Here is a 453,240-nt window from a genome sequence, read left to right on the forward strand (position 1 = left end):
GCCCGCCTCCTCCACGAGACCCCGCTGGAGGAGGGTGCGCATGACCCCGTCACAGTTCACTCCTCGTACGGCGGAGACCCGCGAACGGCTGACCGGCTGGCGGTACGCGACCACCGCGAGGGTCTCCAGGGCCGCCTGGGTGAGCCGCGCCTGCTGCCCCTCCAGGACGAAGGCCTCCACGGCCGGGGCGAAGGCGGCGCGGGTGTAGTAGCGCCAGCCGCCGGCCACCCGCCGCAGCTCGAAGCCGCGGCCCTGGGTGGTGTACTCGTCGGCCAGCTCGTGCAGGGCGTCGGCCACCTCGCGCGGGGTGCGCTCCAGGACCTTGGCGAGGTGGGCCTCGGTGGCGGGCTCGTCGACGACCATGAGGACGGCTTCGAGGGCGGGCTTGAGGTCGCTCATGCGGTGGCCTCCTGGTCGAATTCGTCGGTCACGGCCCCGGAGGGGTCCGTCTCGCCGCCGGTCCAGGAGACCGTGAGGTCGCCGAGGGCGGTCTCCTGGTCGAGGGCGACGGCCTTCTCCCGGTAGAGCTCCAGGAGGGCGAGGAAGCGGGCGACGACGGTGAGGGTGTCGCCGGCGTCCTCGATCAGCTCCCGGAAGACGGCGGTCCCGCGCTCGCGGAGCAGCGCGACGACCACGGCGGCCTGCTCGCGGACGCTGACGAGCGGGGCGTGGATGTGGTCGACGTACACCTGGGGCTCGGCCCTGGGCTGCATGGCCTTGACGGCCAGCTTGGCGAAGCCCTCGGCGCCGATGGAGATGACGACCTCGGGGAGCAGCTCGGCGTGGTGGGGTTCGAGTCCGACGGTACGGGGGTGGCGGCGGCCCTCGGCCTCCCAGCGCTCCTCGAAGATCGCGGCGATCTGTTTGTACGCGCGGTACTGGAGGAGCCGGGCGAAGAGCAGGTCGCGGGCCTCCAGGAGGGCGAGGTCGGCCTCGTCCTCCACCTCGGCGGCGGGGAGCAGCCGGGCGGCCTTGAGGTCGAGCAGGGTGGCGGCGACGACGAGGAACTCGGTGGTCTGGTCGAGGTCCCCGTCGGGCCCGAGGGCCCGCAGATGGGCCATGAACTCGTCGGTGACCTGGGAGAGGGCGACCTCGGTGACGTCGAGCTTGTGCTTGGTGATCAGCTGGAGGAGCAGATCGAAGGGCCCCTCGAAGTTGGAGAGCCGCACGGTGAACCGCCCGTCCCGCCCTTCGCCCGCCTCGGGAGGCCCGGAGGCCTCCGGGGCCTCGGCCGCGGGCGGCCCGGGAACCTCCGGGGCCCCGGGCGCCGCCTCCGGGGCCCCGGGCGCCGCCTCCGGCGCGTCCGGGGCCTCGGGGGCATCGGTGGGTGCGGGCCGTGCGGCCGGCGCCGGCTCCCCCGACGTCGCGCCCGGGCCGCGGCCCAGGAGGCGGCGGCGGGGGCGGGACGTTTCGTCAGGGGTGTGGTGCACGGCGGGGTCCAGGGGGAACGAGGAGAACGGCAGCCCGCAGGCTACCGTCAGCGGCCGCGCAGGCGGCGGACGAGGATGCTCGCGTCGCCGCGGGACTCCAGGTCCGCCAGGACGACCGCGACGGCCTCCCGGACGATCCGGCCCCGGTCGACGGCGAGACCGTGCTCACCGCGCAGGACGAGCCGGGCGTGCTCCAGGTCCATCAGCTCCTCGGCGGAGACGTAGACCGTGATCTTCTCGTCGTGGCGCTCGCGGCCGCTGGGCCGCCGGTTCGCGGTGCGGCCGCCGCGCCGCCGGGCCGCCGCCGCGGGGGCGGGCACCGAGGCGTTGGGCGCGGCCTTGGCGGCCGGCGCCTCGGGCTCGGCCGTCCGGGCGCGGGGCTCCGCGGCCTCGGAGTCCGCCGGGGCGTGCTCGGCGGAGCCCTCGGCCGCCGCCGTGTCGCTCTCGGCCGCCGGTGCCGGGACCGCCCGGCGGGGTGCGGACGCCTGGAGCGCCGTCCCCCCTGTCGTACGGAAGAGTTCGTCGGCTCCGGGCAGACTCACTCGGCGTGACACCGGGCGAGCACCTCCCTGGCGAGCTGGCGGTAGGCGGCGGCGCCCACGGAGTTGGAGGCGTACGTGGTGATGGGCTCGCCGGCGACCGTGGTCTCCGGGAAGCGGACCGTACGGCCGATGACCGTGTGGTACACGTGGTCGTCGAAGGCCTCGACGACGCGCGCGAGGACCTCACGGCTGTGCACGGTACGGGAGTCGTACATCGTGGCGAGGATGCCGTCGAGCTCGAGCTCGGGGTTGAGCCGCTCCTGAACCTTCTCGATGGTCTCGGTGAGCAGCGCGACACCGCGCAGCGCGAAGAACTCGCATTCCAGCGGCACGATGACCTTGTGAGCCGCCGTCAGGGCGTTCACGGTCAGCAGGCCGAGCGAGGGCTGACAGTCGATCACGATGTAGTCGTAGTCGTTCATCAGCGGCTTCAGGGCGCGCTGGAGCGTGGACTCGCGCGCGACCTCGCTGACCAACTGGACTTCGGCGGCCGAGAGGTCGATGTTGCTCGGCAGCAGGTCCATGTTGGGCACGGCGGTCTTGAGGAGCACCTCGTCCGCCGACATGCCCCGCTCCATGAGCAGGTTGTAGACGGTGAGGTCGAGCTCCATCGGGTTCACGCCGAGGCCGACCGACAGGGCTCCCTGCGGGTCGAAGTCGACGAGCAGCACCCGTCGTCCGTACTCGGCGAGCGCGGCACCCAGGTTGATGGTCGACGTGGTCTTGCCGACGCCGCCCTTCTGGTTGCACATCGCGATGATCTTCGCGGGTCCGTGGTCGGTCAGGGGACCCGGGATCGGGAAGTACGGCAGGGGCCGTCCGGTGGGGCCGATCCGCTCGCGGCGCTGGCGGGCAGCGTCGGGTGCGAGGGTGGCCGCGTACTCCGGGTCGGGCTCGTACTCGGCGTCGGGGTCGTAGAAGTGCCCCTCGGGCACCTCGTCATAGGCGGCGAAGTGGGTGGACTCTCGGCCCATCTCGTTGCCGGCCGTGGCGTTCACGTGTAGGCCGTCCATCGTCTTCATCGTGTGGGCACTCGTCATGGGCTGGTGCGTCGCGAAGGTCCGCACCGCGACGGAGCCGATCGGGGCACCTGGCGCACCGCTCCCGGGAGTAAATGTCGACTCATTCACAAGTCGTCTTACCTCCTTGGATGTGACCAGGAACATTTATCGATAGGTCAGCGTGGCACCATGCCGACGGTTGGCGACTCTATGGCGTGTCACCGCTCCGCAGCAACACAATCCGCCGGACCCGGCACGATGTGTCGGCAACCGAACACCTCTCTGTCAAGGGTGCGCAGGCATGCATCCACACGTTTCGGGGGTGTGCGAAACGGTTAAAGGGTTACGTTCGAGGCGAGTTGCCCGAACGTTTCGGCGGGGCCCGAGACGCACCCGGCCGGACCTTGTCGAACAAGGTCCGGCCGGGTGCGTGATATTGACGGCACGCGTTGACGGGGCCTCCGTCAAAAGAGCCTTCGGGTCAGGCGAGGAGGCTGCTCAGCTCGACGTGCTCGAGGCCGTGCGCCTCGGCGACCTCCTTGTAAACCACCTTGCCGTCATGGGTGTTGAGGCCCAGGCCGAGGGCGGCGTCGCGGCGGAGCGCCTCGACCCAGCCGTTGTTCGCCAGCGACACGATGTAGGGCAGCGTGGCGTTGGTGAGGGCGTAGGTGGAGGTGTTCGGGACCGCGCCCGGCATGTTGGCGACGCAGTAGAAGACCGAGTTGTGGACCTGGAAGGTCGGCTCGGCGTGGGTGGTCGGGTGCGAGTCCTCGAAGCAGCCGCCCTGGTCGATCGCAATGTCGACAAGGACACTTCCGGGCTTCATCTTGGCGACGAGCTCGTTGGTGACCAGCTTCGGGGCCTTGGCACCCGGGATGAGGACGGCGCCGATGACGAGGTCGGCCTCGACGACGGCCTTCTCCAGCTCGTAGGCGTTGGAGACGATCGTCTTCACCTTGGTGCCGAAGATCTTGTCGGCCTCGCGGAGCTTGTTGATGTCACGGTCGAGCAGGGTCACGTGGAAGCCCATGCCGACGGCGATCTGGGTGGCGTTCCAGCCGGAGACGCCGCCGCCGATGACGACGCACTCGCCGGCGTGGGTGCCGGGGACGCCGCCGGGGAGGACACCGCGGCCACCGACGGAGCGCATCAGGTGGTAGGCGCCGACCTGCGGGGCCAGGCGGCCCGCGACCTCGGACATCGGGGCGAGCAGCGGGAGCGCGCGGTTCGCGGTCTCGACCGTCTCGTACGCGATGGCGGTGGTGCCGGACTCCAGGAGCGCGTCCGTGCACTCCTTGGAGGCGGCGAGGTGCAGGTAGGTGAAGAGGGTCTGGTCCTTGCGGAGGCGGTGGTACTCCTCCGCGATGGGCTCCTTGACCTTGAGCAGCAGGTCGGCCGTGGCCCAGACCTCGTCGGCGGTGGCGAGGATCTCGGCGCCGGCGGCGACGTACTCCTCGTCCGTGATCGAGGAGCCGACACCGGCGTTCTGCTCGATGAAGACCTGGTGGCCGTTGCGGACGAGCTCGTGGACACCGGCAGGGGTGATGGCCACGCGGAACTCGTTGTTCTTGACCTCGCGGGGGATGCCGACCTTCATCGTCGATCACGGTCCTTGAATCAGGGGGATAACTGGGGCACTGCGATACATACCCGGATGCACTGCGGCGCACCGGGGCAGACCACGTTCGAACGCGGCGCACCCAGTCTAATGAAGGAGTTCCCGCTGTCTAGCCTTTCAAAGTACTAATCTTCGCCGGAGCCACTGCGGATTTCGTAGGCTGATGGTTCCGTTTCCAGGAGCCTCTCGGCCGCGGACCGGTGCAACCCGGCCGCCGCGGGGTCGCCGAGCCGGTCGAGGGTGTCGGCGAGCCGCAGCTGGAGCGCGGCCTGGAGCCGCGTGTCCTGGGCCCGGCGGGCCCACTCCACCGCCTCCTCGCAGGTCCGCAGGGATTCCTCGGGCCGCCCCGCGTACTCCTGGACCCGGGCCGCCTCGCTCAACGCCCGTGCGTAGCCCGGGAGATCGGAGAGCCTCCGGTACCCGGCCGCGGCGGCCCGCCAGCTCCGCAGGGCCTCCCCGTACCGCCCCGCATAGGTCTGCACGGCTCCGAGGCGGGCGTACAGCCGGGCCTGGTCGGCGCGCTCGTCCCGGGCCAGGCGCTGGGCGAGGGCCCGCCCGTACCAGTCGCCGGCCCGCTGCCAGTCCCCCAGCTCCTGATACGAGCCACCTACGGATTCCATTGCGCGACCGGTCGCGTACGGGTCATTTGCTTTGCGTCCGGCCTCCAATGCCGACCGATATCGCAGCAGGGCGTCCTTCGTCCTGCCGGTCCTGGCATCGAGATCGGCCAGGTTCAGCAGGGCCGCGGCCCGCTCGCGGTGCAGCCCGCGCCGCTCGGCCACGTCCAGGACCAGCCGGTGCAGGCCGTACAGCTCGGGGGCGGCGGCCTCGGCGCCCCGGTGCGCCGCGAGCGCCCTGACGAGCGAGGCGACGAGCCGGCGGGCGAGGGTGTCGAGCTCTCCGTCGGCGACGGCGAGCCGGGCGGAGGCGAGGAGTACGGCCTGCCGGGAGTCCAGCCAGGCGGCGGCCGCGGCCGCGCTCGGGAAACGCAGGGCGCGCGGCAGACCGGCCAGCTTCCGGCGGGCGGGCGAGCCCTCGGGTTCGGTGACCGCACGGCAGGACTGGAGGAGCCGTACGGTCCGCTCCAGCATCCGGGCCCGGGCGAGCTGCACCTCGGCGGGCCGGTCGCGCTCCTCCAGCTGAGCACGAAGGAGGGGTACGAGGTGCGCCCGCACCTCGTACAGTCCGTCCTCGCCGCCCGAGACGAGCCCCAGGGCGGCGAAGTCGGCGAGGGTGGTCGCGGCCGCGGAGACCGAGCAGCCGGCCAGGGCGGAGGCGGTGTGGGCGTCGGCCAGGCCCAGCGGGGCCAGGGCAAGGAATCGCAGTATCCGGGCGGCGGTGGCGGGCAGCGCCTCGTGCGCGAGGAGGAAGGTCCGGGTGAGGGGATCGCCGCTGAGCCCCCGCAGCCGCTTGGCGAGATCGGCGACCGAGGCCTTGGGCTGGGTGGAGAGCCAGCCACCGGCGAGCACGACGGCGGCGGGCAGCCCGCCGCACTCCTCGACGAGCGTCTCGGCGGCCTGCGGGTCGACGGTGATGCGGACGGAGCCGGTGAAGGCGGTCAGCAGCTCGATGGCCGACTTGGGGTCGAGCCCGCCGAGGGTGCAGGGCCGGACGTCCGGGATGCCGGTGAGCGGCCCCCGGGCGACGCCGACGACCAGAGTGTCGGGGTTGTCGGGGATGAGGGGATCGGCCTGCTCGGCGTCGACGGCGTCGTCGAGGAGGAGAACGGCCCGACGGTCGGCGAGCGCGCCCCTGACGAGCTCGGTCAGCTCGTCCTCGCCGGCCCCGGGGGGTTCGGCGACCCCGAGCGCGGCGAGGAGTTCCTGGGCGACGCGCGCGGTGGGGACGGGCTCGCCACCGGGCTCGGTCAGCCGGGCGCGGAAGACTCCGTCGGGGTAGCGGTCGGCGAGCCCGGCGGCCAGCTCCTCGGCGAGGGCGGACCGTCCGGAGCCGGGCTTGCCGGCGATGAGCAGGACCCGGGCGCGGGGCGCCTTGCGGCCGGTGAGGGTGTCCAGGCCGGTCCGCTCGATGTCGGCGCGCAGGGCCTTCAACTCCCGCTGCCGGCCGAAGAACTGCCGGCGGCCGGCCGCCGCCACAGCCTGATCCGTCACGGGCCACGCTCCCGTCCACCTGCGCACGAGCCGATCCCGCGGGGGGCTCCGCACGGGCGATTCCGAGCGTAGTTCAGGGCGGGAGGGGGACCTGGCGGAGCAGCGCGGACAGTTCCCCCGATCGGATCAGCAGATCTTCACACCACCCCCCGTTGTGGGCAGGCGTTCCGCAAAGGGCGGAACGGGTGGGCACAACGGACGGCGCCCCTGCCGGCGCCAGAGGCTCCCGCGCCTGAACCTGCACCCCCGGTGACGGCGCGCCGGTGGTGCGGGCCCAGGCACGGAACGCGGAGGCGCCGCGAGAAGGCGCCGTCCCGTGTGCCCACCCGTCCCGCCCCAGCGGGACGATTGCCCACACGGCGGGCGGGCGCGCTACGCCTCGAACGGGCGGGCCGGCCAAGGCGCGGCCGCGGGCCGCAGCGACTCCAGACCGTCGGCCGCCCGCGCCGCCACCACCGCCAGCACCCCCGCCACCAGGCACGTGTTGTGCAGCGATCCCGCCAGCGCCCCCCGCGCCAGCTCTCCCAGCGGCACCCGAGCCAGCTCCATGTCGGCCTCCTCGTCGGCGACCTCGTACCGCTCGCCGTCCGCCTCCGCGAGGTCCCGTGCCAGGAAGATCCGTACGGCCTCGTCGGAGCCGCCGGGCGAGGTGTAGAGGTCGGTCAGGACCCGCCAGTCCCCCGCCTTGACGTGCGCCTCCTCGTACAGCTCGCGCTGGGCGGCGTGCAGCGGGTTCTCGCCCGGCACGTCGAGGAGCCCGGCCGGGATCTCCCAGAGCTTCTGCCGCACGGGGTGCCGGTACTGCCGGAGGACGACCACGCGGTCCTGCTCGTCGAGGGCGAGGACGGCGACGGAGCCGGGGTGGACCTGGTAGTCGCGGCGGGCGACGGAGCCGTCCGGCATGACCACGTCGTCCGTGCGGACACTCGTCTTCTTGCCCGTGAAGGGGGTGGTGGTGGCGACGACCCGCCACTCTTCCGGGGTGTCCTGCACCTGCATCAGTCGTCCTCCCACATGGCCACGTACGAAAACCGGGGTGCCGGTCCCGCGAAGGGACCCGCACCCCGGCAACGTTACGCCGTACTACTTCGCCGTCTTGCGCTCCACGGCCGCCTTCACCAGGCCCGCGAAGAGCGGGTGCGGGCGGGTCGGGCGGGACTTCAGCTCCGGGTGCGCCTGGGTGGCGACCAGGTAGGGGTGGATCTCCTTCGGGTACTCGACGAACTCGACGAGCTTGTTGTCCGGGGAGGTGCCGGAGAAGACCAGGCCGGCCTTCTTCTCCAGCTCCGCGCGGTAGGCGTTGTTCACCTCGTAGCGGTGGCGGTGGCGCTCCTCGACGTACGGCTCGTCGCTGTAGGTCTCGCGGACGACCGAGCCGTCGGCGAGCTTCGCCGGGTAGAGGCCCAGGCGCATCGTTCCGCCCAGGTCGCCGGCGCCCTCGACGAAGGCCAGCTGCTCCTCCATCGTGGAGACGACGGGGTGCGCGGTGGCCGGGTCGAACTCGGTGGAGTTGGCCTCGGGGATGTCGGCCAGGTTCCGGGCGGCCTCGATCACGATGCACTGCAGGCCGAGGCAGATGCCGAGCAGCGGCACCTTGTTCTCGCGGGCGTACTGGATCGCGCCGACCTTGCCGGACACACCGCGGTCGCCGAAGCCGCCGGGGATGAGGATGCCGTCGACGTCGCCGAGCTGCTTCGCGGCGCCGGCCGGGGTCTTGCAGTCGTCGGAGGTGACCCACTTGACCTTGACCCGCGCCTTGTTGGCGAAGCCGCCGGCGCGCATGGCCTCGGTGACCGAGAGGTAGGCGTCGGGCAGGTCGATGTACTTGCCGACGAGCGCGACGGTGACCTCGTGGTCGGGGTTGTGGACGCGGTCCAGGAGGTCCTCCCAGACGGTCCAGTCCACGTCGCGGAAGGGCAGGTCGAGCTTGCGCACCACGTAGGCGTCGAGGCCCTCGGAGTGCACGACCTTCGGGATGTCGTAGATCGAGCGGGCGTCCGGGCAGGCCACGACGGCGGCCTCGTCCACGTCGCACATCAGGCTGATCTTGCGCTTGATGGCGGTGGGGACCTCGCGGTCGCAGCGCAGCACGATGGCGTCCGGCTGGATGCCGATGTTGCGCAGGGCGGCGACGGAGTGCTGGGTCGGCTTGGTCTTCAGCTCGCCGGAGGGGCCGATGTAGGGCAGCAGCGAGATGTGCACGACGAAGACGTTGTCGCGGCCGACCTCGTGGCGGACCTGGCGGACGGTCTCCAGGAACGGCAGCGACTCGATGTCGCCGACCGTGCCGCCGACCTCGGTGATGACGACGTCGACCTCGTCGGTCGCCATGCGGCGGATCCGGGACTTGATCTCGTTGGTGATGTGCGGGATGACCTGCACGGTATCGCCGAGGTACTCGCCGCGCCGCTCCTTGGCGATGACCTGCGAGTAGACCTGGCCGGTGGTGACGTTGGCCGAGCCGTCGAGGTCGACGTCGAGGAAGCGCTCGTAGTGGCCGATGTCCAGGTCGGTCTCGGCGCCGTCGTTGGTGACGAACACCTCACCGTGCTGGAAGGGGTTCATCGTGCCCGGGTCGACGTTCAGGTACGGGTCGAGCTTCTGCATCACGACGCGCAGTCCCCGTGCCTTGAGCAGCATGCCCAGGCTGGAGGCGGTGAGGCCCTTGCCGAGGGAGGAGGCGACACCCCCGGTGACGAAGATGTGCTTGGTCGTCGTGGTGTTGGGCGGCATCGCCAAGAGGGGGCTCCCGTGGTCGCGTTCTGGAGGTGCGTACCGGCTTCCCCTCCGGAAGAATCGGGGGGTGCCGTCGCTGCGGTTTCGGGGTCCTCGGCTGTCGCCGTTTCCCACCGGTCCACGGGGTACCAGGGTATCAGCGACATCGGGAGACCGCTTCCGGCCACACGCGGCAGTCGGGTGTTCACGGACGGCGACGCGGCGGCCGGAGCCGGGGGAAGCCGCAGCTCACCCGGGTGGAGCAGCGCGCGGCCCGTGTGATCACTACGGTCGCCGGGGTGGCACGTATTCTGCTCGGACACCGTCCGCCGAGGAGGCCGGCGTCGCCCGCCGCTCAGGCAGGCCCGTTCCGTCGAGCAGGCCCGCTCGTCCCGTCGAGCAGACCCGTTCGTCCCGCACACTGGCCTTGCCGACATCGCACAGACATCACGCACATCAGCAGCAAGCGCCCCCTCGGGGGCGGACGTGGCCGTACGACTGGAGTGAAGCACGTGGCCGGGCGCATCGAGGATTACGCACTCATCGGAGACATGCAGACCGCCGCCCTGGTCTGCCGGGACGGCAGCGTCGACTGGCTGTGCCTCCCCCGCTTCGACTCGCACGCCGTCTTCGCCGGGCTGCTCGGGACCGAGGAGCACGGATTCTGGCGGGTGAGCCCGGCGGGTCCGGCGGACGCCGAGCCGGCCCCGGCCGACCGGCGCCGTTACGTGGGCGACTCGCTGATCCTGGAGTCCGAGTGGGACACGCCGCGCGGCACGGTCCGGGTGACGGACTTCATGCCGCCGCGTGACGGCGCGCCGCAGCTGATCCGGATCGTCGAGGGCGTCTCGGGCCGGGTGCGGATGCGTTCCTCGCTGCGGATGCGGTTCAGCTACGGCCGGATCGTGCCGTGGGTGCACAAGGTCGGGGAGCGTACGGTCGCGGTCGCCGGGCCCGACTCGGTGTGGCTGGACACCGACGTGGAGACGCACGGCAAGGACCTGACGACGTACTCCGAGTTCACGGTCACGCCCGGGGAGCGGATCACCTTCACGCTCTCCTGGCAGCCCTCGCACAAGGAGCCGCCGGCGCTGCCGGACCCGGAGGGCTCGCTGGAGGCGACCGCCGATTTCTGGCGCGAGTGGGTCGAGCACTGCACGTACCACGGCCCGTACCGGGAGGCCGTGATCCGTTCGCTGATCACCCTGAAGGCGCTGACGTACGCGCCGACGGGCGGGATCGTCGCCGCGCCGACGACCTCGCTGCCGGAGGAGATCGGCGGCGTACGGAACTGGGACTACCGCTACACCTGGCTGCGGGACGCGGCGATCACCCTCTCCTCGATGCTCCGCACCGGCTACCGCGAGGAGGCCCGCGCCTGGCGGGACTGGCTGCTGCGCGCCGTCGCGGGCGACCCGGAGAACCTGCAGATCATGTACGGGATCGCGGGCGAGCGCGAGCTCGGAGAGGCGGAGCTCGACTGGCTGCCCGGGTACGAGAACTCGGGGCCGGTCCGGGTCGGCAACGGCGCCGCGAACCAGCTCCAGCTGGACGTGTACGGCGAGGTCACCGAGGCCCTCCACCTCGGGCACATGACGGGCCTGTCCCGCAACGACTACGCCTCCCTGCTCCAGATCAAGCTGATCAACTACCTGGAGAAGCACTGGGACCAGCCCGACGAGGGCATCTGGGAGGTCCGCGGCCCGCGCCGCCACTTCGTGCACTCCAAGGTGATGGCCTGGGTGGCCGTGGACCGCACGATCAAGCTGATCGAGTCCGGCGACGCCGACGGCCCGCTGGAGCGCTGGCGCGAGCTGCGCGACGAGATCCACCGGGACGTCTGCGAGAAGGGCTACGACAAGGAGCGGAACACCTTCACCCAGTCGTACGGCTCCCAGGAGCTGGACGCCTCGCTGCTGCTGATCCCGCAGATGGGCTTCCTGCCGCCGGACGACAAGCGGGTCATCGGCACGATCGAGGCGATCCAGCGCGAGCTGTCCACGGAGGACGGCTTCGTGCTGCGCTATCCGACGGCCGGCGAGGAGGCCGGTGTGGACGGCCTGGAGGGCGACGAGGGCGCGTTCCTCGCCTGTTCGTTCTGGCTGGCGGACGACCTCGCGATGATCGGCCGGGTCGACGAGGCCCGCACGCTCTTCGAGAAGCTGCTCGCGCTCCGCAACGACCTCGGGCTGCTCGCCGAGGAGTGGGACCCTCGGCTGCAGCGGCAGGTGGGGAACTTCCCGCAGGCCTTCAGCCATGTCCCGCTGATCGACACGGCGCTGCGGCTGACGGCGAGCGGGGCGTACGGCGGCTAGCGAGGCGTACGGAAGCTAGCGGGGCGTACGACGGCCGGCGCGCGTACCGAGGCCGGGTCGCGCACGGAGGCTGAGGGGCGCCCCAGGGGGGCCGGACCTACGATGAGAAGGTCCCGTCCCCCCGTACGAAAGGGGGGCTCCCATGGCTCCCCACGTCTCCGAGAGCGCCCTGGCCGGACTGGTCGAGGACCTGGCCGGTGAGGTGATCACACCCGGCGATCCGGCCTACGACGAGGCCCGCGCCCTGCACAACGGCATGATCGACCGACGACCGTCGGTGATCGCCCAGTGCGCCACCCAGGCCGATGTGTCCAACGCGATCCTGTTCGGCCGCGAGGCCGATCTGCCGATCGCGGTCCGCGGCGGCGGGCACAGCGTCGCCGGGACCTCCATGATCGACGGCGCGCTGATCGTCGACCTCCGCCGGATGCACGGTGTCGTCGTGGACCCGGAGGACATGACGGTACGGGTCGAGGGCGGGGCGACCATGGCCCAGCTCGACCACGCGTGCCAGCCGTTCCACGTGGCGACCACCGGCGGCCGGGTGTCCACCACCGGCGTCGGCGGCTTCACGCTGGGCGGCGGATCGGGCTGGCTGGAGCGGAAGTTCGGTCTCGCCAGCGACAATCTGCTGGCCGCCGACCTGATCACCGCCGAGGGCAAGCACGTCCACACGGACGCGGAGGAGAACCCGGAGCTCTTCTGGGCGCTGCACGGCGGCGGCGGCAACTTCGGGGTGGCGACCTCGCTGACGCTGCGGGTGCACGCGCTGCCGCGGATGAGCCTCTCGATGCTGCTGTTCCTGCCGGACGACGCGCCCGAGGTGGTGCGCACCTTCCGTGATCTCGGCCTGAGTGCGCCCGACGAGATGGGTGGCGGCGCTATCTATCTGCCCGCGCCCCCGGAGCCGTTCATACCCGAGGATCTGGTCGGCAAGCTGCTCTGCGGGGCGGTGTTCACGAACGCCGGGCCGGTGACGGAGCTGCGTGAGTTCGCGGCGCCGCTGTTCGCGCTGAAGCCCGTGGTGGAGATCGTCACGGACATCCCGTACGTGGACCTGCAGTCGATGATGGACGACCCGCCGGGGCTGCGGAACTACTGGTCGGCCGAGTACCTGCGGGAGTTCCCCGACGAGGCCGTGGACGTCTTCTGCGACCGCGGCGCGGGGATCCCGGCGGAGACGGCCACCCAGCACGTGCTGTTCCTGATGGGCGGGGCCGTGTCCGCGGGGCCCTCCCAGTACCCGCAGCCGTGGCGCACCGCGCCCTGGGCGGTGCACCCGTTCGCGACCTGGGAGGACCCCGCGTACGACGAGCGGGCGAGGCAGTGGGTGCACGACGTGCGGGCCGATGTGCGGCCGTGGGCGCTCGACGCGACGTATCTGAACTTCGTCGGCGACGAGGGCGAGCAGCGGATCGTCTCCTCCTTCGGGGAGAGGAACTACCGCCGGCTCGCCGCCGTGAAGGCCCAGTACGACCCCGACAACGTGTTCCGGTTCAACCAGAACATCGTCCCGGCCGGCTGATCCGGCTCATCGCAGTGCGGTGATCACCTCCTGGGCGGCGCGGGCGCCCTCGGTCGCGCCGCCTTCCATGAAGCCCTGGAAGTCGTACGAGCAGTGCTCGCCGCCGATGTGGACGTTGCCCTGGGCGGTGCCCTCGTACCCGGCGTACCGGTGGAGGTAGCCGACGGGCCAGCAGGAGTACGCGCCCAGGGAGTAGGGGTTCTTGTGCCAGGCGGACAGCTGGGCGCGGCCGGTGTACGCCCGGGAGGTGCCGGGGAAGAAGGCGTCGATGCCGGCCAGGTAGCGGGTGACCAGGTTCCGCACGTACGGGTCGGACTCGGTGGAGAACGGCCCGGCCGGGTTCAGGTTCCGGGCCAGGCTGCCGCCGCCGTACTGGAGGAGGATCCCGCCCGTGCCGCCCTGGACCTTGGTGGTGTCCCAGGTCTGCTGCACCTCGGTGTCGGTGAAGCAGTCGCCGGCGGAGACCCCGGGCCAGGCGCCGGTGCCGCGCCAGGGCCGGGTGCCGAACTGCATGTTGAGCTTGGTGCAGTAGCCCATGCGCGCGTCCCGCAGGAGGTTGCGCATGAGCGGGTCGAACCCGGCCTGGGTGAGGTCGAGTTGCTGGAGGATCGGCAGCGGGACGCACAGGATCGTGTGGTCGGCGGTGACGGTCCGGGTGGCGCCCGCCTCGGTGAAGGTGAGCGTCTGGGTGCCGTCGGCGTTGGCCCGTACGGCGGTCAGCGACCAGCCCATCCGCAGGGTGCCGGGGGCGAGGGCCCCGGCGACGGCGTTGGGGAGCCGGTCGTTGCCGCCGACGACGTGGTAGCGCTCGTTGGACAGGCCCCAGACGTTGAAGTTGCCGGGATTGGTCTGGTAGCCCATGAGCAGGACGAGGGCGAGCGAGGACTGCTGGGTGGTGTCGGCGCCGTACTCGACGTTGTAGGCGACGTCGAGGAACCGGCCGAGCGGTGAGGAGTGCCCGCCGGGGACGCGGCTCTCGATCCACTCGTACAGCGACATGTTGTCGAGGGCGGTGCCGGTGGGGGTGGTCTGGTTCCACTTCACCTCGCCCGCGTCGATCAGGTCGCGGTGGAGGGCCTGGTAGACGGCGTTGAAGTCCTCGTCGGCCTGGGCGCGCGGGTAGTAGGTGCCGTTGAACCAGAGGACTTCCTCGGCGCCGTTGGGTCCGCCGCCGAGGAAGTCCTCGACGGCGAGGTCGAAGCGGCGACAGAGCTCCAGGATCTTCTTGTGGCTGGTGTCGATCAGCTCGCCGCCGATCTCGGAGGTCTGGCCGTACGCCCAGTGGTCCCGCTGGGTGTACATGCGGCCGCCGACCCTGGACGGGTTCGCCTCGTAGAGCACCGGGCTCAGTCCGGCGTCCTGGAGGGTGAGGGCGGCGGTGAGGCCGGAGATCCCGGCGCCGACGACGGCGATCCGGGCGGTGCTCTTCACGGGTGGGGTCGGGGTGGCGGCCGCGGCGGGCACGGCCGATCCGACGCCGACGGCGATGCCGGCCGCGGTGGCGTACTTGAGGAGGGACCGGCGTCCGAGGGCGTCGGCTCTCATGCCGCGCAGCTCGTCGACGGGGATGTTCAGCCGGCGGGCGGCGGCGTGCTCGGCGGCGAGGTTCTTCAGGAGGTGCATCGGGTTGGTGCGTGCCATGGGGGCGCTCCTGGAGGGTGAGGGCGGTTTCAGTTCTGGGGTACGGAGGCGGGGACGGGGGCTTCTTCGTCGGTGCGCTCGGTGGCGTCCTCCAGGACGATCCGGCCGATGATCTCGTAGCGCTCGGGCCGCTTGGCCTTGAGGTAGAAGCCGAGGCCGAGGCCGCCGAAGAAGACGACGCCGACGATCCACGGGATCGCCTTGAAGAAGAGGGAGTCGGCGGCGAGACCGGCCGCGGTCTCCATGTTCATGACCAGCAGCACGACGACGGCGATCATGCCGATGCCGCCGAGGAGCGGGGCCGTGAGGGTCTTGAACCAGTGCCGGTCCTCGGGGTGGTTCTTGCGGAAGTAGCCGATGACGGCGAAGGAGCAGAGCGTCTGCACGATGAGGATCGCCATCGTGCCGAGGATCGCCAGCAGCGTGTAGAGGTGGATGTACGGGTCCTGGCCGGTGAGCCAGAAGGCGGCGACGAGGGCGACGGCGATGACGCTCTGCACGAACGAGGCGATGTACGGCGAGCCGTGCCTGGCGTGCGTCCGGCCGAGCGCCGGGTGCAGGAAGCCCTCGCGGCCGATGGCGTACAGATAGCGCGAGGCGCACTGGTGGAAGGCCATCCCGCAGGCGAAGGAGCCGGTGAGCAGCAGCCACTGGAAGGCGTCGACGGCCCAGGCGCCGATGAAGGTCTGGGTGGGCGCGAAGAACAGGTCGAGCGGCGAGGAGGAGGCGGACAGCTTCACGGACCCGGCGAGCCCGTTGCCGGCGATCGTCATCCACGAGACGTAGATGTAGAAGAGGCCGACGCCGATGACGGAGATCAGGGTGGCGCGCGGGATGACGCGCTTGGGGTTGCGGGACTCCTCGCCGTACATCGCGGTCGACTCGAAGCCGACCCAGGACCAGAAGGCGAAGAAGAGGCCGAGCCCGGCGGAGGTGCCGGTGAAGGCGTTCTTCGGGTTGATCGGCTCGACGGGGATGCCGTCGGGGCCGCCGCCGGCGATCAGGACGGCGGTGGCGACCGCGAAGAGGACGGCGATCTCCGCGACCAGCATCACGCCCAGCGCCTTGGCGGTCAGGTTGATGTCGAAGTACGACAGCACGGCGGTGACGGCCAGCATGACCGCCGCGTACAGCACCCACGGCAGGTCCACGCCGAGCTGGTCGGCGACGGTCGTCTTGGCGAAGTAGGAGAAGACGCCGACGATCGAGGCCTCGAAGACGATGTACGCGAGGACGGCGAGCATGCCGGAGGCCATGCCGGCGATGCGGCCCAGGCCGTGCGAGATGTAGCCGTAGAAGGCGCCCGCGGCCGTGATCCGCTTGGCCATGGCGACGTAGCCGACCGAGAAGACGGTCAGGACGAGCGTCGCGAAGAGATATCCGGCGGGGGCGCCGGTGCCGTTGCCGAAGCCGACGGCGATGGGGAGGTTTCCGGTCATCGCCGTGATCGGGGCGGCGGTGGCGACGGCCATGAAGACGACGCCGACGAGTCCGACCGAGTTCGCCTTGAGCCGGTGGACCTCTGGGGTGGGGTTCTCTGCCATGGGCCGAGAGGATCCTCGTGGGTGACGTAGGCCACAATCGACATCCGGTCGCACAATTCCCGCCACAGGGCGACGAGTTGTCGCCCTGGTGTACGAACTGTCCGGTCCCGTAACCGTCAGGTGATGTCGCCGGAACACGGACGCGGGTAGCGTCCGGCTCCATGGACAATCAGGGCGGGATCACCGTGCAGCGGGCGCTCGAACTCCCCGGACTGCGCGGCGGGCTCCCGGAGGTCGTGGCCGGCGCGGACCGGCTGCACCGCACGGTGCGCTGGGTGCACGCGGGCGAGGTGCCGAACATCGCGTCGCTGCTCAAGGGCGGCGAACTACTCCTCACGACGGGCCTCGGCCTGGGCACCCGCCCGGCCGAACAGCGCGCCTTCGTCCGCCGGCTCGCCGACCGGGGCATCGCCGCGCTCGTCGTCGAACTCGGCCCGCGCTTCGCCCGCCTCCCGGCGACGATAGTGGAGACCGCGCGGGCGGCCGGCCTGCCGCTCGTCCAGCTCCACCGCGAGGTCCCCTTCGTCGCCGTCACGGAGGAGATCCACACCGAGATCGTCAACGGCCACTACGCCCTCCAGCGGCAGGCCGAGGAGGTCCACCGGCAGTGCACGGAGGCGCTGCTCGGCGGCGGCGGAGTGCCGCAGGTGCTCCGCATCCTCTCCGACTTCGCCGCCAACCCGGTCTTCCTGGAGACCGCCGACGGACAGCTCCTGTACGCGGCGGGCACCGAGTCCGCGCCCGCCGACCCGCTCCAGGTGTGGGACGGGCTGCGCGGCCAGCGGGCGGCCCGCGAATCCGGCCCGCCCACCGGCACGGTCCTCGTCGACGTCCCCGGCGGCGGCCCCGGTACGGGCTCGGTACGGGCCCGCCTGGTCCTCCTCGCCGTCTCCGGCGCCCTCTCCCCCGTCCACCGGATGGCGGCCGAGCGGGCGGCGGGCCTCCTCGCGGTCGTCCTCATGCAGGCCCGCCAGGAGGAGGAGCTGGCGGCACGCGGCCGGGGCGACTTCCTGACGGACCTGGCCGAGGGCCGCATCTCGGCGGAGGACGCGCCGGCCCAGGCGAGGGTCCTCGGCTTCAAGCCGGGAGACGGCCCGCTCCTCCCGGTGGTCATGCGCCTGGCGTCAGAACTCTCCCCCTCGGGCAACTGGGCGCTCCTGGCCCGGGCGGTCCTGGAGGAACTGTCCTCGGTGGGCGTCCCGGCCCTCCTGGGCGTCCGCCCGGTGGAGGGCCGGGTGCCCCTGCTCCTGGGCCTGCGCTCGGAGTCGGAACGCACGGCGGTGGCGGACCGGGTCGCGGCGGCGCTGCGCGCGGGCGTGGAACGGGCGGGCCTGGAACGCGCCGGGGTGCACCCGCCGGTCGTCGTGGTCGGCGTGGCGGGCGGCTGGGCGGCGGCGTCGGCGGGCCTGAGGCACGCGGCCGAGACGGCGACGGCGGCGCAGGGCCTCTCGGACCTCCCGTGGTACGACGCCCGACGCCTGGACATCGACCTCCTCCTCTGGCGCCTGCGCGACCACCCGGACCTGGCGGCCTTCGTGGACCGGGCGATCGGCCCGCTGCGGGACCACGACAAGACGTCCCGCCCCCCGCTGCTCCCCACCCTGGAGACGTACCTGGCGCACGCGGGCCGCAAGGCGGAGACGGCGCGCGAGCTGCACCTCAACCGGCAGACGCTCTACAACCGGCTGGCCCGCATCTCCGAACTCCTGGGCACGGACCTGGACGACCCCCAGACGGTCCTGGCCCTCTCCCTGGCCCTGAGAGCCCGCCGCCACACGCCGTGACGGGGCGGTGCCCACCGCCCGTGTGGGCAATCGTCCCGCAGGGCGATGGGGGTCCCCCTGCTCGAGCGAAGCCGAGAGCTTGGGGGAGGGTGGGCACACGGGACGGCGCCCTCCAGCGGCGCCTCCGCGTTCCGAGCCCGGGCCCGCACCGGCCGTGACGGCACACATGCGGTGCGGGCTCAGGCGCGGGAGCCTCAGGCGCCGGCAGGGGCGCCGTTCCGTTGTGCCCACCCGTTCCGCCCCAGCGGAACGCATGCCCACAACGGGGGGCGGGCACCGCCCACAACGGACGGCGGGCCCCACGAAACAGCTACCGCCCCGACAACTCGTCGTACACCGACAGCACATGCGCCACCGTGTCGTCCTCCGTAGGCCAGGACCCCGCCTGCACCCGCCCCGCCGCCGCCAGGTCCATCCGGCGGTCCGCGTCCTCCAACAGCCCCCGGACCGCCCCCGCCAGGGCCCCCGCGTCCCCGTACGGCACCAGCTCCGCCGCGTCGCCGACGAGTTCCGGTACGCCGCCGACGGCCGTCGCGACGAGCGGCACCCCGAGCCGGAGCGCCTCCTGCGCGAGCAGGGAGCGGGCCTCCCACCGCGAGGGGAGGACCGCGACGTCGGCGGCGGCGAGCAGCTCGGCGACGTCGTCCCGCCGCCCGATGAGCCGCACGGAGAGCCGTTCCTCGACGATCCGCCGTTGCAGGAAGGCCCGTTCACGCCCTTCCCCGGCGATGACGAGCAGCGGCTCCGGATCGAGTCCCCGCCACAACCGCGCCGCGTCGAGCAGCGTCCGGTACCCCCGGCCGCGTTCGAGCGCCCCGACGGCCATGAGCAGGGGCCGGTCGACGGCGCCGAGTTCGGCGCGGGCCTTGCCGTCGTGGAGGCAGACGGGCCCGCGCGCGGCGGGCACGGTGACGGGCGCGAGACGGGCGTCCCGGGCCCCGCGCCGCCGGGCCCGGTCGACGAGTTCGGAGGAGGTGCCGAGGACGACGGTCGCGGCCCGCGCGGTCTTCCGTTCGAGGAGCCGCAGCACCCCGCCCCGCGCCCCGTCGACGTGGTTGCGGCTGTGCCAGGTGGTCACGAGCGGGGTCCGGGTGCCGCCGGTCAGCGCGAGCGCGGCCCGTACGGAGGCCTGGAGGCCGTGCGCGTGGACCACGTCGGCGCCGATGCAGGCGTTGCGGAGCGCGGTGACGGTCGCGGGGTCGCCGAGGCGCGGCAACGGCACGAAGTGCGCGCCGGCGCCCAGGTAGTCGTATGCGCGGTCGAGTTCGGCCGGGGCGCACACGGTCACCCGCACGCCCCTCGCCACCAGCCCCGAGGCAAGTGATCGGACGTGCGCGCTGCTGCCCGCGCCGCCGCCGCCCAGCACTTGGACCGTACGGAGCTGTGTCACGCGCCCAAGGATGCCAGCCCGTACCCCGGACCGTACGCACGTTCCGGCACCGAAATGGCGTCGTTCCCCTGCGCGGAAGGCGTACGGCGCGACGACCCGCACCACGGGTTCACCCACACGGGTGAGCGCACGGAGCCTCGGCCCACTACCCCGCGGGGGCGGCCCGCTCCCCCCACACCGCCGCGGCGAGCAACCCGCCCGCGTGCGCGGCGAGCCCGAGCCGCCCGTTGGACGCGGCGATGGCGCTGCCGACGGCGGCGCCGAGCGCGTGCGCGCCCATGTCGCCGAGCATGACCTCCTCGCCGAGGTCCTCGCCGAGGAGCGCCGCCGCGGCCCCCATCGGGGCGGCGGCGAGGGATCCCCGAAGGAGGCCCGGCGCAGCGAGTCCGAGGACGAACAGGCCCGCGCGCCCGGGCCGTACGTCCACGAGGTTCACCAGGTGCGCGGTGCCGGCGATGACGACGCCGGCGAGGACCTTGTCGAGGGGCTTCTCCTTGAGGAGGGCCCCGGCGGCGAGCGAGGCGGCACCGATCCCGAACAACTTCACGGCCCCGCTGGTCACCTCACCACCCCGAAGCGCCCCCAGGTGCGCCCGGAACCCGCGCCGGTGGTCGCCCCGCAGGTCGTCGTACCGGCCGCACACGGCCGCCGCGGCGACGGCGAGGGAGGCGGCGGGCGCGGCGGGCAGGACGGCGGCCGCCGAGCCGAAGGCGACGGCGGGACCGGCCAGCAGGGAGACCGGCCGGTCCGCGTAGTTGGTCCGCTCCCAGCTCCGCGGGTTCCCCGGCGGCCGCCGTCGCAGCCGCCCGTACGCGAGCCGGGTCGCGCCGAGGGCCGCGGCGAAGGTCCCGATCCGCCCGAGACCGCCCCGCCCGAGGGCGCGGGTCACGCGTCCGCCCGGGCCGTGGCGAGGAGCTCCTCCGCGTGGGCCCTGGCCGTCTCGGAGTCCTCCTGGCCGGCGAGCATCCGGGACAGCTCCCGGACGCGCTCCTCGCCCTCCAGGACGGTCACGCCGGAGCGGGTGACGGAGCCGTCGTTGGTCTTCTCCACGAGCAGCTGCCGGTCGGCGAAGGCCGCGACCTGCGGGAGGTGGGTGACGACGACGACCTGCGCGGACTTGGCGAGCTTGGCGAGCCGGCGCCCGATCTCGACGGCCGCCTTGCCGCCGACGCCCGCGTCGACCTCGTCGAAGAGGTACGTCGGCACCGGGTCGACCCCGGCGAAGACGACCTCCACGGCGAGCATCACGCGGGAGAGCTCACCGCCGGACGCGCCCTTGGCGATGGGCCGGGGCGGGGCTCCGGGGTGCGGGGCGAGCAGCAGCTCGACCTCGTCGGCCCCGGACGGGCCGTAGGCGACCCGGCGGCCGCCGACCTCGACGCCCTCCTCGTCCTCGGTCTGCGCGATGGCGAAGGACACGCGCGCGTGCGGCATGGCCAGCGAGGCGAGCTCGGCGGTGACCGCGTCGGCGAACCGGGCGGCGGTCTCCGTGCGCGCGTCGGTGAGCGCCTGCGCGAGCACCGACAGCTCGTCGCGCAGCCGGTCCCGCTCGGCGGTGAGCTCCTCGATCCGGTCGTCGTCGCCGTCGAGCTCGCCGAGCCGCCCGGCGCTCTCCTCCGCCCAGGCGAGGACGGCGGTGATGTCCTCGCCGTACTTCCTGGTCAGCTGAGTGAGGGCGGCGCGCCGCTCCTCGACGGCGGCGAGCCGCAGCGGGTCGGCGTCGAGGTCGTCGGCGTATCCGGCCAGCTCCTGCGCCACGTCGGACAGCAGGATGGAGATCTCGCCCATCCGGTCGGCGAGCCCGGCCAGCGCCGGGTCGTGCGACCGTACGGCCTCCAGGGCCCGGCCCGCACCCGCGACCAGGGTGGTCGCGTCGACGGCCTCGGGGTCCTCGGGGTTGCCCGCGAGCGCGCCGTGCGCGAGCGCGGCGGCGGAGGCGAGGGCCTCGGCGTGCCCGAGCCGCTCGGCCTCGGCGGCGAGTTCGACGTCCTCGCCCGCGCGCGGCTCGACGGCCTCGATCTCGCCGAGCCCGAAGCGCAGCAGATCGGCCTCCTGGGCCCGCTCACGCGCGCGCGTGGTGATCTCGTCCAGCTCGGCGGTGACGGCGCGCAGCCGCCGGTACGCCTCGCCGTAGGCGGCCAGCGGCACGGAGACGGCCTCGCCCGCGTACCGGTCGAGCGCACCGCGCTGCCGGGCGGGCTTGAGCAGTCCCTGCTGGTCGGTCTGGCCGTGGACGGCGACGAGCTCGTCGGCGAGTTCCGCGAGCAGCCCGACGGGCACGGAGCGCCCGCCGAGGTGGGCGCGCGAACGTCCCTCGGCCGAGACGGTGCGGCTGACGAGCAGCACGCCCTCGTCGAGCTCGGCACCGGCCTCCTCGGCGCGTACGGCGGCGGGCGCGCCCGCGGGCACGCTGATCCGCCCCTCGACGACGGCCGACCCCGCGCCGATCCGCACCAGGGCCGGGTCGGCACGTCCACCGAGCAGCAGCCCCAGGCTGGTCACGACCATGGTCTTTCCCGCACCGGTCTCACCGGTCACCGCGGTGAAGCCGGGCGACAGCTCGACCACCGCGTCGTCGATGACCCCGAGCGACCGTATCCGCATCTCCTCCAGCACGCCCCAGACCATACGAGGTTTCCCGGGTCGGATGCGACATCGCCCCCGTGCGTAACCCTCGGGAGCACCACTCGTTACGGAGCGGGCCGGGGGATCAGTGCGGTGCGCCCCGCCACCCCGACACGGGCAGGGCGAACTTGGCGACGAGCCGGTCGGTGAAGGAGGCGTGGTGCAGTCGGGCGAGCCGCACGGGCACGGCGCCCCGCCGTACCTCGACGCGCGCGCCCGCCGGGAGTTCCACGGTCCGCCGCCCGTCGCACCACAGCACCCCGTGCGGGGTGTGCGGCTCGACCTCGACGGCGAGCACCGACTGGGGGGTGGTGATCAGCGGCTTGGCGAAGAGGGCGTGGGCCCCGATCGGGACCATGAGCAGCGCCTCGACCTCGGGCCAGACGACCGGCCCGCCCGCCGAGAAGGCGTACGCGGTGGAGCCGGTGGGTGTCGCGCAGATCACCCCGTCGCAGCCGAAGCCGGTGACCGGGCGGCCGTCGATCGCGAGGACGACCTCCAGCATCCGCTCGGGCGAGACCTTCTGCACGGCGGCCTCGTTGAGCGCCCAGTCGCGGTGCAGGACGTCGCCGTTCTCGTACACGACGACGTCGAGCGTCATCCGCTCCTCGACCTCGTACGCCTTGGTGACGACCCGGTCGACGACCTTGTCGAGGTCGTCGCGCTCGGCCTCCGCGAGGAAGCCGACGCGCCCCAGGTTGACGCCGAGCATGGGCACGCCGGAGGCGCGGGAGAACTCGGCGCCGCGCAGCAGGGTGCCGTCGCCGCCGAGGACGACGAGGAGTTCACAGCCGTCGAGCGCGTCGGAGCAGGCCTCCGGCACCTTCTCGACGGACGGCGGCAGCGGCAGGTCCGCGGCCTCGGCCTCCAGGACGCGGACGCCGATGCCGCTGCGCAGCAGCCCCAGGACGACCAGTTCGGCGCTGCGCACGGCGGCCGGCCGGCCGGTGTGCGCGAGCAGGAAGACGGTGCGTGTTGTTCCCGATGGTGCTGCTGCCGTTGAGCTCAACGAGGTCCCTCCGCCACGGCGCGGTCGACGTCCGCCGGATCCAGCGCGGGCGCGCCTGCCCGCAGCCACAGAAAGTACTCGACGTTGCCGGAGGGGCCGGGCAGCGGGCTCGCGGTGACGCCGAGGACGCCCAGGCCGAGCTCGCCGGCCTGCCGGGCGACGTTCTTCACGGCGTCCGCGCGGAGCTCGGCGGACCGTACGACGCCGCCCGTGCCGAGCCGCTCCTTGCCCACCTCGAACTGCGGCTTGACCATGAGGACGAGGTCGGCCCCGGGCGCCGTGCAGGCGGCGAGGGCGGGCAGGACGAGACCGAGCGGGATGAACGACAGGTCGCCGACGACGAGGTCGACCGGGATGCCGTCGATGGCGTCGAGCGTCAACTCGCGTACGTTCGTGCGGTCCTTCACGGTGACGCGCTCGTCGCTCTGCAGCGACCAGGCGAGCTGTCCGTAGCCGACGTCGACGGCGACGACATGGGCGGCGCCCGTGCGCAGCAGGACGTCGGTGAAGCCGCCCGTGGAGGCTCCGGCGTCCAGGGCGCGCCGTCCCCCGACCACGAGCCCCTGCGGCACGAAGGCGGCGAAGGCCCCGGCGAGCTTGTGGCCGCCGCGCGAGACGTAGTCGGGGTCGGAGTCGTCCTGGGCGACGACGATGGCCGCGGCGGTCTCGACCTGGGTGGCGGGCTTGGTGGCGACGGTCTTGCCGACGGTCACCCGGCCCGCGGCGATCAGCTGGCTGGCGTGCTCGCGCGAGCGCGCGAGCTTGCGCCGTACCAGCTCGGCGTCGAGACGGCGGCGTGCCGGTCCTGCCACGTTCGGTTCAGCTCCTGTTGTCGTACGGACGGGGGGCGGGGTGCGTGTCGAGCGAGGTCAGCTCCGCACGCAGTCCACGGTGTACATCCTCGTACACCTCCAGGTGTCCGTCCGCCGGGAGGTGGTCCACCTCCGCGAGACGCGCGAGGCCGGCGTCGACGGCGGGATGGCCGGTGAGGTCGAGGGCGACACCGAGCGGCGCGGCCGCGGCGGGCTCGTACGACTCGGCGGGGCCCTGCTCCCGCGGGGCTTCGGGGATGGTGTCGCTCATGCCCCGACGCTACCGCGAAGCCCTGGGGTACCGTCGACGGCGATGGCGACGATCACGGAGTGCCGCGGCGCACTGGACAGACTTTCGGACAATCTCGCGCGGGCGGACGAGGGCGTGCGTGGCGCGGCCGCGCTCGACCGCAGCCTGAGCTGCCACATCACGGACCTGGACACGACGTTCACGGGCCGTCTCGCGGACGGCCGGATCCGGGTGGACGGGACGGTGGACGGCCCGCCGCCGGCGAAGGCGCAGATCCGGCTCGCCATGACCGGCGACGACCTGGTGGCGATGGTGGCCGGCGAGCTGAACTTCGCGAAGGCCTGGGCCGCGGGCCGGGTCAGACTGGAGGCCGGCTTCCGCGACCTCCTGCGGCTGCGCTCGCTCCTGTAGCCGAGGCACCCCGCCCCGGGTCGTCTCGTGCGTCCCGGGTCACTTCCGCAGCGCGGGCTCCTGGTCGGCCGGCTCCTCGGCCTGCGCCGGCACGGCCGCGCGGCCGCGCGCCTTCCGCCCGGCCGGTACGACCAGCGGCGTCCCCGTCTCGGGGTCGTCGATGACCTGGCAGCGCAGCCCGAAGACCCGCTCGACGAGATCGGCGGTCACGATCTCCGACGGCGGGCCCTCGGCGACGACCTCGCCGTCGCGGACGGCGATGAGATGGGTCGCGTACCGGGCCGCGTGGTTGAGGTCGTGGAGGACGGCGACGAGCGTCCGCCCCCGCGTCTCGTGCAGCTCGGCGCACAGGTCGAGGACGTCGATCTGGTGCTGGATGTCGAGGTAGGTGGTGGGCTCGTCCAGCAGCAGCAGCGGGGTCTGCTGGGCGAGCGCCATGGCGATCCAGACACGCTGGCGCTGCCCGCCCGAGAGCTCGTCCACGTACCGCCCGGCGAGCTCGGCGACACCGGTGGACTCCATCGACTCCCGGACGATCCGCTCGTCCTCCGGGGACCACTGGCGCAGCAGCCCCTGGTGCGGGTAGCGGCCGCGCGCGACGAGGTCGGCGACGGTGATGCCGTCGGGGGCCACGGAGGTCTGGGGCAGCAGCCCGAGGGTCTTGGCGACCTTCTTGGCGGGCATCGTGTGGATCGACTGCCCGTCGAGCAGGACGCGGCCCTCGCTCGGCTTCAGCATCCGGGAGAGCGCGCGAAGGAGGGTCGACTTGCCGCAGGCGTTGGGGCCGACGATGACGGTGAACGAGTTGTCGGGGATCGCGACGGACAGCTCGCGGGCGATGACCCGCTGCTCGTACGCCAGGGTCACCGATTCCGCGCTCAGGCGCTGCTGCCGACCGTCCATACCCGCACTCCCGCTTCTCGTCCGTGGTCGTGACCGGCGGTGACGACCACGCCCCACGCGAAGTTAGGTTAGCCTACCCAACTTCACTCCCTGCCCGAGGTGCCGGAGCCTCACACCCCCAGCAGCGCAAGCACCTTCCCCGCGTCCGGCACACCACCACCGGGCGCGTCCGCCACGGACCACGCGGCCCCGCACAGCGCCCGCACCCCGTCCATCACGTCCGCCCCGTCGCCCGGCGTGCCGTCGAGGACGAGCTCACCGCCGCTCACGGAGGCCCGCCACCCCCCGCACACGAAACCCCCGTCGCCATCCTCGACGACCTCGGGCTGGCCCGTGAGCAGCCCCCGCAGATCGGCCGCCACATACGTCGGCCGGTGCTCGGGCACGGCCGCGAGCAGCTGCGCCACGTCCGTCACCCCGGTCAGCACGAGCAGCGAGTCGACCCCGCCGTTGAACGCCCCCTCGATGTCCGTGTCCAGCCGGTCCCCGACCACCAGTGGCCGCTCGGCCCCCGTCCGCAGCACCGTCTCGCGGTGCATCGGCGGCAGCGGCTTCCCCGCGACCTTCGGCTCGAAGCGGTGCCCGGTCGCGATCCGTACGACCTCCACCGCCGCCCCGTTCCCCGGCCCGATCCCCCGCGCCCCGGGAATCGTCAGATCCGTGTTGGAGGCGTACCACGGCACCCCGCGCCCCACCGCGTACGCCGCCTCCGCGAACCGCGCCCACGGCATCCCCGGACCCCCGTACCCCTGCACGACCGCCGCCGGGTCGTCGTCCGCCGAGTCCACCGGCACGAGACCCCGCTCGCGCAGCGCCACGCGCAGCCCCTCGCCGCCGACGACCAGCACCCGGGACCCGGCCGGCAGGTCGTCCGCGATCATCCGGGCCGCCGCCTGCGCCGAAGTGACCACGTCCCCGGCCTCCGCCGGCACCCCGAGCTCCGTCAGGTGCTCGGCCACCTCACCGGGCGTCCGCAGCGCGTTGTTGGTGACGTACGCCAGATGCATTCCGCCGGCCCGGGCCGCCCCGAGCGCCTCCACGGCGTGCGGCACGGCCTCCCCGCCCGCGTACACGACACCGTCCAGGTCCAGCAGCGCCGTGTCGTACGCCTCGCTCAGCGCGACGGCGCTGCCCCCGGGGTGCTTCCTGCCGCCTTCGTGCCGTCCCTGGCCGTTCCGCACCGTCACCGCACACTCCTCAGATCACCGGGTGAATTCCCCCACTCTCCCGATCATCGCTCATGCCCGCCCACATACGATGACAGGATGAACACCTCAGGTCACGCGGCCGACGACGTCCGCGACGACGCCACAGGCCTGCGCCTGGCCCCGTTCCGCGGACTCCGTTACGTCCCCGAGCGGGTCGGCAGCCTCGCCGCCGTGACGTCCCCTCCCTACGACGTCGTCGTACGACCTGACGGACTGCTCCATCTGGAGTCCGCCGATCCGCACAACATCGTCCGGCTGATCCTCCCGCAGGCGATCACCGCCGGCACCCGCCACCGCAAGGCCGCCGTCACCCTCGACCGCTGGCTCGCGGACGGCGTCCTCGCCCCGGACCCGGAGCCCGCGCTCTACGTGTACGAGCAGAACGGCGACGGCATCCTCCAGCGCGGCATCATCGGCGCGCTGGAACTCTCCACCCCGGCCGAGGGCATCGTCCTCCCCCACGAGGACGTCATGCCGCACGTCGTCGAGGACCGCGCCGCCCTGATGCGGACCACGGCCGCCAACCTGGAGCCCCTGCTCCTCACGTACGTCGGCGCGGACGAGGGCGGCGCCGACGCCGTCATCGAGCGCACCGTCCAGCGCGAGCCGCTGCTCTCCACCACCACGGAGGACGGCTTCCAGCACCGCCTCTGGTCGGTCACGGACCCCGCCGAACTCGCCACGATCGCCGGCGAACTGGCCTCCCACCAGGCCCTCATCGCCGACGGCCACCACCGCTGGGCGACGTACCTGCGCCTCCGCGAGGAGCACGCGGCACCCGGCCCCTGGAACTACGGCCTGGTCCTCCTCATCGACACCGCCCGCTACCCGCTGCGGGTCCGCGCCATCCACCGCCTCCTCAACCGCCTGCCGGTCGCCGACGCCCTCACGGCCCTCGGCGACTCCTTCCGGGTGCGCCGCGTCGACGGGCCGCTCCCGGTGGCCCTGGAGGCCCTGGAGGCGGCCGCTGCCGAGGGCAACGCCTTCCTCCTCGCGGGCGACGGCACCTTCCACCTCCTGGACCACCCGGACCCCGCCCTCCTGGACCGCACGATCCGCACGGACCGCCCCCAGGCCTGGCGGACCCTGGACGCGACGGTCCTGCACTCCACGCTCCTGGAGAACGTCTGGCACATCCCGGACGCCCCCGAGGACATCGCCTACATCCACGACACGGAGGCCGCGGTCGACCAGGCGGAACGCCGCGGCGGTACGGCGGTCCTCATGCACCCGGTACGGGAGGAGGTCGTCCGCGACCTCGCCCGCCAGGGCGTCACGATGCCCCGCAAGTCGACCTCCTTCGGCCCGAAGCCGGCGACGGGCCTGGTCCTGAGAAGCCTGGCGCTGGACTGAGAGCGGGGAAACTAAGAAGGGCGGCACCCGTCGGGTGCCGCCCTTCTTCGCTACCGGCCGGGATCAGCCCTTGTCGCCGTCCCGGTCGTCCTCGTCCTCGTCGTCCTCGTCGTCCTCGTCGACGTCGAGCTCGACATCGACGACATCCGACTCATCGGTCTCGTCCGACGCGTCGACCTCGTCCTCGTCGAACGCGTCGACGAACTCGACGCCGTCCATCTCGGCCAGCCGGTCGGAGGCGTCCGTGGCGCCGTCCTTGTCGGCCTCCAGGGCCTTGGCGAACCACTCGCGGGCCTCGCGCTCACGGCCGGCGGCGAGCAGCGCGTCGGCGTAGGCGTACCGCAGGCGCGCGGTCCACGGGTGCACGGCGCTGGAGGCGAGCTCGGGGCTCTGCAGGGTCACGATGGCCGCGTCGAGCTGACCCAGGTCCCGGCGGGCGCCGGCGGCGACGAGCCGCATCTCGACCTGCCCGGCCTTGTCCAGCTTCTGCACCTCGGGCTCACCGGCCATGGCGAGGGCACGCTCGGGCCGGCCGAGGCCGCGCTCGCAGTCGGCCATGACGGGCCACAGCTCGACACCGCCGCTCATCCGGCGAGCGGCCCGGAACTCGGCAAGGGCCTCGGAGTACTTCTGCGTGGCGTACGCGGCGAAGCCGGCGGCCTCGCGGACGGCCGCGACACGGGACGCGAGCCGCAGGGCGACCCTGGAGTACCCGTAGGCCTTCTCCGGGTCCTCGTCGATGAGCTGGGCGACCATGACGAGGTTGCGCGAGACGTCCTCGGCGAGCCCCTTGGGCAGGCTCATGAGCTCCTGGCGCACATCAGGGTCGATCTCCTCACCGGTGACCTCCGGCGGGATCGGCAGACGCTTGATGGGCGCGCGGTCGCCACGGTCCCGGTCGTCACGACGCCCGAAGCCACCGCGGTCGTCCCGGCCGCGGTACCCACCGCGGTCGCCGCCCCGGTCGTCACGGCCCCGGTACCCACCACGGTCGCCACCGCGGTCGTCCCGGCCACGGAACCCGCCACGGCTGTCGCCACCACGGTCGTCACGGCGGAAACCGCCACCGCCACGGCTGTCGCCACCACGGTCGTCACGGCGGAAACCGCCACCGCCACGGCTGTCGCCACCACGGTCGTCACGGCGGAAACCGCCGCCGCCACGGCTGTCGCCACCACGGTCATCGCGGCGGAACGACGAGGGACGCTCGTCACGACGGTCGTCACGCTGCCCGTAGGAGGGACGGTCGTCCCGACGGAACGACGGACGCTCGTCACGACGGTCGTCACGACGGAAGCCGCCACCGCGGTTGTCGCCACCACGGTTGTCGCCACCACGGTCGTCACGGCGGAAACCGCCACCGCCACGGTTGTCGCCACCACGGTCATCGCGACGGAACCCACCACCACGGCTGTCGTCACGCGGCGGGTACGAGGGCCGGTCGTCGCGGCGGAACGAGGAGGGACGCTCGTCACGGCGGTCGTCCCGACGGTCGTCGCGGCGGAAACCGCCACCGCGGTTGTCGTCACGACGGTCGTCACGCTGCCCGTAGGAGGGACGGTCGTCCCGACGGAACGACGGACGCTCGTCACGACGGTCGTCACGGCGGAAGCCGCCACCGCGGTTGTCGCCACCACGGTCATCGCGACGGAAACCGCCGCCACGGTTGTCCCCGCCGCGGTCATCGCGACGGAAACCGCCGCCACGGCTGTCGCCACCACGGTCATCGCGACGGAAACCGCCGCCACGGCTGTCCCCGCCACGGCTGTCGCCACCACGGTCGTCGCGGCGGAAACCGCCACCGCGGTTGTCGTCACGACGGTCGTCACGCTGCCCGTAGGAGGGACGGTCGTCCCGACGGAACGACGGACGCTCGTCACGACGGTCATCGCGACGGAAACCGCCACCGCGGTTGTCGCCACCACGGTCATCGCGACGGAAACCACCGCCACGGTTGTCCCCGCCACGGCTGTCGCCACCACGGTCGTCACGGCGGAAACCACCGCCACGGTTGTCGTCGCGACGGAAGCCACCCCCACCACGGTTGTCGTCACGGCGCGGCCCACGGAAGCCGCCCCGGTCGCCACCGGCACCGTCCCTGCGACGCGGCTCGCGCTCCGGACGGTCGTCGGGAGAGTTGGTGGACATCGGTGTGACTCCTGTCTTCGGGTACTGCAGTCATTCTCGCGCAGCCGGCACTCAGCCGCGCATCGGAAAAGTCAAGCAAAAAAACAAAAGGACCCCTGGTCCCAGCGTGAACGCTGGGACCAGGGGTCCTGAAGAATTGTTCGGCGGCGTCCTACTCTCCCACAGGGTCCCCCCTGCAGTACCATCGGCGCTGAAAGGCTTAGCTTCCGGGTTCGGAATGTAACCGGGCGTTTCCCTAACGCTATGACCACCGAAACCCTATCGGTTTCGAGCGAACAAGCACACTCTGTAGTTGTGTTCTAGCTCTAGAAACCAGCAACTGTTCGTTGCTTCAGAACTAACACAGTGGACGCGAGCAACTGAGGACAAGCCCTCGGCCTATTAGTACCGGTCAGCTCCACCCATTACTGGGCTTCCACATCCGGCCTATCAACCCAGTCGTCTACTGGGAGCCTTACCCTCTCAAGGAGGTGGGAATACTCATCTCGAAGCAGGCTTCCCGCTTAGATGCTTTCAGCGGTTATCCCTCCCGAACGTAGCCAACCAGCCATGCCCTTGGCAGGACAACTGGCACACCAGAGGTTCGTCCGTCCCGGTCCTCTCGTACTAGGGACAGCCCTTCTCAATATTCCTACGCGCACAGCGGATAGGGACCGAACTGTCTCACGACGTTCTAAACCCAGCTCGCGTACCGCTTTAATGGGCGAACAGCCCAACCCTTGGGACCGACTCCAGCCCCAGGATGCGACGAGCCGACATCGAGGTGCCAAACCATCCCGTCGATATGGACTCTTGGGGAAGATCAGCCTGTTATCCCCGGGGTACCTTTTATCCGTTGAGCGACGGCGCTTCCACAAGCCACCGCCGGATCACTAGTCCCGACTTTCGTCCCTGCTCGACCCGTCGGTCTCACAGTCAAGCTCCCTTGTGCACTTACACTCAACACCTGATTGCCAACCAGGCTGAGGGAACCTTTGGGCGCCTCCGTTACCCTTTGGGAGGCAACCGCCCCAGTTAAACTACCCATCAGACACTGTCCCTGATCCGGATCACGGACCGAGGTTAGACATCCAGCACGACCAGAGTGGTATTTCAACGGCGACTCCACCATGACTGGCGTCACGGCTTCAAAGTCTCCCACCTATCCTACACAAGCCGAACCGAACACCAATATCAAACTGTAGTAAAGGTCCCGGGGTCTTTCCGTCCTGCTGCGCGAAACGAGCATCTTTACTCGTAGTGCAATTTCACCGGGCCTATGGTTGAGACAGTCGAGAAGTCGTTACGCCATTCGTGCAGGTCGGAACTTACCCGACAAGGAATTTCGCTACCTTAGGATGGTTATAGTTACCACCGCCGTTTACTGGCGCTTAAGTTCTCAGCTTCGCCCTGTCGAAACAGAGCTAACCGGTCCCCTTAACGTTCCAGCACCGGGCAGGCGTCAGTCCGTATACATCGCCTTACGGCTTCGCACGGACCTGTGTTTTTAGTAAACAGTCGCTTCTCGCTGGTCTCTGCGGCCACCCCCAGCTCACGGAGTAAATCCGATCACCAGGCGTGGCCCCCCTTCTCCCGAAGTTACGGGGGCATTTTGCCGAGTTCCTTAACCATAGTTCACCCGAACGCCTCGGTATTCTCTACCTGACCACCTGAGTCGGTTTAGGGTACGGGCCGCCATGAAACTCGCTAGAGGCTTTTCTCGACAGCATAGGATCATCCACTTCACCACAATCGGCTCGGCATCAGGTCTCAGGCTTCATGTGTGACGGATTTGCCTATCACACGCCCTACACCCTTACCCCGGGACAACCACCGCCCGGGCTGGACTACCTTCCTGCGTCACCCCATCGCTTACCTACTACCACCTTGGGTCGACGGCTCCACCACTTTCCTTTCCCCGAAGGGTCCGGAACGGCTTCACGGCCTTAGCATTAATGGGCTCGATATTGGGCGTTTCAAAGCGGGTACCGGAATATCAACCGGTTGTCCATCGACTACGCCTGTCGGCCTCGCCTTAGGTCCCGACTTACCCTGGGCAGATCAGCTTGACCCAGGAACCCTTAGTCAATCGGCGCACACGTTTCTCACGTGTGTATCGCTACTCATGCCTGCATTCTCACTCGTGAACCGTCCACAACTCGCTTCCGCGGCTGCTTCACCCGGCACACGACGCTCCCCTACCCATCACAGCGGGCGTTGGCCCTCATGCTGCAATGACACGACTTCGGCGGTACGCTTGAGCCCCGCTACATTGTCGGCGCGGAATCACTTGACCAGTGAGCTATTACGCACTCTTTCAAGGGTGGCTGCTTCTAAGCCAACCTCCTGGTTGTCTCTGCGACTCCACATCCTTTCCCACTTAGCGTACGCTTAGGGGCCTTAGTCGATGCTCTGGGCTGTTTCCCTCTCGACCATGGAGCTTATCCCCCACAGTCTCACTGCCGCGCTCTCACTTACCGGCATTCGGAGTTTGGCTAAGGTCAGTAACCCGGTAGGGCCCATCGCCTATCCAGTGCTCTACCTCCGGCAAGAAACACACGACGCTGCACCTAAATGCATTTCGGGGAGAACCAGCTATCACGGAGTTTGATTGGCCTTTCACCCCTAACCACAGGTCATCCCCCAGGTTTTCAACCCTGGTGGGTTCGGTCCTCCACGAAGTCTTACCTCCGCTTCAACCTGCCCATGGCTAGATCACTCCGCTTCGGGTCTTGAGCGTGCTACTGAATCGCCCTATTCGGACTCGCTTTCGCTACGGCTTCCCCACACGGGTTAACCTCGCAACACACCGCAAACTCGCAGGCTCATTCTTCAAAAGGCACGCAGTCACGAGATACAGCAAGCTGTATCCGACGCTCCCACGGCTTGTAGGCACACGGTTTCAGGTACTATTTCACTCCGCTCCCGCGGTACTTTTCACCATTCCCTCACGGTACTATCCGCTATCGGTCACCAGGGAATATTTAGGCTTAGCGGGTGGTCCCGCCAGATTCACACGGGATTTCTCGGGCCCCGTGCTACTTGGGTGTCTCTCAAACGAGCCGTACAGATTTCAGCTACGGGGGTCTTACCCTCTACGCCGGACCTTTCGCATGTCCTTCGCCTATCCATACGGTTTCTGACTCGTCTCACAGCCGGCAGACTGTGAAAGAGAGATCCCACAACCCCGCATGCGCAACCCCTGCCGGGTATCACACGCATACGGTTTGGCCTCATCCGGTTTCGCTCGCCACTACTCCCGGAATCACGGTTGTTTTCTCTTCCTGAGGGTACTGAGATGTTTCACTTCCCCTCGTTCCCTCCACATGCCCTATGTGTTCAGGCATGGGTGACAGCCCATGACGACTGCCGGGTTTCCCCATTCGGAAACCCCCGGATCAAAGCCTGGTTGACGGCTCCCCGGGGACTATCGTGGCCTCCCACGTCCTTCATCGGTTCCTGGTGCCAAGGCATCCACCGTGCGCCCTTAAAAACTTGGCCACAGATGCTCGCGTCCACTGTGTAGTTCTCAAACAACGACCAGCCACCCGTCACACACCACCTAAGCAGTGCTTTACCGGGGCCGGCATCCTCGAAGGCATGACCTTACGGCCGTACCCTCAGACACCCAACAACGTGCCAAGCACAGTCCGTTCCTCGAATCCCGTGTTCCACGCCGAAGCAGTACTAGCGGTTTCTCGTCACTGACTGTGCCAACTAATCAACGTTCCACCCATGAGCTGACCGTGCAGAACGTTTGCCTGCAATCGGTACTGTGCTCCTTAGAAAGGAGGTGATCCAGCCGCACCTTCCGGTACGGCTACCTTGTTACGACTTCGTCCCAATCGCCAGTCCCACCTTCGACAGCTCCCTCCCACAAGGGGTTGGGCCACCGGCTTCGGGTGTTACCGACTTTCGTGACGTGACGGGCGGTGTGTACAAGGCCCGGGAACGTATTCACCGCAGCAATGCTGATCTGCGATTACTAGCAACTCCGACTTCATGGGGTCGAGTTGCAGACCCCAATCCGAACTGAGACCGGCTTTTTGAGATTCGCTCCGCCTCACGGCATCGCAGCTCTTTGTACCGGCCATTGTAGCACGTGTGCAGCCCAAGACATAAGGGGCATGATGACTTGACGTCGTCCCCACCTTCCTCCGAGTTGACCCCGGCGGTCTCCTGTGAGTCCCCATCACCCCGAAGGGCATGCTGGCAACACAGGACAAGGGTTGCGCTCGTTGCGGGACTTAACCCAACATCTCACGACACGAGCTGACGACAGCCATGCACCACCTGTATACCGACCACAAGGGGGGCACTATCTCTAATGCTTTCCGGTATATGTCAAGCCTTGGTAAGGTTCTTCGCGTTGCGTCGAATTAAGCCACATGCTCCGCTGCTTGTGCGGGCCCCCGTCAATTCCTTTGAGTTTTAGCCTTGCGGCCGTACTCCCCAGGCGGGGAACTTAATGCGTTAGCTGCGGCACCGACGACGTGGAATGTCGCCAACACCTAGTTCCCAACGTTTACGGCGTGGACTACCAGGGTATCTAATCCTGTTCGCTCCCCACGCTTTCGCTCCTCAGCGTCAGTAATGGCCCAGAGATCCGCCTTCGCCACCGGTGTTCCTCCTGATATCTGCGCATTTCACCGCTACACCAGGAATTCCGATCTCCCCTACCACACTCTAGCCTGCCCGTATCGGATGCAGACCCGGGGTTAAGCCCCGGGCTTTCACACCCGACGTGACAAGCCGCCTACGAGCTCTTTACGCCCAATAATTCCGGACAACGCTTGCGCCCTACGTATTACCGCGGCTGCTGGCACGTAGTTAGCCGGCGCTTCTTCTGCAGGTACCGTCACTTTCGCTTCTTCCCTGCTGAAAGAGGTTTACAACCCGAAGGCCGTCATCCCTCACGCGGCGTCGCTGCATCAGGCTTTCGCCCATTGTGCAATATTCCCCACTGCTGCCTCCCGTAGGAGTCTGGGCCGTGTCTCAGTCCCAGTGTGGCCGGTCGCCCTCTCAGGCCGGCTACCCGTCGTCGCCTTGGTAGGCCATTACCCCACCAACAAGCTGATAGGCCGCGGGCTCATCCTTCACCGCCGGAGCTTTCCACCGCAGGAGATGCCTCCCGCAGTCGTATCCGGTATTAGACCCCGTTTCCAGGGCTTGTCCCAGAGTGAAGGGCAGATTGCCCACGTGTTACTCACCCGTTCGCCACTAATCCACCCCGAAGGGCTTCATCGTTCGACTTGCATGTGTTAAGCACGCCGCCAGCGTTCGTCCTGAGCCAGGATCAAACTCTCCGTGAATGTTTACCCGTAATCGGGTCAGACACTCGCGTTGAGCGGGACAGTCATGCCGGAATATGGCCGACCGTCCACAGCGTCCTCGCTGTAGTGTGCCACCCCGAGGGGTGGACTTTTTCAAAGGAACCTCGACCATCCGAAGATGGACGGGGTATCAACTAATCTGGCGTTGATTTTTGGCACGCTGTTGAGTTCTCAAGGTGCGGACGCTTCCTTCGCTCCTGTTTCCAGGCCCTCCGGGCGCTTCCTTCGTTTCCGACTCTATCAGATCTTTCCGATCCGATTTCCTCGGTGCTTTCCGGTCCCTTTTGCTTTCGCTCCGGGCCCTTCCGGCGTGTCCACTACGTTAGCTGATTTCTTCGGCGACTCATAATCGAGTCAATCGAATTCGAATTCCGGCATGCCGGAATAAGCCCCTGCTTGGGGAGTCATCTTGAGTAGTGGGTGGCCGCTGCGGGGTGCTCGAACAAGCAGACCGTTTCCAGCGGCTCGGGCCACGTTACGGGGTCCGGCGGCCCGAGTCAAGGCGCCGCTTCCGGGGGGTGTGGGGGCGGTACGGGCTCACCGTCGGGTCCTCCGTGATCCAGAAGCGCCAGGGGTGCGGGGCGCCCTCGCCTCCGACGCCCGTGCGGGGGCCGCTGGTGATGCGGTCCGGGGCGGGCGGGGTGCCGGTGAGGAGGGCCAGCGGTCCGTCCTGGCCTGCGCAGGTGTCCGTGCCGTTCAGGGAGAGGGCGATGTCGAGGGCGGTCGCCAGGCGGGCCGGGCCCTTCGCCAGCTCGTGGTCGGAGCGGGCCGAGCGGCGGCGGGGGCGGGCCTGGTCGGCGCCCTCGATGAATTCACCCGCACGCAGGAGGACACCGCTCGCGTGTCCCTCTGGGCCGCACACCAGGTTCAGGCAGTGCCACATGCCGTACGTGAAGTAGACGTACGCGTGCCCGGGGGGCCCGAACATCACGGCGTTGCGGGCGGTGCGGCCCCGGAAGGCGTGGGAGCCGGGGTCGATCGCGCCGGCGTACGCCTCCACCTCCGTGAGGCGCAGTTCCATCCGGCCTTCGTCCGTGTTGCGGACGAGCGTGCGCCCCAGGAGATCGGGGGCCACCTCCAGAACGGGGCGGTCGAAGAAGGCCCGCGGGAGCGGCGTACGGTCGGGGCTCTCGCTCATGGCGTCCGAGCGTAGTGGGGAACCGGCTACGGTCGTCGCGCGTATGTAGGGGTCAGGACCCGAGAAGGAGTGGAAGTCATGGGATTCAAGAAGCTGCTCGCGAGCCTGGGTGCGGGTGGGGCCACCGTGGAGACGGTGCTCACCGAGGAGAACGTCGTCCCGGGTGGGGTCGTCCAGGGCGAGGTGCGGATCCAGGGCGGTTCGGTCGCGCAGCAGATCGAGGGGCTGTCCGTCGGTCTGCAGGCGCGGGTCGAGGTCGAGGGCGGCGACCAGGAGCACAAGCAGGACATCGAGTTCGTGAAGGTGCGTCTGGGCGGGGCCTTCGAGGTGCAGGCCGGGGCGGTGCACGTGGTGCCGTTCGGTCTGGAGATTCCGTGGGAGACGCCGGTGACGACCATCGCCGGGCAGCAGCTGCGGGGGATGAACATCGGGGTGACCACCGAGCTGGAGATCGCGCGGGCCGTGGACTCGGGTGACCTGGACCCGATCAACGTGCACCCGCTGCCGGCGCAGCAGGCGATCCTGGATGCCTTCATCCAGCTGGGCTTCCGCTTCAAGAGCGCGGACATGGAGCGCGGGCACATCCGGGGGACGCGGCAGAAGCTGCCCTTCTACCAGGAGATCGAGTTCTTCGCGCCGCAGCAGTACCGGGGTCTGAACCAGGTCGAGGTCACCTTCGTCGCGGACGACCACGAGATGGACGTCGTCCTGGAGATGGACAAGAAGCCCGGTCTGTTCACCGAGGGCAGCGACTCCTTCCGCGCGTTCAAGGTGGGCCTGCACGACTTCCACGCCACCGACTGGGCGGCCTACCTGAACCAGTGGCTCGCCGAGGTCGGCGGCCGTCGCAACTGGCTCTAGGTTCGGCCCCGTCAGCCTTGACGGTCGCCGCAGCCGAGCGGTGACGCAAGGCTGATCGTTCGTCAGTTGTTTGCCCGCTTCTGGTCTTGGAGAGATCAGAAGCGGGCATCTTTTGTTGCGCAGGAAATTGCGTTGTCCGACCCGGCCGGCCCGGCCATCGTTGATCCAGGCCCGAAGACCCCTTCCGGGGCTGGGGCCGGCACACGGGAGGTGGGCAACATGCGGGACACGCTGGTACTGAACGCGAGCTTCGAGCCGCTGTCGACGGTCACACTCAACCGTGCGGTGGTGCTTGTCCTGCAGGACAAGGCCGTCGTCGAGCAGGCCCATCCCGAGCTGAGGGTGCGAGGTGCCGCCGTCGATCTCCCGGTGCCGCGGGTGATCAGGCTCTGCCGGTACGTACGGGTGCCGTTCCGAAGACAGGCTCCGTGGTCGAGGAGGGGGGTGCTGGTCCGGGACCAGCACCGGTGCGCGTACTGCGGGCGGCGGGCGACGACGGTCGACCACGTGGTGCCGCGGGCGCAGGGTGGTGGGGACAGCTGGCTGAATACGGTCGCATCCTGTGCCGAGGACAACCACCGCAAGGCCGACCGGACGCCGGAGCAGGCGGGGATGCCGCTGCTGCACCAGCCGTTCGAGCCGACTCCGGCGGACGCGATGCTGCTCGCGATGCGGGCGAGCGAGCGGTCGGCGCTGCCGGAGTGGCTGGCCAACTCGGCTGCGTAGGTGTGCGATCCGCCTGACCCGTCCGATTCGTCAGATCCGTCCGATTCTTCTTCGTGCGGAAGGGCCCGTCTCCCCCGGTGGGAGACGGGCCCTTCCGTTGCGCGGGTGGACCGGGGGCTAGCCGAGGGTCAGCTGGAGGATCGCCACGATGCCGACCGCGATGATCACCCCGCGCAGGACCGTGGGGGGCAGCTTGCGGCCGACCTTGGCGCCGAGCTGGCCGCCGAGGGTGGAGCCGACGGCGATGAGCAGGACGGCCGTCCAGTCGAAGTCGGCGACGAAGAGGAAGAAGACGGCGGCGATTCCGTTGACGAGGGCGCCGAGGATGTTCTTGACGGCGTTGATGCGCTGCAGGTCGTCGTGGAGCAGCAGGCCCATGAGGGAGAGGTAGAGGACTCCCTGGGCGGCGCCGAAGTATCCGCCGTACATGCTGGCGAGGAAGAGGCCGGCGAGGAGGACGGGGCCGCCGTCGGGGTGGGCCTCGGTGCCGGTCTGTTCGCGGCGGCGCTTGACGGCGGCGGCGATGCGGGGCTGGAGCAGGACGAGGACGAGCGCGAGGCCGATGAGGACGGGGACGATCGCGTCGAAGGCCTCGGACGGCAGGGCCAGGAGCAGGATGGCGCCGATGAGGCCGCCGAGGAGGGCGGCGGTGCCGAGGCGCAGGACTCGGGTCTTCTGGCCGGCGAGTTCGCGGCGGTAGCCGATGGCCCCGCTGATGGAGCCGGGGACGAGGCCGAGGGCGTTGGAGACGTTCGCGGTGATCGGGGGGAGTCCGGTCGCGAGGAGGACCGGGAAGGTGATCAGGGTTCCCGATCCGACGATGGTGTTGATGGTGCCGGCGCCGATGCCGGCGGCGAAGACTGCCAGTGCTTCCCAGATGGACAACGCCATCTCCTTACATGGTCAGTGAGTCGCCTCCCCGCCCTGACGGCGTCGGGGTCGAGGGGCTCGCACCGATCATGCACGAGGATTACGTGTACGTGTCAGTCAACCGACGGTTCGTCTCGTCGTGCGGACGGTACGTCCTTGACGTTGAAGCCGGGGGTGCCGCCGCCGACGTTGCCGAAGGCGCCGGAGAGGCCCTTGAGGGCGTCGCCGATCTCGCTGGGCACGATCCAGAGCTTGTTGGCGTCGCCCTCGGCGATCTTCGGGAGCATCTGGAGGTACTGGTACGAGAGGAGCTTCTGGTCCGGGTCGCCCGCGTGGATGGCCTCGAAGACCGTGCGGACGGCCTGGGCCTCGCCCTCGGCCTTGAGCGCGGCGGCCTTGGCCTCACCCTCGGCCCGCAGGATCGCCGACTGCTTCTCGCCCTCGGCGGTGAGGATGGCGGACTGGCGGGTTCCCTCGGCGGTGAGGATCGCGGCGCGCTTGTCGCGCTCGGCGCGCATCTGCTTCTCCATCGAGTCCTGGATGGAGGTCGGCGGCTCGATGGCCTTGAGCTCGACGCGGTTGACGCGGATGCCCCACTTGCCGGTGGCCTCGTCGAGGACGCCGCGCAGGGCCGCGTTGATCTCCTCGCGGGAGGTGAGGGTCCGCTCCAGGTCCATGCCGCCGATGATGTTGCGCAGGGTGGTGACGGTGAGCTGCTCGATCGCCTGGATGTAGCTGGCGACCTCGTAGGTCGCGGCGCGGGCGTCGGTCACCTGGTAGTAGATGACCGTGTCGATGTTGACGACGAGGTTGTCCTGGGTGATCACCGGCTGCGGCGGGAACGGGACGACCTGCTCACGGAGGTCGATCCGGTTGCGGATCGAGTCGATGAACGGGACGACGATGTTCAGTCCGGCGTTGAGCGTGCGGGTGTAGCGGCCGAAGCGCTCCACGATCGCCGCACTCGCCTGCGGGATGACCTGGATCGTCTTGATCAGGGCGATGAAGACGAGCACCACCAGAATGATCAGGACGATGATGACTGCTGACATCGTGTTCCCCGTGCCCTTCGCTGCCGGTTGTCTGCCGGGTTGCTTTCGATGATCGAGTTTCCCAGATGGCGGAGCGTCATGGGTGAGGTTCGGTCACATGACCACGGCGGTCGCCCCGTCGATGTCCACGACGTCGACCTGTTCGCCCGGTTCGAAGGTCTGACCGGTGTCGAGCGTGCGGGCGGACCAGACCTCGCCGGCGAGCTTGATGCGGCCTCCGCTGCCGTCCACCCGTTCCAGGACGACGGCTTGACGGCCTTTCAGGGCGTCGATGCCGGTGGCGAGTCCGGGTCTGCCGTCACGGTGCCGGGCGGCGATCGGGCGTACGACCGCGACGAGCGCCACGGAGACGACGACGAAGACGAGTACCTGGGTGACGATGCCGAAGCCGAGGGCGGCGGTCACCGCCCCGGCGACGGCTCCGACGGCGAACATGCCGAACTCCGGCATCGCGGTCAGGACCAGCGGAATGCCGAGCCCCACCGCGCCGATCAGCCACCAGACCCACGCGTCGATGTCCACGTGGTCATGGTAGGGCGGTGGGGTCCTTCCGGGACAGGGCGCGGGCGGCTGTGCGGGTCGCCGGTGCCCCTGCCGGTCACTTGAGGGGCAGGCCGTGGGCGGTCCAGCGGTCGCCGACGCGCTCGACGACGAGCGGCAGGCCGAAGCAGTGCGAGAGGTTGCGGGAGGTGAGCTCGGTCTCCACGGGTCCGGCGGCGAGGACCTTGCCCTGGCGGATCATCAGGACGTGGGTGAAACCGGGGGCGATCTCCTCGACGTGGTGGGTGACCATGATCATCGAGGGGGCGTACGGGTCGCGGGCGAGGCGGCCGAGGCGGCGGACGAGGTCCTCGCGGCCTCCGAGGTCGAGGCCGGCGGCGGGCTCGTCGAGGAGGAGGAGCTCCGGGTCGGTCATCATCGCGCGGGCGATCAGGGTGCGCTTGCGCTCGCCCTCGGAGAGGGTGCCGAACTTGCGGTCCAGGTAGTCGTTCATCCCGAGCCGGTCGAGGAAGGCCTTGGCGCGCTCCTCGTCGACCGGGTCGTAGTCCTCGTGCCAGGTGGCGGTCATGCCGTACGCGGCGGTGAGGACGGTCTGCAGGACGGTCTGGCGCTTGGGGAGCTTCTCCGCCATGGCGATGCCGGCCACGCCGATGCGGGGGCGGAGCTCGAAGACGTCGGTGCCGACGCCGCCGAGCCGCTCGCCCAGGATGTGGGCGGTGCCCTTGGTGGGGAAGAGGTAGCTGGAGGCGATGTTCAGAAGGGTGGTCTTGCCGGCGCCGTTGGGTCCGAGGATCACCCAGCGCTCGCCCTCCTTGACCGACCAGGAGACCTCGTCCACCAGAGCCCGTCCGTCGCGGACCACGGATACGTCCACCAGCTCCAGTACATCGCTCATGAGCGCGTTGTCTCCCCTTGCGGTCGAGTCTTGTCGTCGCCTTGCGCCGATGGGCGCGGCGTCCAGGGGAAAACCTACGTTATCGACGGAGCGGACCGGTCCGTAGGGCTTCCTTTGAGTCCTTAGTCTGGGGGGATGCTTTCGGAACCACGCTCAGGACGTCTGGCCGCCTGGGGCAATGCCCTGCTGGCCGGGGCCGTGTCGCCCGACGAGGCGGCGACGGAGATTGTCGGGGAGGACGCGGTGCACCGCGTGGAGGGGCTGCCGGGTGAGGCGGGGCCGGTGGGGCTGACGCTCGCGCTGGGCCGGCTGCGGCGGCTCGGGGTGACCGGCTGGCGGGTCGCGCTGCCCGCGCCGGGGCATCCGCTGGGGCTGAGCGGGCCGCCGGACTTCAACGCGCGCGCGTTGGAGGCGGAGGAGGCGGTGGTGGGTTTCGGTGCGCCGTACGGTCTCGTGCCGGAGGTCTCCGAGGCGGGTCCCGCGGGTGATGTGCACGTCTCGGTGGTGTGGCACTGCCTCGCCGTACGGGAGGCTCCGCCGGCGGACGTGCCGTCGCTCGGCGAGGCGGAGCGGGAGCTGGCGGAGGCGCTGCGGGACGCGACGGCGGTGCTGACCCGGCTCGACGTGGCGGCCTCGGGCCCGGCGGCGGACGCGGCGCGGGAGGCGTACCGGGCGCGGGCGGAGGTGGGTCGCGAGGTCCTCGCCCCCGGCTATCCGCCGCGGGCGGTACGGGTCCTGGAGCTGGCTCAGCGGATCGGCCTGCTGGTGAACCTGGCGTACGACCACGGTCACGGGGGTGCGGTGAGCGCCTCGGAGATGGCGGCGCGGGGCGAGGCGCTGCGGCCGGTGGAGCGGGTGGCCCGGCGGGCGCAGGTCGCGGCGTACAACGCGTATGTGGAGGAGCGGGAGCGGGAGCGGGGGTTCTGAGACGTCACGGACCCGGCGTGGTCGCCGTCGGCAACGGCAAACCCCCGGCTCCAGGGGGATCGTCCGGAGCCGGGGGTTCGTGTGGGGGGTCAGCCGTTGACGGCGCCGTTGCCGAAGGCCGGGTTGAGCAGGCCGATCACGTTGACCGTGTTGCCGGAGACGTTCACGGGCACGTGGACCGGGACCTGCACCAGGTTGCCGGAGCCGACGCCCGGCGAGTGGAGGGCCTGCCCGTTGGCGTCCGCGTTCGCGGAGGCGACACCGGCACCGGCGGCGACGATGCCACCGGCGACCATGGTGAGGGCAGCGGCCTTCTTGAGGTTCTTCACTTGGTACATCCTCCTGGTCGTGGCTGCGGCAGGTCCGCCGCAGCACGCCATGGAGAACGCCGCAGCCCCCGCCGGGTTGCGCCGAACGGGGGACATACACACGACGGTATGAAGGACTGAACGGTCGTGCGCCCCGGCGCGTGACGGGAGCGTTTCCGCGCGGGTCAGGTGGTGAGGCCGTGCCTCACCGCCCAGAGCGCCGCCTGGGTGCGGTCCGCGAGGTCGAGCTTCATCAGGATGTTCGAGACGTGCGTCTTGACCGTCTTCTCGGAGAGGACGAGGGCGCGGGCGATCTCGCGGTTGGACCGGCCGTCCGCGATCAGGCCGAGGACCTCGCGCTCCCGCTCCGTGAGGGACGGCCCCCGCCCCGTACCCCCGTGGGAGTCCTCCTGGGCGAGGAGCGCGCCCGCGACCTCGGGCTGGAGGAGGACGTGCCCAGCGTGGACGGAGCGGATCGCGCCGGCCAGGGCGTCGGGGTCGACGTCCTTGTAGACGTATCCGGAGGCTCCGGCGCGGAGGGCGGGGACGACCGTCCGCTGCTCGGTGAAGCTGGTGACGATCAGGACCCTGGCGGGGTTGGCGAGCTCCCGGAGCCGCTTGAGCGCCTCGATGCCGTCGGTGCCCGGCATCTTCACGTCCATGAGGACCACGTCGGGGCGGAGCTCCTCGGCCCTGGCGACCCCTTCGGCTCCGTCGGAGGCCTCCCCCACGACCTCTATGTCGTCCTGCACCTCCAGGAAGGTGCGCAGGCCTCGGCGGACGACCTGGTGGTCGTCGACCAGCAGGACACGGATGGGCTTGTCAGCCACCGGGGACCTCCATCTCGATCGTGGTGCCCTGGTCCGGGGCCGAGGTCACCGTGAGTCTGCCGCCGACACCGCTCGCCCGGTCCCGCATGGAGACCAGGCCGAGGTGGCGGCCGGCGCGGCGGACCGTACGCGGGTCGAAGCCCTTGCCGTCGTCGGTGACGGTGAGCCGTGCGCCCTGGCCGCTGCGGGTGAGGGAGACCCTGACGAGTCCCGCGTCCGCGTGTCGCAGGGCGTTGTGCAGGGCCTCCTGCGCGACCCGGAGGACGGCCTCCTCCTGGGCCGCGGGCAGGGCCCGGGTCCCGGGGCTGTCGAAGGTGACCCGGGCGGAGTGGGCGCGGTCGAGGACCTGGATCTGGGTGCGGAGCGTGTGCACGAGGCCGTCCTCGTCGAGGGCGGCGGGCCGCAGCTCCACGACGGCGGCGCGCAGCTCGTCGGCGGCCTCGGCGGCGAGAGCGGCGACCTGCTGGAGCTCGCCCTTGGCGCGGGCCGGGTCGCGGTCGACGAGGGCGGCGGCGGCCTGGGCGGTCAGCCGGAGCGAGAACAGCTTCTGGCTGACGGCGTCGTGCAGCTCGTGGGCGAGGCGGGAGCGCTCCTCGGCGATGGTGAGCTCGCGGCTGCGCTCGTACAGCCGGGCGTTGGTGAGGGCGATGGCCGCGTGCTGGGCGAGGATCGAGAGGAGTGCCTCGTCCTCGGCGGTGAAGCCGCAGCCGCCGTCGGGCTTGGGGCAGCGCTTGTTGGCGAGGAAGAGGGCGCCGAGGATCTCGTCGCCGTCCCGGACGGGCAGGCCGAGGAAGTCGGACATCTCGGGGTGCGCGTCGGGCCAGCCCTCGAAGCGGGGGTCCTCGCGGACGTCGGCGAGCCGCTCGGGCTCCGCCTTGTGGAGCATCGAGGCGAGGATGCCGTGCTGGCGGGGCAGCGGGCCGATGGCCTTCCACTGCTCGTCGCTGACGCCGTCGACCACGAACTGGGCGAAGCCGCCGTGGTCGTCGGGGACGCCCAGGGCCGCGTACTCGGCGTCGAGCAGCTCGCGGGCGGAGGCCACGATCGTCTTGAGGACGTCGCGGACCTCCAGATGGCGGCTCATCGCCAGGAGGGCGGTGCTCACGGCGGCCAGGCCGGAGCTCGGTCGATGGCTCATGTGTTCACGGTACCGGCGGGGTGTGACGGTCCGTATCCGCCTGGGGACGAGGGCGGCGCAGGTCTCGGGACCTAGGTCGAAGTGCCCTCGGCGGTCCGGGCCCGGGGACGAGGCGGCGGGCGGGGGCGCGGCCGGAGGCTTGAGCCATCCACAGGGAAGAGGGGATGGACGTCATGGCTGTCGCGATCATCACGGGTGCGTCGAGGGGTCTGGGGCGGGCGCTGGCCACGGCGCTCGCCGGGCAGGGCTGGGACCTGGTGCTCGACGCCCGCAAGGCGGACGTACTGGAGGAGAGCGCCGAGGTGGCACGCGCGCGTGGCGCCCGGGTGGTGGCGCTGGCCGGGGACGTGACGGACGCGGCGCACCGGCGGGAGCTGGTGGCGGCGGCGCGGGAGCTCGGCGGGCTCGATCTGCTGGTGAACAACGCGGGGATCCTCGGCGCCGAGCCGCTCGTGCCGCTGGACCGTCACTCGCTGGACGGGTTCCGGGCCGCCCTGGAGGTCAATGTGGTGGCGCCGCTGGGGCTCCTCCAGGAGGCGCTGCCCCTGCTGCGCACCTCGCCCGCGGGCGCGGTGGTCAACCTGAGTTCGGACGCGGCGGCGGAGGCGTACCGGACCTGGGGCGCGTACGGGGCGACGAAGGCGGCGCTCGACCAGCTGTCGGCGGTCCTGGCGGTGGAGGAGCCGGGGTTGCGGGTCTGGTGGGTGGATCCGGGCGGGATGCGGACGGACATGCTGGCGGCCGCGGAGCCCGGCGAGGACCTGTCGGGGACGCCGACCCCGGACGAGGTCGCCCCGGTCTTCCTGCGGCTGCTCGACGAGCGGCCGGCGAGCGGCCGGTACTCGGCGCCGGCCTTCCTGGAATCACGATGAGCCTCGCCGTACGGGTTCCGGCGGAGCTGTCGGCGCGGGTGCCGGCCGAACAGCGCGGGTCCGGGCGGGGCCGGGACGACGTGCGGCTGCTCGTGTCGCGGGGCGAGGCGGTGTCGCACCACTCCTTCCGGGAGCTGCCCGGGCTGCTGAGGGCCGGGGACGTGCTCGTCGTCAACACCTCGACGACGCTGGCGGCGGCCGTGGACGGGCTCCTGGGGCCCGGGCCCGGCGAGCCGGTGGTCGTGCACTTCTCGACCCGCGGGGACGACGGGCGGTGGGCCGTGGAGCTGCGGACGCCGGACGGGGCGGGCAGTACGCGCCCGCGTGGCGGCGGTCCGGCGGGGGCGGTCGTGCGGCTGCCCGGAGGGGCGCGGCTCGTGCTCGCGGAGCCGCTGGTGCCCGGGAGCGGGCGGCTGTGGTGGGCGCGGGCGGACGTGGACGTGCCGGGGCTGCTCGGGCGGTACGGGCGGGCCATCCGGTACGGGTACACGGAGCGGGACCAGCCCCTGTCGGCGTACCGGACGGTCTTCGCGCGCCCCTCCCCCGACGGGGCGGGCTCGGCGGAGATGCCGAGCGCGGGGCGGCCCTTCACGGCCCGTCTGGTGGCGCAGCTGGTCGACCGGGGCGTACGGATCGCTCCGCTGTCCCTTCATACGGGGGTGTCGTCGGCGGAGGCCCACGAGCCGCCGTACCCGGAACGCTTCGAGGTCCCGGCGGCGACGGCGGCCCTGGTGAACACGGCCCGTGCCGAGGGCGGCCGGGTGATCGCGGTGGGGACGACCGTCGTACGGGCGCTGGAATCCGCCGCGGGGCCCGACGGGGTCGTGCGGGGCGCTCAGGGGTGGACGGGGCTCGTGGTGACGCCCGAGCGGGGGGTGCTGGTCGTGGACGGGCTGCTCACCGGGCTGCACGAGCCCGAGGCCTCGCATCTGCTGATGCTGGAGGCGGTCGCCGGGCGGCCCGCGCTGCGGAGCGCGTACGCCGCCGCGGTGCGGGGCCGCTACCTCTGGCACGAGTTCGGCGACGTCCATCTCCTCCTTCCGGAGGAAGGGCCTCACGCTACGCATTGCTGACGCAACGTCTGGTGAGCTTGTTACGTGCCCGATGTGAGGCCGCGCATAGGACGCACATCACTTACGAAGCCCCCTAGTGGACCCCCGGTGCCGGATATCGGCGAAGGAAATGGGGCACAGGGGGCTTTGTGTGGCTCGTGCACGGGCCCCTGATCCACTACCCGGGTTCGTACGTCACACCTTTGCCACGGGATTTTGCTGCCGCTAAGAATTGCCCCCGTCGCCGCCGAGCAGGCGCAGCGCCGCCCCGGCCGAGCGACCCCCAGCGATTCGAAGAGGTAGTCCTGCATGTCTGCGAACACCCCTGGCCACTATCGTGGTCTGAAGAAGACCCACAAGGCCACGATCGCCGGCGTCGCCGCCCTGGGCGCCGCAGCTCTCACCCTTTCCCTCGTCCCGGGCCACGGCTCGACCGAGACCGAGCCGCAGGCTCTGGCCGGTACGCAGCAGGTCGCCTGGTCGTACGACGCGAGCAGCCCGCAGGCGAAGGCGCTGGCCGCCAGCCTCGACGAGCAGCAGGACGCGATCAGCCTGAAGGCCAAGCAGGAGGCGGAGGCCAAGGCCAAGGCCGCCAAGGCGAAGGCCGACGCGAAGGCGAAGGCCGACGCGAAGGTCAAGGCCGCCGCCAAGGCGAATGCCGCCCGTGCGAAGGCCGCCGCCAAGGCGAAGGCCGAGGCCGACGCGAAGAAGCGCGCCGCCGTGAAGGCCGCCGCGAGCCGTTCCGTCGCCCGCACCCCGGTCTTCGCGAACAACCTCGACGGCTGGATCCGCGAGGCGCTCTACATCATGGACAAGCACAACATCCCGGGCAGCTACAACGGCCTGCACCGGAACATCATGCGCGAGTCCAGCGGCAACCCGTACGCCATCAACAACTGGGACATCAACGCCATCAACGGCGTCCCGTCCAAGGGCCTGCTCCAGGTGATCTACCCGACGTTCAAGGCGTACCACATCCCCGGCACCAAGTTCGACCAGTACGACCCGGTCGCCAACATCGTCGCCGCCGCCAACTACGCGGCCGACCGCTACGGCTCGATCGACAACGTCAACAGCGCGTACTGAGTCGCCTCGGACACGCCGAAGGGCGGCACCCCGTGCGGGGTGCCGCCCTTCGGGGCCGTCACTACTTGCGCATGACCTCCGGCTCGTGGCGGCGCAGCAGCCGCGCCACGAGGACGCAGCAGACGGTCGCCATGAACAGCTGGATGCCGAGGTCGAGGCTCCACTGGCCGACCGTGTGCTCCCACAGCGGGTCGGTGTTCGTGGGGTCCTTGTGGTCCCACGGCGGCATCAAGTGCGCCAGGTCGAGGGTGGTGCCGGCGCCGGCGATGCCCCAGCGGGAGGGCATGAGCCAGGCGAACTGCTCCAGGCCGGGCGAGCCGTACACCTGGAAGAGGATGCCGGTGAACACGACCTGGATGATCGCGAACATGACGAGCAGCGGCATGGTCTTCTCGGCGGTCTTCACCAGCGCGGAGATGACCAGGCCGACCATCATCGAGGTCAGGCCGAGCGCGATGACCTGGATGCACAGCTCGGCGGCCGGCGGCATGAACAGGCCTTCTTCGGGCAGCGCGCGGGTGGAGAAGCCGATGCCGCAGATGATCACGCCCTGGAAGGCGGTGATCAGGCCGAGGACGATGACCTTGGACATCAGGTACGCGGAGCGGGACAGGCCGACGGCGCGCTCCCGCTCGTAGATGACCCGTTCCTTGATCAGCTCTCGGACGGAGTTGGCCGCGCCGGAGAAGCACATGCCGACCGCGAGGATCAGCATGATCGTGCCGGCGTCGCCGTTGAAGCGGGACGGCGGCGTGGGCTTGCCGAGGCCGAAGTCGGCGGGGATGACGACGGACACGGCGCCGAGGACGGCCGGCAGGATCACCATGAGGGCCATGAAGCCCTTGTCGGAGGCGATCACCGACACGTAGCGGCGGATCAGGGTCCACAGCTGCGAGCCCCAGCCCTGCGGCTTCGGCGGGCGGGCCATGGCCTGCTGCGGCATCTGGACGGGCTGCGCGGCGACGGCGTCGATGTCCGCGGCGTACATCTGGTAGTGCTGCGAGCCCTTCCAGCGGCCCGCCCAGTCGTAGTCGCGGTAGTTCTCGAAGGCGGAGAAGACGTCGGCCCAGGTGGAGTAGCCGAAGAAGTTCAGCGCCTCCTCCGGCGGGCCGAAGTACGCCACGGAACCGCCGGGCGCCATGACGAGCAGCTTGTCGCAGAGACCCAGCTCGGCCACCGAGTGGGTGACGACGAGGACCGTGCGGCCGTCGTCCGCGAGGCCGCGGAGCAGCTGCATGACGTCGCGGTCCATGCCCGGGTCGAGGCCGGAGGTCGGCTCGTCCAGGAAGATCAGCGAGGGCTTGGTGAGGAGCTCCAGGGCGACGGAGACGCGCTTGCGCTGGCCACCGGAGAGGGAGGTGACCTTCTTCTCCTTGTGGATGTCGAGCTTGAGCTCGCGCAGCACCTCGTCGATGCGGGCCTCGCGCTCGGCCGTGGCGGTGTCGCCGGGGAAGCGGAGCTTGGCCGCGTACCGCAGCGCCTTCACGACGGTCAGTTCCTTGTGCAGGATGTCGTCCTGCGGGACGAGACCGATGCGCTGGCGCAGCTCGGCGAACTGCTTGTAGAGGCTTCGGTTGTCGTAGAGGACGTCGCCCTCGTTGGCCGGGCGGTAGCCGGTCAGCGCCTTGAGCAGGGTGGACTTGCCGGAGCCGGACGGGCCGATGACGCCGATCAGCGACTTCTCCGGGACGCCGAAGGTGACGTCCTTGAGGATCTGCTTGCCGCCGTCGACCGTGACCGTGAGGTGGCGGGCCGAGAAGGAGACCGAGCCGGTGTCGACGAACTCTTCCAGCTGCCCGCCGACGATGCGGAAGGTCGAGTGGCCGACGCCGACGATGTCCTGCGGGCCGAGGAGGGCGGTGCCGCCCTTGGCGATCGGCTGGCCGTTGACGTACGTGCCGTTGTGCGAGCCGAGGTCGCGGATCTCGAAGCGGCCGTCGGGCGTCGCGTGGAACTCGGCGTGGTGCCGCGAGACCTGGAGGTCGGAGACGACCAGTTCGTTCTCGAGGGCACGGCCGATGCGCATCACGCGGCCGAGGTCCAGCTGGTAGAAGGTCGTCGGGCTGCGGTGGTCGCCGTAGGGCGACGGACCGCCCGCGGCGCCGCCGGGGTGCCCCTGCGCGGGCCCCTGCTGGTGCGGCACCTGCTGGTGGGCGGGCGGCTGCTGGGCCGGCTGCTGCCAGCCCTGCTGCGGCGGCGCCTGGTGCGTGGCCCAGTCGGCCTGGGCCGCGCCGGCCCCGGCGGCCTGGTGCGCGGGCGCCTGCTGGACCGGGGCCTGCTGCTGGGGCACCTGCTGCTGCGGGGCCTGCTGCGGCGCGGCGGCCGCGCCGGTGGCGGCGAGATTCAGCCGCGGCCCGTCGGTCGCGTTGCCGAGGTGGACGGCCGAGCCGGGGCCGATCTCCACCTGGTGGATCCTCTGGCCCTGGAGGAAGGTGCCGTTCGTGGAGCCGTGGTCCTCGATGACCCAGCTCCGGCCGCCCCAGCTGATGGTGGCGTGGCGCCACGAGACCCTGGCGTCGTCGATGACCAGGTCACCCTGAGGGTCCCTGCCCAGGGTGTACGACCGGGACGGATCGAGCGTCCAGGTCCTGCCGTTCAATTCCAGTACGAGTTCTGGCACTCCATGCCCCACTACTTGTCCCCCGATGTACCCCCGTCTTCGGGAGTCCAGGGATGGCGAATCATCCTGGGGAACTATTTCAGGCCCGGTCCCGTCTCGGAAAGTCGGGCCGCGTGAAGACCTTCGGGGCAAGCCCGGGACGAGCCCCGCACCACTCGGGTGTCCGCAGGGCGGGACGGGGGCTCGGGTGACACACGGTGCCCGATACGGTGGAACCACCATGAGCGCATCGCAGACCTCAGACGTTCCCACCCTTCTCGTCAAGATCTTCGGGAAGGACCGTCCCGGGATCACCGCGGGACTCTTCGACACCCTCGCCGCCTACTCCGTCGACGTCGTGGACATCGAACAGGTGGTCTCCCGCGGCCGCCTCGTCCTGTGCGCGCTCGTCACCGAGCCGACGGTCGCCTCGCAGGGCGAGCTCCGGGCCACCATCCACAGCTGGGCCGAGTCGCTGAAGCTCCAGGCCGAGATCATCTCCGGCACGGGCGACAACCGTCCCCGTGGCGAGGGACGCTCGCACGTCACCGTGCTCGGCCACCCGCTGACCGCAGAGCAGACGGCGGCCATAGCGGCGAGGATCGCGGAGACCGGCGGCAACATCGACCGCATCTTCCGCCTCGCGAAGTACCCGGTGACGGCGGTCGAGTTCGCCGTCTCGGGCTGCGCGACCGAGCCGCTGCGGACCGCCCTCGCCACGGAGGCGCACTCCGTCGGCGTCGACGTGGCCGTGGTCTCCGCCGGTCTGCACCGGCGGGCCCAGCGGCTCGTGGTCATGGACGTCGACTCGACCCTGATCCAGGACGAGGTGATCGAGCTCTTCGCCGCGCACGCGGGCTGCGAGGACAAGGTCGCCGAGGTGACGGCGGCGGCGATGCGCGGCGAGCTGGACTTCGAGCAGTCGCTGCACGCGCGCGTGGAGCTGCTCGCGGGTCTCGACGCCTCGGTGGTCGACAAGGTCCGTGCCGAGGTGCGGCTGACGCCCGGCGCCCGGACCCTGATCCGCACGCTCAAGCGGCTCGGCTACCAGGTGGGTGTGGTCTCCGGCGGGTTCACGCAGGTCACCGACGATCTGAAGGAGCGGCTCGGGCTCGACTTCGCCTCGGCCAACACCCTGGAGATCGTGGACGGGAAGCTCACGGGCCGGGTGACCGGAGAGATCGTCGACCGGGCGGGCAAGGCGCGGCTGCTGCGCCGGTTCGCCACGGAGGCGGGGGTGCCGCTGGCGCAGACGGTGGCGATCGGCGACGGGGCCAACGACCTGGACATGCTGAACGCGGCCGGGCTCGGGGTGGCGTTCAACGCGAAGCCGGTCGTGCGTCAGGCGGCCCACACGGCGGTGAACGTGCCGTTCCTGGACACCGTGCTGTATCTGCTGGGCATCACGCGCGAAGAGGTCGAGGCCGCGGACATCGGCGAGGAGGACCTGCCGCACTGAGCGGTGGAGGTACGGAGGAGGGCCCGGGTGTCGGTCGACGCCCGGGCCCTCCCTCGTACGAGATCAGGAGTACGAGATCAGGCGTTCGGGCTCCAGAAGTGGACGAGACGGCCGACGCCGTGCTCCACGGACTTCCAGGAGCCGTTGAAGGTGATGACGGCGAAGGCGGAGGTCGGGAAGCCGCTGCGGTTCATCCGGGCGAGGGTGTCGCCCTCGGCACCGCCGGCGAGGGCGTCCGCGAGGGCGTGCATGCCGGGGTTGTGGCCGATGAGCAGGAGGTTGTTCACGGTGTCCGGGGTCTCGTTGACCAGGGCGATGAGCTCGCCGAGCGAGGCCTCGTACATCCGCTCCTCGTACACCGTCCTGGGGCGCACGGGCAGCTCGTGGACGGCCAGCTTCCAGGTCTCACGGGTGCGGAGGGCGGTCGAACAGAGGGCCAGGTCGAAGGCGATGCCGCTGTCGGCGAGCTTGCGGCCGGCCACCGGGGCGTCCTTGCGGCCTCGGTCGGCGAGCGGTCGCTCGTGGTCGGACGAGTCGTTCCAGTCTGCCTTCGCGTGCCGGAGCACCACGATGCTGCGGGGTGTATCGACGCTCATGGTCCACAGCTTCGCACGAAACAGGCCACTCCGACTCAGAGAGAGAGCGTTTGCCAGACGTGCTCCAGGACCCGGCCGACCGCCGGGTCACCCGTGGTCGCGCCGGCCTCACCCGGCCCGGCCATGAGGACCAGGAGAGCGAGGAAGGCGGCCGCGGGGAGGGCGAGGGCCCACCAGGGCAGCCGGGTGTCGACGCCGGTGGTCGTGGTCCGGATGCCGGGGTGCGTGGGGGCCGACATGGCCGCCTCCGTGGGTGAGTTCCGCGCTTTCGCCTGTGTCACCAACGTACGGATCGCGCTTCCTCCGGCACATCCGGTGATCCACCCACTTCACCCTGAGTCCCACCCCCTAGGGGATGCGGGGGTTACCCCCACCCCCGGGGGCCGACGCCCGGCTCACGGGGAGGCGAAGGTGGCGATGACGGCGATGACCACCGAGATGCCGAGCATCGCGCCGAGCACGATGAGCAGCTTCTTCTGGCCGTTCTGGGGGTTGGGTTCGAGGACTGGCATGGGAACAGTCTTACATCTCAGCATTCGTCCTCGACCGTCCGGTCCCTGCCCGCCAGGGTTCCGACGATCATCTGCGGCACCATCAGTCCGCCCATGAGGGCGATGGGCAGTCCCCAGCCGCCGCTGTGCTGGTAGAGCACGCCGACGAGGAGGGGGCCGGGGATCGAGATCAGGTAGCCGACGCTCTGCGCGAAGGCGGAGAGCCGGACGACGCCGGCGCCGGTGCGCGAGCGCATGCCGATCATCGTGAGGGCGAGCGGGAAGGAGCAGTTGGAGATGCCGAGGAGGACGGCCCAGACCCAGGCTCCGGCGGCGGGGGCCAGGAAGAGTCCGGTGTAGCCGGTGAGTCCGCACAGGCCGAGGGCGACGACGATCGGGCCCTGGTTCTTCATCCGGGTCGCGAGGCGGGGGATGACGAAGGCGAGCGGGACGCCCATGACCATGGTGACGGCGAGGAGCACGCCCGCGGTGGTGGCGGGGACGCCGGAGTCGCGGAAGATCTGCGGCATCCAGCCCATGGTGATGTAGGCGCCGGTGGCCTGGAGGCCGAAGAAGACGCCGAGCGCCCAGGCGGTGCGGCTGCGGGTGATCCGCGGCGCGGGGGCCTGCGGTGCGCGGGTCTGCGAGGCCGGGCTCCGCGGTCCCTCGGGTGCGGCGGCGGCCGGGGGCGCCGTGTCGGCGTCGCGGTCGCGCAGGAGCGGCAGCCAGGGCAGCACGGCGAGCGCGGCGAGGACCGCCCAGACGCCCAGGCCGAGGCGCCAGCCGCCGCCGAGGGCGTCGGTCATGGGGACGGTCGCGGCCGCGGCGACGGACGTGCCCAGGGCGAGCGCCATGGAGTAGAGGCCGGTCATGCTGCCGACACGGTCGGGGAAGTACCGCTTGACGATCACCGGCATCAGGACGTTGCTGACGGCGATGCCCATGAGGGCGAGGGCGCTGGCGGCCAGGAAGGCGGCGGTGCCGGACGCGAAGGGCCTCAGGACGAGGCCGGTGAAGATCGCGGCCATGCCCGCGCAGACGACGGCGGCGGGGCCGAAGCGGCGGGCGAGGCGGGGGGCGGTGATGCCGAAGACCGCGAAGCAGAGCGGCGGGACGGAGGTGAGGACGCCGGCGACGGTGCCGCTCATGTGGAGGTCGGCGCTGACCTCTTCGAGGAGGGCGCCGAGGCTGGTGATGGCGGGGCGCAGGTTGAGCGCGGCCAGGACGAGTCCGACGGCGACGACGCCGAGGGCCCAGCGGCGTGCCGGGGCGGCACGGTCCGGTGCGGGAGAATCGCCGGCGGTGGCGGGGCCTCCGGACGGCGCGGTCGCGGCGGGGTCGAGGGTCTTCTGCTCGTCGGACATGAGGCCATCATAGAATCATGGGATGATTGGTTGTCCAATCTCGAACCAACGGGAAGGCGTTCCATGGCCCTCGGTCACCCCCGGCGCACCGGTCTCTCCGATCAGGTGATCGCCGAACTGCGGAACCAGATCACCTCCGGCGAGTGGCCGGTGGGTTCGCGCATCCCGACCGAACCCGAACTGGTCGAGCAGCTCGGCGTCGCCCGCAACACGGTGCGCGAGGCGGTCCGCGCGCTCGCGCACAACGGCCTGCTCGACATCCGCCAGGGCTCCGGGACGTACGTCGTCGCCACCAGCGAACTGGCGGGCGTCATGCACCGGCGCTTCGCCGGCTCCGACCCCCGGCACGTCGCCGAGCTGCGCTCCACCCTTGAGTCCGCCGCGGCCCGGTTCGCGGCCGAGCGGCGCACGGAGCGGGACCTGAAGCAGCTGGACGCGCTGCTCGGGCGGCGTGAGGAGGCGTGGGAGTCGGGGGACGCGGAGCGGTTCGTGACGGTCGACGCGGCCTTCCACCACGCGGTCGTCGCCGCCTCGGGCAACGAGGTGCTGACGGAGCTCTACGCGGACCTGGGCGATCTGCTGCGGGACTGGCTGCGCGACGACGTGGGGCAGGTGCTGCGGCCGGAGAACCACATGGACCACGCGCGCCTGGTGGACGCGATCCGCGAGGGCGATGCCGAGCGGGCCGGCACGGAGGCGGCCGGCTACCCCTTCATGTGCCTCAGGAGTCCCGTACCGGAAGAGAGCCCTGCACCGAAGACGAACCAGCAGTAGCCGGATCCGCGGGCTCGTGCGTGATCCAGGCCGACCGGACCTCCTTCCAGCAGCGGCCGGTGACCTGGGCGTAGTCGGCGGGTTCGACCTCCACGGGGGCGCTGTCGCTGTCGACGTCCCACCAGCGCTCGCACTCCACATGGAGGCGGATCCGGTCGGTGCGGGGGTACGGATTGCTGCAGTGCGCGGTGACGCGGGAGCCCTCGACGACGGTGCGGCAGGAGGCCCCGAAGTTCTCCGGCTCCGGTGCCGTCGGGGCTGCGGCCGGGAACTCCTCGGCCGGGGCGGGAGCGGCCCGCAGCTCGGTGGCCACGAACGTCCCGGTGATCAGAACGGCGACGGAGGCGAACGCCCCGAAGCCCTGACGTATCGCGCGCATGCCCGTACCTCCTCCCCGTCAGCAGCAGAACATCACGCTCTGCCTCAGTCTGGGGTCATTCGGGCTACTTTTCGACCCGTGCAGGAGTTGCGGAACGGCGAGGGCCGTGTGTCCGCCACCGGGGCGGACACACGGCCCTTTCCTGCGTGTCGCGAGCGGTTACGCGCCGATGGCGTGCAGACCGCCGTCGACGTGGATGATCTCGCCCGTGGTCTTCGGGAACCAGTCGGAGAGGAGCGCGACGATGCCGCGGCCGGCCGGCTCCGGGTCCGCGAGGTCCCAGGCCAGCGGGGAGCGGGTGTCCCAGACCGAGGCCAGCTCGCCGAAGCCCGGGATGGACTTCGCGGCCATGGAGCCGAGCGGGCCCGCCGAGATCAGGTTGCAGCGGATGTCCTGCTTGCCGAGGTCGCGCGCCATGTAGCGGCTGGTGGCCTCCAGGGCGGCCTTGGCCGGGCCCATCCAGTCGTACTGCGGCCAGGCGAACTGCGCGTCGAAGGTGAGGCCGACGACCGAACCGCCCTCGGACATCAGCGGGAGCAGCGCCATGGTCAGCGACTTCAGGGAGAAGGCGGAGACGTGCATGGCGGTGGCCACGGACTCGAACGGCGTGTTCAGGAAGTTGCCGCCGAGCGCGTCCTGCGGCGCGAAGCCGATGGAGTGCACGATGCCGTCGAGGCGGTCGCCCAGGTGCTCGCGGACCTGGCCCTCCAGGCGGGCGAGGTGCTCGTCGTTGGAGACGTCGAGCTCCAGGACCTTGACCTTGTCGGGCTGGGGCAGCTTCTTGGCGATGCGCTCGGTCAGCGTCGGCCGGGGCCAGGCGGTGAGGATGATCTCCGCACCCTGCTCCTGGGCCAGCTTCGCGGCGTGGAAGGCGATGGAGGACTCCATCAGCACACCGGTGATGAGGATGCGCTTGCCCTCGAGAATTCCGCTCATGGTGATCAGTGACCCATGCCCAATCCGCCGTCAACCGGGATGACGGCTCCAGTGATGTACGAGGCGTCGTCGGAGGCGAGGAACTTCACCGCGGCGGCGATCTCCTCCGGCTGCGCGTAACGGCCCAGCGGCACCTGCGACACGATGCCCGCGCGCTGCTCGTCGGTGAGCACCGCGGTCATGTCGGTGTCGACGAAGCCGGGGGCGACGACGTTGAAGGTGATGTTGCGCGAGCCCAGCTCACGCGCGAGGGAGCGGGCGAAGCCGACCAGGCCGGCCTTGGAGGCGGCGTAGTTGGCCTGGCCCGCGGAGCCCAGCAGACCGACGACCGAGGAGATCAGGACGACGCGGCCCTTCTTGGCGCGCAGCATCCCGCGGTTGGCGCGCTTGACCACCCGGAACGTGCCGGTGAGGTTGGTGTCGAGGACGGACGTGAAGTCCTCCTCGGTCATGCGCATGAGGAGCTGGTCCTTCGTCACGCCGGCGTTGGCCACGAGGACCTCCACCGGGCCGTGCTTCTCCTCGATCTCCTTGTAGGCCGTCTCCACCTGCTCCGCGTCGGTGATGTCGCACTTGACGGGAAGGCAGCCGAGCTCGACCAGGGCGGCCGGGGGCTCGCCGGAGCGGTACGTGATCGCGACCTTGTCGCCGGCCTCGGCGAACGCGCGGGCGATGGCGAGGCCGATGCCCCGGTTTCCTCCGGTGACGAGAACCGAGCGGCTCAACGGATCACCCTTTCGATAGCGGTCTGGTAGCCGAAAACCTATCGGTATCGCCCCCGACATGGGGAATCGACCTCCCACAGTGGCGTACGGGCGTCGCTGTCGGATCCCTACAGCTCGGGGGCGGTACGGATCGGGTCGCCGGGCCGCGGAGGGAAGGGTTCCACCCGGGGGCGATCCACAATGCGCCGACTCGGCCGCCCGTCCCGTGATTGACTTCCGGGGCAGTTTCAGACCGCTGTCTTCCGATCGCCGAGAGCGAGGCCGCTCGTGGTCCATCAGATCGACCCTTCGTTCGTCGCGCTGCCCCTGCGGGCGCTCGCCGACGCGGCGCTCGCCCGAGCGCGCGCGCTCGGTGCCGAGCACGCGGACTTCCGCCTGGAGCGGGTGCGCAGCGCCTCGTGGCGGCTCCGCGACGCCAAACCGTCCGGGTCCTCGGACACCACGGACCTCGGCTACGCGGTGCGGGTGGTGCACGGCGGGGCCTGGGGCTTCGCGTCCGGTGTCGACCTGACGATGGACGGGGCCGCGCGCGTCGCCTCGCAGGCGGTCGCCATGGCCAAGCTGTCGGCGAAGGTGATCGCGGCCGCCGGCTCCGAGGTGGGGGCACCCCCTGGACGAAGTCCTTGGGGGAGGGTGGAGCTGGCCGATGAGCCGGTGCACTCCGAGCGCACCTGGGTCTCCTCGTACGAGATCGACCCCTTCTCGGTCCCCGCCGAGGAGAAGAGCGCGCTGCTCGCCGACTGGAGCGCGCGGCTGCTCCGGGCGGAGGGCGTGGCGCACGTGGACGCCTCGCTGCTCACCGTCCACGAGAACAAGTTCTACGCGGACACGGCCGGCACCGTGACCACCCAGCAGCGCGTCCGGCTGCACCCGCAGCTCACGGCCGTCGCCGTGGACGAGACGACCGGCGAGTTCGACTCGATGCGGACGATCGCGCCGCCGGTCGGGCGGGGCTGGGAGTACCTGACGGGGACCGGCTGGGACTGGGACAAGGAGCTCGACGAGATCCCGGCGCTGCTCGCCGAGAAGATGCGGGCGCCGAGCGTGGAGGCCGGCCGGTACGACCTGGTCGTGGACCCGTCGAACCTGTGGCTGACGATCCACGAGTCCATCGGGCACGCCACCGAGCTGGACCGGGCGCTCGGCTACGAGGCGGCGTACGCGGGCACCTCGTTCGCCACCTTCGACCAGCTGGGCAAGCTGGCGTACGGCTCCTCGATCATGAACGTGACGGGTGACCGGACCGCCGAGCACGGTCTCGCCACCGTCGGCTTCGACGACGAGGGCGTCGAGGCGCAGAGCTGGGACCTGGTGAAGGACGGCACGCTCGTCGGCTACCAGCTGGACCGGCGGATCGCGAAGCTCACGGGCCTCGGCCGGTCGAACGGCTGCGCGTTCGCCGACTCCCCCGCGCACGTGCCGGTGCAGCGGATGGCGAACGTCTCGCTCCAGCCGGACCCGGGCGGTCTGTCGACGGAGGACCTGATCGGGGGCGTGGAGCGCGGCATCTACGTGGTCGGCGACCGGTCCTGGTCGATCGACATGCAGCGCTACAACTTCCAGTTCACCGGTCAGCGCTTCTTCCGCATCGAGAACGGCCGGCTGGCCGGGCAGCTGCGGGACGTGGCGTACCAGGCGACGACGACCGACTTCTGGGGCTCGATGGAGCAGGTCGGCGGCCCGCAGACGTACGTGCTCGGTGGCGCCTTCAACTGCGGCAAGGCCCAGCCGGGCCAGGTCGCCGCCGTCTCGCACGGCTGCCCGTCCGCCCTCTTCCGGGGCGTCAACATCCTGAACACGACGCAGGAGGCCGGTCGATGAGTGCCCGCCACGCAATCTGCTGGGGGTCCGGGGGTCGTCCCCCGGGCAAGCACAGTCTGAACACGACGCAGGAGGCCGGTCGATGAGCCGCGTCAGCAAGCCGTACGAGATCGTCGAGCGGGCCCTGGAGCTGTCCCGCGCCGACGGGTGTGTCGTCATCGCCGACGAGGAGTCCTCGGCCAATCTGCGCTGGGCCGGGAACGCGCTCACCACGAACGGCGTGACCCGGGGCCGTACCCTCACCGTCATCGCGACCGTCGACGGCGCCCAGGGCACCGCCTCCGGTGTCGTCTCGCGGTCGGCCGTGACCGTCGACGACCTGGAGCCCCTGGTCCGGGCCGCCGAGGCCGCCGCCCGCGCCGCCGGGCCCGCCGAGGACGCCCAGCCGCTCGTGGAGGGCGTGCCCGCCTCGCCCGACTTCACGGACGCCCCGGCGGAGACCTCCTCCGCGGTCTTCACCGACTTCGCCCCGGCGCTCGGCGAGGCCTTCGCACGCGCGCGTGCCGGCGGCCGTGAGCTGTACGGCTTCGCCAACCACGAGCTGACCTCCACCTACCTGGGCACCTCCACCGGGCTGCGGCTGCGCCACGACCAGCCGAACGGGACCCTGGAGCTCAACGCCAAGTCCCCGGACCGCTCGCGCTCCGCCTGGGCCGGTCGCGCGACCCGGGACTTCAAGGACGTCGACCCGGCCGCGCTCGACGCCGAGCTCGCGACCCGCCTCGGCTGGGCCGAGCGGAGGATCGAGCTGCCCGCCGGCCGGTACGAGACGCTGCTGCCGCCGACCGCCGTGGCCGACCTGATGATCTACCAGCTGTGGTCCTCGACGGCCCGGGACGCGGTGGAGGGCCGGACGGTCTTCTCCAAGCCCGGCGGCGGCACCCGGCTCGGCGAGACGCTCTCCCCGCTGCCGCTCACGCTGCGCAGCGACCCGAACGAGCCGGGCCTGGAGTCCTCGCCGTTCGTCATCGCGCACTCCTCCGGCGACGACTCCTCCGTCTTCGACAACGGTCTGCCGGTCGGTCCGGTCGACTGGGTGAAGGCCGGGGCCCTGGCGCATCTGATCACCACCCGGCACACGGCGGGGCTTACTCGGTTGCCCGTGGCGCCGGGAGCCGGGAACCTGATCCTGGACGGCGGCGGCGAGCGCTCCCTGGAGGAGATGGTCGCCTCCACCGAGCGTGGTCTGCTGCTGACCTGCCTCTGGTACATCCGCGAGGTCGACCCGGCGACGCTGCTGCTGACCGGCCTGACCCGGGACGGCGTCTACCTCGTCGAGAACGGCGAGGTGGTCGGCGAGGTGAACAACTTCCGGTTCAACGAGTCGCCGGTGGACCTGCTGTCGCGGGCCTCGGAGGCGGGCCGGACGGAGAAGACGCTGCCGCGCGAGTGGAGCGACTGGTTCACCCGGGCCGCGATGCCCGCCCTGCGGGTGCCGGACTTCAACATGAGCTCGGTCAGCAAGGGGGTCTGACCCACCTAGACTGAGTACCTGATCACCACTGACAACTTCTGAGGAGACGGACGACGTGACGGACATCGTCGACGAGCTGAAGTGGCGCGGGCTCTTCGCCCAGTCCACCGATGAGGACGCACTGCGCAAGGCTCTCGCGGACGGTCCCGTCACGTTCTATTGCGGTTTCGACCCGACCGCGGCCAGTCTCCACGTCGGCCACCTGGTCCAGGTCCTCACCGTCCGCCGGCTCCAGCAGGCCGGGCACCGGCCGCTGGCGCTGGTCGGCGGGGCCACCGGGCAGATCGGTGACCCGCGGCCGACGGCCGAGCGCACCCTGAACGACCCCGAGACGGTCGCGAACTGGGTGAACCGGCTGCGTGCGCAGATCGAGCCCTTCCTCTCCTTCGAGGGGGAGAACGCGGCGGTCATGGTGAACAACCTGGACTGGACCGCCGGGATGTCGGCGATCGAGTTCCTGCGGGACATCGGCAAGCACTTCCGGGTCAACAAGATGCTGACCAAGGACTCCGTCGCCCGGCGCCTGGAGTCCGAGCAGGGCATCAGCTACACCGAGTTCAGCTACCAGCTGCTCCAGGGCATGGACTTCCTGGAGCTGTACCGCCGCTACGGCTGCACGCTCCAGCAGGGCGGCTCGGACCAGTGGGGCAACCTGGTGGCCGGCCTCGACCTGATCCACCGCCTGGAGCCGGGCGCCGAGGCGCACGCGCTCGCAACCCCGCTGATGGTCAAGGCGGACGGCACCAAGTTCGGCAAGACCGAGGGCGGCGCCGTCTGGCTGGACCCGGAGATGACCACGCCGTACGCGTTCTACCAGTTCTGGCTGAACGTGGACGACCGGGACATCTCGACGTACATGCGGATCCTGTCCTTCAAGTCCCGCGAGGAGCTGGAGGAGCTGGAGGCGCAGACCGCCGAGCGGCCGCAGGCGCGCGCCGCCCAGCGGGCGCTCGCCGAGGAGCTCACCGCCCTGGTGCACGGCGCCGAGCAGTGCGCGGCCGTCATCAACGCCTCCAAGGCGCTGTTCGGGCAGGGCGACCTGGCCGAGCTGGACGAGCCGACGCTCGCTGCCGCGCTGTCCGAGCTGCCGCACGCGCGCGTGTCCGAGCTCGGCCAGGTCGTGGACCTGTTCGCCGAGGTCGGTCTCGTGGCGAGCAAGTCGGCGGCGCGCCGCACGGTGAAGGAGGGCGGGGCCTACGTGAACAACGTGAAGGTGACCGCCGAGGACGCCGTGGTGTCGGCGGAGGAGCTGCTGCACGGCCGCTGGCTGGTGCTGCGGCGCGGCAAGAAGAACCTGGCGGCGATCGAGCTCGCCGGCTAGCGGGACCATGGGAAGAGGCCCGGTACGTGCGCTGTGCGCCGTACCGGGCCTCTTCTCGTGTGTCAGGCGCGCTGCTTGCTGCCTCTGATCGAGGCCCACAGCATGTCGCCCACTCCGACGACGGCGACGGCGCCGAGCAGCTGGAGCAGGTGCCGGGTCCAGTCGATGCCCCGGGTGTCCTCGACTCCGATCCAGCCCGCGACCGCGTTGCCGAGCACGCTGCCGAGAATGCCGAACACGGTCGTCAGCCACAGCGGGATCTGTTGCTTCCCGGGCAGGATCGCCTTCGCGATCAGACCGAGGACGAATCCCACGATGATCGCCCACAACCAACTCATCGTCGCCTCCTAGTGCGCATCTGGGCCCAGTCTCGGCCCACCCGCCATACGGCGCATGTCGGACAGCGCCGTACGTGCCCCGGTCTCGTCGGCCGGGGGCGGCGGGCGTACGGTGGGAAGAGGTCCGGACCGGGGAGGGTCCGGCGCGGCCTGTGGGTGGTGAGCGGCGATGTCGAAGCATGGCGGGACCGAGGTCTTCCGGATCACGGGAGCCCGACAGGGGCTCGCCGACGACGTCCGGGGAAGGCAGCGGCGCTATGTCATCTCGATGACGGTGCGCACACTCTCCGTGATCGCCGCGACGGTGCTGTGGAACGTGGAGCGGCACGTGGCCTTCGTGGCGCTGGGCCTGGGCCTCCTGCTCCCCTACATCGCCGTGGTGATCGCCAACGCGGGACGCGAGAGGGCTCCGTCCCTTCCCTCCACGTTCGTCCCCACTCCGGAGCGACCCGCACTCGAGGCTTCGAACCTCAAGAAAACCTCAGATCAATCATGACGATCCGGTGCACCGCACCCCATGTGCCGTGACATACTGCCTACGCGCTCCGCATCCCCCGTCGGAGCGACGGACCGATGCCGGGCAGCTCCCCCCGTGGCTGCCCGGCATCGCTGTTGCTGGACAATGATCGGGTGATCAATGGTCCCGTGAGCGAAGACAAGCCGATCTGTTCCGCCAAGGGGTGCCGCGCCGACGCCGTCTGGGTCCTCGCGTGGAACAACCCCAAGCTGCACACGCCCGAGCGCCGCAAGACCTGGCTCGCGTGCGAGGAGCACCGCGAGCACCTCTCCCAGTTCCTGGGGGTACGGGGCTTCCTGAAGGACGTCGTCCCCCTCGCGGACTGGGACTCAGCCGCCGATAGCTGACATCGGGCGCTCGGGCTGGAGGAAGCTCGGGTCGTCGAGGCCCGAGCCCGCCTTCTTGCCCCACATGGCCTTCTTCCAGAGCTCCGCGACGGTCTCGTCCGACGCGGGCGACGGGTCCTCGGCGCGCAGCGCCGCCCGCAGGTCCGTCTCCTCGGTGGCGAAGAGACAGGTGCGCACCTGTCCGTCGGCGGTGAGCCGGGTGCGGTCGCAGGCCCGGCAGAACGGGCGGGTGACGGAGGCGATGACGCCGACCGTGTGCGGTCCGCCGTCGACGACCCAGCGCTCGGCGGGGGCCGAGCCGCGCTCCTCGGAACCTTCGGGCGTCAGGGTGAAGCGGGTGCGCAGGGACTCCAGGATGTCGCCGGCGGTGATCATGCCGTCGCGCTTCCAGCCGTGCTGGGCGTCCAGGGGCATCTGCTCGATGAAGCGGAGCTCGTATCCCTCCTCGACCGCCCAGGCGAGGAGGTCGGGGGCCTCGTCGGCGTTGAGCCCGGGCATCAGGACGGCGTTGACCTTGACCGGGGTGAGGCCGGCCTCGCGGGCGGCGGCCATGCCGTCGAGGACGTCCTGGTGGCGGTCGCGCCGGGTGAGGGTCTTGAAGACCTCGGGGCGCAGGGTGTCGAGGGAGACGTTGACCCGGTCGAGACCGGCGGCCTTGAGGGCGGCGGCGGTGCGCTTGAGTCCGATGCCGTTGGTGGTGAGGGACATCCGGGGGCGGGGCTCCAGGGCGGCGCAGCGCTCGACGATCCCGACGAGGCCGGGGCGGAGCAGCGGCTCACCGCCGGTGAAGCGGACCTCGGTGACGCCGAGGTCGGTGACCGCGATGCGGATCAGCCGGACGATCTCGTCGTCGGTGAGGAGGTCCGGCTTGGCGAGCCACTGGAGGCCCTCCTCGGGCATGCAGTACGTGCAGCGCAGATTGCACCGGTCCGTGAGCGAGACGCGCAGGTCAGTGGCCACACGGCCGTAGGTGTCGATGAGCACTGTGGGCCCCCTCCCCGAATTCCGGATGCGTGTGTTCCGAGCCTACGTGAGCGCACGGACAACGAGCAGGGCAGATTGTCACGAGGACCGACGCGGCCGCGTCGTAGAACTCTACGACGCGGCCGTCCGGCGGTGGCGGAACGTATCCGGGTGGGTGCGCTCCGGTCAGTGTGCTCCGACTCCGGTGAGGGACTTGACCTCCAGCTCCGCGTACTTGCCCTTGTCCGGCTCCTCCTTGGAGAGGATCGAGCCGAGCCAGCCGAGCAGGAAGCCGAGCGGGATGGAGACGAGGCCGGGGTTCTCCAGCGGGAACCAGTAGAAGTCCGCCGTCTTGAACATCGACGTGGGCTTGCCGGAGACGACCGGCGAGAAGAGCACGAGGACGACGGCGGAGATCAGACCGCCGTAGATCGACCACAGCGCGCCCTGGGTGGTGAACCGCTTCCAGAAGAGCGAGTAGAGGATCGTCGGCAGGTTGGCCGAGGCGGCGACCGCGAAGGCGAGGGCGACGAGACCGGCGACGTTGAGGTCGCGGGCGAGGGCGCCGAGCGCGATGGAGACGATGCCGATGAAGACGGTCGCCCAGCGGGCGGCCCTCACCTCCTCCTTCTCGGTGGCCTGACCGCGGCGGATGACGTTGGCGTAGATGTCGTGCGCGAAGGACGAGGAGGAGGCCAGGGTCAGGCCGGCGACGACGGCGAGGATGGTCGCGAAGGCGACGGCGGAGATGACGGCGAGGAGGATCGCGCCGCCGGTGGAGTCGGCTCCGCCGCCGATCTCCAGGGCCGCGAGCGGGGCGGCCGTGTTGCCGGCCTTGTTGGAGGCGACGATGTCGCTGTTCTTGAGGAGGGCGGCGGCGCCGAAGCCGAGGACGATCGTCATCAGGTAGAAGGCGCCGATGATGCCGATGGCCCAGTTGACGGACTTCCGGGCGGCCTTGGCGGTCGGCACCGTGTAGAAGCGGATCAGGATGTGGGGCAGGCCGGCCGTGCCGAGGACGAGCGCGATGCCGAGGGAGAGGAAGTCCAGCTTGGAGGTGGCGGTGGCGCCGTACTTGAGGCCGGGCTCCAGGAAGGCGTCGCCCTTGCCGCTGTTGGTGGCGGCCGCGCCGAGCAGCTCCGAGATGTTGAAGTGGAACTTCAGCAGGATCAGGAAGGTGATCAGGAGCGTGCCGGCGATGAGCAGGACCGCCTTGACCATCTGCACCCAGGTGGTGCCCTTCATGCCGCCGATCGTCACGTACACGATCATCAGGAGGCCGACCAGGGCGACGATCGCGATCTTGCCGCCGTCGCTGGTGATGCCGAGCAGGAGCGAGACGAGGACGCCCGCGCCCGCCATCTGGGCGAGCAGGTAGAAGATCGAGACGACGATCGTCGAGGTGCCGGCGGCGGTGCGGACGGGCCGCTGGCGCATCCGGTAGGCGAGGACGTCGCCCATGGTGAAGCGGCCGGAGTTGCGCAGCGGTTCGGCGACCAGGAGCAGGGCGACGAGCCAGGCGACGAGGAAGCCGATCGAGTACAGGAAGCCGTCGTAGCCGAAGAGCGCGATGGCTCCGGCGATGCCGAGGAAGGACGCGGCGGACATGTAGTCGCCGGAGATGGCGAGGCCGTTCTGGAAGCCGGTGAACTGGCGTCCGCCGGCGTAGAAGTCGGCGGCGCTGCGGGTCTGGCGGCCGGCCCAGACGGTGATGACGAGGGTGGCGACGACGAAGGCGCCGAACAGGGCGATGATCAGGGGCCGGTGCTCGGTGGTGGCGTTGCCGGCCGCGAGCAGGACGGGGGTGCTCATGCGTCGCCCTCCATACGGGTTCTGATGGCCTCGGCCTGGGGGTCGAGCCGGTTCGCCGCGTGCCGCGAGTAGAGCCAGGCGATGAGGAAGGTGGTGAGGAACTGGCCGAGGCCGAGGACGAGGGCCACGTTGATGTTGCCGAAGAGCTTGGTGCCCATGAAGCCGCCCGCGTAGTTGGAGAGCAGCACGTACAGCAGGTACCAGGCGATGAAGGCCAGGGTGAGGGGGAAGGCGAACGAACGGTACGTACGGCGCAATTCGCCGAACTCCGCGCCTTCCTGCACCTCGACGAACTGTTCCGTCGTGGGCGACGCGGGACCGTGCTCGGTCTCCGTGTCCTTTCTCGGCGGCGGCGGTGCTTCGGTAGCCACGGAATCTCCTCGTGACGCGGGGACGGACGGCATGGTCAAGGGGGGCCTCACCAGGGGTGCGGGATGCGGGGCTCCGAGCGGAGCCCCTCCCCTGCCCAACGGCACGGAGCGGGAAGCGAAGCGGTTCATCCGGGGGATTTCTTTGAACAGATCTTCATGAAGTCTTCTCAACTCATTGAAGCTTCGGGAAGATCAGCGATAGCTTCACTCGTCATGCACCTGTCCACGCGCAAACCCGCGCGCGGACAGTACATACGGATGATGTGGAGAACCCATGGCTCATCTGGGATCGAGGCGCGGCCGAGCTCTCGCTCTGCCGGTCGGTCTCGCGCTCACGGCCTCGCTCGGCTTCCTTGCCCCCGGCGCCGCCTCCGCCGCGGAACTGAGCGACGCCCCGGCCACCGTGGCCGCCTTCAGCGGCCCGAAGCTCTCGTACGTCGTCAACGTCGAGGGTGGCCGCTGGACCGCCTCCTCGGTGAAGAAGGCGATCGCCGCCGCGGGTGGCGAGGTGGTCATCTCGTACGACCAGATAGGCGTGATAGTCGTCCACTCGCAGAACCCCGAGTTCGCGAAGACGATCCGTCAGGCGCGTGGTGTGGTGTCGGCCGGTGCGACCCGTACCGCCCCGCTCTCCGTGCAGTCCGACGACTCCGTCGACGAGGGCGCGCAGACGCTGTCCGCCGCCGAGGCGAAGGCGGCCGCGGCCGCCGCCACGGACGGTCAGGACCCGCTGGAGCCCCTGCAGTGGGACCTCCCGGCGATCAAGGCCGACAAGGCCCACCAGAAGACCCTCGGCAGCAGCCGGGTCACCGTCGGCATCATCGACACCGGTGTCGACGACACCCACCCGGACCTGGCGCCGAACTTCGACGCCGCCGCGTCCGCCAACTGCGTGTCCGGCAAGCCGGACACCACCGCCGGCTCGTGGCGTCCGATGAAGGGCGAGAGCGACCACGGCACGCACGTGGCGGGCACCATCGGCGCCGCCAAGAACGGCGTCGGCATCACGGGTGTCGCGCCGGGCGTGAAGCTCGCCGGCATCAAGGTGTCCACCCCGGACGGCTTCTTCTACACCGAGGCCGTGGTCTGTGGCTTCGTGTGGGCGGCCGAGCACGGCGTCGACATCACGAACAACAGCTACTACACCGACCCGTGGATGTTCGCCTGCAAGAACGACGAGGACCAGAAGGCCCTCATCGAGGCGGTCACCCGCGCGACCCGGTACGCGGAGAAGAAGGGCACGGTCAACGTCGCCGCGGCCGGCAACTCCAAGTTCGACCTGGCGGCCGACAAGATCACGGACACGACCAGCCCGAACGACACCACGGCTGTCCCCCGTGACATCGACCCGTCGGAGTGCTTCGACTACCCGGCCATGCTGCCGGGCGTCGTGACGGTCTCCGCGACCGGCGCCAAGGACCTGAAGGCGTCCTACTCCAACTACGGTCTCGGTGTGATCGACGTCGCCGCCCCCGGCGGTGACCGCACCGAGTACCAGACGCCGAACGCCCCGGCGGTCAACGGCCGCATCCTGTCGACCACGGTCGACGGCGGCTACAACTACAAGGCCGGTACGTCGATGGCCTCGCCGCACGCGGCGGGTGTCCTGGCGCTCATCAAGTCGACGCACCCCTACGCGAGCCCGGCGGCGCTGAAGGCGCTGCTGTACGCGCAGGCCGACGACCGCGCCTGCACCAACCCGTACGACATCGAGGGCGACGGCAAGATCGACGCCGTCTGCGAGGGTGGCGTGAACAAGAACGGCTTCTACGGGGCCGGTCTGATCGACGCGCTGGACGCCGTGAAGTAAGCGGTACGCGTGGACGAGGGCCCTGGTGTGGTGTGCCACACCGGGGCCCTTGCGCGTGGCACGGGTGGCACTCAGTGCCACACTGCTGATCATGGACAACACAGTGCGCACGAGTACGGAGTTGCTGTGGTCGGCCCTGGGCGGCGATCCCGCCCTCGTCGACCGGGTGGAGTACGGCGGGGTGTCCGGGCTGCTGCCCGCGCGGCTTCCGGTGATGGACCTGGCACGCGGCGCGGTCGCGGCCTGCTCGCTCGCCGCGGTGGAGCACGCGGGGCTTCCGGGGCCGGTGCGGGTGGACGACGGGGCCGTCGCCACCGCCTTCGTGAGCGAGCGTCATCTGCGGGTCGACGGGCGGGCGCCGGTGAACTTCGCGCCGCTCTCCCGCTTCTGGCGTGCGGCCGACGGGTGGGTCCGTACGCACGCCAACTACCCCCACCACCGAGCGGCGTTGCTCGCGGCGCTCGGGGTCCCGGACTCGGTGGAGGCCGTCGCGGCGGCGATCGGGGAGCGGAAGGCCGTCGAGGTCGAGACGGCGGTGTACGCGGCCGGGGGCCTGGCCGTCGCCCTGCGGACGCCCGAGGAATGGGCGGCGGGCGAGCAGGGCCGGGAGGTGGCGGCGCGGCCGCTGCTGACCCGGGAGCGGCTGGACGAGGCGGCGCCCCGGGCCGCGGCCGGGCGGCCGCTGCGGGTCCTCGACCTGACCCGGGTGATCGCCGGTCCGGTCGCGACCCGGACGCTCGCGCTGCTCGGCGCGGACGTGCTGCGGATCGACCCGCCGGGGAACCCGGAACTGCCGGACCAGCACGCGGACACGGGCGTCGGCAAGCGGACGGCGGCGCTGGATCTGGACCGTCCGTCGGACCGGCGGACGTTCGAAGAACTCCTCGACTCCGCCGACGTGCTGGTGACCGGCTACCGGCCGGGCGCGCTGGACCGGTTCGACCTGGAGCGGCCGGGCCTGGTGACCGCCCGGCTCTCCGCCTGGGGCGACTACGGGCCGTGGGGCGGGCGGCGCGGCTTCGACTCCCTGGTGCAGGTGGCGACGGGCATCGCGGTCACGGAGGGCTCGGCCTCGGAGCCGGGTGCGCTGCCGGCTCAGGCGCTGGACCACGGCACGGGGTATCTGCTTGCGGCGGCGGTGCTGCGGTCGCTGACGGAGCAGCGCCAGGAGGGCGGCAGCCGGCTCGTCCGCATGGCCCTGGCCCAGACGGGCCACTGGCTGACGCACTCGCTGCCGCGGTACGAGCCGGAGCGGTACCTCGTCGAGACGGAGGGCCCGCTGGGGCGGCTGCGGCACGCGGTGTCGCCGGTCTCGTACGAGGACGGTCCGGCTTCCTGGACCCGGCCCCCGGGCGTCGCGGGGACGGACGCGCCGGAGTGGGCCGGGGCCTGAGGTCTGGCCGACGGCGGGCCGGGGGCCCGCCGTCGGTGCGTGCTACGGCTTGACGAGGACCTTCAGGGCCGTGCGCTCGTCCATGGCCCGGTAGCCCGACGGGACTCCGTCCAGGCCCACCGTCAGGTCGAAGACCGGCGAGGGGTCGACGGCGCCGGAGAGGACGTCCGGGAGGAGTTCCGGGATGTAGGCGCGGACCGGGGCGACGCCGCCGCGGAGGGCGATGTTGCGGTCGAACATGACCGACAGGTCGAGGCCGGTGCCGCTGCCGTGCGGGACGCCGACGTAGCCGATGGAGCCGCCGTCGCGGGCGATCGCGACCGCCGTGCGCATCGACTGCTCGGTGCCGACGGCCTCGATGACGCCGTGGGCGCCCTGGCCGCCGGTGAGCTCGCGGACGGCGGCCTCGGCGGCCTCGCCGCGCTCGGCGACCACGTCGGTGGCGCCGAAGGCACGGGCGATGTCGGTACGGGCGGTGTGCCGGCCCAGCGCGATGATCCGCTCCGCGCCGAGCCGCTTGGCGGCCAGGACGCCGCAGAGGCCGACCGCGCCGTCGCCGACGACGGCGACCGTGGAGCCCTTCGTGACGCCCGCGCCGAGGGCGGCGTGGTGGCCGGTGCCCAGGACGTCCGAGAGGGCGAGCAGGGCGGTGAGGAGGCGGTCGTCGCCGGCCGCTTCGGCCGGGAGCTTGACCAGGGTGCCGTCCGCGTACGGGACGCGGACGGCCTCGCCCTGGCCGCCGTCGGAGCCGACCGAGCCCCAGAAGCCGCCGCGCGGGCAGGAGGTCTGGAGGCCCTCGGCGCAGTACTCGCAGGTGCCGTCGGACCAGACGAAGGGGGCGACGACGAGGTCGCCGGCGGCGAAGCCGGCGACCTCGGAGCCGGCCGCCTCGACGATGCCGAGGAACTCGTGGCCGATGCGCTGGCCGGGCTGCCGGGCGGACTCGCCGCGGTAGGCCCACAGGTCGCTGCCGCAGATGCAGGCACGCAGGACCCGCAGGACGACGTCCGTGGGTTCCTGGATGACCGGGTCGGGCACGTCCTCCACGCGCATGTCGAACGGGGCGTGGATGGTGGTGGCGCGCATGGGGGCGGTCCTTGCTGTCAGACGGTTGTACGACGTTCACCGTACATCGCGCGGAGCGCTCCCGCCGTCAGCAGGTACTGCGCCGCGATGTAGGTCAGCATGACCCAGAAGTCGGGCGCCGGCAGCTGGGGCCACTCGGCGACGCCGGTGGCGATCAGGGTGTCGGAGAGCAGGAACAGCGCGCCGCCGAGGCCGGCCAGGAGCCCGAGGGCGCTGGAGCGGTAGGCCATCGCGGTGAGCAGCAGCGAGTACCCGGCGACGGGGATCCGCAGCTCGGCGGGGAGGTCGGGCCAGAGGAGCGCGACGGTGGCGAGGAGCGCGAGGGCGTACAGGGCGCCGAGCAGCGGCGACGTACGCCCGCGGCCGAAGAGGAACAGGTAGCAGACGTGTCCGGCGGCGAAGGAGCCCATGCCGACGAGGAAGGCCCAGTCGGCGTCGGAGAGCAGGAAGACGTCTCCGCCCCAGCCGAGGAGGAGCGCGGCGGTCAGCGGCCCGGGGGCGCCGCGGGTGACGGCGTACGCGGCGAGCAGGGGCATCAGGAGCGGCTTGGCGATCTGGTGCCCGAGCTCGGCGCCGGCGAGCAGCGAGAGCAGGTCGACGGCGGCCGCGAGCCCGAAGGCGGCGAGCAGGACGCGGGAGGAGGTCTTCACGCCGCGGCCTCCGGGGCGGCGGCGGGCACGGCCTTCGGGGCACGGGTCGCCGGCTGCCAGCCGGGGCCGCGGAAGACCCGTCCGGCCCGCTCGCGCCAGCCGTGCGCGGCGCGCAGGTCGCGGGCGATGGCGGCGTACTCGTGGGTGGCGACGCGCAGCGGGTTGTAGGTCTCGATGTTCTTGGTGAGCCCGTAGACGGGACGCTCGGTCTCGCCGACCCAGGAGCCGAACATCCGGTCCCAGACGATCAGGATGCCGCCGAAGTTCCGGTCCAGGTAGCCGCCCTGGGAGGCGTGGTGGACGCGGTGGTGCGAGGGGGTGTTGAGGACGTACTCGAAGGGGCGGGGCAGCTTGTCGATGCGCTCGGTGTGGATCCAGAACTGGTAGACCAGGTTGACCGAGTAGCAGAAGGCGACGGCCGCCGGGTGGACGCCGAGGGCGATCAACGGCAGGTAGAACGGCCAGCCCGTGACGCCGGTCCACGGCTGGCGCAGGGCGGTGCTGAGGTTGAACTTCCGGCTGCTGTGGTGGACGACGTGGCAGGCCCAGAGGATGCGGACGACATGGTGTCCGCGGTGCTGCCAGTAGTAGAGGAAGTCCTGCGCGAGCAGCATGAGCGGGATCGTCCACCAGAGGACGGGGACGCGGAGCGGGGTCAGCTCGTGGACGGCGGTGTAGATCGCGACGACGGGGATCTTCCACAGCGCGTCGAAGAAGAGGCTCCCCAGCCCCATGCCGATGCTGGTGGCGGCGTCCTTGGCCTCGTACCCGGCGGCGTCCTCGTCGGGGTGGATCCGGTGGCTGACCATCTCCAGGACGGTGAGCAGGGCGAACGCCGGTATGGACCAGAGCACGACATCGGGCAGGTTCGGCATGCCGTCGACGGTAGAGGCGGCGGGCGGACGCGACTAGACGTGATTACTTACAAGTAAGTGAGACAGTTTGTCAGCAAGCTTTGGCGCCTTCCGACAAGGACTCACACGCCCGCCGCTCCCAGCAGGGAGCCCGCGCCGTAGGTGACCGCCATCGCGAGGGCCCCGCCCGCCACGTTGCGGAGGATCGCCGGGGGCGTGGGGGCGGCGCCCAGGCGGGCGCTCCACCAGCCGGTGAGGGCGAGCGCGGCGAGCACGGAGAGGACCGTGACCCAGAGGCGCGCGGAGGGCGGCGGGAGGACGATCGCGAGGAGCGGGAGCAGGGCGCCGACGGTGAAGGCGAGGAAGCTGGCGCCGGCCGCGTGCCAGGGGTTGGTGAGGGCGTCGGGGTCGATGCCGAGCTCCACGCGCGCGTGGGCGCGCAGCGCGTCGCGGGCGGTGAGCTGTTCGGCGGCCTCGCGGGCCACCTCCGGGGAGAGACCGCGGGCGGCGAGCAGGCCGGTCAGTTCGGCGAGTTCGGCCTCCGGCCGCTCGCGCAGTTCGCGCTTCTCCTGGGCGAGGGCGGCCTTCTCGGAGTCGCGCTGGCTGGAGACGGAGACGTACTCCCCCGCCGCCATCGACATCGAGCCGGCGAGCAGCCCCGAGAGCCCGGCCGTGAGCAGGGCGGCCTGGGACTCGGTGGCGCCGGCGACGCCGACGACGAGGCCGGCGGTGGAGACGACGCCGTCGTTGGCTCCGAGCACGGCCGCCCGGAGCCAGTTGAGACGGGAGCCGAGGCCGCCGCCGTGGGCCTCGTCGTGTGCGGGGGCTTCAGTCACCCCAGGAGGGTCGCACCCGTCGCCTCACCACACGCGGACCGACCCGCCCGGGGCGAAGGCCGGGCTGGTGGCCCCCTCGGGGACCTTCTCCAGGGGCTGGGCGATCTCCTCGACGGCCGGGCCGTGGACGGCGGCGAGGCGGTCGAGGAGGGCGAGGTCGAAGCCGTAGACGCGGGCGGCGTTCCCGCCGGCCATGGCGGCGACCTCCTCCCTTGGGAGTCCCGCGTAGGCGATGCGGAGGCCTTCGCGGGAGTACGGGGTGGTGCCCTCGTCGTGCGGGTAGTCGCTGCCCCACATGATCTTGTCGAGGCCGATCCGGTCGCGCAGCGGCACCTCGTGGGGGCGCATGAAGCTCGCGCCGACGAAGCAGTTGTCCCGCCAGACCTCCTTGGGGCCCTTGCCCATGGACTCCGCGAGGCCTGCGCCGAACTTGGACTCGGCGGTGGCGGCCCGGGTCGCGGCCGACACCAGGCGCCGGTGGTAGTAGTCCAGCATGTCGAGCACGCCGGGGATCCAGCCCGAGCCCTGTTCGGTCAGGACCAGCTTGAGCCCCGGGTGGCGCCGGAACGCGCCGCCGAAGATCAGGTGCCACAGGGCCCGGTGGGAGAACCAGGTGGTCTCCACCATGAACACCGCCCGGGCGGCCGGTTCGTCGCCGAGCGGCGGCGACGCGGAGCCGCCGTGGTGGTTGACCGGCACGTCGAGCTCGGCGCAGACGGCCCAGATCGGGTCGTATGCCTCCGAGTACAGCTCGGGGACGGGCGAGCCCGGCGGGACCCCGGGCAGCAGGATGCCGCCGGTGAGACCGGCCTCGCGGGCGCGGCGGATCTCCGCGACCGCCGCGTCCACGTCGTTGAGGAGGATCTGCGCCACGCCCGCCCTGCGCCCCGGGGCGTCCGCGCAGAAGTCGGCCAGCCAGCGGTTGTGGGCCTGGAGTCCGGCCCAGCGCTGCTCGTACTCGGCGCGGGTGGGCGGCTGGGCCATCAGGGAGGCCTTGGGGAAGAACGGCGGGATGGTGTTGGGGAAGACGACCTCGGCGACGATGCCGTCCGCCTCCAGCTCGCGCAGCCGGCGCTGCGAGTTCCAGTTGCGGTCGGCGGTGTCGGCGAGGAGGTCCTCGTACGGGTTGACGTAGGTCGCCGCCCAGGCGTCGAAGTCGTCGTGGTGCCTCTTCTCCAGGTACGGCTTGTAGTCGAGGAGGTCGGCGCCGGCGTGGCAGTCGGCGGAGATGACGGTGTATCTGTCCATCAGTTCGCCCCCAGGACCGGGAACTCGTGATCGGTGAGCCAGTGCCGGCCGACCTCGCGGGAGCGGGCCCAGGAGGCCTCGACGGCGGCCTGGTCGGCGGGCTGGCCGAGGTCGGCGGGGGTGGGGCCGATGCGACGGGCTATCGGATCCAATATTTGGATATCGAATCCAAAGACCTCCGCGGCGGCGAGCCCCAGCATCCGCCGGGTCTCCTCGACCGGGATGTCGTGGAACGTCCTCCGCAGCCACGCGCGCGTGTCGGGCCAGGTGCCCTCCGGGTGCGGGAAGTCCGAGCCCCACAGGATGTTGTCGACGCCGATCTCGTACCGCTGGGCGAGCTCGCGCCGCTTGGTGTTGGTGGCGCAGACGAAGACCTGCCGGTCCAGGTACTCGCTCGGCGGCCGCTTCAGCTCCGCGAACGGGGACAGCTTCTTGCCGCCGTGCGCGCCCAGATAGAGCCGGTCCATGAACCAGAGCAGGTTCGGCAGCCACCAGCAGCCGGACTCGGCGACCCCGAACCGCAGGCCCGGGTGGCGCTCGAAGACGCCCGACCAGAGCAGGAACCACAGCGGCCTGGCCGGCCAGAAGGTGACCTCGGAGACGTAGATCCCGAGGTGGTCGCCGTACTCCTCGCGCGGTGCCGCCCCGGAGTGGGTGACGACCGGCATGCCGGTCTCGGCGGCCGCCGCCCACACCGGGTCGTAACGCCGGTCGTGGTAGGGCGCCTTGTCCACCCACATGGAGGGGATCATCAGCGCGCCGAGCCCGGACTCCTTGGCCCGGTGGATCTCGGCGACGACCTCGCGGACGTCGGCGGTGACGGGCAGCAGGGCGACCCCGCAGTGCCGGGCCGGGTTCGCGGACACGAACTCGGCCAGCCACCGGTTGTGGGCCTTCGCGCCCGCCATGCCGAGCTGCGGGTCCTGGTCGCCGGAGAGCCCCAGGCCGACGCCGAAGGGCGCGGCGGTCTGGCTGTCGACGGCGTCCGCGTCGGGGAAGACGACCTCGGCGGCCACCCCGTCGCCGTCGAGCTCCTTGATCCGCTGCGCGGGGTCCCAGCCGCCGCGCAGGCCTTCCTCGTTGTCGGTGAACCACTTGTTCGCGAAGGCCTCGTTGCGCACCCCGAGCCGGGTCATGGCCTCCCGGCGGGCCTCGCGCCCGGCGAGGAAGTCGTCGAAGTCCCGGTGGAAGCGGGGGTCGAGATAGGGCCGGTACTCCTCGGTGGGGAGCCCGGCATGGCAGTCGGAGGAGATGATCAGATACGGGTCCTCATGGCGCTCGTTGCTCATGGTGAAGCCCCTCAGTCGAGGATGAAGCTCTCCAGGTACGACGGGTTGGCGCGGTCGAGCATCGAGCGGGAGCGCGCCTTGATCTGGCGGTCGCTGTGCTCGCTCTCCGGCAGCATCCAGAAGCGGTCGGCGCGGATGCCGTCGACGACGTGCTCGGCGACGTCCTCGACGGGCGTGAAGGTCACCTCGTGGCCGGCTTCCTTCATCGCGGCCTCGTACTGGTCGAGGCTGCGGTACGGGGTCCTGCGCGGCCGCTGCTTGGCGTACCGCTCGGGCCGGTTGCGGTGCGACTCCCACAGTCCGGTGCGGAGCATGTGCGGGCCCGGGAAGAGGACGGAGGCACCCACGCGCGCGTGCTCGGCCTTCAGGTGCGCGTACAGGGACTCGGTCATGGTGACGACGGCCGCCTTGGTGACCGCGTACACGGAGGCGGTGGGCAGCGGGGCGATGCCGCCGTCGCCGGAGGAGGTGTTCACGACGTGGCCGGGCTCGCCGCCCGCGAGCATGCGCGGGACGAAGGCCTGGATGCCGTGGAAGACGCCCCACACGTTGACGGAGAAGGCCCACTTCCAGTCGTTGGGCTCGTGCTCCCACATCCGGCCCTCGGCGCCGGAGCCCACGCCCGCGTTGTTGCAGAGGACGTGGACGGCGCCGAAGGTCTCGTACGCCGCGTCCGCGAAGGCCCGTACCTCGTCGGCGTCGGAGACGTCGACGGTCCGGGCGAGGACCTGCGCGCCGCCCGCCATCAGCTCGTCGGCGGCCTCCTCCAGAGCGGCCCGCTCGACGTCCCCGAGGACGACGGCGAGGCCCTCGGCGGCGAAGCGGCGGGCCATCGCGAGGCCGATGCCGCTCGCCGCGCCGGTGACGACGGCGACCTGTCCCTCACGCAGCTCCATCAGGCACTTCCTTCCGGGGGTCCGTCGAGGATCTGGAGCGGGTCGTCGTACCGCTGGTGGACGAAGGGCAGCAGGTCCCGGGCCGAGACGCGCTCGGCGACCGTGCCCTTCTGGTCGGTGGTCTTCTCGCCGATCGTGATCTCGACGAGCCGGCGCACCGGGAGGTCGGCCACCGGGTCGTACATGGACTCGCGCAGGACCACGTCACCGGTGATCCGCTCCAGCTTCCGCACCTTCTCGTTGCGGACGCAGTGCACGAGGACGGGGTCGGCGTCGAAGCCGGTGCCCTCGACGCCCGGGAGGAACTTGAAGTAGAAGTCGGTCTTCTCGACGGGCTCCGGCAGCGCCAGCGGGCCGGAGACCGCGCCGCGCACCTCCACGAACGCGATGCCGTGCCGGGCGAGGGCGGCCCGCACGACGAGCCCGTCGCGCTCGACCGTGACCTCGCCCAGCTTCTTCGGCTCGCCGAAGACCTCGCGCCCGCCGATCAGGGCCCGCTCGTGGGTCATCGGCATGACCAGCGGGTACCAGCCCTCGCGGTCGCCGTGGGCGGCGGCGACGGCCACCGAGCCGGCGCCGAGCGGATAGCCGGGCAGGTCGACCTTGCTGATGTTGGCGCGCACCAGGGGGCGCGCGGTGGGCTTCAGCGGGGGTGGCAGGACCGCCGCCACGACGTCCGGGTCGGTCTCCCAGACGGCGACCACACCGGTGGACCAGATGTCGGGGAGCTTGGCGGACCGCTCGCGGGCCGCCGCCGCCTCCGCGTCGCTGCGCGCCCCGTACCGTACTCGTGCCATGACGTACCACCCTTCGGGATCGTCGGCCTGTAACACAGTTACACCGCTGCCGCCGAAGGGTAAAGAGGTCTGCACGCAGAGGAGTTGGGGGAATCGATGGCACGCTCCGCGCTGACCCGCGACGAGGTCCTGGACACCGCGGCCGCCCTGGTGAGGGAGCACGGCCCGGACGCGCTCACGATGCGCCGGCTCGCCGCCGAGCTCGGTACCGCGGTCACCTCGATCTACTGGCACGTCGGCAACCGGGAGTCGCTCCTCGACGCGCTCGTCGCCCGCACGGTGGCCGACCTCGGCACGATCCGGCCCCGGGGCGCGACCCCGGCCGAGCGGATGGTCTCGGTGGCCCGCGCGCTGCGCCGCGCGCTGCGCGAGCGGCCGCACCTGGTGGCGATGGTCCACGAACGGGGACTGACGGAGCGCATGTTCCTGCCGGCCCAGCGCGCCCTGGTCCACGAGGCGCACGCGGCGGGGCTGCGCGGGGCGCGGGCCGCCCGGGCCGTCCGGGCCGTGCAGTTCCAGGTCGTCGGCTACGTCCTGGTGGAGCGCAACCGCGAGCGGGCCCCCGCCCAGTCCCCCGCCGAGGAGGAGCTGTGGCGCGGGGAGGACGCCGAGGCCGACGGGCCGCTCGCCCGCGCGCTGGCCGCGCCGATCGACACCGAGCGGCTCTTCGCCGACTCCGTACGGGCCCTGGTGGACGGCCTGCTCGCCGACGCGCGGAGGGAGATCGAGGGCGCCGGGGACGGGGCTGTCGGTCGCGGGCCGTATTCTCAGTGACCGTGTTTGACGACCGTACGACAGCAGCGATGTGGCCGGCCGCCTACCCACAGGGGTACGCGGTCGTCGACGTGGAGACCACCGGACTCGCCCGAGACGACCGGATAGTGTCGGCTGCCGTCTACCGGCTGGACGCGCAGGGGAACGTCGAGGACCACTGGTACACGCTCGTCAATCCCGAGCGCGATCCCGGCCCGGTCTGGATCCACGGCCTGACCAGCGACGTCCTGGAGGGCGCGCCGCTCTTCCCGGAGATCGCGGCGGAGTTCGCGGCCCGGCTCGACGGCCGGGTGCTCGTCGCGCACAACGCGATGTTCGACTGGCAGATGATCGCCCGGGAGTACGCGCGCGCGGAGTCCGCCGCGCCGGTGCGCCAGCGGCTGTGCACGATCGCGCTCGCCAAGGAGTTGTCGCTGCCGCTGCCCAACCACAAGCTGGAGTCGCTCGCCGCGCACTTCGGTGTCGTGCAGCAGCGCGCGCACAACGCGCTCGACGACGCGCGGGTGCTCGCCGAGGCGTTCCGGCCGAGCCTGCACGCGGCGGCCGAGCGGAACGTACGTCTGCCGCTCCTGGAGTGCCGGCCGCTGACCGAGTGGGCCTCGGGGCCGGCGCAGCCGCGGATCGGCCACCAGTCCTCGTACCGGGCGGGCAGCTGGCGGCCCTCGCGGAAGCGCCCGCCGTGCCCGTACCCCAACCCCGGACGGTACGAGTCGGACAAACCGCTCAAGCAGGGCATGCGGGTGGCCTTCTCCGGCGACACCTCCGTCGACCGCGAGCTCCTGGAGGACCGCACCGTCGAGGCCGGTCTCCACGTCGCCACCAGCGTCTCCCGGCTGACCAGCCTGCTCGTCACCAACGACCCGGACGCCGCCACCTCCAAGACGGTGAAGGCGAAGTCCTTCGGCACACCGGTCGTCGACGAGGCCGCCTACACCCAGCTGCTGCGGGACGTGACCCCGGCAGACGGGTGACACCCCCGGCCCGGCGGGCGCGCCGAGCTGCGCGCGCCCGCCGGGCGCTCCACCCTGTGGCGCATGGCACGTTGTGAGGTCTGCGGAAACGATTACGGCATGTCCTTCGAGGTGCACGCGCAGGGCGCGGTGCACGTCTTCGACTGCTTCGCCTGCGCCATCCACCGCATGGCGCCCATCTGCGAGCACTGCCGGGTCCAGATCATCGGACAGGGCGTCGAGGTCGACGGCAGCTGGTACTGCGGCGGCCACTGCGCCCGCGCGGAGGGAAAGGTGGGCATCGTCGACAGGGTGTGAGGAAACGATCCGGGGCAGTCGGGCGAACCGACCCGAACCCCCCGTGCGAGCACCCCGCGACCCGCGCTGTACGGTCGTGGGGTGTACCGCTTCCTGTTGTCCCGGCAGTGGGTGATCCTCACCCTCGTCGCCCTCGTCCTCGTCCCGACGATGATCGAGCTGGGGTTCTGGCAGTTCCACCGGCACGAACGCCGGATCGCCCAGAACGCCCTGATCGCGGACAACCTCAAGGCGAAGCCGCTCCCGGTCGAGGAGCTCACCTCCCCCGGCCACACCGTCCCGCGCGCCGACTACTGGCGCACGGTCACCGCCACCGGCACCTTCGACACCGCCCACGAGGTGGTCGTCCGCCGCCGCACCTCCTCCGACGAGCGGGTCGGCGTGCACGTCCTGACCCCGCTCGTGCTGCGCGACGGCCGGGTCGTCCTGGTCAACCGCGGCTGGATCCCGGCCGCCGCCGACCAGCACTCCTTCCCGCCGGTGCCGCCCGCCCCCAAGGGCGAGGTGACCGTCACCGGCCGGCTCAAGGCGGACGAGACGACGGGCGCCAGCGGCATCAAGGACCTCAAGGGCCTGCCGGACCGCCAGGTCATGCTCATCAGCAGCCGGCAGCAGGCCGAGCTCATCGGCCGCGAGGTGCTCGGCGGCTACCTGGAGCTGACCGCGCCCGCGCCGGCCGACGGCACCCCCGAGACGATCGCCGAGCCGGACCACGACTCGATCGGCCCCCACATGGCGTACGCCGTGCAGTGGTGGCTCTTCACCGCCGGGGTGCCCATCGGCTGGGTGATCCTGGTGCGCCGCGAGAAGCGCGACCGGGAGGCCCAGGCCGCCGCCCCCGACGTCCCCGCCTCCCCGGAACCCGCCCCGGCCGAGGCGTAGGCCACTCCGTCCCTCTGATTGACAGTCGTCGCTTCCGGGAACAGCCCAAAGCGTGACGCAACGTATCGACGACTACGCCCTCATCGGGGATCTCCAGACCGCCGCGCTCATCGGCCGCGACGGGTCGGTCGACTGGCTGTGTCTGCCCCGCTTCGACTCCGCCGCGTGCTTCGCCGCCATCCTCGGCGACGAGAACAACGGCCACTGGACGCTGGCCCCCAAGGGCGCCACCACCTGCACCACCCGCCGCTACGCCGAGGACTCCCTCGTCCTGGAGACCTACTGGGAGACCCGTACGGGCACCGTCAAGGTCGTCGACTTCATGCCGCAGCGGGACAGGAGCCCCGACCTGATGCGGGTCGTGGAGGGCATCGGCGGCAGCGTCGAGATGGCCTCCGTGCTGCGGCTCCGCTTCGACTACGGCTCGATCGTCCCCTGGGTGCGCAGGGCCGACGGACACCGGGTCGCGATCGCCGGGCCGGACTCGGTCTGGCTGCGCAGCGAGCCGCACGTGAAGACCTGGGGCCAGCAGTTCTCCACCCAGTCCTCCTTCACCGTCGCCGCCGGCGAGAAGGTGGCCTTCGTCCTCACCTGGCACCCCTCGCACGAGCCGCGGCCCGAGCTCGTCGACCCCTTCGAGGCCCTGGAGCAGTGCCTCGCGGACTGGCGCGAGTGGACCGCCCGCTGCACCTACCGGGGCCCCCACCGGGAGGCGGTGCTGCGCTCCCTGATCACCCTCAAGGCGCTCACGTACGCCCCCACCGGCGGGATCGTCGCCGCCCCCACCACCTCCCTGCCGGAGGAGCTCGGCGGCGTGCGGAACTGGGACTACCGCGCCTGCTGGCTGCGCGACTCCTCCCTCACCCTGGGCGCGCTGCTCGCCGCCGGATACGAGGAGGAGGCGGCCGCCTGGCGGGACTGGCTGCTGCGCGCGGTCGCGGGCGACCCCGCCGACCTGCAGATCATGTACGGCCCCGCCGGGGAGCGCCGGCTGCCGGAGACGAGCCTGCCGTGGCTGCGCGGCTACGCCGACTCGGCGCCGGTACGGACCGGGAACGCGGCGGTGGACCAGTTCCAGCTCGATGTGTACGGCGAGGTCATGGACTCCCTCCACCGCGCGCGTGAGGCCGGGATCCCGCCGGAGCGGCACGCCTGGAACCTCCAGCTGAGCCTGCTCGGCTTCCTGGAGTCCACCTGGCGGGAGCCCGACGAGGGTCTGTGGGAGGTCCGCGGGCCCCGCCGCCACTTCACCCACTCCAAGGTGATGGCCTGGGTCGCCGCCGACCGCGCCGTCCGCACCCTGGAGGCCGACCCCTCGCTGCCGGGGGACGCGAGCCGCTGGCGGACGATGCGGGACGAGATCCACGCCCAGGTGTGCGCGCGGGCGTACGACCCGGTGCGGAACACCTTCACCCAGGCGTACGGCTCGTCCGGGCTGGACGCCGCCACCCTCCTCATCCCGCAGGTCGGCTTCCTGCCGCCGGACGACCCGCGGGTGGTGGGCACCGTGGACGCCGTACGGGACGAGCTGATGCACGGCGGCTTCCTGCGCCGGTACAGCCCCGACTCCACGGCCCTGGACGGGCTGCCGGGCCAGGAGGGGACCTTCCTGGTCTGCTCGTTCTGGCTGGCGGACGCGCTGCGGCTGACCGGCCGCACCGAGGAGGCCCGCGAGCTCTTCGAGCGGCTCGTCGGGCTCACCAACGACGTGGGGCTCCTGGCGGAGGAGTACGACCCGGTGGCGGGACGTCAGCTGGGCAACTTCCCGCAGGCGTTCAGCCACATCGGACTCGTCGGGACCGCCTTGGCGCTCGCCGCCGAGGAGACGGCAGGATAGGGCCCATGGATCTGGGACTGAAGGACCGTGTGTACGTGGTGACCGGTGCGACGCGGGGGCTCGGCCGGGCCTCCGCCGAGGCGCTGCTCGCGGAGGGCGCGAAGGTGCTGATCACCGGGCGCGAGGAGAAGACGGTCGCCGACGCGGTGGCCGAGCTCGGCGACGGCGCGGCCGGCATCGCCGCCGACAACACCGACCCGGGGACCCCGGCCCGGCTGATCGCCGAGGCTCGGGCCCGGTTCGGCGGCTTCGACGGCATCCTGATCAGCGTCGGCGGCCCGGCGCCCGGCTTCGCGGCGGACAACACCGACGAGGAGTGGGCGGCCGCCTTCGACACCGTCTTCCTGGGGGCGGTACGGCTGGCCCGCGCGGCCGCCGAGACGCTCACCGAGGGCGGGGTCATCGGCTTCGTCCTGTCCGGTTCCGTCCACGAACCGATCCCGGGCCTGACCATCTCCAACGGGCTGCGCCCGGGCCTCGCCGGCTTCGCCAAGTCGCTCTCCAACGACCTGGGGCCGCGAGGGATCCGCGTCATCGGGCTGCTGCCGAGCCGGATCGACACCGACCGGGTCCGCTCCCTGGACGCGCTCTCCGGCGACGCCGACGCGACCCGCGCGGCGAACGAGCTCACGATCCCGCTGCGCCGCTACGGCACCCCGGCGGAGTTCGGGACCGCGGCCGCCTTCCTGCTCTCGCCGGCCGCCTCGTACCTGACGGGTCTGATGCTGCCGGTGGACGGCGGGGCGCGCGCCGAGTTCTGACGCTCAGGCGACCCTGCGGGCGCGGTGCTTCACCGCGCGCAGACGTGCCTCGGTGGGCAGCTGCGGCAGGCCCGTCGAGGTACGGGCGTGGGCGAGGGCCTCGGTGCTGAGGGCGGTCAGGGCGTCGCCCGGGGAGGCGTGCGGCTCCAGGAGGAGCCGGATCCGGGTCCGGGGAGCGGCCCGGCGGCCCGTGAGGGCGACCTTGGCCCGGGCCACGCCCTCCTGTGCGGTCGCGTCCGCCTCCAGGACGCTCTCCAGGGCCCGGCCGCGCAGGACCGCCTCCTCGCCGTCGCCGGTCTCCACGAGGACCTCGGAGAGCCGGGCCCGGCGGAACTGGGCGAGCAGCCACCACAGGGCGAGCAGGACGACGAGCCCGAGGACGGCGATGACCACCGGCCACCACCAGCCCTCGTCCCGCCAGCGCTGCCGCTGTGCGGTGGTGAGCAGCACGTCGTCGGGGCCGGACCAGGGCCACCAGGACGGTACGGGCAGGTCGACGGCGGCCGCGAGGACGGCGCCGCCGACGACGACGAGGATCAGCCCGGCGAGCCCGAGCAGGACGCGGTTGACGCGCCGGAGGACCACGGTCACTTGGGCTTGCCTTCCTTCCGGGACGGCCGGGCCACCCGTACCGTCGTCGCGGGCGGGTGGGCGAGGCCGAGCTCCTCGACTCCGCCGGCGAGCACCGTCTCCACGTCGGCCCTCACCTCGTCGAGGGCCCGGAAGTGGGACACCGCCCGGACGGCCACCTTGGCGCGGCCGACGCGCACCCGGACGGACTGCACCCCGGAGACCTCCATGACGCGGTCCCGCAGGGTGAGGGCGGCGGCCTCGCGGTCGAGGCCCGCCCGGACGTCGCCGTGTTCGCGGCGCATCGGGAGGACGGCGCGCAGCCCGGGGGTGGCGGCCAGGACGAGGAGCCAGACGCCGAGCACGACGGCGACGGCCGCGCCGACGACGACCACCACGTCGTCGAGCGGCCGGGTCGCGAGGCCGTCGGCGAGCTTGCGCCGCCAGGCCATCGCGGAGCGGACGGCCCGTACGGCCGCGACGTCGTAGAGGAGCAGCCCGGTGCCGCCGAGGACGACGGCGGCGAGCACGGCGGCGGGGATGCGGCGGACGGCCCAGAACCGGCGGACGTGCGCCGCGCCGGTCTCAGGGGGGCTTTCCGGGGTGGAGGTCATGCGAGGCGGCCCCTCGGCGTGGCGTGGCGGGTGTGCGCGGAGTGGAGGCGCTCGACGTGGACGGTCACCTCATGGACCTCCAGGCCGACGAGCTCCTCCACGCGCGTGCGTACCCGGCTCCGGACGGCGCCGCACTGGCGGCCGACGTCGGAGGGGTAGTCGAGCTCGAGGCTCACCGAGACGCGGGCGATCTCCCGGTGGACGACCACCTGGGCGTGCGGCTTCGATCCCCCTTCGGGGGCGGAGCCGATCGCCTCTCCGGCCGCCTGGGCGGCGATCTTCGCGACGACCCGGTCGGCGACCGTGGTCGCCCCCCGGTCCCGCACCCCGTCCCGTACCGGGTCGTCTGCCAGATCCGTCACCACCCCGGGTCACCGCCGCCGCTCGCCACGGTCGCGTCCCCGGAACAGATCGCCGGGTTCGAGGTCTCCGTCGAGGAACCGCCCGGCCACGAAGCCGATGGCCCCGAGGGCCGCGACCAGTACGAACGCTCCGAAGCCGCCGAAGTAACCGGCGAACCCGAGAGCCATGCCGGCCACCAGGCCGACCACCGCCATACTCATTCCGAGCCCCTTTCCTGGCGCCTGTCGCCGGAGTTCCGACGACTACTGGAGCCGGGGCTCCGGCTCCTCTTCCTCGTCCTCGGGCAGCTTCACGTCGCTGACCGCGATGTTGACCTCGACGACTTCCAGGCCCGTCATCCGCTCCACGGCGGCGATGACGTTCTCCCGGACGTCGCCGGCGACGTCGGCGATGGAGACGCCGTAGTCGACGACGATCTCCAGGTCGAGCGCGGTCTGCACCTCGCCGACCTCGGCCTTCACCCCGCGGGTGACGCTGGCCTTGCCGCCGCCGGTGCCGGGAACGCGGTCGCGGACGGCGCCGAAGGTGCGGGAGAGTCCGCTGCCCATGGCGTGGACGCCGACGACGTCGCGTGCCGCGAGACCGGCGATCTTCTCGACGACCCCGTCGGCGATCGTCGTCCGGCCCCGGGACGCCGGTGCGCCGCCGCCCCGTTTGGTCACCGAGGTACGGCGGGACTCGCGCGGATCGTCCGTCGCGGTGTCTCCGGTCTGAGTGGTGTCCGTCATCATCAAGCCCCTTCTGTCATATTTCGGGGTTCTTCGCCCACATTAAGGGCGCTTGCCCCGATCCGCCCCGGGAATGCGGCAGGCTGGGGGAATGACGACGGGTGACGGTTGGACGACCGCGGTACGGGACCGCCTCGCGCCGGGCAGGCTGCTGCCGCTCGGGACGGCCGGGGACGGCGCATGGATCACCGAGCGCGCGGCGCGGGGTGTCCTCGACCCGGCGGCCGCGGGGGTACGAGGGGTCGTGCCGGGCGGGCTGCGGATCGGGCCCGACCCGGACGGCGAGGGGACGGGGGCCGGTCCGCTGCCGGTGCCGCCGGGCGGGCTCGGGCCGGGGACGCTGCGGATCGCCGCGGACTTCGGGGCGGTGGCGGGCCGCCCGCTGCCGGAGCTGGCCGAGGAGCTGCGGGCGGCCCTGCTCGGGGCGGCGCGCGAGGGTCTCGGGCTGCGGGTGACGGCCGTGGACCTGCGGGTGACGGAGCTCCTCGACGCGGAGCCGCCGGCGGTGGCGCCCGCCGCTCCCCCACCGGGACGGCCCGCTCCGGCGACGGACGATCCGGTGGCTCTGGCGGTCCTGCGGGTCGAGGGCGTGGCGGGCGTGACGGACCTGTGGGGACCGCCGGTGCACCGGGGCCCCGATCAGGTGCGGGTGGAGCTGGCCGTGACGGCCGGTCACCGCCCGCTGGACGTGGCGCGCGCCGCCCGGAGCGCCGCGACCGCCGCCGCCGAGGGGGCGACCGCGGTCACGGTACTGGTGTCGGAATTGCGCTGAACGCGCGCGCGCCCGGCCTCGCGCACGCGTGCGCGAGGCCGGGCGCGTGGGTCAGTCGCCGAGGCCGGCCAGGTCGCGCAGGCGGGGGGCCTGGGCGGCCCGCTCGGCCGTGCGCTGCTCCTCGTAGGAGCGGCCGGAGACGCCCTGGAGCAGCGCCTTGGTCTCGTTGACCGCGTCGCGGGGCGCCGCGAGCAGGGCGGCGCTGAGGTCCCGTACCGCCGCGTCGAGCTCGTCGGCGGGCACGGACAGGTTGGCGAGACCGATGCGCTCGGCCTCCTCCGCGTGCACGAAGCGGCCGGTGGCGCAGATCTCCAGCGCGCGGGCGTAGCCGACGAGCGAGACGAGCGGGTGCGTCCCGGTCAGGTCCGGGACGAGGCCCAGGCTGGTCTCGCGCATGGCGAACTGCACGTCCTCGGCGACGACCCGCAGGTCGCAGGCGAGGGCGAGCTGGAAGCCCGCGCCGATGGCGTGGCCCTGGACGGCCGCGATCGACACGAGGTCACTGCGGCGCCACCAGGTGAACGCCTCCTGGTACTCGGCGATCTCGCGGTCGAGGTCCTCGTCGGAACCGCGCGCGAGGTCGAGGAAGGAAGGCTCGCCGTCGAAGCCCTCGGGCGTGAACGCCTGCCGGTCGAGTCCGGCGGAGAAGGACTTGCCCTCGCCGCGCAGAACGACGACCCGCACGCTGCCGGGCAACGACCGGCCGGCTTCCGTCAACGCCCGCCACAGAGCGGGAGACTGGGCGTTGCGCTTCGCCGGGTTGGTCAGGGTCACCGTGGCAACGGCGTCCTCGACGGTGAGCCGTACACCGTCCTTGTCGAATACGAGCTCAGAGTCGTCGAGCGTAGTCATGGGGCGCCTCCGGTTCCGGTGCAGCACTGCAGCGAGATGCTAAGTGACTGCACAGTAACCACCCGGTCGGCCACAGGACCGACCGGGTGCCCACCGGGAGGTCCCGGTGGACCGGTCGAGCCGCCCCGATGTCAGGCCGAGGCCGCCTTCTTGCCCCGTGTCGCTCCGCCGCGTCCACGCAGCGTGACTCCGGACTCGCTCAGCATCCGGTGGACGAATCCGTAGGAGCGGCCGGTTTCCTCGGCCAGCGCCCGGATGCTCGCACCGGAGTCGTACTTCTTCTTCAGGTCTGCCGCGAGCTTGTCGCGCGCGGCGCCGGTCACCCGGCTGCCCTTCTTCAGAGTCTCGGCCACCCGTGCCTCCTCATGGGAAGTGCGCTCTGGACTTCTCATGATCACCCCTCCCGTCCGTCCTGGCCACCCATTCGACAAGGTCCGTGCCGCCGGGTTTGTGGACGAGTACGCCGTCATCACGAACGGAAGCAATGATTCCGCGCGACGGAAAAGGCGCCTCCTGGCCGCCTGGTACGGGAAGCGCCAGGTCAGCGGGGCATGAGGAACAAACGTTCGGCGCGGGTCTGCCGGAAGGATTCGGCAGAGCACCGCGCCGGGGGGTACCAGAGACCCTCACTCAGATGAAGGATCACCCATGAGCCGAATGATCCAGCCCGGGATGATCACCCAGGGGCCCCGAGGCCCCTCAGCGGGTCAGGCGAGGGCCACCAGGTCCGCGTAGTCCGCGCCCCACAGGTCCTCGACGCCGTCCGGGAGCAGGATGATCCGCTCCGGGTCGAGCGCCTCCACGGCGCCCTCGTCGTGGGTGACGAGGACGACGGCGCCCTTGTACGTGCGCAGCGCGCCGAGGATCTCCTCGCGGCTGGCCGGGTCCAGGTTGTTGGTGGGCTCGTCGAGGAGCAGCACGTTCGCCGAGGAGACGACGAGGGTCGCGAGCGCGAGCCGGGTCTTCTCGCCGCCGGAGAGCACACCGGCCGGCTTGTCGACGTCGTCGCCGGAGAAGAGGAAGGAACCGAGCGTCTTGCGCACGTCGACGAGGTCGAGGTCGGGCGCGGCCGAGCGCATGTTCTCCAGGACGGTCCGGTCGGGGTCGAGCGTCTCGTGCTCCTGGGCGTAGTAGCCGAGCTTCAGGCCGTGGCCGGGGGTCACCTCGCCGGTGTCGGGCTGCTCGACGCCGCCGAGGAGGCGCAGCAGGGTCGTCTTGCCCGCGCCGTTGAGGCCGAGGATGACGACGCGCGAGCCCTTGTCGATCGCGAGGCTGACGTCGGTGAAGATCTCCAGCGAGCCGTAGGACTTGGAGAGCCCCTCGGCCGTGAGCGGAGTCTTGCCGCAGGGCGCCGGCTCGGGGAAGCGGAGCTTGGCGACCTTGTCGGAGGCGCGCACGGCCTCCAGACCGGAGAGCAGCCGCTCGGCGCGCTTGGCCATGTTCTGCGCGGCGACGGTCTTGGTCGCCTTGGCGCGCATCTTGTCGGCCTGCGAGTTGAGCGCGGCGGCCTTCTTCTCGGCGTTCTGGCGCTCGCGCTTGCGGCGCTTCTCGTCGGCCTCGCGCTGCTGCTGGTAGAGCTTCCAGCCCATGTTGTAGACGTCGATGGTGGAGCGGTTGGCGTCCAGGTAGAAGACCTTGTTCACCACGGTCTCGACCAGGTCGACGTCGTGGGAGATGACGATGAAGCCGCCGCGGTAGGTCTTCAGGTAGTCCCGCAGCCAGACGATGGAGTCGGCGTCGAGGTGGTTGGTGGGCTCGTCGAGGAGCAGGGTGTCGGCGTCCGAGAAGAGGATCCGGGCGAGCTCGACGCGGCGGCGCTGACCGCCCGAGAGGGTGTGCAGCGGCTGGCCCATGACCCGGTCGGGCAGACCGAGGGCGGCGGCGATGGTGGAGGCCTCGGCCTCGGCCGCGTACCCGCCCTTGGTCAGGAACTCGGTCTCCTGGCGCTCGTACTGCCGCAGCGCCTTGTCGCGGGTGGCGCCGGCGCCGGTGGCGATGCGCTCCTCGTTCATCCGCATCTTCTTGATGAGGACGTCGAGGCCGCGGGCGGACAGGATGCGGTCGCGGGCCAGGACGTCGAGGTCGCCGGTGCGCGGGTCCTGCGGCAGGTAGCCGACCTCGCCGGAGCGCGCGATGGCGCCCGCGGCCGGCTGGCCCTCGCCGGCGAGGCACTTGGTGAGGGTGGTCTTGCCCGCTCCGTTGCGGCCGACGAGGCCGATGCGGTCGCCCTTGGCGACGCGGAAGGAAGCGGATTCGATGAGGACTCGGGCGCCGGCGCGCAGCTCGATGCCGGAAGCGGTGATCACGGACAGACTCCAGGGCGGTGGGAAACGGCGGAAGGACGACTGGTGGCGGGCTTCGACGCCGCTAATGCACCCAAAGGAGAATGGCCATGCGGCCAGTCTAACGGGCGTCTGCAACTGGTTTTCGGCCATGCGGGGGACAGGGATACTTTCGGACTTTTCTCACATTCCTGCCGATGTCCACCAAAAGGGGCGGGAGATCGGAGATCGTCCGATACTCGGCGCAGGGCGGCGGCCACTGCCGCGACAGCGACGCGGAGGGTGGTGGACCGTGCAGTTCGACGACGACGCCGACCTGGACACCTCGGAGGTACGGGACGTCCGGAACAGCCGCATCCCGGGCGGCAGGGCGACCGTCGGCGGCGGCATCATCGGCCTCATCGCGCTGGTCCTCGGCGTGCTCTTCGGGGTGGGCCCCGACCAGCTCGGGCTCTCCTCCGGCGGGGAAGAGCCGGTCGCGTCCGCCTCGTCCGCGGCCCAGGTGAACCAGAGCTGCAAGAAGGGCTCGGACGCCAACGCCCGCCAGGACTGCCGGATCGTCGCCGTCGTCAACAGCGTCCAGGACTACTGGCGGAGCGAGTACCCGCGCCGGGGCGGCACCTACGGGAGCGCCGCCACCGTGATGTTCAGCCGGCAGGTCGGCACCGCGTGCGGCTCGGCGACCTCGGCGGTCGGCCCCTTCTACTGCCCCGGCGACCGGCAGGTCTATCTGGACCTGGGCTTCTTCGACGAGTTGCGGACGAAGTTCGGGTCGAGCGGCGGCCCCTTCGCCCAGGCGTACGTCGTCGCGCACGAGTACGGCCATCACATCCAGAACCTGATGGGCACCCTGAGCCGGGCCCAGGACGGGCGGACCGGCGCGAACTCCAACGCCGTGCGGGTCGAGCTCCAGGCCGACTGCTACGCCGGGGTCTGGGCCCGGCACGCGACGACCACCCCGGACGAGAAGACGGGCCGGCTGCTGCTGACCCGGCTCACCGACGAGGACATCCGGGACGGCCTGGACGCGGCGGCGGCCGTGGGCGACGACCGGATCCAGGAGAGGTTCCAGGGCCGGGTGACGCCGGAGAGCTGGACGCACGGCTCGGCGGCGCAGCGCCAGCAGTGGTTCTACGAGGGCTACCGGACCGGCGACATGGCCCGGTGCAACACCTTCCGCTGAGTTGTCGGTACCGGCTGCCAGACTGAGATCCGGGTCACATCGAGAGGAAGTGATCGGGATGGCTGGGACACCCGACATCTGTCCGGCGCTGCGGTACGCGGACGCGAAGGCCGCGATCAAGCAGCTCACGGAGGGCTTCGGCTTCGGCGAGCACGCCGTGTACGAGGGCGAGGACGGCCGTGTGATGCACGCCGAGCTCACCTGTGGGAACGGCATGGTGATGCTGGGCAGCAAGGGCAGCGGCAGCGCCTTCGACAAGCTGATGGCGGACGGCGGACCGACCGCGGTGTACGTGCGCGTGGACGACGTCGACGAGCACCACGCCCGGGCGGTGGCGTACGGCATCGAGGTCGTGATGCCGCCCACGGACCAGGAGTACGGCTCCCGGGACTACACGGCCCGGGACGCCGAGGGCAACGTGTGGAGCTTCGGCACGTACGCCCCCGGCGGCGCCGGGTAGTCCTCGGGCTCAGGCCCCGCCGGTGTGGACCTGGAAGGCGGCCCGGCGGACCGCCTTGGCCAGGGCCGGGTCGGGGTGGGCGGCGGCCAGGGCGACCAGGACCTGGACCGTACGGGGATGGCCGACGGCGCGGACCTCGTCGAGCAGCGCGGGGACGGTGCCCTGCACGGCCGAGTCGAGGTGACGCACCAGCAGCTCGCTCTCGCCGTGGTCGGCGACGGCCGCGGCGGTGTCGACCCAGAGCCAGGTCGACTCCTCGCGGGTCAGCACCTCCTGGGCGTCGTCGGGGTCGGCCCCCTCGTACTCGGCGAGCCAGAGCAGCGCGTACGGGCGCAGCGAGGGCTCGGCGACGGTGGCACGCACCTCGGCCTCGGCGGGCGCGCCGACGACGCGGAGCGCCTCGAAGGCGAGCCCGCGCAGGAGGGCGTCCTCGCCGCGGGCGACGGCGAGGAGTTCGCTCACGGCGCTGGACAGGGTGCGGGCGGCGAGCCAGGCGCGGTACTCGTCGCGGGCCGGGCCGGGGGTGAGCCGGGCGCAGCCGCGGAGCATGTCCTCGGCGGACTGCTCGATGTTGCCCGCGGGGCTCTGCGCGGCGACGCAGATCTGCTCCAGCTTGACCCAGACCGCCCAGTTGCCGAGCGGGGTGAGGGTGGCGTGGCGCTCGTCCGTGCCGGGGTCCAGGGTGAGCGCGCCGACGGCGGCCAGGCCCTCCAGGGCCCAGTCGAGGAGGGCGGGCAACCCATCGACGGCCGGGCCGGCCGGGCCGGCCGGGCCGGCCGGGCCTGCGGGGGCGTCCGCGGCCTCGGGCGCCGGCTCGGTCGCGGGGACCTCGCAGCGCTCCTCGCGGAGCTCCTCGACGCGCTGGCCGAGGAGGTCGAGGAGGGCGGGGACGAGGACCGGTCCCTGGGAGAGCTGGAGCAGCGAGAGCACCTGCGGGACGGCCTCGACGACCTCGGCGACGGCGCTCGGGGCGACCCCCTCGGGGGCCGGGTGCACGAGGGACCAGGCGTCGAAGAGGGCGACCCAGCCACGCAGGACGGCGGAGTCGTCGCGGTCCCAGGCGTGCAGCCGCCAGCCGGGGCGGGCGGTGTCGCCGTGCAGCTCGACGAGCCCGGCGAGCCGGGCGCGGTCCCAGCCGGCCCGGATCTGGCCGGGCGTCAGGTCGAGTGCGGCCGCTGCCCGTTCCTGGGCGGGGGCGCCTTCGGGGCCGGTGCGGGGTGCGATGTCGGCGCCGCGCTCGACGGCGGCCCAGCGGGCGATCCGTACGGCGTCGGCGAGGACGTGCCGGGCCTGGCGGGCGAGTTCCGCGCGGGGCGGAGTCCCCTCGGGCGGCCGCGGCGCCGGCCGGGTGCGCCGGGTCGTCACGGCCCGTCGGGCAGTGGCCAGCGCCCGCGGGCGGACGAGTCGGAGTCTGGAGTTGCGCGCCAATGGTTCATCGGGCTTTCGAGACGTCACGGGGGCAGTCTTCCCGCTGACGGCCCGAAAGCCCAATCGGAATCGGACGCCCCGTCGGATCGGGCGCCGGAACGGCCTGCGGCGACCGGCCGGAGGGCCTCAGAACAGCGGGGTGAGGAAGCGGCGCAGGGACTCCTCGTAGCGGACGGGGTCGGCGTTCCACATCGCGGCGTGCGGGGCCTGCCGCACGGTCTGGAGGCTGACCCGGTCGGGCCGGCGGGCGGCGAGCTCGACGGAGGGTTCCCAGGGGGCGATGGTGTCGTCGGGGCCGTGGAAGAGGAGGACGGGGACGCGCAGGGCGTCCGGCTCGGAGGCCTCCTGGAGGAGGTCCTCGCGGGGGCCGGTCCTGCCCTGGGCGGCGCGGACGGCGAGCGGCAGCAGGGGTCCGGGGACGTGGTGGGCGGACGCGAGGTTGCGGAGGGTGGCCGCCCAGTCGAGGACCGGGGAGTCGAGGACGAGGCCGGCGATCCGGTCGCGCACGCCCGATTCGGCTGCGGCGCGCAGGGCCATCGAGGCGCCGGTCCCCCAGCCGTGCAGGACGACCTTGTGGGCGCCCCGGCGGACGGCGTAGCGGATGGCGGCGTCGACGTCCCGCCACTCGGAGTCGCCGAGGTGGGCGAGGCCGTCCGGGGAGGCGGGGGCGCCTTCGTCGCCGCGGTAGGCGGGGACGAGGACGGGGATCTTGCGGCGCTGGAAGAAGGGGAGGAGGTTCAGCGGGTGCTCGCGGGTGGTGCCGAGGCCGTGCAGGGCGATCACCCAGGTGGTGCGGGGGCCGGCCACGAGCCAGGCGGGCAGCGGGCCGAGTTCGCCGGGCATCTCGACGTCCTCGTGGGCGAGCCCGAGGGCGCTGATCGGGGTGCCGATGTGCAGCTGGGGGGTGAGCCGGACCCGGGCGCCGGGCCCGAGGACGCCGAGTTCGACCCGCTCCAGGCGGCGGACGACGGTGTCGGCGGTGTGCGGGACCCGGTCGAGGACGGGGCCGAGGACGGCGTGCAGGCCGGGGGCCTCCATCCCGTACGTGCCGGGGCGCAGTGAGGCGAGGCTGCGGGTGAGGGTGATCCGCTCGGGTGCCGTGGCGTGCACGGTGAGCCGGGGGTCTCCGGGCAGTGGTCGTCCGGACGGCGCCTTGAGGGCGACGTCGCTGGCGTACCGGCCGGCCGCGATCACGGCCGCGCCGACACCGATCAGGGTGGTGACGGCCGCTGCCGTCGCTGTAGCCGGGCGCACGCTCCCAGTCTCGGCAGGACGGGGTGGGGCTGCCACCGGACGGACCCGGACGGACCCGGCGGCGGCGAACCGGAAGGCCCGCTCGGCGGAGTGACATGGGTCTCCTCCGGGGGGTCCCCCGGGCGGATGCCTGCGTCCAGGGAGCGGAACCGGGTGCGCGGGGAGGAACCGGGGCAGGTCGTATGTGCCCCGCGAGGACCGGGATTACCCGCGGTTGCCCGGTGACCGCATCGTGGACACCCTTCGCGGCGGGGCCACAAGCGGAACCTCTTGACACCGGATAGGGACACCACGCCGCCCGCCCCAGTTCACCTTCCGTTCACCCAGGTTGCCTACGTTCGACGAGCCACTGACGTCAAACGATTGCCTGGGTAAATGGAACACATCACGCTGCTGCTCGCCATTGTGGTCGTGACAGCTCTCGTGTTCGATTTCACGAACGGTTTCCACGACACCGCCAACGCGATGGCCACGACCATCTCGACCGGTGCTCTCAAGCCCAAGACGGCGGTGGCCATGTCCGCCGTGCTGAACCTCGTCGGCGCGTTCCTGTCCGTGGAGGTCGCCAAGACGATCTCCGGCGGGATCATCAACGAAGAGGGCATTCGTACAGAAGTGATCTTCGCGGCGCTCGTGGGCGCCATTCTGTGGAACCTGCTGACCTGGCTGCTCGGACTGCCGTCCAGCTCGTCCCACGCCCTCTTCGGCGGCCTCATCGGCGCCGCGGTCATGTCGGCCGGCTGGTCCGCCGTGAACGCCCCGACGATCGTCACCAAGGTCCTCATCCCGGCCGTCGCCGCCCCGATCGTCGCCGGTCTCGCCGCGATGCTCGCCACGAGGCTGACGTACAAGATCGGCGCGAAGACCGACGAGAAGCACACCGCCAAGGGCTACCGGGTCGGCCAGATCGCCTCCGCCGGTCTCGTCTCCCTCGCCCACGGCACCAACGACGCCCAGAAGACGATGGGCATCATCACCCTCGCCCTCGTCACCCAGGGCGTCGTCGCCCCCGGCTCGAACCCGCCCCTGTGGGTCATCGTCTCCGCCGGCCTGGCGATCGCGCTCGGCACCTACCTCGGCGGCTGGCGCATCATCCGCACCATGGGCAAGGGCCTCACCGACCTCCGGCCGCAGCAGGGCTTCGCCGCCCAGACCAGCGCCGCCACGGTCATCCTCGCCTCCTCGCACCTCGGCTTCTCCCTCTCCACCACCCAGTCCTGCTCGGGTGCCGTGATGGGTGCCGGTCTCGGCCGCAAGGGCGGTGTCGTCCGCTGGTCGACCGCGACCCGGATGTTCATCGCCTGGGGCCTGACGCTGCCCGCCGCCGGCCTGGTCGGCGCCGGTGCCGAGTTCCTCACCAAGCAGGGCACCTGGGGCATCGTCGTCGTCGCGGTCCTGCTCGTGGCCGGCTCGGGCGCCATCTGGGCGCTGTCCCGCCGCAAGCCGGTCGACCGGCACAACGTCACGGACGACGACATCGACGGCGAGCCCGCCGGTGTCGTGACCACCGCGATCGCGGCCGTCACCCCGCCGCCGGCCGGTTCCGTCGCCGCCGTCGCGGACGAGGACCTGAAGACCACCATCCCCGCGCCGGTCCCCACGGACCCTGCCGCTCCCCCGGCCCCCGCCGCCGCGGTCTAAGGAACTGGAACCAAGCATGAAGATCGACTGGGCAGCCCTCGGCTCCGTCTTCGGAGTCAGCCTCGTGACGACCGTCGCCCTCGTGGGCCTCTTCACCCTCGGTGTCATCGGCCTCTCCAAGCAGGAGCAGGCCGCCGCCCAGGGTGGCTCCGCCGCCCTGGCCCGCACCGGCGCCTACGCCTGCTTCGCCCTGTGCCTGGCGGCCGTGGCGTACGGCATCTACCTGATCGTCGCCTGACGCGTCGAGCGTGACCGGCGGGGCGGTCCGCACCTTCGGGTGCGGCCCGCCCCGCCGTCGTGTTTGTGGTGCTTCGCACAGTGACGCGGTGCAGGTCAAGGGTGAGTTGACGGCTGTTCTCGGGCCGTGGTGGACTGCCGAGGCCATTACGGCGGCAGTAGAGGAAGTCCGGTGCGATTCCGGCGCGGTCCCGCCACTGTGACCGGATCCCACGGGTCCGGGAGTCAGGAACTCTCGCCGCCGGTCACGTCGATCCAGGGCGCGGACCCTGAGTGAGGACACAGCGCCATGCCCGGCCGCAGCCCCACCCTCTCCAGAGCCAGCCGCCTCTCCCCGGACGGATTCGCGTACGGCGCGGCCGCCGGTCTCGCCGTCGACCTGCTCGTCGGCGACCCCCGCCGCGGACACCCCGTCGCCGCCTTCGGCCGGGCCGCGGGCAGGGTCGAGAAGGCCCTCTGGCACGACCACCGCGGCTGGGGCGCCCTGCACACCGCCGTCTGCGCCGGTGCCACGGTCGCCGCCGGCGCCCTCGCCGCCCGTACGGTACGGGGCAGCCGCGCCGCCTCCGTCGCCCTCACCGCCGCCTCGGTCTGGGCCGTCGTCGGCGGTACGACCCTGGGCCGCGAGGCCCGGGCGATCGGCGGCGCCCTCGCGGCCGGGGACCTGGAGGTCGCCCGGGAGCGGCTGCCGCACCTGTGCGGACGCGACCCGCAGTCCCTCGACGGTCCCGCGATGGCCCGCGCCGTCGTCGAATCCGTCGCCGAGAACACCTCCGACGCGGTCGTCGGCGCCCTCTTCTGGGGAGCGGTCGCGGGCGTGCCGGGCCTGGTCGGCTTCCGCGCGGTGAACACCCTCGACGCGATGGTCGGCCACAAGTCCCCCCGGTACCGCAGGTACGGCTGGGCCTCGGCCCGCCTCGACGACCTGGCCGGCTGGCCCGGGGCCCGGCTCACCGCCGCCCTCGCCACCGTCGCCGGCGGGAACCCGCGCGGGGCCGTACGGGCCTGGCGGACCGACGCCGCCAAGCACCCGAGCCCCAACGCGGGCCCCGTCGAGGCCTCCTTCGCGGGCGCCCTCGGCATACGGCTCGGGGGCACCCTCTCGTACGCCGGACGGGTCGAGCACCGGCCCGTCCTCAACGACGAGGGGCGGCCCGTCGAGGTCGCCGACATCGACCGCGCGGTCCGGCTCTCCCGCCGGATCACCGGACTGACCCTGGCCGCCTGCGTCGGCGGCCGCATGATCGCGAGCGCGCTGAAGCGGAGGAACGCATGAGGGGTGGGGGGCTGCTCGTCGCCGGGACCACGTCCGACGCGGGCAAGAGCGTCGTCACGGCCGGCATCTGCCGCTGGCTGGTCCGGCAGGGCATCAAGGTCGCGCCGTTCAAGGGACAGAACATGTCCCTCAACTCCTTCGTCACCCGGGAGGGCGCCGAGATCGGCCGCGCGCAGGCCATGCAGGCGCAGGCCGCCCGGGTCGAACCGACCGCGCTGATGAACCCGGTGCTGCTCAAGCCCGGCAGCGACCGCTCCAGCCAGGTCGTCCTCATGGGCAAGCCGGTCGGCGAGATGAGCGCCCGCGGCTACCACGGAGGCCGGCAGCAGACGCTCTTCGAGCCGGTGATGGCGTGCCTGGAGGAACTCCGGGGCACGTATGACGCCGTGATCTGCGAGGGGGCGGGGAGTCCGGCCGAGATCAACCTGCGGCGCACGGACATCGTGAACATGGGCATCGCGCGCGCCGCGCAGCTGCCCGTGGTCGTCGTCGGCGACATCGACCGGGGCGGGGTCTTCGCCCAGTTCTTCGGGACGACGGCACTGCTCGCGCCCGAGGACCAGGCACTCGTGGCGGGCTACCTCGTCAACAAGTTCCGCGGTGACGTCACTCTTCTGGAGCCCGGGCTCGACATGCTGCACGGGCTCACCGGGCGCCGGACCTTCGGTGTCCTGCCGTACGCGCACGGACTCGGCATCGACGAGGAGGACGGCCTGCGGGTCTCCCTGCGGGGCACCGTCCGCGAGTCGGTCGTCGCGCCGCCGGTCGGCGCGGACGTGCTGCGGGTCGCCGTCTGCGCCGTACCGCTGATGTCCAACTTCACGGACGTCGACGCGCTCGCCGCCGAGCCCGGCGTCGTCGTCCGCTTCGTGGACCGGCCCGAGGAGCTCGTCGACGCGGACCTCGTCGTCGTCCCGGGCACCCGGGGCACGGTCAAGGCGCTGGCCTGGCTGCGGGAGCGGGGGCTCGCCGACGCCCTCGTCCGGCGCGCGGCCGAGGGCCGGCCGGTGCTCGGCATCTGCGGCGGCTTCCAGGCCCTGGCCGAACGCATCGAGGACGAGGTCGAGTCGAAGGCCGGTCTCGTCGACGGTCTCGGGCTGCTGCCCGTACGGGTGCGGTTCGGGGTCGAGAAGACCCTCGCCCGGCCGGTCGGCGAGGCGCTCGGCGAGCGGGTCGAGGGGTACGAGATCCACCACGGCGTCGCCACCGTGGACGGCGGGGAACCGTTCCTGGACGGGTGCCGGGTCGGTTCCGTGTGGGGCACCCACTGGCACGGCTCGCTGGAGAGCGACGGCTTCCGCCGGGCGTTCCTGCGGGAGGTCGCGGCGGTGGCGGGACGGCGCTTCGTCCCGGCGCCGGACACGTCGTTCGGCGCGCTGCGGGAGGAGCAGCTCGACCGGCTCGGCGACCTGATCGAGGAACACGCGGACACGGACGCGCTGCTGCGGCTGATCGAGCACGGCGCGCCGGAGGGGCTGCCGTTCGTGCCGCCGGGTGCGCCGTGAGCGCCCGAGCAGTCCAGGCATCCGTACCTATCGAAGGAGTCACCGTCCGATGAGCACCCGGTATCCGTTCACCGCCGTCGTCGGCATGGACGACCTGCGGCTCGCGCTGCTGCTGAACGCCGTCAGCCCGGCCGTCGGCGGGGTGCTCGTGCGGGGTGAGAAGGGGACCGCCAAGTCCACCGCCGTCCGTGCGCTCGCCGAGCTGCTGCCGGAGGTTCCGGTGGTCGCCGGGTGCCGGTTCAGCTGTGACCCGGCCTCCCCCGACCCGGGCTGCCCGGACGGGCCGCACGGCGACGCGCCCGGCACCGCGCGCGCCGCGCGGATGGTCGAGCTGCCCGTCGGCGCCTCCGAGGACCGGCTCGTCGGCTCGCTCGACATCGAGAAGGCCCTCGCCGAGGGCGTGAAGGCCTTCGAGCCGGGGCTGCTCGCCGCCGCGCACCGGGGGATCCTCTACGTCGACGAGGTCAATCTGCTGAGCGACCATCTCATCGACCATCTGCTCGACGCGGCCGCCATGGGCGCCTCCCACGTCGAGCGCGAAGGCGTCTCCGTACGGCACGCCGCCCGCTTCCTGCTCGTCGGGACGATGAACCCCGAAGAGGGCGAGCTGCGGCCGCAGTTGCTCGACCGGTTCGGGCTCACCGTCGAGGTCGCCGCCTCCCGGGACCCCGAGCAGCGGGTCGAGGTCGTCCGGCGGCGGCTCGCGTTCGAGGACGACCCGGCCGCCTTCGCCGCCCGCTGGGCCGGCGAGGAGGCCGCCCTGCGCGAACGGATCGTCGCCGCCCGGGCGCTGCTGCCCCAGGTGGCCCTGGGCGACGCCGTGCTGCTCCAGATCGCCGCGACCTGCGCCGCGTTCGAGGTCGACGGCATGCGCGCCGACATCGTGATGGCCCGGACCGCGACCGCGCTGGCCGCCTGGGCCGGACGGACCGAGGTCACCTCGGAGGACGTGCGGCAGGCCGCGCTCCTGGCCCTCCCCCACCGCCGGCGGCGCTCGCCCTTCGACGCGCCCGGCCTCGACGAGGACAAGCTCGACGAGACCCTGGAGCAGTTCAAGGGGGACGCACCGGACGACGATCCCGAGCCCGACGGGCCCGGTGACGGCGGTCCGGGCGGGGGTGGCGGTGGTGTTCCGCCGCAGGGCGAGGGGCCCGACGGCCCCGCACCCGAGTCCGCCGACGTGCCGGAGAGCGCGCCCGCCCCTGCCCCGCAGGGATCCGGCGCCGGTGCCGGTGAGCGCGCCGCCGTCAAGGCCGGCGAGCCCTTCCGTACGAAGGTGCTGAGCGTGCCGGGTCTCGGCGAGGGCGCCGCCGGGCGCCGGTCCCGCGCCCGTACCGAGCACGGCCGTACCACCGGCTCCACCCGGCCCCGGGGCGCGCTGACCAAGCTGCACCTGGCCGCGACGGTCCAGGCCGCCGCCCCGCACCAGCGGGCGCGCGGCCGGTCCGGGCCCGGGCTCGTCGTCCGGCGGGACGACCTGCGGCAGGCGACCCGGGAGGGGCGCGAGGGCAACCTGGTGCTGTTCGCCGTGGACGCCTCCGGGTCGATGGCTGCCCGGCAGCGGATGAGCGCCGTGAAGGGCGCCGTCCTCTCGCTGCTGCTCGACGCCTACCAGCGGCGCGACAAGGTCGGTCTCGTCACCTTCCGGGGGCGGGACGCCGAGGTCGCGCTGCCGCCGACCTCGTCCGTGGACGCGGCCGCCGCCCGCCTGGAGAAGCTGCCGACCGGAGGCCGTACACCGCTCTCCGCCGGGCTGCTCAAGGCCCATGACGTGCTGCGGGTCGAACGGCTGCGGGACCCCTCGCGCCGCCCGCTGCTCGTCGTCGTGACCGACGGGCGGGCGACCGGTGGCGGGGCCGACCCGGTGGCGCTCGCGGCCCGCGCGGCGCGGCTGCACGCCGCCGACGGCACGGCCTCGGTGGTCGTGGACTGCGAGACCGGCCCGGTGCGCCTCGGGCTCGCGGGGACCCTGGCACGCGAACTCGGCGGCACCGCCGTCACCTTGGACGAGCTGCGCGCCGACTCGATCGCCGGCCTCGTCAGGGACGTACAAGCAGACAACGCCATCAGGAGGGCCGCTTAATGCCGCAGGGACAGCCGACCGTCGTGCCCGAGGACGGTCTCACCACCCGTCAGCGCCGCAACCGGGCACTGGTGATGGTGCACACGGGCGTCGGCAAGGGGAAGTCGACCGCCGCGTTCGGCATGGCGCTGCGCGCCTGGAACCAGGGCTGGCCGATCGGGGTGTTCCAGTTCGTCAAGTCCGCCAAGTGGAAGGTCGGCGAGGAGAACGCCCTCAAGGCGCTCGGCGAGACCGGCAAGGGCGGCACGGTCACCTGGAACAAGATGGGCGAGGGCTGGTCCTGGATCCAGCGCGAGGTCGCCGAGGGCGAACAGTCCCACGAGGACAAGGCCCGTGAGGGCTGGGAGCAGGTCAAGCGGGACCTCGCCGAGGAGAGGTACAAGTTCTACGTCCTCGACGAGTTCGCCTACCTGCTGCACTGGGGCTGGATCGACGTCAAGGAGGTCGTCGAGGTGCTGCGCGACCGGCCCGGGCAGCAGCACGTCGTCATCACCGGCCGCAACGCTCCGCAGGAGCTCCTCGACTTCGCCGATCTCGTCACCGACATGTCCAAGGTCAAGCACCCGATGGACGCCGGTCAGAAGGGCCAGCGGGGCATCGAGTGGTAGCACGTCTCGTCATCGCCGCGCCGTCGTCCGGCGCGGGCAAGACCACGGTCGCGACCGGCCTGATGGCCGCGTTCGCCGGCCGTGGTCTGGCCGTCTCCCCGCACAAGGTCGGCCCCGACTACATCGACCCCGGCTACCACGCGCTCGCGACCGGCCGCCCGGGCCGCAACCTCGACGCGTACATGTGCGGTACGGGGCTGATCGCGCCGCTCTTCGCGCACGGGTCGCGCGGCTGCGACCTGGCCGTGGTCGAGGGGGTCATGGGTCTGTACGACGGGGCCGCCGGCCAGGGCGAGCTGGCGTCCACCGCGCAGGTGGCGAAGCTGCTCAAGGCGCCGGTGGTGCTCGTCGTCGACGCGTCCTCGCAGTCCCGGTCGGTGGCCGCGCTCGTGCACGGCTTCGCGTCCTGGGACCCGGAGGTGCGGATCGGGGGCGTGATCCTCAACAAGGTCGCCACCGACCGGCACGAGCACCTGCTGCGGGAGGCGCTCGGGGAGTCGGGGGTGCCGGTGCTGGGTGTGCTGCGGCGGGCGCCCGCCGTCGCGACGCCGTCGCGGCATCTCGGGCTTGTGCCGGTTGCCGAGCGGCAGGCGCAGGCCGTCGAAGCTGTGGCTGCCCAGGCGGAGCAGGTGCGGGCCGGGTGCGATCTGGAGGCGCTGCTTGCGCTTGCGCGGTCGGCGCCGCCGTTGAGCGCCGAGCCGTGGGTGGCTGAGGTCGGGGAGCGGCTGCACGCCGGTGGTTCCGGTGTGCCCACACCTCGGCCGGTGGTCGCCGTCGCCGGTGGGGCCGCGTTCACCTTCTCGTACGCCGAGCACACCGAGCTGCTCCGGGCCGCCGGTGCCGAGGTCGTGATCTTCGACCCGCTCCGGGACGAGGCCCTTCCCGAGGGGACCCGCGGGCTGGTCATAGGCGGCGGCTTCCCCGAGATGTACGGCGAGCAGCTCTCCGCGAACGAACCCCTCCGCAAAGCCGTCGCCGAGCTCGCCGCCTCCGGCGCGCCGGTCGCCGCCGAGTGCGCCGGGCTCCTGTACCTGGCGCGGTCTCTGGACGGGCACCCGATGTGCGGCGTGCTCGACGCCGACGCGCGGATGTCGGCGCGGCTCACCCTCGGCTACCGGGACGCCGTCGCCGTCAGCGACAGCGTCCTCGCGCCGGCCGGGGCACGGCTGCGCGGCCACGAGTTCCACCGCACCGTCATCGAACCGGGCGCCGGGCCGCTGGCGGCCTGGGGCCTGCGGCAGCCGGAGCGACGGGTGGAGGGCTTCGTGCAGGGCGGGGTGCACGCCAGCTATGTGCACACCCACTGGGCGGGCTCCCCGGAGGTCGCCGCGCGGTTCGTGGAGCACTGCGCGTGAGTTCAGCCGCCGGAGACGCCCACCACGAACCAGATGAAGGCCACGCCCGCCACCGTGCACAGCAGGGTGGAGCGGGCCGGGTGCGTGTGGTGGGCCTCCGGCAGGATCTCGGCGGCGGCGAGGTAGAGCAGGGCGCCGCCGAAGAATCCGAGATAGCAGCCGAGCAGTTCCTCCGGAAGGGTGAACAGGGTGGCGAGTCCGGCGCCGACGAGCGGGGCGACGGCGTCCGCGACGAGCATCGCGACGGCCTTGCGGCGGGCGTTCCCGTAGAGGCTCGTGATCGTGTACGTGTTGAAGCCGTCGGCGAAGTCGTGGGTGATGACGGCGAGGGCGACGGTGGCGCCCATGCCGCCGCCGACCTGGAAGGCGGCGCCGAGCGCGACGCCGTCCATGAGGCTGTGCAGGACCATCGCGGCCGCCGCCGTCAGGCCGACCTGAGGAACCCTTTCGTCGGCGCCGACGCCGTGCGCCGCACGGCGGACGGCGAGGAGCCGCTCGACGACGTGGGCGAAGAGGAAGCCGCCGACGAAGAGCAGCAGGGCCTCGGGGACGCCGAAGACCTTCTCCCCCGCGGCCTCCAGGGCCTCCGGCAGCAGGTCGAGCCCGACGACTCCGAGCATGAGTCCGCCGGCGAGGCCGAGGACGAGGTGGCGGCGGTCGGTGACGCGCCCGGCGACCCAGCCGCCGAAGAGCGTCATGAGGAACGCGCCGAGCGCGACGACTACAGCCATGGGCCTTTGCTATCCGATCGGACGCCGTCCGCGCACCTCGGCGTCGGGGCCCGGTCGGGCGTTCCGGTGGACGAGGTCCTCGCCCTGGTGGACGCGGTCCTGCGGGAGGCCGGGCTGACGCGCGCCGACGTCAGGTCGCTGGCCACGCTCGACGCGCGGGCCGCGGAGCCGGGGATCGTGGCTGCCGCGGCGGCGCTCGGGGTACCGGTGCGCGGGTTCACGGCCGGCGAGCTGGCGGCCGTACCCGTACCGCACCCTTCGGCGCTGCCGCTGGCCGCGACGGGTACGGCGTCGGTGGCGGAGGCGGCGGCGCTGCTCGCGGCGGGGTCGGCGGATACGGAGGCGGGCACGCGCACGCGTACGGAGGCGGGCACACGCACGCGTACGGAGGCGGGCACGGGTGCGCGTACGGAGGCGGGCACGGGTGCGCGTACAGGACCGGCCGAAGGCACGCGCGCGCGTACGGAACCGGCCGTGGGCACGCCCACGGGTGCCGGTCCCCGGGCGGGGTCCGTCGTACCGCCCGGCGGTCGCCCCGGGGCCGTGCTGCTCGTGCCGAAGCGGAAATCCCGGCGCGCGACCTGCGCGATCGCCGCTTTCCTCCCGTTTCGTCCGAACGAAGTGACGTCCGTCGCACGGTTGTTGCCCTTGACGCACGGGTACATCGCTGGCGAGCCTGGCTCACCCCCCACCATCCCCACCCCCCACACGACGGCGGCCATGGACACCCACGCGCATACCGACGCCCACGACCTGCGTCACCACGGTGACGCCGAGGTCAGGGACGAGAAACTCATCGATCTGGCGGTCAACGTCCGGACGAACACCCCGCCGGACTGGCTGCGGGAGCGGATCGCCGACTCGCTGACCGGCCTCGCGGCCTATCCGGACGGCCGGTCCGCGCGGGCGGCGGTCGCCGAGCGGCACGACCTGCCGTCGAACCGGGTCCTGCTCACGGCCGGCGCGGCGGAGGCGTTCGTGCTGCTCGCGCGGGCGCTGCCGGTGCGGCGGCCGGTGGTGGTGCATCCGCAGTTCACCGAGCCGGAGGCGGCGCTGCGGGACGCCGGGCACGAGGTGGGCCGGGTGCTGCTGCGCGAGGAGGACGGTTTCCGGCTCGATCCGGCGGCGGTTCCGGAGGACGCCGATCTGGTCGTGATCGGGAACCCCACCAACCCGACCTCCGTGCTGCATCCGGCCGCCTCGATCGCCGCGCTCGCCCGGCCGGGGCGGGTCCTGGTGGTGGACGAGGCGTTCATGGACGCGGTGCCGGGCGAGCGGGAGTCGCTGGCCGGGCGGACGGACGTGCCGGGGCTCGTGGTGCTGCGGAGCCTCACGAAGACCTGGGGGCTCGCCGGGCTGCGGATCGGGTACGTGCTGGCCGAGCCGGAGACGATCGCGGCCCTGGAGCGGACCCAGCCGCTGTGGCCGGTGTCGACGCCGGCCCTGGTGGCGGCGGAGGCGTGCATGTCGCGGGCGGCGCTCGCGGAGGCGGAGCACGCGGCGCACCGGATCGGGGTGGAGCGGGCCCATCTGCTGGCCGGGCTCGCGGAGTTCGACGAGGTGCGGACGGTGCCGGGGGCGGAGGGCCCCTTCGTGCTGTTGCGGATCGACGGGGCGGACGTGGTGCGGGAGCGGCTGCGGGCGCTGGGGTTCGCGGCCCGCCGGGGCGACACGTTTCCGGGGCTCGACCGGAACTGGCTGCGGCTCGCGGTCCGGGACCGGGCGACGACGAACCGCTTCCTCCAGGCGCTCGACCAGGCGCTGCTGATCTGCGGCTGAGCCGCACGGTCCCGGGAGACGGGCGGAAGGGTCCGGGGAGGGCGGTGTCGTCACCGCCGCCCTCCCCGGACCCTCGTTCCCCTCCCGGCGCCCCCCGGCGCTTCCCCCTCGGGCCGTCAGTCGCGGTTGCGGGCGCGCGAGCGGGTCACGGCGAGGGCGCCGCCGCCGGCGACGAGGAGGGCGAGCGCTCCGGCCGCGATGTACGGGGTGGTGGAGCTGCCGCCGGTCTCGGCGAGGTTCTCGGTGGGCGTGGTGCCGCCGTTGTCGGTCTTGATGCCGCCGGCGTCGCTCGGCTTGACCGAGGGCTGCTGGGTGGGCCGCTCGGTCGGCTTCTCGGTGGGCTTCTCCGTGGGCTTCTCCGTGGGCTTCTCGGTCGGGGCCGTGCCCTCGGGCGTCTCGCAGGTGGCCTCGGCGAGGGTCACGGTGCCGTTGACCTCGGCGACGCCGAGCTTCAGCGGGTTGACCTCCACCTTGAGTTCGAGGGCCGTGGCCGCGGCGGTGCGGGAGGTCGTGGACGTACGGGAGAGGTCCAGGGTGACCTCGCCGACGTCCGGCACGGTGACCTGGGTCCGGCCGGCCGCGGACAGGGTGGTCTTCTTGCCGAACACGGTCACGTGACCGAGGACGTTGGACTGGGCGACCGGCTTCTTCCCCACCTCGCACAGCGCCTTGGAGGTGACCTTCTCGACCTCGATCAGGGAGAGCAGCGGGATGCCGGGGACGTGGACCCGGGCCTTGACGAGGTTGACGTACCCCTCGGCCTTCTTCTCGTCCACGGTCGCGTCCGCGGTGGCGACGTCGGCCTTGAGGAGGTCGACCGGCTTTCCGCCCTCGGCTCCCTGCACCTTCACGGAGAGCGCGGTCTCGTTCTCGCTCTCGGGCGCCTTGACCTCGTTGAGGGAGGCCCGGACCGGCACGTTCACGGTCTTGCCGAGGAGGGAGACGTCGAGGCCGGCCCGCAGCACGACGGCGGTGGCGCGCCCTTCGCCGCCCGTGGCGTGCGCCGCCGGGGCCGCGAGGAGCACGGGGCCGACGGCCAGGGCGGCGACGGTCGCGGCGGCGGCGGAGCGGCGTACGGGCATGCGGAAGGTGTTGCTGTTCAAGATGGTGGAACCCCCACAGGAGACATGGCGTCGCCGGCCGCTCACCACGGGGACGGTGGGTCGGCGCGGCCTCGGCGACTTGAGACACCGGAATCTTTACGCACGGAGAGTGAACCGGCAGTCGCCTGACGTGAGTTCACTCCAAAGGGCGGTTTCCGTGTTCATTTTCGATTTTTCTCGACACAACCGTTCTCGGTTTTCCCGCGCGTTTCGTACGGCGACGGGTGCGCGGGAGGGGTGAGAACGAGCCGCACCGGTCCCAGGTCACGGATCGTCAACCTTGCGAGAGGAGCGAGTCCCGGACTCCTGTAGGCTAATTTAGGCCAGCCTAACCTAAGAAGGGTCTCCGTGAGCGTGAGCATCGAGGTCTACCGGGACGCCTGGGGCGTCCCCCATCTGCGCGCCGCGGACCCGGACGAACTCGCCTTCGCCCAGGGGCGGGTCACCGCCCGCGACCGCGCCTGGCAGCTGGAGGTCGAACGGCACCGGGCCCAGGGCACCACCGCCGCCTTCCTGGGCGCCGCCGAACTCGGCTGGGACACCTTCGCCCGCCGGGTCCGGCTCGCCGACACCGCCCGCCGCTGCTTCGACCGGCTCCAGGAGACCGACACGGCGACGGCCGCGTGGGTACGCGCGTACGTGGACGGGGTCAACGACGGTCTCGCCGAAGGCGCCGGCCGCGCACGCGAGTTCGCCGAGACCGGCCTCGCGCCCGGCCGCTGGGAGCCCTGGACCCCGCTCGCCGTCTGGCTCTCCACCCACATCCTGTTCGCCGGCTTCCCCACCAAGCTGTGGCGGGACGAGGTCGCCCGGCGGCTCGGCGAGGAGTGGACGGAGCTCTTCGCGACCGACGGCCCCGGCACCGCGGGCTCCAACGGCTGGGTCGTGGCCGGCGGACGGACCGCGAGCGGGGCGGCCCTGGTGGCCGGCGACCCGCACCGGTTCATCGAGGCGCCGGGCGTCTACCAGCAGATCCGGCTCGCCTGCCCCACGTACGACGTGGTCGGCCTCGCCGTGCCCGGCATCCCGGGACTCGCCCACTTCGGCCACACCGGGCCGGTGGCCTGGGCGATCACCAACGCGATGGCGGACTACCAGGACCTCTACCGGGAACGACTCCGCCGGCTCCCCGACGGCACCGTGGAGGCCCTCGGCCCGGACGGCTGGGCCCCGGCGGCCGTGCACCGGGAGACGATCGAGGTCGCGGACGCGGACCCGGTGGCCGTCGAGGTGATCGAGACGGCCCGGGGGCCGGTGATCATCGACACGGACGGTGCCACGGACGGCGGCTGGGGAGCCCTCGCGCTGCGGTACCCGCCCCGGGTCACCGGGGAGCTGGGCTTCGGGGTGCTGCCCGCGCTGCTGCGCGCCCGGACGGTCTCCGACGTGGACGCGGCCCTCGACGGCTGGGTCGAGCCCGTGAACGTCGTCCAGGCCGCCGACACCGAGGGCGGTCTCCTGCACCGGGTCGCCGGCCACGTCCCCGTACGGCACCGGGCCAACTCCCTGCGGATCGTGCCCGCCTGGGACCCGGAGCACGCCTGGGCCGCCGCCTCGGCGCCGCTGCCCCGCGCCGAGGTCGACGGCCACGCCGTGATGGCCAACGCCCGGGGCCTCGCCGCGCCCCTGGGCGTCGAGTTCGCCCCGCCGCACCGGGCGGCCCGGATCGACGCGCTGCTCGGCGCCTCGACGGCCTGGACCCCGGAGACGACGGCCGCGATCCACGCGGACACCGACAACCCCTCGGCGGCCCGCCTCCTGGAAGCCGTACGCCGCGCGGGCCAGGGCCTCTCCCCCGCCGGCGCCGGCGTCCGGGAGCGGCTGCTCGCCTGGGACCGGCGGATGGACGCCGACAGCGCCGACGCCGGTCTCTACGCGGCCCTGCGCGGAGCCGTCGTCCGCCGCCTCGCCGCCCACGAGGCCTTCGCGGCGCTGCGCGAACCCGCCCCGTACCCCGAGCTCTTCCGGCCCTGGCTGGCACTCGGGCCGCGCGTCGCCTTCGCCCTGGAGACGCTGCTCGGCGCCGGACCCGTGCCCGCCGGGGACGTCGAACGGATCGTGCGCGAGGCGCTCGACGAGACCGGCGCCGCCGAGCCGCCCGCCGCCTGGGGCGCGACCCATCGGCTCGCGCCCTGGCAGGCGCTGCCCGACCCGGACGACGAGCAGTGGCCGGGGCTCGGCGGCGACCACGACTGCGTTTTCTCCACGTCCAGCGTGCCCGGCTGGACCGACCGCAGCGCCCGCGCCTCCGCCGCGCGCTACGTCTGGGACCTGGCCGACCGGGAGCGGAGCCGCTGGATCGTGCCGTTCGGCGCGTCGGGGGTCCCCGGCGACCCGCACCACCGCGACCAACTCCCCCTGTGGCTGCGGGGCGAGCTCGCCCCCGTCACCACCGACTGGCAGAACCTCACCAAGGAGCAGGGATGACCACCGCCGTACACGTCCAGACCGTCGAGGGCTTCGGAACCGTCACGGTCCGGCCCGTCGACCCCGCCGGCGACGCCCCGCTCCTGCACGGCTGGGTCAACGAGGAGCGGGCCCGCTTCTGGGGCATGGCCGGCACCTCCGTCGAGCAGGTCCGGGAGATCTACGCGCACCTCGACTCGCTGAGCACGCACCACGGTTACCTGGTGAGCCGGGACGGGGAGCCGGTCGCCCTCTTCCAGACGTACGACCCCGAGGCCGACCGGGTGAGCGAGTGCTACGAGGTGCGGCCGGGCGACATCGGCGTGCACCTGCTCGTGGCCCCGGGGCTCGCGCCGGAGCCGGGCTTCACGGGCCGGCTGCTCGTCGCGCTCGTCGACTTCGCGCTGACGGACAGCACCCGGATCGTCGTCGAGCCGGACGCCGCCAACGAGAGGGCGCTCGCCCGGCTCGTACGGGCCGGTTTCGAGCTCGGCCCCGAGGTCGTGCTGCCCGAGGTGGACCTGCCGGAGGTCTTCATCCCGGCGAAGACGGCCCGGCTCGGGTTCCTGAGCCGCTGATCCCCCGGGCGGGACCGGCCCAGGCTCAGCCCACCACCCGGCCGTTGACGACGATCCGGCGCGGCGCCGCGAGGACGCGGACGTCCGCGCGCGGGTCCTCGCCGTAGACGACGAGGTCGGCCGGGGCGCCCTCCTCCAGGGAGGGGCGGCCCAGCCAGGCCCTGGCCCGCCAGGCGGTGGCCGCGAGCGCGTCGATCGGCGGGATGCCGGCCTTGGTGAGCTCCTCGACCTCCTCGGCGACCAGGCCGTGGGCGAGGGAGCCGCCCGCGTCGGTGCCGACGAAGACGGGCACGCCCGCGTCGAAGGCCGCGCGGACCGTGTCGTACCGCCGCTCGTGGAGCCGGCGCATATGGGCCGACCAGCGGGGGAACTTCTCCTGGCCGCCGTCCGCGAGGTGCGGGAAGGTCGCGATGTTCACCAGGGTCGGGACGATGGCGACGCCCCGCTCCGCGAAGAGCGGGATCGTCTCCTCGGTGAGCCCGGTGGCGTGCTCGATGCAGTCGATGCCCGCCTCCACGAGGTCCCGGAGCGAGTCCTCCGCGAAGCAGTGCGCGGTGACGCGGGCGCCGAGCCGGTGCGCCTCGGCGATGGCCTCCTCGACCTCGGGGCGCGGCCAGCAGGCGGTGAGGTCGCCCGCCTCCCGGTCGATCCAGTCGCCGACGAGCTTGACCCAGCCGTCGCCCCGGCGGGCCTCCCGGCCGACGTACGCGACGAGGTCGGCGGGCTCGATCTCGTGGGCGTAGTTACGGATGTAGCGGCGGGTGCGGGCGATGTGCCGGCCCGCCCGGATGATCTTCGGGAGGTCCTCGCGCTCGTCGATCCAGCGGGTGTCGGAGGGCGAGCCCGCGTCCCGGATGAGCAGGGTGCCGGCGTCCCGGTCGGTGAGGGCCTGCTTCTCGCTGGTGGCCTCGTCGACCGGGCCGTGCCGGTCGAGCCCGACGTGGCAGTGGGCGTCGACGAGGCCGGGGAGCACCCAGCCCTCGACGGTCACGGCCTCGGCGGCGGGCCGCTCGAAGGTGATCCGGCCGTCGACGCACCACAGTTCGTCGCGGACGTCCTCCGGGCCGACGAGCACCCGCCCCTTCACGTGCAGCACCTCGTGATCGCTCATACCCGCATGCTACGAGCCGTGTCGAGGGGGCAGGTCACGGGCGCCAGTCGGCCTCCAGGTCGTGCGAGGCGGTCTTGGTGAGCTGCTTGAGGCCGGTGCCGTCGGCCCGTACGAGGAAGAGGTGCTCGGGGTCCGCGTCGTCGGTGCCGCCGCGGGTGAAGACCAGGCGCCTGCCGTCCGGCGACCAGGAGGGGAACTTGTCGTTGGCCGGGCCCGTGGTGATCTGGCGCAGGCCCGTGCCGTCGGGGCGGATGTCGTAGAGGTGGGCGAAGCCGGTGGAGTCGACCCGGCTGAAGACGATCCGGTTGCCGCGCGACCAGTCGGGCGACCAGTCCTGGGAGAGGGACGGGGTGACCGGCGTCTCGGCCAGGGTGGACACCTGGATCCGCAGCAGCCGGCTGTGTCCGGCCGCGTCGGGGCGGCTGAACGCCAGGTTCTTGCCGTCCGGGGACCACGTCGGGTGGAACTCGTCCTCCGCGGTGGTGGTGAGCCGGGTGGCGGGGGCGCCGTCGAAGCCGGCCACGTAGATCTCGCGCTGGGAGTCGACCGGCTTGGAGTAGGCGATCCGGGTGCCGTCCGGGGACCACGCCGGGTCGGAGGCGCCCTGGGTGCCGGGCACGAGCTTCAGGTCGCCGCCCTTGGCCTTCATCGTCCAGATGCCGTCGATCACGCCGTCGGTGCCGTACCGCAGGAACGCGATCCGCTTGCCGTCCGGGGACCAGCTGGGCATCACGTCGCTGACGGCGGGGGTGTGGGTGAGCTGGAGGGGCGTGCCGCCGACCGGGGAGATCGCGTACAGGTCCTCGATGGGCGCCGCCGTGTCGTAGCGGGCGAAGACGATCGGGTGGGCGAGCGGCGACCATGCCGTGCCGGCGGTGGCGGCCGCGACGGCGTCGGCCACCGCGCCGGCCAGGTCGGAGGTCAAGGCCGCCCCGGGCGTCCCCGCCGCCGCTGTCGTCCCGGCCGTCCCCGCCGCCGCTGTCGTCCTGGGCGTTCCCGCCGCTCCCGCGTCTCCCGCGGCGCAGAGGGTCAGCGGCGCGGTGACGGCGAGCGCCGCGGCGGCCACCGCCGCCCGGCGCCGCAGCGCTCTGTCGTTCCCGCCGGCTCTGGTGCTTCTGGCCATGGTGTCCACCCCGTTCCTCCCGGCGGCATCCTGCGGCGCCGCTCCGGCCCGCAACATGCCACCGCCGGAGCGCCGGGGGAAGAGTCCGGGCCCACCGGTACGAGCCCTGTGACACGTTCCGCACACCGCCGTGACGGGCGCACGGGCCCGACCGCCCGGCGGCGGGCGGAGCGCTTAGGCTGGCACGAGCTTCATCCCGATGTATGCGACACGCATTCGACACCGACGAAGGAACCCCCGTGACCGTGACACATCCGCTGCTGGACCTGGCCCCGCTGACCGCCGCGCACTTCGCGTCGATCGAGCGCCGGGTCGCCGCGCTGCTCTCCACCGAGCAGGACGTGGTGATCACCCAGGGCGAGGCGCTGCTGCCCCTGGAGGGGTGCATCCGCAGCGGCGCGCGGGCCGGTTCGACCGCGCTGAACGTCGTCACCGGTCCGTACGGGCAGACCTTCGGGAACTGGCTGCGGGACTGCGGGGCGACCGTGGTCGACCTGGAGGTGCCCTTCCACACGGCCGTGACGGCGGAGCAGGTGGAGCGGGCGCTCGCCGAGCACCCGGAGATCGACTTCGTGTCGCTCGTGCACGCGGAGGCCGCGACCGGGAACACCAACCCGGTGGCGGAGATCGGCGAGGTCGTGCGGGCGCACGGCGCCCTGTTCTACCTGGACGCGGTGGCGTCGATCGGCGCCGAGCCCGTGCTGCCCGACGCCTGGGGCGTGGACATGTGCATCATCGGCGCGCAGAAGGCGATGGGCGGCCCCGCGGGCGTGTCGGCGGTGTCGGTGAGCGCGCGGGCCTGGGAGCGGTTCGCCGCGAACCCGGCCGCGCCGCGCCGCTCGTACCTCTCCCTCCTGGACTGGAAGGAGCGCTGGATCGACGGCGGCCGCAAAGCTCTGCTGCACGCTCCGGCGCAGCTGGAGATGCTGGCCCTGGAGGCCTGTGTCGAGCGGATCGAGGCCGAGGGCCTGGACGCGCTGATGGCCCGGCACGCCTCGGCGGCGGCCGCGACCCGCGCGGGCGCGCTGGCCCTGGGCGGCGGTCTCGAACCGTACGTGTACGAGGCGAAGGACGCGGCCCCGGTGGCGACGACGCTGCGCGTGCCGGCGGGTCTCGACGCCTCGGAGCTGGTGGCCGAGGCCCTCGCGGCCGATCCTTCGCTGCCGCTGATCGCGGGCGGCGGGGCGCTGGCCAAGGAGATGATCCGGGTCAACCACTACGGGGTGGACGCGACGCCGGGGGCCGTGCAGTCCTCGCTCGCCGCCCTGGGCGCGGCGCTCGGCCAGGCGGGCCGCGCGGTGGACCTGGAGGGGGCGCGCCGGGCGGTCACGGAGGCCTGGTAGCGGTGCGTACGCGGAAGGGGCGGGGGTCCGGACCCCCGCCCCTTCCGCGTGTCCGCGCCTTACAGCGCGGGGTAGTCGATGTAGCCCTCGGGGCCGCCGGCGTACATGGTGGCGGGGTTCGGGGCGGCGTAGGGCCCGTCGGTCTTCAGACGGGCGGGCAGGTCGGGGTTGGCGATGAACAGCCTGCCGTACGCGACGAGGTCGGTGGTGCCGTCCTCGATCAGGGCCAGGGACTCGGCGCCGGTCGGGTCGGCGCCGGTGGCCGGGTTGAGGATGAAGGTGCCGGCGAAGCGCTTGCGCAGGTCGAGGACGAGCGGGCGGCGCTCGGGGCCGGTCTCCAGGACGTGGAGGTAGGCGATGCCGACGGGCTCGATCGCGGCGAGGAGCCGGGTGTAGAGCTCGTCGGTGTCGGTCTCGCTGATGTCGTTGAGGGTGTTGGCCGGGGAGATGCGCAGGCCGGTGCGCTCGGGGCCGATCTCGGCGGCGACGGCCTTCACGACCTCGACGGCGAAGCGGATGCGGTTCTCGACCGGGCCGCCCCACTCGTCGGTGCGGTGGTTGGAGCCGGAGGCGAGGAACTGCTGGATCAGGTAGCCGTTGGCGCCGTGGATCTCGACGCCGTCGAAGCCGGCCTCGACGGCGTTGCGGGCGGCCGAGGCGAAGCCGGCGATCGCCTCGTGCACCTGGTCGCCGGTGAGCTCGCGCGGGGCGACGTAGTCCTTGGGGCCCTCGTGGGTGTAGACCTGGCCGGCGGCGGCGATCGGGGAGGGGCCGACGGGGTGGAGGTCGCCGTCGAGGAGGTCCGGGTGGCCGATCCGGCCGGAGTGCATGAGCTGGGCGAAGATCCGGCCGCCGCGCTCGTGGACGGCGGTGGTGACCTCGCGCCAGGCGGCGATCTGCTCGCGGCTGTGGAGTCCGGGGGTGTTGGGGTAGCCCTGGCCTTCGGGGACGGGCTGGACGCCTTCGCTGATGATCAGGCCGGCGGAGGCGCGCTGGGCGTAGTACTCGGCGACGATGGCCGGCGGGGTGCCGTCCTGGCCGTTGGCGCGGCTGCGGGTCATGGGGGCCATCGCGATGCGGTTGGCGAGGCGGGTTCCGGCGAGGTCGATCGGGTCGAATGCAGTGGTCACGGCTGTCCCTCACATGAATATGTGGTCGGCCAACTAATTGGGCCGATGCCACTGTAACCCATTCGTTGGCCGACCAAGGTAATCTTGTGGCAAGACCGTCCCGAGGAGCCCGCATGTCAGGAACCGACCCCGTCTGTACCGCCCCGTCCGCCGGGCCGCAGCCCTCCGGGGCCTGCACCGGGACCGTCAGCCACACCCTGGCGTGGGTCGCGCGGCTCCACCGGATCGCCATGGGCCGGCGGCTGCGGGACCTCGGCCTCTACCCGGGCCAGGAGCTGATGATGATGCGCCTGTGGGACTGCGGCGCGGTCCGTCAGTCGGAGCTGATCCAGTCCCTCGGCCTGGACCCCTCCACGGTGACGAAGATGCTCCAGCGCATGGAGCAGTGCGGCTACGTCCGCCGCAGCCCGGACCCGGCCGACCGGCGCGCGGTCCTGGTCGAGGCGACGGAGCAGGGCCTCGCCCTGCGCGCCGGGGTCGAGGGCGCGTGGGCGGACCTGGAGGAGAGCACCCTGGCCGGACTCGCCCCGGCCGACCGGGCGGAGCTCGCCCGGCTGCTCGGCCTCGCGGGCGAGAACCTGGCGAAGGAGGCGGGCGAGGAGGGCGAAGCGGGCGCCGTCTGCTGAACGCCCGCCCGGACCGGGCCTTCTTCGTGACGGTCAGCCCGCCAGGACCTCCAGGACGCGGTCCACGTCCGCCGCCGTGTTGTACAGGTGGAAGGACGCCCGCAGATTGCCCGCGCGGGCCGAGAGCAGGATCCCCGCCTCGCGCAGGGCGTCCGCCCGGTCCCCGAGGCCGGGGACGGCGACGACCGTCGAGTCGTCCATGACCGGCGCGTGCCCGAGGGCGAGGAGTCCGGAGCGGAAGCGGGCCGCGAGTCCCTTGTCGTGGGCCTCGATCCGCTCGATGCCGATCTCCTCCAGGAGGGCGAGCGAACGGGCCGCCCCGTGGTACGAGAGGAACGCCACGGGCTCGTCGAACCGGCGGGCGGAGCGGGCCAGTTCGCGGACCGGGCCGTAGCTGTTCACCCACAGCTCCTCGCCCGTGACCCAGTTGGCGTGGATCGCGAGCAGCGAGTCCTGCGCCTCCTCGGTGACGGTGAGGAAGGACGCCCCGCGCGGACAGAGCAGGTACTTGTAGCCGCCGGCGACGGTGTAGTCCCACTCCCCCGCGTTCAGCGGCAGCCAGCCCGCCGACTGGGTGGCGTCCAGGAGGGTGCGCGCGCCGTGGGCGGCCGCCGCCTCCCGAATCGCCGCGAAGTCCGCCGTGCGGCCGTCCGCCGACTGCACGGCGGAGAAGGCGACGAGCGCGGTCTCCGGGCGGACGGACTCGGCGAGCCGCTCCAGGGGCGCGAAGCGCGTCTTGAGGTCGCCGCGGATCGTGAAGGGGGTGATGACGGAGGAGAAGTCGCCCTCGGGGAAGAGGACCTCCGACCCGGCGGGCAGCGACTGGGCGATCATCCCGCAGTGGACCGCGACCGAGCTGCCGACGGCGACGCGCTCGTGGGACACGCCGGCGATGCGGCCGAAGGCGGCGCGGGCCTCGTCCACGAGGTCGAAGCTCCCGGCGCCGTCGGGGCGGCCGTCGGCGGTCTCCTCGGCGAGGAGGGTGATCGCCTCGATGGTCCGGCGGGGCAGCAGGCCGCAGGCGGAGGTGTTGAGGTAGGTCTTCTTGGGCGCGAACTCGGCGCCGCCGAGCGGCTGGTCAAGGGAATCCATGCCCCCACCCTGGATTCCCCGCGATCGCCCGTCAATGGCGATTCGACCGCGGGGAATCCCCAAGCCGCGCTTATCTCCGCAGGTCAGACCTGTGCACGCCGTCAGACCTGTGCACGCCGTCAGGCCTGCGGGACCTCGCACGTGCCGTCCGGGCCGCAGACCTCCGCGTCGGTGCCGACCGGCTGGAGGACGCGGCCCTGCCAGGCCTGCTCCAGGGCCTGGGTGAAGACCTCGGCGGGCTGGCCGCCGGAGACGCCGTAGCGGCGGTCGAGGACGAAGAACGGCACGCCGTTGGCGCCGAGTTCGGCGGCCTCGCGCTCGTCCTCCCGTACGGCCTCGGCGTAGGCGGTCTCGTCGGCGAGGACGGCACGGACCTCGGCCTCGTCGAGACCGGCCTCCACGCCGAGCGCCACCAGGGTCCCGGCGTCGAAGACGGACCGCTCCTCGGCGAAGTTGGCCCGGTAGGCCAGGTCCAGGAGCTCGCTCTGGCGGCCGCGCTCCTTGGCGAGGTGCAGCAGCCGGTGGATGTCGAAGGTGTTGCCGTGGTCGCGGCCGTCCGTGAGGTACGCGAGGCCCTCGGAGTGCGCGTTCGACGCGACGTGCGCCTCCATGGCGCGGGCCTCGTCGAGGGTGCGGCCGTACTTCTTCGCCAGCATCTCCAGGACGGGACCGGTGTCGCCCTTGGCGCGGTGCGGGTCGAGCTCGAAGGAGCGGTGCACGACCTCGACGTCGTCGCGGTGGGCGAAGGCCGCGAGCCCCTTCTCGAAGCGGGCCTTGCCTATGTAGCACCAGGGGCAGGCGATGTCGCTCCAGATCTCGACGCGCATGTGACTTCTCTCCGAGGGGTTGCCGGTGGGGTGTACCAGCACGGGAACGCCCCCACCGGCCCGGTTCATTCCGGTTCCGGCGCGAGTGTGAGGCGGAGCACCAGGTGCCTGCCGGAGCGCGGGGTGTCCGGGTCCGGCGTCCAGCCGTGGGCCGCGTAGAAGGCCTTCGCGCGCGCGTTCCCCTCGAAGACCTCCAGACGGGCCGACGTCGCTCCGGCGGCGCGCCAGGCCGCGACGCAGGCCGCGTGCAGCGCGCCGCCGACGCCCCGGCGCCACTGCGCGGGGGCGACGTGCAGCTGGCTGAGGACGGCGGCCGGGCCGTCGACGCGGTGGGCGGCGACGCCGGCGATCCGGCCGCCGTCCTCGGCGCAGAGCACGGCGCCGCGGGCGACGGCGTCCGCCCAGCGCGCGCGGGTCTCGGCGACCGCCTCGGGACCGAGGAACTCGTCGTCGGGAAGGTGGCCGCGGTAGTAGGTGGTGCGGGCCTCGGTGTGGAGGGCGACGACGGCGTCGAGGTCGTCGGCCGTTGCGGGTCGGATCATGCCCCTTCGAACGCGGCGGGCCGGCGCCCGGTTCCGGCGCGCGCGGGTCACGCGGTTCCGGCGCCCGTCAGACGGTTGAAGGAGGCCCGGTAGGCGCTCGGGGTGAGGCCCGTGCGGCGCAGCAGGTGCTGGCGGAGGGAGTCCGCCGTGCCGAGGCCGCTCGCGCGGGCCAGCTGGTCCATGGGGAGGGAGGTGGTCTCCAGGAGTTCCTTCGCCCGCTCGACGCGCTGGTGCAGCAGCCACTGGAGCGGGCTGACGCCGGTCTCGGCGTGGAAGCGGCGGGAGAGCGTGCGGACGGAGACGCCGGCGTGGCGGGCGAGGTCGGTGAGGCCGAGGGGTTCGTCGAGGTGTTCCATCGCCCACGCGCGCGTGTCGGCGAAGGAGGCCCCGCGCTCGGGCGGCAGCGGGGTCTGGGTGAACTGGGTCTGCCCACCGGGCCGGACGGGGGCGACGAGGGCGAGCCGGGCGACGGCGTTGGCGACGGCGGCGCCGTGGTCGGTGCGGATGACGTGGAGGCAGAGGTCGATGCCCGCCGCGTATCCGGAGGAGGTGAGCACGGGGCCGTCCTGGACGAAGAGGACGTCGTCCTGGAGGTCGACGGCCGGGTGCCGGGCGGCGAGCAGCGGGCGGTACGCCCAGTACGTCGTCGCCGCCCGGCCGTCGAGCAGTCCGGCCTCGGCGAGCGCGAAGGCGCCGGTGCAGATGGAGGCGATCCGCTTGCCGCCGCCGGCGGAGGCGCGCAGGACGTCGAGGACGCGCGGGTCGGGGTCCTCGTACGCCCCGCTGCCCGCGAGGATCACCGTGTCGGCGCCCTCGACGGCTTCGAGTCCGTGCGGGACGACCAGGTCGAGGCCGCCGGTGGTGGTGACGGGCCCGGGGTCGGGGGCGCAGATGACCGTCTCGTACCCGGGCCCGCCGTCGACCTCGACCTTGCCGAAGAGCATCTCCGGGATGGCCAGGTTGAACATCGAGACGGGAGGGGCCGCGATCACGGCGACGCGCCGCACCCGGGAGGCGGGAGACCCACCGGACGTACCGGTCCCGGCGGACGCGCCGGAGGTGCCGGGCCAGGTCGACCCGCCGGGCGTGCCCGGCGCGGCGGGCGCGGGTGTCGTCGACGGCATGGCCAGAACCTCCGGTCGTATGGCATTCCAGCCACTACTGTACGGGCCCGTCGCTCACGAAGCTGGGCGCATGTCCTCAACAGTCCTCGGCAAGGCCCCCGTTGTCCGTCGCGAGTCCCCCGGCTCCTCCCCCGGGCCCGCCCTCGCCGCCGCCATGCTCGGCTTCGCCCTCATCACCCTCGACACCTCCGTCGTGAACGTCGCCCTGCCCGCGATCGGCGCCGACCTCCGGGCCGGGATGACGGGTCTGCAGTGGGTGGTCGACTCGTACACGCTGGCCTTCGCCGCTCTGCTGCTCTCCAGCGGGGCCCTGGCCGACCGGGTCGGGGCGAGCCGGGCGTACGGGGCGGGGGTCGTCGTCTTCACGCTCGCCTCGGCCGCCTGCGGTCTGGCCCCCGGCCTCCCCGGGCTCCTGGCCGCCCGGACGGTGCAGGGCGCGGCGGCGGCCGTGATGCTGCCGGCCTCGCTCGCCCTCGTACGGGAGGCGTACGGCGATCCGGCACGGCGGGCCCGCGCGGTGTCGCTGTGGGCGGCGGGCGGCACGGTCGCGGTGGCGCTCGGACCGGTCGCGGGCGGGGCGCTGACCACGGCCTGGAGCTGGCGCGGGATCTTCTTCATCAACCTGCCCCTCGGGCTCGTGGCGCTCGCCCTGCTGGCCCGGGTCGCGCGCTCGGAGCGCCGGCCGGCCCCGCTGGACCTGCCGGGGCAGCTGACGGCGATGACGGCGCTCGGGGCGCTGACCTTCGCCGCGATCGAGGGCGGTACGGAGGCCTGGTGGGCGCTGGGGGTCGCGGTGGTCTCCTTCGCCGCGTTCCTGCTGATCGAGGCGCGGCGGCGGCATCCGATGGTGCCGCTCGGGCTGTTCCGGAACACGACGGTGGCGGTGGCGGTGGCGGCCGGTTCGGCGAACAGCGTGGCCTTCTACGGCATGGTCTTCGTGTTCGGCCTCTTCTTCCAGCAGGTCCTCGGGCTCTCGGCGCTCGGCGCGGGGCTGATGTTCCTGCCGATGACGGGGCTGCTCGCCGGGGTGAACATCCTGTCGGCGAGGGTGGCGGCGCGGTACGGGGCGCGGCTGCCCATCGTGGTGGGCCAGACGGTGGCGGTGGCCGGGCTCCTCGGTCTGCTCACCGTGGACGCGGACTCCTCGCGGGCGGCACAGGCCCTGCTCCTCGTGCCGCTCGCGCTGGGCGCCGGTTTCTCGCTGCCGCCGCTGATCGCGGCGATGATGGAGGCCGTCCCGGCGGAGCGTGCGGGCACGGCGGCGGGCCTCCTGAACGCGATCCGGCAGACGGCGGGCGCCCTCGCGATCGCGGTCTTCGGCTCCCTCGCGGCCCAGGACATGGCGACGGCCCTGCGCACGAGCCTGCTGATCAGCGCGGGGCTGCTGACCGTCACGACCCTGGTCTCGCTGCGGCTGCCGCGCCGCAGGCGGGGCTAGGATCCGGAAGACGGGCTGAGACGGGCCCTAGGCGCCCTTGCGGTACTGCCCCGGCGCCACTCCGTACTCCCGCTTGAAGGCCTTGGCGAAGGCGAACTCCGAGGAGTAGCCGGAGCGTTCGGCGACGGCGCGGAGGGGCAGGTCGTCGGAGCGGAGGAGGCGGCCCGCCGTGGTCATGCGCCACCAGGTGAGGTACGCGAGGGGCGGCCGGCCGACGAGGGCGGTGAAGCGGCGGGCGAAGGCCGCGCGGGAGAGGCCCCCGAGCGCGCCGAGCTCCTCGACCGTCCACGCCCTGGCGGGGTCGCCGTGGAGGGCCCGCAGGGCGCCTGCGACGGCAGGGTCGCTGAGCGCGGCCGACCAGCCGGTGGAGCGGTCGCCGCGTTCGGTGAGCCACCAGGTGCGCAGCAGGTACAGGAGCAGGGTGTCGAGGAGGGCGGGGACGATCGCGTCGGATCCCGGCTGGGGTTCGGCGAGTTCGGCGCCGAGCAGGTCGACGGCGGCGCGCAGCCGGGGGTGGGCGCCGACGCGGGCGGGGACGTGGACGAACGGCGGCAGCTCGGTGAGCAGGGGGTGGGCGCGGGCCCGGCTGAGCCGGTAGGCGCCGCAGAGCAGCACGATCTCCTCGGTGCCGACGGCTCCCCGGTCGGGCCGGGTGGGCCAGGAGCCGTCGGGAGCGGGCAGGACGTCGACGAGCGGGGTGCCGGGACGGTCGGCGATTCCGTGGCCGGTGCCGTGGGCGAAGAGGACGACGTCGCCGGGGGCGAGCCGGACGGGCGCGGCGTCGTCCGGGGGCAGCAGCCAGGCGGTGCCCTGGAGGACGACGTGGAATCCGGCGCTGTCGCTCGACGGGTAGCGGACGCCCCAGGGGGCGAGGCGGACGGTGCGGGAGGAGTGCGGGAGCCCGGTGCGCATGGCGGCGATGGCATCGCTCAGAACGTCCATGACCTGAACGGTAGCGTGCGAGACGATCGGACATGACGGGGAGTCGAGGAGACATGGATCGTCTTCCTCACGGCTCCTAACGTCGAGGGCATGACGACAACAGCCATGACGACGAAGGCAGTTCTGTTCCACGAGCTCGGCGGCCCCGAGGTCCTGAAGGTCGAGGAGGTGCCGCTGCCGGCCCCCGGTCCCGGGGAGGTGCTGATCCGGGTCGAGGCGATCGGACTCAACCGCGCCGAGGCGCTGTTCCGCGCCGGCACCTACTACTACCCGGCGACGCTGCCGGGTTCGCGGCTCGGTTACGAGGCGGCGGGCGTGGTCGAGGCGGTGGGCGCGGGGGTCACCGCGTACGCCCCGGGCGACCCGGTGATGGCCGCGGCCAACTTCGAGTTCGGGACGCACGGCGTGTACGCGGAGCGGGTGGTGCTCCCCGAGGAGTACGTGGTGGCCCGGCCCGCCGGGGTGGACGCGGTGACGGCGGCGGCGGTGTGGCTGAGCTACTTCACCGCGTACGGCGGGATGGTGGTGACCGGCGGGCTGCGCCCCGGCGACCATGTGGTGATCACGGGCGCGTCGAGCGGGGTGGGGACGGCCGCGATCCAGACGGCGCTGCGGATCGGGGCCGTACCGATCGCCACCACCCGCGGCGAGGGCAAGCGGAAGCGGCTCCTCGGACTGGGGGCGGCGCACGTGATCGCCACCGACACCGAGGACCTGGTCGACGAGGTGCGGCGGATCACCGGCGGCAGGGGCGCGGACCTGGCGTTCGACGCGATCGGCGGGCCCGGCTTCGCCCGGCTCGGGGACGCGCTGCGGACCGGTGGCACCGCCGTCCTGTACGGCTGGCTGGACCCGCGGCCGGTCGAGCTCTCCCGGAACTGGCCGCTGGCCACGCACACGTACGCGAACGGGGCACTGGCCAGGACCGAGGAGGGCCGCCGGCTCGCGGCGGGGTTCATCGGCTCGGGGCTGCGGGACGGCTCCCTGGCGCCGGTGATCGCCGAGACCTTCGACGGTCTGGAGCGGATCACCGACGCCCATCGACTGATGGAGACGAACACGCACTTCGGGAAGATCGTGGTGCGGGTCGGCTCCTAACGCCTCGGAAGTCCCAGCGGGTTGCCGTCGCGGAGTTCCGGCGGGAGGAGGTGGTCGGGCGTCGACTGGTACGTGACCGGGCGCAGCCAGCGCTCGATCGCGGTCGCGCCGACCGAGGTGGAGGTGGAGGTGGTGGCCGGGTAGGGGCCGCCGTGGTGCTGGGCGGGTGCGACGGCGACTCCGGTGGGCCAGCCGTTGACGAGGACGCGGCCGGCGAGGGGCGTGAGCTCGGCGAGCAGCGGCGCGGCCGCCTCGTCGTCCTCGGCGATGTGCAGGGTGGCCGTGAGGTTGCCGGGGAGCAGGCCGAGGACGGCGGTCACCTCCTCCCTGGTGGAGTAGCGGGCGACGACGGTGACCGGTCCGAAGCATTCCTCCAGGAGGAGGCGGTGGCCGCCGTCGGCGAGCGCGGCGGCGTCGACGGCGAGGACGCCGGCGCTGACGGTGTGGGCGCCGCCCGCGCCGGGGGTGACCGGGGTGTCGACCCCGGCGAGCGCGGCGCGCTCGGCGACGCCGGCGACGAAGGCGTCCCGCATCCGGTGGTCGAGCATGACGGCCGGTTCGGTCTCGCTGACGGCGGCGGTGAGGGCGTCGAGGAAGCGGTCGCCGTCCTCTCCGCGGGGGGCGAGGACGAAGCCGGGCTTGGTGCAGAACTGGCCGGCGCCGAGGGTCATGGAGCCGGCGAGGCCGGCGCCGATCTCCTCGGCGCGCTCCGCGGCGGCGGCCTCGGTGACCACGACCGGGTTGAGGGAGCCGAGTTCGCCGTGGAAGGGGATGGGGACGGGCCGGGTGACGGCCGCGTCGAAGAGGGCCCGGCCGCCGCGGATCGAGCCGGTGAAGCCCGCCGCGGCGACGAGCGGGTGCCGGACGAGTTCCACGCCGGCGTCGAAGCCGTGGACGAGGACGACGACGTCCTCGGGGAGGCCCGCCTTGGCGGCGGCCCGGCGCAGCAGGGAGGCGCAGAGCTCGGAGGTGGCCGGGTGGTCGGGGTGGGCCTTGATCACCACGGGGCAGCCGGCCGCGAGGGCGCTCGCGGTGTCGCCGCCGGGCACCGAGAAGGCGAGCGGGAAGTTGCTGGCGGCGTAGACGGCGACGACGCCGAGCGGGATCTTCCAGCGGCGCATGTCGGGCCGGGGCGGGGTGGCGGCGGGGTCGGGGAGGTCGATCCGCACGTCGAGGAACCAGCCGTCCTCGACGACGTCCGCGAAGGCCCGCAACTGGGCGGTGGTGCGGGCGAGTTCGCCGGTGAGGCGGACGGGCCCGAGGGCGGTCTCGGCGTCGGCCGCCTCGACGACGTGCTCGCCGGAGGTGTCGAGGAGGTCGGCGGCGGTACGGAGGAAGGCGGCCCGCACCGTCCGGTCGGCGAGGGCCTCGCGGGCGGCGTGCGCAGCCCTGACGGCGCGGTCGACCTCCTCGACTGTGGCCTCCACCGCAACCTGCTCGCGCGGCTTCCCCGTCCGGGGGTCCACACTCCACACTGGTTCTGCCGCCACCGCCACGCCCCTGTTCGCTATTCTGAACACAGTTCCCGTAGATGAACGCATCTGAGCGGGACTCTATTGACGGCCCGGCCGTCTCCACAAGGGCCCCGTCCGGCCGGGGGGGGGCCGGTGGGCGGCCGGACAACGGAAAAGGGGCGAGGGCCATGGCGACTGCCGACGCGGGTGGGGCACAGGTGAAGTCCGCGGTGCGGACCGTGGAGCTGCTCGAGTACTTCGCGGGACGCCCCGGAATGCACTCGCTCGCCGCCGTCCAGGAGGCCGTCGGCTACCCCAAGTCCAGCCTGTACATGCTCCTTCGCACCCTGGTCGAGCTGGGCTGGGTGGAGACGGACGCGACGGGCACGCGGTACGGGATCGGGGTGCGGGCGCTGCTCGTCGGAACCTCGTACATCGACGGCGACGAGGTGGTGGCCGCCTCCCGGCCCACCCTGGACCGGCTCTCCGACGACACCACCGAGACCATCCACCTGGCGCGGCTCGACGGCACCAACGTCGTCTATCTGGCGACCCGTCAGTCCCAGCACTATCTGCGGCCGTTCACCCGGGTCGGGCGCCGGCTGCCCGCGCACTCGACCTCGCTCGGCAAGGCGCTGCTCGCCACCCACAGCGACGAGCAGGTGCGCAAGCTGCTCCCGGAGACGCTCCCGGCGCTGACCGAGCACACGATCACCGACCGCGAGAAGCTCATCGAGGAGCTGCACGTCATCCGCGAGCAGGGCTACTCGGTGGACCGCGAGGAGAACACCCTGGGGCTGCGCTGCTTCGGCGTCGCGATCCCCTACCGGACCCCGGCGCGGGACGCGATCAGCTGCTCCGTGCCGGTGGCGCGGCTCACTCCGGCCCACGAGCAGATGATCAAGGACGCCCTGTTCGACGCGCGGGACCGGCTGACCCTGGCGACCCGCCGCCTCTGACGCCACGCGGTCAGGCCCGGTCGGCGAGGGCCTTCTGCCACACCGGGCTGTCGACGTAGTGGTTGTCGTACTGCTCCGAGGAGGCCTTGATCTCCTCGAAGCTCGCCTCGCCCCGCATGACGCGGCCGAGGAGGCGCAGGTAGTCGAAGCGGGCCATGCCGGGCGTGAAGACGAAGAGGACGTCGGCCTCGGCGCCGGGCGCCGCCGCGAAGGCGTGCGGGGTGTGCGGCGGGACGAGGAGGAAGTCGCCCTCGTCCAGGACGGTCAACTCCTCGCCGACCAGGACCTGGAGCGAACCGCCGAGCACGAAGAACATCTCCGAGGCCCTGGTGTGGAAGTGCGCCGGGGCGCCGACCGCGCCCTTCGCGAACGAGGAGCGGTAGCTGGTGAGCTGCCCGCCGGTGGTGCCGGAGTCGGCGAGGAGGGTCATCACGCTGCTCGGGTCGGCGGTGGTCTCGGCGGTGGCGGCGCGGGTGAGGAGCGGGGCGAAGGTCTCGATCTCGTTCATGATCACTACCTTAGGGACCCATTGACCTCCGCCACAGGGTCAATCGATCACCGAGAACATGGGTCAATCCGGGATGCGGAGAGGCATCGGACCGCGGCGGGGAGGAGGGCCCCTCCCCCGCGCGGCGGAGGCGGTTCACCACTCGGCAGGAGGTGCCGGCCGGGGCCCCCGCGGGAGCGTGGAGCCATGACAGAAACCGCTCACCTCCCCGCCCCGGCGGCCACCGCCGACCACCGTCCGAGCGCCGCCCGCCGGACGCTGCGCGTCCTCGCGATCCTCGCCTGCCTCCCGTACATCGCCCTCAAGGTCGTCTGGGTGGCGGGCGGCAAGCTCGGCATCCCGGCCGGCAGCGTGCTCCTGGAGCACCCGCAGATGATGATGATCGCCAACGCCGTGTCGGTCGTCGCCGACGTCCTCGTCGTCGTCCTCGCCCTGCTCCTCACCCAGGCCTGGGGCCGCCGGTTCCCCGCGTGGCTGCTCGCCCTCCCCATGTGGGCGGCGACCGGGCTGCTCACCCCGGTCATGGCCGGCTACCCGGCGCAGCTCGCGGTCGCCCTCGTCACCGGCGACGAGAAGGCCGCCGCACCCGCCGAACCCTTCCTGGACGAGTGGGTCTTCGGCGTCGTCTACGGCGGGTTCATCCTCCAGGGCCTCACCCTCGGCACCCTCTTCGCCCTGTACGCCCGGGACCGCTGGAGCCCCCTGTGGCAGGGCCGGCTCGGCGAGCTCTCCGCCCGCACGTCCGGGCTCGGGACGCGGGCCCTCGCCGTGGCCGGCGCGGTCGTCGCCCTCGTGCCCGCCACGCTCCACGTGCTGTGGGCGGCCGGTTCGACCACGGGCCTGTCCGCCCGGCTGATCGCCGAACGCGACTCCGACGACTACGTCCTGGAGGCCGACCGGTTCCTCTTCATCGCCGTCGCCGTCGCCTTCACCCTCTTCCTGGCGCTGCGCCGGCCCGCCCGCCTCCGGGTCCGCACCACGCTCGCCCTGGCCTGGACGGCCTCGGGTGCCGTGGGCTGCTGGGGCGCCTACCTGTCGCTCGTCGCGCTGCTGCCCGATCCGGATCCGTCGAAGCACGTCCCCGGCCTCGTACAGCTGTCCTACGCTGGCGACATGATCACCGGGTTCCTTCTCGCCGCGTCCGTGGCACTCTTCCTCCGTCGGCGGAGCGCCGAGGCGTGAGACCGGTCGTGGCCCTGTTCGGGCAGCGGGCCAGGCTGCGCTGGCTCCATCTGATCCTGGGCGGCGCCCTGTTCATGCCCTTCTGGCTGGTCGGCACCCTGGTCATGGGCCCGCTGCTCGACGACGGCGGCATGTTCACCGGCAGCCTCGGAGTGCAGTTCGGGGCGTACGCGGTGGGGCTGCCGCTCGCCGCCGTCGTCGCGCTCTTCCCGCTGGCCCGGCCCATGTCGGTGGCGGCGGCACGGGCACTGTGCGGGGTGGACGCGGACCGGTTCGCGGACGGTCCGGCGCGCGGCCGGGAGGCCAGGGCCCGGACGGCCGGCTGGTTCACCCTGCACCTGGGCGCCGGTGCGCTGATCAGCGGCGCGACGCTCGCCCTGCCGCCGTTCGCGGTCGCCGTCATGGCGCTGCCGTTCTCGCCGGGCCTCCGTGAGTCCGAACTCGGCCGGTACTGGGGCCTCGACCGGGCCTGGATCTGGGCGGCGGTGCCGGAGGGCCTCCTGATGCTGCTCGGGCTCGCCGCCGTCGCCGCCGGGACCGGGGCGCTGCTCGCCCGGCAGGCGCCCCGGCTGCTCGGGCCCAGCCCGGCGGACCGGATCGCTGCGGCCGAACGCCGGGCCGCCGAGGCCGAGTCCCGCAACCGGCTCGCCCGCGAACTGCACGACTCGGTCGGCCACGCCCTGAGCGCGGTCACCCTCCAGGCGGGCGCCGCCCGCCGCGTCCTGGACGGCGACAGGGCCGACCTGGAGTTCGTACGGGAGGCGCTGACCGCGATCGAGGAGACCACCCGGCGCACGGTCGGCGAACTGGACTGGGTCCTGGGCCTGTTGCGCCGGGGCGAGGAGGTCGAGGAGGGCGTGGGGCCGGGACTCGACGCCCTGGAGGCCCTGGTGCGGGGCGCCGGGCCCCGGGTGGCGCTGACGGTGGACGGCGCCCTGGGCTCCGTACCGGAGGCGCTGTCCCGGGAGGCGTACCGGATCGTGCAGGAAGGGCTGACGAACACGGCCCGGCACGCGGGCGGCGCGCCCGTCACCGTACGGCTCGACGCCCGTACCGAGGAGTTGGAGATCACCATGGAGAACCCCCTGCCCGACCGGCCCCCGGTCACCCGGCCCGACGGCGGGCGCGGCCTGCGCGGGATCGCCGAGCGGGCCCGGCTGTTCGGCGGCACCGCCGAGGCGGGCCCGGCGGACGGCGTCTGGCGCCTCGCGGTCAGGATCCCCCGGTGACCGCCGCGATCAGGGTCGTCCTCGCCGACGACGAGCGGATGGTCCGGACGGCCCTGCGGGTCATCCTGGACGCGGAGCCCGGCATCGAGGTCGTCGGCGAGGCGTCCACGGGCGCCGAGGCGGTGTCGGTGGTGCGGGCGGAGCGGCCGGACGTCGTCCTCATGGACGTGCGGATGCCGGAGATCGACGGCATCCGGGCCACCGAGCAGATCCTCGCCGGGATGGCGGAGCCGCCGCGGATCGTGGTCGTGACGACCTTCGAGAACGACTCGTACGTGTACGACGCGCTGCGTGTGGGCGCGGCCGGCTTCCTGCTGAAGCGGGCCGCGGCCGACGAGCTGGTCAGCGCGGTACGGCTCGTCGCGCGGAGCGACTCGCTGCTCTACCCGGCGGCGGTACGGGGCCTGGCCGCCGAGCACGCCCGCCGCCGGCCGCCGGCGGCGGCGCCGTGGGCGGCACGGCTCACCGAACGGGAGGCGGAGGTGCTCCGCCTGGTGACGACGGGCCTCACGAACGCCGAGATCGCCGAGCGGATGGGCGTCGGCCCCGCGACGGTCAAGACGCACGTGGCGGCGGTCCTGTCGAAACTGGGCGCCCGGGACCGCACCCAGGCGGTGATCCTGGCGTACGAGTCGGGCTTCGCGGGCGCGCGCTGAGGGGCCCCGGTGGACAGGCGTCTCGCCGGACGGCGCCCACCCCGTTGTGGGCATGCGTTCCGCCGGGGCGGAACGGGTGGGCACAACGAACGGCGCCCCTGCCGGCGCCAGAGGTTTCCGCGCCCTGAGCCGCACCACGCGTGCGCCGCGCATCCGGGTGCGGGTCCAGGCTCGGAACGCGGGGGCGCCGCGAGAGGGCGCCGTCCCGTGTGCCCACCCGTCCCGCCCCAGCGGGACGATTGCCCACACGGCGGTGGGCCCGCATCCCGCTGCCTCAGGAGCGCGTCGCCGTCGCGCAGCCGCCGTCGCCGGCCGTGATCGGGCCCGTCCGGTCGTACGGGTCGACCGTCCCGCCGTCCGTGCCGGCCGCCGCGCCTCCCCCGCCGAACTCCGGCCGGAAATACCCGGTGACGTTGTCGCAGCCGCCGTTCGTCATGTCGGTCTTGTACGACAGCAGGCTGAAGGTCCCCTTCTCGGTGATCACCTTCGACGGGTCGTCCCAGCTCACCACGGTCTCCCGCCGCACGATCACCCGCACGACCTCGTCGCCGCCGCCGGCCGGCGCGACCGGGTACACGTACGTGACGTCGGCGGTCACCTCCAGGGCCCCGAGCCTCCCCTCCCGGAAGCTCAGCCGGCCGCGGGTCTTCACCACGTCCCCGGCCGGGCGCGCCTGCGCCGGGTCGAAGCGGCTGAAGAGCAGCAGCGGGTCGTGGTCCTTGCCCGGGGTGCGCAGCGAGGTTGTCACGTAGGTCGTGACGTCCTTCTGGTGCGGGTTCATCAGGGCGATGGCCCTCTCGGGCCGGGTGCCGCGCAGCACCGCCGGGTCCAGGTTGGACGCGGCGAGGAAGTCGCGGGTCCGTGCGAGCGCCCGCCCCACCTCGGCCTTCGACATCCAGCCGGTCGCCTCGGCCGTGGGCACGGTGATGCCGGCCGTGCCGTTCGCCCAGCGTGCCGCCGGGGAGCCCCGGAAGGGTTCGTCGAGGGTGGGCCGCCCGCCCGGTTCGGCGGGAGGTGCCTGGTCCGGCCGCTCCGACTCCTGCGCGAGGGGCTTCCCGGACGTGTCCCCGTCGCCGGACCAGCCGACGAAGCCGCCCGGGTCGACGGCCACGACGAGCAGCACGAGGGAGGCCACGAGCCCCGCCACGTACCAGCCCTTCCTCCGCCGGGGCCGCCCGGCGGTCGGGTGCGCGCGCCAGGGCGTCGGCTCCGTCGGCCGGTCCCGCAGCCGGCCCGCGACCTCACGCGCCCGCGCGGACGGCTCCTTCGGCGCGTCCCCCGCGCCCTCCGCGGAGGTCCGGAGGAACTCCTCCCACACCTCGTCCGGCACGGACGAACCGTCCCTGTCCCCACCCGTAGTCACGCCGACCCCTCCCCCTGCACCGCTCCGGCCCCTCCGCATGATCGTCGCACAGGCCTCCGACATGAAGGTTCGCTGAGAAACCGGCCACATCCGGAACGCCCGGTACCGGCCCGCTCGTCCCCAGAAGTGCGATGAACAAGACGATCAGGAACACGTCGGTCTTCGTCCTGATCCTGGTGCTCGCCCTTCTCGGACGGGCCACCTGGGTGCAGGCGTACGAAGGCAAGGCGCTCGCGGACGACTCGAAGAACCGGCGGAAGACCATCGCGCAGTACGCGCAGCCGCTCGGGAACATCGTCGTGGCCGGCTCCCCGGTCACCGGCTCGAAGAGGACGGAGGGCTCGGATCTCGCGTACAAGCGCACCTACACGGACGGCGAGCTGTACGCGGCGGTCACCGGCTACAGCTCGCAGGCGTACGGCGCGACCCAGCTGGAGGGCATCTACTCCCATGTCCTCGACGGCACCGACGACCGGCTGAAGAACCCCCTGGACGCCGTCACCCGCAAGCAGCAGGAGCCGGGCACGGTCGTCACCACGATCGACCCGGCCGTGCAGAAGGCGGCCTACCGGGCGCTCGGCGGCAAGAAGGGCGCGGCAGTCGCGATCGACCCGGCGACCGGCCGGATCCTCGCCATGGTCTCCACCCCGTCCTACGACCCGTCGAGGATCGCCGGGACGAACGACGGCGACGCCTGGAAGCGGCTGACCACCGACGGGGACAAGCCGCTGGTGAACCGCGCGCTGCGGCAGCCGCTCCCGCCCGGCTCCACCTTCAAGCTGGTCGTCGCGGCCGCCGCCCTGGAGGACGGTCTGTACGGCTCCGTGGACACGGCGACGAAGAGCCCCGACCCGTACACCCTGCCGGGCACCCGGACCGTGCTGAAGAACGAGAACGCCTCCGCGCCCTGCGAGAACGCCACGATCCGCACCGCGCTCCAGTACTCCTGCAACAACGTCTTCGCCAAGATGGCCGCCGACCTGGGGCAGGACAAGGTGAGGGCGATGGCGGAGAGGTTCGGCTTCAACGACGCCGAGCTGGACGTCCCGGTCCGCGCCTACGCGAGCGTGTACCCCTCCGGCATGGACAAGGCGCAGACGGCCCTGACCGGCATCGGCCAGTTCGACGTGACGGCCACCCCGCTGCAGATGGCGATGGTGTCGGCCGCGATTGCCAACGACGGTCTGCTCGCCGCCCCGCACATGGTCTCGCAGGTCGTCGACTCCGACGGCGACGCGCTGAACTCGTACAAGGACGGGGACACCGAGCGGATCGTCTCCTCCTCGACCGCCGAGCAGCTGCGCAGCGCGATGGTGACCGTGGTGGAGAAGGGCACCGGCACCAACGCGGCCGTGGGCGGCGCCGAGGTCGGCGGCAAGACCGGCACCGCGCAGCACGGCGAGAACAACAGCAAGACGCCGTACGCCTGGTTCACCTCCTACGCGAAGGACGCCTCGACCGGGAAGCAGGTCGCCGTCGCGGTGATGATCGAGGACTCGGGCGCGGCCCGCTCCGAGGTCAGCGGCAACGGCCTGGCGGCCCCGGTGGCGCAGAAGATGATGGAGGCGGCGCTGAAGTGACAGGGGGCGGGGACCGATTGGCCGTCGGGCCCCGTCACAGGATATGCAGGGGCACACCCCATGATCCGAGTACACATTCGAATCGTGGGGCGTGCCCCTGGGTCCGTCCCGCGTTCGCATCGTGGGGCGTGCCCCGCTCCCGTCCCTCGGAGGACCGTCGTGCGTCTGCCCCGTTCCCTGTCCGGCTGGACCATGGCGGTCTTCGGCGTGCTCGCCGCCGCCCTGGGGGTGGTGGGCCTGGTCGCCCCGGACGCCCTGCTCACCGTCATGGGCTTCGAGCCGGTCCCCGCGGGCGGGCGCGCGGACGGGGACCACACCCTGGTCTTCCTGACGGCCTCGTCGATGGCGGCGCTCAACATGGGCGTCTACTACGTCCTGGCCGCCCTCGCCGACTGGAAGCCCTTCTTCCGCTGGACGGTCCCGTTCCGGCTGCTCACCTGCGCCGTCTTCACCCTCGCGGTCGTCAGCGGCCGCGCCCCGGCCGGCTTCATCGGCGTGGGCCTCTGGGAGGGGCTCGGCGCGGTGGTGACGGGGCTCGCGCTGCGGTACGAGAAGCGGGCGGCGGTGCCGGCATGAGCGACTGCCCCCCGACCGGGCCCGACCCGCTCGCCGGGCTCCAGGACATCGACTGGGCCTCCCTGCAGCACGCGTACGGACCCGCGGCGGACGTCCCGCGGCTGCTCCGCTCCCTGTACCGGCCGGACGAGGCCGCCGACGCGGCCGACACGCTCTTCATGAACGTGCACCACCAGGGCGGCTGCGTCGAGTCGGCCGCCGTTGCCGCCCTCCCGTTCCTCGTCCGCGCCGCCACGGACCCGGCCGTCGCGGCGACGGTACGGATCGACCTCGTCGACCTGGTCGCCTGCGTCGCCGCCGAGGGCAACCGGGTCGAGCCCCGCTGGATCGCGCCCGGCTGGGCCGAGGCCTGGGACGCGGCGGTCCCCTTCCTGCTGCCGCTGCTCCACGACCCCGACCAGGAAGTACGGACGGCGACCGTCAGCGCCCTCGAAGAGGCCCACGGGCGGGCCGACCAGGCCCTCCCCGCCCTGTGGGCGCGGCACGCCCACGAAACCGTGCCGCGGGTCCTGGACGCGCTCGTGGACGCGGCCGGCGTGCTGGCCGGCCACGCGGACCGGGAGCGGGAGGCCACGCTCGCCCGGCTCCTCGGACTGACGGCCCCGGACGCGGGCCCCGGGGAGCGACTGCGGGCCGTGGCCGCGCTGCGGGCCGCCGATCACGAGGGGGACCACGCGCGCGTGGTGCGCGAGGTGCTCGCGGGCGGCGACCTCGGCGGGTACCGGGTCACCGGGGCGGTGAAGCTGCTCGGCGGGACCCCGGCGGAACGGCTCGGTCATCTCACCCGGCTCCTCGGGAACCCCGCCGCGTCGACCCGGCGCCAGGCCCTGGAGGCGGCGGCCGGGGAGCTGAGCCGCCGGCGCTCGGCCGTCCCGCCGCTGCTGCCCGCCGTGGCGGCACTGCTCGACGACCCCGAGCCCGACAACCGGCTCTTCGCCGCCCGGGTCCTCGGCATGTGCGGGACCGCGGCGCTGCCGTGGGCGGACCGGTTGGCCGCCATGACCGACGACGAGGGCGAGCCGTACCTGCCCGCGCAGGACCACGCCCTGTGGGCGCTCTCCCGGACCGGCGACCCGCGCTGCGCCGCCCCGCTGGCCCGCCACCTCGCCGGGGAACGGCTGGGCTTCGCGTACTTCTCGATCCACTCCGAGGGCTGGTGGACGCACGAGCTGAGCCTCGGCGAGACCCTCGGCCCGCTCGGCGCCCACGCGCACGCGCTGCTTCCGCCGCTGCGGGCCCGGCTGCGGGGCGTCCGGTCGGTCGACGAGGCGCGGGCGCTGTGCCAGTCCCTGACACCCTGGGGCCCGGCCGCCGCGCCCGCGGTCCCCGAGCTGTGCGCCCTGCTCGCGACCGACGCGGCCGTGTGGGCGGCCGAAGCCCTCGCCGCGATCGGCCCGGAAGCGGCCGCGGCCGTGGACCGGGACCGGCTGCGGGCCCTGATCGACGCCCCTCCCGAGGGGCAGCCCTTCGCGCCGCGCGCCCTGGCGCGTGCGTACGGCAGGCTCACCGGCGACCGGGGACCCGCCCTCGCGCTGTACCTGCCGCGGCTCGACGAGCCCTACGGGAACGACCACGCGGCGATCGTGCTCGGCGAACTGGGCCCGGCGGGCGCCCCGTACGCGGACCGGCTGCGGGAGCTGCTGCGCGCCCAGGCCACGGGATGGGTACCGGTGCGGGCCGGCGAGGCGCTGTGGCGGATCACGGGGCGGGCCGACGAGGTGGTGCCGGCGCTGGTGGCGGCGATCGAGCCGTACACCGGCGGAGGCGTCACCCGGGCGGTCACGGAGACGGTCCGGCTGCTCGGCGAGCTCGGCCCGGCGGCCGCCCCCGCCGTACCCGCGCTCCGTGCCTTCCTGGACGCGGACGAGCGGCCGGTGGAGCACGGCAGCTGGCGGTCCGTCCCGGACGACGACGCGCTGTGCGCGGCGGCGCATAGGGCACTGCGCGCGGCCTCGGGGGAAACGATCTAGGGCAACTGACCGATCCGGCCGGCCCGCCTCAGACGACAGCCTTCGGCCATGCGTTGGTCTTTGTATCTGACAGGTGTCGTCGTGTCCGGATTCGGCACGACGGCGATGTGGCTCGTCTCCGGAATATGGGTCAAGTCCCTCACCGGCTCCGACAGTCTGGCGGCCCTGGCCTCCTTCGCCCTCTGGGCGCCCGTGCTCCTCGGGCCGCTGCTCGGCACGCTCGCCGACCGGGTGCGGCGCAGGCCGCTGCTCGTCGTCCTGAATCTGGCGATGGCGGTCCTGCTGCCCGTCCTGCTGTGGGTGGAGTCGGCGGACCGGGTGTGGCTGCTCTTCGCGGTCCTCGTCCTCTACGGGGCGCAGGGCTCCGTCCATGACGCGGCCGAGCAGGCCCTGGTGGCTTCCGTGGTCGACGAGGGGCGGCTCGGCACGTTCAACGGGCTGCGGATGACGGCGAACGAGTCGATGAAGCTGATCGCCCCGCTGGTCGCGGCGGGCCTCTTCACCGCGTACGGGGGCGGGCCCGTCGCCCTCCTGGACGCGGCGAGCTTCGCGGTCGCCGCGGTCCTGTTCGCCCTCATGCCGGTCCGGGAGGCGCGGCCCGAGCGGCCGGAGGCCCGGAACTGGTGGCGGGAGACCGCCGAGGGCGTCCGGCTGCTCCGGGCCTCGAAGGTGCTGCGGCCGCTGGTGGCGACGGGGGCGTTCACGATGCTGCTCGCCGGGGTGAACGGGGCGGCGATCTACGCCGTGGTGGACCGGGGACTCGGGCACGCGCCCGCGTACGCGGGAGTGCTGTACGCGGTGCAGGGCGTGGGCTCGGTCCTCGCGGGCCTCGTCACCGGCCCGCTGCTCCGCCGGATCCCCGAGCGGACCCTGGCCGCCGCCGGCCTCGCGCTGTTCGCCCTCGCCATGGGGGTACGGGGAGCGCTGCCGTACGAGGCGACGGCCCTGGCGGCGAGCGCGGTGATCGGCCTGGGGATGCCGTGGGTCCTGGTCGCCGTCATGACGGCGGTCCAGCGGGAGGCCCCGGCGGAGGCGGTCGGCCGGGTCGCGGCCACCGCGAACACCCTGGTCATGGCGCCGAACGCGCTGTCCATCGCGCTGGGCGCGGGCCTGATCGCGGTCACCGACACGCGCGTACTGCTCCCGCTGCTCGCGGTGGCGGGGCTTGCCTGGGCGACGGCCTTGGTGCCGGGGGCGCGGCGTGCGGGGGTGCTGGTGGGGGACGACGCCTGACGGCCGGCGCCCACCGCCCGTTGTGGGCAGGCGTTCCGCAAGGGGCGTGGGGGTCCCCCACGCCCCAGCGGGACGATTGCCCACACGGGGGTGGGCACCGCCCACGACGTTCGCGGTGCGGCGCGGCCGGTGGGCGGGGAGCATGGAGACAGGCGCGCGGCGCGGCGGGAGGAGGGCAGTGTGACGGCCGGTTCGTTCCCGGGGACCGCGGGGCGGGTCGGCGTGCCCCTGGACGGCAAGGGAATCCTCGACGTGCTCGGCGTCGCCGCCGTCGTCGTGGACGCCCGCGGCCGCATCGTGCTGTGGAGCCCCCAGGCGGAGACGCTCTTCGGTTTCCGCGCCGACGAGGCCCTCGGCCGTTACGTGGCCCGGCTGATCGTCGGCGAGGAGCACCGCGAGGAGGCGATGCGCCTCTTCGGCGAGGTGCTGCGCGGCGTCCCGACCTGGGCGGGCACCTTTCCCGTACGGCACAAGGACGGTTCGGTCCGACGGGTGGAGTTCCGGAACATGCGGCTCACCGACGACCTGGGCGACCTGTACGCCCTGGGGATCGCCGCCGACGCCGCCGCCGTCGAGCGGATCGAGACCGAGCTCGCGCTCTCCGACCGGCTGGTCTCCCAGTCTCCGATCGGCCTCGCCGTACTCGACACCGAGCTGCGCTACGTCCTGGTGAACCCGGCCCTGGAGAAGATCAACGGCATCCCGGCGGCGGAGCACATCGGCCGGCGGATCGCCGACATGCTCCCGAAGGTGGACGCCGAGGCCCTGGAGGCGGCGCTGCGCGGGGTGCTGGCCACGGGGACGCCCATCCTGGACCATCCCGCGATGGGCCGGACCCCGGCGGACCCGGAGCACGAGCACAACTGGTCGCTCTCCTTCTACCGCCTGGAGGGGGCGGACGGCCGTGTCCAGGGCGTCGCGGCCTCGGTGATCGACGTGACCGAGCGGCACCGGGCGGACGCGGACGCCGACCGGTCCCGGCGGCGGCTCGCGCTCATCGCCGACGCCTCGGCCCGGGTGGGCACCACCCTGGAGGTGGAGCGGACGGCGGACGAGCTGGCCTCGGTGGTGGTGCCGGAGCTCGCGGACATCGCCGCCGTCGACGTCCTCGACTCCGTCCTCGCGCTGCGCAGGCCGGGAGCGCCGGAGGAGGGTCCTGAGCTGTTCCGGGCGCTGGCGGTGAAGGCCGAGGGGCGTACGGAGGCACTGCCGGCGGCGGATCCGCCGGGGGAGGTCGCGATGTACGGGGCGGACCGGCTGGTCACGCGGTGCGTGCACACCGGTCTGCCGGTCCTGGTGGAGCACGTGGGGCCCGGCGACCTGTCTCGGATCGCCCGGAATCCGGAGGCCGCCGAGCTCCTCGCGCGCGCGGGGGTGCACTCGTACCTGGCGGTGCCGCTGATCGCGCGCGGCGAGGTGCTCGGCGCGCTCGACCTCAAGCGGGACCGCAACGAGCTGCCCTTCGACGGGGACGACGTCCTGCTCGCGAGCGAGCTGGCGGCCCGCGCGGCCGTCAGCATCGACAACGCCCGCTGGTACCAGAGCGTGCGGAACTCGGCGGTGACGCTCCAGCGCAGCCTGCTGCCGGGGTCCCCGCCGCAGCGGGCGGGCCTGGAGATCGCCGCCCGCTACCAGCCGGCGCACGCGTCGAGCGAGGTCGGCGGCGACTGGTACGACGTGATCGCGCTGCCCGACGACAAGACGGCGCTGGTCGTCGGGGACGTCATGGGCAGCGGCATCGACGCGGCGGCGACGATGGGCCGGCTGCGGACGGCGACCTGCGCGTTCGCGGACCTCGACCTGTCCCCCGCGCAGGTCCTGCGGCATCTGGACCGGATCACGGCGGGTCTGGAGCACTACATCGCGACGTGTCTCTTCGCCGTGCACGACCCGGTGCGGCAGCGGTGCCGGATCGCGAACGCCGGCCATCTGCCGCCCGTCCGGGTCCCGGCGGACGGTCCGGCCGAGCTGGTGCGGCTCTCCACGGGGGTTCCGCTGGGGGTCGGCGGCGGCGTCTTCCGGACGGCCCGGGTGCCGTTCCGGCCCGGGGACCTGCTCGTGCTGTACACGGACGGTCTGATCGAGACCCGCACGGATTCGATCGACGAGCGGCTCGCCCTGCTCGTACGCCTCCTCGACGAGGAGCGCGGACCGCTCGAGGAGACCTGCGACCGGCTCCTCCGGGCACTGCGCCGGCCGGGCGCTCCGGACGACGTGGCCCTCCTGATCGCCCGGAGCACGGGATGACGGCGCGCGACCGGGGAACGGGGCGGGGGCGGCCCCGGGTTCAGGGCAAGGCGCAGGGCAAGGCCCAAGGCAAGGGGCAGGCCCGGCGTACGGGGACGGGGCTGAAGAGCGTCGCCGGGCAGGTGTTCGCCCTGGAGGCGCTGATCGCGCTCCTGGTGATCGCGGCGGCCGTGTTCGTGACGTTCTTCCAGGCCCGCAGCGACACCGAGCGGGACGCCCGGATCCGTTCGCTCGCGGTCGCGGAGGCCTTCGCGCACGCGCCCGGCGTCGACGACGCCCTGGCCTCGTCCGATCCGACCGCGCAGCTCCAGGGCCGGGCGGAGGCGACCCGGCGGGCCACGGGCGTGGACTTCATCGCGGTCCTGAGCCCCTCAGGGGTGCGGTACACCGACTCGGAGCCGGGGCTGATCGGCCAGAAGGCGACCGGGGACCTCTCACGGGCGACGGTGGACGGCGAGTCGTTCACGGAGCTCTTCCACGGCGCGCCGAACGACGCCGTACGGGCGGTGGTCCCGGTGTACGACGACGGGGGCCGGCTCGTCGGGATGGTCAGCAGCGGCATCGAGGTGGAGAGCATCTCGCACGCGGTGCAGGGGCGCCTGCCGCTGCTGGTCGGCGTGGCGGGCGGCGCGCTCGCGGCGGCCGTGGGCGGGGCGGCGCTGGTGAGCCGGCGGCTGAGGCGGCAGACCCACGGGCTCGGTCCGGCGGAGATGACCCGGATGAAGGAGCACCACGAGGCGGTGCTGCACGCGGTGCGGGAAGGGGTCCTGATCATGGACGCCGACCACCGGCTGCTGCTCGCCAACGACGAGGCGCGCCGGCTGCTCGGTCTGACGGCGGAGGCGGAGCGGCGGCACGTCTCGGAGCTCGGCCTCGATCCGCGGACCGTGGAGCTCCTGGAGTCGGGGCGGTCGGCGACGGACGAGGTGCACCGGGCGGGCGACCGGCTCCTCGCGGTGAGCGTACGGCCCACCCTGCAGCACGGCTCGGAGTCCGGGTGCGTGATGACGATGCGGGACACCACCGAGCTGGCGGCGGTGACGGGCCGGGCTGCGGTGGCGCGCGGCCGGCTCCAGCTGCTGTACGAGGCGGGGGTGCGGATCGGGACGACGCTGGAGGTCGTACGGACGGCGGAGGAGCTGGCGGAGGTGGCGGTCCCCCGGTTCGCGGACTTCGCGACGGTGGAGCTGCTCGAACCGGTGCTGCGCGGGGAGGAGCCGCCGGAGGGCGCGGCCGCGTCCACGGAGATGCGGCGGACGGCGCTGAGCGGGCTGCGGCCGGACCAGCCCCTGCAGCCGGTCGGGGACACGGTCCACTTCGACGTCCGCAGCACCCCGATGGCGAAGGCCCTGAACGCGGGTCACGCGGTGGTGGAGCCGGAGCTGGCAGCGGCGGAGGGCTGGCGGGCGCAGGATCCGGAGGGGGCGGCGCAGGCCCTCGCGTACGGGATGCACTCGCTGCTGACGGTGCCGCTGCTGGCCCGCGGGGTGGTCCTCGGCATGGCGAACTTCTGGCGTGCGGACACCCCGGAGCCGTTCGGGGAGGAGGACCTGTCGTTCGCGGAGGAGCTGGCGGCGCGGGCCGCGGTCGCGATCGACAACGCGCGCCGGTTCACCCGGGAGCACGCGATGGCCGTGACGCTCCAGCAGAGCCTGCTGCCGCGGGTGCTGCCGGAGCAGAGCGCGGTGGAGGTGGCGTACCGCTACCTGCCGGCGAAGGCCGGGGTCGGCGGCGACTGGTTCGACGTGATCCCGCTGCCGGGGGCGCGGGTGGCGCTCGTGGTCGGGGACGTGGTGGGGCACGGACTGCACGCGGCGGCGACCATGGGGCGGCTGCGGACGGCGGTGCACAACTTCTCGACCCTGGACGTGCCGCCGGACGAACTGCTCGGCCACCTCGACGAACTGACGGGCCGGATCGAGAACGGGGACACCGGGAGCGCGGCCGGCGAGGCGCGGCGGCGCGACGAGGGCATCACCGGCGCGACCTGTCTGTACGCGATCTACGACCCGGCGTCCGGTCTCTGCCAGGTGGCGAGCGCGGGGCATCCCGGTCCGGCGCTGGTGGCTCCCGACGGGCAGGTCCGGTTCCCGGAGCTGTCGCCGGGGCTGCCGCTGGGGCTCGGCCTGGGAGACGTGCCCTTCGAGTCGATGGAGCTGTGGCTGCCGGAGGGCAGCAAGCTGGTCCTGTTCACGGACGGCCTCCTGGAGGACCACGGGCGGGACATCGACACGGGTCTCGGGCTGCTGCGCTCGACGCTCGCCCGGCCGGACCGGAGCCCGGAGCAGACCTGCGCGGACGTGCTCGCGACGCTGCTCTCGCCGACGCCGCGCGACGACATCGCGCTCCTCGTGGCGGAGACCCGGCTGCTCGACCGGAACCGGATCGCCGAGTGGGAGGTGCCCCGGGATCCGTCGGCGGTGTCGCCGGTACGGAACGCGGCGGCGGCGAAGCTGTCGGAGTGGGGGCTCGACGGGCTCGCGTTCACGGCGGAGCTGATCCTCAGCGAGCTGATCACGAACGCGGTGCGGTACGGGGCGGATCCGGTGCGTGTACGGCTCCTCCACGACCGGACGCTGATCTGCGAGGTCTCGGACGGCAGCAGCACCTCGCCGCATCTGCGGCACGCGGCGGCCACGGACGAGGGCGGACGCGGGCTCTATCTGGTCGCCCAGTACGCGGAACGCTGGGGCACGCGGTACGCCCGCCGCGGCAAGACGATCTGGGCGGAACTACGCGTGGGCACGAACGGCGACGAACCGACGGCGACGATGGTCGTACCGGACCTGGACGCCCTGGAGGACCTGGCCTGGTGAGCCGCTCCCGCGCCTGGAACCCGCACCACAACGGCGGCACGCTCCGAGCACGACGGGCAAGTGGTATACCAAATGGACCGCACCGGCCCCGTACCCGCGCCCAAGGAGCCCCACCGTGACCCGCACCGCCACCCTCTTCCACGACGTCCGCCCCCTCGGCGCCCCGCCCCAGGACCTGATCGCCGTGGACGGACTGCTCGTGGCGGAGGTCCCGGAGGGTGCCACCGTCGAGCGCATCGACGGCCACGGCCGCCTCGCCCTCCCCACCCTGGTGGACGCGCACATCCACCCCGACAAGACCTCCTGGGGCGAGCCCTGGCACAGCCGCCGCCCCGCGCACGGCATCGCCGAGTTCGTCGCCGGTGACGTGGAGCTGGCCCGCGCCCTGCCGGCCTCGGTGGCCGAGCGGGCGCTGCGGCTCATGTCGCACGCCGCCGCGCAGGGCACCCGGGCGATGCGGGCCCACGCGGACGTGGCCCCGGCGTACGGGCTCTCCGGGATCGAGGGGGTCGCCGAGGCGGCCCGGAAGCTCGCCGGGATCGTCGACGTGGAGCTGGTCGCCTTCCCGCAGCACGGGGTGGTCCGGACGCAGGGCGTGGCCGAGCTCCTGGCGGAGGCCGCGGCGAGCGGGCTGGTGACCCACATCGGCGGCATCGACCCGGCCGGGTTCGACGCGGAGGGCGGCCGGGAGGGCGACCAGCTCGGCACGGTCTTCGGGCTGGCCGAGAAGTACGGGCTCGGGCTGGACGTCCACCTCCACGACCGGGGCGAGCAGGGCCTCGCGCCGCTGCGGGACATCGCCGCCCGGACCAGGGCCCTCGGGCTCCAGGGCCGGGTGAGCGTGGCGCACGCCTTCGCCGTCGCCGGCCTCTCGGGCGCGGAGCTCGACGAGACGGCGGACCTGCTCGCGGAGGCGGGGATCGCGCTCACCACGGTCGCGCTGTCCGTGACGACGATCCTGCCGTTCCGGCGGCTCGCCGAGCGCGGGGTGAAGGTCGGTCTGGGCTCGGACGGGGTCCGGGACAGCTGGAGCCCGTTCGGCGACGCGGACATGCTGCACCGAGCCTGGCTCGCCGCCTGGGCCCTGGACGCGCGGCTCGACGAGGAGCTCGAGGGCTGCTTCCGGCTCGCCGCCGACGGGGGCGCGGATCTCCTTGGCCTGCCGAAGGCGGACCTGCGGCCGGGCTCCCCCGCCGACTTCATGCTGCTCGACGGCGAGTGCCTGCCGCAGGCGGTGGTGGACCTGCCCCGCCGTGACGTGGTGGTCCGCGCGGGCCGGGTGGTGGCGCGGGACGGCCGCCTGGTGTGACGCCTCAGGGGGCGGGGGCCGGTCCCCCGCCCCGTACCCGCGGTCAGTCCCGCTCCACGTCCACCGTCGTGAGCGAGGCGTACCGCTCGGGGTCCCGGCGCCGGATGCGGAGGGCCACGAGGAGGCCGGCCGCCAGGACCACGGGCAGCGGCACCAGGAGGGCCGTGTTCACGGCGCCGGTGCGGCCGGTGAGCAGGTCGAAGTGGACCACGGCGAGGACGGTGAGCAGGGCGAGTCCGGCGCAGGAGATCAGCGGCGCCCAGACGACCCGGGCGGCCGAGAGGCCCATCCGGTCGCGCCGGAAGTAGGCCCAGACGGCGAGCGCGGCGAGGGCCTGCATGCCCATGATGCCGAGGACGCCGACGCTGTTGGTCCAGAGGAAGACCTCGCCGTACGGGTCGGCGGCGAGGAGCGCCCCGGCGCCGACGATCGCCAGGTTGAAGCCGGTCTGGGCGACGACGGCGCCGCCGGGCGAGCCGTGCTTCCCGGAGACGGTGCCGAGGCGGCGGGGCAGCAGGCCCTCGCGGCCGAGGGCGTACAGGTAGCGGGCTCCGGCGTTGTGGAAGGCGAGCGTGGCGGCGAAGGCGCTGACGATGACGAGCCCGTGCATGGCGTCCGCCAGCCAGGGTCCCGCGTACAGCTCGGCGGCCCGGAAGGTGAGTTCGGGTCCGTCGGCGGCGCGGGCGAGTTCGACGGCCCTGTCGGTGCCGAAGGCGCCCATGATCAGCCAGCAGCCGAGGGAGTAGAAGACGGCGAGGAAGCCGATCGCGATGAAGGTGGCCCGGGGCACGGTCCTGCGGGGTTCGCGCACTTCCTCGGCGAAGATCGCGGTGGCCTCGAAGCCGGTGAAGGCGCCGATGACGAGGACGAACATGCCGGCGACGCCGCCGGCGGCGAGGGTGGAGGGGGCGAAGGAGGCGGTGTCGAGGGCGGCGGTGCCGCGGTCGCCGAGGATGCCGCCGTCCATGACGACGAGCGAGAGGACCTCCAGGACCAGGGCGACGCCGAGGACCTTGGCGCTGAGCGTGACCTTCAGCCAGCCGAGCACGCCGACGGCGAGGACGCAGAGCCCGGACAGCAGCCACCAGGGCACGTCGGCGCCGGTGGCGTCGCGGACGGATCCGGCGGCGAAGTAGCCGAAGGCGGCGGCGACTCCGGGCGTGACGAGGTTGTACGAGACGACGGCGACGTAGGCGGTGCCGACGCCGAGGGTGCGGCCGAGGCCGCGGGCGACGTAGGCGTAGAAGGCGCCGGCGTTGCGGACGTGCAGGCTCATCGCGGTGAACCCGGCGGCGAAGAGGGCGAGCAGGACGCCGGAGACGAGGTAGGCGAGCGGGGCTCCGGGGCCGCCGATGCCGATGGCGAAGGGGGCGACGCCGGCGAGGACGGTGAGCGGCGCGGCGGCGGCCACGACGAAGAAGACGAGGTCGAAGGTGCCGATCCGGCCGGCGGCGAGCCGACCGGCCGCGGCCTTGTCGGAGGACGTACGAGGGGTGGTGTCGGTGGTCATGCGGGCGCTCCGGCGGACGGGACGAGCGAGGGGTAGGTGTCGTCGGCGAAGGGTCCGACGATGTTTCCGGCGTGCAGCACGAGGAGCCGGCGGGGGTGGGCGGCGACGGCCTCGGGGACGGAACCGGCGGCGACGGCGACGAGGTCGGCGCGGGCGCCGGGGGCGAGGCCGTAGTCGGTGAGGCCGAGGGCGGCGGCGGCCTCGCCGGTGACGAGGGAGGCGGCGAGGGACAGTTCGGGGTCGGTCATGAGCCCGGTCCTGAGGCCGATGATCGTGGCGCGTTCGAGCATGTCGGCGGTGCCGTAGGGCCACCAGGTGTCGCGGATGTTGTCGGAGCCCGCGAAGACCCGGACGCCGTGCTCGCGCAGCCGGAGGACGGGCGGTACGGGGCCGCTCGGGCCGTTGGTCATGATCGCGACGCCGGCGGCGGCGAGGGCGGTGGCGGTCCGGTCGAGTTCGGTGTCGTCGACGCCGCCGAGGGCGTAGGCGTGGCTGACGGCGACCTTGCCGCCGAGGCCGAGGGCGGCGGTGCGGGCGGCGATGTCCCGCAGCTGGGCGGTGCCGGTCTCGCCGCCGTCGTGGAGGTGCAGGTCGATGCCCTTGCCGTGGCGCTCGGCGAGTCCGAAGACGGTGTCGAGCTGGCCGGCGGCGTCGCCGTCGAAGCCCACGGGGTCGAGGCCGCCGACGAGGTCGGCGCCGTCGGCGAGGGCGGCGTCGAGGAGTTCGGCGACGCCGGGCGCGGTGACGACGCCGGACTGCGGGAAGGCGACGAGCTGGATGCCGAGCCGGTCGCGGAACTTCTCGCGGACGTCGAGGAGGGCGTGCAGGTGGTCGAGGCCGGTGTCGGGGTCGACGTCGACGTGGGAGCGGACGTGTCCGGTGCCGAGGGAGACCATCCGGCGGGCGAGGGCGGCGGCCCGTTCGGCGACGGGCACCTCCTCGGTGTGCCGGGACTCCCGCTCGGCGGCGATCTGCTCCTGCAGGGTCGCGGTGGCCCGGTGCGGGCGCCAGGGGGCGCCGAGGAGGGTCTTGTCGAGGTGGGCGTGGCCGTCGACGAGGGCGGGCAGCAGCAGGGCGCCGCCGAGGTGGAGCGCGCCGGGCGGGGTGGGGCGGCCGGGGACGTGCGTCTCGACGGCGCTCACCCGGCCGTCCCGGAGATGGACGTCGGCGGTGCGGCCGTCGGGGAGGGTGGCCCCGAGGAGGGCGGTGGGCCTGGGCGGGGCGGAGGCCTCGCTCATGGTGTCTCCTTCGCAAGGTACGAGTCGCGGGGGCACGCGTCGGGATCCCCCTGGTGACCGCGGTGTGGCGCAAAGGTAATTGGTATACCGAATACCAGGCAATGCCTGGAGGCCCCTCACTTCGGGACCCTCCCGAACCGGTCTGCGAAGATCGGGGATGCAACACCGCCTCCGCGCCTCCCGACTGGAGCCCACCCGATGACCACCCCCCGCCCCACCGGCCGCGGCACCGCGATCGGGGACACCCACCTGTCCCTGCGGGAGCGGGTGTACGTGGAGCTGCGCGAGCGGATCATCGAGGGCGAGTACCCGGCGGGGCTGCGGCTCGTGGAGCGGGAGATCGCCGACGAGTTGCGGGTCTCCCGGGTGCCGGTGCGCGAGGCGATGCAGCGCCTGGAGTCGGAGGGCTTCCTCTCGGTGCAGCCGCGTCGGGGCTCGGTGGTCGCGGAGTTCGGCCCGGAGGACGCCGAGTACCTCTTCGACGTCCGGGAGAACCTGGAGGGCCTGGCCGCGCGGCTCGCCGCCCGGCACGCGAGCCCCGAGCGGCTGCGGGACCTGGAGCGGCTCCTGGCGCGGGGCCGGAAGGCGGCGGAGTCCGGGCGGCTCCGCGAGGCCGTCTCGCTCAACGCCGACTTCCACCGCCGGATCGTCGAGCTCTCCGGGAACCCGCTCCTGGTGGACCTCATGACCCCGCTCGACTCCCGGCTGCGCCGTCTCTTCCGGCTCACCTCGGCGCAGGCGGACGGCGAGCCGATGTGCGGGGCGCACGAGCGGCTCTACGAGGCGGTCCGCGACCGCGACGAGGACGGCGCGGAGGCCCTGGCCCGCGCCCACGTGGCCGACACCCGCGCCTCGACGCAGCGCCTGCTCGCGGCGCTGCCCGACGCGCCCCGGGGTCCCGCCTAGCCCGCCTTCCGCAGCGCCGTCCGGACGGCCGCCAGGTCCTCGCCCGAGGCGAGGCCCGCGTGGTGGAGGCGGAGTTCGGTCGCGCCCGCCTCGCGGGCCCGCTCGGCGTCCCGGGCCGGCGACCCGGGCGTGCCGCCCATGCCGGTGACGATCGGGAGGTTGACGGCGAGGACGGTCCCCGCGCTCGCGTGGCCCGACTTCACGCGCCGAGTTCCTTCACCAGGGCGCGGCCGCGCTCGACGAGCCGGGCGAGCGCGTGGAGGTGCTCGGGGGCGGGCTCGCTGAGCGGGGGCCGCACCGGGCCGACGTCGAGGCCCTCCATGCGTACCGCCGCCTTGACGAGCGAGACGGCGTATCCCCGGCCCTGGGCGCGGAGTTCGACGAGCGGCCGGTAGAAGCCGTCGACCAGCAGGTTGACGGTGGCGTCGTCGCCGGAGGCGAGGGCCCGGTGGTAGGCGAGGGCGAGGGCGGGGGCGAAGCAGAAGACGGCGGAGGAGTAGAGGGTGACGCCGATGCCCCGGTAGGCGGCGCCGGTGAGTTCGGCGGTCGGCAGGCCGTTGAAGTAGAGCAGGTCGAGCCCTGCGGCGCGGACGGCGCTGATGATCCGCTGCATCAGGCCGAGGTCGCCGAGGCCGTCCTTGAGACCGATGACGCCGTCGGTGCGGGCGAGGGCGACGGCGGTGTCGGGGGTGAGGACGGCGTTGTCCCGCTGGTAGACGATGACGTCGAGCGAGGTGGCGGCGGCGAGTTCGGTGTAGTGGCGGAGCAGCCCGGCCTGGTCGGCGACGACGAGGTACGGGGGCATGGCGAGGAGCCCGTCGGCGCCGGCCTCCTCGGCGAGGCGCGCGTACCGGACGGCGAGGGCGGTGCCGTAGCCGGTGCCGGCGACGACGGGGACGCGGCCCGCGGTCTCCTCGACGGCGGCGGCGACGCAGTCCCGGAACTCCTCGGGGGTGAGGGCGTGGAACTCGCCGGTGCCGCAGCAGGCGAAGACGGCCGCCGCGCCCGTGTCGACGCCGGCACGGACGTGGGCGCGGAAGGTGGCGAGGTCGACGGAGCCGTCGGGTGCGAAGGCGGTGACGGGGAAGAACAGCAGGCCGTCGAGGCGGCCGGCGAGCGGGGCAGTGGTCACGAGCGCTCCCAGGGAAGTCCGTCGTACATAGTTATGACTTTCATCCATATACATGAACGCTGACCTCAGGCACGCTAGAGCAGCCGCGATCGGCCGGTCAAGGCGATTGCGCGCGTCCGTCAAGCTTCTTGACGCTCCGTCGGGCGCCTCCCTAGCGTGTCCATGGATGTGAATGCCACTCAGGTGACTGCCACTCGACGGAGGAGACCCGCTCCATGACCGCACCCCGCACCGTCCTGCTCACCGGCGCCGCCGGGGGCGTCGGCACCCTGATGCGGGAGCTGCTGCCCCCGTACGGCCACGAGCTCCGTCTCCTCGACGTCGCCCCCGTCCCCGGCGCCCCGGACGCGATCACCGCCGACCTCGCGGACCGCGCGGCGCTGCGCGATGCCGTCCGGGGCGTCGACGCGATCATGCACCTGGCGGGCATCTCCCTGGAGGCCGACTTCGACAAGATCATGGCCGCCAACATCGCCGGCACGCACCACCTCTACGAGGCCGCCCGCGAGGAGGGCGTCCGGCGCGTGGTCTTCGCCTCCAGCAACCACGCGGTCGGCTTCACCCGGCGCCCGCGCGAGGGCGAGCCGCCGATCCCGGTCGACACCCCGCACCGGCCCGACACCTTCTACGGCCTCTCCAAGTGCTTCGGCGAGGACCTGGCCCAGCTCTACTGGGACCTGCACGGGATCGAGACGGTCTCCCTCCGCATCGGCTCCTGCTTCCCGGAGCCCACCTCGGTACGGATGCTCTCGATCTGGCTCAGCCCCGCCGACTGCGCCCGTCTCCTGCACGCCGCCCTCACCGCCGAGGACGTGGCCCACACCCTCGTGTACGGCTCCTCAGCCAACACGCGCGCGTGCTGGGACCTCTCCACGGCCCGGGCGCTCGGCTACGCGCCGGAGGACGACTCGGAGGCGTACGCGGAGAAGCTGATCGCCGAGAAGGGCCTCCCGGCCGAGGGCAGCGCGGACGATCTCTACCTGGGCGGCCACTTCTGCGTGGACCCGCCCCGCTGGCCGCACTGAACGGGCCGCACCGGGCAGGGGGCTCCGGCGGCGCCGTACAGGGGGGTACGCAGGACCCGGCCGGACTGATACGGGGGAGCCGGCCGGGGCCCGGGCCGCGGTGCGCCTCGGCGCACGTGACCAGCTCACCGTAGGCGCGGTCGAAGATCATCGCGAGCCGCGGAACGCGGCAGCTGTCCGGATTGCGCGGTGGGTTGGCGCAAAGAAGCAGGCGCGCACACGGCGATGCGCCCCCTGTCTTTCCGGTGCGCCCCCGTCAGCGGCCCGCCCGGAGCGTCCCGGACGGCGACTCGCCGAACTTCTCCCGGTAGCGGGCCGCGAACCGCCCCTGGTGGGCGAAACCCCAGCGCCAGGCCACCTCGCTCACGCTCACCTCGTCCGGTGCGGCCGCCCGCAGCTCCTCGCGGACCCGGTCGAGGCGGACCTCCCGCACGTACGCCATCGGCGACATCCCCACGTACTCCCGGAAGGACTCCTGGAGGCGGCGGACGCTCACCCGGGCCAGGGCGGCGAGTTCGGTGGTCGTGAACGGGTGCTCGGGGCGCTCCCGCACCGCGTCCATCGCGCGCTTGACCGGGGCCGGGCGCCGCGCCTCCCCGGGATGGGCGAGCGCCTCGCGCCAGGGGTGCTCGGCGGCCAGGAGCAGCCCGTTGAGCAGGGCCTCCTGCAAGGGCCTGGCGACCAGCTCGTGCGTGGCGAGCCCCTCCCCGGCGAGCGCCTCGGCCGCGACCTGGCGGGCGAAGCGGACCCAGCTGAGGCCGGGACCGCGCGTGATGTCCAGGCGGGGCGCGAAGGCCAGCGGGCCGCGCGGTGCCCGGCCCATCAGCTGTTCGAGGCGGTCGCGCAGCTCGGCCGCGCCGACCTTCACGGACAGGGTCCGGCAGTCCCCGCTCCAGCGGTCGAGGAAGGTGTCCCCGGCCGGGTCGAGCAGCAGCGCGTCACTGGACGTCGCGACGATCGGGGAGCGGCCGCCCTGGCGCATCTCCATCCTGCCGCTGAGCGGCGCGTTCAGGTGGTACGCGCCGAGCTCGCCGAAGCTCATCCGGACGTCGGCGCCGCAGCTGAGGTCGCCGATGACCAGCGGCCCGAGCGCCACCGTGTCGAAGCGGGCGGCGAAGGGCCGCCGCTCCCGGTCGACGACGGCCATCCGGTTCGCGTAGTAGCGCGCGTCGAGCTCCTCGCGCGCCGCGTCCACGTCGTCCGTCCGGAACGAGCTCCCGCCCACAGCACCCGCGCCGCGCGCGGCCCCCACACTCCCCATGGATCGAAAGAATATTCATATGACGGATCTGACCGGGAACGGCAGGATGCGCGGCATGCCACGACCTCATGGATTCGCCTACGAGCAGCGACGCGACGGCTCCGTCGTCCTCACCCACCAGGGCCGCGCCGCGGGCGTGCTGCGCGGTGGGCGGGCCGGGAAGTTCCTCGCGGAGGTGGAGGCGGGCGACGCCCAGCTGGTCATGGCCCGCTGGACGGGCGCGTACCGCTTCGGCAACGAACGCCGGGCCAGGAACCACCCCCGTAACCGGACCGGCCGAACCTGACGTGGGTAAGGGAACGGCAAAGGCGCCCGGATCGTTAGCCCTGGCATGACCGCTATGACCCCCGGCTCGAACATCCCTCTCACCGCCGCGCGCGTGGCGGTGGACGTGGCCGCCCCCGTGCGGCTCGACGTCTCGGGCCTGCTGCTCGGCGCCAACGGCAAGGTGCGCTCGGACGACGACTTCATCTTCTACAACCAGCCGGCCGGGCCCGGTGTCACCTACCGCTCCGGCGGCGGGACCGCGCCCGACGCGATCCTGGTGGACACCGGCGCCCTCCCCGCCGGCATCGAGCGGATCGTCGTCACCGCGAGCCCGGACGCCGCCGGCCAGACCTTCCAGGGCATCGAGCCCACGGCCACCATCCGGAACGCGGACGACGGCGCCGTGATCGCCACGTTCACGCCGCCGCAGCTGGCCACGGAGACGGCGCTCGTGGTCGTCGAGATCTATCTGCGCAACGGCGCGTGGAAGGCCCGCGCGGTGGGCCAGGGGTACGCGAACGGGCTGGCCGGCATCGCGACCGACTTCGGCGTCTCGGTGGACGACGAGCCCGCCGCCGCCCCGGCGCCGACACCCGTCGCCCCGCCGGTGCCGCCCGCGCCGCCGGCCGCCGCGCCGGTGGACCCGCGCATCGCGGCCCAGGCGCCGCCGGCCCCGGCCGCTGCCCCTGCCGCGGGCCCTGTCTCCACGGGCAAGATCAACCTCGACAAGGGCCGGGTCAGCCTCCAGAAGAACCAGACGGTGTCCCTGGTCAAGGGCGGCCGGCCGCTGCTCTCGCAGGTCAAGATGGGCCTCGGCTGGGAGCCCGCCTACCGGGGCAAGGACATCGATCTGGACGCCTCCGTCATCGCGTACGGCCCGCAGCGCAACCACCTGGACAGCTGCTACTTCGGCAAGCTGACCATCCTGGGCGGCTCGGTCAAGCACTCCGGCGACAACCTCACCGGCGAGGGCGCCGGCGACGACGAGGTGATCACGGTCGACCTCGGCCGTCTCCCCGCCGACGCCACCGGCCTGGTCTTCACGGTCAACTCCTTCTCCGGCCAGAAGTTCACCGAGGTCGCCAAGGCCTACTGCCGGCTGATCGACGCGGCGACGGGCGAGGAGCTGGTCCGCTTCGACCTCACCTCCGCCGAGCCGCAGACCGGCGTGATGATGGCCAAGCTGATCAAGCAGTTCTCCGGCGAGTGGGAGATGACGGCGATGGGCGAGTTCGTGAAGTCGCGGACCGTCCGGGGCATGGTGAAGCCGGCCGCCCAGGCGCTCTGAGCGGCCGGGTCCCCCCGGTCAGAACAGCGCGCTGTAGGCGTTGAGGGCGGGCTGGCCGCCGAGGTGGGCGTAGAGCACGGTCGAGTCCCGGCCGATCTCTCCCCGGCCCACCAGATCGACCAGACCCGCCATCGACTTCCCCTCGTAGACGGGGTCGGTGACCATGCCCTCGGTGCGGGCGGCCAGCCGCATCGCGTCGAGGGTGGTCTCGTCCGGGATGCCGTACACCCCGGCGTGGTAGCGCTCGTCCAGCTCGACGTCGGCCGCCGTCACCTCGCGCTCGACGCCGATGAGGGCGGCGGTGTCCCGGGCGATCCGGGTGATCTGCTCGTGCGTCGGTACGGGCTTCGCCGAGGCGTCGATCCCGATGATCCGGCGGGCCGGTCCGCCCTCCTCGGCGAGCGCGGCGAAGCCCGCGACCATGCCGGCCTGGGTGGAGCCGGTCACCGAGCAGACGACGACCGTGTCGAAGAGGACGCCGAGCTCCCGCTCCTGCTCGGCCACCTCGTACGCCCAGTTCGCGAAGCCGAGCCCGCCGAGCCGGTGGTCGGAGGCGCCCGCCGGGATCGCGTACGGCTTCCCGCCGCCCTCCTCGACCTCCCGCAGGGCCTGCTCCCAGCTCTCCTTGAAGCCGATGCCGAACCCGGCCTTCACCAGGCGCACGTCGGCGCCCGCGAGGCGGCTGATCAGGATGTTGCCGACCTTGTCGTAGACGGAGTCGGGCCAGTCGACCCAGCTCTCCTGGACGAGGACGCACGCGAGTCCCGCGCGGGCGGCGACGGCGGCGACCTGGCGGGTGTGGTTGGACTGGACCCCGCCGATCGAGACGAGGGTGTCGCAGCCCTGGGCGAGGGCGTCGGCGACCAGGTACTCCAGCTTGCGGGTCTTGTTCCCGCCGTACGCGACACCGGAGTTGCAGTCCTCGCGCTTGGCCCAGAGGGTGGCGCCGCCGAGGTGATGGGTGAGCCGTTCGAGCGGGTGGACCGGGGAGGGCCCGAAGAGGAGCGGGTAGCGGTCGAAGTCGGTGATCGGCAAGGCGGGCTCCCGGTGGGTGACGGCGACTGGTCGACGGTCCTGGACGCGCTGGGGCCCTACGGAGCCGGGGACTCCCCCGGTGCCGAGGAGGGCGCGGGGATGCCCGTGACCTCGGCCACCTCGATGGCGTCGTCCGCGAGCTGCTCCAGGGCGGCCCAGATCTCCGTGGTGACCCGCACCGCCGCCTCCGCGTCCCCCGCCGCGCACGCGTCGATGAGCCGGGCGTGCAGTTCGGCCGATCCGCAGCTCCCGGCGTCGCCGAAGAGACGCCGCTCGACGCGGCGGATCAGGGGGGTGTAGCGGGCGATCGTGGCGGCGGCGGCGTGGTTGCCGCTGGCGACGACGAGGACCTCGTGGAGCTCGTCGTCGGCGTGGAGCGCGGCCTCGACGTCGGAGGCGCGGACGGCCGCGGCGAAGCGCTCGTTGGCCTCGCGCATCGTCCGGATGCCCTCGGGGCCGAGCAGCGGGACACCGGTCCTGGCGGTGAGCTCGTGCATCACCCGCACCACCGAGGCGGCGTCCCGGACGACCCGGCTGACGGGCCGGGTGACCCGGGTGTAGCTCTGGGGCTTGGACTCGACGAGCCCTTCGTCGCCGAGCCGGGCCAGGGCCTCGCGCACGGGTGCGCGCGAGAGCCCGAGGCGGTCGGCGAGATCGGCGTCCTTCAGCGACGCGCCGGGCGCGAGGTCGCCGCGCACGATGGCCTCGCGCAGCGCCTCGTACGCCCGGTCACGCAGCAGGGTCCGGCCCACGGGCCGCAGAGCGTCCATGGACTGGCATGTTAGATGTCAGTCCATGGAGCTGACCAGGGATCAGTTTCGGCCGCGACGGCCCCGACCGCCTCAGCGGCGGGGCTGGCGGCGCCAGGGGCCGGTGATCGCGACCATGATGCCCGGGGTCTGGATGTTGGCGAAGAGCGTGTCGCCGTCGGGCGAGAAGACGACGCCGGTGAACTCGCTGTCGTTGAGGTCGTTGCGGGCGATCGGGTAGGTGCGGCCGGAGTCGGTCGCGCCGAAGAGGTGCTGGACGCCTTCGCCGTCCTCGGCGATGACGAGGCCGCCGTACGGGGAGACGGTGATGTTGTCGGGGCCGTCGAAGGCGCCGTCCTGGTCCGGGGCGGTGTTCACCCCGAGGAGCACCTTGAGGGTGAGGGTGCGGCGCTTCGGGTCGTAGAACCAGACCTGGCCGTCGTGCGCGGCTCCGGGGCTCTCCTCGCGCGCGTAGGAGGAGACGACGTAGGCGCCGCCGTCGGCCCACCACATGCCCTCCAGCTTGCGGGCGCGGGTGACCTGGCCGTCCGTGAACTGCTTGCGGACGGGGGTGGTGCGGGCGTCGCGGTCGGGGACGTCGACCCAGTCGACGCCGTAGACGGTGCCGATCCGGGTGGCGCGGGACAGGTCGTCGACGAAGCGGCCCGAGGAGTCGATGCACTTGAAGGCCTGGAGCACGCCGGCGTCGTCGGCGAGGGTACGGAGCCTGCCGCGGCCGTGCTCGAAGTCCTGCGGCGGCACCCAGCGGAAGAGCAGCCCGTTGGGGCCGGACGCGTCCTCGGTGAGGTAGGCGTGGCCGTGCTTGGGGTCGATCACGACGGCCTCGTGGGCGTACCGGCCGAAGGCCTTGACCGGCTTCGGGTCGAGGTTGGCGCGGACGTCGCGCGGGTCGACCTCGAAGATGTAGCCGTGGTCCTTGGTCATGCCGTTCTTGCCGGCCAGGTCCTCGGTCTCCTCGCCGGTCAGCCAGGTGCCCCAGGCGGTGCGGCCGCCGGCGCAGTTGGTGGAGGTGCCGGCGATGCCGACCCACTCGGCGACGGTGCCGTCGCGGTGCACCTCGACGACGGTGCAGCCGCCGGCCGCGGCCGGGTCGTAGACGAGGCCCTCGGTGAGCGGCACGGGGTGCTCCCACTTGCTGCGGGGGCCCTTGAGCTCGTGGTTGTTGACGAGGTACGTGGCGCCGCGCGGGCCGGCGAAGGCGGCGGTGCCGTCGTGGTTGGAGGGGGTGAACTCGCCGGACTCCAGGCGGGTCACGCCGCTGTGGGTGACGATGCGGTACGAGAACCCCTCGGGCAGGGCGAGCACTCCGTCGGGGTCGGCGACGAGCGGCCCGTACCCGAGCTCGTGGCCGTGCCCGTGGCCGGCCCCGAACGCCTCGGGCTCGTCGGAGGCGAGCGCCTCGGGGGCGGTGGCGAGAGCCCCGACGACACCGGTGAGGGCGAGGCCCGCACCGGCGACGGCGGACTGCTTGGTGAACTCTCTGCGATTGAGCGGCATGGTGGTGGGGTCTCCCTGTGATGGCCGATTCTCGCGGGCCACCCTCCCGCGTCCCCGAGAACACCGCCTGAACACCGCGGGAACACCACCGGGCATCCCCCACCGCCGGCCCCGCGGGGTGCGCCCTCGCGTCAGGCCCCCGAAGACCCCGACCGGGAGCGCGCCTTGAAGGCCGCCTTGCGGGCCTCCTTCGCCGAGGTCTTGTCGCGGTGCAGGCGGCCCATCGCCTCCAGGACCTCCGCCGTCGCCGGGTGTTCGACCCGCCAGGCCGCCTCGAAGAAGCCGCTGTGGCGGCCGGTCAGGCCCTCGATGAGTTCCTGGAGCTCCTCCAGGTCCCCGTCCGAGTCGAGCTGGGCCGCGATCGTGTCGATGGCCAGCCAGAAGATCATCGACTCCGGCGGCGCGGGCACGTCCGCCGCGCCGCGCTCCGCGAGCCAGACCCGGGCGAGGCCGCCGAGTTCCGCGTCGTCGAGGACCTCCCGGACGGCGGGCTCCGCCTCGGCGCCCAGCAGGGAGAGCGTCTGCTGGCAGTGGAGGCGGCGGAGCGGGGAGCCCGCGTCGGCGCCCCGCGCGGCGTGCAGCAGCTCGCGGGCGGCGCCGAGCGCGTCGCGGCCGGCCAGCCACGCGGCGGTCTCCTCGCGGGCGGCGGCGGGCGGGTAGCCGGCGATCCCGTCGAGGAGGACGTCGGCGCCCTTGTCCGTCAGGTCGCCGACGGCGGGCGCGTCCACCCCGGCCTCCAGCATCCGGGCCCGGATGCCGTAGAGCCCGAGCGGGGTGAGCCGGACCATGCCGTAGCGGCTGACGTCCTCGTCGTCGACGGGCGGCGCGGGCTCCTCGCCCTCCTCGGCCATCAGGGCCTCGTCGACGGGCTGGTACGCGACGAGCCCGATCGGTTCGAGCAGCCGGAACTGCTCGTCGAGCCGCATCATCGCGTCCGAGACCTGCTCCAGGACGTCGTCGGTGGGCTCGCCCAAGTCGTCGGGGACGACCATCGACGCGGCGAGCGCGGGCAGCGGTACGGGGCCTTCGCCGGCGCCGCCCTCGCTGACGGTCAGCAGGTAGAGGTTGCCGAGGACGCCCTCCAGGAACTCGGCCTCCGCCTCGGGGTCCCAGTCGAGCGCCTCGATGTCGATCTCGCCGTCCTCGCCGACGAGCGCGTCCAGGTCGTCGAGGACGGGCGCGACGGCGTCGGCGAAGACGGCGTCGAAGCCGTCGAGCCAGAGCCCGAGGACGTCCTGCGGCGAACCGCCCGTGACCAGCGCGAGGTTCTCGCCGGGCTCGGCCCGCCCCGGCAGGTCCTCGGCCTCCCCGTCCTCGACGGCGACGAGTCCGGTGTCGACGGCGAGCCGCCAGGCGTCGCCGGCCCAGGTCTCGCCGTCCTCGTCGTCGGCGAGGCCCAGGACCTCGGCGGCCTCGGGGAGCTGCTCGTCGACGAGTTCGCCGCCCGCGTCGACCCGGGTCTCGGGTCCGGCCCAGCGGGCGAGCCGTACGGCCTGGGCGAGGAGGGGGGCGGCCAGGGCGTCCCGCGCCAGCTCCGCGTCCGCACGCAGCCGAACGGGGGGAAGGGTGGGGTGCTCTGACATCTGGGGGGTCTCCTCGACACGTACGGGGGTGGGGTGGGTGAAGGCGAAGGCGCTCGGAGAGCGGTCCTCAGCGTAGACGCATCCGGGACCCCGTCCGTCGGTTCACGGATCCGTCAGCCTTCGTACACCCGTCGACTCTTGACAAGTGCACTGCTCTCACAAGAGATTGACGCGCGTAGATTCATCTGCCGTTCCTCCAAGCACCCTCGGAGCCTCTTGATGTCTTCCTCCATACCGAGATCCGCCGCGGTCTCCGCCGTCGTCGCCGCCGCCCTCGCCTCCGGTCTGCTCGCGGGTTCGGCGAACGCCGCCGCGGAGGACGCCGCCGCCGGCGTCCGCATCCACGACATCCAGGGCACGACGCGCGTCTCCCCCCTCGTCGGCAAGCAGGTCACCGGTGTCACGGGCATCGTCACCGGCGTCCGCACCTACGGCTCTCGCGGATTCTGGATCCAGGACCCGAACGCCGACGACAACGCGGCGACCAGCGAGGGCGTCTTCGTCTTCACGAGTTCCGTCCCGACCGTCGCCGTCGGCGACGCGGTCAGCGTGAACGGCACGGTCACCGAGTACGTCCCCGGCGGCCTGAACTCCGGCAACCAGTCGCTGACCCAGATCTCCAAGCCCGTGATCACGGTCGTCTCGAAGGGCAACCCCGTCCCGGCCCCGGTGACGATCTCCGGCTGGTCCGTCCCCGAGGAGTACGCCCCCGAGGGCGACCCCGCCGCGGGCGGCTCGATCAACGGCCTGACGCTGGACCCCGAGACGTACGCCCTGGACTACTACGAGTCCCTGGAGGGCACCAACGTCCGGATCGACTCCTCGCGGGTGGTCGGCGCCACCGACCCGTACGCGGAGCTCTGGGTGACGGTGAAGCCCTGGGAGAACGACAACGAGCGCGGCGGCACGGTCTACGGCTCGTACGAGTCCCAGAACACCGGCCGGCTCCAGATCCAGTCGCTGACCCCGCTGGCCCAGCAGCCGTTCCCCAAGGCGAACGTGGGCGACCGGCTGACCGGCACCACCGAGGGCCCGCTCGACTTCAACCAGTTCGGCGGCTACACGCTGACCGCCCGCACCCTCGGCACCCTCGTCGACGAGGGCCTGGAGCGCGAGACCACGGACAAGCAGCACAAGAACGAGCTGGCCGTGGCGACGTACAACGTCGAGAACCTCGACCCGACGGACCCGCAGGAGAAGTTCGACGCGCTCGCGAAGGCGGTCGTCGAGAACCTCGCCTCGCCCGACATCGTCGCCCTGGAGGAGATCCAGGACAACAACGGCGCCAAGAACGACGGCACCGTCGCCGCCGACGTGACGGTCAAGAAGTTCACGGACGCGATCGTGGCGGCCGGCGGACCGGCGTACGAGTGGCGCTCGATCGACCCGCAGAACGGCAAGGACGGCGGCGAGCCCGGCGGCAACATCCGTCAGGTCTTCCTCTTCAACCCCGAGCGGGTCTCCTTCACCGACCGCGCGGGCGGCGACGCGACCACCGCCACCGCCGTGACGGGCACCAAGGGCCGTGCCGCGCTGACCCTCTCCCCCGGCCGGATCGACCCGTCCAACGCCGCCTGGGAGGCCAGCCGCAAGCCGCTCGCGGGCGAGTTCGTCTTCCGCGGCCGCACGGTCTTCGTCATCGCCAACCACTTCGGCTCGAAGGGCGGCGACGAGTCCATCGTCTCCCACCACCAGCCGCCGAACCGTTCCTCCGACGCCAAGCGACTGCTCCAGGCGCAGGCCGTCAACGCCTTCGTCAAGCAGATCGAGGCCGTCGACAAGCAGGCCGACGTGCTGGTGGTCGGCGACATCAACGACTTCGAGTTCTCCGGGACGACGCAGGGGCTGACGGACGGCGGCGCGCTGTTCCCGGCCGTGAAGTCGCTGCCGCTCAGCGAGCGCTACTCGTACGTGTACCAGGGCAACAGCCAGGTCCTCGACCAGATCCTGACCAGCCCGGGCGTCCACCACTTCGAGTACGACAGCGTCCACATCAACGCCGAGTTCGCCGACCAGGACAGCGACCACGACCCCCAGGTCCTGCGCTTCCGCCCGTAACGACGAATTCCGGTCACACGCCCGCGTCGAGACTCAGCGCGGGCGTGTACCGGCGTACCCGGCTGCCGACGAGCCCCGGGTACTCGTGCACCTTCCGCCAGGCCTCGCTGAGCGGGGCGTACTCCGCCTGCCACTCGACGTGGGCCTGCTCGCTCTCCCACTCGGCGAGGTTCAGGACGCGGGTGCCGTCCACGGACCGGTGGAAGTGCGCGCCGATCCCGCCGCGCACCGCCCGCTTCCCCTCGTCGTCGGCCATCGCGGTGAGCACCGCGTCCACCCAGGCCTCCTGCCGTCCGGCGTCCGGCCCGTCGAAGTCGACCTCGACGGCCGCGATCGCCCCGGGCACCGCGCCCGCGCTCTCCTCGCCGAGGACGGCGCTGCGGTGCGGCGCCGCGTAGCGGTGCAGCGCCACCCGTTCGATGCCGGGGACGGCCGCGTCGATCTCGGCGTTCCGGTCGCCGCGATATCCGGCGACGAACGCGTCGTAGGCCTCCTGGGCGGTCCACTGGGAGTAGTGGAGGAGCGTGTCCCCGTCCGTGCCGATGTAGACGCTGTACGAGAGCAGCCCCAGGTCGGGCCATTCCTTGCTCTCCCAGGTCCTGCGGATGGCCTCCACGGCCGCCCGCTGCCGCTCGGGGGTGGCGACCCGCCAGGTGCTGGCCAGGACGGCGCCGACGCCGGGGCGGCGGAGGTCGGGGCGGGCGTCGGGGCGGGTGACGGCGTTCATGGTGGGTCTCCTGTTCCTCGGGTGGCACCACCGTCCTCCCTCAACCTTGGTTGAGGTCAAGGGGGTCGGCTGTGGGAGACTTCGCGCCATGATCCTTCGCCCCGCCACCCGCGCCGAACTGCCCGCCGTCCTCGCCCTGCTCGCCGACGAGGACAGGGTGGTGGACCCCGCGTCGGTCCTCGTCACCGAGGCGTACGAGCGGGCCTTCGCGGACATCGAGGGCGATCCGCGCAACGAGATGCTCGTCCTGGTGGACGGCGACCTCGTCCTGGGCTGCCTCCAGGCCACGTACATCCCGGGGCTCGGCAAGGGCGGCGCCGAGCGGGCCCTGATCGAGGCGGTCCGGATCAGGGCCGACCGGCGCGGCGGCGGGCTCGGCCGGGAGCTGATGGAGCGGGCCGTGGCGCGGGCGAAGGAGCGCGGCTGCGCGCTCGTCCAGCTGACCAGCAACAAGCAGCGGACGGAGGCCCACCGCTTCTACGCCTCACTGGGCTTCGCGCGCAGCCACGACGGCTTCAAGCTGGCGCTCTAACCCAACAGGTGCCCGCCGCCGTCGACGAGGAGGATCTCTCCCGTGATGTAGGAGGCGTGGGCGAGGTCGAAGACGGCGCCGGCGATGTCCTCGGGGCGGCCGACCCGGCGCAGCGGGACGACGCCGGCCACGTGCTCCTTGGCGGCGTCGGCTCCGTCCACCCCGTCGAACCAGGGGGTGTCGATGAGGCCGGGCGCGACGGCGTTGACGCGGATGTCGGGGCCGAGGGTCTTGGCGAGGAGCTTCGTCATGTGGTTGACGGCCGCCTTGGAGACGGAGTACGGGATGGAGCTGCCGCCCGGCCGGACGCCCGCCTGGGAGGAGATCGTCACGATGTTGCCGCCGGTCTTCCGCAGGTGCGGGACGGCGGCGGTGACGGTCTGCCAGACTCCGATGACGTTGACGTCGTAGAGGTGGCGCCAGACCTCGGGCGAGGCGGCTTCGAGGTCGTCGTGCGGGATGAACCGGGTGGTGCCCGCGCAGTTGACGAGGAGGTCGAGGCGGCCGTACGCCTCCACGGCGGCCGCGACGAGCCCGGCGGCCTGGGCCTCGTCGGAGACGTCGGCCCGGACGTAGACGGCGTCCGGGAGTTCGGCGGCGAGGGCCTCCCCCGCCTCGACGGACCGCCCGGAGTTGACGACGATCCGGTAGCCGGCGTCGGCGAGACGTCGGGCGACGGCGGCCCCGATGCCGGAGGACGAACCGGTGACGAGTGCGACGCGCTGTTCGCTCATGGTGTGCTGTTCTCCATCTCCCCCTGTCGCGCCCGGCCGATCATGCCAGACGCCATCGTTCACAGAAACTGAATCCTCGAACCAAGCAGATCTAAGTGGACCTTCACGGTCGTTCGCGCACAGACTTCTCGAATGAACACTGAACGCCCCTTCGGGCGCGCCCTCTGCGCGATGGTCACCCCGTTCGACGCCGCCGGCGGCCTCGACCTCGGCGCCGCGCGCGAGCTCGCCGCCCGGCTGGTCGCGGAGGGCTGCGACGGCCTGGTCCTGAACGGCACGACGGGCGAGTCCCCGACCACCACGGACACCGAGAAGGCCCAGCTGATCCACGCGGTGCGGAACGCCGTCGGCCCCGGGCCCGCGGTCGTCGCGGGCGTCGGCACGGCCGACACCCGGCACACCGTCGCCCTCGCCCGCCAGGCGGAGGAGGCGGGGGCGGACGGGCTGCTCGTCGTCACCCCCTACTACAGCCGTCCCCCGCAGGCGGCCGTCGAGGCGCACTTCCTGAAGGTCGCGGACGCGACCGGTCTGCCGGTGATGGTCTACGACATCCCGGTCCGCACCGGCACCCGGGTCGAGCCCGCGACGATGCGGCGACTCGCCCGGCACCCGCGGATCGTGGCGGTGAAGGACTGCTCGTACGACCTGCTGGGCTCGGCCCGGCTGATCGCGGAGACTGGGCTCGCGTACTACTCGGGCAGCGAGGAGCTGAACCTGCCGCTGTACGCGGTGGGCGGCGCCGGCTACGTCAGCACGGTGGCCAACGTCGTACCGCGTCAGCTGCGGGCGGTCCTGGACGCCTTCGACGCGGGCGACACCGAGGGCGCGGCCCGGCTCAACGCCCTGACCCTGCCGTTGGCCGAGCTGATGATGTCCTCGGGCCTGCCGGGCACGGTGACCGCGAAGGCGCTGCTCGGCGGTCCGGTGCGCGAACCGCTGCAGCCCGCCGACCGGGAGACGGCCGACGGGCTGCGGGCTGCGCACGAGGCGCTGGTGAACGCCTGATCAGTTGTGGCTGTGCAGGATCTCGTTGAGGCCGCCCCAGACCGCGTTGTTCGGGCGGGCCTCGACGGCGCCGGTGACCGAGTTGCGGCGGAAGAGGATGTTCGAGGCGCCGGAGAGCTCGCGGGCCTTGACGATCTGGCCGTCGGGCAGGGTGACCCGGGTGCCGGCGGTGACGTACAGACCGGCCTCGACGACGACCTCGTCGCCGAGCGCGATGCCGACGCCCGCCTCGGCGCCGATCAGGCAGCGCTCGCCGATGGAGATGACGACGTTGCCGCCGCCGGAGAGGGTGCCCATGGTGGAGGCGCCGCCGCCGATGTCGGAGCCGTTGCCGACGACGACGCCGGCGGAGATGCGGCCCTCGACCATCGAGGTGCCGAGGGTGCCGGCGTTGAAGTTGACGAAGCCCTCGTGCATGACGGTGGTGCCGGCCGCGAGGTGGGCACCGAGGCGGACGCGGTCGGCGTCGGCGATGCGGACCCCGGCGGGCACGACGTAGTCGGTCATGCGCGGGAACTTGTCGATCGAGGTCACCTGGAGGTGCAGGCCCTCGGCGCGGGCGTTGAGCCGCACCTTCTCGATGTCGTCGACGGCGACCGGGCCGAGCGAGGTCCAGGCGACGTTGGCGAGCAGGCCGAAGACGCCGTCCAGGCTCTGGCCGTGCGGCTTGACCAGCCGGTGGCTCAGCAGGTGGAGGCGGAGGTAGGCGTCGTGGGCGTCGATCGGCTTCTCGTCGAGCGAGGCGATGACGGTGCGGACGGCGACCACCTCGACGCCGCGGCGGGCGTCCACGCCGAGGGCCTTGGCGGCGCCCTCACCGAGGGCGTTGACGGCCTCGTCGGGGCTGAGGCGCTCGGTGCCGGCCGGGCCGGCCGCTTCGGTCAGCTCGGGGGCGGGGAACCAGGTGTCGAGAACGGTGCCGTCGCCGGCGATGGTGGCGAGGCCGGCGGCGACGGCGCCGGTGGTGCGAGGAGCAGTGGTCATGACGGAAAACCTAACCGGCGGGCCCCCGCCCGGGCCAACCGGTCTCAGGTGTCGGTCGAGTCCGTCGGCGGTTCCGACGAGGCCGTGAGCGGCGGATTCGGTCCTTCGTTCAGGACCCGCGCGAGGATCACGCGCGCGTAGACCTCGTCGTAGGCGCCGTCGGTGAGCAGCACCTGGAGGCAGATGCCGTCCATGACGGCGCCCAGGGCGCGGGCGGTGACGGGGTCGGTGCGGTGGGCCAGGGCGGCGACGACGGACTCGGTCCACTCGGCGGCGACCGGGCGCAGGGCGGGGCGGCGCAGGGCGGCGAGGTAGAGCTCGTACTCCAGCTCCACGCGGGCGCGTTCGCCGCCCAGCCACTCCCCCAGGAGCCGGGCGAGCGCGATGGCGAGGCCGGTGTCCGGGTCGGTGAGGGCGGGGTGCTCGCGGAGCAGCCGTCCGAAGCCCTCGTTGGCCTTGCGGAGCGCCGCGACGAGGAGTTCGTCGAGGGAGGCGAAGTGGTACGTGGTGGAGCCGAGCGGCACGTCGGCCTCGGCGGCGACCGTGCGGTGACTGAGGCCGCCGATACCGGCGCGTCCGACGACGGTGAGGGCGGCGTCGACGATCCGCTCGCGCCGGTCGGGGTCGTAGCGCCGGGCCCGCGCCATCAGTGCGCCCCGCCGAGGTTGAGGACGGCGACGCCGGCGACGATGAGGAGGATTCCGGCGATCTTGGCGGGGCCCAGGCTCTCGCCGAGGAAGAGGAAGCCGATGACGGCGACGGCGGCGGTGCCGACCCCGGACCAGATGGCGTAGGCGGTGCCGACCTGGAGGGTCTTGAGCGCCTGCGCCAGGAGGGCGAAGGCGATGAGATAGCCCGCGCCGGTGACGACGGAGGGCCAGAGCCGGGTGAAGCCCTCGCTGTACTTCATCGAGGTGGTGGCGAGTATCTCCGCCGCGATGGCGCCCGCAAGGAGTCCGTAACCCATGCGTACGAGCGTACACAGGCTTGCGTACGGGCGTACACAACGGTCACCGATACGGTGTCCCGCATGACCTATCCCCCAGGTCCGCCAGGACCGCCCTACGGCTACGGCTACCCGCCGCCGCCCCCGCCGCCGAAGCCCGGTGTCATACCCCTCGCACCGCTCGGCTTCAGCATGATCCTGACGGGCGCCGTCGCCACCTTCGGCCGCTACTGGAAGCAGCTGCTCGGGGTGGCGGGAGCCGTCTACGGGGCGGCGCTGCTGATCGTGGGCGCGGCTCTCGGCATCGCGTACGCGGCGGTCGGAGACCTCGCCGTCTTCGACCTGCCGGCGGGCCAGGACCCCCGGTGGGAGGACATCCGGCCCCTGCTCATCGCCTTCGGCTGCGTCTGGCTGGTCGCCATGATCGCGATCATCTGCGCCGGCACCGTGGTGGCGGCCGCCTGCCCGGCCGTGCTCCAGGAAGCGGTCCTCGGCCGGCCCACCACCTTCGGCGCGGTCTGGCGCCGGGCCTGGTCCCGGACCCCGGCCGTCCTCGGCACCATGGTGCTGACCACGCTGACGCTGCTGCTCCCGGCGATGCTCTTCCTGGGGGCCTTCGTCCTTCTGACCGTGGCGCTGCTCGCGGCCCGGACCGGCCCGCTGATCGCGCCGTTCCTGGCGTTCGCCGGCGCGACGGTCACCCTGCCGGTCGCGCTCTGGATCTGGGTGAAGTTCAGCCTGGCCCCGGCGGCGGCCGTGATCGAGGGGCAGGGCGCCTTCGCCTCGATGCGCCGGTCCTCGTCCCTGGTCCGGGGCTCCTGGTGGCGCATCTTCGGCGGCCTGCTCGCCGCCGGCGTGATGGCCTCCGTGGTGAGCTGGCTGATCCAGCAGGTCTTCTCCCTGCTGATCTCGGCCCCGCTGGCGGCGATGGACTTCTCCAGCGACAACGCCGCCACCCTGATCGCCTCGTTCGCGGTCCTCTTCGGCTTCCTCGCCGTCGGCCAGCTGATCAGCCAGGCACTCGTCTCCGTCTTCCCGCCCCTGGTCACCGGCCTGCTCTACGTCGACCAGCGGATCCGCAAGGAGAACCTGGCCCCGGAGCTGGCCCGCGCGGCCGGACTGCTCTAGACCCCGCTCCGGACACTGCTCCGGACATGCGGAACGGCCGCGCCCCGAAGGGCGCGGCCGTTCTCACGTACACCTGCGATCAGACGTTGAAGCCGAGCGCGCGCAGCTGCTCGCGGCCGTCGTCCGTGATCTTGTCCGGGCCCCACGGGGGCATCCAGACCCAGTTGATCTTCAGCTCGCTGACGATGCCGTCCGTCGCGGACTTCGCCTGGTCCTCGATCACATCGGTCAGCGGGCAGGCCGCCGACGTCAGGGTCATGTCCAGCGTCGCGACGTTCGAGTCGTCGATGTGGATGCCGTAGATCAGGCCCAGGTTGACGACGTCGATGCCCAGCTCGGGGTCGACGACGTCGTACAGCGCCTCACGGACTTCTTCCTCGGAGGCCGGCTTCATCGTGGCCTCGGCGTTCTCGGTCATGCCGACTTCCTCTCCGCGTCACCCAGCGCCTGGGCGGTCGCGTCCTTCCACGCCATCCAGCTGAGCAGCGCGCACTTCACACGGGCCGGGTACTTGGAGACACCGGCGAACGCGACCGCGTCCTCCAGCACCTCCTCCATCGCCTCGTCCGGCTCGATCTGGCCCTTGGACTGCATCAGCTCCAGGAAGGTGCCCTGGATCTTCTGCGCCTCGGCCAGCTCCTTGCCGACGAGCAGCTCGTTGAGGACGGAGGCCGAGGCCTGGCTGATGGAGCAGCCCTGGCCCTCGTACGACACGTCCTCGATGCGCGAGCCGTCGTACTTCACGCGGAGCGTGATCTCGTCGCCGCACGTCGGGTTGACGTGGTGCACCTCGGCGTCGCCGTCCCGAAGACCGCGCCCGTGCGGGTGCTTGTAGTGGTCCAGGATGACGTCCTGGTACATCGAATCCAGCTTCACGAGCCGTTCCCCTAGCCGAAGAAGTTACGGACGTGCTCCAGCCCCTCGACCAGGGCGTCGACCTCGGCCGGAGTGGAGTACAGATAGAACGACGCTCGCGTGGTCGCGGGAATTCCGTACCGCAGGCAGACCGGCCGCGCGCAGTGGTGGCCGACCCGGACCGCGATGCCCTGCTCGTCGAGGACCTGGCCCACGTCGTGCGGGTGGATGTCGCCCAGCGTGAAGGAGATCGCCGCGCCGCGGTCCTCGGCCGTGGTGGGGCCGATGATCCGCAGGTCCGGAACCTCCTGGAGGCGCCGGACGGCGTACTCGGTGATCGCGTGCTCGTGGCGCGCGATGTTCTCCATGCCGATCGCCGACAGGTAGTCCACGGCCGCGCCGAGGCCGACGGCCTGGGCGATCGGGGGCGTACCCGCCTCGAACTTGTGCGGGGCCGGCGCGTACGTCGAGGAGTGCATCGAGACGGTCTCGATCATCTCGCCGCCGCCGAGGAAGGGCGGGAGGTCCTCCAGGAGCTCCTGCCGTCCCCACAGCACGCCGATGCCGGTCGGGCCGCACATCTTGTGGCCGGTGAAGGCCACGAAGTCGGCCTGGAGCGCCTGCACGTCCAGGACCATGTGCGGGGCCGCCTGGGAGGCGTCGATGCAGACGAGCGCACCGACCTCCTGGGCGCGGCGGATGATGGTCTCCACCGGGTTGACCGTGCCGAGCAGGTTCGAGACCAGCGTGAACGAGACGATCTTGGTCTTCTCGGTGATGACCTCCTCGATGTTCGAGAGGTCGAGGCGGCCGTCGTCGGTGAGGCCGAACCACTTCAGCTTCGCGCCCGTGCGCTGCGAGAGCAGCTGCCACGGCACGATGTTGGAGTGGTGCTCCATCTCCGTGATGGCGATCTCGGTCTCGTGGTCCACGCGGTAGGGCTCGTCGGCCCAGCCCAGCATGTTGGCCACGAGGTTGAGCGACTCCGAGGCGTTCTTGGTGAAGATCACCTCGTCGCGGCTCGGCGCGTTGATGAAGGCCGCGACCTTGTCACGGGCGCCTTCGTACAGCGCCGTCGCCTCCTCGGCGACCGTGTAGACGCCGCGGTGGACGTTGGCGTTGTGACGCTCGTAGTACTCGTTGAGCGCGTCGAGGACCTGCCGCGGCTTCTGGGAGGTCGCCGCGGAGTCGAGGTACACGATCTTCTTACCGTCGTGGACCACGCGATCCAGGAGCGGGAAGTCCTTGCGGATCGCCTCGGTGTCGAGGAGGCCGGAGAGCCCCAGATGGGCAGAAGTCACGCGGATGCGCCACCCTTCACGTACTTGTCGTAGCCCTCGTTCTCCAGCTGGTCGGCGAGCTCGGCGCCGCCGGACTCGACGATGCGGCCGTTCGCGAACACGTGCACGAAGTCGGGCTTGATGTAGCGCAGGATGCGCGTGTAGTGGGTGATCAGCAGGGTGCCGACCTCACCGGTCTCGCGGACGCGGTTGACGCCCTCGGAGACGATGCGCAGGGCGTCGACGTCGAGGCCGGAGTCGGTCTCGTCGAGGATCGCGATCTTCGGCTTGAGGAGCTCCAGCTGGAGGATCTCGTGGCGCTTCTTCTCACCGCCGGAGAAGCCCTCGTTGACGTTGCGCTCGGCGAAGGCCGGGTCCATCTGGAGCTGCTCCATCGCGGACTTGACCTCCTTCACCCAGGTGCGCAGCTTGGGCGCCTCGCCGCGGACGGCCGTGGCGGAGGTGCGCAGGAAGTTGGAGACCGAGACGCCGGGGACCTCGACCGGGTACTGCATGGCGAGGAAGACGCCGGCGCGGGCGCGCTCGTCGACCGACATCTCCAGGACGTCCTCACCGTCGAGGGTGACGGTGCCGCCGGTGACCGTGTACTTCGGGTGACCGGCGAGGGAGTACGCCAGGGTCGACTTGCCGGAGCCGTTGGGGCCCATGACGGCGTGGGTCTCGCCCTGCTTGATGGTCAGGTCGACGCCCTTGAGGATCTCGCGGGGGCCGTTCTCCGCCTCGACGGAGACGTGCAGGTCGTGGATTTCGAGCGTAGCCATGGGTGACTCAGGACTCCTGGGTGACGGAGACGAGCACATCGTCCCCTTCGATCTTTACGGGGTATACGGGGACGGGGCGCGTCGCGGGAAGGCCGGAGGGCTTGCCGGTGCGCAGGTCGAAGCTGGAGCCGTGCAGCCAGCACTCGATCGCGCAGTCCTCGATCTCGCCCTCCGAGAGGGAGACGTTCGCGTGCGAGCAGATGTCGTTGATCGCGAACACCTCGCCCTCGGTGTGCACGACCGACACCGGCGTGCCGTCGACCTCGACCCGCTTCGGGGTGTCGGCCTCCAGCTCGCTCAGCGCGCAGACTCGGACGAAGGCCATCAGACGGAGGCCTCCAGCTCGGCCTCGATCTTGGCGAGGAGCCGCTCCTGGACGTCGGGCAGACCGATCTGCTGGACGAGCTCCGCGAAGAAGCCGCGGACGACGAGGCGGCGGGCCTCGGCCTCCGGGATGCCACGGGCCATCAGGTAGAAGAGCTGCTCGTCGTCGAAGCGGCCGGTGGCCGAGGCGTGACCGGCGCCGGCGATCTCGCCGGTCTCGATCTCCAGGTTCGGCACGGAGTCGACGCGGGCACCGTCCGTGAGGACCAGGTTCCGGTTGAGCTCGTACGTGTCGGTGCCCTCGGCGGCGGCCTCGATGAGCACGTCGCCGATCCAGACGGCGTGCGCGTCCTGGCCCTGCAGCGCGCCCTTGTAGGCCACGTTGGACTTGCAGTGCGGGACGTTGTGCGTGACCAGGAGGCGGTGCTCCTGGTGCTGGCCGGCGTCGGTGAAGTACAGGCCGAAGAGCTCGGCCTCGCCGCCGGGGCCCTCGTACGCGACCCGCGGGTGGATGCGGACGACGTCGCCGCCGAAGGTGACGACGACCGACTTGAAGGAGGCGTCGCGGCCGACCAGGGCGTTGTGCTGGCCGACGTGGACGGCCTTCTCGTCCCAGTCCTGGACGGAGACGACGGTCAGCTTCGCGCCGTCGCCGAGGACGTAGTCCACGTTGGCGGCGAGCACCGCGTCACCGGTGTGGTCGATGACCACGACGGCCTCGGCGAAGGCGCCGAGCTCGATCAGCTGGTGGCCGTAGGCGACGCCGCCCTGGCCGTGCACGGAGATGCGGATCGGCTCGGTGAGCACCGCCTCCTTGGCGACGGTGACGACGCCGGCCTTCTCGAAGGAGGAGTACGCCTGGGCGGCGACGCGGTCGACGGGCGTGCCGGCCTTGCCGAGGCGCTCGTCGTCGCGGCCGACGGTCTCCACGGTGACGCCCTCGGGGGCCTCGACCTCGACCTTGACGCCCTCGCCGGAGGCGACGGCGGTGCCGTCGTGGAGGCCGCGCAGGCGCGCCAGCGGGGTGAACCGCCACTCCTCCTCGCGGCCGTGCGGGACGGGGAAGTCCGCGACGTCGAAGGACGGGGGCGCGCTCATGCGCGTGGCGACGGTGGACTCGGCGGCCACCGCGATCGAGCCGGCGGTGGTGGAGCCCGCCGGGATGTTCTGAGCCTCAGCCATGGCTGTCGTCTTGCTCTCTTCCTGCGTACGTAAAGAAAACTGGTCGCTGCGGGGCGGTGCGGGGCCTTAGCCGACCGCACCCTCCATCTGCAGCTCGATCAGCCGGTTGAGCTCCAGGGCGTACTCCATGGGGAGCTCCTTGGCGATGGGCTCGACGAAGCCGCGGACGATCATCGCCATGGCCTCGAACTCGGTGAGGCCGCGGCTCATCAGGTAGAAGAGCTGGTCCTCGGAGACCTTGGAGACGGTGGCCTCGTGGCCCATGGAGACGTCGTCCTCGCGCACGTCCACGTAGGGGTACGTGTCGGAGCGGGAGATCGTGTCGACGAGCAGCGCGTCGCAGAGCACGTTGGACTTGGCGCCCGGGGCACCCTCGCCGATCTCGATGAGACCGCGGTAGGAGGTGCGGCCGCCGCCTCGCGCCACCGACTTGGAGACGATGTTGGAGGAGGTGTTCGGGGCCATGTGGACCATCTTGGCGCCGGCGTCCTGGTGCTGGCCCTCGCCCGCGAAGGCGATGGACAGGGTCTCGCCCTTGGCGTGCTCGCCCATGAGGTAGACGGCCGGGTACTTCATGGTGACCTTGGAGCCGATGTTGCCGTCGACCCACTCCATGGTGGCGCCCTCGTAGGCGACGGCGCGCTTGGTCACCAGGTTGTAGACGTTGTTCGACCAGTTCTGGATGGTCGTGTAGCGGCAGCGGCCGCCCTTCTTCACGATGATCTCGACGACCGCGGAGTGCAGCGAGTCCGAGGAGTAGATCGGGGCGGTGCAGCCCTCGACGTAGTGGACGTAGGCGTCCTCGTCGACGATGATCAGCGTCCGCTCGAACTGGCCCATGTTCTCCGTGTTGATACGGAAGTAGGCCTGGAGCGGGATCTCGACGTGCACGCCCTTCGGCACGTAGATGAACGAGCCGCCGGACCAGACGGCCGTGTTCAGGGAGGCGAACTTGTTGTCGCCGACCGGGATGACGGTGCCGAAGTACTCCTTGAAGAGCTCCTCGTGCTCCTTCAGCGCGGTGTCGGTGTCGACGAAGATGACGCCCTGCTCCTCCAGGTCCTCGCGGATCTGGTGGTAGACGACCTCGGACTCGTACTGGGCGGCGACACCGGCGACGAGGCGCTGCTTCTCCGCCTCCGGGATGCCGAGCTTGTCGTACGTGTTCTTGATGTCCTCCGGCAGGTCCTCCCAGGACTCGGCCTGCTTCTCGGTGGACCGCACGAAGTACTTGATGTTGTCGAAGTCGATGCCGGAGAGGTCGGAGCCCCAGGTCGGCATGGGCTTCTTGTCGAAGAGCCGCAGACCCTTGAGACGCAGCTTGAGCATCCACTCGGGCTCGTTCTTCTTCGAGGAGATGTCGCGGACGACGTCCTCGTTGAGACCGCGCTTGGCGGCGGCACCGGCCGCGTCGGAGTCGGCCCAGCCGTACTCGTACCGACCCAGGCCCTCGAGCTCGGGGTGGCTGATCTCGGTGGTCATGCGGGGTTCCTCCCGGCCGTGCTTGCGGATGCTGATTCGGTGGTCTGTGGGGCGCCGTGCGGGATGAACGTGGTGCAGACGCCGTCACCATGCGCGATGGTGGCCAGACGCTGGACGTGCGTTCCCAAGAGGCGGGAGAAGAACTCCGTCTCCGCCTCGCACAGCTGGGGGTACTGCTCGGCGACGTGGGCTACCGGGCAGTGGTGCTGGCAGAGCTGCTCGCCGACCGGCGCGTTCCGCGCAGTGGCAGCGTACCCGTCCGCCGTGAGGGCCTTGGCCAGTGCCTCGGTCCGCTGCTCGGGCTCGGCCGACTCGACCGCCTCGCGGTACGCCCCGGCCTGGGCCTCGATCCGGTCGCGGGCGAAGGCGGCGACGGCCGCCTCTCCTCCGGCGTTGCGCTCGATCCAGCGGAGCGCCTCGACGGCGAGGGAGTCGTACGACTGGTCGAAGGCGTCCCGGCCGCAGTCGGTGAGCGCGAAGACCTTCGCGGGGCGACCGCGCGAACGGGTCCCGTAGACGCGCTGCTCGCGGGCTTCGACGACGTTCTCGGCGACCAGCGAGTCGAGGTGGCGGCGGACGGCGGCCTGGGTGAGGCTGAGCCGCCCGGCGAGGTCGGCGACGGTCGAGGGACCGTGGTCCAGGATCGACCGCGCGACCCGGTTGCGCGTCGAACGCTCTCGGGTCGCGAGTTCCTCCACCGGAGCCGCGCCAACGTTTTTCACAACGCCATTGTTGCGTAATTAATCGCGAGGTGACAAGCGGCGTCCGGGCCGGTCACGGTGCCGTGCATCACTCAGGTAAGGCTTACCTGAGCTGCGGAAACGATCATTCGTGGGATGAATCCACGCCCCGCGCACCCGGGTCCCCGACGGGCTCTCTAGACTTCCCGGCATGTCAATCGAGTCCGTCGGCAGCGCCGTCCAGGTACGTGGCCTGCTCAAGCGGTACGGGAACAAGACCGCCGTCGACGGCCTCGACCTCGACGTGCGCGCGGGCACCGTCACCGCCGTCCTCGGCCCCAACGGGGCCGGCAAGACCACCACCATCGAGACCTGCGAGGGCTACCGCAGGCCGGACGGCGGCACCGTCCGCGTCCTCGGCCTCGACCCGATCGCCGACGCCGCCGCCCTGCGCCCCAGGATCGGCGTGATGCTCCAGTCGGGTGGCGTCTACTCCGGCGCCCGCGCCGACGAGATGCTCCGCCACATGGCGAAGCTGCACGCCCACCCGCTCGACGTGGACGCCCTCGTCGAGCGGCTCGGCCTCGGCTCCTGCGGCCGCACCACCTACCGGCGCCTCTCCGGCGGCCAGCAGCAGCGCCTCGCGCTCGCCATGGCCGTCGTCGGCCGCCCCGAGCTCGTCTTCCTCGACGAGCCCACCGCCGGACTCGACCCGCAGGCCCGCCGCGCCACCTGGGACCTCGTCCGCGAGCTGCGCGCCGACGGCGTGACCGTGGTCCTCACCACCCACTTCATGCAGGAGGCCGAGGAGCTCGCCGACGACGTCGCCATCGTCGACGCCGGCCGGGTCGCCGCCCAGGGCAGCCCCGAGGAGCTCTGCCGCGGCGGCGCCGAGAACACCCTGCGCTTCACCGGCCGCCCCGGCCTCGACCTCGGCTCCCTGCTCAAGGCGCTGCCGGACGGCTCGGCCGCCGCGGAGACGCTCCCCGGCACGTACCGGATCACCGGCACCGTCGACCCGCAGCTGCTCGCCACGGTCACCACCTGGTGCGCCCAGCACGGCGTCATGCCCGACGGCATCTCCGTCGAACGCCACACCCTCGAAGACGTCTTCATGGAACTGACCGGCAAGGAGCTGCGCGGATGAGCACCGGTACGTACGCGCCGAAGCCGGGGGCCGCCCCCGTCGGGCGGATGATCGCCGCGCAGACCGCCCTGGAGGCCAGGATGCTGCTGCGCAACGGCGAGCAGCTGCTCCTGACGGTGATCATCCCCTCGCTGCTCCTGGTGCTCTTCTCCACCGTCGACATCGTCACTGTGCCTGTTTCGAAGACGGGCGGCGCCGGCAAGGCCGTCGACTTCCTCGCCCCCGGCGTCCTCGCCCTGGCCGTGATGTCCACCGCCTTCACCGGCCAGGCCATCGCGACCGGCTTCGAGCGGCGGTACGGGGTGCTCAAGCGGCTCGGAGCCTCACCGCTCCCCCGCTGGGCGCTGATGGCCGCCAAGACGCTCGCCGTCCTCGTCACCGAGGTCCTCCAGGTCGTGCTGCTGACGGCGATCGCCCTGGCCCTCGGCTGGTCCCCGCACGGAGACCCCGTGTCCGTCCTGCTGCTCCTGGTCCTCGGCACGGCCGCCTTCTCCGGGCTCGGCCTGCTGATGGCCGGCACCCTGAAGGCCGAGGCCACCCTCGCCGCCGCGAACCTGGTCTTCCTGCTGCTCCTGGTGGGCGGCGGGGTCATCGTCCCGCTGGAGAAGTTCGGCGCCGCGGGCGACGTCCTCGCGCTGCTCCCGATCTCGGCGCTCTCCGACGGCCTGCGCGACGTCCTCGGGCACGGGGCCTCGATGCCGTGGGGCGACGCGGCGATCCTGGCCGTCTGGGCGGTCCTGGGGCTCGGGGCGGCGGCGAAGTTCTTCCGCTGGGAGTAACCGTAAGGTTCCGTTCCGCCACATACGCCCCCCTCGTGAAAGCGCGCACAAGCGCCGCCCTACGATAGGGCCCGTGCTGACCCCCCTCGCCTCCATCGCCCAGCGCTGGACCCCGTCCCCCCGGACGCTCCGGCGCGCCGCGCTCGCCGCCGTCGTGATGAGCGTCCTCATCATCGTCACCGGCGGCGCGGTCCGGCTGACCGGTTCCGGTCTCGGCTGCGACACCTGGCCGAAGTGCACGGACGACAGCCTCATCGTGACGCCCGAGCAGGGCTACCGCGGCGCGATCGAGTTCGGCAACCGGATGCTGACGTACGTCCTGTCGGCGGCGGTCGGCTGGGCGATCGTCTCCGCCCGCTCCACCAAGCCCTGGCGCCGCGGGCTCACCCGGCTCGCCTGGGCCCAGTTCTGGATCGTGATGAGCAACGCCGTCATCGGCGGCATCACGGTCTGGATGGGGCTCAACCCGTGGACCGTGGCCGGTCACTTCCTCGCCGCGAACTCCCTGCTCACGGTCGCCGTCGTCACCTGGCACCGCACCGGCGAGGGCGACACCGCCCCCCGGCCGCGCGTGCCGCGCCCGGTCCGGAAGCTCTCCTGGGCCATCACGATCGTCTCGGGCCTGCTGATCGTGCTCGGCACGACGGTCACCGGCGCCGGCAAGCACGCCGGTGACAGCAGCGACGTCCCGCGCATGCCGTGGGACTGGACGAACGCCGCCCACGTCCACGCGATCGCCGCCTGGGTCGTCTGCGCCCTCGCGCTCGCGATGTGGCTGGTCCTGCGGGTGGTGGACGCCCCGGACGACACCCGCGCCCGCGCCCGCGACCTGCTGATCGTGCTGCTCGCGCAGGGCGGCATCGGGTACGTCCAGTACTTCACCGGAGTCCCCGAGCTCCTGGTCGCCGCGCACATGCTCGGCTCCTCGCTGATGTGGATCGCGGTCCTGCGCCTGGCCCTGAGCCTGCGCGAGCGCCCGCTCGCCACACCCGACATCCCGGCCCAGGCGGACCCGGAACTCGCGACCGCCTGATCCACCAGGGCCGGGTCCGCGGCCGTCCGGAGCCTCCGGGGCCCCGCACCGCGCGGGGCCCCGGAGGTGTCCGTCTAGACGGACACCGGCCCGCGCAGCGGCCCCTCGGGCAGATAGCCGGAGCGGACCCCCGGCTCCCAGCCGTGCGCCAGGTGCGCGAGCGCGGCCAGCGCGACGGCGCCCGTGGGCAGCAGGGTCCTCGGCTTCGGATCGGGACCGACACCCGCGCGGTGCTCCTCCAGCCGCTCCGCGAGCGCCCGCTCGAAGGCCTCGCGGTCGTCGTCGAGCAGCACGCGCAGCAGCCGCTGGTCCGGGCTGAGGGGACCCGCCTCGTCGAGGGCCCGCGCCGCGCCCGCGCGCTCCTCCGCGCCGGGCCGCCGCACCGGGACGGGCCCGGATACGGCACCGGGGTAGGCCCCGCTCACGACGGTCAGGTACGCGCACAGCGCGTCCATCTCGGCGAGGTCCGCCGGCTCCGAGACCGAGTCGAAGCGCGAGTACGGGACTCCGGAGCGGATCGCGGGCGCGTAGTCCTCCCGGAGCAGCGGGCCGATCACCCGCCGCCGCTCCCAGGCCAGCCCGCTGATCAGGCACAGGACGAAGGTGTCGACCCAGGTCCTGGCGGTGGGCACCCGGTGGTCCCGGTCCCAGCTCTCCTCGAAGAGCTGGTCGTCGCTGGAGAGCGTCCGGTCGGCGAGGGGCAGCGGGACGTCCCAGTCGCCGCCGGGGAAGCACCCGATGCCCAGCACGCCGAGGGCGCACTCGGCGGCGGTGAGCAGCGCCGTCCGCGAGGCGTCCGCGGCGAGCGCGGGGTCCTCCAGGGTGCGGGCCCCGACGTGGTCGAGGAGCTGGTCGCGCAGCTCCCCGAGCGCCGACAGCGACATCCCGCCGTAGCGGAGGTCGTGCCAGCGGTCGAAGGTCAGCCTCCGGGCGTCCTGCGACGCCTTCTCGATCCTCGTCCCGTCGACCTCGTGCCGTGCCACTTCCCGCATGCTCCGCTCCCCGTGATCCGTTCGATCGTGCCCGGGAACGCTACCAACGGGCACTGACGGTCCGGGGCCGCCGGGTCACGCCAGCCGGTAGACCCGTTTCGCGTTCCCCGCCGCGATCATCGTCGCCACCCGCTGCGCGTCCGTACGGGACCAGGCGCCGTCCATGACCCACTCGCCGAGCACCCGGGTGAGGGCCGAGCGGAAGGTGCTGGCCGCGACCACGTGGAGTTCGGGGAGGCCCTGGGCGCCGCTGGAGAACAGCAGCTTGCCGAAGGGGGCGCGCTCCAGGACCTCGGCGAGGACGGCCGCCGCCCGGGCCCCCGTGTGGGCGAGGACCGGGCCGAGGTCGGCGTACACGTGCGGGTGAAGTCCGGTGAGGTGGGCGGCCGCGCGGTGGTGCGGGTAACGGTGCAGGAGCACCAGTTCGGCGCCGAGCCCCGCGGTGGCGGCGGCGAAGCCGTTCAGCGCGGCCGGATCCTCCGTGTGCAGCTGGAGGGGACGCCCCGCCGTCACCGCGATCCACAGCAGATGGCGCAGCAGGACGGCGTCGGTGAGCCGGCCGCCGGCCGGGCGGCCGGCCAGCCAGCGCCCCGCCGCTCCCCGTACCTCTCCGGGACCGGGCGGCTCGGGCGCGCTCGCGGACGCGAAGGCCGCGGAGGCGAAGGCCACGGCGCCCGCGGCGGCCCCGTGGACGGCGTCGGCGAGGTTGCAGAGGAAGGACTCGACGGTGCCCGAGGTGTCGGCGATCTGTTCGGCGAGGGGTTCGAGGCGGACGATCTCATGGGCCTCGGCGGCCCCCGCCGCGCCGAGCTCGGCGGGGCGGGTGAGGTCGCCGGGCAGCCCGGTGTCGACCAGATAGGTGGAGATCCCGGAGGCGCGGAGCAACCGGCGGCCGGCCTCGGCGGCGCCGAGTTCCCGGCGGCGGGCGAGGTAGCGGGCGGGCGGGCAGTGCGGTTCGAGACCGAGGAGCGGCGGACACCAGCGGCGGACGGCGAAGCCGGTCTGGGTGTCGAAGAAGGTGGTGCCCGCGGCGGGCAGCACGCCGCCCCCGCCCAGGTGCGCACCCAGCTGGGCCTCGAAGGTGCCGAGGCCGAGCTCCGTACGGAGCACCCCGTGGCAGTACTGGTCCACCAGGTGCGGCGTGTCGATCATCTCGGGGGGCTCCCTGTGTGGACGTGTCTCCACACGTCCTAACGGGTGAGCCCCGCGCGAGGTTGTTGCCTCAGCCGTGGTCAGCTGTTGGAGGGTCCGCCGATCTGGATACCGGCCATCCGGGTCCACTCGTACGGGCCGGTGGCGACCTTGGCGGCGAACTCGCCGTCGAACTCCTCGTGGAGGGTCAGACCGGCCTTCTCGGCGGCCTTGGTCGCGACCTCGTACGTCGGCGCGACGAGGTCGCCCCAGCCGCCGTCCGTGCCGACCAGGACGATCCGGGTGCCCGCCTGGCCGATGTGCGCGAGGTGCCCCTCGGAGCCGCCGTGGGCCTTGGAGAAGGCCTGGATCTCCTTGGCGAGCCTGGCCGCCTTGCGCTCTGCCTGCTTCGTTTCTGCCATGACACGGATGCTACCGAGGGGTAGATCGAACGGCGACGGCCGGGCCATGTGGGCTGTCCCACGTGACCCGGCCGTCGGCCGGACGCGATCAGATGAGCGGTGTCTCAGCGGAGGAAGGGGTCCACCGCGACCGCCACGAAGAGCAGCGAGACGTAGGTGATGGACCAGTGGAAGAGGCGCATCTCCTTGAGCTTGGCGCCCGTCACCTCGGCCTTGGCGCGGTTGAGGAGCGCGTGCGCCTCCCAGAGCCACCAGCCGCCGGTGAGCAGCGCCACGGCGGTGTAGAACCAGCCGGTGTAGCCGAGCGGGGTGAGGAGCAGGGAGACGGCGACCATGACCCAGCTGTAGATCACGATCTGCTTGGCGACGACCTTGTTGGAGGCGAGCACCGGCAGCATGGGCACGCCCGCGCGTGCGTAGTCGTCCTTCACCTTCATCGACAGCGGCCAGTAGTGCGGCGGCGTCCAGAAGAAGATGACGAGGAAGAGGATGACCGCGGCCCACGACATCGAGTTCGTCACGGCCGACCAGCCGATGAGCACCGGCAGGCAGCCGGCGATGCCGCCCCAGACGATGTTCTGGGCGGTGCGCCGCTTGAGGATCATCGTGTAGACCACGACGTAGAAGAGGAGCGCGCCGAGCGAGAGCGCGGCGGACAGCCAGTTGACGAGCAGGCCGAACCAGAGCGTCGAGACCACGGCGAGGGTGAGTCCGAAGACCAGGCCCTCGCGCGGGGTGAGCACGCCGGTGACGAGCGGACGCTGGGAGGTGCGGTCCATCAGGGCGTCGATGTCGCGGTCGATGTACATGTTCAGCGCGTTGGCGCCGCCCGCGGAGAGGTAGCCGCCGAAGCAGGTGGCGAGCACCAGCCACAGGTCGGGCACGCCCTGCTCGGCGAGGAACATCACCGGAACGGTCGTGATGAGCAGAAGCTCGATGATCCGCGGCTTGGTCAGCGCCACGAATGCCTTGACGCGGGCCCCGAACGGCCGATGGCCCCCCGGGCTGGGAGTCAAGACGACCCCTGCGGGTCGGGACTCGACGGCCGTCACGCACACCCCTGACAGAGAAATTCCCAGCAAGCTCCCCGGGTGAAGACGGGGCAAAGCTTGCGCGTACCACGCCACTGTAGACGTTGCCCAGACGCCGATCTTCGCGGGGGTGGGGTCGTGTTGGTGCGGTACGTCCCAAGGGGTGGACACGGTTCGGGGGGACTCCCGGCGTGGCTCGGGAGGCGAACTCCCACGACCACCGGCACTCTTGCTGTGTCCTTCTCTTTCTCCGCTCATATGAGGGGCATGGACACGAAAAGAGGGGCGTTCTGCGGGGGTAGGCTCGACAACGCCGGTACACCCTCAGTCACCGGCTTCAGACATGTGGAGAGGAGCCCTGACCCAGGGTGAGCACTAAGCCGACCACCACAGACCTCGAGTGGACCGAGTTGGACCAGCGGGCCGTCGACACCGCCCGCATCCTGGCCGCGGACGCCGTACAGAAGGTCGGCAACGGCCATCCCGGTACGGCGATGAGCCTGGCGCCCGCCGCGTACACCCTCTTCCAGAAGGTGATGCGGCACGATCCGGCCGACCCCGAGTGGGTCGGGCGCGACCGGTTCGTCCTCTCCGCCGGACACTCTTCCCTGACCCTCTACACCCAGCTGTACCTGGGTGGCTTCGGTCTTGAGCTGGACGACCTGAAGGCCTTCCGCACCTGGGGCTCGAAGACCCCCGGCCACCCGGAGTACGGCCACACCGCCGCCGTCGAGACGACCACGGGCCCGCTGGGCCAGGGTGTCGCGAACGCCGTGGGCATGGCGATGGCCGCCCGCTTCGAGCGTGGTCTGTTCGACCCGGAGGCCGCCACCGGCACCTCCCCGTTCGACCACCGCGTCTACGTGATCGCCGGTGACGGCTGCCTGCAGGAGGGCATCTCCGCGGAGGCGTCCTCGCTCGCCGGCCACCAGAAGCTCGGCAACCTGATCCTGCTGTGGGACGACAACCACATCTCGATCGAGGGCGACACCGAGACGGCCGTGTCCGAGGACACGATGAAGCGGTACGAGGCGTACGGCTGGCACGTCCAGCGCGTCGAGCCGCAGGCCAACGGCGACCTGGACCCGGCCGCGCTGTACACGGCGATCAAGGCCGCCGAGGCCGAGACCGAGCGTCCGTCGTTCATCGCGATGCGCTCGATCATCGCCTGGCCCGCCCCGAACGCGCAGAACACCGAGGCCGCCCACGGCTCGGCGCTCGGCGACGAGGAGATCGCGGCCACCAAGCGCCTCCTGGGCTTCGACCCGGAGCAGACCTTCGAGGTCGGCGACGAGGTCATCGCCCACACCCGTGCGCTCGGCGACCGCGGCCGTGAGGCCCGCGCCGCGTGGGAGAAGCAGCTCGCCGAGTGGCGTACGGCCAACCCGGAGCGCGCCGCCGAGTTCGACCGCATCCAGGCGAACGAGCTGCCGGCCGGCTGGGCCGAGAAGCTCCCGGTCTTCGAGCCGGGCAAGGGTGTCGCCACCCGTGCCGCCTCGGGCCAGGTCCTGCAGGCGCTCGGCGCGGTGATCCCGGAGCTGTGGGGCGGCTCGGCCGACCTCGCCGGCTCCAACAACACCACGATCGACAAGACGTCCTCCTTCCTCCCGGAGGGCAACCCGCTGCCGGAGGCCGACAAGTACGGCCGCACGATCCACTTCGGCATCCGCGAGCACTCCATGGCCGCGGAGATGAACGGCATCGCGCTGCACGGCAACACGCGCATCTACGGCGGCACCTTCCTGGTGTTCTCCGACTACATGCGCAACGCGGTGCGGCTCTCCGCGCTGATGCACCTGCCCGTGACGTACGTCTGGACCCACGACTCGATCGGTCTGGGCGAGGACGGCCCGACGCACCAGCCGGTGGAGCACCTGGCCTCGCTGCGCGCGATCCCGGGTCTGAACGTGGTCCGTCCGGCCGACGCCAACGAGACGGCCCTGGCCTGGCGCGAGATCATGCAGCGCCACACCAAGGTCTTCGGCAAGGGCGCCCCGCACGGTCTGGCGCTCACCCGCCAGGGCGTGCCGACGTACGCGCCGAACGAGGACACGGTCAAGGGCGGCTACGTGCTGTTCGAGGCCGAGGGCGGCTCGCCCGAGGTCGTGCTGATCGGCACGGGCTCCGAGGTGCACCTGGCCGTCGAGGCCCGTGAGCAGCTCCAGGCCGCCGGCGTCCCGACCCGTGTGGTCTCGATGCCGTCCGTGGAGTGGTTCGAGGAGCAGGACCAGGCGTACAAGGACTCGGTCCTGCCGCCGTCGGTGAAGGCCCGGGTCGCGGTCGAGGCCGGTATCGGTCTCACCTGGCACAAGTACGTCGGTGACGCCGGCCGGATCGTCTCCCTTGAGCACTTCGGTGCCTCGGCGGACGCGAAGGTCCTCTTCCGCGAGTTCGGTTTCACGCCGGAGGCGATCGTCGCCGCCGCGCGGGAATCCGTGGCCGCCGCCGCGCGCTGACGTCCATACGTACGACTTAATTGGAGATGCAACTCCCATGACAGACGCTCTCAAGCGCCTCTCCGACGAAGGCGTCGCGATCTGGCTGGACGACCTCTCGCGCCAGCGGATCACGTCCGGCAACCTGGCCGAGCTGATCGACCAGAGCCACGTGGTCGGTGTCACCACGAACCCGTCCATCTTCCAGAAGGCCATCTCGGAGGGGCACGGCTACGACCAGCAGCTGGCCGACCTCGCCGCCCGCAAGGTGACCGTCGACGAGGCCATCCGCATGATCACGACGGCGGACGTCCGTGACGCCGCCGACATCCTGCGGCCGGTCTTCGACGCGACGGACGGCCAGGACGGCCGGGTCTCCATCGAGGTCGACCCCCGTCTCGCCCACGAGACGGCCGCGACCATCGCCGAGGCCAAGCAGCTGGCCTGGCTGGTGGACCGCCCCAACACCCTGATCAAGATCCCGGCCACCAAGGCGGGTCTGCCGGCGATCACCGAGGTCATCGGCCTCGGCATCAGCGTCAACGTCACGCTGATCTTCTCGCTGGAGCGCTACCGCGCGGTCATGGACGCCTACCTGGCGGGTCTGGAGAAGGCCCGCGAGCGCGGCCTCGACCTGTCGAAGATCCACTCGGTGGCGTCCTTCTTCGTGTCCCGCGTGGACTCGGAGATCGACAAGCGCCTGACCGCCCTCGGCACCGACGAGGCCAAGGCGCTCAAGGGCAAGGCCGCCCTGGCCAACGCCCGTCTGGCCTACGAGGCGTTCGAGGAGGTCTTCTCCTCGGACCGCTGGGCCGCCCTCGACAAGGCGCAGGCCAACAAGCAGCGACCGCTGTGGGCCTCGACCGGCGTCAAGGACCCGGCGTACAAGGACACCCTGTACGTCGTGGACCTGGTCGCCCCCGGCACGGTGAACACCATGCCGGAGGCCACCCTGGAGGCCACCGCCGACCACGGCGAGGTCACCGGCGACACCATCCGCGGCACCTACGCGCAGTCGCGGGCCGAGCTGGAGGCCGTCGAGAAGCTGGGCATCAGCTACGACGACGTCGTCCAGCTCCTGGAGGACGAGGGCGTCGACAAGTTCGAGGCGTCCTGGAACGACCTGCTCAAGTCCACCGAGGCGGAGCTTCAGCGCCTCGCACCTTCGGAGGCGTAAGCACTTTGAGCGCAGTCCACGGAGCCAACCCGCTCCGTGACGCCGCAGACCGACGGCTCCCGCGCATCGCGGGGCCGTCGGGCCTGGTGATCTTCGGCGTCACGGGCGATTTGTCCCGTAAGAAGCTGATGCCCGCCGTCTACGACCTGGCCAACCGCGGCCTGCTGCCGCCGGGCTTCTCGCTCGTCGGCTTCGCCCGCCGCGAGTGGGCGGACGAGGACTTCGCGCAGGAGGTCTACGAGGCCGTCAAGCAGCACGCGCGCACCCCCTTCCGCGAGGAGGTGTGGCAGCAGCTCATCCAGGGCATGCGGTTCGTCCAGGGCGACTTCGACGACGACACGGCCTTCGAGCAGCTCAAGTCGACCATCGAGGAGCTCGACAAGGCGCAGGGCACGGGCGGCAACTTCGCCTTCTACCTGTCCGTGCCGCCGAAGTTCTTCCCGCTGGTCGTCCAGCAGCTCAAGAAGCACGGCCTCGCCGACCAGAAGGACGGCTCCTGGCGCCGCGCGGTCATCGAGAAGCCCTTCGGGCACGACCTGGTCTCCGCGAAGGAGCTCAACGAGGTCGTCCACGAGGTCTTCCCGCCGGACGCCGTCTTCCGGATCGACCACTACCTCGGCAAGGAGACCGTCCAGAACATCCTGGCGCTCCGCTTCGCCAACACCCTCTTCGAGCCGATCTGGAACCGGTCGTACGTCGACCACGTGCAGATCACCATGGCCGAGGACATCGGCATCGGCGGCCGCGCCGGCTACTACGACGGCATCGGCGCCGCCCGTGACGTCATCCAGAACCACCTGCTCCAGCTGCTCGCGCTGACCGCGATGGAGGAGCCCGCCTCCTTCGACGCCGACGCGCTGGCCGCCGAGAAGACCAAGGTCCTCGGCGCGGTGAAGCTGCCCAAGGACCTGGGCAAGTCCACGGTCCGCGGCCAGTACGCGGCCGGGTGGCAGGGCGGCGCCAAGGCCGTCGGCTACCTCCAGGAAGACGGCATCGACCCCCAGTCGAAGACCGACACCTACGCGGCCATCAAGCTGGAGATCGACAACCGCCGCTGGGCGGGCGTCCCGTTCTACCTGCGGACCGGCAAGCGCCTGGGCCGCCGCGTCACCGAGATCGCGGTCGTCTTCCAGCGCGCCCCGCACTCCCCCTTCGACCACACCGCGACCGAGGAGCTCGGCCGCAACGCCATCGTCATCCGGGTCCAGCCGGACGAGGGCGTGACGGTGCGGTTCGGCTCCAAGGTGCCCGGCACCCAGATGGAGATCCGGGACGTGTCCATGGACTTCGCGTACGGCGAGTCCTTCACGGAGTCCAGCCCCGAGGCGTACGAGCGGCTCATCCTCGACGTCCTGCTCGGCGACTCCAACCTCTTCCCGCGGGTCGAGGAGGTCGAGCTGTCCTGGAAGATCCTCGACCCGATCGAGCAGTTCTGGGACACGCACGGCAAGCCCGCGCAGTACCAGTCCGGGACCTGGGGTCCGGTCGAGGCGGACGAGATGCTCGCACGAGACGGCAGGAGCTGGCGCCGGCCATGAAGACCGACCTGACGGACACCACGTCCTCCAAGATCAACAAGGCGCTGGTGCTCGGGCGGCGGGCGATCGGCACGCCGGCCGTCGGCATGGTGCTCACCCTCGTGATCGTCACCGACGAGGAGAACGCCTACGACGCGCTGAAGGCGGCCAACGAGGCGTCCCGCGAGCACCCCTCGCGGACCCTCGTCGTCATCAAGAGGGTCTCGCGCTCCCCGCGGGACCGTGCCAAGGCGCGGCTCGACGCCGAGGTCCGCCTCGGCGCCGACGCCAGCACCGGCGAGACGGTGGTGCTCCGGCTGTACGGCGAGGTCGTCGACCACGCCCAGTCGGTGGTGCTGCCGCTGCTCCTCCCGGACGCCCCCGTCGTCGTCTGGTGGCCGGTGAACGCGCCGTCCGACCCGGCGAACGACCCGCTGGGCGCGCTCGCCCAGCGCCGGGTGACCGACACGTACGCCGCCGAGCAGCCCATCCAGGAGCTGACCGCGCGCGCGGACGCGTACACCCCGGGCGACACGGACCTCTCGTGGACCCGGATCACCCCGTGGCGTTCGATGCTGGCCGCCGCGCTCGACCAGGTCGTGTGCGAGGTCACCTCGGCCGAGGTGGAGGGCGAGGAGTTCAACCCGAGCGTCGAGCTGCTCGCCATGTGGCTGGCCGACCGGCTGAAGGTGCCGGTGCGGCGCTCGAAGTCGGCGGGCCCCGGTCTCACCTCCGTACGGATGGAGACCAACGCCGGCCCGATCGTCCTCGACCGGCCGGACGGCTCGCTCGCGACGCTCTCCATAGAGGGCCAGCCGGACCGCGCCGTGGCGCTCAAGCGCCGCGAGACGGCCGAGCTGATCGCGGAGGAGCTGCGCCGGCTCGACCCGGACGACACCTACGCGACGGCGCTCAGGTTCGGTGTGGAGCGGCTGGACGAGGAGGCGGCGACGACCGCCCCCGAGCCGGTCGCGGAGGCGGTGACGGAGGCGGAGGCGGTCGTGGAGACGGCCCCCGCCGCCAAGCCCGCCGCGAAGAAGACCCCGGCCAAGAAGGCGGCGGCCAAGTGAGCGCCCCCCAGCTGGTCGTCCACCGCGACAAGGAGCTGATGGCCGAGGCCGCCGCGGCCCGGCTCATCACCCGGATCGTGGACGCCCAGGCCGCCCGCGGCTCCGCCTCGGTCGTGCTGACCGGCGGCCGGAACGGCAACGGCCTGCTCGCGGCGCTCGGCGCGGCGCCCGCGCGGGACGCGGTCGACTGGTCGCGGCTCGACCTGTGGTGGGGCGACGAGCGGTACCTGCCCGAGGGCGACCCCGAGCGGAACGTCACCCAGGCCCGTGCCGCGCTGCTCGACCGGGTGCCGCTGGACCCGGCGCGGGTGCACGCCATGCCCGCCTCGGACGGTCCGTACGGCAGCGACGTCGACGCCGCCGCGGCCGCGTACGCGGAGGAGCTGGCCGCCGCCGCGGGTCCCGGTGACCACGGCGGGGTGCCGACCTTCGACGTGCTGATGCTGGGCGTCGGCCCTGACACCCATGTGGCCTCGCTCTTCCCGGAGCTGCCGGCGGTCCGCGAGACCGAGCGGACGGTGGTCGGGGTGCACGGCGCGCCGAAGCCGCCGCCGGTCCGCGTCTCGCTGACGCTTCCGGCGATCCGGGCGGCCAAGGAGGTCTGGCTGCTCGCGGCCGGTGAGGACAAGGCGAAGGCCGCGGCGATCGCGCTGTCGGGCGCGCGCGAGGTGCAGGCCCCGGCGGCCGGTGCCTACGGCCGCTCGCGGACGCTGTGGCTGCTCGACGCGGCGGCCGCGTCGGAGCTGCCGCGGAGCCTGTACCCGCCGGCCTCGGCCTGACGCACCTGTACGGAGGCCCGGTTCACCTGTCGGTGGGCCGGGCCTCCGGCATGTGTGCGGGCTCCGTCTGTACGGGCTCCGCTCGTGCGGGCTCCGTTCCTGCGGGCTCCGTTCCTGCGGGCTCCATTCCTGCGGGCTCCAGGAAGGGCGCGAGGAGTTCCGGTACGGCTCCGGCGGCGAAGGTCAGGCCCTGGCTCTCGCCCGCGTCGAGGATGTCGTAGGCCCCCTCGCCCGCCGCCGTCGTGGCGGTGAGGGTCAGCAGGCCGGCGCGGCGCTGGAAGTACGACTGCTTGACGGTCCAGCCGATGACGCCGGAGCGCTGGAGGGCGACCGTCGTCCGCCGCACGGTGCCCGAACGGGTCACCAGATAGGCGCCGCTGACGCCGTGTCCGAGGGCGCGGTACGCGTCGAGGGCGAGCGGCACCGCGAGCGGGGTGAGGACGAGGGCGCAGCCGGCCGCCACGTACAACAGCACCGGGGTGAGCAGCAGGCCGAGGACGGCGAGGACCGCGGCGGGTCCGAGGGCGGTCCACAGGGCCCAGCGCAGCCGCCGGGCACGGGCGGCCCGGGGGTGGCCGGCGAGGGCTGCCCCGGTGGGCGGCTCCTGCTCGCGCAGGACCTGGGCGGCGACCCGCTCGGCACGCTCCCGGGGGACGGCGGGCAGCAGGTTCTTCAGGTCGGCGTGCTTGTCGTCGTCGTCCTGGGCGAGGCCGGTGGCGACGGCGTCGACGCGGGCGGCCCCGAACAGCCGCGCACCGAGGGGCTCGACGAGCTCGATCCCGCGCAGCCGGCGTTCCTCCAGGCTGACCGAGCGGGCGGTGAACAGGCCGCGGCGGACGCGGAGGGTGCCGCCGGGCTCGCGCTCCAGGCGGTAGTTCCACCACATCTCGATCCAGAGTCCGAGGGCGCCGACGGCCCCGACGGCGGTGGCGAGCAGCACCAGGTCGACGACGACCCAGGTCAGGGACGTGTCCTGGAAGCGGTCCCCTATCCAGTCGATGACCTCGCCCTGGGCGCCGAACCACTCGCTGACCTGCATGACGGCGCCCGCCGCGGCGCCGCCGAGGGCGGGGGCGAGGAAGGAGACGGGGGCGTAGCGGATCCAGCGCGGGTCGAGGGTGGCGAGGGTGCGGTCGTCCCCGGTTTCCTCGGGGGCGGCGGTGCGGGCGAGGAGCTCGTGGCGGAGCCGCTCGCCCTCGGCGCGGGTGACCAGGTCGAGTTCGAGGGTGGACTCGCCGCCGGTGTGCTCGCCGGTGCCGATCCGGACCTTGACGAGGCCGAGGACGCGCTGGAGGGGGTTGGCGGTGAGGTCGACGCTGCGGATCCGCTCTCGGGCGAGGGAGCGGCGCTTCAGCAGCAGGAGCCCGGTGTGGAGGTCGACCCGCTCGGGGCCGACGCGGTAGCGGGTGCGGCGCAGCCGGATCCAGTCGGCGGCGGTGCCGGCGAGGACGAGCAGGGCGGCGCCGGCGAGGACCCAGGCGACGGCCTGCCAAAGCGGCCTGCCGCCCGAGAGGCCCGCCACGGCCGGGAGGGCCGCGCCGCCGGCCACCCCGCAGAGGACGGCGGCGCCGGCGAGCAGGGTCCGCGGGTCGAGCCGCCGCCACTGCTCCTCCTCGCTCATGTGGCGTCCCCGGGGGTGGCCCGGGTGAGGAGGGTGAGCCGCTCGGCGAGTGCGGCGGCGAGCTCGTGGTCGAGTCCCTCGATGCGGATCGCCCCCTTGGAGGAGGCGGTGGTGACGGTGACGGTGGCGAGCCGGAGCGCCTGCTCCAGCGGGCCGCGTACGGTGTCGACCGTCTGGATCCGGGACATCGGGGCGATCCGCCACTCCTGCCAGAGGGCGCCGGTGCGCACGTAGACGGCCTCGTCGGTGACCTCCCAGCGGTGCACCCGGAACCACCAGGCGGGGAAGAACGCGGTGCAGGCGAGGCCCAGGGCCGCCACGGCCCCGGCCGCGAGCAGCAGCCAGAACCGGGCGGACCCGATCAGCGCGCCGAGCACGGCCAGGACCACCACCGGGACGGCGGTGGTCACGAGCAGCTGGACCCGCCACCAGGTGACGGCCCGTGTGTCGACGGCGTTCCTGGGCGGCCGCAGCCGCACCGCGTTCTCCCCCGTCATCCGGTTACCGTCCGCGCAGCGAGCGGTAGACCGAGACGAGTCCGGCGGTGGAGCTGTCGAGTTGCCCGGCTCCCTCGCCCTCCGTCAGGACCGGTTCGATCTTCTTGGCGAGGACCTTGCCGAGTTCGACGCCCCACTGGTCGAAGGAGTCGATGTTCCAGATGGCGCCCTGGACGAAGACCTTGTGCTCGTAGAGCGCGATCAGCTGGCCGAGGACGGACGGGGTGAGCGCCTCGGCGAGGATCGTGGTGGTCGGGTGGTTGCCCTGGAAGGTCTTGTGCGGGACGAGTTCCTCGGCGACGCCCTCGGCCCGTACCTCCTCGGGCGTCTTGCCGAAGGCGAGCGCCTGGGTCTGGGCGAAGAAGTTGGCCATGAGCAGGTCGTGCTGGGCGACGAGCCCGGGCGGCAGGTCGTCGACGGGCCGGGCGAAGCCGATGAAGTCGGCCGGGATGACCTTGGTGCCCTGGTGGATCAACTGGTAGTAGGCGTGCTGCCCGTTGGTGCCAGGGGTGCCCCAGACGACGGGGCCGGTCTGCCAGTCGACGCGGTTGCCCTCGCGGTCCACCGACTTGCCGTTGGACTCCATGTCGAGCTGCTGGAGGTAGGCGGTGAACTTGGACAGGTAGTGCGAGTACGGCAGGACGGCGTGCGACTGGGCGTCGAAGAAGGCGCCGTACCAGACGCCGAGGAGGCCGAGGAGCAGCGGCGCGTTCTCCTCGGGCGGGGCGGTGCGGAAGTGCTCGTCGACGAGGTGGAAGCCGTCGAGCATCTCGCGGAAGCGCTCCGGGCCGATGGCGATCATCAGGGAGAGGCCGATGGCGGAGTCGTAGGAGTAGCGGCCGCCGACCCAGTCCCAGAACTCGAACATGTTCGTGGTGTCGATGCCGAACTCCTCGACCTTCTCGGCGTTGGTCGAGAGGGCCACGAAGTGCTGGGCGACGGCCTCCTGACCGGCCTTCAGCCCGGCGAGGAGCCAGCTGCGGGCCGAGGTGGCGTTGGTGATCGTCTCGATGGTGGTGAAGGTCTTCGAGGCGACGACGAAGAGGGTCTCGGCGGGGTCGAGGTCGCGGACGGCCTCGTGGAGGTCGGCGCCGTCGACGTTGGAGACGAAACGGAACGTCAGGTCCCGCCGGGTGTAGGAGCGCAGGACCTCGTAGGCCATGGCGGGGCCGAGGTCGGAGCCGCCGATGCCGATGTTCACGATGTTCTTGACGGGCTTGCCGGTGTGGCCGGTCCACTCGCCCGCGCGGACCTTGTCGGCGAAGGCGGCCATCTTGTCGAGGACGGCGTGGACGCCGGGGACGACGTTCTCCCCGTCGACCTCGACGACGGCCCCGCGGGGGGCGCGCAGCGCGGTGTGGAGGACGGCGCGGTCCTCGGTGGTGTTGATCTTCTCGCCGCGGAACATGGCGTCGCGGAGCTCGGCGACGCCGGTGACGGCGGCGAGTTCACGCAGCAGGGTCAGCGTCTCGTCGGTGACGAGGTGCTTGGAGTAGTCCAGGTGGAGGTCACCGACGCGCAGGGTGTTGCGGGTGCCCCGCTCCGGGTCGGCGGCGAACAGTTCGCGCAGATGGGTCTCGCCCAGCTGCTCACGGTGCTTGCCGAGGGCCGCCCACTCGGGCAGCCGGTTGAGCCTGATACGGCCTTCGCTGGTCATCTCGGACATCGCCCATTCCTTCTCAATACTGCTTGTCTGCCCCGCTGCACCCCCAACCTAATTGATCAGGGGGCCCAACGACGCGACGGCGAGCGCGAACAACGCCGCCGCGAGGAGGGCCGGTGTGTGCGGTCCGAGACCGGCGGCCGCGGCGCCGCCGAGGAGGGCCCCGAGCGGGGCTCCCGCGACGGCGAGGGTGCGGAAGGCCGCGGCGACGCGGCCGAGCATCCCTTCGGGGGCGCGCTCCTGCATGAGGGTGGTCTGCTGGACGTTCCACACCGTCCCCATCAAGCCGAACACCGCCATGGCCCCGATCGATACCGCGAGGACGGGCACCGCGCCCATCAGGACCAGGCAGCCGGTCTGGACGGCCCCGGCGAGGAACACGGCGCGTATCCGTCCGGTCCGCTCGGCGAGCCGCCGGGCGAGGAAGCCGCCGGCGACGGCACCGAGGGCGTAGGCGGTGATGGTGGCGGCGTATCCGCTGTCCCCCGCGTGGAGGCCGTCGGTGACGAGGACGACGAGGGTGGCGATGAGGGCGCCCATGCCGATGTTGCACAGGGTGGTGGCGGTGCAGAGCCATCGCAGGTGCCGGTCCGCGCGCAGGACGGCGAGTCCTTCGGCCATCTCGGCGCGGAGGGTGGACCCGGCCGGGCGGGGCGGCCGTTCGGGTGCGCCGGTGCGCAGGGAGGCGACGAGGAGGGCGGCCAGGACGTACGTGACGGCGTCGGCCGCGTACGGGACGGCGGGCCCGGCGAGGAGCAGGACGGGCACGGCGGGTCCGGCGAGGAGGCCGCCGGCGAGCTGCTGACCGGTCATCAGACGGGCGTTGGCCGCGGCCAGGGTCTCGGCCGGGACGAGCGCCGGCAGCAGGGCGGTCGCCGCGTTGTCGAAGAGGGTCTGCAGGGTGGTCAGGGCGAAGGCGAGGAGGAGCAGCAGGGCGATGCCGGCGTGCCCGAGGGCCACGGCCGCGGCGAAGGCGGCCACGAGTCCGCCGCGGACGAGGTCGACGGCCCACATGGCCCGGCGCTGGTCGACGCGGTCGGCGACGGCCCCGCCGAGGAGCCCGAAGAGCAGCCAGGGCAGGAAGCCGCAGGCGGTGACGGAGGCGATGAGGAACGGGTCGTCGGTGAGCACGGCGGCGAGCAGGGGCAGTGCGGCGGTCCGCAGCGAGTCGCCGAACCGGGAGACGACCGCGGCCGTCCACAGGCGTCCGAAGCCGCCCCGCCAGGCGGGCGCCGCCCTGGTGCCGCCCACTGCCTCCGTCGCCGCCACAACGCCCCCTCGGTCCGGTGCTCCCCTGTGCGACCGACCGTAGAGGACGCCACTGACAGTGGCCGTTCCGGCCGGTCTCAGTGGCCGCCGCGGTGCAGCCTGCCCTCGTAGCGGGCTTCGAGGAGGAGGTTGCGCTCGTGGCCGCCGGGGGTGTTGGCGGAGACGTACACGGGAGGTTCGTGTCCCTCGGCGAGGAGGAGGGCGAGGGTCTCCGCGACGGTCATCTGGACGAGGAGCGCGGAGGTGAGGGTGGAGATCCCGCAGGCGGCGCCGCCGCCGGGGAGCGGGAGGACGGCGTCGCCGGTGGGGGCGCAGTTGTCGAGGACCACGTCGGCGAGGTCGGCGAGCCGCCTGCCGCTCGCGTGGAGGGCGGGGACGGCGCGGGCGTGTGCGAGCGAGGTGAGGGCGAGGAGCCGGTGTCCGGCGCCGGTCACTTTCACCGCCAGGTCGACGACCGCGTTGTTGACGCCGGAGCTGGAGATGATCACGAACAGGTCCTGCGGGCGGGGGTCGGCGAGGGCGTACAGCCGTTCGGCGAGTCCTGGGGTGCGTTCGAGGAGCGGGTCGGCGAGGACGGCGGGGTCCTCTCCGCCGCGCAGCACGAGGTCGGCGAGCGAGAGGCGGTTGGTGGGGACCAGGCCGCCGGCGCGGCCGGCGATCTCCAGGGCGGCGGCCTGGGAGTGGCCGGTCCCGAAGGCGTGGATGACGCCGTCGGCGGCCACGCAGTCGGCGAGGAGCCGGGCCGCGCGCGGGACGGCGTCCGCGTTGGCGGCGACGGCGCGCTCGACGGCGTCCCGGGCCCGGTCGGCGAACGGCGCGGCGCCGAGCTCGTCGGGCCGGGGCAGGGCGGCGGACATGGCGGAGGCCTCCACTGGTTCGGTCGCTGACACACGAACGGGCCTTGCCCGCGAACCGAGTTCGCGGGCAAGGCCCGTTCGTCACACCGTCACACCACGCTTCAGATCTCGCCGCGCAGTTTGGCCAGCGCCTCGGCGAGGATCGCCTCGCCGTCCGCGTCGCTGCGCCGCTCACGCACATAGGCGAGGTGGGTCTTGTACGGCTCCGTGCGCGGCGGGTCCGGCGGGTTGTCCCGGTCCTGGCCCGCCGGGAAGCCGCAGCGCGGGCAGTCCCAGGTATCCGGGACCGCCGCGTCGCTGGCGAAGCTCGGCTGCGTCTCGTGCCCGTTCGAGCACCAGAAGGAGATGCGGAGGCGCGGTGCCGACTCGCCCCGCTCGGCCTCCCCCATCGGCCCCGCTCCGACCCGGCTTCCCCGGATCGCGTTGCCACTTGCCACGGTCGTAACTCCCTGCGTGATGGTGCTCGAAGATGCCCCAGTCTACGTAAGGCCCAACGCGCGTCCAGTGATTGGAGTTACCGGTCCAACTTCATCAGCAGACCAAGTACCACAATGCAGGAGAACCAGAGCAGACCGACCACGACCGTGATCCGGTCGAGGTTCCGCTCGGCGACCGAGGAGCCGCCGACGGAGGACTGCATGCCGCCTCCGAACATGTCGGAGAGGCCGCCGCCCTTTCCCTTGTGCATCAGCACGAGCAGCATCAGCAGCGCGCTGAAGACGATCAGGGCGATCGAGAACCCCATAACCACGGCTGGACCAACTTCCTCGGACTTATACGGACGGGGGCCGGGCACCTGCCCGACCCCCGCAAGGGTACGACGTAACTCCGCTACCGCATACTCACTGGTCGCGGAAGCGCACGATCTTGACGAACTCGTCGGCGTCCAGCGCCGCGCCGCCCACCAGGGCGCCGTCGACGTCCGGCTGCGCCATGATCGCGGCCACGTTGCCGGCCTTGACCGAGCCGCCGTACTGGATGCGGACCTTGTCGGCCAGCTCCTGCGAGTACAGCTCGGCGAGGCGGCCGCGGATCGCCCCGCAGACCTCCTGGGCGTCCTCGGGCGTGGCGACCTCGCCGGTGCCGATGGCCCACACCGGCTCGTACGCGATCACGATCGTCTCGGCCTGCTCGGCCGGGACGTCCTTCAGGCCGCCGTCGACCTGCGCGAGGGTGTGCTCGACCTGGTTGCCCGCCTTGCGGACGTCCAGGCCCTCACCGACGCAGAGGATCGGGGTCACGCCGTGCTTGAAGGCGGCCTTCACCTTGGCGTTGCAGACCTCGTCGTTCTCGGCGTGGTACTGGCGGCGCTCGGAGTGGCCGACGGCGACGTAGGCGGCCTTCAGCTTGGACAGCATCAGGCCCGAGATCTCGCCGGTGTAGGCACCGGAGTCGTGCGCCGAGATGTCCTGGGCGCCGTACTTGATCTTGAGCTTGTCGCCGTCGACCAGGGTCTGGACGGACCGCAGGTCGGTGAAGGGGACCAGGACCGCGACCTCACAGGCGTCGTAGTCCTTGTCGGTCAGGGCGAAGGCGAGCTTCTGGACGTGGGCGATGGCCTCGAGGTGGTTGAGGTTCATCTTCCAGTTGCCCGCCATCAGCGGGGTGCGGCCAGAAGAAAGGGATGCAGTCATAAAGGGGTCAGTCCTCCAGTGCGACGAGGCCGGGGAGCTTCTTGCCCTCGAGGTATTCGAGGGAGGCGCCGCCGCCGGTCGAGATGTGGCCGAAGGCATTCTCGTCGAAGCCCAGGGTGCGGACGGCCGCGGCGGAGTCGCCACCGCCGACCACCGTGAAGGCCGGGGAGTCGACGAGCGCCTGGGCGACCGCCTTGGTGCCCTCGGCGTAGTCGGGGTGCTCGAAGACGCCCATCGGACCGTTCCAGAAGACGGTGCCGGCGTCGGCGAGCTTCGCGGCGTAGAGCTTACGGGTCTCCGGACCGATGTCCAGGCCCTCCTGGTCGGCCGGGATCGCGTCCGCGGCGACCGTGGTGGGGTTGGCCGGAGCCTTGGTCTTCAGGTCCGGGAATTCGGCCGAGACCAGCACGTCGACGGGGAGCACGAACTCCACGCCGCGCTTCTCGGCCCGCGCCAGGTACTCCAGGACCGCCGGGATCTGGTCCTCCTGGAGCAGCGAGATGCCGACCTCGTGGCCCTTGGCCTTGAGGAAGGTGTACGCCATGCCGCCGCCGATGAGGATGCGGTCGGCCTTCTCCAGGAGGTGGTCGATCACGCCGAGCTTGTCGGAGACCTTGGCGCCGCCGAGGACGACCACGTACGGCCGCTGGACCTCGTCCGTGAGCTTCTTCAGGACGCCGACCTCGGTGGCGATGAGGTAGCCGGCGGCGTGCGGGAGGCGCGCCGGGAGGTCGAAGACCGAGGCGTGCTTGCGGTGCACGGCGCCGAAGCCGTCGCCGACGTACAGGTCGGCGAGGGCCGCGAGCTCGTCCGCGAAGGCGCCGCGCTCGGCGTCGTCCTTCGAGGTCTCGCCGGCGTTGAAACGCAGGTTCTCGATGACGGCCACCTGGCCGTCGGCGAGGCCGGCGACGGCGGCCTTGGCCGAGTCGCCGACGGTGTCGGTCGCGAACGCGACCTCGGCGCCCAGCAGTTCACCGAGGCGCGTGGCGGCCGGGGCGAGCGAGAAGGCCGGGTCCGGGGCACCCTTGGGGCGGCCCAGGTGCGAGGCGACCACGACGCGGGCACCCGCGTCGGCGAGCGCCTTGACCGTGGGGACGACGGCGCGGATGCGGCCGTCGTCGGTGATCTTGGTGCCTTCGAGCGGCACGTTGAGGTCGGCACGCACGAACACGCGCTTGCCTGCGACGCCGGCTTCGAGAAGCTCGTCGATCGTCTTCATCTGTTAACAGACTCCTTGGTACGCGGTGGAGCACACAAACAGGGCTCGCACAGCGCGACGTTGCGCTGCCCGAGCCCTGCTCCCATCGAAAACCCGCCCTGAAGCTTAGAGCTGGCCGCCGACGAAGACGGTGAGGTCGACGAGACGGTTGGAGTAGCCCCACTCGTTGTCGTACCAGCCGAGGATCTTGACCGTGTTGCCTTCCTGGACCATCGTCAGGGAGGCGTCGAAGGTGCAGGACGCCGGGTCGCTGACGATGTCCGAGGAGACGATCGGGTCCTCGGTGTAGAACAGGATGCCCTTGAGGTCGCCGTCCTCGGCGGCCTTCTTGAACGCGGCGTTGACCTCGTCCTTGGTGACCTCGCGGTCGAGGGTGACGACCAGGTCGGTGGCGGAGCCGGTCGGGACCGGGACGCGCATGGCGATGCCGTCGAGCTTGCCCTTGAGCTGCGGGAGGACCAGGGCGGTGGCCTTGGCGGCACCGGTCGTGGTCGGGATGATGTTCTCCGCGGCGGCGCGGGCGCGGCGCAGGTCCTTGTGCGGGAAGTCGAGGATGCGCTGGTCGTTGGTGTACGCGTGGACCGTCGTCATGAGGCCCTTGACGATGCCGAAGTTCTCGTCGAGGACCTTGGCCATCGGTGCGACACAGTTGGTGGTGCAGGACGCGTTGGAGATGACGTCGTGCTGCGCGGCGTCGTACTTGTCCTGGTTGACGCCCATGACGATGGTGATGTCCTCGTCGGTGGCCGGAGCCGAGATGAGGACCTTCTTGGCGCCGCCGGCGAGGTGCTTCGCGGCGTCGGCCTTCTTGGTGAAGATGCCGGTCGACTCGATGACGATGTCGACGCCCAGGTCGCCCCAGGGAATGTCGGCCGGGTCGCGCTCGGACAGCACCTTGATGGTGTGACCGTCGACGGTGATGGTGTCGGCGGTGTGGGTCACCTCGGCCTTGAGGCGGCCCAGGATGGTGTCGTACTTCAGCAGGTGCGCGGTGGTCGCGGTGTCACCCAGGTCGTTGACAGCCACGATCTCGATGTCAGCACCCTGCTCAAGGAGCGCGCGGAAATAGTTCCGGCCGATGCGGCCAAAGCCGTTGATGCCTACGCGGATCGTCACGAACCGATCTCCTCGTTAGGAACGCCGGTGTATCGACGCCGGCGAGATTTTTGTTTTTTGGGATGTCCCCGACCGCTTACGACCCTACCTCCCCGGCTGCCCGCGAGTGACATCCTGCGCAGCCGTGCGAGCCCGGAAAGTGAGGGAAAACGGCCGACGGCCCGTGCCTACCGACGGGTACGGGCCGCCTTGGGACCTTTGTCCCGACTACTCTCCGTCAGCGCCGGAGAGCTCCGAGGGCCCGCCCGAGGAGCCGTGCGCGCTCCGCCGTGCCGGGCACGTGCTCCAGGCCGAAGCCGAGGAGGACGGTGTCGCGGGTGGTGACCGCGGCCTGGGAGTGGAACAGCGCCGCGGAGCGCGTCCAGTCGGAGGCGTTGCCGGGGCTGCCGGCCGGGGCGCCCGGCGCGGACCAGGCGCCGAGGGAGGTCTCGAAGCCCTCCGCCTCGGTGCTGGTCCCGGTGACGAGCCGGGTGTCGTCGACGAAGGCGCCCATCTCTCCCGTACCGGGGTCGGAGATGTACGAGATCGCGAGCTCGACCTTCTTGCCCGCCCAGGCGCTCAGGTCGACGGAGGCCTGCCGCCAGCCGTTGGAGGGGCCGGTGAAGGCGTTCCAGGAGCCGGTGGTGCCGGTGGGCGCGCAGCCGTCCTCGCCGACGGTGAGGTAGTGGGCGAGGAAGGGGTGGCCGCGGACGTAGTAGCCCTCGCCGCAGTCTGCCGGGGGCTGGGCGGAGGTGCCGCCGTTGACGTCGGGCAGGGTCGTCCAGTCGTCCTGGCCGACGGTGTGGGCCTCGACGACGAGGTTGTCGTAGCCGGGCTCGGTGTCGTAGCTGACCTGGAAGTCCAGACGGGGCTTCGATCCGGCGGCGACGCCGCTGAGGTCGACGGTCCTCGCGAGCCGCGCCCAGGTGTCGTCGGCGTGCTTGACGGCCGCGAACGTGGAGCCCTCGGCGGGCTCGAAGGGGGTGCGGATGCCGGGGTAGTCGCCGGCGGAGGCGCTGCTCGCGAACTGCGGGAACTGCTCCGGCTTCAGCGTGTCGGAGGTGACGGTGTACGCGCCCGCGTTGTCCAGCGGGTTGCCGGCGGCGGCGGCGAGCGTCGCGCCGGTGCCCGCGAAGGCGCCCGTGCCGGCGAAGGCGGGCGGGTTCTTGAGGCCCGCGCGGTGGTAGGCGCCGAGGTAGTACTGGGCGAAGTCGTTGGACTCGGCCCGGCCGATCTCGGTGAGCCCGCCGGACTTCTCACCGGCGTTGATCAGCTTGCCGCCCTCGTTGAGGTAGGCGCGGACGGCGAGCTGGGCGGCGCCGGAGGGGCGCTCGGCGCCGGTGTACCAGACGACGGTACGGAAGTGGGAGAGGACGCCGAGGGCGTCCGGGGCGCCCTGGGTGGCGACGTCCCAGACGGCGGCCGCGCGCTTGTTGTCGGCGAGCGCCTTCACATAGTCGGCGGTGTGCTGTGCGGCGGTGGTGCCGCCCTCGTCGGCGAGGACGAGGACGTCGCCGCGGGGACGCTCGGCCACCTTGTACGTGAAGGGGGCGGATGAGGTGGCCCTGCCCTCGCGGGTGCGGGCGGTGAACCAGACCTCGACGGAGTCGCCGGGGCGGGCTCCCTCGACCTCGGCGCGGTACTCGTCGAAGTACAGGTTGTCGTCGCCGCCGAAGGTCTCGCCGCCCTTCCAGGCCTCGACCTCCTCGCTGTGGGTGCGGCCGCCGTTGATCCGGTACTTCAGGGTCTTGGCGCGCAGCGACTTGCGGGCGGTGACGGCGACCTCCTGCTCCGCGCCGCGGGCGTAGGAGGTGGTGAAGGTCTTCGGGGTGAGGTCGGAGGCGTCGATGCCGACCGGGGAGACGGGCCGGTCCGGGTGGGCGGCGGTCTCCGCGACGGCGAGCGCGAAGGGGATGTTCTTGGCGAACTCGGCCTGGATCAGCTTCTCGTCGTCCGGGAAGGTGAAGACGGAGGCGCAGTCGCCCGGGTTCCACGCGTCGTTCGGGTCGACGCGGGAGGCGGTGGCACAGGTCGACATCTCCGGGGTGAACATCTGCATCCCGTTGACGTTGGCGGCGTGTCCGTCCGCCTCGCCGTTGGTGATGTACAGCTCCGAGGAGACCTGCGGCCGGTAGCCGGGCACGGCCGACTTCTGCGGGGTGCCGGCGAGGGCCTTGAGGGCCACGTCGTCGGGGGTGTCGGTGGCGACCTGCCAGCCGACGCCGTACAGCAGGAGCTGGGCGGCCGAGTGGTAGTTGATGCCGTACGCGAAGCCGATGCGCTTCTGGAAGGCGTCGAGGGCCCGCGTCTCGGGCTCCGACATGGGGCCCTTGCCGCGGAAGGTCTCGTCGGCCGGGTCGGGGGACGAACCCTCGTCGTCGTAGCCCCACTTGTAGGCGAAGTTGCGGTTGAGGTCGACGCCGTCGCCGGGGCCGATCCTCCCGTCGCCGTCGTTGTCGTGGAGGTTCTTCCGCCACTGCCGGTTGGCGGGGTCGGCGTGCGTGAAGTCGTAGCCGTCCGGGTTGGCGGAGAGCACGAACCACAGCTCGGTGGAGTCGACGATGCGGGTGATCCGCTCGTCCTTGCCATAGTTAGCGAGGTAATAGTGCATCAGCCGCCGGGTCATCTCGGGGGTGATCCACTCGCGCGCGTGCTGGTTGGACATGTACAGCGTGGCGGGCTTCGAGCCGTCCTTGGTGCGCGGGGCGCCCTTGGTCAGCTTGAGGGCGAGGATGTCCTGCCCCTTGAGGGTCTTGCCGATGGAGACGACCTTGGTGAGCCCGGGGTTGGCCCGCGCGGTGTCCAGGATCTCCTGCTTGAGGCCGCCCTGGCCGCCGTACGGGCGGAAGACGCCGTCCCCGGCCGCGGCGACCCGCTTCTCGGCCTGGGCGGTGAGGCTGTGCTCGGCGATCTCGACGCCCTGGCCGCGCAGCTGCCCGGCCTGCCGTCCGGTGAGGAAGAGCTCGACCGTCGCGGAGCCCTTCGCCGGGACCTGCTCGGTGAGTTCATGGGCGTCGGCACCGGCGTCGAGGAGCAGCGGGACCTGCTCCTGGGTGACCTCGGCGCGCCAGACGGAGAGGGCGTCCCCGCCGTCCCGGTCGTTCGGCTGCGCTCCGGCGACGGGTGCCGCCGCCACTCCGGCGATCAGCAGTGAAGCCGCGGCGAGGATCGATCTCGCTCTGCGTCTCATGTGCCCCCCTTGCTGTTGTCAGTCACGAAGGTGAACAGACGCCAGGCTCTTGGGCGCTCATAGGACTGTCAAGGGTGCCTCGCGGGTGTACGAAAAAGCTGCCGGTGCCTCAGAAAGGCACCGGCAGCGCGGAGTTCGCGGTTCCGTACGGATCTCCCGTACGGCTCAGCCGACCAGGCTGTCGTCCAGCTCCTCCGTCAGGTTGGACTCGGTCCCGGGGATGCCCAGGTCCTGCGCCCGCTTGTCGGCCATCGCGAGGAGCCGGCGGATCCGCCCGGCCACCGCGTCCTTGGTCAGCGGCGGGTCGGCGAGCGCGCCCAGCTCCTCCAGGGAGGCCTGCTTGTGCTCCATGCGGAGCCGGCCGGCGGCGGCGAGGTGCTCGGGCACCTCCTCGCCGAGGATCTCCAGGGCGCGCTGCACCCGGGCGCCCGCGGCGACCGCGGCACGGGCCGAGCGGCGCAGGTTGGCGTCGTCGAAGTTGGCCAGGCGGTTGGCGGTGGCGCGCACCTCGCGCCGCATCCGCCGCTCCTCCCAGGCGAGCACCGACTCGTGCGCGCCGAGCCGGGTGAGCAGGGCGCCGATCGCGTCGCCGTCGCGGACGACGACCCGGTCCACGCCCCGTACCTCCCGGGCCTTCGCCGCGATGGAGAGCCGGCGGGCCGCGCCGACCAGGGCGAGGGCCGCCTCGGGACCCGGGCAGGTCACCTCCAGGGAGGAGGAGCGGCCGGGCTCGGTCAGCGAACCGTGCGCGAGGAACGCGCCGCGCCAGGCCGCCTCGGCGTCACAGGTCGCACCGGAGACCACCTGCGGGGGAAGGCCCCGGATGGGGCGGCCGCGGCCGTCCACGAGCCCCGTCTGCCGGGCCAGCTGGTCGCCGCCGGCCACCACCCGCACCACGAAGCGCGAGCCGCGCCGCAGCCCGCCGGGGGCCATCACGATCAGCTCGGAGCTGTGCCCGAAGATCTCCAGGATGTCCCGCTTGAGGCGGCGGGCCGCCATCGCGGTGTCCAGCTCCGCCTCGATCACGATGCGGCCGCTCACCAGGTGCAGACCGCCCGCGAACCGCAGGATCGACGAGACCTCTGCCTTCCTGCAGCAGGTCCGGGTGACGGGAAGCCGGGAGATCTCGTCCTTCACCGCTGCCGTCATCGCCATGGGCCGATCCTTCCATGCATCCGAAAAATACGGTCGTACGCGGCGGCCAACAGCTCCGGGTCATGCTTCGCGGAGCCGTCGGGCCCGGCCACCGGCGCCAGCTCGACCGCGGCACCGAGCCGCTTGGCGGCATCGGCGAGGGACTCGCGGTCGGGCACGGCGGCCTCGTCGGCCAGCACCACGTCCAGGGCGAGTTTAGGGGCGTGTCGTCCCAAAACCTCCAAATGACGCTGCGGGGAGAAGCCCTCGGTTTCTCCGGGCTGCGGCGCGAGGTTCAGCGACAGCACCTTTCGGGCCTTCGTCTCGATCAGGGCGTCGAGGAGCTCGGGGACCAGGAGGTGCGGGATCACCGAGGAGAACCAGGAGCCGGGACCGAGCACCACCCAGTCCGCGTCCAGGACGGCCGCGACCGCCTCGGGCACGGCCGGCGGGTCGTGCGGCACGAGGTGCACGGACTGCACGTCGCCGGGCGTGAGCGCCACGGTGGCCTGGCCGCGCACGGTGTCCACGTCGTCCGGCCGCTCCGGGTCGTGGCCCCTGACCAGGGCCTGGAGCTCCAGGGGCACGGCGGACATGGGCAGCACCCGGCCCTGGGCGCCGAGCAGCCGGCCGACCAGGTCGAGGGCCTGGACGGGGTCGCCGAGCTGCTCCCAGAGGGCGACGATCAGCAGGTTGCCGACGGCGTGGCCGCCCATCTCGCCCTTGGACTGGAAGCGGTGCTGGATGACCCGGGCCCAGGTCTGGCCCCAGTCGTCGTCGCCGCAGAGCGCGGCGAGCGCCTTGCGCAGGTCGCCCGGGGGCAGCACGCCGAGCTCCTCCCGGAGCCGGCCGCTGGAGCCCCCGTCGTCGGCGACGGTGACGACGGCGGTGAGGTCGCCGGTGATCCGGCGGAGGGCGGCCAGGGAGGCCGACAGGCCCATGCCGCCGCCCAGCGCGACCACCTTGGGCTGGGTGCCGCGCCTGCGGAGCGTACGCCGCACCGCGAGGGTGGAGGTACGCCGACGGTACGGCTTCACTCGCGCCCCATGTCCCGGTGGACGACGACGGTCTCGACCCCTTCGGAGGCGAGGCGGGCGGCGAGGCGCTCGGCGGTGGCGACGGAGCGGTGCTTGCCGCCCGTGCAGCCCACGGCGATGGTCACGTACCGCTTGCCCTCGCGGCGGTAGCCCGCGGCGATCAGCTGGAGCAGCTCGGTGTAGCGGTCGAGGAACTCCTTGGCACCCGGCTGGTTGTAGACGTAGTTCGACACCTCCTCGTTGAGGCCGGTGAAGGGGCGCAGCTCGGGGACCCAGTGCGGGTTCGGCAGGAAGCGCATGTCGACGACGAGGTCGGCGTCGACCGGCAGTCCGTACTTGAAGCCGAAGGACATCACGGTGGCCCGGAGCTCGGGCTCCTCGTCGCCGGCGAACTGGGCGTCCATCTTGGCGCGCAGCTCGTGGACGTTGAGGCTGGAGGTGTCGATCACCAGGTCGGCGTCGCCGCGCAGCTCGCGCAGCAGGTCGCGCTCGGCGGCGATGCCGTCGGTGATGCGGCCGTCGCCCTGGAGCGGGTGCGGCCTGCGGACCGACTCGAAGCGCCGGACCAGGGCCTCGTCGGAGGACTCCAGGAAGACGATCCGGCGGGTGACCTGCTTGGCGTCCAGGTCGGCGAGGGACTCCCTGAGGTTGTCGAAGAACTGCCGGCCGCGGACGTCCACGACGACGGCGATCCTGGCGACGTTGCCCTGGGAGCGGGCGCCGAGCTCCACCATGGTGGGGATCAGCGCGGGCGGCAGATTGTCCACGACGAACCAGCCGAGGTCCTCCAGGCACTTCGCCGCGGTGGACCGGCCGGCTCCGGACATGCCGGAGATGATCACCAGTTCGGGAATGGCCGCCTCGGCGCCGTTGTCGCCGGCGGTCTCCTTCGTGCCCGTACTCACGTGTCCTGCTCCGTCTTCTCGGTCGTGCTCGTCGTGCGTGTGGCGCTCGCTCATGCGGTGGTGCCCCCGTCGTCTTCCATGATCTCTCCTGTGGCCGTGTTCACGGCGGGTGCGGCGGGGGCCGCCTGGGCCAGGGCCACGGCGACCGCCTCCGCGGTCTTCCGGCCGAAGCCGGGGACCTCACAGATCTGCTCGATTGTCGCCTGCTTCAGCCGCTTCACCGAGCCGAAATGCTTGATCAAGGCCTGTTTGCGCGACTCCCCGAGGCCGGGGACGGCGTCGAGCGGGCTGGTCCGGAGGCGTTTGGTCCGCTTGGACCGCTGATAGCGGATGGCGAAGTCGTGAGCCGTGTCACGCACCCGCTGGAGCAGATAGAGCCCCTCGCTGGAGCGGGGCAGGACGACCGGGTCGTCCTCGCCGGGCAGCCAGACCTCCTCCAGGCGCTTGGCGAGACCGCAGACCGCGACGTCGTCGATGCCGAGCTCGTCGAGGGCCCGGCGGGCCGCGGCGACCTGCGGCTGCCCGCCGTCGACGACGACGAGCTGCGGCGGGTACGCGAAGCGCTTGGGCCGCCCGTCGTCCTGGGCGTCCTCGGCGGGGACCTCGCCGCCGGCCTCCCCCTCCGCGAGGGCGCCCCACTCCCCCGTACGGTCCTTCTCGGCGAGGTACCGCTTGAAGCGGCGGCTGATCACCTCGTGCATGGACCGGACGTCGTCCTGGCCCTCGAAGCCCTTGATCTGGAAGCGGCGGTACTCGCCCTTGCGGGGCAGCCCGTCCTCGAAGACGACCATCGAGGCGACGACGTCCTCGCCCTGGAGGTGCGAGATGTCGAAGCACTCGATCCGCAGCGGCGCCGAGTCCAGGTCCAGGGCCTCGGCGATCTCCTCCAGGGCCCGGGAGCGGGTGGTCAGGTCGCTGGCGCGCTTGGTCTTGTGCAGCACGAGCGCCTGCTGGGCGTTGCGCGCGACGGTCTCCATCAGGTCCTTCTTGTCGCCGCGCTGCGGGACGCGCAGCGAGACGAGGGAGCCGCGGCGGCCGGAGAGCCAGGCGGAGACGGCCTCCGTGTCCTCGGGCAGCGCCGGGACCAGGACCTCCTTGGGGACGGCGTCGCCGCTCTCCTCGCCGTACAGCTGCTGGAGCGCGTGCTCGACGAGCCCCGCCGTGTCGACGGCCTCGACCTTGTCCGTGACCCAGCCGCGCTGGCCCCGGACGCGTCCGCCGCGCACGTGGAAGATCTGGACGGCGGCCTCCAGCTCGTCCTCGGCGAGGGCGATCAGGTCGGCGTCGGTGGCGTCGGCGAGGACGACCGCGTTCTTCTCCATGGCCTTGCGGAGGGCCTCTATGTCGTCGCGGAGGCGGGCGGCCTTCTCGTACTCCATGTCCTCGGCCGCGATCATCATCTGCTTCTCGAGCCTGCGGATGTACGTGCCGGTGCGGCCGGCCATGAAGTCGCTGAAGTCCTCGGCCAGTTCGCGGTGCTCCTCGGGCGTGACCCGGCCGACGCAGGGCGCCGAGCACTTGCCGATGTAGCCGAGGAGGCAGGGCCGTCCGGCCGAGGCGGCGTTACGGAACACCCCCGCGGAGCACGTCCGCACGGGGAACACCCGCAGCATCAGGTCGACGGTCTCGCGGATCGCCCACGCGTGCGCGTAGGGACCGAAATAGCGCACGCCCTTCTTCTTGTGCCCGCGCATGACCTGGACGCGCGGGAACTCCTCGTTCATCGTCACCGCGAGATACGGATAACTCTTGTCGTCCCGGTACTTCACGTTGAACCGGGGGTCGAACTCCTTGATCCAGGAGTACTCCAGCTGCAGCGCCTCGACCTCGGTGGACACCACGGTCCACTCCACGGAGGCGGCCGTCGTCACCATCGTGGCCGTGCGCGGGTGCAGGCTCGTCAGCGGCTGGAAGTAGTTCGCCAGCCGCTGGCGCAGGGACTTCGCCTTCCCGACGTAGATCACCCGGCGGTGCTCGTCGCGGAACTTGTAGACCCCCGGGGAGTCGGGGATCTGACCCGGCTTGGGGCGGTAGCTGGAGGGGTCTGCCATGCTCCCCACCCTACTGGCGGGGACCGACACTCAGGGCGGGCGCGCTCGTTGGCCGTGCATGGCTCAGGAGACTTCAGGACGGCTGCCGGACCGGGTGTGCGTGATCACGGGCGCGGCGAGCGGAATCGGCCGGGCGACGGCGGAACGCTTCGTACGGGAGGGCGCGCGGGTGGTGGCCACGGACATCGACGCGGACCGCCTCGCGGGGGTGGCCGGAGTGACCCCGGTGGTCGGGGACGTCTCCCGGGAGGAGGACGCCCGGAGGATGATCGACACGGCGGTGGAACGCTTCGGACGGCTGGACGTGCTGGTGGCGAACGCCGGTGTGATCCCGCTGCTCTCCGTCACGGAGGCCGAGGCGGCGGACTTCGACCGGGTGATGGCCGTCGACGGCCGGGGCATGTTCCTGACCTGCAAGTACGCGATCGAGGCCATGCTCGTCACGGGTGGCGGGGCCATCGTGTGCACCTCGTCGATCTCGGGCGTGGCCGGGCAGGCGCGGCAGGCGGTGTACGGCCCGGCGAAGTTCGTCGCGACCGGCCTGACGAAGCACCTGGCGGTGGAGTGGGCCGAGCACGGGATCCGGGTCAACGCGGTGGCCCCCGGCACCATCGAGACCGAACGCGTGGCCGCCGCGCGCGTGGAGCCGGGCGGCCCCGAGTACCTCGCGGAGATCGTCGGGGCGCACCCGATGGGCCGCTTCGGAACGCCGGAGGAGGTGGCGGCGGCGATCCTGTTCCTGGCGTCGGAGGAGGCGTCCTTCATCACGGGCGCGATCCTGCCGGTGGACGGGGGGTACTTGGCCCGCTGAGGGGCGCGGGGGGGCCGCGCCCGCTGCCCGTGTGGGCAATCGTCCCGCTGGGGCGGGACGGGTGGGCACACGGGACGGCGCCTTCTCGCGGCGCCTCCGCGTTCCGCGCCTGGACCCGCACCGGATGCGCGGCGCGCACGTGGTGCGGGTCCAGGCTCGGGAGCCTCTGGCGCCGGCAAGGGCGCCGTTCCGTTGTGCCCACCCGTTCCGCCCCGGCGGAACGCATGCCCACAACGGGGGGGCCGTCAGGTGGCGCGGCGGCGCAGGCGCCTCGTCGCCAGGGCCAGGGCCACGAGCCCGCCCGCCCCCGCCGCCGCGGAGCCCGCCGCGACACCAGCCCCCTCGTCCGGCCTCGCCGCCGCGTCGTAGCCCCCCGCCGCCCCCTTCCTCGCATACGCGGACCCCGGCAGTTTGTCGCCGTACGCCCGGGCGACCCGCTCCCGGTAGGCCGCGAGGCTCGTCCCGTCGCGTCCGACGGCCCGTACCGCGTCCTCGTCCAGCGGCAGCACCTTCGCCCCCTTCTGGACGTACCAGGCGTCGATCTGCGGCTCCCGGAAGACGAGGCCGCCGCGGCCCATCTCCGCGTACCGGATCTCGTCGTCGCCGGTGGCGATGTTCACCACCTGCCAGCCGCCGGACTGCTCGACCGTCCACAGCGAGGCCTTCTGCCCGTCCGAGGCCACGGCCCTGCTGGCGCGGAACTCGACGCGGGCGACCGGTGCCCCGGGCTTCCCGGCGACGAAGTCCGGGGAGAGGAGCCGCACCGGGACGGACGCGCCGTCGACGCGCGGCGCGGCCGCGGCGGGGGCGAGGGCCCCGTCGCGGGCGAAGAACCGGGACAGGGTGTCGAGGGTCCCCGGCGCGGAGGCCGCCTGTTCGGGGGTGGGCGCGGGCGGCGGGCCCCCGGCGGCGGCCGAGGGAAGCGTCCCGAGGGCGACGAGCGCGGCGGCGAGGAGGCCGATGGTCGTGGCGCGTGCGTTCATGGTCGTCACGCCCCGATCCGGTAGAGCGAGTGGGTCCAGGAGAAGGAGTTGTTGTTGACGTACCAGGCGTGCGAGGCCCAGTTGTAGCGGTCGCTGGAGGGCCAGGGGTCGCCCCAGTAGACCCAGCTGTTCGCGTCGTCGTAGCCGTAGATCACGTGCATGTGGCCGCCGCCGCTCGACCACTGGATGCGGGTCTCGACGGGCCGGTCGGCGTTGATCTCGGTCTGGACGGTCGAGTACCGCAGCCAGCCGTCGACGTACGAGCCGGGGCTGATGCCAGCCCAGCTCAGTCCGGTCTGGACGTTGCCGAGCGTGGCCTGCCAGTTGGGGCAGTCGTAGCCCTGCTGGCGGTTGAAGGCGGCGTTGCAGAACTGGTTCTGGCTGTAGTTCCGGCCGTACCAGGTGGCGATGGTGTTGCCGCTCGCCGCCCAGCACCAGTTGGTCTTCTGCTGGGCCTGCATGGTGATGTTCAGCCGCTTGGTGGCGAGGGCGGAGACCCCCTCCTCCGAGGGCGCGGCGGACGCGGCGGAGGCCGTGGTCGTGGGGACGAGGAAGAGGGCGGCCGCGGCGAGTGCCGCGAGTTCGGTCAGTCTTCTGCGCATCGCGTTCCTCCCAGGGTGGGGGGTGGGGATGTGGGGAGTCGGAGGAGCGCGTCCGGACGCTGGTCAGGAGCATCGACCGTTGTCCGGACCGGGTCAACACGCTTCAATGCGGGGTGACATCGGACTGTGAACGGTGTGACCCGGGTGTGAACGGACACCCATGGCCCACCTGCCCGCCCACCCCTCGCGGCGCGACGGTCCGTGCCCCCGTCGTGAACGTTCACCGAGGAGTCCTCGTGAGCCACACCGAGGCCGATCTGGTGCAGTTGCTGCACACCGGCCCCTTCCATCTGGCGCTGCGCACCGCGCTCGCCGTGCGCGGGCTGCCGCTGCAGCGGGTGCAGCACCATCTCGCGCACCGGGGCGTGAAGGTCGGGGTGACGAGTCTGAGCTACTGGCAGCAGGGCGCCCGCCGTCCCCAGCGGCCGGAGTCCCTGAAGGCCGTCCGGGCCCTGGAGGAGGTGCTCCAGCTGCCCGGGAACTCGCTGCTGCGGCTCCTGACCGAGGACGCGGCCGCCCGCTCCGAGGTGGAGCGCCCGGCGGCCCGCTCGTACCGCTCACTGGTGGAGGCCTCGGGCTCGGTCGAGGAGCTGCTCGCGGGGCTCGAGTCCCCGACGGACGGCGGGCTGCACACGGTGGGGCACCACGAGCGGGTACGGATCGGGGCGGGGCGGGAGCTGGTGGGGCGCGAGTCGCATCACGTGGTGCGGGCGCACCGGGACGGTGTGGACCGCTATCTCGCCATCCACCACGGCGACCCGGGCTGCGACCCGTCCCGGGTGGTGGTGCGGGCGGTGGAGAACTGCCGGACGGGGCGGGTGCGGTGGCACGCCGGGACGGGCGTGCTGGTCGCGGAGCTGCTCTTCGACGTGCGGCTGCGGGCCGGGGACACGTACCTGTTCTCGTACGGCTTCGAGGACGGTACGGCGGGGCCGAGCGGGGAGTACGTGCGCGGGTTCAGCTTCGCGGGCGGGCAGTACGTGCTCCAGGTCCGCTTCGACGAGGCGGCGCTGCCGGTGCGGTGCCGGAGGTTCGCGCAGGCCTCGGCGGGGGCGCCGCGCGGCGGCCGTGCGGAGCTGACCCTGAGCGGCCGGCACCGCACGGTGCACCTCGTGGAGCAGGGGGTGCGCCCGGGGATCCTGGGGATCGACTGGGACTGGGCGTGAGTCTCAGGCCCCGGGGCCTGCGACCAGCTTGCCGTCCTCGACGCGGATCGGGACCTCGGGGAGCGGGACGGTGGCGGGGCCCTGGATCGCCTTGCCGGTCGTCACGTCGAAGCGGCTGCCGTGGCAGGGACAGTTGCCCTCGTTCTCCTCGACCTTGTCGAGGACGCAGCCGGCGTGCGTGCACTGGGCGCTGAAGGCCTTGTACTGGCCCTTGGCGGGGCAGCTCACGACGAGCCGCTGCTCGCGGTAGAGCTTGGAACCGCCGACCGGGATCTCGTCCGGGGCGCCGAGCGGGACCGGGGCGGTCGGGGTCGGGACCTCGGCGTGGCCGAGCTTGGACTCGGTGGAGCAGGCGGCGACTCCCAGCCCGGCGGCTCCGGCGAGGGCCGCGCCTTTCAGTACGGTGCGGCGGCTGGACTGGCCGGACATGAGCGCTCCACGGTGAGATCGGGGACAAGACACCCCATGGGTGACCGACCCGACGATACCGGCGCCCCCTCCCGCCCTGTCGGCCGGGCCTGACCTGGGAGGTCCTCCCCGGGCCCGGGGTGGGGACGCGGGCAGGACCCCCTGTCGGGGGCCCTGCCCGGACCTCACGCCTTGCGGGTGCGGGTCGTCGCCTTCTTCGCGGCGGCCTTGGTGGCCGTGGCGGCCTTCTTCGCGGGGGCCACCGCCTTGGTCGCGGTCTTCTTGGCGGGGGCCTTCGCCGCCACCGTCTTCGCCGCCGGCTTCTTCGCCGCCGCCTTCTTCGAACCGCGGGCCGCCGGGATCGTCCCCGCGGCGTCGCTGATCCGCTCGGCGCCGAGGATCTCGCGGAGGAACTTGCCGGTGTGGCTCGCCGGGACCGAGGCGACCTCCTCGGGCGTGCCCTCGGCGACGACCAGACCGCCGCCGCTGCCGCCCTCCGGGCCCATGTCGATGACCCAGTCCGCGGTCTTGATGACATCGAGGTTGTGCTCGATGACGATCACCGAGTTCCCCTTGTCGACCAGGTTGGACAGGACCTTGATCAGCTTCGAGATGTCCTCGAAGTGGAGACCGGTGGTCGGCTCGTCGAGGACGTACACGGTGCGGCCCGTCGAGCGCTTCTGGAGCTCGGAGGCGAGCTTCACGCGCTGCGCCTCGCCGCCGGAGAGCGTCGGCGCGGACTGCCCGAGGCGGACGTAGCCGAGTCCGACCTCGTTGAGCGTGCGCAGGTGCCGGGCGATCGTCGGGACGGCCTCGAAGAAGTCGAGGGCCTCCTCGATCGGCATGTTCAGGACCTCGGCGATGGACTTGCCCTTGTAGTGGACCTCCAGGGTCTCCCGGTTGTACCGGTCGCCGTGGCAGACCTCGCACGGGACGTAGACGTCCGGGAGGAAGTTCATCTCGATCTTGATCGTGCCGTCGCCGGAGCAGTTCTCGCAGCGGCCGCCCTTGACGTTGAAGGAGAAGCGGCCGGGCAGGTAGCCCCGGACCTTGGCCTCCATCGTCTCGGCGAAGAGCTTGCGGACGTGGTCGAAGACGCCGGTGTACGTCGCCGGGTTCGACCGCGGGGTGCGGCCGATCGGGGACTGGTCGACGTGCACGACCTTGTCGACTAGCTCGTCGCCGTCCACGCGCGTGTGCCGTCCGGGCACCGACTTGGCGCCGTTCAGCTCGCGCGCCAGGTGGGTGTAGAGGATGTCGTTGACCAGGGTCGACTTGCCGGAGCCGGAGACGCCGGTGACGGCGGTGAGGACGCCCAGCGGGAAGGAGACGTCGATGTCCCGCAGGTTGTTCTCGCGGGCGCCGTGCACGGTGAGCGCACGTCCGGGGTCCGCCGGGCGGCGGATGTCCGGGGTGGCGATCGCCTTGCGGCCGGACAGGTACTGCCCGGTCATCGACTCCTTGTTGGCGAGGAGCTCCTTCAGGGAGCCGGAGTGGACGACCTTGCCGCCGTGCTCGCCGGCGCCGGGGCCGATGTCGACGACCCAGTCGGCGACCTTGATGGTGTCCTCGTCGTGCTCGACGACGATGAGCGTGTTGCCCATGTCCCGGAGCCGGACCAGGGTCTCGATGAGCCGGTGGTTGTCGCGCTGGTGGAGGCCGATGGACGGCTCGTCGAGCACGTAGAGCACGCCGACCAGGCCGGAGCCGATCTGGGTGGCGAGCCGGATGCGCTGGGCCTCGCCGCCGGAGAGCGTGCCGGCCGCCCGGTTGAGCGAGAGGTAGTCCAGGCCGACGTCGACGAGGAAGCGCAGCCGCTCGTTGACCTCCTTGAGGACCCGCTCGGCGATCTTCTTGTCACGGGCGTTGAGCGTGAGGCGGGAGAGGAACTCGGCGCAGTCGCTGATCGACATCGCGGAGACCTCGGCGATGGACCGGTCCATGACCGTGACCGCGAGGACGATCGGCTTGAGGCGGGAGCCCTCGCAGGTGGGGCAGGGCACCTCGCGCATGTAGCCCTCGAAGCGCTCGCGGCTGGAGTCGCTCTCGGCCTCGGTGTGGCGCCGCTTGACGAAGGAGACGGCGCCCTCGAAGGCCGGGGTGGTGTACGCCCGCTCGCGGCCGTACCGGTTCCGGTAGCGGACCTCGACCTGGGTCTTGTGGCCGTGCATCAGGGCCTTCTTGGCGCGCTGCGGCAGCCCGGCGTACGGGATGTCCGTGCGGAAGCCGAGGGCCTGGGAGAGTCCGCCGATGAGCCGGCCGAAGTACTCCTTGGTGTGGCCGTGCGACCAGGGGTGGATGGCGCCCTCGTCGAGGGACTTCTCCTCGTCGGGGACGATCAGCTCCGGGTCGACCTCCATGCGGGTGCCGATGCCGGTGCAGTCGGGGCAGGCGCCGAAGGGCGAGTTGAAGGAGAAGGAGCGCGGCTCCAGCTCCTCGAAGGAGAGGTCGTCGTACGGGCAGTAGAGGTGCTCCGAGTACATCCGCTCGCGCTCGGGGTCGTCCTCGGCGAGGTCGACGAAGTCGAGCACGACCATGCCGCCGGAGAGTCCCAGCGCGGTCTCGACGGAGTCGGTGAGCCGGCGCTTGGCGCTGTCCTTCACGGTGAGGCGGTCGACGACCACCTCGATCGTGTGCTTCTCCTGCTTCTTCAGCGTCGGAGGTTCGCTCAGCTGGATGGTCACGCCGTCCACGCGGGCGCGGCTGTAGCCCTTCGTCTGCAGGTCGGCGAAGAGGTCGACGAACTCGCCCTTCCGCTCGCGCACGAGCGGGGAGAGCACCTGGAAGCGGCTGCCCTCGGGGAGCTCCAGGACCTTGTCGACGATGGCCTGCGGCGACTGGCGGGAGATGGGGCGGCGGCACTCGGGACAGTGCGGCTTGCCGATGCGGGCGAAGAGCAGGCGGAGGTAGTCGTAGACCTCCGTGATGGTGCCGACCGTCGAGCGCGGGTTGCGCGAGGTCGACTTCTGGTCGATGGAGACGGCGGGCGACAGACCTTCGATGAAGTCGACGTCCGGCTTGTCCATCTGGCCGAGGAACTGCCGGGCGTACGAGGAGAGCGACTCGACGTACCGGCGCTGCCCCTCGGCGAAGATCGTGTCGAACGCGAGGGAGGACTTGCCCGACCCCGAGAGCCCGGTGAAGACGATGAGGGAGTCACGCGGGAGGTCGAGCGAGACGTTCTTGAGGTTGTGCTCGCGAGCGCCACGGACGATGAGACGGTCGGCCACGCCGGTCCGCACCTTTCTTGAGAGAGCGGATGTGCCTGACACACCCAACAACCAAGGATGCCGGATGCTTCCGTCGAGCCTATAGCACGCACATTCGATTTCCGTCCGCACCGAGACCGCTTCACCCGAATGAGTGGCGGCGCTAGGGTCGGCGCCATGATCGACCACGAAATCGACCTTGCCTCCGTACGCGAGGCGACCGAGCGGCTGCTGACCGCGGCCGCCTCATGGGACAACGCGGCGACGGCCGAGCCGTCACGGCTTCCCGGCTGGACGCGCGGCCACGTGCTCGCCCACGTCGCCCGTAACGCCGACGCTCTGGTCAACGTCCTCCAGGGCCGTCCCATGTACGCCGACGCCGCCACCCGCGACGCCGACATCGAGCGCGACGCCGCCCGCCCGCTCGACGTCCACCTCGCCGACCTGCGCGAGTCCGCCGACCGCTTCCAGGCCGTGGGTGCCGAGCCCGCCGACTGGAGCCGCACGGTCGAGCTCCGCAACGGGGTCACCGACAGCGCCTCCCGGATCCCCTTCCGCCGCTGGGTGGAGGTCGCCCTCCATCACGTCGACCTCGGCGTCGGCTACGAGCTGGAGGACCTGCCCGAGGAGTTCGTGCAGCGCGAGATCGACTTCCTGACGGAGCGGTTCACCGGCAACGCGGCCGTGCCGCCGACCCGGGTCCTGACCGAGGACGGCGCGGGCAGCTGGACCACCGGCTCCGCGGAGGGCTCCGAGGTGACCGTGAGCGGCCCCGCCCCCGAGCTCCTCGGCTGGCTCGCCGGCCGTCGCGACGGCTCCGCCCTGAAGGTCGCGGGCGGCTCCCTGCCGGAGCTTCCGCCGCTGTAGCCGCCACTGTCACTCCCCGGGGCTAGTCTGAGGCCATGACGTACAGCGGAGTGGTGAAGGTCGGCGGCGCGGCGGACGTGCACGAGCTCACGGACCTGATGATCTCGAAGGTCGCGGTCGGCCCGATGGACAACAACGCGTATCTGCTGCGCTGCCGGGCGACCGGCGAGCAGCTGCTGATCGACGCGGCCAACGAGGCCGGGACGCTGCTCACGCTGATCGGTGACGACGGCATCACGGCCGTCGTCACCACCCACCGGCACGGCGACCACTGGCAGGCCCTGGAGGAGGTCGTCGCCGCGACCGGCGCCACGACGTACGCGGGCGCGTACGACGCGGAGGGCATCCCGGTCCCGACCGACGTGCCCGTCGAGGACGGCGACACGATCCGGGTGGGCCGGGTCGAGCTGACCGCGCGCCGTCTGGTCGGGCACACGCCGGGCTCGATCGCCCTGGTCTACGACGACCCGCACGGCCACCCCCACGTCTTCACCGGCGACTGCCTCTTCCCCGGCGGCGTGGGCAACACCTGGAAGGACCCGGAGGCCTTCGCGAGCCTGATCCACGACGTGGAGACCAAGCTCTTCGCGGTCCTGCCCGACGAGTCCTGGATCTACCCCGGCCACGGCAAGGACACCACGCTCGGTGACGAGCGCCCCCACCTCGCGGAGTGGCACGAGCGCGGCTGGTGACGCCCGGCGCGCGGCCTCCGAGCTGCGCACTCCCGTACGCCCCCGTAACCCGGACGGCGGCGGGGTAGTTGGCGCGACATGCGCCACAGTCACCCTCCGTCGCCGTCCCCGACGCCCCCGGCCCCTTCGATGGCGCGGCTCGCCGCCGCCTCGCTCGTCGGCACCGCCATCGAGTTCTTCGACTTCTTCGTGTACGGGACGGCCGCCGCCCTCGTCCTGGGGCCGCTCTTCTTCCCCACCTTCTCGCCGCTGGCCGGGACCCTGGCCGCCTTCGGCACCTTCGCCGCCGGATTCCTCGCCCGTCCCCTCGGCTCGGTCCTCTTCGGGCACGTCGGCGACCGGTACGGCCGGCGGCCGGTCCTCTTCGCCTCGCTGCTCCTGACCGGCTGCGCCACGGTCGCGGTCGGCTGCGTCCCGACGTACGCGACGCTCGGCATCGCCGCCCCGGCGCTGCTCCTCACCCTCCGCTTCCTTCAGGGGCTCGGCCTGGGCGGCGAGTGGGGCGGGGCGGTCCTGCTCACCGCCGAGCACGCCCCCGAGCACCGGCGCGCGCTGTGGGCGAGCTTCCCGCAGATCGGTCCCCCGGTCGGCTTCCTCCTGGCGAACGGGGTGATGCTGGCGCTCACCGCCGGGCTGAGCGACGCCGAGTTCCGCGCCTGGGGCTGGCGGGTGCCGTTCTGGGCGGCGGGGCTGCTCGCCCTCGTCGGACTGCTGCTGCGCTCCTCGTTGGCGGAGACCCCGCAGTTCGAGGAGCTGTCCGCGTCCGGGCGGCGCGCGGGCACTCCGCTGGCCGAGGTCGTCCGCGACCACTGGCGGCTCGTACTGCTGACGGCCGGGGCGCTCGCGGTCGGGTACGCCGTCTTCTACACGGTCTCCACCTGGGCGCTCGCCTACGGCACCGAGCGGCTCGGGGTGAGCAGCACGGTGATGCTGACCTGTGTCATGGCGGCGGTGGCGGTGCAGGGCGCGGTCACCCCGTTCGTGGCGCTCCTGGGGGACCGCTGGGGCCGCAGGCCGCTCTGCCTGGCGGGCTGCGCGGCCTCCGCGCTCTGGATGTTCCCGATGGTGGCCCTGCTGCACACCGCGCGGCCGCTCCTGATGTTCCTCGGCTTCCTGGGCTCGATGCTGGCCTTCATCACCATGTTCGCGGTGGTCGCCGCGTACCTCCCGGAGCTGTACGAGCCCCGCGTCCGCTGCACCGGCGCCGCCGTCGGCTACAACCTGGCGGGCGTCCTGGGCGGCGCTCTGACGCCCATGGTCGCCACGGCCCTCTCCGACGGCGGCTCGGGCCCGCCCTGGGGCGTCGCGGCCTATCTCACGCTGGTCGCCCTGGTGAGCCTCGGCTGCTTCGTCCTGCTCCCGGAGACCCTCCCGGGCCGCACCGGCCGGCCGGCTCCCGAGCCCGCCGCCGCCTGACGGGGACCCGCGCACAGCACGGCGACGGCCGACCGGAGGGGATCCGGTCGGCCGTCGGTGTGCGGGCGGGGCGTCAGGCCTCGACGCCGGCCTTCGGGGCGGTCTCCGCGGCGGCCTCGGCCGCCTCGCGCTGCGCCTGCTTCTTGGAGGCGATCAGGCTGGTGATGGTCGTGATGACCAGGACACCGCCGATGACCGCCAGCGAGAACGGGATGGTGATCTCCGGGACGTGCACCCCGGACTCGTGCAGCGCGTGCAGCACGAGCTTGACGCCGATGAAGCCGAGGATCACCGACAGGCCGTAGCTGAGGTGGACCAGCTTCTTGAGCAGGCCGCCGATCAGGAAGTACAGCTGCCGCAGACCCATGAGGGCGAAGGCGTTGGCGGTGAAGACGATGTACGGGTCCTGGGTGAGGCCGAAAATCGCCGGGATGGAGTCGAGGGCGAAGAGGATGTCGGTGGTGCCGATGGCCAGCATGACGACCATCAACGGGGTCAGCACCCGCTTGCCGTTGTTGACGATGAAGAGCTTGGTGCCGTGGTACCGGTCGGCGACGCCGAACTTCTTCTCGACGGTCTTGAGGAGACGGTTCTCCTCCCAGTCGTCCTCCTCCTCGTCGGAGCGCGCCTCCTGGATGAGCTTCCAGGCGGTGTAGATCAGGAACGCGCCGAAGAGGTAGAAGACCCAGGAGAAGCTCGCGATGATCGCGGCGCCGGCGGCGATGAAGATCGCGCGGAGCACCAGGGCGATCAGCACGCCCACGAGCAGCACCCGCTGCTGCAGGTGGGAGGGGACCGAGAACTTCGCCATGATCAGGACGAAGACGAAGAGGTTGTCGACGCTGAGCGACTTCTCGGTGACGTAGCCCGCGAAGAACTCGCCGGAGGCCTGGCTGTTGCCGAAGATCAGCAGGCCGAGGCCGAAGAGCGCGGCGAGGACGATCCAGACGATCGTCCAGATTCCGGCTTCCTTGACCGACACGTCATGGGGCTTGCGCCCGATGAAGAAGTCGGCACCGATCAGGGCACCCAGACCGAGAATGGTCAGGACCCACAGGGTCATTGAAACGTCCACTGCGCCTCCGGCGTCGTACGGCTACTGATCAGCGTCGTCGCTGCCGGAGGTCTCTTCCACCCGGGCGGCGTACGGGCCGCCGGGCCGACGCCCCGGGATCGGATCGCTGAGGATCCGTCCGTATTGACGGGTACGCCGCGCAATGGGGAGTACTCCCCTCCGCACCGAAAAGACTACCCGAAAGACCAAGAGAAGGTAAAGGGCAGGGTAAAAGGCCACCAAAAGGCCAGGTCAGAACCGCTTTCCATGGCGAGCGGACGCCACCTGCGTGAGGACCTGGCGGAGGACCGCGCTGCCCGGCGGAAGGAGCGGCGGCTCGTACGACCAGGCATGGCCGACCCAGGGATCCGCGAGGTGGTCGTCGGGCACCGGGGTGAGCCGCAGCAGCGAGCGCCACAGGGGGTCGAGCAGCGGCCCGTACGCGGCCGCGTCCTCGCGTGCGGCGACCATCATCAGATGGACGCCGACCGAGGGCCCCTCGTCCGCGAGGTACCGCAGCCGGGTGACCGCCCGGTCGTCGAAGCCGTGCGGGAAGTCGTGCACGATCAGCAGCTGCCGGGCCGTGTCCAGACCGGGCGGCAACGCGTCGGCCGCACCGCCCCGCTGGGCCATCTGCAGCAGGTCGACCCGCTCCGTGAGCTGTTCGAGGACCGCCGAGACACCGGCCGCGCCCCGGGCGGGCGGGGCGGCCGCGCCCGTCTCCACGAGGGGCGCGAGGGCCGCGGCGCCCGCGCCGGCCGGGTCGACGAGATGGACGGTGAAACCGCCAGCCGGGTACGCCGCGAGCAGTCGCGCCGCGTGCGCGACGGCGGAGTCCAGGGCGAGCCGCCGGAGCTCGACCTCGTCGAGGAGCGCGGCCGCCTCGGAGTGGCCGCGGCCGGAGTCCACCCAGAGCCCGCGCTCCAGCGGCAGCCGGACGAGCATGGGGATCCGCAGGTCGGTGCGCTCGGGGAGGTGGAGGTCGCCGAGCCGTACGGCCATCGGCTCCTCGTCGGGGACGCGGTAGGCGTGCCAGACGGGGTTGTCCCAGCGGGCGTAGGCGACGGGCAGCGCCGGCTCGACGACCTCGGACTCGGCCGCGAGCTGGGCGAGGTCCCGGTCCAGGACCTCCCGGGCGCGCTCCACGAGCTCGTCGTGCCGGGCGCGGGCGGCGGCCCGGGCGGCGTCGTTCGCGCCCCCGGCCCTGGCGCGGTAGTCGGTGAGCGTCTCGTCGAGCTCGCGGTCGAGCCGGGACTCGGCGAAGTCGCAGGCGCTGCGATAGGCGGCGGCGGTACGGGCCAGGTCCTCGAACATGCCCCACACCTGGTTGTAGAGCCGCTCGTCCATGGACCAGCCCGAGGCGTCCCCGGCGACCGGGACGGGAGGGGCCTGCCGGGGCTCCGGCGCCGGGGCGGGAGCCTCCGTGCGGCGCCCGGGGTGGGCGTAGCTGATGGGGCCTCCCGCGGCGGCCGGGGGTGTCGGATCCGGTACGGACGCGGGCGCCGGGTCCGGGGCGGGTGCCGTCGGCTGGTGGACGCGCTCCACCTGGGGGACGCGCGGCACGGGGGCCTCGGCCGGCAGGTCCCGCTCGGGTGCCCCCGCCGCCAGGATCGTCGCGGCGAGCTCCTCGGGACGCTCCAGGCCCTGGTCGCCGAGCAGGGCGGCGAGCCCGCCCTCGTATCCCTGGCCCATGGCGCGGACCTTCCAGGCGCCCTGGCGGCGGTACAGCTCCAGGGCGACGACGGCGGACTCCCGGTCGAGGCCGGTGATGGTGTAGCTGGCGATCTCGGCTCCGTCGGGGCCGCTGACGGCGACGAAGGGGGCGGCGAGGGCCCCGAAGCGGTCCGCTCCCCCGGCCAGGGCGAGGAGGACCGAGACCCGGTGGACGGCGCCGGGGACCGCGTCCAGGTCGACGGCGAGCCGGTGGTCGGCGGCGGTCCGGCCGGGCACGTCGACACCGGGGAGGGCGGGTGTGCCGGGGTGGGCGATCCACTCTTCGCCCGCCACCCGGCCCTGTTCGTCGCCGAGGGTGGCTCCGGCGAGGACGGGGGAACCGGCCGACACCCGGATCTCCAGTCGGGTCTCGGGCAGGGGATGGTTCTGCCCACGGACCAGCTCGGCCGTCATCGTCTCTGTCCCCTCAGCGTTTCCTGTGCGAGTTCATGCGAGTTCATGCGGACAGCTCCCGGTGGCCTGGTGCCTCCGGGAGCTGTGGGTGTGCCGTGCCGGGCCTTCTACAGGTGCGGCAGGATCGCCGGCATCAGGTCCTGGAAGGTGCGGCCGTTGGCCGGGTTGCCCAGGGCCGTCATCTGCCAGCCGGAGCCGACCCGGTGCACCTTCGCCATGATCTGCGCGGTGTAGTTGCCGCCGCCGTCGAGGGTGTAGCGCGCGAGCTCCTGCCCGTTCGTCTCGTCGACGATCCGACAGAAGGCGTTCTGCACCTCCTGGAAGGTCTGACCGGTGAAGGAGTTCACCGTGAAGACGATCTGGTCGATGTGGACCGGCACCCGCTCCAGGTCCACGAGGATCGCCTCGTCGTCGCCGCCCTGGCCGGCGCCGCCCACCAGGTTGTCGCCGGTGTGCTTGACCGAGCCGTCGTCGCTGACGAGGTGACGGAAGAAGACCACGTCGACCGGCTGCTTCTCGGCGAAGAGGACGGCCGAGGCGTCCAGGTCGATCTCCCGGGTGCGCGAGCCGAAGAGACCGCGGCGCGGCGCCGCCTGCCAGCCGAGCCCCATCCGCACCTGGGTGAGGCTGCCCCCGCCCCGCTTCTCCAGGCTGATGGCCTGACCCTTGGTCATGTTGACCGACACGCGTTGCCCCTCTCGTCGAACGTTCCCCGCGCCCGCTGTCCGGTGCGTGCGGTTGTCGAGCACCCTACGCAGCGGCACCGACACGGCGGAGACACGGTCCGGTTTTGTGTCGGTCTTGCAACACACCGGACCGCCCGTCCCCGCGCCTCCGGTCAGGCGAGTCCCGCCTCCTTCATCTGGCGCAACTCCTTCTTCAGCTCCCCCACTTCGTCACGGAGCCGGGCCGCCACCTCGAACTGCAGCTCGGCGGCCGCGGCGCGCATCCGGTCGGTCATCTCCTCGATGATCGCGGCCAGTTCGGTGGCGGGCCGGTCGCCGAGCTGGACCGTCCCGCCCGCCGCGGCCGCCTTGCCGCCCTTGCCCCTGCCCGTGGGGCCGTGCGCGGCGAGCGAGGGCACGGGGGCCTTCGCGCCCTTGCCCTCCTTGCCCTGCCGGTAGCCGGTGCCGAGCAGCTCCTCGGTGTCGATCTCCTCGCGCGCGATGGTCGCGACGATGTCGTTGATCTTCTTGCGGAGCGGCTGCGGGTCGATGCCGCGCTCCGTGTTGTACGCGATCTGCTTCTCGCGGCGCCGGTTGGTCTCCTCGATGGCCTGCTCCATCGCCGGGGTGATCCGGTCCGCGTACATGTGGACCTGGCCCGACACGTTGCGCGCGGCGCGGCCGATCGTCTGGATGAGGGAGGTCCCGGAGCGCAGGAAGCCCTGCTTGTCGGCGTCGAGGATGGCGACGAGGGACACCTCGGGCAGGTCGAGGCCCTCCCGGAGGAGGTTGATGCCGACGAGGACGTCGTACTCGCCGGCACGCAGTTCGCGGAGGAGCTCGATGCGGCGCAGGGTGTCGACGTCGCTGTGCAGGTAGCGCACCTGGATACCGAGCTCCAGGAAGTAGTCGGTGAGGTCCTCGGCCATCTTCTTGGTGAGGGTGGTGACGAGGACCCGCTCGTCGCGCTCGGCGCGCAGCCGGATCTCGTGGACCAGGTCGTCGATCTGGCCCTCGGTGGGCTTGACGACGACCTCGGGGTCGACGAGTCCGGTGGGGCGGATGATCTGCTCGACGAAGCCGTCGCCGCGCGAGAGTTCGTACGTGCCGGGGGTCGCGGAGAGGTAGACGGTCTGGCCGATCCGCTCCTGGAACTCCTCCCACTTCAGCGGGCGGTTGTCGAGGGCGGACGGGAGCCGGAAGCCGTGGTCGACCAGGGTCCGCTTGCGGGAGGCGTCGCCCTCGTACATGGCGCCGATCTGGGGCACGGTGACGTGCGACTCGTCGATGACGAGGAGGAAGTCCTCGGGGAAGTAGTCGAGGAGGGTGTTGGGCGCGGAGCCGGGCTCGCGGCCGTCGAAGTGCATCGAGTAGTTCTCGATGCCGGAGCAGGAGCCGATCTGCCGCATCATCTCGATGTCGTACGTGGTGCGCATGCGCAGCCGCTGGGACTCCAGGTGCTTGCCCTGCTTGTCCAGCTCGGCGAGGCGGACCTCCAGCTCGCGCTCGATGTCGTTGATCGCCCGCTCCATGCGCTCGGGGCCCGCGACGTAGTGGCTGGCGGGGAACACGTACAGCTCGTGGTCCTCGCTGATGACCTCGCCGGTCAGCGGGTGGAGGGTGGAGAGGGCCTCGATCTCGTCGCCGAACATCTCGATGCGGACGGCGAGCTCCTCGTACACCGGGAAGATCTCGATGGTGTCGCCGCGCACCCGGAAGGTGCCGCGGGTGAACGCCAGGTCGTTCCGGGTGTACTGGATGTCGACGAAGCGGCGGAGCAGCTGGTCGCGGTCGATCTCCTCGCCGACCTTGAGCGGGACCATCCGGTCCACGTACTCCTGGGGCGTGCCGAGGCCGTAGATGCAGGAGACGGAGGCGACCACGACGACGTCCCTGCGGGTGAGCAGGGAGTTGGTCGCGGAGTGGCGCAGCCGCTCCACCTCCTCGTTGATGGAGGAGTCCTTCTCGATGTAGGTGTCCGACTGAGGGACGTACGCCTCGGGCTGGTAGTAGTCGTAGTACGAGACGAAGTACTCGACGGCGTTGTTCGGCAGGAGCTCGCGGAACTCGTTCGCCAGCTGGGCGGCCAGCGTCTTGTTCGGCGCCATCACCAGGGTGGGGCGCTGGAGCTTCTCGATCATCCACGCGGTGGTCGCCGACTTGCCGGTGCCGGTGGCGCCGAGGAGCACGACGTCCTTCTCGCCCGCGCGGATGCGCCGCTCCAGGTCGGCGATGGCGGTCGGCTGGTCGCCGCTGGGCTTGTACTCGCTGACGACCTCGAAGGGCGCCACCGAACGTTCGATCTTGGAAACGGGCCGCATGCAACCACCGTACGACCCGGCACTGACACTCGGGCGGTGATCGGCTCACCGCCCGGTCGCCGGGCCTCCCGTCACCAGTCCTGGGAGCGGTGTCCGCCGCGCGCGACGCTGCGGCGGGCGCCTCGTCCGGCGGCCCGGCCGGGAGGGCGGGCGCTCCAGTTGGCGGGCTCGCCGTAGGACGGGACGTGGCGCGGGGCGGGCACGCCGGGCCGGTGCGGGGGCCGGGCGGCGGGGCGCTGCCAGTCCGGGTCGCCCATCACGAGCAGCGGGTCGAACATGACGACGACGGCGGCCAGGATCAGGAAGACCGCGGGGCCGATCAGCATGGGCAGGAGGAGCGAGGTGGCGGTGGGACCGCCCCCTGTGCGGGCCTCGGTGCCGTGCAGGTGGACGCTGACGGCGGCCATGGCGGTGTAGTGCATACCACTCACGGCTCCGCCCATCACCAGGCTCGCGCCGAGACTGGCCAGAAATCCATGGACGGAGACGGCCGCCCAGAGGGCCGCGGTGGCGGCCACGACGGCGATGACCACGGAGAGGGCGACGGTGAGCGTGTCGTACTCGATCCGCCCCTGGAGGCGCATACCGGCCATGCCGAGGTAGTGCATGGTGGCGACGCCGAGGCCGGTGATGGTGCCGCCGGTGACCAGGGTGAGGGCCGTCGCCCCGCGGTAGCCGACGATGAAGATGCCGATGCCGACCATGAGGACGGCGACGCCCAGGCTGGCGAACGTGATGGGACGGTCGTAGTCGATGGGCGCCTGCTGGACGGAGAAGCCCATCATGGCGATGAAGTGCATCGTCCAGATGCCGGTGCCGATCGACGTGGCGCCGAGGGCGAGCCAGCCGGCCTTGAAGGTGTCGTGGTGGCGGAGCGATCTGGTGGTGCACCTCAGACCGAGGGCGCCGCCGAGGCAGGCCATGAGAAAGGCGGCCACCGGCGTGACGAGCCCGTAGCTGAATCCGTCGACCGTGCCCTGCATGAGCGTGTGTCCTCCACCCCTGGTGCAACGTCGTCCGAAAACAGTCGGTACCGCTGGGTAGTACTACCGGGGCGAGATTATGGCGCGCCGGGGGCCCGGCGACCACGTGACCGGGGATTTTCCGTTCGCGAGACCGGAGCGAGACCGGCCCGTGATCTCGGTGGCGGCCCGGGCCCGACGGTCGGCGTCGGACCCCGGCCGGGTGACGGGCAGCCGTTCCGGGCCGGGGTGTCGGTGGCGGGTCGTACCGTGGGCGGCATGGACATCGACACGGGGGCGAAGGCGGGACCGGCCGGCCGGGAGCGGGCCGGCACGGTGGAGTGGGCGGTCGTGGAGAGCGCCATCGGGCCGCTGTTCCTCGCCGCGACCGGGCGGGGGCTCGTGCGGGTCGAGTTCCACGCCGACGCGGCCCGGCGGGAGCGGATGCTCGACCGGCTGGCGGGACAGCTGGGCGCGGAGCTGGTGGAGTGCGCCTCGGGGCGGCTCTCGGAGGTGATGCGCCGGCTCGACCGGTACTTCGCGGGCGAGCCCGACGAGCTCGACCTGCCGCTCGACTGGAGCCTGACGACCGGCTTCAACCGCCAGGTGCTGCGCGAGCTGGCGGCGGGCGTTCCGTACGGGACGGTCGTGGGGTACGGGGAGCTGGCGAGGCGCGCGGGGCAGCCGGGGGCGGCGCAGGCGGTGGGAGCGGCGATGGGCGCCAATCCGCTGCCGGTGGTGGTGCCGTGCCACCGGGTGGTGGAGAGCGACGGCGGCCTCGGCGGTTTCGGGGGCGGTCTGGAGACGAAGCGGCAGCTCCTCGCCCTGGAGGGGGTACTGCCGGCGCCGCTCTTCTGAGCGCGGGCGGCTGTCGGGGAAGGAGGCGGCGTTCCCATCCGGTGGGACGGCTGGCACACTCACGTAAGTGACACATACCCCCAGCGCCCCTGACGCCACCGCGCCCGGCCGGATATCCGCCCCCGTCACCCCAGTCACCCCCGCCGAGCTGCCCGCGCTCCGCCGGCGCGTCCAGGCCGGGCTGATCGCCACCCAGGTCCTGGGAGGGCTCGGCATCGCCATCGGCTTCGCCCTCGCCGCCGTCCTGGCGCGGGACGTGAGCGGCACCGAGGCACTGTCCGGTCTCGCGTCGACGGCCTCGGTGGCCGGGTCCGCGCTGCTCGCGATGCCGCTGGCCACGCTGATGACCCGGCGGGGACGCCGGGTGGGCCTCGTCCTGGCGTACCTGCTCGCGTCGGTGGGCGCCGGCGTGGTGGTGCTCGGGGCGGTCCTCGGGAACTTCCCGCTCCTGCTCGTCGGCCTCGTGGGCTTCGGTGCCGGGTCCTCGGCGAACCTGGCGGCCCGCTTCGCCGCCGCCGACCTCGCCGAGCCGGACCGCAGGGCCCGGGCCATCTCCACGGTGGTGTGGGCGACGACGATCGGCGCGGTGCTCGGTCCGAACGTCGCCGCGCCCGCCGGACGGAGCGTCTCGGGCCTGGGGATCCCGGCCGCCGCGGGCCCGTTCGTCTGGGCCGCCGGTGTCTTCGTGCTCGCCGCGGCCGTGGTGGCCGTGCTGCTGCGTCCGGACCCGCTGCTCACCGCCCGCGCGCTGGCGGACGGCGGGCCGGGCGGGGCGGCGGAGGGGCGCTCCCTCCGGGCCGGCATGGACGCGGTGCGGAAGTCCTCGCGGGCCCGGATCGCCCTGGTCACCATCGCCGGCTCGCACACCGCCATGGTGTCGATCATGTCGATGACCCCGGTGGCGCTCACCCACCACGGCGCGGACATCCAGCTGATCGGACTCGTGATCAGCGGCCACATCACGGGGATGTACGCCTTCTCGCCGCTGATGGGCTGGCTGTCCGACCGGCTCGGCCGGCTCTCGGTGATCGGGCTCGCGGTCGGCCTGATCGGTACGGCGGCGCTCGTCGCGGGCACGGCGGGACCGTCCCACGGCCGGATCGCCCTGGGTCTCTTCGTCCTCGGCCTGGGCTGGTCGGCCGGGCTCGTGTCCGGTTCGGCGCTGCTCACCGACTCGGTTCCGCAGGCCGCGCGGGCCGCCGTCCAGGGACTCTCCGACTTCGTCATGAACACCGCCGCCGGGGTCGGCGGCCTCGTGGCCGGCCTGATCGTCTCGCAGGCGGGCTACGGACCGCTGAACGCGATCGCCGCGTGCCTGCTGCTCCCCATGGCGGCGCTGGCGCTGCGCGGCGCCCTCCGCAAGGCCTGAGCCACCGGAAGTCCGGAGCGGTCACCGCGGCACCGCGGGCGACGACGCCCCGGCGGCCAGTCGCCGTGGGGCTCCCGTGCCGTCGGCGGGCACCGACCAGACCGCTCCCCCGTATCCGTACGCGAGGGTCTCGGTGTCCGTCCACAGCGCCTGGTCGTCGAAGCCGCGCCGCTCGGCGACGGGGTGCTCGCGTCCGGTGCTCAGGTCGAGGACGTACAGCCGCCACGGGTCGCGCGGGCCGTCGGACACCCGTTTCTTGAAGGCGATCCGGGTCCCGTCCGGGGAGAGCGAGGGGCATTCGACGTTCTCCCGCAGGGTCCGGGCGGACCAGTTCCGCATGTCCCCCTCGACGAGGTGGGTGCGGCCGCCGGTCGAGACGGTGGCGTAGAAGCGGTTGTCGTCGGCGGCGAAGGTGACCCCCCAGTAGTTGACGTCGGGGGCGTGGTGGCGGCGGCCGTCGAGGGTGAGCGGGATCTGCTCGATGTTCTTCACCAGGTAGCCGGTGCGCAGGTCGAGGATCGAGGTGCGGGTGGCGAAGGCCGAGCGCGCGTACGAGTCGCCGGTGGCGAACATCGTCCAGGCCAGCATGCGTCCCGAGGCGGAGACCCTGGCCCGGCTGGGGATGCCCGGAAGGCCGATGCGGCGGACCTCGCGGAGCCGCCCGTCGAGCACGAGGACGTACGAGCGGGCCGGCACGCCCGGCCGCCGCTGGAGGCAGAGGGCGGTGGAGGCGGCCGCGTGGAAGCGGTCGCAGGAAGGGCCTCCCGTCACCCGGCCGCCGGGCGCGGCCGGGTCCACGCGCGCGATACGGCCGCCGGCGGTCTCCCGGACGTAGAGCGCCCCGGTGCCGCCGTCGAGGGTGAAGCCGGGGTCGGCCGTTCCGGTGGCGGCCGCCCGCCCGGAGGCGGCCCGCAGGGTGTAGACGGTGGCTCCGCCGCCGAGCAGCAGGACGGCCAGGACGAGGATCCCCACACGCGCGCGCGTGGAGGCGGCGATGTTCATGACGCGGTCCCTTCGGGGGTGGGCCCGGACGGCAGCAGTCGGGCGGCGCAGCACAGGGCCGCGGCGAGGGCCAGGAGCGCCGCGACGAGCGCCGTCTCCGGTCCGCTCGCCGTCCACACGGCGCCGAAGGCGACGGCGGCGGCGAGCCGGGCGAGCGCCTGCGCGGTCTGGACGACGGCGAGGCCGCCGGCCTGCCGCCCCTCGGCGAGGAACGGTCCGGTGAGGGCCATCAGGACGCCGTCGGTGGTGGCGTAGAAGACCCCGAGCAGCACGAGGACGCCCACGAGCGCCGCCGGGCCGGGGACGGGGGCCAGGAGCAGTCCGTAGGCCAGGAGCAGGGCCCCGTGCCCGTACAGGAGCGGCCCGCGGCGCCCGAAGCGGTCGGCGAGGCGGCCGGCGGGGACGGCGAGCAGGAGGTAGACGCAGGCCGCGCCGAGCGGCAGGAACGGGAACCAGGTGGGGTCGAGGTCGAGGCGCCGCTGGAGCAGCAGGTAGAGGAAGGAGTCGCCGACCGTGGCGGCGCCGAGGAGGGCGGAGCAGAGCACGATGCGGCGGTACGCGGGCGAGCGTCGCAGGGCCGCGAGGAGTGCGCCACGCGCGCGTGGCGCCGTCTCCCGCGGCGACGTGTCCCGCGCGCGCCCGGGGACGAAGAGCAGCCAGAGCAGGACGCCGAACGCGCCGACGCAGAAGCTGACGGCGAAGACGGCCTCGTACGTCTCGGCCGTCGCCCACAGCAGCGCGAAGGCGGCGAGGGGTCCGAGGAGGGCGCCGGTGGTGTCCATGGCGCGGTGGGTGCCGAAGGCACGGCCCAGGTCCTCGGGCGGGCTGTGCAGGGTGATGAGCGCGTCGCGCGGGGCGGTGCGCACGCCCTTGCCGAGCCGGTCGGCGGCGAGGGCCCCGGCGATCCAGCCGGTCGCCCCGCCCGCGAGGAGGAGGCCGAGCCGGGAGCAGGCGGAGAGGGCGTAGCCGAGTCCGGCGACCTGCTTGTGGCGGCCGCCGCGGTCGGCGGAGGCGCCGCCGAGGAGCCGTACGAGCGCGGTGGCGCCGGTGGAGAGGCCGTCGAGGAGGCCGAACTGGAGCGGGGAGAGGCCGAGTCCGAGGACCAGGTAGAGCGGCAGGACGGCGGTCACCATCTCCGAGGAGACGTCGGTGACGAGGCTGACCGTGCCGAGGGCGAGGACGGTGCCGGGGACGCGCCGCCGGGTCCCGGTGGGACGGGGCGGCGCGTCGCGGCGACCGGTGGTCGCGAGGTACATCAGTGGCAGGTGTAGGTCGGGCCGGAGTCCTTGACCTGGTCGTCGGTGCCGACGTACTGCCAGCTGTAGGTGGTGTCGGTGAGGTTCAGCTTCAGGACGCCGTACGTGCCGCTGATCCGCTTCTGGCTGTTGGGCTGGACGGTCTCGATGTCGTACGGCTCGGCGCCGCCCATGCCGCCGACGATCTCGACGATGCCGTCGGCGGTGGCCTGCCCGTTCGGGTCCTGCGGGGCGAAGCGCTCGTAGTGGTGGTCGTGTCCGTTGAGGACGAGGTCGGCCCTGGCCGCGTAGAGGATCTGCCAGACGGGCTTGGAGACGGGGTCGTTGCCGTGGCCGCCGGAGGAGTACAGCGGGTGGTGGAAGTAGGCGGCGACGCAGCCCTTGGTGTTGCGCGCGAGGTCGTCCTTGAGCCACTGGATCTGCGCGGCGTCGTCGAAGGTGTTGGAGTCGAGGGCGACGAAGTGCCAGTTGCCCTGGTCGTAGCTGTAGTAGGGCTTGCCCTGCGGGTAGGCGATGGCGCCGAAGTACGACTTGTAGCCGGAGAACGCGCCGGCCGGGTCGTAGGACTCGTGGTTGCCGGGCACGGGCCGGGTCTGCGCCTTGAAGGCGCCCCAGGTCTTGTCGTAGTAGTTGCGGAAGTCCGAGAGACGGGCGTCGTCGTACTGGTTGTCACCCATCGTCAGGTAGAAGGACGGCGCGATGCGCTGGGCCAGGGCGGCCGTCTTCGGGTGGGCGCAGGAGCTGCTGGAGGCCGTGCACTGGGCGGCGATGTCACCGGCCGCGACGACGGTGAAGGCGCCGGTGGGCGGGGGCGTGGTGGAGGTGGTGCCGTAGACCTCCACGGTCCAGAGCGAGTAGCCGTACGAGGTACCGCGGGCGGTCCCGTACACGCGCAGGTAGCGGCCGGTGCCGGTGAGTCCGGTCCAGTCGTCCGTGGCGCCGTTGCCCGCGGTCTCGGTGGCGAGCCGGGTCCAGGTGCTGCCGTCGGCGGAGATCTCCACGCGGTAGGCCTTGGCGTAGGCGGCCTCCCAGACGAGTTTCACGCGGGAGACCGTGGCCGAGGGGCCGAGGTCGACCTTGATCCACTGGGGGTCGACGCCCTCGGCGCTGGCCCAGCGGGTGGTGGCGTTGCCGTCGAAGGCCTTCTCGGGGCCGAAGGTGCTGTCCTCGACGGAGGAGGAGGTGGCCGGCCTGCCCTGGGAGATCAGGGTGTCGGCGGCGGCTCCGGCCCGGTCCGGTAGGGCGAGCAGGAGTCCACCGACGAGCAGCAGCACGGCGGCGAGGACGAGGGGCAGACGGTCGGTGGTGCGGCGAGGTGGGGCGGAGGCGAACAGGCGCATACCTGGGCTCCCTGGCCTGAGGGGTCGGCGAGAGCTGGACACCGGTGCGGGGCACCACGGGCCGCGCCGGGCGGCACCGACCGGGGCGCCCGTGCCGCGTGGTGCGGGCACGGGCGACCGGCCGGGTGGCGATTCGGGGCGCCACGCGGCGGGTGGTGCTCGGCGGCCGGGTCAGAGCTCTCGCTGAGCGCGTCACGCCCCTGATTCGGGCGCCGCGCCAAGCCACCGCCCGGGATGCTAGCGGATAGGAAGGTTTCCTACCAGACTCTCCAACCCGGTGGCTCCTCCCGGGAGTTCAGAGGCTGATGTGGTACGCCTTGCGGAGGGTCTCGTGCACCGTCCAGGTCGTCTTGTCACCCTCGCGCAGCACGCACGCGTCGCCGGGGCCGATCTCCAGGGTCTCGCCGCCCTCGACGGCGACGGTCGCGCGCCCGGAGACCACCACGAACAGCTCGTTGGCCTCGATGTCGGTGACGACGCCGGGCGTGATCTGCCAGATGCCGCGCAGCTGCTTGCCGTCGGCCGACTCCCACAGCACCTTGCCCGTCACCTCGGGCGTGCCGGAGACGATCTGGGCGGGGTCCAGGGGCTCGACTTCGAGCTCCGCGTCGGGGATGTGCACGGCGAAGGAGGGCACGTCATGAGTGGTCATGGGCGGTGACTGTAGCGGGGGTCCGAGGGCGTTCCCAGGCCGGGACCGGGTGGAGGAACAGCCTCCGTTTCGGCTCCCACCAGGCGCGATGCCAAGAACCCGCGGCGGCGACGAAATCCGTACCGGCCTTCTCGCGCAGCGCCCCAAGGGAGTCGCGGCCGTCGCCGTCGCCTCGGGAAGGGAGCCGGTCACGGATTCCGCAGGCGGGGTCGGGCGTGTGGCAGGAGGTCGCCAACGAGGTTTGCGGGGCCGGTGATCGCGCCAAGGAATGGGACATGTCCACACAGGTGTCCGAAGAGGTACGGGAGGCGCTCCACGAGGGCCGGCCCGTCGTCGCGCTGGAATCGACGATCATCGCCCACGGCCTGCCGCGCCCGCGCAACCTCGCCGTGGCGACGGAGCTGGAGGAGTCGGTACGGGCCGGGGGCGCCGTCCCCGCCACGATCGCGGTCGTCGACGGCACGGCCAGGATCGGCCTCGACCGGGCCGCCCTGACCAGGATCGCCGAGGACCCGTCGGTGCGGAAGCTGGGCCACCGCGACCTGGCCCCGGCCCTGGCGACCGGGGCGACGGGGGCGACGACGGTCTCGGCGACGGCCTGGCTGGCGGACGCGGCCGGCATACGGGTGTTCGCGACGGGCGGGCTCGGCGGCGTCCACCGCGAATGGAGCGAGACCCAGGACGAGTCCGCGGACCTGCGGCTGCTCGCCCGGGTCGGGATCACCGTGGTGTGCGCCGGGGTCAAGTCGATCCTCGACGTGCCCGCGACGCTCCAGCGCCTGGAGACCCTGGGGGTGACCGTCGTCGGCTACGGCACGGAGCACTTCCCCGGCTTCTACCTCTCCTCCTCGGGCGAGCCCGTCGACTGGACCCTGCGCACCCCCGCGGAGGTGGCCGGGGTGATACGGGCGCAGGACGCCCTGGACGGCCCCCGGGCCGCGCTCGTCGTGGCCAACCCGGTGCCGGTGGCCGAGCAGTTGGATCCGGCGCTGCACGACCGGGTGCTCGCGCGCGGCCTCGCGGCGGCGAAGGAGAAGGGGATCACCGGGCAGGCGGTGACGCCGTTCCTCCTCGAATACCTGACGGTGCACACGGAAGGGGCGTCCCTGGAGGCCAACCTCGCGGCGGTACGGGGCAATGTGCGGCTCGCGGCGAGCATCGCGGCGGCGTACGCGTCGGGGGCGGCGCCCGGCGCCGGCGGCCGGTGACCCGGGCCGGGGGCGCGCTGCTCGTCGTCGGGGACGTGGTCACGGACGTCGTCGCCCGGCACCGGACACCGCTCGCCCCGGCGACGGACACGGCGGCGGAGATACGGACCCTGCCGGGCGGCGCCGGGGCCAACGCGGCCTGCTGGGCGGCGCGTTCGGGCGGCGGGGAGGTGCGGCTGCTCGGCCGGGTGGGGACGGACGCGGCCGGCTGGCACGAGCGGGCGCTGCGGAGTGCGGGCGTGCGCCCCCTGCTCGTCCCGGACGCGGACGCGGCGACGGCCACCGTGATCGCGCTCGTGGACGGCTCGGCGGAGCGCACCTTCCTGACGGACAGCGGCGCCGCGCTGCGCCTCTCCCCCGCCGACTGGTCGCCGGGGCTCCTGGACGGCGTGGCCCGGCTGCACCTCTCGGGGTACCTGTTCTTCGCCGCGCCGAGCCGCGAGACGGCCTGCCGGGCGCTGCGGGACGCGCGGGCGGCGGGGATCCCGGTGAGCGTGGACCCGGCGTCGGCGGGGTTCCTCGCGGAGCTGGGCGCGGACCGGTTCCTCGCGGCCGCGGAGGGAGCCGAGACGCTGCTGCCGAACGCCGACGAGGCCCGGTCGCTCACCGGGTGCGGGGAACCGGAGTCGGCGGCCGCGGAGCTGAGCCGGCGCTTTCCGCTGGTCGTGGTCACCCTCGGGGCGGCCGGCGCGCTGGTCGCCGAGGCCGGCGCGGTCACCGCGCGGGTGGCGGCGCCCCCGGTGCGGCCGGTGGACTCGACGGGCGCGGGCGACGCGTTCACCGGGGCCTTCCTGGCGGCGCGGCTCACGGGCGAGGACCCGGCGCGGGCCGCCGAGGCGGGCTGCCGCGCGGGCGCGGAGGCGGTCACCACGGTGGGCGGCAGACCCCCGACCGGCCCGGGCGACGGGTAGGCCCCGCGAGCCCGGCATGATCCGAAAGACAAGCCCCCGCCCGGCCCAGGCGGGGCTTCCGGACAGGCCCTAGGTCTTCAGGCCCGTCCAGGCCGGGTGGCGCGGGTCGTCGGCGCGGACGACGGCGTCCGCCGCCTCGGCGGGGCCGACCTCCATCTCGTACCGGGCGAAGGCGGGCAGGGTCCAGGGCTCCTCCGTGCGCCGGGCGAGGGCGCCGGGCGTGAGGCGCAGATGCACGGTGAGGTCGAAGGGGAACCAGTGGCCGAGCAGGAAGGTCCCGTGCAGCACGAGCACCCCGCGCGGCGGCAGCGTGACGTACGGGCTGCGGGTGGCGCGGTCCGTGGCCGGGTCCCACAGGTCGGGCAGCACGCGCCCGGTGCCGCCGGGGTCCAGCGGCCCGAAGACCTCCCGCCACAGGGCCCCGGTGTCGGTCCACCCGCTGTAGTACGCGTCGGGGTCCTGCTTCCCGTATTCGTACCGGAGGGAAGCGGGCCGCAGGAAGCCGCCGGTGCTCACGACCTGGACCGCTCGGCCGCGCGTGCGCAGCGCTTCGGCGAGGAGCCCGGCGAGCTCGCCGGCGGGTGCGGCGGGCGGGCCGTCGATGCCGACCTTGAGCCAGTCGTCGCCCGCCGCCGCGGGGGACGCGTCGAGGTGGCCGGCGAGCGTCTCGGCCAGCCGGTCCCAGGTGATCGCCTCGTATCGCATGCCGTCCATCCTGCCTGCCCCTCCCACCCCTGACGTGTACCGGCCGACATCTTCGGCCGTACGGTGACCTGGTCGCGCGACCGCTCGGCATGCACGGAGGAGAGGTGTGGTTCCCCATGAGCCGGCGTCAGGAAGCCCTGCCCTACGACACCACGGAGGCGACGACACCCTTCGGTCTCGGGCTGCACCATGTACAGCTCTCCCTGCCGCCGGGCGAGGAGGAGGCGTGCCGCCGCTTCTACGTGGACGTGCTCGGCATGACCGAGATCCGCAAGCCACCGGTCCTCGCGGCGCGCGGCGGTCTGTGGGTGCGCTCGGACGCGCTGGAGATCCATCTGGGCGTCGAGGAGGACTTCCGGCCGGCCCGGAAGGGACACCCGGGGATCCTGGTCGCCGACCTCGACGGTCTGGCCGAGCGGCTGGCCGGCCGGGGCGTCGAGGTGATGTGGGACGACAACTTCCCGGGCCACCGCCGCTTCTACGTCGCGGACTGCCACGGGAACCGGCTGGAGTTCCTGAGCCCCCAGCACTGAGCCGGGCTTGACCTTGTCACTGGCGTCAGGGTTCGACCATCGGCTCATGGACACCACCACTTCCAGCAGGGTCGTCGTCGTCACGGGTGCGGGCACCGGCATCGGCCGGGCCACCGCGCGCTCCTTCGCCGGGCAGGGGGCGACGGTCGTCGCCGTCGGCCGCCGGGCGGAGCCGCTGCGGGAGACCGCCGAGGGGCACCCTGGCATCCACCCGCTCGCCGCCGACATCACGGCGGAGGGCGCGGCCGAGGAGATCGTCCGTGCCACGCTCGCGGCCCACGGCCGGCTCGACGTCCTCGTCAACAACGCCGGGATCGCCGCCGGCGGCCCGCTCGGCACCCTCGACCGTTCCGTGATCGCCCCGCTGTTGGAGACGAACCTCGTCGCCCCGGTCCTGCTCACCCAGGCGGCCGTCCCCGCGCTCCGGGAGTCCCGGGGCGTCGTGGTGAACGTGACGACGACGATCGGCCAGCGCGGCTGGCCCGGCAACTCCGTCTATCCGGCGACCAAGAGCGCCATGGAGACCCTGACCCGCTGCTGGGCGGTGGAGCTCGCGCCGGCCGGTGTCCGGGTCGTGGCGGTCGCGCCCGGTGCGATCGAGACGCCGATCGCGGACCACATGGGCCTCTCCCCCGAGCAGCGCAGGGCGGTGCGGGAGTGGCAGCTCGCGCACACCCCGCTGGGCCGGGTCGGCAGGCCCGAGGAGGTCGCCTGGGCGATCACCTCGCTCGCCGCTCCGGACGCCGCCTTCCTGACCGGCACCGTGCTGCCCGTCGACGGGGGCGCGCTGGTGTCGTGATACGACTGCGCGGGGAGGTGGCGTCCTTGCGCATCGGTGAACTGGCCCGGCGGACCGGGGTGTCGGCCCGCTCGCTGCGGCACTACGAGCAGGCGGGGCTGATCGCGTCGGTCCGCGCGGCCAACGGGTACCGGGTGTACGAGGAGACGGCCGTCGCGCGGGTGTCGAACATCCGGTACCTGCTGGACGCGGGGTTCACGCTGGACGACGTGTCCGCGTTCCGTACGTGTCTGGACGGGGACATCTCGGCGGCTCCGCCCTCCGCCCGCGCCCTGGAGATCGCCCGTGAGCGGCTCGCCGTGATCGACGCGCGCATCGCGGCCCAGACGGCGGCCCGCGACCGCCTGGCGAAGGCGCTGGCCGCGCAGTCCTGAGCTCAGGCCGACGCGACGACCGACGCGACGACCGGGGCGACGACCGGCGCGGGGCGTTCCAGCACGGCGCGGCCCGCGTCGACCGCCGCGCCGAGCGTCAGCTCGCCCGCCGCGAGGGCCCGGCAGGTCGCCGCGTCGGTCCGGAGCCGGGCGTCGGGGGCCTCCACCGCTCCGTCACCGTAGCCCACGACCCCGTCCGCCCCGAGCCGCACATGGAACTCGCCCTCGTCGAGGGTCACCTGGACGACTCCCGCGCCGAGCTCCGTGAGCGCGCCGAGGAGCGGGATCGCGTACCAGTGGGCGCGGACCGCGTCGGTGGGCCGGGGCTCGCCGAGGTCGGGCGCGCCCCAGGCGGCGAGGGTGCGCAGGACGGGCAGCAGGTCGCGTCCGCGCGGGGTGAGTTCGTACACGTACGCCGAGACGGGCGGGGGCAGCCGGCGTCGGGTGACGAGCTCGGCGCTCTCCATGTCCTTGAGGCGGCCGGCGAGCATGTCGGTGCTGACGCCGGGCAGATCGGCGTGGAGGTCGGTGTAGCGGCGCGGCCCGGCGAGGAGTTCGCGGACGACGAGCAGGGTCCAGCGGTCGCCGACGAGGTCGAGGGCGCGCGCGGCGGCGCAGTGCTGGTCGTAGCTGCGGCGGCGTGGCTGACGTGGCATGCGACGCAGTCTAGACATGTTGTTGGACTTTCCAAGCTCGAACTTGGTAAAACCAAGCAACATTGATTCCGGGGACCTGGGAGGTCGGACATGGAGTTCCGGCAGTCGAGCAAGCTGAACGAGGTCTGCTACGAGATCCGCGGCCCGGTGATCGAGCACGCCAACGCCCTGGAGGAGGCGGGCCACAGCGTCCTGCGCCTCAACACCGGAAATCCGGCGCTCTTCGGCTTCGAGGCCCCCGAGGAGATCGTCCAGGACATGATCCGGATGCTCCCCAAGGCCCACGGCTACACCGACTCGCGCGGCATCCTCTCCGCCCGGCGCGCGGTCGCCCAGCGCTACCAGTCCATGGGCCTGCCGGACGTGGACGTCGACGACGTCTTCCTCGGCAACGGCGTCTCCGAGCTGATCTCGATGGCCGTCCAGGCCCTCCTGGAGGACGGCGACGAGGTCCTCGTACCGGCCCCCGACTACCCGCTGTGGACGGCGGTGGTCACGCTCGCGGGCGGCAGGCCGGTGCACTACCTGTGCGACGAGTCCGCCGACTGGTACCCGGACCTCGACGACATGGCGTCGAAGATCACCGACCGCACCAAGGCCATCGTCGTCATCAACCCCAACAACCCCACGGGCGCCGTCTACCCGAAGGAGGTCCTGGAGGGCATCTTCGAACTCGCCCGGCGCCACGGCCTGATGGTCTTCGCCGACGAGATCTACGACCAGATCGTCTACGACGAGGTCGTCCACCACCCGGCCGCCTCCCTCGCCCCCGATCTGGTCGTCCTCACCTTCGGCGGGCTCTCCAAGACCTACCGGGTCGCGGGCTTCCGCTCGGGCTGGCTGGTCGTCACCGGCCCCAAGCAGCACGCGAAGAACTACCTGGAGGGCCTCACCATGCTGGCCTCCATGCGGCTCTGCCCCAACGCCCCAGCCCAGTACGCCATCCAGGCCGCGCTCGGCGGCCGGCAGTCGATCCACGAGCTCACGGCCCCGGGCGGCCGCCTGCGCGAACAGCGCGACCGGGCCTGGGAGAAGCTCAACGAGATCCCGGGTGTGTCCTGCGTGAAGCCGAAGGGCGCCCTGTACGCCTTCCCGCGCCTCGACCCCGCCGTGCACAGGATCCACGACGACGAGAAGTTCGTCCTCGACCTGCTGCTGCGGGAGAAGATCCAGGTGGTGCAGGGCACCGGCTTCAACTGGCCGCGCCCGGACCACTTCCGCATCCTGACCCTGCCGTACGCCGATGACCTCGACGCCGCCATCAGCCGCATCGGCCGCTTCCTGAGCGGCTACCGGCAGTGACGTCCGGCCCCCTCTGCTGTCATGATCTAGAGGTCTGAAGGCCGAGGAGAACGGGAGGGCGGCCGGTCATGGATGCGGCGCTGATAGCCGTGGTGGGAACCCTGTTGGGCGTCGTCTTCACGCACTGGTTCCAGGGGCGGGCCACCGAGCGCACGGCCGCGCTCGCCCGCACCGAACAGCTCCGGCAGGAACGGATCGCGACCTACAGCGCCTTCGCGGGTGCGGTCGTCGACTACCGGCACAGCCAGAACGACCGCTGGTTCCGGACGCGGCAGCAACCCGGCTCCGAGGAGGCGGAGGAGTCCCGGCACGCCTCCTACCGGCAGCGCACCGCCGCCCGGCAGGCCCTCTTCCGCGTCCAGCTGGTGTGCGACGACCCGGAGGTCCGGCGGCTCGCCGAGGCGGCCTTCGTGGATTCCCACTGCATGCACGAGGCGGTCGACGAGGCGGACCGAGCCCACCGCTCCGAGCAGGCGAAGGAGGCGCTCGCCGTGTTCATCGCCGCCGCCGCGCCCGGCGTCCGCTGACCGGGGACCGGCCGTGGACCTCGTCGCGCCCGTCGTCGTCGAACCGCTCAGGCGCCGCCGCTGCTCGGAATGCCACCGGGGGCCGCTGGAGCGGATGATCGTCGAGTTCAACGCGCCGGTCTGCCTGGACTGCGCCGATCTCGGCCATCTGATCTTCCTGCGCCGGGGCGACACCGCGCTCACCCGCCGCGCCCGGGAGGCCAGCACGCTCTGGGCCGTGGTCGTACGGCACAACCGGCGCCGTACCCGGTACGAGCGCCAGGGCCTGCTCGTCGAGGAGGCCGCCCTCGCCGAGGCGGAACGGGCCTGCCTGGCGGACGCGGACGCACGGGCCGCGCGGCGGGCCCGGGACGCGGTGCGGCGCGCCGCCCTCGACGCCGAGATCACCCAGGTCCTCCGGGCGGAGATCCTGCGGCTCTTCCCGTCCTGCCCGGCCGACCGGGCCACGGAGATCGCCGTCCACGCCTCGGCGAAGGGCAGCGGACGGGTGGGGCGCACGGCCGCGGGCCGCTCGCTCGACCGCGGCGCGGTCACCGCCGCGGTACGAGCCTCCGTACGGCACGTGGACACGCCGTACGACTCCCTGCTGATGCAAGGGGTTCCCCGGCACCAGGCCCGGACACGGATCGCGCCCGCCATCGAGGCGGTGCTCCGGACCTGGCGCCAGGACGACGGGACCGCGGGCGGCCGGGGACGCGGCTGACGGCTCGGGCGTCAGCCGGCGTCGGACGGGCCGCGTGGGGCGGACCCTCAGGCCTGGTCGGCGGCCCGGCGTGCGCGGCGGTACAGCAGGGCGCCACCGAGGAGCAGCGCGGCGCTCGCGGGAGCGGCGTAGCCCAGGGCGTCCGCACCCGTGGCGGCCAGCGAGGCGGTGCTGGTCTCACCCTGCGGCGCGGGGGCCGGGGCGGCCGGGGGGACGCTCTCGGAGCGCGGCACCGGCACGTTGCGCACGGGGGTCTGCGGGCGCGGCGTCGGCGTCTCGATCGGCTGCTCGGGCTTGGCCGGGCCGTTCACCGAGGTGTTGCCGAAGACCGGGTTGAGGATGCCGACCACGTTGGCCGAGTTCCCGCTGAGGTTCACGGGGAGGTCGAGGGGCAGCTGGAGGCCGTTCCCGGAGAGCACGCCCGGGGAGCCCGCGGCGTGGCTCTCGGCGGTGGACCCGCCACCGTTGGAGGAGCCGCCGCCGTGGGAGGACCCGCCCTGGGAGCCGCCGCCGTGGGAGGAGCCGCCCCCGTGGGAGCCGCTCTGGGAGCCGCCGGCCTGCTCGCCGCCGCGCGGGGTGCCGGGCTGGTCCTTGTGGGAGCCGCTGCCGCCGTTCTCGTCCCCGTACCCCCCGGCCTCGCGCTCCGTGGAGCGGTTGGCACAGCTGTTGCCGAAGGCCGGGTTGAGCAGCCCCACGACGCTGACGGTGTTGCCACATGCGTTGACCGGCACGTGCACCGGCAGCTGGATCGTGTTGCCGGAACCGACTCCCGGCGAACCGACCGCGGCGCCCTCGGCGCCGGCGTCGGCGTGCGCGGCGCCCGCCGAGAGGGCGAGCGCGCCGCCCGTGACCAACAGTGTGGCCAGACCACTTCGGCGAATCTGCCTCATGGCTTCCTGCCTTCCGGAGGTGTACACGGGCAAGTGCCCGTACCGGAATCAACGCGACAAACGTGTGCACCGGATCCGGCCGTTGATGGGTTTCACCCCATCGAGTGGGACTCCGTTCGAGTGTCGGGTCAACACCCGTCGACACCCGACGCTCCCGTCCACACCCGACGCTCCCGTCCACACCCGACGCTCCCGTCCACGCCGGTCGCTCCCGTCCACGCCCTGAAGACCCGTCAGCGTCCGTCAACGCCCCAGGAGGTCGGTGAGGGCGCCGACCGGGTCCGGGTCGGGGGCGCCGCGCGGCCACCAGTCCTCGCGGCCGGCGTCCGACTCGTACCCGTACCAGAGCCCGTCCCGGCCGAGCCGCAGCTGGAGGGACTCCCCGGAGAGCCGGTTGCGCCAGGGCCGGAACGCCGGGAAGTCGGCGGCGAGCAGCGCGGGTCTGGCCCGGTCGAACGGGCCGGCCGGCGGATCCCAGGGCTCTTCGAGGACGGCGAGACCCGCCGCGCCGCCCTGCCGCCAGGCGGCGACGGCGCGGGCGAGGTCCGTGGGGGTGCGGTCGAGGGCGTACGCCAGGTCGCGGTAGAGCGCCCGCGACGAGGCGGTGAGTCCGGAGCCGGGGTGCGCGGCGGCCAGCCGGACCGCGTCCTGCCAGGGGGTGAGCGCGGCGACCGGGTCGTGGCCGGTGGCGAGGAAGACGTGCGCCCGGGCGGCGGCCTCGGTCGCGAGGAGGTCGAGCGCGAGCGGATCGGGAGCGTCCGGGTCCGGTGGGAAGACGGCCGGGCGACCGGGCCGGTCCGGGACGGGCAGCTCGGGCGGCAGCGGCGGCAGCCCGGGCCCGGTGGCCGCGTCGAGTGCGATCCGGGCGGCCACCGTGGGCATCGGCGGGGCGGCGGCGCCCGCCTCGGCGGCACCCCGGGCGGCGTTCCGCCGGGTGAGTTCGGCCAGGAGCTCCTGCTCCCCTCGGCCGCGCATCAGGAAGAGGACGAACGGGTCCTCGTCGAGGAGACGGGCGGCCTGGTAGCAGAGGGCGGCGGCGTGCTTGCAGGGGTAACCGTCGTCCGGGCAGGAGCAGTCGGGGACGAGGTCGCCCGGCACCGGCAGCAGTCCGGTGACCGCCTCCAGGGCGTGCGGCACGTCCTTGTCGAGGAGGGCGGCGATGTGGTCGGGGCGCGCGGCGGCCTCGTCGAGGAACCGCTCCCAGCCGTCGTCGCCGAGCGTCCGCATCCTGATCTCGGTGCGGTACGGGCGGGGCCGGGTGCCGTGCACGTAGGCGACGACCCGGCCGGGGGTGACCGTGATCGCGTCGACGTGACCGCGCCCCGCATAGGCCTTGCCGCGCGCGAGCCGGGCCGGGTCGAGCGCGGTGTTCTCCAGGGCCGTGACCCAGGCGTTCCCCCACCAGGTGGCGGCGAACCGGCCGTCGGGGGCCGAGCGCGGCGCGAGCTGCGGGAAGGTACGGCGGCGGTCGTCGTGGCGGAGGGCGGCGCCCCGTGCGACCCGCGCGCCCCTGGCGTGGTTCACGAGGGCCTCCTCAGGGACACCAGGTCGGCGAGCTCCCGGTCGGTGAGCTCGGTGAGGGCGGCCTCGCCGGAGCCGAGGACGGCGTCGGCCAGGGCCCGTTTGGCGCGGAGCATCTCGGCGATGCGGTCCTCGACGGTCCCCTCGGCGACGAGCCGGTGGACCTGCACCGGCTGGGTCTGCCCGATGCGGTAGGCCCGGTCGGTGGCCTGCTCCTCGACGGCCGGGTTCCACCAGCGGTCGTAGTGGACGACATGGCCGGCCCGGGTGAGGTTGAGGCCGGTGCCCGCGGCCTTCAGGGAGAGCAGGAAGACGGGGACCTCGCCGGCCTGGAAGCGGTCGACCATCCGCTCCCGCTCGGCCACCGGCGTGCCGCCGTGCAGGAGTTGTGCCGGGATGCCGCGGGCGGCCAGGTGGTCGGCGAGGAGCCGCGCCATCGACACGTACTGGGTGAACACGAGCACGGACCCGTCCTCCGCGAGGATCGTGTCGAGGAGCTCGTCGAGCAGGGCGAGCTTCCCGGAGCGGCCGGCGAGCCGGGCGGTGCCGCTGCCGCGCGGCGCCTGCTCCTTGAGGTACTGCGCGGGGTGGTTGCAGATCTGCTTCAGCGAGGTCAGCAGGCTCATGACGAGGCCGCGGCGGGCGATGCCCTCGGCGCCCTCGATCCGCGTCATGGTCTCGCGGACCACCGCCTCGTAGAGCGAGGCCTGCTCCCGCGTGAGGGCGACCGGGTGGTCGGACTCCGTCTTCGGCGGGAGTTCGGGGACGATGCCGGGGTCGGACTTGCGGCGGCGCAGCAGGAAGGGCCGCACCAGCCGGGCGAGCCGCTCGACGGCCTCCTCGTGCTCGATCTCCTCGTGGTTCTCCACGGCCCGGGCGTGCCGGGAGCGGAAGGCCTTGAGCGGGCCGAGGAGACCGGGGGTGGTCCAGTCGAGGAGCGCCCAGAGTTCGGAGAGGTTGTTCTCCACGGGGGTGCCGGTGAGGGCGACCCTGGCGGGCGCGGGGATCTCACGGAGCGCCTTGGCGGTCGCGGAGAACGGGTTCTTGACGTGCTGGGCCTCGTCGGCGACGACCATCCCCCACTCCCGCTCGGCGAGGCGGGCGGCGCTGGTGCGCAGGGTGCCGTAGGTGGTGAGGACGAAGCCGCCCTCGGTGCCGTCGAGGTCACGGTCCGTGCCGTGGAAGCGCCGGACGGGCACGTCGGGGGCGAACTTCCGCACCTCCCGCTGCCAGTTGCCGAGGAGGGAGGCCGGGCAGACGACGAGGGTGGGGGCGCGGCGGGCGCGGCGCAGGTGGAGGGCGATGAGGGTGACGGTCTTGCCGAGGCCCATGTCGTCGGCGAGGCAGCCGCCGAGGCCGAGCGAGGTCATCAGGTCCAGCCAGGCGAGGCCGCGGAGCTGGTAGTCGCGCAGGGTGGCGGTGAGGCCGGGCGGGGCCTGCACGTCCTCGGGGCCGGCCAGGAGCCGGTCGCGGAGCGCGGCGAGGGCCCCGACGGGCACGGCGGGGACGGACTCGCCGTCCACCTCGGCGGTGCCGGTGAGCGCGGCGGCGAGGGCGTCGACCGGTTCGAGCAGGCCGAGCTCCCGCTTGCGCGCCTTGCGGACGAGGGCGGGGTCGACGACGACCCACTGGTCGCGGAGGCGCACGATGGGCCGGTGGGCCTCGGCCAGGAGGTCCATCTCACGCTCGGTGAGCGGGTCGCCGTCGAGCGCGAGCTGCCAGTTGAACCGGAGCAGCTCCTCGCTGTCGAAGAAGGAGGTGCCGTCGGTGGCGGAGCCGGGCGCGGCCTGGGCGGGGCGGACGACGGCGGAGGCGCTGAGCGAGCGGGCGAGCTCGCGCGGCCAGTGGAGGGCGACCCCGGCGTCGGCGAGGCGGGCGGCGGCCGGGCCGAGCAGTTCGTACAGCTCGTCCTCGGTGACGGCGAGGACGTCGGGCACGTCCCGCTCCAGGAGCCGGGCGAGCGGGGGCCAGACGCGGGCGGCCCGGCGCAGGGCGAGGACGGCGTCGATCCGGGCGCGGGGCCCGAAGTGCTCGCCGTCTCCCTCCCACAGGTCCGTGGCGTCGATGACGAGGGTCGGGTCGGCGAGGCTGTGGATCTGCAGGAGCGCGGCGGCGGCGTGCCGGTCCCCGTCGGCGATGCCGGAGGGGTCGGCGGCATCGGCGGTGTCGAAGAGTTCGTACGGCGAGAGGTCGAGACGGAGCGAGACCCGCACCCCCGCGTCCATCCCGGCCGCGGCCTCGGCGGCCCAGGCACGCGCGCGGGGCAGGTGCTGCGGGGCGCGCGCCGCGAACGGCGCGCCGACCGCGTGGGCGGCGGCGGGCGTGCGGGGCAGCACGTCGGCGACCGCGTCGAGGAAGGCCCGTACCAGAGCCTCGGGCTCGGGCAGCCGCAGCGGGCCGCGTCCCGGCACCGGCACCGCGTACCCCTCGTACGGCAGGGCGGCGGCGACGGCCCGCAGGTGGGCGATGTCCTCGGCGTCCAGGGGTCCGGCCCGCCAGGCGTCCAGGTCGTCCGCGGTCAGCCCCGGCAGCAGCCGACCGCGGGAGGCGAGGTGCAGGGCGTGCAGGGCGGCGGCGCCCCAGCCGGCGGTGGCGGGGTGCGCGGCCGGATGGTGGCGGGCCGCGACGAGATGCGGCAGCGCGGCCTCGACGGGCAGGATCACGGCGGGCACCGAGCGGCCCCGGGCGCCGCTGCCGTGGCGCCTGGCCACGGTCAGCTCGGCCCGCTCCGCCCCGCTCGCCGCCGGGTCCGGCAGCGGGCCGCCGTCGGGGGCCCAGAACGCGACCCGGCCGTCACGCGGAAGGGCGGCCGGCAGGAAGACGGCGGCGCTGGTCGTCCAGGTGTGTGTCACGGCTCCGCTCCCCTCCCGTCGGTGTTGCTTTCTCCTGGACCTCCGACCTTACGGGTGGGGTCTGACAACGGGCGTCGCCCGGGTTCCCCCGGGCGGCCCAACAGCGGATGACAGCCGCCCGCGCGGGCGGCATGGTGGCCTGAAACGACTCGACAGCCTGAAACGACTCGACAGAAGAGGATCCGCCATGTCCGTTCGCCGGCGTCTCACGACCGCCACCGGGGCCGTGCTGCTCACTCTCGCCGTCGCCGGCTGCTCGGGCCTCGGCCGCAGCACCGTGGGCACGATCGAGTACGAGACGCAGCGTGAGCTCCTGGTCAGCGTGACGAGCCCCTCCGTGAACGGCTGCCACCGCCTGGCCCCCTCAGGAGTGACCAAGGTCCGGAACAACTCCCTGACGGACATCGTGATGTACCGGACCCGCGACTGCACGGGCGGGAACTCGATCTACGTGGCCACCAACACCGCGAACTGGACCGCCCCCGACACCCTGCCCTGGCGCAGCTACAGCGTCGTCCACTGAGCGGCCGCTCGGGCCTCCCTGCGACCGTTCCGTTTCCCCCACCCCGGGTACATGCTGGAAGTGACCTCGGGGATCCGAGGGGAGATGCGACCGTCATGCGGAGCGGGAACGAGCCGGCCAACGCGCGCAGTGCGCTGCGCCTGCGGTTCTGGCTGAGCATGTGGGGGCTGCTCTGGGCAGCCTTCGGCACGACCGTGTTCTCCCTGGTGGAGCGCCCCGGCTGGGCCGCGGCCTGCGGGGTGCTGTTCCTGGTGGCCATGGTCGACCTCGTGGTGGTGCTGCACCACATCCACCAGGGCGCGCACTGGCAGCCGGGCCGGAGCATCCCGCCGTATGAACCCGATCACGGCGGTCCGCGACGCTGACGCCGCCGCCCGCTCGGTCCGCCCGCTCGGTCCGCCCGCTCAGTTCCGGGTGTCGAAGCCCGCCGCCTGGAGGTACTCCGGCTTCGGGTCCAGCGCGGCGGCGAGGCGGAAGTGCCGCATGGCCTGGGCGGTCTGCCCGGAGCGCTCGAAGGTGCGGCCCAGCGCGAAGTGGGCGAAGGCGTTGTCCGGCTCGCGCTCCAGGACCAGCTCGAACTCCAGCTGCGCCGGGCGCAGCTGTGCGGCGGCGAAGAACGCCCGGGCCCGCAGCAGGCGCGCCGCCGTGTTCTCGGGATGGGCTGCGATCACCGAGTCCAGCAGCTTCACGGCCCCGCGAGGGTCCCGCGCGGCCAACAGGTGCTCGGCGGCGCGGAAGTCGATGACGTGCGTTTCCGGGTTGCTGTCGGCCACGATGGCATCCTTCCCCTCGACCGGTGGTTGAACACCGGCCCCGGCGGCCGCATTCCGCCGTGGCCCGCCACGCTGCCGGGGCCTGGTCCTAGGCGTCCTCGGCGGGGAGCCCGGCGCGGCGCTCCAGTTCCTCCCAGACCTTGCGCACCTGGGGCTCCAGCGCGTCGAGCGGTCCGTCGTTGTCGATCACGAGGTCGGCGACGGCCAGCCGCTGCGCGCGCGTGGCCTGGGCGGCCATCCGGGCCTCGGCCTCTGCCGCGGCCATGCCCCGCAGCCGTACGAGCCGGTCGAGCTGGGTCTCGGGGGAGGCGTCCACGACGACGACCAGGTCGTACAGCGGCGCCAGCCCGTTCTCGGTGAGCAGCGGTACGTCGTGGATGACGACGTCCCCGGTGCCCGCGCGGCTCTCCAGCTCCGCCGACCGGGCCCCGACCAGGGGGTGGACGATGGCGTTGAGGGTGGCGAGCCGGTCGGCGTCGGCGAAGACGATGGAGCCGAGCTTCGGCCGGTCGAGCGTCCCCTCCGCGGTGAGGACGCCGTCCCCGAAGGCCGCCACGACGGCCGCGAGCCCCGGGGTCCCGGGCTCGACGACCTCGCGCGCGATCCGGTCCGCGTCGATCAGTACGGCTCCGTACGAGACGAGCAGCCGTGACACTTCGCTCTTGCCGGCGCCGATCCCGCCGGTCAGGCCCACCTTCAGCATGAGCGGCAGCTTAGGGCCTGCCCGGGACGGGCTAGGCGTCGCCCTCCCGCTCCGCGAGGAAGCGCTCGAACTCCCGCCCCAGCTCGTCGGCCGACGGCAGGTCGACCGGCTCGGCGACCAGGCTGCCGCGCGTCTCGGCGCCGGCCGCCGCGTCGTACTGGTGCTCAAGGCCCTGCACCAGCGCGACCAGCTCCTCGTCGCCCTCGCCGATCTGGCGGTCGATCTCGGTCTGGGTGCGCCGGGCCTCGGTCCGCAGGGAGTGGGCGACGCCGGGGAGGACGAGGCCGGTGGCGGCGGTGACGGCCTCCAGGGCGGTCAGGGCCGCGTCCGGGTACGGGGACCGGGCCACGTAGTGCGGGACGTGCGCGGCGACGCCGAGCGTGTCGTGGCCGGCCTCGGTGAGCCGGTACTCGATCAGGGATTCGGCACTGCCGGGGACCTGCGCCTCGTCGAAGGGGCTGCGGTGCCCGGGCATGAGGTCGGTGCGGCTGCCGTGCGGGGTGAGGCCGACGGGGCGGGTGTGCGGCACGCCCATGGGGATGCCGTGGAAGTTGACGGAGAGGCGCACGCCGAGGCGCTCGATGATCTGCCGGACGGCGACCGCGAACCGCTCCCACTCGACGTCCGGCTCGGGGCCCGAGAGGAGGAGGAAGGGCGCGCCGGTGGCGTCCTGCACGAGGCGGACCTCGATGGACGGCGTCTCGTACGCGGTCCAGCGGTCGCGCCGGAAGGTGAGCAGCGGGCGGCGGGCGCGGTAGTCCACGAGCCGGTCGTGGTCGAAGCGGGCCACCAGCTGGTGCGGGAGGGTGTCGAGCAGTCGGTCGACGATCTGCTCGCCGGTCTCGCCTGCGTCGATGTAGCCGTCGAAGTGGTACAGCATGACCAGCCCGGCCGACTCCTGCGCCAGGGCCAGGTCGACGACGGCCACGCCCTTCGGGTCCCATTCGTACAAATCCTGGGGATCAAGCACGATTACCGCTCCTCCTCGTGTTCTCTCTGGAAACGCCGCGCGGGGCACGGCCATTCCCCCATCGCGTGATCTTCCGGAGGCGGAGTGGGTGAACTGCGGAAACGGCCGAGGCCCGCTCCCCCGAAGGGGAACGGGCCTCGGTTCGCTAGCGGCTAGCGCTCAGCGGAGAGCCTGTTCAGCTCTGGCCGCCGGCGAGCTTCTCGCGGAGGGCGGCGAGCGCCTCGTCCGACGCCAGGGCGCCGGAGTTGTCGTCCGACTCCGAGGAGTACGAACCACCCGAGATGCCCGCACCGGCGTTGCCGGCGGCCGGGGCGGCAGCACCCTCGGCAGCGGCGGCCTCGTCGGCCTCGCGGGACTTGATGACCTGAGCCTGGTGCTGCTCGAAGCGAGCCTGCGCCTCGGCGTACTGGGTCTCCCAGGCCTCGCGCTGGGTCTCGAAGCCCTCGAGCCAGTCGTTGGTCTCGGGGTCGAAGCCCTCGGGGTAGATGTAGTTGCCCTGGTCGTCGTAGGACGCGGCCATGCCGTACAGGGTCGGGTCGAACTCGACCGAGGCCGGGTCGGCACCGAAGGACTCGTTGGCCTGCTTCAGCGAGAGGCTGATGCGACGACGCTCGAGGTCGATGTCGATGACCTTGACGAAGATCTCGTCGTTGACCTGGACGACCTGCTCCGGGATCTCCACGTGGCGCTCGGCCAGCTCGGAGATGTGGACCAGACCCTCGATGCCCTCGTCCACGCGGACGAACGCACCGAACGGAACCAGCTTGGTGACCTTACCCGGGACGACCTGACCGATCTGGTGCGTACGGGCGAACTGCTGCCACGGGTCCTCCTGCGTCGCCTTCAGCGACAGGGAGACACGCTCGCGGTCCATGTCGACGTCGAGAACCTCGACGGTGACCTCCTGGCCGACCTCGACAACCTCGGACGGGTGGTCGATGTGCTTCCAGGACAGCTCGGAGACGTGCACGAGACCGTCGACGCCACCCAGGTCCACGAAGGCACCGAAGTTGACGATCGAGGAAACGACGCCGGAGCGGACCTGACCCTTCTGCAGGGTGGTGAGGAACGTCTGGCGAACCTCGGACTGGGTCTGCTCGAGCCAGGCACGGCGGGACAGGACCACGTTGTTGCGGTTCTTGTCCAGCTCGATGATCTTCGCCTCGAGCTCCTTGCCCACGTAGGGCTGGAGGTCGCGGACACGACGCATCTCGACGAGGGAGGCCGGCAGGAAGCCACGGAGGCCGATGTCGAGGATGAGACCACCCTTGACGACCTCGATGACGGTACCGGTGACGATGCCGTCCTCTTCCTTGATCTTCTCGATGGTGCCCCAGGCGCGCTCGTACTGGGCACGCTTCTTCGAGAGGATCAGGCGGCCTTCCTTGTCCTCCTTCTGGAGAACCAGGGCCTCGATCTCGTCGCCGACCTTGACGACCTCGTTCGGGTCGACGTCGTGCTTGATCGAGAGCTCGCGGCTCGGGATGACGCCTTCGGTCTTGTAACCGATGTCGAGCAGGACCTCGTCCCGGTCGACCTTCACGATGACGCCGTCGACGATGTCGCCGTCGTTGAAGTACTTGATCGTCTCGTCGATCGCGGCGAGGAAGGCTTCCTCGTTACCGATGTCGTTGACCGCAACCTGCGGGGTGGTGCTGGTGGCGGTGGTCTCGGTGCTGCTCGTCATGTGGGAAAGGGCTCCGGTTACGGACAGAAAGTCGTAGGTACTGCTACGCCGAGAGCCCGTATCGCACCAAGAAGCCGGACAGCCAATGAAGCGCCCTTCCGCGAACGGGAGGGAACCTCGAGAACCGAGGGGACATACAACAGGTACGAGCGCGGCCTGCTCCGTCTGAGGCGCGCAGGCCCGCAGCGCAACCTTTAGCATACGGGGGCAGCCGGACAGGGTCAATGCGCGAAGCGCGCACCCAGGGCAGATCTGCTCAATTCCGGCACGACTCACGGCCCTTGCGCCACCACGGCGGGGGTCCGCGGCACGGCGGCACTGAGCGCAAACTACATCGGCGGGCGAGATGAACCAAGAGTACGGACACGAAGACGCGGTCGACGGGGACGCCGAGGAGGCCGAGGCGACCCGGCGTGACGCGGGGGACGCGGAGAGCAGCCGGGCGAGCCGGGGCTGGTGGGACCGGAACGCCGACGAGTACCAGAGCGACCACGGCTCCTTCCTGGGCGACGACCGCTTCGTCTGGGGTCCGGAGGGGCTCGACGAGGCCGAGGCCGGGCTCCTCGGTCCCGCCGACGCGCTGAAGGGCCTCGACGTCCTGGAGATCGGCGCGGGCGCGGCGCAGTGCTCGCGGTGGCTGGCCGCCCAGGGCGCGCGGCCGGTGGCCCTCGACCTCTCGCACCGGCAGCTCCAGCACGCGCTGCGGATCGGCGGGGAGGTGCCGCTGGTGGAGGCGGACGCGGGGGCGCTGCCCTTCCGGGACGGCTCCTTCGACCTGGCGTGCTCGGCGTACGGCGCGGTGCCGTTCGTCGCGGACCCGGTGCGGGTCTTCCGTGAGGTTCGGCGGGTGCTGCGGCCGGGCGGCCGCTGGGTCTTCTCGGTGACGCACCCGATCCGCTGGGCGTTCCCGGACGAGCCGGGTCCCGAGGGCCTCTCGGTCGCCGCCTCGTACTTCGACCGCACGCCGTACGTCGAGCAGGACGAGCAGGGCCGGGCGGTGTACGTGGAGCACCACCGGACCCTCGGGGACCGGGTGCGGGACGTGGTGGCCGGCGGCTTCCGGCTCGTGGACCTGGTCGAGCCGGAGTGGCCGGCCTGGAACAGCCAGGAGTGGGGCGGCTGGTCCCCGCTGCGGGGGAATCTGATCCCGGGGACGGCGATCTTCGTCTGCGAGCGGGACGACTAGCCCCGCGAGAGGACCGGTCCCGCGAGACGACCAGTCCTATTAATGGAGGGCCCTGTGGACAACGGGGCCCTCCCTTTTCTTCGCACGTACGAGACTGAGTGCGTGATCCGAAACGACGCACTCGACCGTCTCCCTGTCCGCCATGCCGTCCCCGAGCTGCTCGCCGCGCTCGCGGAGCGCGGCGCGGCGGTGCTGTCCGCTCCTCCCGGCACCGGCAAGACGACGCTGGTTCCGCTGGCCCTCGCGGGGCTCATAGGGGACGGACCGGAGCGCCGGGTGCTGGTCGCCGAGCCGCGGCGGATGGCGGTGCGGGCGGCGGCCCGGCGGATGGCCTGGCTGCTCGGCGAGGAGGTCGGCGGCGCGGTCGGCTTCTCGGTGCGCGGCGAGCGGCGGAGCGGCCCCGCGACCCGGATCGAGGTGGTGACGACGGGCATCCTGCTCCAGCGGCTCCAGCGCGATCCGGAGCTGGCGGGCGTGGACGTGGTGCTGCTCGACGAGTGCCATGAGCGGCATCTCGACGCCGACACGGCCATGGCCTTCCTGGTGGACGTGCGGGCGACGCTGCGACCGGAGCTGAAGCTCGTCGCGGCCTCCGCGACGAGCGATGCCGAGGCCTGGGCGGAGCTGCTCACGGTCCTGGACGGGGGCGGGCCCGCGCCGGTGGTGTGGAGCGAGGAGGCGGGCCACGGGTACGCGGTGCGGTTCGCCGCGCCGCCGGCCGGGATCAGGCCCGCGCACGGCACCTGGGTGGATCCCGCCCTGCTGCGCCATGTGGCGTCGACGGTCCGGCTCGCGCTGGAGCGGCACGAGGGCGACGTCCTGTGTTTCCTGCCGGGTACGGGCGAGATCGCGCGGACGGCCGGGCTGCTCGACGGGGTCGACGCGGAGGTCCTCCAGCTGCACGGGCGGGCTCCGGCCGCCGTGCAGGACGCGGTGCTGCGGGGTGCCGGGCCGGACGGGCGGCGGCGGGTGGTGCTCTCGACGTCGGTGGCGGAGTCGAGCCTGACGGTTCCCGGGGTGCGGATCGTGGTGGACTCGGGGCTCGCGCGGGAGCCCCGGACGGACCACGCCCGGGGTCTCGGGTCCCTCGCGACGGTGCCGGTGTCGACGGCTGCGGCGACTCAGCGGGCGGGGCGCTCGGGTCGTGAGGAGGCCGGTGTCGTCTACCGCTGCTGGGCTGAGGCGGAGGACGGCGCCCGGGCGCGGTTCCCCTCGCCGGAGATCAGGATCGCCGACCTGGCGGACTTCGCGCTGCGGGCCGCCTGCTGGGGCGACCCTACGGCGGAGGGGCTCGCGCTGCTCGACGCGCCGCCGGCCGGGGCGATGGCGGCGGCCCGCCAGGTCCTCGGCTCGATCGGGGCCGTGGACGCGGACGGCCGGGCCACGGAGCGGGGTGTGCGGATGTCCCGGCTCGGGCTGCACCCGCGGCTGGGGCGCGCGCTCCTGGACGGCGCGGCCGAGGTCGGGGTCCGGCGGGCCGCGGAGGTGGTGGCGCTGATCGGCGAGGAGCCGCCGCGCGAGTACGGGGACGACCTGGTGGCCGCGTGGCGCACGGCACGCCGGGGCACCGACGGGTACGGCGCGCGATGGCGGACGGAGGTACGCCGCCTGGAGCGGTCGGCGGGCGAGGCGCTGGGCGGTGGCGGGGCGGTCGCGGGGCCGGAGGGCGACGACCTGGTGGCCGGGCTCGTGACGGCGCTGGCGTTCCCGGAGCGGGTGGCCAGGGCGCGGGAGCAGGGTGGCTATCTGATGGCGTCCGGGAGCGGGGCGCGGCTTGCCGAGGGGTCCGGGCTGCGGTCCAGCCCGTGGCTCGCCGTGGCGGTGGCGGACCGCACCGCCAGGGACGCCACGGCGCGGGTGCGGCTCGCGGCCGTGGTGGACGAGGCCACGGCGTGCCGGGCGGCCGGGCATCTGCGGAGCACCGGCGAGGAGGTCCACTGGGAGGACGGGGACGTGGTCGCGCGGTCGGTGGACCGTCTGGGCGCGGTCGAGCTGACGGTCCGGCCCCTGGGTTCCGGGGCGGAGCCCGCTCTCGTACGGGAGGCGCTGCTCGACGGTCTGCGGCGCGAGGGGCTCGGGCTGCTGCGGTGGCGCCGGGAGGCCGGGGAGCTGCGCGAGCGGCTCGCCTTCCTCCACCGGGAGCTGGGAGAGCCCTGGCCGGACGTGTCGGAGGGGGCGCTGGTCGACCGGGCCGGGGAGTGGCTGGAGCCGGAGCTGTCCCGGGCGTCGCGCCGGGCCGATCTGGGGCGGATCGACGCCGGGGAGGCACTGCGGCGGCTGCTGCCGTGGGCGTCGGGCGAGGCGGTGCGCCTCGACGAGCTGGCGCCGGAGCGGATCGAGGTGCCGAGCGGTTCGCGGATACGGGTCGAGTACGGCGGCGAGCGGCCGGTGCTCGCGGTGAAGCTCCAGGAGATGTTCGGTCTGGCGGAGACGCCCCGGGTGGCGGGGGTCCCGGTGCTCGTCCATCTCCTCTCCCCCGCGGGCCGGCCGGCGGCGGTCACGGCCGACCTGGCGTCGTTCTGGCGGGACGGCTACCGCGCGGTGCGGGCGGAGCTGCGGGGGCGCTATCCGAAGCACCCGTGGCCCGAGGATCCGTCCGCGGCGGTGCCGACCCGGCACACCAGCGCCCGGCTCAGAGGGGAGCGCTGACCGGGGCCGGGACGGGGGCGGCGGGCGGCTCCGGCTCGGGGCGGCGCGAGCGGGCCTCCAGCCAGAGGGCGAGGGCGAGGAGGGCGAGGGCCAGGACGGTGAGGCTCCACGGGATGTAGGAGACGAGCATGAGGACCATGAGGCGGTTGGAGGAGACCAGCTCGCCGACGCTCTCCAGGTAGTCCTCGCGCATCTTCACGTGGCCGGCGAAGACGGTGAGGGTGTCCTGTCCCATCAGCTTCTTGGCATTGCGGAGCTCCTCCTTGTGGATCTCCTCGCCGTTGACGGGGGCTCCGGTGACCGGCTCGATCCAGAACATGCGCTTGGTCGTGTACCAGCGGGTGAGGCCCGAGTCGGCGAGGATCTTCGGGGTGATGCCCTTGACCGGCATGGCCTTGGGCATGGGGACCTGGGTCCAGGGGATGGTCTGCTCGAAGTAGTAGACCTCCATGCCGCGGAAGGTGCGGGTGCCCTTGTAGTGGATGGGGGCCGCGGTGCGGGTCTGGGCGTCGAAGTACTGGTAGTCGCGCTTCTCGGTGAGGAAGGGGAACTTGAACTCGATGCCCTCGCGGCGGACCGGGTCGCCGTCGACGGATTCGCCGGTGGCGTGGACGGGGTCCTGGGTGTGGGCGTCGAAGATGTACCGCTCGGGGACCTGGGAGACCATCTTGCCGTCGGGCCCGGTGACGTAGGCGAGGGCGTCCCAGACGACGACGTCGCGCCCGGCGTCGCGTTCGATGCGCCGCGACTCCTCCACGTTGCCCTTGAGGGTCTGGATGATCGTGATCTTGTCGACCTTCTCGGCCTTGAGGGTGGAGTAGTTGAGGAGGGTCGCGGGCCGCGCCTCCAGAACGGTGTCCTGGTACTGGTTCGCCGGGATCTTCGCCAGGCGGGGGAAGGCGTACCAGCGCAGGGTCGGGGCCATCGCGGCGCAGAAGACGGCGAGGGCGAGGAGGACGAGGCTGGCTCGGCGGCGCACGGTCCTCCCCCTACTTCCTGGCGCCGGGATCGGCGGTCAGCAGGGGCTTGGGCGAGGTGGGGCCGTCGGGCGGCAGATCGACCACGGAGAGGAGCAGGACGAAGAGGAGGACTGGGGCGAGTCCGATGGCGGCGGCGACGAGGGCGCGCATGGTCGGCCTCCCGGGATGCGATCTGATAGGTCGTCAGGGCGGGGGCACCGTAGCAACGCGGCCGCGAGATGAGAACACGTTGCACCCGGGTAACGCGAAGCGCCGTCCCCCGCCCGGTGCGGACGGGGGACGGCGCGGAGCGACGCGGCGCCGGGTGATGCGGCGCGGTGGGGCTTTCGGTCAGGCCGAAGGGGAGGAGCTGGGCGAGGGGGTGGGCTCGGGCGAGCCGCTGCCGGAGGGCGAGGGCTCCGGGGTCGGCGTCGCGGGCAGCTCGACGGTGAGGTCGATGAAGGTGGTGCCGCCGCCCGGTGCGGTGAGCTGGAGGTAGAACGTGCCGGCCTTGTCGCCCGCGAGGATGTCGCCCGGCGCGAAGGTGAGCAGTCCGTCCGGACCGGTCTTCAGGGTGACGGTACGGACGGTCGTGCCGTCCGCGGCCTTGAAGGACGGGCCCTCGGTGCTCTCCTTCGGGTCCGTCTTCGAGGTGACGATCACCGCGGTGACGAGCACGCCGGGGGCGAGGGCGCCCTTGTCGGTGGCCTTCACCTGGACCTGCTGGGCGAAGGAGGCGCCGGTCGTGGCGGACAGGGCGTCGCCGGGGACCCGGGCGAGGGTGTCCGCCTGGCGCTCCGTGACGGTCGCGGCGAAGTCGGCCGCGCCCAGGGTCCGGCCGACGACGGTGGCGCGCACGGTGAAGGAGCCCGTCTTCTCGCCGGCCCGGAGCGCGGGCGAGGTGGCGAGGCCGGTCGACCCGGTGGTGAGGGTGGCGGTGGTCCCGCCGCCGGCGAAGCGGGTGTCGGTGGTGCCGATGATCTCGAAGCGGATGCTCACGCCGGCGACCGGCTTGCCCGCGGAGTCGAGCGCGGCGACCCGGGGGGAGCCCGTGAAGGCGCTGCCGGTGGTCGTGGTCAGCTTCGCGTTGGCCACGACCGCGAGCTGCGCGACCTTGGCGGCCGGCGGGACGGTGGGCGGCTTCACCGGCTCGGTCACCGGGGGCTTGGTGGGGACGGTCGGCGGCTTGACCGGACCGGGATTGTTCACCGGCGGCTTCGGCTGCTGGGTGCCCGGGTTCGGGGCCGGAGTCGTCGGCACGGTCGGGAGCGGCCCGGTCGGGCGGTTGCCCCTGATGCCGTCGTCGCTGCGGCCGACCGGCAGCACGCCCGTGCCGTCCGGGACCTGGTGGGTGCCGCGCTCGTAGAAGGCCTTCCAGGACAGGACCGTGTTCAGGTACTCCCTGGAGTGGTTGTAGCTGAGGACCGCCTGGTCGAGATCGGCCTTGACCGCGAGGTTGCGGTCGCTGGCGCAGAGGTAGAGGCCGGCGGCCTGCGCCGCGTCGTAGATGTTGTTGGGGTCCTTCTTCCCGTCGCTGTTGGCGTCCTGGCCCCAGGTGGCCCAGGTGGACGGGATGAACTGCATCGGGCCGACGGCCCGGTCGTGGACCTTGTCGCCGTCGAAGGCGCCGCCGTCGGTGTCGGCGATCATGGCGAAGCCGTTGCCGTCGAGGGCGGGACCGAGGATCCGCGGCGATGCCGTGCCGTTGGCGTCGACCCTGCCGCCGTTCGCCTGACCCGACTCGACCTTGCCGATGCCGGCGAGCAGCTGCCACGGCAGGTTGCAGCCGGGGTCGGTCGAACGTATCGACAGTTCGGCACGCTTGTAGGCCGAGTAGACGGACGCGGGTATGCCGGCCTCGGCGGGACCGGCGATGACGGGCAGATGGGCGGTCGCGCCGGGCTTGTTCGGCGTGTTCAGCGGCGGCAGCTTCGTGTAGTACGGCGAATCGCCGGTCGCGGAGCCGTCTCCGGAAGGCGGCGCCGTGTCACCGGCACCGATGGCGGTGTCTCCGCCCGCGTTGTCCGCGGCCGGCGGGATCACCTCCGGCGCCTGCGAGGCGGCGAGCGCGGCGACCGCCGCGGCCATCACGACACCACTGGTGGCTCCCTTGCGCAGCCGGTGGCCGATGTGCGCTGCCATGTCCGTCGTCCCTCCCCATCGACGCGGTCCCGCGCTCCCCGCGTGAAACCTCTGGCGACCCTATGCCAACTCCGGACCGGCGAGTACCGGCAGCTGACCGTGTTTCACGGTTTCGTCACCTCTTGGTCGCCTGCCGACCAGGTGAGTCCGGGAACCGACCGGAGCGTCCCGCCCCTCTTGCTCTCCGGCCGACCGTGCACACTGCTCCCTCACGGCCACCGGCCGCCGTCACCACCCGACCCTGGGGGAACTCCCGTTGCCGTTCACGCTGAGCCATGCCGCCGCCGTGCTGCCCGCGCTGCGCCGCGACGGGACCGCGCGCGGGCCGCTCGTCGCGTCCGCGCTCGTCGCCGGGTCCTTCTCGCCGGACATGACCTACTTCGCCGCGACCGCGTTCCCCGGGGCGATGGTCCTCGGGGACGTCACCCACTCCCCCGTCGGGATCGTCACGGCCGACGTCGTCATCACCGCCGTACTCGTGGCCCTGTGGCTGACCGTGCGCGAGCCGCTCGTCGCGCTGCTGCCCGGCCGTTGGCGCGGCCGGGTGTACGGGCTCGTCCGGGGCCGTCCCTGGCGTGAGCGTCATCCGGCCGCGCTCGCCGGGTGGTTCTGCCTCTCGGCGATCCTCGGCGCCACGACCCATGTGGTGTGGGACTCCTTCACCCACCTGGACCGCTGGGGCACCCGCGCGATCCCCTTCCTCGGCGACATCGTCGCCGGGTTCCCGGTCTATCTCTACGCGCAGTACGGGGGTTCGGCGCTGGCCCTCGCGCTCCTCGGCTGGTGCACGGCGCGGGCGCTGCGCTCTGCCGTCCCGGGGGTGGAGCTGCCGGCCGGGGTCCCGGTCCCGGGCCGGCGCGGGCGGTTCCTCGCCGCCGGGCTGATCGGCGGCTGCGTCCTGGCCGGGGTCGCGCACCGGGTGCTGCGCTGGGCCGCGTACTGGGGCTGGGACCGGATCGAGACGCCCCTCGACGTCATCCCGACGGCCTGCTTCGGCGCCGGCGCGGGGCTCGCCGTCGGGCTCGTGCTGTACGGGGCGGGGGCGCGGCTCCTCCGGCCACGGCGGGCTCTGACGGCCCCGGCCACGCCGGTCCCCCGGGACCTCCAGGACCTGGGAGCGGACCCGGACCCGGGCCGTCGGCCGGAGCGCTCCCGTCAGGGATCTCGCTGATCTTCTCCGGCGGGGTGAAGCCGCGGGCCGCAGCGCTGCCGGAGAGTCTGCGGTGGACGGCGAGGGAGACCCTCTCCAGGGTGCGGACGCCGTAGCGCATGGTGGGGTTGTCGTGGCTCAGGAGGACGATTCGGTAGTCGACCGCGGGGCTCTCGGTGGCGGTGTCCGTGTCCGTGTCCGGTTTCGTGCCTGTGCCCTTGTCGTTGCTTGTGCCCGTGCCCGTGCCCGTGTCCGTCGTCGCCGGGCGCACGATGCCGACGCTGTGGACGCGCCAGGCGTGCGTCGCGCGGGGCAGCCAGCCGTTCTTGAGGTGGACCTTGACCGTGCGGGGCGCGCCCGCCGTGACGCCCCAGGCCTGTGCGCGGACGACCTGCCCCATCAGGGCCAGGGCCCCGGTGCGGCGCGACACCGCGGCGAGGAGGGCGAGTTGGTCGCGTGCGGTGGTACGGGTGAGGCCCCAGTAGCGGCCGCGGCCGAGGACGGTGTCCTGGGCGCCGGCCTCCCGCAGCACCCTGTTCAGCCGGGCACGGGACAGTCCGTCCCACAGTTCGGTGGCGGCCTTGTTGTCGGAGCGGGTGATCATCGCCTTCAGCCGCCGCGCCTCCAGCGGGGTGGGCGCCCGGCCGAGCTCCTCCGCGCGGCCGAGGACGGCCTGCATGATCAGGACCTTGGCGATGCTGGCGGAGTCGTACGCGAGGGTGTCGTCGAGCCGGCAGCGCAGTCCGCGCCCGGGGTCGTGGACCGCGAGGGCGACCGTGCTCTCGCGGCCCTTGAGCGCCGCGGTGATGTCCTGGGACAGGCGGGCGGCGAGGGCCGGCTCGCGGGACGAGGTGCAGAGGGTGGGCGCGGGGTGTGCCTCGGCGGGGTGGGCCCAAATGGTGGCCGACGCGCCGAGGAGGGCGCCGAGGAGGGCGCAGCTGGGGAGGACGGAGTGGCGGCGCGTGAACATGTCCCCCAGTGTCGGGAGCCGTGCGCCGGGGCCGCCCCTTGACTGGTCCACCTGGCGCACACGCCCCGCGCCGTGTGGGCAATCGTCCCGCAGGGCGGGACGATTGCCCACAACGGGCGGCGGGTCGCGTCAGTGGGCTGCCGAGTCCCAGTTCGGGCCTACTCCTACCGAGACGTCCAGGGGGGCTCGGAGGTCGGCGGCGGCCGACATCTGGGCGCGGACCAGGGTCTCGACCTGCTCGCGCTCGCCGGGGGCGAGTTCGAGGACGATTTCGTCGTGGACCTGGAGGAGCATCCGGGAGGCGAGGCCCGCGTCGGTGAGGGCGCGGTCCACGTTCAGCATGGCGACCTTGACGATGTCCGCGGCCGTGCCCTGGATGGGGGCGTTGAGCGCCATCCGCTCGGCGGCCTCGCGGCGCTGACGGTTGTCGCTGTTCAGGTCCGGGAGGTAACGGCGGCGGCCCAGCATCGTCTCGGTGTACCCGGTCGCGCGGGCCTCGTCGACGACGCGCCGCAGGTAGTCCCGTACCCCGCCGAAGCGCTCGAAGTAGGTGTCCATCAGGCCGCGGGCCTCGCCCGGGTCGATGTTCAGCTGCTGGGAGAGGCCGAACGCCGAGAGGCCGTAGGCCAGGCCGTACGACATGGCCTTGATCTTGCGGCGCATCTCGGCGTCGACGGCGGACCGCTCGACGCCGAAGACCTGGGAGGCGACGGTGGTGTGCAGGTCCTCGCCGGAGGTGAAGGCCTCGATGAGGCCCTCGTCCTCGGAGAGGTGGGCCATGACGCGCAGCTCGATCTGGCTGTAGTCGGCGGTCATGAGGGCCTCGAAGCCCTCGCCGACGATGAAGCCGTGCCGGATGGCGCGGCCCTCGTCCGTCCGCACCGGCACGTTCTGCAGGTTCGGGTCGGTCGAGGAGAGGCGGCCGGTCGCGGCCACGGTCTGGCTGAAGGTGGTGTGGATGCGGTTGTCGGCCGCGACCGTCTTGATCAGGCCCTCGACCGTCGAGCGCAGTCGGGCCTGCTCGCGGTGGCGGAGCATGATCACCGGCAGTTCGTGCTCGGTCTGGCCGGCCAGCCAGGCGAGCGCGTCGGCGTCCGTCGTGTATCCGGTCTTGGTCTTCTTGGTCTTCGGCAGGTTCAGCTCGCCGAAGAAGACCTCCTGGAGCTGCTTGGGCGAGCCGAGGTTGAACTCGTGGCCGACGGAGGCGTGGGCCTCCTTGACGGCCTGCTGCACGGCGCCGGCGAACTGCTGCTCCATGGCCTCCAGGTGGTCGCGGTCGGCGGCGATGCCGTGCCGCTCCAGGCGGGCGAGGAGGGCGGAGGTGGGGAGCTCGACCTCGTGGAGGAGCTCACGGGCGCCGACCTCGGCGAGCCGCTCGTCGAAGGCGCCGCCGAGGTCGAGGACGGCCCGCGCCTGGCTCATGAGGGCCTCGGCCTCGGCGGTGTCGTCGGCACCGAAGGCGAGCTGTCCGTCGGCGGGGGCCGCCGGGGCGAGCTCGCGGCCGAGGTACTCGACGGTGAGGGCGTCGAGGGCGAAGGAGCGCCGGCCGGGCTTGACCAGGTAGGCGGCGAGGGCGGTGTCCATGGTGACGCCCGCGATGGACCAGCCGTGCTCGGGGAAGACCCGCATGGCGCCCTTGGCGTTGTGCATGACCTTCGGCCGGTCGGGGTCGGAGATCCACGCGGCCCAGGCCCGCTCGTCGGCCTCGTCGAGGGTGCTGGGGTCGAACCAGGCGGCGGCTCCTCCGGCCGCGGCGAGGGCGATCTCGGCGACGTTCCCGGTGCCGAGGGCCCAGCTGTCGACGGTGGCGATGCCGAGGGGTTCGGTGCCGTGCTCGGCGAGCCAGGGGGCGAGCTCGCCGGCGCCGAGGACGGTGAAGTCGAGCTCGACGCCCGCGGCGGGAGCGGGCGCGGTCTCCTCGGCGGAGCCGGGGTCGACGGCGAGGAGCCGCTCGCGCAGCGAGGGGTTGCGGATCTCCAGGGTGTCGAGGACGAGGGCGACGGCCGTGCGGTCGTACGGCTCGCGGGCGAGCTCCGTGACGGTCTTCGGCAGCTCGACGTCCCGGACCATCTCGGTGAGGACGCGGTTGAGCTTGACGGACTCCAGGTGGTCGCGGAAGTTCTGGCCGGCCTTGCCCTTGACCTCGTCCGCGCGCTCGACGAGCTCGGCGAAGGAGCCGAACTGGTTGATCCACTTGGCGGCGGTCTTCTCGCCGACGCCGGGGATGCCCGGCAGGTTGTCGGACGGGTCGCCGCGCAGGGCGGCGAAGTCCGGGTACTGCGAGGGGCTCAGGCCGTACTTCTCCTGGACCTTCTCCGGGGTGAAGCGGGTGAGCTCGGAGACGCCCTTGGTCGGGTAGAGCACGGTGGTGTGGTCCGTGACCAGCTGGAAGGAGTCCCGGTCGCCGGTGACGATGAGGACCTCGAAGCCCTCGGCCTCGGCCTGGGTGGCGAGGGTGGCGATGACGTCGTCGGCCTCGAAGCCGTCGACGGCGAAGCGCGGCGCGTGCATCGCGTCGAGGAGCTCGCCGATCAGCTCGACCTGCCCCTTGAACTCGTCGGGGGTCTTCGAGCGGTTCGCCTTGTACTCCGGGAACTCCTCGGACCGCCAGGTCTTGCGGGACACGTCGAACGCGACCGCGAAGTGGGTGGGCGCCTCGTCGCGGAGCGTGTTCGCCAGCATCGAGGCGAACCCGTAGATCGCGTTCGTCGGCTGTCCGGTCGCGGTGGTGAAGTTCTCCGCGGGCAGCGCGAAGAACGCCCGGTACGCGAGCGAGTGCCCGTCCATGAGGAGCAGGCGGGGGCGGGTGTCTGCGGGGGTCTTCGATGCTGTCTCGGCCACACGACGATCCTGCCACGGTCCACTGACAATCCCGTCCACGGCGGCCGGGGTGCCGGTCTGTCGGTGCCGCGTGACAGGATCGGAGACGTACGCCACAGGATTACCGCTCAAGGGAGAGCGCGATGGTCAGCAAGCCGCCTGCCGGTGACCCGGTCCAGGACGCACCGCAGGTCACGGAGCCGCAGCACTCCGCCGCCGGCCTGCCCGCCATCGGGCACACCCTGCGGATCGCGCAGGAGCAGATGGGTCTGCGGCGCACCGCGCGGACCCTGCTCAAGGTCAATCAGAAGGACGGCTTCGACTGTCCCGGCTGCGCCTGGCCGGAGGGTGACAAGCGGCATGTGGCGGAGTTCTGCGAGAACGGCGCGAAGGCGGTCGCCGAGGAGGCGACGCTGCGCCGGGTGACGCCGGAGTTCTTCGCCGCGCATCCGGTGGCGGACCTGGCGACCCGCAGCGGGTACTGGCTGGGCCAGCAGGGCCGGATCACGCAGCCGATGCTGCTGCCGGAGGGCGGCGAGCGGTACGAGCCGGTGAGCTGGGAGCGGGCGTTCGCGGTCATCGCGGAGGAGCTGCGGGCCCTGGGCTCGCCGGACGAGGCGCTCTTCTACACCTCGGGGCGGACGAGCAACGAGGCGGCGTTCCTGCTGCAGCTCTTCGCCCGCGAGTTCGGCACGAACAACCTGCCGGACTGCTCCAACATGTGTCACGAGTCCTCGGGCTCGGCGCTGACGGAGACGATCGGCATCGGCAAGGGCAGCGTCTCCCTGGAGGACCTGCACCGGGCGGACCTGATCATCGTGGCCGGGCAGAACCCGGGGACGAACCATCCGCGGATGCTCTCGGCCCTGGAGAAGGCGAAGGCCGCGGGCGCGCGGATCATCTCGGTGAACCCGCTGCCGGAGGCGGGCCTTGAACGCTTCAAGAACCCGCAGACCCCGCAGGGCATGCTCAGGGGCGCGGCGCTCACGGACCTGTTCCTGCAGATCCGGATCGGCGGCGACCAGGCGCTGTTCCGGCTGCTCAACAAGCTGGTCCTGGAGACGGCCGGGGCGGTCGACGAGGACTTCGTACGGGAACACACCCATGGGTACGAGGAGTTCGCGGCGGCGGCGAAGGCGGCCGACTGGGACGAGACGCTGGCCGCGACCGGCCTGGACCGCGCGGAGATCGAGCGGGCCCTGGAGATGGTGCTCGCCTCGGAGCGGACGATCGTCTGCTGGGCGATGGGCCTCACCCAGCACAAGCACTCCGTGCCGACGATCCGCGAGGTGGTCAACTTCCTGCTGCTGCGCGGGAACATCGGGCGGCCGGGCGCCGGGGTGTGCCCGGTGCGCGGCCATTCGAACGTGCAGGGCGACCGCACGATGGGCATCTTCGAGCGTCCCGCGCCCGCCTTCCTCGACGCCCTGGACAAGGAGTTCGGGATCGTCTCGCCGCGCCATCACGGCTTCGACGTGGTGCGCTCGATCCAGGCGCTGCGCGACGGCGAGGCGAAGGTGTTCTTCGCGATGGGCGGCAACTTCGTGGGGGCGACGCCCGACACGGAGGTGACGGAGGCGGCGATGCGGAACGCGCGGCTGACCGTGCACGTCTCGACGAAGCTGAACCGCTCGCACGCGGTGACGGGCACGCGCGCGCTGATCCTGCCGACGCTCGGCCGCACCGACAAGGACGTGCAGAGGAGCGGCAAGCAGTTCGTGACGGTCGAGGACTCGATGAGCCTGGTGCACGCCTCCCGGGGCAACCTGCCGCCGGCGAGCCCGCACCTGCTGTCCGAGCCGGCGATCGTGGCGCGGATGGCGCGGGCCGTGCTCGGCGACGCGTCGGCCACGCCCTGGGAGGAGTTCGAGGCGGACTACGCCCGGATCCGGGACCGCATCGCGCGCGTGGTGCCCGGTTTCCAGGACTTCAACGCCCGTCTCGCGGCGAACCCGGGCGGCTTCGCGCTGCCGCACGGCCCGCGCGACGAGCGCCGCTTCCCGACGAAGACCGGCAAGGCCAACTTCACGGCCGCCCCCGTCGAGTACCCGCGGGTGCCCGAGGGCCGGCTGCTGCTGCAGACGCTGCGCTCGCACGACCAGTACAACACCACGATCTACGGCCTGGACGACCGCTACCGGGGGATCAAGGGCGGCCGCCGGGTGGTGCTCGTGCACCCCGAGGACGCGGCGGCGTTCGGCCTCGCGGACGGGGCGTACACGGATCTGGTGAGCGAGTGGACGGACGGCACCGAGCGGCGGGCGTCCGGCTTCCGGGTCGTGCACTACCCGACGTCCCGGGGCTGCGCGGCGGCCTACTACCCGGAGACGAACGTCCTGGTGCCGCTGGAGTCCACGGCGGACATCAGCAACACCCCCGCCAGCAAGTCGGTGATCGTGCGTCTGGTCCCCGTGCGGACGGGCGACTGATCGCGGGGGCGAGGGCGGCGGGGCACCCGATGGCCGGTTACGTACTGACCTGAGCCGTGGGTGCGGGGGTACCCTCCACTCCCACTCGCGTGCGCCACGGGGGCCCCGTTGTCCACTCCACCTCCCGCTCCACCGCCGCCGCCCGACCGCCCACCTGCCGACCGCCCACCGACTCCGGCTCCGGGTCCGGCCCCGGCTCCGACTCCTGCCCCGGCCCCGGGTCCCGGTCCGGCTCCTGCCCCGGATCCCGGTCCGGCCCCGGCATCGTCGGCCCCCGCGGAAGGGCCCGCTCCGACTCCCCCGCCGCCGGCACCCGAGCCGCCGGAACCGTCGCTGAGCGAGCTCGCCCTGGAGCGGATCCTGCCCGGGTCGGCGCACGTGCCGCCCGCCCGGCGGGGCCGGGTGCTGGCCCGGGGGCTGCTGGTGATCGCCGCCGGGCTGCTCGCCACCGCGGCCCTCGGGCAGGTCGTCACCTACGTCTACGACACCCTGTTCGCCGAGTCGCGGGTGCGGGCCGAGGACGACGCCGGGAAGAAACTGGACCAGGAGGAGGCCCCGTTCACGACCGCGGTGGACGCCGATCTGTCCGCCCTCGACCGGGACGAGTGGTCGATCGTCCTGGACCGGCCGCTCGCCCCGGCCGAGCAGCGCGCGCTCCAGGCGCTGCCGATCACGCCCACCGGATACGGGCGGGACGCGTGGCGGATCCTGGGGCCGCTCGGGGCGAGGGTCATCGGCACGACCCCTCACCTCTCAGGGGACGGCACGATCCGCTCCGGCCCGACGACCGCCTTCAGGCTGAACCTCTTCAGCGACCGCGCCTCCCAGCTGTCGGTCACCGACATGCGCGCGGTCGACGTCGACTGCCGTCCCTCGGCCGCGCGGTTCCTCCTCCACCACCCCGCCCAGGGCGAGGCGCCCTACCCGGGCGTCTTCTTCGATCTGCGGCGCCAGGACCCCGCTCCCGTCATCACCGACGAGGGCGAGGACCAGGGCGAGCGGTACTTCGACCGCCGGAAGATCGATCTCGGCGGCGGCAGCACGCCGGGCGCGCTGCTCGTCGCGGCCGCGGTCGGTACGGAGAGCTGCGACTGGAAGATCGCGGCGGCCTATCGGGACGCGGCGGGCACGCGCGGCGAGCTGGTGATCCAGGACGGGACGAAACCGTTCCGCGCGGAGGCCCTGCCGACCGCTCCCGAGCAGTTCTTCCTCGTCCAGGTCGGGCCGGTCCGGCTCACTCCCTGCCACGAGCCGGGTTTCGAGGCCGATCACCTCTGTCGGGTCTTCATGGGCGGCGATTAGACTCACGACCTGCCTAAGCGTTTGCTCAGGCAGATCAGCCGTACGAAGACGAACGGAGCCGGGCCCATGGGTGAGCAGCAGCACGTGAAGTTCCCGCAGGAGGTCATCGACGAATACGCGGCGCTCGGCGTCGACCTCCCGGCGCTCTTCTCGGCCGGGCACCTCGGGAACCGCATGGGCGTGCAGATCCTGGAGGCCTCCGCCGAGAAGGTCGTCGGCACGATGCCGGTGGAGGGCAACACCCAGCCGTACGGGCTGCTGCACGGCGGTGCGTCGGCGGTGCTCGCCGAGACGCTGGGTTCCGTCGGCTCGATGCTGCACGGCGGGGTCTCGAAGATCGCCGTCGGCGTCGACCTGAACTGCACCCACCACCGCGGGGTGCGCAGCGGTCTGGTGACCGGCGTGGCGACCCCGGTCCACCGCGGGCGGACCACCGCCACGTACGAGATCGTGATCAGCGACGAGCAGGGCAAGCGGGTGTGCTCGGCCCGGCTGACCTGCCTGCTCCGCGAGATCACCGCGAAGGACGCGGGCGACCTGCCGTCGGCGGGTCACGCGGAGGCCTGAGCAGAGCGGCCCGCACCCCGAACGGGCCACGCGGAGGCCTGAGCAGAGCGGCCCGCACCCCGAGCCGGACACGCCGCGGCCCCGCCCCTGAGCCGAGCCCGGCGAACCGAGCCGGCGTGAACGGCGCGGCGTGGGACGAGCAGTCGTCCCGCGTCGCGCCGTTCGTGCTTCAACTCCCCTACCTCCAGGACCTCTTGCCCCGCGCGGCCACAGACGCTTCACTGGCGAACCTCCCCCACAGGAGAACACCCGATCCACTCACACACCGAGGGGTTCTTCGTGACCGCCAGTCGCACCACCTACGCGATGACCACCGTCACCGCCGCCGCCTGCGCCGCCGTCCTCGCCACCGCGATGCCGGCCACGGCGATCAACTCGTACAACGCGACCCCGGCCCCCGAGCGCACCGAGGTCGGCGCGCTCGTCGCGACCTGGGACAACGACGACGACCCGGCGACGCCCGATCGCGTCGACTGGGTCTGCTCCGGCACCATGATCGACGGGAACACCTTCCTGACGGCCGCGCACTGCACCACCGACTGGCCGGCGAACGTCCGCTTCTACGTCTCGCTCGACCAGGACGTGCAGGCCGGCCTGGACCGCGCGGCCGCCGCCCACCCGGGCGACCCGGCCGCCCAGGCGCGGAGCGTGGCCGTCGAGGGCACCGCCCACAGCCACCCGGCCTACCCGGGCCCGGCCTCCGACACGCACGACATCTCGGTGATCGAGCTCCCGGCCTCCGCCGTGAAGGCCCGGTGGTCCTTCACCCCGGCCCCCCTGCCCCGGGCGGGCGCCCTCGACGCACTGGGCCCGCAGGGTCTGAACGACACCTCCTTCCTGGTCGCCGGTTACGGCACCGAGGAGGCGGAGCGCGGCCCGGGCGGCCAGACGCACCCGGGCGGCGGCGTCCGCATGAAGGCGCCGGTCACGTTCAACGCGCTCAACAGCGCCTGGATCCGGCTCTCCATGACCGCGCCCCAGGGGAACGGCGGCGCCTGCTACGGCGACTCGGGCGGCCCCAACTTCGCGGAGCTGAAGGGCGGGCGGACGCTGGTGGCCACGACGATCACCGGTGATACGCCGTGCTACGCGACCAATGTGGTCTATCGGCTGGACACTCCCGGCGCGCGTGACTTCCTGAAGCCGTACGTCCAGCTTCCCTGACGTCCCCGTCCCGACCCCGCCCCGCCCGCCGTCACTCTGCGTGATCTTCGCACGATGTGGAATCGGGCGGGACGGGCGAACGCTTTCGTCCGCTCAGGTTTCTGCCACTGTCCGATATCCGGAGAGTCGAGCGGAGGGCGCGACAGGACCAAGATTCACTCAAGCCCCTTAGCGGAACTGCACGTTCTCAGTATGTGAACACTGCATTACAGACCCTAATGCCCCGGTTTACCCATGCGGCGCGCACACCATTTCCCCGTCGGCATAACAAGACAGTCACATCCTGTCCTCGCCGCTCCCCGACCCTCCCCACCTGCGCTTAGAGTCACGGCCAGTCACCGCGCCGCCGGGCGCGTCCTAGTGCACGGCCCTGTACCAAACCCAGTACGGCCCGGCGTTCCAAAACGGCACCCCTCGCTCCGCAGCTTCACGGCACCGCCTCATTCCGAGGGGGCCGCGCCAGGGAAAGGACCCTTCGTGCGAAACCGTTCGTTGCTCATACTCACCACCGCGGTCACCGCGGGAGCGCTGACGCTCACTGCCTGTGGTTCCCGTGACGACAAGGGCGGCGCCGAGAACGGCGACAGCGGCAACGTCACCGTCACCATCGGTCTGGACGCGCCGCTGACGGGTGAGCTGTCCGCCCTCGGCCAGGGCATCAAGAACTCGGCCGACCTCGCGGTCAAGACGGCCAACAAGAAGGGTTACGTCAAGGGCGTGACCTTCAAGCTGGAGTCCCTGGACGACCAGGCGCAGCCCTCCTCCGGCCAGCAGAACGCCACCAAGTTCGTCGCCGACAAGTCCGTCCTCGGCGTCGTCGGCCCGCTGAACTCCGGTGTCGCCGAGTCCATGCAGAAGGTCTTCGACGACGCGAAGCTGGTGCAGGTCTCCCCGGCCAACACCAACCCGTCGCTCTCCCAGGGCCCGAACTGGGCCTCCGGTGACAAGAAGCGCGGCTACAAGTCGTACTTCCGCACCGCCACCACCGACGCCATCCAGGGCCCGTTCGCGGCCCAGTACGTCTTCAAGGAGGCCAAGAAGACCAAGGCCTTCATCATCGACGACAAGAAGACCTACGGCGCCGGTCTCGCGGGCACCTTCAAGGGCGAGTTCGAGAAGCTCGGCGGCAAGGTCGTCGGCACCCAGCACATCAACCCGGACACCAAGGACTTCGCCGCGGTCGCCACGCAGGTGAAGAGCTCCGGTGCCGAGGTCGTCTACTACGGTGGCGAGTACCCGGCCGCCGGCCCGCTGGCCAAGCAGATCAAGGCGGCCGGCGCGAAGGTCACCGTCGTCGGCGGCGACGCGATCTTCAGCCCGGAGTACGTGAAGCTCGCCAGCGCGGCCTCGGCCGAGGGCGACTTCGCCACCTCGGTCGGCGCGCCGATCGAGTCCCTCGACTCCGCCAAGGAGTTCCTGGCCAACTACAAGGCCGAGAACTACAAGGAGGCCTACGAGGCCTACGGCGGCTACGCCTACGACTCGACCTGGGCGATCATCGAGGCCGTCAAGAAGGCCGTCGAGGGCAACGGCGGCAAGCTCCCCGAGCGCGCCAAGGTCGTCGAGGCCATGCAGGGCGTCTCCTTCGAGGGTGTGACCGGCTCGGTCGCCTTCGACGAGTTCGGTGACACCACCAACAAGCAGCTCACGGTCTACAAGGTCGAGGGCGGCGCGTTCAAGCCGGTCAAGTCCGGCACCTTCGGCGGCTGATCCTCAGCAGCCCCATCTCTCAGCACCACCTTCACCGCGCGGGGGCGCCACACAGGCTCCCCGCGCGGTGTCACATCCGTCGAAAGTCTCGGAGGACAATGCGGTGAACGAACTGCCGCAGCAGCTGGTCAACGGCCTGCTACTGGGATCCATGTACGGGCTCGTCGCCGTCGGCTACACGATGGTCTACGGCATCGTCCAGCTCATCAACTTCGCCCATGGCGAGATCTTCATGACCGGCGGCTTCGGGGCGCTCACGGTCTGGCTCATCCTGCCCACCGGCACCACCATGTGGATCGCTCTGCCCCTCATGCTGATCGGTGCCATCCTCGTCGCGACGACGATAGCCGTCGGGGCGGAACGCCTGGCCTACCGCCCGCTGCGCGGTGGCCCCCGCCTCGCCCCGCTCATCACCGCCATCGGTCTCTCGCTCGCCCTCCAGCAGGCCGTCTGGTCCCTGTACCCGGAGGCGAAGTCCGCCCGGACCTTCCCGCAGATCCCCGGCGGCCCGATCGAGCTCGGACCGGTCACCATCCAGACCGGCGACGTCTTCCTGCTGATCGCCGCCCCCGTCTGCATGGCCTTCCTCGCCTTCTTCGTCATGCGCACGCGCACCGGTCGCGGCATGCAGGCCACGGCGCAGGACCCGGACACCGCGAAGCTCATGGGCGTCAACACCGACCGGATCATCGTGATCGCGTTCGCCCTCGGCGCCGCGTTCGCCGCCGTCGGTGCCGTGGCCTACGGCCTCAAGTACGGCGTCGTCGACTTCAAGATGGGCTTCCTCCTCGGACTCAAGGCCTTCACGGCCGCGGTCCTCGGCGGCATCGGCAACATCTACGGGGCCATGATCGGCGGACTCGTCCTCGGCATCGCCGAGACGATGGCGACGGCCTACATCGCCCACATCCCCGGCATGCAGCAGCTCGGCGGCCAGTCCTGGGCCGACGTCTGGGCCTTCGTACTCCTCATCGTCGTACTCCTCGCCCGGCCACAAGGCCTGCTCGGCGAGCGCGTCGCGGACAGGGCGTGAGCACCATGACCACCATCTCCGAGAACCCCAACGCACCCACGGCCGCCGAGGCCTCCCCCGAGGCGAACGGCCTCATCGGCTTCATCCCGGCCGGCATCGCCCGCCCGCTCGCCCTGGGCGGCGGCGTCCTCACCGTCGCCAGCTGTTTCCTCGCCTGGACCTGGACCGCCCGCTTCCCGGGTGACCTCACGTTCTACGGCAACCCCGGCGGCCTCCAGCTCCAGGTCCTGGTCACCGGCCTGCTGACCACCCTCTTCGCCCTCTCCTCGTACGGCGTCAAGGGCACCCGCTGGCTGACCCCGGCCGGCGGCGACGGAGCCCTCAAGCTCGCCGCGCTGGCCAACTTCGCGGCCGCCTGGTTCACGGTCGGCGCGATCAGCGTCGAGCTCGGCGGCCCGGTCAACCTGGAGCCGGGCGGCGCGGTCGTCGCGCTCGCCACCCTGCTCGCTCTCCTCGGCGCCTTCGCGCTCCCCTTCGAGCGGCCGAAGCTGCTTCCGGTGGACCCCGAGGACGCCGGCTGGGACCAGTTCAAGCACCGCTGGAGCAACGGCTGGGCGACCTTCCGGTCCTCCTTCTCCAGTGGCCCCGTGCGCAAGCTGCCGGCCATGAACTCCGCCGTCGAGATCCTGATCATCGCCGGAGTCCTCGCCGTGGCGCTGGGCGTCTTCACCTACGGTGTCGGCACCGAGTACGACGAGCAGTTCCTCGGCTTCCTGATCACGACCGGCATCGGCTTCGCGGCGGTCAACAAGTCGGGGCTCACGGCGCAGGCCACGCAGCTCACGGGCAAGCACCAGAACCTGTCCATCGCGGGCGCGTTCACCGCCGCGGCGCTCTTCCCCTTCACCCAGACCGACGACCAGTACGCGACGCTCGGCGTCTACATCCTGATCTTCGCCACGGTCGCCCTGGGCCTGAACATCGTCGTCGGCCTCGCCGGTCTCCTCGACCTCGGTTACGTCGCCTTCCTCGGCGTCGGCGCCTACGCGGCCGCCCTCGTCTCGGGCGCCCCGACCTCGCCGTTCGGCATCCACCTGCCCTTCTGGGCCGCCGTCCTGGTCGGCGCGGCCGCGTCCCTGGTGTTCGGTGTGCTCATCGGCGCCCCGACGCTGCGACTGCGCGGCGACTACCTCGCCATCGTCACCCTCGGTTTCGGTGAGATCTTCCGTATCGCCGTGATGAACGCCGACGGCACCTCCGGCCCCGACATCACCAACGGCTCCAACGGCATCGCGTCCATCCCGAACCTCGACATGTTCGGGTTCGACTTCGGCGCCGAGCACTCCATCGCCGGCTTCACGATCGGCCGGTTCGCGAACTACTTCTTCCTGATGCTGCTGATCATGGCGGTCGTCGTGCTGGTCTTCCGGCGCAGCGGCGACTCCCGCATCGGCCGCGCCTGGGTCGCCATCCGCGAGGACGAGACCGCGGCGCTCGCCATGGGCATCAACGGCTTCCGGGTCAAGCTCATCGCCTTCGCGCTCGGCGCCTCGCTCGCCGGCCTGGCCGGCACCGTGCAGGCGCACGTCACCTACACGGTGACCCCGGAGCAGTACGTCTTCGCCGGTCCCATCCCGCCCAACTCCGCCTTCCTGCTCGCGGCCGTCGTCCTCGGCGGCATGGGCACCATGAGCGGTCCGCTGGTCGGTGCGTCGCTGCTCTTCCTGATCCCCAACAAGCTCCAGTTCATGGGCGAATACCAGCTGCTCGCCTTCGGTGTCGCGCTGATCCTGCTCATGCGCTTCCGCCCGGAGGGCATGATCGCCAACCGGCGCAACCAGCTGGAGTTCCACGAGAACGACGAGACGCCCGCCACGCTCGCCAAGGCAGGTGCCTGAACCATGACGACCACCACCAACAAGGCCGAGGCCACCACCGAGCCGGCCGCCCGCGAGACCGTGCTCGACGCGCGCGGGGTCACCATGCGGTTCGGCGGCCTCACCGCCGTGCGCGATGTGAACCTCACCGTGAACAGCGGCGAGATCGTCGGTCTCATCGGCCCCAACGGCGCCGGCAAGACCACCTTCTTCAACTGCCTCACCGGTCTCTACATCCCGACCGAGGGCGAGGTCCGCTACAAGGGCCAGGTCCTCCCGCCGAAGTCGTTCAAGGTCACCGCGGCCGGTATCGCGCGCACCTTCCAGAACATCCGTCTCTTCGGCAACATGACGGTCCTGGAGAACGTCCTCGTCGGACGTCACACCCGCACCAAGGAGGGCCTCTGGTCGGCCCTGCTCCGCGGCCCCGGCTTCAAGAAGGCCGAGGCGGCCTCCGAGAAGCGGGCCATGGAGCTCCTGGAGTTCATCGGCCTCCAGGACAAGGCGCAGCACCTCGCCAAGAACCTCCCGTACGGAGAGCAGCGCAAGCTGGAGATCGCCCGCGCCCTCGCGAGCGACCCCGGTCTGATCCTGCTCGACGAGCCCACCGCCGGCATGAACCCGCAGGAGACGCGGGCGGCGGAGGAACTCATCTTCGCCATCCGGGACATGGGCATCGCCGTGCTCGTCATCGAGCACGACATGCGGTTCATCTTCAACCTCTGCGACCGGGTCGCCGTGCTCGTCCAGGGCCAGAAGCTGATCGAGGGCGACAGCGCGACCGTCCAGGGCGACGAGCGGGTCATCGCCGCGTACCTGGGCGAGCCGGTCGAGGCGGCTCCGGCCGCCGCCGCCGCCGAGGAGGTCGCGGAGGAGGAGTCGGAGGACGGCCCGGAGGACTCCTCGGTCGAGGACTCGGAGACCTCCGAGGACGACGAGACCTCCGAGGCCCCGGCCGACGAGGCCCCGGCGGCCGACGAGCCCGCCGCAGACACCGACGAGGAGCCCTCGGAGGACAGCAAGGAGAACGACGCATGACCGCACTGCTCGAAGTCGAGGACCTGCGCGTCGCCTACGGAAAGATCGAGGCCGTCAAGGGCATCTCCTTCTCCGTCGACGCCGGTGAGGTCGTCACCCTCATCGGCACCAACGGCGCCGGGAAGACCACCACCCTGCGGACCCTCTCCGGGCTCCTCAAGCCGGTCGGCGGCCAGATCAAGTTCGAGGGCAAGTCCCTCCGCAAGATCCCCGCGCACAAGATCGTCTCGCTGGGTCTGGCCCACTCCCCCGAGGGCCGGCACATCTTCCCCCGGATGACGATCGAGGAGAACCTCCTCCTCGGCGCCTTCCTCCGGAAGGACACCGCCGGCATCGCCAAGGACGTCCAGCGCGCCTACGACCTCTTCCCGATCCTGGGCGAGCGTCGCAAGCAGGCCGCGGGCACGCTCTCCGGCGGTGAGCAGCAGATGCTCGCGATGGGCAGGGCGCTGATGTCCCAGCCGAAGCTGCTCATGCTCGACGAGCCCTCGATGGGTCTCTCGCCGATCATGATGCAGAAGATCATGGCGACGATCGCCGAGCTGAAGGCCCAGGGCACCACGATCCTGCTCGTCGAGCAGAACGCCCAGGCCGCGCTCGCCCTGGCGGACCACGGTCACGTCATGGAGATCGGCAAGATCGTGCTCTCGGGCACGGGGCAGGACCTGCTCCACGACGAGTCCGTCCGCAAGGCGTACCTCGGCGAGGACTGAGCCCCACGAACCGAAGGCCCGCCCCACAAGGTCGTGGGGCGGGCCTTCTCGTGTACGGAAGCAATGGGCAACTACTGCCCCTTGGCCGCCTTCTTCTCCTCGGCGTCCTCGATGACGGCCTCGGCGACCTGCTGCATCGACATGCGGCGGTCCATCGAGGTCTTCTGGATCCAGCGGAAGGCCGCGGGCTCCGTCAGGCCGTACTGGGTCTGCAGGATCGACTTGGCGCGGTCGACGAGCTTGCGGGTCTCCAGGCGCTGGGAGAGGTCGGCGACCTCCTTCTCCAGGGCGCGGAGCTCGGCGAAGCGGGAGACGGCCATCTCGATGGCCGGCACCACGTCGCTCTTGCTGAACGGCTTCACCAGGTACGCCATGGCGCCGGCGTCCCGGGCCCGCTCGACGAGCTCGCGCTGCGAGAAGGCGGTCAGCATGAGGACCGGGGCGATGGACTCGCCGGCGATCTTCTCGGCGGCCGAGATGCCGTCGAGGACGGGCATCTTCACGTCGAGGATGACGAGGTCGGGGCGGTGCTCGCGGGCGAGCTCGACGGCCGTCTGGCCGTCCCCGGCCTCGCCGACGACCGTGTAGCCCTCTTCCTCCAGCATCTCTTTGAGGTCGAGGCGGATGAGGGCCTCGTCCTCGGCGATGACGACGCGGGTCGTCAGCGGCGGGACGTGCGACGCCTCGGCGTCGTCGGCGGGCTGGGGCGACTCGGGGGCGGTCACGCGGGCTCCTCGTTCGATGGCCTCGTTCCGAGGCGGATACTGCTCCCCATGAGCCTACCTACCTCCTGTAAGGTAGGGACACGGCGGGTGATCACCGACCTTCGTTTCGAAGGATGCCCCGGTAGCCCAGCGGAAGAGGCAGTGGTCTCAAACACCATACAGCGTGGGTTCGAATCCCACCCGGGGCACTTTACCTTTGATTCCAAGGATTGAGACTCTAGACCCTAGGCGAGTGGTTCTCCGATGTGGTGGACCCTGACCAGGTTCGTGGAGCCCGCGACGCCCGGCGGGGAGCCCGCCGTGATGACCACGATGTCGCCCGGCCGGCAGCGGCCGATCCGCAGCAGCTCCTCGTCGACCTGGGCCACCATCGCGTCCGTGGAGTCCACGTGCGGGCCGAGGAAGGTCTCGACGCCCCACGTCAGGTTGAGCTGGGAGCGGGTCGCCGGGTCCGGCGTGAAGGCGAGCAGCGGGATCGGCGAGCGGTAGCGGGAGAGCCGCTTGACCGTGTCGCCGGACTGGGTGAACGCCACCAGGAACCTGGCGCCCAGGAAGTCGCCCATCTCGGCGGCCGCGCGGGCCACCGCGCCGCCCTGGGTGCGCGGCTTGTTCCGCTCGGTGAGCGGCGGAAGCCCCTTGGCGAGGATGTCCTCCTCCGCGGCCTCGACGATCCGGCTCATGGTGCGGACCGTCTCGATCGGGTAGCGGCCGACGCTGGTCTCGCCGGAGAGCATCACGGCGTCGGTGCCGTCGATGACCGCGTTCGCCACGTCGCTCGCCTCGGCGCGCGTGGGGCGGGAGTTGTCGATCATCGAGTCGAGCATCTGGGTGGCGACGATGACCGGCTTGGCGTTGCGCTTGGCCAGCTTCACGGCGCGCTTCTGGACGATCGGCACCTGCTCCAGGGGCATCTCGACGCCCAGGTCGCCGCGGGCGACCATGATGCCGTCGAAGGCGGCGACGATCTCCTCGATGTTCTCGACGGCCTGCGGCTTCTCGATCTTGGCGATGACGGGGAGCCGGCGGCCCTCCTCGTCCATGATCCGGTGCACGTCGTCGATGTCGCGGGCGCTGCGGACGAAGGAGAGGGCGACGACGTCGGCGCCGGTGCGCAGCGCCCAGCGCAGGTCCTCGATGTCCTTCTCGGACAGGGCGGGGACGGAGACGGCGACCCCGGGCAGGTTGAGGCCCTTGTGGTCGGAGACCATGCCGCCCTCGATCACGCGGGTGCGCACGCGCGGGCCGTCGACGGAGGTGACCTCCAGGGTGACGCGGCCGTCGTCGACGAGGACGCGCTCGCCCGGGGTCACGTCCCCGGCGAGGCCGGCGTAGGTCGTCCCGCAGCCGTGGCGGTCGCCCTCCCTGGGCTCGACGGTGATGGTGAACTCGTCGCCGCGTTCAAGGAGTACGGGCCCCTCGCGGAAGCGGCCGAGGCGGATCTTCGGGCCTTGAAGGTCGGCGAGGACCCCGACGCTGCGGCCGGTCTCGTCGGCGGCTTTGCGGACGCGCTGGTAGCGCTCCTCGTGCTCGGCATAGCTGCCGTGGCTGAGGTTGAAGCGGGCCACGTCCATTCCGGCCTCGATCAACGCCTTGATCTGGTCGTATGTTTCGGTGGCGGGCCCAAGGGTACAAACGATTTTCGCTCGGCGCATGAGTCGAGCCTAGGCCTTACCCATCAGTAGGAAATTGGCTCGGCATGACTACTCAACAACCTTTCCGTGAAAGCTTGTTGACAAGTCTTGAATCTGTGCACCGGCGTGCTCCGATGAGCGATTTTCGCGCCCCCGAGCCCCCCGTCTCAGAGTGCGGGCGGCCTCATCGTGAACCGGGCCACGACCTCGGCCGTGACCGTCTGCCGCTGCGGTTCGAGATCGAGCGGCGGCGCCTCGCCGGCCGCCTCCGCCGAGTAGGCCACGGCCGCCCCGCCGAAGCCGCCGCGCCGCGGCCGCAGCGGCTCCGCGAGCCCGGCGTCCGACAGTTCGAGGAGTGAGGCGAGCGAGGTGCCGAGCGCCTCCGCGTAGGCCCGGGCCCGCTGCACCGCCTCCTCGACCGCACGCCCGCGCGCCTCCGCGTACGCCGGGGAGGCCGGTCGCAGGGTCCACCAGGGGCCGTCGACGCTCGTCATCTCCAGGTCGGCCAGCCGGGTCACCAGCTCGCCGAGCGCGGTGAAGTCGGTCAGCTCGGCCGTCAGCCGCACCCGGCCCGTATAGGCGTGCACGCGCTCCCCCCGCCCCTTCCGGGTCAGCTCGGGGGAGAGCGAGAAGCTGCCCGTCTCCAGCTTCTCGACCGCGTCGCCGAGCGCCTTGACCAGGTCGAGCACCCGCGCGTTGCGGCGGGTCAGATCGGCGAGCGTCTCCGCGCGGTCCGTCCCCCGGGCGGAGACGGTCACCCAGATCCGGGCGAGCTCGGGCTCGATCTCCAGACGTCCTTCGCCACGGACCGTCACCTGGGGCGCGTCCGGGGTCGCGTGTGGCTGTGTCATACCGAACACTTTCCCACTCCGTAACCCACAAGGACTGTTGCGACGGTGCGGTCTGAGCCAGAATCTACGCGCGTTGTGCGCCACGGTTGGCGCCGGCGCCACAGAACCAAAGGGGAGAAAACAGATGCCGCTGAACCGCAGGACGTTCCTGGAGCGCTCGGCCGCCGCCGGGGCCGGAGTGGCCGTCGCCGGAGTCGCCGCCGTTCCCGCCGAGGCCGCCGCCGAGCCCCTCGGCAACGGCCGGCCGCGTCCGCAGAAGCGGTACTCGTTCACCGTGATGGGCACCACCGACCTGCACGGCAACGTCTTCAACTGGGACTACTTCACGGACAAGGAGTTCGACGACAAGGCGCACAACGACGTCGGCCTCGCCAAGATCTCCACCCTGGTCGACCAGGTGCGCGCGGAGAAGGGCGAGGAGAACACGCTCCTCATCGACGCCGGCGACACCATCCAGGGCACCCAGCTGTCCTACTACTACGCCAAGGTCGACCCGATCACGCAGACCGGCGGCCCCGTCCACCCCATGGCCCAGGCCATGAACGCCATCGGCTACGACGCCGCCGCGCTCGGCAACCACGAGTTCAACTACGGCATCCCGGTGCTCCGGAAGTTCGAGGAGCAGTGCGACTTCCCGCTGCTCGGCGCCAACGCGCTCGACGCCAAGACCCTGCGCCCGGCCTTCGCGCCGTACAGCATGCACTGTCTGCGCACCCCGCACGGCAGGGACGTCAAGGTCGCGGTCCTGGGCCTGACCAACCCGGGCATCGCCATCTGGGACAAGGCGAACGTCACCGGCAAGATGGTCTTCCCCGGCCTGGAGGAGCAGGCGGCGAAGTGGGTGCCGAAGCTGCGCTCCATGGGCGCCGACGTCGTGGTCGTCTCGGCGCACTCCGGCTCCTCCGGCACCTCCTCGTACGGTGACCAGCTCCCGTACATCGAGAACGCCGCCGGGCTCGTCGCCGAGCAGGTCCCGGGCATCGACGCGATCCTCGTCGGCCACGCGCACACCGAGATCCCCGAGTACCGGGTGAAGAACAAGGAGACCGGCAAGGACGTCGTCCTCTCCGAGCCGCTGAAGTGGGGCCAGCGCCTCACCCTCTTCTCCTTCGACCTGGTGTGGGAGAAGGGCCGCTGGGTCGTCGAGAAGGCCGGCGCGCAGGTCCTCAACTCCAACACGGTCGCCGAGGACCCGGAGATCACCGGGCTGCTCGCGGACGAGCACAAGAAGGTCGTCGCGTACGTCAACCAGGTCATCGGCACCTCCACGGCGGCCATGACCACGGCCGACGCGCCGTGGAAGGACGAGCCGATCATCGACCTGATCAACGTCGTCCAGGCCGAGACGGTGAAGGCGGCGCTCGCGGGCGGCGCGTACGCCGGTCTTCCGGTGCTCTCGCAGGCCTCCTGCTTCTCCCGCACGGCCCGGATCCCGGCCGGCGAGATCAGCATCAAGGACGCCGCCGGCCTCTACCCCTTCGAGAACACCCTGGAGGCCCGACTGATGACGGGCGCCCAGCTGAAGGACTACCTGGAGTACTCGGCGAAGTACTACGTCCAGACCCCGGCGGGCGCGCCCGTCGACACCGCGAAGCTCACCAACGCGGACGCCACCCCCGACTACAACTACGACGCCGTGTCGGGCCTGACGTACGACATCGACATCGCCAAGCCCGTCGGGCAGCGGATCAGCGGCCTGTCCTTCCAGGGCAAGCCGCTCGACCCGGCCGCGCAGTTCGTCCTCGCGGTCAACAACTACCGCGCCTCCGGCGGCGGCGCCTTCCCGCACGTCGCCAAGGCCCAGCAGCTGTGGGCGAACTCGGACGAGATCCGCAACACGATCATCCAGTGGGTGAAGGCCAAGGGCACGGTCGACCCGGGCACCTTCGCATCGGTGGGCTGGAAGCTGACCCGGGACGGCGTTCCGGTCTTCTAGTCGTCACACGTTCTGAGCGAGAGGCGTCAGCTTCCGGTCCTGGGCCGGGATGCTCGGCGCCTCTCGCGTCTCCAGGCCGAAGGTGGTGAAGGCCGTGCGGCGCGGCAGCGGGTACGGCTCCTTGCCGGTGACCGAGTTGAGGATGGTCGCGCTGCGCCAGGCCGCGAGGCCCAGGTCGGGGGCGCCGACACCATGGGTGTGCCGCTCGGCGTTCTGGACGTACACGGAGCCGGTGACGGACGGGTCGAGGACCAGCCGGTACCGCTCGTCGACCCGCGCGCGGCCGGCGGCGTCATGCCGCAGATACGGGTCGAGTCCGGCGAGCATCCGGTCCACCGGGCGCTCCCGGTAGCCGGTCGCGAGGACGACGGCGTCGGTGGTGAGCCGGGAGCGGCTGCCCTCCTGGACGTGCTCCAGGTGCAGTTCGACCTGGGTGGTGGCGACCCGGCCCGCGGTGCGGACCCGGACGCCGGGGGTGAGGACGGCGTCGGGCCAGCCGCCGTGCAGGGTGCGGCGGTAGAGCTCGTCGTGGATGGCGGCGATGGTGTCCGCGTCGATGCCCTTGTGCAACTGCCACTGGCGGGGCACGAGTTCGCCGCGCACCGGCTCGGGCAGGGCGTGGAAGTAGCGGGTGTAGTCGGGGGTGAAGTGCTCCAGGCCGAGCTTCGAGTACTCCATGGGCGCGAAGGCCTCGGTGCGGGCGAGCCAGTGGATGCGCTCGGCTCCGGCGGGACGGGCGCGGAGCAGGTCGAGGAAGACCTCGGCGCCGGACTGGCCGGAACCGATGACGGTGACGTGACCGGCGCGCAGCAGCGTCTCGCGGTGGGTGAGGTAGTCGGCGGAGTGGATCACCGGGATGCCGGGGGCGTCGGCGAGCGGACGGAGCGGCTCGGGGACGTACGGCTCGGTGCCGACGCCCAGGACCACGTTCCGGGTGTAGGCGCGGCCCAGGGCCTCGGCCTCGCCCGCCGGGTCGATCTGGGTGAAGTCGACCTCGAAGAGGCGCCGCTCGGGGTTCCAGCGGACGGAGTCGACCTGGTGGCCGAAGTGCAGGCCGGGGAGCCGCTCGCTGACCCAGCGGCAGTAGGCGTCGTACTCGGCGCGCTGGATGTGGAACCTCTCGGCGAAGTAGAAGGGGAAGAGGCGCTCGCGGCTCTTCAGGTAGTTGAGGAAGGTCCAGGGGCTCGCGGGGTCGGCGAGGGTCACCAGGTCGGCCAGGAACGGGACCTGGAGGGTGGCGCCGTCGAGGAGCAGCCCCGGGTGCCAGTGGAAGGCCGGCCGCTGCTCGTAGAAGGCGGCGGCGAGGCCGCCGGGGACGCCGTGCGCGAGGGCGGCGAGCGAGAGGTTGAAGGGGCCGATGCCGACGCCCACCAGGTCGTGGGGCTGGTCGAGGTCCTGCTCGGGGGTGCTGCCGGTCATCGGTGCGTGCTGCCTTCCACGAGGGTGAGGATCCGGGCGAGGTCGCCGGAGGTGGTGCGGGGGTTGAGCAGGGTGGCCTTGAGCCAGAGACGGCCGTCGGCCCGCGCCCGGCCGAGGACGGCGCGGCCCTCGGCGAGGAGGGTGCGGCGGATCGCGGCGACGGTCGTGTCGTCGGCGCCGGTGGGCCGGAAGAGGACGGTGGTGAGGGTGGGGCGTTCCCTGAGGTCGAGGCCGGGGGCCTTCTCCACCAGATCGGCGAGCTCCTGGGCGAGGTCCATGCACGTGTCGACGAGCCCGCCGAGGCCGGTGCGGCCGAGGGCCCGGAGCGTCACCGCGGTCTTGAGGACGTCGGGGCGGCGGGTGGTGCGCAGGGAACGGCCGAGGAGGTCGGGGAGACCGGCCTCGGTGTCGTCGTCGGCGTTGAGGTAGTCCGCGGTGTGGCCGAGGACGGCGAGGTCGGCGGTGTCGCGTACGGCGAGGAGTCCCGCGGCGGCCGGCTGCCAGCCGAGTTTGTGCAGGTCGACGGTGACGGTACGGGCCCGGTCGAGGCCGTCGAGGAGACGGCGGTGGGTACGGCTGAAAAGGACGGGCCCGCCGTACGCGGCGTCGACGTGCAGCTCGGCGCGGGAGGTCGCGTGCCCGCAGACGTCGGCGATCGCGGGGAGCGGGTCGATCAGGCCCTCGTCGGTGGTCCCGGCGGTGGCGGCGACGAGAACGGGCCCCGTCTCCCGGTCCAGGGCCTCGGCGAGGGCCGCCGGATCCATGACCCCTGTCGGGGTGGGCACGGTGACCGGCTCTGCCATGCCGAGGAGCCAGGCGGCGCGACGGAAGGAGTGGTGGGCGTTGGCGCCGACGACGATCCGCAGTCCGGCTCCGTGCCGCTCCCGGGCGAGGAGCAGCGCGAGCTGGTTGGACTCCGTGCCGCCGGTGGTGACCAGCGCGTCGGGGGCTTCCGCTTCGGGGAAGACCTCGGCGGCCAGGGCTGCCGTGACCTCGGCCTCCAGGGCGGAGGCCGCGGGGGCCTGGTCCCAGGAGTCCATGGACGGATTCAGCGCCGAGGCGGCGAGATCGGCGGCCGCGGCGAGTGCGAGGGGCGGGGTGTGGAGGTGGGCGGCGCAGAGGGGGTGAGCGGGGTCGGCGGCGCCCTCGGCGAGGGCCTGCACGAGGGTACGGAGGGCTTCGTCGGGTCCGGTGCCGGTGTCGGGGAGTACGGCTCCGAGCGCCGCGATCCGCCGGGCCACGGCCTCCGGTCCTCCCGCCGGCAGGGGGCCGCCCCTGACCTGCGCGCCCTCGCGGAGGGCGTCGAGGACCGTGCCGAGGAGGCGGCTGAGGGCGGTGGGGTCGGAGGCGAGGGGCGGGGGTGCGGCACGCATGGACGACAGGGTGGCGGGCCTTGCGGGGCGCTGTCCGGGGAGTCCCCCGATGTGACCCGAACGAGGGACACGCGACGCGTCCGCGCCCCGGCGCCGTGTGGGCAATCGTCCCGCAGGGCGGGACGGGTGGGCACACGGGACGGCGCCCTTCAGCGGCGCCTCTGCGTTCCGAGCCTGGACCCGCACCACCGGATCGGTGCACGGGGTGCGGGTCCAGGCGCGGAAGCCTCTGGCGCCGGCAGGGGCGCCGTCCGTTGTGCCCACCCGTTCCGCCCCTCGCGGAACGCCTGCCCACAACGGGGACGGCGCCGCTCCGTTGCGGGTGGGCACCGCCCCTTGCGGAACGCCTGCCCACAACGGGGGTGGTTCAGGTGACCTGGAGGTTTGCCATCATGCCCATGTCCTCGTGTTCCGCGTTGTGGCAGTGGAAGAGGTACCGGCCCCGGTAGCCCTCCCACCGCGTGATGATCTCCGCCGATTCGCCCGGCCGGAGGGACACCGTGTCCTTCAGGCCCCCGTCGTGCGGCAGCGGCGCCTCGCCGCCCCGGGAGAGGATGCGGAAGCCCGTCAGGTGGAGGTGGACGGGGTGGTGGACGTCCGCGACCAGGCGCCAGATCTCCACGTCGCCGAGGCGGACCGTGACATCGCTGCGAGCGGGGTCGAAGGGGAGGCCTCCGATCAGCCAGCCGTGGCCGCCGTCCTCGCCCATGCGGCCCGCGCGGAAGGAGAAGTCGCGGACCCGGACCGCCTCCGACCGCCGCCACCTCGGGAGGTCCGGCGAGAGGACGGGCGGGACGCGACTGTCGTCCGCCGCCTTGCGGGTCACCCTGAAGGCCATCACGTCACGGGTGCGGCCGGAGCCCAGGCGGTTGACGAGCTTCACCAGGGTCCCGACCGGGACTCGGGCGAAGTCGACGACCAGGTCGTAGCGTTCGGCCGGGGCGACCGGCAGCGTGAAGTGCTTCACGGGTGCCGCCAGCAGGCCCTGGTCCGACCCGATCTGGGCGAACTCGAGCATGCGCCCGTCGCCCTCGTCGACGAACGCCAGCTCGTAGTGCCGGGCGTTCGACGCGTTCAGGAGGCGCAGCCGGTAGCGGGCCGCGTCGACCTCGTGCACGGGCCAGGGCGCGCCGTTGACGAGGACCACGTCGCCGAGGACCCCGGCCACGTAGGGCTCGCGGACGCCCGGGCGGCCCCGCAGCGTGGGGTCGAGGGACGGGTAGTCGAGGCTGCCGTCGGCGGCGAAGGAACGGTCCGCGATCATCAGGGGCAGTTCGCGCGGCCCCGACGGCAGTCCGAGGGCCTCCTCGGCGTCGTCGCGCACGATGTGCAGTCCGGCGAGGCCCCGCCAGATCGCCGGGGCGGTGAAGTCCATCCGGTGGTCGTGGTACCAGAGCAGCGTCGGCCGCTGGTCCATCGGGAAGGTGTAGTCCCGGGTGAGTTCGGTCGTCACCGCCCGCGGGTCGTGCATCCCCCCGTGGTGGCCGCCGGCATGGCCGCTCCAGCCCTCGGGCAGCACCAGGTCCGTCGGGTAGCCGTCCGAGGCCGCGGGCGTGCGTCCGCCGTGCAGGTGCACGACCGTCGGCACGGGCAGTTCGTTGCGGTGCGAGACCGTGACCGGGCGGCCCCGCCGCGACTCGATCGTGGGCCCCGGGAACGTACCGCCGTACGTCCACAGCCGTGTCCGTACGCCGGGCAGGATCTCCGCCGTCACCTCACGCTGGACGATCTCGTAGCGGTCCGCACCGCCGGACGTGGCGACCGGCTTCACCACCGACGGCAGCGGCAGCGGCACCCGGAACGGCGGCGGCAGCGGTACCCCGCTGCGGAGTTCCGCCCCGGTGGCCGCCGGGCGGCGGGACAGGCCGGCGGCCGCCGTGAGACCGCCGGCCGCCATCAGTCCGAGCGCCCCGCCGACAGCGAGGACCCGGCGCCTGGTCGGCTCAGGCATCGACGGCCTCCCGGCGCTCCAGCGGCCGCAGCCACACCGCCGTGAACAGCACGACGACGGCCGCGACGGTGAACACGCCCAGGGGGATGTGGAGCCACAGCGCCCCGGCGGCCCCGGCGAAGTACTGCACCGTCTCGGCGACCGCGAGCCCCAGCGTGACGAAGAACGGCCAGGAGCGGCGCAGCCGCGCCCAGACCACGATCGCGACGACGAGCTGGACGAGGCAGAGCGAGGTGACGACGTCGGCGCCCGTCCCGTGCATGCCGAGACCGTCGAAGTCGCCGCTCAGATAGACGCCGGCGAACACCGGCTGGCCGAAGACCGCCACCACGTGCGCCGTGACGGCGGCTCTCCACACACCCCTCAACATGACGCGCTCTCCCCCTGGTTGTCGGCGCGGAACGGTCATGACGCTATGGCCGGGGCGATAATCTGTCCAAGATCAGTATCGCTATCGGGATATGACCCTGGGGGCATGATGGATCTCCACGCGCTCCGCCAGTTCGTCGTCGTGGCCCGCCTGGAGCACCTCAGCCGCGCGGCCGAGGAACTCCGTGTGGCCCAGCCCTCGTTGAGCCGCACCGTGGCCCGGCTGGAGAGCGAGCTGGGCACTCCGCTGTTCGACCGGGTCGGCCGGCTCCGGCTGAACGACGCGGGGAGGGTCTTCCTTCGGCACGTCGAGCGGTCCCTCGGGGAGCTGGACGCGGGCCGCCGGGCCGTCGCCGCGATCTCGGGCGGGGAGTTCGGCACCGTACGGGTGGCCTCGGAGACGTTCCTGACCCTGACCGGGCCGCTGGGGGCGTTCAAGCGGGCCCATCCCGGAGTCGAGGTCGAGCTCCATCAGATGGCCGCCGAGGAGATGGCCCGCAGTCTGCGCAGCCAGGAGGTGGACCTCTGCGTCGCCTCGCAGCCGTTCCCGCAGGAGGGCCTGGAGGCGGTCCGGCTGCTCGACGAGGCGGTGTGGGTGGTCGCGCCGCTCGACCACCCGCTGGCGGGCCGGGACTCGGTGACCGTCGGCGAGCTCGCCGACGAGCCCTTCGTGACCACACGCACGGGCCACTGGCAGCGCAGGCTCCTCGACCGGCTCTTCACCGGGAACGGCCAGGCGCCCCCGCGGATCGTCTGCGAGGGCGACGAGCCCAGCGCCACCGCGATCCTGGTGGCGGCAGGGCTCGGCATCGGCCTCATCCCGGACATGGCCCGGCGCAGCGCGACCCGCGCCCCCGTCGCCTGGATCGCCGTGGACAGCCCCGACTGCCGGCGTACCCTCACCCTGCTCCGGTACGCCGACGGCCGTCCGGCCGGCGCCGCGCGCCTGATGCACGCGGCGCTGACCGGCTGGGACTGGTCGGGAGGACCGGTCTAGCCGCGGAAGCGCAGGGCCCGGCGCAGGTCGTCGAGCTGGTCGACGAGCCAGCGGTGGAGGGCGGGGATCATCCTGTCGTCCGCGAGGTGGGACTCGCCGAGGGCCAGGGAGTCGGCGTCGATCGCGTACGCGGGGAAGGCGTAGCGGCCGGCGGCCTCGCCCATCGCGGGGCCCCGGCGGTCGCCGAGCGCGACGGCCGCCGCGTAGAAGCGCGGCACGTACTCCCGTACGAGCTCGGCCTGTTCGGGCTGCCAGAAGCCCCGGGCGGTGGCGGTGAAGAGGTAGTTGGAGAGGTCGTCGGAGTCGAAGAGCGCCGACCAGGCGGCGGCCTTCGCCTCGGGGGTGGGCAGGGAGGCCCGGCAGCGGGCGGCGCCCTCCTGGCCGGTGGCGCTGGGGTCCCGCTCCAGTTCGGCGGCGATCGCGGTCTCGTCGGTGGCGCCGAGGACGGCGAGGCGGGCGAGGATCCGCCAGCGCAGCTCGGGGTCGAGCTCCGGGCCGCCGTGGACGGTGCCCTCGTCGAGCCAGGAGGCGATCTTGTCGGGGGTGGTGGCGCTGTCGATGCAGGCGCGGACGGCGGTGAGCCGCAGTCCGGGCTCCTCGCCGTCCTCGGTGCGGCGCAGCAGGGCGCGGGCGATCTCGCTGAGGGTGGCGAGGGCGGCGGGCCGCTCGGCCTCGGGGACGTACCGGTCGGCGATCTGGGTGCGGGCGAAGCCGAGGACGCCCTGGACGAGGGCGAGTTCGGTCTCCTCGGGCAGGTGCGCGAGGGCGGTCTCCAGGTAGGCGGCGGGCTCCAGTTCGCCGTCGCGGACCATGTCGCGCATCGCGTTCCAGACGACGGCCCGGGTGAGGGCGTCGGGGATGCGGGAGAGGCCGCGGAGGGCGGATTCGCCGGAGATCTCGTCGAAGCGGAGCTTGGTGTAGGTGAGGTCGCCGTCGTTGAGGACGACGAGGGCGGGGCGCGGGCCCGCGAGCTCGGCGGGCGCCTCCTGCGGGACGTCGAGCTCGCGGTGCTCGCGCAGGGCGAGTTCGCCGTCGGGCTGCCGGTCGTAGATCCCGGCCCGGATGCGGTGCGGGCGGCTGCCGTCGCGGTCGACGGCGAGCTGCCAGTGGGTGCCCTCGCCGTCGAGGCGGGGGGTGAGGACGTCGACGCCGGTGGTGCGCAGCCACTGTGCGGCCCAGCCGTGGACGTCGCGGTCGGTGGCGGCGGCCAGGTTGTCGATGAAGTCGGCGAGGGTGGCGTTGCCGAACTTGTGGCGCTTGAAGTGGATGTTGATGCCGGCGAGGAAGTCCTTCTCGCCGAGCCAGGCGACGAGCTGGCGCAGGGCGGAGGCGCCCTTGGCGTAGGAGATGCCGTCGAAGTTGAGGAGGGCGGATGCGGTGTCGGGGACGGCTTCCGGGTCGGGGGCGACGGCGTGGGTGGAGGGCCGCTGGTCCGCCTCGTATCCCCAGGACTTGCGGGTGACGCCGAAGTCGATCCAGGTGTCGGGGAAGAGGTCGGAGCAGGCCTCGTTGATGGTCTGGTAGCCCATGTACTCGGCGAAGGACTCGTTCAGCCAGATGTCGTCCCACCAGCGCAGGGTGACGAGGTCGCCGAACCACATGTGGGCCATCTCGTGGGCGATGACCATGGCGCGGGTCTGGCGTTCGGTGACGGTGACGGCGGAGCGGAAGACGAACTCGTCGCGGAAGGTGACGAGTCCGGGGTTCTCCATGGCGCCGGCGTTGAACTCGGGGACGAAGGCCTGGTCGTACGAGTCGAAGGGGTAGGGCTCCTCGAACTTCTCGTGGTAGCGGTCGTAGCAGGCCTTGGTGACGGCGAGGATCTCGTCGGCGTCGGCGTCGAGGTGGGCGGCGAGGGAGCGGCGGCAGTGGATGCCGAAGGGCAGGCCGGCGTGCTCGGTGCGGATGCTGTGGAAGGGGCCGGCGGCGACGCAGACGAGGTAGGTGGAGAGCAGCGGGGTGGGGGCGGCCTGCCAGCGGCCGTCCTCCTGCCGCTCGGTGATGCCGTTGGAGAGGACGGTCCAGCCCTCGGGGGCCTTGACGCCCACCTCGAAGACGGCCTTCAGGTCGGGCTGGTCGAAGCCGGCGAAGACGCGCTGGACGTCCTCCATGAACAGCTGGGTGTAGACGTACGACTCGCCGTCGGTGGGGTCGGTGAAGCGGTGCATGCCCTCGCCGGTGCGGGAGTACCGCATGGTGGTGCTGATGCGCAGGGTGTGCTCGCCCTCGGTGAGGGTCAGCGGGAGCCGGTTGCCGTCGAGGGTGGTGACGTCGAGGGGCTCGTCGTCGAGGACGGCGGAGTGCAGGGTCTCGGGCTTGAGCTCGACGAAGGTGTCCCCCGCGGCGCGGGCCGTGAAGCGGATGAGGCTCTGTGACTCGAAGGTCTCGTCGCCGGTGGTGAGGTCGAGGTCCACGCGGTAGTGGTGGACGTCGAGGAGCTGGGCACGGGTCTGCGCTTCGTCGCGCGTCAGTACGGACATGGGCCCTATGCTGCCCGATCACTCTCTTCCGGGGCAGGGGGTGTGGGGCCTCAGGCCAGGCCGGAGCCGTTCAGGTGGGTGAAGGCGGCGGCGATGCGGGGCCGGTCGTAGCCGGTCGGTCCGGCGGCTCCGCTGGAGATGAGGGTGTGGAGCAGGATCCGGGCCTTGGCGGGGTCGAGCGGGCCCGCGGGGATCAGTCCGTGGTGCAGCAGGTCGTACTCGGAGCCGGGGCTGCGGTAGGTGTGCGAGAGGGTCGCGCCGCCGCCGGTGCGGGAGGCCAGGACGACGGGGATGCGGCGGGCGATCTCGGCGAGGGGTTCGACGAGCGGGGCGGGGGCGTGTCCGGCGCCGAAGGCGGCGACGACGAGGCCCTGGAAGCGGTCGTCGACGGCGTCGAGGAGTTCGCCGCGGTCGCCGAGGGAGAGGGTCACCAGGGCGACCCTTACGGCGGGGTCGAGCTTCAGGGCGCAGAGCGTGGTGGGGGCGGCGGGGCGGAGCAGGATCCGGGGCTCGCCCTCGACGACGGTGCCGATCGGTCCGGCGCCGGGTGAGGCGAAGGTGGCGATCGAGGTGGTGTGGGTCTTGCGGGCGAGGCGGGCGGCGTGGATCTCGTCGGCGAGGACGACGAGGACGCCGAGGTTCCGGCAGGCGGGGTCGGCGGCGACGGCGAGCGCGGCGGCGAGGTTGGCGGGGCCGTCGGCGCCGGGCAGGTCGGGCCGGCGCATGGCGCCGGTGACCGCGATGGGCTGCTCGGTGGTGCAGAGCAGGTCGAGGAGGAAGGCGGTCTCCTCCAGGGTGTCGGTGCCCTGGACGACGACCACGCCGGAGCCGTCCGCGACGGCCTTGCGGACCTCGTCGGCGAGGGCGGCGAGGTCCTCGAAGGAGAGGGTGGAGCTGGGGACGCGGCGGAAGTCCCGCAGCTCGACGTCCTCGGGGGCGCCGAGTCCGGCGAGGACCTCCTGGCCGGTCATGCGGGCGGCGTCACCGCCTCGGGCGGAGATGGTGCCTCCGAGGGTGAAGACAGTGACGCGGCCCATCAGCGTGCTCCGTCCGCAATCGTCTCGTGGTGCCGGATGACCTCGGCGATGATGAAGTTCAGGAGTTTCTCCGCGAAGGCCGGGTCCAGTTTCGCGCTCTCGGCGAGTTCCCGCAGCCGGGCGATCTGGCGGGCCTCGCGGGCGGGGTCGGCGGGCGGGAGCTGGTGCTCGGCCTTGAGGACGCCGACCTGCTGGGTGCACTTGAAGCGCTCGGCGAGCATGTGCACGACCGCGGCGTCGATGTTGTCGATGCTTTCGCGCAGCCGCGTCAGTTCGGCGATGACGGTCGGGTCGATGGCACTGGTGTCGCTGGTGTCGCTCATGATCTGCGAGCTTAGACGGATCTGGCGGCGATCGTGGGCGGGTGTTCGGGATCCGGAACGACGTTGCTCCAGCCGCCGTGCACGGACCGCCCCTGCTGTTCGCGGAATCGGATGGGCGCGATCCCGACCCGGCGGGTGAAGAGCCGGGAGAAGTAGGCGGGGTCGTCGTAGCCGACGCGGCGGGCGACGGCGGCGACGGGCAGCTCGGTGGCGGCGAGGAGCTCCTTGGCACGGCCGAGGCGGACGGTGAGCAGATAGTCCTTGGGGCTGCATCCGGCGGCGCGGCGGACGGCGGTGCGCAGCTCGGCGGCGGTCATGCCGTGCCGGGCGGCGTGGTCGGCGACGGAGAACGGCTGGAAGGCGTCGCGGGCGAGGGCGGCGAGGACGGGGTCCCCGTCGGCGTTGGTGTCGGCGCGGGCCCGGCGCAGGGCGACGAGGAGTTCGTGGACGGCGGCCCCCGTCTCGACCTCCAGGAGGGGGTTGCCCGGGCGGGCGGCGCGGGCGATGCGGCTGATGGCGGCGCGGGCGGGGGCGGCGTCGGAGAGGGGGACGACGGGCCGGTCGGGCTCGATGTAGCCGAGTTCGGTGTAGGTCGCGGTGGCGGGTCCGGAGAAGTCGACGAAGGCCTCGTCCCAGCCGGTGACGGGGTCGGCGGAGTAGTGGTGGGGGGTGCCGGGGGTGAGCCAGAGGAGGGCGGGGGCGGTGACGGTGCTGCGGCGCCCGTCGGCGCCCCGGTACCAGCCGCCGCCGGCGGAGACGACGACGGCGACGTGGTGGTCGAGGGTGCGCGGGCCGACGGTGGGCAGGGTGCCGTGCTGGAGTCCGACGCCGAGGCAGACGAGGCCGAGGCGGTGGTGGACGGGGCTGGGCGTGAAGTAACGCATCCAGGTGTGGTACATCGCGCAGCCCGCTCTCTCTAACGTCCAAACTGCGACGATCTTTGTCCATGGACCGCGCCGCCGCCAGGGGGTCAGGGTGAGGCCATGAGCACGTTCGCTGTGGGTGACGAGGACTTTCTGCTCGACGGGCGGCCGGTGCGGTTGCTCTCGGGGGCGCTGCACTACTTCCGGGTGCACGAGGGGCACTGGGAGCACCGGCTCGGGATGCTGCGCGCGATGGGCCTCGACTGCGTCGAGACGTACGTCCCGTGGAACCTGCACGAGCCGGAGCCCGGCCGGTACGCGGACGTGGCGGCGCTCGGCCGGTTCCTGGACGCGGTGGGGCGGGCGGGGATGCGGGCGATCGTGCGCCCGGGCCCGTACATCTGCGCCGAGTGGGAGAACGGCGGGCTTCCGCACTGGCTGACCGGCCCGCTGGGGCGGCGGGTGCGGACCCTCGACCCGGAGTTCCTGGCGCCGGTGGAGGCCTGGTTCCGGCGGCTGCTCCCCCAGGTGGTGGAGCGGCAGGTCGACCGGGGCGGGCCGGTGGTCCTGGTGCAGGTGGAGAACGAGTACGGGAGTTACGGGAGCGACCTGGGCTATCTGGAGTGGCTGGCGGGGCTGCTGCGGGAGTGCGGGGTGAGCGTGCCGCTGTTCACCTCGGACGGGCCCGAGGACCACATGCTGACGGGCGGTTCGGTGCCGGGGGTGCTGGCGACGGCGAACTTCGGCTCGGGGGCGCGGGAGGGCTTCGCGACGCTGCGGCGGCACCAGCCGTCGGGGCCGCTGATGTGCATGGAGTTCTGGTGCGGCTGGTTCGACCACTGGGGCACGGAGCACTCCGTACGGGACGCGGCGGACGCGGCGGCGGCGCTGCGGGAGATCCTGGAGTGCGGGGCCTCGGTCAATGTGTACATGGCGCACGGCGGGACGAACTTCGGCGGCTGGGCGGGGGCGAACCGGGACGGTGAGCTGCACGACGGTCCGCTGCGGCCGACGGTGACCTCGTACGACTACGACGCGCCGGTGGACGAGGCGGGGCGGCCGACGGAGAAGTTCTGGGCCTTCCGCGAGGTGCTCGCGGCGTACGCGGCGGGGCCGCTGCCGGAGCCGCCCGAGCCGCCGGCCCGGCTCGCGGCGCCGGTGTCCGGTGCGCTCGACGGGTGGGCGCCGCTGGACGGGGTCCTGGAGGTGCTCGGCGGCGAGGAGACGGTGGCGCCGATGCCGCCGGCCTTCGAGGAGCTGGGCGTGGACCGGGGTCTGGTCCGCTACCGGGTGGCGGTGCCGGGCCCCCGGCAGCCGTACCCGCTGGGCGTGACGGGGCTGCGGGACCGGGCCGTGGTGTACGTCGACGGGCGGCCGGCGGGGGTGCTGGACGAGGAGGACTGCGTGCTTCCCGAGCCGGTGGCGGGGCCCGCGCTCGTGGACCTGTGGGTGGAGTCGCTCGGCCGGGTCAACTACGGGCCGCGGGTCGCGGAGCCGAAGGGGATCACGGGCGGCGTCCTGCACGAGCGGCAGTATCTGCACGGGGTACGGGCGCGGGGGCTGCGGCTGGACGCCTTCGAGGCGGCGGCGGTCGGCAAGGTGCCGTTCGGGCCGGTCTCCGACGGCCCGGGCCTGTACCGGGGGACGCTCGACGTGACGGGCGCGGGTGACGCGTGGCTGCGGCTGCCGGGCTCGACCCGGGGCTTCGTATGGGTGAACGGCTTCTGCCTGGGCCGCTACTGGGCGACGGGCCCGCAGGAGGCGCTGTTCGTGCCGGGCCCGGTGCTGCGGGAGGGCGCGAACGAGGTGTGGGTGCTGGAGCTGGAGGGCGGCCCCGGGACGGGGCCGGTCCTGGACCCGGCGTGAACGTGGAGGTGCCCCGGAGCCGAGGCCGCTCCGGGGCACCCGTTCACGGTTGCCGCTGGGTCCGGGCCATGCGGGCCGGGTGTGACAGCGGCGCCGGGTCCGCTACAGCGTCGCGGCGGCGGACTTGATGTCGGCGGCGAAGGTCGAGACCTCCGTGTAGACGCCGGGGTAGCCGGCCCGCGCGCAGCCCTCGCCCCAGCTCACGATGCCGACCTGGATCCAGGCCCCGTTGTTGTCCTTGCGGAACATGGGGCCGCCGGAGTCGCCCTGGCAGGTGTCGACCCCGCCCTGGCTGTAGCCGGCGCAGATCTCCTCGGCCGGCACGAGGTCGCTGCCGTAGGCGGCCTGGCAGCTGACGTCGGAGACGAACGGGACGTTCGCCTTGAGCAGGTAGCGCTGCTGCGACCCGCCCTCGCGGGCGGCGCCCCAGCCGGCCACGGTGAAGGTGCCGCTGTTGTACGCGGTGGTGTCGGCGATCTTCAGGTTGGGCAGCGAGGTGATCGGGCTGGCGAGCTTGATCAGCGCCCAGTCCTTGCCCTGGCCGTTGTAGCCGGGGGCCTGGAGGACCTTGGTCGACCGGACCTTGATGGCGCTGCTGGACTGGAGGTCCACGACTCCGGCGGTGGCGGTGATGCTGGTGTTGTTGCCGGAGCCGCTCACACAGTGGGCGGCGGTGAGGACGACCTGAGGGGTGATCAGGGAGCCGCCGCAGCCCATGGAGAGCCTGACCATCCAGGGGAACTCGCCCTGGGCGGCGCGGGTGCCGCCGACGACGGGGGCCGGGGCGGCGGAGGCGGTGGTGGTGGGCTGGAGGCTGACGGCCGCCAGGACGACGGCGCCGGCGGCGGCCAGCTTCTGGAGGGCACGGACCATGCGGTTCTGCTGCTTCACGTGTCTTCCTTCTCTCGTGGGGGGTCGGCCCCGACGGGCGAGGACACCGCACGAGTCGGTGACATGCGCTCGTCAAGGCACGTCCGGATTATGGACAGCGCTCAACTGCCGCCACAAGAAAGCCTTTTCGGCCAGATCCGGTGGGGGGACCGTACAGTGGTCGGGAGAGGGGATCCGGCATGCAGAACCGTCATGAGGCCGACCGTGTCATCCACGGCTTCCCGCACCGCGCCACCGTGCGGGCCTCGCTCACCGCGCTCTACCGCCGCCTCTCCCCCGACGGCGTGCACCGCTACCCGGTCAGCGTGACCGCCGCGGACGTGGCCCTCGGCGACGACGAGGACCTCCACCTCGGCGCCCAGCGGGTGGCCCACGCCCTCGTCCGGCACCTGAGGCTGCCCGAGGCGCGCATCGTGGTGAGCTTCCGGCCCATGGAGTACGCGGCGGCCGTCGAGCTCACCGCGGGCCCCGAGTACTTCGTGGAGCTCAACGACCGCTTCCGGACCCGCCGCAGGGACATCGGCGCGGCCCTCGCCCACGAGATCACCCATGTGCTGCTGCACCGGCTCGGCCTCGGCTTCCCCACCACCGCCGAGAACGAGGTCCTCACCGATGTCACCACCGCCTATCTGGGCGCCGGCTGGCTGCTGCTCGACGCGTACCGGCGGGACGGCGTCGAGAGCCAGAAGCTCGGCTATCTGACCCCGGAGGAGTTCGGCTACGTCCTCGCCAAGCGGGCCGAGGTCTTCGGCGAGGACCCCTCGCCCTGGTTCACCAGCGCGGTGGCGTACGGGGCGTGGGTACGGGGCCGGGCGGAGGCCGCGCGGGAGCGGACCGCGCCGCCGCTCGCCGGGGCGGGCTGGGCCGAGCGCCGCCGGTACACCGCGCAGCGGCGCCGGGGCCGGGCCGCCGAGGACGCTCCGTACGCCTTCGAGGGCGGCGCGCCGGCGACCGGCGTCTCCTTCCTCTGTCCGGTCTGCGCCCAGCGCCTGCGGATCCCGGCCGGGCGGACGCTGCGGGCCCGGTGCGGGGTGTGCGGCTCGGTCCTGGACTGCGCCACCTGACACGGGGACGGAGGAATCGATTTGCGCCGCGCACCGACGGCGCGTCAGGGTCGGGGCATGAGCACGTTGTTCGACGCGATCCGGGCCGGGGACGAGAACGGGGCCGTGCGGCTCCTGAGGGACGGGGCCGACCCCGAGGGCCGGGAGGACGGGGAGACCGCCCTGTACCGTGCGGCCGTCGACGGCGAGGCCGGGATCGTGCGGGTCCTGCTCGCCGCCGGGGCCGACCCCGCCCGGCTCAGCGGCGAGGAGGAGGGCGACCTGCCGCTGTGCGGCGCGGCCTGCGGCGGGCACACCGAGGTGGCGCGGGCGCTGCTCGCGGCGGGCGCGGCGGCCGACCAGCAGGAGTCGTACGGGTTCACGGCCCTCGCCTGGGCGCTCCGCCTCGGCCATGCCGGCACGGCCCGGGTCCTCCTGGAGCACGGCGCCGACCCGGACCGGCCAGGGCCGGACGGGGTCCTCCCGCTCGTCGCCGCCGCCCGGCGCGGCTCCAGCGGCTGCGTGCGGGCGCTCCTCGACCACGGGGCGCAGGCCCGGGAGGCCGCGCTGCGGGAGGCCCGGCGGTGGATCGGCGTCGACATCGCCGCCGAGCTGCGGCGCGGGCTCGTGGCCGGGAACGAGGGCGGGCAGACGTACGAGGCGGTCGTCCGGCGGATCCGGGAGGACGGCGGGATCACGGTGTGCGTCGAACTGCTGCGGGAGAACGGCGCCCCCGGGCGCGGCGACGACCGGCAGACCGGTCACGCGGCGATCGCCACGCTCCTGGAGGCGGCCCTCGGCCTGCGCACCCCGCACGAGGAGCTCGCGGCGCGGGCCCTGCACTGCGGCGACCCGGAGCTCGACGACTGGACGACGGCCGTGGCCGAACTGGCGGGCCGGGCCGACGAGGAGACCTTCGTGGCGGCGGCCGGATGGTGCGCCTACCGGGATCCGCTGCGCCGGGCCCTCGGTGCGCGGGTGCTCGGCGTGCTGCCCGGCTTCGGCCCGAGCGCGGCCCCGGTCCTGCGGCGCCTCGCGGCGGAGGCCGTGCCCCCGGCGCGGGAACCGGTGCTCTCGGCGGTGGTCGCGCTCGGGGAGTGCGCGGACGCGGCCGCCGTGCCCGAACTGCTCGCGGCGGCCGCGCATCCCGACGCGGTGGTGCGCCGGGCGGTCGCGGCGGCCCTCGCCGGGATCGTGCCGGCCGGGCACGTCGAGGCGCTCGGGGTGGTGCTCGCACTGAGCCGGGACGGCGACGCCCGGGTGCGGGACTGGGCGACGCTCGCGCTCGCCGAGCTGCCCGACGACACCCCTCTCGTACGGGAGGGGCTCGCGGAGCGGCTCGGCGACACCGATCCGGAGACCGCGGCGGAGGCGGCGCGCGGGCTCGCGATCCGTCAGGACCCGCGCGCCGTCGACGCGCTGGCGTCGATCCTCGCGGACGGGGAGGCGGACGGCGCGGCCCGCGAGACGGCGCTGGCCGCCCTGGAGCACGTGCACGACCCGCGGGTCAGGACCCGTCTGGAGTGGACGACCCCGCGCCGCGGCTGAGATCGGGCGTCAGCAGGCGTAGTCGACGAGGTCGAACGTGGCGTAGTGGTCGGAGGTGTAGTAGTCCTCGTCCGCCGTGCTCCCGGTGACGATCCGGCGGGCACCGCGGGTGGAGACGCCCGGGGTCTTCACCGTGTACTCGTGGTAGTAGCCGTAGTCGTGGGCCGGCAGGACGCCTTCGCGGTTCTGGAAGACGACCCCGTCCTGGCTGTAGGGGAAGGGGCCGCCCGCGTCGATCAGGCGCAGGGTGTCGTACGCCTGGCTGGGCAGGGCCGAGTAGCAGATGTCCCCGACGGACGCGGTCGCCGCGAGGGTGGACACGGCGGCGACGGGTGCGGGGGCGGGTGCGGCGGTGGCCGGGGCGCCGAGGAGGAGGGAGGAGAGGAGGGCGGTGGCGACACCGCCGGCGAGGGTGAATCGAGGGGGGATTCGCATGGCTGTGATGATGACGCGCGTAGATCCCCGTCGGGAACCCCAACGCCCCTGAATTCCCCGGACGTTAACCGGTTCCTCCCCAACGTGCGGATCCGGTGGACGCGCACGCGGAGCGCCGGGACCCCTCCGGGTCCCGGCGCTCCGCCGCGGGTGAGGGGGCGTCACCGCCCGCCGGCGGGGAGCCGCAGGCTCAGCAGGGCGGCGCCGGCGTAGGCCGCGAGGACCCAGGGCATCGCGGCGGAGAGGGAGAGGTCCGCGAAGTACGCGGTGCCGATGGCGGCCGCGCCGAGGGCGCCGCCGAACTGCTGGGCGGTGGAGAAGACCCCCGACGCTCCGCCCGCGAGTTCGGCCGGGGCGGCCGAGAGGACGATGCCCACGAGCGGGACGACGAGGAGGCCGAGGCCGGCGCCCGCGACGGCGAGGCCGGGGGCCAGCGGCCAGGCGCCGGTGTGGACGGGTGCGGCACCCTCCATCGCGTACCAGACCCAGCCGTAGCCGCCGGCCATCAGGAGGGCGCCCGCGGTGGGGACGTACCGGCCGAGCTTGGCGGCGAGCGGCTCGGCGGCCGGGGCCGTGAGGAAGCCGCCCGCCGAGAAGGCGGCCATCAGGACGCCCGCCTGCGTCGGGGTGTAGCCCTGGCCGCCCTGCAGCCAGATCGCGAGGACCAGGAAGAAGCCCTGCATGCCGAGGGCGAAGAGCAGCTGGACGGCGAGACCGTACGAGAAGGCCGGGACGGTGAGGATCCGCCGGGGCAGCACCGAGCCGCGGACGGCGACCCCGGCCACCGCGAGGGCGCCCGCGGCGAGGAGGACCCAGCCCCACAGCGGCCAGCCCCAGCCGCGGCCCTGGACGAGCGGCAGGACGACGGCGACGAGTCCGGCGGCGAGGACGAGGCTGCCGAGCAGCGGGGGCCGGGTGGCGGCGTGCTCGCGGGTGCCGGGGACGAGGACGACGGCGGCGGCGAGGGTGAGGACGGAGACGGGCACGTTGACGAGGAAGACGCTGCGCCAGCCGAGCCCGAAGAGGTCCGCGTCGGTGAGGACCCCGCCGAGCAGCAGTCCGATGGCGGAGGCGAAGCCGGCCACCGCGCCGTACATCCCGAAGACCTTGCCGCGGTCCTTGCCCTGGAAGAGGCTCTGGAAGGAGCCGAGCACCTGCGGCATGAGCACGGCGGCGGCGACGCCCTGGACGGCGCGGGCGGCGATCAGCCGGCCGGGGCTCTGGGCGATGCCGCAGGCGAGGCTGGCGAGGCCGAAGCCGGCGGTGCCGGCGAGGAAGAGCGCCTTGCGGCCGTACCGGTCGCCGAGCCGTCCCGCGACGACGAGGGTCGCGGCGAAGCCCAGGAGATAGGCGGAGACGGTCCACTGGAGGGCGCTCTCGGAGGCGCCGAGCCCGTGCCCGAGGGAGGGCAGGGCGACGTTGACGATGGTGACGTCCACGAGGTCCATCAGGGCGGCGACCATCATGACGACGGCGGCGGCCCAGCGGCGCGGGTGGACGGTGAACGGAGCGCCGGTGGCGGCGGTCGTGACGGTCGTGGACATCTGGCCCTCCCTCTCGATTTTTATTTCGTTCGAGCGAACGAAATAAAAATGGCATGCGCCACCCCTTGATCGCAAGTCTTTCGTTCGGCCGAACGAAATGAATTTTGCTAGGCTGCCGCCATGAGCGAGCAGGACAGCGGGCGGGGCGGCGCGCAGCACCAGGACCGGGACCAGGACCGGGGCGCGGTCGTCGCCGCCCTCACCGCCGCCGGCCGGGACTCCAGCGCCGCCTCCGTCGCCTTCCACTCGGCGATCGCGGCCCAGCAGGACCTGGGCGCCACCGAGACCAAGACCCTCGACCTGCTCGAACGGCACGGCCCCCTCACCGCCAAGGAGCTGGCCGAGCACTCGGGCCTGGCCCCCGCCTCGGTCACCGGGCTCGTCGACCGCCTGGAGCGCAAGGGCTTCGTGCGCAGGGTGAAGCACCCGACGGACAAGCGCCGGGTGCTCGTCGAGCCCCGCCCCGAGAAGCTGGCGGAGCTGGCCCCGCTCTTCGACGACTGGGCCCGCGAGGTGCACGAGCTCTACGAGGAGTTCACGACCGAGGAACTGGCGACGATCACCCGCTTCCTGACGGGCGCGACCGAACGCCAGCGCGCCGCCACCAGGCGCCTCACAGAGTGACGGGGGTACGCACACCCCTCCCGTTCGGCCCTCCCGGCTGCTACCTTCCTCGCCAGCACACCACCTAACTAACGTTAGATGGAGGAGCGGCCCCGCGGGCCCGTCCGCCCACGGCTGTCCCACCCGAGTCCGTCAGCCGTACGGCCGTCCGCCGTACGTCCGTCAGTCCGTAAGGGAGTCCAGCCATGCCCTTGTCCAGACGCGCACTGCTCACCACCACCGGCGCAGCCACCCTGCTCTCGGTGCTGCCCACGCAGGCGAGCGCCCGCCCCCGCCCCTTCTCGACGACCGCCATCCGGCAGATCCCGCTCCAGGGCGCGGTCAACGTCCGCGATCTCGGCGGGTACGTCACCTACGACGGCGCCCGGGTCCGGCAGGGCCTCGCCTACCGCGGCGACCACCTCGCCAAGCTCACCGACGCCGACCTCACCACCCTCGCCGGGCTCGGCCTCGGCACCGTGGTCGACCTGCGGATCCCGCTGGAGGTCGGGTACGACGGCGCCGACCGGCTGCCCGCCGGTACCGTCCCGGTCGCCCGGCCCATCACCGACCACGGGCTCTTCGGGCAGCTGATGGCCGCGATCGGCTCCCGCGACCCGGTGCGGCAGGAGGAGATGCTCGGCGGCGGGCGGGCCGCCGCCTTCATGCGCGAGGTGTACCGCACCTTCGTCACCGACGCCGCCAACCGGGCCGCCCTCGCGGCCACCCTGCGGGACCTGGCCGACCCCCGCCGGGGGCCGCTGCTCCTGCACTGCACCTCGGGCAAGGACCGCACCGGCTGGACGAGCTGGCTCCTGCTCACCCTCCTCGGGGTTCCGGAGAGCTCCGCCCGCGCGGACTACCTGGCCTCCAACACCTTCCGCGCCGCCTACGACGCACGCGTGCGGGAGGGCCTGAAGCAGGGCGGGCTCATGCAGAACCCGGACCTGATCGTGCCGCTCCAGGAGGTGCGGGCCGAGTACCTGGACACCGCCCTCGACCAGGTCCGCACCTCGTACGGGAGCCTCTTCCGTTACGTGTCCGTCGGCCTCGGCCTGGAGCTGCGCGAGCTCGCGGCGCTCCGCGAACGGCTCGTGCCGGAGGCCTGACGCCCGCCCCGGCCCGCGCCGGCCGCCGCACCGCGCCCGGCACCCGCGCCGGAACCCCGGCCCGTGCCGGAGCCGCGCCCCGAGCCGCCCGCTCCGCGCCCGGAGCCGCCGGCGCCGCCGGAACCCCGGCCCGTGCCCGTCGCGGCGCCGGAGCCCCGGCCGGTGGGCGTGGCGGACCCGCGGCCGCCGGACGTGCCGGAGCCGCGGCCCGAGGCCGGTGCGGCCGTGTCCGTACCACCGTTCCCGGCTCCCGAACCGGCCGGACGGCGACGGCGGCGGCCGCCCGTGCCGGCGCCGCCGGTCCCCGTCGCCTTGCGCGGCGGGGTCGGCTGCGGGACCTCGATGACGACGGGGACGCCCGAGGGCTCCCGGGCGCCGGTGAGCTCGGCGAGCTCCTCGTCGCTGGACCTGATCTGCGCCGTGCGGGGGCTGATGCCCGCGTTCGACATCAGCCGGCCCATGTCCCGCTTCTGCTCGGGCAGGACCAGGGTGAAGACGCTGCCGGACTCGCCGGCGCGGGCCGTGCGGCCGCCCCGGTGCAGATAGTCCTTGTGGTCGATCGGCGGGTCCACGTTCACGACCATGTCGAGGTCGTCGACGTGGATGCCGCGGGCCGCCACGTTCGTCGCGACGAGCGTGGTGACCTGGCCGGTCTTGAACTGGTCCAGGGTCCGGTTGCGCTGCGGCTGCGAGCGGCCGCCGTGCAGCCCGGAGGCCCGGACGCCGTTGGCCAGGAGCCGCTTGACCAGCCGGTCCACGGACCGCTTGGTGTCCATGAAGAGGATCGTCCGGCCTTCGCGGGCCGCGATCCGCAGCGTGACGGCCTTCTTGTCGGTCTCGTCGAGCACGTAGAGCAGGTGGTGCTCCATCGTGGTGACCGCGCCGGCCGACGGGTCGACGGAGTGCACGACCGGGTCGTCCAGGAACATCTTGACGAGCTTGTCGATGTTCCGGTCGAGGGTCGCGGAGAACAGCAGCCGCTGACCGCCCGGCTCGACCTGCTTCAGCAGCTTCGTGACCTGCGGCAGGAAGCCCATGTCGGCCATCTGGTCGGCCTCGTCGAGGACGGTGACGGCGACCTGGTCCAGGCGGCAGTCGCCCCGCTCGATGAGGTCGTGCAGCCGGCCGGGCGTGGCGATGAGCACCTCGGCGCCGCGCCGCAGGGACGAGGACTGCCGGGAGATCGACATGCCGCCGACGACCGTGGTGATCCGCAGCCGCAGCGCGGAGGCGTACGGGGTGAGGGCGTCGGTCACCTGCTGGGCGAGCTCGCGGGTCGGCACCAGGACCAGCGCGAGGGGCGCGGTCGGCTCGGCGCGGCGGCCGGCGGTGCGGGCGAGGAGCGCGAGCCCGAAGGCGAGGGTCTTGCCGGAGCCGGTACGCCCCCGGCCGAGGACGTCACGCCCGGCGATCGAGTTCGGCAGGGTCGCGGCCTGGATCGGGAACGGCTCCGTCACACCCTGCTCGGTGAGCGTCCGCAGCAGCGCGGCCGGCATGTCCAGGTCCTCGAAGGAGGCCACGGGAGGCAGCGCGGGCGTCACCGTCTCCGGAGGAGTGAACTCCTGCGGCGGCGGGGGCGCGGCGGGACGACGGCCGCCGCGGGGGCCCTTCGGCTGGGACGTGGACTTCGCCTGGGCGGTGCGGGGGCCGCGCTTGTGGGGGCGTTCGGAGCGGGTCATTCGTGCCTTCCTGGCCGGTGCGCGGCACAGCCGGGGCCCGCACCTGCGCGATGCGGGCCCCGGCTGTTTCTACCCGGAACAATAGTGCGCCTCGGGACCTTCCCGCCCCGGCCGCCCCCTCGGGCACCCCTCGACCCTCCCTCGACCGCCCGGTTCGGCGTCCCGCCGTGAGCGGCGTCACAGCGGTCCGGTCAGTCGCGGCGTACGGCGACCCCGTCCAGGACCATCGACAGGTACTGGCGGGCGATCTCCTCCGGGCTGTGCCGGCCGCCCGGCCGGTACCAGGACGCGGCGACCCACACGGTGTCGCGGACGAACCGGTAGGTGAGCCGGATGTCGAGGTCGGCGCGGAAGACCCCGGCGGCGACACCGCGCTCCAGGGTGCCGAGCCAGGCCTTCTCGAACTTGCGCTGCGAGTCGGCCAGATAACCGAAGCGGGGCTGGTCGACGAGGTGCAGCGACTCCTTCTGGTAGATCGCGACGGCGGCGCGGTGCCGGTCGATCTCCCGGAAGGACTCGGTGACCAGGGCCTCGATGGTCTCGCGGGGGCCGAGCCCGGCGTCGAGCACGGCGTCGTACCCCTCCCACAGCTCGTTCAGGAAGGTGGAGAGGATCTCGTCGAGCATCGACTCCTTGGAGTCGAAGTGGTAGTAGAGGCTGCCGGCGAGCATCCCGGCGGCGTCCGCGATCTTGCGGACGGTGGTGGCGTTGTACCCCTGGGCGGCGAACACCTCGGCCGCCGTGTCGAGGAGTTCACGGCGCCGCTCGGGCCCGCCGCTCACCTGGGTCTTCTTCTTGCTTGCAGTGTTCGGCACGTGCCCATTGTGGTCCTCCGCGCGGGCGGCCGGTGGGGTCAGGTGTCCTCGCGGGGCGGACTGTCGTCGTTGCCGCGCCGGAGCGTCCTGGTCGGGCGCCCCGGCGCCCAGCTGCGGAAGACGATCTCCTCGCCGTCCACCCAGGTCCGCACGACCTCGGTCGGCTCCACCCGGAACAGGTGGAAGGGCTGCGGCGCGCCCGCCTCGGCCGCGTACCGGTCCAGCTTCTCCGGGTCCGTGACCTCGACCGCCCGCCCCGAGATCCGGACGTCCCCGCCGCCCATGTCGGTGCCGCCGCCCGGGTTGGCGAGCAGCGCGAACCGGGGGTCGCGGCGCAGGTCGAGCGCCTTGCGGGAGTTCGGCATCATGCCGAGCCAGAGCTCCCCGCCGCGGAAGTCGGCCTCGATGCCGCTGAGCCGGGGCGAGCCGTCCTTGCGGAGGGTGGCGAGGGCGTGGTGGGTGTACTGCCCGAAGCGTTCCCGCACGAGGGCGGCGAACTCGGGCTCCTCGGCCTCGAAGGCAGGCCAGGTGGTTCCGGTGTCTCCCATGACTGTGTCTCCCATGAGTCCAGGAAACACCGGAATCCCGACAGCCACGGTCCGGATTACTCCGGACTCACCAGCGGGTTCAGGCGGTCGCCGCGCGTGGGGTCAGGCGGTCGCCGCGCGCTCCGCCTTGCTGCGCTCCACGCAGAACTCGTTGCCCTCCGGGTCCGTCAGGGTCGCCCAGCCGGTGCCGTCCGGGTTCCGGTGGTCCTCGAACAGCGTGGCGCCGAGGCCGAGCAGCCGCTCGACCTCCTCGTCACGCGTGCGGTCCTGCGGCTGGAGGTCGAGGTGGACGCGGTTCTTCACCGACTTCCCCTCGGGGACCTGGATGAAGAGGAGGTTCGCGCCGGGCGACTCGACGAGCGCCTCCGGGTCGCCGGGGAAGTCGTCGTCGGCGAGCTTCGCGTCGAGGGCGGCGGCCCAGAAGCTCCCCAGGGCGTAGGCGTCGGCGCAGTCGATGGTCACGTGTCGTACGAGAGAAGTCATGGGCCGCATGATCTCCCTCACCCACGACCAGGAGCCACCCGTTTTCCCAACTTTCAGTCGCTGGCGGCGAGTTGCCTGCCCTCGGTGACCGCCACGAGTGCGGCGAGCGAGGAGCGGGTGCCCTGGAGGTCCTGGATCCTCTCGTCGATGGCGTCGAGCTGGGCGACGAGCATCGGGCTGAGGCAGGGCTCGATCTCCGCCTCGCTGCCGCAGACGCAGTCGAGGACCTCGGCGATGACCCGGGTCGGCAGTCCGGCGCCGAGGAGGGCGCGGATGCGGCGTACGACGGCGGGGGCGTCGGGGCCGTAGACCCGCTGGCCGCCGGGGGTGCGCTCCGAGTCGAGGAGACCCTGCTCCTCGTAGTAGCGGAGCAGCCGGACGCTCACCCCGGTCTCGCGCGCCAGCTCACCGATCTTCATGTGACCCCCCTCACATTCGCCCGTCCGCGCTTGAACCTCACATCCGTGTGAGCTCCTACGGTTCCGAGCATGACGACAGACACCAAGTCCTCGGACCAGACGATATTCCAGCTCGGCGGCGACCTCCCGGTCCGGCGTGTCGGCTACGGCACGATGCGACTCGCCGACGGTCCCGGCGATCCGACCGGCCCCGAGGCCCGCATCTGGACGGCCCCGGCGAACCGGTCGGCGGCGGTGAAGCTGCTGCGCACCGCCGTCGAGGCGGGCGTGACCCTCTTCGACACGGCCGACGCGTACGCCCTGGGGGCCGGCGAGGAGCTGCTCGCCGAGGCGCTGCACCCGTACGGCGAGGGGGTCGCGGTGGCCACCAAGGTCGGCGTGGTGCGTCCCTCCCCCACCGAGTGGGTGCCGCTGGGCCACCCCGCCTATCTGCGCCAGCAGGCCGAACTGAGTCTGCGCCGGCTGCGTACGGAGCGGATCGACCTCCTGTACCTCCACCGTCTCGACGAGAACGTCCCGGTCGCCGAGCAGGTCGGCGCCCTGAAGCGGCTCCAGGAGGAGGGCAAGGTCCGGCACATCGGGCTCTCGGAGGTGACGGTCGAACAGCTCACCGAGGCGGAGGCGACGGCACCCATCGCGGCCGTGCAGAACCTCTACAACCTGGCGACCCGCGACCACGAGCCGGTCGTCGACCACACGGCCGGGCGCGGGATCGCGTTCGTCCCCTTCTTCCCGGTCGCCATGGGCGGGCACGCCGGCCCGGACGGGCCCGTCGCCCGTGTGGCCCGCGAGGTCGGCGCGACCCCGTCCCAGACGGCCCTGGCGTGGCTCCTGCACCGGGCCCCGCACATCCTCCCGATCCCCGGCACGTCCTCGGCGGCCCACCTCGTGGAGAACCTGGGCGCGCTCGACGTCACCCTGACCGAGGAGCAGTTCGCCCGCCTGGGAGCGGCTTCGGGTTCATGACCGGACGACGCCCTGGGCCCGGGCCGCGGCGAGCCAGGCGGGGAACTCGGCGACGAGCCGGTCGTACAGTTCCGCGTCGGGGACCCGACTGGGGTCCTGGCCCGCGTGGAAGAAGCCGGCGTTGTCGAGGGGCCGCTTCGCCGGCACGTCCAGCTCGTCGAGCCGGCGCAGGAACTCGAACTGCCGGCTTCCGGGGTCGCCGAAGCCGATGAACTGCCAGAAGATGGGCAGCCGGGCCGCCTTGCAGACGTACCGCTCGGCGGCGAGCTTGTTGATCGGCCCTCCGTCGGTCTGGAAGACGACGAGCGCGGGCGCGCTGGAGCCGCTGTCCAGGTAGTGGTCGATGACGGCGTCCATGGCGAGGTGGTAGCTCGTCTTGCCCATGTGGCCGAGCCCGGCGACGATCCGGTCGATCCGGCCGACGTGGTCGTCGAGCCGGATGTCGGTCTCGGCGTCGATGCCGGTGGAGAAGAAGACGACCGGGACCCGTCCGTCGTCGTCGAGGTGCGCGGAGAGGCCGAGCACCCGGTCGGCGAGGGCCTGCACGGCGCCGTTGGCGTAGTACGGCTTCATCGAGCCGGAGTAGTCGACGACGAGGTAGACGGCGACCCGCTGTCCGCCGATCCCGTGCCGCTCCAGCGAGGCCCCGGCCTCCTTGTAGAGACTCACCAGGGCGGGTGCGGTCTCCTCGACCTTCCGCAGGCTCAGTGCCATCTACTGCTCCCCCTCCAGTTCCTCGATGTCCGCGAGCATGGCGTCGGCCAGGTCGCGTTCGGCCGCGTAGTACCGCTCCGCCCAGGCGAGGGTGAGCCGGGGGTACGCCCAGGCCTCGTCCGCCCCCGCGTCCGCCACGTCCGTCTCGGCGCGCTGCCGCATGCGCTCGGCGTACTCCCGGTGCGCGGCCAGGATCTCCCGCATCCGCTCGGGTTCGAGGAGGTGGCCGAGCCAGAGCCGCAGCATCGGCCCGTGCTTGAGGACGGGCGGGTCGAGGGGGGCCGTGCGGGCCCAGGTGCGGACGGCGCCGAGGCCCTCGTCGGTGATGCGGTAGACCCGCTTGTCGCGCGTGCCGGCCTCGGGGGCGACGAGCCGCGAGGTGGCGTACCCGCTGTTCTCCAGGCGTTTGAGCTCGCTGTAGATCTGGCTGAAGGAGGGGCTCCAGTAGAAGAGGCCGAGGGACCGGTCGGACCACTTCTTGACGTCGTAGCCGGACAACTCCCGTCCGTGGGAGAGCAGTCCGAGCACGGCCCAGCTGGTCGCGGGAAGCTCTGGCACGCTCTCTCGGTCCACCACGGACGGCAGTCTACGGCCCTTCCTTCCCCTCCCTATGCCTGCTAGAAGTATTTCGATTAGGCATAGAGAAAGGCCTACCCCGGGAGGAGCGCCCGTGAAGTTCTCCATGATCTTCGAAGCACAGCTCGTCGACCCCACCCCCGCCCGCGAACACCAGGTCCTCCACGACTGCGTCGAACAGGCCGTCCTCGCCGAGGAGATGGGCTTCGACCGGATCTGGGCGGTGGAGCACCACTCCCTCGTCCAGTACGCCCACATGAGCGCGTCCGAGATCTTCCTGACCTGGGTAGCGGCCCGCACCCGGACGATCCGGGTCGGCCACGGCGTGGTCACCATGCCCTTCGGCTACCAGCACCCGGTCCGGGTCGCCGAGCGCGCCGCCATGCTCGACGTGCTCTCCGGCGGCCGGGTCGACGTCGGCGCCGGCCGGGGCGCGACCCGCCAGGAGACCCGGATGTTCGGGGTACGCCCGGAGGACACCCGCCCGCAGACCGAGGAGGCCCTGCGGATCTTCGCCTCGGCCTGGCGGGAGCCGGAGCTGGAATGGCACGGCTCCCTGGACATCGGCCCCGGCGCGGTCCTCCCCCGCCCCGTACAGACCCCGCATCCGCCGCTCTTCATGGCCTGCTCGCAGCACGAGTCCCTCCGGCAGGCGGCCGAACTCGGCATCGGTGCCCTGGTGATGGGCTTCGCGGGCGCGGAGGACGTCCGGGCGATGCGCGCGGTGTACGACGAGGCCCTCGCCTCCAGGGACGGCTCCCGGTTCGTCTCCACGGAGGTCAACGACCACTTCTCCGCCCTGTGCCCGACGATCGTCCTGGACGACCCGGCCCGCGCGCTCCGGCTCGGCACCCGGGGCCAGCGCTTCTTCGCCGAGTCGATCGCCCACTGGTACGGCGGCGCCCCCGCCCCCACGGGCTACGCGGAGGACGAGGACCACACCGGGGCGCTGGACGAGCAGCGCCAGAAGCTGGTCGCCCGCCTGCACGAGGCGGACATCCCCGCCCGTCCGGTCGACACGGGCACGTACAACACCGACCACGCCTACGGGGACGCGGCGACGGCGATCGCCTACGTGGAGCGGCTCCGCGAGATCGGCGTCGACGAGGTGATGTGCCTGATCCAGATGGGCACGGTGCCGCAGGAGGTCTGCCTGGAGACGATCAGGCAGTGGGGGGAGCACGTGATCCCGTGCTTTCGCGGGCCCCGGTAGGAAAGCATCGCAGCACCTCCCAGGCGTCCGGTCGGGGACATTCGGGAGGTGCTGCGCTCAGTTCCGCACGTCGTTGTACGGGACGTTCAAGGGGTGATCCGGTGGGATCAGACCGTCAGGGAGCGGTCCGTCGGGCGGATCGGGGCCGGCAGGGAGCTGGCGCCGGTCAGGTAGCGGTCGACGCCGCGGGCTGCCGAGCGGCCCTCGGCGATGGCCCAGACGATGAGCGACTGGCCGCGGCCGGCGTCACCGGCGACGAACACGCCGTCGACGTTGGTGGCGAAGTCCGCGTCACGGGCGACGTTACCCCGCTCGTCCAGGTCCAGACCGAACTGCGCGACCAGGCCGTTCTCGACGTCCGTGCCGGTGAAGCCCATGGCCAGGGTGACGAGCTGGGCGGGGATCTTCCGCTCCGTGCCCGGCTTCTGGGTCAGCTTGCCGTCGACGAACTCGACCTCGATGAGGTGGAGGAACTGGACGTTGCCGTCCTCGTCGCCCTCGAAGTGGGTGGTGGAGACGGAGTAGACCCGCTCGCCGCCCTCCTCGTGCGCCGAGGTGACCTTGTAGAGCATGGGGAAGGTCGGCCAGGGCTGGCCGGCGTTCCGCTCGTCGCCCGGCTTCGGCATGATCTCCAGCTGCGTGACCGAGGCCGCGCCCTGGCGGTGTGCCGTACCGACGCAGTCCGCGCCGGTGTCGCCGCCGCCGATGACGACGACGTGCTTGCCCTCGGCGGTGATCGGCGGGGCCACGAAGTCGCCCTCGACGACCTTGTTGGCGAGCGGCAGGTACTCCATCGCCTGGTGGATGCCGTTCAGCTCCCGGCCCGGGACGGGCAGGTCGCGGGCGGTGGTGGCACCGGCGGCGATGACGACCGCGTCGTACCGGTTGCGCAGCGCCGTCGCCGGCATGTCGCGGCCGATCTCGACGCCCGTGCGGAACTTGGTGCCCTCCGCGCGCATCTGCTCGATGCGGCGGTTGATGTGCCGCTTCTCCATCTTGAACTCGGGGATGCCGTACCGGAGGAGGCCTCCGATGCGGTCCGCGCGCTCGTAGACGGCGACGGTGTGGCCGGCCCGGGTCAGCTGCTGGGCGGCGGCGAGTCCGGCCGGGCCGGAGCCGATGACGGCGACGGTCTTGCCGGAGAGGCGGTCGGGCGCCTGCGGCTTGACGTCGTTCGCGTCCCAGGCCTTGTCGATGATGGAGACTTCGACGTTCTTGATGGTGACGGCCGGCTGGTTGATGCCGAGCACGCACGCGGCCTCGCACGGAGCCGGGCACAGACGGCCGGTGAACTCCGGGAAGTTGTTGGTGGCGTGCAGCCGCTCCGACGCCGCCGACCAGTCCTCGCGGTAGGCGTAGTCGTTCCACTCGGGGATCAGGTTCCCGAGGGGACAGCCGTTGTGGCAGAACGGGATGCCGCAGTCCATGCAGCGGCCGGCCTGCTTGCTGATGATCGGGAGCAGGGAGCCGGGGACGTAGACCTCGTTCCAGTCCCTGACGCGCTCGCCCACCGGTCGGGTCTGGGCGACTTCACGCCCGGTGGTCAGGAAGCCCTTGGGGTCAGCCATGGGACGCAGCCTCCATCATCTTCTCGGTGGTCTCGGTCTCGGAGAGACCGGCGAGCTCAGCGGCGTCCTTGGCGGCGAGCACTGCCTTGTACGTGGTGGGGATGATCTTGCTGAACCGGGCCGCCGCGGCGTCCCAGTCGGCGAGGAGCTTCTCGGCGACCGTGGAGCCGGTCTCCTCGAAGTGACGGCGCACGACGTCGTGCAGCCAGGTCTTGTCGGTGTCCGACAGGGCCTCGATCGCCTCCAGGTTCCCGGAGTTGACGTTGTCCCGGTCGAGGTCGACGACGTAGGCGACACCGCCCGACATGCCGGCCGCGAAGTTGCGGCCGGTCTCGCCGAGGACGACCGCCGTGCCGCCGGTCATGTACTCGCAGCCGTGGTCGCCCACGCCCTCCGAGACGACCAGGGCGCCGGAGTTGCGGACGCAGAAGCGCTCGCCGGTGCGGCCGCGGAGGAACAGCTCGCCGCCGGTGGCGCCGTAGCCGATCGTGTTGCCCGCGATGGTGGAGTACTCGGCCAGGTGGTCGGCGCCCCGGTCGGGGCGGACGATCACACGGCCGCCGGAGAGGCCCTTGCCGACGTAGTCGTTGGCGTCGCCCTCCAGGCGGAGCGTGACACCGGCCGGCAGGAAGGCGCCGAAGGACTGGCCCGCGGAACCGGTGAAGGTGATGTCGATGGTGTCGGCCGGGAGGCCGGCGCCGCCGAACTTCTTCGTCACCTGGTGGCCGAGCATGGTGCCGACCGTGCGGTTGATGTTGCGGATCGCGACCTGGGCGCGGACCGGCTGGGCCTCCTCGGCGGAGGCGGCGCCCAGGGCCTCGGCGGCGAGCTGGATCAGCTCGTTGTCGAGGGCCTTCTCCAGGCCGTGGTCCTGCTCGACCCGGGCGTGGCGGACCGCGCCCTCGGGCAGCTCGGGCACGTAGAAGAGCGGCTCCAGGTCGAGACCCTGCGCCTTCCAGTGCGTGACCGCGCGGCTGGTGTCGAGCAGCTCGGCGTGGCCGACGGCCTCCTCGATCGAGCGGAAGCCCAGCTCGGCGAGGAGCTCGCGGACCTCCTCGGCGATGAACTCGAAGAAGTTGACGACGAACTCGGGCTTGCCGGAGAAGCGGTCGCGCAGGACCGGGTTCTGGGTGGCGATGCCGACCGGGCAGGTGTCCAGGTGGCAGACGCGCATCATGACGCAGCCGGAGACGACGAGCGGCGCGGTCGCGAAACCGAACTCCTCGGCGCCGAGCAGCGCGGCGATGATGACGTCGCGGCCGGTCTTCAGCTGGCCGTCGGTCTGGACGACGATCCGGTCGCGCAGGCCGTTGAGCAGCAGCGTCTGCTGGGTCTCGGCGAGACCGAGCTCCCAGGGGCCGCCCGCGTGCTTCAGGGAGGTCAGCGGGGAGGCGCCCGTACCGCCGTCGTGGCCGGAGATGAGGACGACGTCCGCGTGGGCCTTGGAGACACCGGCGGCGACCGTGCCGACGCCGACCTCGGAGACCAGCTTCACGTGGATGCGGGCGACCGGGTTGGCGTTCTTGAGGTCGTGGATCAGCTGAGCCAGGTCCTCGATGGAGTAGATGTCGTGGTGCGGCGGCGGCGAGATGAGGCCGACGCCGGGCGTCGAGTGACGCGTCTTGGCGACCCACGGGTAGACCTTGTGGCCGGGCAGCTGGCCGCCCTCGCCGGGCTTGGCGCCCTGGGCCATCTTGATCTGGATGTCGTCCGCGTTGACCAGGTACTCGCTGGTGACGCCGAAGCGGCCGGAGGCGACCTGCTTGATCGCCGAGCGGCGCGCCGGGTCGTACAGGCGCTCCGGGTCCTCGCCGCCCTCACCGGTGTTGGACTTGGCGCCCAGCTGGTTCATGGCGACGGCGAGCGTCTCGTGCGCCTCGCGGGAGATGGAGCCGTACGACATGGCGCCGGTGGAGAAGCGCTTGACGATCTCGGAGACCGGCTCGACCTCGTCGATCGAGATCGAGGGGCGGTCCGAGGTGAAGCCGAACAGGCCGCGGAGCGTCATGAGGCGCTCGGACTGCTCGTTCACCCGCTCCGTGTACTTCTTGAAGATGTCGTACCGCTTGGTGCGCGTGGCGTGCTGCAGGCGGAAGACGGTCTCCGGGTCGAACAGGTGCGGCTCGCCCTCGCGGCGCCACTGGTACTCGCCGCCGATCTCCAGGGCGCGGTGCGCCGAGGGGACGCCGGAGACGGGGTACGCCTTGGCGTGGCGGGCGGCGACCTCCTTGGCGACGACGTCCAGACCGGCGCCGCCGATCTTGGTGGCCGTGCCGTTGAAGTACGTGGCGACGAAGGTCTCGTCGAGGCCGACGGCCTCGAAGACCTGGGCGCCGCGGTAGGAGGCGACGGTGGAGATGCCCATCTTGGACATGACCTTGAGGACGCCCTTGCCGAGCGCGTAGATCAGGTTCCGGATGGCCTGCTCGGCCTCCAGGCCCTCGATGAAGGTGCCGGCGCGGACCAGGTCCTCGACGGACTCCATCGCCAGGTACGGGTTGACCGCCGCGGCGCCGTAGCCGATGAGCAGGGCGACGTGGTGGACCTCGCGGACGTCGCCGGCCTCGACCAGCAGACCCACCTTGGTGCGCTGCTTGGTACGGATGAGGTGGTGGTGGACGGCCGCGGTGAGCAGCAGCGAGGGGATCGGCGCGTGCTCGGCGTCGGAGTGCCGGTCGGAGAGCACGATCAGGCGGGCGCCGCCCTCGATGGCGGTGTCGGCCTCGGCGCAGATGGCCTCGATGCGGGCGGCGAGGGCGTCGCCGCCGCCGGAGACCCGGTAGAGGCCGGAGAGGGTCGCGGCCTTCATGCCGGGCATGTCGCCGTCGGCGTTGATGTGGATGAGCTTGGCGAGCTCGTCGTTGTCGATCACCGGGAAGGGCAGGGTGACGCTGCGACACGACACGGAGGTCGGTTCCAGCAGGTTGCCCTGGGGGCCCAGCGAGGACCGGAGGCTCGTCACGAGCTCCTCGCGGATGGCGTCCAGCGGCGGGTTGGTGACCTGCGCGAACAGCTGCGTGAAGTAGTCGAAGAGCAGCCGCGGGCGGGCGGAGAGGGCCGCGATCGGCGAGTCCGTGCCCATGGAGCCGAGCGGCTCGCCGCCGGTGCGGGCCATCGGCGCGAGGATGACGCGGAGCTCTTCCTCGGTGTAGCCGAAGGTCTGCTGGCGGCGGGTGACCGAGGCGTGGGTGTGCACGATGTGCTCGCGCTCGGGGAGGTCGGAGAGCTCGATCTCGCCGGTCTCCAGCCACTCCTCGTAGGGGTGCTCGGCGGCGAGGGCGGCCTTGATCTCGTCGTCCTCGACGATGCGGTGCTCGGCGGTGTCGACGAGGAACATCTTGCCGGGCTGGAGACGGCCCTTGCGGACGACCTTGGCGGGGTCGATGTCGAGGACGCCGACCTCGGAGGAGAGGACGACGAGGCCCTCGTCGGTGACCCAGTAGCGGCCGGGGCGCAGACCGTTGCGGTCGAGGACCGCGCCGACCTGGACGCCGTCGGTGAAGGTGACGCAGGCCGGGCCGTCCCAGGGCTCCATCATCGTGGAGTGGTACTGGTAGAAGGCGCGGCGGGCCGGGTCCATGGTCTCGTGGTTCTCCCACGCCTCCGGGACCATCATCAGGACCGCGTGCGGCAGGGAGCGGCCGCCGAGGTGGAGGAGCTCCAGGACCTCGTCGAAGGAGGCCGAGTCGGAGGCGTCCGGGGTGCAGATCGGGAAGATCCGCTCCAGGGAGCCCTCGCCGAAGACGGTGGAGTCGAGCTGCGCCTCGCGGGCGGTCATCCAGTTCCGGTTGCCCTTGACGGTGTTGATCTCACCGTTGTGGGCGACGAAGCGGTACGGGTGGGCCAGCGGCCAGCTCGGGAAGGTGTTGGTGGAGAACCGGGAGTGGACCAGGGCCACGGCGGTGGCGCAGCGGCGGTCCGACAGGTCCGGGAAGAAGGGCTCCAGCTGGCCGGTGGTCAGCATGCCCTTGTAGACGATGGTGCGGGCGGAGAGCGACGGGAAGTACGTCGCGGCCTCGCGCTCGGCGCGCTTGCGCAGGACGAAGGCCTTGCGGTCGAGCGCGATGCCCGTGTGCTCGCCGTCGGCGACGAAGAGCTGGCGGAAGACCGGCATGGTGGCGCGGGCGGAGGCGCCGAGCAGCTCGGGGGCGACGGGGACCTCGCGCCAGCCGAGGACGGTGAGGCCCTCTTCGGCGGCGATCGTCTCGATCTTCGCGACGGTCTCGTCGGTGCCGTCCTCGGGGAGGAAGGCGATGCCGACGGCGTACGCGCCGGCCTCGGGGAGGGCGAATCCGGCGACCTCGCGGAGGAAGGCGTCCGGGACCTGGAGCAGGATGCCGGCGCCGTCACCGGAGTCGGGCTCGGAGCCGGTGGCGCCGCGGTGCTCGAGATTGCGCAGTACGGTCAGCGCCTGCTCGACCAGCGCGTGGCTGGCTACACCGGTGAGGGTGGCCACGAACCCGACACCACAGGCGTCGTGTTCGTTACGGGGGTCGTACATCCCCTGCTGAGCGGGGCGACCGTCCATGGGCGACCAGGCGTCGGAACGCATCGGCTCTCCCGTCGTCGTCGTGGCATATGGAGCTGCCGAGGGACGACGTTGGCCCTCCGCGAAATTTCGTGCAGGTTACATGATGGCTGGCTTCTCGCGAAGTGGATAGCTCATTCCAGCATGCGGACACCGCCGATACGGAGCGGTGGTGTGGGTTCACCTGTGGGGTGCGGCGACAGAGGCTGTCCCGCGGGGGACGGATCGAAGGTCCGGAGAGTGCTTTCGGGTCTCCGGCGACCCGCCGCTGGGAGTGGGCTTCGTTGCCCGGTGACGCTCAGGCCTCTTTCCCGTTGGTCACGGGTTCGAAACCGCCGAGTAACCGGCTACTTATGTGGCGTCGCGCATAGTGTCTCACCGTCGTGGCGGATCGGGCCAGGGATATACGTCACAGCCGATCCACACCGTATATCCCGAAAAGGTGCCCCGAAAAGACCGAGAGGCCCCTTTCGGGGGCCTCTCGGTCTTCTGTCGGGGTGCGGAATCCGCACCGGTCCCGCAGGGCTACAAAGCGGCCCCGAAGAGCATGCCGAGCCCGTACGTGACGGCCGCGGCGGCACCACCCAGGACGAGCTGGCGCATACCGCTGAAGAGCCAGCCTCGAGCGGTCACCCGGGCCACCAGGGCGCCGCAGGCGAAGAGCCCGAGGAGCGCGAGCAGCACGGCGGGCCAGAGCGCGGTCGCGCCGAGCAGGTACGGCAGGACGGGCAGGAGCGCGCCGAGCGCGAAGGAGCCGAAGGAGGACACGGCGGCGACCATCGGCGACGGCAGGTCGTCCGGGTCGATGCCGAGCTCCTCCCGGGCGTGGATCTCCAGGGCCTGCTCGGGGTCCTTCGACAGCTGCATCGCGACCTCGCGGGCGAGCGCGGGCTCGACGCCGCGGGAGACGTAGAGCGCGGCGAGCTCCTCCATCTCGTCGATCGGGTGCTTGCGCAACTGGCGGCGCTCGACGTCCAGTTCCGCCTGGACGAGCTCGCGCTGCGAGGCGACGGAGGTGTACTCGCCGGCCGCCATGGAGAAGGCGCCGGCGGCGAGGCCCGCGAGGCCGGTGATGACGACGGTCTGCGAGGAGACCGCGCCACCGGCGACACCGGTCATGAGGGCGAGGTTGGAGACGAGTCCGTCCATCGCGCCGAACACCGCCGGGCGCAGCCAACCGCCGTTCACGTCACGGTGCGTGTGGTTGTCGCGGTGGGCCTCGTGCAGTGGCGCCTGAGCTTCGATGATGGACATGGTTCTCCCCTCGTTCCGGCGGGCCGGGATGCACCCGCCGCCCCCAACACCGTCGAAAATACGCCCGATGTAAGGGGCGCGCCAGCAAGCCAGGCCGTACTTACTAAGGCCCGCCTCAGTGAGGGCAACCCAACCTGGCGAGGTGTCAGGCGGGTGACAGAGACGTTTCTTCGGCGACTTCGCGGCCCCTGGTGGCACAGATCCAGGCAACGGGGCGCCGCTGTCGGCGCCTCCACCGAAGGAAGGGGCGCGAGATGGTGAACAGCACGGCCTGCGACACGCGTGAACGGGCGAGAGGGGCGCTCCTCGGCCTCGCCGTCGGCGACGCCCTCGGCGCGCCCGCCGAGAACATGCGGCCCTCCGAGATCCGCCGCCGCTGGGGCCGCATCGAGGGTTTCGTGACGGACAGCCCGGCGGGCACCGACGACACGGAGTACGCCATCTTCTCGGGGCTGCTCCTCGCCCGGCACGGCTCGGCCCTCACCGTCCACCACGTCGAGCGGGCCTGGCACCACTGGATCGCCGACCTCGACGAAGGCCCCTTCCGCGGCGCGGGCTTCTCGGAGCGCGGCACCCTGGAGAACCTCCGCCGGGGCCTCGCGGCCCCCATCTCGGCCCAGCACCGCCACGCGTGGAGCGACGGCCTCGCGATGCGCGCCGCCCCCTTCGGGGTGTTCGCGGCGGGCCGCCCGGCGGAGGCGGCGCGACTGGTCGCGATCGACGGCAGCGTCAGCCACGACGGCGAAGGCATCTACGGGGGCCAGGCCGTGGCGGCGGGAGTGGCGGCGGCGATGACGGGAGCGACGGTCACGTCGGTCATCGCGGCAGCGCTCTCGGTCGTCCCCATGGACTCCTGGACGGCCCGCTCGCTGCGCCGCGCGGTCGTCGCGGCCCAGCGGGTCCAGCCGGACCCGCTCACCCGCGAACGCCAGGTCCGCTCGGCGGTCGTCATCGGCGGCTACCCGTGGACGGACCTCGCCCCGGAGGCGGTGGGCCTGGCCTTCGGGGCCTTCGCGGCGGCCCGAGGCGACTTCCGTACGGCGGTCCTGACGGCGGTCAACATGGGCCGCGACGCCGACACGACGGCGGCGGTGGCGGGCGCCCTGGCGGGCGCGGCGGGCGGGGTGAACGCGATCCCGTCCGACTGGGCCTCGGCCATCGCCCCGGTGACCGGCAGCTGCCTCCCGTCGATGCGCGGCTACCACGTCCTGGACGTGGCGGACCTCCTGACCCCGGAGGAGGCGGCATGAGCGCGGACCTGACGACGGCGGGCGAGACCGAAACCGCCGCGGGCGCTGCGGGCGCCGTGGCGGACACCATTGCCGCCACCACCGCCGTGGGCAATCGTTCCGCAGGGCGAGGGGGGTCCCCCCTGGTCGAGCGAAGCCGAGAGCTTGGGGGAGGGTGGGCACAGCCCCCGATGCCGGGTTCCGGCTCCCTGCTCGGTGACCCGCAGGACCCGATGCCGCCGGTGCCGGGCACGAACGAGCTGAACCTGGCCCCGCAGGGACCCGTCCCGGTGCGGGCCACCGGCACCTGGGGCAGCGGCGCCCAAGAGCTCCCGCAGCTCGACGCCCCTCGCAGGGCCGGGCGCGACGCAGTCGAGGGCCTCCTCCTCGGGCTCGCCGCAGGCGACGCCGCCGGCTGGCCCGCCGCCCGCCACCGCGCCGCCCGCATGCCCGAATGGACCCGCCGCCTCACCCGCGAACTCGACACCTTCGCCGAGCAGAACGCGACGACCACCCTCCCCGTCCCCATCGCCCTCAACCAGCCCCCCGAGCCCCTCCGTCTGGGCCCCTCCGACGACGCCGAGTGGGCGGTCTTCACCGCCGAGGCGATCCTCACCGCCGACGGCCCCGTGTTCGCCGCCCTCCCCCCGGACCGCCGGCTCCGCGCCGCCGTCGACCTCGCCTGGAACGCCCTCGCCGGCCAGGTCGCCGCCGCCGCCGACCGCGCCCCCGAGGTCGAGTCGGCCGTACTCCCCCTCCGCGCCCGGATCTCGGTCCGCGCGGGCCTCGGCAACCTCGCCACCGGCCTGCGCCCGCCCGCCACGGGCCACGACAACCCGCACTTCTTCGACGACGCCGCCTGCGTCCGCGCCGCGGTCCTCGCCGTCGTCCACCCCGGCGACCCCCGCGCGGCCGCCGAACTCGCCGAGTTCGACGCGCGGTACACGCAGGACGGCGACGGAGTCCACGGCGCCCGTGCGACGGCGGCGGCCGTCGCCGCGGCCCTCGGCGGGGCGACGGTCGACGAGGCCGTGGAGGCGGCGCTCGCCGAACTCCCGCCCGTCACCGAGATCGGCCGCAACGCCCGGCACGCCGTGAAGCTCGCCCAGGCCGCCGACTCCGCCTTCGAGCTGGTCCCGCTCCTGGAGCACCAGATCGTGGACCACGTCTACAGCTACGGCATCGCCGCCGCCGAGACCGTACCGGTCGCCCTGGCCCTCGCCACCGCCGCCCGGGGCGCGATGACGGCCGCGGTACCGGCCGCCGCCTGCCTCTCCCGGGTCGCCGACTCGGCCCCCGCGCTCGCGGGCGCGCTCACCGGCGCGCTGGGCGGCGGCCGTTCGGTCCCGGCGAGCTGGCGCGAGACGTGCAGGACGCTCGCGGGCTGCGCGCTGCCCCGCCTCGCGGGTACGGACCTGGTGGAACTCGCCGGGCTGCTGGGAGCCACGGAACCGGCCGCCCCAGGTGGACAATTCCGACATGACACCCACACTGGATGACCGGATCACCGGCAGCCTCCTCGGGGCCGCCGTCGGCGACGCGCTCGGCGGCCCCGTCGAGGGCTACACCCCCGAACAGATCCTGGAACGCCACGGCGGCCGCGTCACCGGGATCGTCGGCCCCTGGAACGGCGGCGACTGGCGCACCGCCCGGCCCATCGCGCCGTACCACAAGGGCGACGGGCACGTCACCGACGACACCTTGATGACCCACGCGCTGATCCGGGTGTACGAGAAGGTCCGCGGCCACCTCGACGCGTACGCGGTCGCGGACCACCTCGTCCCCGAACTCATGGGCTCCCCCGTCTGGATCCCGGAGCTGGAGGCCGAGGCGCTCCCCCTCCAGCGGATCTTCCTCGCGGAGAAGTGGATCGTGGCCCGGCTCCACTACGGCCACGTCGACCCCCGGGAGGCGGGGACGGGAAACATCGTCAACTGCGGTGCCGCGATGTACATGGCTCCGGTCGGCCTGGTCAACGCCGCCCACCCGGCGGCCGCCTACGCCGAGGCGATCGACCTGGCGGGCGCGCACCAGTCCTCCTACGGCCGGGAGGCCGCGGGTGTCTTCGCGGCGGCGGTCGCGGCGGCCTGCGCGCCGGGCGCGACGCCGGCGTCGGTGGTGGAGGAGTCGCTGTCCCTGGCGAAGGACGGAACGCGCGCGGCGATCAAGGCGGTCACCGAAGTCGCGGCCGGACACCGGGACTTCGAGTCCGCACTCGTCCCCCTCCGCAGGGCGGTGGCCCCCTTCGACACGGTCGGCCCCGACTACCGGGCCCCCTCCCTCGGCGCCCGCCGCCCCTCCCGGCTGCACGCGATCGAGGAACTCCCCGTCGCCCTCGGCATGCTCCTGGTCGGCGAGGGCGACTACCGCCGTACGGTCCTGGGCGCGGTCAACTACGGCCGCGACTGCGACTCGATCGCCACGATGGCGGGCGCGATCGTGGGCGCGCTGCACGGCGAGTCCGCGGTCCCTCCGGAGTGGGCGAAGCAGGTGGCGGAGGCGAGCCGCCTGGACCTGCACGCCCCGGCGCGGGCGCTGGCGGAAGTGACCCACGAGATCTTCGCCAGGGATGTGGAAGCCCGCCGGTCCCACGAATCGGCCTTCGCGACGCTGACGAGCGCGGACCGATGACCCTGCGCGTGACCTGGGTCCAGCCGGAGGACCTGGTGGGCCACGAACTCCGCCAGGCGTCGGAGGACGGCCGCGACGCCGGTGCCCTGGCGGCCCGCTGGACGGCGGCGGGCGGCCCCCCCGCCCCGACGTCGGCCGGCGCCTCGGAAACCCCCCGCCCGGACCTCCGCCCCCTGGCGGAAGAACTCCTGGACGCCTTGGCGTCCCTCCCCGCACCCCTGTCGGCCCACGAGCCCACGGCCCTGCCCGCGATCCGGGCGTCGACGACCCCCCGTGTCGGCAATCGTCCCGCAGGGCGGGACGGGTGCACAACGGGCCCACCCGTTCCGCCCCCTGCGGAACGACTGCCCACAACGGGGCTCCAAGACCGCCTGCACGCCGCCTGGCTGGGCCGCGCCGTCGGGTGCCTCCTCGGCAAGCCCGTGGAGAAGCTCCCCCTTTCCGCCATCCGCACCCTCGCCCGCGCCGCCGGCAACTGGCCCCTCACCACCTGGTTCACCGCCCGCGGTGTCCCGCCCGAGCTGCTCGCAGCCCATCCGTGGAACCGTCGCTCCGCCGCCACCTCCCTCGCCGAGAACATCGACGGCATGCCCGAGGACGACGACCTCAACTACCCCCTCCTCGACCTGCTGCTCCTCCAGCGGTACGGCCGCGACTTCACCACCGCCGACGTCGCCCGCCTCTGGCTCGACGAGCTCCCCGCCGGCCGCACCTTCACGGCCGAGCGCGTCGCCTACCGCAACCTCCTCGACGGCGTCGAACCCCCACTGACCGCCCTCCGCCGCAACCCCTTCCGCGAGTGGATCGGCGCCCAGATCCGGGCCGACGTCCACGGCTGGACCCACCCCGGCGACCCGGTGGCCGCCGCGGCGCAGGCCCACCGGGACGCGGTGCTCACGCACACCGCGAACGGCGTCTACGGCGCCATGTTCGTCGCCGCCACCCTTGCCACCGCCGCGACCGGGACGGCGGACGTCCACGAGTCCCTCGCCGCCGGCCTCGGCGTGATCCCGCCGCGCTCGCGGCTCGCGGAGGGCGTCCGGCGGGGCATCGCGTACGCCGGCACGGAGCCCGACTTCGACACCGTCGTCGACCGTCTGCACGCCGAACTCGGCGGGTACCACTGGGTGCATGCCGTCCCCAACGCCGCCCTGCTCGCCGCCGCCCTCACCCACGCCGACGGCGACTTCTCCCGCTCCGTCTGCGCGGCGGTCTCGGGCGGCTGGGACACCGACTCCAACGGCGCCACCGCCGGTTCGGTCGCCGGGCTGCTGGCCGGGCACCCGCACCGGCTGCCCGAGCGCTGGACCGCCCCGCTCAAGAACCGGCTGGCGACCTCGGTGCCGTCCTTCGACGGCATCGGGTTCGACACCCTGGCCGAACTGACACACACGGAGGCAGTACGCCCATGACCAGCATCGTCGTGCTCGGCAGCACGAACATGGACCTCGTCACCTATGTGCCACGGGCCCCCGCCCTCGGTGAGACGGTCACCGGCCGCTCCTTCCGTACGATCCCCGGCGGCAAGGGCGCCAACCAGGCCGTCGCCGCCGCCCGCGCGGGCGCCGAGGTGGCGATGATCGGCGCGGTCGGCGCGGACGACTTCGGGGCACGGCTCCGCGCCACCCTGGAGCACTGCGCGGTCGACACCGATCTGCTGCGCACCGCCGAGGGCTCCTCCGGAACCGCTCATGTCGTGGTCGACGACGAGGGCGGCAACGCGATCGTCGTCGTCCCCGGCGCCAACGGCACCGTCACCTCCCTCACCCATGGCGACGAGGCCCTCATCGGCACCGCCGACTCCCTGCTCCTCCAGCTCGAACTCCCCCTCTCCGTCGTCGTCGAGGGCGCCGTCACCGCCCGCCGGCTCGGCGTCCGTACCGTGCTGACCCCCGCCCCCACCCAGCCCCTCCCGCCGGAACTCCTCGCCGCCACCGACCTGTTGGTGCCCAACGAGCACGAGGCCGCCGCGCTCACCGGGCTCACCGACCCGCGCGAAGCCGCGCAGGCCCTGCTGCGGGACGTCCCGGAGGTGGTCGTCACCCTGGGCGCGGCCGGCAGCCTCTACGCGGTGCGCGGCGCGGAACCGGTCGCCGTGCCCGCGCCCCGGGTCCGGGCCGTGGACACCACGGGGGCCGGCGACACCTTCGTCGGCGCCCTCGCGGTCGCCCTCGGCGAGGGCCGTCCCGCACCGGAGGCCCTCGCCTGGGCGCAGACGGCCGCCGCGCTCTCCGTCCAGCGCGAGGGCGCGTCGACCTCGATGCCGTACCGCGTCGAGATCGAGGCCGCCTTCCGCTCGCCCCACACCCTGGAGGCCGACGCCGTATGACCGCCCACGCCCCGACCACCACGCCCGAGAACCCCACGGCGCCCCTGCAGGGGCTGCGCGTCCTGGATCTCGCGACTCTCTTCGCCGGCCCGCTGGCCGCCATGATGCTGGGCGACTTCGGCGCCGACGTCGTCAAGGTCGAGCACCCCCGCAAGCCGGACCCGTCGCGCGGCCACGGCCCCGCCAAGGACGGCATCGGCCTGTGGTGGAAGGTCCTCGGCCGGAACAAGCGGGCGATCACCCTCGACCTCTCCTCGCCGGGCGGCCGCGACACCCTGCTCGCGCTCGCCGCCGAGGCGGACGTGATCGTGGAGAACTTCCGCCCCGGCACCCTGGAACGCTGGGGTCTGGGCTGGGAGGAGCTCTCCACCGTCAACCCGCGTCTGGTGCTCGCCCGGGTCACCGGCTTCGGCCAGTTCGGCCCGTACGCCCACCGCCCCGGCTTCGGCACGCTCGCCGAGGCGATGAGCGGCTTCGCCGCGATCACCGGCGAGCCGGACGGCCCGCCGACCCTGCCGCCCTTCGGCCTCGCCGACTCGATCGCCGCCCTCGCCACGGCGTACGCGGTGATGACCGCGCTCACCGCGAGGACGGCGACCGGCCGCGGCCAGGTCGTCGACATGGCGATCATCGAACCGATGCTCTCCGTCATCGGACCCCACCCCCTCTGGTACGACCAGCTCGGTTACGTCCAGCCCAGGACCGGCAACCGCTCCCGCAACAACGCCCCGCGCAACACCTACCGGACCTCCGACGGCTCCTGGGTCGCCGTCTCCACCTCCGCCCAGTCGATCGCCGAGCGGGTGCTGCGGCTCGTCGGCCGCCCGGAGCTGATCGACGAGCCGTGGTTCGCCGACGGCACGGGCCGGGCCGAGCACGCGGACGTCCTCGACGAGGCGGTCGGCTCGTGGATCGCCCGCCACACCCGTGACGAGGCGATGGCGGCCTTCGAGAAGGCGGAGGCGGCCATCGCCCCCGTCTACGACATCCGGGATGTCGTCGCCGATCCCCAGTACCAGGCGCTCCGCACCGTGACCGAGGTGCAGGATCCCGAACTCGGTCCGATCAAGATGCAGAACGTCCTCTTCCGCCTCTCCGAGACCCCGGGCGCCATCCGCTGGCCCGGCCGGCCGCACGGCGCCGACACCACCGCCGTCCTCTCCGAACTCGGCCTCACCCCCGCCGAGATCGACGCCCTCCGCGAGCAGGGCGCGGTATGAGCCCCCGCACCCCCCTCACCTGGCTGTACGCACCCGGTGACCGCCCCGAGGTCGTCCGCAAGGCCCTGTCCTCCGGCGCCGACGTCGTGATCGTCGATCTGGAGGACGCGGTCGCCCCGCACCGCAAGGCGTACGCCCTCGACGCCACCGTCGATCTCCTCGCGGACGTCCATCCCGTCCCGGTCCACGTCCGCGTCCACACGCCGCTCGACATCCCCACCCTGGCCCCCCTCCCCGGCCTCCGCGGTCTCCGTGTACCCAAGGTGACACACGCCACTGACATCCACCGGATCGCGGGCCTCGCGCCGGGCCTCCCCCTCTATCCGCTCCTGGAGAACGCCCTCGCCGTGGAGCACGCGTACGCCATCGCCACCGCCCATCCCGCCGTCCGCGGCATCGCCCTCGGCGAGGCCGACCTCCGCGCCGACCTGGGGGTACGGGAGGACAGCGCGCTCGACTGGCCGCGCGGCCGTGTGGTGGTCGCGGCCCGCGCGGCCGCCCTCCCGCCGCCGGCCCAGTCCGTCCACCCGGACGTCGCCGACCTGGACGCGCTGGCCGCGGGCTGCGCCCGGGGCCGGGCCATGGGCTTCCTCGGCCGGGCGGCGATCCACCCGCGCCAGCTCCCGGTCATCGAGCGCGCCTACCTCCCGACCCCGGAGGAGGTCGACGCGGCCCGTGAGGTCGTCGAGGCGGCCGCGGCCGAGCGGGGCGCCCTCGCGCTCCCGGACGGCCGCTTCGTCGACGCGGCGGTGGTGGAGGGAGCCCACCGGGTCCTCGCGCTCGCGGCCCGTGCGGGGTGACACAGGAAAGGGCCGCCGGGACTTCTCCAGTCCCGACGGCCCTCACACTACGAAGGATCAGCTCTTGGCGGCCGACCCGGCACCGTTGCCCGACCTCTCGGACTTCTCGGTCTTCTCGGGGTTCTCGGGGTTCTCGGTATCGGACTCCTCCGGTTCCGCGGAGGAGTCCTCGTCCGGAGCGGCGTCCTTCGGCTCGGCGTCCTTCGCCTCGCCCTCCTCGCCACCGTCCACGGCGCCCTCGGCCTTCTCGGCCTTCCTCGGCTCCACGATCTCCTCGCGGCCCGGCCGGACACGCGCCGAGATCACCATGTAGACCACGGCGAGCAGACCCACGATGATCGCGGTCCACACGTTGAGCCGCAGGCCGAGGATGTGGTGCGCCTCGTCGACGCGCAGGGCCTCCGTCCACACGCGGCCCGAGCAGTACGCGGCGACGTACAGCGCGAAGGCGCGGCCGTGGCCCAGCTTGAAGCGGCGGTCGGCCCAGATGACCAGGAAGCCGACGCCGACGTTCCACAGCGACTCGTACAGGAAGGTCGGGTGGTACAGGCCCGCCTCGCGGTTGGGGCCCTCGGTGATCTTCAGCGCCCACGGCACATCGGTCGGCTTGCCGTACAGCTCCTGGTTGAACCAGTTGCCCCAGCGGCCGATGGCCTGGGCGAAGGCGATGCCGGGGGCGATGACGTCGGCGTACACGGGCAGGGAGATACCGCGCCGGCGGCAGCCGATCCAGGCGCCCACCGCGCCGAGCGCGATGGCGCCCCAGATGCCGAGGCCTCCCTCCCAGATCTTGAAGGCGTCGACCCAGTTCTCACCCTCGCTGAAGTACAGCTGGTAGTCGGTGATCACGTGGTAGAGGCGTCCGCCGACGAGGCCGAAGGGCACCGCCCAGACGGCGATGTCGGCGACGGTGCCGGCGGTGCCGCCCCGGGCGATCCAGCGCTTGTTGCCGAGCCAGACGGCGACGAAGACACCGATGATGATGCAGAAGGCATAGCCGCGCAGCGGGATCGGTCCGAGGTGGATCACGCCGGTCGACGGGCTGGGAATGTAGGCAAGGTCCATGGCAGGACCGACGCTACCTTGCCGGGCGGGCGGGACGGCAGCCCACCCGGCAACTTCTGGGTAACCAATCCGCCGGGTACGCCTCCGGCTAGGCCGACGGGGAGGCGGTGCCCGGCTTCTTGCCCTTGTTGGCCTCGGCGACCCACTTCTTCAGGTTCTCCGGGGAGATCTGCTCGTTCCCCTTGGTCGGGAAGATCGATTCTCCGTTGAGGAGGACGGACGGGGTGCCGCGGAAGCCGCCGTTCTGGAAGGCCTCGTTCGACTTCTTCACCCAGCTGTCGTGCGTTCCGTCGTTCACACAGCTGCGGAAGGCGGGCGTGTCGAGCCCCGGCACCTTCGCCGCGAGCTCGATCAGCTTGGCGTTGTTGCCGTAGGCGTCGTCCGTCTCCGGCGGCTGGTTGATGTAGAGCGTGTCGTGGTACGCGGTGAACTTCCCCGCGTCCTGGGCGCACGCGGCCGCGTTCGCCGCGCGCAGCGAGCCGCTGCCGCCCATGTTCCCGTCGATGAGGGTGGCGAGGTGGTACTCGGCCTTGAGCGCGCCGGAGGCCTCCAGCTCGTGGATGGAGTCCCGCATGACGTTCTCGAACTGGGCGCACGCCGGGCAGCGGAAGTCCTCCCAGATCACGAGCGTCGACGGGGCGTCCGCCTTGCCCGTGGGGATGGCCGGCTTGGCGTCCTCGTCGGTCGCTCCGGTCGGCGCGACCACCGGGCCGGCCTTGTCTGACCCGCTGTTCTTGTCGCCGCCGGCGGCGATCACGCCGACGACCGCGGCCAGGCCGAGGACGCCGACCACCGCCGCCGACACGATCAGGACGCGCCGCTGCTTCTCGCGGGCCTTGTCGCGCTCGCGCTGCTGCTGAAGGCGCTCCCGCGCGCTCCGGTTACCGTCACCACTGTTCTTCTCGCTCACGCCCCAGGCAACGAACCGGGGAGGCACATCCGCGCCTCCCCGGTCCCAGATCCACCCGGATGGGCTACGAAACGCGGCGGACGCCCTCGGCGAGTTCGGCCGCCAGTTCCCTTACGGCGGTGAGGCCGGCCGCCTCGTCGCCGTCGGCGTCGAGGAGCCGCTGCACGAAGGCGGAGCCGACGATGACGCCGTCGGCGAAGCCGGCGACCTCCTTCGCCTGCGTGGCGTTGGAGACGCCGAGGCCCACGCACACCGGGAGTTCGGAGGTGGCGCGGGTACGGCGGACCAGGTCCGCGGCCGACTCGCCGACCGACTCGCGGGTGCCGGTGACACCCATGAGCGAGGCGGCGTAGACGAAGCCGGAGCCGACGGCCGTGATGGTGGCGAGGCGCTCGTCCTTGCTGCTGGGCGCGACGACGAAGACGGTCGCGAGACCGTGCTTGTCGGCGTGCTCGCGCCAGACGGCGGACTCCTGGACCGGCAGGTCGGGCAGGATGCAGCCCGCGCCGCCGGCCGTGGCGAGCTCCTCGGTGAAGCGCTCGATGCCGTACCGGTCGATCGGGTTCCAGTACGTCATGACGAGGACCGGCTTGCCGGTGGCCGCGTGGGCCTCCTTGACCGTCCGCATGACGTCGGCGATCTTCACGCCGCCGCGCAGGGCGATGTCGTCGGCGGTCTGGATGACCGGCCCGTCGAGGACCGGGTCGCTGTGCGGGAGACCGACCTCGACGACGTCGGCACCGCCGTCGAAGACGGCCTTGATCGCGGCGATGCCGCCGTCGACGGTCGGGAAGCCGGCCGGCAGGTACGCGATGAGCGCCGCCCGGTTCTCGGCCTTGGCCTTGGCGAGGGTGTCGCTCAGCAGCTGGATGTTCCCCGTGGTCACTTGGAGCCCCCCTCGGCGCCGTTGTCGTACAGACCGAAGTAGCGAGCGGCGGTATCCATGTCCTTGTCGCCGCGCCCGGAGAGGTTCACCAGGAGCAGGGCGTCCTTGCCGAGCTCCTTGCCGACCTCCAGCGCCCCGGCGAGGGCGTGCGCCGACTCGATGGCCGGGATGATGCCCTCCGTACGGGAGAGCAGCCGCAGCGCCTGCATGGCGGCGTCGTCGGTGACGGCCCGGTACTCGCCGCGCCCGCTGTCCTTGAGGTACGCGTGCTCGGGGCCGATGCCGGGGTAGTCGAGTCCGGCGGAGATCGAGTACGGCTCGGTGATCTGGCCCTCCTCGTCCTGGAGGACATAGGAGCGGGACCCGTGGAGGATGCCGGGCTCGCCGGCGGTGAGGGTGGCCGCGTGCTCGCCGGTCTCGACGCCGTGGCCGGCCGGCTCGCAGCCGATCAGGCGGACGTCCGCGTCCGGGACGAAGGCGTGGAAGAGGCCGATGGCGTTCGAGCCGCCGCCGACGCAGGCGATGGCCGCGTCGGGCAGGCGCCCGGCGCGCTCCAGGATCTGGCGGCGGGCCTCGACGCCGATGACCCGGTGGAAGTCGCGGACCATGGCGGGGAAGGGGTGCGGACCCGCGACCGTGCCGAACAGGTAGTGCGTCCGGTCCACATTGGCGACCCAGTCGCGGAACGCCTCGTTGATGGCGTCCTTGAGGGTGCGGCTGCCGGACTTCACGGCCACGACCTCGGCGCCGAGCATCCGCATCCGGGCCACGTTGAGGGCCTGGCGCTGGGTGTCGACCTCGCCCATGTAGATGGTGCAGTCGAGGCCGAAGAGGGCGCAGGCGGTGGCGGTGGCCACGCCGTGCTGGCCGGCGCCGGTCTCGGCGATGACCCGCGTCTTGCCCATGCGCTTGGTCAGGAGGGCCTGCCCGAGCACGTTGTTGATCTTGTGCGAGCCGGTGTGGTTGAGGTCCTCGCGCTTGAGGAAGATCCGGGCACCGCCGGCGTGCTCGGCGAACCGGGGGACCTCGGTGAGGGCGCTCGGCCGGCCGGTGTAGTTGACCATCAGGTCGTTGAGCTCGCGGGCGAACTCGGGGTCGGCCTTGGCCTTCTCGTACTCGACGGCGACCTCGTCGACCGCGGCGACGAGGGCCTCCGGGATGAACTTGCCGCCGTAGGCGCCGAAGTAGCCCTCCGGGCTGGGGACCTGGCCTTCCAGGTCCGGGATGAAGAACTCGCTGGACATGCGGATGCTCCTCGCGGGGCGGGTGCCCCGGGATACGTGGGGTTGATGGTCACGGTATGCGCGCGAGCCGTTCCCGTACGAGAGCACCGCCGTTGTGGGCATGCGTTCCGCCGGGGCGGAACGGGTGGGCACAACGGACGGCGCCCTTGCCGGCGCCAGAGGCTTCCGCGCTTGGACCCGCACCCCGTGCGCAGTGCACTGGTGGTGCGGGTCAGGGCGCGGAAGGCGGAGGCGCCGCTGAAGGGCGCCGTCCCGTCCCGCCCCAGCGGGACGATTGCCCACACGGGAGTGGTGCGGCGGAGCCGGCGGTGGCTAGGCGTCGTACGTGAGAACGCGCGCGGGGCGCGGGCGCCATCGCATGCCGTTGACCTGGCCCGGCTCGGAGCCGATGACGTAGCGGACCCGGCGGCCGTGGACACGGCGGGCGGGCGCGCGGCAGCCGCGCGGGCGGCACCCCCTCGCCAGGGGGGCGTGCTTGGAGACGGGCGCGGCGGCGGTACGGAGCCTGCCGCGCCGGCCCGAGGCGTCCGCGGGCACGCCGGGGCCGCCCGGGGCGGAACCCGGGGCGGTCGGCGTGGTGCGGACGGTGGTCATGGCTCGGTCAGCTCCGGCCGTGACGCAGGGCGGGGTGGGCGCCGGCGGCGACGAGGTCGGCGACGGCGGCCTTCGGGTCGCGGCCGGTGACGAGGGACTCGCCGACGAGGACCGCGTCGGCGCCCGCGTTGGCGTAGGCGATGAGGTCGTGCGGGCCGCGGATGCCGGACTCGGCGACCTTGACGATGTGCGCGGGGATCTCGGGGGCGACGCGCTCGAAGGTGGAGCGGTCGACCTTGAGGGTCTTGAGGTTGCGCGCGTTGACGCCGATGATGCGGGCGCCCGCCTCGACGGCGCGCTCGACCTCCTCCTCGTCGTGGACCTCGACCAGCGGGGTGAGACCGATGGACTCGGCACGCTCGATGAGGGAGACCAGCGCCTCCTGCTCCAGGGCGGCGACGATGAGGAGCGCGAGATCCGCTCCGTACGCCCGGGCCTCCCAGAGCTGGTACGCGGTGACGATGAAGTCCTTGCGCAGCACCGGGATGTCGACCCGGGCGCGGACGGCCTCCAGGTCGGCGAGCGAGCCGCCGAAGCGGCGCTGCTCGGTGAGGACGGAGATGACGGCGGCGCCGCCCGCCTCGTAGTCCGCGGCGAGACCGGCCGGGTCGGCGATGGCGGCGAGCGCGCCCTTGGACGGGCTGGAGCGCTTGACCTCGCAGATCACCTTGACGCCGTCCCCGCGCAGTGCGGCGACGCCGTCCTTGGCCTGCGGCGCCTTGGCGGCGCGCTCCTTGAGCTCGTCGAGGGTGACCCGCGCCTGCCGCTCTGCGAGGTCGGCGCGTACGCCTTCGATGATCTCGTCGAGCACACTCACGCGAGGGGCCCCCTTCCGGGACGGTGACGGTGATGATGAACCAGGTTCAGCCACTTCGATCCTATCCGCAGGACGGCCCCGGATTCGCATCGGCCGGAGCGGCGTCCCACCTGCTGGGACTCCGGACCGGCTCTCAAGGGGCGAGCGCGGAGCCGAACGGAAGGTTCCGGACCAGGGTGAAGACGGCGAGAACGGCCCCGATCCCCCACCACCAGACCGGGGAGATCGCGAGGCGCATGGGCACTCCGCGGACGGCTCGAATCAGCCAGACGGCGATGACGACGGCGAAGATTCCGTAGCCGACGACGGCGAGGGCGTTGGCGCCGAGGGCGGCCGGGAGGTCGCCGTGGGCGAAGGCGTGGGCGCTGCGGAGCCCGCCGCAGCCGGGGCAGTAGACGCCGGTGAAGCGGAGGAGCGGGCAGACGGGGTAGTGCCCGGGTTCGTTGGGGTCGACGGCCCCGACGTAGGCGAAGGCGGCGACGACCCCGGAGAGGGTGGCGACGGGCGGCAGCAGCCGCCGCACGAGGGACCGCGGCGGTGCGGGCGGCGGCGCGGGCAGGGACCCGCCCGGCCAGGCGACGGCGGGCGGTACGGCGCCGGGCGCCACGACCCCACCCGGTGCAGCCCCATTCGGCCCAGCCGCGCCCGGCGGCACCGGTGCGTCCCGGTGTCCCGTTCCCATCGGGCCCGCGGGTTCACCCGGCTGGGTGGGGGAATCGTCGGTCACGGCTCCGGCCGTCGGCTGCGCGTCCACCCGGTGATTGTGGCCCCTGACGCGCGAGGGCGCAGCCCGGCTCGGCCGGACTGCGCCCTCGGGTGCGTCGTGTCGCGTCAGGCGCGGGCCCTCGCGGTCGCGGTCGCGGCCTCGCGGGCGGCGATGACGGCCTCCGAGTCCTTCGGCATGCCGAGGCCCGCCACCTTCATCGCGCCGCCGATGATGCCGCCGAGGACGATGACGCCCACGCCGGCCCAGAAGCCGGGCAGGTTGGCGGCCACCATGAAGACGCCGGCGATGCAGAAGCCGATGAAGGAGATGATGACACCGGTCCAGGCGGCCGGGGTGTGTCCGTGGGCGCTGCCCGCCATGAGTTGCTCCTCGTTGCAGTTGCTCGATGGTGAGGTCTCGCGTGCGCGGACACTCGGCGCTCATTGTCCCGCACGTGGGCGCGCGAGGGTGAATCGGGGGTGCCCGGACGATCACGCGTCGCGGACGGAACGATTCACTCGCCCCGGGTGGGGTCCTCGCCGCGGTCCAGGGCCTTCCACAGGTCCTCGGGCCGGTCCGGATCGGTCGTGGGGGCCTTGCGGCCGGCGCGCGGGGTGCCGGAGCGCTCGTAGCGGCCGCCCATCGCGGGCCAGTTCTTGCCGAAGCGGAGGGCGAAGAGGCCGGCGAGCAGGATGAGGACGGCGCCCGCGGCGGTCACGTACGGCCAGATGGTGTGGCTGAGGCCGGCGACCGCGGCGGCGGTGTCGCCGCTGATGCGGGCGGCCTCGGCGTCGAGCGCGGCGCTGTCGGAGGCGCCGAGGACCGCGGCGAGCGCGGCGCCGGCGCCGCTGAGCGCGAGGAGCGCGGCGACGAGGGTGCGGCCGGTGCGGCGGACGGCGAAGACGGCGAAGAGCGCGGCGAGGCCGACGATCGCGAGGGCGGTCGGCACGCCGGTGACGGTGCCGCCGTCGGCCTCGACGGGGACGCTGCCGCCGCCGACGGACGCGGTGCCCTCCGCCCAGATCTGGCCCGCGGAGAGCAGGACGACGGTGGCGCCGAGGGCGCCGAGGAGGAGGGCCGCGGCCAGGCTGCGGCGGCCGCCGGTGGGGACGGCCGCGCGGGCGGCCCGGGGCTGGGGTACGGGTACGGCACTCACGTACCCCACTATCCCCTACGTGCTCAGTCGCCGTTCATCCGGTTGGCGGTGTGGACGGCGCGGAGGACGGCCGCGGCCTTGTTGCGGCACTCGTTGTCCTCGGCGACCGGGTCGGAGTCGGCGACGACACCCGCTCCCGCCTGCACGTACGCCGTTCCGTCACGGAGCAGTGCCGTACGGATGGCGATGGCGGTGTCCGCGTCGCCGGCGAAATCGAGATAACCGACACATCCGCCGTACAGGCCGCGCCGGGAGGGTTCGAGCTCCTCGATGATCTGCATCGCGCGGGGCTTGGGCGCCCCGGAGAGCGTCCCGGCGGGGAAGCAGGCGGTGAGGACGTCGAAGGCGGTGCGGCCGTCGGCGACCTCGCCGGTGACGGTGGAGACGATGTGCATGACGTGCGAGTAGCGCTCGATCGACATGAAGTCGACGACCTCCACCGAGCCGGGCGTGCAGACCCGGCCGAGGTCGTTGCGGCCGAGGTCGACGAGCATGAGGTGCTCGGCGCGCTCCTTGGGGTCGGCGAGCAGCTCCTCGGCGAGGTCGTGGTCCTCCTGCGGGGTGGCGCCGCGGTGCCGGGTGCCGGCGATGGGGTGGAGCATCGCGCGCCCGTCCTCGACCTTGACGAGGGCCTCCGGCGAGGAGCCGACGACGTCGAAGCCGTTCTCGAAGCGGAAGAGGTACATGTACGGGGACGGGTTGGTGGCCCGCAGGACCCGGTAGACGTCGAGCGCGGAGGCGGTGCAGCGGGTCTCGAAGCGCTGCGAGGGCACGACCTGAAAGGCCTCGCCCGCGCGGATGCGCTCCTTGATGTCCTCGACGGCGTCCTGGTAGGCGGGGCCGCCCCAGAGGGCCGAGAACTCGGGGAGCTCGGAGGGCGGCAGGGCGGCCGGCGCGGTCTCGACCGGGCGGGCCAGGTCGGCCTCCATGGCGTCGAGGCGGGCGACGGCGTGGGCGTACGCCTCGTCGACGCCGGTCTCCAGGTCGTTGTGGTTGATCGCGTTGGCGATCAGCAGGACCGAGCCGTCCCAGTGGTCGAGGACCGCGAGGTCGCTGGTGAGGAGCATGGTGAGCTCGGGGAGCTCCAGGTCGTCGCGGGTGGAGTCGCCGATCTTCTCCAGGCGGCGGACGATGTCGTAGCCCAGGTACCCGACCATGCCGCCGGTGAACGGGGGCATGCCGGAGGCCAGGTCGCGCGGGGTGTGGAGGGTCTCGACGGTGGCGCGCAGGGCGGCGAGCGGGTCGCCGTCGACGGGGACGCCGACGGGCGGGGTGCCGAGCCAGTGCGCCTCGCCGTCCCTCACCGTCAGGGTGGCGTCGCTGCGGACTCCGATGAAGGAGTAGCGGGACCAGCTGCGGCCGTTCTCCGCGGATTCGAGCAGGAAGGTGCCGGGGCGTTCGGCGGCGAGCTTGCGGTAGAGCCCGACCGGGGTGTCGCCGTCCGCGAGGAGCCTGCGGCTGACGGGGATGACGCGGCGGTCGGCCGCCAGCTTGCGGAAGGTCTCGAGATCCATGGCACCGGACCTTACTGGGAGACGGGGAGCACGTCGGCGTCGAAGCAGGTGCGGGCGCCGGTGTGGCAGGCGGCTCCGACCTGGTCGACCTTGACGAGGAGGGTGTCGGCGTCGCAGTCGAGGGCGACGGACTTGACGTGCTGCACGTGCCCGGAGGTGTCGCCCTTGACCCAGTACTCGTTCCGGCTGCGGGACCAGTAGGTGCAGCGGCCGGTGGTGAGGGTGCGGTGGAGGGCCTCGTCGTCCATCCAGCCCAGCATCAGCACCTCACCGGTGTCGTACTGCTGGGCGATGGCGGGGACGAGCCCGTCGGCGCTGCGCTTGAGGCGGGCGGCGATGGCCGGGTCGAGGTCGCTGGGGGTCCGGGGCGTGCTGCTCATGGCGCCATTGTGCCGCGCTCCGGGGGGTTGTCCGGCGGGGCGTCCACTGGGCGGACCGCGGGCGCCGGTCGTACGCTGGCGGACATGTCGACCCATGCGAAACGTGAACGGCTTCTGCTCGCCGATCTGTTGGAGGCGGCGGGCCCGGACGCGCCCACGCTCTGCGAGGGCTGGCGGACCCGGGACCTCGCGGCCCATGTGGTGGTGCGGGAGCGGCGTCCGGACGCGGCGGCGGGCAACCTCGTACCGGCGCTGAAGGAGCGGCTCGACCGGGTGCAGGCGGAATTCGCCGAGAAGCCGTACGAGGAGCTGATCCAGCTCATCCGTTCGGGTCCGCCGAAGTTCTCGCCGTTCACCATCAAGCAGGTGGACGAGGGGGCGAACGTCGTCGAGTTCTATGTGCACGCGGAGGACGTCCGGCGGGCCCAGCCCGACTGGTCGGCCCGCGAGCTGGACCCGGTCTTCGCGGACGCCCTCTGGTCCCGTCTGGAGCGGATGGCCCGGCTGCTCGGCCGCAAGGCGCCGGTGGGCCTGGTCCTGCGCCGTCCGAACGGCCAGACGGCGGTCGCCCACCGCGGCACCCCGGTGGTGACGGCCTCCGGGGAGCCGGGCGAGCTGGTGATGTACCTGTACGGCCGCCGGGACTCGGCGAAGGTGGCCCTGGAGGGCGAGCCCGACGCGATCGAGCGGCTGCGGGAGACGAAGCAGCTGGGGATCTGAGCTAGGGCCTGTCTGACAATTCGCCCCGGCCGGACCCGGCGGGAATTGTCAGACAGGCCCTAGCGGGGCAGTTCGGCGCGGCGGACGGGCGTGACCGCGAGGGCGTACACGCCGGACAGGGCGCAGACCGCCGCGCTGACGACGAAGACCGGGCCGGGGCCCCAGAGGCCGATGGCCGCGCCGGTGACCGGGAAGCTCAGCGGGGCGATGCCGAGGCTGCCGAGGCTGGAGACGGCGCTCACCCGGCCGAGGTAGGCGGGGTCGCATTCGGTCTGGACGAGGGCGTTGCACAGGGCTCCGGAGAGTCCGGCGAGCAGGCCGATGGAGATCGCGACGAGGCCGGCGAAGGGGAGCTGGGGGACCTGGGCGAGGGCGCCGATCGAGACGGCTCCGAGCACCATGGTCCAGCCCATGACGACGCCGGCCCGGGGTATGCGTCCCTTGACGGTCAGCAGGAGGGAGGCACCGCCCGCGCCCACGCCGAAGCCGGCGAGGACCCAGCCGATGCCGGAGGCGCCCCAGCCGCGCTGGTCGGAGAGGACCGCGAGGCCGACGTTGAGGGGGCCGGCGAAGCCGAGGTCGGCGAGGAGGACGACGATCATCAGCGGGCCGAGCGCCTTGTGGCCTCGGAGGTAGCGCAGGCCGTCGGCGAGGTCGCGCAGGGCGGTGCCGTCGCGCGCCTCGTCCTCCTGTGGCAGCGGGCGGAGCGTGAGCGCGCCGAGCAGGGGCAGGGAGAACGCGAAGAGGATCCCGGCGATGCCGAAGGCGGTGGCGGAGCCGCCGAGGGCGACGGCGAGGCCGCCCAAGGGGGCGCCGAGGACGGCACCGAGCCGGTGGGAGAGGCCGCGCATGCCCTGGACGCGGGCCAGCTGGTCGCGTTCGGTGATGCGGGGCGGCAGGGCGCCGACGGCGGGCAGGAAGACGGCGTCGACGACGCCGAAGACGAGGGCGACGGCGGCGAGCGCCCAGAGACCGGGCGAGGCGAGGAAGAGGGTCGCGGCGAGGCCGAGGACGACCAGGCAGCGGACGGTGTCGGAGGCGATGACGACCCGGCGCGGGCCGAGGCGGTCGGCGATCGCCCCGCCGACGAGCAGGAGCAGGGCGCGGGGCACGGCGGAGACGGCCATGACGAGCCCTGCCTGGGCGGGGGTGCCGCTGCTCACGGCGGTCCAGGAGAGGGCGAGGTAGAAGACGCTGTCGCCGAGCGTGGAGGCGGTGTAGGCGCCGAGCCAGCGCAGGACCTGGGGGTTGCGGTGGGCGGGGCGGGCAGCCGTGGGCGTGGCGGTGGCCGTGGTCATGGTCTCTCAGCCTCGGTAGGGGAAGCCGTGCAGGTGGACGGCGACGTTCTCGCGGCCCTCGGTGTCGCCGGCGGCCTCGGCGGCGCGGGCCGCCTGGTCGTACTTCATGAGAAGCGCGTCCAGCTCCTTGCCGAGGGAGGCGAGCTCCGGAGCGGTGAGGCGTGGCAGCCACTCGGAGCTGATCGCGGCCGAGCGCCACTCGTCGGACCAGGTGAGGCGCTCGTCGAGGTAGCGGCGGTGTAGTTCGGTGCGCTGCTCGTTGATGGTGCGGCCGACGGCGTCGCTGGCGGCGGCCAGCTCCGGGTTCCCGCGGACGTCCTCGTCGCGGATGGAGACGCCGTACGAGCTCGGCTGCCACCAGCGCTCACGGCCGTCGGCGGACTGCGCCTCGGCCTCCTCGATGAGGCCGTGCTCGGCGAGCTTGCGCAGGTGGTAGCTGACGAGGGAGACGGCCTCGTCGACCTGCTCGGCGAGCTGGGAGGCGGTGGCGGTACGGGCGACGAACAGGTTCCGGTAGAGGCGCATGCGCAGGGGATGTGCGATGGCCTTGAGGGTGCCGAGGTCGTCGATGCGGCGGTTCTCCTGCGAGGTCATGTCCACGACCATAGATACGAAAGAAAACTTGCGCAACAAAAATTGCGGAACTGATCCTGCGCATCTGGGGACGCATCCGGGAACGAAGAAGGGCCCCCGAAGGGGCCCTTCTCTCAAGCGGAACGGCGGCTCAGCGGACCGGGTGACCGGCTTCCCGCAGCGCGTCCTTGACCTGCGAGATCCGCAGGTCGCCGAAGTGGAAGACGGAGGCCGCGAGCACCGCGTCCGCACCCGCCGCGACGGCCGGCGGGAAGTCGGCGAGCTTGCCGGCGCCGCCGGAGGCGATCACCGGGACCGTCACGTGCTTGCGCACGGCCGCGATCATCTCGGTGTCGTAGCCGTCCTTGGTGCCGTCGGCGTCCATCGAGTTGAGCAGGATCTCCCCCGCGCCCAGCTCGGCGGCCCGGTGCGCCCACTCGACCGCGTCGATGCCGGTGCCCTTGCGGCCGCCGTGCGTCGTCACCTCGAAGGTGCCCGAGGCGGTGCGGCGCGCGTCCACGGACAGGACGAGCACCTGGCGCCCGAAGCGCTCCGCGATCTCCTGGATCAGCTCGGGGCGCGCGATGGCCGCGGTGTTGACGCCCACCTTGTCGGCGCCGGCCCGCAGCAGCTTGTCGACGTCCTCGGCCGAGCGTACGCCGCCGCCGACGGTGAGCGGGATGAAGACCTGCTCGGCGGTGCGGCGCACCACGTCGTAGGTGGTCTCCCGGTTGCCGGAGGAGGCGGTGATGTCGAGGAAGGTCAGCTCGTCGGCGCCCTCGGCGTCGTACAGCTTGGCCATCTCGACGGGGTCGCCCGCGTCCCGGAGGTTCTGGAAGTTGACGCCCTTGACGACCCGGCCGTTGTCCACGTCCAGGCAGGGAATCACTCGTACGGCGAGACTCATGCTTCCTCACCCCTCTGTCCCGCAGGGCGGAGTGCCTCGACCTCGACCTCGACCACGAGACGCGGGTCGACGAAGCCGGAGACGATGATCATGGAAGCGGCGGGGCGGACGTCGTCGAACAGCTCCTTGTGGGCGCGGCCGACCTCCTCCACGTCCCGGGCGTGCGTGATGTACATCCGGGTCCGGACGACGTGCTCGGCGCCCAGGCCCAGCTGCTTCAGCGCGCCGAAGGCCACGTTGAAGGAGTTGACCGCCTGGTCGTACGGGCCGCCGTCGGTGATCTGGCCGTCGACCACGGAGGTGCAGCCGGAGACCAGGACCGTGCCGTTCGGGAGTTCCACCGCGCGGGAGTAGCCGAACTGCTCCTCCCAGGGAGCCCCCGTGACGACCTTGCGGATCTCGGAGGTCACGACGCCACCGCCGCGAGCGCCTCTTCCAGGGTGAAGGCCTTGGCGTACAGCGCCTTGCCGATGATCGCGCCCTCGACGCCCAGCGGGACGAGGCCGGACAGGGCCCGCAGGTCGTCCAGGGAGGACACGCCGCCGGAGGCGACGACGGGCTTGTCGGTGGCCGCGCAGACGTTCTTCAGGAGCTCCAGGTTGGGGCCCTGGAGGGTGCCGTCCTTGGCGATGTCGGTGACGACGTAGCGGGAGCAGCCCTCGGAGTCGAGGCGGGCGAGCGTCTCGTACAGGTCGCCGCCGTCGCGGGTCCAGCCGCGGCCGCGCAGGGTCGTGCCGCGCACGTCGAGGCCGACGGCGATCTTGTCGCCGTACTGGGCGATGACCTTGGCGACCCACTCGGGGGTCTCCAGGGCGGCGGTGCCGAGGTTGACGCGGGTGCAGCCGGTGGCGAGGGCGGCGGCCAGGGAGGCGTCGTCGCGGATGCCGCCGGAGAGCTCGACCTTGATGTCCATGGCCTCGGTGACCTGGCGGACCAGGTCACGGTTGTCGCCGGTGCCGAAGGCGGCGTCCAGGTCGACCAGGTGGAGCCACTCGGCGCCGGCGCGCTGCCAGGCCAGGGCGGCCTCCAGCGGGGAGCCGTAGGAGGTCTCGCTGCCGGACTCGCCGTGGACGAGGCGGACGGCCTGGCCGTCGCGGACGTCGACGGCGGGGAGGAGTTCGAGAGTGCTCACAGGGTTCCGATCCAGTTGGTGAGGAGCTGGGCGCCGGCGTCGCCGGACTTCTCGGGGTGGAACTGGGTGGCCCAGAGGGCGCCGTTCTCGACGGCGGCCACGAAGGGCTCGCCGTGGGTGGCCCAGGTGACCTTGGGGGCGCGGATGTTGGGGTTGCCGACCTCCAGGGTCCACTCGCGCACCGCGTAGGAGTGCACGAAGTAGTACCGGGCGTCGGCGTCGAGGCCCGCGAAGAGCTGGGTGTCGGCGGGCGCGTCGACGGTGTTCCAGCCCATGTGGGGGACGACGGGGGCGTTCAGCGGCTCGACCGTGCCGGGCCACTCGTCGAGGCCCTCGGTCTGGACGCCGTGCTCGATGCCCTCGGCGAAGAGGATCTGCATGCCGACGCAGATGCCCATGACCGGGCGGCCGCCGGAGAGCCGGCGGCCGATGATCCAGTCGCCGCGGGCCTCCTTGAGGCCCTGCATGCAGGCGGAGAACGCGCCGACGCCGGGGACGAGGAGTCCGTCGGCGTTCATGGCCCTGTCGTAGTCGCGGGTGATCTCGACGTCGGCGCCGACTCGGGCGAGGGCGCGCTCGGCGGAGCGCACGTTGCCGAAGCCGTAGTCGAAGACGACGACCTTCTTCGGGGAAGTCGTGCTCATGACCACACGTCCAGACGCAGCACACCGGCGGAGAGGGACATCGCGGCGCCGATGGAGAGGAGCACGATGAGGCCCTTGGGCATCTGCTGCTTGACGAAGGAGTAGATGCCGCCGAGCAGGAAGAGCCCGACGAGGATCAGGATGGTGGAGAGGCCGTTCACGACTAGAGCGCGCCCTTCGTGGAGGGGAGGATTCCGGCGGCGCGCGGGTCGCGCTCGGAAGCGTAGCGCAGCGCGCGGGCCAGGGCCTTGAACTGGCACTCCACGATGTGGTGGGCGTTGCGGCCGTACGGCACGTGGACGTGCAGCGCGATCTGCGCCTGGGCCACGAAGGACTCCAGGATGTGCCGGGTCATCGTCGTGTCGTACGAGCCGATCATCGGCGCCATGTTCTCGGGCTCGGTGTGCACGAGGTACGGGCGGCCGGAGAGGTCCACGGTGACCTGGGCGAGCGACTCGTCCAGGGGGACGGTGCAGTTGCCGAAGCGGTAGATGCCGACCTTGTCGCCGAGGGCCTGCTTGAAGGCGGCGCCGAGGGCGAGGGCGGTGTCCTCGATGGTGTGGTGCGAGTCGATGTGGAGGTCGCCGTCGGTCTTGACGGTCAGGTCGAAGAGCCCGTGCCGGCCGAGCTGGTCGAGCATGTGGTCGTAGAAGCCGACCCCGGTCGACACATCGACCTTTCCGGTGCCGTCGAGGTCGATCTCGACGACGACGGAGGTCTCCTTGGTGGTGCGCTCAACGCGGCCTACGCGGCTCATCGCTTCTGCTCCTTCATCAGTTCACGGACCGCGTCGAGGAACGCGTCGTTCTCTTCGGGGGTGCCGGCGGTGACCCGCAGCCATCCCGGTACGCCGTTGTCCCGGACCAGGACGCCCCGGTCGAGGATCGACTGCCAGGCCGCGTGCGTGTCGGGGAACTTCCCGAACTGCACGAAGTTGGCGTCGGAGTCGGTGACCTCGCAGCCGAGGGCGCGCAGCTCGGCGACGAGGCGGTCGCGCTCGGCCTTGAGCTGCTCGACGTACCCGAGGAGGGTGTCGGTGTGCTCCAGGGCGGCGAGCGCGGTGGCCTGGGTGACGGCCGAGAGGTGGTACGGCAGGCGGACCAGCTGGACGGCGTCGACGACGGCCGGGTGGGCGGCGAGGTAGCCGAGGCGGAGCCCGGCGGCGCCGAAGGCCTTGGACATGGTCCGGGAGATCACCAGGTTCGGGCGGCCCTCGATGAGGGGCAGCAGCGAGTCGCGGTGGCTGAACTCCACGTACGCCTCGTCCACGACCACCATCGAGGGCTTGGCCGCCTGGGCCGCCTCGTACAGGGCGAGGACGGTGCCGGCCGCGACCGCGGTGCCGGTGGGGTTGTTGGGCGAGGTGATGAAGACGACGTCCGGCGTGTTCTCCGCGATGGCCTGGACGGCGGCCTCCACGTCGATCGTGAAGTCCTCGTTGCGCGGTCCCGAGATCCAGCCGGTGCCGGTGCCGCGGGCGATCAGGGCGTGCATCGAGTACGAGGGCTCGAAGCCGATCGCGGTACGGCCGGGGCCGCCGAAGGTCTGCAGGAGCTGCTGGAGGACCTCGTTGGAACCGTTGGCCGCCCAGACGTTCTCGATGCCGACGCGGTGGCCGCCGGTCCGGGTCAGGTAGGCGGCGAGCTCGGTGCGGAGCTCGATCGCGTCGCGGTCGGGGTAGCGGTTGAGGCCGCGGGCGGCCTCGGCGACCCGCTCCGCGATCCGCGCCACCAGGGGCTCGGGCAGCGGGTAGGGGTTCTCGTTGGTGTTCAGCTGGACGGGGACGTCGAGCTGGGGCGCGCCGTAGGGGGACTTGCCGCGCAGCTCGTCCCGGACGGGCAGATCGTCGATACCGGTCACTGCTGCGGGACCTTCCATCCGAACCTGGCCTTGATCGCCGCGCCGTGGGCGGGCAGGTCCTCGGCCTCGGCGAGGGTGACGACGTGGTGGGCGACGTCGGCGAGGGCGTCGCGCGTGTAGTCCACGATGTGCACGCCGCGCAGGAAGGACTGCACGGAGAGCCCGGAGGAGTGGCAGGCGCAGCCGCCGGTGGGCAGGACGTGGTTGGAGCCGGCGCAGTAGTCGCCGAGCGAGACCGGCGCCCACGGGCCGACGAAGATCGCGCCCGCGTTGCGGACGCGGTCGGCGACGGCGGCGGCGTCGGCGGTCTGGATCTCCAGGTGCTCGGCGCCGTACGCGTCGACGACCTTGAGGCCGTCGGCGAGGTCGCGGACGAGGACGATCGCGGACTGGCGGCCGGCCAGGGCCGGGACGATCCGGTCGTCGACGTGCTTGGAGGCGGCGACCTGGGTCTTCAGCTCGGCCTCGGTGGCGGCGGCCAGTTCGTCCGAGTCGGTGACGAGGACGGAGGCGGCCATCGGGTCGTGCTCGGCCTGGCTGATGAGGTCGGCGGCGACGTGCACGGGGTCGGCGGTGGAGTCCGCGAGGATCGCGATCTCCGTCGGGCCGGCCTCGGCGTCGATGCCGATGCGGCCCTTGAGGAGGCGCTTGGCGGCGGCCACGTAGATGTTGCCGGGGCCGGTGACCAGGTTGACGGGGGCGCAGCCGGGCTCGCCGGCGGTGGCCGTGGTGCCGAGGGTCCCGTACGCGAACATGGCGATGGCCTGGGCGCCGCCGGCGGCGTAGACCTCGTCGACGCCGAGCAGGGCGCAGGCGGCGAGGATCGTCGGGTGCGGGAGGCCGCCGAACTCCTTCTGCGGGGGCGAGGCGATGGCCACGCCCTCGACGCCGGCCTCCTGGGCCGGGACGACGTTCATCACGACGGAGGACGGGTAGACGGAGCGGCCGCCCGGCACGTACAGACCGACGCGCTCGACGGGGATCCACTTCTCGGTGACCGTGCCGCCGGGGACGACCTGGGTGGTGTGGGTGGTGCGGCGCTGCTCGCGGTGGACGAGCCGGGCGCGCCGGATGGACTCCTCGAGGGCGGCGCGGACGGCCGGGTCGAGCTCGTCGAGGGCGCGGCCGATCGCCTCGGCGGGGACGCGCAGGCTGTCGACGCGGACGCCGTCGAATTTCTCCCCGTAGTCGATCACCGCCGCTGCGCCATGATGCCGTACGTCCTCGCAGATCGGCCGCACCTTCTCCAGGGCGGCTTCCACGTCGAACTCGGCACGGGGCAGCAGGTCGCGCAGTGCGGAACCCTCGGGGAGGGTCTCGCCGCGCAGATCGATTCGAGAGATCACGGGTCAATTCTCTCAGACGGCCCTCAGCGTCGGTCGCCCGTATCACTGGCTGATACACACCACGGTGGCGTCTCCTCGCCACTCCTGACCGTTAGCGTTCAGCCCGTCACAGCGCGGGAAGAACGACTGTACGAATCCACGAATCCCGGAAAGCGGAGTCGTGGGAGCGCATCGGGGAGAGCGAGGGGGCGGCAGTGACCGAGCCGCACGAGGACGGGATGCCGGAAGGTCTCACGGGTCCGGAGCGGGCCGTGTGGCGGGCGTTCCGGATCGGCAGGACCTGCGATCTGACGGAGGGGATCGCGGAGCGGGACGACCCCTTCGGGGGACGGGAGTGGGGAGAGGAGCGGAGCGTCCGCGCCGATGTGGTGGCGCTGCTGCTGCTCGACGGGCCGCCGGCCCGGTCCGGGCGGGTGGCCGCGCTGAAACTGCGCGGGGTCAGGATCACCGGCGTGCTGAACCTGGCGGGCGGGACGATAGGGCCGTACGTGGAGCTGCACGGCTGCCGGTTCGACGGCGAGGTGGTGCTGCCCGAGGCCCGGTTCGGCACGCTGCGGATGGTGGAGTGCGCGCTGCCGCGCCTGGAGGCGGCCCGGCTGCACACGGAGGGGGACCTGCACCTGCCGCGCTGCCGGGTGCGCCGGGGCATCCGGCTGACGGACGCCCAGATCGGCACGGACCTGCTGATCAACCAGATCCAGGTGTGGCCGGACCGGCGGGGGCGGGCGATCACGGCGGACGGGATGGTGGTCGCCCAGGACGTCCAGGCCGAGCTGATCGAGACCCACGGGGAGCTGAGCCTGCGCGGGGCGAAGGTCGGGGTCTCGCTCAGCCTGCGGGGCAGCGTGCTGCGCGGGGCGCAGGGCCGCCGCGCGCTGAACGCCCCGCAGCTGACGGTGGAGCGCTCGCTCTACCTGAACGCGGCCTGGGTGTACGAGGAGTCGGGGAGCTCGGGCCGGACGGGGAACACCACGGCCACGCCGCCGTACGGGGTGACGCCCGCCCAGGGCACCCGGCGCAAGCCGGTGGAGTGCCACGGCGGGGTGCGGCTCGACGACGGCCGGTTCGGTGACGCGGTGGACCTGCACAGCGCCCGGTTCCTGCTGAACGGCGCGCGCCGGGACGAGCTGTCGCTGCGCCGGATCGTCACCCCGGAGCTCCGGTTCAACGGCGAGCGGCCGGAGGAGGGAAGGGTGGTGCTCAACGGCGCGAAGGTCGTCACCCTGATCGACCTGTCGACAAGCTGGCCCGGGCCCGGCGGTCTCGCGATGGGCGGCTTCGTCTACGAGAACCTCGTGCCGTACGGGCACTTCCCGCTGGCCCGGCGCCTGGAGTGGGTGGCTGCGGCGACCCCGGAGTACGCCCCGGAGCCCTATGAGCGGCTCGCGACGGTGCTGCGGAACAGCGGCGAGGACGCGGACGCCCGTGAGGTGCTGCTCGCCAAGCAGCGGCGCAGACGAGAGACCCTGCCGATCGCGGGGAAGCTGTGGGGGTACCTCCAGGACTGGACGGTGGCGTACGGCTACCGGCCGGGCCGGGCGGCGCTGTGGATGGCCGTGCTGTGGGCGGCGGGCACGGTCGCCTTCTCCCACTACCGCCCGATCGCGCTCAAGGCGGACGAGGCGCCCGAGTGGAACGGCACGCTGTACGCCCTCGATCTGCTGCTGCCCGTGATCAACCTCGGGCAGGACGGCTACTGGCGGCTCGAAGGCATCTGGCAGTGGGCGGCGGCGGCGCTGATCCTCCTCGGCTGGATCCTCGCGACGACGGTGGCGGCGGGCGCGACCCGGCTGCTGCGGCGGGGGTGAGGGCCGTGGCCGCGCGGAGGGGGCGTGCTCCGGTGAGGGCCGTGTGCGTACGGAGGAGGCGAGGCGGTGCTCCCGCAGAGGGGGTGAGAGTGCTGTCACGGCCCGGTGAGGGTGCTGTCGTGACCTGGTGATGCGGCTGCCGGGGCGGGCCGGGCCGGGGGAGAATGCACAGCACCATGTCCTTGCTCCGCGCCCTGGTCGGCACCCTCCGCTCGGCCCGGCACGCACCGCGGCCCGCCGCGGGGTTCGTGCCGGACGACGACGTGCTGCTCGACGCCCCGGACGAGCGGCTCGCCCCCGCCCTGGTCGCCGCCGCCCTCGGCGATCCGGAGCCCGCGGCGAAGCTGCTCGCCACCACCCGGGGCGCCGGCGAGTGGGAGGACCGCGACCGGTATGTCACCCGGCTCGCCACCTTCGCGTACCACAGGGGCGACTGGCTCACCCGGTGGGCCGCCGCCACGCCCCGCGATCCCGACGCCCTCCTCGTCACGGCACAGCTCGCCGTCCGCCGGGCCTGGGAGTCCCCGGCGCGGGCCGAGCGGCTGCGCGAGCTCGCCCCGCTGATCCAGGAGATCGCCCGGGAGGCTCCGCAGGACCCGGTGCCGTGGCGGCTCGCGCTCGACCACGCGCGCGGGGCGCACGCCGGGCACGCGGTCTTCGAGTCGCTGTGGGAGCAGGCCGTGCGCCGTTCCCCGCACCACTACGGCTGCCATGTCGCCGCGCTGAAGTACCTCTCCGCGCAGTGGTACGGCTCGCACCGCGCCGCCTTCGACTTCGCCGAGCAGGCCGCCGACGACGCCGCGCGGGGCTCGCTCGTCGGGGCGCTGCCGGTCCGCGCGGCCTACGACGGGCTCCGGGTGCCGCCGGGTCCCGACGGGTCCGTGCCGGCCGCGCGGGTCGACCGGGCGGTGGCCCGTGCGCTGGCCCTGTCGGCGGAGTTCCCGCCGGGCGACCCGTGGCCGGCGGAGGTCCGCAACCTGCTCGCGTACGTGCTGGTCGAGCTGGGGCGCCGGGAGGAGGCGTGGGAGGAGTTCGGGCGGATCGGCCCGTACGCGACCTCGTTCCCCTGGGGTGCCGCGCGGGGCGCCGCACCGCAGGATCCCCTGCTCGGTTTCCTGGCCGCGCGGGACCGGGTGCGGGGCAAACCGGCCCGCCGGACACCCCTCAGCGGCACGGGTCGTGGAAGGGCCGGACGGGGCGGGCCCGGCGGCCATTAGGCTTGGCGGCTGTGACCACCGCCCGTCTGCCTCTCTTCCCGCTCAACACGGTGCTGTTCCCGGGCCTCGTACTGCCCCTGAACGTCTTCGAGGAGCGTTATCGCGCCATGATGCGCGAGCTGCTCACGCTCGACGACGCCCAGCCGCGCCGGTTCGCCGTCGTCGCCATCCGCGACGGCCGCGAGGTCGCGCCGACGGCCCCGGGCATGCCGGACCAGACGGCGCTGCCGGAGAAGGGCCCGGCGGCGGGCTTCGGCGCCGATCCCATCCAGTCCTTCCACCGCGTCGGCTGTATCGCCGACGCGGCGTCGATCCGGGAGCGCGCCGACGGCAGCTTCGAGGTGATGGCGACCGGTACGACCCGGGTGAAGCTGCTGTCGGTCGACGCGAGCGGGCCGTTCCTGACGGCCGAGGTCGAGGAGATCCCCGAGGAGCAGGGCGAGGAGGCGGGCACGCTCGCCGAGGGGGTGCTGCGGGCCTTCCGGAACTACCAGAAGCGCCTCGCGGGGGCCCGGGAGCGTTCGCTGACGACGAGTGAGCTGCCGGACGAGCCCTCCGTGGTGTCGTACCTGGTCGCGGCCGCCGCGGTGCTGGACACCCCGTCGAAGCAGCGACTGCTCCAGGCGCCGGACACGGCGACCCGGCTGCGCGAGGAGCTGACGCTGCTGCGCGCGGAGACGGCGGTGCTGCGGCATCTGCCGTCGCTGCCGGTGGTGGACCTGACGCAGGCCCCGACGTACCCGAACTGAGCCGGCCCCCGCCGGGCCGACCGAGCCGACCGAGCCGAGGAAGAGCGCGTGGCGAAGAAGCAGAAGAAGAACAGCGGAGGCACTCCGGCGACGGTGGCCCTGACGGCGGCCGGCACCCCGTTCACGCTGCACGCGTACGAGCACGACCCGGCCTCGGCCTCGTACGGCGAGGAGGCGGCGGAGGCCCTCGGTGTCTCCCCCGACCGGGTCTTCAAGACGCTGGTCGCGGACGTCGACGGAGAGCTGACGGTCGCGGTGGTCCCGGTGGCGGGCCAGCTGGACCTGAAGGCCCTGGCGACGGCGGTCGGCGGGAAGCGGGCCGCGATGGCCGACCCGGCGGCGGCGGAGCGCACGACGGGCTACGTCCGGGGCGGCATCTCCCCGCTGGGCCAGCGCAAGCGGCTGCGTACCGTCCTCGACTCCTCGGCCTCCGACCACGCGACGGTCTGCATCTCGGCGGGCCGCCGCGGCCTTGAGGTGGAGCTCTCCCCCGCGGACCTGGCCGCCCTCACCTCGGCGGTCGTGGCCCCGATCGGCCGCGCCTGACCTCAGGCGCGGCCTCGCGCGGGCCTCAGTGGGTGCCCGGCCCCTGGGTGTACGGCTTCGGCTGCCCCCAGGATTCCGGCTCCGGGTCGCGGGGTCCGAAGGCGGCCGTGAGCGCCAGGTGGACGATCATCGCGGCGAGCGGCCAGGCCAGCATCGCGGCGGCCCCCAGGTTCAGTTCGAGCGGCGCCTCGAAGGTGACGTTCGGGCCGACGGCCTTCGCGTGGGCGACGACGTCGTCGGTGGGGCCGAAGTAGGTGCCGATCCCCCAGGCGAGCAGCGAGCCCAGGCCACCGCCGAGGGCCAGGCCGAGCACGAGCGGGACGCCGCCCTTGCGGCGCAGCAGGAAGACGACGAGGGCGGCGACCGCGCCGAAGGCGAGCGCGAGGAGGACAAACGTTCCGTCGGCGCCGATCGCCTGCTCCCCCTCCGAGTTCCGGAGGTAGACGCCCTTGCCGTCCGAGATGAGCAGGACGCGCGGGGCCAGGTTCAGCCACAGCACCCCGAGCAGCGCCCCCGCGAGCGCGGAGGCGAGGGTCACCAGCACGCCCTGCAGGACCTCGGCGGCCGTGATCGGGTCACCGGCCGGGCCGTCCAGCGGCGGAGGCGGCGGGGGCCAGTCGGGATCGTGCGGCTGCGGCTGGTGAGGCGGAGTCAGAGGTGCGGTCACTCCGCCATCGTGCCAGGTGTCCCTGTGGCCCGCCTCAGCGGACGGCGGCCCTGCGGTAGGCCCAGGTGGCGACGGCGAGCGAGGCGAGGCCGACCGCCCCGCACACGGCGAGGTCGACGGCGACGGCCGCCCAGTCGGGGTGCGGGTCGAAGGTGCGGGCCAGGGCCTCCACGCCGTACGTCGACGGCAGCAGGTCCCGCGCCCAGCCGATCGGTCCCGGCAGCCGTTCGGCCGGGAGGACGCCGAGGAGCAGGGCCGCCGACATGCCGAGCTGGCCGAGCAGGGTGGCCAGCTCCTGGCGGGGTGCGAGGAGCCCGAGGGCCGCGCCGAGCCCGGCGAGGGCCGCCCCGGCGAGCGGGACGACGGCGGCGAGGATCCACAGATGGCCGAGGGGCAGCCCGAAGAGGACCGAGCCGGCGACGGCGGTGACGGCGGTCCCGGGCACGGTGAAGGAGGCGTACGCCCCGGCCGCGCCGAGCACGACGGCGGCGGGCGGCACGGGCAGCGTGGCGTAGTGGTCGAGGCCGCCGCCGGCCCGCAGCTGCCCGAAGTACTGGGCGAGCAGGTTGAGCGCGACGAAGGCGACGACGAGGACGGTGGAGCCGGCCACGACGGCGCGCGCCTCGGAGCCGCCGTCGACGACCCCACGCATCAGGACCATGATCCCGATGGACTGGAAGGTGGCGACGAAGAGCAGCGGGATGCGGGCGACGCGGGCCCGGGAGAGCTGGGCGCGGTAGACGGCGGCCAGGGCCGGCAGGAGCCGGGCGCGCGGGGCGAGGGGCGCGGCGGTGTCCGCCGCGCCCCGGCCCGTGGCCGGGAGCGCGCCGGTCGGCAGGGCCTCGGCGGGCAGGGTGCTCACTGCGTACAGCTCCTGAGGGTGACGTGCGGTGCGTGCGGTACGGGAGGGGTCACGCCTTCACCAGTCCCCCGGTCGCGCCGCCCAGGGCGAGGTACACGTCCTCCAGGCTGGGCGTGGCCAGGGTGAAGTCGTCGAGCGCGGCGAACGCGGCCCCGCCGGTGACGGCGGCGACGGCCGCGCGGGCCTCGTCGGGGGCGAGCCGCAGGTGCCAGCGGCGTCCGGTCTCCTGGGCCAGCGGGCGCAGGGCGGCGACCTCGGGGAGCTGGAGCGGCGGCGCGTCGCGCCACACCAGCTCGACGCGGACCTCGCCGGCGACCCGCTCCTTGAGTCCGGTGGGGGTGTCGCAGGCGATGACCCGGCCGCGGTCGAGGACGGCGACCCGGTCGAGGACGGTCTCGGCCTCGATGACGTTGTGGGTGACGAGGAGCACGGTGGTGCCGTGCTCGGCGCGGCGCCGGTCGACGGCGGCCCAGACGGCGCGCCGGGCGACCGGGTCCATGCCGGTGGTGGGTTCGTCGAGGACGAGGACGGGCCGCTCGCCGACGAGCGCGGCGGCGAAGCAGGCGAGCCGGCGCTGTCCGCCGGAGAGCTTCTTGAGGGGGCGGCCGGCGAGCTCGCCGAGGCCGAGCTCGTCCAGGACGGCGTCGCGGGCGGCGCGGGCGTCGTGGGCGGTGAGGCCGCGGAGCCGTCCGGTGGTCTCGGCGGCGAGGGAGACGGTCAGCTCGTCGAGGGCGGTGGACTCCTGGCCGAGGTAGGCGAGGAGCCGGGCCGCGCGCTCGGGGTGGCGCACGAGGTCGTGGCCGAGGAGTTCGACGGTGCCGGAGTCGGGGCGCATGAGCCCGGTGAGCTGGCGGACCAGGGTGGACTTGCCGGCGCCGTTGGGGCCGAGCAGGCCGAAGATCTCGCCGCCGCGCACGTCGAGGCTGATCCCGTCGGTGGCCCGCACCTCGGGGGTCGCGGGCGCGCCGCGCCTGCCGCGCGTGGCGGGGTACGTCTTGACCAGATCCCGCACCACGCACACCGTACTCACGGGGTAAGAGCCTACGGGGTCGGCGGGGCCGCTCCGGGCGCGGGGGCGTGTTCGGCGGCGGCCCGGACGTCGATCTCGCGCCAGAACCCGGCCCGGATCGCGTACCGGTCGTGCTCGTCGATCTGGTCGTCCTTGTGGGCGAGAAGTCCGAAACGGGCGGCGTAGCGGAGGAGTTCGCCGTCGATGCGGTGCGGGATGCGGGGGTAGAGGGTGGAGAGCTTCTGGACGTGGCTCTGCTCGGGGAGCCGCTCCATCCAGCGGCGGGCGAACACCTGCCCGACCTCGAAGGGGTCGCCGCCGACGGTGGTGATGTCCTCCTCGCGGTCGGCCCAGCGCTGCTCGGCGCTGGTGAGGGTGGCGAGGGTGGGCAGGGTGGCGGTCTCGGCCGGTTCGCCGAGGGAGGGGGCGGGGCGCTCGACCCAGCCCCGGTCGGAGGACCAGCGGAGCGCGCTCGCGCCCTGCGGGACGGGGGTGGCGGGGGCGCCGGGGCCGCGCAGTCCGGCCAGGTCCTTGGGGGTGGGGACGCCTCTGCCCGGGGACGCGGGGGCGGGGACGCCCTCGCCGTCGATGTGCTCGTCGGCGCCGACGTGTCCGTTGGCGCGGAGGTGCTCGTGGCCGCCGTCGCCGTTCGCGTCGACGGGGGCCGGTCCCCCGTTCCGTACGGCCGTGGCGGCTGCCTCGGCGGCCCGTTCGGCGGAGGCGGCGAGGGCCGCCTCGGGCAGCGGCGCGGAGAGGATGGCGGCGATCTCCGGGCGCGGGGCGGGCGGCGGCGCGCAGATGCCGGTGAGGTCCTTGGCGCGGACGGCGCGGGTGATCCAGGCCCGGTCGAGGACCCGCCGTTCGTCGGCCTCGGCGACGAGGTCCTCGGACTGGTTGTAGTCGCCGTCGGCGGCCTGGACGGCCCAGAGGTGGACGGCGACGCCGTGCTCCTTGGCCGACATCAGGCCGGGCAGCAGATCGCCGTCGCCGGTGACGAGCACGATGTCGGAGCAGGCCCTGTTCCTCGCCAGCTCGGTCAGCTCGGTGTGCATGGCCGCGTCGACGCCCTTCTGCGCCCAGCGTCCGTCGCTCCTGGTCAGAGCACCGAGGCGGACCGTGACCCGGGGCATCACGCGGAGCCTGCGGTGCTCGGGCTGGGGCACCCGGTCGGGCGCGCCGTCGAACCAGTAGATCCGCAGGAGGGGCAGCGCGGTCTCGGCCTCGGCGCGCTGCCGCAGCTGCTGGATGAGACCGGCGTGGTCGACGGTGATCCTGGAACGGGCCGGTTCCCCGGCGAGGAGACTGGCGGCGGCGCCCAGCAGGTAGCCGGCGTCCACCAGGACGACGCAGCGGTCCACGTGTTCCACCCTCTTTCGGGAGCCTCGGGTTCGAAAGGGTGCTTCGGGTTCCTTCGAGTCTGCCCGACGGCCAGGTGGTTGACGTCCGGAACTGGATCATCGGCGTGGCGAGTATCACGCCCGCCGGCCCCCTACGCTCCGTAATGATCCAACATGCGGCGGTTCGTACCGTGTGTGAGTCTGACAGCGGCCCTGGCCCCTAGGTCCCTTTGAGGAGGCAACCCCATGGCCAAGAACCGCAACCAGAACCGCAGTCAGAAGCAGCAGTCGCCGGCCGAGCGCGGCGCCCAGCAGGCGCAGCAGTCGTCGATGGAGTCGCAGGCCGAGCAGCGCGCGAGCCAGGTCACTCCGGGTGACATGGCCCGCAAGGGCCGTCAGAAGCGTTTCGGCCACAACTGACGCGGCTGACGGCAAAGGGGCGCGCCCGTGACGACGGGCGCGCCCCTTGCGCATGGGTCGAACCGGTGTGGCTAGCCGGCCAGGCAGGACGGGCCGAGCAGCACCTTCAGGTCGCCGAAGAGCGCCGGGTCGGCCGTCACCCGGTGCCGGTCGAGCCGGAGCACGGTGGTGGTGCGGGGGCCCTGGAGCTTGATCCGCACCTCGGTGTTGCCCTTGTGGTGCTTGAGGATCTCGCCGAGCCTGCTGACCATCGGCGGGGTCACCTTCACCGTCGGGATGGTGAGGACGACCGGCGCGTTGGTCCCGGCGTTCGACAGGTCGGGGACCATCAGCTCCATGGCGACGAGGCGGGGCACGTCCTCGCGCTTGTCGAGGCGGCCCTTGACGAAGACGACCGTGTCCTCGACGAGCTGGGTGGAGACCAGCTGGTACGTGGCCGGGAAGAACATGCACTCGATGGAGCCGGCCAGGTCCTCGACGGTCGCGATCGCCCAGGCGTTGCCCTGCTTGGTCATCTTGCGCTGGAGGCCGGAGATGATGCCGCCGATGGTGACGACCGCGCCGTCCCCGTGCTCGCCGCCGGTCAGCTGGGAGATCGCCGCGTCCGTCTTGTCGGACAGGACGTGCTCGATGCCGAAGAGCGGGTGGTCGGAGACGTACAGGCCGAGCATCTCGCGCTCCTGGGCGAGCAGGTACGACTTCTCCCACTCGACGTCGGAGAACTCGACGTCCAGGCCGAAGCCGGGCTCGTCGCTCGCCTCGTCGCCCATTCCGCCGAAGAGGTCGAACTGTCCCTCGGCCTCCTTGCGCTTGACCGCCACCACGTTGTCGATCATGGGTTCGTGGTGGGCGACCAGGCCCTTGCGGGTGTGGCCCATCTCGTCGAAGGCGCCGGCCTTGATCAGCGACTCGACGGTCCGCTTGTTGCAGACGACGGCCTCGACCTTGTCGAGGAAGTCGGGGAAGGAGGAGTACTTCCCCTTGGCCTTGCGCGATTTGATGATCGACTCGACGACGTTGGTGCCGACGTTCCGGATGGCGGAGAGGCCGAAGAGGATCACGTCGTCGCCCTGGGCGGCGAAGTTCGACTCGGACTCGTTGACGTTGGGCGGCAGGACCTTGATGCCCATGCGGCGGCACTCGTTCAGGTAGACCGCGGACTTGTCCTTGTCGTCCTTGACCGAGGTGAGGAGTCCCGCCATGTACTCGGCGGGGTGGTTGGCCTTGAGGTAGGCGGTCCAGTAGGAGACCAGGCCGTACGCGGCGGAGTGCGCCTTGTTGAAGGCGTAGCCGGCGAAGGGGACCAGGACGTCCCAGAGGGCCTGGATGGCCTCGTCGCTGTAGCCGTTCTTCTTGGCGCCGGCCTGGAAGATGGTGAAGTTCTTCGCCAGCTCCTCGGGCTTCTTCTTGCCCATCACCCGTCGGAGGATGTCGGCCTCGCCGAGCGAGTAGCCGGCGATGATCTGGGCGGCCTTCTGCACCTGCTCCTGGTACACGATGAGGCCGTAGGTGACCGCGAGCACCTCTTCGAGCGGCTTCTCCAGCTCGGGGTGGATCGGGGTGATCTCCTGCTGGCCGTTCTTGCGCAGGGCGTAGTTCGTGTGCGAGTTCATGCCCATCGGGCCCGGCCGGTACAGGGCGGACACGGCGGAGATGTCTTCGAAGTTATCGGGCTTCATCAGCCGGAGCAGCGAGCGCATGGGGCCGCCGTCGAACTGGAAGACGCCGAGGGTGTCACCGCGCTGGAGCAGTTCGAAGGTCTTCTGGTCGTCGAGCGGCAGCGCCAGGAGATCGATGTCGATCCCCTTGTTGGACTTCACCATCTTGACGGCGTCGTCCATGATCGTGAGGTTGCGCAGGCCGAGGAAGTCCATCTTCAGCAGGCCGAGCGACTCGCACTGCGGGTAGTCCCACTGCGTGATGGTGACGCCGTCGGTGTGCCGCACCCAGATCGGGGCGTGGTCGACGATCGGCTCGCTGGACATGATCACGCCGGCGGCGTGCACGCCCATCTGGCGGACCAGGCCCTCGACGCCGCGGGCGGTGTCGATGACCTTCTTGACGTCCGGCTCGTTCTCGTACATCGCGCGGATCTCGCCGGCCTCGCTGTAGCGGGGGTGCGAGGGGTCGGTGATGCCGTTGAGGTCGATGCCCTTGCCGAGGACGTCGGCGGGCATGGCCTTGGTGAGCCGGTCGCCCATGGCGTACGGGTAGCCGAGGACGCGCGCGGAGTCCTTGATGGCGTTCTTCGCCTTGATCTTTCCGTACGTGCCGATCATGGCGACCTTGTCGGCGCCGTACTTCTCGGTCACGTACCGGATCACCTCGACGCGCCGGCGCTCGTCGAAGTCGATGTCGACATCGGGCATCGAGATGCGCTCGGGGTTGAGGAAGCGCTCGAAGATCAGGCCGTGCGGGATCGGGTCGAGGTCGGTGATGCCCATGGCGTACGCGACGATCGAGCCGGCCGCGGAGCCTCGGCCGGGGCCCACGGCGATGCCCTGCTTCTTCGCCCACATGATGAAGTCGGCGACGACGAGGAAGTAGCCGGGGAAGCCCATCGAGATGATGGTGTCCATCTCGTACTCGGCCTGCTTGAGGCGGTCGTCCGGAATGCCCCCGGGGAAGCGGCGGTGCATGCCGCGCATGGTCTCCTCGCGGAACCAGGTGACCTCGGTGTAGCCCTCCGGGATGTCGAACTTCGGCATGAGGTTCTTGGCCTCGAACATGCCGCTGGTGTCGATCTGCTCCGCGACGAGCAGCGTGTTGCGGCAGCCCTCCTGCCAGGCGTCCGAGGAGTCGACGGCGTACATCTCGTCCGTGGACTTCAGGTAGTAGCCGGTGCCGTCGAACTTGAAGCGGTCCGGGTCCGAGAGGTTCTTGCCGGTCTGGATGCAGAGCAGGGCGTCGTGCGCGCCCGCCTCGTGCGCGTACGTGTAGTGCGAGTCGTTCGTCACCAGCGGCGGGATGCCGAGCTTCTTGCCGATCTCCAGGAGCCCGTCGCGGACCCGGTGCTCGATCTCGATGCCGTGGTCCATCAACTCCAGGAAGTACCGGTCCTTGCCGAAGATGTCCTGGTACTCGGAGGCGGACTTCAGGGCCTCGTCGAACTGGCCGAGGCGCAGCCGGGTCTGGAGCTCGCCGGAGGGGCAGCCGGTGGAGGCGATCAGGCCCTCGGACCACTGGGAGATGGTCTCCTTGTCCATCCGGGGCCACTTCTGCAGCCAGCCCTCGGCGTACGCGTCGGAGGAGAGCTTGAAGAGGTTGTGGAGTCCGGTGGCGTTCGCCGCCCAGATCGTCTTGTGGGTGTAACCGCCGGAACCGGAGACGTCGTCCCGCTTCTGGTGCGGCTGGCCCCACTGGATCTTCCGCTTGTTGCGCCGGGACTCGGGCGCCACGTACGCCTCGATGCCGATGATCGGCGTGACCCCGGCCTTCTTCGCGGTGTGGAAGAAGTCGTACGCCCCGTGCAGGTTGCCGTGGTCGGACATGGCGATATGGGTCATGCCCATCTCGTTGCACGCGTTGAACATGTCCTTCAGCCGCGCGGCACCGTCCAGCAGCGAGTACTGGGTGTGGACGTGGAGGTGCGTGAAGGGCGGCTTGGTCACGGGGGAGGCCTCCGACTGAATTTCTGGGGGGACAGCGTGGAAGTCTACGTCGGCCGACTGACAACGGCTGGAATGCAACACTGCGGGGCGAAGCCCCTCGATGAGGGGTGGTGGTCGGGCGACGGGCGGGCACTCGGGGGTACGGTCGCGCGTTGGAGGACCGGAACACCTGTCCCATTTGTCATGAGCAGTCTTGCACCAGGAGGCACCCTCGATGTCGGTCCCGCAGCCCACCGCAGCCGAGCGCGGTGAGCACATCCTCGCCGTCTTCGACACCGCCTTCGGCGAGCTCCTCGCCGCCGACCCCGCGGCCTTCCGCGTCAAGTTCCGGAAGATGGCCGGCTCCGCCTTCGCCTTCTACCGGGGCACGGCGTGCCTGTTCTACGCGGACCTGGAGGGGGAGGCGCACAGCGGCCCGTACCTGGACGAGCAGACCGGCCGGGTCTGGATCCACGGCGATCTCCACGCCGAGAACTTCGGCACGTACATGGACGCCAACGGGCGGCTCGTCTTCAACGTCAACGACTTCGACGAGGCGTACGTCGGCCCCTTCACCTGGGACCTCAAGCGGCTGTCCGCCTCGCTCGCCCTGATCGGCTACGCCAAGGCGCTCAGTGACGAGCAGATCACCGAGCTCGTCCGGATCTACGCGGCCGCGTACCGGGAGCGGATCCACGCCCTCGCCACCGGCGCCAAGGGCGACGACGTCCCCGCCTTCACCCTGGAGACCGCCGACGGGGCGCTGCTCGGCGCCCTGCGCGAGGCCCGGGCGCTGACCCGCTTCGGGCTGCTCGACTCGATGACCGAGATCCGCGACTTCGAGCGCCGCTTCGCGGCGGGCGGCGGCGCGATAGAGCTGGACGCGGCCACCCGGTACAAGGTGCTCGCGGCCTTCGACGGCTACCTGGAGACCCTGCCGGAGTCCTCCCTCGCGCGCCCCGACTCGTACCGGGTGAAGGACGTCGTCGGGCGGCGCGGGATCGGCATCGGCTCGGCCGGCCTCCCCTCGTACAACATCCTCCTGGAGGGAAACAGCGACGCCCTGGAGAACGACGTCGTGATCTACCTCAAGCAGGCGCAGACCCCGGCGGTCTCGCGGCACGTCACGGACGCGGCGGTACGGGACTACTTCCAGCACGAGGGCCACCGCACCGTGATCTCGCAGCGGGCGCTCCAGGCGCACGCCGACCCGTGGCTGGGCTGGACGGAGCTGGACGGGGCGGGCCAGCTGGTCGCCGAGGTGTCGCCGTACGCGGTGGACCTGGACTGGTCGGACATCGACGACCCGCAGGACATCGCGGCCACCGTCGCCGACCTGGGCCGGGCGACGGCCACGATGCACGCAGCGGCGGACGACTCCAGCGGCCACTCCCTGGTCCCGTTCTCGACGGAGCGGGCCATCGACGCGGCGATCGCCGCCGACGAGGAGGGCTTCGCCGAGCTCCTGGTCGACTTCGCCCACACGTACGGGGCGCGGGCGCGGGCGGACCACCAGATCTTCGTGGACCTCTTCCGCAACGGCCGGATCCCGGGGCTGTAGGGCCGGGTTCCGGGGCTGTAGGGGCGGGTCCACAGGCTGCGCTTAAGGCCGTCTTACGCACGGGCATGGGACACTCCACGACGATGGACATGGCAGGGACGCAGCTGAGGGCGCTGCGGGCGGCGTTCTTCACGGCACTGGTCGTGACGCTGTCCGTGGCGTCCCATGTGCTGCTCTCCCGCGTGCCGCTGCCGCTGGGGACGGTCGTCCCGGTCGCGGTCGGCGTCTTCGCCGTGGCGTACGCGCTGGCCGGCCGTGAGCGCGGCCTCGGCCCGATCGCCGGGCTCCTCGTCCCCCTGGAGCTGGCCGCCGACACCCTCTTCACCAGCGGGCAGGCGGTCTGTTACGGCCCCGCCGGCGGCCCGGTCGCCGGTTCGCTGCGCGCGGTCGGGGTGGACGTGTTCTGCGGCGGCGCCGTGGGCTCGCCGCTGCCCGGGGTGGTGACCCCCGAGAGCGGGGGCGCGGCCGCGCTGCTCGACTCCCCCGATCCGGCGCTGCCGTGGCTGCTGCTCCTGGCCCATGTGGGCGTGGGGCTCTCGGCGGCCTGCTGGCTGCGCGGCGGGGAGCGGGCGCTCGCCCGGCTGCTCCGCGCGGTGGAGGCCTTCGCGTTCCGGCCGCTGCTGCTCGTGGTCGCCTTCTTCCGGGCCTCGGGTCCGGCGCCGCTGCGGGCCGGCCGGCCCGCCGGGCGGCCCCGGTCCTCCCGCGCCCGGCTCCTCGTGCACTCCGTCGGGCGGCGGGGGCCGCCGCGTCCGGTGCTCGCTCTCGTCTGAGCGGGCCCCGCGCCTCCCCCTGCCTTTCCCACCTTTCACGGAGAACACGATCATGAGTGCACGCAACAGCCACGCCAACAAGGCCGCCGCCCGCGAGCGACTGCGCGAGGAGCGCGAGCGCCAGGCGAAGAAGGACCGGGCGCGCCGGCAGCTGATCGTCGGCGTCTCGGCCGTGGCCGTCCTGGCCGCCGCCGGCGGCATCGGCTACGCGGTCGTCCAGTCGAACAAGCCCACCCAGTGGGAGGCGGCGGCCGACGCGAAGAGCGTGACGGCACCGAAGAACACCACGGGCACGGACGGCACGACCGTCGTCATCGGCAAGGACTCCGCGAAGAGGACGCTGGAGCTGTACGAGGACTCGCGCTGCCCGGTCTGCGCGACCTTCGAGCAGACCGTGGGCTCCACGGTCGAGAAGGACGTCGAGGCCGGCAAGTACAAGATCAGGTACGTGGGCGCGACCTTCATCGACAACGGCATCCCGGGCGAGGGCTCGAAGAACGCCCTCTCGGCGCTCGGCGCCGCGCTGAACGTGAGCCCGGAGGCCTTCCTGAAGTACAAGGCGGCGCTCTACTCCACGCAGTTCCACCCGGAGGAGAAGGACGACAAGTTCGCCAAGGACTCCTACCTGCTGGAGGTGGCGGACTCGGTCCCGGCCCTCAAGGGCAACGCCGAGTTCAAGAAGAACGTCGAGGACGGCACCTTCGACGCGTGGGCGATGAAGATGTCGAAGGCCTTCGACGCGAGCGGGGTGCAGGGCACGCCGACCCTGAAGATGAACGGCAAGGCCGTCACGGTCCAGGGCACGAAGAACCCGCCGATGACGGTGGCCGAGTTCAACACGGCGATCGACGCGGCCCTCAAGGCCTGACGCCCCACCAGGCAGGAACCGTCCTGGCCCCGGACCCCTTCGGTCCGGGGCCGAGGCGTACCCGGCTCGGGCGTCCGGGGGGCGACGAGTCGGCGAACTTCCGGAATTCGTCTGCCCCCAGGGCGTACCCGTCAGTAATCTGACTGCCCGTGACCAGTCGTTTCATATCCCCTGCCCCCACGCGGCGCGCCGTCGTCAAGGCCGCCGCCGTCACCGCCGTCGCCACGCCCGCCGTGCTCGGCGCGGCCTCTCCGGCACTCGCGGACTCCGGGGCACCCGCCTTCCTCCACGGCGTCGCCTCCGGCGACCCGCTGCCCGACGGCGTCCTGCTCTGGACGCGCGTCACCCCCACTCCCGACGCCGTGCCCGGCTCCGGTCTCGGCCCCGACGTCCAGGTCGGCTGGGAGCTCGCCGAGGACCGCTCCTTCGCCCGGGTCGTCGCCTCCGGCACCACCACGGCGAGCGCCGCCTCCGACCACACGGTGAAGGCCGATGTCCGGGGCCTGCGCCCGGCCACCGCCTACTGGTTCCGCTTCACCACGGGCTCCGCCGTCTCCCCCAGCGCCCGCACCCGCACCGCGCCGGCCGCCGACACCGCCGCGCCCGGTGTCCGCTTCGGCGTGGTCTCCTGCGCGAACTGGGAGTCCGGCCACTTCTCCGCGTACCGCCATCTCGCGTCCCGCGCGGACCTGGACGCGATCCTCCACCTCGGCGACTACCTGTACGAGTACGCCACCGGCGCCTACCCCGAGGCGAAGTACGTCGTGCGGCAGCACGAGCCGCGCCACGAGATCGTCTCCCTCGCCGACTACCGGACCCGGCACGGGAAGTACAAGACGGACGCCGACCTCCAGGCGCTGCACGCGGCGCACCCGGTCATCGCGATCTGGGACGACCACGAGTTCGCCAACGACGCCTGGTCGGGCGGGGCCGAGAACCACACCCCGGGCGCCGAGGGCGAGTGGGCGGCCCGGGTGGCCGCCGCGAAGCAGGCGTACTTCGAGTGGATGCCGGTCCGCACCTCCACGGAGGGCACGGTCTTCCGGCGGCTGCGCTTCGGCAAGCTGGCCGATCTGCATCTGCTCGACCTGCGTTCGTTCCGGTCCGCCCCGGCGAAGACGGGCAGCGGCACGGTCGACGACCCGGAGCGGAGCATCACGGGCCGCGCGCAGCTGGACTGGCTGAAGGCCGGGCTCGCCGGTTCGGACGCGACCTGGCAGCTGGTCGGCACCTCGGTGATGATCTCGCCGGTCGCCTTCGGCTCCCTGCCGGCGTACCTCCTGGAGCCGCTCGCCGGGCTCCTCGGCCTGCCGAAGGAGGGGATCGCGGTCAATGTCGACCAGTGGGACGGCTACACGGACGACCGCAAGGAGCTGCTCGCGCACCTGACCGCGCGGGCGATCCGGAACACGGTCTTCCTGACCGGCGACATCCACATGGCCTGGGCCAACGACGTGCCGGTGAAGGCCGCGACGTATCCGCTCTCGGCCTCGGCGGCGACCGAGTTCGTGGTGACCTCGGTGACCTCGGACAACCTGGACGACCTGCTGCACGTGGCGCCGGGCACGCTCTCGGTGGTGGCCGCGGGTGCCGTGAAGGCCGCCAACCGCCATGTGAAGTGGGTGGACATGGACCACCACGGCTATGGCGTGCTCGATGTGACGGCCGAGCGCTCGCAGATGGACTACTACACGGTCTCCGACAAGACGGACCCGGCCGCGACGACGGCCTGGGCGCGCTCGTACCGGACGCTGAGCGGAACGCAGCGTGTCGAGCGGGTGTACCAGCCGGTGCTCTAGCCGCACCCTCAACGGCGATTTTCAGCCATGATCTCTTCTGTTAACGGGAGATCACATCGCTACGCCGGGTGGTGGGTTCGGGAGATCGAATCCGGACACACCACCCGCCTCCGTCACCCCGCCTGTTACGTCGACGTCTCAAACTCCGGAAGCGACGCAAGTTTTTCTTCCCGATGACCCGAATTGCCCGACGAATGATTGGGCCTGATCACTTCTCAACGGTGCGTGACATGGACGCGTAATCTCCCCGGCGTGGCGAGGAAGTTCCTCCCACCACCCCCCGCGAGGAGTCACCCGTGCGTGCTCTTGTCCGTATATCGCCGCGTATGTCACGTCGTATGCTCGGCACCGCCGTGATGGCCGGAACCCTGGCCCTGGCCCCGCTGTCCGCCCCGGCGGCCACCCCGTCGACCACGACGCTGGCCTCCGCCGAGAAGTGCGCGGACGGCACCACCGCGCTGTCCGGCGCCCGCAAGGCGAAGGGCGACGCCACCAAGGCCGAGCCCAACGACGTCACGGCCGCGCAGGCCAAGGCCATGGACGAGGACCTGAAGAAGAAGGTCGCCGCCGCCCGGAACTCCGGCCGCGTGGGCGCCACCTCCGTCGCCGCCGGCGCCACCATCCCCGTCTACTTCCACGTGATCCACAGCGGCACGACGGGCAAGCTCAGCGCCACCGCCATCAGCAACCAGATGGCCGTCCTCAACGCCGCCTACGCGGGCCAGGGCACCGGCAACGTGAACACGGGCTTCCAGTTCTCGCTGGCCGCGACCGACTACACGGACAACGCCACCTGGTACAACGTCTCCTCGGGCTCGCAGGCCGAGAAGGACATGAAGAACACCCTGCGCAAGGGCGGCGCCAACGCGCTGAACGTCTACACCGCCAACCTCGGCGGCGGCCTGCTCGGCTGGGCGACCTTCCCGTCCTCGTACAACTCCAGCCCGAAGATGGACGGCGTCGTCATCCTCGACACCTCGCTCCCGGGCGGCTCCGCGACCAACTACAACGAGGGTGACACCGCCACCCACGAGGTCGGCCACTGGATGGGCCTTTACCACACCTTCCAGGGCGGCTGCACGGGCAACGGCGACTACGTCGCCGACACCCCGGCCGAGAAGAGCCCGGCGTACGAGTGCCCGACCGGCCGTGACTCCTGCACCTCCAAGGCCGGCGTGGACCCGATCCACAACTTCATGGACTACACGTACGACTCCTGCATGTACCAGTTCACCGCGGGCCAGGTGACCCGGATGAACGACGCCTGGACCGCGTACCGCGCCTGACGGCCCGTCCGCGCACCAAAGGGTGTGGCCCCCGGGGAACTCCCGGGGGCCACACCCCTTTGCGTCCTACAGGCTGTCGATGAAGGACAGTGCGACCGACCAGGTCCGCTCCGCGGCCTCCTCGTCGTAGTCCGGCAGCTCCGGGTCCGTGTAGATGTGGCCCGCGCCCCGGTAGCGGTAGATCTCCACGTCCGCCCCGGCCTTGCGCATCTGGAGGTACCAGGAGGACAGCCAGTCGTCCGTCTCGAAGGGGTCCGGCTCGGCCACGTGCAGCTGGACCGGCAGCTCGTCCACCTCGGCCGACTCCGCGATGTCCGAGGTGCCGTGGAGCAGCAGCAGCCCGCGCGCCCGCTCGTCGCCGAGCGCCAGGGTCTGCGCGATCGAGGCCCCGAGCGAGAGGCCCATGTAGACCAGACCGCGCTCGGAGTACGGGGCGGCGGCCAGGACCGCCCGCTTGAGCAGCTCGTCCTTGCCGATCTCGTCGCGGAGCACCACGCCCTCCTCGACGGTCCCGACCGTCCGTCCGTCGTAGAGGTCCGGAGTCCAGACCTGGTGGCCGGCGGCCCGGAGCCGCTCGGCGGCCGCCTCGACGGAAGGGGTCAGCCCGTAGGCCGAGTGGAAGAGCATGATGTCCATGCGTCCCATCCTGCCACCCGCCGCCGACAGGACCGGGCAGGCCCTGGAGAGGTCAGCGCATGCTGCGCACGTCCAGGTGGCGCAGCACCCGGTCCACCACCTCGGGGTCGGCGCCCGGCTCGCTGCGCGCCGCGAGGACCTCGTGCCGGGCGGCCGACATCAGCTCCCGCTGGATCCGCTGCACGGCCTTGAACCGCTTCGTCCGCTCCATGAAGGCGGCCCGCCGCTCGTCGTCCACCATGTCGGGACTGATCCGCGCCCCGATGTCGTACGCCCCGCGCAGCAAGCGCTCCTGTACCTCCTCGGGCAGCTCCTCGACCTCCTCGATCTCCTTGAGCCTGCGCTTGGCGGCCTTCGCGGCCCGGATCGCGAGCTCCCGCTCCAGGGCGCGCTCGGCGTCCGTGTCCGCCCGCACCCCGAGCCGCTTCACCAGCCAGGGCAGGGTGAGCCCCTGGAAGACGAGGGTGGCGATGATCACGCAGAAGGCGATGAAGACGATCTCGTCACGGCCGGGGAAGGGCGAGCCGTCGTCGGTACGGAACGGGATGGCGAGGGCCAGCGCGACCGAGGCCACCCCGCGCATCCCCGCCCACCACATGACGACGGTCTCCCGCCAGCTCATCGGGATCTCCTCGTCGACGTCCCGGAGCGTGTGCAGCCTCTTCGCCAGCCAGGTCGCGGGCAGCAGCCACAGGAGACGGACCCCCACGACCACGCCGACCACGGCGGCGCCCCAGCCGAGCATCTGCCGGCCGCGGCCCTCGGCGACCCCGAAGACATGTACGAGCTCCAGGCCGATGAGCCCGAAGGCGATGCCGGTGACCAGGGTGTCGACGATCTGCCAGAAGGTCTGCCCGGCGAGCCGGCCCATGACGTCGTCGGCGTCGGCCGCGTGCTCGGCCAGGAAGAGCGCGGTGACCAGGACGGCGAGGACGCCGGAGCCGTGCAGCTCCTCGGCGATCACGTAACTCACGAAGGGGACGAGGAGGGTGAGGCCGGTCTGCAGGGTGGCGTCGCCGAGGAGGCCGATGAGCTTGTTGCAGAGCCAGCCGAGCGCAAGACCGACGATCACGGCGACCACGGCCGACAGCACGAACTCGCCGAGCGCCTCGGGCCAGGAGAAGGAGCCGCTGACGACGGCGGCGATCGCCACGTGGTAGAGCACGATCGCGGTGACGTCGTTGAAGAGCCCCTCGCCCTCCAGGATCGACACCAGTCGGCGGGGCAGCCCCAGCGAGCCGGCCACGGCCGTCGCCGCGACCGGGTCCGGCGGCGCGACGAGCGCTCCCAGCGCCAGCGCGGCGGCCAGCGGAAGGCCCGGTACGAGCGAGTGCGCGACCGCGCCGACGGCCGCCGTGGTGACGAAGACCAGGGCGACCGCGAGCAGGAAGATGGGCCGTCTGTTGGCCGCGAACTGCCGCCAGGAGGTCCGCTGCACGGAGGCGTAGAGCAACGGCGGCAGCACCAGCGGGAGGATGAACTCCGGCGGGATGTCGACGTTCGGCACGAAGGGCAGGAAGGCCAGCGCGATCCCGATGAGGGTCATCAGGACGGGCGCCGGCAGCCCGAGCCGCTCACCGAGGGGCACGGTGAGCAGGGCGCCGAGGAGCAGCAGGAAGAGCAGGGCCAATTGATCCACGGCCCCACCCTGTCACGTACGTCCGTTTTGGAGGCGATTGCCCCCCGCTGAACGCTTCAGAGCACCCGGCGCATGGCCCGGTGCGGCATCCCCGCGTCCGGGAACTCGGGGCCGTACGCCACGTACCCGAGCCGCTCGTAGAAGCCGAGCGCGTGGGTCTGCGCGTGCAGGTCGACGGCGCTCAGACCGCGCTCCCGCGCGACGTCCTCGATGGCCCGCACGAGCGCCGCGCCGACCCCGAGGCCGCGCGCCGCCTTGGCGACCGCGAGCCGCCCGAGGGAGCCCACCGAGGCGTCGCCGCCGGTCTTGCCGGCCGCGTCCGCCCCGTACAGCAGGCGCCCGGTGCCCAGCGGCAGTCCGTCCGCCCCCAGCGCGAGGACGTGCGCCGCGGTCGCGTCGTACGGGTCGTACTCCAGCTCCTGCGGAACGCCCTGCTCCTCGACGAAGACCTCGCGGCGCACCGCGAAGCAGGCCTCCCTGTCCCCCTCGGCGACCGCCTCACGGACGGTGTACGCGGCACTCACTGACTCTCCGAGGCGATCCGGTCGAGGGCCTTCTGCAGGTCCTCGGGGTAGGTGCTGGAGAACTCGACCCAGGACCCGTCGCCCGGGTGCTCGAAGCCGAGGCGGACGGCGTGCAGCCACTGCCGGGTCAGGCCGAGGCGCTTCGCGAGCGTCGGGTCGGCGCCGTAGGTGAGGTCGCCGACGCAGGGGTGGCGGTGGGCGGACATGTGCACCCGGATCTGGTGGGTGCGGCCCGTCTCCAGCTTGATGTCGAGCAGCGAGGCCGACCGGTACGCCTCGATGAGGTCGTAGTGCGTGACGGAGGGCTTGCCGTCGGCGGTGACCGCCCACTTGTAGTCGTGGTTCGGGTGCCGGCCGATCGGCGCGTCGATGGTGCCGCTCATCGGGTCCGGGTGGCCCTGGACGAGCGCGTTGTAGCGCTTGTCGACCACGCGCTCCTTGAACTGGCGCTTGAGCGAGGTGTACGCGTACTCCGACTTCGCGACCACCATCAGACCGGAGGTGCCGACGTCGAGGCGGTGCACGATGCCCTGGCGCTCGGCGGCGCCGGAGGTGGAGATGCGGTACCCGGCGGCGGCGAGGCCGCCGATGACCGTGGTGCCGGTCCAGCCGGGGCTGGGGTGCGCGGCCACGCCGACCGGCTTCATGATCACGACGATGTCGTCGTCGTCGTGGATGATCTCCATGCCCTCGACGGGCTCGGCGACGATCTGCACGGGCGCGGCCGCGCCCGGCATCTCGACCTCGAGCCACGCGCCGCCGCTGACCCGCTCTGACTTGCCGACGACGGAGCCGTCGACCTGGACCTTCCCTGCGGCGGCCAGCTCGGCCGCCTTCGTACGGGAGAACCCGAACATACGGGCGATGGCGGCGTCGACGCGCTCGCCCTCCAGGCCATCGGGAACGGGCAGCGTGCGGATCTCGGGACTCGTGCTCACCCGTCGAGTATGCCCTGTGCCGGGAGTGCGCGGTCCTGGGTGCTCAGTCCTTGTGGATGGTGCCGTCCGGGTCGAGGCCCCGGAAGGACAGCAGGACGATCAGGATGCCGCCGCAGACGATCGCCGAGTCGGCGAGGTTGAAGACGGCGAAGTGCGCGGGGGCGATGAAGTCCACGACCGCGCCCTCGAAGACGCCGGGCGAGCGGAAGATCCGGTCCGTGAGGTTGCCCAGCGCGCCGCCGAGCAGCAGACCCAGCGCGATCGCCCAGGGCAGGCTGTAGAGCTTCCGCGCGAGGCGGATGATCACGACGATCACGGCGGCGGCGATGCAGGTGAAGATGATCGTGAAGGCCTCGCCCATGCCGAAGGCGGCGCCCGGGTTCCGGATGGCGTCGAGCCGCAGGACGTCGCCGATCAGCCGGATCGGCTCGTGGCCCTCCAGCTTGGCGACCACCAGCATCTTGCTGCCGAGGTCGAGCAGATAGGCGAGCACGGCCACGACGAAGAGGGCGACGATCCGGCGCCTGCCCCTGGGCCGCTCCTCGGGAGCGGCCGTACCGTCGGGGGTGGCCGTGCCGTCGTCCGGGGCGGCCGTCTCGTCGGCCCCTGCTGAATCCGGCGTACCGATGATGCGCTCCGCCTCTGCCACGTGAGTGAGTCCCTCGACCTCGATGCCTGACCGTGCACCGAGGGTACGGCACAGGCGTACGAGACCGGCAGCCGAGATCGTCAGCCGCGCCGCTCCTGTCGCTGTTTGTCCTCGACGCAGAGCGTGGCCCGCGGGAAGGCCTGCATCCGCGCCTTGCCGATCGGCTTGCCGCACACCTCGCACAGCCCGTACGTGCCCGCGTCGAGCCGCTCCAGGGCGTGCTCTGACTGCTCCAGCATCTCCCGGGCGTTCGCCGCCAGGGCCAGCTCGTGCTCGCGCGTGATGTTCTTGGTGCCGGTGTCGGCCTGGTCGTCCCCGGCGCCGTCGCCGGAGTCCCGCATCAGGCCGGTCAGCTCCTCCTGGGAGTGGACGAGCTCGCTGCGGAGCCGCAGCACCTCCGCCTGGAGGCCGTTGCGGGCCTCGGCGACCTCCTCCGGCGTCCACGGGTCCTCGCCGGGACGCACCGCGAGCTCACCGGCCCGTGCCGGGGGCACCGCCGCCTCGTCGCCGACGGTCGTGACGCCACCCGCGGTCTTCTTCGCTGCCACCGTCCTGGCTCCTGTCTGCTTCTTCGCGGCGGGCGCCTTCCTGGCGGCCGCCTTCTTCGCCACGGCCTTCTTGGCGGGCGTCTTCGGGGCGGGGGCGTCGTCGGCGGGGTCCGCCGCACCGGCCTCCTTCGCGACGGCGTCCTTCGGGGCCGCGTCCGCGGCGACCGTCCTGCGGGACGCGGCCTTCTTCGCGACCGACTTCTTCGCGACCGTCTTCCTCGTGACCGTCTTCCTGGCCGGCGTCTTCTTCGCGACCGGTTTCCCGTCGACCGTCGACTTCTTGCCGGCCACGTCCTTGGCGGCCACGTCCTCGGCGACCCCGGTCGCACCGGCGGAACCGGCGACCGAGGTCTTCTTCGCGGCGGTCTTCTTCGCCACCATGTCGCGGCCCCTTCACATTTTGTGATCTTGCTCGCGAATCGTGCTGGGACGATAAATCGGCCCAAGGCCCGCGGCAACGGGGCACGCCGCCGTTCCCACCCGCCCCCGCTCCCCACGGGGCGGGCCTGCCTCCGTTGTGCCCAGCTCCCCGCCCGGTTATCCGTCCCGCGCCTCCCCCACATGGCCGCACGGGAAGTCGGGCCCGGGCCGTATGGCCATTCGGGTCACGCGAAAACCGGTCTGCCGCCTCCCCTCCGGCCCCTTACACTGGCCACAGCGAAAGGCTTGGATGGGGACGAGTAGCGTCGCAAGCAGCCATGAGCGACCCGGGGACGGTGAGAGCCCGGGGGCGAGCCCGATGTGAAGCATCACCCCGGAGCCGTCGGAAGAAAGCCGCACGACAGGGCGGTGACTAGAACCGGCGTCGCGACCCCAATGAGGGGGCTCAGGGCGATCACGTCCGGGGCCAAGGAGGGTGGTACCGCGGGAGCAGCGCTCTCGTCCCTCCGACGGAAGAGAACCGTCCGCCGGAGGAAGATCGATGTCGCAGTACCGCCAGGTGCCCGCCCAGGTCGACCTGCCCGCGCTGGAGCACGACGTGCTCGATTTCTGGCGCGAGAGCAAGGTCTTCGCGAAGACCCTGGAGCAGTCCGAGGGACGCCCCGAGTGGGTGTTCTACGAGGGCCCGCCCACCGCCAACGGCATGCCCGGCGCCCACCACATCGAGGCCCGCGTCTTCAAGGACGTGTTCCCCCGCTTCCGGACCATGCGCGGCTACCACGTGGCCCGCAAGGCCGGCTGGGACTGCCACGGTCTGCCGGTCGAGCTCGCCGTCGAGAAGGAGCTCGGCTTCTCCGGCAAGAAGGACATCGAGGCGTACGGCATCGCCGAGTTCAACGAGAAGTGCCGCGAGTCCGTGACCCGGCACACCGACGCCTTCGCCGAGCTCACGACCCGCATGGGCTACTGGGTCGACCTCGACGACGCGTACCGGACCATGGACCCCTCGTACATCGAGTCGGTCTGGTGGTCGCTCAAGCAGATCTTCGACAAGGACCTCCTGGTCCAGGACCACCGTGTCGCCCCCTGGTGCCCCCGCTGCGGCACCGGCCTCTCGGACCACGAGCTGGCGCAGGGCTACGAGACGGTCGTCGACCCCTCCGTGTACGTGCGCTTCCCGCTCACCTCCGGGCCGCTCGCCGGCAAGGCGGCGCTCCTGGTCTGGACGACGACCCCGTGGACCCTGGTGTCCAACACGGCCGTCGCCGCGCACCCCGAGGTGACCTACGTGGTCGCCACGGACGGCGACGAGCGGGTCGTCGTCGCCCAGCCGCTGGTCGAGAAGGCGCTCGGCGAGGGCTGGGTGACCACGGGCGAGTCCTTCACGGGCGCGGAGATGGAGCGCTGGACCTACCAGCGCCCCTTCGAGCTCGTCGAGTTCCCGGCCGAGGCCCACTACGTCGTGAACGCCGAGTACGTCACGACCGAGGACGGCACGGGTCTGGTCCACCAGTCCCCCGCCTTCGGTGAGGACGACCTCAAGGTCTGCAAGGCGTACGGCCTGCCGGTCGTGAACCCGGTCCGCCCCGACGGCACCTTCGAGGAGGACGTGCCGCTGGTCGGCGGCGTCTTCTTCAAGAAGGCCGACGAGGCGCTCACCGCCGACCTGGACGCGCGCGGCCTGCTCTTCAGGCACATCGCGTACGAGCACAGCTACCCGCACTGCTGGCGCTGCCACACGGCCCTGCTCTACTACGCGCAGCCGTCCTGGTACATCCGCACGACCGCGGTCAAGGACCGCATGCTCCAGGAGAACGACAGGACCAACTGGTTCCCCGAGTCGGTCAAGCACGGCCGCTTCGGCGACTGGCTGACGAACAACGTCGACTGGGCGCTCTCGCGGAACCGCTACTGGGGCACCCCGCTGCCGATCTGGCGCTGCGAGGACGACCACCTGACGTGCGTGGGCTCGCGCGCGGAGCTCACCGAACTGACGGGCACGGACCAGTCGGAGCTCGACCCGCACCGCCCGTTCATCGACGCGGTGACGTTCCCCTGCCCGACCTGCTCGAAGACCGCCACCCGCGTGCCCGAGGTCATCGACGCCTGGTACGACTCGGGCTCGATGCCGTTCGCGCAGTACGGCTACCCGTACCAGAACAAGGAGCTCTTCGAGTCCCGCTACCCGGCGCAGTTCATCTCCGAGGCGATCGACCAGACCCGCGGCTGGTTCTACACGCTGATGGCGGTCGGCACGCTCGTCTTCGACAAGTCCTCGTACGAGAACGTGGTCTGCCTGGGCCACATCCTCGCCGAGGACGGCCGGAAGATGTCCAAGCACCTGGGCAACATCCTCCAGCCCATCCCGCTCATGGACCAGCACGGTGCCGACGCGGTCCGCTGGTTCATGGCGGCCGGCGGCTCCCCGTGGGCGGCGCGGCGCGTGGGCCACGGCACGATCCAGGAGGTCGTGCGGAAGACCCTCCTCACGTACTGGAACACGGTGGCCTTCCAGGCCCTGTACGCCCGTACGTCCGGCTGGGCGCCGAGCGCGGCGGACCCGGCCCCGGCCGACCGCACGGTCCTCGACCGCTGGCTGCTGTCCGAGCTGAACACGCTGGTCGCCGAGACGACCGAGGCGATGGAGTCGTACGACACCCAGCGCACCGGCAAGCTGATCTCGGCCTTCGTCGACGACCTCTCCAACTGGTACGTGCGCCGCTCGCGCCGCCGCTTCTGGCAGGGCGACGCCTCCGCGCTGCGCACCCTGCACGACGTCATCGAGACGGTCACCCGCCTGATGGCCCCGCTGACCCCGTTCATCACCGAGCGGGTCTGGCAGGACCTCGTGGTCCCGGTGAGCCCGGACGCCCCGGAGTCGGTGCACCTGGCCACCTGGCCGGAGTCGGACGCGACGCAGATCGACAAGACGCTCTCGGAGCAGATGGTCCTGGTCCGGCGCCTGGTCGAGCTGGGCCGCGCCACCCGCGCCGAGTCCGGCGTCAAGACCCGCCAGCCGCTGTCCCGCGCGCTGGTCGCCGCGACGGGCTTCTCGGCGCTGTCGCCGGAGCTCCAGGCCCAGATCACGGAGGAGCTGAACGTCTCGTCCCTGGCGTCCCTGTCGGAGGTCGGCGGTTCCCTCGTCGACACGACCGCCAAGGCGAACTTCCGGGCCCTGGGCAAGCGCTTCGGCAAGGGCGTCCAGGACGTGGCGAAGGCCGTGGCCGCGGCGGACGCGGCGGCGCTGTCGCTGGCGCTGCGGTCCGGTGAGGCGCCCCTCGTGGTGAACGGCGAGGAGATCACCGTCACCCCCGAGGAGATCATCATCACGGAGACCCCCCGTGAGGGCTGGTCGGTCGCCTCCGACGCGGGCGCGACGGTGGCCCTGGACCTGGAGATCACCCCGGAGCTCCGGCGCGCGGGCCTGGCCCGTGACGCGATCCGCCTGATCCAGGAGGCCCGCAAGAACAGCGGCCTGGACGTGGCGGACCGCATCGCGCTGCGGTGGCGGGCGGGCTCCCCGGAGACGGTGGAGGCGCTGACGGCGCACGCGGAGCTGATCGCGGACGAGGTGCTGGCGACGGACTTCGCGCGGGGCGAGGCGGACGAGACGTACGGCCCGGCCTTCGAGGACGAGCCCCTGACCCTCACCTTCCACCTCCGCAAGGCGTAACACCCCTCGAAGGGCCCGGCACCAACCCTGGCGCCGGGCCCTTCGCCGTTGTGGGGCCGCGCCCGCCCGCCCTGCCGTGTGGGCAATCGTCCCGCAGGGCGGGACGGGTGGGCACACGGGACGGCGCGCCCAGCGGCGCCTCCGCGTTCCGCGCCCTGACCCGCACCCATCGTGGCGGCGCACATCCGGTGCGGGTCCAGGCGCGTGGCCTCTGGCGCCGGCAAGGGCGCCGTCCGTTGTGCCCACCCGTTCCGCCCCGGCGGAACGCATGCCCACAACGGGGGAGGTACGCCGAAGGGCCGGCTCCCGGGTGGGGAGCCGGCCCTTCAGGCTGCCGACGGCTACGCGCTCAGGGCGCGATCGACCGCCGCCTCAGTTGTCGTCCTCGTCGATCAGGAAGCCCCGCATCGGCGCCGGCGCCTGCTGCATCGGCTGGGGCGCCTGCGGCCGGACCGGAGCCATCGGCTGGGTCATGGCCGGGGACATCTGCTGCTGGCCGCCGTAGGACGGGGCACCGCCCATGGACGGCGCACCGCCCATCGCGCCGTTGCCGCCGTAGGACGGCGCGCTCGCGCCCGCCGAGGCCATCGACGGGGCCGGCGGCAGCGAGGCCGTGGCCGGGGTGCGCGGCGGGGCCAGCGAGTCGTCCGCCTGGGTCTCCAGCTGACGCAGCTGGGACTCCAGGTAGGACTTCAGACGCGTGCGGTACTCGCGCTCGAAGCCGCGCAGGTCCTCGACCTTGCGCTCCAGCGTGGCGCGGGCGGACTCCAGGGAGCCCATCGCGACGCGGTGCTTCTCCTGCGCGTCCCGCTCAAGAGCGTCCGCCTTGGCGCGGGCGTCCCGCTCCAGGCCCTCGGCGCGGGAGCGCGCCTCGCCGACGATCTTGTTGGCCTCGGAGCGCGCCTCGGCGATCGCCTGGTCGGCGGTCTGCTGGGCGAGCGAGAGGACACGCGCGGCACTGTCGCCACCGGGGCCCTGCTGCGGCTGCTGCATCTGCGGCTGCATCTGCTGCTGCGGGTGACCCATGGGGCCGCCCTGCATCGGGCCGGGACCCATCGGACCGCCCTGCATGGGGCCGCCCTGCATCGGGCCGGGGCCCATGGGCCCGCCCTGCATGGGGCCACCCTGCATGGGGCCGGGGGGAAGCGCGGGGGCACCGGACGGCAGCTGCGGCGGACCCATCTGCGGCTGCTGCTGCTGGGCCGGCGGTCCGGATATGGCGGCGGGCACCGGCGCGCCGGGACCGACGGGACGATCCTGCGGCTCCGGGGGCTTGCGCATGCCCTGCTGCTGGTTCTGCGCGGCGGCACGCGTCGCGGCGGCCAGCTTGGCGCGCAGGTCCTCGTTCTCGCGGAGCAGGCGGGTCAGTTCGGCTTCGACCTCGTCGAGGAAGGCATCGACCTCGTCCTCGTCATAGCCTTCTCGAAGGCGGACGGTCGTGAACTGCTTGTTCCGCACGTCCTCGGGGGTCAGCGGCATCTCTTCTTCACCTCTACGTAGTCGTCGGCAGTCGGCAAGACCGTATCGTCCACTCGTTCCTCCACCATCACCTCGCGAAGCTGCTCACGATGGAGATCAGGATGTAGACGATGATCATCAGAACGAAGAAGGACAGGTCGAGTGCCACGCCCCCGAGACGCAGCGGCGGGATGAGTCGCCGCAGAAGCTTGAGCGGTGGATCGGTGACAGTGTAGGTGGCCTCAAGGACGACCACCATCGCCTTACCGGGTTGCCATGAACGGGCGAACTGGAAGACGTAGTCCATGACAAGCCGGACGATCAGGAGGACGAGGAAGCACATCAGCACGATGTAGACCACCTGTAGTGCGACGCCCATCCCGCGTTTCCCTCTCCCCTGGCTTTCGTGCTCTCGCTTGTCCGGCCGCTTCGCGACCGGTCCGTCCGGTTCTCGTGTTCTCAGCTCTGGTTGAAGAATCCGCCCTCTGCGATCCGGGCCTTGTCCTCCGCCGTGACATCGACGTTAGCAGGCGACAACAGGAACACCTTCTGCGTCACGCGCTCAATGCTGCCATGGAGCCCGAAGACGAGTCCGGCGGCAAAGTCGACAAGTCGCTTCGCGTCCGTGTCGTCCATCTCCGTGAGGTTCATGATCACCGGGGTGCCCTCACGGAAGTGTTCCCCGATGGTACGGGCCTCGTTGTAGGTCCGCGGGTGCAGCGTGGTGATGCGGTACGGCTCCCGCTCGGACACGACCTTGGGCATGATCACCGGTGCGTTCTTCTCCAGGCTCGGACGTTCGGGTGTGATGGATGCCACGGGGGCAATTCGGGCCGGACGTCCGCTTTCGGCGAGCACCGGGACAGAATGGGCAATCGGCTCCCGGGGAGCCGGGGGCTGCACCATTCGCACCGGCTCCTCGCGCTCCACCTGACGCGGGGGGGTGTGGCGCCGGTCGCGCTCGGGCTCCGGCTCCAGCTCGGGTTCGAAGTCGTCGTCGGGGTCGAAGCCCCGGCCGTCGTACCCATCGTCCTCCACGAGGCCGAGGTAGACCGCCATCTTGCGCATCGCGCCGGCCATTCTCTGAGTCCTCCGCTCTGTGGTGGATCGGCCTTGTCACCAAGTGCCGGCGATCCACGGGCCACCCCGCCGTTCTGCGGAATGACCATATTTTCTGCTGTGGTCCGACTTGCTTCGCGACGTTACCCGAGCTTCGGGCGGACACCGAGTACCGCCGTACCGACGCGTACGTGTGTCGCCCCGGCAGCGACGGCCTCCTCGAGGTCCGCACTCATCCCTGCTGACACCATGTTCGCAGCCGGACGGGTCGCGCGCAGGACAGTCGACAAATCCATCAGCCGGTCGAAGGCGGCGCGTTGCCGCCCCGCGTACTCCCCGGCGAGCGGGGCGACGGTCATCAGCCCGGCGAGTCGCAGCCCGGGCGCGGCGTCCACCGCCGCGGCCAACTCCTCGATCCCGTCCGGCGCGACACCGCCGCGGTCGCCCCGCTCGCCGGATTCGGCGTCGAGCGCGACCTGGATCAGACAGCCGAGCTCGCGGCCCTCCTTCTCCGCGGCCGCGGACAGGGCGGAAACGAGCTTCAAGCGGTCGACAGACTGCACCACATCGGCATAACCCACCACGGATCTGACCTTGTTGGTCTGCAACTGGCCGACGAAGTGCCAGGTCAGGTCGAGGTCCGCACAGGCGGCCGCCTTGGGCGCGGCGTCCTGGTCCCGGTTCTCGGCGACGTGCCGCACCCCGAGCTCGTGCAGGAGTCTGACGTCGCTGGCGGGGTAGGTCTTGGTGACCACGATCAGGGTCACCTCCTCCCGCGCGCGCCCCGCGGCGGCGCACGCGGCGGCGATGCGCTCCTCCACCTGGGCCAGGTTCGCGGCGAGTTCCGACGTGCGGTCCGTCATGTCTCTTCTCACAACCAGACATATCCCGCGAGTCGCCCCGTGGTGCGATCGCGACGGTACGAGTAGTGGTCGCGCGATTCCAGGGTGCAGACCCCGGCGTCCGCGATGTCCGGGACCCCGAGCCGCTCCAACTGCGCGCGCACTCCGGCGGCGACGTCGACGGCGGGGGTGCCCCAGGAGGTCTCCGCGTACGCGGCCGGTTCGACGGCCGCGACCTCGGCGCGCATCGCCTCGGGCACTTCGTAGCAGCGGCCGCAGACGGCGGGTCCGGTGCGGGCGACGATCCGGGCGGGGTCGGCGCCGAGCTTCACCATCGCCGCGACGGCGGCGGGGACGACTCCGGCGACCATCCCGGGCCGCCCGGCGTGGGCGGCGGCCGCGACTCCGGCGACCGGGTCGGCGAGGAGGACGGGCACGCAGTCCGCGGTGAGGACGGCGAGGGCGAGTCCGGGGCGGGCGGTGACGATCGCGTCGACGGACGGGACCACCGCGTCCCCCCACGGTCCGTCGACCTCGGCGACGTCGGCGCCGTGGACCTGGTTCATCCAGACCACCTGCGCCGGGTCGAGCCCGAGGGCCCCGGCGGCGGCCGCCCGGTTGGCCAGGACGGCCGCGGGCTCGTCCCCGACCGCTCCGCCGAGGTTGAGCTCCTCGTACGGAACGGCGCTCACCCCGCCCCACCGGTCGGTGAAGGCGAAGTGCGCGCCGTTCGCGTCGAAGCGGTGTCCTATCACTTCAGGAAGTCCGGGACGTCCAGCTCCTCGGCCTGGCTGTCCGCGTACGGACGGGCCGGCGGGACGACCGGCGGAGCGGCCGACAGCGGGGTCTCGTTGACGACCGGGGCGGGCTCGACCGGGACCGGGGCCGGCTCCTCGCGCGGGGCGACCGTACCGAGGCCGCCCAGCGGGCGGGGGGTCTCGGTGATGCGGGGGGCCGGGGCCGGCTCCTCGCGCTTGGCCGAGACCGAGCCGATGATGTTGTCCCGGCGGGCCGGCGGCTGACCGCCGTCGAAGCCGGCCGCGATGACGGTGACCCGGACCTCGTCGCCGAGGGCGTCGTCGATGACGGCGCCGAAGATGATGTTGGCCTCGGGGTGGGCCGCCTCGCTGACCAGCTGCGCGGCCTCGTTGATCTCGAAGAGACCGAGGTCGCTGCCGCCGGAGATGGAGAGCAGCACGCCGCGGGCGCCGTCGATGGAGGCCTCCAGGAGCGGCGAGGAGATCGCCATCTCGGCCGCCGCCACCGCGCGGTCGTCGCCGCGGGCGGAGCCGATGCCCATGAGCGCCGAACCGGCCTCGGACATGACCGACTTGACGTCGGCGAAGTCGAGGTTGATCAGACCCGGGGTGGTGATGAGGTCGGTGATGCCCTGGACACCGCTCAGGAGGACCTGGTCGGCCGACTTGAAGGCGTCGAGCACGGAGACCTGGCGGTCCGAGATCGAGAGCAGCCGGTCGTTGGGGATGACGATGAGGGTGTCGACCTCTTCGCGGAGCTCGGCGATGCCGTCCTCCGCCTGGTTGGCGCGACGGCGGCCCTCGAAGGTGAACGGCCGGGTGACCACACCGATCGTCAGGGCGCCGAGCGAGCGCGCGATGTTGGCGACGACGGGCGCGCCGCCGGTGCCGGTGCCGCCGCCTTCGCCGGCGGTGACGAAGACCATGTCGGCCCCCTTGAGGACCTCCTCGATCTCCTCACGGTGGTCCTCTGCCGCCTTGCGACCGACGGCCGGGTTGGCCCCGGCCCCGAGGCCGCGGGTGAGTTCACGGCCGACGTCGAGCTTGACGTCGGCGTCGCTCATCAACAGCGCTTGCGCGTCGGTGTTGATCGCGATGAACTCGACGCCCTTGAGACCGACCTCGATCATTCGGTTGATGGCATTGACACCACCGCCGCCGACACCGATGACCTTGATGACTGCGAGGTAGTTCTGCGGTGCTGCCACGTCGAAGGCCTCTCGCCTCGAGTTACGTGTCGTCGCTGCGCGGTTGGTCGCGCCGCTCCGACGGATGCCGATTGGGACGGTCCGAAACGCCGACCCAAACCCTAACGTTGAAGTTTAGGGTTACCAGTGTCTCTGTTCGCTGGACTCTTCCGAACAGGACACTAAGTCGACAAGTGGCGCACGTTCAACGAACACGCCGAACCTCCCGTTTTTCTTTTCACCCTATGTGATCACCCGTAGCGATGGCCAACCAGGGTGCTGGCCAGCGGAGATGCCCGTCAACTTCCGGACGAGGCGGGGGCCGTGGGGGCACTTACGTCGAAGTGCCCCGCTTTGGGAGTGGCCTTCATGAGGGCGGTCAGCACCCGGGCCTTGACCGGGCCGTGCTCACCGCTGCCCCAGAAGACCGTTCGGCCCCTGGTCAGCTCCAGAGTGACGGAGTCGTACGAGGTGATGCGTACGACACGAGCGTCCCGGGCGATTTCCGCGGGGAGTTCACCCCGGACGCCGACCGCCTCCCGGAGCAGCCGGTCCGCGTCGAAGCGGCGGAGGCTCGGGGAGGAGGCGCTGTCGAGGACGAGGAGGGGGACGCCGCGGGGCGCGGTGTCGACGGTGGAGAACCGCAGTCCCGTCGCGTCCACTTCGGTGAATTTTCCGCCCTTTTCGACAAGAAGAACGGGCTTCCGTTCCGTCACTTTCAGCCCGATTCCGTGCGGCCACGACCGCACGACGTCGATCGATTCGATCCGCGGCAGCTTCTGCCGGAGCCGGGCTGCGATCGCGTCGGTGTCGACGGTGACGAGCGGGGCGCCCATCGGGACGGCGGCGACCGCCTCGACCTCGGCCGGCGTCAGGACCTGCGTGCCGGAAGTCTTCACACGTTCTACACGGAACCAGGTCGAGCCGTAGAGCGCCCAGGCCCCGCCGGCCACGAGCACGACGAGGCCGAGCGCGACGAGGAGCACCCGGGGCGCGGGCACCCGGAACCGACGGTTCCGGGTGCCCGCGCCGGAGGACCGCTCCGACGACCCCTTCGTCTTGCTCGTCCCGCTCTTCTCCGCGGTCGTCGGTCCCGCTGCCACCCGGCGCCTCCTGCCTCAGGGCCGCTACGCCTGCCGGCGGGCGGCGATCGCCTCGTACACCATGCCGACGAGCAGGTCGTCGGCGTCCCGGCGGCCGAACTCGGCAGCGGAGCGGGACATCTCGTACAACCGGTGCGGATCGGCCAGTACGGGCAGGACGTTGCCCTGCACCCACTGCGGCGTCAGCTCCGCGTCGTCGACGAGGAGTCCACCGCCGGCCTTCACCACCGGCTGGGCGTTGAGCCGCTGTTCGCCGTTGCCGATGGGCAGCGGGACGTACGCGGCGGGCAGCCCGACGGCGGAGAGCTCGGCGACGGTCATCGCGCCCGCGCGGCAGAGCATCATGTCGGCCGCGGCGTACGCGAGATCCATCCGGTCCACGTACGGTACCGGCACGTACGGCGGCATACCGGGCATGTTGTCGACGCGCGGCATCTCGTTCTTCGGGCCGACCGCGTGCAGGATCTGGATGCCGGAGCGCTGGAGCACCGGGGCGATCTGCTGGATCACCTCGTTGAGCCGCCGGGCGCCCTGGGAGCCGCCGGAGACCAGCAGCGTCGGCAGGTTCGGGTCGAGGCCGAAGGCGGCGCGCGCCTCGGGCCGCACCCGCGCCCGGTCGAGGGTCGCGATGGTGTGCCGCAGCGGGATGCCGATGTAACGGGCGTTGCGGAGCTTGCTGTCCGGGGTGGCGACGGCGACCCCGGCCGCGTACCGCGAACCGATCTTGTTGGCCAGGCCGGGCCGGGCGTTGGCCTCGTGGACCACGATGGGCACCCCGAGGCGCTTGGCCGCGAGATAGCCGGGCAGGGCCACATAGCCGCCGAAGCCGACCACGCAGTCCGCCTTGGTGCGCTCCAGGACCTGCTCGGCCGCCTTGATCGTGCCGCGCAGCCGCCCGGGGACGGTGATCAGCTCGGGGGTGGGCTTGCGGGGCAGCGGTACGGCGGGGATGAGCGCCAACTCGTAGCCCCGCTCGGGCACGAGCCGGGTCTCCAGACCCTTCTCCGTGCCGAGCGCCGTGATCCCCACGCTGGGGTCCTGCCTGCGCAGGGCGTCCGCGAGGGCGAGCGCGGGCTCGATGTGGCCGGCGGTCCCCCCACCGGCGAGTACGACATGCACCGAAATTCACCGCTCTCCGGACGGGCGCTTCTTGACGCGCCGTCGCATCGACTTCCATCTCTTCCCGGCCCGCTTGCCCCAGCCGGGGCGACGCATGGCCAGGGCCGCTTTCGCGGCGGGTTCCTGTCGCGCGAAGGCGATGAGGAGCCCGACGGCGAACATGGTCGGCAGCAGGGCCGACCCTCCGTAGGAGAACAGCGGGAGCGGGACACCGGCGATCGGCAGCAGGCCGAGCACCGCACCGATGTTGATCACGGCCTGAGCCGTGATCCAGGTGGTCACACCTCCCGCGGCGAACCTCACGAAGGGGTCCTCCGTGCCTCCGGCCACGCGGATACCCGCATAGCCTAGAGCCGCGAACAGGGCGAGTACCGACAGCGTCCCCGCGAGACCCAGTTCCTCACCGGTGACCGCGAAGATGAAGTCGGTGTGTGCTTCAGGGAGTTGGCCCCATTTCTCGACGCTCGCGCCGAGTCCGGAACCGAACCATCCGCCCGAGGCCAGAGCATAGATTCCGTGCGCGGCCTGCAGGCAGGGGGCTCCCTCGCCGCCGGGGTCGGTCGCTCCGATGCAGTCGAAGCGCTTCATCCGGTTGTCGCTCGTCTTGATCAGCAGGAAGCCGATCGCGCCGGCGACCGTGAGGACGCCGACGAAGAGCCGGGTGGGCGCCCCGGCCGTCCACAGCAGGCCGAAGAGGATGGCCGCGAGGATGATCGAGGTGCCCATGTCGCCGCCGAGCATGATCAGCCCGAGCAGCATGAAGGCGCCCGGCACCAGCGGCACCAGCATGTGCTTCCACTGGGTCAGCAGCCGCATGTCCTGCTTGCGGGCGAGCAGGTCGGCCCCCCACAGGATCAGCGCCAGCTTGCCGAACTCGCTGGGCTGGAGCTGGAAGGGGCCGCCGAGGGAGATCCAGTTCTGGTTGCCGTTGACCGCGTGCCCTATCCCGGGGATCTGCACGAGGACCATCAGGAACACCGCGCCGACCAGGATCGGGTAGGCGAGCGCCCGGTGCAGCTTGACCGGCATCCGGGAGGCGATCAGGAGCAGTCCGGTGCCGAGGAGCGCGGCGATGAACTGCTTCCGGAAGAAGTAGGAGGGCACCAGGTCGTAGCGGAGCGCCGTGATCATCGAGGCGGAGTAGACCATCACCAGGCCGAGCGTGGTGATGAGCAGCCCCGCGCCGATGATCACGTAGTACGCCGTGAGGGGCCGGTCCCAGGCCTTGCGGAGCCGCTCGTAGAGCCCGCGTGGGCCTCCGCCGCGCGCCCGCCGCGGGGTCGCGGGGGCCCGCCCTCCGCCGCCTGCGGCGGAGGGCCGGCGTGTCCCGGCGATCTTGCTCGGCATGGTCGCTGTCCCCTCCAGTCGTGCCCGGTCCGGCCGGACCCTCCCGCTGGTCGGGTCAGGCGTCCCCGGTGGCGGCGAGGGCGCGGACGGCGTCCGCGAAGGCCTCGCCCCGCTTGTTGTAGTTGGTGAACATGTCCATCGAGGCGCAGGCCGGGGCGAGCAGCACCGTGTCCCCCGGCTGGGCGAGCCGGGCCGCCTCGCGGACCGCCTCGGACATCGCCCCAGTGTCGGTCCGGTCGAGGTCCACCACCGGGACCTCCGGGGCGTGTCGCGCCAGGGCTTCGCGGATCAGGGCGCGGTCGGCGCCGATCAGGACGGCGCCGCGCAAGCGCTTCGCCGACCGCTGGACGAGCTCGTCGAAGGTCGCGCCCTTGGCGAGGCCGCCGGCGATCCAGACGATCGGCTCGTAGGCGGCCAACGAGGCTTCCGCGGCGTGGGTGTTGGTGGCCTTGGAGTCGTCGACGTACGTGACTCCCTGGACCTCCTCGACCAGTTCGATGCGGTGCGGGTCGGGCCGGAAGGCCTTGAGGCCGTCCCGTACGGCCTTGGCCTCGACGCCGAAGGCGCGCGCGAGGGCGGCGGCGGCGAGGGCGTTGGCGATGTTGTGCGGGGCCGGGGGCTGGACGTCGGCGACCTCGGCGAGCTCCTGGGCGTTCTTCTGCCGGTTCTCGACGAAGGCCCGGTCGACGAGGATGCCCTCGACGACGCCGAGCTGGGAGGGGCCGGGGGTGCCGAGGGTGAAGCCGATCGCGCGGCAGCCCTCCTCGACGTCGGCCTCGCGCACCAGGTCCTCGGTGACCTGGTCGGCGACGTTGTAGACGCAGGCGACCTGGTTGCCCTCGTAGACGCGGCCCTTGTCGGCGGCGTACGCCTCCATGGTGCCGTGCCAGTCGAGGTGGTCGGGCGCCAGGTTGAGCACGGCGGCCGAGTGGGCGCGGACGGACGGCGCCCAGTGCAGCTGGTAGCTGGAGAGCTCGACGGCGAGCACGTCGTACTCCTGCTCGCCGAGGACGGCGTCGAGGAGCGAGACGCCGATGTTCCCGACGGCGGCGGTCCGCAGACCGGCCGCCTCCAGGATCGAGGCGAGCATCCGCACGGTGGTGGTCTTGCCGTTGGTGCCGGTGACCGCGAGCCACGGGGCCGCAGGTCTTCCCGCAGGGGACTCACGCAGGCGCCAGGCCAGCTCGACGTCCCCCCACACCTCCACGCCCGCCTCGGCGGCGGCCGTGAAGAGGGGCTTGTCGGGCCGCCAGCCGGGGGTGGTGACGATCAGCTCGGTGCCGGCCGGCAGCGTCGCCCCGTCGCCGAGGCGGACGGTGATGCCTTCCGCCTCCAGCTCGGCGGCCTGCGCCCGGGAGCGCTCGTCGTCGCCGTCGTTGACGACGGTCACGAGCGCGCCGCGGGCGTGCAGGACGCGGGCGGCCGGGATGCCGGAGATCCCGAGTCCCGCGACGGTGACCTTCTTGCCGTTCCAGTCGAGCTGTTCTGTCACTTCTCTGCTGCCCATCCCGCGTAGAAGAGGCCCAGGCCCACGATCACGCACATGCCCTGGATGATCCAGAACCGGACGACGACCAGGACCTCGGACCACCCCTTGAGTTCGAAGTGGTGCTGGAGGGGCGCCATCCGGAAGACGCGCTTGCCGGTCATCTTGAACGAGCCGACCTGGATGACCACGGACATCGTGATCAGCACGAACAGGCCGCCGAGCAGGGCCAGCAGGAGCTCCGTACGGGAGCAGATGGCGAGACCGGCGAGGGCGCCGCCGAGGGCGAGCGAGCCGGTGTCACCCATGAAGATCTTGGCGGGCGAGGTGTTCCACCAGAGGAAGCCGAAGCAGGCGCCCATCAGCGCGGAGGCCACGACCGCGAGGTCGAGCGGGTCGCGGACCTCGAAGCAGGCGTTGGGGTTGGTCAGCGTGATCGCGTTGGCACAGGACTCCTGGAACTGCCAGAGCCCGATGAAGGTGTACGCGCCGAAGACCATCACCGAGGCGCCGGTGGCCAGACCGTCCAGACCGTCCGTCAGGTTCACGCCGTTGGACATGGCCAGGATCATGAAGAGCGCCCAGACCACGAAGAGCACCGGACCGATGGCCCAGCCGAAGTCCGTGATGAAGGAGAGCTTCTCGGATGCCGGGGTGTTCCCGCGCGCGTCCGCGAACTGCAGCGCGAGCACGGCGAAGGCGATGCCGACGATCAGCTGGCCGGCCATCTTCGCCTTGGCCCGCAGACCGAGCGAACGCTGCTTGACGATCTTGATGTAGTCGTCGAGGAAGCCCACCAGGCCCATGCCGGCCATGAGGAACAGCACCAGGACGCCCGAGTACGTCGGGTCCTCACCGGTGATGACCTTGGCCAGCGCGTACGCGATGAGCGTGGCCAGGATGAAGGAGATGCCGCCCATGGTGGGCGTGCCCTTCTTCCCGGCGTGACCGCGCGGGCCGTCGTCACGGATGAACTGCCCGTAGCCCTTGCGGGCAAGGAGCTTGATCAGCAGCGGCGTGCCGATCAGGGTCAGGAAGAGCCCGATGGCCCCCGCGAAGAGGATCTGCCTCATCGGCCGGTGACCTCGCCCTCGGTGTCGAGGAGCGCCAGCGCGACCTTTTCGAGACCGACCGACCTGGAAGCCTTCACAAGGACGACATCCCCCGGACGCAGCTCACTGCGCAACAGGTCGACAGCCGCCTGCGCGTCGGACACGTGCACCGACTCCTCACCCCACGAACCCTCGTTATATGCGCCCAGTTGCAGCCAGGAAGCTTCCCTCTCCCCGACCGCGACGAGCTTGCTGACGTTGAGCCGGACGGCGAGCCGTCCGACCGCGTCGTGCTCGACGAGCGATGCGTCACCGAGCTCGGCCATCTTGCCGAGCACCGCCCACGTACGAGCCCCTCGGGCCTGTGCGGCCCTGCCCATGGCCGCGAGCGCGCGCAGGGCGGCTCGCATGGACTCGGGGTTCGCGTTGTAGGCGTCGTTGACGATCGTCACGCCGTCCGGACGCTCGGTGACCTCCATGCGCCAGCGCGACAGGGTGCCCGCCTCGGAGAGCGCGGTGGCGATCTCTTCGACGGGCATGCCCAGCTCGTGCGCGACGGCGGCCGCTGCGAGCGCGTTCGACACGTGGTGCTCACCGTACAGGCGCAAGGTCACGTCACTGCACCCGGTGGGTGTGTGAAGCCTGAAAGAAGGCTGTCCGTTCTCTGTGAGGCGGACGTTCTCGGCCCGTACGGCCGCTTCGTCCGCTTCGCCGAACAGGGTCACGCGGGCCTTGGTCCGGCTCGCCATCGCGCGGACGAGCGGGTCGTCGGCGTTGAGGACCGCGACTCCGCCCTCTTCGGCGGACGGCAGGGACTCGACGAGCTCGCCCTTGGCCTGGGCGATCTGCTCCCGGCCGCCGAACTCGCCGATGTGGGCGGTGCCCACGTTCAGGACGAGGCCGATACGGGGCGGGGTCAGGCCGGTGAGGTAGCGGATGTGGCCGATGCCGCGGGCGCCCATCTCCAGGACCAGGTGCCGGGTCTCGTCGCTCGCGCGGAGCGCCGTGAGCGGCAGGCCGATCTCGTTGTTGAGCGAGCCGGGCGTCCACACGGTGGGCGCGTGCCGGTCGAGGACCTGGGCGATCAGGTCCTTCGTGGAAGTCTTGCCGGCCGAGCCGGTGAGGGCGACGACATCGGTGCCGAGCCGTTCCACGACCGCGCGGGCGAGGGCCCCGAGCGCGGTCTGGACGTCGTCGACGACGAGGGCGGGGACGCCGACGGGCCGGGTGGCGAGCACCGCCACCGCTCCCGCCCGGACGGCGCGCTCCGCGTAGTCGTGGCCGTCGACGTGCTCACCGGCGAAGGCCGCGAAGAGGCTGCCGGCCCGCACCTCGCGGGAGTCGATGACGACGGGCCCGGTGATCCGGGCGGCCGGATCCGGTATGTCGTGCGCCTGCCCGCCGACGATTTCGGCGATCTCGGCGAGGGAGAGGGCGATCACTGCTTCATCCCTGACTGTTCTCGTGACGGTGTGCGTCCTGCTGGCTCTGCTGGCGGAGAATCGCCTCGCGCAGGACCTCGCGGTCGTCGAAGGGGCGTACGACCCCGGCGATCTCCTGGCCCTGCTCGTGGCCCTTGCCGGCGACCAGGACGGTGTCGCCGGGGAGCGCGCGGGCGACGGCGGCCGCGACGGCGGCGGCCCGGTCGGGTTCGACCAGGACGTTCCCGCGCTCCCCCGCCGGCACCTCGGCGGCGCCGGCGAGCATGGCGGTGAGGATCGCGAGGGGGTCCTCGGAGCGGGGGTTGTCGGAGGTCAGGACGGCGGTGTCGGCGAGCCGGGCGGCGGCGGCGCCCATCGGGCCGCGCTTGGTGGTGTCCCGGTCGCCTCCGCAGCCGATGACCACGTGCAGCCGGCCCTCGGTGACCTCGCGCAGGGAGCGCAGGACCGATTCGACGGCGTCCGTCTTGTGCGCGTAGTCGACGACCGCGAGGTAGGGCTGGCCAGCGTCGACCCGCTCCAGGCGGCCCGGGACGCCGGGGACGGCGGCGACGCCCTCGGCGGCGGCCTTCGGGTCGAGACCCGCGGCGGCGAGGGTGGCGATCGCGGCGAGGGTGTTGGCGACGTTGAACGGGCCGGGCAGCGGGGCGGTGGCGGAGATCCGCTCGCCCTCGGGGCCGACGGCGGTGAACGTCGAGTCGTGGGAGCCGAGGACGAGGTCCTCGGCGCGCCAGTCGGCCTCGGGGCGGCCCTCGGCGGAGAAGGTGACGACCGGGACGGTCGCCTCCCCGGCGAGCCTGCGGCCGTAGGCGTCGTCGAGGTTGACCACGCCCAGGCGGCTGCGCCGGGGCGTGAAGAGCCCGGCCTTGGCCTGGAAGTAGTCCTCCATGTCGGAGTGGAACTCCATGTGCTCCGGGCTGAGGTTGTTGAAGACGGCGACGTCGAAGACGCAGCCGTCGACCCGGCCGAGCACCAGGGCGTGGCTGGAGACCTCCATGGCGACGGCCTCGACGCCCCGCTCGCGCATGACGGCGAAGAGCGCCTGGAGGTCGGTGGCCTCGGGGGTGGTGCGCTCGGACTTGATGCGTTCGTCGCCGATCCGCATCTCGACGGTGCCGACGAGGCCGGTCTTCCGCCCGGAGCCGCGCAGGCCGCCCTCCACCAGGTAGGCGGTGGTGGTCTTGCCGGAGGTGCCGGTGATGCCGATCTGGAGGAGGCCCTCGCCGGGGCGCCCGTAGATCCTGGCGGCGAGTTCGCCCATCCGGCCGCGCGGGTTCTCCACGACGAGGACCGGCAGGCCGGTCGCGGCGGCGCGCTCGGCGCCCGTCGGGTCGGTGAGGATCGCGGCGGCGCCGAGTCCGGCGGCCTGGGCGACGAAGTCGGCGCCGTGGGTGCGGGCGCCGGGCAGGGCCGCGTACAGGTCCCCGGGGCGCACGGCTCGCGAGTCGTGCGTGATGCCCGAGATCTCGACGGCCCGGGGGATGTCGGTCCCGAGCTGCGCGGCCAGGTCGCCCAGGGGTGTCGGGCGGGCCTGCTCCGGCCGGGGTGGGGCGTTTCGGTACTGATCAGCGTGTGGCACGGCGGTGAGCGTACCGGGCGCACCCTGTGCGGGGCCAAAAGAGCCCGGGGCCTCGCCGGAGTTCGATTTCCGGTTCCCGGAATGAGGGGTGATCGTTGTCACTGGTGCTCCCGGAGTGTCACGGGGTGGGTTCGAAGGTGACCGGCAGTCGGGCGGGGTCGCTGCCCGTGGGCGCGACGTGGAGGGTCTTGAGGGCGAACTCCATGACCTTCTTGTAGATGGGTCCGCAGATCTGGCCGCCGAAGTAGCTGCCCTTGGTGGGGTTCTGGATGGCGCAGTAGACGGTGATCTGCGGGTCGTCCGCGGGGGCGAAGCCGGCGAAGGAGGCGGTGTAGCCCTTGTAGACGCCGAGCTCGGGGTCGACGCGGTTGGCGGTGCCGGTCTTTCCGGCGACGCGGTAGCCGGGGATGGCGGCCTTGGTGCCGGTGCCCTCCCGGTCCTTGACGACGGACTCCAGCATCTGCGCGAGGGTCTTCGCCGTCTTCTCGCTGATGACCCTCGACTCCTTGGGCGCGGGGGCCGCCGTGAAGCGCCCGTCGGGGCCCTTCGTCCCGCGCACGAGGATCGGTTCGATCCGTACGCCGCCGTTGGCGATGGTCGAGTACACGGAGGCGGCCTGCATGGCGCTGACGGAGAGGCCCTGGCCGAAGGGGATCGTGTACTGCTGGGAGGTGGACCAGTCCTGGGGCTTGGCGAGGATGCCGGGGGTCTCGCCGGGGAAGTTCAGGCCGGTGGGGCTGCCGATGCCGAACTTGCGCAGGTACGAGTGGAGGACCCGGTTCGCCTCGGGCTGGTCCTTGCCGAGCTGGCCGGTGGCGAGGATGGTGCCGATGTTGCTGGACTTGGCGAGGACGCCGTTGAGGGTCAGGTACCAGGTGATGTGGTCGATGTCGTCCTTGAAGAGCCGGTCGCCGCGGTGGAGCCGGTTGGGGACGGTGACGTGGGTGTCGGGGGCCGCCTTGCCCTCCTCCAGGACGGCGGCCATGGACATGACCTTGCTGGTGGAGCCGGGCTCGTAGGCGTCCTGGAGGGCGGCGTTGCCCATGGCTGCGGCGTTGGCGGCGGAGAGGTCGTTGGGGTCGAAGCCGGGGGCGTTGGCCATGGCGAGGACCTCGCCGGTCCGGGTGTTCTGCACGACGACGTAGCCGCGGTCGGCCTTGGACTTCTTCACCTGCTCGGTGATGGCCTGCTGGGCGGCCCACTGGATGTCCCGGTCGATGGTCAGCTCGATGTCGGAGCCGGGGACGGCGGGGGTGCCCTGGGAGCCCGCGGTGGGCACCTGGCGGCCGCCGGACTGGGTGAAGCGGATCTTGCCGGCCTGGCCGGAGAGCTCCGCGTCGAGCATGGACTCCACGCCGCCGGCGCCCTTGCCCTCGGCGTTCACGTAGCCGAGTATCCCGGCGGCGAGCTCGCCGTTCGGGTACACGCGCTTGGTGCTGGGTTCGCTGAGGATGCCGCCGAGGAGGTTGATCCCGTTGCCGCCGACGGCCTGCGCCTTCTGCCCGTAGACCTTCTTGAGGTCCTTGATCTGGTTCCAGACCTGCGGGGTCTGCTTGCGGGCGAGCAGGGTGTAGCGGGACTTGGGGGTACGGAGCTTCTTCGCGAGCTCGGCGGGTTGCTTGCCGAGGATCGGGGCGAGGAGCGCGGCCGCCTGCTCGGGGGCGTCGGCGAGCTTCGACTCCTCGGGGGTGAAGAGCTTGGGGTCGGCGGTGATGTCGTACGCGTCGACGCTGGAGGCGAGCGCGATGCCGTTGCGGTCGGTGATCTCGCCGCGCTCGGCGGAGAGCGTGTACTCCTGGAAGCGGTACTTGTCGGCCTTGGCCGCGTACGCGGAGGCGTCCACCGCCTGGACCTGGAGCAGCCGCACCACGAAGACCAGCATGACGAGGGTCAGCCCGAGGGAGATCAGGCGCAGCCGGGGCCGCGGGCTGCCGAGCCGGATCGTGCGGGGCTGCCGGGCCGGGGGCCGCTTCCCTGCCGGGCGGGGCGCCGGGCGGGACGGACGGGCTCCGGGCGTGCGGGCTCCGGCGGAGGCGGGCCGGGGGCGCGCGGGCCGGGCGGGACCGGGGACGCGACGGCGCGGGGGCTCCTTGGAGGGCACTGCTCGGTCACCTGGTTTCGTAGGGCTCGTGGGGCTCGGGTACCGGCACTGTCCCTGATCGGCTGATGCCGGAGGAGCCCGAACCGGTGGGCCCCCCGCCGGTGGGAAGGACGCTGGTCGGGCTTGTGTCGGGGTTCGTCGGTGCCGTTCCGGTGGTCGCCGGGCTGTCGAACGTGCGGGGGCCCGTGGAGGCGCCGGCTCCGGTGGCGGGTGTGCTCCCGGGGGTCGCCGACGGCTTCGGCCTGGGCTTCGGGGTCGGCTTCGGGGCCTCCGCCACCGAGGGTTCGCCGAGGACCTTGCCGTCCGGGCCCAGGAAGGCCGGGCTGCCGCCCGGGACCATGCCGAGCTCGCGGGCGCGCCGCTCCAGGGCGTCGGGGGCCGCGTAGTCGTCGACGTCCCGCTGGAGCGCCTGCTCCTCGTCGGTGAGCTCGGTGGTCTTGTTCTTGAGCTCGTTCAGCTTGAAGGAGCCCTGGTTGAGGGCCGAGTTCAGCAGGAGCAGGGAGATGAGCCCGCCGCCGAGCAGGACGAAGACGAGCAGGACGAAGGGGGTGCGGGCGGCCGAGCTGGGCCCCGACGGCATGAGCCGTCCGAGTCGCGCGGCCCGCCCTTTGAGGGGCCCCTTCGCCGTGCTCACAGGACGTCTTCCCGGATGCGCTCGACACCCCGGAGCCGGGCGGGGGCGGCGCGCCGGTTCTCGGCGACCTCCTCCTCCGTGGGCAGCTCGGCGCCGCGCGTGAGCAGCTTCAGCCGGGGCTGGTACTTCTCGGGGACGACGGGCAGCCCGGGCGGGGCGGTGGTCGCCGCGCCGGCCGCGAAGACGCCCTTGACGATCCGGTCCTCCAGGGACTGGTACGAGAGGACGACGACCCGGCCGCCGACGGCGAGGGCCTTCACGGCCGCCGGGATGGCCTTCTCGACGCTGTCGAGCTCGTGGTTGACCTCGATGCGCAGGGCCTGGAAGGTGCGCTTGGCCGGGTTGCCGCCGGTGCGCTTGGCGGCCTGGGGCAGGGCGTCGCGGATGAGCTCGACGAGCCGGGCGCTGTTGGTGAAGGGCTCCTTGTCGCGCTCGCGCACGATCGCGGAGACGATCCGCTTGGCCTGCTTCTCCTCGCCGTACGCGCGGAGCATCCGGACCAGCTCGCCCGGCGGGTAGGTGTTGAGGACCTCGGCCGCGCTGATGCCGGACGTCTGGTCCATGCGCATGTCCAGCGGGGCGTCCTGGGCGTAGGCGAAGCCGCGGTCGGCCTCGTCCAGCTGCATGGAGGAGACGCCCAGGTCGAAGAGGACGCCGTCCACCCGGGGGATGCCGAGCCGGTCGAGGACCTCGGGCAGCTCGTCGTACACGGCGTGGACGAGGGTGGCCCGGTCCCCGTACGGGGCGAGCCGCTCGCCGGAGAGCCGCAGGGCCTCCTTGTCGCGGTCGAGGGCGACGAGCCGCGCCTCGGGGAACTGCTGCAGGAGGGCCTCGCTGTGGCCGCCGAGGCCCAGGGTGCAGTCGACGACGACCGCGCCGGGGCGCTGCAGGGCGGGGGCCAACATGTCCAGGCACCGCTGGAGCATCACCGGGACGTGTCGGTCGTTGCTCAATGCGCCCTCTCAGATCCGGCGCGGAGGCACGTACCGCGGGAGAGGCCGAGCCGTAGGTACCGCCGCACACACGGGGGAGAAACCGCGGAAAATCGCTCGTTGTCTCCGTGAACTCCGCGTCACTTTAGTCCACGGGACCCGCCGGTCAATCAACCGACTGGCGGGTCGCACAACCCGGGGAGCCCCATCTGTGGGTTAGCTCACAACAAGACTCATTGATGTTCTTTGTCCCCTCTCACAGCGGGCCGGAAAGGGGCGTGACCATTACCGTCGGAACCATGTCGACCTCCGCGCACCCCTCTGCCGACGCCATACGCACCGGCGCCACGGTCACCGACCGTCTCGTCGAGGCCAACGAACGCTACGCCGCCGATTTCACCGACCCGGGAATGGACGCGCGGCCCGTGCTGCGCGTCGCCGTCGTCGCCTGCATGGACGCCCGTCTCGACCTGCACGCGGCCCTCGGCCTGGAACTCGGCGACTGCCACACCATCCGCAACGCGGGCGGTGTCGTCACCGACGACGTGATCCGCTCGCTCACCATCAGCCAGCGGGCCCTCGGCACCCGCAGCGTGATGCTGGTGCACCACACGAACTGCGGTCTCGAATCGCTCACCGAGGACTTCCGGCACGAGCTGGAGGACGAGGTCGGCCAGCGCCCCGCCTGGGCGGTCGAGGCCTTCCGCGACGTCGACCAGGACGTCCGCCAGTCGATGCAGCGGGTGCGGACCTCCCCCTTCCTGCTGCACTCCGACGACGTCCGGGGCTTCGTCTTCGATGTGACGACGGGCCTGCTGCGCGAGATCGACCCGGCTTAAACCCTCCACTTAAACCGTCAAACCCTGGCATTTCCCCCGCACTTGTCCGCATGCAAGTGACAGGCCCGGCCACGGCAACAACAATGCTCGGACGACAGTTCCGAAAGGCCGAGGAGGGCCGGGGTGACGACCTATGACGATCGAGCGAGCCTCGCTGATCTGACCACCACTGTGGAGCGAGTCCGCCGATCGGTGGAGAGTGTGATCGAGGGCAAGCCCGAGGTCGTACGGCTTTCGCTGACCGTGTTGCTCGCCGAGGGGCACCTCCTGATCGAGGATGTCCCCGGCGTCGGCAAGACCATGCTGGCCAAGACGCTGGCCCGGTCCATCGACTGCTCGGTGCGCCGCATCCAGTTCACGCCCGACCTGCTGCCCTCGGACGTCACCGGCGTGTCGATCTTCGACCAGCAGCGCCGGGACTTCGAGTTCAAGCCGGGCGCGATCTTCGCCCAGATCGTGATCGGCGACGAGATCAACCGCGCCTCGCCGAAGACCCAGTCCGCGCTCCTGGAGTCCATGGAGGAGCGCCAGGTCACGGTCGACGGCCAGACGTACGAGCTGCCCAGCCCGTTCATGGTCGTCGCCACCCAGAACCCGGTCGAGATGGAGGGCACCTACCCGCTGCCCGAGGCCCAGCGCGACCGCTTCATGGCCCGTGTCTCCATCGGCTACCCCAGCGCCGAGGCCGAGCTCCAGATGCTCGACGTGCACGGCTCGGTCTCCCCGCTGGACGACCTCCAGCCGGTCGCCCACGCCCACGACATCCTCAAGCTGATCGAGGCCGTGCGCGGGGTCCACGTCGCCGACGCGGTACGCCGGTACGCGGTCGACATCGTCGCCGCCACCCGCACCCACCCCGACCTGCGACTCGGCGCCTCCCCCCGGGCCACGCTCCACCTGCTGCGGGCCGCCAGGGCCTCCGCGGCGCTCAGCGGCCGCGACTACGTCCTGCCGGACGACCTCCAGGCCCTCGCCGCACCCGTCCTCGCCCACCGGCTGCTGCCGACGGCGCAGGCCCAGCTGAACCGCCGCACCGCCGAGCAGGTCGTCCAGGAGATCCTCCAGCGCACCCCCGTCCCGGCCGCGGCCCCGCCCGCCGGACCGCTCTACGGCCAGCAGCAGCCCGGCGCCCGGCGGCTGTGATGAGTGGCGCCGCCGTGCCGGACGGACCGCGGGGCGACGAGGACGACCGGGGCGGACTGCGGGCCGCCTTCGGCGGTCTCACCACCCGCGGCCGTTCCTTCCTCGCCGCGGGGGTGGCCGCCGCCGCCTGCGCGTACGTCCTCGGCCAGGCCGATCTGCTGCGCGTCGGGCTGCTGCTCGCCGCCCTCCCGCTGATCTGCGTCCTCGTGCTGCACCGGACCCGCTACCGGGTCGCCGCCTCCCGCCGCCTCACCCCCCAGCGGGTGGAGACCTCCACCGAGGCGCGGGTCCAGCTGCGGATGGAGAACATCTCCAAGCTCCCCACCGGCCTCCTGATGCTCCAGGACCACGTGCCGTACATGCTGGGACCCCGCCCCCGCTTCGTCCTCGACCGGGTCGAGGCGGGCGGCCGGCGCGAGGTGTCCTACCGGGTCCGCTCCGACCTGCGCGGCCGCTTCCCGCTGGGCCCCCTCCAGCTGCGGCTCAACGACCCCTTCGGGATGTGCGAGCTGACCCGCTCCTTCAGCGCGTACGACACCCTCACCGTCGTGCCCCGCACCGAGGCCCTCCCGCCGGTGAAGCTCTTCGGCGAGGCCGGGGGGTACGGGGACGGGCAGTCGCGCTCCCTCGCGCTCGCCGGCGACGACGACGTCATCCCGCGCACCTACCGCCACGGCGACGACCTGCGCCGGGTCCACTGGCGCTCCACCGCCCGCTACGGCGAGCTGATGGTCCGCCGCGAGGAGCTCCCCCAGCGGGCCCGCTGCACCGTCCTCCTCGACACCCGCCGGATCGCCTTCCAGGGCGCGGGCCCCGACTCGGCCTTCGAATGGGCCGTCTCCGGCACCGCCTCCGCGCTCGTCCACATGCTGGAGCGCGGCTACGCGGTCCGGCTGCTCACCGACACCGGCAGCGCGATCCCCGGCGAGGGGGCCGAGGGCTTCGCCGGCTCGGCACAGGACTCGGCCGAAGCGGCCGGTCTGATGATGGACACCCTCGCGGTCGTCGACCACTCCGAGGGGGCCGGGCTCTCCCGCGCCTCCGACGTGCTGCGCGGCGGCGGCGACGGACTGCTCATCGCCTTCCTCGGCGACCTCGACGAGGAGCAGGCCGCCCTCGCCGCCCGGATGCGGGGACGGTCCGGCGCGGCCGTCGCGTTCGTCCTGGACTCCGGCACCTGGCTCACCGGCGGCGCGGTCCCCGGAGCGGTCGAGGACCGGGTGCGGCAGCTGCGCGAGGCGGGCTGGACGGCGCTCGCCGTACCGGCCGGCGCCTCGCTCGCCGATCTGTGGCAGCAGGCGGCCGGGCTCCGCCCGGAGTCCGCCGCCGCCGACACCTACGGAGGATGGTCATGAGCGGCCGCGCACGGCTGACGCTCGCTTCCTGGGCCGCCACCCTGATGGCCGCCGGGGCGCTGCTCCCCCTGGTGAAGCCGGCGACCTGGATCTTCACGGCCGCCTTCGTCCTCGCCCTGGTGAGCGGGGTGGGCACGCTGGCCCGGCGGGTGCCGCTGGCCCGGCCGCTGACCCTGCTCGCGCAGACCGTCACCGCGGTCCTCGCGCTGACCGTGTTCTTCGCCCGGGAGCAGGCCTTCCTGTGGCTCGTCCCGGGCCCCGAGGTCTTCACGCACGCCGCCGAGCTGTTCCAGGCGGGCGCCGAGGACGTCGGCCGGTACGCGATCCCCGCGCCCGACACCGAGGGCATCCGGCTCATGCTGGTCGGCGGCGTCGTCGCGATCGGGCTCCTGGTGGACACCCTCGCGGTCACCTTCCGCAAGGCGGCCCCGGCCGGCCTGCCGCTGCTCGCCCTGTACTCGGTGGCCGCCGGCCTCTCCGGCGGCGGCGCGGGCTGGCTCTGGTTCCTCCTCGCGGCCACCGGCTATCTGCTGCTGCTGCTCGCCGAGGGCCGTGACCGGCTCTCCCAGTGGGGGCGGGTCTTCGGCGGCGCCCAGCGCTCCGGCCGGCCCGGCTCCAGCGTCGCCGCCGGCGGCGGCCCCGCCTTCGCCCCGGCGCGCACCGGCCGCCGGATCGGCGCGGTCGCCATGGGCGTCGCCCTTGTGGTGCCGTTCGCGCTGCCGGGCTTCTCCGGCGGTCTCTTCGGCGGCAACGGCGAGGGGAGCGGGGGCGCCGGAAAGGGCGGCACGATCGCCGCGGTGAACCCGCTGGTCTCCCTGCAGGACAATCTGCGCCAGCCGGAGGACCGTGAGGTCCTGCGCTACCGGACCAACGCCCGCGACACCAGCGGGATGTACCTGCGGCTGGTCGCCCTGGACCAGTTCGACGGCACCTCGTGGAAGTCCTCGGTCCGCCCGATCGAGGACGTGCCCAAGCAGCTGCCCTGGCCGGACGGCCTCTCCCAGAGTGTCCGGATCACCGAGGTGACCAGCAACTTCGTCGCCTCCGACGCGTACGAGCAGAAGTGGCTGCCCATGCCGTACCCGGCGGGCCGGGTCGACATCGAGGGACGCTGGCGGTACGAGCCGGCCGGCCGGATGCTCGTCGGCGACGACAAGCAGACCACGAAGGGCGCCCGCTACCAGGTCTCCAGCCTGGACGTGCAGCCGACGGCCGCGCAGCTGGCCGGCTCCGGGCCCGCCCCGGAGAAGCTGCGCCGCGAGTACACCAAGGTGCCGACGACGCTGCCGGCCGACGTGCGGGCCACGGCCCTGGACGTCACCAAGGGCGCGCGGAACGACTACGAGCGGGCGGTGAAGCTCCAGGACTGGTTCGCCCGGGACGGCGGCTTCCGCTACGACGTCGACGTGGAGTCCGGCACCGGCGTCCAGGCGATCTCCCGCTTCCTGAAGGACAAGGAGGGCTTCTGCGTCCACTTCTCCTTCTCGATGGCGGCGATGGCCCGCTCGCTCGGCATCCCCGCCCGGGTCGCCGTGGGCTTCATGCCCGGCACGACGCAGACCGACGGTTCGCTCTCCGTCGGCATCCGGGACGCGCACGCCTGGCCCGAGCTGTACTTCGAGGGTGCCGGGTGGACGCGGTTCGAGCCGACCCCCTCGCGGGGCTCCACCCCCTCGTACACCCAGGCGAACACGCCCTCGGGCACGGCCACCGGGCCCGCGCAGCCGCAGCAGAGCGCCTCGGCGCAGCCGTCCGCCGCGCCGAGCGCCCCCGAGAGCTGCACCCCGCAGATGAAGAAGCTCGGCGACTGCGGTCCCGACGCGGCGGTGGCCGGCGCGTCCTCGGACGGCTCGGGCCCGGACCTCCGCACGGTCCTCCTGGTGTCCCTGGCGGTCCTCCTCCTCGTCGCGCTCCCCCTCCTCCCCCTCTTCTGGCGGACGCGGGTACGGTCGCGACGACTCGGCCCGGGCGGCGGCGGCGCCCTCGCGGTCTGGGAGGAGATCAACGACACGGCCTGGGACCACGGGGTCGAGCCGGACGACTCCCTGACGCCGAGGAAGTCGGCGGCGCGGATCGTCCGCCTCGGTGAGCTGCGGGGCGAGTCCGCGGACGCGGTGCACCGGGTGGCGCGGGCGGTGGAGGAGGTGCTGTACGCGCCCCGGCCGCGGCCGGTCGCGGACCTGGCCTCCGAGGCGGGGCGGGTCCGTGTGGGCTTCCACGCGGGCGCCGACCGGATCACCCGGCTGCGGGCCCTCCTGGCCCCGCGCTCGGCGACCCGCCTCCGCTGGGCGTGGTCGACCCGCTGGTCCTCCTGGACGACCCGCCGCCACGCGCTGACAGCCCGAGCGACAGCCGCCCTCCGCCGCGCCCCCCACGAGACCGGCTGACCACACCGGGGCCGGCGCCCACCGCCCGTGTGGGCGATCGTCCCGCAGGGCGGGACGGGTGGGCACACGGGACGGCGCGCCCAGCGGCGCCTCCGCGTTCCGCGCCTGGACCCGCACCCGCTGCACGGGGTGCGGGTTCGGGGGCGGAAGCCTCTGGCGCCGGCAGTGGCGCCGTTCCGTTGTGCCCACCCGTTCCGCCCCAGCGGAACGATTGCCCACAACGGCCGCCCGGAACGGGTCGAGCCCCGCAGAGGGCGCGCCGAGTGGCGCGGGCCCTGCGGGGCTCGGGGGTTTCGGGGGCGGGGCTACCGCATCGGGGCCGTCAGTGGCCGCCGCCCTGCTGCTCATCGCGGCGCCGCTGCCACCGCGCCTCGATCCGGTCCATCATGGAGCGTCGCTGCCGAGCCGGACGGCCCGCGGCCGCCCGCTGCTCACCCGGCTTCGGCGCCTTGCGCCATCCGGTGACCGCCAGGACCGCGCAGCCCAGCATGACGAGGAATCCCACCACGCTGATCCAGATCTGCTGTGCGACCATTCCGGCCATGAGGAGCGCGATACCCACCAGGAAGCCGGCGACTGCCTGGTAAACCCGTCGCCGGGTGTACGTACGCAGTCCGCTTCCCTCGAGCGCTGTCGCGAACTTGGGATCTTCGGCGTACAGCGCTCGCTCCATCTGCTCGAGCATTCGCTGCTCGTGCTCCGAGAGCGGCACGGAGTCCTCCTAGTCGTCGGTCGCGGGGGCGACCGGTTTGCGGCCCTTTCAGGATAGGCAGGGAATCGCCCCCGTGAAACCCGCCCTCAATGCCGAATAGCCAATCCGGGCCGCCATGCGGATCGGTTGCTGAGGCGTTGATTCCCCAGCCCCTTGTCCGTCATGCCGGATGGTGTCCCCCGATCATACGGGGCGGAGCCCCACATCGGGCGGGCTGTGGCGTACTCCATGGCACACCGCGGCCCGCACCGCCGAACAGGTGACCGTCCCGATCAGGCCCGCTTCTCGCCGAGAACGTGCAGCTGGGTGGCGATGGCGTGGAAGGAGGGCAGCTCCGCGGCGGCCGCCTCCAGCTTGAGCAGGGCCTCGGCGGCACCGGGCTCGGTGTCGACGAGGGCTCCGGGAACGAGGTCGGCGAAGACCCGGACACCGTGCACGGCGCCGACCGCGAGTCCGGCTCCGTCGGCGAGCTCGGTGAGCTGCTCGGCGGTGAAGCGCCGGGGCACCGGGTCGCCGGCGCCCCAGCGGCCCGCCGGGTCGTCGAGCGCGTGCCGGGCCTCGGTGAAGTGGCCGGCGAGGGCGCGGGCCAGGACGGCGCCGCCGACGCCGGCGGCGAGCAGGCTGAGGCTGCCGCCGGGGCGGAGCGCGGCCGTCGCGTTCCGCAGGCCCTCGGCGGGGTCGTCGACGTACTCCAGGACGCCGTGGCAGAGCACCGTGTCGTGGGCGTCGCGCTCGACGACGTCGAAGAGGCCCTTGATGTCGCCCTGGACGCCGGTGACGAGGTCGGCGACGCCGGCCTCGGCGGCCCGGCGCTCCAGCGCGAAGAGCGCGTTGGGGCTGGGGTCGACGACGGTGACCCGGTGGCCGAGGCGGGCCACCGGCACCGCGAAGTTGCCGGAGCCGCCGCCCGTGTCGAGGACGTCGAGGCTGTCCTTCCCGGTGGCCTCGACCCGGCGGTCCAGGGCGTCTTTGAGGACGTCCCAGACGACGGCGGTACGCAGGGAGGCGCGCGACGGGCGCGACGAAGCCTCTCGACCGAAGACAGGGGAAGGGTCCGGCACGGCTGTTGACTCCTCGGTGACGGGTACGGACGCTCCCCACCCTATGGCCTCGCCCCTGCCTTTCGGATCATCCTCCGGCCTCGTCGGCCCCGGGCTGGCGGGGCAGTACCGGCGGGAGGGCGAGCAGCCGCTCGACCAGGCGCAGGAAGTGGGCGGCGTCCCTGAGCAGGTCGTCGGCCTCGCGTCGGGTGGCGGCGCTGCTGATGCCGGCCTCGGCGCGGGCTCTGCGCGGGGCGCCGGCGGCGAAGAGGGCGCTCCACTCGGTCAGCTCGGGGGCGAGGTCGGGGAGGAGCTCCCAGGTGCTCCTTATCCGCTGCCGGTGGCGGGGCCGGGTGTCGGGCCTGGCCCGGGCGGCGAGCACGGCGGCGGCCGCGCGCAGGGCGGCGAGGTGGGCGGTGGCGTACCGCTCGTGGGGGCGGTCGAGGACGGCGGCCTCGGCGAGTCCGGCGCGGGACTTGGCGAGGAGGTCGAGGGCGGCGGGCGGGGCGGCGGAGCGGCGCGTGACGGGGTGGATGTCGGAGCCGGGTCCCGCCTCCCCGGGGGTGGGACGGCGGCGGGGCGCGGCTGCTGCGGATGGGCTTGCCATGACGAGCCTCCTGTCGTCGCGTGACGGCGCTGTGGCCGTATGTGTTCATCGTGCCGTGCCCCACTGACAATCGCGCTGACCTGGGGTTTTGCCTGAAACCCAACCCGGGGGTAACTTTTGAACTGACTGGTCAGTTCAAAAAGGGGAATGGGGGGTGAGTCCGTGGGCACGGAAACCGAGGAACAGCCGCACGGCGCCGCCGTCGTCACGGACGGCTTCGGACTGAAGGGACCGCGCGGCTGGGCCTTCCGGGAGGTCTCCTTCCGCGCCGAGCCCGGCGCGCTGGTGGCGATCGAGGGCCCCTCGGGCTCGGGCCGCACCTGTCTGCTGCTCGCGCTCACCGGCCGGATGAAGGCCAAGGAGGGCCACGCCGAGGTCGGCGGCCTCCCCCTGCCCCGCAGGATGGCCGCCGTGCGCCGGATCAGCGCGCTCGGCCAGGTCCCGGGCGTCAGCGAGCTCGACCCCGCCTTCACGGTCGCCGAGCACCTGCGCGAGCGTGCCCTGCTCCAGCGCCGCTTCGACGGTTCCGTACGGGCCCTGCTGCGGCGCCCCGCCGAGCGGGCGGCGACGTCCCGGTCCCGGATCGACGAGGCCGTGAAGGCCGCGGGTCTGGACCTCGACGCCCTGCCGAAGGGCGAGCGGACCTCCGTACGGGATCTGGAGCGCCTCGAAGCGCTGCGGCTCTCGATCGCCCTGGCCCTGATCGGCCGTCCCCGGCTGCTCGCCGTGGACGACACCGACCTGAAGCTCTCGGACGCCGACCGCGCCGAGGCCTGGGCGCTGCTGCGCTCCCTGGCCGCTTCGGGGACGACCGTCCTCGCCGTCTGCAGCGAGGCCCCCGAGGACGCCCTGCGCATCACGACGGTCCCGGGCGACAGCAAGGCGACCGGGCCCGCCCGGGCCGAGGACACGGCCGTCGACGCCACGGCCACCGAAGGCACGGCCACCGACAAGGCCGTCGACGAAGGCACCGCCGACGACGAGACGGCCACCGAAGAAACCGCCGTCGGGGAGACGGCGACCGACGGCACCACCGACGCCACGACCGAGGAGGGGGCGGCCGATGCGCTCGCCGAAACTGGCCGCGCTTGAGCTGAAGCGCTTCGGCAGGGGAAAGCTGCCGCGCGCCGCGCTCGTCGCGATCCTGCTGCTGCCGCTGCTGTACGGCGCCCTGTACCTGTACTCGTTCTGGGACCCGTACAGCAGGCTCGACAAGATCCCCGTCGCCCTCGTCAACGAGGACCGGGGCGCCACCGCCGGCGACAAGGAGATCCACGCCGGTGACGACATCACCGAGGGGCTCCTGGAGAGCAAGACCTTCGAGTGGCACCGGGTGAGCGACGCCGAGGCACGCGCGGGCGTGGAGGACGGGACGTACTACCTGTCGCTGACCATGCCCGGAGACTTCAGCTCCCGCATCGCCTCCAGCTCCGGCGACTCCCCCGAGACGGGCGCGCTCCAGGTGCGGACCAACGACGCCAACAACTACATCGTCGGCCAGATCTCCCGGACGGTCTTCTCCGAGGTGCGCACCGCGGCCTCCACGAAGTCCTCGCGGACCTTCCTCGACAAGATCTTCATCTCCTTCTCCGACATCCACGACGCCACCGCCAAGGCCGCCAAGGGCGCGGCCGATCTCAAGCAGGGCGTGGACAAGGCGAAGAAGGGCTCCAAGAGCCTGTCGGAGGGCCTCACCGACGCCAAGGCCGGCAGCGGCGACCTGGCCACCGGTCTGAAGAAGCTCGACAAGGGCGCCACGGACCTGGAGAACGGCTCCCGCAAGGTCGCGAACGGCACGCAGGCCCTCGCCGACAAGGTGAACGGCACCGCCGACAAGGTCCGCCCGTACCTGGCGAACAACGGCAAGTCGATCCGCGACACCGCCCGCCTCGTCTCCGACTCGGCCACGGCCGCCCGCCACAACCTGGACAAGCTGGTCAAGCACGCGCCCCAGGTCCGCACCGCCGCCCACAAGGCCGACGACGGCCTCGCCCGGCTCCACCGCGAGGTGTGCGTGGACGCCCCCGTCACCGTTCCCCCGCTCGACCCCAAGATCTGCCAGAAGCTCAAGGAGGCCTCGGTCACCGCCGGGGACGTGGCCACGATCGCCGACGACGTGCACGAGCTCACCAAGGACAACGCCGACGACCTGAAGACCCTGGACGCGCGCCTGGCCAAGCTGAAGAAGCAGGCCGACGAGCTGGCCGCCCGCGCCCCGCACCTCGACGAGGACGTCGAGGGCGCCATCCGGAAGATCAACGAGCTCAACGCGGGCGCGCAGAAGGTCGCGACGGGCGCGGACCAGCTGCACACCGGCATCACCCGGGCCAAGACCGGTTCGGTCAGCCTCGACACCGGTGTCGGCAAGCTCAAGAAGGGCGCGGGCGATCTGGACGGCGGCCTGTTCAAGCTGGCCGACGGCTCGGGCAGCCTCGCCACGGGCCTCAAGGACGGGGTCGACCAGATCCCCGACTACGACGAGCAGGACCGCGACCGGCGTACGGAGGTCATGGCCGACCCGGTGAAGCTGGCCTCCCAGTCCCTGCACAAGGCGCCGAACTACGGCACCGGCTTCGCCCCGTACTTCATCCCGCTCTCCCTCTGGGTCGGCGCGATGGTCGCGTACATGCTCATCCAGCCGCTGAACCGGCGCGCCCTCGCGGCGGGCGGCTCCGCCTGGCGGATCGCGCTCGCGGGCTGGCTCCCGGTGGCGGTGATCGGCCTCCTCCAGGTGGCGGCCCTGATGTCGGTCCTGCACTGGGGCCTCGGCCTCCAGATGGCCAGGGCCGCCGGCACGATCGGCTTCCTCGCCCTGGTCACCTGCTGCTTCGCCGCGATCATCCAGTGGCTCAACGCCCGCTTCGGCGCGGCGGGCCGGATCCTGGTGCTCGCGTTCCTGATGCTCCAGCTGACCTCGGCGGGCGGCACGTACCCCGTCCAGACCAGCCCGGGCTTCTTCAACGCCGTCCACCCCTTCCTGCCGATGAGTCACGTGGTCGACGCGCTGCGCCGGCTGATCACGGGCGGCGGGATGGGACCGGTCTGGCAGGCCTGCGCGGTCCTGGCGGCCTTCACCGTCGGCGCCCTGGCCCTGACCGCCGTCTCGGCACGCAAGAAGCAGGTGTGGACGATGGACCGGCTCCACCCCGAACTGTCGCTCTGAACCTGTGAGAATCGACGCCATGGACAGCAGCAGCACCCGACGCCAGGCCACGCGCACGAAGCTCTACGAGGCGGCCGTCACCCTCATCGCGGAGCAGGGCTTCTCCGCGACGACGGTGGACGAGATCGCCGAGAGGGCCGGCGTGGCCAAGGGCACGGTCTACTACAACTTCAAGAGCAAGACGGAGCTCTTCGAGGAGCTGCTGCGCCACGGGGTGTCGCTGCTCACCGCCTCCCTGCGCTCGGCGGCCGAGGAGACCGCCGAGCGCGGCGGGAGCCGGGTCGACGCGCTGGACGCGATGATCCGGGCGGGCCTCGTCTTCATCGACCGCTACCCGGCCTTCACCCAGCTGTACGTGGCCGAGCTCTGGCGCACCAACCGGGCCTGGAACTCCACGCTCCTGGTGGTGCGTCAGGAGGCCGTCGCGGTGGTCGAGGGGGTGCTGCGCGAGGGGGTCTCGGCCGGTGAGCTGAGCGAGGAGATCGACGTCCAGCTGACGGCCGCGGCGCTGGTCGGGATGGTGCTGGTGGCGGCGCTCGACTGGCAGGCCTTCCAGAGCGAGCGTTCGCTGGACGACGTGCACGCGGCGCTCTCGCGGCTGCTGCACGGGCGCGTGGGCGGCCGCTGAGGCAGCAGCACGACGGCCGCCGCCCCCCGCGCGCGTAGGTCATGAGAACGCCGGTGCGGCGAGGCTCGATCCCCCCGAGCCTCACCGCACCGGCTTCTTTCGCACCCCCGTGCCGGCAGGTGCGCGGCCCCCGTTCCGCAGCCCCGTGCCGGCGGTACCGGAGCCGCGCCCCTTCCGTGGGCTCCACTCTCTCCTCCCGCCGGTACCGGCCCCATCCGCGCACCTACTCATCTCGACCCCTAGGTACGGATACTCAGTCCTGGTTACGATCGCGGGCGTGTCCGTACTCCCCCTGGTGTTCACCAGCGGCTGGGCGAGCGGGATCAACGCGTACGCGGTGGTCCTGCTGTTCGGCGTCTTCGGCGCGACCGGGCTGACCGACGAGGTGCCCGAGTCCTTGCAGCGCACCGATGTCCTCGTCGCGGCGGCCGTGCTGTTCCTGTGCGAGGCGGTGGCGGACAAGATTCCGTACGTCGACTCGATATGGGACTCCGTCCACACGGTGATCCGGCCGATCGCGGGAGCCGTGGTCGGCGCCCTGCTCGCCGGGCAGAACGGTTCGCTGCCGGAGCTGGCGGCGGGCGCGATCGGCGGTTCGACTGCCTTGCTCAGTCACCTCGTCAAGGCCGGGACGAGGATGGCGGTCAACACCTCGCCGGAACCGTTCTCGAACATCCTGCTGAGCCTGGCGGAGGACCTCGGGGTGGCGGCGGTCGTCACCTTCGCCGTCTTCCATCCCGTGGCCGCTTCGGTCATCGCGGGCGTCCTGCTCCTGGCGGGCCTGGCGATACTGCTCTTCCTGGCCAAGCAGATCCGCCGCGGCTGGCGGCGCTTCTCCCGGCGGCGGGAGGAGAGACGGCTCGCGGCCGTGGGGGCGCGCCCCCGGGCCCAGGCCCCGCCCGACGACGGGTCCGACCACTTCTGACCGTGCCCGGCCTGCCCTCCGGCGGCGTCGGAGGCGCCGGATAGGCTCGCCCGCATGGCACGGATTGTGGTGATCGGCGCGGGACTCGGCGCCATGGCGGCGGCGGCCCGACTGGCGGTCGCCGGACACACGGTGACGGTGTACGAGAGGACGTCGACGTACGGCGGCGCGGTCGGCCGCTTCGAGCGCGACGGCTTCGCCTTCGACACCGGTCCCGGGCTGCTGCACCTGCCCGCCGTCTACCGGGACCTGTTCGTGAAGACCGGCAAGGAGCCCCTGGAGGACTGCGTCTCGCTGACGCAGGTCGATCCGGCGGCCCGTCACGTCTTCGCCGACGGCACCCGCGTCGACCTGCCGAACGCCTCACGGGCCGGCACGGTCGCCGCGCTGGACGCGGCGCTCGGCGCGGGGGCGGGCGAGCGCTGGGGCGACTTCCTGACGCGGGCCCGCGAGGCCTGGGACCGGACCCGGCGCCCGCTCCTGGAGGAGCCGCAGCCGGCCGACCCGACGCCGCTGGCCCGTGAGCCCTACCCGGCGCTGAAGGCGGGCCTGCTGCGGCGCCCGACGACGACGCTCGGCCAGGTCGGCAGGCGGGAGCTGCGGGATCCGCGGCTCGCGGCCCTCCTCGACGCGTACGCCTGGTCGTACGGCTTCGACCCGGCGCATGCCCCCGCCTCGGCCGCCGTCCTGCCGTACCTGGAGCAGACCTTCGGCAGCTGGTACGTCGGCGGCGGCCTGCGGGCGCTCGCCGACGCGGTGTACGAGCGATGCCGGAAGCGGCGGGTGGAGTTCGTCTTCGACGCCGAGGTCACCGGCGTCCTGGAGAAGGACGGCCGGGCGACCGGGATCGCGCTCGCGGGCGGCGAGACCGTGGAAGCCGACCACGTCGTGGCGGGCGCGCCCCTGCCGGGCCCCTACCGGGACCAGGTGGAGGCCCGGGCCATCGAGACGGACCTGACGGGTCGCATGACGGTCTGTCTGGCCCTGCGCGGGGCCCGGGAGCCGGACGCCGTGCACCGCACGGTCGTCCACGCCTCCGGAGGCGTGCCCACGGTGACCGTGCTGCGGCCGGACGACCCGGCGCTGCGCCCGGACGACGCTCACGAGTCGGTGACGGTGTCCGCGACGGTGGACCTGGTTCCCGGGGAGGACTGGGACGAGATCGCCGGCCGGATGGTCGAGGCGGCGGGACAGGCCGTTCCCGGCCTCGCCGGGCGGCTGCTCTGGCGCCACGTCCGCACCCCGGAGGACGTCCTGCGGGACACGGGCGCCGCCGAGGTGCCGGGCCCCGCGCTCGCGGGCGCCCGGGGTCTGTACCTTCCTGCCGCCAACCGCTCCCTGCTGCCCGGCCTGTACTACGCGGGCGGCTGGTCGCACCCGGGCGGCGGGCTCGCCCACGCGGGCATGTCGGGCGCGCTGGTGGCCGGACTCATCGTGGAGGGCGCGGACTTCCGCGGCTCCCAGTAGGTCCCGGTGGCTCCCGGAAGGCCTAGTAGCGGTACTGGTCGTCCGGGTGCGGCTGCTCGTAGCCGTACGGGGCCTGCTGCTGCGGAGCCTGGTCGGTGTCGCGCTGCTGCGGGACCCAGACGCCGCCGGGCGGGGTGTCGTAGGTGTACGAGGGGGCGTAGGGGTCGGTGTAGTACGGGGCGTACTGCTGGCTGTCCGTGCCCGGGCCGATGTACGGGTCGGAGTACGCGGCGTACTGCTGCTGCCCGGCGGCGGCGCCGTAGTCGTAGGCCGGCTGCTGCTCGTAGGAGGTCTGCTCGTAGCCGGGCTGTTGGTACCCGGACGCGTAGGGGTCGTACCCCGTCCCGTACCCGGTGCCCTGGCCGGCGGTCTCGTAGATGCCGTACTGGCCGGTGTCCTCGGGCATCGGCTGCGGCTCGTAGACCGCCGTCGTCTCGGCGGCGGTCTCCGGGTGCCCGTCGTGCCCGTCGTGCCCGAACCCGTCCTCGTACCGGTCCTCCGTGTCGTACGAGAGCTCGGTGACCTCGAGGGTGGGCCCGGCCTCGGCCGGTGCGGGGGCCTTGCGCCGGCGGCTCGCCCCCGGGTTGCCGCCGATCGCCCAGCCGGTGGAGAAGCCGCGGCGGAAGGAGAGCGTCACATAGGTCTGGCCGACGGCGAAGGCGACGGCCCCGGCGATGATGACGAGGACCGAGGGCAGCAGGACGCCGAGGACCACGCAGAGGAAGCCGCCGAAGGCGAGCAGGCGCCAGCGCAGCCGCGCCTTGTACTGGAGGAGCACCTCCCCCAGCAGCCACAGTGCGACCACGCCGAACGCGATGTAGAGGACCGTCCACCCCATGCCCCGCCGCCCCTCTCCACGGTCACCGCCGCGGGTCGGGGCGGGTACGACCGGTCACGACTGCTGGTGCAGTCCGAGATTCTCGTAGATCTCGAGCGTCGCGGTGGAGCTGTTGAGCGTGATGAAGTGCAGTCCGGGGACACCCTCGGAGAGCAGACGCGCGCAGAACTCCGTCGCGAACTCGATACCGATGGAGCGTACAGCGGCGGGATCGTCCTTGACGGCGAGGATGCGCTCTTTCACATCCGCGGGGAAGGCGGCGTTGCTCAGCTGGGGCAGCCGGTCGAGCGTCTTCACGTTCACGACGGGCATGACCTCGGGGATGATCGGGGTCTCGCAGCCCGCCTTCTCCACGCTGTCGCGGAGCCGCAGGTAGTTCTCCGGGTCGAAGAACATCTGGGTGATCGCGTAGTCGGCGCCCGCGCGGCACTTGTCCACGAAGTGCCGGATGTCCGTGTCCCAGTCGGTGGAGCGGGGGTGCATCTCCGGGAAGGCGGCGACGCCGACGCAGAAGTCTCCCGACTCCTTGATCAGCCGGACGAGGTCGGCGGCGTACTTCACGCCCTCCGGGTGCTCGACCCACTCGCCCAGCGGGTCGCCCGGCGGGTCGCCGCGGACGGCGAGCATGTTGCGGATGCCCGCGTCGGCGTACTGCCCGAGGATGTTCCGCAGCTCGGCGACCGAGTGGTCGACGGCCGTGAGGTGGGCGACGGGGGTGAGCGTGGTGTCGGAGGCGATCTTCTGGGTGGCCTTGACGGTGCCGCCGCGGGTGGAGCCGCCGGCGCCGTAGGTCACGGAGACGAAGCTGGGACCGACCGCCTCGACGCGGCGCATGGCGTTCCAGAGGACCTGCTCGCCCTTCTCGGTGCGGGGCGCGTAGAACTCGAAGGAGTACGACGTGTCACCGGCAGCGAGGATCTCGCGCACCGTGCGTGCACGGTCCGATCGGACGGAAGCGGTTCCAAGGGCCATACCGGCAGGTTAGACGCGGTCCGGGGAGCCGCGTAGACGGCGTCCGAGTGGTGGACACCTTTTCGGACAGCTGTGCCGGGCTCCCCGCGGACGCGCCCGTCAGGCTTCGGCGCGCTCGCGGACGCGCTTGGCGAGGGCGGCCGTCGCGGCGGCGGGGTCGTCGGCCTCGGTGATGGCGCGGACGACGACGATCCGGCGGGCGCCCGCGTCCAGGACCTCGTCGAGGTTGGTCTCGTCGATGCCGCCGATGGCGAACCAGGGCCGGTCCTGCGCCAGCTCCGCCGCGTACCGCACGAGGCCGAGCCCCGGCGCGTACCGTCCGGGCTTGGTGGGGGTGGGCCAGCAGGGTCCGGTGCAGAAGTAGTCCACGCCCGGCTCGGCGGCGGCCGCGGCGACCTCGGTCTCGGCGTGGCAGGAGCGGCCGATCAGCAGCTCGTCGCCGAGGATCGCGCGGGCGGCGGGCACGGGCAGGTCGCCCTGGCCGAGGTGGAGGACGTCGGAGCCGATGGCGTGGGCGACGTCGGCCCGGTCGTTCACGGCGAGGAGCTTGCCGTGCCGGCGGGCGGCCTCGGCGAAGACGGCGAGGTGCTCCAGCTCCTCACCGGCCTCCATGCCCTTGTCGCGGAGCTGCACGATGTCCACGCCGGAGGAGAGCACGGCGTCGAGGAAGGCGGGCAGGTCGCCCTGGCGCTTCCGGGCGTCGGTGCACAGGTAGAGGCGGGCGTCGGCGAGCCGCTCACGAGGCGTGGACATGGGTGGGTTCCCCCCGTTCGTGCGCCGGTGCCGCGGCGCCCGGCCGTGAAGAGGCCGGGCTCCGCGACACCCGCGGGTGGTGTCTTCGGTGCGTGGGTGCGTCAGCGCGCGGGCGTCAGATGGCGAGCGCCTGGGCGCGGCGCTTCACCTCCGTGCCGCGATTCTCGTTGAGCGCCTGCGCGGGCGTGCCCGGCAGGCTCTCGTCCGGAGTGAAGAGCCACTCCAGCATCTCCTCGTTGGTGAAGCCGTCGTCCCGCAGCACGGTCAGCAGCCCGACGAGACCCTTGACGATCTTGTCGCCCTGGATGAAGGCAGCGGGGATCTGCAGGGCGTTGTTCTCGCCGCGGCGCACGGCGATGAGCTGGCCGTCCTTGATCAGCTGCCGCACGCGCACCACGTCGACATCGAGCATCTCCGCGATGTCGGGCACGTAGAGCCAGGCGGGGACGAGCGCATCGATCTTTACGTCAATCTCGGTCACAGGACAAGCCTGCCATCCCGGACTGACAGCCGGTAGTCGGGCCCTACCGGACTGCCGCCTTCAGGGGGACGGACGGGTCCGCGGCGCGCTCCGGGTCGACCGGGACGGCGGCCTCGATGAGCTTGCGACCCTGGGCCAGGTCGCGGGGGCGACCGACCGCGAGGAGGGCCACCGGCACCCCGGCGCGCAGCCAGAGCACGGACCAGGCCTCGTCGGCCGGGGCGCCGCGCCACACCAGCTCGTCCGCGTGCGCGTGGTGCCCGGCGTACTGGACGAAGCGGCCGAACTGCTCGGACCAGAAGTACGGCACCGGGTCGTACGGGGCGTCGGTGGCCCCGGTGATCGCCGCGGCGACCGCGCGCGGGCCCTGGAGCGCGTTGTCCCAGTGGTGGACGAGGAGGCGCTCGCCGTAGCGGGCGGAGGGGAAGGAGGCGCAGTCGCCGACGGCGTACACATCGGGCAGGGAGGTGCGCAGCCGGTCGTCGGCGGTGATGGCGCCGCTCGGGTCGAGGGCGATGCCGGAGCCGGTGAGCCAGCTCGTGGCGGGGCGGGCGCCGATGCCGACGACGACGGCGTCGGCGGCGATCTCGCGGCCGTCGGCGAGGACGACGCGGCCGGGCTCGACGGTGTGCACGCGCGCGCGGGTGAGGAGTTCGGCGCCGTTCGCCCCGTACCACTCGGCCATGGGGGCGGTGACCTCGGCGGGCAGGGCTCCGGCGAGGGGGCGGTCGGCGGCCTCGACGACGGTGACGGCGCAGCCCGCCTCGCGCGCGGCGGTGGCGAACTCGGCGCCGATCCAGCCGGCGCCGACCACCACGACGGAGTGTCGGCGCTCCAGGACGGGGCCGAGGCGCACGGCGTCGTCGAGGGTGCGCAGCAGATGGACCCCGGGGACGCCCTCGGCGCCGGGCAGGGTGACGGGGTGGGCGCCGGTGGCGACGACGAGGGTGTCGTAGGCGACGGGCCCGGCCTCGGTGTCGATCTCGTGGTCGGCGGCGCGCAGCCCGGTGACGTCCAGGCCGAGGCGGAGCTCGATGCCGAGGTCCTCGAAGTCGATCTCGAAGGCGGAGTCCTCGGCCTTGCCGAGGAGGATCGCCTTGGAGAGCGGGGGCCGGTCGTAGGGCTGGTGGGGTTCGGCCCCGATGAGGGTCAGGGGGCCGGTGAAGCCCTGCTCGCGCAGGGCGACGGCGGTCTGGACGCCCGCCATTCCGGCGCCGACGATCACGACGTGCTGCTGGGCCTGCTTCTGCTCGCTCACCCGACCACCTTACGCATCTGACGGACCGTCAGGAAGGGAGGGGTCTGTGGCCCGGTATCGACGCGGGCTAGTCTGGCGGGCGTAAAGCACTCGCGGGAGCCCGGACGCACCGGGCTGAGAGGGAGGCTGGGACGGCCTCCGACCGTACGAACCTGATCCGGGTCATGCCGGCGAAGGGAGGGGCTGGACGCCCATGCGTTCTTCCGATGTCCTCGTGGTCGGGGGCGGCATCATCGGCCTGGTCACGGCCTGGCGGGCCGCGCAGCGCGGACTGCGCACCGCCGTCGTCGACCCGGATCCGGGCGGCGGGGCCGCGCGGGTCGCGGCCGGCATGCTCGCCGCCGTCACCGAACTCCACTACGGCGAGGAGACCCTGCTCGGGCTCAACCTCGCCTCCGCCGCCCGCTACCCCGCGTTCGCCGCCGAACTGGAGGAAGCCGCCGGCCACGACGTCGGCTACCGGGCCTGCGGCACCCTCGCCGTCGCCCTCGACGCCGACGACCGGGCCCACCTGCGCGAACTGCACGCCCTGCAGACCCGCTGCGGGCTCGTCTCCGAATGGCTCAGCGGCCGCGAGTGCCGCCGCCTCGAACCGATGCTGGCGCCCGGCGTGCGCGGCGGGCTGCGGGTCGACGGCGACCACCAGGTCGACCCGCGCCGACTGGCCGCCGCGCTCGTGACGGCCTGCGAGCGGGCCGGAGTGGTCTTCCACCGCACGCTGGCGGAGCGCCTCTCGGTCGTACGCGACCGGGCACGCGGCGTCCGCCTCACCGGCGGCGAGGAGCTGACGGCCGACCAGGTCGTGCTCGCCGCGGGCAGCCTCAGCGGGCGGCTCGCGGGCGTGCCGGAGGAGGTGCTGCCGCCGGTCCGCCCCGTGAAGGGCCAGGTCCTGCGGCTCCGCGTCCCCGCGCCGTACGCCCCCTTCCTCTCCCGCACCGTGCGGGCCGTCGTCCGCGGCAGCCACGTCTACCTGGTGCCCCGCGAGAACGGCGAGCTCGTCGTCGGCGCCACCAGCGAGGAGCTGGGCTGGGACACCACGGTGACGGCGGGCGGGGTGTACGAACTCCTCCGCGACGCCCACGAGCTGGTCCCGGGCCTCACGGAACTGCCGCTCACGGAGACCTGTGCCGGGCTGCGCCCCGGCTCCCCCGACAACGCGCCGCTCCTCGGCCCCACCGCCCTGCCCGGCCTGCACCTGGCCACCGGCCACTACCGCAACGGGGTGCTGCTCACCCCCGTCACCGGCGACGTCATGGCCGAGGCGCTCACCACGGGCGCGCTCCCCGACGAGGCGCGCCCCTTCACCCCCCGCCGTTTCTCCCCTGTACGTCAGGAGCAGCCCGCATGAACGTGTCCGTGAACGGAGAGCCCCGGGTCCTGGCGGGGCCCGTCGCCCTCGACGCCCTCGTCGCGACCCTCACCACGGCCCCGTCCGGGGTCGCGGCGGCGCTCAACGAGACGGTCGTACCGCGCGGCGAGTGGGCCACGACGCTGCTGGGCGAGGGCGACCGGGTGGAAGTCCTCACGGCAGTACAGGGAGGCTGAGGGATGTCCGACGACGTCTTCACCCTCGGCGGTACGGAGTTCTCCTCCCGCCTGATCATGGGCACCGGCGGCGCCCCCAGCCTCGACGTCCTGGAACGCTCCCTCGTCGCCAGCGGTACGGAGCTGACGACGGTCGCCATGCGGCGCCTGGACCCGACGGTCCAGGGCTCGGTCCTCTCCGTCCTGGAGCGCCTCGGCATCCGGGTCCTGCCGAACACGGCCGGCTGCTACACGGCGGGCGAGGCCGTGCTCACGGCGCGGCTGGCGAGGGAGGCGCTGGGCACGGACTGGATCAAGCTGGAGGTCGTCGCCGACGAGCGCACCCTCCTCCCGGACGGCGAGGAACTCCTGGCAGCGGCCGAGACCCTGGTCGACGACGGCTTCACCGTCCTCCCCTACACCAACGACGACCCCGTCCTGGCCCGGAAGCTGGAGGACGTGGGCTGCGCCGCGATCATGCCGCTCGGCTCCCCCATCGGCTCCGGGCTCGGCATCCGCAACCCGCACAACTTCCAGCTCATCGTGGAACGGGCCGAGGTCCCGGTGATCCTCGACGCGGGCGCGGGAACGGCGTCGGACGCGGCGCTCGCGATGGAGCTGGGGTGCGCGGCGGTGATGCTGGCGTCGGCGGTGACGCGGGCGCAGGAGCCGGTGCTCATGGCCGGGGCCATGCGGCACGCGGTGGAGGCGGGGCGCCTGGCCCACCGGGCGGGCCGCATCCCCCGCCGCCACTTCGCCGAACCGTCCTCCCCCACCACGGGCCAGGCCCACCTGGACCCCGAACGCCCAGCGTTCTGACACCCACCCCCGTTGTGGGCATGCGTTCCGCCGGGGCGGAACGGGTGGGCACAACGGAACGGCGCCCCTGCCGGCGCCAGAGGCTCCCGGGCCTGAACCCGCACCGGATGCGCGCCGCGCTGGTGGCACGGGTCCAGGCGCGGAACGCGGAGGCGCCGCTGAAGGGCGCCGTCCCGTGTGCCCACCCGTCCCGCCCCAGCGGGACGATTGCCCACACGGGGGGGTGGGCGGGGCACCGCGCGTCACAGGTGCGCTGCAGTAGGCGCCGCCAGGACCGGCACCCCCTACCGCCCTCGTAGACTCGTCGCCGTGGACACGACCCTTCAGGACCCCCTCGTCGGGCGGCTGCTCGACGGCCGCTACCGCGTCGACGCGCGCATCGCCGTCGGCGGGATGGCCACGGTCTACCGGGCCGTCGACACCCGCCTCGACCGCGTCCTCGCGCTCAAGGTGATGCACCCCGACCTCGCCACCGACGCAGCCTTCGTCGAGCGTTTCATCCGCGAGGCGAAGTCCGTCGCCCGGCTCGCGCACCCCAACGTCGTCGGCGTCTTCGACCAGGGCGCCGAGGGCGCGTACGTCTATCTGGCGATGGAGTACGTCGCCGGCTGCACCCTCCGCGACGTCCTGCGCGAGCGCGGCGCCCTCTCGCCCCGTGCCGCGCTCGACATCCTGGAGCCGGTGCTCGCCGCGCTCGGCGCCGCACACCGGGCCGGGTTCGTGCACCGCGACATGAAGCCGGAGAACGTCCTGATAGGGGACGACGGCCGGGTGAAGGTCGCCGACTTCGGCCTCGTACGGGCCGTGGGCTCGGCGACCGCCACCACCGGCGCGGTCCTCGGCACGGTCTCGTACCTCGCGCCGGAGCAGATCGAGCACGGCACCGCCGACACCCGCGCGGACGTGTACGCCTGCGGTGTCGTCCTCTACGAGATGCTCACCGGCGGCAAGCCGCACTCCGGCGACACCCCCGCCCAGGTGCTCTACCAGCACCTGAACACCGACGTGCCCGCCCCCTCCGCCACCGTCCCCGGGCTCGCCCCCGAGCTGGACGACCTGGTCGCGGCGGCCACGGCCCGCAACCCCGAGCTCCGCCCGTACGACGCCGTCGCCCTGCTCGCCCTGCTCCGGGAGGCCCGCGCCGGGCTCGGCGACGAGCAGCTGGACGCGGTGCCCCCGCTGGCGCGCGCCGAGGCCCGGGACACCGCCGAGGACCGGACGAGCGTGATCGCCCGCCCGGTACCGGCGGAGACCGAACACACCAACCGGCTGCCCGCCCCGGAGGCACCGCCCGCCGCCCGCCGGTGGCCCCCGCGCGGCCCCCTCCTCGTCGTCGCCGCCGTCCTCCTCGCCCTCGGCCTCGGCGCCGGCGTCTGGTACATCAATTCCGGCCAGTTCACCCGCGTTCCCTCCGTCCTCGGCCAGTCCGAGGCCGCCGCGACGAAGCGGATCACCGACGCCGGTCTCGACGTCGGCACCACGAAGCGCGATTTCAGCGACGTGTACGAGCGCGGCACGGTCATGGCCGTCGACCCTGCCCCCGGCGAGCGCGTCCGGGGCAACGCCACGGTCACCCTCACGCTCTCCCGCGGCCCGGAGATCGTGAAGGTCCCCAACCTCAAGAACAAGCCGCTCGCGGAGGCCAAGCGCGCGCTGGAGCAGGAGGGCCTGGCGCCCGGAGTGATCACCTACGCCTTCAGCGACTCCGTCGCCCAGGGCGCCGTGATCAGCTCCGACCCCGAGCCCGGCACCGAGCGCAGCCCCGACTCCGCCGTCGCCCTCGTGGTCAGCAAGGGCTCCCCGATCGACGTGCCCGACGTCAGCGGCGAGACCGTCGCCGACGCCACGGCCGCCCTTCAGGAGGAGGGGCTCACCGTCAGGGTCGCCCCGGAGCGGATCAACTCGCCGGAGGCGGCCGGCACCGTCGCGGCCCAGTCCCTCGCCGGCGGCAGCCGGGCCGCCGAGGGCGACGTCATCACCCTCACCGTCTCCAAGGGCCCGAAGCTGGTCGAGGTCCCGGACGTGACCGAGGAGACGACCGCCGACGCACAGGCCGCCCTGGAGGCCGCGGGCTTCGAGGTGGAGGTCAAGAAGTCCTTCCCCTACCTCGGCGACAAGGTCGCGAGCCAGTCCGTGAAGGGCGGCGAGACCGCTCCCGAGGGCTCCACCATCACCATCACGATCAAGGGACTCTAGAAACTCATGCGCAACCCCGTCGGCGGCCATGTCCCCGTGGCCGGTGGCCTCGCCACGGTCGGCCTCGGCTACGCCCGCGAGCTCGGCGCCGAGACCGTCCAGGTCTTCGTCGCCAACCCGCGCGGCTGGGCGACCCCGGTCGGCAACCCGGCCCAGGACGAGCGGTTCCGGGCCGAGTGCGAGGCCGAGTCGATCTCGGCGTGGGTGCACGCCCCGTACCTGATCAACTTCGGCTCCCACACCGAGGCCACGGTGGAGAAGTCCGTGGAGTCGCTGCGGCACTCGCTGCGCCGCGGCCGGGAGATCGGCGCCAAGGGCGTCGTGGTCCACACCGGCTCGGCGACCGGCGGCCGCCCGCGGGAGGTGGCGCTCGCCCAGGTGCGCGAGCGGATGCTGCCGCTCCTCGACGAGCTGACCCACGAGGACGATCCGTACCTGCTCCTGGAGTCCACGGCGGGCCAGGGCTTCTCGCTCTGCTCGCGCACCTGGGACTTCGGCCCGTACTTCGACGCGCTCGACCACCACCCCAAGCTGGGCGTCTGTCTCGACACCTGCCACATCTTCGCCGCCGGGCACGATCTGGCGGGCCCGCACGGGGCGGCGCAGACGCTGGATCTCCTGGTGGAGACGGTCGGCGAGGGCCGCCTGAAGCTGATCCACGCCAACGACTCGAAGGACGTCGTGGGCGCCCACAAGGACCGCCACGCGAACATCGGGGCAGGTCACATCGGCGAGGAGGCGTTCCGGAAGCTCCTGGGACACCCCGCCACCGAGAACGTACCCCTGATCATCGAGACCCCGGGCGGCAAGGAAGGGCACGTCGCCGACATCGAGCTCCTGAAGAAGCTCCGGGAGCGCCGAGGGTGATCGTTTCCTGTTGAGGAATACCCTAGGGGGGTATACGGTTCTTATCGACGACAGAGCCGTACACCCGAGGCTGGGGGCACCTCATGCAGCACGAAGCGCACGCACACCACGACCATTCCGGCCACGAGGGCCACGAGGGCCATGCGGGCCATGAGGCTCACGTCGGCCACCACGGCGACCACGCGAGCCACGCCGACCACAGCGCCCACGCGGACCACTCCGGCCACGACGAGGCCCACGCCGGTCACCACCACACCCCCGGCGGCTCCGTCTCCTGGTCCATGGCCGCTCAGGCCACCCTGCACTGCCTCACCGGCTGCGCCATCGGCGAGATCCTCGGCATGATCATCGGCACCGCGCTCGGCTGGGGCAACATGCCGACCATGATCCTCGCGATCATTCTGGCCTTCTTCTTCGGCTACGCGCTCACGCTGCGCGGCATCCTGGCCGCCGGCGTCGACTTCAAGACGGCCTTCAAGGTCGCCCTCGCCGCCGACACCCTCTCCATCGCCGTCATGGAGATCATCGACAACGGCGTCATCGCCCTCTGGCCCGGCGCCATGGACGCGCACCTCGACGAGCCGCTCTTCTGGATCGTCCTCGCGATCTCGCTCGGCGTCGCCTTCGTGCTGACCACCCCGGTCAACAAGTGGATGATCGGCCGCGGCAAGGGCCACGCGGTGGTCCACCAGTACCACCACTGAACCGCCGGCGAACCGCCGTCGAGACGGTCCGGAGCCGCTACAGCTCCGGGCCGTCTCCGGGTTCCTCCTGGTACGAGTAGCGCTGCTCCCGCCACGGATCGCCGAGGTTGTGGTAGCCGCGCTCCTCCCAGAAGCCCCGCCGGTCGGCCGCCATGTACTCCACGCCCCGGACCCACTTGGGCCCCTTCCAGGCGTACAGGTGCGGGACGACGAGTCGCAGCGGGAAGCCGTGCTCGGCGGTGAGCAGCTCCCCGTCCTTGTGGGTGGCGAAAATCGTGCGGTCCGAGGCGAAGTCGGCGAGCCGCATGTTCGCGCTGTAGCCGTACTCGGCCCAGACCATCACATGCGTGACATGAGGGGCGGGCGGGGCGAGCTCCAGGACCGTACGGGCGGGGACACCACCCCATTCGGCCCCGAGCATGCTGAATTTCGTGACGCAGTGCAGATCGGCCACGACCGTGGAGAACGGAAGGGCCGAGAACTCCTCGTGATTCCAGCACCGCTTGTCGCCGTCGGCCGTCGCCCCGAAGACGCGGAACTCCCAGCGGTCCGGCTTGAACTTGGGGACGGGCCCGTAATGGGTGACCGGCCAGCCGCGCTGGAGGCGCTGCCCCGGCGGCAGATCCGGCGGAAGGTCCGGCGAACGATCCGGCTGACCCGCTTCCCGGTGTACTCCGCTCTCCGGCTGACCCATGTCATCCATGGTGACAGACGGCGAGGGGTGGTCATGACCAAGCGACCACTCGGGCGGCTCGATTCGGGCAACTCCGACTAAGCCTGCACTTACTGGACGCCCCCCATTCGGGGTGCGAGGATGCGGCCATCCCGCCTAGTGACGGCATGGACACGTACCGTGGAAGGATCCTGAAGCGATGCAGGGCGACCCCGAGGTCCTCGAGTTCCTCAACGAGCAGCTGACCGGCGAGCTGACGGCCATCAACCAGTACTGGCTGCATTACCGCATCCAGGACAACAAGGGGTGGACGAAGCTCGCCAAGTACACCCGCGAAGAGTCCATCGACGAGATGAAGCACGCGGACAAGCTGACCGAGCGCATCCTGATGCTCGACGGCCTGCCCAACTACCAGCGGCTCTTCCATGTGCGGGTCGGCCAGACGATCACCGAGATGTTCCAGGCGGACCGCCAGGTCGAGGTGGAGGCGATCGACCGCCTCAAGCGCGGGATCGAGGTCATGCGCGCCAAGGGGGACATCACGTCCGCCAACCTCTTCGAGGAGATCCTCGCCGACGAGGAGCACCACATCGACTACCTGGACACTCAGCTGGAGCTGATCGAGTCCCTGGGTGAGTCGCTGTACATCTCGACGCTCATCGAGCAGCCGAGCTGACCCTGCTGGGTCCGACGGGGCTCTAGGCCGCTTCCCGGAGCTCCGCGACCGTCTCCGCCGTCAGGGCGGGCATGCCCTGGTCCACGAGCTCGCGTCGCGGGCAGTTGCCGCGCCCGAGAATGGCTTGAATGCGACGGACGCAGGAACCGCAGTCCGTGCCGGCCTTGCAGGCGGAGGCTATCTGGCGGGGCGTGCAGGCGCCCGCGTCCGCGTGCTCCTTGACCTGCTTCTCCGTGACACCGAAGCATGAGCAGACGTACACGCGGTTCACCTCCCGCCGAGATCGTTAAGGCTAACCTAACCTTACCCGGCGCCTCGGAGGCGTAAAAGCCCTCGATACGACGATGGGGCACGGATCACAGCGATCCGTGCCCCATCCCCGTAGGAACCTACTTACTGATCGCGGTACATCTCCGCCACCAGGAACGCCAGGTCGAGCGACTGGCTGCGGTTGAGCCGCGGGTCGCAGGCCGTCTCGTAGCGCTGGTGCAGGTCGTCGACGAAGATCTCGTCGCCGCCGCCCACGCACTCGGTGACGTCGTCACCGGTGAGCTCGACGTGGATGCCGCCCGGGTGGGTGCCCAGCTCCTTGTGGACCTCGAAGAAGCCCTTGACCTCGTCGAGCACGTCGTCGAAGCGGCGCGTCTTGTGGCCGGAAGCAGCCTCGAAGGTGTTGCCGTGCATCGGGTCGGTGACCCAGGCGACGACCGCGCCGGAGGCGGTGACCTTCTCGACCAGCTCGGGGAGCTTGTCGCGGACCTTGTCGGCGCCCATGCGGACGATGAAGGTCAGCCGGCCCGGCTCGCGGTCCGGGTCGAGACGGTCGATGTAGGTGAGCGCCTCGTCGACCGTGGTGGTCGGGCCGAGCTTGATGCCGATCGGGTTCGCGATCTGCGAGCAGAACTCGATGTGCGCGTGGTCCAGCTGGCGGGTGCGCTCACCGATCCAGACCATGTGGCCGGAGGTGTCGTACAGCTTGCCGGTGCGCGAGTCCGTACGGGTCAGGGCGCCCTCGTAGTCGAGCAGCAGCGCCTCGTGGGAGGCGTAGAACTCGACCGCCTTGAACTCGGCCGGGTCGGTGCCACAGGCCTTCATGAAGTTCAGGGCGTTGTCGATCTCGCGGGCCAGCGCCTCGTAGCGCTGGCCCGAGGGGGACGACTTCACGAAGTCCTGGTTCCAGGCGTGCACCTGGCGCAGGTCGGCGTAGCCACCGGTGGTGAAGGCGCGGACCAGGTTGAGCGTGGAGGCGGAGGCGTTGTACATCCGCTTCAGGCGCTCGGGGTCCGGGATGCGGGCCTTCTCGTTGAAGTCGAAGCCGTTGACCGAGTCGCCGCGGTAGGTCGGCAGGGTCACGCCGTCGCGGGTCTCGGTGCCCTTGGAGCGGGGCTTCGAGTACTGGCCGGCGATACGGCCGACCTTCACGACGGGCACGGAGGCCGCGTAGGTGAGGACGGCGCTCATCTGGAGCAGCGTCTTGAGCTTGGCCCTGATGTGGTCGGCGGACACGGCGTCGAAGGCCTCGGCGCAGTCGCCGCCCTGGAGCAGGAACGCCTCGCCACGGGCGACGGCTCCCATCCGGGCGCGCAGCTGGTCGCACTCGCCGGCGAAGACGAGCGGAGGATACGACTCGAGGTCCGCGATCACATCGCGCAGAGCCTCGGCATCGGGGTACTCGGGCTGCTGCGCCGCGGGCAGGTCTCGCCAGGTCGCCTTGGCGACGGCGTGGGATTCAGCGTTCACGGTCACATGCACAACATTACGGGGTTCTTCGTCCGGTCCTGTCCCCCTGCCCATTGGCTGAGACGCGCGCCCGAAATGTCACACGAGAATCTTCATGCCATCGAGTGGTGTTACCCTCTGGCCCGTTTAACAAGAGCAAAGTCGAGTTCACAGGGGTGGGCGTGACCCAGAGGCACCGCAGGGATCGCAAGAAGAAACGACTCTTGTACGGAGCGGCGGCGGCAGTCGTCGCCACCGCAACCATCGGCACCATCGCGGTCGCCTCACCGGGCCTCCTCGGCGGGGCGGGCGACGGCACGTCCGGGGGTGACCCTTCCCTCCAGAAGCAGTTCGCAAACGCAGCTCGCGAGTTCGACGTCCCGCAGAGCGTGCTGATGGCGGTGTCGTACCGCCAGACGCGCTGGGAGTCGCACGACGGCGTGCCCAGCACCACGGGTGCGTACAACGTCATGGGGTTGACGAAGGTCGACCCGGAGGACGTCGAGCAGGACACGGACGAGCAGCTGCTCGACCTGATGAACCGGAGCGGCGACCCGCGCATCGAGAAGCGGTTCGACGGGAAGAAGGCGCTGGCCTCCCTCCCCAAGAAGGAGATCGACACCTCCGACCCGACGCTGCACACGCTCGACAAGGCCGCCGAGCTGATCGACGGCTCGACCGAGTCCGTGCAGAACGACACGGCCGCCTCGATCCGCGCCGGTGCCGCCCTCCTCGCCGAGTACCAGAAGCAGGCCGGCGCCGAGCTGTCCGACGACCCGGGCGCCTGGTATCCGGCTGTGGCCCGCTACAGCCAGTCCGAGGACCGGAAGGGTGCCGACCTCTTCGCGAAGCGCGTCTTCGAGTCCATCAAGACGGGCGAGAGCGAGATCACCGCGGACGGCGAGCAGGTCGTCCTGCCGGCGGACCCGTCGGTGAAGCCGGTCAAGCCGTCGAACGTGCCGCTGGCAGCGAGCTTCACGGCCACCACGGAGACCCCGGCGGTCGAATGCCCGTCCGGCCTCGCCTGCACGTACATCCCGGCCGCCTACTCGCAGAACGACGGCAACTACAACATCGCGAGCCGTCCCGCGAACGGCTTCGACGTCCGCCAGATCGTCATCCACGACATCGAGGGCAACCACGACGGGGCCGTCAACGTCTTCCAGAACCCGCTGAGCTACGCGAGCGCCCACTACATCGTCCGCGCCGACGGTCGCGTGACGCAGATGGTGGAGACCAAGAACGAGGCGTACCACGCCGGCAACAAGACCCTCAACATGCACTCGATCGGCATCGAGCACGAGGGCTACGCCATCAAGGGTGACGCGGGCTGGTACACCGAGCCGGAGTACGAGTCCTCCGCCGCCCTCGTGAAGTACCTGGCGGCGAAGTTCTCCATCCCGCTGGACCGCGAGCACATCATCGGCCACGACGACGTGCCGAGCATCCTGGACAACAAGATCCAGGATCACTGGGACCCGGGCCCGTTCTGGGACTGGAACCACTTCATGACCCTCGTGGGCGCCCCCACCGGTGCCGGTGGCGCGGGCGGCCTCCTCCAGGCCGGGCAGCTCGTCCGGATCGTCCCGCCGTTCACCTCCGCCAACCAGCAGCAGATGAAGTACACGGAGGAGGGCGTCACCAAGACCACCGTGGCGCTGCCGGTCAACTTCGGCTACCTGTACTCGGAGCCGGTGGCCGACCAGACGAAGGCGCTGACCGACCCGTACTTCACGTCAGGCTGGCAGTTCGGCTCCAACTGGGCGAACAAGGTCACGGCCGGCAGCACCCACGTCGTCGCCGAGTCCCGGGCCGACTGGACCGCCATCTGGTACGGCGGCAAGAAGGCCTGGTTCTACAACCCCGGCGGCCAGTACACGGCCCCCGCGGGCGTGAAGACGGCCATCACCGCCAAGGACGGCGCCACCTCGATTCCGGTCTACGGCCGCGCCTACCCCGAGGACGCCGCCTACACGGGTACCGGGGTTCCGGTCCAGGCCAGCAACAGCGCGTCGCTGACGAAGTACAGCCTTCCGGCCGGGCAGGCGTACGTGAAGGCCGGCGAGGCCGTCGCGGGCGACTACTACTACAGCGCCTACAACACCGACGGCACCCGCGTCGTCGGCACGACCAACATCTTCATCCCGATCCGGTACAACCACCGCATGGCGTGGGTGAAGGCGAGCGACGTCAAGGAGGTCGCCACCGCGGCGTCCGTCCGGACGGACAACCGCTACAACCTCCTCGCCCGTGACACCTCGGGTGTCCTCTGGCAGTACCAGGGCACCGGCAGTGCCTCCGTGCCGTTCCTGGCGCGGTACCGGGTCGGGTCCGGGTGGGGCGGCTACAACGTGGTCACGCCGCTGACCGCGCTCCGGGCCGACGGCACCGGTGACATGATCGCGCGGGACACGAGCGGTGCCCTCTGGTACTACCAGGGCAGCGGGAACCCGTCCTCGCCGTTCAAGACGCGCGTGAAGGCGGGCACCGGCTGGGGCGTCTTCAACCAGGTGATCGGCGTGCGGGACCAGACCGGCGACGGCAAGCCCGATGTGATCGGGCGGGAGAGCTCGGGTGTTCTCTGGCTGTACCCGGGCACCGGCAACCCGAGCGCCCCGCTCGGGCCGCGCGTCAAGGTCGGCACGGGCTGGCAGGGCTACAACGCGATCATCAGCACCGGTGACCTCACCGGGGACGGCAAGGCGGACCTCCTCGGCCGCGACGGCTCCGGCGCGTTCTGGCTGTACAAGGGCACCGGCGTCGCCACCGCTCCGTTCGGCCCCCGCGCCAAGGTCGGCACCGGCTGGCAGGGCTACAACAGCATCGTCGGACCGAGCGACCTGACCAAGGACGGCCGGGGCGACCTCGTCGCCCGGGACGGCACCGGCGCGCTCTACCTGTACAACGGCACCGGCAGCGCCACCGCGCCGTTCGGCAACCGCGTCAAGGTCGGCAGCGGCTGGCAGATCTACAACCTGGTCTTCTGATCGGGGAGTTCGCTCGGCCTCGGGGCCCGGCCCGCACCGTCCACGGTGCGGACCGGGCCCCGTTCCGCACCGGGCTGGGTTACAGTGCTCGCATGTCGTGCACCTCGCAGATCCAGAACTGGTGGTGGACCGCTCATCCGGCGGCCCACTGACTGCGCGTACACCGACACACGCAAAGGCCGCCCGAGGGGCGGCCTTTCTCGTACCCGGGCCGTTCCTCCTCTCCGTACTCCACTCGGAAGGAACGACCCGCCCCATGGACCTTTCCCGCCTCCTCGCCCCCTCCTGCCCTCCCTTCGCGCTGCTGCGCCGGCGCACCCCCGGCCGTGACCACGACACCGTCGAGGTGCTGATCGGCCGGGTCCACGAGGCCGAGCGTCTCGCGGAGCTGCCCGTGGGCCCGCTGCCGACGCTCGCGCTCGTCCCGTTCCGGCAGATCCGCGAGCGCGGCTTCGACGTGCGGGACGACGGCACCCCGCTCTCCGTGCTCGTCGCCGACGAGGCGTACGAGCTGCCGCTCGACGAGGCCCTCGCCGCGCTGCCCGCCCATGAGGTACGGGTGGAGGGCGGCGGGTTCGACGTCTCCGACGAGGACTACGCGGAGACCGTGCGGCGGGTCATCGACGAGGAGATCGGCTCCGGCGAGGGCGCGAACTTCGTGATCCGGCGCACCTACACCGGCGAGATCCCGGGCTTCGGGCGCGCCGACACGCTCGCCCTGTTCCGGCGGCTGCTCGCGGGCGAGCGGGGCGCGTACTGGACGTTCGTCGTGCACACCGGGGACCGGACGCTCGTCGGGGCGAGCCCCGAGGTGCACGTCCGGATGTCGGGCGGCACGGTCGTGATGAACCCGATCAGCGGCACGTACCGCTACCCGGCCGGGGCCGCCCCGACCGCCGAGGACCTGCTCGCCTTCCTCGCCGACCGCAAGGAGACCGAGGAGCTCTCCATGGTGGTGGACGAGGAGCTGAAGATGATGTGCACGGTCGGCGACATGGGCGGGGTGGTGGTCGGGCCGCGGCTCAAGGAGATGGCCCATCTCGCGCACACGGAGTACGAGTTGCGCGGCCGGTCCTCGCTGGACGTGCGGGAGGTGCTGCGGGAGACGATGTTCGCGGCGACCGTGACCGGCTCGCCCGTGCAGAACGCCTGCCGGGTGATCGAGCGTCACGAGGAGGGCGGCCGGGGGTACTACGCGGGCGCGCTCGCGCTGCTCGGCACGGACGGGAACGGGGCGCAGACGCTGGACTCCCCCATCCTCATCCGTACCGCCGACATCGACGCCGGCGGCCGGCTGCGGGTGCCGGTGGGGGCCACGCTCGTGCGGCACTCGGACCCGGCGGGCGAGGTCGCCGAGACCCACGCGAAGGCGGCGGGGGTGCTGACGGCGCTCGGCGTGCGGGAGGGGCGGCCGGCCGACGCCACCGCCCCGGTGCCGGCGCGGCTCGCCGACGACCCCCGGGTGCGGGCCGCGCTCGACGCCCGCCGGGCGGACCTCGCGCCGTTCTGGCTGAAGATGCAGGTCCGTTCGGCGGAGCTGTCGGGGCACGCGCTGGTGATCGACGCCGAGGACACCTTCACGGCGATGCTGGCGCACGTGCTGCGCTCCTCGGGCCTTGAGGTGTCGGTGCTGCGGTACGACGAGCCGGGGCTGCGGGAGCTCGCGCTCGCCCACGAGGGGCCGGTCGTCCTCGGGCCCGGCCCGGGGAACCCCTCGGACGCGGCCGACCCGAAGATGCGCTTCCTGCGCGGGCTGACGGCGGAGCTCGTACGGGGGCACCGCCACGGCCTGCTGGGCGTCTGCCTCGGGCACGAGCTGATCGCGGCCGAACTGGGCCTGGACATCGTCCGCAAGCGGACCCCGTTCCAGGGGGCGCAGCTGCGGATCGACCTCTTCGGGCAGGAGCAGACGGTCGGCTTCTACAACAGCTTCACCGCCCGCTGCGACGACCGGACGGCGACGGAGCTGGCGCTGCACCGCATCGAGGTGAGCCGGGACGCGGAGACCGGTGAGGTGCACGCCCTGCGCGGGCCGGGCTTCGCGGGGGTGCAGTTCCACCCGGAGTCGGTGCTCACCATGGACGGGGCGGCGCTGACCGCCTCGCTGCTCGCGGGCGTGCTGGTCTAGGAGGCTGCCCTCGGTACCAGGACGTTCTCGCTGCGCCGGCCGGCGGTGTGGTCGAGGACGTTCTGGACGGTGGTGGCGATGATCTGGCCGACCGCGTCGGTCGTGTAGTACGCCTGGTGGGAGGTGACCACCACGTTCGGGAAGGTGACGAGGCGGGCCAGGGTGTCGTCCTCGACGACCTCCAGGGACTTGTCGAGGAAGAAGAGCCCGGCCTCCGCCTCGTACACGTCCAGGCCGACGCCGGTGAAGCGGCCGGAGCGGAGCTCGGTGACGAGGGCCTCGGTGTCGATGAGCCCGCCGCGGCTGGAGTTCACCAGGATGGCGTCGTCCTTCATGGCCTTGAGGGCGCGGGCGTCGATGAGGTGCCGGGTGGCGGGGAGCAGCGGGACGTGGAGGCTGATGAGGTCGGACTCGGCGAAGAGCCGTTCCTTCTCGACGTACCTCATGCCGAGTTCGACGCAGGCGGGGTTCTCGGCGATGTCCCAGCCGAGGAGGTTCATGCCGAGGCCGTGGGCGATCCGGGTGAAGGCCTCGCCGATCTTGCCGGTGCCGAGGACGCCGACGGTACGGCCGCGCAGGTCACGGCCCATCAGTCCGTCGAGCCGGAAGTCGAAGTCGCGGGTCCGGTTGGAGGCGCGGACGATCCGGCGGTTGACGGCCATGGCGAGGGTCCAGGCGAACTCGGCGACGGAGTACGGCGAGTAGGACGAGACCCGGGCGACGGTGAGGCCGAGGCGCTCGGCGACCTCCAGGTCGATGTTGTTGAAGCCGGTGGAGCGCTGGGCGATCATCTGGGTCCCGCCGGCCGCGAGGGTCTGCAGGACCCGGTGGTTCAGGCTGCAGTTGACGCTGGTGGAGACGGTCTCGTAGCCGGCGGCGATGGGGGCGGTGTCCTCGCTGAGGAAGACGCTCAGGCAGCGGACGTCGTGGTGGCCCTCGAAGGCCTTCTCGATGAGGGGCTTCTCGTCCGCCTGCACGCCGAATGCCAGGATTTCCACGGTTTTCCCCTCAACGTCACGATGGGCCGTATATCCGCGAATATACGGCCCGACGTGACGCCCGGCCGCCTCAGGCGTCGTCGAGGCCGCGCTCGATGGCGTACCGGACGAGCTCCACCCGGTTGTGCAGCTGGAGCTTGCCCAGGGTGTTCTGGACGTGGTTCTGCACCGTGCGGTGCGAGATGACCAGGCGCTCGGCGATCTGCTTGTAGCTGAGGCCCTTCGCGACCAGCCGCAGGACCTCGGTCTCGCGCTCGGTGAGCTGCGGGGCCTTCGGCTCGTCGGCGCCGGCCGCCGGGGCGGGCTCGGAGGCCAGGCGGCGGTACTCGCCGAGGACCAGGCCGGCCAGGCCCGGGGTGAAGACGGGGTCGCCTGCGGCCGTGCGGCGCACCGCGTCGGTCAGCTCCTCCGTACTGGCCGACTTGAGGAGGTAGCCGGTGGCGCCGGACTTGACCGCCTCCAGGACGTCGGCGTGCTCGCCGCTGGCCGAGAGGACGAGGACGCGCAGCTCGGGCCGGCCGCCGACGAGCTCCTTGCAGACCTGGACGCCCGGCTTGACCGGCAGGTTCAGGTCCAGGACGAGGACGTCGGGGCCGGCCGCGACGGCGCGGCGCACGGCCTGCTCGCCGTCGCCGGCGGTGGCGACCACGTCGAAGCCCGCCTCGGCGAGGTCGCGGGCGACCGCGTCCCGCCACATCGGATGGTCGTCGACGACCATCACCTTGATCCGCTGCTCGCTCACTTCTCCCCTGCCTTCCCCCGTGGAACCTTCAACTCGACTTCCGTGCCCTGCCCCGGGACCGAGATCAGCTCGGCCGATCCGCCCAGGTCCCGCAGTCTCCCCCGGATGGACAGGGCGACGCCCATCCGGCCCTCGCCCCAGGCCTCCGCGAGGCGGCCCTCCGGGATGCCGGGGCCGTCGTCCCGGACGGTGACGATCACCTCGTCCGTCCAGTCCTCGATCAGGATCCACGCGTGCGCGTCCTCCCCGGCGTGCACCCGGACGTTGTCCAGGGCGGCGCCGACGGCGTTGGCCAGCTCTCGGGCGGCGGGCGGCGGCAGCAGGACCGGGGCGCCCGGCTCGGAGAGGGTGACCTTGGCCCCGGCGCGCGGGGCGAGCAGGAGGCGGAGGTCGACGGGCGCGTCGCCCGCGCCATAAGGGGGGTCGTCGTCGACCTCGACGACCCGGACGAAGGCGCCCTCGGACTCGTCCTCCGAGACGAGACTGGGCCGGGTGAGCCCGCCCGCGACGAGGGTGCGGAGGGCCACCTCCTGCTCCCCCGCCATCCTGGCGATCTCGGCGGCCTCGCCTCCCATCGCCATGCCGCGCCGCTTCACCATCGCGAGGACCTGGAGGACGCTGTCGTGGATGTCGCGGGCCAGCCGCTCCCGCTCCCGGGTCGCGGCCTCGATCTCCAGGGCGCGGGCGAGGGTGCGCTCGGAGGCGCGGGCGACCTCGACGACGTAGCCGATGGCGATGGAGGCGACCCAGACGAGGAGCACGTTGTGGAAGGTGTCCTGGCTGGGATGGCCGCGCTCGATGATGTTGGCGACGGCGACCAGCGAGGAGGCGACGCCGGCCCAGCGCCAGCCGCCCTTGATCGCGAAGGCGAGGACGGAGCCGGCGGTCCATATCGACGGCAGGGTGGGGCCGTCGGACGACTGGGCCTGGGCGTCGACGAGCGGGGTGAGGAGGATGCCGGTGAGGGCGACGGCGAGGTCGGCGACGAGGAAGCGCTTGGTGCAGCTCGCCGCGTTCGCCACCTTGGGGAGGGTGGCGAGGGTCCAGACGCACAGCACCGCCAGATAGGCGACGGCGATCCAGGGCCGCTCGTACCGCTCCCGGCCGAACACGAAGATCAGCACCGCGTAGGCCATCGTCAGGACGCGGTAGCCGGTCAGCGCCCGCCACAGCGGCTGCTCGACCGACATGCGCACGACACGCTCGCGCTTGGCCATCTCCCCCACCCCCCCGAAAACCCCTCGCGGGGACTTACGCGCCGGACTCTTCGCGAGCGGCGATCTCGGCCTTGACGGCCTCCTTGGCCGCCTTCTCCGCATCCGCGATCTGCCGCTTGGCGGCGGTCGCGTAGATGTCGACGTACTCCTGGCCGGACAGCTTCATGATCTCGTACATGACCTCGTCGGTCACCGAACGGAGGATGAAGCGGTCCCCCTCCATGCCCTGGTAGCGGGTGAAGTCCAGCGGCTTGCCGATACGGATCCCCGGGCGCATCAGCTTGGGGACGACCTTGCCGGGCGGCTGGATCTTCTCGGTGTCGATCATGGCGACCGGGATCACGGGCGCGCCGGTGGCCAGCGCCACGCGCGCGAGTCCGCCGGGCTTGCCCCGGTAGAGACGGCCGTCGGGCGAGCGGGTGCCCTCGGGGTAGATCCCGAAGAGCCCGCCGCCCTCGATGACCTCGATGCCGGCCTTGATGGCCGCCTCGCCCGCGCCGCGGGCACCCGAACGGTCCACCGGGAGCTGGCCGACGCCCTTGAAGAAGGCGGCGGTGAGCTTGCCCTTCACACCGGGGGTGGTGAAGTACTCGGCCTTGGCGATGAAGGTGACCTTGCGGTCCAGGACGGCGGGCAGGAAGAAGGAGTCCGAGAAGGACAGGTGGTTGCTCGCGAGGATCGCGGGTCCCTCGGCGGGGATGTTCTCCAGACCCTCCACCCAGGGCCGGAAGGCAAGCTTCAGGGACCCTCCGATGGAGAACTTCATTGCGCCGTAGATCAACTCGCCAAGCCTTCCGTGTGCCGTCGCCACGACTTTATCCCGTACCGGCGCACGGCCCCCGCTACGGCCCTGGTCGGTGTCGGTCCGGTCGCGTACCGTGAAGGTCCTTCCCCATTTGCCGTCGCTCCGGCGCACCCCGAGAACGCCGGAGTCGCAACCGAACAGGAGACCCCGGTGCCGGTCCTTCCCGGAGCCGAGCCGTACCGCCATGAAGGCGGAGAGGTCGGCGTCCTTCTCTGTCACGGATTCACCGGTTCCCCGCAGTCGATGCGCCCGTGGGCCGAGTACCTGGCCGAGCGCGGCCTGTCGGTGTCGGTGCCGCTGCTGCCCGGTCACGGCACCCGCTGGCAGGACATGCAGCTCACCACCTGGCACGACTGGTACGCGGAGGCGGACCGGGCCCTGCGCGAGCTCCTGGAGCGCTGCAGGACCGTCTTCGTCTTCGGCCTCTCCATGGGCGGGGCCCTCACGCTGCGGCTCGCCGCCCAGCACGGTGACGCGGTGCGGGGCATCGTCCTCGTCAACCCGGGCAACAAGGTGCACGGCCTCGCCGCGCACGCCCTGCCGGTCGTCCGGCACCTGGTCCCCTCCACGAAGGGCATCGCCAGCGACATCGCCAAGGAGGGCGTGACCGAGGTCGGCTACGACCGGGTGCCGCTGCACGCCGCGCACTCCCTGCGCCGCCTCTTCCAGACGGTGGACGGGGAGCTTCCGCAGGTCACCCAGCCGGTAGTACTGCTCCACAGCCCCCAGGACCACGTCGTGCCGCCCGCCGACTCGGCCCGGATCCTCTCCCGCATCTCCTCGACGGACGTGAAGGAGGTCCTGCTGGAACAGAGCTACCACGTGGCGACGTTGGACCATGACGCGGAGCGGATCTTCGACGAGAGCCTGGCCTTCGTCGAGCGTCTGGCCCCGGATCTGGTCGACGGGAAGGGGAGCAGGAGCGGTGGCTGAGCAGCAGGACGGCCCGGAGCGGGAGCCGCAGCCCATCGACGAGGAGGCGGCCTGGGCCGCGATCGTCGCCGGGTACGGCGAGGAGCCCGCGGACCCTCCGGGGACGAAGCCGTTCCGGACCGTCGAGAACCTGTCGCTGCCCGAGCCCGAGGAGACGGACGGGCCCGACGAGGAGGTCCGGCCCGTGAAGGGCACGACCTGGAAGCCGCGGCCGAAGCCCGCGCCCGAGGACCCCGAGGCGGACGAGGACCCGGAGGCGGGCCCGGAGCGGCCGGCGCTCGGCAGCTCGATCGTGTTCGCTCCCGGGGTGCGGAGCGGCGGCCCCCGGGACTACTCCCCGGCCGAGCCGGACGAGGAGGCGGGCGGCGCCGACGAGGGCCACTTCGTCCCGCCGGAGCCGCCGCCGCTGCCCGAGGCCGACACGACGACCAAGTTCGCCTGGCTCGCGGTCGTCGGCGGCCCCGTCCTGATGCTGCTGGCCGTCCTCCTCCAGTGGGACATGACCTGGTGGCTGACGACGCTCTGCGTGGGCGGCTTCCTGGGCGGCTTCGCGACCCTGGTGGCCCGCATGAAGCACGACGACGACGATGACGACGGCTTCGACGACCCGGGGCGCGGGGCTGTGGTGTAGGGGGCGCGCCCCCTACGAGGCGGGGACCCGGACCGCCGCAAGGACCGGGAGGTGGTCGGTGGCGGCCCGTAGGTCCGCCGGGTTCAGGTCCGTCGGGACTCCGCAGCCGAGGAACTCGACTCCCGGGGTCGCCAGGATCGCGTCGATGCGCTGGTGCGGGTCGGCCGGGGTCGAGGTGTGTTCGCCGCCCCAGGGGCTGACCGCCCAGCCGTCCTGGAGCTCCTTCGTGAGCCGGGTGAAGGCGGGGCCTCCGGGGCGTTCGTTCAGGTCGCCGGCGACGAGGGCGTGCGGGGTGCCGAGGGCGGCGACCCGGTCGAGGACGATCCCGGCCTGGGCGTAGCGCTCCTCCTTCCGCAGGCTCAGATGGCAGCTGACGAGACCGAGCCTGGCGCCGGCGAAGCGGACGACGGCGGTCGCGAGGCCGCGCCGGTGCAGGCCGGGCGTCAGGGGCAGCAGGACGTCCTCCGTGCGCTCCACGGTGGCCCGCAGGGAGCAGAGCAGAAGCGGTCCGGCCGCTGTGGCGCCGCCGCTCAGGACGACGAGCTCGCTCTTGGCGGCGAGCCGGGCGGCGTGTTTGCGCCAGCGGAAGAAGCGCGGGGCCTCCTGGACGAAGACGAGGTCCGGCGCGCAGGCGCGGATCACCCGGGCGAGGGCGTCCTCGTCGTCGCGCATCGAACGGACGTTGTAGCTCAGGACCCGGAGGACGGCCGAACCGTCGCTCTCGGTACGGGAGTTGGGCAGCTCACTGATCGCCATGACGGTCAACATACGACGACCGCCCGCCGGGTCCGAGAGGACGCGGCGGGCGGTCGTCGTATGCCGTGGTGCGAGGGTCAGCCCTGACGGGCGAGGTCCGCCGCGCCGACCAGGCCGGCCTTGTTGCCGAGCTGGGCGGCGAGGACCTGCGCGTGCGGGCGCCACTGGCCGCCGATCAGCCAGCGCCGGAAGGACTTGCGGATCGGGTCGAGGACGAGGTCGCCCTCGTCCGAGACGCCGCCCCCGACGATGAACGCCGAGGGGTCGAAGAGCGAGGCCAGGTCGGCGAGACCGGCGCCCGCCCAACGGGCCAGCTCACGGAAGGAGTCGACGGCCACCGGGTCGCCGGCGCGGGCGGCCTGGCTGACGTGCTTGCCCTCGATGCCCTCCGGGGTGCCGTCGCCGAGGCCGAGGAGGATCTCCGCGCGCTCCGGGGTGGCGTTGGCGCGCTGCTTGGCGTACCGGACGAGCGCCCGCCCGGAGGCGTACTGCTCCCAGCAGCCCTGGCTGCCGCAGCCGCACAGCAGACCGTCCGGGACGACCCGGATGTGGCCGAACTCGGCGGCGACGCCGAAGCGTCCGCGGCGCAGCTTGTTGCCGATGATGATGCCGCCGCCGAGGCCGGTGCCGAGGGTGATGCAGATGACGTCCTCGTGGCCCTTGCCGGCGCCGAACTTGTACTCGCCCCAGGCCGCCGCGTTGGCGTCGTTCTCGACGACGACGGGGAGGCCCACCCGCTGCTCGACCTTGTCCTTGAGCGGCTCGTGCCGCCAGTCGATGTTCGGCGCGAAGAGGACGGTGGCGCGCTTGTCGTCGACGTAGCCCGCGGCTCCGATGCCGACGGCCTCGATCTGGTACCCCTTGCCGGCCTCGGAGACCGCGGCGCAGATGGCGTCGACGATGCCCTCGGGGGTCGGCGGGGTGGGCACGGTGTGGGTGTCGAGGATGTTGCCCTCCTCGTCGACCACGCCGGCCGCGATCTTCGTGCCGCCGATGTCGACGCCGATGGTGAGTCCCATGTGTCCCTCAGTTTTCGGTCGAGCCCCGCTAAGGCCCACCGTACCCGAGCGGGGGTGGCCCGCCGATCAGTCGAGGTCGATGTGCTGGCCGGTTCCGGGCCCCTCGTCGCCCTTGCGGTCGTCCTTGCGGTCGCCCTCCGGCGGCGTGTCCGCGTCGCGGCGCGGATCGTCGGCGTCGGGTACGGAGCCGCCGCGCGTCCAGCGGCTCTCGTGGCCCTCGACGGCGGAGCGGTAGGCGGCGAGCAGCTCGCTGCCGGCGGCGGCGAGGTGGTCGAAGACCTGCGGGTTGCGCTCGATGACGGGCTCGACGACGGCCTTCGCCTGGTTGACGAGCTGCTGCACGGTCTCCACGGCGGTCTGCGCGGCCTGTCCGCCGAGGAGCGGGCTCCCGAGGCCGCCGGAGACCTTGTCGGCCACGGCCTCGAAGAGCTTGCGGAACTCCTCCGCGGGCGAGCCGGGCTCGGCCGCGCGCTGCGCCCGGCGGCGGGCCTTCTCCGCCTCCAGGTCCTCGGCACAGGCCTTGGCCCAGGCGTCCGAATCGCTCATGGCGTACTCCTCAGTGGCTGCGTACTTCGACGGTACACGCCGTCTCAGGGGGTGCGGGGCCACAGCCCGGGGTCGGGTGTGAAGCGCACCCGGAGGTCCCCGTCGACGAGCCCGGCGCCGGTGACGGTGCAGCGGCGCAGGGCGCCCGGCAGGGGGACGGCGCGGCGGAACGCGCCGACGGTCAGGAGCAGTTCGTCGCCGCGGCGGACGAGGGAGAGCTCCTCCTTGACGGCCCCCGGCAGCGGGATGTGCCAGACGAGGACGCCGTCCTCCTCGCGGCGGTCCTCGACGGCCCATTCGGGTACGGGGGCCGGCTTCCCGGTCCGGGCGGAAGAGAGGAGCACCAGGTCCTCGGCCCCGCGCGGGGCCCTGCCCAGATGGGGCAGCTCGGACAGCTCGCCGGTGGTGGCGGTACGGAGCTCCGCAAGGTGCCGGTGCTGTTCGGCGGTGAGTCCGGCGAGCCAGGGGTCCTCGGAGGCGGCGGGGAGTATCCGGTTGGCGACGACGGCGTCGAGGGCGAGGCGGTGGACGGCGAGGCCGAGGCGGGCGGTGCGCAGGGCGCGGGCGGCGCCGGGGCCGGGTTCGAGGACGAGCCGGACGGTGGTGTCGGGGGCTTCGACCACGGCCTGGACGGCGGCGAGCTCGGCCTCCCAGCGGGCGGTCGTCTCGTACAGCCACTGCGCGGGCATGGGGACGCCGGCGAGCTGGGCGAGCATCGGGCGCAGCGCGCGGGCGGCCTGGCGCTCCGGGGGCAGGAGGCGGCGCAGATAGCGGCGGAGCTGGCCGGGGAGGGCGAGGAGGGCGAGGGCCTCGGGGAGCGGGGGCAGATCGACGACGGCGAGCTCGTGGTCGCCCTCGGCGGCGTCGCGCAGGGCCCTGAGCAGGGCGAACTGCCGGCTCCCGGGGAGCTCGGTCAGCTCGGCGTCCTCGAAGGGGGCGGCGCCGAGGAGGTCGAGGGCGGCGGAGGAGCGCTCCTGCAGGGCGAGGAACTCGCGCCGGAAGTCGGCGCCGGGCCGGGGTCGCAGCAGCCGGACCTCCGGGAGCGGGTCGGCGTCCTCGGAGACGAGCAGAACCCGGCGGCCGGCCCGCGCCTCGGCGAGGGCGGTGGCGGCGGCGAGGGTGGTACGGCCGGCGCCGCCGGGTCCGGTGACAAGGATGATCCGCATGCGGCGGAACGTTACCGGGGCGCCCCGCAGGACCCGCACCCCGCAGCGCGGCGCCCCGCCCGCGCCCGTGTGGGCAATCGTCCCGCAGGGCGGGACGGGTGGGCACACGGGACGGCGCCCTTCAGGGGCGCCTCCGCGTTCCGAGCCTGGACCCGCACCGGATGCGCGCCGTCACCAACGGTGCGGGTTCAGGCGCGTAAGCCTCTGGCGCCGGCAGGGGCGCCGTTCCGTTGTGCCCACCCGTTCCGCCCCGGCGGAACGCATGCCCACAACGGGCGGAACGCTTACGCGCCCGATTCCACGCGCTGCTTCAGGCCCTGCAGGGCGCGGTCGATGATGACCTTCTCCGCCTTGCGCTTGATCATGCCGAGCATGGGGATCTTGACGTCCACCGTCAGCTGGTACGTCACCTCGGTGCGGTCGTCGCCGAGGGCCTTCAGCAGGTACGAGCCGTCGAGCGAGCGCAGCATCTGGGACTTGACCAGGGTCCAGGAGACCTCGTTGTCCCCGGTCCAGGTGTACGCCAGGGTGTGGTCGTCCTTGATGGCGCCCGCGTCCAGGAGCAGCCGGACCTTCTCCGCGCGGCCGGCCTCGTCGGACGACAGGACCTCGGCCTCCTTCACCTCGCCGGTCCACTCGGGGTAGCGGGCGAAGTCGGCGATCACGCCCATGACGTCGGCCGGCGCCGCCTCGATGGTGATGCTCGAGCTGGTGTGTTCGGCCATCGCGGTGGCTCCTCCACTGTGCGGTCCGGCGGAAGTAGAAAAGGGGCACAGACGTGCCGACGGAAGGCTATCGCGCCCCCGTGGCCGCGCCGTCACCACTCCAGGGCGTAGGGCGTCCCGGTCGAGGCGAAGTGGCCGACGTTCACGCACTCGGTGCGCCCGATCCGCATCCGCCGGGCGAGGGGCTGGTGGACGTGGCCGAAGAGGGAGTACCGCGGCCGGACCCGGTGGATGGCGTCGAGCAGCGCCCGGCTGCCGCGCTCGAAGCGGCGGGCCACGGTGTCGTACGTCAGCTCCGGCACCTCCGGCGGGATGTGGGAGCAGAGGACGTCGACGTCGCCGAGGGCCTCGACCTTGGCGGCGTACTCCTCGTCGGAGATCTCGTACGGGGTGCGCATGGGCGTGCGGAGCCCGCCGCCGACGAAGCCGAACACGAGTCCGCCGAGCTCGATCCGCTCGCCGTCGAGGACCGTCGTCCCCGGCGCGGCGAAGTCCGTCCAGAGCTGGGGGATGTCGACGTTCCCGTAGGTGGCGTACGTAGGGGTGGGGAAGGCGGCGAAGAGTTCGGCGTACTGGCGGCGGACCGCGGCCTCGATGGCGGTGTCGCGGTCGACGTCGAGCGCGGCCCAGAGGCTGCGGCCCAGGTCGCGGGCCTCGTCGAAGCGGCGGGCGGTGCGGAGCTCGACGAGCCGGTCGGCGTTCTCGGTGCCGAACAGGTCGGGGAAGATGCCCCGGCTGTGGTCGGCGTAGTCGAGGAAGAGGACCAGGTCACCGAGGCATATGAGGGCGTCGGCGCCCTCCCCTGCCTTGGCGAGGTCGCCGGCGTTGCCGTGCACGTCACTGACCACATGGACTCGCATGAGCCCACCTTAGGGGGTGTCACCTGCGGTTACTTGGGAGTCGTGAAACCTGTGGATTACTGTGCGCAGAGCACCGCCACGCATGTGTGACGCACGGAACATCTGGCCGGAACCCCCTATCGGGAACCATGTACTGGTGGGTAACGTCCGAGCGGTCCAGTCGTGCTCACCCCCACTGAGCACCTGCCCGATCATGGACTTCACCGGTGCATCACACAGAGCCGTGGCGCCGGCGCCCGATGAGGAGCAGCAGTCTTGCGCGAGTTCAGCCTTCCGGCCCTGTACGAGGTCCCCACGGACGGCAACCTGACGGATCTCATCCGCCGCAACGCCTCCCAGCACCCAGACGTCGCCGTGATGGGGCGCAAGGTCGACGGCGTCTGGACGGACGTCACCGCCACGCAGTTCCTCGCGGAGGTCCGTGGGGTCGCCAAGGGTCTGATCGCCTCCGGCGTGGAGCCGGGCGACCGGGTCGCGCTGCTCTCCCGTACGCGCTACGAGTGGGTGCTCCTCGACTTCGCGATCTGGAGCGCGGGCGGTGTCACCGTGCCGGTGTACGAGACGAGCTCGCCGGAGCAGATCCAGTGGATCCTCGGTGACTCGGGCGCGGCGGCCGTGGTGGTGGAGAGCGAGGCGCACGAGGAGTCGGTGGCCTCCGTCCGGGCGAACCTGCCGGAGCTCAAGGCCGTCTGGCGGATCGACACGGACGCGGTGGCCCGGCTCACGGCCGAGGGCGCGGACGTCTCCGACGAGCTGCTCGACGCGCGCATGTCGGCGGCGAACGCGGACGACCCGGCGACGATCGTCTACACCTCGGGCACGACCGGCCGCCCCAAGGGCTGTGTCCTGTCCCACCGGGCCTTCTTCGCCGAGTGCGGCAACATCGTGGAGCGGCTCAAGCCCCTCTTCCGTACGGGCGAGTGCTCGGTGCTGCTGTTCCTGCCGGCCGCGCACGTCTTCGGGCGGCTCGTCGAGGTCGCGTCCGTGATGGCGCCGATCCGGCTCGGCTGCGTCCCGGACATCAAGAACCTCACGGACGAGCTGGCCTCGTTCCGGCCGACGCTGATCCTGGGCGTGCCGCGCGTCTTCGAGAAGGTCTACAACTCGGCGCGGGCGAAGGCGCAGGCCGACGGCAAGGGCAAGATCTTCGACAAGGCCGCGCACACGGCCATCGCGTACAGCCGGGCGATCGGCACCCCGCAGGGCCCGTCCTTCGGTCTGAAGCTGAAGCACAAGGTCTTCGACAAGCTGGTCTTCAGCAAGCTGCGGGCGGTGCTCGGCGGTCGCGGCGAGTACGCCATCTCGGGCGGCGCCCCGCTGGGCGAGCGGCTCGGCCACTTCTTCCGCGGCATCGGCTTCACGGTCCTGGAGGGCTACGGCCTGACGGAGTCGTGCGCGGCGACGGCGTTCAACCCCTGGGACCGGCAGAAGATCGGCACGGTCGGTCAGCCGCTGCCGGGCTCGGTGGTGCGGATCGCCGACGACGGCGAGGTGCTGCTGCACGGCGAGCACATCTTCTCGCGGTACTGGAACAACGAGGCGGCGACGGCCGAGGCGCTGGCGGACGGCTGGTTCCACACGGGTGACATCGGCACGCTCGACGAGGACGGCTATCTCGCGATCACCGGCCGGAAGAAGGAGATCCTGGTGACGGCGGGCGGCAAGAACGTCGCCCCGGCGGTCATCGAGGACCGGATCCGCGCGCACGCGCTGGTCGCGGAGTGCATGGTGGTCGGCGACGGGCGTCCGTTCGTGGGCGCGCTGGTCACGATCGACGAGGAGTTCCTCGGCCGCTGGGCGAGCGAGCACGGCAAGCCGGCCGGTTCGACGGCGGCCTCCCTCCGTGAGGACGCGGAGCTCGTCGCGGAGGTCCAGCGGGCGATCGACGACGGCAACGCCGCGGTGTCCAAGGCGGAGTCGGTCCGCAAGTTCCGTATCCTCCCGGCCCAGTTCACGGAGGAGGCGGGGCACATCACCCCGTCCCTGAAGCTGAAGCGGAACGTGGTGGCGAAGGACTTCGCGGACGAGATCGAGGCGATCTACGCCAAGTAGGAGCGCGTACGAAGGGGCCCGGGGCGATCACTCGCCCCGGGCCCCTTCGTCGTACCGTGCGTCCTACAGCAGCGCGCGCAGCCGCTCCGCGAGGAGGTCCCAGCGCCAGCGCTCCTCCACCCAGGCCCGGCCCCGCTCGCCCATGCGGGCGCGGAGCTCGGGGTCGAGGAGGAGGGTGGTGACGCGGTCGGCGGTCTCCTCGGCGGACTCGCCGCGGACGACCCAGCCGGTCTCGCCGTCGAGGACGGCGTCGGGCGCGCCGCCGGAGTCGCCGGCGACGACGGGCAGGCCGGTGGCGGAGGCCTCCAGGTAGACGATGCCGAGGCCCTCGACGTCGAGGCCGCCGCGCCGGGTGCGGCAGGGCATGGCGAAGACGTCGCCGGCCCCGTAGTGGGCGGGCAGCTCGGACCAGGGGACGGCGCCGGTGAAGCGTACGGATCCGGCCACGCCCGTCTCGGCGGCGAGACGGTGCAGGTCCTTCTCGTACGGTCCGCCGCCGACGATCAGGAGGACGGCGTCCGGGACCCGGCTCAGGATCGCGGGCATGGCCCGGATCAGGGTGTCCTGGCCCTTGCGCGGGACGAGCCGGGAGACGCAGACGACGACGGGGCGGTCGCTGAGCCCGAGGCGGGCGCGGACCTCGTCGCCGCCCGAGTCGGGGTGGAAGGTCTTCTCGTCGACGCCGGGCGGGAGCTGGACCATGCGTCGGGCGGCGGCCGGGGTGAGGGCGGTCGCGATCCGGGAGCGGGTGTACTCGCCGAGGTAGGTGATCGTGTCCGTGCCCTCGCCGATGCGGCGGAGGAGCTGCCGGGCGGCCGGGAGCTGGGCCCAGCCGGCCTCGTGCCCGTGGGTGGTGGCGACGAGCCGCTTCGCGCCGGCCCTGCGCAGGGCGGGGGCCATCAGGCCGAGCGGTGCGGCCGCGCCGAACCACACGGACTCGCAGCCGTGCTCGCGGAGGAGCGCGGTGGCGCGGGCGGTGACCCGAGGAGTCGGCAGCAGCATGGTGGTGCGATCCCGTACGACCGTGAAAGGCTGTTCGGCGTCGAACGCGGCCGTCGCCTCGATCCCTTCGCGGCTGCGCTTCCACGTGGAGGCGTAGACCACGATCCGGTCGGGGTCCAGGCGGAGTGCCATGTTGTGCAGGAAGGCCTGGATTCCGCCGGGACGCGGCGGGAAGTCGTTGGTTACGATCAGGGTCTTGTGCATCGTGGCCGACAGTACGCGATGGCAACCACCGCCCGGCAACACGACCGCCCCGCCACCGCGGGCCGACAGGACAAGGACGCGACAGTGACGACGGGTGCCGTGGAGAACGGGTCACGCACGGGTCTGCGACTTCCGCTCGGCCTCTGGGGTCTGTCCCGGGTCCTGCTGCTGCTCTGCGTCTTCAAGGTCGTGGTGATCCCCGGCCCCGACATCACCTTCGACGTCCGGGACATCTACCAGGGCTGGTACGAGGTGCTGCGGACGGGCACGTATCCGCTGGACGACGTCACCTGGCAGTACCCGCCGGCCGCGGCGTTCGCGATCCTCGCCCCCGGTCTGCTGCCGTTCCTCGACTACGCCTCCGCGTTCTTCGTCCTCGCCTTCCTCTGCGACGCGCTGGTCTTCGGGCTGCTCCTCCACACGGGCCGCCGCGCGGGCCGCTCGTCGCGGGGTGCCTGGTTCTGGCTCGCGGGCGTCCCGCTGCTGGGCCCGACGGCGTACGCCCGGTACGACGTGATGGTCACCGCCGTCGCGGTGGCGGGGCTGCTCGCGGCGGGCCGCAGCCCGCGCGTCCTGGGCGCCCTGGCCGGTTTCGGCGCGGTCCTGAAGGTGTGGCCGGTGCTGCTGCTCGCGGGCACGCCGAAGGGGCGGGCGACCTTCCGGTCCTGGTCGGCGGCGGTGGGCGCGGGGGCCGCGGTCCTGGCGTTCTGCGTGGTGTGGATGCCGGGGGCGCTGGCCTTCCTCGGCTTCCAGCGGGACCGGGGCACGGAGGTCGAGTCGCTGGGCTCGATGGTCTTCCACGTCGTCCGGCACTTCGGCTGGGAGGGCGAGGCGATCATGAACTACGGGTCGATCGAGTTCCTCGGCCCGTACGTGTCGACGGTGTCGACGGCCGCGCTCGGCCTCACGGTCGCCGCGTTCGGCTGGCTGCTCGTGTGGCGGATCCGGGCGCGGGCCTTCGCCTCGTCGACGGTGGCGGACGCGGCCTTCGTGGCGGTGCTGCTGTTCACGACGACGAGCCGGGTGCTCTCCCCCCAGTACATGCTGTGGCTGGTCGGTCTGGCCGCGGTGTGCCTCGCCTTCCGGTCGAGCCGGATGCGGAAGCCCGCGCATCTGGTGCTGTGGGCGACGGCGGTGACGCAGTTCGAGTTCCCGGTGTGGTTCTCGCACGTGACGCGGAGCGATCCGCTGGGCGTGGCGGTGCTGTTCACGCGGAACGGTCTGCTGATAGCGGCCACGGTCATCGCCTGCCGGATCCTGTGGCGGCACACGGTGACGGAGCCGCGTCTCGCCGAGGCCGGGAAGGCTCCCGCCCAGGAGGCTCAGCCGGAGCGCGAGAAGGCCCTGTCCGGCTCGTTCTGAGTCTTCCCGGGGGCCGCCGTGACGGTACGGCGGTGCAGCAGGCCGAGGGCCGCGCACTGGGCCCCCATGGCGAGGGCCATCGCGAGGCAGATCCCGGGGAGGCCGAGTCCGGCGCCTGAGAGGGCGTACGCGAGCGGGAACTGGACGAGGACGCCGGCCATGGTGATCCGGGCGAGGTGGGGGCTGGCTCCGGTGCCCTCGAAGACCCCGGCGAGCGCGATGTACCCGGCCATGAGCAGCAGATAGGGGCCGAGGCAGCGCAGGAAGAGCGCGCCCGCCTCCGCCACCGCGGGCTCGGCGCCGAAGGCCCGCATGACGGGTCCCGCGGCGAGGAGCAGCAGGATCGCGGCGCTCGCGCCGAGGGTGCCGCCGAGGAGGAGGGCCTGCCGGCCGACGGCCCGCCGTTCGTCCCTGCCCGCGCCGAGGAGGTGGGCGCTGTGGATGGAGGCGGCCTGCCGGACGGCGTAGAAGGCCATGGTCGCCACGTACATGGCCTTGGTGGCGATGCCGTAGGCGGCGATCTCGGTGACGCCGAGCCGGGCGACGACGGAGACGAGCGCGAGGGCTCCGGCCATCCGGACGGCGAAGTCGACGGCCATGGGCAGTCCGGTGGCGGCGGTGCGGCGCAGCGCGGCGGCCGTGGGCAGGGCCGCCCGGGCCGCCCGCGCGGCCTTGAGGAGCGGGTCGCGGCGCAGGGCGAGGAGGCCGGCGGCGAGGGCGACGCCGCGGCCGGTGACGGTGGCGAGGGCGGCGCCGGGGACGCCGTACGCGTGGATGAGCAGCGGATCGAGGACGAGGATCAGCCCGTTGGCGAGGAAGGCGAGCCGCATGGGGGTGCGGGTGTCGCCGGTGCCCTTGAGGATCCCGTCGAGGACGTTCGTGGCGAAGAAGACGGCCGTGCCGGGGAGCGAGATCGCGAAGTAGGCGGTGGCCAGGGCGTGGGCGGGGTGGCCGGAGCCGCCGAGCAGGAGGGCGGCGAGCGGGTCGCGCAGCAGGTAGCCGCCGAGGGCGACGGGCGGCACGAGCAGGGCGCAGAGGGCGGTGCCGCCGCGGACGGCGGCGCGGACGGCGCCGGGGTCGTCGGCGCCCCGGGCGCGGGCGACGAGGACGGTGGTGCCGGAGCCGGCCATGAGGACGACCCCGAGCAGGAGGTTCTCGACGTTGGTGGCGACCGCGACGGCGGCGACGGCGTCCCCGCCGAGCCGGGCGACCCAGATCATGTTGATGATGCCGGCGGCGACTCCCGCGAGGAGTTCGAAGTAGACCGGGCGGGCGAGCCGGACGAGTGTGCGGCGGTGCGAGGACATGACGAAGGAACCCCCTCTTTCCGATGTACCTCGAATAGAGGCACCTCGAAAAGAGGTAGCATGGGAAGCAGTCCCCCGACAAGCGCGAAGGAGTGGTGCCCGGTGCTGGAGCTGTCGATCCTGGGCTTCCTGTACGAGAAGCCGCTGCACGGCTACGAGCTCAAGGAGCGCATCCAGGGCCTGAGCGGCCACGTCCGCCCGGTCAGCGACGGCGCCCTCTACCCGGCCATCACACGACTGGTGAAGAACGGCCTGGTCGACAGCCGTACGGAGCCCGGCGCGAGCGCGGCCCCGCGCCGCACGCTCTCACTCACCCCCGAGGGCCGCCGGGAGCTCCTCGCCCGGCTGCGCACGCCCAAGGACGCCGAGATCACCGACGGCCAGCGCTTCTTCACCCTGCTCGCCTTCCTGCGGCACCTGCCCGACCCGGCGGACCAGGCGGCCGTCCTCCGCCGCCGCCAGGAGTTCCTGGACACCCCGGCCAGCTTCTTCTACGAGGGCGGGACCCCGGTCACCGTCGAGCGGGCGCCCGACCTCTTCCGCCAGGGGATGCTGCGGATCGCCCGCGCGACGGGCACGGCGGAGAAGGCCTGGCTGAAGGAGGCCCTGGCGGAGCTGGAGGACCCGCAGCCGCGGGGCTAGGCCAGCCGCTCCCCCAGGTACGCCCGCCAGTCGGCGGTGAACTCCTCCGGCGTGGTGTCCAGGACATCCCGGAGCGCCTTCTCCACCGCGCCGTCCCGGCCCGGGTGCGCACCCACCGCCCGGTAGAAGTCGGTCAGCTTCTCCTCGCCCCAGCGGCCCGCGATCAGCTCGCAGGCCAGCCAGCCGCCCTCGTAGGCCTGCGCCAGGGCCTCCGCGTCGCCGCCGAAGGAGAAGGCCTCGTCCACGGGGAGCTCCGCCGGGAGGTCGCCGGCCAGGACCGCGCGGCGCAGCTCGGGGGCGGCCTGGGCGGCGGTGCGTTCGGTCCCCCGGTAGGCGACCCAGTCGGCGAAGCCCTCGGACAGCCAGACCGGGGTGGCCTTCGTCGTCTGGACGCGGGTCGCGACATGGGTGGTCTCATGGGTGAGGACCAGCTGCCGGCCGAACGCCCCGAGCACCGCGTACGCGTCCGGGTTCACGATCACCCGGTCCGCGGGCGCGTGGGGGCCGCCGCCGGTCCGGCCGGTCGTGACGGCCGCGATGCCCCGGTAGGAGGCGGCCGGCCCGCCGAGGAGCCGGCCCATCGCCTCGATCGATCCGGGCACGAGGACCACGACCCGGCCCGCCCAGTTCCCGTGCCAGGCGTCCCCGACCGCCGGGACCGCCCGGTCCGCGGCGGCCGCGATCTCCCGCAGCCGCTCCTGGCTCTGCCCCACGCCGAGGACGAGACTGCGCCTGCCGGTCACGGACGTGACCTCGCCCTGCTGCCAGAGCTGCTGCGGGGCTCCCTCGGCGGCGCGGTCGCCGGTCACGTACCAGCGGCCGTCGCGCTCGGCGAGGTCGAGGACCCGCTCGGTGGTGGCGGGCCCGGAGTCGTAGCCCTTGATCCGGTAGCCGAGCTCGGCCCTGGCGGTGACCCGGCCCTCTCCGGCCCGGTCGACATCGGTGACCCGGTAGGTCCAGCCGCCCAGCGGCACCTTCGCGAGCCGGTCGAACTCGGTGCGCGCGGCCGGTACGAGCGCGGGGTCGAGGGCCGCGAGGTAACCGGCCTCGTCCCGGTCGAGCAGCGCCCGCGCGTGCCGGTCGAGCAGGCTCTGGATCTCCCCGGAGGCCGGGCCCACCGGGGCGGGGGCAGAGCATCCGCCGAGGGCGAGCACCGCGGCCAGCAGCCCCGCCGCCGCACCGCGCACCGCTCCACTCCGCCTGCCCGCCACGCCCCCGATCGTAAAGGGGGAAGCGTCAGACCCGGGTCACTGTGACGTGGGACATCATGTTGACCGGGTCGTAGCGGACCCGGGCGCCCGGGTAGGGGGCGTGGATGACCTGGCCGTTCCCGGCGTAGATCGCCACATGGCTGGCGTCGCCGCGGTACGTGACGAGGTCGCCCGGCTGCGCCTGCGAGAGCGGCACCTGGCGGCCGGCGTACCGCTGCGCCGAGGAGGTGCGGGGCAGGCTGATCCCGGCCTGCCGGTACGACCAGACCATCAGGCCCGAGCAGTCGAAGGCGGACGGGCCGGTCGCGCCCCACACGTACGGCCTGCCGATCGCGCTGCGGGCGGCGATCACCGCGGCGGCGGCCCGCGAGGGGCCGAGGTCGGCGAGCGGCGGCAGTTCCTCGGCGGGCGCGTCGGCGCGCTCGCCGGTGCGGGAGGCGCGGTCGTAGTCGGCGCGCTCCTCGACGGTGAGGGAGGCGAGCACCCGGCGGGCCTCGGCGAGCTTCCGCTCGACGGTGCGCTTGTGGCGGGCGACCTCGGCCCGGCTGCGCTCCAGTTCGCCGAGGGCCGTGCGGGCCTCGCTCCGCTTCTGGTTCAGGGCGCGCTGCTCGCGCAGGAGCTCGCCGAGCGCGGCGCTCTGGCGGGCGGTGACCCGGTCCAGGGCGGTGGCCCGGTCCAGGTAGCTGTCGGGGTCGGAGGAGAGCAGCAGGGCGAGCGCGGGGTCGATGCCGCCGGAGCGGTACTGGGCTCCGGCGACCGAACCGAGCGCGCCCCGCATGCGGTTGATGCGCTCCTGGCCGCGGGCGAGGCTGTCCTGCGCCTGGGAGACCGTCCTGCGCAGCGCGTCCGCCTTCTCGTCCGCCCGGTTGTAGCCCTCGGTGGCCTTCTCGGCCTCCTCGAAGAGGCGGTCGACCGTGGCGCGGGTGGCCGCGGGCGTGGCCCCGGGGTCGGCACTCGCGGGGACGGCCCCGAGGGACGCCGCCGCGGTGGCCGCGGCGGCGGCGGTGAGGACGGTGACCCGGGCGGGTCGGCGGTGGGACGCCACGAATCGCGCTCCGTTCGGCTCGACGCAGACTGGCGCGGCAGACAGTAGCCGCTGATCAGTCCTCGTCCAACGAAGCCGCCGGGCACACAAAGTGACGCCCCGCCGGAGAACACAGGTCACCGGCGGGGCGTCAGGTCAGTGCGCGTCGCGGCGAACCACCCGATTGGGCGGTGTGCCGCAGCGGGTCGCGGGGGCGGGTCAGCCGCCGATCCGGACGCCGAACTGGAAGGTGCCCATGTAGTCCATGGACTCGTAGCGGACGACGGCGCCCGGCTTGGGGGCGTGCAGGATCGTGTTGTTGCCCGCGTACAGGCCCACGTGCGACAGGCTGTTGAAGAAGACCAGGTCGCCCGGCTTGAGCTGGCTGCGGCCGATCTTCACGCCGTCGTTCTGCTGGGTGTAGGTGGTGCGGGTGAGCGTGACGCCGGCCTGGCGGTAGGACCACTGGGTCAGACCGGAGCAGTCGTACGAGTTGGGGCCCTCGGCACCGGAGACGTACGGCTTGCCGAGCTGGGTGGCGGCGGCCGAGAGCGCGGCGGCACCGAAGCCGTTCGCGGGGACCTCGTTGCCCAGGTCGGCCCGGGAGCCGGCGTCGCGGCTGGCGCGCTGCGCCTGCTCGCGCTCCTGCTGCTCCATCTTCTGGCGCTCGGCCGCGGTGAGGGTGTTGAGGAGCTTCCGGGCCTCGGCGAGCTTGCCCTGGAACTTCTTCTTCTTCTCACCGAGGGTCTTGCGGACGTCCTCGAGGTCGGCCAGCTTCGAGGTGGCCTCGGCCCGCTGCTGGGCGAGCGTGCGCTGCTTGGCCTGGATCGAGGTGAGCACGTCGGCCTGCTGGGCGCTCAACTGGTCGATCGCGGACGCCTTGTCGAGGTAGGTGTCCGGGTCGGAGGAGAGGAAGAGCTGGAGCGCCGGGTCGATGCCGCCGGAGCGGTACTGGGCGCTGGCGACCGAACCGATCTGGTCGCGCAGGGTGTTGAGCTCCTGCTGACCGCGGGCCACCTTGTCCTGGAGGTCGCCGATCTCCTTCTGCAGCTTGCCGCGGCGCTCGTCGGCGAGGTTGTACTGCTCCGTGGCCTCCTCGGCCTCGTGGTTGAGCGCCTCGACCTTCGCCTTCACCTCGTCGATCTTCGGCTTGGCGGGGGCCGCCTGGGCACCGGACTGGGCGGTGAGGGCCACGGCGGCGGCCGCGGTCACGGTGAGCACGGTCACACGGGTGCGGCTCGGCTGCTTGGGTCGACGGTGGGACGCCACGAAGGCGAGCTCCTTCTTCCTCAGAGCCGCCCAACCGGTCACGGGCAGGCGGTTCCTCCGCCTGCCACCCCGGATGGGTGATCAACCGCGCGAAGGTTCGAAGCCCGACCCTAGTGACCAAGTTGTGATCAGTTCAAATCCCGCTGGCAAAAATCTCGCTCACGCACCACTTTATTTACATACATCACACGGCCAGTGATGGGCACTTGACGGTGCGCCATCCAGAATTCGGGCATATCGCCCAGGACTTGCGATGCGTCACGAGAGGCGCGAAAGCCGCTTCAGCAACAAGGCGGACGCCACCGGCCGCGCCCCCGCCTTCGCGACCCCGTCGGCCACCTCGCGGTCGGTGGAGACCACCACGACCGGCCGGCCCGGCGGCTCCGCCCGGACCAGCTGACGGATCAACTCGTCCGCCGTGACGCCGGGCTTGGAGAACAGCACCCGCACCCCGCGCGGCGGGGCGAGCAGCACCGGGGCCGCCAGCTCCGCCCCGTCGAAGACACAGGTGACCTCGGCGCCCGAGCGGGCCGCCAGGGCCGAGAGCCCGCCGAGCAGCCGCAGCCGCTGCTTCTCCAGCGGCATCGTCGGATAGCCGGTCTTGGTGACGTTGTAGCCGTCGACGACCAGATGCGCCTGCGGCAGCGCGAGCAGCTGGTCGAGCAGCGCCGGGTCCGTCTCGGAGAGCGCCCGCGCCGCGATGTCCTTCGGGGACATCCGCCCCGGCTCCACCGCGTCCACGGTGTCCGCCGGGTGCACCGAGACGGGCGGCAGCGCGAGTTCGCGCCGCAGCCCCTGGGCCGCGTCGAGGACGGTGTCCAGCAGCAGCCGCAGCCGCATGTCCTCCACCGAGCGGCCCTCACGGGCGGTTCTGCGGCTCGCCTCCAGGGCCGCCTCGACCTCGCCGAGCCGCGCCTTGAGCCGCCGGGTCTCGCTCTCGGCGGCCGACACCTGGGCCGCCGACTCGGCCCGCGCGGCCTCGATCTCGCCCTGGACCTTGCGCAGCGCCGCCTCGCCCCGCTTGACGTCGCTCTGGGCGCTGCGCAGCTTGCGCTGAAGCGATTCCGCTTCCTTCCTGGCGGCGTCCAGATCGCGCCTGAGCTGCTCGGTCTCGCCCCGGGAGCGGTCCTGGGCCGCGGCCAGCTCCTCGCGCAGCCGCTCCAGTTCGCGCCGGCCGGCCTCGTCGGCCCGCTCGGCGTCGGCCCGCTGGGCCTCCTCGCCCGCGGCGGCGACGAGCTTGACCCAGCCGGGCGGGCGCAGCACATAGGCGGCCGCCGCCACGTCGACGGGGTCGGCGGCCGCGGGCGGGGTGCCGGTCTCCACGGCTCCGGCCAGCTCGGGCTCACCCTGCTTGAACCGTTCGCCGATCCGCTGCCGGAAGAGCGGGTCGCTCTCCAGGGCGGCGGCCATCGCGTTGCCGGCGAACTTGGCCCGCCGGCTCGCGGTGAAGCGGGCGTACTGCCGCAGGGGCGCGGGCAGCTCCGCGACGGTGAGCCCGCCGAAGGCGTCCGCGACCAGCGCGACGACCCGTCGCCGTACACCTTCCGGCAATGGGTGGTCGAGCGTCTCGGCAGCGTCACCTGCCGCGCCGGCCGGCTCACCACCGTGCGCGGGCTGCTCCACGATCCGTCACCCCTATGTCGTCCGCGCCGTCCCTCAGGAGGCGGCGCCCGGCCTGTCCACCAGTTCGATCTGGTCCACCGCGTTGCACCAGCGGCAGCGGACCGACTCGATGGTCTCACTGACCACCTGCCGCTCCTCGACCGTCGGATCCCCGGCGAGGTCCAGATGGACGTACTCCACGACCTTGGAGGAGCGGGTCACGTCGAAGCGGGTCAGATTGCCGCAGAGCGTGCAGCGCCAGCGGGTCTCGTCGGTCGGCAGGGGAACCGTCGTCATCGGTGCCGTCCTTCTTCCTGTTGCGTGGTACCAGGTGCGGGTGCCGCGGTGCGCCGTCGAACTGCGGTGGTGGTGCCCGTAACCCTACGGCCTCGCGGGGAGGGCAGGGCACGGCGAGGCACTCTGTCCACTTCGGCCCCGGTACGCCATGATCTGTCCATGATCGACTGGCGAGGCGCGGCCCTCGGTGCCTGGCGGGGCACCCGCAGCGGACCCACGGTGACCTACGGACTGATCGCCGCCTGCTGCCTGCTCTTCGCCGTCAGCCCGGTCTCCGGACTCAACCCGGGGTACGGCACGGGCGAAGAGCTCCTGGCCGCCCAGGGCGCCTACTTCCGCCGCTGGGGCGTCGTGCCCGCCGAGCTGACCGGCGGCGACCCGCGCGCCCTGCTCACCCCGCTGACCGCGCTCTTCGTCCACGGGAGCTGGCTCCACCTCCTGGGAAACATGCTCTTCCTGTACGTCTTCGGCGCCATGGCCGAGGAGCGCATGGGCGCCGCCGAGTTCTGCCTCTTCTACCTGGGCACCGGCTACATCGCCCTGTCCGGGTACGCGGTGGCGCACGCGGACAGCGAGCAGACCCTGGTCGGGGCCTCCGGGGCGATCTCCGCGGTGCTCGGGGCCTTTCTCTTCCTCTTCCCCCGATCCCGGGTCACCAGCCTCTTCCCCTTCCTGTTCTTCCTGCCGCTGCGCTTCCCCGCCTGGATCGTGCTGATCTTCTGGTTCACGCTCCAGTGGCTGGCCGCGCGGGCGGCGGGCGCGGGACCCGGCGTCGCCTATCTGGCCCACGTCGTGGGCTTCTCCGTCGGCTTCCTCTACGCCTGGGTGCGCTTCCGCGGTGGGGATAGAGTGAAAGCCCAAGCCGCGGCGACCGAGGGAGAAAGCCAGCCGTGATCACCGCGATCGTGCTCATCAAGACCAGCGTGGACCGCATCCCCGAGATCGCCGAGTCGATCGCCGCGCTCGACAGCGTCAGCGAGGTCTTCTCGGTCACCGGTACGTACGACCTGATCGCCATGGTCCGGGTGCCGCGCCACGACGACCTGGCGGACGTGATCCCCGGCCGTATCAGCAAGATTCCGGGCGTCGAGGCCACGGACACGCACGTCGCCTTCCGGACGTACTCCCAGCACGACCTGGAGGCGGCCTTCGCCATCGGCCTGGAGTCCTGACCCCGGGCACGCGGCACGACTGAAGGGGGCCTCCCGACCGGGAGGCCCCCTTCACCCGTACGAGTGAGCAATCAGCCGCGGTCGGGGACGCAGCGGCCGTCCTCGGTGCGGTACTTCCACTGCGCGCCGTCCCGGACGAGCTCCTTCACGGCGCCGACGAACCGGTCCACGTGCTCGTCCGGCGTACCGGCGCCGAAGCTCACCCGGATGGCGTTGAGCGAGCGCTCCCCCGGGGCCGCCTCGGGGGCGCCGCACTCGCCCGGGTCCTGCGGGTCGCTGCCGAGCAGGGTGCGGACCAGCGGGTGGGCGCAGAAGAGGCCGTCGCGGACGCCGATGCCGTACTCGGCGGAGAGCACGGCGGCGAAGTGGGAGCTGTTCCAGCCCTCCACGACGAAGGAGATGACGCCCACCCGGGGCGCGTCGTCGCCGAAGAGCGAGAGCACCCGCACTTCAGGCACCTCGGCCAGGCCCTCGCGGACCTTGGCGATCAGGTGCTGCTCGCGGGCGACGAGGGAGTCGAAGCCGGCCTCGGTCAGCGCCTTGCAGGCGGAGGCGATCGAGTAGACGCCGATGACGTTCGGCGAACCGGCTTCATGTCGGGCCGCGGTGGTGTGCCACTCCACGTCCACACCACCGTCGGCCCGACGGGCTACCTTGCGGGACGCTCCACCGCCCGCGAGGTAGGGCTCGGAATCCTGCAGCCAGTCGGCACGGCCGGCGAGGACGCCGGAGCCGAAGGGCGCGTACAGCTTGTGCCCGGAGAAGGCGACCCAGTCCACGTCCAACTCCCGTACGGAGACCGGGTGGTGGGGGGCCAGCTGGGCCGCGTCGAGCACGATCCGGGCGCCGTGCGCGTGCGCGGCGGCGGCGAGCTCCTTCACCGGCCACAGCTCCCCGGTGACGTTGGAGGCGCCGGTCACGCAGACGAGGGCGGGACCGTACGGGTCGCGGTCGGCGAGGGCGCGCTCCAGGGTCTCGACGGCCTGGGCCGGGGTGCGCGGCGCGTCGAGGTAGGTGACGCGGGCGTCCCGCCAGGGCAGCAGCGAGGCGTGGTGCTCGGTCTCGAAGACGAAGACCTGGCAGCCGGCCGGGAGGGTGGCGGCGAGCAGGTTCAGCGAGTCGGTGGTGGAGCGGGTGAAGACGACCTGGTCGTCGGGGCGGCAGTCGAGGAACTCGGCGACAGTGACGCGGCTGTTCTCGAAGAGGTCGGTGGAGAGCTGGGAGAGGTAGCCGGCGCCGCGGTGGACGCTGCCGTAGTACGGGGCGTAGGCGGCGACGTCGTCCCAGACCCGCTGGAGGGCCGGCGCGCTGGCCGCGTAGTCGAGCGCCGCGTAGGTCACCTCGCCACCGGTGACGAGCGGGACGGTGACGTCCCGGCCGAGGACCGGCAGCGGGGCGGCGCAGCAGGGATCGGCGGACTCGGCGGCGGTGGCGGTCTCGACGGTGGCGGCGTTCGGGCATGCGGACATGACGGTGTCTCCCGGCATAAAAGGGGCGCGAAAAGGCGTGAAAGAGCCCGCAGGGCAGCGCGAAGAAGGGTGCCGCGTACGGGCGGAAAAGGTGGAGAGAGGGGCCGAAAGGGCCCTAACGCATTCGCTTGCTCACGAGACACCGCTCCCTAGAGGACCAAGGACCCCAGGGTGGTGCGCAGGGGTCCGCGCTTGCCGCAGGCTTCTGCCGTACGACCTGGTCTTCACCCGGGGCACCCCGCCACGGACGGAGGGTTGCCGGACAGCCAGCCGGGGCTTGAGGGCTGTCGCTCATGACCTGATACAGAACGTAGTTCAGCTGATCGACACCGCGCAACCCCGTCCGTATGCCGGACGGGGCCGCGCGTGGCGCGTCAGCGGTTGGTGGCGGCGATCCACCGCTCCAGGGACCGCTGGGCCGCGCCGGAGTCGATCGCCTCCGCGCCCCTCGCGATTCCCGCGGCCAGCTGCTCCGCGAGGGTGCCCGTGCCGGGGTCCAGGGCGGTGAGCGCCGCCGCCGCGTTGAGCAGCACCGCGTCCCGTACCGGACCGCTCTCCCCCGCGAGCAGCCGGCGGGCGACGTCGGCGTTGAACGAGGCGTCGTCGCCGCGCAGCGCCTCCAGCGGGACGAGGTCGATGCCGACGTCCCGCGGGTCGAAGCGCTCCTCGGTGACGCCGCCGTCCCGGACCACCCAGACCCGGGAGGTGGAGGTCGTGGTGAGCTCGTCCAGGCCGTCGTCGCCGCGGAAGACCAGGGCGGAGTTGCCGCGCTCGGCGAAGACCCCGGCGACGACGGGCGCCATCCGCGGGTCGGCGACGCCGACGGCCTGGGCCCGTACCTTGGCCGGGTTGGTCAGCGGCCCGAGGACGTTGAAGGTCGTCCGGATGCCCAGCTGGCCGCGGGCCGCGGCGACGTGCCGCAGCGAGGGGTGGAACTTGATCGCGAAGCAGAGGGTGATGCCCGCTTCGTCGGCGACCTCGGCGACCCGCTGCGGGGTCAGGTTCAGATTGACGCCGAGCTTCTCCAGGACGTCGGAGGAGCCGGAGGCGGAGGACGCGGCGCGGTTGCCGTGCTTGACGACCTTGGCGCCGGTCCCGGCGACCACGATCGACGCCATCGTGGAGATGTTGACCGTCTTGGCGCCGTCGCCGCCGGTGCCGACGATGTCGACGGTCCGCCCGGGCACCTCGATGACGTTGGCGTGCTCGTACATGGTCCGGACGAGGCCGGCGATCTCCTGCACGGTCTCGCCCTTGGCGCGCAGCGCGACCATGAAGCCGGCGATCTGCGCGTCGGTCGCCTCGCCGCTCATGATCAGGTCCATCGCCCAGGCCGTGTCGTCGGCGGAGAGGTCGTGGCCGTCGAGGAGTCCGTTCAGCAGGACGGGCCAGGAGCGGCCCGCCGACGTAGGTCCTCCAGCGGGGGTCGCAGCGCTCATGGCAGCTCCAGATGATCACGTGACGGATACACACCCACCCTATCGATGTCCGGGCACGGCAAAGAGCCCCGTCCATCGAATGGACGGGGCTCTTGCCGTGGCGACCATGGGGGTCCCCCCGCTCGAGCGAAGCCGAGAGTGGGGGAAGGTCAGGTGTTCAGGTGATCAGTGGTGGCCGTGGCCGCTCTGGATCTCCTTGAACTCCTCGACCGTGGGCTTGGCGATCTGGCTGTCGTCGCCGTAGTAGCCCTTGTTGAGCTTGACCCGGAGCTTCTCCATGCGGCCGATCTTGCGCTCCACGCCGTTCTCGTCGACGGCCGGCGGAAGCTCCGCCGCGTCGTACTGCTCGTGCGCGGTGAGGCGGTGCAGCTCGCCCTGGCTGAGCGGCTGGTGGACCTCGACGAACTCACCGTGCGGCAGGCGCTTGATGATGCCCGACTCGCGGCCGTGCAGCACCTTGTCCTTGTCGCGGCGCTGGAGGCCGAGGCAGATCCGCTTGGTGGCGATGAACGCGATGACCGGTCCGACGAAGAAGAAGATCCGGACGAACCAGGTGATCGAGTTCAGCGACAGGTGGAAGTGGGTCGCCCAGAGGTCGTTTCCACCACCGATGAGCATGATCATGTACGCGGTGATCCAGGCGACACCGAAGGCGGTGCGCGTCGGAGCGTTGCGCGGGCGCTGCGCGATGTGGTGCTCGCGCTTGTCGCCGGTGATCCAGGACTCGATGAACGGGTAGACCGCGATCGCGGCGAGGACCGCCGGGAAGATCGCCAGCGGGATCATCACGCCCAGGACCAGCGTGTGGCCCCACAGGTTGATCTCCCAGCCCGGCATGACACGGATCAGACCCTCGGCGAAGCCCATGTACCAGTCGGGCTGGGCGCCGGTGGACACCTGGTCCGGGCGGTACGGGCCGATGGCCCAGATCGGGTTGATCGAGGCGATCGCCGCGATGACCGCGATGACACCGAAGACCAGGAAGAAGAAGCCTCCGGCCTTCGCCATGTACACGGGCAGCAGCGGCATGCCCACGACGTTGTCGTTCGTCCGGCCGGGGCCGGCGAAGTGCGTGTGCTTGTGGACGAACACCAGGATGAGGTGGGCGACCACGAGACCCAGCATGATGCCGGGCAGCAGCAGCACGTGCGCCGAGTAGAACCGGGCGACGAAGTCGCCGCCGGGGAACTCGCCGCCGAACAGGAACATCGAGAGGTACGTGCCGATGACCGGCACGGACAGGATCGCGCCCTGCATGAAGCGGACACCGGTGCCGGAGAGCAGGTCGTCCGGGAGCGAGTAACCGGTGAAGCCGGTGAACATGCCCAGGAAGAACAGCAGGAAGCCGAACAGCCAGTTGATCTCACGCGGCTTGCGGAACGCGCCGGTGAAGAACACGCGCATCATGTGCACGAACATGCCGGCGAGGAAGATCAGCGCCGCCCAGTGGTGGATCTGCCGGATCAGCAGACCACCGCGCACCTCGAAGGAGATGTGCATGGTCGAGTTGAACGCCTCGGACATCAGCTGTCCCTGGAGCGGGACGTACGGTCCGACGTACTCCACCTCGTTCATCGACGGGTGGAAGAACATCGTCAGATAGACGCCCGTCAGGATGATGATGAGGAAGCTGTAGAGGCAGACCTCGCCCAGCATGAAGGACCAGTGGTCCGGGAAGATCTTCCGCATGTTGGCCTTGGCCAGCGTGTAGATCCCCAGGCGGCCGTCGGCCCAGTCCGCGACCCGCTCACCGGCGGGTGCTTTCTTACTCGTGGTCACGGTGCTCATCCGCGCTCCCAGAAGGCAGGACCGACGGGCTCGTCGAAGTCGCCGAGCGCCTCCAGGAAGCCCTTGTCGTTCACGCCGATCCGCAGCTGCGGAAGGGCGTGACCGGCCGGGCCGAAGATGACGCGGGCGCCGTCGGAGAGGTCGAAGGTGGACTGGTGGCACGGGCAGAGCACGTGGTGCGTCTGCTGCTCGTACAGGGAGATCGGGCAGCCGACGTGGGTGCAGATCTTCGAGAACGCGACGATGCCCTGGTGGGACCACTCGAGCTCGCGCTTGTCCTTGATGTCCTCCGGCTGGATCCGGACGATCATCAGGGCGGCCTTGGCGATCTCGGTCTGGAAGTGCTCGTCGTGCTCCGAGAGGCCCTCGGGCATCGCGAAGGTCAGCGAGCCGACCGCGACGTCCTCGGGACGCAGCGGCTCGTGCGTGTTCATGTTGATGAGCTGGAGCCCCTTGGTCCACAGCGTGGACCGGAGCTTCTTCTCGGGCAGCGGGCCCATGTCACGCAGCAGGACGATGCCGGAGAGCGGTACGAGCGACAGCGCGCCGAACATCGTGTTGCGGATGAGCTTGCGGCGGCCCATGCCCGACTCCGCGGCACCGGCCGCGAAGTCCGCCATGACCTTCGCCTTGACCTCGGGGGTCGCCGCCATCGGGTGACGCTCGTCGGCGACCTCGACGTCGGACATCAGGGTGCGGGCCCAGTGGACCGCGCCCGCGCCGATGAAGAAGAGGGCGGCACCGAGGGTCCATCCCAGGGCGAAGTTGAGCGCGGACACGTGGCCGAAGGGCCAGATGTACACGATCTTGTCGACCGGGAAGATCACGTACGAGGCGATGAAGCCGACGGTGGCCAGCATCGACAGCGTGAACATGAAGGCGACCGCGCGCTCGGACCGGCGGGCGGCCCGCTCGTCGATGTCCTGGATGCGGGGCTTGTGGGGCGGAAGGCCCGGGTCGGCGAACGGGTCGTCGGCGACCGTCACCGCGCCGTGCGCGGTGTCCTGCCCTGCCGGCAGGGTCTCTTCTGGAATCTCTTGGCTACTCATGACTTCTTGGCCTTAGCGGTGTGGGCCGCGACCCAGATGGCAACTGCGATCAGCGCGCCCAGGCCGAAGACCCAGGCGAACAGGCCCTCGCTGACGGGGCCGAGGCCACCGAGCTTGAGACCGCCCGGGCTCTCGGACGTGTCGCTGTTGACGGCCTGGACGTACGCGATGATGTCCTTCTTCTCCTTCTCCGGCATGGTCGTGTCGGGGAAGGAAGGCATGTTCTGCGGGCCGGTCTGCATGGCCTCGTAGAGGTGCTTCGGGTCCACGCCTTCGAGGCTCGGGGCGTACTTGCCGTAGGTCAGCGCGCCACCCTCACCGGTGAAGTTGTGGCACTGGGCACAGTTGGTGCGGAACAGCTCGCCACCCTTGGCGATGTCGGCACCTTCAGGGCTGTACTGGCCCTCGGTCGGCGTGATCGCACCGGCACCGAGAGAGGCGACGTACGCCGCGAGCTGATCGATCTCAGCCTGCGAGTAGATGACCTTCTTCTTCGGGACCTGGGCGCCCGGCTGCTGGGCCGGCATACGGCCCGTGCCGACCTGGAAGTCGACCGCGGCCGAGCCGACGCCGACGAGGGACGGGCCGTCAGAGGTGCCCTGACCGCCGGTTCCGTGGCAGCTGGCGCAGCCGACGGAGTAGAGCTTCTTGCCCTCCTCGATGGCGAGGGACTGGGCGGTTTCATCGGCCTTCGCCGTGCCCGCGGGCGCGAACGCGGCGTACAGCCCCCCCGTGGCCGCCAGCGCGAGAAGTAGGACGACGACCGCCGCCAGCGGATGGCGTCGTCGTGCGGAGAGCTTTTTCACGGATTACCCCGGTGTCAGGATCTTCTGCGTCGATGCTTGCTGGATGTCTCGGTCCGCCGTGGTGGCGGAGCCGATTACTTGATCATGTAGATCGTGGCGAAGAGGCCGATCCAGACGACATCGACGAAGTGCCAGTAGTAGGACACGACGATGGCGGCGGTTGCCTGCTCGTGGGTGAACCTCTTGGCGGCGTACGTCCGGCCGAGGACCAGCAGGAAGGCGATGAGACCGCCCGTCACGTGCAGGCCGTGGAAGCCGGTGGTCAGGTAGAACACCGTGCCGTACGGGTCGGAGGACAGCGAGAGGCCGTCCACCTTGACCAGCTCGGTGTACTCGAAGACCTGGCCGCCGATGAAGATGGCACCCATCACGAACGTGATGATGAACCACGTCCGGAGCTTCTTCACATCGCCCCGCTCCGCGGCGAAGACGCCGAGCTGGCAGGTGAGGGAGGAGAGCACCAGGATCGTGGTGTTGGTCGCCGAGAAGGGGAAGTTCAAGGCCGAGGCCTTTTCCGCCCAGAACTCGGGACCCGTCACCGATCGCAGGGTGAAGTACATCGCGAAGAGGGCCGCGAAGAACATCAGCTCGGAGCTCAACCAGATGATGGTTCCGACGCTGGTGAGGTTCGGTCGATTGACCGACGGGTGCGCGTGCCCTGTTTCTACTGTCGTTACTGTCGCCACGACCGACATTATGTCGGTCGCTTATCCCGCCCTCACTCCGGGGGGTGCCGTTCGGAGTGTCAGGGGGGCGTGTCCAGCCCGAACGGCCCAGTGCGAAGGCCGCCGAGCACCGTTCGAACAGGTGTTGAACGGGTGTTGACGGGGTGTGGACCGGAGTAGCATCCGGCGCATCGATCGACGACCTTCCCACGGACTTCCCCACGGAGGAACGATGCAGTCGAGTGCCACGGTCCTGGTCTACAGCGATGACGCGAACACCCGCGCGCAGGTGCGGCTCGCGGCCGGACGCAGGCCCGCGACCGACGTTCCCCCGGTCGAGTTCGTCGAGTGCGCCACGCTGCCGGCGGTGCTGAAGCGGCTGGACGAGGGCGGGATCGACGTGTGCGTGCTCGACGGCGAGGCGGTGCCCGCCGGAGGCATGGGGGTGTGCCGGCAGATCAAGGACGAGGTCTTCCACTGCCCGCCGGTCCTGCTGCTGATCGGGCGGCCCCAGGACGCCTGGCTGGCCACCTGGAGCCGCGCGGACGCCGCGGTCACCCTTCCGGTGGAACCGGTCGAGTTCGCGGCGTCCCTGGCGTCCCTGCTGCGCTCGCGCCTGTCGATCGACGCCTGAGCCGTCCGGGGCGCGCCTCCGCTCAGATCGAGGGCCTCAGACGGGCCTTCTCGGTGGGGGTCACCGGGTTTCCGGCGGCCTCCACCAAGGCGCTGCCCTGGCGCCACTTGGCCCACTCCATGTTCCAGTCGCCGAAGCCGTTGCCGAAGGTGTCCATCGCGTCGCCGTAGCTGTTGACGACGCGGACGAGGTCTCCGGGGCGGACGGTCTCGTAGAACCAGGCCGCGTTCTCCGTCGACATGCCGACACAGCCGTGGCTGACGTTCTCGACGCCCTGCGAGCCCACGGACCAGGGCGCGGCGTGGACGTACTCGCCGCTCCAGGTGACCCGGGTGGCGTAGTACACCGGCAGGTCGTACGAGTCGGAGCTGCCCTCCGCGATGCCGATGCTGGTGCCCCGCATCCGGACGTAGTACTCCTTGCCGAGGACCACCTTGATGCCGTTACGGGTGGAGAAGCCGGGTTTGCCGGTGGTCACCGGAATGGTGTTGATCACTTCTCCGTTGCGCTTCACCGTCATGTAGTGCGACGCGGCGTCCGCGACGGCCTCGATCCGGTCGCCGATGGTGAGCTTCAGCGGCTTGGACGCGCCGCCGTAGAGCTTGTCGCCGACCTTGAGGCCGTCCAGGTTGCCGGTCACCTGGACGAGTGCCCCGGCCGGCCAGTACTCCTTCGGACGGAAGTGCAGTTTCTTGTCGTCCACCCAGTACCAGGAGCCCTCGACGGCGGGCGTGGAGCGGACCTTGAGGGCCCGTTCGACGACGGCGCGGGCCGAGCGGTCCTTGACGGGGAGGCTGAGCTCCGCCGTGATGGGCTGCCCCACGCCGTACGTGCCCGCCTCCGGCCCGAAGGCCACGGTGAGGGCCCGTTTGGCCGGAGCCGTCTCGAAGGTGAACGTACGGGCGCCTGGAGCGCCGTCATCGTCCTCGGTGGCCACCCGGACCGTGTAGCGGGCGCCGGCCGCCAGGGCGGCCGTGGAGCGCCAGCGCTGCCCGTCCGCGGTGAGTTCGCCGGCCAGGTGGTGCCCGGAGGCGTCGGTGGCGGTGACGTCGGTGATCCGGCCGTCGTCACCCTTGGCGGTGATCTCCAGGGGCTTGTCGGGGTCCGCCTTGGCGCCGTCGGCGGGGGCGTTGACCGCGAGCTGGTCGGCCGCGTCGTAGGCCTTCTCCGACAGCGGGTGGGTGTCCGAGCCGGCGCACGCGGTGGCACCCGCGGTGACGGTGACGGCCAGAAGAGTGCAGCTCAGAACAGTCCGAATGCGCGGCGTGTCGTTCATGACTTCACGCTAGATACGTTCCTCGCCACCGGCGCGCCGAGTGCTGCAAAAGAGGGGCCCGGACGCTTCGGTGACGAAGTGTCCGGGCCCCTCGGTGTGCTCCGGTGCGGAGCGGGGTACCGCTACTGGTTCTGGTTCTCGCCGCGGTAGAACTCGAAGACCCAGCCGAACAGGCCGACGAGGATCAGCGGGGCGGAGAAGTACAGGATCCACCAGCCCATCGCGATGGCGAGGAAGGCGAGCGCACCGCCGACGGCCAGCGAGAGCGGCTGCCAGCTGTGGGGGGCGAAGAAGCCCACCTCACCGGCCTCGTCCGCGACGTCGGCCTCCTTGTCGTCCTGCGCCATCGCGTCGACACGCTTGGCCGTGAAGGCCAGGTAGTAGCCGATCATGATGGCCAGGCCGAAGGCCAGGAAGAGCGCCGTCGTGCCGACCGGCTCCTTGGACCAGACGCCGTAGAGGATCGCCATGGCAAGGATGAAGACGCTCAGCCAGATGAACATCTTGCCCTGGATCTTCACTTGCCGGCCTCCTTGCTGCCCGTGAGGGCCGGAGCCTCGTGCGGCTTGTTCTCGAGCTGGTCGACAGCCGCGATCTCAGGGTGGTGCAGGTCGAACGCCGGGGATTCCGAACGGATCCGCGGCAGGGTGAGGAAGTTGTGCCGCGGCGGCGGGCAGGACGTCGCCCACTCGAGCGAACGGCCGTAGCCCCACGGGTCGTCGACCTCGATCTTCTTGCCGTACTTGGCGGTCTTCCAGACGTTGTACAGGAACGGCAGGATCGACAGACCGAGCAGGAACGAGGAGATCGTCGAGATCGTGTTCAGCGCGGTGAAGCCGTCGGCGTTGAGGTAGTCCGCGTAACGACGCGGCATGCCCTCGGCACCGAGCCAGTGCTGCACCAGGAAGGTGCCGTGGAAGCCGATGAACAGCGTCCAGAACGTGATCTTGCCGAGGCGCTCGTCCAGCATCTTGCCCGTGAACTTCGGCCACCAGAAGTGGAAGCCGGCGAACATCGCGAAGACCACGGTGCCGAAGACGACGTAGTGGAAGTGCGCGACGACGAAGTACGAGTCGGAGACGTGGAAGTCCATCGGGGGCGAGGCCAGGATGACGCCGGTCAGACCACCGAAGGTGAAGGTGACCAGGAAGCCGATCGTCCAGAGCATCGGGGTCTCGAAGGACAACGAGCCCTTCCACATCGTTCCGATCCAGTTGAAGAACTTCACGCCGGTCGGTACGGCGATGAGGAACGTCATGAAGGAGAAGAACGGGAGCAGTACGCCACCGGTGACGTACATGTGGTGCGCCCACACGGTCACGGACAGACCGGCGATCGCGATGGTCGCGGCCACCAGACCGATGTAGCCGAACATCGGCTTGCGGCTGAAGACCGGGATGACCTCGGAGACGATGCCGAAGAAGGGCAAGGCGATGATGTACACCTCTGGGTGTCCGAAGAACCAGAAGAGGTGTTGCCAGAGCAGCGCTCCGCCGTTGGCGGCGTCGAAGACGTGGGCACCGAACTTGCGGTCCGCCTCCAGGGCGAACAGCGCGGCCGCCAGGACCGGGAAGGCGAGCAGGACCAGGACACCGGTCAGCAGCACGTTCCAGGTGAAGATCGGCATGCGGAACATCGTCATGCCCGGAGCGCGCATGCAGATGATCGTGGTGATGAAGTTGACCGAACCGAGGATCGTGCCGAAGCCGGAGAAGGCCAGACCCATGATCCACATGTCGGCGCCGACACCCGGCGAGCGGACGGCGTCCGACAGCGGGGAGTAGGCGAACCAGCCGAAGTCGGCCGCACCCTGCGGGGTGAGGAAGCCGGCCACCGCGATGATCGAGCCGAAGAGGTACAGCCAGTACGCGAACATGTTCAGCCGCGGGAACGCCACGTCGGGCGCGCCGATCTGCAGCGGCATGATCCAGTTCGCGAATCCGGCGAACAGCGGCGTCGCGAACATCAGCAGCATGATCGTGCCGTGCATCGTGAACGCCTGGTTGAACTGCTCGTTCGACATGATCTGCGTACCCGGACGGGCCAGCTCGGCGCGCATGAAGAGCGCCATCAGGCCACCGATGCAGAAGAAGGCGAACGACGTGACCAGGTACATCGTACCGATGGTCTTGTGGTCCGTGGTGGTGAGCCACTTGATGACCACGTTGCCGGGCTGCTTGCGCCGTACGGGCAGCTCGTTCTCGTACGAGTCCTCAGCTGCGGCGGCACCCTGGGTTTCGTTGGGGATGCTCACAGTTGGTGCTTCTCCGCATTCCTAGCCGGGTCCGTCTGCTCGATGCCGGACGGGATGTAGCCGGTCTGCCCCTTCTCGGCCAGCTCCTTCAGGTGCTGCTGGTAGCGCTCCGGGGAGACCACCTTGACGTTGAAGAGCATCCGGGAGTGGTCGACACCGCACAGCTCGGCGCACTTGCCGAGGAAGGTGCCTTCCTGCGTCGGAGTCACCTCGAAGGAGTTGGTGTGACCCGGGATGACGTCCTGCTTCATGAGGAAGGGGACCACCCAGAACGAGTGGATGACGTCACGGGAGGTCAGGACGAACCGGACCTTCTCACCCTTCGGCAGCCACAGGGTCGGGCCCGGGTTGCCGGTCTGCGGGTTCCGGTCGCCGGGGATGCCGGCGTCGTAGACACCGCCCGCGTTCTCCGGGAAGTCCGAGATGTACTTGTCCGGGATCGTGGCCAGGTTCTTGTCCGTCTTGGCGTCGCCCTTCACACCGGGCACGTCCTCGACGTAGTTGAAGCCCCAGCTCCACTGGTAGCCGACCACGTTGACCGTGTGGGCCGGCTTCGGGGTGAGCTCGAGGAGCTTCGACTCGTCGCGCGCGGTGAAGTAGAAGAGCACGGAGACGATGATGAGCGGGGTGACCGTGTACAGGGCCTCGATGGGCATGTTGTAACGGGTCTGCGGAGGTACCTCGACCTTGGTCCTGCTCCGCCGGTGGAAGATGACGGACCAGATGATCAGGCCCCACACCAGGATTCCGGTGATGAGGGCGGCAGCCCACGAACCCTGCCACAGGGAGAGGATCCGAGGCGCCTCTTCCGTGACGGGGGTGGGCATACCAAGGCGGGGGAAGTCTTCCCAGTTGTACGAGCAGCCCGTGGCTGTCGCCAGGATCAGGCCCGCAGTCAGCACCTGCGGCAGCTTCCGCCGCATCGGGCGCCGCGACGAGCGGTCGGAGCCGTTGGGACTCACGTAGCGCCTTCCCGAGAGTCTCGGCCCGCGTTGGTCGGCCACGGCCGTCCGTCTCGCTGGTCGGTCGCCGCCCCGGCCGCGGGCAGGGGTTTGGATGTTTATGCGGACCAAACCCTACTGGACGCTATTTGGGGTCGCGCGGGGAGGGTGCCCAACGCGCCGTCCGAGTCCCCGAAGGGGTGGACTCCAGCCTTCCGGAGGGGGGTCGGGAACGCCCGTTCGGCGGTCTGACGGTGCGCCGGGGCGGTGTTCTGACGGGGGCTCATCGGGGAGCCGAGGCCGGTCGCGAGCTGAGGCCCCGTCGCGGGATCAGGCCCCGTCTTGCGCCGGGGCCCGGGCCGAGGAGGGGCTCGTCGCGCGCCGGGGCCCGGGCCGAGGAGGGGCTCGTCGCGCGCCGGGGTCCCCGGAGCCGTGGTGGTGGATCGGCGCGTTCTACGGTGGGTGGATGCCGTACTTCGACGCCGCGTCCGCCGCTCCCCTGCACCCCGTCGCCCGTCAGGCCCTGCTCGCCTCCCTGGACGAGGGCTGGGCCGACCCGGCCCGGCTCTACCGGGAGGGGCGGCGGGCCCGGCTGCTGCTCGACGCCGCCCGGGAGGCCGCGGCGGAGGCCGTGGGGTGCCGCCCGGACGAGCTCGTATTCACTCCTTCGGGGACGCGCGCGGTTCACGCCGGAATCTCCGGCGCGCTCGCGGCGCGTCGGCGTGTCGGGAACCGGCTCGTGGTCTCCGCGGTCGAACACTCCTCCGTCCTGCACGCGGGAGAGACGCACACGGCGGCGGGCGGCACGGTGACCGAGGTGCCGGTGGGCCGCTCGGGCGCGGTGGACGCGTCCGCGTTCGCCGCGGCGCTCGCATCCGGCACGGCCCTGGCCTGCCTCCAGTCCGCCAACCACGAGGTGGGGACCGAGCAGCCGGTGGCCGAGGTCGCCGAGGCCTGCCGGGCGGCGGAGGTGCCGTTGCTCGTGGACGCGGCCCAGTCGCTCGGCTGGGGTCCGGTGGACGGCGGCTGGTCGCTGCTCACGGCGAGCGCGCACAAGTGGGGCGGCCCGGCGGGCGTCGGCCTCCTCGCGGTGCGCAAGGGCGTCCGGTTCGCGCCCCAAGGCCCGTCGGACGAACGGGAGTCGGGCCGGGCGCCGGGCTTCGAGAACCTGCCGGCCATCGTGGCGGCGGCGGCCTCGCTGCGGGCCGTCCGGGCGGAGGCGGCCGCCGAGGAGGCGCGACTGCGGGCCCTGGTGGACCGGATCCGGGCACGGGTGCCGGAGCTGGTGCCGGACGTGGAGGTGGTGGGCGACCCGGTGCGCCGGCTCCCCCACCTCGTCACCTTCTCCTGCCTGTACGTCGACGGGGAGACGCTCCTTCACGAGCTGGACCGGGAGGGTTTCTCCGTTTCGTCCGGTTCGTCGTGCACGAGTTCGACGCTGACCCCCAGCCATGTGCTGCGCGCGATGGGGGTGCTGAGCGAGGGGAACGTCCGGGTGTCCCTGCCGGCCGGCACGACGGAGGAGGACGTGGACCGCTTCCTCGCCGTGCTCCCGGGGGTGGTGGCGGGCGTACGGGAACGGCTCGGCGCCCCCGGAGCCGTACCGACCGCCCCGGCGTCCTCGGGCTCCCTCGTCGTGGACTCCCTGGGCAAGCGCTGCCCGATCCCGGTGATCGAGCTGGCGAAGGTGATCGGTGAGGTGCCGGTGGGCGGGACGGTGACGGTGCTGTCGGACGACGAGGCGGCGCGGCTGGACATTCCGGCGTGGTGCGAGATGCGGGGGCAGGAGTACGTGGGCGAGTCGCCGTCGCCTCGGGGCGGGGTGGCGTACGTGGTCCGCCGCGTGTCGTAACCGTCCGGCCCACGCGCCGTGTGGGCAATCGTCCCGCTGGGCGATGGGGGTCCCCCCTGCTCCCACCCTCCCGCGGCGCCTCCGTCTTCCGCGCACTGACCCGCACCGACCGCGGCGGCGCACATCCGGTGCGGGTTCAGGCGCGGAAGCCTCTGGCGCCGGCAAGGCGCGGGTCCGTTGTGCCCACCCGTTCCGCCCTGGGGGCACCTCCCGGACGAAGTCTGGGGGAGGAACGATTGCCCACAACGGGGTGGGCGGCGCCCACAACGGGGCGGCGGGGGCTCAGACGAGGTGGGTGTGGACCTCGTTCGCCGCGTCCTCGCCGTACGCCTTCGTGAAGCGCTCCATGAAGTTCGCCCGCCGCAGCGTGTACTCCTGCGTCCCCAGCGTCTCGATGACCAGCGTCGCCAGCATGCAGCCCACCTGCGCGGCGCGCTCAAGGCCGACACCCCACGACAGACCCGTCAGGAAGCCCGCGCGGAACGCGTCGCCGACGCCGGTCGGGTCGACCTTGGCCGTCTCCTCGGGGCAGCCGACCTCGATGGGCGTCTCGCCGACCCGCTCGATGCGCACGCCGCGCGAGCCGAGCGTGGTGACGCGGTGGCCGACGCGGGAGAGGATCTCCGCCTCGGTCCAGCCGGTCTTGGACTCGATGAGCCCCTTCTCGTACTCGTTGGAGAAGAGGTACGTCGCGCCGTCGAGCAGCGTACGGATCTCCTCGCCGTCCATCCGCGCGATCTGCTGCGAGAAGTCGGCCGCGAAGGGGATCTCGCGGGTCTTGCACTCCTCGGTGTGGCGGAGCATCGCCTCGGGGTCGTCGGCGCCGATGAGGACGAGGTCGAGGCCGCCCACGCGGTCGGCGACGGCCTTGAGCTCGATCAGCCGGGCCTCGCTCATGGCGCCGGTGTAGAAGGAGCCGATCTGGTTGTGGTCCTTGTCGGTGGTGCAGACGAAGCGCGCCGTGTGCAGGACCTCGGAGATCCGCACCGAGCCGGTGTCGACGCCGTGCCGGTCGAGCCACGCGCGGTACTCGTCGAAGTCGTAGCCGGCCGCGCCGACCAGGATCGGGTTGCCGCCGAGCTGCCCCATGCCGAAGCAGATGTTGGGGCCGACGCCGCCCCGGCGGACGTCGAGGTTGTCGACGAGGAAGGAGAGGGACACCGTGTGGAGCTGGTCGGCCACCAGCTGGTCGGCGAACCGGCCGGGGAAGGTCATGAGGTGGTCGGTGGCGATGGAGCCGGTGACTGCGATACGCACGGCGGGGCGCTCCTGCGGGAAGGCGGTAATGACAGTTCACGCTACCGGGTGGGGCGCGCCCTGCCGAACAGTGGAAACTACCCCAGAGTAGGCCTTTTCCCCGGAGTGGTGTGGTGCATACGGTGCGCCCATGACCACCTACCCCGCTCCCCGTGAGCGACACGAGTCCGAGTTGAGCCTCGCCCAGCTGCGCGGGGACGGCGCTCGGATGGCCCCCCACTGGGTCACCCCGGTCTCCCCCAAGCCCCTCCCGGTCTCGCCCGCGTCGATCCACGGGGTCGTCGTTCCGGCGGCCTCGGCCCGGCTGATCGACGCCACCGCCGAGTACGGCGGCTGACGGACGGAACCGTCCGCCCCTCCGCTCCGTCCCATCGGCGTCCGGTCGAGACGAGGGAGCTTTGCGGTGAGCGGTACGGAGAACGTGCGGAGGCGACGGAACGTCCTCGCCGCCTCGGTGGCGGCGGGTGTGCTGCTCGCCGGGGGCGGCGGCGTCTATCTGGCGGTGGCGGCGACATCGCCGGGCACGGCGACTCCGGCCGCGAAGGCCGGCGACTCGCTCGGGACGCCCCCGCCGCTGCGCCTGGAGAGCGGTGGTGACGGCGGTACGGGAGGCGGTCCCGGTATCGCGCCCGGTGAGCCCGACCCGGGCGGCGGATCGAACGGGACGGTCTACAAAGCCAAGGGCCCCCTCCCCCAAGGGCCCTCCTCGGCCGCGGTCCACCGGCCCGAGGGCCTGGTCACCTCGGCCGAGGTGACCAGGCTGGCCGAAGCGCTCGGCATCGAGGGCCGGCCCTCCCTCGTCGGGGACGTCTGGACGATCGGGCCCGAGAAGGACGCTTCGGGGCCGCGCCTCGACGTGGCCCGGAAGGCGCCCGGGAGCTGGTCGTACTCCTGGTTCGACGGCGGCCCGGTCGGCGACACCTGCCTCAAGGGCAAGGCCTGCCCGCCGCCCGGAGAGGCGAAGCCCTCGCGGGGCGGTTCACCGGTGAGCGAGGCCGCGGCGAAGGCGGCGGCCGCCCCCGTCCTGAAGGCGATCGGCCAGGACGACGCGAAGGTGACGGCGACCCAGGTCATGGACGGTTCGGTGCGGGTGGTCAACGCCGATCCGGTGGTGGACGGGCTGCCGACCTACGGCTGGTCGACGGGGCTGCACATCGGCCCGGACGGCCGGGCGGTCGCCGGGAGCGGGACGCTCAAGGAGCCGGTGAAGGGGGACACGTACCCGGTGATCGGGGCGGCGAAGGCGCTCGCGGAGCTGAACGAGGACTCGAAGGGGACGGGCCCGGTCGGCATCGGCGGCTGCGCGACCGACCCGCCGGCCGGGGCGCAGGTCGAGGGCGACGGCAAGGACGATCCGGTCGCGCCCTGCCGGTCGCGCGTGGACGAGGCGCCGCCGACCGAGGTCCCGGTGACGGCCGCCGTCTTCGGTCTGGCCGCCAAGGACGTGGCGGGCGAGCGGCTGCTCGTGCCCACCTGGCTGTTCACGGCGGACCCGGTCGACGCGGCGCCGTACACGGTGACGGAGACGGCGGTGGCCCCGGAGTACCTGGCGCCGCCGGTGAAGCCCGCGCCGGACGAGGGCACGGCGCCGGTCCGGCAGATCCAGTCGTACCGGACGGCGGAGGACGGCCGGAAGCTCTCGGTCACCTTCTGGGGCGGGGCGTGCAGCACGTACACCGCGAAGGCCGTGGAGACCCCGGAGAAGGTGACCGTGCGGATCGACGAGAAGTCCGACCCCGGGGTGGCGTGCATCATGATCGCGAAGGAGATCACGCTGACCGTGCCGCTGCAGAGCCCGCTGGGCGACCGGACCGTGGTGGACGCGGCGAGCGGCCAGACCGTTCCGCGGCGCTGAGCGGGCGGCCGGCCCCGGATACGCGTGAGGGCGGCGGCCCCGGGATTCCCCGGGCCCGCCGCCCTCACGCACGTACAGGCTTAGCTGAACGAGTCGCCGCAGGCGCAGGAGCCCGTGGCGTTCGGGTTGTCGATGGTGAAGCCCTGCTTCTCGATCGTGTCGACGAAGTCGATCGACGCGCCGCCCAGGTACGGGGCGCTCATGCGGTCGGTGACGACCTTGACGCCGTCGAAGTCCTTCACGACGTCGCCGTCGAGCGAACGCTCGTCGAAGAACAGCTGGTAACGCAGGCCGGAGCAGCCGCCGGGCTGAACGGCGACGCGCAGGGCCAGGTCGTCACGGCCTTCCTGGTCGAGGAGGGCCTTGACCTTGGCCGCGGCGGCGTCGGACAGGAGGATGCCGTCGCTGACAGTGGTCTTCTCGTCCGATACGGACATCTGCTTCTCTCCCGGTGGTGTACGGAGACTGCTTGCCGACGGTTGCAACCGACGGTGCCCCGGATTCATTCCGGGCCGAGTGGGGTCTTCCCTCTTTCATGCTCGCACACCATGTCCAGGAGCGCGGACAGCGAATTCGTCACATCGACACTATGGCCATCGTCATCCTGACGTGAAGCGGTTATGATAGATAGCGTCATTTCGACGAAAAGCGTTTCCCGAAGACCCCGAAGAAAGGGTGCGTGACGTGACCACCGCCCAGCCCCTGGATGTGCAGCCGACGCCGCTCGCCCTGCTCCTGCTCGGTCGCGAAGCCGACCCGAAGAGCGAGCGCGGTGTGGAGTGTCCCGGCGACCTGCCGTCGCCCTCCGACCCGGACCTCGTGGAGCGCGCCCGCGCCGCGAAGGAGAAGCTCGGGGACAAGGTCTTCGTGCTCGGCCACCACTACCAGCGCGACGAGGTCATCCAGTTCGCCGATGTGACCGGCGACTCCTTCAAGCTCGCGCGCGACGCCGCCGCCAAGCCGGAGGCCGAGTACATCGTCTTCTGCGGTGTCCACTTCATGGCGGAGTCGGCCGACATCCTCACCGGCGACGACCAGAAGGTCGTCCTGCCCGACCTCGCGGCCGGCTGCTCGATGGCCGACATGGCCACCGCCGAGCAGGTCGCCGAGTGCTGGGACGTGCTGACCGAGGCCGGCATCGCCGACCAGGTCGTGCCCGTCTCGTACATGAACTCCTCGGCCGACATCAAGGCCTTCACCGGCAAGCACGGGGGCACGATCTGCACCTCGTCCAACGCCGAGCGGGCCCTGAACTGGGCCTTCGAGCAGGGCGAGAAGGTGCTCTTCCTGCCGGACCAGCACCTCGGCCGCAACACCGCCGTCCGCGACATGGGCATGTCCCTGGACGACTGCGTGCTCTACAACCCGCACAAGCCGAACGGCGGTCTCACCGCCGAGGAGCTGCGCGCCGCCAAGATGATCCTGTGGCGGGGCCACTGCTCGGTGCACGGCCGCTTCTCGCTGGACTCGGTGAACGACGTCCGCGAGCGCATCCCGGGCGTGAACGTGCTCGTCCACCCCGAGTGCAAGCACGAGGTCGTCGCCGCCGCGGACCACGTGGGCTCGACCGAGTACATCATCAACACCCTGGAGGCGGCCCCGGCCGGTTCCAAGTGGGCGATCGGCACCGAGCTGAACCTCGTCCGCCGACTGGCGAACCGTTACGCCGACCAGGGCAAGGAGATCGTCTTCCTCGACAAGACGGTCTGCTTCTGCTCGACGATGAACCGCATCGACCTCCCGCACCTGGTGTGGACCCTGGAGTCCCTGGCCGAGGGCAACCTCGTCAACCAGATCCAGGTCGACAAGGAGACCGAGAGCTTCGCCAAGCTCGCGCTGGAGCGGATGCTGGCTCTGCCGTAACGGTTCTCCCGTACATACGCCGAAGGGGCGCCCCACGAGCTCGTGGGGCGCCCCTTCCTCATGCCGTACGGATCAGGCGCCCAGGACGTCCAGAATGCTGTCGATGCCGTCGGCGACGTCCGCTGCGGCCTTCCCCGCCTTCTTCAGCCTCCGGCGCTCCTTGCGGAGCTCCACCATCGCGTAGAGCGTCGGGACGAGCAGCAGGGTCAGCAGCGTCGAGGTGATCAGACCGCCGATCACCACCACGGCCAGCGGCTTCGCGATGAAGCCGCCCTCGCCGGTGACGCCGAGCGCCATCGGGAGCAGCGCGAAGATCGTCGCCAGAGCCGTCATCAGGATCGGGCGCAGACGGTGCCGGCCGCCCTCGATCACCGCTTCGACGACGCCCAGGCCCTGGGCCCGGTACTGGTTGATCAGGTCGATCAGGACGATGGCGTTGGTCACCACGATGCCGATCAGCATCAGCATGCCGATCATCGCCGGGACGCCCATGGGCGTGCCCGTGGCGACGAGCAGACCGATGGCGCCGGTCGCCGCGAACGGGATGGAGACCAGCAGGATCAGCGGCTGGATCAGCGAGCGGAAGGTCGCGACCAGGAGCATGAAGACGATCGCGACGGCCGCGAGCATCGCCAGGGCCATGCTGCTCGCCGCCTCGGCCTGGTCCTCGGAGACACCGCCGATGGAGGCGGTGGCGCCGTCCGGGAGGTCGAGGCCGTCGATCTTCTTCTGGAGCGCCGCGCTGACCTCACCGGTGTTGTCGGTGGTCGGCTTGGCCGTGATCGTCGCCGCGCGGGCGCCGTCGATCCGGGTCATGGAGACCGGTCCCGCGACCAGCTCGACGGTGGCGACGTCGCCCAGCTTCACCGGGCCGAGCGGCAGCGCCTTCAGCTCGGCCAGGGTGGTGGCCGGCTTCGCCGAGGTGATCAGGACGTCCCGCTCGGTGTCGTCGAGGGTCGCCTTGGCGGCCGGGATGCCGCGTACGGCCTGGGAGACGACCATGCCGAGGGTGGTGTCGTCGAAGCCCGCGTCGGCGGCCTTCTCGTTGGCCTTCACCGAGATCCGGGGCACCGACTGCGACAGGTCGCTCTGGACGTCGGTGACGTCCTTCAGCTCCGCCACCGCGTTCTTGACCTGCTCCGAGGCCTTCTTCAGGACCGTCGGGTCGCCGGCCTTGACGACCACGCTCAGATCCTGGCTGCCGAAGCCGTCACCGGCCGCGATGGAGGTGTCGCCGATGCCGTCGAGCCGGCCGAGCGCCGCGTCGATCGCGTCGCGGGTCTTCTCGTACGAGGCGGAGTCCTCCAGGGTCACCTGGAAGGAGGCCTGGTTGGAGCCGGTGCCGCCGCCGAAGGCCGCCATGAAGCCGGAGGAGCCCACGGTGACCTGGTAGTCCTTGACGCCCTCGGTGTCGGCGAGGACCTTCTCGATCTTCTTCGCGGCCTCGTCGGAGGCGGCGAGGCTGGTGCCGGGCGCCAGCTTCTGCTTGACCGTCAGGACCTGCTGCTCGCCCTGGTCGAAGAAGTTGGTCTTCAGCAGACCGCCCATCCCGAAGGTGCCGAAGAGCACCACGAGGGCGATGACCACACTGGTGAGGCG

Annotated in this window: 407 protein-coding genes, 1 tRNA gene, 3 rRNA genes, 3 pseudogenes and 3 riboswitches (2 of these 417 only partly in view); of the genes and pseudogenes, 159 read left to right on the plus strand and 255 right to left on the minus strand. The window is 72.3% G+C overall.

Annotated features, from left to right (window positions below; translation table 11 throughout):
* From scpB to AB5J54_RS09445, 8 genes are all read right to left on the minus strand, one after another.
* A protein-coding gene (gene scpB, locus AB5J54_RS09410) for an SMC-Scp complex subunit ScpB (protein ID WP_369143454.1) crosses the window boundary here: on the minus strand, positions 1–399 show its 5' portion. 195 nt of this gene lie to the left of the window's left edge; the window shows 399 of its 594 coding nt (coding positions 1–399); it begins with the start codon at positions 397–399; the stop codon falls past the left edge of the window.
* Positions 396–1,430, minus strand: a complete 1,035-nt coding sequence (locus tag AB5J54_RS09415; protein ID WP_369143455.1) for a ScpA family protein — start codon at positions 1,428–1,430, stop codon at positions 396–398. The genes scpB and AB5J54_RS09415 overlap by 4 nt, the downstream gene beginning before the upstream one ends.
* A 47-nt stretch (positions 1,431–1,477) precedes the next feature.
* Entirely contained in the window at positions 1,478–1,984 is a 507-nt protein-coding gene (locus AB5J54_RS09420; RefSeq protein ID WP_369143456.1) for a hypothetical protein, read from the minus strand.
* Positions 1,969–2,994, minus strand: coding sequence for a ParA family protein (locus AB5J54_RS09425; protein ID WP_030212665.1), 1,026 nt, complete (start codon positions 2,992–2,994; stop codon positions 1,969–1,971). Before AB5J54_RS09425 ends, AB5J54_RS09420 begins: the two co-directional genes overlap by 16 nt.
* A gap of 460 nt (positions 2,995–3,454) precedes the next feature.
* Entirely contained in the window at positions 3,455–4,570 is a 1,116-nt protein-coding gene (ald, locus tag AB5J54_RS09430; protein WP_369143457.1) for an alanine dehydrogenase, read from the minus strand.
* A 146-nt stretch (positions 4,571–4,716) separates the two neighbouring features.
* Positions 4,717–6,702: an NB-ARC domain-containing protein gene (locus AB5J54_RS09435; protein WP_369143458.1), complete on the minus strand. Its 1,986-nt coding sequence runs from the start codon at positions 6,700–6,702 to the stop codon at positions 4,717–4,719.
* A gap of 372 nt (positions 6,703–7,074) precedes the next feature.
* Positions 7,075–7,701 (minus strand): NUDIX domain-containing protein, encoded by a 627-nt coding sequence (locus tag AB5J54_RS09440; RefSeq protein WP_369143460.1) that lies wholly within the window; start codon positions 7,699–7,701, stop codon positions 7,075–7,077.
* Positions 7,702–7,785: 84 nt separating this feature from the next.
* Entirely contained in the window at positions 7,786–9,435 is a 1,650-nt protein-coding gene (locus tag AB5J54_RS09445) for a CTP synthase (protein WP_369149271.1), read from the minus strand.
* 494 nt (positions 9,436–9,929) lie between these two features.
* Between AB5J54_RS09445 and AB5J54_RS09450 the strand changes: the two genes are divergently transcribed.
* Both AB5J54_RS09450 and AB5J54_RS09455 read left to right on the plus strand, forming a co-directional pair.
* Entirely contained in the window at positions 9,930–11,732 is a 1,803-nt protein-coding gene (locus tag AB5J54_RS09450; protein WP_369143461.1) for a glycoside hydrolase family 15 protein, read from the plus strand.
* Between the two features lie 142 nt (positions 11,733–11,874).
* Positions 11,875–13,257: an FAD-binding oxidoreductase gene (locus AB5J54_RS09455; RefSeq protein ID WP_369143462.1), complete on the plus strand. Its 1,383-nt coding sequence runs from the start codon at positions 11,875–11,877 to the stop codon at positions 13,255–13,257.
* Between the two features lie 6 nt (positions 13,258–13,263).
* Here the strand turns inward: AB5J54_RS09455 and AB5J54_RS09460 are convergent, their stop codons facing one another.
* The gene (locus tag AB5J54_RS09460; protein WP_369143463.1) at positions 13,264–14,898 is read right to left on the minus strand and encodes a flavin monoamine oxidase family protein; all 1,635 of its coding nucleotides are present in this window, start codon (positions 14,896–14,898) and stop codon (positions 13,264–13,266) included.
* 29 nt (positions 14,899–14,927) lie between these two features.
* Positions 14,928–16,442 (minus strand): APC family permease, encoded by a 1,515-nt coding sequence (locus AB5J54_RS09465; protein ID WP_369143464.1) that lies wholly within the window; start codon positions 16,440–16,442, stop codon positions 14,928–14,930.
* Positions 16,443–16,603: 161 nt separating this feature from the next.
* Between AB5J54_RS09465 and AB5J54_RS09470 the strand changes: the two genes are divergently transcribed.
* Positions 16,604–18,226: a PucR family transcriptional regulator gene (locus AB5J54_RS09470; RefSeq protein ID WP_369143465.1), complete on the plus strand. Its 1,623-nt coding sequence runs from the start codon at positions 16,604–16,606 to the stop codon at positions 18,224–18,226.
* 310 nt (positions 18,227–18,536) lie between these two features.
* Here AB5J54_RS09470 and AB5J54_RS09475 read toward each other — a convergent pair whose 3' ends face one another.
* From AB5J54_RS09475 to AB5J54_RS09500, 6 genes are all read right to left on the minus strand, one after another.
* Positions 18,537–19,616: a glycosyltransferase family 4 protein gene (locus tag AB5J54_RS09475; protein ID WP_369143466.1), complete on the minus strand. Its 1,080-nt coding sequence runs from the start codon at positions 19,614–19,616 to the stop codon at positions 18,537–18,539.
* Between the two features lie 145 nt (positions 19,617–19,761).
* Positions 19,762–20,505, minus strand: coding sequence for a hypothetical protein (locus AB5J54_RS09480; RefSeq protein WP_369143467.1), 744 nt, complete (start codon positions 20,503–20,505; stop codon positions 19,762–19,764).
* Positions 20,502–22,244 (minus strand): DNA repair protein RecN, encoded by a 1,743-nt coding sequence (recN, locus tag AB5J54_RS09485; RefSeq protein ID WP_369143468.1) that lies wholly within the window; start codon positions 22,242–22,244, stop codon positions 20,502–20,504. The genes AB5J54_RS09480 and recN overlap by 4 nt, the downstream gene beginning before the upstream one ends.
* A gap of 82 nt (positions 22,245–22,326) precedes the next feature.
* Positions 22,327–23,250, minus strand: a complete 924-nt coding sequence (locus tag AB5J54_RS09490) for an NAD kinase (protein ID WP_351193003.1) — start codon at positions 23,248–23,250, stop codon at positions 22,327–22,329.
* Entirely contained in the window at positions 23,247–24,062 is an 816-nt protein-coding gene (locus AB5J54_RS09495) for a TlyA family RNA methyltransferase (RefSeq protein ID WP_369143469.1), read from the minus strand. Before AB5J54_RS09495 ends, AB5J54_RS09490 begins: the two co-directional genes overlap by 4 nt.
* 7 nt (positions 24,063–24,069) lie before the next feature.
* On the minus strand, positions 24,070–24,333 hold the full coding sequence (locus tag AB5J54_RS09500; protein ID WP_369143470.1) for a hypothetical protein: 264 nt from the start codon (positions 24,331–24,333) through the stop codon (positions 24,070–24,072).
* Positions 24,334–24,375: 42 nt separating this feature from the next.
* Between AB5J54_RS09500 and AB5J54_RS09505 the strand changes: the two genes are divergently transcribed.
* Entirely contained in the window at positions 24,376–24,723 is a 348-nt protein-coding gene (locus AB5J54_RS09505; RefSeq protein ID WP_369143471.1) for an SCP2 sterol-binding domain-containing protein, read from the plus strand.
* Between the two features lie 39 nt (positions 24,724–24,762).
* Here AB5J54_RS09505 and AB5J54_RS09510 read toward each other — a convergent pair whose 3' ends face one another.
* Both AB5J54_RS09510 and AB5J54_RS09515 read right to left on the minus strand, forming a co-directional pair.
* On the minus strand, positions 24,763–25,626 hold the full coding sequence (locus tag AB5J54_RS09510; RefSeq protein ID WP_369143472.1) for an ABC transporter ATP-binding protein: 864 nt from the start codon (positions 25,624–25,626) through the stop codon (positions 24,763–24,765).
* 110 nt (positions 25,627–25,736) lie between these two features.
* Positions 25,737–26,807 (minus strand): HAD hydrolase-like protein, encoded by a 1,071-nt coding sequence (locus AB5J54_RS09515; RefSeq protein ID WP_369149272.1) that lies wholly within the window; start codon positions 26,805–26,807, stop codon positions 25,737–25,739.
* A gap of 84 nt (positions 26,808–26,891) precedes the next feature.
* On the opposite strand from AB5J54_RS09515, the gene AB5J54_RS09520 reads away from it, so the two are divergent.
* A complete protein-coding gene (locus AB5J54_RS09520; RefSeq protein ID WP_369143473.1) occupies positions 26,892–28,187 on the plus strand; it encodes a DUF1015 domain-containing protein in 1,296 nt (431 codons plus the stop codon).
* A gap of 63 nt (positions 28,188–28,250) precedes the next feature.
* On the opposite strand, the gene AB5J54_RS09525 is transcribed toward AB5J54_RS09520, so the two are convergent.
* The 6 genes and pseudogenes from AB5J54_RS09525 to AB5J54_RS09550 form a co-directional block, all read right to left on the minus strand.
* A complete protein-coding gene (locus AB5J54_RS09525; RefSeq protein ID WP_369149273.1) occupies positions 28,251–29,051 on the minus strand; it encodes a hypothetical protein in 801 nt (266 codons plus the stop codon).
* Between the two features lie 474 nt (positions 29,052–29,525).
* Positions 29,526–30,221, minus strand: a pseudogene (locus AB5J54_RS09530) (hypothetical protein); the annotation flags it as partial.
* A 252-nt stretch (positions 30,222–30,473) separates the two neighbouring features.
* Positions 30,474–30,590 (minus strand): 5S ribosomal RNA (gene rrf, locus AB5J54_RS09535).
* A gap of 106 nt (positions 30,591–30,696) precedes the next feature.
* Positions 30,697–33,815 (minus strand): 23S ribosomal RNA (locus tag AB5J54_RS09540).
* Between the two features lie 285 nt (positions 33,816–34,100).
* Positions 34,101–35,626: ribosomal RNA gene (locus tag AB5J54_RS09545) — 16S ribosomal RNA — on the minus strand.
* Together the 16S, 23S and 5S rRNA genes form the textbook arrangement of a ribosomal RNA operon.
* 496 nt (positions 35,627–36,122) lie before the next feature.
* Positions 36,123–36,785 carry a DNA-3-methyladenine glycosylase gene (locus AB5J54_RS09550; protein WP_369143474.1) on the minus strand — a complete coding sequence of 221 codons (663 nt, stop codon included), beginning with the start codon at positions 36,783–36,785 and terminating at the stop codon, positions 36,123–36,125.
* A 78-nt stretch (positions 36,786–36,863) separates the two neighbouring features.
* Between AB5J54_RS09550 and AB5J54_RS09555 the strand changes: the two genes are divergently transcribed.
* The gene (locus tag AB5J54_RS09555) at positions 36,864–37,646 is read left to right on the plus strand and encodes a sporulation protein (RefSeq protein ID WP_369143475.1); all 783 of its coding nucleotides are present in this window, start codon (positions 36,864–36,866) and stop codon (positions 37,644–37,646) included.
* A 219-nt stretch (positions 37,647–37,865) separates the two neighbouring features.
* On the plus strand, positions 37,866–38,372 hold the full coding sequence (locus AB5J54_RS09560; RefSeq protein ID WP_369143476.1) for an HNH endonuclease: 507 nt from the start codon (positions 37,866–37,868) through the stop codon (positions 38,370–38,372).
* Positions 38,373–38,489: 117 nt separating this feature from the next.
* Here AB5J54_RS09560 and AB5J54_RS09565 read toward each other — a convergent pair whose 3' ends face one another.
* The 4 genes from AB5J54_RS09565 to AB5J54_RS09580 all read right to left on the minus strand — a co-directional run bounded on the left by AB5J54_RS09565 (position 38,490) and on the right by AB5J54_RS09580 (position 41,690).
* Entirely contained in the window at positions 38,490–39,263 is a 774-nt protein-coding gene (locus AB5J54_RS09565; RefSeq protein ID WP_369143478.1) for a sulfite exporter TauE/SafE family protein, read from the minus strand.
* A gap of 92 nt (positions 39,264–39,355) precedes the next feature.
* The gene (locus tag AB5J54_RS09570; protein WP_369143479.1) at positions 39,356–40,294 is read right to left on the minus strand and encodes an SPFH domain-containing protein; all 939 of its coding nucleotides are present in this window, start codon (positions 40,292–40,294) and stop codon (positions 39,356–39,358) included.
* 93 nt (positions 40,295–40,387) lie between these two features.
* Positions 40,388–40,816 (minus strand): NfeD family protein, encoded by a 429-nt coding sequence (locus AB5J54_RS09575; RefSeq protein ID WP_369143480.1) that lies wholly within the window; start codon positions 40,814–40,816, stop codon positions 40,388–40,390.
* Positions 40,817–40,892: 76 nt separating this feature from the next.
* The gene (locus tag AB5J54_RS09580; protein WP_369143481.1) at positions 40,893–41,690 is read right to left on the minus strand and encodes an ABC transporter ATP-binding protein; all 798 of its coding nucleotides are present in this window, start codon (positions 41,688–41,690) and stop codon (positions 40,893–40,895) included.
* A 135-nt stretch (positions 41,691–41,825) separates the two neighbouring features.
* Here AB5J54_RS09580 and AB5J54_RS09585 point away from each other — a divergent pair, with 135 nt between their 5' ends.
* Complete coding sequence (locus AB5J54_RS09585) at positions 41,826–42,617, plus strand: hypothetical protein (protein ID WP_369143482.1); 792 nt, start codon at positions 41,826–41,828, stop codon at positions 42,615–42,617.
* Positions 42,618–42,706: 89 nt separating this feature from the next.
* Here AB5J54_RS09585 and AB5J54_RS09590 read toward each other — a convergent pair whose 3' ends face one another.
* From AB5J54_RS09590 to AB5J54_RS09600, 3 genes are all read right to left on the minus strand, one after another.
* On the minus strand, positions 42,707–42,946 hold the full coding sequence (locus AB5J54_RS09590) for a chaplin (protein WP_369143483.1): 240 nt from the start codon (positions 42,944–42,946) through the stop codon (positions 42,707–42,709).
* Positions 42,947–43,110: 164 nt separating this feature from the next.
* The gene (locus tag AB5J54_RS09595) at positions 43,111–43,755 is read right to left on the minus strand and encodes a response regulator (protein ID WP_369143484.1); all 645 of its coding nucleotides are present in this window, start codon (positions 43,753–43,755) and stop codon (positions 43,111–43,113) included.
* Entirely contained in the window at positions 43,748–44,893 is a 1,146-nt protein-coding gene (locus AB5J54_RS09600; protein ID WP_369143485.1) for a GAF domain-containing sensor histidine kinase, read from the minus strand. The genes AB5J54_RS09595 and AB5J54_RS09600 overlap by 8 nt, the downstream gene beginning before the upstream one ends.
* A gap of 173 nt (positions 44,894–45,066) precedes the next feature.
* Here AB5J54_RS09600 and AB5J54_RS09605 point away from each other — a divergent pair, with 173 nt between their 5' ends.
* The 3 genes from AB5J54_RS09605 (at position 45,067) to AB5J54_RS09615 (ending at position 47,903) form a co-directional block, all read left to right on the plus strand.
* Positions 45,067–45,765 (plus strand): SDR family NAD(P)-dependent oxidoreductase, encoded by a 699-nt coding sequence (locus tag AB5J54_RS09605; protein WP_369143486.1) that lies wholly within the window; start codon positions 45,067–45,069, stop codon positions 45,763–45,765.
* Positions 45,762–46,838: an S-adenosylmethionine:tRNA ribosyltransferase-isomerase gene (locus tag AB5J54_RS09610; RefSeq protein ID WP_369143487.1), complete on the plus strand. Its 1,077-nt coding sequence runs from the start codon at positions 45,762–45,764 to the stop codon at positions 46,836–46,838. Before AB5J54_RS09605 ends, AB5J54_RS09610 begins: the two co-directional genes overlap by 4 nt.
* Before the next feature lie 288 nt (positions 46,839–47,126).
* Positions 47,127–47,903 carry a transglycosylase SLT domain-containing protein gene (locus tag AB5J54_RS09615; RefSeq protein ID WP_369143488.1) on the plus strand — a complete coding sequence of 259 codons (777 nt, stop codon included), beginning with the start codon at positions 47,127–47,129 and terminating at the stop codon, positions 47,901–47,903.
* Between the two features lie 61 nt (positions 47,904–47,964).
* Here AB5J54_RS09615 and AB5J54_RS09620 read toward each other — a convergent pair whose 3' ends face one another.
* Positions 47,965–50,535 (minus strand): FHA domain-containing protein, encoded by a 2,571-nt coding sequence (locus AB5J54_RS09620; RefSeq protein ID WP_369143489.1) that lies wholly within the window; start codon positions 50,533–50,535, stop codon positions 47,965–47,967.
* A gap of 208 nt (positions 50,536–50,743) precedes the next feature.
* On the opposite strand from AB5J54_RS09620, the gene serB reads away from it, so the two are divergent.
* Positions 50,744–51,961 carry a phosphoserine phosphatase SerB gene (gene serB / locus AB5J54_RS09625; protein WP_369143490.1) on the plus strand — a complete coding sequence of 406 codons (1,218 nt, stop codon included), beginning with the start codon at positions 50,744–50,746 and terminating at the stop codon, positions 51,959–51,961.
* Positions 51,962–52,038: 77 nt separating this feature from the next.
* On the opposite strand, the gene AB5J54_RS09630 is transcribed toward serB, so the two are convergent.
* The 4 genes from AB5J54_RS09630 to AB5J54_RS09645 form a co-directional block, all read right to left on the minus strand.
* Positions 52,039–52,557 carry a histidine phosphatase family protein gene (locus AB5J54_RS09630; RefSeq protein WP_369143491.1) on the minus strand — a complete coding sequence of 173 codons (519 nt, stop codon included), beginning with the start codon at positions 52,555–52,557 and terminating at the stop codon, positions 52,039–52,041.
* A 35-nt stretch (positions 52,558–52,592) separates the two neighbouring features.
* Positions 52,593–52,796: a hypothetical protein gene (locus AB5J54_RS09635; RefSeq protein WP_369143492.1), complete on the minus strand. Its 204-nt coding sequence runs from the start codon at positions 52,794–52,796 to the stop codon at positions 52,593–52,595.
* A gap of 156 nt (positions 52,797–52,952) precedes the next feature.
* Positions 52,953–53,069, minus strand: coding sequence for an SGM_5486 family transporter-associated protein (locus tag AB5J54_RS09640; protein WP_369143493.1), 117 nt, complete (start codon positions 53,067–53,069; stop codon positions 52,953–52,955).
* Between the two features lie 17 nt (positions 53,070–53,086).
* Complete coding sequence (locus tag AB5J54_RS09645) at positions 53,087–54,412, minus strand: CynX/NimT family MFS transporter (protein WP_369143494.1); 1,326 nt, start codon at positions 54,410–54,412, stop codon at positions 53,087–53,089.
* Positions 54,413–54,475: 63 nt separating this feature from the next.
* Between AB5J54_RS09645 and AB5J54_RS09650 the strand changes: the two genes are divergently transcribed.
* Positions 54,476–55,186, plus strand: a complete 711-nt coding sequence (locus tag AB5J54_RS09650; protein ID WP_369143495.1) for a FadR/GntR family transcriptional regulator — start codon at positions 54,476–54,478, stop codon at positions 55,184–55,186.
* Here the strand turns inward: AB5J54_RS09650 and AB5J54_RS09655 are convergent.
* From AB5J54_RS09655 to fabG, 3 genes are all read right to left on the minus strand, one after another.
* Positions 55,134–55,565, minus strand: a complete 432-nt coding sequence (locus AB5J54_RS09655; protein WP_369143496.1) for a hypothetical protein — start codon at positions 55,563–55,565, stop codon at positions 55,134–55,136. The two genes, AB5J54_RS09650 and AB5J54_RS09655, sit on opposite strands and share 53 nt — an antisense overlap.
* Before the next feature lie 159 nt (positions 55,566–55,724).
* Positions 55,725–56,501, minus strand: a complete 777-nt coding sequence (gene fabI, locus AB5J54_RS09660) for an enoyl-ACP reductase FabI (RefSeq protein WP_369143497.1) — start codon at positions 56,499–56,501, stop codon at positions 55,725–55,727.
* A 5-nt stretch (positions 56,502–56,506) separates the two neighbouring features.
* Complete coding sequence (gene fabG, locus AB5J54_RS09665) at positions 56,507–57,226, minus strand: 3-oxoacyl-[acyl-carrier-protein] reductase (RefSeq protein ID WP_030691676.1); 720 nt, start codon at positions 57,224–57,226, stop codon at positions 56,507–56,509.
* A gap of 267 nt (positions 57,227–57,493) precedes the next feature.
* Between fabG and AB5J54_RS09670 the strand changes: the two genes are divergently transcribed.
* The 3 genes from AB5J54_RS09670 to tyrS all read left to right on the plus strand — a co-directional run bounded on the left by AB5J54_RS09670 (position 57,494) and on the right by tyrS (position 61,842).
* Positions 57,494–59,047, plus strand: coding sequence for a TldD/PmbA family protein (locus tag AB5J54_RS09670; protein ID WP_369143498.1), 1,554 nt, complete (start codon positions 57,494–57,496; stop codon positions 59,045–59,047).
* 82 nt (positions 59,048–59,129) lie between these two features.
* A complete protein-coding gene (locus tag AB5J54_RS09675) occupies positions 59,130–60,521 on the plus strand; it encodes a metallopeptidase TldD-related protein (protein ID WP_369143499.1) in 1,392 nt (463 codons plus the stop codon).
* A 55-nt stretch (positions 60,522–60,576) separates the two neighbouring features.
* A complete protein-coding gene (tyrS, locus tag AB5J54_RS09680) occupies positions 60,577–61,842 on the plus strand; it encodes a tyrosine--tRNA ligase (protein WP_369143500.1) in 1,266 nt (421 codons plus the stop codon).
* Positions 61,843–61,904: 62 nt separating this feature from the next.
* Here tyrS and AB5J54_RS09685 read toward each other — a convergent pair whose 3' ends face one another.
* Complete coding sequence (locus AB5J54_RS09685; RefSeq protein WP_369143501.1) at positions 61,905–62,180, minus strand: GlsB/YeaQ/YmgE family stress response membrane protein; 276 nt, start codon at positions 62,178–62,180, stop codon at positions 61,905–61,907.
* A 169-nt stretch (positions 62,181–62,349) separates the two neighbouring features.
* Here AB5J54_RS09685 and AB5J54_RS09690 point away from each other — a divergent pair, with 169 nt between their 5' ends.
* Both AB5J54_RS09690 and AB5J54_RS09695 read left to right on the plus strand, forming a co-directional pair.
* Positions 62,350–62,676, plus strand: a complete 327-nt coding sequence (locus tag AB5J54_RS09690; protein ID WP_369143502.1) for a DUF3099 domain-containing protein — start codon at positions 62,350–62,352, stop codon at positions 62,674–62,676.
* Between the two features lie 149 nt (positions 62,677–62,825).
* The gene (locus tag AB5J54_RS09695; protein ID WP_369143503.1) at positions 62,826–63,044 is read left to right on the plus strand and encodes a hypothetical protein; all 219 of its coding nucleotides are present in this window, start codon (positions 62,826–62,828) and stop codon (positions 63,042–63,044) included.
* Here the strand turns inward: AB5J54_RS09695 and moaA are convergent.
* The 3 genes from moaA to AB5J54_RS09710 form a co-directional block, all read right to left on the minus strand.
* Positions 63,027–64,028: a GTP 3',8-cyclase MoaA gene (moaA, locus tag AB5J54_RS09700; RefSeq protein ID WP_369143504.1), complete on the minus strand. Its 1,002-nt coding sequence runs from the start codon at positions 64,026–64,028 to the stop codon at positions 63,027–63,029. The two genes, AB5J54_RS09695 and moaA, sit on opposite strands and share 18 nt — an antisense overlap.
* Positions 64,029–64,193: 165 nt before the next feature.
* Positions 64,194–65,819: a cation acetate symporter gene (locus tag AB5J54_RS09705; protein ID WP_369143505.1), complete on the minus strand. Its 1,626-nt coding sequence runs from the start codon at positions 65,817–65,819 to the stop codon at positions 64,194–64,196.
* On the minus strand, positions 65,816–66,190 hold the full coding sequence (locus AB5J54_RS09710) for a DUF485 domain-containing protein (protein ID WP_369143506.1): 375 nt from the start codon (positions 66,188–66,190) through the stop codon (positions 65,816–65,818). The genes AB5J54_RS09705 and AB5J54_RS09710 overlap by 4 nt, the downstream gene beginning before the upstream one ends.
* Before the next feature lie 274 nt (positions 66,191–66,464).
* Between AB5J54_RS09710 and AB5J54_RS09715 the strand changes: the two genes are divergently transcribed.
* Together AB5J54_RS09715 and AB5J54_RS09720 are read left to right on the plus strand one after the other, a co-directional pair.
* Entirely contained in the window at positions 66,465–68,000 is a 1,536-nt protein-coding gene (locus tag AB5J54_RS09715) for a S8 family serine peptidase (protein WP_369143507.1), read from the plus strand.
* Positions 68,001–68,091: 91 nt separating this feature from the next.
* Positions 68,092–69,393, plus strand: coding sequence for a CoA transferase (locus AB5J54_RS09720; protein WP_369143508.1), 1,302 nt, complete (start codon positions 68,092–68,094; stop codon positions 69,391–69,393).
* 42 nt (positions 69,394–69,435) lie between these two features.
* Here AB5J54_RS09720 and AB5J54_RS09725 read toward each other — a convergent pair whose 3' ends face one another.
* The 8 genes from AB5J54_RS09725 to AB5J54_RS09760 all read right to left on the minus strand — a co-directional run bounded on the left by AB5J54_RS09725 (position 69,436) and on the right by AB5J54_RS09760 (position 77,049).
* On the minus strand, positions 69,436–70,479 hold the full coding sequence (locus AB5J54_RS09725; protein WP_369143509.1) for a zinc-dependent alcohol dehydrogenase family protein: 1,044 nt from the start codon (positions 70,477–70,479) through the stop codon (positions 69,436–69,438).
* 17 nt (positions 70,480–70,496) lie between these two features.
* On the minus strand, positions 70,497–71,129 hold the full coding sequence (locus AB5J54_RS09730; RefSeq protein WP_369143510.1) for a lysoplasmalogenase: 633 nt from the start codon (positions 71,127–71,129) through the stop codon (positions 70,497–70,499).
* Positions 71,126–72,004, minus strand: coding sequence for a sterol desaturase family protein (locus AB5J54_RS09735; protein ID WP_369143511.1), 879 nt, complete (start codon positions 72,002–72,004; stop codon positions 71,126–71,128). Before AB5J54_RS09735 ends, AB5J54_RS09730 begins: the two co-directional genes overlap by 4 nt.
* 101 nt (positions 72,005–72,105) lie before the next feature.
* Complete coding sequence (locus AB5J54_RS09740) at positions 72,106–72,819, minus strand: VIT family protein (RefSeq protein WP_369143512.1); 714 nt, start codon at positions 72,817–72,819, stop codon at positions 72,106–72,108.
* Between the two features lie 24 nt (positions 72,820–72,843).
* Complete coding sequence (locus AB5J54_RS09745) at positions 72,844–74,067, minus strand: amidohydrolase family protein (protein WP_369143513.1); 1,224 nt, start codon at positions 74,065–74,067, stop codon at positions 72,844–72,846.
* Entirely contained in the window at positions 74,067–75,356 is a 1,290-nt protein-coding gene (locus tag AB5J54_RS09750) for an amidohydrolase family protein (protein WP_369143514.1), read from the minus strand. Before AB5J54_RS09750 ends, AB5J54_RS09745 begins: the two co-directional genes overlap by 1 nt.
* A gap of 11 nt (positions 75,357–75,367) precedes the next feature.
* Entirely contained in the window at positions 75,368–76,252 is an 885-nt protein-coding gene (locus tag AB5J54_RS09755; protein WP_369143515.1) for an SDR family NAD(P)-dependent oxidoreductase, read from the minus strand.
* Positions 76,252–77,049, minus strand: coding sequence for an acetoacetate decarboxylase family protein (locus tag AB5J54_RS09760; protein WP_369143516.1), 798 nt, complete (start codon positions 77,047–77,049; stop codon positions 76,252–76,254). The genes AB5J54_RS09755 and AB5J54_RS09760 overlap by 1 nt, the downstream gene beginning before the upstream one ends.
* Positions 77,050–77,145: 96 nt before the next feature.
* Here AB5J54_RS09760 and AB5J54_RS09765 point away from each other — a divergent pair, with 96 nt between their 5' ends.
* The 6 genes from AB5J54_RS09765 (at position 77,146) to AB5J54_RS09790 (ending at position 82,571) form a co-directional block, all read left to right on the plus strand.
* Positions 77,146–77,823: a TetR/AcrR family transcriptional regulator gene (locus AB5J54_RS09765; RefSeq protein WP_369143517.1), complete on the plus strand. Its 678-nt coding sequence runs from the start codon at positions 77,146–77,148 to the stop codon at positions 77,821–77,823.
* Positions 77,820–78,794 carry a DEDDh family exonuclease gene (locus AB5J54_RS09770; RefSeq protein WP_369143518.1) on the plus strand — a complete coding sequence of 325 codons (975 nt, stop codon included), beginning with the start codon at positions 77,820–77,822 and terminating at the stop codon, positions 78,792–78,794. The genes AB5J54_RS09765 and AB5J54_RS09770 overlap by 4 nt, the downstream gene beginning before the upstream one ends.
* Positions 78,795–78,857: 63 nt before the next feature.
* Positions 78,858–79,091, plus strand: a complete 234-nt coding sequence (locus tag AB5J54_RS09775; RefSeq protein ID WP_073806545.1) for a hypothetical protein — start codon at positions 78,858–78,860, stop codon at positions 79,089–79,091.
* Positions 79,092–79,172: 81 nt separating this feature from the next.
* A complete protein-coding gene (locus AB5J54_RS09780) occupies positions 79,173–79,973 on the plus strand; it encodes an SURF1 family protein (RefSeq protein WP_369143519.1) in 801 nt (266 codons plus the stop codon).
* 52 nt (positions 79,974–80,025) lie between these two features.
* Positions 80,026–81,810, plus strand: coding sequence for a glycoside hydrolase family 15 protein (locus tag AB5J54_RS09785; RefSeq protein ID WP_369143520.1), 1,785 nt, complete (start codon positions 80,026–80,028; stop codon positions 81,808–81,810).
* Between the two features lie 5 nt (positions 81,811–81,815).
* On the plus strand, positions 81,816–82,571 hold the full coding sequence (locus AB5J54_RS09790) for an SDR family oxidoreductase (protein WP_369143521.1): 756 nt from the start codon (positions 81,816–81,818) through the stop codon (positions 82,569–82,571).
* A gap of 3 nt (positions 82,572–82,574) precedes the next feature.
* Here AB5J54_RS09790 and amaP read toward each other — a convergent pair whose 3' ends face one another.
* From amaP to AB5J54_RS09815, 5 genes are read right to left on the minus strand one after another with little or no spacing between them, the layout of a single operon-like run.
* The gene (amaP, locus tag AB5J54_RS09795) at positions 82,575–83,162 is read right to left on the minus strand and encodes an alkaline shock response membrane anchor protein AmaP (RefSeq protein ID WP_369143522.1); all 588 of its coding nucleotides are present in this window, start codon (positions 83,160–83,162) and stop codon (positions 82,575–82,577) included.
* The gene (locus AB5J54_RS09800) at positions 83,159–83,755 is read right to left on the minus strand and encodes a DUF6286 domain-containing protein (RefSeq protein WP_369143523.1); all 597 of its coding nucleotides are present in this window, start codon (positions 83,753–83,755) and stop codon (positions 83,159–83,161) included. The genes amaP and AB5J54_RS09800 overlap by 4 nt, the downstream gene beginning before the upstream one ends.
* On the minus strand, positions 83,752–84,117 hold the full coding sequence (locus AB5J54_RS09805; protein ID WP_369143524.1) for a hypothetical protein: 366 nt from the start codon (positions 84,115–84,117) through the stop codon (positions 83,752–83,754). Before AB5J54_RS09805 ends, AB5J54_RS09800 begins: the two co-directional genes overlap by 4 nt.
* 9 nt (positions 84,118–84,126) lie before the next feature.
* Positions 84,127–84,318: a hypothetical protein gene (locus AB5J54_RS09810; RefSeq protein WP_369143525.1), complete on the minus strand. Its 192-nt coding sequence runs from the start codon at positions 84,316–84,318 to the stop codon at positions 84,127–84,129.
* A gap of 42 nt (positions 84,319–84,360) precedes the next feature.
* Positions 84,361–84,846: an Asp23/Gls24 family envelope stress response protein gene (locus tag AB5J54_RS09815; RefSeq protein ID WP_369143526.1), complete on the minus strand. Its 486-nt coding sequence runs from the start codon at positions 84,844–84,846 to the stop codon at positions 84,361–84,363.
* A 91-nt stretch (positions 84,847–84,937) separates the two neighbouring features.
* Here AB5J54_RS09815 and AB5J54_RS09820 point away from each other — a divergent pair, with 91 nt between their 5' ends.
* The gene (locus AB5J54_RS09820; RefSeq protein WP_369143527.1) at positions 84,938–85,618 is read left to right on the plus strand and encodes a hypothetical protein; all 681 of its coding nucleotides are present in this window, start codon (positions 84,938–84,940) and stop codon (positions 85,616–85,618) included.
* A 51-nt stretch (positions 85,619–85,669) separates the two neighbouring features.
* Here AB5J54_RS09820 and AB5J54_RS09825 read toward each other — a convergent pair whose 3' ends face one another.
* The 3 genes from AB5J54_RS09825 to AB5J54_RS09835 form a co-directional block, all read right to left on the minus strand.
* The gene (locus AB5J54_RS09825; protein WP_369143529.1) at positions 85,670–86,470 is read right to left on the minus strand and encodes an enoyl-CoA hydratase/isomerase family protein; all 801 of its coding nucleotides are present in this window, start codon (positions 86,468–86,470) and stop codon (positions 85,670–85,672) included.
* 131 nt (positions 86,471–86,601) lie between these two features.
* Positions 86,602–86,823: a helix-turn-helix domain-containing protein gene (locus AB5J54_RS09830; RefSeq protein ID WP_006123601.1), complete on the minus strand. Its 222-nt coding sequence runs from the start codon at positions 86,821–86,823 to the stop codon at positions 86,602–86,604.
* A gap of 354 nt (positions 86,824–87,177) precedes the next feature.
* Entirely contained in the window at positions 87,178–88,776 is a 1,599-nt protein-coding gene (locus tag AB5J54_RS09835) for an ABC-F family ATP-binding cassette domain-containing protein (RefSeq protein ID WP_369143530.1), read from the minus strand.
* Positions 88,777–89,044: 268 nt separating this feature from the next.
* Here AB5J54_RS09835 and AB5J54_RS09840 point away from each other — a divergent pair, with 268 nt between their 5' ends.
* Together AB5J54_RS09840 and AB5J54_RS09845 are read left to right on the plus strand one after the other, a co-directional pair.
* Positions 89,045–89,935 carry a neutral zinc metallopeptidase gene (locus AB5J54_RS09840; protein ID WP_369143531.1) on the plus strand — a complete coding sequence of 297 codons (891 nt, stop codon included), beginning with the start codon at positions 89,045–89,047 and terminating at the stop codon, positions 89,933–89,935.
* A 58-nt stretch (positions 89,936–89,993) separates the two neighbouring features.
* Positions 89,994–90,395, plus strand: a complete 402-nt coding sequence (locus AB5J54_RS09845) for a VOC family protein (protein ID WP_369143532.1) — start codon at positions 89,994–89,996, stop codon at positions 90,393–90,395.
* A 9-nt stretch (positions 90,396–90,404) separates the two neighbouring features.
* Here AB5J54_RS09845 and AB5J54_RS09850 read toward each other — a convergent pair whose 3' ends face one another.
* Together AB5J54_RS09850 and AB5J54_RS09855 are read right to left on the minus strand one after the other, a co-directional pair.
* Positions 90,405–91,760: a hypothetical protein gene (locus AB5J54_RS09850; protein ID WP_369143533.1), complete on the minus strand. Its 1,356-nt coding sequence runs from the start codon at positions 91,758–91,760 to the stop codon at positions 90,405–90,407.
* 189 nt (positions 91,761–91,949) lie between these two features.
* A complete protein-coding gene (locus tag AB5J54_RS09855; RefSeq protein ID WP_369143534.1) occupies positions 91,950–93,077 on the minus strand; it encodes an alpha/beta hydrolase in 1,128 nt (375 codons plus the stop codon).
* Between the two features lie 375 nt (positions 93,078–93,452).
* Between AB5J54_RS09855 and AB5J54_RS09860 the strand changes: the two genes are divergently transcribed.
* The 7 genes from AB5J54_RS09860 (at position 93,453) to AB5J54_RS09890 (ending at position 101,782) form a co-directional block, all read left to right on the plus strand.
* The gene (locus AB5J54_RS09860; RefSeq protein WP_369143535.1) at positions 93,453–94,718 is read left to right on the plus strand and encodes an anion permease; all 1,266 of its coding nucleotides are present in this window, start codon (positions 93,453–93,455) and stop codon (positions 94,716–94,718) included.
* Between the two features lie 16 nt (positions 94,719–94,734).
* A complete protein-coding gene (locus AB5J54_RS09865; RefSeq protein ID WP_369143536.1) occupies positions 94,735–94,956 on the plus strand; it encodes a hypothetical protein in 222 nt (73 codons plus the stop codon).
* A 121-nt stretch (positions 94,957–95,077) separates the two neighbouring features.
* Positions 95,078–95,210: riboswitch (cobalamin riboswitch) on the plus strand.
* A 34-nt stretch (positions 95,211–95,244) separates the two neighbouring features.
* Positions 95,245–96,231, plus strand: a complete 987-nt coding sequence (locus AB5J54_RS09870; RefSeq protein ID WP_369143537.1) for a cobalamin biosynthesis protein — start codon at positions 95,245–95,247, stop codon at positions 96,229–96,231.
* Positions 96,228–97,736 carry a cobyric acid synthase gene (locus AB5J54_RS09875; RefSeq protein WP_369143538.1) on the plus strand — a complete coding sequence of 503 codons (1,509 nt, stop codon included), beginning with the start codon at positions 96,228–96,230 and terminating at the stop codon, positions 97,734–97,736. The genes AB5J54_RS09870 and AB5J54_RS09875 overlap by 4 nt, the downstream gene beginning before the upstream one ends.
* Before the next feature lie 49 nt (positions 97,737–97,785).
* Entirely contained in the window at positions 97,786–99,819 is a 2,034-nt protein-coding gene (locus AB5J54_RS09880; RefSeq protein ID WP_369143539.1) for a putative cobaltochelatase, read from the plus strand.
* On the plus strand, positions 99,819–100,427 hold the full coding sequence (gene cobO / locus AB5J54_RS09885; protein ID WP_369143540.1) for a cob(I)yrinic acid a,c-diamide adenosyltransferase: 609 nt from the start codon (positions 99,819–99,821) through the stop codon (positions 100,425–100,427). Before AB5J54_RS09880 ends, cobO begins: the two co-directional genes overlap by 1 nt.
* The gene (locus tag AB5J54_RS09890) at positions 100,421–101,782 is read left to right on the plus strand and encodes a cobyrinate a,c-diamide synthase (RefSeq protein ID WP_369143541.1); all 1,362 of its coding nucleotides are present in this window, start codon (positions 100,421–100,423) and stop codon (positions 101,780–101,782) included. Before cobO ends, AB5J54_RS09890 begins: the two co-directional genes overlap by 7 nt.
* A gap of 2 nt (positions 101,783–101,784) precedes the next feature.
* Here AB5J54_RS09890 and AB5J54_RS09895 read toward each other — a convergent pair whose 3' ends face one another.
* The gene (locus AB5J54_RS09895; protein ID WP_369143542.1) at positions 101,785–102,513 is read right to left on the minus strand and encodes a ZIP family metal transporter; all 729 of its coding nucleotides are present in this window, start codon (positions 102,511–102,513) and stop codon (positions 101,785–101,787) included.
* A gap of 6 nt (positions 102,514–102,519) precedes the next feature.
* Here AB5J54_RS09895 and cobC point away from each other — a divergent pair, with 6 nt between their 5' ends.
* Positions 102,520–104,292 (plus strand): Rv2231c family pyridoxal phosphate-dependent protein CobC, encoded by a 1,773-nt coding sequence (cobC, locus tag AB5J54_RS09900; RefSeq protein WP_369143543.1) that lies wholly within the window; start codon positions 102,520–102,522, stop codon positions 104,290–104,292.
* Between the two features lie 116 nt (positions 104,293–104,408).
* Here the strand turns inward: cobC and AB5J54_RS09905 are convergent, their stop codons facing one another.
* Entirely contained in the window at positions 104,409–105,395 is a 987-nt protein-coding gene (locus AB5J54_RS09905; RefSeq protein ID WP_369143544.1) for an SCO1860 family LAETG-anchored protein, read from the minus strand.
* A gap of 354 nt (positions 105,396–105,749) precedes the next feature.
* Between AB5J54_RS09905 and AB5J54_RS09910 the strand changes: the two genes are divergently transcribed.
* Complete coding sequence (locus AB5J54_RS09910) at positions 105,750–107,822, plus strand: penicillin acylase family protein (RefSeq protein WP_369149274.1); 2,073 nt, start codon at positions 105,750–105,752, stop codon at positions 107,820–107,822.
* Positions 107,819–108,379: a GNAT family N-acetyltransferase gene (locus AB5J54_RS09915; RefSeq protein WP_369143545.1), complete on the plus strand. Its 561-nt coding sequence runs from the start codon at positions 107,819–107,821 to the stop codon at positions 108,377–108,379. The genes AB5J54_RS09910 and AB5J54_RS09915 overlap by 4 nt, the downstream gene beginning before the upstream one ends.
* A 25-nt stretch (positions 108,380–108,404) precedes the next feature.
* Here AB5J54_RS09915 and AB5J54_RS09920 read toward each other — a convergent pair whose 3' ends face one another.
* Together AB5J54_RS09920 and AB5J54_RS09925 are read right to left on the minus strand one after the other, a co-directional pair.
* Positions 108,405–109,490, minus strand: coding sequence for an amidohydrolase family protein (locus AB5J54_RS09920; protein WP_369143546.1), 1,086 nt, complete (start codon positions 109,488–109,490; stop codon positions 108,405–108,407).
* A gap of 34 nt (positions 109,491–109,524) precedes the next feature.
* Positions 109,525–110,613, minus strand: coding sequence for a hypothetical protein (locus AB5J54_RS09925; protein ID WP_369143547.1), 1,089 nt, complete (start codon positions 110,611–110,613; stop codon positions 109,525–109,527).
* A gap of 245 nt (positions 110,614–110,858) precedes the next feature.
* Between AB5J54_RS09925 and AB5J54_RS09930 the strand changes: the two genes are divergently transcribed.
* Positions 110,859–111,956 (plus strand): alanine--glyoxylate aminotransferase family protein, encoded by a 1,098-nt coding sequence (locus tag AB5J54_RS09930; RefSeq protein ID WP_369149275.1) that lies wholly within the window; start codon positions 110,859–110,861, stop codon positions 111,954–111,956.
* Positions 111,957–112,015: 59 nt separating this feature from the next.
* Here AB5J54_RS09930 and AB5J54_RS09935 read toward each other — a convergent pair whose 3' ends face one another.
* Positions 112,016–113,086, minus strand: a complete 1,071-nt coding sequence (locus AB5J54_RS09935) for an alkene reductase (protein WP_369143548.1) — start codon at positions 113,084–113,086, stop codon at positions 112,016–112,018.
* Positions 113,087–113,199: 113 nt separating this feature from the next.
* On the opposite strand from AB5J54_RS09935, the gene AB5J54_RS09940 reads away from it, so the two are divergent.
* Entirely contained in the window at positions 113,200–113,712 is a 513-nt protein-coding gene (locus AB5J54_RS09940; protein ID WP_369143549.1) for a MarR family winged helix-turn-helix transcriptional regulator, read from the plus strand.
* A gap of 33 nt (positions 113,713–113,745) precedes the next feature.
* Here the strand turns inward: AB5J54_RS09940 and AB5J54_RS09945 are convergent, their stop codons facing one another.
* From AB5J54_RS09945 to AB5J54_RS09960, 4 genes are all read right to left on the minus strand, one after another.
* The gene (locus AB5J54_RS09945; RefSeq protein ID WP_369143550.1) at positions 113,746–114,804 is read right to left on the minus strand and encodes an aminotransferase class V-fold PLP-dependent enzyme; all 1,059 of its coding nucleotides are present in this window, start codon (positions 114,802–114,804) and stop codon (positions 113,746–113,748) included.
* A gap of 119 nt (positions 114,805–114,923) precedes the next feature.
* Complete coding sequence (locus AB5J54_RS09950) at positions 114,924–115,631, minus strand: DsbA family oxidoreductase (protein ID WP_369143551.1); 708 nt, start codon at positions 115,629–115,631, stop codon at positions 114,924–114,926.
* A 65-nt stretch (positions 115,632–115,696) separates the two neighbouring features.
* Entirely contained in the window at positions 115,697–116,173 is a 477-nt protein-coding gene (locus AB5J54_RS09955; RefSeq protein WP_369143552.1) for an N-acetyltransferase family protein, read from the minus strand.
* 47 nt (positions 116,174–116,220) lie between these two features.
* On the minus strand, positions 116,221–117,297 hold the full coding sequence (locus AB5J54_RS09960) for a GlxA family transcriptional regulator (RefSeq protein ID WP_369143553.1): 1,077 nt from the start codon (positions 117,295–117,297) through the stop codon (positions 116,221–116,223).
* A gap of 70 nt (positions 117,298–117,367) precedes the next feature.
* Here AB5J54_RS09960 and AB5J54_RS09965 point away from each other — a divergent pair, with 70 nt between their 5' ends.
* Positions 117,368–118,735: an MFS transporter gene (locus AB5J54_RS09965; protein ID WP_369143554.1), complete on the plus strand. Its 1,368-nt coding sequence runs from the start codon at positions 117,368–117,370 to the stop codon at positions 118,733–118,735.
* A gap of 27 nt (positions 118,736–118,762) precedes the next feature.
* Here AB5J54_RS09965 and AB5J54_RS09970 read toward each other — a convergent pair whose 3' ends face one another.
* On the minus strand, positions 118,763–119,677 hold the full coding sequence (locus AB5J54_RS09970) for an AraC family transcriptional regulator (protein WP_369143555.1): 915 nt from the start codon (positions 119,675–119,677) through the stop codon (positions 118,763–118,765).
* Positions 119,678–119,767: 90 nt separating this feature from the next.
* On the opposite strand from AB5J54_RS09970, the gene AB5J54_RS09975 reads away from it, so the two are divergent.
* Positions 119,768–120,775: a zinc-dependent alcohol dehydrogenase family protein gene (locus tag AB5J54_RS09975; protein WP_369143556.1), complete on the plus strand. Its 1,008-nt coding sequence runs from the start codon at positions 119,768–119,770 to the stop codon at positions 120,773–120,775.
* On the opposite strand, the gene AB5J54_RS09980 is transcribed toward AB5J54_RS09975, so the two are convergent.
* Positions 120,772–122,265 carry an aldehyde dehydrogenase (NADP(+)) gene (locus AB5J54_RS09980; protein WP_369143557.1) on the minus strand — a complete coding sequence of 498 codons (1,494 nt, stop codon included), beginning with the start codon at positions 122,263–122,265 and terminating at the stop codon, positions 120,772–120,774. The two genes, AB5J54_RS09975 and AB5J54_RS09980, sit on opposite strands and share 4 nt — an antisense overlap.
* A gap of 152 nt (positions 122,266–122,417) precedes the next feature.
* On the opposite strand from AB5J54_RS09980, the gene AB5J54_RS09985 reads away from it, so the two are divergent.
* Positions 122,418–123,188, plus strand: coding sequence for an IclR family transcriptional regulator (locus AB5J54_RS09985; protein WP_030691616.1), 771 nt, complete (start codon positions 122,418–122,420; stop codon positions 123,186–123,188).
* A gap of 10 nt (positions 123,189–123,198) precedes the next feature.
* On the opposite strand, the gene AB5J54_RS09990 is transcribed toward AB5J54_RS09985, so the two are convergent.
* Positions 123,199–123,696, minus strand: a complete 498-nt coding sequence (locus tag AB5J54_RS09990) for a cupin domain-containing protein (protein ID WP_369143558.1) — start codon at positions 123,694–123,696, stop codon at positions 123,199–123,201.
* 186 nt (positions 123,697–123,882) lie between these two features.
* Between AB5J54_RS09990 and AB5J54_RS09995 the strand changes: the two genes are divergently transcribed.
* Genes AB5J54_RS09995 through AB5J54_RS10005 form a run of 3 tightly spaced genes read left to right on the plus strand, consistent with a single transcriptional unit; the run spans position 123,883 to position 126,763 of the window.
* Positions 123,883–124,878: a hypothetical protein gene (locus AB5J54_RS09995; RefSeq protein ID WP_369143559.1), complete on the plus strand. Its 996-nt coding sequence runs from the start codon at positions 123,883–123,885 to the stop codon at positions 124,876–124,878.
* On the plus strand, positions 124,875–126,107 hold the full coding sequence (locus AB5J54_RS10000; RefSeq protein WP_369143560.1) for a sensor histidine kinase: 1,233 nt from the start codon (positions 124,875–124,877) through the stop codon (positions 126,105–126,107). Before AB5J54_RS09995 ends, AB5J54_RS10000 begins: the two co-directional genes overlap by 4 nt.
* 8 nt (positions 126,108–126,115) lie before the next feature.
* Positions 126,116–126,763 (plus strand): response regulator, encoded by a 648-nt coding sequence (locus AB5J54_RS10005; protein ID WP_369149276.1) that lies wholly within the window; start codon positions 126,116–126,118, stop codon positions 126,761–126,763.
* Between the two features lie 274 nt (positions 126,764–127,037).
* Here the strand turns inward: AB5J54_RS10005 and AB5J54_RS10010 are convergent, their stop codons facing one another.
* Positions 127,038–128,093, minus strand: a complete 1,056-nt coding sequence (locus AB5J54_RS10010) for a hypothetical protein (protein ID WP_369143562.1) — start codon at positions 128,091–128,093, stop codon at positions 127,038–127,040.
* Between the two features lie 164 nt (positions 128,094–128,257).
* Between AB5J54_RS10010 and AB5J54_RS10015 the strand changes: the two genes are divergently transcribed.
* The 7 genes from AB5J54_RS10015 to AB5J54_RS10045 all read left to right on the plus strand — a co-directional run bounded on the left by AB5J54_RS10015 (position 128,258) and on the right by AB5J54_RS10045 (position 139,857).
* Complete coding sequence (locus tag AB5J54_RS10015) at positions 128,258–129,706, plus strand: peptidoglycan D,D-transpeptidase FtsI family protein (protein ID WP_369143563.1); 1,449 nt, start codon at positions 128,258–128,260, stop codon at positions 129,704–129,706.
* 192 nt (positions 129,707–129,898) lie between these two features.
* Positions 129,899–130,282: a hypothetical protein gene (locus tag AB5J54_RS10020; RefSeq protein ID WP_369149277.1), complete on the plus strand. Its 384-nt coding sequence runs from the start codon at positions 129,899–129,901 to the stop codon at positions 130,280–130,282.
* Complete coding sequence (locus tag AB5J54_RS10025; protein ID WP_369143564.1) at positions 130,279–132,252, plus strand: hypothetical protein; 1,974 nt, start codon at positions 130,279–130,281, stop codon at positions 132,250–132,252. Before AB5J54_RS10020 ends, AB5J54_RS10025 begins: the two co-directional genes overlap by 4 nt.
* Positions 132,253–132,300: 48 nt before the next feature.
* Entirely contained in the window at positions 132,301–133,485 is a 1,185-nt protein-coding gene (locus tag AB5J54_RS10030) for an MFS transporter (protein ID WP_369143565.1), read from the plus strand.
* Between the two features lie 180 nt (positions 133,486–133,665).
* Entirely contained in the window at positions 133,666–135,732 is a 2,067-nt protein-coding gene (locus AB5J54_RS10035; protein ID WP_369143566.1) for a SpoIIE family protein phosphatase, read from the plus strand.
* Complete coding sequence (locus AB5J54_RS10040) at positions 135,729–138,548, plus strand: SpoIIE family protein phosphatase (RefSeq protein WP_369143567.1); 2,820 nt, start codon at positions 135,729–135,731, stop codon at positions 138,546–138,548. The genes AB5J54_RS10035 and AB5J54_RS10040 overlap by 4 nt, the downstream gene beginning before the upstream one ends.
* 115 nt (positions 138,549–138,663) lie before the next feature.
* Positions 138,664–139,857 carry an amidohydrolase gene (locus AB5J54_RS10045; protein WP_369143568.1) on the plus strand — a complete coding sequence of 398 codons (1,194 nt, stop codon included), beginning with the start codon at positions 138,664–138,666 and terminating at the stop codon, positions 139,855–139,857.
* A gap of 43 nt (positions 139,858–139,900) precedes the next feature.
* Here AB5J54_RS10045 and AB5J54_RS10050 read toward each other — a convergent pair whose 3' ends face one another.
* Together AB5J54_RS10050 and AB5J54_RS10055 are read right to left on the minus strand one after the other, a co-directional pair.
* Positions 139,901–141,367, minus strand: coding sequence for an APC family permease (locus tag AB5J54_RS10050; protein WP_369143569.1), 1,467 nt, complete (start codon positions 141,365–141,367; stop codon positions 139,901–139,903).
* Positions 141,364–142,605 (minus strand): amidohydrolase, encoded by a 1,242-nt coding sequence (locus AB5J54_RS10055; RefSeq protein WP_369143570.1) that lies wholly within the window; start codon positions 142,603–142,605, stop codon positions 141,364–141,366. Before AB5J54_RS10055 ends, AB5J54_RS10050 begins: the two co-directional genes overlap by 4 nt.
* Positions 142,606–142,803: 198 nt before the next feature.
* Here AB5J54_RS10055 and AB5J54_RS10060 point away from each other — a divergent pair, with 198 nt between their 5' ends.
* Positions 142,804–143,511: a GntR family transcriptional regulator gene (locus tag AB5J54_RS10060; protein ID WP_369143571.1), complete on the plus strand. Its 708-nt coding sequence runs from the start codon at positions 142,804–142,806 to the stop codon at positions 143,509–143,511.
* Here AB5J54_RS10060 and AB5J54_RS10065 read toward each other — a convergent pair.
* A pseudogene (locus AB5J54_RS10065) lies at positions 143,508–143,693 on the minus strand (hypothetical protein); the annotation flags it as partial. The gene AB5J54_RS10060 and the pseudogene AB5J54_RS10065 overlap by 4 nt on opposite strands.
* Positions 143,694–143,710: 17 nt before the next feature.
* The gene (locus tag AB5J54_RS10070) at positions 143,711–144,643 is read right to left on the minus strand and encodes a 5-dehydro-4-deoxyglucarate dehydratase (protein WP_369143572.1); all 933 of its coding nucleotides are present in this window, start codon (positions 144,641–144,643) and stop codon (positions 143,711–143,713) included.
* A 215-nt stretch (positions 144,644–144,858) separates the two neighbouring features.
* Here AB5J54_RS10070 and AB5J54_RS10075 point away from each other — a divergent pair, with 215 nt between their 5' ends.
* On the plus strand, positions 144,859–145,668 hold the full coding sequence (locus AB5J54_RS10075; protein ID WP_369143573.1) for an NAD-dependent epimerase/dehydratase family protein: 810 nt from the start codon (positions 144,859–144,861) through the stop codon (positions 145,666–145,668).
* Between the two features lie 256 nt (positions 145,669–145,924).
* On the opposite strand, the gene AB5J54_RS10080 is transcribed toward AB5J54_RS10075, so the two are convergent.
* Positions 145,925–146,929: an AraC family transcriptional regulator gene (locus AB5J54_RS10080; RefSeq protein ID WP_369143574.1), complete on the minus strand. Its 1,005-nt coding sequence runs from the start codon at positions 146,927–146,929 to the stop codon at positions 145,925–145,927.
* Positions 146,930–146,984: 55 nt separating this feature from the next.
* Between AB5J54_RS10080 and AB5J54_RS10085 the strand changes: the two genes are divergently transcribed.
* Both AB5J54_RS10085 and AB5J54_RS10090 read left to right on the plus strand, forming a co-directional pair.
* Entirely contained in the window at positions 146,985–147,215 is a 231-nt protein-coding gene (locus AB5J54_RS10085; protein WP_369149278.1) for a hypothetical protein, read from the plus strand.
* A 45-nt stretch (positions 147,216–147,260) separates the two neighbouring features.
* Positions 147,261–148,484, plus strand: a complete 1,224-nt coding sequence (locus AB5J54_RS10090) for a TerD family protein (protein ID WP_369143575.1) — start codon at positions 147,261–147,263, stop codon at positions 148,482–148,484.
* An 18-nt stretch (positions 148,485–148,502) separates the two neighbouring features.
* On the opposite strand, the gene AB5J54_RS10095 is transcribed toward AB5J54_RS10090, so the two are convergent.
* The 4 genes from AB5J54_RS10095 to AB5J54_RS10110 form a co-directional block, all read right to left on the minus strand.
* Positions 148,503–149,519 (minus strand): 1-aminocyclopropane-1-carboxylate deaminase, encoded by a 1,017-nt coding sequence (locus tag AB5J54_RS10095; RefSeq protein ID WP_369143576.1) that lies wholly within the window; start codon positions 149,517–149,519, stop codon positions 148,503–148,505.
* 56 nt (positions 149,520–149,575) lie between these two features.
* Positions 149,576–150,289: a GntR family transcriptional regulator gene (locus AB5J54_RS10100; protein WP_369143577.1), complete on the minus strand. Its 714-nt coding sequence runs from the start codon at positions 150,287–150,289 to the stop codon at positions 149,576–149,578.
* 72 nt (positions 150,290–150,361) lie between these two features.
* A complete protein-coding gene (locus tag AB5J54_RS10105; protein ID WP_369143578.1) occupies positions 150,362–151,786 on the minus strand; it encodes an alkaline phosphatase PhoX in 1,425 nt (474 codons plus the stop codon).
* Between the two features lie 131 nt (positions 151,787–151,917).
* Positions 151,918–153,369: a hypothetical protein gene (locus AB5J54_RS10110; protein ID WP_369143579.1), complete on the minus strand. Its 1,452-nt coding sequence runs from the start codon at positions 153,367–153,369 to the stop codon at positions 151,918–151,920.
* A gap of 219 nt (positions 153,370–153,588) precedes the next feature.
* Between AB5J54_RS10110 and AB5J54_RS10115 the strand changes: the two genes are divergently transcribed.
* On the plus strand, positions 153,589–155,427 hold the full coding sequence (locus AB5J54_RS10115; RefSeq protein WP_369143580.1) for an endonuclease/exonuclease/phosphatase family protein: 1,839 nt from the start codon (positions 153,589–153,591) through the stop codon (positions 155,425–155,427).
* A gap of 13 nt (positions 155,428–155,440) precedes the next feature.
* Here the strand turns inward: AB5J54_RS10115 and AB5J54_RS10120 are convergent, their stop codons facing one another.
* Positions 155,441–156,154 carry an antibiotic biosynthesis monooxygenase gene (locus AB5J54_RS10120; protein WP_369143581.1) on the minus strand — a complete coding sequence of 238 codons (714 nt, stop codon included), beginning with the start codon at positions 156,152–156,154 and terminating at the stop codon, positions 155,441–155,443.
* 88 nt (positions 156,155–156,242) lie between these two features.
* Between AB5J54_RS10120 and AB5J54_RS10125 the strand changes: the two genes are divergently transcribed.
* Positions 156,243–156,686 (plus strand): N-acetyltransferase family protein, encoded by a 444-nt coding sequence (locus tag AB5J54_RS10125; protein WP_369143582.1) that lies wholly within the window; start codon positions 156,243–156,245, stop codon positions 156,684–156,686.
* On the opposite strand, the gene AB5J54_RS10130 is transcribed toward AB5J54_RS10125, so the two are convergent.
* Positions 156,683–157,420: an SDR family NAD(P)-dependent oxidoreductase gene (locus AB5J54_RS10130; RefSeq protein ID WP_369143583.1), complete on the minus strand. Its 738-nt coding sequence runs from the start codon at positions 157,418–157,420 to the stop codon at positions 156,683–156,685. The two genes, AB5J54_RS10125 and AB5J54_RS10130, sit on opposite strands and share 4 nt — an antisense overlap.
* A 132-nt stretch (positions 157,421–157,552) precedes the next feature.
* Between AB5J54_RS10130 and dapA the strand changes: the two genes are divergently transcribed.
* Complete coding sequence (gene dapA, locus AB5J54_RS10135) at positions 157,553–158,425, plus strand: 4-hydroxy-tetrahydrodipicolinate synthase (protein ID WP_369143584.1); 873 nt, start codon at positions 157,553–157,555, stop codon at positions 158,423–158,425.
* Here the strand turns inward: dapA and dapD are convergent, their stop codons facing one another.
* The 3 genes from dapD to AB5J54_RS10150 are packed head-to-tail and all read right to left on the minus strand — an operon-like array spanning position 158,426 to position 160,376.
* Entirely contained in the window at positions 158,426–159,409 is a 984-nt protein-coding gene (gene dapD, locus AB5J54_RS10140) for a 2,3,4,5-tetrahydropyridine-2,6-dicarboxylate N-succinyltransferase (RefSeq protein ID WP_369143585.1), read from the minus strand.
* Between the two features lie 44 nt (positions 159,410–159,453).
* Entirely contained in the window at positions 159,454–160,056 is a 603-nt protein-coding gene (locus tag AB5J54_RS10145) for a TetR/AcrR family transcriptional regulator (protein ID WP_369143586.1), read from the minus strand.
* On the minus strand, positions 160,056–160,376 hold the full coding sequence (locus AB5J54_RS10150) for a multidrug efflux SMR transporter (RefSeq protein ID WP_369143587.1): 321 nt from the start codon (positions 160,374–160,376) through the stop codon (positions 160,056–160,058). The genes AB5J54_RS10145 and AB5J54_RS10150 overlap by 1 nt, the downstream gene beginning before the upstream one ends.
* 63 nt (positions 160,377–160,439) lie before the next feature.
* Between AB5J54_RS10150 and AB5J54_RS10155 the strand changes: the two genes are divergently transcribed.
* Positions 160,440–161,483 (plus strand): oxidoreductase, encoded by a 1,044-nt coding sequence (locus AB5J54_RS10155; RefSeq protein WP_369143588.1) that lies wholly within the window; start codon positions 160,440–160,442, stop codon positions 161,481–161,483.
* A gap of 79 nt (positions 161,484–161,562) precedes the next feature.
* Here AB5J54_RS10155 and AB5J54_RS10160 read toward each other — a convergent pair whose 3' ends face one another.
* The 8 genes from AB5J54_RS10160 to AB5J54_RS10195 form a co-directional block, all read right to left on the minus strand.
* On the minus strand, positions 161,563–161,901 hold the full coding sequence (locus tag AB5J54_RS10160) for a metal-sulfur cluster assembly factor (protein WP_030205917.1): 339 nt from the start codon (positions 161,899–161,901) through the stop codon (positions 161,563–161,565).
* Positions 161,898–162,359: a Fe-S cluster assembly sulfur transfer protein SufU gene (gene sufU / locus AB5J54_RS10165; protein WP_116161626.1), complete on the minus strand. Its 462-nt coding sequence runs from the start codon at positions 162,357–162,359 to the stop codon at positions 161,898–161,900. Before sufU ends, AB5J54_RS10160 begins: the two co-directional genes overlap by 4 nt.
* A gap of 11 nt (positions 162,360–162,370) precedes the next feature.
* On the minus strand, positions 162,371–163,639 hold the full coding sequence (locus tag AB5J54_RS10170) for a cysteine desulfurase (RefSeq protein WP_369143589.1): 1,269 nt from the start codon (positions 163,637–163,639) through the stop codon (positions 162,371–162,373).
* The gene (sufC, locus tag AB5J54_RS10175; protein ID WP_041128637.1) at positions 163,636–164,400 is read right to left on the minus strand and encodes a Fe-S cluster assembly ATPase SufC; all 765 of its coding nucleotides are present in this window, start codon (positions 164,398–164,400) and stop codon (positions 163,636–163,638) included. Before sufC ends, AB5J54_RS10170 begins: the two co-directional genes overlap by 4 nt.
* A gap of 7 nt (positions 164,401–164,407) precedes the next feature.
* Positions 164,408–164,725: a bifunctional 3-phenylpropionate/cinnamic acid dioxygenase ferredoxin subunit gene (locus tag AB5J54_RS10180; RefSeq protein WP_369143590.1), complete on the minus strand. Its 318-nt coding sequence runs from the start codon at positions 164,723–164,725 to the stop codon at positions 164,408–164,410.
* Entirely contained in the window at positions 164,725–165,906 is a 1,182-nt protein-coding gene (gene sufD / locus AB5J54_RS10185; protein ID WP_369143591.1) for a Fe-S cluster assembly protein SufD, read from the minus strand. The genes AB5J54_RS10180 and sufD overlap by 1 nt, the downstream gene beginning before the upstream one ends.
* Before the next feature lie 66 nt (positions 165,907–165,972).
* Positions 165,973–167,388 carry a Fe-S cluster assembly protein SufB gene (gene sufB, locus AB5J54_RS10190; protein ID WP_352025133.1) on the minus strand — a complete coding sequence of 472 codons (1,416 nt, stop codon included), beginning with the start codon at positions 167,386–167,388 and terminating at the stop codon, positions 165,973–165,975.
* Positions 167,385–168,110, minus strand: a complete 726-nt coding sequence (locus AB5J54_RS10195; RefSeq protein WP_369143592.1) for a helix-turn-helix transcriptional regulator — start codon at positions 168,108–168,110, stop codon at positions 167,385–167,387. The genes sufB and AB5J54_RS10195 overlap by 4 nt, the downstream gene beginning before the upstream one ends.
* 169 nt (positions 168,111–168,279) lie before the next feature.
* On the opposite strand from AB5J54_RS10195, the gene AB5J54_RS10200 reads away from it, so the two are divergent.
* The 3 genes from AB5J54_RS10200 (at position 168,280) to AB5J54_RS10210 (ending at position 171,027) form a co-directional block, all read left to right on the plus strand.
* Positions 168,280–169,215, plus strand: a complete 936-nt coding sequence (locus tag AB5J54_RS10200) for an ABC transporter ATP-binding protein (protein ID WP_369143593.1) — start codon at positions 168,280–168,282, stop codon at positions 169,213–169,215.
* On the plus strand, positions 169,212–169,994 hold the full coding sequence (locus AB5J54_RS10205; RefSeq protein WP_369143594.1) for an ABC transporter permease: 783 nt from the start codon (positions 169,212–169,214) through the stop codon (positions 169,992–169,994). Before AB5J54_RS10200 ends, AB5J54_RS10205 begins: the two co-directional genes overlap by 4 nt.
* A 64-nt stretch (positions 169,995–170,058) precedes the next feature.
* Positions 170,059–171,027, plus strand: a complete 969-nt coding sequence (locus tag AB5J54_RS10210) for a heme A synthase (protein WP_369149279.1) — start codon at positions 170,059–170,061, stop codon at positions 171,025–171,027.
* A 74-nt stretch (positions 171,028–171,101) separates the two neighbouring features.
* On the opposite strand, the gene AB5J54_RS10215 is transcribed toward AB5J54_RS10210, so the two are convergent.
* From AB5J54_RS10215 to AB5J54_RS10230, 4 genes are all read right to left on the minus strand, one after another.
* Complete coding sequence (locus AB5J54_RS10215; protein WP_369143595.1) at positions 171,102–172,019, minus strand: immunity 49 family protein; 918 nt, start codon at positions 172,017–172,019, stop codon at positions 171,102–171,104.
* 75 nt (positions 172,020–172,094) lie between these two features.
* Positions 172,095–173,171, minus strand: a complete 1,077-nt coding sequence (locus AB5J54_RS10220; RefSeq protein ID WP_369143596.1) for an amidohydrolase — start codon at positions 173,169–173,171, stop codon at positions 172,095–172,097.
* Between the two features lie 80 nt (positions 173,172–173,251).
* Positions 173,252–173,572: a hypothetical protein gene (locus AB5J54_RS10225; protein ID WP_369143597.1), complete on the minus strand. Its 321-nt coding sequence runs from the start codon at positions 173,570–173,572 to the stop codon at positions 173,252–173,254.
* Between the two features lie 104 nt (positions 173,573–173,676).
* The gene (locus AB5J54_RS10230; RefSeq protein ID WP_369143598.1) at positions 173,677–174,624 is read right to left on the minus strand and encodes a heme o synthase; all 948 of its coding nucleotides are present in this window, start codon (positions 174,622–174,624) and stop codon (positions 173,677–173,679) included.
* 347 nt (positions 174,625–174,971) lie between these two features.
* Between AB5J54_RS10230 and tkt the strand changes: the two genes are divergently transcribed.
* Genes tkt through pgl form a run of 5 tightly spaced genes read left to right on the plus strand, consistent with a single transcriptional unit; the run spans position 174,972 to position 181,581 of the window.
* Positions 174,972–177,059 (plus strand): transketolase, encoded by a 2,088-nt coding sequence (tkt, locus tag AB5J54_RS10235; RefSeq protein WP_369143599.1) that lies wholly within the window; start codon positions 174,972–174,974, stop codon positions 177,057–177,059.
* 37 nt (positions 177,060–177,096) lie between these two features.
* Positions 177,097–178,215: a transaldolase gene (gene tal / locus AB5J54_RS10240; protein WP_369143600.1), complete on the plus strand. Its 1,119-nt coding sequence runs from the start codon at positions 177,097–177,099 to the stop codon at positions 178,213–178,215.
* A gap of 5 nt (positions 178,216–178,220) precedes the next feature.
* The gene (zwf, locus tag AB5J54_RS10245; protein ID WP_369143601.1) at positions 178,221–179,753 is read left to right on the plus strand and encodes a glucose-6-phosphate dehydrogenase; all 1,533 of its coding nucleotides are present in this window, start codon (positions 178,221–178,223) and stop codon (positions 179,751–179,753) included.
* The gene (gene opcA, locus AB5J54_RS10250) at positions 179,750–180,802 is read left to right on the plus strand and encodes a glucose-6-phosphate dehydrogenase assembly protein OpcA (RefSeq protein WP_369143602.1); all 1,053 of its coding nucleotides are present in this window, start codon (positions 179,750–179,752) and stop codon (positions 180,800–180,802) included. The genes zwf and opcA overlap by 4 nt, the downstream gene beginning before the upstream one ends.
* A complete protein-coding gene (gene pgl / locus AB5J54_RS10255; protein WP_369143603.1) occupies positions 180,799–181,581 on the plus strand; it encodes a 6-phosphogluconolactonase in 783 nt (260 codons plus the stop codon). The genes opcA and pgl overlap by 4 nt, the downstream gene beginning before the upstream one ends.
* Before the next feature lie 22 nt (positions 181,582–181,603).
* Here pgl and AB5J54_RS10260 read toward each other — a convergent pair whose 3' ends face one another.
* The 15 genes from AB5J54_RS10260 to uvrC all read right to left on the minus strand — a co-directional run bounded on the left by AB5J54_RS10260 (position 181,604) and on the right by uvrC (position 199,753).
* Positions 181,604–183,202 (minus strand): PH domain-containing protein, encoded by a 1,599-nt coding sequence (locus AB5J54_RS10260; RefSeq protein ID WP_369143604.1) that lies wholly within the window; start codon positions 183,200–183,202, stop codon positions 181,604–181,606.
* Positions 183,199–183,699 (minus strand): PH domain-containing protein, encoded by a 501-nt coding sequence (locus AB5J54_RS10265; RefSeq protein ID WP_369143605.1) that lies wholly within the window; start codon positions 183,697–183,699, stop codon positions 183,199–183,201. Before AB5J54_RS10265 ends, AB5J54_RS10260 begins: the two co-directional genes overlap by 4 nt.
* A 4-nt stretch (positions 183,700–183,703) precedes the next feature.
* Positions 183,704–185,356: a glucose-6-phosphate isomerase gene (gene pgi / locus AB5J54_RS10270; protein ID WP_369149280.1), complete on the minus strand. Its 1,653-nt coding sequence runs from the start codon at positions 185,354–185,356 to the stop codon at positions 183,704–183,706.
* A 57-nt stretch (positions 185,357–185,413) separates the two neighbouring features.
* Positions 185,414–186,631, minus strand: a complete 1,218-nt coding sequence (locus AB5J54_RS10275) for an MFS transporter (RefSeq protein ID WP_369143606.1) — start codon at positions 186,629–186,631, stop codon at positions 185,414–185,416.
* Positions 186,632–186,708: 77 nt separating this feature from the next.
* Positions 186,709–187,488 (minus strand): sugar isomerase domain-containing protein, encoded by a 780-nt coding sequence (locus tag AB5J54_RS10280; protein ID WP_369143607.1) that lies wholly within the window; start codon positions 187,486–187,488, stop codon positions 186,709–186,711.
* Between the two features lie 101 nt (positions 187,489–187,589).
* Complete coding sequence (locus AB5J54_RS10285) at positions 187,590–187,925, minus strand: RNA polymerase-binding protein RbpA (RefSeq protein WP_078908267.1); 336 nt, start codon at positions 187,923–187,925, stop codon at positions 187,590–187,592.
* Positions 187,926–188,002: 77 nt separating this feature from the next.
* Positions 188,003–188,233, minus strand: coding sequence for a preprotein translocase subunit SecG (secG, locus tag AB5J54_RS10290; RefSeq protein WP_086827885.1), 231 nt, complete (start codon positions 188,231–188,233; stop codon positions 188,003–188,005).
* Between the two features lie 97 nt (positions 188,234–188,330).
* The gene (tpiA, locus tag AB5J54_RS10295; protein ID WP_369143608.1) at positions 188,331–189,122 is read right to left on the minus strand and encodes a triose-phosphate isomerase; all 792 of its coding nucleotides are present in this window, start codon (positions 189,120–189,122) and stop codon (positions 188,331–188,333) included.
* Positions 189,123–189,129: 7 nt separating this feature from the next.
* Positions 189,130–190,341, minus strand: a complete 1,212-nt coding sequence (gene pgk / locus AB5J54_RS10300) for a phosphoglycerate kinase (protein ID WP_369143609.1) — start codon at positions 190,339–190,341, stop codon at positions 189,130–189,132.
* A 105-nt stretch (positions 190,342–190,446) separates the two neighbouring features.
* Positions 190,447–191,457, minus strand: coding sequence for a type I glyceraldehyde-3-phosphate dehydrogenase (gene gap, locus AB5J54_RS10305; protein ID WP_369143610.1), 1,011 nt, complete (start codon positions 191,455–191,457; stop codon positions 190,447–190,449).
* Positions 191,458–191,674: 217 nt separating this feature from the next.
* Complete coding sequence (locus AB5J54_RS10310; RefSeq protein ID WP_369143611.1) at positions 191,675–194,626, minus strand: M14 family zinc carboxypeptidase; 2,952 nt, start codon at positions 194,624–194,626, stop codon at positions 191,675–191,677.
* A 165-nt stretch (positions 194,627–194,791) separates the two neighbouring features.
* Complete coding sequence (gene whiA, locus AB5J54_RS10315) at positions 194,792–195,781, minus strand: DNA-binding protein WhiA (RefSeq protein ID WP_030205188.1); 990 nt, start codon at positions 195,779–195,781, stop codon at positions 194,792–194,794.
* The gene (yvcK, locus tag AB5J54_RS10320; protein WP_369143612.1) at positions 195,772–196,797 is read right to left on the minus strand and encodes a uridine diphosphate-N-acetylglucosamine-binding protein YvcK; all 1,026 of its coding nucleotides are present in this window, start codon (positions 196,795–196,797) and stop codon (positions 195,772–195,774) included. Before yvcK ends, whiA begins: the two co-directional genes overlap by 10 nt.
* Complete coding sequence (rapZ, locus tag AB5J54_RS10325) at positions 196,794–197,756, minus strand: RNase adapter RapZ (RefSeq protein ID WP_369143613.1); 963 nt, start codon at positions 197,754–197,756, stop codon at positions 196,794–196,796. Before rapZ ends, yvcK begins: the two co-directional genes overlap by 4 nt.
* Complete coding sequence (gene uvrC, locus AB5J54_RS10330) at positions 197,753–199,753, minus strand: excinuclease ABC subunit UvrC (RefSeq protein ID WP_369143614.1); 2,001 nt, start codon at positions 199,751–199,753, stop codon at positions 197,753–197,755. Before uvrC ends, rapZ begins: the two co-directional genes overlap by 4 nt.
* A 58-nt stretch (positions 199,754–199,811) precedes the next feature.
* Here uvrC and AB5J54_RS10335 point away from each other — a divergent pair, with 58 nt between their 5' ends.
* Entirely contained in the window at positions 199,812–200,564 is a 753-nt protein-coding gene (locus AB5J54_RS10335) for an SDR family NAD(P)-dependent oxidoreductase (RefSeq protein WP_369143615.1), read from the plus strand.
* A 245-nt stretch (positions 200,565–200,809) separates the two neighbouring features.
* Here AB5J54_RS10335 and AB5J54_RS10340 read toward each other — a convergent pair whose 3' ends face one another.
* Together AB5J54_RS10340 and AB5J54_RS10345 are read right to left on the minus strand one after the other, a co-directional pair.
* Positions 200,810–201,556, minus strand: coding sequence for a hypothetical protein (locus AB5J54_RS10340; protein WP_369143616.1), 747 nt, complete (start codon positions 201,554–201,556; stop codon positions 200,810–200,812).
* Complete coding sequence (locus AB5J54_RS10345) at positions 201,553–202,149, minus strand: papain-like cysteine protease family protein (protein ID WP_369143618.1); 597 nt, start codon at positions 202,147–202,149, stop codon at positions 201,553–201,555. The genes AB5J54_RS10340 and AB5J54_RS10345 overlap by 4 nt, the downstream gene beginning before the upstream one ends.
* 236 nt (positions 202,150–202,385) lie before the next feature.
* On the opposite strand from AB5J54_RS10345, the gene AB5J54_RS10350 reads away from it, so the two are divergent.
* The gene (locus tag AB5J54_RS10350) at positions 202,386–203,315 is read left to right on the plus strand and encodes a hypothetical protein (protein WP_369143619.1); all 930 of its coding nucleotides are present in this window, start codon (positions 202,386–202,388) and stop codon (positions 203,313–203,315) included.
* A 3-nt stretch (positions 203,316–203,318) separates the two neighbouring features.
* On the opposite strand, the gene AB5J54_RS10355 is transcribed toward AB5J54_RS10350, so the two are convergent.
* Both AB5J54_RS10355 and uvrA read right to left on the minus strand, forming a co-directional pair.
* Complete coding sequence (locus AB5J54_RS10355; RefSeq protein ID WP_369143620.1) at positions 203,319–203,744, minus strand: Rieske (2Fe-2S) protein; 426 nt, start codon at positions 203,742–203,744, stop codon at positions 203,319–203,321.
* 164 nt (positions 203,745–203,908) lie between these two features.
* A complete protein-coding gene (gene uvrA / locus AB5J54_RS10360; RefSeq protein WP_369143621.1) occupies positions 203,909–206,953 on the minus strand; it encodes an excinuclease ABC subunit UvrA in 3,045 nt (1,014 codons plus the stop codon).
* Between the two features lie 156 nt (positions 206,954–207,109).
* Here uvrA and AB5J54_RS10365 point away from each other — a divergent pair, with 156 nt between their 5' ends.
* The 3 genes from AB5J54_RS10365 to AB5J54_RS10375 all read left to right on the plus strand — a co-directional run bounded on the left by AB5J54_RS10365 (position 207,110) and on the right by AB5J54_RS10375 (position 209,907).
* Complete coding sequence (locus AB5J54_RS10365) at positions 207,110–207,799, plus strand: maleylpyruvate isomerase family mycothiol-dependent enzyme (RefSeq protein WP_369143622.1); 690 nt, start codon at positions 207,110–207,112, stop codon at positions 207,797–207,799.
* A gap of 35 nt (positions 207,800–207,834) precedes the next feature.
* Entirely contained in the window at positions 207,835–208,491 is a 657-nt protein-coding gene (locus AB5J54_RS10370; protein WP_369143623.1) for an MBL fold metallo-hydrolase, read from the plus strand.
* Between the two features lie 129 nt (positions 208,492–208,620).
* Entirely contained in the window at positions 208,621–209,907 is a 1,287-nt protein-coding gene (locus tag AB5J54_RS10375) for an MFS transporter (protein WP_369143624.1), read from the plus strand.
* Positions 209,908–209,980: 73 nt separating this feature from the next.
* Here the strand turns inward: AB5J54_RS10375 and AB5J54_RS10380 are convergent, their stop codons facing one another.
* The 5 genes from AB5J54_RS10380 to AB5J54_RS10400 form a co-directional block, all read right to left on the minus strand.
* The gene (locus AB5J54_RS10380) at positions 209,981–210,982 is read right to left on the minus strand and encodes a TerC/Alx family metal homeostasis membrane protein (protein ID WP_369143625.1); all 1,002 of its coding nucleotides are present in this window, start codon (positions 210,980–210,982) and stop codon (positions 209,981–209,983) included.
* 231 nt (positions 210,983–211,213) lie between these two features.
* Positions 211,214–213,088, minus strand: coding sequence for a TerD family protein (locus AB5J54_RS10385; RefSeq protein WP_369143626.1), 1,875 nt, complete (start codon positions 213,086–213,088; stop codon positions 211,214–211,216).
* A gap of 107 nt (positions 213,089–213,195) precedes the next feature.
* Complete coding sequence (locus AB5J54_RS10390) at positions 213,196–213,774, minus strand: TerD family protein (protein WP_030692674.1); 579 nt, start codon at positions 213,772–213,774, stop codon at positions 213,196–213,198.
* A gap of 152 nt (positions 213,775–213,926) precedes the next feature.
* Positions 213,927–216,074, minus strand: a complete 2,148-nt coding sequence (uvrB, locus tag AB5J54_RS10395) for an excinuclease ABC subunit UvrB (RefSeq protein ID WP_369143627.1) — start codon at positions 216,072–216,074, stop codon at positions 213,927–213,929.
* 71 nt (positions 216,075–216,145) lie between these two features.
* Positions 216,146–217,057 (minus strand): MHYT domain-containing protein, encoded by a 912-nt coding sequence (locus tag AB5J54_RS10400; RefSeq protein ID WP_369143628.1) that lies wholly within the window; start codon positions 217,055–217,057, stop codon positions 216,146–216,148.
* A 258-nt stretch (positions 217,058–217,315) separates the two neighbouring features.
* Between AB5J54_RS10400 and AB5J54_RS10405 the strand changes: the two genes are divergently transcribed.
* Both AB5J54_RS10405 and AB5J54_RS10410 read left to right on the plus strand, forming a co-directional pair.
* Complete coding sequence (locus AB5J54_RS10405) at positions 217,316–217,894, plus strand: methylated-DNA--[protein]-cysteine S-methyltransferase (RefSeq protein WP_369143629.1); 579 nt, start codon at positions 217,316–217,318, stop codon at positions 217,892–217,894.
* A gap of 112 nt (positions 217,895–218,006) precedes the next feature.
* Positions 218,007–219,263 (plus strand): MFS transporter, encoded by a 1,257-nt coding sequence (locus tag AB5J54_RS10410; RefSeq protein ID WP_369149281.1) that lies wholly within the window; start codon positions 218,007–218,009, stop codon positions 219,261–219,263.
* 21 nt (positions 219,264–219,284) lie between these two features.
* Here the strand turns inward: AB5J54_RS10410 and AB5J54_RS10415 are convergent, their stop codons facing one another.
* The 4 genes from AB5J54_RS10415 to AB5J54_RS10430 form a co-directional block, all read right to left on the minus strand.
* Positions 219,285–220,265 carry a hypothetical protein gene (locus AB5J54_RS10415; RefSeq protein ID WP_369143630.1) on the minus strand — a complete coding sequence of 327 codons (981 nt, stop codon included), beginning with the start codon at positions 220,263–220,265 and terminating at the stop codon, positions 219,285–219,287.
* Positions 220,262–221,521: an MFS transporter gene (locus tag AB5J54_RS10420; protein WP_369143631.1), complete on the minus strand. Its 1,260-nt coding sequence runs from the start codon at positions 221,519–221,521 to the stop codon at positions 220,262–220,264. The genes AB5J54_RS10415 and AB5J54_RS10420 overlap by 4 nt, the downstream gene beginning before the upstream one ends.
* Entirely contained in the window at positions 221,521–222,861 is a 1,341-nt protein-coding gene (locus tag AB5J54_RS10425) for a discoidin domain-containing protein (protein WP_369143632.1), read from the minus strand. The genes AB5J54_RS10420 and AB5J54_RS10425 overlap by 1 nt, the downstream gene beginning before the upstream one ends.
* Positions 222,862–223,156: 295 nt before the next feature.
* Entirely contained in the window at positions 223,157–223,513 is a 357-nt protein-coding gene (locus AB5J54_RS10430; RefSeq protein WP_369143633.1) for a cupin domain-containing protein, read from the minus strand.
* A gap of 275 nt (positions 223,514–223,788) precedes the next feature.
* Between AB5J54_RS10430 and AB5J54_RS10435 the strand changes: the two genes are divergently transcribed.
* Positions 223,789–224,721 carry a pseudouridine-5'-phosphate glycosidase gene (locus AB5J54_RS10435; RefSeq protein WP_369143634.1) on the plus strand — a complete coding sequence of 311 codons (933 nt, stop codon included), beginning with the start codon at positions 223,789–223,791 and terminating at the stop codon, positions 224,719–224,721.
* Positions 224,718–225,632, plus strand: a complete 915-nt coding sequence (locus AB5J54_RS10440; RefSeq protein WP_369143635.1) for a carbohydrate kinase family protein — start codon at positions 224,718–224,720, stop codon at positions 225,630–225,632. The genes AB5J54_RS10435 and AB5J54_RS10440 overlap by 4 nt, the downstream gene beginning before the upstream one ends.
* Before the next feature lie 69 nt (positions 225,633–225,701).
* Here AB5J54_RS10440 and AB5J54_RS10445 read toward each other — a convergent pair whose 3' ends face one another.
* Entirely contained in the window at positions 225,702–226,337 is a 636-nt protein-coding gene (locus tag AB5J54_RS10445) for a uridine kinase (RefSeq protein WP_369143636.1), read from the minus strand.
* A 116-nt stretch (positions 226,338–226,453) separates the two neighbouring features.
* On the opposite strand from AB5J54_RS10445, the gene AB5J54_RS10450 reads away from it, so the two are divergent.
* The 3 genes from AB5J54_RS10450 to AB5J54_RS10460 are packed head-to-tail and all read left to right on the plus strand — an operon-like array spanning position 226,454 to position 228,043.
* Positions 226,454–226,870 carry a VOC family protein gene (locus AB5J54_RS10450; protein WP_369143637.1) on the plus strand — a complete coding sequence of 139 codons (417 nt, stop codon included), beginning with the start codon at positions 226,454–226,456 and terminating at the stop codon, positions 226,868–226,870.
* A gap of 46 nt (positions 226,871–226,916) precedes the next feature.
* Positions 226,917–227,669, plus strand: coding sequence for an SDR family NAD(P)-dependent oxidoreductase (locus tag AB5J54_RS10455; RefSeq protein WP_369143638.1), 753 nt, complete (start codon positions 226,917–226,919; stop codon positions 227,667–227,669).
* A gap of 26 nt (positions 227,670–227,695) precedes the next feature.
* Complete coding sequence (locus tag AB5J54_RS10460; RefSeq protein WP_369143639.1) at positions 227,696–228,043, plus strand: MerR family transcriptional regulator; 348 nt, start codon at positions 227,696–227,698, stop codon at positions 228,041–228,043.
* A 2-nt stretch (positions 228,044–228,045) separates the two neighbouring features.
* Here AB5J54_RS10460 and AB5J54_RS10465 read toward each other — a convergent pair whose 3' ends face one another.
* Complete coding sequence (locus AB5J54_RS10465) at positions 228,046–228,699, minus strand: winged helix-turn-helix transcriptional regulator (protein ID WP_369143640.1); 654 nt, start codon at positions 228,697–228,699, stop codon at positions 228,046–228,048.
* Between the two features lie 90 nt (positions 228,700–228,789).
* Between AB5J54_RS10465 and AB5J54_RS10470 the strand changes: the two genes are divergently transcribed.
* From AB5J54_RS10470 to AB5J54_RS10480, 3 genes are all read left to right on the plus strand, one after another.
* Positions 228,790–230,001, plus strand: a complete 1,212-nt coding sequence (locus tag AB5J54_RS10470; protein WP_369143641.1) for a pyridoxal phosphate-dependent aminotransferase — start codon at positions 228,790–228,792, stop codon at positions 229,999–230,001.
* A 68-nt stretch (positions 230,002–230,069) separates the two neighbouring features.
* Positions 230,070–230,528 (plus strand): hypothetical protein, encoded by a 459-nt coding sequence (locus tag AB5J54_RS10475; RefSeq protein WP_369143642.1) that lies wholly within the window; start codon positions 230,070–230,072, stop codon positions 230,526–230,528.
* Positions 230,529–230,541: 13 nt separating this feature from the next.
* The gene (locus AB5J54_RS10480) at positions 230,542–231,231 is read left to right on the plus strand and encodes a DUF2293 domain-containing protein (RefSeq protein ID WP_369143643.1); all 690 of its coding nucleotides are present in this window, start codon (positions 230,542–230,544) and stop codon (positions 231,229–231,231) included.
* A 47-nt stretch (positions 231,232–231,278) separates the two neighbouring features.
* On the opposite strand, the gene AB5J54_RS10485 is transcribed toward AB5J54_RS10480, so the two are convergent.
* The 3 genes from AB5J54_RS10485 to AB5J54_RS10495 all read right to left on the minus strand — a co-directional run bounded on the left by AB5J54_RS10485 (position 231,279) and on the right by AB5J54_RS10495 (position 236,494).
* A complete protein-coding gene (locus tag AB5J54_RS10485; RefSeq protein WP_369143644.1) occupies positions 231,279–232,121 on the minus strand; it encodes a chaplin in 843 nt (280 codons plus the stop codon).
* Positions 232,122–232,364: 243 nt separating this feature from the next.
* A complete protein-coding gene (locus AB5J54_RS10490) occupies positions 232,365–233,645 on the minus strand; it encodes an SWIM zinc finger family protein (RefSeq protein WP_369143645.1) in 1,281 nt (426 codons plus the stop codon).
* Positions 233,642–236,494, minus strand: coding sequence for a DEAD/DEAH box helicase (locus tag AB5J54_RS10495; RefSeq protein ID WP_369143646.1), 2,853 nt, complete (start codon positions 236,492–236,494; stop codon positions 233,642–233,644). The genes AB5J54_RS10490 and AB5J54_RS10495 overlap by 4 nt, the downstream gene beginning before the upstream one ends.
* A gap of 187 nt (positions 236,495–236,681) precedes the next feature.
* Here AB5J54_RS10495 and AB5J54_RS10500 point away from each other — a divergent pair, with 187 nt between their 5' ends.
* Together AB5J54_RS10500 and AB5J54_RS10505 are read left to right on the plus strand one after the other, a co-directional pair.
* Positions 236,682–237,017: a hypothetical protein gene (locus tag AB5J54_RS10500; RefSeq protein ID WP_369143647.1), complete on the plus strand. Its 336-nt coding sequence runs from the start codon at positions 236,682–236,684 to the stop codon at positions 237,015–237,017.
* Between the two features lie 95 nt (positions 237,018–237,112).
* Positions 237,113–237,382 (plus strand): DUF6343 family protein, encoded by a 270-nt coding sequence (locus AB5J54_RS10505; protein WP_369143648.1) that lies wholly within the window; start codon positions 237,113–237,115, stop codon positions 237,380–237,382.
* 39 nt (positions 237,383–237,421) lie between these two features.
* Here AB5J54_RS10505 and AB5J54_RS10510 read toward each other — a convergent pair whose 3' ends face one another.
* From AB5J54_RS10510 to rpsA, 4 genes are all read right to left on the minus strand, one after another.
* Entirely contained in the window at positions 237,422–237,790 is a 369-nt protein-coding gene (locus AB5J54_RS10510; protein WP_369143650.1) for a tetratricopeptide repeat protein, read from the minus strand.
* 88 nt (positions 237,791–237,878) lie between these two features.
* The gene (gene coaE / locus AB5J54_RS10515; RefSeq protein WP_369143651.1) at positions 237,879–238,493 is read right to left on the minus strand and encodes a dephospho-CoA kinase; all 615 of its coding nucleotides are present in this window, start codon (positions 238,491–238,493) and stop codon (positions 237,879–237,881) included.
* Positions 238,494–238,524: 31 nt separating this feature from the next.
* Entirely contained in the window at positions 238,525–239,463 is a 939-nt protein-coding gene (locus tag AB5J54_RS10520; protein WP_369143652.1) for a PAC2 family protein, read from the minus strand.
* 175 nt (positions 239,464–239,638) lie between these two features.
* On the minus strand, positions 239,639–241,150 hold the full coding sequence (gene rpsA / locus AB5J54_RS10525) for a 30S ribosomal protein S1 (RefSeq protein WP_015032828.1): 1,512 nt from the start codon (positions 241,148–241,150) through the stop codon (positions 239,639–239,641).
* Between the two features lie 346 nt (positions 241,151–241,496).
* Here rpsA and AB5J54_RS10530 point away from each other — a divergent pair, with 346 nt between their 5' ends.
* Both AB5J54_RS10530 and hrpB read left to right on the plus strand, forming a co-directional pair.
* Positions 241,497–242,336 carry a class I SAM-dependent methyltransferase gene (locus AB5J54_RS10530; protein WP_369143653.1) on the plus strand — a complete coding sequence of 280 codons (840 nt, stop codon included), beginning with the start codon at positions 241,497–241,499 and terminating at the stop codon, positions 242,334–242,336.
* A 102-nt stretch (positions 242,337–242,438) separates the two neighbouring features.
* Complete coding sequence (hrpB, locus tag AB5J54_RS10535) at positions 242,439–244,985, plus strand: ATP-dependent helicase HrpB (RefSeq protein ID WP_369143654.1); 2,547 nt, start codon at positions 242,439–242,441, stop codon at positions 244,983–244,985.
* On the opposite strand, the gene AB5J54_RS10540 is transcribed toward hrpB, so the two are convergent.
* From AB5J54_RS10540 to AB5J54_RS10550, 3 genes are all read right to left on the minus strand, one after another.
* Positions 244,969–245,964 (minus strand): DUF3068 domain-containing protein, encoded by a 996-nt coding sequence (locus AB5J54_RS10540; protein WP_369143655.1) that lies wholly within the window; start codon positions 245,962–245,964, stop codon positions 244,969–244,971. The two genes, hrpB and AB5J54_RS10540, sit on opposite strands and share 17 nt — an antisense overlap.
* 10 nt (positions 245,965–245,974) lie before the next feature.
* On the minus strand, positions 245,975–246,115 hold the full coding sequence (locus AB5J54_RS10545) for an SPW_0924 family protein (protein ID WP_369143656.1): 141 nt from the start codon (positions 246,113–246,115) through the stop codon (positions 245,975–245,977).
* 180 nt (positions 246,116–246,295) lie between these two features.
* Positions 246,296–248,086: a lytic transglycosylase domain-containing protein gene (locus AB5J54_RS10550; protein WP_369143657.1), complete on the minus strand. Its 1,791-nt coding sequence runs from the start codon at positions 248,084–248,086 to the stop codon at positions 246,296–246,298.
* Positions 248,087–248,342: 256 nt separating this feature from the next.
* On the opposite strand from AB5J54_RS10550, the gene AB5J54_RS10555 reads away from it, so the two are divergent.
* The gene (locus AB5J54_RS10555; protein WP_369143658.1) at positions 248,343–249,257 is read left to right on the plus strand and encodes a DUF4184 family protein; all 915 of its coding nucleotides are present in this window, start codon (positions 248,343–248,345) and stop codon (positions 249,255–249,257) included.
* A gap of 253 nt (positions 249,258–249,510) precedes the next feature.
* Here AB5J54_RS10555 and AB5J54_RS10560 read toward each other — a convergent pair.
* Together AB5J54_RS10560 and polA are read right to left on the minus strand one after the other, a co-directional pair.
* A pseudogene (locus AB5J54_RS10560) lies at positions 249,511–250,206 on the minus strand (serine hydrolase); the annotation flags it as partial.
* A 129-nt stretch (positions 250,207–250,335) separates the two neighbouring features.
* The gene (polA, locus tag AB5J54_RS10565; RefSeq protein WP_369143659.1) at positions 250,336–253,047 is read right to left on the minus strand and encodes a DNA polymerase I; all 2,712 of its coding nucleotides are present in this window, start codon (positions 253,045–253,047) and stop codon (positions 250,336–250,338) included.
* Positions 253,048–253,169: 122 nt separating this feature from the next.
* Between polA and AB5J54_RS10570 the strand changes: the two genes are divergently transcribed.
* The 9 genes from AB5J54_RS10570 (at position 253,170) to AB5J54_RS10610 (ending at position 264,799) form a co-directional block, all read left to right on the plus strand.
* Entirely contained in the window at positions 253,170–255,455 is a 2,286-nt protein-coding gene (locus tag AB5J54_RS10570; RefSeq protein WP_369143660.1) for an FdhF/YdeP family oxidoreductase, read from the plus strand.
* Between the two features lie 378 nt (positions 255,456–255,833).
* Positions 255,834–256,757, plus strand: a complete 924-nt coding sequence (locus AB5J54_RS10575; protein WP_369143661.1) for a hypothetical protein — start codon at positions 255,834–255,836, stop codon at positions 256,755–256,757.
* 66 nt (positions 256,758–256,823) lie between these two features.
* Positions 256,824–257,324 (plus strand): hotdog fold thioesterase, encoded by a 501-nt coding sequence (locus AB5J54_RS10580; RefSeq protein ID WP_369143662.1) that lies wholly within the window; start codon positions 256,824–256,826, stop codon positions 257,322–257,324.
* 279 nt (positions 257,325–257,603) lie between these two features.
* Positions 257,604–258,488, plus strand: a complete 885-nt coding sequence (locus AB5J54_RS10585; protein WP_369143663.1) for a trypsin-like serine protease — start codon at positions 257,604–257,606, stop codon at positions 258,486–258,488.
* A gap of 477 nt (positions 258,489–258,965) precedes the next feature.
* A complete protein-coding gene (locus tag AB5J54_RS10590; RefSeq protein ID WP_369143664.1) occupies positions 258,966–260,198 on the plus strand; it encodes an ABC transporter substrate-binding protein in 1,233 nt (410 codons plus the stop codon).
* A gap of 103 nt (positions 260,199–260,301) precedes the next feature.
* On the plus strand, positions 260,302–261,231 hold the full coding sequence (locus AB5J54_RS10595; RefSeq protein ID WP_369143665.1) for a branched-chain amino acid ABC transporter permease: 930 nt from the start codon (positions 260,302–260,304) through the stop codon (positions 261,229–261,231).
* 5 nt (positions 261,232–261,236) lie between these two features.
* Positions 261,237–263,069, plus strand: a complete 1,833-nt coding sequence (locus AB5J54_RS10600; RefSeq protein WP_369143666.1) for a branched-chain amino acid ABC transporter permease — start codon at positions 261,237–261,239, stop codon at positions 263,067–263,069.
* Between the two features lie 3 nt (positions 263,070–263,072).
* Entirely contained in the window at positions 263,073–264,086 is a 1,014-nt protein-coding gene (locus tag AB5J54_RS10605) for an ABC transporter ATP-binding protein (protein WP_369143667.1), read from the plus strand.
* Positions 264,083–264,799, plus strand: a complete 717-nt coding sequence (locus AB5J54_RS10610) for an ABC transporter ATP-binding protein (RefSeq protein WP_369143668.1) — start codon at positions 264,083–264,085, stop codon at positions 264,797–264,799. The genes AB5J54_RS10605 and AB5J54_RS10610 overlap by 4 nt, the downstream gene beginning before the upstream one ends.
* A gap of 71 nt (positions 264,800–264,870) precedes the next feature.
* Here AB5J54_RS10610 and AB5J54_RS10615 read toward each other — a convergent pair whose 3' ends face one another.
* Entirely contained in the window at positions 264,871–265,524 is a 654-nt protein-coding gene (locus tag AB5J54_RS10615; protein WP_369143669.1) for an ANTAR domain-containing response regulator, read from the minus strand.
* A gap of 115 nt (positions 265,525–265,639) precedes the next feature.
* On the opposite strand from AB5J54_RS10615, the gene AB5J54_RS10620 reads away from it, so the two are divergent.
* Positions 265,640–265,712: transfer RNA gene (locus AB5J54_RS10620), tRNA-Leu, on the plus strand.
* Between the two features lie 36 nt (positions 265,713–265,748).
* Here AB5J54_RS10620 and pyk read toward each other — a convergent pair.
* Positions 265,749–267,176 carry a pyruvate kinase gene (gene pyk, locus AB5J54_RS10625; RefSeq protein ID WP_369143670.1) on the minus strand — a complete coding sequence of 476 codons (1,428 nt, stop codon included), beginning with the start codon at positions 267,174–267,176 and terminating at the stop codon, positions 265,749–265,751.
* 146 nt (positions 267,177–267,322) lie between these two features.
* Entirely contained in the window at positions 267,323–268,006 is a 684-nt protein-coding gene (locus AB5J54_RS10630) for an SIMPL domain-containing protein (RefSeq protein WP_369143671.1), read from the minus strand.
* 124 nt (positions 268,007–268,130) lie between these two features.
* Here AB5J54_RS10630 and AB5J54_RS10635 point away from each other — a divergent pair, with 124 nt between their 5' ends.
* Positions 268,131–269,942, plus strand: a complete 1,812-nt coding sequence (locus AB5J54_RS10635) for a bifunctional UDP-sugar hydrolase/5'-nucleotidase (RefSeq protein ID WP_369143672.1) — start codon at positions 268,131–268,133, stop codon at positions 269,940–269,942.
* A gap of 3 nt (positions 269,943–269,945) precedes the next feature.
* Here AB5J54_RS10635 and AB5J54_RS10640 read toward each other — a convergent pair whose 3' ends face one another.
* The 4 genes from AB5J54_RS10640 to AB5J54_RS10655 all read right to left on the minus strand — a co-directional run bounded on the left by AB5J54_RS10640 (position 269,946) and on the right by AB5J54_RS10655 (position 275,055).
* A complete protein-coding gene (locus AB5J54_RS10640) occupies positions 269,946–271,361 on the minus strand; it encodes a lysine N(6)-hydroxylase/L-ornithine N(5)-oxygenase family protein (protein ID WP_369143673.1) in 1,416 nt (471 codons plus the stop codon).
* Positions 271,358–272,734: an aspartate aminotransferase family protein gene (locus tag AB5J54_RS10645; RefSeq protein ID WP_369143674.1), complete on the minus strand. Its 1,377-nt coding sequence runs from the start codon at positions 272,732–272,734 to the stop codon at positions 271,358–271,360. The genes AB5J54_RS10640 and AB5J54_RS10645 overlap by 4 nt, the downstream gene beginning before the upstream one ends.
* A 367-nt stretch (positions 272,735–273,101) precedes the next feature.
* Positions 273,102–274,685, minus strand: a complete 1,584-nt coding sequence (locus tag AB5J54_RS10650; protein WP_369143675.1) for a multicopper oxidase family protein — start codon at positions 274,683–274,685, stop codon at positions 273,102–273,104.
* Entirely contained in the window at positions 274,678–275,055 is a 378-nt protein-coding gene (locus AB5J54_RS10655; protein WP_369143676.1) for a hypothetical protein, read from the minus strand. Before AB5J54_RS10655 ends, AB5J54_RS10650 begins: the two co-directional genes overlap by 8 nt.
* Positions 275,056–275,160: 105 nt before the next feature.
* On the opposite strand from AB5J54_RS10655, the gene AB5J54_RS10660 reads away from it, so the two are divergent.
* Positions 275,161–276,051, plus strand: a complete 891-nt coding sequence (locus AB5J54_RS10660) for a LysR family transcriptional regulator (RefSeq protein WP_369143677.1) — start codon at positions 275,161–275,163, stop codon at positions 276,049–276,051.
* On the opposite strand, the gene pepN is transcribed toward AB5J54_RS10660, so the two are convergent.
* The 4 genes from pepN to AB5J54_RS10680 are packed head-to-tail and all read right to left on the minus strand — an operon-like array spanning position 276,048 to position 280,790.
* Entirely contained in the window at positions 276,048–278,531 is a 2,484-nt protein-coding gene (gene pepN / locus AB5J54_RS10665) for an aminopeptidase N (RefSeq protein WP_369143678.1), read from the minus strand. The genes AB5J54_RS10660 and pepN overlap by 4 nt on opposite strands.
* A 50-nt stretch (positions 278,532–278,581) precedes the next feature.
* Positions 278,582–279,568: an asparaginase gene (locus AB5J54_RS10670; protein WP_369143679.1), complete on the minus strand. Its 987-nt coding sequence runs from the start codon at positions 279,566–279,568 to the stop codon at positions 278,582–278,584.
* On the minus strand, positions 279,568–279,891 hold the full coding sequence (locus AB5J54_RS10675) for a chorismate mutase (RefSeq protein ID WP_041128714.1): 324 nt from the start codon (positions 279,889–279,891) through the stop codon (positions 279,568–279,570). The genes AB5J54_RS10670 and AB5J54_RS10675 overlap by 1 nt, the downstream gene beginning before the upstream one ends.
* 11 nt (positions 279,892–279,902) lie before the next feature.
* A complete protein-coding gene (locus AB5J54_RS10680; RefSeq protein ID WP_369143680.1) occupies positions 279,903–280,790 on the minus strand; it encodes an AraC family transcriptional regulator in 888 nt (295 codons plus the stop codon).
* An 84-nt stretch (positions 280,791–280,874) separates the two neighbouring features.
* On the opposite strand from AB5J54_RS10680, the gene AB5J54_RS10685 reads away from it, so the two are divergent.
* Positions 280,875–282,620: a beta-galactosidase family protein gene (locus AB5J54_RS10685; RefSeq protein ID WP_369143681.1), complete on the plus strand. Its 1,746-nt coding sequence runs from the start codon at positions 280,875–280,877 to the stop codon at positions 282,618–282,620.
* A gap of 102 nt (positions 282,621–282,722) precedes the next feature.
* Here AB5J54_RS10685 and AB5J54_RS10690 read toward each other — a convergent pair whose 3' ends face one another.
* Entirely contained in the window at positions 282,723–283,493 is a 771-nt protein-coding gene (locus AB5J54_RS10690; protein ID WP_369149283.1) for a trypsin-like serine protease, read from the minus strand.
* Between the two features lie 197 nt (positions 283,494–283,690).
* On the opposite strand from AB5J54_RS10690, the gene AB5J54_RS10695 reads away from it, so the two are divergent.
* Both AB5J54_RS10695 and AB5J54_RS10700 read left to right on the plus strand, forming a co-directional pair.
* Complete coding sequence (locus AB5J54_RS10695; RefSeq protein ID WP_369143682.1) at positions 283,691–284,575, plus strand: hypothetical protein; 885 nt, start codon at positions 283,691–283,693, stop codon at positions 284,573–284,575.
* A 57-nt stretch (positions 284,576–284,632) separates the two neighbouring features.
* Positions 284,633–286,102, plus strand: a complete 1,470-nt coding sequence (locus AB5J54_RS10700) for an ankyrin repeat domain-containing protein (RefSeq protein ID WP_369143683.1) — start codon at positions 284,633–284,635, stop codon at positions 286,100–286,102.
* Between the two features lie 9 nt (positions 286,103–286,111).
* Here the strand turns inward: AB5J54_RS10700 and AB5J54_RS10705 are convergent, their stop codons facing one another.
* Both AB5J54_RS10705 and AB5J54_RS10710 read right to left on the minus strand, forming a co-directional pair.
* The gene (locus tag AB5J54_RS10705) at positions 286,112–286,537 is read right to left on the minus strand and encodes a ribonuclease domain-containing protein (RefSeq protein ID WP_369143684.1); all 426 of its coding nucleotides are present in this window, start codon (positions 286,535–286,537) and stop codon (positions 286,112–286,114) included.
* 161 nt (positions 286,538–286,698) lie between these two features.
* Entirely contained in the window at positions 286,699–288,081 is a 1,383-nt protein-coding gene (locus tag AB5J54_RS10710; protein WP_369143685.1) for an MFS transporter, read from the minus strand.
* Positions 288,082–288,201: 120 nt separating this feature from the next.
* Between AB5J54_RS10710 and AB5J54_RS10715 the strand changes: the two genes are divergently transcribed.
* Together AB5J54_RS10715 and AB5J54_RS10720 are read left to right on the plus strand one after the other, a co-directional pair.
* Complete coding sequence (locus AB5J54_RS10715; protein ID WP_369143686.1) at positions 288,202–288,705, plus strand: MarR family winged helix-turn-helix transcriptional regulator; 504 nt, start codon at positions 288,202–288,204, stop codon at positions 288,703–288,705.
* 185 nt (positions 288,706–288,890) lie between these two features.
* Positions 288,891–289,793 (plus strand): tyrosine-protein phosphatase, encoded by a 903-nt coding sequence (locus AB5J54_RS10720; RefSeq protein WP_369143687.1) that lies wholly within the window; start codon positions 288,891–288,893, stop codon positions 289,791–289,793.
* Here AB5J54_RS10720 and AB5J54_RS10725 read toward each other — a convergent pair.
* From AB5J54_RS10725 to AB5J54_RS10745, 5 genes are all read right to left on the minus strand, one after another.
* The gene (locus tag AB5J54_RS10725) at positions 289,718–291,472 is read right to left on the minus strand and encodes a DEAD/DEAH box helicase (protein WP_369143688.1); all 1,755 of its coding nucleotides are present in this window, start codon (positions 291,470–291,472) and stop codon (positions 289,718–289,720) included. The two genes, AB5J54_RS10720 and AB5J54_RS10725, sit on opposite strands and share 76 nt — an antisense overlap.
* A gap of 191 nt (positions 291,473–291,663) precedes the next feature.
* A complete protein-coding gene (locus AB5J54_RS10730) occupies positions 291,664–292,287 on the minus strand; it encodes a TetR/AcrR family transcriptional regulator (protein WP_369143689.1) in 624 nt (207 codons plus the stop codon).
* Positions 292,288–292,325: 38 nt separating this feature from the next.
* Complete coding sequence (locus AB5J54_RS10735; protein ID WP_369143690.1) at positions 292,326–292,835, minus strand: pyridoxamine 5'-phosphate oxidase family protein; 510 nt, start codon at positions 292,833–292,835, stop codon at positions 292,326–292,328.
* Between the two features lie 102 nt (positions 292,836–292,937).
* On the minus strand, positions 292,938–293,318 hold the full coding sequence (locus tag AB5J54_RS10740) for a VOC family protein (RefSeq protein ID WP_369143691.1): 381 nt from the start codon (positions 293,316–293,318) through the stop codon (positions 292,938–292,940).
* A gap of 53 nt (positions 293,319–293,371) precedes the next feature.
* On the minus strand, positions 293,372–293,737 hold the full coding sequence (locus AB5J54_RS10745; protein ID WP_369143692.1) for a MerR family transcriptional regulator: 366 nt from the start codon (positions 293,735–293,737) through the stop codon (positions 293,372–293,374).
* A gap of 69 nt (positions 293,738–293,806) precedes the next feature.
* On the opposite strand from AB5J54_RS10745, the gene AB5J54_RS10750 reads away from it, so the two are divergent.
* Positions 293,807–294,703: an aldo/keto reductase gene (locus AB5J54_RS10750; protein WP_369143693.1), complete on the plus strand. Its 897-nt coding sequence runs from the start codon at positions 293,807–293,809 to the stop codon at positions 294,701–294,703.
* Here the strand turns inward: AB5J54_RS10750 and AB5J54_RS10755 are convergent.
* On the minus strand, positions 294,698–295,417 hold the full coding sequence (locus AB5J54_RS10755) for a VWA domain-containing protein (protein ID WP_369143694.1): 720 nt from the start codon (positions 295,415–295,417) through the stop codon (positions 294,698–294,700). The two genes, AB5J54_RS10750 and AB5J54_RS10755, sit on opposite strands and share 6 nt — an antisense overlap.
* Positions 295,418–295,975, minus strand: coding sequence for a PadR family transcriptional regulator (locus AB5J54_RS10760; RefSeq protein ID WP_369143695.1), 558 nt, complete (start codon positions 295,973–295,975; stop codon positions 295,418–295,420).
* 112 nt (positions 295,976–296,087) lie between these two features.
* Here AB5J54_RS10760 and AB5J54_RS10765 point away from each other — a divergent pair, with 112 nt between their 5' ends.
* Positions 296,088–297,206, plus strand: coding sequence for an LLM class flavin-dependent oxidoreductase (locus AB5J54_RS10765; RefSeq protein WP_369143696.1), 1,119 nt, complete (start codon positions 296,088–296,090; stop codon positions 297,204–297,206).
* Between the two features lie 107 nt (positions 297,207–297,313).
* On the opposite strand, the gene AB5J54_RS10770 is transcribed toward AB5J54_RS10765, so the two are convergent.
* The 3 genes from AB5J54_RS10770 to AB5J54_RS10780 all read right to left on the minus strand — a co-directional run bounded on the left by AB5J54_RS10770 (position 297,314) and on the right by AB5J54_RS10780 (position 304,556).
* On the minus strand, positions 297,314–298,774 hold the full coding sequence (locus tag AB5J54_RS10770; RefSeq protein WP_369143697.1) for a glutamate synthase subunit beta: 1,461 nt from the start codon (positions 298,772–298,774) through the stop codon (positions 297,314–297,316).
* Complete coding sequence (gene gltB, locus AB5J54_RS10775; protein ID WP_369143698.1) at positions 298,767–303,326, minus strand: glutamate synthase large subunit; 4,560 nt, start codon at positions 303,324–303,326, stop codon at positions 298,767–298,769. Before gltB ends, AB5J54_RS10770 begins: the two co-directional genes overlap by 8 nt.
* A 501-nt stretch (positions 303,327–303,827) precedes the next feature.
* A complete protein-coding gene (locus AB5J54_RS10780; RefSeq protein ID WP_369143699.1) occupies positions 303,828–304,556 on the minus strand; it encodes a VIT1/CCC1 transporter family protein in 729 nt (242 codons plus the stop codon).
* 254 nt (positions 304,557–304,810) lie between these two features.
* Here AB5J54_RS10780 and AB5J54_RS10785 point away from each other — a divergent pair, with 254 nt between their 5' ends.
* The 7 genes from AB5J54_RS10785 (at position 304,811) to AB5J54_RS10815 (ending at position 312,765) form a co-directional block, all read left to right on the plus strand.
* Positions 304,811–305,806 (plus strand): ADP-ribosylglycohydrolase family protein, encoded by a 996-nt coding sequence (locus AB5J54_RS10785; RefSeq protein ID WP_369143700.1) that lies wholly within the window; start codon positions 304,811–304,813, stop codon positions 305,804–305,806.
* A 170-nt stretch (positions 305,807–305,976) separates the two neighbouring features.
* A complete protein-coding gene (locus tag AB5J54_RS10790; protein ID WP_369143701.1) occupies positions 305,977–307,284 on the plus strand; it encodes an ADP-ribosylglycohydrolase family protein in 1,308 nt (435 codons plus the stop codon).
* Positions 307,265–308,416, plus strand: a complete 1,152-nt coding sequence (locus AB5J54_RS10795) for an ADP-ribosylglycohydrolase family protein (RefSeq protein WP_369143702.1) — start codon at positions 307,265–307,267, stop codon at positions 308,414–308,416. The genes AB5J54_RS10790 and AB5J54_RS10795 overlap by 20 nt, the downstream gene beginning before the upstream one ends.
* The gene (locus tag AB5J54_RS10800; RefSeq protein ID WP_369143703.1) at positions 308,413–309,828 is read left to right on the plus strand and encodes an ADP-ribosylglycohydrolase family protein; all 1,416 of its coding nucleotides are present in this window, start codon (positions 308,413–308,415) and stop codon (positions 309,826–309,828) included. The genes AB5J54_RS10795 and AB5J54_RS10800 overlap by 4 nt, the downstream gene beginning before the upstream one ends.
* Positions 309,825–310,745 carry a ribokinase gene (gene rbsK / locus AB5J54_RS10805; protein ID WP_369143704.1) on the plus strand — a complete coding sequence of 307 codons (921 nt, stop codon included), beginning with the start codon at positions 309,825–309,827 and terminating at the stop codon, positions 310,743–310,745. The genes AB5J54_RS10800 and rbsK overlap by 4 nt, the downstream gene beginning before the upstream one ends.
* Positions 310,742–311,965 (plus strand): CaiB/BaiF CoA transferase family protein, encoded by a 1,224-nt coding sequence (locus AB5J54_RS10810; protein ID WP_369143705.1) that lies wholly within the window; start codon positions 310,742–310,744, stop codon positions 311,963–311,965. Before rbsK ends, AB5J54_RS10810 begins: the two co-directional genes overlap by 4 nt.
* A complete protein-coding gene (locus tag AB5J54_RS10815; protein ID WP_369143706.1) occupies positions 311,962–312,765 on the plus strand; it encodes a CoA ester lyase in 804 nt (267 codons plus the stop codon). The genes AB5J54_RS10810 and AB5J54_RS10815 overlap by 4 nt, the downstream gene beginning before the upstream one ends.
* Positions 312,766–312,822: 57 nt before the next feature.
* On the opposite strand, the gene lgt is transcribed toward AB5J54_RS10815, so the two are convergent.
* From lgt to hisI, 11 genes are all read right to left on the minus strand, one after another.
* Positions 312,823–313,830 carry a prolipoprotein diacylglyceryl transferase gene (lgt, locus tag AB5J54_RS10820; RefSeq protein ID WP_369143707.1) on the minus strand — a complete coding sequence of 336 codons (1,008 nt, stop codon included), beginning with the start codon at positions 313,828–313,830 and terminating at the stop codon, positions 312,823–312,825.
* An 88-nt stretch (positions 313,831–313,918) separates the two neighbouring features.
* The gene (locus tag AB5J54_RS10825) at positions 313,919–314,740 is read right to left on the minus strand and encodes a DsbA family protein (protein ID WP_369143708.1); all 822 of its coding nucleotides are present in this window, start codon (positions 314,738–314,740) and stop codon (positions 313,919–313,921) included.
* Between the two features lie 64 nt (positions 314,741–314,804).
* Complete coding sequence (gene trpA, locus AB5J54_RS10830) at positions 314,805–315,626, minus strand: tryptophan synthase subunit alpha (protein ID WP_369143709.1); 822 nt, start codon at positions 315,624–315,626, stop codon at positions 314,805–314,807.
* Entirely contained in the window at positions 315,623–316,870 is a 1,248-nt protein-coding gene (gene trpB / locus AB5J54_RS10835) for a tryptophan synthase subunit beta (protein WP_369143710.1), read from the minus strand. The genes trpA and trpB overlap by 4 nt, the downstream gene beginning before the upstream one ends.
* 312 nt (positions 316,871–317,182) lie before the next feature.
* The gene (gene trpM, locus AB5J54_RS10840) at positions 317,183–317,335 is read right to left on the minus strand and encodes a tryptophan biosynthesis modulator TrpM (RefSeq protein ID WP_369149284.1); all 153 of its coding nucleotides are present in this window, start codon (positions 317,333–317,335) and stop codon (positions 317,183–317,185) included.
* A gap of 136 nt (positions 317,336–317,471) precedes the next feature.
* On the minus strand, positions 317,472–318,281 hold the full coding sequence (gene trpC / locus AB5J54_RS10845; RefSeq protein WP_369143711.1) for an indole-3-glycerol phosphate synthase TrpC: 810 nt from the start codon (positions 318,279–318,281) through the stop codon (positions 317,472–317,474).
* Between the two features lie 133 nt (positions 318,282–318,414).
* Entirely contained in the window at positions 318,415–318,804 is a 390-nt protein-coding gene (locus AB5J54_RS10850) for a DUF2752 domain-containing protein (RefSeq protein WP_369149285.1), read from the minus strand.
* Positions 318,805–319,112: 308 nt separating this feature from the next.
* On the minus strand, positions 319,113–319,367 hold the full coding sequence (locus AB5J54_RS10855) for an HGxxPAAW family protein (protein WP_369143712.1): 255 nt from the start codon (positions 319,365–319,367) through the stop codon (positions 319,113–319,115).
* Positions 319,368–319,501: 134 nt separating this feature from the next.
* Complete coding sequence (locus AB5J54_RS10860; protein ID WP_369143713.1) at positions 319,502–320,152, minus strand: TIGR02234 family membrane protein; 651 nt, start codon at positions 320,150–320,152, stop codon at positions 319,502–319,504.
* Between the two features lie 14 nt (positions 320,153–320,166).
* A complete protein-coding gene (locus tag AB5J54_RS10865) occupies positions 320,167–321,657 on the minus strand; it encodes an anthranilate synthase component I (protein WP_369143714.1) in 1,491 nt (496 codons plus the stop codon).
* Between the two features lie 11 nt (positions 321,658–321,668).
* Positions 321,669–322,037 (minus strand): phosphoribosyl-AMP cyclohydrolase, encoded by a 369-nt coding sequence (hisI, locus tag AB5J54_RS10870; RefSeq protein WP_369143715.1) that lies wholly within the window; start codon positions 322,035–322,037, stop codon positions 321,669–321,671.
* Between the two features lie 84 nt (positions 322,038–322,121).
* Here hisI and AB5J54_RS10875 point away from each other — a divergent pair, with 84 nt between their 5' ends.
* Positions 322,122–322,757, plus strand: coding sequence for a TIGR03085 family metal-binding protein (locus tag AB5J54_RS10875; protein WP_369143716.1), 636 nt, complete (start codon positions 322,122–322,124; stop codon positions 322,755–322,757).
* A 59-nt stretch (positions 322,758–322,816) separates the two neighbouring features.
* On the opposite strand, the gene AB5J54_RS10880 is transcribed toward AB5J54_RS10875, so the two are convergent.
* The 10 genes from AB5J54_RS10880 to hisD form a co-directional block, all read right to left on the minus strand.
* A complete protein-coding gene (locus AB5J54_RS10880; RefSeq protein ID WP_369143717.1) occupies positions 322,817–324,055 on the minus strand; it encodes an MFS transporter in 1,239 nt (412 codons plus the stop codon).
* 6 nt (positions 324,056–324,061) lie between these two features.
* Positions 324,062–324,649 (minus strand): ArsR/SmtB family transcription factor, encoded by a 588-nt coding sequence (locus AB5J54_RS10885; RefSeq protein ID WP_369143718.1) that lies wholly within the window; start codon positions 324,647–324,649, stop codon positions 324,062–324,064.
* 130 nt (positions 324,650–324,779) lie between these two features.
* Entirely contained in the window at positions 324,780–325,535 is a 756-nt protein-coding gene (gene hisF / locus AB5J54_RS10890; RefSeq protein WP_369143719.1) for an imidazole glycerol phosphate synthase subunit HisF, read from the minus strand.
* Entirely contained in the window at positions 325,532–325,945 is a 414-nt protein-coding gene (locus tag AB5J54_RS10895; protein ID WP_369143720.1) for a RidA family protein, read from the minus strand. The genes hisF and AB5J54_RS10895 overlap by 4 nt, the downstream gene beginning before the upstream one ends.
* Entirely contained in the window at positions 325,942–326,667 is a 726-nt protein-coding gene (gene priA / locus AB5J54_RS10900; protein WP_369143721.1) for a bifunctional 1-(5-phosphoribosyl)-5-((5-phosphoribosylamino)methylideneamino)imidazole-4-carboxamide isomerase/phosphoribosylanthranilate isomerase PriA, read from the minus strand. The genes AB5J54_RS10895 and priA overlap by 4 nt, the downstream gene beginning before the upstream one ends.
* Positions 326,664–327,311, minus strand: a complete 648-nt coding sequence (gene hisH / locus AB5J54_RS10905) for an imidazole glycerol phosphate synthase subunit HisH (RefSeq protein WP_369143722.1) — start codon at positions 327,309–327,311, stop codon at positions 326,664–326,666. The genes priA and hisH overlap by 4 nt, the downstream gene beginning before the upstream one ends.
* Positions 327,308–327,472, minus strand: coding sequence for a hypothetical protein (locus AB5J54_RS10910; RefSeq protein ID WP_369143723.1), 165 nt, complete (start codon positions 327,470–327,472; stop codon positions 327,308–327,310). The genes hisH and AB5J54_RS10910 overlap by 4 nt, the downstream gene beginning before the upstream one ends.
* Positions 327,473–327,474: 2 nt before the next feature.
* Positions 327,475–328,068, minus strand: a complete 594-nt coding sequence (gene hisB, locus AB5J54_RS10915; RefSeq protein WP_030492957.1) for an imidazoleglycerol-phosphate dehydratase HisB — start codon at positions 328,066–328,068, stop codon at positions 327,475–327,477.
* A complete protein-coding gene (locus tag AB5J54_RS10920; RefSeq protein ID WP_369143724.1) occupies positions 328,065–329,171 on the minus strand; it encodes a histidinol-phosphate transaminase in 1,107 nt (368 codons plus the stop codon). The genes hisB and AB5J54_RS10920 overlap by 4 nt, the downstream gene beginning before the upstream one ends.
* A complete protein-coding gene (gene hisD, locus AB5J54_RS10925; protein ID WP_369143725.1) occupies positions 329,168–330,517 on the minus strand; it encodes a histidinol dehydrogenase in 1,350 nt (449 codons plus the stop codon). Before hisD ends, AB5J54_RS10920 begins: the two co-directional genes overlap by 4 nt.
* 194 nt (positions 330,518–330,711) lie before the next feature.
* Here hisD and AB5J54_RS10930 point away from each other — a divergent pair, with 194 nt between their 5' ends.
* The 4 genes from AB5J54_RS10930 to ybaK all read left to right on the plus strand — a co-directional run bounded on the left by AB5J54_RS10930 (position 330,712) and on the right by ybaK (position 334,837).
* Positions 330,712–332,325: an oxidoreductase gene (locus AB5J54_RS10930; RefSeq protein ID WP_369143726.1), complete on the plus strand. Its 1,614-nt coding sequence runs from the start codon at positions 330,712–330,714 to the stop codon at positions 332,323–332,325.
* A gap of 164 nt (positions 332,326–332,489) precedes the next feature.
* Positions 332,490–333,542, plus strand: a complete 1,053-nt coding sequence (locus AB5J54_RS10935; RefSeq protein WP_369143727.1) for a hypothetical protein — start codon at positions 332,490–332,492, stop codon at positions 333,540–333,542.
* 11 nt (positions 333,543–333,553) lie between these two features.
* Entirely contained in the window at positions 333,554–334,291 is a 738-nt protein-coding gene (locus AB5J54_RS10940) for an LON peptidase substrate-binding domain-containing protein (RefSeq protein ID WP_369143728.1), read from the plus strand.
* 48 nt (positions 334,292–334,339) lie between these two features.
* Entirely contained in the window at positions 334,340–334,837 is a 498-nt protein-coding gene (gene ybaK / locus AB5J54_RS10945) for a Cys-tRNA(Pro) deacylase (RefSeq protein ID WP_369143729.1), read from the plus strand.
* Positions 334,838–334,862: 25 nt separating this feature from the next.
* On the opposite strand, the gene AB5J54_RS10950 is transcribed toward ybaK, so the two are convergent.
* From AB5J54_RS10950 to AB5J54_RS10965, 4 genes are all read right to left on the minus strand, one after another.
* A complete protein-coding gene (locus AB5J54_RS10950) occupies positions 334,863–335,504 on the minus strand; it encodes a DUF2567 domain-containing protein (protein ID WP_369143730.1) in 642 nt (213 codons plus the stop codon).
* 34 nt (positions 335,505–335,538) lie between these two features.
* A complete protein-coding gene (locus AB5J54_RS10955; RefSeq protein ID WP_369149287.1) occupies positions 335,539–336,342 on the minus strand; it encodes an ABC transporter permease in 804 nt (267 codons plus the stop codon).
* Positions 336,343–336,415: 73 nt separating this feature from the next.
* Entirely contained in the window at positions 336,416–337,387 is a 972-nt protein-coding gene (locus AB5J54_RS10960) for an ABC transporter ATP-binding protein (RefSeq protein ID WP_369149288.1), read from the minus strand.
* Between the two features lie 20 nt (positions 337,388–337,407).
* On the minus strand, positions 337,408–338,742 hold the full coding sequence (locus AB5J54_RS10965) for an NYN domain-containing protein (protein ID WP_369143731.1): 1,335 nt from the start codon (positions 338,740–338,742) through the stop codon (positions 337,408–337,410).
* 216 nt (positions 338,743–338,958) lie between these two features.
* On the opposite strand from AB5J54_RS10965, the gene AB5J54_RS10970 reads away from it, so the two are divergent.
* Complete coding sequence (locus AB5J54_RS10970) at positions 338,959–339,132, plus strand: hypothetical protein (protein ID WP_369143732.1); 174 nt, start codon at positions 338,959–338,961, stop codon at positions 339,130–339,132.
* A gap of 71 nt (positions 339,133–339,203) precedes the next feature.
* On the opposite strand, the gene dnaE is transcribed toward AB5J54_RS10970, so the two are convergent.
* Positions 339,204–342,743 carry a DNA polymerase III subunit alpha gene (gene dnaE / locus AB5J54_RS10975; RefSeq protein WP_369143733.1) on the minus strand — a complete coding sequence of 1,180 codons (3,540 nt, stop codon included), beginning with the start codon at positions 342,741–342,743 and terminating at the stop codon, positions 339,204–339,206.
* A 214-nt stretch (positions 342,744–342,957) separates the two neighbouring features.
* Here dnaE and AB5J54_RS10980 point away from each other — a divergent pair, with 214 nt between their 5' ends.
* The 5 genes from AB5J54_RS10980 to AB5J54_RS11000 all read left to right on the plus strand — a co-directional run bounded on the left by AB5J54_RS10980 (position 342,958) and on the right by AB5J54_RS11000 (position 349,006).
* Positions 342,958–344,283 (plus strand): DUF2252 domain-containing protein, encoded by a 1,326-nt coding sequence (locus AB5J54_RS10980; RefSeq protein WP_369143734.1) that lies wholly within the window; start codon positions 342,958–342,960, stop codon positions 344,281–344,283.
* An 83-nt stretch (positions 344,284–344,366) separates the two neighbouring features.
* A complete protein-coding gene (locus tag AB5J54_RS10985) occupies positions 344,367–345,053 on the plus strand; it encodes a hypothetical protein (RefSeq protein ID WP_369143735.1) in 687 nt (228 codons plus the stop codon).
* A 52-nt stretch (positions 345,054–345,105) separates the two neighbouring features.
* On the plus strand, positions 345,106–345,921 hold the full coding sequence (locus tag AB5J54_RS10990; protein ID WP_369143736.1) for a DsbA family protein: 816 nt from the start codon (positions 345,106–345,108) through the stop codon (positions 345,919–345,921).
* Positions 345,922–346,070: 149 nt separating this feature from the next.
* On the plus strand, positions 346,071–347,720 hold the full coding sequence (locus AB5J54_RS10995; RefSeq protein WP_369143737.1) for an alkaline phosphatase: 1,650 nt from the start codon (positions 346,071–346,073) through the stop codon (positions 347,718–347,720).
* A gap of 326 nt (positions 347,721–348,046) precedes the next feature.
* Positions 348,047–349,006 carry a zinc metalloprotease gene (locus AB5J54_RS11000; RefSeq protein ID WP_369143738.1) on the plus strand — a complete coding sequence of 320 codons (960 nt, stop codon included), beginning with the start codon at positions 348,047–348,049 and terminating at the stop codon, positions 349,004–349,006.
* A 66-nt stretch (positions 349,007–349,072) separates the two neighbouring features.
* Here the strand turns inward: AB5J54_RS11000 and AB5J54_RS11005 are convergent, their stop codons facing one another.
* The 6 genes from AB5J54_RS11005 to AB5J54_RS11030 form a co-directional block, all read right to left on the minus strand.
* Complete coding sequence (locus tag AB5J54_RS11005; RefSeq protein ID WP_369143739.1) at positions 349,073–349,642, minus strand: dienelactone hydrolase family protein; 570 nt, start codon at positions 349,640–349,642, stop codon at positions 349,073–349,075.
* Between the two features lie 52 nt (positions 349,643–349,694).
* Complete coding sequence (locus AB5J54_RS11010; protein ID WP_369143740.1) at positions 349,695–351,281, minus strand: Na+/H+ antiporter; 1,587 nt, start codon at positions 351,279–351,281, stop codon at positions 349,695–349,697.
* A gap of 56 nt (positions 351,282–351,337) precedes the next feature.
* On the minus strand, positions 351,338–351,805 hold the full coding sequence (locus AB5J54_RS11015; protein WP_369143741.1) for a GNAT family N-acetyltransferase: 468 nt from the start codon (positions 351,803–351,805) through the stop codon (positions 351,338–351,340).
* On the minus strand, positions 351,802–352,743 hold the full coding sequence (locus tag AB5J54_RS11020; RefSeq protein ID WP_041128771.1) for an RluA family pseudouridine synthase: 942 nt from the start codon (positions 352,741–352,743) through the stop codon (positions 351,802–351,804). Before AB5J54_RS11020 ends, AB5J54_RS11015 begins: the two co-directional genes overlap by 4 nt.
* 43 nt (positions 352,744–352,786) lie before the next feature.
* Positions 352,787–353,392, minus strand: a complete 606-nt coding sequence (lspA, locus tag AB5J54_RS11025; RefSeq protein ID WP_369143742.1) for a signal peptidase II — start codon at positions 353,390–353,392, stop codon at positions 352,787–352,789.
* An 80-nt stretch (positions 353,393–353,472) separates the two neighbouring features.
* On the minus strand, positions 353,473–354,321 hold the full coding sequence (locus AB5J54_RS11030; RefSeq protein ID WP_369143743.1) for a histone H1-like repetitive region-containing protein: 849 nt from the start codon (positions 354,319–354,321) through the stop codon (positions 353,473–353,475).
* A gap of 541 nt (positions 354,322–354,862) precedes the next feature.
* Here AB5J54_RS11030 and ileS point away from each other — a divergent pair.
* Complete coding sequence (gene ileS / locus AB5J54_RS11035; RefSeq protein WP_369143744.1) at positions 354,863–357,994, plus strand: isoleucine--tRNA ligase; 3,132 nt, start codon at positions 354,863–354,865, stop codon at positions 357,992–357,994.
* A 372-nt stretch (positions 357,995–358,366) separates the two neighbouring features.
* Here ileS and AB5J54_RS11040 read toward each other — a convergent pair whose 3' ends face one another.
* From AB5J54_RS11040 to rsmH, 16 genes are all read right to left on the minus strand, one after another.
* Positions 358,367–359,473, minus strand: coding sequence for a DivIVA domain-containing protein (locus AB5J54_RS11040; protein WP_369143745.1), 1,107 nt, complete (start codon positions 359,471–359,473; stop codon positions 358,367–358,369).
* Positions 359,474–359,540: 67 nt separating this feature from the next.
* Complete coding sequence (locus tag AB5J54_RS11045; RefSeq protein WP_017238790.1) at positions 359,541–359,831, minus strand: YggT family protein; 291 nt, start codon at positions 359,829–359,831, stop codon at positions 359,541–359,543.
* 80 nt (positions 359,832–359,911) lie between these two features.
* On the minus strand, positions 359,912–360,532 hold the full coding sequence (locus AB5J54_RS11050) for a cell division protein SepF (protein WP_369143746.1): 621 nt from the start codon (positions 360,530–360,532) through the stop codon (positions 359,912–359,914).
* 122 nt (positions 360,533–360,654) lie between these two features.
* Positions 360,655–361,374 carry a YggS family pyridoxal phosphate-dependent enzyme gene (locus AB5J54_RS11055; RefSeq protein ID WP_369143747.1) on the minus strand — a complete coding sequence of 240 codons (720 nt, stop codon included), beginning with the start codon at positions 361,372–361,374 and terminating at the stop codon, positions 360,655–360,657.
* A gap of 8 nt (positions 361,375–361,382) precedes the next feature.
* Positions 361,383–362,108 carry a peptidoglycan editing factor PgeF gene (gene pgeF, locus AB5J54_RS11060; RefSeq protein ID WP_369143748.1) on the minus strand — a complete coding sequence of 242 codons (726 nt, stop codon included), beginning with the start codon at positions 362,106–362,108 and terminating at the stop codon, positions 361,383–361,385.
* Entirely contained in the window at positions 362,105–363,319 is a 1,215-nt protein-coding gene (ftsZ, locus tag AB5J54_RS11065) for a cell division protein FtsZ (protein ID WP_369143749.1), read from the minus strand. The genes pgeF and ftsZ overlap by 4 nt, the downstream gene beginning before the upstream one ends.
* Before the next feature lie 278 nt (positions 363,320–363,597).
* Positions 363,598–364,401, minus strand: coding sequence for a cell division protein FtsQ/DivIB (locus tag AB5J54_RS11070; protein WP_369143750.1), 804 nt, complete (start codon positions 364,399–364,401; stop codon positions 363,598–363,600).
* 24 nt (positions 364,402–364,425) lie between these two features.
* Positions 364,426–365,520, minus strand: a complete 1,095-nt coding sequence (gene murG / locus AB5J54_RS11075) for an undecaprenyldiphospho-muramoylpentapeptide beta-N-acetylglucosaminyltransferase (RefSeq protein WP_369143751.1) — start codon at positions 365,518–365,520, stop codon at positions 364,426–364,428.
* A gap of 6 nt (positions 365,521–365,526) precedes the next feature.
* Positions 365,527–366,867 (minus strand): putative lipid II flippase FtsW, encoded by a 1,341-nt coding sequence (ftsW, locus tag AB5J54_RS11080; protein WP_369143752.1) that lies wholly within the window; start codon positions 366,865–366,867, stop codon positions 365,527–365,529.
* 55 nt (positions 366,868–366,922) lie between these two features.
* Complete coding sequence (gene murD, locus AB5J54_RS11085) at positions 366,923–368,374, minus strand: UDP-N-acetylmuramoyl-L-alanine--D-glutamate ligase (protein WP_369143753.1); 1,452 nt, start codon at positions 368,372–368,374, stop codon at positions 366,923–366,925.
* Positions 368,356–369,426: a phospho-N-acetylmuramoyl-pentapeptide-transferase gene (gene mraY, locus AB5J54_RS11090; protein WP_369143754.1), complete on the minus strand. Its 1,071-nt coding sequence runs from the start codon at positions 369,424–369,426 to the stop codon at positions 368,356–368,358. The genes murD and mraY overlap by 19 nt, the downstream gene beginning before the upstream one ends.
* A complete protein-coding gene (gene murF / locus AB5J54_RS11095; RefSeq protein ID WP_369143755.1) occupies positions 369,423–370,847 on the minus strand; it encodes a UDP-N-acetylmuramoyl-tripeptide--D-alanyl-D-alanine ligase in 1,425 nt (474 codons plus the stop codon). The genes mraY and murF overlap by 4 nt, the downstream gene beginning before the upstream one ends.
* 4 nt (positions 370,848–370,851) lie before the next feature.
* Entirely contained in the window at positions 370,852–372,525 is a 1,674-nt protein-coding gene (locus tag AB5J54_RS11100) for a UDP-N-acetylmuramoyl-L-alanyl-D-glutamate--2,6-diaminopimelate ligase (RefSeq protein WP_369143756.1), read from the minus strand.
* Between the two features lie 16 nt (positions 372,526–372,541).
* Complete coding sequence (locus AB5J54_RS11105; protein ID WP_369143757.1) at positions 372,542–374,524, minus strand: peptidoglycan D,D-transpeptidase FtsI family protein; 1,983 nt, start codon at positions 374,522–374,524, stop codon at positions 372,542–372,544.
* A gap of 7 nt (positions 374,525–374,531) precedes the next feature.
* Complete coding sequence (locus AB5J54_RS11110; protein ID WP_369143758.1) at positions 374,532–375,158, minus strand: septum formation initiator family protein; 627 nt, start codon at positions 375,156–375,158, stop codon at positions 374,532–374,534.
* A complete protein-coding gene (gene rsmH / locus AB5J54_RS11115) occupies positions 375,155–376,111 on the minus strand; it encodes a 16S rRNA (cytosine(1402)-N(4))-methyltransferase RsmH (protein WP_369143759.1) in 957 nt (318 codons plus the stop codon). The genes AB5J54_RS11110 and rsmH overlap by 4 nt, the downstream gene beginning before the upstream one ends.
* A gap of 278 nt (positions 376,112–376,389) precedes the next feature.
* Here rsmH and AB5J54_RS11120 point away from each other — a divergent pair, with 278 nt between their 5' ends.
* The 4 genes from AB5J54_RS11120 (at position 376,390) to AB5J54_RS11135 (ending at position 381,814) form a co-directional block, all read left to right on the plus strand.
* Positions 376,390–376,929, plus strand: coding sequence for a beta-class carbonic anhydrase (locus tag AB5J54_RS11120; protein ID WP_369143760.1), 540 nt, complete (start codon positions 376,390–376,392; stop codon positions 376,927–376,929).
* Positions 376,930–377,052: 123 nt separating this feature from the next.
* On the plus strand, positions 377,053–378,072 hold the full coding sequence (locus AB5J54_RS11125) for an AAA family ATPase (protein ID WP_369143761.1): 1,020 nt from the start codon (positions 377,053–377,055) through the stop codon (positions 378,070–378,072).
* Entirely contained in the window at positions 378,072–379,427 is a 1,356-nt protein-coding gene (locus tag AB5J54_RS11130) for a DUF58 domain-containing protein (RefSeq protein WP_369143762.1), read from the plus strand. The genes AB5J54_RS11125 and AB5J54_RS11130 overlap by 1 nt, the downstream gene beginning before the upstream one ends.
* Positions 379,424–381,814: a DUF3488 and DUF4129 domain-containing transglutaminase family protein gene (locus tag AB5J54_RS11135; protein WP_369143763.1), complete on the plus strand. Its 2,391-nt coding sequence runs from the start codon at positions 379,424–379,426 to the stop codon at positions 381,812–381,814. Before AB5J54_RS11130 ends, AB5J54_RS11135 begins: the two co-directional genes overlap by 4 nt.
* 322 nt (positions 381,815–382,136) lie before the next feature.
* Here AB5J54_RS11135 and AB5J54_RS11140 read toward each other — a convergent pair whose 3' ends face one another.
* The 3 genes from AB5J54_RS11140 to AB5J54_RS11150 form a co-directional block, all read right to left on the minus strand.
* Positions 382,137–382,526 carry a DUF3040 domain-containing protein gene (locus AB5J54_RS11140; protein WP_351180624.1) on the minus strand — a complete coding sequence of 130 codons (390 nt, stop codon included), beginning with the start codon at positions 382,524–382,526 and terminating at the stop codon, positions 382,137–382,139.
* Positions 382,527–382,798: 272 nt separating this feature from the next.
* Entirely contained in the window at positions 382,799–383,587 is a 789-nt protein-coding gene (locus tag AB5J54_RS11145) for a methyltransferase (RefSeq protein ID WP_369143764.1), read from the minus strand.
* A gap of 67 nt (positions 383,588–383,654) precedes the next feature.
* Positions 383,655–384,173 (minus strand): SAV_6107 family HEPN domain-containing protein, encoded by a 519-nt coding sequence (locus AB5J54_RS11150; protein WP_369143765.1) that lies wholly within the window; start codon positions 384,171–384,173, stop codon positions 383,655–383,657.
* Positions 384,174–384,335: 162 nt separating this feature from the next.
* Between AB5J54_RS11150 and AB5J54_RS11155 the strand changes: the two genes are divergently transcribed.
* From AB5J54_RS11155 to AB5J54_RS11175, 5 genes are all read left to right on the plus strand, one after another.
* On the plus strand, positions 384,336–385,265 hold the full coding sequence (locus AB5J54_RS11155) for an ATP-binding cassette domain-containing protein (protein ID WP_369143766.1): 930 nt from the start codon (positions 384,336–384,338) through the stop codon (positions 385,263–385,265).
* A complete protein-coding gene (locus AB5J54_RS11160) occupies positions 385,237–387,336 on the plus strand; it encodes a YhgE/Pip family protein (RefSeq protein ID WP_369143767.1) in 2,100 nt (699 codons plus the stop codon). The genes AB5J54_RS11155 and AB5J54_RS11160 overlap by 29 nt, the downstream gene beginning before the upstream one ends.
* Positions 387,337–387,355: 19 nt before the next feature.
* On the plus strand, positions 387,356–387,964 hold the full coding sequence (locus tag AB5J54_RS11165; protein ID WP_351180609.1) for a TetR/AcrR family transcriptional regulator: 609 nt from the start codon (positions 387,356–387,358) through the stop codon (positions 387,962–387,964).
* Between the two features lie 277 nt (positions 387,965–388,241).
* Positions 388,242–388,889 carry a DUF4126 domain-containing protein gene (locus AB5J54_RS11170; RefSeq protein ID WP_369143768.1) on the plus strand — a complete coding sequence of 216 codons (648 nt, stop codon included), beginning with the start codon at positions 388,242–388,244 and terminating at the stop codon, positions 388,887–388,889.
* Positions 388,890–388,943: 54 nt separating this feature from the next.
* Positions 388,944–390,356 carry a phytoene desaturase family protein gene (locus tag AB5J54_RS11175; protein ID WP_369143769.1) on the plus strand — a complete coding sequence of 471 codons (1,413 nt, stop codon included), beginning with the start codon at positions 388,944–388,946 and terminating at the stop codon, positions 390,354–390,356.
* Between the two features lie 22 nt (positions 390,357–390,378).
* On the opposite strand, the gene AB5J54_RS11180 is transcribed toward AB5J54_RS11175, so the two are convergent.
* The 5 genes from AB5J54_RS11180 to AB5J54_RS11200 form a co-directional block, all read right to left on the minus strand.
* Positions 390,379–391,194, minus strand: coding sequence for a hypothetical protein (locus tag AB5J54_RS11180; RefSeq protein WP_369143770.1), 816 nt, complete (start codon positions 391,192–391,194; stop codon positions 390,379–390,381).
* A gap of 54 nt (positions 391,195–391,248) precedes the next feature.
* Complete coding sequence (metF, locus tag AB5J54_RS11185; RefSeq protein ID WP_369143771.1) at positions 391,249–392,166, minus strand: methylenetetrahydrofolate reductase [NAD(P)H]; 918 nt, start codon at positions 392,164–392,166, stop codon at positions 391,249–391,251.
* Between the two features lie 99 nt (positions 392,167–392,265).
* Positions 392,266–392,919 (minus strand): thiamine phosphate synthase, encoded by a 654-nt coding sequence (thiE, locus tag AB5J54_RS11190; RefSeq protein WP_369143772.1) that lies wholly within the window; start codon positions 392,917–392,919, stop codon positions 392,266–392,268.
* Positions 392,920–393,034: 115 nt separating this feature from the next.
* On the minus strand, positions 393,035–393,400 hold the full coding sequence (locus AB5J54_RS11195) for an Rv2175c family DNA-binding protein (protein WP_365218596.1): 366 nt from the start codon (positions 393,398–393,400) through the stop codon (positions 393,035–393,037).
* Between the two features lie 43 nt (positions 393,401–393,443).
* Positions 393,444–394,658, minus strand: a complete 1,215-nt coding sequence (locus AB5J54_RS11200; protein ID WP_369143773.1) for an NAD(P)/FAD-dependent oxidoreductase — start codon at positions 394,656–394,658, stop codon at positions 393,444–393,446.
* Between the two features lie 82 nt (positions 394,659–394,740).
* A riboswitch (TPP riboswitch) is annotated at positions 394,741–394,854 on the plus strand.
* On the opposite strand from AB5J54_RS11200, the gene thiO reads away from it, so the two are divergent.
* From thiO to AB5J54_RS11230, 6 genes are all read left to right on the plus strand, one after another.
* Positions 394,852–396,006, plus strand: coding sequence for a glycine oxidase ThiO (gene thiO / locus AB5J54_RS11205; RefSeq protein ID WP_369143774.1), 1,155 nt, complete (start codon positions 394,852–394,854; stop codon positions 396,004–396,006). It overlaps the preceding riboswitch by 3 nt.
* Entirely contained in the window at positions 396,003–396,203 is a 201-nt protein-coding gene (gene thiS, locus AB5J54_RS11210; protein WP_369143775.1) for a sulfur carrier protein ThiS, read from the plus strand. The genes thiO and thiS overlap by 4 nt, the downstream gene beginning before the upstream one ends.
* Before the next feature lie 3 nt (positions 396,204–396,206).
* Complete coding sequence (locus tag AB5J54_RS11215; RefSeq protein ID WP_369143776.1) at positions 396,207–397,001, plus strand: thiazole synthase; 795 nt, start codon at positions 396,207–396,209, stop codon at positions 396,999–397,001.
* 309 nt (positions 397,002–397,310) lie between these two features.
* Positions 397,311–399,197 (plus strand): Stk1 family PASTA domain-containing Ser/Thr kinase, encoded by a 1,887-nt coding sequence (pknB, locus tag AB5J54_RS11220; protein ID WP_369143777.1) that lies wholly within the window; start codon positions 397,311–397,313, stop codon positions 399,195–399,197.
* 6 nt (positions 399,198–399,203) lie between these two features.
* Positions 399,204–400,064: a deoxyribonuclease IV gene (locus AB5J54_RS11225; RefSeq protein ID WP_369143778.1), complete on the plus strand. Its 861-nt coding sequence runs from the start codon at positions 399,204–399,206 to the stop codon at positions 400,062–400,064.
* A gap of 83 nt (positions 400,065–400,147) precedes the next feature.
* A complete protein-coding gene (locus AB5J54_RS11230; RefSeq protein ID WP_369143779.1) occupies positions 400,148–400,768 on the plus strand; it encodes a DUF4396 domain-containing protein in 621 nt (206 codons plus the stop codon).
* Positions 400,769–400,805: 37 nt separating this feature from the next.
* Here the strand turns inward: AB5J54_RS11230 and AB5J54_RS11235 are convergent, their stop codons facing one another.
* Positions 400,806–401,462: a sulfite oxidase-like oxidoreductase gene (locus tag AB5J54_RS11235; RefSeq protein WP_351180565.1), complete on the minus strand. Its 657-nt coding sequence runs from the start codon at positions 401,460–401,462 to the stop codon at positions 400,806–400,808.
* A 178-nt stretch (positions 401,463–401,640) separates the two neighbouring features.
* On the opposite strand from AB5J54_RS11235, the gene bfr reads away from it, so the two are divergent.
* The gene (gene bfr, locus AB5J54_RS11240; protein WP_369143780.1) at positions 401,641–402,117 is read left to right on the plus strand and encodes a bacterioferritin; all 477 of its coding nucleotides are present in this window, start codon (positions 401,641–401,643) and stop codon (positions 402,115–402,117) included.
* 22 nt (positions 402,118–402,139) lie between these two features.
* On the opposite strand, the gene AB5J54_RS11245 is transcribed toward bfr, so the two are convergent.
* Together AB5J54_RS11245 and AB5J54_RS11250 are read right to left on the minus strand one after the other, a co-directional pair.
* On the minus strand, positions 402,140–402,388 hold the full coding sequence (locus AB5J54_RS11245) for a bacterioferritin-associated ferredoxin (protein WP_369143781.1): 249 nt from the start codon (positions 402,386–402,388) through the stop codon (positions 402,140–402,142).
* Positions 402,389–402,510: 122 nt separating this feature from the next.
* Positions 402,511–403,857 (minus strand): class II 3-deoxy-7-phosphoheptulonate synthase, encoded by a 1,347-nt coding sequence (locus tag AB5J54_RS11250; protein ID WP_369143782.1) that lies wholly within the window; start codon positions 403,855–403,857, stop codon positions 402,511–402,513.
* 161 nt (positions 403,858–404,018) lie between these two features.
* Between AB5J54_RS11250 and AB5J54_RS11255 the strand changes: the two genes are divergently transcribed.
* From AB5J54_RS11255 to AB5J54_RS11265, 3 genes are all read left to right on the plus strand, one after another.
* Entirely contained in the window at positions 404,019–406,823 is a 2,805-nt protein-coding gene (locus tag AB5J54_RS11255; RefSeq protein WP_369143783.1) for an N-acetylmuramoyl-L-alanine amidase, read from the plus strand.
* Between the two features lie 92 nt (positions 406,824–406,915).
* Positions 406,916–406,975 carry a trp operon leader peptide gene (locus AB5J54_RS11260; RefSeq protein ID WP_369149289.1) on the plus strand — a complete coding sequence of 20 codons (60 nt, stop codon included), beginning with the start codon at positions 406,916–406,918 and terminating at the stop codon, positions 406,973–406,975.
* Positions 406,976–407,079: 104 nt separating this feature from the next.
* Entirely contained in the window at positions 407,080–408,951 is a 1,872-nt protein-coding gene (locus AB5J54_RS11265; RefSeq protein ID WP_369143784.1) for an anthranilate synthase family protein, read from the plus strand.
* Here AB5J54_RS11265 and AB5J54_RS11270 read toward each other — a convergent pair.
* From AB5J54_RS11270 to AB5J54_RS11285, 4 genes are all read right to left on the minus strand, one after another.
* Positions 408,948–409,949: a 2-hydroxyacid dehydrogenase gene (locus AB5J54_RS11270; protein ID WP_369143785.1), complete on the minus strand. Its 1,002-nt coding sequence runs from the start codon at positions 409,947–409,949 to the stop codon at positions 408,948–408,950. The two genes, AB5J54_RS11265 and AB5J54_RS11270, sit on opposite strands and share 4 nt — an antisense overlap.
* A 70-nt stretch (positions 409,950–410,019) precedes the next feature.
* Positions 410,020–410,667 carry a response regulator gene (locus tag AB5J54_RS11275; protein ID WP_369149290.1) on the minus strand — a complete coding sequence of 216 codons (648 nt, stop codon included), beginning with the start codon at positions 410,665–410,667 and terminating at the stop codon, positions 410,020–410,022.
* A gap of 20 nt (positions 410,668–410,687) precedes the next feature.
* Positions 410,688–411,908, minus strand: a complete 1,221-nt coding sequence (gene macS, locus AB5J54_RS11280; protein WP_369143786.1) for a MacS family sensor histidine kinase — start codon at positions 411,906–411,908, stop codon at positions 410,688–410,690.
* A gap of 34 nt (positions 411,909–411,942) precedes the next feature.
* Positions 411,943–412,689 (minus strand): 1-acyl-sn-glycerol-3-phosphate acyltransferase, encoded by a 747-nt coding sequence (locus AB5J54_RS11285; RefSeq protein WP_193384176.1) that lies wholly within the window; start codon positions 412,687–412,689, stop codon positions 411,943–411,945.
* Positions 412,690–412,863: 174 nt separating this feature from the next.
* Between AB5J54_RS11285 and AB5J54_RS11290 the strand changes: the two genes are divergently transcribed.
* Complete coding sequence (locus AB5J54_RS11290; RefSeq protein ID WP_369143787.1) at positions 412,864–413,646, plus strand: alpha/beta hydrolase; 783 nt, start codon at positions 412,864–412,866, stop codon at positions 413,644–413,646.
* Complete coding sequence (locus tag AB5J54_RS11295) at positions 413,639–414,277, plus strand: hypothetical protein (protein ID WP_369143788.1); 639 nt, start codon at positions 413,639–413,641, stop codon at positions 414,275–414,277. The genes AB5J54_RS11290 and AB5J54_RS11295 overlap by 8 nt, the downstream gene beginning before the upstream one ends.
* Before the next feature lie 12 nt (positions 414,278–414,289).
* Here AB5J54_RS11295 and AB5J54_RS11300 read toward each other — a convergent pair whose 3' ends face one another.
* The 6 genes from AB5J54_RS11300 to AB5J54_RS11325 all read right to left on the minus strand — a co-directional run bounded on the left by AB5J54_RS11300 (position 414,290) and on the right by AB5J54_RS11325 (position 419,349).
* Positions 414,290–415,033, minus strand: a complete 744-nt coding sequence (locus tag AB5J54_RS11300; RefSeq protein ID WP_369143789.1) for an endonuclease/exonuclease/phosphatase family protein — start codon at positions 415,031–415,033, stop codon at positions 414,290–414,292.
* A 77-nt stretch (positions 415,034–415,110) separates the two neighbouring features.
* Positions 415,111–416,052 carry an ROK family glucokinase gene (locus AB5J54_RS11305; protein WP_369143790.1) on the minus strand — a complete coding sequence of 314 codons (942 nt, stop codon included), beginning with the start codon at positions 416,050–416,052 and terminating at the stop codon, positions 415,111–415,113.
* 66 nt (positions 416,053–416,118) lie between these two features.
* Positions 416,119–416,598 (minus strand): DUF5304 domain-containing protein, encoded by a 480-nt coding sequence (locus AB5J54_RS11310; protein ID WP_369143791.1) that lies wholly within the window; start codon positions 416,596–416,598, stop codon positions 416,119–416,121.
* Between the two features lie 44 nt (positions 416,599–416,642).
* Positions 416,643–417,764 carry an ArsA-related P-loop ATPase gene (locus tag AB5J54_RS11315; RefSeq protein ID WP_369143792.1) on the minus strand — a complete coding sequence of 374 codons (1,122 nt, stop codon included), beginning with the start codon at positions 417,762–417,764 and terminating at the stop codon, positions 416,643–416,645.
* Positions 417,765–418,048: 284 nt separating this feature from the next.
* Positions 418,049–418,489: an SRPBCC family protein gene (locus AB5J54_RS11320; protein ID WP_369143793.1), complete on the minus strand. Its 441-nt coding sequence runs from the start codon at positions 418,487–418,489 to the stop codon at positions 418,049–418,051.
* Between the two features lie 92 nt (positions 418,490–418,581).
* Entirely contained in the window at positions 418,582–419,349 is a 768-nt protein-coding gene (locus tag AB5J54_RS11325) for a metallophosphoesterase (RefSeq protein WP_369143794.1), read from the minus strand.
* A 255-nt stretch (positions 419,350–419,604) separates the two neighbouring features.
* On the opposite strand from AB5J54_RS11325, the gene AB5J54_RS11330 reads away from it, so the two are divergent.
* Positions 419,605–421,401, plus strand: a complete 1,797-nt coding sequence (locus AB5J54_RS11330; RefSeq protein WP_369143795.1) for a long-chain fatty acid--CoA ligase — start codon at positions 419,605–419,607, stop codon at positions 421,399–421,401.
* A 63-nt stretch (positions 421,402–421,464) separates the two neighbouring features.
* Here the strand turns inward: AB5J54_RS11330 and AB5J54_RS11335 are convergent, their stop codons facing one another.
* Entirely contained in the window at positions 421,465–422,607 is a 1,143-nt protein-coding gene (locus AB5J54_RS11335) for a glycosyltransferase family 4 protein (protein WP_369143796.1), read from the minus strand.
* 84 nt (positions 422,608–422,691) lie between these two features.
* Between AB5J54_RS11335 and AB5J54_RS11340 the strand changes: the two genes are divergently transcribed.
* On the plus strand, positions 422,692–423,969 hold the full coding sequence (locus tag AB5J54_RS11340) for a glycosyltransferase 87 family protein (RefSeq protein ID WP_369143797.1): 1,278 nt from the start codon (positions 422,692–422,694) through the stop codon (positions 423,967–423,969).
* On the opposite strand, the gene AB5J54_RS11345 is transcribed toward AB5J54_RS11340, so the two are convergent.
* The gene (locus tag AB5J54_RS11345) at positions 423,930–425,276 is read right to left on the minus strand and encodes an MATE family efflux transporter (RefSeq protein WP_369143798.1); all 1,347 of its coding nucleotides are present in this window, start codon (positions 425,274–425,276) and stop codon (positions 423,930–423,932) included. The genes AB5J54_RS11340 and AB5J54_RS11345 overlap by 40 nt on opposite strands.
* Before the next feature lie 102 nt (positions 425,277–425,378).
* On the opposite strand from AB5J54_RS11345, the gene AB5J54_RS11350 reads away from it, so the two are divergent.
* On the plus strand, positions 425,379–425,918 hold the full coding sequence (locus AB5J54_RS11350) for a PadR family transcriptional regulator (protein ID WP_369149291.1): 540 nt from the start codon (positions 425,379–425,381) through the stop codon (positions 425,916–425,918).
* Here AB5J54_RS11350 and AB5J54_RS11355 read toward each other — a convergent pair.
* From AB5J54_RS11355 to AB5J54_RS11375, 5 genes are all read right to left on the minus strand, one after another.
* A complete protein-coding gene (locus AB5J54_RS11355; protein WP_369143799.1) occupies positions 425,915–427,129 on the minus strand; it encodes a hypothetical protein in 1,215 nt (404 codons plus the stop codon). The two genes, AB5J54_RS11350 and AB5J54_RS11355, sit on opposite strands and share 4 nt — an antisense overlap.
* Positions 427,130–427,154: 25 nt before the next feature.
* Positions 427,155–428,174 (minus strand): NlpC/P60 family protein, encoded by a 1,020-nt coding sequence (locus AB5J54_RS11360; protein WP_369143800.1) that lies wholly within the window; start codon positions 428,172–428,174, stop codon positions 427,155–427,157.
* A 198-nt stretch (positions 428,175–428,372) separates the two neighbouring features.
* Positions 428,373–429,422 carry an NlpC/P60 family protein gene (locus tag AB5J54_RS11365; protein WP_369149292.1) on the minus strand — a complete coding sequence of 350 codons (1,050 nt, stop codon included), beginning with the start codon at positions 429,420–429,422 and terminating at the stop codon, positions 428,373–428,375.
* A 258-nt stretch (positions 429,423–429,680) separates the two neighbouring features.
* Positions 429,681–431,045 (minus strand): NYN domain-containing protein, encoded by a 1,365-nt coding sequence (locus AB5J54_RS11370; RefSeq protein WP_369143801.1) that lies wholly within the window; start codon positions 431,043–431,045, stop codon positions 429,681–429,683.
* A 33-nt stretch (positions 431,046–431,078) separates the two neighbouring features.
* Positions 431,079–431,321 carry a hypothetical protein gene (locus AB5J54_RS11375; protein WP_055644001.1) on the minus strand — a complete coding sequence of 81 codons (243 nt, stop codon included), beginning with the start codon at positions 431,319–431,321 and terminating at the stop codon, positions 431,079–431,081.
* Between the two features lie 159 nt (positions 431,322–431,480).
* On the opposite strand from AB5J54_RS11375, the gene AB5J54_RS11380 reads away from it, so the two are divergent.
* Both AB5J54_RS11380 and AB5J54_RS11385 read left to right on the plus strand, forming a co-directional pair.
* Complete coding sequence (locus AB5J54_RS11380) at positions 431,481–432,215, plus strand: rhomboid family intramembrane serine protease (protein WP_369143802.1); 735 nt, start codon at positions 431,481–431,483, stop codon at positions 432,213–432,215.
* Positions 432,212–432,493 (plus strand): Lrp/AsnC family transcriptional regulator, encoded by a 282-nt coding sequence (locus tag AB5J54_RS11385; protein WP_017238849.1) that lies wholly within the window; start codon positions 432,212–432,214, stop codon positions 432,491–432,493. The genes AB5J54_RS11380 and AB5J54_RS11385 overlap by 4 nt, the downstream gene beginning before the upstream one ends.
* A gap of 71 nt (positions 432,494–432,564) precedes the next feature.
* Here the strand turns inward: AB5J54_RS11385 and AB5J54_RS11390 are convergent, their stop codons facing one another.
* The 6 genes from AB5J54_RS11390 to AB5J54_RS11415 all read right to left on the minus strand — a co-directional run bounded on the left by AB5J54_RS11390 (position 432,565) and on the right by AB5J54_RS11415 (position 439,739).
* Positions 432,565–433,962, minus strand: coding sequence for an aminotransferase class V-fold PLP-dependent enzyme (locus tag AB5J54_RS11390; protein WP_369143803.1), 1,398 nt, complete (start codon positions 433,960–433,962; stop codon positions 432,565–432,567).
* Positions 433,963–434,145: 183 nt separating this feature from the next.
* Positions 434,146–434,261, minus strand: a riboswitch (SAM riboswitch).
* Between the two features lie 75 nt (positions 434,262–434,336).
* Entirely contained in the window at positions 434,337–435,401 is a 1,065-nt protein-coding gene (gene trpD, locus AB5J54_RS11395; RefSeq protein ID WP_369143804.1) for an anthranilate phosphoribosyltransferase, read from the minus strand.
* A gap of 165 nt (positions 435,402–435,566) precedes the next feature.
* Positions 435,567–437,189 (minus strand): cytochrome bc complex cytochrome b subunit, encoded by a 1,623-nt coding sequence (locus tag AB5J54_RS11400; RefSeq protein ID WP_369143805.1) that lies wholly within the window; start codon positions 437,187–437,189, stop codon positions 435,567–435,569.
* Positions 437,186–438,238, minus strand: coding sequence for a Rieske 2Fe-2S domain-containing protein (locus AB5J54_RS11405; protein ID WP_369143806.1), 1,053 nt, complete (start codon positions 438,236–438,238; stop codon positions 437,186–437,188). The genes AB5J54_RS11400 and AB5J54_RS11405 overlap by 4 nt, the downstream gene beginning before the upstream one ends.
* On the minus strand, positions 438,235–439,044 hold the full coding sequence (locus AB5J54_RS11410) for a c-type cytochrome (RefSeq protein WP_369143807.1): 810 nt from the start codon (positions 439,042–439,044) through the stop codon (positions 438,235–438,237). The genes AB5J54_RS11405 and AB5J54_RS11410 overlap by 4 nt, the downstream gene beginning before the upstream one ends.
* A gap of 74 nt (positions 439,045–439,118) precedes the next feature.
* The gene (locus tag AB5J54_RS11415; protein WP_369143808.1) at positions 439,119–439,739 is read right to left on the minus strand and encodes a heme-copper oxidase subunit III; all 621 of its coding nucleotides are present in this window, start codon (positions 439,737–439,739) and stop codon (positions 439,119–439,121) included.
* Between the two features lie 202 nt (positions 439,740–439,941).
* On the opposite strand from AB5J54_RS11415, the gene AB5J54_RS11420 reads away from it, so the two are divergent.
* Positions 439,942–440,343, plus strand: a complete 402-nt coding sequence (locus AB5J54_RS11420; RefSeq protein ID WP_369143809.1) for a hypothetical protein — start codon at positions 439,942–439,944, stop codon at positions 440,341–440,343.
* Between the two features lie 22 nt (positions 440,344–440,365).
* Here the strand turns inward: AB5J54_RS11420 and AB5J54_RS11425 are convergent, their stop codons facing one another.
* The 4 genes from AB5J54_RS11425 to coxB all read right to left on the minus strand — a co-directional run bounded on the left by AB5J54_RS11425 (position 440,366) and on the right by coxB (position 444,835).
* Positions 440,366–441,619, minus strand: coding sequence for an Ig-like domain-containing protein (locus AB5J54_RS11425; RefSeq protein WP_369143810.1), 1,254 nt, complete (start codon positions 441,617–441,619; stop codon positions 440,366–440,368).
* A gap of 122 nt (positions 441,620–441,741) precedes the next feature.
* Positions 441,742–442,140 carry a cytochrome c oxidase subunit 4 gene (locus tag AB5J54_RS11430; RefSeq protein ID WP_086822830.1) on the minus strand — a complete coding sequence of 133 codons (399 nt, stop codon included), beginning with the start codon at positions 442,138–442,140 and terminating at the stop codon, positions 441,742–441,744.
* A complete protein-coding gene (gene ctaD, locus AB5J54_RS11435; RefSeq protein WP_369143811.1) occupies positions 442,137–443,873 on the minus strand; it encodes a cytochrome c oxidase subunit I in 1,737 nt (578 codons plus the stop codon). The genes AB5J54_RS11430 and ctaD overlap by 4 nt, the downstream gene beginning before the upstream one ends.
* Positions 443,870–444,835, minus strand: coding sequence for a cytochrome c oxidase subunit II (gene coxB, locus AB5J54_RS11440; RefSeq protein WP_369143812.1), 966 nt, complete (start codon positions 444,833–444,835; stop codon positions 443,870–443,872). The genes ctaD and coxB overlap by 4 nt, the downstream gene beginning before the upstream one ends.
* A 445-nt stretch (positions 444,836–445,280) precedes the next feature.
* Between coxB and AB5J54_RS11445 the strand changes: the two genes are divergently transcribed.
* Entirely contained in the window at positions 445,281–446,666 is a 1,386-nt protein-coding gene (locus tag AB5J54_RS11445) for a cysteine desulfurase/sulfurtransferase TusA family protein (RefSeq protein WP_369143813.1), read from the plus strand.
* Positions 446,667–446,948: 282 nt separating this feature from the next.
* Here AB5J54_RS11445 and AB5J54_RS11450 read toward each other — a convergent pair whose 3' ends face one another.
* Positions 446,949–447,923: a carbohydrate kinase family protein gene (locus AB5J54_RS11450; RefSeq protein WP_369143814.1), complete on the minus strand. Its 975-nt coding sequence runs from the start codon at positions 447,921–447,923 to the stop codon at positions 446,949–446,951.
* 130 nt (positions 447,924–448,053) lie between these two features.
* On the opposite strand from AB5J54_RS11450, the gene AB5J54_RS11455 reads away from it, so the two are divergent.
* On the plus strand, positions 448,054–448,260 hold the full coding sequence (locus tag AB5J54_RS11455) for a hypothetical protein (RefSeq protein ID WP_369143815.1): 207 nt from the start codon (positions 448,054–448,056) through the stop codon (positions 448,258–448,260).
* A gap of 66 nt (positions 448,261–448,326) precedes the next feature.
* The gene (locus tag AB5J54_RS11460; protein WP_369143816.1) at positions 448,327–449,778 is read left to right on the plus strand and encodes a hypothetical protein; all 1,452 of its coding nucleotides are present in this window, start codon (positions 448,327–448,329) and stop codon (positions 449,776–449,778) included.
* An 80-nt stretch (positions 449,779–449,858) separates the two neighbouring features.
* Here the strand turns inward: AB5J54_RS11460 and AB5J54_RS11465 are convergent, their stop codons facing one another.
* The gene (locus AB5J54_RS11465; protein ID WP_018848827.1) at positions 449,859–450,215 is read right to left on the minus strand and encodes an iron-sulfur cluster assembly accessory protein; all 357 of its coding nucleotides are present in this window, start codon (positions 450,213–450,215) and stop codon (positions 449,859–449,861) included.
* A 247-nt stretch (positions 450,216–450,462) separates the two neighbouring features.
* Here AB5J54_RS11465 and nadA point away from each other — a divergent pair, with 247 nt between their 5' ends.
* A complete protein-coding gene (nadA, locus tag AB5J54_RS11470) occupies positions 450,463–451,641 on the plus strand; it encodes a quinolinate synthase NadA (protein WP_369143817.1) in 1,179 nt (392 codons plus the stop codon).
* Between the two features lie 72 nt (positions 451,642–451,713).
* On the opposite strand, the gene AB5J54_RS11475 is transcribed toward nadA, so the two are convergent.
* Positions 451,714–453,240: the 3' end of an efflux RND transporter permease subunit gene (locus tag AB5J54_RS11475; protein WP_369143818.1), read on the minus strand. It continues 1,587 nt past the right edge of the window; the window shows 1,527 of its 3,114 coding nt (coding positions 1,588–3,114); its start codon lies off the right edge, out of view; the stop codon is at positions 451,714–451,716.

This window comes from Streptomyces sp. R44, from assembly GCF_041053105.1.
GTDB lineage: Bacteria > Actinomycetota > Actinomycetes > Streptomycetales > Streptomycetaceae > Streptomyces.

Excerpts from the sequence above, each read along its gene's own strand:
- AB5J54_RS10110 (WP_369143579.1), bottom strand. The coding sequence starts at position 153,369 with ATGTCAGAGCACCCCACCCTTCCCCCCGTTCGGCTGCGTGCGGACGCG.
- AB5J54_RS10545 (WP_369143656.1), bottom strand. The coding sequence starts at position 246,115 with ATGCGCGCCCTCGTCGCCGCCGCCATCGGACTCGCCCCAGTCCTCCTC.
- AB5J54_RS11305 (WP_369143790.1), bottom strand. The coding sequence starts at position 416,052 with ATGGGACTCACCATCGGCGTCGACATCGGCGGCACGAAGATCGCGGCC.
- AB5J54_RS09425 (WP_030212665.1), bottom strand. The coding sequence starts at position 2,994 with ATGAAGACGATGGACGGCCTACACGTGAACGCCACGGCCGGCAACGAG.
- AB5J54_RS11315 (WP_369143792.1), bottom strand. The coding sequence starts at position 417,764 with ATGCGGATCATCCTTGTCACCGGACCCGGCGGCGCCGGCCGTACCACC.
- AB5J54_RS10120 (WP_369143581.1), bottom strand. The coding sequence starts at position 156,154 with ATGAACGCCGTCACCCGCCCCGACGCCCGCCCCGACCTCCGCCGCCCC.
- AB5J54_RS09440 (WP_369143460.1), bottom strand. The coding sequence starts at position 7,701 with ATGCAGGTGCAGGACACCCCGGAAGAGTGGCGGGTCGTCGCCACCACC.
- AB5J54_RS11160 (WP_369143767.1), top strand. The coding sequence starts at position 385,237 with ATGCGCTCGCCGAAACTGGCCGCGCTTGAGCTGAAGCGCTTCGGCAGG.
- AB5J54_RS10780 (WP_369143699.1), bottom strand. The coding sequence starts at position 304,556 with ATGTCCATCATCGAAGCTCAGGCGCCACTGCACGAGGCCCACCGCGAC.
- AB5J54_RS10580 (WP_369143662.1), top strand. The coding sequence starts at position 256,824 with ATGGGTGAGCAGCAGCACGTGAAGTTCCCGCAGGAGGTCATCGACGAA.
- opcA (WP_369143602.1), top strand. The coding sequence starts at position 179,750 with ATGAAGACCGACCTGACGGACACCACGTCCTCCAAGATCAACAAGGCG.
- AB5J54_RS11005 (WP_369143739.1), bottom strand. The coding sequence starts at position 349,642 with ATGGACATCATGCTCTTCCACTCGGCCTACGGGCTGACCCCTTCCGTC.
- AB5J54_RS10080 (WP_369143574.1), bottom strand. The coding sequence starts at position 146,929 with ATGGGGAGTGTGGGGGCCGCGCGCGGCGCGGGTGCTGTGGGCGGGAGC.
- AB5J54_RS11225 (WP_369143778.1), top strand. The coding sequence starts at position 399,204 with ATGCGCAACCCCGTCGGCGGCCATGTCCCCGTGGCCGGTGGCCTCGCC.
- AB5J54_RS11375 (WP_055644001.1), bottom strand. The coding sequence starts at position 431,321 with ATGACGACGGTTCCCCTGCCGACCGACGAGACCCGCTGGCGCTGCACG.
- AB5J54_RS11000 (WP_369143738.1), top strand. The coding sequence starts at position 348,047 with ATGTCACGTCGTATGCTCGGCACCGCCGTGATGGCCGGAACCCTGGCC.
- pgk (WP_369143609.1), bottom strand. The coding sequence starts at position 190,341 with ATGAAGACGATCGACGAGCTTCTCGAAGCCGGCGTCGCAGGCAAGCGC.
- AB5J54_RS09975 (WP_369143556.1), top strand. The coding sequence starts at position 119,768 with ATGACGACAACAGCCATGACGACGAAGGCAGTTCTGTTCCACGAGCTC.
- AB5J54_RS10700 (WP_369143683.1), top strand. The coding sequence starts at position 284,633 with ATGAGCACGTTGTTCGACGCGATCCGGGCCGGGGACGAGAACGGGGCC.
- AB5J54_RS10310 (WP_369143611.1), bottom strand. The coding sequence starts at position 194,626 with ATGAGACGCAGAGCGAGATCGATCCTCGCCGCGGCTTCACTGCTGATC.
- AB5J54_RS10865 (WP_369143714.1), bottom strand. The coding sequence starts at position 321,657 with ATGGATCTCGAGACCTTCCGCAAGCTGGCGGCCGACCGCCGCGTCATC.
- AB5J54_RS09585 (WP_369143482.1), top strand. The coding sequence starts at position 41,826 with ATGCTTTCGGAACCACGCTCAGGACGTCTGGCCGCCTGGGGCAATGCC.
- AB5J54_RS10055 (WP_369143570.1), bottom strand. The coding sequence starts at position 142,605 with ATGAGCGAGGCCTCCGCCCCGCCCAGGCCCACCGCCCTCCTCGGGGCC.
- AB5J54_RS10385 (WP_369143626.1), bottom strand. The coding sequence starts at position 213,088 with ATGACGGCCGAGCTGGTCCGTGGGCAGAACCATCCCCTGCCCGAGACC.
- AB5J54_RS11300 (WP_369143789.1), bottom strand. The coding sequence starts at position 415,033 with ATGGCGATCAGTGAGCTGCCCAACTCCCGTACCGAGAGCGACGGTTCG.
- AB5J54_RS10690 (WP_369149283.1), bottom strand. The coding sequence starts at position 283,493 with ATGGTCCGTGCCCTCCAGAAGCTGGCCGCCGCCGGCGCCGTCGTCCTG.
- AB5J54_RS10180 (WP_369143590.1), bottom strand. The coding sequence starts at position 164,725 with ATGGCCTTCGTCCGAGTCTGCGCGCTGAGCGAGCTGGAGGCCGACACC.
- AB5J54_RS10365 (WP_369143622.1), top strand. The coding sequence starts at position 207,110 with ATGATCGACCACGAAATCGACCTTGCCTCCGTACGCGAGGCGACCGAG.
- AB5J54_RS10015 (WP_369143563.1), top strand. The coding sequence starts at position 128,258 with ATGAACAAGACGATCAGGAACACGTCGGTCTTCGTCCTGATCCTGGTG.
- AB5J54_RS09860 (WP_369143535.1), top strand. The coding sequence starts at position 93,453 with ATGGAACACATCACGCTGCTGCTCGCCATTGTGGTCGTGACAGCTCTC.
- AB5J54_RS09645 (WP_369143494.1), bottom strand. The coding sequence starts at position 54,412 with ATGTCCGACGAGCAGAAGACCCTCGACCCCGCCGCGACCGCGCCGTCC.
- AB5J54_RS10785 (WP_369143700.1), top strand. The coding sequence starts at position 304,811 with ATGGTGAACAGCACGGCCTGCGACACGCGTGAACGGGCGAGAGGGGCG.
- AB5J54_RS09815 (WP_369143526.1), bottom strand. The coding sequence starts at position 84,846 with ATGACGGACACCACTCAGACCGGAGACACCGCGACGGACGATCCGCGC.
- AB5J54_RS11325 (WP_369143794.1), bottom strand. The coding sequence starts at position 419,349 with ATGCGAGTCCATGTGGTCAGTGACGTGCACGGCAACGCCGGCGACCTC.
- AB5J54_RS10030 (WP_369143565.1), top strand. The coding sequence starts at position 132,301 with ATGCGTTGGTCTTTGTATCTGACAGGTGTCGTCGTGTCCGGATTCGGC.
- AB5J54_RS09825 (WP_369143529.1), bottom strand. The coding sequence starts at position 86,470 with ATGACTACGCTCGACGACTCTGAGCTCGTATTCGACAAGGACGGTGTA.
- thiS (WP_369143775.1), top strand. The coding sequence starts at position 396,003 with ATGAACGTGTCCGTGAACGGAGAGCCCCGGGTCCTGGCGGGGCCCGTC.
- AB5J54_RS10405 (WP_369143629.1), top strand. The coding sequence starts at position 217,316 with ATGGACATCGACACGGGGGCGAAGGCGGGACCGGCCGGCCGGGAGCGG.
- AB5J54_RS11055 (WP_369143747.1), bottom strand. The coding sequence starts at position 361,374 with ATGACGGACCGCACGTCGGAACTCGCCGCGAACCTGGCCCAGGTGGAG.
- AB5J54_RS10415 (WP_369143630.1), bottom strand. The coding sequence starts at position 220,265 with ATGAACATCGCCGCCTCCACGCGCGCGCGTGTGGGGATCCTCGTCCTG.
- AB5J54_RS10335 (WP_369143615.1), top strand. The coding sequence starts at position 199,812 with ATGGCTCAGGAGACTTCAGGACGGCTGCCGGACCGGGTGTGCGTGATC.
- AB5J54_RS10370 (WP_369143623.1), top strand. The coding sequence starts at position 207,835 with ATGACGTACAGCGGAGTGGTGAAGGTCGGCGGCGCGGCGGACGTGCAC.
- hisH (WP_369143722.1), bottom strand. The coding sequence starts at position 327,311 with ATGAGCACGACTTCCCCGAAGAAGGTCGTCGTCTTCGACTACGGCTTC.
- murD (WP_369143753.1), bottom strand. The coding sequence starts at position 368,374 with ATGGGCAGCAGAGAAGTGACAGAACAGCTCGACTGGAACGGCAAGAAG.
- AB5J54_RS10455 (WP_369143638.1), top strand. The coding sequence starts at position 226,917 with ATGGACACCACCACTTCCAGCAGGGTCGTCGTCGTCACGGGTGCGGGC.
- serB (WP_369143490.1), top strand. The coding sequence starts at position 50,744 with ATGAGCGCATCGCAGACCTCAGACGTTCCCACCCTTCTCGTCAAGATC.
- AB5J54_RS10345 (WP_369143618.1), bottom strand. The coding sequence starts at position 202,149 with ATGCGCAGAAGACTGACCGAACTCGCGGCACTCGCCGCGGCCGCCCTC.
- sufC (WP_041128637.1), bottom strand. The coding sequence starts at position 164,400 with ATGGCTACGCTCGAAATCCACGACCTGCACGTCTCCGTCGAGGCGGAG.
- AB5J54_RS09605 (WP_369143486.1), top strand. The coding sequence starts at position 45,067 with ATGGCTGTCGCGATCATCACGGGTGCGTCGAGGGGTCTGGGGCGGGCG.
- AB5J54_RS11175 (WP_369143769.1), top strand. The coding sequence starts at position 388,944 with ATGGCACGGATTGTGGTGATCGGCGCGGGACTCGGCGCCATGGCGGCG.
- AB5J54_RS11230 (WP_369143779.1), top strand. The coding sequence starts at position 400,148 with ATGCAGCACGAAGCGCACGCACACCACGACCATTCCGGCCACGAGGGC.
- AB5J54_RS10875 (WP_369143716.1), top strand. The coding sequence starts at position 322,122 with ATGTCGACCCATGCGAAACGTGAACGGCTTCTGCTCGCCGATCTGTTG.
- AB5J54_RS09610 (WP_369143487.1), top strand. The coding sequence starts at position 45,762 with ATGAGCCTCGCCGTACGGGTTCCGGCGGAGCTGTCGGCGCGGGTGCCG.
- AB5J54_RS10725 (WP_369143688.1), bottom strand. The coding sequence starts at position 291,472 with ATGACCCGCTCCGAACGCCCCCACAAGCGCGGCCCCCGCACCGCCCAG.
- AB5J54_RS10430 (WP_369143633.1), bottom strand. The coding sequence starts at position 223,513 with ATGACCACTCATGACGTGCCCTCCTTCGCCGTGCACATCCCCGACGCG.
- AB5J54_RS10105 (WP_369143578.1), bottom strand. The coding sequence starts at position 151,786 with ATGCCGCTCAATCGCAGAGAGTTCACCAAGCAGTCCGCCGTCGCCGGT.
- AB5J54_RS09820 (WP_369143527.1), top strand. The coding sequence starts at position 84,938 with ATGACGACGGGTGACGGTTGGACGACCGCGGTACGGGACCGCCTCGCG.
- AB5J54_RS09640 (WP_369143493.1), bottom strand. The coding sequence starts at position 53,069 with ATGCCAGTCCTCGAACCCAACCCCCAGAACGGCCAGAAGAAGCTGCTC.
- sufD (WP_369143591.1), bottom strand. The coding sequence starts at position 165,906 with ATGGCTGAGGCTCAGAACATCCCGGCGGGCTCCACCACCGCCGGCTCG.
- AB5J54_RS09750 (WP_369143514.1), bottom strand. The coding sequence starts at position 75,356 with ATGAGCAACGAGCGCCATGAGGACCCGTATCTGATCATCTCCTCCGAC.
- AB5J54_RS10795 (WP_369143702.1), top strand. The coding sequence starts at position 307,265 with ATGACACCCACACTGGATGACCGGATCACCGGCAGCCTCCTCGGGGCC.
- AB5J54_RS10670 (WP_369143679.1), bottom strand. The coding sequence starts at position 279,568 with ATGGGCCGCGTCACTGTCTTCACCCTCGGAGGCACCATCTCCGCCCGA.
- pgi (WP_369149280.1), bottom strand. The coding sequence starts at position 185,356 with ATGACCAGCGAAGGCCGTATCAGGCTCAACCGGCTGCCCGAGTGGGCG.
- AB5J54_RS09800 (WP_369143523.1), bottom strand. The coding sequence starts at position 83,755 with ATGACCTCCACCCCGGAAAGCCCCCCTGAGACCGGCGCGGCGCACGTC.
- AB5J54_RS11130 (WP_369143762.1), top strand. The coding sequence starts at position 378,072 with ATGAGTGGCGCCGCCGTGCCGGACGGACCGCGGGGCGACGAGGACGAC.
- AB5J54_RS09755 (WP_369143515.1), bottom strand. The coding sequence starts at position 76,252 with ATGGAGCTGCGTGAGGGACAGGTCGCCGTCGTCACCGGCGCGGCGAGC.
- AB5J54_RS10695 (WP_369143682.1), top strand. The coding sequence starts at position 283,691 with ATGCAGAACCGTCATGAGGCCGACCGTGTCATCCACGGCTTCCCGCAC.
- AB5J54_RS10880 (WP_369143717.1), bottom strand. The coding sequence starts at position 324,055 with ATGACCACGGCCACCGCCACGCCCACGGCTGCCCGCCCCGCCCACCGC.
- AB5J54_RS10130 (WP_369143583.1), bottom strand. The coding sequence starts at position 157,420 with ATGAGCGAACAGCGCGTCGCACTCGTCACCGGTTCGTCCTCCGGCATC.
- AB5J54_RS09565 (WP_369143478.1), bottom strand. The coding sequence starts at position 39,263 with ATGGCGTTGTCCATCTGGGAAGCACTGGCAGTCTTCGCCGCCGGCATC.
- AB5J54_RS10630 (WP_369143671.1), bottom strand. The coding sequence starts at position 268,006 with ATGACACAGCCACACGCGACCCCGGACGCGCCCCAGGTGACGGTCCGT.
- ileS (WP_369143744.1), top strand. The coding sequence starts at position 354,863 with ATGTCGCAGTACCGCCAGGTGCCCGCCCAGGTCGACCTGCCCGCGCTG.
- AB5J54_RS09690 (WP_369143502.1), top strand. The coding sequence starts at position 62,350 with ATGTCGAAGCATGGCGGGACCGAGGTCTTCCGGATCACGGGAGCCCGA.
- AB5J54_RS10160 (WP_030205917.1), bottom strand. The coding sequence starts at position 161,901 with ATGACCGAGAACGCCGAGGCCACGATGAAGCCGGCCTCCGAGGAAGAA.
- AB5J54_RS09650 (WP_369143495.1), top strand. The coding sequence starts at position 54,476 with ATGGCCCTCGGTCACCCCCGGCGCACCGGTCTCTCCGATCAGGTGATC.
- AB5J54_RS10635 (WP_369143672.1), top strand. The coding sequence starts at position 268,131 with ATGCCGCTGAACCGCAGGACGTTCCTGGAGCGCTCGGCCGCCGCCGGG.
- AB5J54_RS09460 (WP_369143463.1), bottom strand. The coding sequence starts at position 14,898 with ATGGCACGCACCAACCCGATGCACCTCCTGAAGAACCTCGCCGCCGAG.
- metF (WP_369143771.1), bottom strand. The coding sequence starts at position 392,166 with ATGGCCCTTGGAACCGCTTCCGTCCGATCGGACCGTGCACGCACGGTG.
- AB5J54_RS11150 (WP_369143765.1), bottom strand. The coding sequence starts at position 384,173 with ATGGCAAGCCCATCCGCAGCAGCCGCGCCCCGCCGCCGTCCCACCCCC.
- AB5J54_RS09510 (WP_369143472.1), bottom strand. The coding sequence starts at position 25,626 with ATGGACGGTCGGCAGCAGCGCCTGAGCGCGGAATCGGTGACCCTGGCG.
- AB5J54_RS09915 (WP_369143545.1), top strand. The coding sequence starts at position 107,819 with ATGACCACCGCCGTACACGTCCAGACCGTCGAGGGCTTCGGAACCGTC.
- AB5J54_RS10855 (WP_369143712.1), bottom strand. The coding sequence starts at position 319,367 with ATGGCGGGCAGCGCCCACGGACACACCCCGGCCGCCTGGACCGGTGTC.
- AB5J54_RS10720 (WP_369143687.1), top strand. The coding sequence starts at position 288,891 with ATGCCCTTGTCCAGACGCGCACTGCTCACCACCACCGGCGCAGCCACC.
- AB5J54_RS10465 (WP_369143640.1), bottom strand. The coding sequence starts at position 228,699 with ATGCCACGTCAGCCACGCCGCCGCAGCTACGACCAGCACTGCGCCGCC.
- AB5J54_RS09985 (WP_030691616.1), top strand. The coding sequence starts at position 122,418 with ATGGCGACTGCCGACGCGGGTGGGGCACAGGTGAAGTCCGCGGTGCGG.
- AB5J54_RS10225 (WP_369143597.1), bottom strand. The coding sequence starts at position 173,572 with ATGGCAGAAACGAAGCAGGCAGAGCGCAAGGCGGCCAGGCTCGCCAAG.
- macS (WP_369143786.1), bottom strand. The coding sequence starts at position 411,908 with ATGGCCAAGCGCGAGCGTGTCGTGCGCATGTCGGTCGAGCAGCCGCTG.
- AB5J54_RS10085 (WP_369149278.1), top strand. The coding sequence starts at position 146,985 with ATGCCACGACCTCATGGATTCGCCTACGAGCAGCGACGCGACGGCTCC.
- ald (WP_369143457.1), bottom strand. The coding sequence starts at position 4,570 with ATGAAGGTCGGCATCCCCCGCGAGGTCAAGAACAACGAGTTCCGCGTG.
- AB5J54_RS10815 (WP_369143706.1), top strand. The coding sequence starts at position 311,962 with ATGAGCCCCCGCACCCCCCTCACCTGGCTGTACGCACCCGGTGACCGC.
- AB5J54_RS09455 (WP_369143462.1), top strand. The coding sequence starts at position 11,875 with ATGGCTCCCCACGTCTCCGAGAGCGCCCTGGCCGGACTGGTCGAGGAC.
- AB5J54_RS10060 (WP_369143571.1), top strand. The coding sequence starts at position 142,804 with ATGACCACCCCCCGCCCCACCGGCCGCGGCACCGCGATCGGGGACACC.
- AB5J54_RS11390 (WP_369143803.1), bottom strand. The coding sequence starts at position 433,962 with ATGTCCGCATGCCCGAACGCCGCCACCGTCGAGACCGCCACCGCCGCC.
- AB5J54_RS09725 (WP_369143509.1), bottom strand. The coding sequence starts at position 70,479 with ATGCGCGCCACCACCATCCACGCCCCGTTCGACATGCGCGTGGAGGAC.
- AB5J54_RS10090 (WP_369143575.1), top strand. The coding sequence starts at position 147,261 with ATGACCGCTATGACCCCCGGCTCGAACATCCCTCTCACCGCCGCGCGC.
- AB5J54_RS11455 (WP_369143815.1), top strand. The coding sequence starts at position 448,054 with ATGACCACCTACCCCGCTCCCCGTGAGCGACACGAGTCCGAGTTGAGC.
- AB5J54_RS11045 (WP_017238790.1), bottom strand. The coding sequence starts at position 359,831 with ATGGGCGTCGCACTACAGGTGGTCTACATCGTGCTGATGTGCTTCCTC.
- AB5J54_RS09675 (WP_369143499.1), top strand. The coding sequence starts at position 59,130 with ATGAGCCGCGTCAGCAAGCCGTACGAGATCGTCGAGCGGGCCCTGGAG.
- AB5J54_RS10265 (WP_369143605.1), bottom strand. The coding sequence starts at position 183,699 with ATGACGGGGGAGAACGCGGTGCGGCTGCGGCCGCCCAGGAACGCCGTC.
- AB5J54_RS11415 (WP_369143808.1), bottom strand. The coding sequence starts at position 439,739 with ATGTCGGTCGTGGCGACAGTAACGACAGTAGAAACAGGGCACGCGCAC.
- AB5J54_RS10710 (WP_369143685.1), bottom strand. The coding sequence starts at position 288,081 with ATGTCCACGACCGTCACGACCGCCGCCACCGGCGCTCCGTTCACCGTC.
- AB5J54_RS11420 (WP_369143809.1), top strand. The coding sequence starts at position 439,942 with ATGCAGTCGAGTGCCACGGTCCTGGTCTACAGCGATGACGCGAACACC.
- AB5J54_RS10200 (WP_369143593.1), top strand. The coding sequence starts at position 168,280 with ATGTCAATCGAGTCCGTCGGCAGCGCCGTCCAGGTACGTGGCCTGCTC.
- AB5J54_RS10800 (WP_369143703.1), top strand. The coding sequence starts at position 308,413 with ATGACCCTGCGCGTGACCTGGGTCCAGCCGGAGGACCTGGTGGGCCAC.
- AB5J54_RS09865 (WP_369143536.1), top strand. The coding sequence starts at position 94,735 with ATGAAGATCGACTGGGCAGCCCTCGGCTCCGTCTTCGGAGTCAGCCTC.
- AB5J54_RS09845 (WP_369143532.1), top strand. The coding sequence starts at position 89,994 with ATGGCTGGGACACCCGACATCTGTCCGGCGCTGCGGTACGCGGACGCG.
- AB5J54_RS09760 (WP_369143516.1), bottom strand. The coding sequence starts at position 77,049 with ATGGCACGAGTACGGTACGGGGCGCGCAGCGACGCGGAGGCGGCGGCG.
- uvrC (WP_369143614.1), bottom strand. The coding sequence starts at position 199,753 with ATGGCAGACCCCTCCAGCTACCGCCCCAAGCCGGGTCAGATCCCCGAC.
- lgt (WP_369143707.1), bottom strand. The coding sequence starts at position 313,830 with ATGGACCTTGCCTACATTCCCAGCCCGTCGACCGGCGTGATCCACCTC.
- AB5J54_RS10645 (WP_369143674.1), bottom strand. The coding sequence starts at position 272,734 with ATGCGTGCCGCACCCCCGCCCCTCGCCTCCGACCCCACCGCCCTCAGC.
- AB5J54_RS10355 (WP_369143620.1), bottom strand. The coding sequence starts at position 203,744 with ATGTCCGGCCAGTCCAGCCGCCGCACCGTACTGAAAGGCGCGGCCCTC.
- sufB (WP_352025133.1), bottom strand. The coding sequence starts at position 167,388 with ATGACCACCGAGATCAGCCACCCCGAGCTCGAGGGCCTGGGTCGGTAC.
- rbsK (WP_369143704.1), top strand. The coding sequence starts at position 309,825 with ATGACCAGCATCGTCGTGCTCGGCAGCACGAACATGGACCTCGTCACC.
- rapZ (WP_369143613.1), bottom strand. The coding sequence starts at position 197,756 with ATGAGCGAGCGCCACACGCACGACGAGCACGACCGAGAAGACGGAGCA.
- AB5J54_RS09580 (WP_369143481.1), bottom strand. The coding sequence starts at position 41,690 with ATGAGCGATGTACTGGAGCTGGTGGACGTATCCGTGGTCCGCGACGGA.
- AB5J54_RS11050 (WP_369143746.1), bottom strand. The coding sequence starts at position 360,532 with ATGGCCGGCGCGATGCGCAAGATGGCGGTCTACCTCGGCCTCGTGGAG.
- AB5J54_RS10400 (WP_369143628.1), bottom strand. The coding sequence starts at position 217,057 with ATGCAGGGCACGGTCGACGGATTCAGCTACGGGCTCGTCACGCCGGTG.
- AB5J54_RS11335 (WP_369143796.1), bottom strand. The coding sequence starts at position 422,607 with ATGCACAAGACCCTGATCGTAACCAACGACTTCCCGCCGCGTCCCGGC.
- hisF (WP_369143719.1), bottom strand. The coding sequence starts at position 325,535 with ATGAGTCTCGCCGTACGAGTGATTCCCTGCCTGGACGTGGACAACGGC.
- AB5J54_RS09870 (WP_369143537.1), top strand. The coding sequence starts at position 95,245 with ATGCCCGGCCGCAGCCCCACCCTCTCCAGAGCCAGCCGCCTCTCCCCG.
- AB5J54_RS09775 (WP_073806545.1), top strand. The coding sequence starts at position 78,858 with ATGGCACGTTGTGAGGTCTGCGGAAACGATTACGGCATGTCCTTCGAG.
- AB5J54_RS11345 (WP_369143798.1), bottom strand. The coding sequence starts at position 425,276 with ATGTCCTCGCACCGCCGCACACTCGTCCGGCTCGCCCGCCCGGTCTAC.
- AB5J54_RS11120 (WP_369143760.1), top strand. The coding sequence starts at position 376,390 with ATGTCGACCTCCGCGCACCCCTCTGCCGACGCCATACGCACCGGCGCC.
- AB5J54_RS09745 (WP_369143513.1), bottom strand. The coding sequence starts at position 74,067 with ATGGACAGATACACCGTCATCTCCGCCGACTGCCACGCCGGCGCCGAC.
- AB5J54_RS10435 (WP_369143634.1), top strand. The coding sequence starts at position 223,789 with ATGTCCACACAGGTGTCCGAAGAGGTACGGGAGGCGCTCCACGAGGGC.
- AB5J54_RS10100 (WP_369143577.1), bottom strand. The coding sequence starts at position 150,289 with ATGGACGCTCTGCGGCCCGTGGGCCGGACCCTGCTGCGTGACCGGGCG.
- AB5J54_RS10205 (WP_369143594.1), top strand. The coding sequence starts at position 169,212 with ATGAGCACCGGTACGTACGCGCCGAAGCCGGGGGCCGCCCCCGTCGGG.
- tpiA (WP_369143608.1), bottom strand. The coding sequence starts at position 189,122 with ATGACTGCATCCCTTTCTTCTGGCCGCACCCCGCTGATGGCGGGCAAC.
- AB5J54_RS10075 (WP_369143573.1), top strand. The coding sequence starts at position 144,859 with ATGACCGCACCCCGCACCGTCCTGCTCACCGGCGCCGCCGGGGGCGTC.
- AB5J54_RS09570 (WP_369143479.1), bottom strand. The coding sequence starts at position 40,294 with ATGTCAGCAGTCATCATCGTCCTGATCATTCTGGTGGTGCTCGTCTTC.
- pyk (WP_369143670.1), bottom strand. The coding sequence starts at position 267,176 with ATGCGCCGAGCGAAAATCGTTTGTACCCTTGGGCCCGCCACCGAAACA.
- AB5J54_RS09445 (WP_369149271.1), bottom strand. The coding sequence starts at position 9,435 with ATGCCGCCCAACACCACGACGACCAAGCACATCTTCGTCACCGGGGGT.
- AB5J54_RS10485 (WP_369143644.1), bottom strand. The coding sequence starts at position 232,121 with ATGAGGCAGATTCGCCGAAGTGGTCTGGCCACACTGTTGGTCACGGGC.
- AB5J54_RS10680 (WP_369143680.1), bottom strand. The coding sequence starts at position 280,790 with ATGTACCACACCTGGATGCGTTACTTCACGCCCAGCCCCGTCCACCAC.
- AB5J54_RS11400 (WP_369143805.1), bottom strand. The coding sequence starts at position 437,189 with ATGAGCACCGTGACCACGAGTAAGAAAGCACCCGCCGGTGAGCGGGTC.
- AB5J54_RS10280 (WP_369143607.1), bottom strand. The coding sequence starts at position 187,488 with ATGTCCGCCGCCCTGCCCCGGCCCGACGAGCTCGGCGCCGCGCCGTTC.
- AB5J54_RS10025 (WP_369143564.1), top strand. The coding sequence starts at position 130,279 with ATGAGCGACTGCCCCCCGACCGGGCCCGACCCGCTCGCCGGGCTCCAG.
- AB5J54_RS09950 (WP_369143551.1), bottom strand. The coding sequence starts at position 115,631 with ATGCGCGTCGAGATCTGGAGCGACATCGCCTGCCCCTGGTGCTACATA.
- AB5J54_RS09715 (WP_369143507.1), top strand. The coding sequence starts at position 66,465 with ATGGCTCATCTGGGATCGAGGCGCGGCCGAGCTCTCGCTCTGCCGGTC.
- AB5J54_RS09720 (WP_369143508.1), top strand. The coding sequence starts at position 68,092 with ATGGACAACACAGTGCGCACGAGTACGGAGTTGCTGTGGTCGGCCCTG.
- AB5J54_RS11180 (WP_369143770.1), bottom strand. The coding sequence starts at position 391,194 with ATGGGGTGGACGGTCCTCTACATCGCGTTCGGCGTGGTCGCACTGTGG.
- AB5J54_RS09990 (WP_369143558.1), bottom strand. The coding sequence starts at position 123,696 with ATGAACGAGATCGAGACCTTCGCCCCGCTCCTCACCCGCGCCGCCACC.
- AB5J54_RS10050 (WP_369143569.1), bottom strand. The coding sequence starts at position 141,367 with ATGACCACCGACACCACCCCTCGTACGTCCTCCGACAAGGCCGCGGCC.
- AB5J54_RS10810 (WP_369143705.1), top strand. The coding sequence starts at position 310,742 with ATGACCGCCCACGCCCCGACCACCACGCCCGAGAACCCCACGGCGCCC.
- AB5J54_RS09520 (WP_369143473.1), top strand. The coding sequence starts at position 26,892 with ATGAACACCTCAGGTCACGCGGCCGACGACGTCCGCGACGACGCCACA.
- whiA (WP_030205188.1), bottom strand. The coding sequence starts at position 195,781 with ATGGCGATGACGGCAGCGGTGAAGGACGAGATCTCCCGGCTTCCCGTC.
- AB5J54_RS10550 (WP_369143657.1), bottom strand. The coding sequence starts at position 248,086 with ATGGCAGCGCACATCGGCCACCGGCTGCGCAAGGGAGCCACCAGTGGT.
- AB5J54_RS09705 (WP_369143505.1), bottom strand. The coding sequence starts at position 65,819 with ATGAGCACCCCCGTCCTGCTCGCGGCCGGCAACGCCACCACCGAGCAC.
- AB5J54_RS09765 (WP_369143517.1), top strand. The coding sequence starts at position 77,146 with ATGGCACGCTCCGCGCTGACCCGCGACGAGGTCCTGGACACCGCGGCC.
- AB5J54_RS10790 (WP_369143701.1), top strand. The coding sequence starts at position 305,977 with ATGCCGGGTTCCGGCTCCCTGCTCGGTGACCCGCAGGACCCGATGCCG.
- AB5J54_RS11030 (WP_369143743.1), bottom strand. The coding sequence starts at position 354,321 with ATGGTGGCGAAGAAGACCGCCGCGAAGAAGACCTCGGTCGCCGGTTCC.
- cobO (WP_369143540.1), top strand. The coding sequence starts at position 99,819 with ATGCCGCAGGGACAGCCGACCGTCGTGCCCGAGGACGGTCTCACCACC.
- AB5J54_RS10145 (WP_369143586.1), bottom strand. The coding sequence starts at position 160,056 with ATGGCGCGGGCCCGGCGCTACGACCCCGACCGGCGCGAGCGGATCGTC.
- AB5J54_RS10990 (WP_369143736.1), top strand. The coding sequence starts at position 345,106 with ATGAGTGCACGCAACAGCCACGCCAACAAGGCCGCCGCCCGCGAGCGA.
- AB5J54_RS11135 (WP_369143763.1), top strand. The coding sequence starts at position 379,424 with ATGAGCGGCCGCGCACGGCTGACGCTCGCTTCCTGGGCCGCCACCCTG.
- AB5J54_RS10685 (WP_369143681.1), top strand. The coding sequence starts at position 280,875 with ATGAGCACGTTCGCTGTGGGTGACGAGGACTTTCTGCTCGACGGGCGG.
- AB5J54_RS09790 (WP_369143521.1), top strand. The coding sequence starts at position 81,816 with ATGGATCTGGGACTGAAGGACCGTGTGTACGTGGTGACCGGTGCGACG.
- AB5J54_RS09920 (WP_369143546.1), bottom strand. The coding sequence starts at position 109,490 with ATGAGCGATCACGAGGTGCTGCACGTGAAGGGGCGGGTGCTCGTCGGC.
- AB5J54_RS09550 (WP_369143474.1), bottom strand. The coding sequence starts at position 36,785 with ATGAGCGAGAGCCCCGACCGTACGCCGCTCCCGCGGGCCTTCTTCGAC.
- AB5J54_RS09925 (WP_369143547.1), bottom strand. The coding sequence starts at position 110,613 with ATGGCCAGAAGCACCAGAGCCGGCGGGAACGACAGAGCGCTGCGGCGC.
- AB5J54_RS09995 (WP_369143559.1), top strand. The coding sequence starts at position 123,883 with ATGACAGAAACCGCTCACCTCCCCGCCCCGGCGGCCACCGCCGACCAC.
- uvrB (WP_369143627.1), bottom strand. The coding sequence starts at position 216,074 with ATGCGGCCCGTTTCCAAGATCGAACGTTCGGTGGCGCCCTTCGAGGTC.
- AB5J54_RS10705 (WP_369143684.1), bottom strand. The coding sequence starts at position 286,537 with ATGCGAATCCCCCCTCGATTCACCCTCGCCGGCGGTGTCGCCACCGCC.
- fabI (WP_369143497.1), bottom strand. The coding sequence starts at position 56,501 with ATGAGCGGAATTCTCGAGGGCAAGCGCATCCTCATCACCGGTGTGCTG.
- AB5J54_RS09470 (WP_369143465.1), top strand. The coding sequence starts at position 16,604 with ATGGACAATCAGGGCGGGATCACCGTGCAGCGGGCGCTCGAACTCCCC.
- AB5J54_RS10655 (WP_369143676.1), bottom strand. The coding sequence starts at position 275,055 with ATGTTGAGGGGTGTGTGGAGAGCCGCCGTCACGGCGCACGTGGTGGCG.
- AB5J54_RS09735 (WP_369143511.1), bottom strand. The coding sequence starts at position 72,004 with ATGCCGAACCTGCCCGATGTCGTGCTCTGGTCCATACCGGCGTTCGCC.
- AB5J54_RS10750 (WP_369143693.1), top strand. The coding sequence starts at position 293,807 with ATGACGACAGACACCAAGTCCTCGGACCAGACGATATTCCAGCTCGGC.
- AB5J54_RS10935 (WP_369143727.1), top strand. The coding sequence starts at position 332,490 with ATGCACAGCACCATGTCCTTGCTCCGCGCCCTGGTCGGCACCCTCCGC.
- AB5J54_RS10755 (WP_369143694.1), bottom strand. The coding sequence starts at position 295,417 with ATGGCACTGAGCCTGCGGAAGGTCGAGGAGACCGCACCCGCCCTGGTG.
- AB5J54_RS10445 (WP_369143636.1), bottom strand. The coding sequence starts at position 226,337 with ATGCGATACGAGGCGATCACCTGGGACCGGCTGGCCGAGACGCTCGCC.
- AB5J54_RS09465 (WP_369143464.1), bottom strand. The coding sequence starts at position 16,442 with ATGGCAGAGAACCCCACCCCAGAGGTCCACCGGCTCAAGGCGAACTCG.
- gltB (WP_369143698.1), bottom strand. The coding sequence starts at position 303,326 with ATGCGTTCCGACGCCTGGTCGCCCATGGACGGTCGCCCCGCTCAGCAG.
- AB5J54_RS10220 (WP_369143596.1), bottom strand. The coding sequence starts at position 173,171 with ATGATCGACACGCCGCACCTGGTGGACCAGTACTGCCACGGGGTGCTC.
- thiE (WP_369143772.1), bottom strand. The coding sequence starts at position 392,919 with ATGTCCACGCCTCGTGAGCGGCTCGCCGACGCCCGCCTCTACCTGTGC.
- AB5J54_RS09810 (WP_369143525.1), bottom strand. The coding sequence starts at position 84,318 with ATGAGTATGGCGGTGGTCGGCCTGGTGGCCGGCATGGCTCTCGGGTTC.
- AB5J54_RS09635 (WP_369143492.1), bottom strand. The coding sequence starts at position 52,796 with ATGTCGGCCCCCACGCACCCCGGCATCCGGACCACGACCACCGGCGTC.
- rpsA (WP_015032828.1), bottom strand. The coding sequence starts at position 241,150 with ATGACGAGCAGCACCGAGACCACCGCCACCAGCACCACCCCGCAGGTT.
- AB5J54_RS10985 (WP_369143735.1), top strand. The coding sequence starts at position 344,367 with ATGGACATGGCAGGGACGCAGCTGAGGGCGCTGCGGGCGGCGTTCTTC.
- hisB (WP_030492957.1), bottom strand. The coding sequence starts at position 328,068 with ATGAGCCGCGTAGGCCGCGTTGAGCGCACCACCAAGGAGACCTCCGTC.
- AB5J54_RS10605 (WP_369143667.1), top strand. The coding sequence starts at position 263,073 with ATGACGACCACCACCAACAAGGCCGAGGCCACCACCGAGCCGGCCGCC.
- ftsW (WP_369143752.1), bottom strand. The coding sequence starts at position 366,867 with ATGCCGAGCAAGATCGCCGGGACACGCCGGCCCTCCGCCGCAGGCGGC.
- tal (WP_369143600.1), top strand. The coding sequence starts at position 177,097 with ATGACAGACGCTCTCAAGCGCCTCTCCGACGAAGGCGTCGCGATCTGG.
- AB5J54_RS10155 (WP_369143588.1), top strand. The coding sequence starts at position 160,440 with ATGACCTATCCCCCAGGTCCGCCAGGACCGCCCTACGGCTACGGCTAC.
- recN (WP_369143468.1), bottom strand. The coding sequence starts at position 22,244 with ATGGTCTGGGGCGTGCTGGAGGAGATGCGGATACGGTCGCTCGGGGTC.
- AB5J54_RS10020 (WP_369149277.1), top strand. The coding sequence starts at position 129,899 with ATGGCGGTCTTCGGCGTGCTCGCCGCCGCCCTGGGGGTGGTGGGCCTG.
- AB5J54_RS10150 (WP_369143587.1), bottom strand. The coding sequence starts at position 160,376 with ATGGGTTACGGACTCCTTGCGGGCGCCATCGCGGCGGAGATACTCGCC.
- AB5J54_RS09960 (WP_369143553.1), bottom strand. The coding sequence starts at position 117,297 with ATGCCGTCGACGACACCCGCGCCCGCCGCGCCGGGCACGCCCGGCGGG.
- AB5J54_RS10715 (WP_369143686.1), top strand. The coding sequence starts at position 288,202 with ATGAGCGAGCAGGACAGCGGGCGGGGCGGCGCGCAGCACCAGGACCGG.
- AB5J54_RS10980 (WP_369143734.1), top strand. The coding sequence starts at position 342,958 with ATGTCGGTCCCGCAGCCCACCGCAGCCGAGCGCGGTGAGCACATCCTC.
- AB5J54_RS09940 (WP_369143549.1), top strand. The coding sequence starts at position 113,200 with ATGTCAGGAACCGACCCCGTCTGTACCGCCCCGTCCGCCGGGCCGCAG.
- AB5J54_RS09945 (WP_369143550.1), bottom strand. The coding sequence starts at position 114,804 with ATGGATTCCCTTGACCAGCCGCTCGGCGGCGCCGAGTTCGCGCCCAAG.
- AB5J54_RS10735 (WP_369143690.1), bottom strand. The coding sequence starts at position 292,835 with ATGGGAGACACCGGAACCACCTGGCCTGCCTTCGAGGCCGAGGAGCCC.
- AB5J54_RS09655 (WP_369143496.1), bottom strand. The coding sequence starts at position 55,565 with ATGCGCGCGATACGTCAGGGCTTCGGGGCGTTCGCCTCCGTCGCCGTT.
- AB5J54_RS09560 (WP_369143476.1), top strand. The coding sequence starts at position 37,866 with ATGCGGGACACGCTGGTACTGAACGCGAGCTTCGAGCCGCTGTCGACG.
- secG (WP_086827885.1), bottom strand. The coding sequence starts at position 188,233 with ATGGGGTTCTCGATCGCCCTGATCGTCTTCAGCGCGCTGCTGATGCTG.
- AB5J54_RS09615 (WP_369143488.1), top strand. The coding sequence starts at position 47,127 with ATGTCTGCGAACACCCCTGGCCACTATCGTGGTCTGAAGAAGACCCAC.
- AB5J54_RS10740 (WP_369143691.1), bottom strand. The coding sequence starts at position 293,318 with ATGACTTCTCTCGTACGACACGTGACCATCGACTGCGCCGACGCCTAC.
- AB5J54_RS09505 (WP_369143471.1), top strand. The coding sequence starts at position 24,376 with ATGGCGACGATCACGGAGTGCCGCGGCGCACTGGACAGACTTTCGGAC.
- pepN (WP_369143678.1), bottom strand. The coding sequence starts at position 278,531 with ATGTCCGTACTGACGCGCGACGAAGCGCAGACCCGTGCCCAGCTCCTC.
- AB5J54_RS09880 (WP_369143539.1), top strand. The coding sequence starts at position 97,786 with ATGAGCACCCGGTATCCGTTCACCGCCGTCGTCGGCATGGACGACCTG.
- AB5J54_RS11040 (WP_369143745.1), bottom strand. The coding sequence starts at position 359,473 with ATGCCGCTGACCCCCGAGGACGTGCGGAACAAGCAGTTCACGACCGTC.
- AB5J54_RS10660 (WP_369143677.1), top strand. The coding sequence starts at position 275,161 with ATGATGGATCTCCACGCGCTCCGCCAGTTCGTCGTCGTGGCCCGCCTG.
- dapA (WP_369143584.1), top strand. The coding sequence starts at position 157,553 with ATGAACACTGAACGCCCCTTCGGGCGCGCCCTCTGCGCGATGGTCACC.
- AB5J54_RS09600 (WP_369143485.1), bottom strand. The coding sequence starts at position 44,893 with ATGAGCCATCGACCGAGCTCCGGCCTGGCCGCCGTGAGCACCGCCCTC.
- AB5J54_RS10885 (WP_369143718.1), bottom strand. The coding sequence starts at position 324,649 with ATGACCTCGCAGGAGAACCGCCGCATCGACGACCTCGGCACCCTCAAG.
- AB5J54_RS09895 (WP_369143542.1), bottom strand. The coding sequence starts at position 102,513 with ATGGCTGTAGTCGTCGCGCTCGGCGCGTTCCTCATGACGCTCTTCGGC.
- AB5J54_RS10375 (WP_369143624.1), top strand. The coding sequence starts at position 208,621 with ATGGCGCGGCTCGCCGCCGCCTCGCTCGTCGGCACCGCCATCGAGTTC.
- AB5J54_RS11275 (WP_369149290.1), bottom strand. The coding sequence starts at position 410,667 with ATGGTCGTCGACGACCATCCGATGTGGCGGGACGCGGTCGCCCGCGAC.
- AB5J54_RS10675 (WP_041128714.1), bottom strand. The coding sequence starts at position 279,891 with ATGAGCGACACCAGCGACACCAGTGCCATCGACCCGACCGTCATCGCC.
- AB5J54_RS11405 (WP_369143806.1), bottom strand. The coding sequence starts at position 438,238 with ATGAGTAGCCAAGAGATTCCAGAAGAGACCCTGCCGGCAGGGCAGGAC.
- AB5J54_RS10450 (WP_369143637.1), top strand. The coding sequence starts at position 226,454 with ATGAGCCGGCGTCAGGAAGCCCTGCCCTACGACACCACGGAGGCGACG.
- AB5J54_RS10260 (WP_369143604.1), bottom strand. The coding sequence starts at position 183,202 with ATGAGCGAGGAGGAGCAGTGGCGGCGGCTCGACCCGCGGACCCTGCTC.
- AB5J54_RS10650 (WP_369143675.1), bottom strand. The coding sequence starts at position 274,685 with ATGCCTGAGCCGACCAGGCGCCGGGTCCTCGCTGTCGGCGGGGCGCTC.
- hisI (WP_369143715.1), bottom strand. The coding sequence starts at position 322,037 with ATGAGCAGCACGCCCCGGACCCCCAGCGACCTCGACCCGGCCATCGCC.
- AB5J54_RS09630 (WP_369143491.1), bottom strand. The coding sequence starts at position 52,557 with ATGAGCGTCGATACACCCCGCAGCATCGTGGTGCTCCGGCACGCGAAG.
- AB5J54_RS11425 (WP_369143810.1), bottom strand. The coding sequence starts at position 441,619 with ATGAACGACACGCCGCGCATTCGGACTGTTCTGAGCTGCACTCTTCTG.
- AB5J54_RS09555 (WP_369143475.1), top strand. The coding sequence starts at position 36,864 with ATGGGATTCAAGAAGCTGCTCGCGAGCCTGGGTGCGGGTGGGGCCACC.
- AB5J54_RS11445 (WP_369143813.1), top strand. The coding sequence starts at position 445,281 with ATGCCGTACTTCGACGCCGCGTCCGCCGCTCCCCTGCACCCCGTCGCC.
- AB5J54_RS09875 (WP_369143538.1), top strand. The coding sequence starts at position 96,228 with ATGAGGGGTGGGGGGCTGCTCGTCGCCGGGACCACGTCCGACGCGGGC.
- AB5J54_RS11165 (WP_351180609.1), top strand. The coding sequence starts at position 387,356 with ATGGACAGCAGCAGCACCCGACGCCAGGCCACGCGCACGAAGCTCTAC.
- thiO (WP_369143774.1), top strand. The coding sequence starts at position 394,852 with ATGCGTTCTTCCGATGTCCTCGTGGTCGGGGGCGGCATCATCGGCCTG.
- AB5J54_RS09500 (WP_369143470.1), bottom strand. The coding sequence starts at position 24,333 with ATGAGCGACACCATCCCCGAAGCCCCGCGGGAGCAGGGCCCCGCCGAG.
- AB5J54_RS10215 (WP_369143595.1), bottom strand. The coding sequence starts at position 172,019 with ATGCGGGAAGTGGCACGGCACGAGGTCGACGGGACGAGGATCGAGAAG.
- AB5J54_RS11265 (WP_369143784.1), top strand. The coding sequence starts at position 407,080 with ATGGACCTTTCCCGCCTCCTCGCCCCCTCCTGCCCTCCCTTCGCGCTG.
- AB5J54_RS10640 (WP_369143673.1), bottom strand. The coding sequence starts at position 271,361 with ATGACCGGCAGCACCCCCGAGCAGGACCTCGACCAGCCCCACGACCTG.
- dapD (WP_369143585.1), bottom strand. The coding sequence starts at position 159,409 with ATGACCACTGCTCCTCGCACCACCGGCGCCGTCGCCGCCGGCCTCGCC.
- AB5J54_RS10470 (WP_369143641.1), top strand. The coding sequence starts at position 228,790 with ATGGAGTTCCGGCAGTCGAGCAAGCTGAACGAGGTCTGCTACGAGATC.
- mraY (WP_369143754.1), bottom strand. The coding sequence starts at position 369,426 with ATGAGGCAGATCCTCTTCGCGGGGGCCATCGGGCTCTTCCTGACCCTG.
- AB5J54_RS10770 (WP_369143697.1), bottom strand. The coding sequence starts at position 298,774 with ATGGCTGACCCCAAGGGCTTCCTGACCACCGGGCGTGAAGTCGCCCAG.
- AB5J54_RS09685 (WP_369143501.1), bottom strand. The coding sequence starts at position 62,180 with ATGAGTTGGTTGTGGGCGATCATCGTGGGATTCGTCCTCGGTCTGATC.
- AB5J54_RS11310 (WP_369143791.1), bottom strand. The coding sequence starts at position 416,598 with ATGAGCGATTCGGACGCCTGGGCCAAGGCCTGTGCCGAGGACCTGGAG.
- AB5J54_RS10530 (WP_369143653.1), top strand. The coding sequence starts at position 241,497 with ATGAACCAAGAGTACGGACACGAAGACGCGGTCGACGGGGACGCCGAG.
- AB5J54_RS10745 (WP_369143692.1), bottom strand. The coding sequence starts at position 293,737 with ATGAAGATCGGTGAGCTGGCGCGCGAGACCGGGGTGAGCGTCCGGCTG.
- AB5J54_RS10500 (WP_369143647.1), top strand. The coding sequence starts at position 236,682 with ATGTCCGTTCGCCGGCGTCTCACGACCGCCACCGGGGCCGTGCTGCTC.
- AB5J54_RS10610 (WP_369143668.1), top strand. The coding sequence starts at position 264,083 with ATGACCGCACTGCTCGAAGTCGAGGACCTGCGCGTCGCCTACGGAAAG.
- AB5J54_RS10505 (WP_369143648.1), top strand. The coding sequence starts at position 237,113 with ATGCGGAGCGGGAACGAGCCGGCCAACGCGCGCAGTGCGCTGCGCCTG.
- AB5J54_RS10040 (WP_369143567.1), top strand. The coding sequence starts at position 135,729 with ATGACGGCGCGCGACCGGGGAACGGGGCGGGGGCGGCCCCGGGTTCAG.
- AB5J54_RS10125 (WP_369143582.1), top strand. The coding sequence starts at position 156,243 with ATGATCCTTCGCCCCGCCACCCGCGCCGAACTGCCCGCCGTCCTCGCC.
- AB5J54_RS09965 (WP_369143554.1), top strand. The coding sequence starts at position 117,368 with ATGTCCTCAACAGTCCTCGGCAAGGCCCCCGTTGTCCGTCGCGAGTCC.
- AB5J54_RS10425 (WP_369143632.1), bottom strand. The coding sequence starts at position 222,861 with ATGCGCCTGTTCGCCTCCGCCCCACCTCGCCGCACCACCGACCGTCTG.
- AB5J54_RS09955 (WP_369143552.1), bottom strand. The coding sequence starts at position 116,173 with ATGATCCGACCCGCAACGGCCGACGACCTCGACGCCGTCGTCGCCCTC.
- AB5J54_RS11320 (WP_369143793.1), bottom strand. The coding sequence starts at position 418,489 with ATGGCCGAACACACCAGCTCGAGCATCACCATCGAGGCGGCGCCGGCC.
- AB5J54_RS11235 (WP_351180565.1), bottom strand. The coding sequence starts at position 401,462 with ATGGGTCAGCCGGAGAGCGGAGTACACCGGGAAGCGGGTCAGCCGGAT.
- trpB (WP_369143710.1), bottom strand. The coding sequence starts at position 316,870 with ATGTCCAGCGAGTTCTTCATCCCGGACCTGGAAGGCCAGGTCCCCAGC.
- AB5J54_RS10115 (WP_369143580.1), top strand. The coding sequence starts at position 153,589 with ATGTCTTCCTCCATACCGAGATCCGCCGCGGTCTCCGCCGTCGTCGCC.
- AB5J54_RS10600 (WP_369143666.1), top strand. The coding sequence starts at position 261,237 with ATGACCACCATCTCCGAGAACCCCAACGCACCCACGGCCGCCGAGGCC.
- AB5J54_RS11380 (WP_369143802.1), top strand. The coding sequence starts at position 431,481 with ATGATCGACTGGCGAGGCGCGGCCCTCGGTGCCTGGCGGGGCACCCGC.
- bfr (WP_369143780.1), top strand. The coding sequence starts at position 401,641 with ATGCAGGGCGACCCCGAGGTCCTCGAGTTCCTCAACGAGCAGCTGACC.
- AB5J54_RS09970 (WP_369143555.1), bottom strand. The coding sequence starts at position 119,677 with ATGGACGTTCTGAGCGATGCCATCGCCGCCATGCGCACCGGGCTCCCG.
- coaE (WP_369143651.1), bottom strand. The coding sequence starts at position 238,493 with ATGCTGAAGGTGGGCCTGACCGGCGGGATCGGCGCCGGCAAGAGCGAA.
- AB5J54_RS10570 (WP_369143660.1), top strand. The coding sequence starts at position 253,170 with ATGGTCAGCAAGCCGCCTGCCGGTGACCCGGTCCAGGACGCACCGCAG.
- trpD (WP_369143804.1), bottom strand. The coding sequence starts at position 435,401 with ATGAGCGCTGCGACCCCCGCTGGAGGACCTACGTCGGCGGGCCGCTCC.
- AB5J54_RS10970 (WP_369143732.1), top strand. The coding sequence starts at position 338,959 with ATGGCCAAGAACCGCAACCAGAACCGCAGTCAGAAGCAGCAGTCGCCG.
- AB5J54_RS10475 (WP_369143642.1), top strand. The coding sequence starts at position 230,070 with ATGGATGCGGCGCTGATAGCCGTGGTGGGAACCCTGTTGGGCGTCGTC.
- AB5J54_RS11215 (WP_369143776.1), top strand. The coding sequence starts at position 396,207 with ATGTCCGACGACGTCTTCACCCTCGGCGGTACGGAGTTCTCCTCCCGC.
- AB5J54_RS11465 (WP_018848827.1), bottom strand. The coding sequence starts at position 450,215 with ATGTCCGTATCGGACGAGAAGACCACTGTCAGCGACGGCATCCTCCTG.
- AB5J54_RS10420 (WP_369143631.1), bottom strand. The coding sequence starts at position 221,521 with ATGTACCTCGCGACCACCGGTCGCCGCGACGCGCCGCCCCGTCCCACC.